Genomic DNA, 436665 nt, shown 5'->3' on the forward strand with positions numbered 1-436665 from the left:
GGCGTGGACGTCCTGGTCAACAACGCCGGTGTGATGGCGCCGCCCCGCACGCTGAACCGGCACGGGCAGGAGGTGCAGTTCGCCGGCAACCATCTGGGCCACTTCGCCCTCACCGGCCTCCTGCTGGACCTGCTGCGCGCGGGCCGCGACCCGCGAGTGGTGACCGTCACCTCGGACCTGCACCACGGCGCCCGGATCCACTTCGACGACCTGACCGGCGCCCGGTGGTACGCGCCGATGCGGTTCTACCGGCAGTCCAAGTTCGCCAACGTCGTGTTCGCCCTGGAGCTTGACCGTCGGCTGCGCGCGGCCGACAGCCCGGTGCGCAGCCTGCTGGCACATCCCGGCTTCTCGGCCACGAACCTGCAGACCAGTGGCCCGACCGGCCTCCTGCGGACCTTCGTCACGCTCGGCCGCGGGCTGCTCGCCCAGGATGCCGCTGCGGGCGCACTGCCCCAGCTGTACGCGGCGACCGCGCCCGCCGTCGAGGGTGGACAGTTCTTCGGTCCCGACGGCTTCCGAGAACTGCGCGGATACCCCACAACGGTCCGTCCGGACCCCGCGGCCGAGGACCCGGAGACCGCGCGGCGACTGTGGCAGCTGTCGGAGGACCTGACCGGCGTGTCCTATGCGACCGCCCTCTCGGCCTGACGCGACCCGGCACAGGATCGCACCCCTCACAACCAGGAAGAGTGGACAAACGATGACGGAAGCGCCGGAGGTGCCGCTGCAGATGCGGCGTAACGGCTTCGACCCGGTCGAGGAACTGGCCCAGGCACGCGACGCCGAGGGCGTGGTGCGGATGATGACGCCGTTCGGCGTGCCCGCGTATCTCGTGCTTCGCTACGAGGATGTGCGCGAGGTCCTGTCGGACCCGACCCGGTTCAGCAGCGCCTTCCGCACGGGCAGTACACCTGGTGGCGGGACCCAGGCGAGCGCGGAGGAACGGGAAGCGATACGGACCGGGAACCTGATCGGGCTCGACCCGCCGGAGCACACGCGGCTGCGCCGGCTGCTGACCCCGGAGTTCACCGTGCGCCGGATGCGCCGGCTTGAGCCACGGATCACCGAGATCGTGGATGCGGCGCTGGACGACATGGAACGGGCGGGCAAGCCGGCCGACTTGGTGGCGAACTTCGCGCTGCCGGTGCCGTCCTTGGTGATCAGTGAGCTGCTGGGGGTGCCCTACGCCGACCGTGTCGAGTTCCAGGACCGCTCCGCCCGTCTGCTGGACATCTCGTTGCCGGAGGAGGAGCGGATCGCGGCCCAGTGGGAGGACCGCGCGTACATGGCGGGCCTGGTCGCCCGTGCCCAGGCCGACCCCGGCGAGGACATGCTGGGGATGCTGGTCCGTGAGCACGGCGACGACCTGACCACCGATGAGCTGATCGGGATCGCGGGCCTGTTGCTGCTGGCCGGACACGAGACGACCTCCAACATGCTGGGTCTGGGCGCCCTGGCCCTGCTGCGGCACCCCGGCCAACTCGCCCTGCTCCGCGACGATCCCGCCCGGGTCGGGCCGGCCGTGGAAGAGATGCTGCGCTGGCTGTCCATCGTGCACTCGCTGCCGCCGCGCACGGCCACCACGGAGGTGGAACTGGCCGGGCACACGATTCCCGCGGGATCGCTCGTGCTTCCGTCGCTTCCCGCCGCCAACCGCGACAGCGCTCTCGTCGGGAAACCCGACACCCTCGACATCACGCGAGGAGCCCCCGGTCATGTCGCGTTCGGCCACGGAGTGCACCACTGCCTCGGGGCTCCGCTGGCCCGCATGGAGATGCGCATCGCGTTCCCGGCGCTGCTGCGGCGCTTTCCCGAGCTCGCCCTGGCCGAGCCGGACGACCAGGTCGAATTCCGCGTCTTCAGCCTCGTGTTCGGAGTGAAGTCGTTGCACGTGACCTGGTGACACCAGAAAGAGAGATCCTGGATGAGCCGGACCTGACGGGAGGTCATCCCGCCGGACGCGGGGATCACCGTACAGCCGAGGCGTTCGGCGCCGTAGTGCGCGTCGAGTCCGCCGGTGAACAGCCCGTAGCCGTACGCCACATGCACCGTGTCGCCCGGACGGCCGCCCGCGGCGCGGATCGAACGGGCCACCATGTCCGACCAGAGGGACAGATCGCCGTCCGTCTACCCGACCGCCGTGGGACGGCCCGTCGTGCCGCAAGGACTCCCGGTAGTAGGGCACCCGCGTGCAGGCGTGCCGCAGGGTGGCCCGCAGCCGCTCCAGCTGCACCGCCCGCAGGCCGGCCGTGTCGAGCCGCTCGCCCTCGTCCAGCAGGTCCCTCGTGTCCGTCATGGGAGCCCTCTCTCGCCCGGCCGCCTCAAACTGGGCGAGGGGGGATTTCCGTCGGGTACGACGGGTTCACCGTCCCGGAGGGCTCAGGGGCTCTCCGCCACCGCGACCTCCCGGGCCCAGCGGTAGTCCGCCTTCCCGCTCGGGGAGCGCCGGATGGTGTCGGCGATCACCAGCTGGCGGGGGATCTTGTAGCCCGCGAGACGGGTCCGGCAGTGGGTCTGGATCTCCTCCAGGGAGGGGTGCGGCGCCCCGGCGCGCACCTGCACCACCGCCGCCACATGGTTGCCCCAGGTCACGTCCGGCACCCCGGCCACCAGGGCGTCGTACACGTCCGGATGGGCCTTCAGCGCCTGCTCGACCTCCTCGGGGTACACCTTCTCGCCGCCGGTGTTGATGCACTGCGAGCCGCGGCCCAGGACGACGACCACGCCGTTGTCGTCGACGGTGGCCATGTCGCCCAGCAGCACCCAGCGTTCGCCGTCCTTCTCGAAGAACGTCTCGGCGGTTTTCACCGGGTCGTTGTAGTAGCCGAGCGGGACGTGGCCGCGCTGCGCCACCCGGCCCACCTCGCCGGGGGCGATCGGTCCGTGCGTCACCGGATCGACCACCTGGGTGCGGGAGTTGACCCGGATGCGGAAGCCGCGCTCGGGGCCGGAGTCCTCGGTCGCGGTGCCGTTGAAGCCGGACTCGGAGGACCCGAAGTTGTTCAGGAGCATCGCGTTCGGCAGGAGCGCCCGGAACTGGGCGCGGACCGTGTCCGACATGATCGCGCCGGAGGAGGACACGCTGAACACCGAGGAGCAGTCGGTGCCCTTCATCGGCCCCTCCAGTGCGTCGATCAGCGGCCGCAGCATGGCGTCCCCGACCAGGGCGATCGCGTTGACCCGCTCCTTGGCGACGGTCCGCAGCACCTCCTCGGGCACGAACTTGCGGTGCAGGACCACCCGCTGGCCGAAGTTGAAGCCGATGAAGGCGGTGAGGGTGGAGGTGCCGTGCATCAGCGGGGGAGTGGGGAAGAAGGTGATCCCCGAGCCGCCCGCCGCGACCCGCTCGGCGAGCTCCTCCGGCGTCTTCACCGGCTCCCCGGTCGGCGCCCCGCCGCCCACTCCCGAGAAGAACAGGTCCTCCTGACGCCACATCACCCCTTTGGGCATGCCCGTGGTGCCGCCGGTGTAGATGATGAACTGGTCGTCGCCCGAGCGGTCCGGGAAGCCGCGCTCCGGTGATCCGGCCGCCTCGGCGTCCGTGAAGGCGGTGACCCCCTCGCCCGCCGGGCCGACGCGGACCAGGTGCCGCAGCGCCGGGGCCTGCGGCAGCGCGGCCGCCACCCGTTGTGTGAACTCCGCGTCGAAGACCAGCCCGACCAGATCGGCGTCCCGGTAGAGATAGACCAACTCATTTTCGACGTAACGGTAGTTGACGTTCACCGGGACGATCCGCGCCTTCAGGCAGCCCAGCACCGTCTGGAGGTACTCGACCCCGTTGTACAGATGCAGGCCCACGTGTTCCCCGGGGCGGATCCCGCTGTCCAGGAGGTGGTGGCCGATCCGGTTGGCCGCCGCGTCCAGCTCCGCGTACGTCAGCCGGCGCTCGGCACCGGTGCCCGGATGGTCGACGTACACGAGCGCCTCGCGGTCCGCCGCCACGTCGACCACCGACTCGAACAGGTCGGCAAGGTTGTACTCCACCGCTCCTCCTGACCCCCGACGCCCGGCTCCTGCACGGTTCGCCGGTCATCAGAGCAAAGGGCGCCACAAGTGGGAAGGGTCCTCGCCAAGAAATCTGACTGAGTGTCAGAAAACTCTTGAAGTGCCTCCACGCCTCCTGCAACCTGTTCTCGTTCTTTCCGAGGGGAGATGTGCGATGGGCGGAACCGAACACCTCACCGTGCGGCGCGAAGGCGCCACACTCGTGCTCACGCTCAACCGGCCGGAAGCCAGGAACGCGCTCTCGATCGGCATGCTCGTCGGTCTGTACGACGGCTGGCTCGAGGCCGACGAGGACGACTCGGTCCGCTCGGTCGTCCTCACCGGGGCGGGCGGCAGCTTCTGCGCCGGCATGGACCTCAAGGCCCTGGCCGGGCAGGGCATGGCGGGGGAACAGCACCGCGACCGGCTCAAGGCCGACCCCGACCTGCACTGGAAGGCCATGCTGCGCCACCACCGGCCGCGCAAACCGGTGATCGCCGCCGTCGAGGGGTACTGCGTGGCGGGCGGCACCGAGATGCTCCAGGGCACCGACATCCGCGTCGCCGGCGAGTCCGCCACGTTCGGCCTCTTCGAGGTCCGACGCGGTCTGTTCCCCATCGGCGGCTCCACCGTCCGCCTGCCACGGCAGATCCCGCGCACCCACGCCCTGGAGATGCTGCTCACGGGCCGGCCGTACACCGCGCGGGAGGCGGCGGACGTCGGCCTGATCGGCCATGTGGTCCCGGACGGCCAAGCCCTCGACAGGGCCCTGGAGATCGCCGAACGCGTCAACGCCTGCGGGCCGCTCGCCGTGGAGGCCGTGAAGGCGTCCGTGTACGAGTCCGCCGAGCTGACGGAGACCGACGGTCTCGCCGCCGAACTCAAGCGCGGCTGGCCGGTGTTCGACACCGCCGACGCCAAGGAAGGCGCCCGCGCCTTCGCGGAGAAGCGACCGCCCGTCTACAAGCGCGCCTGAGGAGCCCCCGTGCCCGAAGTCCTCCAAGCCCCCCTCGTCGTCGAGTTCCCCTTCACCCGCTCCCTGGGGCCCGTGCAGAGCGCCTTCCTGACCGGGCTGCGCGAACGGGTCGTCCTCGGGGTCGCCACCACCGACGGGCGCACCCTCGTGCCCCCCGTCGAGTACGACCCCGTCACCGCCGACGAACTCCGGGACCTCGTCGAGGTCGCACCCACCGGTACCGTCACCACCTGGGCCTTCAACCACGAGCCGCGCCGCGGACAGCCCCTCGCCACCCCGTTCGCCTGGGTCCTGGTCCGGCTCGACGGCGCCGACACCGCCCTGCTGCACGCCCTCGACGTCCCCGGCCCCGACGCGGTCCGCACCGGCATGCGGGTGCGGATCCGCTGGGCGGAGGAGCGCACCGGCGCCATCACCGACATCGCCTGCTTCGAGCCGTACGACGGGGAACCGGTCCCCCCGGGCGGCGCCGACGGCACGTTCGAGGACCGGGTCACCGGGATCGTCGCCCCCGCCCGCCTCGACTACACCTACTCGCCCGGCCGGGCCCAGTCCGCCTACATCGCCGCCCTCTCCGGCCGGCGGATTGTCGGCGAGCGCTGCCCCTCCTGCCGCAAGGTCTACGTTCCCCCGCGCGGCGCCTGTCCCACCTGCGGCGTCGCCACCGCCGAACAGGTCGAGGTCGGCCCGGCCGGCACCGTCACCACGTTCTGCATCGTCAACATCAAGGCCAAGAACCTCGACATCGAGGTCCCCTACGTCTACGCCCACATCGCCCTCGACGGCGCCGACCTCGCACTGCACGGGCGCATCGGCGGCATCCCGTACGACCAGGTGCGGATGGGACTGCGGGTGGAACCGGTGTGGACGGACGGCGGCCGCTACCCGGACCACTACCGGCCCACCGGCGAACCCGACGCGGACTACGAGACGTACAAGGAGCTGCTGTGACCCGGGACATCGCCGTCGTGGCCTTCGGGCAGAGCGACACCCTGCGCAGCACCGCCGAGCACTCCGAGGTGGAGATGCTCATGCCGGTCCTGCACGACGTGCTGGAGCGCACCGGACTGAAGACCGCCGACATCGGCTTCACCTGCTCCGGCTCCAGCGACTACCTCGCGGGCCGCGCCTTCTCCTTCACCCTCGCCCTCGACGGCGTCGGCGCCTGGCCGCCGATCTCCGAGTCCCACGTGGAGATGGACGGCGCCTGGGCGCTGTACGAGGCGTGGACCAAGCTGCTGACCGGGGACGCCGACACCGCGCTGGTGTACTCCTACGGCAAGTCCTCGCCCGGACCGGTGCGGGACGTCCTCACCCGGCAGCTCGACCCCTACTACCTCGCCCCGCTGTGGCCCGACTCCGTCGCCCTCGCCGCCCTCCAGGCGCAGGCGCTGATCGACGCGGGCGACACCGACGAGCCCGCCCTCGCCGGGATCGCCGCCCGCAGCCGTGCCACCGGCAACCCGCACGCCCAGCTGCGGGGCCCGGTCCCGCACGGCGACTACCTCGTCCGGCCCCTGCGCACCGGCGACTGTCCGCCGATCGGCGACGGCGCCGCCGCCGTGGTCCTCGCCGCCGGCGAACGCGCCCGTGAGCTGTGCGAACGCCCCGCCTGGATCCGCGGCATCGACCATCGCATCGAGGCCCACGCGCTCGGTGTGCGCGACCTGACCGACTCGCCCTCCACCCGGCTGGCCGCCGAGAAGGCCGGCGCCTTCGCACGGCCCGTCGACACCGCCGAACTGCACGCGCCCTTCACCTCGCAGGAGGTCGTCCTGCGCAAGGCGCTCCGGCTCGGCGACGACGTCCGCGTCAACCCGTCCGGGGGAGCCCTCGCCGCCAACCCGATCATGGCCGCCGGCCTCGTCCGCATCGGCGAGGCCGCCGCCGCCGTCCACCGGGGCGAGTCCGACCGGGCCCTCGCCCACGCCACCTCCGGCCCGTGTCTGCAACAGAACCTGGTCGCCGTACTCGAAGGGGATCCGCGATGAGCAAGGAACCCGTGGCCGTCGTCGGCGTCGGCCAGACCAAGCACGTGGCGGCCCGCCGGGACGTCTCCATCGCCGGACTGGTCCGTGAGGCCGCCCGGCGCGCCCTCGACGACGCCGAGCTGACCTGGGCGGACATCGACGCCGTGGTCATCGGCAAGGCGCCCGACTTCTTCGAGGGCGTGATGATGCCCGAGCTGTACCTCGCCGACGCGCTCGGCGCGGTGGGCAAACCCATGCTGCGGGTGCACACCGCGGGCAGCGTCGGCGGCTCCACGGCACTGGTCGCCGCGGGCCTGGTCGCGGCCCGGGTCCACGGCACGGTCCTCACCCTCGCCTTCGAGAAACAGTCCGAGTCCAACGCCATGTGGGGCCTGTCCCTGCCGATCCCCTTCCAGCAGCCCCTGCTGGCCGGGGCCGGCGGCTTCTTCGCCCCGCACGTCCGCGCCTACATGCGGCGCAGCGGCGCGCCCGACACGGTCGGCTCGCTGGTGGCGTACAAGGACCGGCGCAACGCGCTGAAGAACCCGTACGCGCATCTGCACGAGCACGACATCACCCTGGAGAAGGTCCAGGCCTCGCCGATGCTGTGGGACCCGATCCGCTACTCCGAGACCTGCCCCTCCTCCGACGGCGCCTGCGCGATGGTCCTCACCGACCGTGCGGGCGCGGCCCGTTCGCCCCGGCCGCCGGCGTGGATGCTGGGCGGCGCGATGCGCAGCGAACCGACCCTCTTCGCGGGCAAGGACGCCGTCTCCCCGCGGGCGGGCAGGGACTGCGCGGCCGACGTCTACCGACAGGCCGGCATCGGTGACCCGCGCCGGGACATCGACGCCGTCGAGATGTACGTGCCGTTCTCCTGGTACGAGCCGATGTGGCTGGAGAACCTCGGCTTCGCCGCCGAGGGCGAGGGCTGGAAGCTCACCGAGTCCGGGGTCACCGAACTCGACGGCGACCTGCCCGTCAACATGTCGGGCGGGGTCCTGTCCACCAACCCGATCGGCGCCTCCGGCATGATCCGCTTCGCGGAGGCCGCGCTCCAGGTGCGCGGCCAGGCCGGGGAACACCAACTGGAGCGGGCCCGCAAGGTGCTCGGACACGCCTACGGCGGCGGTTCCCAGTTCTTCTCGATGTGGCTCGTGGGAGCGCGGCCACCGGAGTCCTGAAAGGCACCCGCCACGGGCTCTGTCGGCACCCGGGACCGATCGCTAGGCTGGCCCGCGGACGACGAACCGGGAGGAGCACGGACGTGGCCGAGAGCACCATCCAGCAGCCGCCGCTCAAGGGCTGGGACAAGCCTGAGCTGGACCTCAGCAACGCCGAGTGGCAGTCCAGCAGCCGGGGGCGGGGGGATGTCCAGATCGCCTTCGTCGAGGGGTTCATCGCGATGCGCAACAGCGACCGTCCCGAGAGTCCCTCCCTGATCTTCACGCCCGCGGAGTGGGGCGCGTTCGTCTCGGGCGCCCGGGAGGGGGAGTTCGACCTGACCTGATCGGGGGCGTTCGGTCCGTTTTTCCGGACACGCGACCCGATACGTCCCGCCGGGGCCCCGGCTGAGCGAGGCTGGCCCCAGCAGGACGAAGGTCGTCCTCCGGAGGTGAGGACCATGAGCACCCTGCCGGTCGTCGCGGCGGTCGACGGCTCCGACGACAGCCTGCGCGCCCTCGACTGGGCCGCCGACGCCGCCCGCCGCCGGGGGGCGCCCCTGCGCGTGGCGCACGTCCGGCACCACTCCGCCTGGACGCCGCCCGGCGCCCATGTTCCCGCGCCCCCGCCCCCGGAGGGCGACCCCGTCCTCGCCGACGCCCGGGCCCGCCTCGCGGGGGAGGGTGCGTCCGGGGCCGCGGACGTGGAGTACGCCGGCCTCGACGGCGCGCCCGGCGCCCTGCTGCCCGCGCTCGGTGCGGAGGCCGGGCTGCTGGTGCTCGGCTCCCGCGGCCGCGGCGGCTTCGCCAGCCTGCTGCTCGGCTCCAACGGACTGAGCGCGGCCCGGGACGCCGAATGCCCCGTCGTGATCGTGCCCCGGCCGGACCGCACGGTTGACCTCACCCTGCCCGTGGAGCCCGGCCCCCGCGTGGTGGTCGGCCTCAAGACCGACGGGCCCGACGACGCGGCCCTCGCCCTCGCCTTCACCGAGGCGGCCCTGCGCGAGGCACGCGTGCACGTGGTGGCCGCCTACCCGTGGCCGATCCAGAGCTGGCTCGCCCCCGGCGACCTGCCCGTCACGGTCTACGACCAGGACGCCATCGAGCACGAGACCCGCACCCTCGCCGACGGCTTCCTCGCCCCGCACCGCGCCCGGCACCCCGGCGTACGGGTGGACACCGCCCCCACCCCCGGCGACGCGGCCGGACTCCTCGTCGCCGCCTCCCGGGACGCCGAACTGGTCGTGGTCGGCCGCCACCGCCGCCGACTGCTCGCCCCGGCCCGCATGCTCGGCTCCGTCACCCAGGCGGTCCTCCTGCACGCGGCAAGCCCGATCGCCGTGGTGCCACCGGCCCCGACCGAGGAATGACCACGGGCGCGCGGGGCGGTCCGGACCGCCGACGTGCCCCTGTGGCCTGCCGCACCCGTGGCCTGAGCGGCCGGCCTGCGACACCCCGCTCGTCCCGACGCCCCCTCCCGACGGGCGGCACGGCTTGGGGTGGTGGGCGGCTGTGGTGGGTGGCTGGTGGCGGCCGTCCGCCGCGGCGCCCGTGCTGTTCCGCCGGTGGTCTGGCGTGTTCCGCCGGTGGTCTGGCGCGGCGTCGTGGGCTCCGCTCGGGCCGGGCCGGGCGGACTCGGGGCGGCCGGCCCGTCCCGCGGCCGGGGAGTCGCGCTCAGCTCGCGCCGCCCATGGTTGTTCCGTCGCCTGTCGTACGCCCCCCGCTGCGTCCGCTACCTACAACCGGGCGCGGGTGGTCCGGCACGCGAACGCCACAAGAAGATCGCGAACTGATAACCAACGGGACGCTGTCCGGCCCCGAGGCCGCGGGGAACTGCGCGATCAGCCCCAAACCACCCGCCCACGGAACCCGGCCGGCACCGACGGGGCCGTACGATGGCGGCATGTCGTTCCTCCGCCGCCGCAGCGCCACCCCCGCCGGCCCCGATTTCGACGTGCTGGCCATGGACCCGGGCGACTGGCCCGGCAACCTCGGTGCCGGCCTGCTGCCCGCCCCCGACGGCAGCTGCCAGGGCGTCTTCCTGCGTTACGACCTGTTCGGCGGCCGTGGCCCCGCGATGATCATCGGCAACCTCCCCGAGGGCTCCCCGGCCCGCGAGGTCGCCGACGGCGAGGTTCCCTTCGAGGTCGCCCAGCTGCTCCTCGCGCTGGAGAACGACGAGGAGGTGACCGTCGTCGGCACGGAGGACATGCCGGTGATGCAGGGCGACAACCTGCTCATCGTGCGGCGGCTCAAGCTCTCCGAGGGCCGGATCTCCTGCGTCCAGTTCGACCGCAGCGACAACGTCCTGGTGACGATCGCCGCCTGGGACCGACCCATCACCGACGACCTGTACGCCCTGCTGAAGCCGCTCCCGGCGGAGCTGTTCCAGCAGGGCTGAGGCGTCAGGACGCCGGCACGACCGTCACGTCCGCCGCGCGGACGAACGCCACCCGGTGGCCGTACTGGATCTCGTAGTACCGGTCCTTGCCCTCGATCACCCGGTGCGTACTGGGGTCGAAGGAGCCCGCGTAGAGGTACTCGCCCGGCACCTTGTCCCCGGCCACGTACCGCTGGCCCTTCGGCAGGGTGTACGGCAGCGCCGAGACCGGCTGCACCGGGACCCCCGCCGGATAGGCCGAGGCCTCCGGGTAGGCGCGCCCGTACACCGGAACACTGTCCAGGCCCGACCTGGGTGTGATCAGCACCCCCTGGGAGGGCACCGCCGTCGGCTTGGACTGCGGGTTCCTGAACCAGGCCTTGCGGCCCAGGTACCAGACGGCGGTCCAGTCGCCCCAGGTGTCCGCGACCGCGAACTGCTGGCCGGTGGAGACCCGTGAGGACAGGTCGTTCACCCCGGTGGTCGGGGTGCCCAGACCGGGGTCGGTGATCAGCGCCGACTTCTCGTCGTGGTCGGCGTACAGCCGCACCGCGCTGGAGCCGTGCGCCGCGCACGCCTTGCCCTTGCCGCCGCAGTCCAGGTACGCGGGCCGGTTGGTCGCGTAGTCCGGCCGGATCGTCACCACCGGGCTGCCCGCGGGCGCCGTGGGCTCCAGCGGCCGGCCCAGCAGCTCGAAGTAGTGCCGCCAGTCCCAGTACGGGCCCGGGTCGGTGTGCATGCCGCCCACGTTCGCCGCGGTCGGACCGGGCACGGTGTCATGGCCGAGGATGTGCTGGCGGTCCAGCGGAATGCCGTAGCGCGCCGCGAGGAACGCCACCAGCCGCGCCGACGACTTGTACATCGCCTCCGTGTACCAGGAGTCCGGCTGGGCGAGGAAGCCCTCGTGCTCCAGGCCGATCGAGTTCGCGTTGACGTACCAGTTGCCCGCGTGCCAGGCCACGTCCTTCACCCGTACGTGCTGGGCGATATGACCGTCGGTGGAGCGCAGCGAGTAGTGCCAGGACACGTAGGTGGGGTCCTGGACCAGGTTGATGACCCCCTCCCAGCCGCCCTCGGTGTCATGGATGACGATGTACCGGATCGGTGAGGACGCGGGCCGGTCGGCCTCGTCGTGGTTGCCGTAGTCGTCGGTGCCGAACGCCTCGTACGGTGCCGGGATCCGTTCGCACGACACCCCCGGCGGGCACTCCGTGCCCTCGGCCGAGCCCTGGCGCAGACCGGCCCGGTCGAGCTGGGTGATGCGGGGGTCCAGGTTCGGCTGGGCGGTCAGCGCGACGAGGTCACCGCTGTCGGTGACGCGCCGCTCGCCGGTGCGCATCACCTCGTACACGTCGTTGGCGTACGCGGCGGCGGTCTCGCTGTCGTCCGCGCCCGAGAACCGGGCCACCGCGCCGTACCAGTCCGCGGGGTCCTCGCTCAGCGGTTCGCCCAGGTACTCCTGGGCGTCCGCGAGCAGTGCGGCGCCCCCCGCCACATTGGCCGCCGGGTCCTTGCGCAGCTTCGCCGCGCTCAGCCCGGTCAGCTTCGCGGCCCGGGGCAGGGTGCGCAGCCGGGCCGGGATCTCGTCGCCCTCGGGGAGCCGCACCTGTGGATGCCGGGCCCGGCGGGCGCCGTCGCCCCGGGCGTCCTCCGTGGCCTCGCTGTGGTGCGGGGTGCCGGCCAGCGCGGTACGGGCGTCCGTGAGGTGCATCGGGCCGTAGCCGCCGGTCACGCTGGGGGCCCCTGCGTGGGTGTCCCAGCGGGACTGGAGGTAGGAGACGCCCAGCAGCACGCTCTGCGGCACGTGGTACCGGGCGGCCGCCGAGATGAAGGCCTGCTGGAGACCGGACGGCCCGGTCCCGGCGGCCGACGGTGCCGCGCCGAGCAGGGGCAGCAGCAGAGCCGCCGAGGCGAGGGCCCCGGCGGCTCTTCGGGCGTGGACGGATGGTCGGGCCTGGACGGATGGTCGGGGGTGGGTGACGGGTCCTGGCAAAGCGGCCTCCTCGATCTGCCGATAGCCCGTCAATCATGACCGCATAAGGGACATTTGACGCGGTAGCCACGCGCGGTCGGCGACGCACGAAGGGCCGCGGTGCGTCGCCTTCCGGCGCATCGCGGCCCTTCGGTCTCCGTCCCCTCAGCGCGTGCCGACCGCCGCGCGCACGGCCCGGCGGGCCAGCTGGCAGTCGTCGTGCAGCCGCCGCAGCAGCAGCCGCTGTTCCTCGCCGGACGGCACGGCACCCGCGGGGGCCGCCCCCGCGGCCGTCGGGGCCGGGTCCTGCATCGAACGCTGCACGGCCGTCTCGTAGGTGCGGATCTCCCGGGTCAGCACCAGCATCAGGTTCACCAGGAAGGCGTCCCGGGAGGCCGGCCCCGCCGACTGGGCGATCTGGCTGATCTGACGGCGCGCCACCGGCGCGTCACCGAGGACCGACCACAGCGTCGCCAGGTCGTAGCCCGGCAGGTACCAGCCCGCGTGCTCCCAGTCCACCAGCACTGGACCGGCCGGTGAGACGAGGATGTTCGACAGGAGGGCGTCGCCGTGGCAGAACTGGCCCATGCCCTGCCGGCCCGCGGAGGCCGCGATGCCGTGCAGCAGCTTCTGCAGGTCGCCCAGGTCCCGGTCGGTGAGCAGCCCCAGCTCGTGGTAGCGGGAGATCCGGGCCGCGTAGTCCAGGGGCGCGTCGAAGGTGCCGGCCGGCGGCCGCCAGGCGTTCAGCCGGCAGATCGCGCCGAGTGCCGCTCTGATGTCCGCCCGCGGCGGAGCCTCGGCGGGGTGCCGCTGGAGGGCCGCCACCCGCCCCGGCATCCGCTCGATCACCAGGGTGCAGTTGTCCGGGTCCGCCGCGATCAGTCTCGGCACCCGCACCGGGGGGCGCTGCCGGACGAACGTGCGGTACGCCGCTATTTCGTGCCGGATCCGATCGGCCCAGACGGGCGAGTGGTCCAGTAAGCACTTCGCGACGGCCGTACTGCGGCCGGTCGTGCCGACCAGCAGCACCGAGCGTCCGCTGCGGCGCAGCACCTGCACCGGGGCGAACTCCGGACAGATCCGGTGCACCGAGGCGATCGCGGTGCGCAGTTGGGCGCCCTGCGGGCCGGACAGGTCGAGCCTGCCGCTGAGCGGCTGGGTGCCGAGCCCCGCGGGACGACGGACGCCGCCCGCGCCGAGCGCTGGGGCAACCGTCCGGGCGGGGGCGAGATAGGGGCCACCACCGCCCGGGCGGGGGTGCAGCGGCCGGGGCGGGGCGGACACGGAGGACGATGCTGCGTACATGGGCGGAACAGATCCCTTCGTGTGCCTGCGGGTCAAAGCGCTGCCCCGACCGACCACCCGGGTGCACCCTGGGGAATGTCCCTCGGCGACCGGGTCGGGGTGGCGCGTTCCTACCTGACACCCGTCGCCCAGTGGCACACCATCTGGCGGACCCTGGCGAACCCTGGCGAATAGTCGCTCGGCAACTTTCACCGGGCTACTGTCAACTCAGCCGAGAACCTGGGGGCTTACGTGAGCGGACAACCCAACACCCGCCTGGCGGACCTGTTCGGCCTGGCCGGCTGGTCCAAGGGTGAACTCGCGAGGCTGGTCAACCGGCAGGCGGCGGCCATGGGCCACCCCCAGCTGTCGACCGACACCTCCCGGGTGCGGCGGTGGATCGACATGGGAGAGATCCCGCGCGATCCGGTCCCGCGGGTGCTGGCGGCCCTGTTCACCGAGCGTCTCGGCCGTGTCGTGACCATTGAGGACCTCGGTCTGGTCCGGCACGGGCGTACGGGGAAACGGCCGGGCGGCGGGAGCGCAGAACATCCCGACGGCTTGCCGTGGGCGCCCGAACGGACTGCCGCGGTCCTCACCGAATTCACGGGAATGGACCTCATGCTCAACCGACGCGGCTTGGTGGGCGCGGGTGCCGCGCTCGCCGCGGGATCAGCACTCAGCAGCGCCATGTACGAATGGCTGCACACCGACCCCACCCTCTCCGCCGACGCTCCCGTCCTCGACAACCCCCTCCTCCCGCATGCCGACCCCGCTGGGTTCGACCGCTACGAGGCCGCCCCCATCGGGACGGAGGAGATCGAGGAACTGGAGCGCTCGGTCGAGGTGTTCCGAGCCTGGGACGCGGCCCGCGGAGGCGGGCTGCAACGCAAGGCCGTCGTGGGACAGCTCAACGAGGTGGGCGGCATGCTCGCCTACCACCATCCTGCCCATCTCCAGCGGCGCCTGTGGGGCGTCGCCGCCAACCTCGCCGTCCTCGCCGGCTGGATGTCGCACGACGTCGGCCTCGAACCCACCGCCCAGAAGTACTTCGTCATCGCCGCCCATGCCGCACGGGAGGGCGGCGACCGGCCGCGGGCGGGGGAGGCGCTCTCCCGCGCGGCCCGCCAGATGGTCCATCTCGGCCGGCCCGACGAGGCCCTGGACCTGATGAAGCTGGCCCAGTCGGGCTCCGGCAGCCAGGTGCTGCCCCGGACCCGGGCGATGTTCCACACCATCGAGGCCTGGGCGCAGGCGGCGATGGGCAAGGGCCAGGCCATGCGCCGCACCCTGGGCCAGGCGGAGGACCTCTTCGTCTCCGACCGGGCCGACGTCGAACCGCCGTCCTGGATGCAGACCTTCAGGGACGAGGATCTGTACGGCATGCAGGCCCTGGCCTACCGCACCCTGGCCGAGTTCGAGCCGCAGGCGGCCGTCCACGCCCAGTACTACGCGGAGAAGGCCCTGGCGCTCCGGGTCGACGGACGGGAGCGGTCGAAGATCTTCGACCATCTGTCCATGGCCTCGGCCTGCTTCATCGCCGACGACCCGGAACAGGCGGACCGCTACGCACGGCTGGCCCTGGTGTCGATGGGCTCGAACTCCTCCCGCCGTACCTGGGACCGGCTGCGCGAGATGTACCGGCTCACCGCGGAGTACGCCGGCTACCCGAGCATCAGCGAGCTGCGGGAGCAGATCAGGCAGGCGCTGCCCAGGCCGAGGGGAGGTCGGGGCGGCAACACCGCCCAGGCGTGAGGACGTCGTCGGTGAGCATTGATGACCAGTTGATCACCGGGTGACCCGGGCGACGAGCACACAGGCGTCGTCGTCGCGCCCGCTCTCGCCGCACTCCTCTATCACCGTCCGCAGGCAGTCCTGTGCGGTGCGCGCCTCGTGGAAGCGGGGGGCGAGGTCGAGCAGGCGGTGCGTCCGGTCGCCGGGCACCAGTCCGGCGGTGTGCAGCACCAGCAGGTCGCCCGTCGCAAGGGTCGCTTCGGCCTGCCCGTAGACAGCGCCCGTGGTGGCGCCCAGGAGAACACCCTCGGGTGTGTCGAGCCGGCGCCCCGTTCCGTCGCGGAACAGCAGCGGGGCGGGGTGTCCGGCCTGCGCCCAGGTGAGGGTGCGGCTGTCGGGCCGGTAGCGGCAGCACAGGGCGCCGGCCAGCACCGGTTGCGCCGTGGCGTCGAGTAACTGGTTGAGCCAGCCCATCAGTTGAACGGGTTCCGTACCGGCCATGCCCATGCCGCGCAGGGCGCCCAGCAGCATCGCCGTGTCGGTGGCGACGGACGGGCCGTGGCCGGTGAGGTCGCCGACGCTCAGCAGGGTGCGGCCGTCGGGGAGTTCGAGGGCGTCGTACCAGTCCCCGCCGAGGGGCGAGCCGGCCGCGGCGGGCAGTCGGGCGGCGGCGAGGTCCAGGGTGCCGGTGCCCGGTTGCGGCAGCCGCGGGGTACCGGGTGCGGGCGGGGCTACGGCCTCGCGCAGTTCGACCGCCGGCCGGCGCTCGCTCCCTGCGCGCTGCCGGTGGCGTTGCAGCGAGTCCCGGGTTTTGCGCACCTCGCTCTGGCTGCGGCGCAGTTCGCTGACGTCCCGCAGCACGGCCCACATCGAGGCGGTGCCGCCGTCGGCGTCGAGCACGGGCTCACCCATCATGTGCACGGTCCGCACCCCGCCGTCGGGGCGTACGACGCGGAACTCGCCGTCGATGGGCCGGGCGTCCACCAGGCAGTCCGTGACCATCGAGGTGAGCTTCGGCCGGTCCTCCTCCAGGACGAGGGAGGGCAGTTCGTCGAGGGTGAGCGCGGGGGTGGCCGGATCGCGGCCGAGGATGCCGTAGAGCTCGGCGGACCAGAGGGCGTCGTCCGCCAGCAGGTTCCACTCCGCGCTGCCGACCCGGCTGAGCAGTGAGTCCCGGGGGGCGGCGGCGGGTGCCGGCGGCGGACCGTCCCGCAGTTGGGCCAGGTGGGCGTCGAGGTCCTCGAGCTGATGCAGCGCCAGGTCGTACAGCGCGCGCTGCCAGCGGCCCTGCGGGTCCCCGGTGTCGATGTCCCGGGCGTCCCTGCGTACGGCGTCGACGTCGACCTTGAGCCGTCGCGTCTGCGAGATCAGCGCGTCGACCGAGCCGCGTCCCGGCGGCTGGGCGGCGGGATGGTCCGCAGACAGATGGGACGGCATGACGCACTCCGATGCGGGGACGGTACGACGAACGGCGACGGAACGGCGAACGGGACGGAAGGGGCCGTTACGACTGTTGCACAGCCCGCGACGGCGTGTAAGGGATTTGGCAACACACGATTCGGTGGTGTCTCTGGCATATGCCTCCGTCCCCGAGGCGGGCTCGCGGCGGTGCTGGTCATATGCCCGGAGGGGGGCCAAGTCGTAGGTGAGCTACGTGACTTGAGGGACCGGAGGGGGCTACGGGAAGACCGTCGACCGCCTGTTCGGCGGCCGTATGTTCAGGTCATCGACGTCGTGACGCAGATCACATCAAGTAGCACCCGCTTTCACGTAATGCGAGCGGCGCCCACGGGGTCCTACAAGCATGGACATCACCCTCGAACAGCCCGTCCGCGCGCGCCTGATCACCGCCGAGGACCAGGAACTGCCCGTCGCCGCGACGCTCCGCTACACGGCCGCCGACCCGTTCGCCGTGCACCTCGACTTCCCGGCGGAGATCTCCCTCGCCCAGGAGGCCGCGACCTGGACCTTCGGCCGCGCCCTGCTGCAGGAGGGCCTGAGCGGCCCCGCCGGCACCGGTGACGTGCACATCTGGCCGTGCGGACCGTCCCGGACGGTGGTGGAGCTGCACTCGCCGTTCGGCATGGCGCTGCTCCAGTTCGACACCTTCGCCCTGCGCCGCTTCCTGCTGCGCAGCTACGCCGTGGTCCCCTCGGGAGGCGAGGACGTCGGGGCCGCCGTCGACGAGGGGCTGCAGGCCCTGTTCGGCAATGTCTGAGGCGGGGCGGCGTCAGTCGTCGTGCCCGGCGTACAGCGCGGGACGCCCGGCGAGGGCGATCCCGACGCGCCCACCGCTCTCCAGCGCCCGCACGCCGGCCTCCGCGACCGCGGAGGCCGCGTAGCCGTCCCAGGCCGTCGGGCCGGTGACCCGCCCCCGCCGGACGGCGTCGACCCAGCCCTGCACCTCGTGGTCGTAGGCCGCCGCGAAGCGGACCAGGTAGTCCTGCGGCACCTCGGTCGCCGCGTCGCCGCGCGAGGTCACCAGCATCCCGTGGTCGTCGCCGATGCGCGCGCTGCCCGCCTCGCACACGGCCTCGCAGCGCACCTGGTACCCGAAGCCGCAGTTGACGAAGACCTCCACGTCCACCAGGACGCCCCCGTCGGTCTCGAACACCACGAACTGCGGGTCGAGCAGCCCCCGCGGAGCGCCGGAGGAGGGGCGCGGCCGCAGCACGGAGACCGCCGTCAGCTCCTGGCCGAGCAGCCAGCGGGCCGCGTCGATCTCGTGCGACACCGAACTGTCGATCAGCATCGCGCTGGTGAAGTCCGGCGGCGAGGAGACGTTGCGGTGCACGCAGTGCAGCATCAGGGGCCGCCCCAGCCGCCCGCCGTCCAGCAGCGCCTTGAGCCGCCGGTACTCGCCGTCGTGACGGCGCATGAACCCGACCTGGGTGAGCCGCCGGCCGAGCCGCGCCTCCGCCTCGACGACGCGCAGGGCCCCGGCCGAGTCCGGCACCATCGGCTTCTCGCACAGCACGGGAAGCCCCCGGGCGAGCGCCGCGAGCAGGGCCTCCTCGTGCGCGGGGCCGGGCGAGGCGATCAGCACGGCCTCCACCCCGGGGGCGTCCAGCGCGGCCTCGGTCTCCGTGTGCACCAGGACCCCGTCGACCCCGGCGACGGCCTCCTTCGCCCGCGCCCGGTCGGGATCGGCCACGGCGGCGACCCTGGCCCCGCTCACCACCCGGTCGAGGCGCCGTATGTGGTCCGCCCCCATGTGCCCGGCCCCGAGCACCGCCACACCCAGCAGGTCACCCACGCGCGCTCCCTCTCCCCGCCGACGATCACCCCGTAGCGTACGCGCGGCGGGTGGCGGGGCGGCAGGGGCGGCAGGTGCAGCGCCGGCCCGGAGGGGGGCGGAGCACTCGGTACCCCAGGTCGCAGAACCGCAGGTCGCAGGACCGCAGGGCGCTCAGTACCGCAGGACTCCCGCGATCCCGGCCTCGTTCCCCAGCGTGCCGTCCGGGACGAAACGCACGTCGGCGCCCGTCTCCAGACACTGCTCCACGATCTCGTCCACGATGTCCTCGCGGGCGTCGAGGTCGCCGCTCGCGGCGGGGATCAGATGGTCGCCGTCGTCACGCACGGTCACCCGGTAGTTCTCCTCGACGGCGAGCAGCCGGACCCGGCCCTCGCGGGCGTTCTGCCACACCTCGTCGACCCCGGCCGCGAACTCCTTGCGGCCGAGGGCCGAGTCGAGCGCGCGGCTGACCGTGTCCACGCTGCGGCGGGCCTCGGCGGCGACCATCGGCCGCACCGCCTGCCACACCGATTCCGGGGTGCCGTGCGACAGCCCGCCGTGCGGGACGTGCACCGCGGCGCGGGTGACCGTGCCGAGCTCGTCCAGGGCGGAGAGGGCCGCCTGTTCACCGGTGACGTACAGCGGCCGCGCGGCCAGCCGCAGCAGCCGGTTCATCGCGAGGTCGGCCTCGCGCAGGAAGTGACGGGTGTCCTCGTCGCGGAAGGTGCTCGGCGTGTCGCCGATCTGCTCCCGGCGCTCGGCGTCGAAGTTCTCCTGTCGGCGGGCCATCGGGAAACCGCCCAGATGCTCCTCCGTGACCCGCTCCGGCCCGCCGTTCCACAGGGTGACCCGGTCGGCGGAGACCGACAGCACCCAGTACGGCCGCTCGGCGGCCTGCGCGGAGACCAGGTTGCGGGTCAGGAAGGTGTCCGAGAGCACGACCCGCTCCGGCACCGGACGGCCCAACGACCACACCTGGTGCTCCCCGGGCGCCGCGAAGATCACCAGCCCGTCCTCGGTGTACGTCAGGTCGACCTCGGCCAGCGCCCGGTCGAGTTCGTGGGCCACGTCGGCGCGCCGCTCGCGGGTGACCCCCGGGTCGGATTCGAGCTGTTTCTTCGCCTCGGCCACGACATTGCGCAGCCGGACCCGGTCCTGGGCGTTGTCCGGCTCCCGGCGATGTGTGGGGGTCAGCACGGAGACCGCGGGATAGGGGCGCGGGCGGCGGAGTTCGGAGAGGGTCGCGGGGCTGAGTGCGTGCTCCATATGAGCACCATAGGACCGATTCACCCTTGGGGCATTCGGGGTACTGAGCGCCAACCGGTCGATGGGCGGCCGCGTGGGGCGAGGCCGCCCGGGGCGCTCGCGAAAGTCCCGGATTTCCTCGGCGTACGACGGTGACGACGACCCCGGCCGCCGGTTACCGTACGCGTCAGTAACCGGGACGTACCGCAGGAGGCACCCATGCCGCAGCTCGAAGTCGACGGCGCACCGCTGACGTACGACGACGAGGGACCGCGCGACGGCGGCGGGACGCCGCTGGTCTTCGTGCACGGCTGGACGGCGAACCGGCACCGCTGGGACCACCAGGTCGCCCACTTCGCCGCGACGCGCCGGGTGGTCCGCCTCGACCTGCGCGGACACGGCGAGAGCGGCGGCGCCGGGGTGAGGACGGTGGCCGAGCTCGCGAAGGACCTCCTCGCCCTCCTCGACCACCTCGGCATCGAGCGCTGCGTCCTGGTCGGCCACTCGATGGGCGGCATGATCTCCCAGACCGTCGCCCTCTCCCACCCGGGCCGGGTGGAGCGCATGGTCCTGGTGAACTCCATCGCCCGGATGACGTACAGCCGCGGCCGGGGCCTGCTGATGGCGTCCTCCACCCTGCTTCCCTTCAAGCTGTTCGTCGCCACCAACATCCAGCGTGCCTTCGCGCCGGGCTTCCCCCGGGAAGAGATCCGCCGGTACGTCGACTCCTCCGCCGGGACCCCGCGCGAGGTGGTCATGACGCTGTACGGCGCCATGCGGGCCTTCGACGTCCTGGACCGGGTCGGGGAGATCAAGGCCCCCACCCTCATGATCCACGGCTACCACGACATCCAGCTGCCGGTGCTGCAGATGCTCCGGATGGCGAAGGCGTACCCGGAAGCCACCGTCCGCATCCTGGACGCCGGCCATGAACTCCCCGTGGAGAAGCCCGCCGAGCTGACGGCGGCGATCGCCGCGTTCGTGGGCTGAACCGGCGCCCGGGCGTCCCGGACCGCTCCGACGGGTCAGCCGAAGGCGTCCGGGTCCGCCGCCGCCCAGTCGGCCGCCCAGCCGGCGGGCGGTCCGGCGGTGAGGGCGCCCGGCTCCAGCCACTCGTACAGCTCGGCGTAGGAACGGACCGTCCCCGCGTCCGTACGGCGCAGCAGATGCCCGGGGGTGAGCCCGCCCGGATCGCGTACGCCCAGCGCGGCCATGATCCGGACGGCGCCGCGGACCGTCGCCCGCTGGTAGTGCCGCACCCGCCGGGCCTTGTCGCCGACGTGCAGCGCCCACACCCGCCACGGGTCCTGGGTGGCGACGCCGACCGGACAGGCACCGGTGGGACAGCGGCCGGCGCCGACACAGCCGACGGCGGTCATCATCGCGCGGGCCGCGTTGGTGTAGTCGGCGCCCTGGGCGAGCCGCCGGACGATGTCCGCGCCAGTGGTGATCCCGCCGCTCGCGCCGATCCGGATCCGGTCCCTGAGACCGGTGCCCACCAGCGCGTTGTGCACGGTGATCAGCCCCTCGGTGAGCGGCATCCCCGGCCGTTCGACGGGGTCCGGCGGCCCGGCGCCCGTCCCGCCCTCCGCCCCGTCCACCACGACGAAGTCGGGCGTGACGCCTTCCGCGAGCATCGCCTTGCACACCGCGAGGAACTGCCGCCGCGACCGCACGCACAGTTTGAACCCGGTCGGCTTGCCGCCTGCCAGCTCCCGCATCCGGGCCACGAAGAGCACCAGTTCACGCGGCGTCGAGAACATCCTGTGATCCGGCGGCGAGACCACCGTCACGCCCTGGACCACGCGCCGCTCCCGTGCGACCTCCGCGCTCACCTTGGCCGCCGGCAGCACCCCGCCGCCGCCCGGAGCGGCCCCCTGCGACAGCTTCAGCGACACGCACTTCACCTCGGGCAGCGCCGCGCGGTCCGCGAACTCCCGCTCCTCGAAACCCCCGTCGGGCGTACGGCAGCCGAAGTAGCCCGACCCGATCTCCCAGACGAGGTCGCCGCCCCCGCGCAGATGGTGGTCCGAGAGTCCGCCCTCCCCGGTGTCCTGCGCGAAACGGCCCAGCGCCGCGCCCCGGCCGAGGGCGAGGACCGCGCGGGCGGACAGGGCCCCGAAGCTCAGCGCCGACACGTTCAGCAGGGCCATGTCGTACGGCAGCGCGCAGTCGGGCCCGCCCACGCGCACCCTCGGCTCCTCCTCGGGCGGGGGGACCGGGCCCGCCGAGGCCGCGAAGAACTCCCGCCCGTCGTGCGGGACGGGAACGGGGGGCGCGGGTTCCCGCACCGGGTATCCCAGACGGCCCACCAGGGGATGGTTGCGCAGCAGCGCGCGGCGGCGCTGGAGCAGGTCCCGGGCGCCGAGCAGGGCCAGGGCGAGCAGGGGGCCGGCCGCCGACCACCACCGGGCCGACACCGTGAACGACGCGGTCAGCGCCCCTGCCGCGCACAGGACGACGAGCAGCCACGGCGCGAACCGGCGCACTCAGCCGCCGTCCGCGTCGGACAGGCAGGAACTGCCGGTGCGGGGCAGGGAACCGTACAGCAGGAAGTCGTCGACCTTGCGGTGCACGCACTTGGACGAGCCGTACCCGGTGTGGCCCTCACCGCGGTTGTCGAGCACCACGGCCGCGTCGCCCAGCCGCTCCGCCGTCTCCACGGTCCAGCGGTAGGGCGTCGCCGGGTCCCCGCGGGTGCCGACCAGGAGCATCTTCGGCGTGTCGAGGTCCTTCACCTTCTCCCGGATGAAGTCGGTGCCGTGGGGCCGGCCGTAGCAGAGCAGGACCTCGGAGAGGCGGTACCGGCCGAACACCGGTGACGCCTTGTCGTAGTCGGCGCGCAGCCGTCGCAGGTCGGCGGTGATCCGCTCGGCGGTGGGGCGGTCGGGGTCGTCGGCGCAGTTGACCGCCATCAGCGCGGCCGGGAGGTTGTCGAGCGGGACGTCCTCGGCGTCGACGAGCGGGCTGGGGGAGGGCACGGCGCCCGCGGCGCTCGCGCGGGTGGTCGATGTCCGGGTCGGGAGGGTGGCGCCGCGGGGGACGGTGGTCCGGGTCGGGAAGGCGACGCCGCCGGTGGCGAAGGTCAGCACGCCGGAGGTGTCGCCCTCCTCGACGAGCCGGGCCAGCGCGCGTTCCAGCGAGGGCCACAGTTCCTCGCTGTAGAGGCCCTGGCCGAGGGCGGCCACCAGATCCTGTCCGGTGAAGTCGTCACCGGAGTCCGTCGGCACGGGATCCTGGTCCAGGGAGCGGACCGTGCGGAGCACCTCCTCGCGGGCCGTCCGCGCGTCGGTGCCGAAGGGGCAGGCGATGTCCTTCACGCACCAGTCGACGAAGTCGTCCAGCGCCACCTGCTGGCCCCGGGCGCCCGCGAGCCCCTGCTCGGTGAGCGGCTCGGTGAGGGTGTCGACACCGTCGAGGACCATCCGGCCGACCTGGCCGGGGAACCGGGCCGCGTAGACGGCGCCCAGCCGGGTGCCGTAGGAGAAGCCGAGGTAGTTGAGCTTCCGGTCGCCCAGCGCCCGGCGTATGACGTCCATGTCCTGTGCCGCGTCGACCGTGCCCATGTGGGTCAGGACGGGACCGGAATGCCGTACGCAGTCGGCGGCGGTCCGCCGCAGCCGCGTCAGCAGCGCGCGGGGATCGTCCAGCGCGGCGTCGTCCTCCAGCGCGCTCAGTCCCTCGTCCTCCTCCTCGGTGTCCCCGCAGCTGACGGGGGAGGAGCGGCCCACGCCACGCGGGTCGAAGGACACCACGTCGTAGCCGTCGGTCAGCTCCAGGAAGTCCTTGCCGCCGTAGGCGAGTCCGGGGACGCCCGCGCCCCCGGGGCCGCCGAAGTTCAGCAGCACCGAGCCCCGTTTGTCGCCGGTGGCCCGGTAGCGGGCGAGCGCCAGGTCGAGGGAGCCCGCCGCGGGGTGCGCGTAGTCGAGCGGCACGGTCACCTTGCCGCACTGGAGGTCCTCGGGCACGCCGTCGAGGTCGCAGGCCGACCAGGAGATCTTCTGGTCGTAGAACCGGTCGAGGCCGGACGGGTCGTCCCCGGCCGCCGCGGCGGCCGTCGGCAGACCCGTCCCCAGCAGGGTGAGCGCGGCGCCCGTGGCGAGCGCGCGGCGGCGCCGCGTCGACAGCATGGCCAGCATCAATGCCTCCAGGGACGCCCCGCAGCGGACCGGGGACCGGCGTCCCGGATCACGATAGGCGGCCTCCGGAAGGCGCGCCTCCGGACGGACGGCGGCCGTCCCGAGGCCTCACGGGGACCGGTGCCACGGGGCGCGAGGCCGTTCGACCCGCGGCGCCCGATGGGGTGAATGACGGATTGGGCATAACTCGTTCGGTTCGCCCGCGTTTTACCTGGTGCGGGCGAGTGCCCGCGACCTGTATGGCATGTATGGAAGGCAGGGACCCATGAGACGGGCTACCCGAAACGGTGTGCTCGCCGTAGCAGCAGCCTCCGGCGCGATGGCCGCCGTGACGATGCCGGCGTTCGCCGACTCCTCCGCCGCCGGTACGGCGGTCGGCTCGCCCGGCGTGGCCTCCGGCAACGGCGTGCAGCTTCCGGTGCACCTCCCGGTCAACCTCTGCGGCAACACCGTGAACCTGGCGGGCCTGCTGAACCCCGCGTTCGGCAACAGCTGTGCCCACAAGGGTGCCGCGCCGAAGCACGCTCCGGCGTCGGGGGCGGGCGCGACGACCACCACGGCCGGTTCGCCCGGAGCCGTCTCCGGCAACGGGCTCCAGGCGCCGGTCGACCTGCCCGTGAACGCCAGCGGCAACAGCGTGGACGTGGTCGGGGTCCTCAACCCGGTGTTCGGCAACCAGTCGGTGAACGGCCCGGTCGACAAGCCCCGGCACCCGGCGCACCCGGGCCGTCCGAGCACGCCGGTGCCGCCCACGCGCCAGCCCTCGGCCCCCGAGCCCGAGCCCCAGCGTCCCGCCCCGGGCACGAAGACGGTCCCGCACTCCCGGGCGCCGCAGACCCCGGCCTCCCACCGGACCGTGTCCTCGCTCGCCCACACCGGCGCCGACGCGACCGTGCCCGCCCTCGCCGGGAGCGCGGCCCTGGTCCTGGCCGGCGCGGTCCTCTACCGCCGCTTCCGCCCGGGCGCCCAGGGCTGACCGCGTGAGGCCGCGCCCGGCGTCGGGCGACGGCTGAGGGCGGCCCGACGCCGCCGCCCACCGGCTGACCGGTCTGCTTTTGAAGGTTCGCCGCGCCGACCCGCAGGCCCCCGCCGAACGGGGACCTGCGGTGCGCACCGACCGTGACCCGGGGATGCACGACACTCAGCCGCACGCGGGAATCTTTCGTCCCCGCCGGGTCGCGGGCCGCCGCGCTGCCGGACAGCCGGGCCGCCGTGCGTGAGGGATCGGTGGGCCCCGTCGTCCGGCCGGGCCGGCCGGACGGCCCCGCGGTGGACGCCGGAGAGCGAGGTCGGCCGCGCGCCGGTCTCAGGCGCCGTGGAACCGCCGGTGCAGTGCGCGCACCTCGTCGGTCAGTTCCGGAACCGGGCCCTCAACGGTCACCCCGGGGGCCACCTCGTGCACCGGCAGGGGCCTGACCGGCGCTGCCGCCGCCCCCCACTCCTCCAGCCAGGTGACGAGCCGGGCGGACGAGGCGACGTGGACGATCCGGCCGAGGCCGACCCGGGCGGGCGCCGCCGCGCACATCGGGCAGTGCCCGCCCGAGGGGCAGACCGTGGCCGCCGCCCGCTCCTCGGGGGTCGGCCGGGCCGCCGACCAGCGGGCCGGCTCGAACTCCGGGTGCCGGGTGCGGTCGCCGCCCGCCACCCGGTTGTGGTCCTCGGCGAGCACCGTCCCGTCCCCGCCGACCAGCACCGCCCCGAACGGCTCGTCCCCGGCCGCGAGCGCCTCGGCGGCCGGCTCGAGACAGCGGCGCAGATACGGCAGCTCGCTCTCCTCGATCACGGCGTACGTGCCCTCCTCGCGCGCTTGACGATCTTCGGCGCCGCACAGCCCAGGGGTACGGAGGGGCAGGACCGTTAAATTCCGTTGTGGGCCCGGCACCGGGATGCTGGAGTGAGCCGTATGGATCATGCCGCGGTACTCGCCCTGTACGACCGGGACATGCGCGAAGGCGCCCGCCCGGAGAGCTCCGACGCCCGGATCGAACGGACCGGGGGCGTGGTCCGCCACGTCGGCGGCGAGGGCGGCTGGAACGGCGTCCTCTGGTCGGACCTGGACGGCGTGGACGCGGATGCCGCGATCGCCGCCCAGGTCGCCTTCTTCGCGGAGCGCGGGGCGGAGTTCGAGTGGAAGCACCACGGTCACGACCGCCCCGCCGACCTGGGGCGACGGCTTCTCGAGGCCGGCTTCACCGCCGAACCCGAGGAGACGCTGATGATCGGTGAGACGAGCGACCAGCTGGTCGACGTGCCGCAGCCGCAGGGCGTGCGGATCGAGCGGGTGACCGACGCGGCGGGCGTCGAGCTCATGGTCGCCGCCAACGAGAGGGCCTTCGGCCACGACGGCTCCTTCCTGCGGGACCTCGTGCTCGCCCGGCTCGCCGGCGACCCGGACACGATCGTCGCCCTGGTCGCCCTGGCCGGTGACGAACCGGTCAGCTCGGCGCGCCTGGAACTCGTCCCCGGCACCCGGTTCGCGGGCCTGTGGGGCGGGGGAACCGCACCGGAGTGGCGCGGCCGCGGCGTGTACCGCGCCCTGATCGCCCACCGCGCCCGCATCGCCGCCGAGCGCGGCTACCGCTATCTCCAGGTGGACGCCTCCGACCAGAGCCGCCCCATCCTCGAACGCCTGGGATTCTCCGCGCTGACCACCACGACGCCGTACGTCTACACCCCGTAGCCGTGCGCGCGCCGCAGTCCCGGCGTCATGCCGTGAGCGGCGGTCGGCGGGCCGGTACGGGCGGTGAGCCGCACACGTGGGCGTGGCTCACCGCCCGTCCCGGCCCCGGCGCGCTCACCGGCGGGACTTCGCCCGGTCCAGCGCCGTCACCCCGAACGCCGCGAGGCCGATCTGGATCAGCCACTCGATCCAGTCGACGCCCTTGGTGTCGGCCACGCCCAGGACCGAGGCGAGGGCCGACCCGATCAGCGCGGCCACGATGCCGACCCCGATCGTCCACAGCACGCCGATCCGCTGGCGGCCCGGGACGACCAGCCGTCCGAGCACACCGATGATGATGCCGATGAAGATGGCACTGATGATGCCGTCGATCTCCATCTCCGCCCCTCCTTGGTCTTGGTGAGAGCCCGTCGACTGGCTTGTGCCCGCTCCGCGGTGGGGCAGTCGGTTCCGGTCGCGTCGCCGGTGTTTTCGCGCACGTTATTGCCCGCGCTTGATGTTCACGGCGCCGCCATGCCATGTACCTTTCAAGCAGTCCACGCGTGTAGAACCCTTCCTTGCGAGCTCTACGCGCGCAGATCGCCGCCGCACCCGCCTCTCTCCCCACCCCCTCACGGAGGTTCGCCGGATGCCCCGATCATCGAGACACCCCCGCAAGGTCACCACGCTCCTGGCCGGCCTCGGCCTGCTCGTCACCGGAGCCGCGCTCCAGGTCGCCACGACCGCCACCCCCGCCCACGCCGCCACCCCCCACCGCATCCTCTTCGACGACGGCCACGCCGAGGAGGCGGGCAACGCGGACTGGATCATCTCCACCGGCAAGCCCGACCCGCTCTCCCAGGACTCCTCCCCCTCCTCGGAGACGGACTGGACCGGAGCGCTGTCGTCGTGGGGTGTCGCCCTGCAGAGGACCGGCGACTACAGCCTCAAGACCGCCACCGGCGCTCTCACCTACGGCGGCTCCTCCACGACCGACCTGTCCAACTTCGACACGCTGGTCCTGCCCGAGCCCAACACGCTGTTCACCACCGCCGAGAAGACGGCGATCATGAACTTCGTGAAGAACGGCGGCGGTCTGTTCATGATCTCCGACCACACCGGCGCCGACCGCAACAACGACGGCGAGGACGCGGTCGAGATCCTCAACGACCTGATGACGAACAACAGCGTCGACTCCACCGACCCGTTCGGCTTCTCCATCGACTCCCTCAGCGTCAGCTCGGACCATCCCTCGGCCGTCAACGACAGCACCGACCCGGTGCTGCACGGCTCCTTCGGCACCGTGAGCAAGAGCCTGATCGCGAGCGGTACGACGGCCACCCTCAAGCCCGCCGACAACTCCGGCGTCAAGGGCCTGCTCTACCGGACCGGCTACTCCGGCAACACCGGCGCCTTCTTCGTCACGAGCACCTTCGGCAGCGGCCGGGTCGCCTTCTGGGGCGACAGTTCGCCCATCGACGACGGCACCGGCCAGTCCGGCAACACGCTCTACGACGGCTGGAACGACACCGGCGCCACCAACGCCGCCCTCGCCCTGAACGCCACCGCGTGGCTCGCCGGCGGGACCGGCAGCGGCGGCGGTGGCGGCTCCGGCACCTGCACGTCCGCCCAGCTCCTCGGCAACAACGGCTTCGAGTCCGGCGCCACCACCTGGAGCGCGACCAGCGGGGTCGTCACCAACTCCGCCAGCCAGTCGGCCCGTACCGGCTCGTACTACGCCTGGCTCGACGGATACGGCTCCGCCACCACCGACACGCTCTCCCAGTCCGTTGCGACCATCCCGTCCGGCTGCACCACCGCCGCGCTCAGCTTCTACCTCCACGTCGACACGGCGGAGACCACCACCAGCACGGCGTACGACACGCTGAAGGTCCAGGTGCTCAACAGTTCCGGCGCGGTCCTCGGCACGCTCGCGACCTACTCCAACCTCAACGCCGCGAGCGGCTACACCCAGCGCAGCTTCAGCCTGGCGGGCTACGCCGGCCAGACCGTCACGCTCAAGTTCACCGGCACCGAGGGCTCCACGCTCCAGACCTCCTTCGTCATCGACGACACGGCGCTCAACGTGAGCTGAATGAGGCGGCCCCCCCGTGCGCGACCCGGCCCGGCCGATCCGCCTGTGCGGGCCGGCCGGGCCGCCTTTCCGGTTCCGTTGGGGGCGGGGGCTACGCCCGCGGGGCGCTCCGGGCCGCCGTGAAGGCGCACATCATCCCCAGGATCACGGCCAGCGCGCCGATGATGATGTTGTTGACCACGACGCCGGCGTCCGGGCTGGTCCCGACGACCCACGGCGCGATGATCATCCACACGCCGAGTGCGCACATGGCCCAGCTCAGGCCGTACATCCGGGCCGGAGCGGCGGTGAATCCGAGGCCCAGCAGACCGATCGCGATGCCCACGACCAGGTTGTGGGTCATGAGGTCGGGCTGGCTGGTGGTGTAGTGGAGCACCCACGGCGACACCGCGCAGTACAGACCGAGCAGGAACACCGGTCCGTCCACGAGCGCCACGTCGCGGCCGCCGCCGAGCACGGCCTCGTAGCGTGCGCGCATCTCGGACACGTCGGGGTGGGTCGACAGGTCACTTCTGTCTGGCGAGACGTTGGCCATCACTCGTCTCCTTCGGGTGGCAGGCCTGACCGCGTCTGGTGCGGTGTGCGGTAAGCGCCGCGCACAGACATTCTGCGCTTATTCGTCCTTTATGTGTAGAGGTGGGGACGGTCGCGTGTGCCAGGCGTGGAGCGCCCCCGGAGAGCACCGACACTCCCCGGGGGCGGCGGGAGGGGCCGCTCTCCCGCCGGCCGCACCCGAGGAGACGTGGAGGTGCGGCCGAATGGTATTTCCGGGGGAGAGCGGGTTGTGGATGCGGCACGGGCGGGGGAACGGAATCCGACGGCCACGACGGCGGCCACGGCGCGTGCAGCGTTCACGCGTCGAAAAGAGTTCCGGTCCCCCGGTGCGGTCGGGGTCGGCCGGGGTCAGGTCTCGCCCACCGGCTCCAGCCGGACGCGCAGCCGCTGCATACCGCGCCGCGCATGGCTCTTGACCGTGCCGAGCGGCCAGCCGGTGCGCTCGGCGATCTGGGTCTGGGTGAGGTCCTCGTAGAACGTCAGGCGCAGCACCCGCTGCTGCGGCGCCGGGAGCCGGGCGAGTTCGCCGCGCACCAGCAGACGGTCGAGCGCGGCCTCGGGCCGGTCCCGGTCGGGGTCGGCGAGGGCGAGCTGCGAGCCGGCCGCTGCGACGAGGCGGAGCCGGCGGGTCCGCGCGGCCAGGGTGTCGGCGATCCGGCGGCGGGTGATCCCCACGATCCAGCCGCCGAGGGTGCCGCGCTCGGGCCGGTAGCCCGCCCGGCCCCGCCACACGCCCAGGAACACCTGCTGGCTGACGTCCTCGGCCTCCCTCACGTCTCCCAGGGACCGCCAGGCCAGCGCGTGCACGAGGGCGGACCAGCGCCGGTAGGCGGCGGCCAGACAGGCCTCGTCGCCCGCCACCAGACCACGGGCGATCTCCTCGTCGGCGAGCGGCTCCGCGCCGGTCGCGGGCGCGTACCGGAGGGTGGGGGACGGCAGCGGGCTCATGACGACGGCTCCTCACCTCGGGCGACCCGTCCCGGGCCGGTGCGGGACGTCCTGCGGGGCGTGGCCCCGTGAGGGCATCGTCCGAGGGGCGCCGGGTCCCCCTCAACACGCGTCGTTTCTGCGTCGTATCAGCCGTAAAGTCGGCACATGAGCGAGTCCACCGCCTCCGACGACACCGCACTGACCACCGGCGCCCTGGCCCGCCGTCTGGGCGTGGCACCCACCACCCTGCGCTCCTGGGACCGGCGCTACGGCATCGGTCCCGCCGTGCGCGGTGACGGCCGGCATCGCCGCTGGCGCCCGGACGACGTGGCCGTGCTGGAGACGATGTGCCGGCTCACCTCGGCCGGGGTCTCGCCCGCCGAGGCCGCCCGCGCCGCGAAGGAGGGCCCGGGCCCGCTCCCGGTCCGGCCGGCCGCGGAGGTGCGCGAACGCTCCCGGGAGACCCGCGAGCCCCGGAAGACCGGTGAACTCCCGCTGGAGGGTGACGTCCGCCAGGAGTGCAGGGGCCTGGCCCGCGCCGCCGTACGGCTCGACGCGCCGGCCGTCGCCGAGCAGCTGGCGCAGGCCGTCGACCGGCACGGACTGACCGCCGCCTGGCAGGAGGTGATGGTGCCCACCCTGCACGCCGTGGGACGCAAGTGGGCCTCGTCCGGGGACCGGTACGTCGAGGTCGAACACCTGCTGTCCTGGCACGTCTCCACGGCCCTGCGCCGCGCCACCCGGCCCGCCGTGCCCGGCGACACGGGCGGGCCGGGGCCGGTGCTCCTCGCCTGCATGCCGGGGGAGGAGCACACCCTGCCGCTGGAGGCGCTCAACGCCGGACTCAGCCGGCTCGACGTGCCCACCCGGATGTTCGGCGCCGCCGTGCCCGCGGAAGCGCTGTCCGCGGCCGTCCAGCGGCTGGGCCCGGTGGCCGTCGTGCTGTGGGCCCAGGCCCGCTCCACGGCGAGCCTCGCCCTCGCCCGGCACCTCGCGGCGACCCGCTGGGGCGTGCGCGGGGCCCGCCGCACACCGTCCGTGGTGCTCGGCGGCCCCGGCTGGGCGGGCCGTTCCCCCGGCCTGCCCCGCCCGGCCGCGCTGGGCGGGGCCCTGGAGACGCTGGCGGCCGTGTACGACGCCGGGTGAGGCGCCGCTCGGCCGCTCGGCGGAAACCGGCTCGGCCAGTCACCGGCTCGGCCGGTCGCGCGGACGGCCGCTCAACCGCTCGGCCGGTCGCGCGCTCAGCCGAGTAGCGGCTCGGCCGGTCGCGCGCTCAGCCGAGCAGCTTCAGCAGCTCCTCCGCGAGCGGGGCCGAGGAGGCCGGGTTCTGGCCCGTCACCAGGTTGCGGTCCACGACCACGTGCGGCGCCCACGGCTCGCCCACCCGCACGTCCACACCGGCCTCGGCGAGCCGGTCCTCCAGCAGCCACTTCGCCCGGTCGGCGAGTCCGGCCTGCCGTTCCTCGGCGTTGGTGAAGGCCGCGACCCGGTAGCCGGCGAACGCGTTCGAACCGTCCTCCCGCACCGCCGCCAGCAGCGCGGCCGGACCGTGGCAGACGACACCGAGGGGCCTGCCGGAGTCGAGTGCCGCGATCAGCACGCGGCCGGAGACGGGATCGACGGCCAGGTCCTCCATCGGGCCGTGCCCGCCCGGGTAGAACACCACCGCGTAGTCGGCGGGATCCACGTCCTCCAGCCGCAGCGGCCGCTCCAGCTCGCCCATCCCGGCGAGCGCCGCGGCGACCCGGTCGGCCGCCTCCTGCCCGCCGTTGGCCTCGGCGGCCAGGCTGCCCTTGTCCACGGGCGGAACCACACCGCCCGGCGTGGCGACCACCACCTCGTGGCCCGCCGCGCGGAAGACGCCGTACGGGGCGACGGCCTCCTCCGCCCAGAAGCCGGTCGGGTGGGGAGTGCCGTCGGCGAGCGTCCAGCGGTCGCTGCCGGTCATCACGAAGAGGATCTTTGCCATGGGGGGTGCCTCCGGAGTGTTCGCGTGCGTCGTGCCCCTCGAATCTAGTCCTGCGAGGCGGGCGCGCGCCGCCCGTACGGTGAGCGGCTCAGTCGCGGCCGCGCGCCCGCTTGAAGCGGGCCAGGCCGTCCGCGAGGTCCACGATCGGATCGGGGTAGTCGACGCCCGCCCGGTCCAGACCCTTCAGCCGCCACGGCTCGTGCACCGCCGCGCCGTCCAGGTCCGCCAGTTCGGGCACCCAGCGCCGGACGTACGCCCCGTCGGGGTCGTAGCGCTTGGCCTGGGTGACCGGGTTGAGCACCCGGTTGGGCCGGGAGTCGGTGCCGGTCCCGGCCATCCACTGCCAGTTGAGCTGGTTGTTCGCCACGTCCCCGTCCACCAGCAGGTCCAGGAAGTGCCGGGCGCCGATCCGCCAGTCGACGTACAGCGTCTTCGTGAGGAAACTCGACGTCAGCAGCCGCCCCCGGTTGTGCATCCAGCCCTCGTGGAGCAGCTGCCGCATCGCCGCGTCCACCACCGGATAGCCGGTACGGCCCGCGCGCCACGCCTCGACGTCCCGGCCCGCCGTGCGCTCCGTACGCCAGCGGTCGTGCTTGGTGCGGTAGTCCGCGAGCGCCGCCGCCGGCCGCGCGGCCAGCACCTGGCGGTGGAAGTCGCGCCAGGCGACCTGCCGTACGAACGCCTCGGCGCCCGGCCCGCCCGCGGCGCGCGCCCGGTGCACCAGCTCGACGGGGGAGAGGGTGCCGAAGTGCAGATGCGGCGAGAGCCGTGAGGTGGTGTCGCCGGCCAGGTCGTCGTGCCGGTCCTCGTACGCCGGGACGTCCGAGCGCAGCCACGCCGTCAGCCGCGCACGGGCCTGCGTCTCACCGCCCTCGGCCAGGGCCGGCGACAGACCCGACAGGCTCTTGCGGTCCGGCAGCTCCTCCGAGCCGACTGCCTCCGGCACCCGCACCGCCCGCGGCGCGCCGAGCACGTCCCGGGGCCGCTGCCGCGACCAGTGTCCGAAGTACGGCGTGAAGACCGCGAAGTGGTCCGAGGAGCCCGGGGCCAGCACACCGGGGTCCACCACGGTCGTCACCGTGCCGTGCACGTGCAGCCGGACCCCCTCCGCCTCCAGGGCACGCCGCAGCCGCTCCTCCCGGCGCTGGGCGAACGCGCTCCCGTCCCCCGCCAGATGTACCTCGTCGGCCTCCGCCTCGGCGGCCACCCGGCACACCGCCTCCACCAGGTCCCCGGACCGCAGCACCAGCCGGCCGCCCCGCTGCCGCAGCCCCGCGTCCAGATCGCGCAGACAGTCGGCGAGGAACGCCAGCCGGTTCGGCGCGGCGAACCCCGCGCCGTCCACCGCCCGGTCGCGCACGAACAGCGGCACCACCTCGCGCGAGCCGTCGAGGGCCGCGCGCAGCGGAGGGTGGTCGTGCAGCCTGAGATCCGAGGTGAACAGGACGACCGAGACGTTCATGGCGGGCTCCGGGACGAGGGGATGTCGGACTGTCAGGCGCTTCCGCGCGACGGGGCCCGGCGGATGCGCCCACCGTCAGCCGGCCGGCGTGCGTTCGTGCGTCCTCGCCGCCGCGTCCGCGAGGGCCGCCCGCGCGATGTTGCGGGCCATGCCGCCGAACACCACCGAGTGGAAGGGCGACACGCTCCACCAGTAGGCGTGGCCGAGCAGGCCGCGCGGATGGAACAGCGCGCGCTGCCGGAACCGGGTGCGCCCGGAGTCGTCCGTCTCCGCGTACATCTCCAGCCAGGCCAGACCCGGCAGCCGCATCTCGGCCCGCAGCCGCAGCAGCCGCCCCGGCTCGATCTCCTCGACCCGCCAGAAGTCCAGCGAGTCGCCCACCCGCAGCCGGGCGGCATCGCGGCGTCCCCGGCGCAGCCCCACCCCGCCCGCGAGCCGGTCCAGCCACCCCCGCACCGCCCAGGCGAGCGGGAAGGAGTACCAGCCGTTGTCACCGCCGATGCCCTCGATCACGCGCCACAGCGAGGCGCGCGGGGCGTCCACCTCCAGCTCGCGCTGGTCGCAGTAGAGGCTCCCGCCGGCCCAGTCGGGGTCGGTGGGCAACGGGTCGCTGGGCGCCCCCGGCAGCGAGGCCGAGGACCAGCGGGTGCTCACCCGGGCCTCGCGCACCCGCCGCAGGGCGAGCCGGAGCGCCTCGTCGAAGCCCATCGGACTGCCCGGCGGATCCGGCACGTACCGGGCGATGTCGTGCTCACGGCACACCACCTCGTGGCGCAGCGACTCGGTGAGCGGCCGGGCGATCGACGCCGGAACCGGGGTGACCAGTCCGACCCAGTGGCTTGACAGACCGGGGGAGAGCATCGGCACGGGCAGGATCAGCCGGTGCCGCAGCCCCGCGACGGCGGCGTAGCGCTCCATCATCTCGCGGTAGGTCAGGATGTCGGGGCCACCGATGTCGAAGGCCCGGCTGACCTCGGGCGGCATACGCGCGGCGCCGACCAGCGCGCGCAGCACGTCCCGCACGGCGACCGGCTGGATCCGGGTGTGCACCCAGCTCGGGGTGACCATCACCGGCAGCCGCTCGGTCAGATAGCGCAGCATCTCGAAGGAGGCCGACCCCGAGCCGATGACGACGGCCGCCCGCAGCACGGCCGTGGGCACACCGGAGCCGAGCAGGATGCGCCCCACCTCGGCGCGCGAGCGCAGGTGCGGGGACAGCCGCTCCTCCGGGACGCCGTACGGGGTGAGTCCGCCCAGGTAGACGAGCCGTCCCACGCCCGCACCGTGCGCGGCCCGGCCGAAGATCCGCGCGGCCCGCCGGTCCGTCTCCTCGAAGTCCTCTCCGGTGCCCAGGGCGTGCACCAGGTAGTACGCGACGTCGACACCCCGCATCGCCGCAGCGACGGTCTCCGCGTCCGTGACGTCCCCACGCACCACCTCCACCCGGCCCGCCCACGGATGGTCCCGCAGCCGGCCGGGCGAGCGGACGAGACAGCGCACCCGCAGGCCCGCCGACAGCAGCTCCGGGACGAGCCGTCCGCCGATGTACCCCGTGGCTCCGGTCACCAGACACAGGGGCCCGGCGCCGACATCGTCTGCCGTCATGTGTTCTCGGTCCTTCTCGTTCGGCCCCCTGATGACTCCTTCCCGCCCGAACGCCGTCCCGGATGCGCCGCTCCCCCAGGTGCCGCCCGAACGGCCGAACGGCAAGGGCGACTAGGCTGATCGCGTGGCGACAGCGAACGACCAGGACCGGCAGCCTGCGGAGCGGGAGAGGCCGTCCGGCGACCCCGGGGCGGGAACCGATCTGCACGCCTTCGCGGTGGCGCTGCGCCGGATGAACGGTGAGATCAACCGCCTGGTGCACGCGTTCGCCGGCGACCACGGGCTGCACGCCACGGACGTCCAGGCGCTCGCCGCGATCCTCGACTCCGCGGAGCCGATGACGCCGAAGCGGCTGCGCGAACACCTCGGGCTCACCTCGGGGGCCGTCACCGCGTGCGTGGACCGGCTGGAGCGGGCCGGGCACATCCGCCGCGTCCGGGAGAGCGCCGACCGCAGGGTGGTGCACCTGTACTACGCGGCCGACGCCCGGTCCGCGGCCCGCACCTACTTCCGGCCGCTCGCCGTGGCGGCCGACGCCGCCCGCTCCCGGTTCACCGGGGAGGAACTCGCGGTCGTGGTGCGGTTCCTGACGGCGATGAACGAGGAACTCGGCACCGTCGCGCCGCACGGCTGCTGAGCCGGGCTAGGATCTGGCCGAAAGTAACTCAACCATTGAGATTGTTCTTGGTTGAGTTTGTTCATCGTCGAGACCTGGAACCGAGACCTGGAACACCGAGACCAGCCAGCAGAGACCCGTCAGCACAGACCCGTCAGCACAGACCCGTCAGCACAGGCCAGCCAGCACCGAGATTCCTGGAGCCCGGAGCACCATGCCCTCCCCCTCCCGACGCGCCCGCCGGCTCGTCCCGCTACTCCTGATCGCCGTCTGGCTCGCCGTCGGCGGCGTCCTCGGCCCCTACGCGGGACGCCTGGGCGAGGTGGCCACCAACGACCAGGCCGCGTTCCTGCCGCGCAGCGCCGAGTCCACCGAGGTCGTCGCCGCCCAGCGGGCCTTCCGCCAGGACGAGACGCTCCCGGCCGTCGTGGTGTGGACCGGCTCCGGCCTCGCGGACCGACGCGCGACGGCCGACCGGGCCCTCCCCTCCCTCAGCGGCACCCCCGGGGTGCAGGGCCGGATCTCCCCGGCCGTCCTCGCCGAGGACGGCGCGGCCCTCCAGGCCGTGGTCCCGCTCCGCCCCGACCTCGGCGACGGGCTCGCCGCCGCCCTCGACCGCATCCGCGCCGCCGCCGAGCGCGTCCCCGGCTCCACCGTCCACCTGGCGGGCCCCGCCGCCGGCCAGGCCGACCTCGCCGACGCCTTCGCCGGCATCGACGGACTGCTGCTCGGCGTCGCCCTGCTCACCGTCCTGGTGATCCTGCTGCTGGTCCACCGCAGCGTCCTGCTCCCGCTGGTGATCATCCTGGGCGCGGTCTTCGCGCTGGGACTCGCCTGCGCGATCGTGTACGTCCTGGCCGACCACGACGTGGTCCGCGTCGACGGACAGGTCCAGGGCATCCTGTCGATCCTCGTCATCGGCGCCGCCACCGACTACGCCCTGCTGCTCACCGCCCGCTTCCGTGAGGAGCTCGCGCGCGACGGCGACCGTTTCACGGCGGTGCGGGCCGCGCTGCGGCAGTCCTGGGGCGCCGTCGTGGCGAGCGCCGCGACCGTCGCGCTCGGACTGCTCGCCCTGCTGCTCAGCGACCTCACCAACAACCGCGCGCTCGGACCGGTCGGTGCCATCGGCATCGGCTGTGCCGTCCTGTCCTCGCTCACCTTCCTGCCCGCCGTCCTCGTCGTCCTGGGCCGCGCCGCGTACTGGCCCGCCCGGCTCCGCCCGACCGGGCCCGGTGACGAGGCGGACGGCCGCGGGGTGTGGGGCCGGGTGGCGCGACTGGTCGAGCGGCGGCCGCGCCGGGTCTGGGCCGCGACACTCGCCGTACTGCTGGCCGGCGCGGCCTTCGCGCCGGTGCTCCGCTCCCAGGGCGTCCCCCTCGACGAGACCTTCGTGAACGCCGCCCCCTCCGTCGCCGCCCAGAAGGCCCTGGGCGAGCACTTCCCCGGCGGCGCCGGCAATCCCGCCGTGGTCGTCGTGGACGCGGACCGGCTGTCGCGGGTGCTCGGCGCGGCCCGCGCCACCGAGGGCGTCGCCTCGGCGGCGGCCGGGACCGCGAGCGGACGCCCCGGCGGCGCCCCGCTCGTCGTCGGCGGACGCGTCCGGATCGACGTCACCCTCACCTCCGCCGCGGACAGCGACGACGCCCGGCGGACGGTGGCCCGGCTGCGCACCGCCCTGCACGCCGTCCCCGGCGCGGACGCCCTGGTCGGCGGCTACACCGCCCAGCGGTACGACACCCTGCGCACCGCCGAACGCGACCGCACGCTCATCGTCCCCGTGGTCCTCGGCCTCATCCTGCTCATCCTGACGGGGTTGCTGCGGTCCCTGCTGCTGCCCGCCCTGCTGGTCGCCACGGTCGCGCTGAACTTCCTCGCCACGCTGGGCGTCTCGGCGCTCGTCTTCCGGTACGTGTTCGGCTTCACCGGCACCGACCCGTCCGTGCCCCTCTACGGCTTCGTGTTCCTGGTGGCGCTCGGCGTCGACTACAACATCTTCCTCATGTCCCGGGTCCGCGAGGAGTCCCTCGCGCACGGTGTGCGCCGGGGCGTCCTGCGCGGCCTGGTCAGCACGGGCGGGGTCATCACCTCGGCGGGCGTGGTGCTCGCCGCGACCTTCGCCGCGCTCGGTGTGATCCCCCTGGCCTTCCTCGTCCAGATCGCGTTCATCGTGGCCTTCGGCGTTCTGCTCGACACCCTCGTGGTGCGCTCGCTGCTGGTGCCCGCGCTGGTCCTGGACATCGGGCCGCGCGCCTGGTGGCCGAGCCGTCCGACCGGGGACCGGGCGGCCACCGCCGACGCCCCCGCCCGGCCCACGACGGAGGAGGAACCCGTGGCCTCGGGGTGAACATACCCGCGGCGATCCGGGGCAGACGCGGCGTAGTCGTTCCGTCGGACCCCGAACCGGAGGTGCCTGCCCCATGACCGCGACGGTGCTGGAACGCTTTCCCGCGGGAGCGCCCCGCGGCTCCTGGCCTGCCGAGGAGTGCGCGGCGAGGCTGCGCGCCGAGGGCCGCCCGGCGAGCGTGGTCATGGACCTGAAGTCCGACGCGTTCCTCGTGGTCGTCCCGGGGTGCGACGAGGAGTGAGCGCCGGAGCCGGTGCCACCACCGGTTCCGGCGGCCTGCTCCCGCGCTTCCCTGACACACCGTCATGAAAGTCCACGGTCCGCGATACGAGACCGGTCGGGTTCTCCTTGACTGCCCTCACCGGCGACTGCCACGATCAACGGCATGACGATGCGACTGGACCTCACGCGGCGACGCCATGTCGACCTCGCGCGCGTCTCCAGCGCCTCGTGTAGCGCCGCGGCCTGATCCCTCCGTTCTTTCCTCCTTCCCGGAGATCCGCCGCTCTTTTCTTCTCCTGCCTGAATGCGCCGCACCCGCGCCGCGTGGCGACACCTGTCGACCGCGGCGCGCCGGTCGCGCCGTCGTCCACCGGGCGGGCGGGAACAGGACTCCGTCTTCGAGGACCCCGTGCCGTACGACGACGGCTTCCGCACCGGCGTCATCGGCACCTCCGAGCAGAAGCGCCGAACGGATCGTCGCCTGCAAGAACCCACGCCTGAAAGAGGACCCATGGCCACCGTCCTGTCCGTCTCCGGCAGCCCGTCCGCCTCCTCCCGCACCGGCCGCCTGCTGCGCCACCTCGACCAGCGGCTCACCGCCCAGGGACACGAGGTCATCCCGCTCGACGTCCGTACGATCCCCGCCGAGGCGCTGCTCGGCGCGGACTTCCGCCACCCGGCGATCGTCGAGGCCACCGAACTGTTCGCCCGCGCCGACGGAGTGGTCGTCGGCACCCCGGTCTACAAGGCGTCGTACTCCGGGGTCCTCAAGGCCCTCCTCGACCTGCTCCCGCAGTACGCGCTGACCGGGAAGACCGTCCTGCCGCTGGCCACCGGCGGTTCCACCGCCCATGTCCTGGCCCTCGACTATGCGCTGCGGCCCGTCCTGAACTCCATGGGCGCCGCGCACATCGTGCAGGGCTGGTTCACCCTCGACAAGGACATCGCCGCCCACGAGGACGGCACGGTCACCGTCGCCCCGGCCACCGCCGAGGCGCTCGCCCAGGTCGTCGACCAGTTCTCCGCGGCCCTCGGCCGCACCCCGTACCTGGCCGCGGCGAGCTGAAGCGCCGCACCGGCGCCCGCTTCGCCGACCGAGCGGCACCAGGGGTGTGGCGGCACCCGTGGGGGCACGGGTTCGCGCGGCTTGCTGCGTCCCTAGGAGCCGAGGGCGTGGAGGTGGGAGCGGCGGGACTCCGCTGTCTGGCCCTGGACCAGGAGGAACAGGCCCTCGCGCGCGAGGCGTTGGGCCCGCTGCGTCAGGAGCATGGCCCGGCCCCCTCCTGTCACCACGGCCGCCGTGGTGGCCGTCTGCAGCAGCGCGTAGGCCTGGGAACGCAGGGCCAGCCGGTCCTCGAGGTGCTCGTGCGGCTTCGCCTCGTCGGCCAGGGCGTAGGCCTCCGCGCGCACCCGGGCGAGACGACGGCCCAGACGGCCGGCCGTCTCCTCGTCCGCCAAGCCCAGTGCCGCCTCCGTGATGCCGAAGACCGCGGGGTTCGCGTTCACCGTCCTCAGGCGGTCGCTCGCCGCCCAGTCCCGGTACGGCGTGCGCAGCACCACCGCCTCGTCGGGCAGCCACAGGCCGTCCAGATCGAGGGAGACCGTGCGGGCCGCGGTGAGGGCGGCCAGGCGCAGCGGCGCGGAGGCACGCAGGCCTGGCTGGTCGCGGGCCTCGGCGAAGGCGAAGAGGGCCTCGTCGGCGTCGGTGACGCCCGCGAGGAGCAGGACGTCGTTCAGGCCCCAGCCCGTGTACCAGGGGACCTTCCCGTCGAAGCGCCAGCCGCCCCGCTCCCGGCCGGCCCGCACGGGGACGCGGGGGTGCGCCCGCAGATGGGCGTACGCGACCCCGGACAGCAGCTCGCCGGTGGCCAGCCGGCCCAGGAGGCGCTCGCGCACCGGGCCCTCGCTCCCGGCCAGGGTCAGCACCGGGGTGTGGTGCTGCGTCTGCACGAACCAGGTCGAGCAGCAGGCCCCGGCCAGGATCTCCGCCGTCTCCCGCACCACCGCGCCGGGCGCCTCGGCGCCGCCGTACGCCTTCGGCGCGTTGAGCCCCAGCAGACCCGACCGTCTGATCTGCGTGAGGTGTTCCACCGGTACCTCGCCCTGGTCGACCTGTTCGGCGTGCGGGACGAGGAGATCGTCGGCGAGACGGCGGGCGCGGGCGACGAGGGGGTGCGGTGCGGTCATGGACGGGATTCTTTCCCGTGTCGGGGTCCGAGGTGTCGATCCGGGGGAGTGCCGTTCGTGTAGGAGGTGAGAGAACGGCACAGACGCCAAGGAGGACGTCATGCAGCACTACCTGCTCAGCGTGGTCCAGCCGGTCGGCGGGACACCGCCCGAGCCCGAGGAGATGGCCCGCATCATGCGACGGGTGGAGGCCTACAACGACGAGCTGCGCGCGACCGGGGCCTGGGTCTTCGCCGGCGGTCTGCACGGACCCGAGACGGCCACCGTGCTCCGGCCGAAGGACGGTGACGTGCTCGTCACCGACGGGCCCTACGCCGAGGGCAAGGAGTACCTCGGCGGTCTGTGCCTGATCCGCGCCGCCGACCTGGACGAGGCACTGGAGTGGGGCCGCAAGGCCGCCCTGGCCACCACGCTCCCCATCGAGGTGCGGCCGTTCGTGGACCGGCACTGAGGCCGGGCGATGGGTGACCCCGTCGACGTCGAGGCCGTGTTCCGCGCGGAGTACGGCCGGGCCGTCGCGGTCCTGGTCCGCCGCCTCGGTGACATCGACCTCGCCGAGGAGGCGGTCCAGGAGGCCTTCGCCACGGCCCTGCGCAGCTGGCCGGTGACCGGCCGGCCGCCCAGCCCCGCGGGATGGATCATCACCACGGCCCGCAACCGGGCCGTCGACCGGCTGCGCCGCGAGGCCGGCCGGGACGCCCGGCACGCCGAGGCGGCCCGGCTGTACGCCCCCGACCCACCCGCGGAGGAGGGCCCCGTGCGCGACGACCGGCTCCGGCTGATCTTCACCTGCTGTCACCCCGCGCTCGCCCCGCAGGCGCGGGTCGCCCTCACCCTGCGGCTCCTCGGCGGTCTGACCACCGCACAGATCGCCCGCGCGTTCCTGGTCCCCGAACCCACGATGGCCCAGCGCCTGGTCCGAGCAAAGGCGAAGATCCGCGACGCCCGTATCCCGTACCGGGTGCCCCGCGACGCCGACCTCCCGGACCGGCTGAACGGGGTGCTCGCCGTCGTCTACCTGATCTTCAACCAGGGGTACGAGGGTGATCCGGGCCTCTGCGCGGAGGCGCTGCGCCTCGGGCGGCTGCTCGGCGAGCTGATGCCGGACGAGCCCGAGGTCACCGGGCTGCTCGCGCTGATGCTGCTCGTCGAGTCCCGCCGGGACGCCCGTCGGGACACCGACGGCGCCCTCGTCCCGCTTCCCGGACAGGACCGGGACCGCTGGGACCGGGCGCTGATCGCCGAGGGGCAGGACCTCGTGCGCCGCTGTCTGCGCCGCGACCGGCCGGGGCCGTACCAGATCCAGGCCGCTGTCCAGGCCGTCCACAGCGACGCGCCGACCGCCGGGGCCACCGACTGGCGGCAGATCCTGCGGCTCTACGACCAGCTGACGGCCCTCGCCCCGAGCCCGGTGGTGGCCCTGAACCGGGCGGTGGCGGTCGCCGAGGTCGAGGGCCCGGGGCCCGCCCTCGCCCTGGTGGACGCGCTCGGCCTCGACGGCTACCACGTCTTCCACGCCGTCCGGGCCGACCTGCTGCGCCGCGTCGACCGCCACGCCGAGGCGGCCCGGGCCTACGCGTCCGCCCTCGCCCTGGCCGAGAACCCGGCCGAGCGGGCCTACCTGGAGAAGCGTCTGCACAGCCTGCGCCGAACGTAGTGGTTGCCCGGGGAATGTATTTTGGTCCATGAATGGTTGGCATATACACCGAGCTGACCGCTCGACGTCCGAACCCCAGGGCCGCAAGGCCCGCGCAACCCCAGCGAGGCACCGTGACCACCGCCGCCACCCCCGAGCAGTCCACCGGCCCCCTCGCCGCGCCCGAGCGGCCCGCCGAGGCCGTCGCCCGGCTGCGCGCCGCCTTCCGCACCGGCCGTACCAAGCCCGTGGCCTGGCGCACGGACCAGCTGCGCCGGCTGCGCGCGCTGCTCACCGAGAACGGCGCCGACCTCGCCGCCGCCCTCCACGCCGACCTGGGCAAGAGCGCCACCGAGGCCTACCGCACCGAGATCGACTTCACGATCCGCGAGATCGACCACACCCTCGCCCACCTGGACGCCTGGCTCGCCCCCGAGCCCGCCCCGGTCCCGGCCCACCTCGGCGCCGACGCGCGCGCCTGGACGCAGGTCGACCCGCTCGGCGTCGTCCTGGTCATCGCGCCCTGGAACTACCCCGCCCAGCTGCTGCTCGCCCCGCTGGTCGGCGCCCTCGCCGCCGGCAACGCGGTCGTCGTCAAGCCCAGCGAGCTGGCCCCCGCCACCTCCACCGCCCTGGCCCGGCTGCTGCCCGCCCACCTCGACACCGAGGCGGTCGCCGTCGTCGAGGGCGGGGTCCCCGAGACCACGGCCCTGCTCGCCGAGCGCTTCGACCACGTCTTCTACACCGGCAACGGCACCGTCGGCCGGATCGTGCTGCGCGCCGCCGCCGAGCACCTCACCCCCGTCACCCTCGAACTCGGCGGCAAGTCACCGGCGTTCGTCGACCGCGACGCCGATCTCACCGTCGTCGCCGACCGGCTGGCCCGCGGCAAGTTCCTCAACGCCGGCCAGACCTGCGTCGCCCCCGACTACGTCCTGACCGACCCCGAGACCGCCGCCGCCCTCGAACCGCTGCTCGCCCGTGCCGTCGAGACCCTCTACGGCACCGACCCGCAGACCTCGCCCGAGTACGGCCGGATCGTCGACGAACGCCACTTCGACCGGCTCACCGCCCTGCTCGACTCCGGGCGGACCGTGACCGGCGGCCGTCACGACCGCACCGACAAGTACATCGCGCCGACCGTCCTCGCCGACGTCGACCCCGCCTCGCCCGTCATGGCCGAGGAGATCTTCGGCCCGGTCCTGCCGATCGTGACCGTCGCCGGGCTCGACGAGGCGATCGGCTTCATCAACGACCGCGACAAGCCCCTCGCCCTGTACGTCTTCTCCGAGTCGGACGCCACCCGCACCCGGATCGCCGCCGAAACCTCCTCCGGAGGCCTCGGGTTCGGCCTCCCCCTCGCCCATCTCACCGTCCCCGACCTGCCGTTCGGCGGTGTGGGGGAGAGCGGCATGGGCAACTACCACGGCCGCTACTCCATCGAGACCTTCAGCCACCGCAAGGCGGTCCTGGACAAGCCGCTCGGCTGAGCCCCGCCGCACGGACCGGTCCGCGCGCCGGCGGCGAACCCGACAGAAGCGGGCATCGGCGGGACAGCAACGGCACCGCGATAGCCCGGAACGGCGCGGTCCGTAGTCCGAAGCGGCCAATTCCGCGCGACTTTGGCCTCCCGCATGCACGAAACGCCCGTCCCGAACGCCGTGGTGGCAGAAGGTGTAACCGTCGCCTTCCGGGGCCACTGAGCCCCGCACACCCAGCGGAAGGACCGAACGGTCCGTGAACGACCAGTTCGCACAGCTCGCCCGGGACGTGGCGCTGTCCCTGCTCGCCCTCCGGGTCTTCGGACCCGGAACCGTCACGCTCGCGCGCCGGTTCGTCGCCGCCCTCGTGCGGGTGGGCGTCCGGGAGATGGACCACCGGCTCCCGGGAGGCGATCGGTGACCCAGGAGGAGCTGCGCCCCGCCCAGAACCCCCGGGCGCCGGAGAAACTGCCGCTGGACTTCAGCGCCTTCCACCAGATGCACCGGCCGCGCTACGTCCGCGAGGCCGAGCGCTGTCTGCGCTGCCGCGCGGACGCCGAGGAGGCCGTCGACGAGGCGTTCGTCCAACTCGCCCGCGAGTGGCCGCAGATACTGCGCGCCGAGAACCCCGCCGCCTACGCCTGGCGGGTCATGAAGAACCGCGTCGTCGACCACGCCCGGGCCCGGGGCCGGCGCGCCACCCTCATGGACACCGCCGTCTTCGAGACGGTGACCCTCCAGGGTGCCGAGGACGCCTTCGAGGTCATCGAACAGAACCTGCGGCTGTTCCACGCGATCTCGGCCCTCCCCGAGCGCCAGCAGGACGTCATCCGGCTGCGCTACTGCGAGGGCTACGAGACCGCCGAGGTGGCGCACGAACTCGGCATCACCGAGGCGGGGGTCCGCTCCCTCGAGCGGTACGCCCGGCACCGACTGCGGGAGATCTACACATCGTGCGCCGAGGAGGAGGCGGAGCGTTCATGACCTACGACACCGTGAGCGACATCGACACGCTGCTGGCCGGGGCGCGGCTGGTGCCCACGGCCCCCTACCGCCGCTGCGACATCGAGGCCGCCGAGACCCGGATCGCCGCCCGGGTCGCGGTCCCGGCCGCCGACGGCACCGGGGCGCGCGGCCGCCCCCAGCAGGCCGCCGCCCGCCGCCCGCCGAGGGTCCATCCCTCGGCCCGGGACCTGCGGGCCCTGTGCGAGGCGCTGCTGAGCCGCCCCGGCGCCCTCAGCGGCCTCGGCGCCTTCCACGGCAGCGCGCTGCCCGAACCCCGCGGCGCGCGCGTCCTGGGCGCCCTCCTCCATCTCGCGGGCTGCGAGGACAGCGGCCGCTTCTGGTGGCAGTACGGAGCCGGCGCGGGCGACACGATCTCCTCGTACTGCCTCTACCTCCACCACCGCGCGCACGGTGAGGACCAGGAGGCGGACTGGTGGCTCAGCCACACGGAGATCACCCCCGCCACCCTGAGCCGGGAGGCCACCGAGGTGGAGATCGCCACGGCCCTGCACGTGCTCCGAGGGCTGCGCCGCGGCCGCCGGGGACTGACCAAGGCGCTGCGCGCCCTGGTGGAGTACGTCCCGGCCGTGGTCGGCTTCGTCGACGAGGACCTGGAACTGCCCCTCCCGGACGGTGATCTCGCCGACATCGTGGAGGAGGCCGTCGCCCACGCCGGCACCCCGCCCGCCGGGGAGCGCCGGTGCGCCCGCTCCCGCCCGCTCCCCGAACGCCGGGAGCCGGCCGTGCACACCGTCTCCTCGGCCACCCCCCGGACGTCCCGGTACTGGAGCCGGGACGTCCAGGAGGCACTGCGCAAGTGCGAGGAGACCGTGGCCTGTTGACGGTCGATCAGGGGGAGACGTTGGCGTACGGGAGCGCGCCGGCGCTCTCCCCTGACGGCCGCGGGCGCCCGGGCCCCTCGCTGACCTCACCGTCGGCCGCGCCGGGCTCCGGCCCGCAGCGGCCGAGCGCCGGATGCGTCGCCTCCCCCGGCCCCCTCCGGGCGGCGTCCGTCGGTGACTGGCGTCTGTGGGGTTTTACGTATAACCTCTCCCGTCAATCGCCTCTGCCGCGCCTCCCGAAAGGCCCCGATGTCCCGCATCGCCCTGGTCGCCCTCGTCGTCGACGACTACGACGAGGCGATCCGCTTCTACACCGACGCGCTCGGCTTCCGACTCGTCGAGGACGAGCCCCGGCCCGACGGTGCCCGCTGGGTCGTCGTCCGGCCGGGTGAGGGCCAGGACGGCACCGGGCTGCTCCTCGCCCGGGCCAAGGGCGACGCCCAGCGCGACCGGATCGGCGACCAGACCGGCGGTCGCGTCGGCTTCTTCCTGCACACCGACGACTTCGCCCGCGACCACGCCCGGATGCGGGCGGCCGGCGTCACCTTCCTGGAGGAGCCCCGCCACGAGCCGTACGGCTCCGTCGTCGTCTTCCAGGACCTGTACGGCAACCGCTGGGACCTGCTCCAGCCCGCCGGCTGATCCGCCTCCGCCTCCTGTCTCCCGAACCGCCCCGCCCGAGGAAAGACCCGCCATGACTGCTACGCGCGTAGACGCCGATGTGATCCGCCGCCTCCCCAAGGCCGTCCTGCACGACCACCTCGACGGCGGTCTGCGCCCCGCCACGGTCGTCGAGCTCGCGGCCGCGATCGGCCACACCCTGCCCACCACCGACCCCGACGAACTGGCCGCCTGGTACTTCGAGGCCGCCAACTCCGGCGACCTGGTCCGCTACATAGCCACGTTCGAGCACACCCTCGCCGTGATGCAGTCCCGCGAGGGCCTGCTGCGCGTCGCCGAGGAGTACGTCCTCGACCTCGCCGCCGACGGCGTCGTCTACGCCGAGGTGCGCTACGCGCCCGAACTGAACGTCAAGGGCGGCCTCACCCTGAACGAGGTCGTCGAGACCGTGCAGGAGGGCCTCGCGGCCGGCATGGCGAAGGCCGCCGCCGCCGGTACCCCGGTCCGCGTCGGCACCCTGCTCTGCGGCATGCGGATGTTCGACCGCGTCCGCGAGGCCGCGGACCTGGCCGTCGCCTACCGTGACGCCGGCGTCGTCGGCTTCGACATCGCCGGCGCCGAGGACGGCTTCCCGGCCGCCGACCACCTCGACGCCTTCGAGGACCTGCGCCGCGAGAGCGTGCCCTTCACCATCCACGCCGGTGAGGCCCACGGCCTGCCCAGCATCCACCAGGCTCTCCAGGTGTGCGGCGCCCAGCGCCTCGGGCACGGCGTGCGCATCACCGAGGACATCGTCGACGGCAAGCTCGGCCGGCTGGCCGGCTGGGTCCGTGACCGGCGCATCGCGCTGGAGATGTGCCCCACGTCCAATCTCCAGACCGGCGCCGCCACCTCCATCGCCGAGCACCCGATCACCGCGCTGAAGGACCTCGGCTTCCGGGTCACCGTCAACACCGACAACCGTCTGGTGTCCGGCACCACGATGACGCGCGAGATGGCGCTGCTCGTCGAGCAGGCCGGCTGGGGCGTCGAGGACCTGCGCACGGTCACGGTGAACGCCCTGAAGAGCGCGTTCATCCCGTTCGACGAGCGCAACGCCCTCATCGAGGACGTCGTGCTGCCGGGCTACGCCGCCGCGCTCTGAAGCAGCCCGCGCGCGTACGCGGCCTGTCCGACGTGCTGAAGGTCGTCGGACAGGACGCTGACCAGCCGTACGCCCAGCGTGACCGGCGGATCCCAGCGCACGTCCACGACCCGCTCGAGATCCGCCGCCGTCAGCGCGCGCAGCGCCCGGTGGGTCTGCTCGTGCACGGCGTCGTGGTAGCCGGTCAGCAGCGCGGCGTCGGCGACCCGTACCTTCGCCACCTCCGCCGGACCGTGCCCGTACCCGGTGTCGTGGCGCGGCAGGTCCAGCCCGAACCGTTTCTCCCAGTTGTCGGCGTGGCCCCACCACACCTGCTCCAGGTCGAAGGCGTCGGCCAGGTGGTCGTCCTGGACGCGGGTGAGGTGCCAGACGAGCCAGGCGACCGAGTTGGCCGCGGGGGTGGGCCGGGCGTTGAGGGCGTCGGGGTCCAGGCCCTCGACGGCGGCGTGGACTTCTTCCCGGATGCGGTTGAACCCGTCGATGAGGATGTCCTTCGCATGCATGACTCCACCATCGCGCAGCCCGCGCCCGCCCGCCGCTTCTTTGCCCGCTCCGGCAGAGCCCCCCGGCCGGTGGCGGCCGGGGCGGCCGTTCGGATCACCCCGGGCGGCCCTTGAGGTGATTGCCGCACGCCGCGCGAGCCCGGCCCGCGCGGCCGGGGTACGGCACCCAGGACGTCCGGCGGCAGCCGGACCCGACCTCAGGTGAGGAGCCCGGCGATGTACGCAGCGGTACGACGGTACGAAGGGGTGACCGATTCGGCGGAGGCGGGACGGCTCGTGCACGAGGGGTTCGTCCCGCTCATGCGCGAGGTCTCCGGCTTCGTCGCGTATTACTGGCTCGACGCCGGGGACGGGGTGATGGTCTCGACCAGCGTCTTCCAGGACCGGGCGGGCGCCGAGGAGTCGATCGCGCGGGCCGCGGACTTCGTCCGGGAGCACCTCGCGGCCCTCCTGCCCAACCCTCCGCAGGTCATGGCCGGCGAAGTGGTCGCCTTCGCCTGACGGGGTCAGGCCTCCCCGGCCTCCAGCAGCGCCATCAGAGCCCGGGCCGCCGGGCTCGTCGCGTCGGGGGCCGGCAGCAGGGCGACCGTCTCGTAGGCCGCCTCGCCGGTGTCCCTCAGGGGCAGCGCGGTGAGCGCCTCGCGCTTGTGCCGGAAGTGCCGCGGTACGACGGCCACCCCGAGGTTCTCGCCCACCAGGTCCAGCAGACTGTGCACGTCGTTGACCTCGAGCGCGACCGTTCGGCGTACGCCCGCCGCCGCGAAGGCGGCGTCGGTGGCCCGGCGCGGCCCCCAGTCCGGGTGGAAGTCGACGAACACCTCGCCCGCGAGGTCCTCCGGCACCGGGGCGGCCGCTGCCCGGGTGAGCCGGTGGTCCGGGTGGCACAGCACGTACATCGGCTCGGTGGCCAGCGGTACGCAGCGCAGCTGGTCGGAGTCCGCCTGGGTGCGGTAGGCGAAGGCCAGGTCGAGCCGGCCCGCCGCGACCTCCTCGCCCAGGGCGCCCGAGCCGGATTGCCGCAGCCGGATCTCCACGTCCGGGTGGCGCCGCCGGAACGCGGCCAGCAGCCCGGCCACGTGCACCCCCGCGATGCACTGCTCGGTGCCCACGGAGAGCGTCCCGCGGACCACGCCCTGCACCGCGGCGACCGCCTCGTGCGCGGCCCGCACCTGCGCCAGGATCCGCTCCGCCTCCGCCAGCAGCGCCCGCCCCGCCTCGGTCAGCGTCACCCGCCGGGTGGTCCGCACGAACAGCGGCGCCCGCAGCTCCCGCTCCAGCGCCCTGATCGACGCCGACAGACCCGACTGGGACACCAGCAGCCGTTCGGCGGCCCGGGTGAAGTGCTGGTCCTCGGCGACCGCGACGAAGTGCCGGAGATGGCGCAGTTCCATGATTGAGAAGCGTAGCCGCACAATTCCATCGGATTCTTCTGTTGGACCGCTGCACAGTGCTCGGCAACAGTGGACGCGGAAGATCGTGGGCCAACCCCGGATGGAGTCCCGTTGTACACCGCACACCCCGACCGCTACGCGGACATGCCCTACCGGCGCACCGGACGCAGCGGCCTGATGCTCCCCGCGCTGTCGCTCGGACTGTGGCACAACTTCGGCCCGGACCGCCCGGCCGAGACCCAGCGGGCCATCCTGCGCCGCGCGTTCGACCTCGGCATCACCCACTTCGACCTGGCCAACAACTACGGCCCGCCGCCCGGCGCCGCCGAGTCCGCGCTCGGTCACTTCCTGAAGACGGACTTCGCGTCCTACCGGGACGAGCTGGTGATCTCCACCAAGGCCGGCTACCTGATGTGGCCCGGCCCGTACGGCGAGTGGGGCTCGCGCAAGTACCTGCTGTCGTCGCTGGACCAGAGCCTGAAGCGGATGGGCCTCGACTACGTCGACGTGTTCTACTCCCACCGCCCCGACCCGGAGACTCCCCTGGAGGAGACGATGGGCGCCCTGCACTCCGCCGTCCAGCAGGGCAAGGCGCTCTACGTCGGCGTCTCCAACTACTCCGCGGACCAGACCCGCGAGGCCGCCCGTATCCTCGGCGAGCTGGGCACCCCGCTCCTCATCCACCAGCCCCGCTACTCGATGCTCGACCGCCGCCCGGAGACCGAGGGCCTGCTCGACGCCCTCGACGAACTCCAGGTCGGCTCGATCGTCTTCTCCCCGCTGGAGCAGGGCCTGCTCACCTCCCGCTACCTCGACGGCATCCCCGAGGACTCGCGCGCGGCGAGCGACAGCCCGTTCCTGAACTCCGACGCGCTCACCGAGGACCTGGTCGGCAGGCTGCGCGCCCTGGACGACATCGCCAAGTCCCGCGGCCAGTCCCTGGCCCAGCTCGCCCTGGCCTGGGTGCTGCGCGGCGGCCGGGTCACCTCCGCGCTGGTCGGTGCGAGCAGCGCCCGCCAGATCGAGGACAGCGTCGGCGCGCTGGCCCACCTGGACTTCGAGGACGACGAGCTGGCCCGCATCGACGCGGTGATCAACGGCTGAGCCGTTCGGCCACGGCGCTATCCGGCCACCGCAGGCGCATTCGCCGTGTCATCGGACGGTTACCAGGCGAAACGGTCCGCAGGTGGGCGGAGGGGCCGGGTCCGCTGCCCGATTTCGGCCATGAGTGGCGATGAATATGCCAAGAGACTGGCCGGAAAGTCATGGTGACAGTGTTTTAGAAGTGAACATACTCGAACGTCAGGGGCGCTCCGCCCCGCAGGAGCCGCACGGAAAGCGAGGCAGGGCCGGCACACGAGCACTCGGGGGAGTGGAGACATGCACGACGAATTCCTGTGCCATGTCACGGCGTACGGATACTGCGACGGCCGCCGCATCGGCGTACCGCTCGGGACGTACCGCGCGCCGACGCTGGCGCTCGCGCTGTGGTGGTTACGGGACCGCGCGTTATGGATGGCCGAACGCCTCGATCCGCAACCCGACGGCCCGAACGTCCCGCCGGGCGCCCTCGTCCCCGTCGGCGACGGCGTCCCCGACGTGCCGGCCCTGCTGCGCTCCTGGTGTGCGGACATCGACCAGCAGGAGCTGGTGGCCGACGAGTTGGCCGGGGGACGGCTGGTGCGGGTCGCCGTCAGCGACGACACCACCGAGTACGAACTCCTCGCCGAGTCCGTGGACGCGCTGCGGATGCAGCGGACGCTCCCCGCGCTCGTCCTGCCCGTCGGCTGAACTCCAAGCCGAGGGTGCACACCACTGGGCGTCCCCAGGTGCGAATCGATAGAATTCCGGCATGGTGGAGCGCCCCGTCGCCCCGACTGCGCCCGAACTCGTGCTGGAGACCGAGACGGGCTCCACGGTGATGATCCCCGGACGTGCCTACTACCTCGGCCGGGACCCGCTCAGCGACATCGTGATCGACGACGCCCGGGTCTCCTGGCACCACGCCGTGCTGCGGCCCGACGGCGACCACTGGACCCTCACCGACGAGGACAGCACCAACGGCACCTGGATCGAGGGCCGCCGGGTCCGGGTGCGCGACGTGGGCCCGGGCAGCGTCATCCGCTTCGGCAGCCCGGCCGACGGCCCCTGCGCCGTCCTCGCCGGCCGCCCGCCACCGGTCCCGGAACGCCCCTCGGCGGTGTCCATGCCCTCCCAGACGGGCACCTTCCGCCGGCCCACCTCCGTCCGGCCGCTGCCCACCCGGACCGTCCGCATCGGCCGCGCGGCCGACAACGACCTCGTCATCGACGACCTGGTCGTCTCCCGCCGCCACGCCGAACTGCGCGCCCTGCCCGAGGGCGGCTACGAGATCGCCGACCTCGACAGCCACAACGGCACCTACCTCAACGGTTTCCCCGTCACCCGCGCCCCGATCGGCGCCGGGGACATCGTCGGCATCGGCCACTCGGCGTTCTGCCTGGTCGGCGACGAACTCCAGGAGTACGTCGACACCGGCGAGGTCTCCCTCGACGTCCAGGACCTCACCGTCGCCGTCGACCGCGGCCGCAAGACCCTCCTCGACCACGTGTCGTTCCCGGTCGGGGAGAAGTGCCTGCTCGCCGTCGTCGGCCCCAGCGGCGCCGGGAAGTCCACCCTGCTCAACGCCCTCACCGGCCAGCGCCCCGCCGACCACGGCACCGTCGTCTACGACGGCCGCGACCTCTACCACGACTACGCCGAACTCCGCCAGCGCATCGGCCTCGTCCCCCAGGACGACATCCTGCACGCCCAGCTCACCGTCCGCTCCGCCCTCACCTACGCCGCCGAACTGCGCTTCCCGCAGGACACCGCCAAAGCCGAGCGCCGCGAGCGCGTCGCCGAGGTCATCCGCGAACTCGGCCTCGAACAGCGGGCCGGACAACCGGTGCACAGCCTCTCCGGCGGCCAGCGCAAACGCGTCAGCGTCGCGCTGGAACTGCTCACCAAACCCTCGCTGCTCTTCCTCGACGAACCGACCTCCGGCCTCGACCCCGGCATGGACCGCTCGGTGATGCACATGCTGCGCGGCCTCGCCGACGACGGCCGCACCGTCATCGTCGTCACCCACAGCGTCCTGAGCCTCGACGTCTGCGACCGGCTCCTGGTCCTCGCCCCCGGCGGCCGGATCGCCTACTACGGGCCGCCCGGCGAGGCCCTGGACTTCTTCGGTTTCACCCAGTGGCCCGAGGCCTTCGAAGCCTTCGAACGCGACCAGGACCGCGACTGGGCCGGACAGTACCGCGACTCGGCGTTCCACCAACGCTACGTCGTCAACTCCAGCGCCCAGCCCAGGCTGCCCCGCGAGGGCCCCGTCATCCTGCTGCCACCGCCCCGGCCCCGCAGCCGTGCCGCCCAGCTCGGCACCCTGGTCCGCCGCTACACCGCGGCGCTGGGCGCCGACCGCACCTTCCTGGCCATCATGATCGCCCTGCCGTTCGTGATGGGCGCCATGGCCCGCGCCCTCGCCGGCGGTGAACTCACCCGGGACACCGCCATGAACGCCCTGCTGATCCTGTGCGTCGGCGGGGTCCTCACCGGCGCGGCCAACGCCGTGCGCGAGCTCGTCAAGGAACGCGTCATCTACCGGCGGGAACGGGCCGTCGGCCTGTCCAGATCGGCGTACCTGATGTCCAAGGTCGTCGTCCTCGGCACGGTCACCGTGGTCCAGGCGGTCGTCCTCACCCTCGTGGCCCTGCTCGGCGTCGACCTCGACGCGCCCGGCGGCGACGGCGTGTTGCTGCCACCCCTGGTCGAGATCACCGTCGCCGTCGCCCTGTTGGCGTTCACCGCGATGATGCTCGGCCTGCTCGTCTCCGCGCTGGTACGCAAGGAGGAGGTGACCATGCCGCTGCTCGTGCTGCTCGCCATCGTCCAAGTGGTCTTCTGCGGAGCCCTGCTGAAACTCGACGGGGTGCCGGGGCTGGCACAGCTGTCCTGGCTCGTGCCCTCGCGCTGGGCGCTCGGCGCGATGGCCGGCACGATCGGCCTGTCCCGGATCGTGCCCGGCGACATCACCGCGGACCCGCTGTTCGAGCACCGGGCGGCGGTGTGGCTGCTCGACGTCGGCATGCTCGTCGTGCTCTCCGCCGTCTTCGGGTTCGTCGTCTCCCGGCTGCTGCGCCGCCACGAACCCGCCGTGATGCGGAAGTAGGGCGGCCCATGACGACCACCGCCTTCGGGCCCACACACGTCGTCCCCCCGCCGGGCCTGCCCGCCTGGGAGGCCCCCGACCCCGCCCGGCCCACCGTGCCGCTCGACCCGCTGCTGCCCGTCCGGCTCCTGGAGCGGCGCGGCGACTGGGGGCACGTGCTGTGCGCCAACGGCTGGCAGGCCTGGGTCGACGGCCGCCACCTCGTCCCCGTACCGCAGGACCCGCCCGTCGCCGACGCCCCGCCCACCTCCGTCGCCGATCCGCGGCCCCTGCTCGCCCGGGCCGAGGAGGCCCTCGCGCGCTACCGGGCCGCCGTCGAGGAACTGGCCGGCGGCGCCCTGGACGGCGAGTCCTTCCGGCGACGGACCCGGGACCTGCGGATCGGGGTGGTCGTCGACGGCGAGTCCGTGTGGCTGTACGACGCCGTCGAGGGGCGCTGGGCCTACGGCGACGGCACCCGGCTCAGCACCTACGCCACCGACCACCCGCCCGACGCGGCCCCCGCCCCCGGAGGTCCCTGATGGGGACCAGCGCGTTCTCCGGGCGCCCCTCCGACCTCGTCGGCCGGCAGATCGCGGGCTACCGCGTCGAGGACGAGATCGGCCGGGGCGGCATGGCCGTCGTCTACCGTGCCCGCGACCTGCGCCTGGAACGCACCGTCGCCCTCAAGCTGCTCGCCCCGGAACTGGCCCGCAACGACACCTTCCGCAAGCGGTTCACCCATGAGTCCCTGGTCGCCGCCGCGATCGACCATCCGCACATCGTGCCGGTCTTCGAGGCCGGGGAGACCGAGGGCGTGCTGTACATCGCCATGCGCTACGTCGAGGGCAGCGACCTTCGCCACCTCCTCGACCGCCAGGGCCCGCTGCCCCTCGCCACGGCCGTACGCATCGCCGCTCAGGTCGCCTCCGCCCTCGACGCGGCCCACGACCACGGCCTGGTCCACCGGGACGTCAAGCCCGGGAACATCCTGGTCGCCCGGGGCACCGACAGCGACCACCCCGAGCACGTCTACCTCACCGACTTCGGGCTGACGAAGAAGTCGCTGTCACTGACCGGCTTCACGACCGTCGGCCAGTTCGTCGGCACCCTCGACTACGTCGCCCCCGAACAGATCTCCGGCCGCCCGGTCGACGGCCGCTGCGACGTCTACAGCTTCGCCTGCGTGGTCTACGAGACCCTCGCCGGACATCCGCCCTTCGTCCGCGAGGAGGACATGGCCCTGCTCTGGGCCCACCAGGAGGACGACCCGCCCCCGCTCACCGCGTCCCGGCCCGATCTGTCCCCGCAGGCCGACGCCGTGTTCGCGAAGGCCCTGGCCAAGGCGCCCGAGGCCCGGCACGACACCTGCCGGGCCTTCGTCGCGGCCCTGCGGGTGGCGGGGCGGGATGATCGCGCCGCCGGGCACCCGCCGACCGAACGGTCCGGCCTGCCCGCCGTACCCCCCTCACCCCCCGCCTGGGCCCGTCCCGTCCTGCGCGCCGGTCAGCCCTGACCCGGGGGCGGGCCCGTCGCGCCGCGCCGGTGCACCGGTCGCGCCGACAGCGCGCCCAGGAACCCGGTGACCAGCCCCCACAGCACGGCGAGCCCGAGCGCGGGCCACACCTGCGGGTGCAGGAACAGGTCCCCGGAGAGCCCGGCGAGATCGTTGATGCCGAGCACGGTCAGCCCGTAGTGCGCCGACACCCGGCCCACCAGACAGATCGCCAGCACGGTGAGCACCAGCGCGACCGCCATGTGCACGGCGTGCTGCCAGGCACGCGTCCGGGCCGGCGAGCGGGCCGCCATCACGAACGCGGCCCCCAGCAGCAGCACCGCGTCCACCACGACCAGCCACCACACCCGGCCGTCGTACTCGGCCATGCTGCGCAGGTTCAGCGCGGCGGTCTGTCTGCCGCGCAGCACCTCGTCCAGCACCTGGGGCATGGGCAGCCCGAACGGTCCCTCCACCCGGCCGTTCCAGGTGGCTCCCAGCCCCAGGGTGAACGCCATCCACACCAGGTTGGGCAGCCCCAGCAGGACCACCGCCAGGGTCTCCCGCGCGTGCCCGCGCGTCGCCGCCACCACCAGGGCCACCACCAGACCGATGACGACACACGCGAGCAGCAGCGCGACCATGGCGTACGCCGCCGGCCGCACCGACTCCTGGAACCGGAGCAGCCGGGCCGGCAACGGCGCCCCGCGCGCGACCAGCAGCGCCAGCAGCAGCACCCCGGCCAGCCACACCAGCCCGACCAGCAGCGTGAGCGGCACACGGGTGGTGAAGCCCACCTCCGGGTGGACGCCGAACAGATCGCCCAGGTCGTTCAGCGTGTCGCTGCCCAGGTCCAGCGCGAAGGTCTGGCGGGCGGCGAGCGCCAGAGCGAGCAGCCCGAGCAGCCACAGCACGGCGATCCGGGCCGCCCAGCCGGCCAGTTCCCGGCCCCCGGCGACCGCCCGGTGCCGCAACGGCCGCAGGAACCCCGCGGCGGTGACCAGGGCGCCCACCAGGGTCACGGACAGCGGAACCACCGTCAGCCCGGCCCGGGTGCCGGCCAGCCCTCCGGCGTCCCCGGACAGCTCCACGGTGCCTCCGACGGCCGTGACCACGGTCGCCGCGACCACCCGGGGGAACGCGTCCTGCGGCAGATCCGTGGCCCCCGCCGCCCACAGCCCGAGCGCCGCGACCACCATCATCGAGGCGAGTCCCGTCAGCGCCACACCGAGCGCCGTGGGCCATCCGTGGCGGCCGGTCACCCGGCCGGCGCCGGGCCGGCCGACGGCCTGGTCGGTGGGGGTGCGTGGGCTCACGCTGCCACGCTAAGCAGGGCCCGGAGAGCCCGCCCGTCGAGCGGGGCCGTCCGCGTCCGGCTTGCGGGCGGCGCCCCGGCGGAGCACACAATAAGTCCGTTGTGACAGAAAGCGGTGCATGTTTGACTAAAGCCGGGCATCGCAGGACGTACACCACATCGGGAGACCATGTGAGCGTCGAACCTCCGTCCTCCGACCGCCCCACGGGACCGCCCTCCGGTCCCCTCTCGGGCCCCTCGCACCCACCGCCGCCGCCCTCCTCCGGACCGCCCACCGAACCGGTGGACGCGGTGTCCTCCAGCGGCTCCTCCGGCGGCTCCTCCGGTGGTTCGTCCGGTGGTTCCTCCGGCGGATCGGCGGGCGGCGGCGTCCCGGACGGCCCGCCCGGGCCCGACTCCGGACAGCCCTGGTGGCGGTCCGCTCCCCGGCTCGCCCTGCTCGGCACCGCGCTCGTGGCCGCCGTCGCCCTCGCCGTCCTGCTCACGCTGCCCGGCAGCGGCGGCTCCGGCGGTGCGGGCGCCAAGATCTTCACGCTCGCCGCCGCCAACACCGGGCCGGACCCGTTCACCGAGTCCACGGCCACCGACAGCTCCACCACGACGGCCTCCGCCGCCCCCGCACCGGGCACGACCGAGCCCGCCGGCAACGCCCTCAAGGGCGTGGACGGCGGGGCCGCCGGGGTGTACGGCGGCACCCGCGACAGCGCCAGCTGCGACGTGGAGAAACAGATCGGCGCCCTCCGGGCGGCCCCTGCCAGGAACACGGCGTTCGCCTCGGTGGCCGGGGTCGAGCCCGCAGGGGTCCCGGACTACCTGCGCTCGCTCACCCCCGTACAGCTGCGCATGGACACCTGGGTCACCAACCACGGCTACCGCGACGGCGCCGTCACCACCTACCAGTCCGTCCTCCAGGCCGGCACCGCCGTCCTCGTCGACGGACGCGGCGTGCCCCGGGTGCGCTGCGCCTGCGGCAACCCGCTGACCAAGCCCGTCCCGCAGCAGAGCGCCCCGGAGCGCACCGGCGACACCTGGCCCTCGTACCGGCCCTCCGACGTCGTCGTGGTCACCCCCGCCAAGAAGGTGGTCAAGGAGTTCGTCCTGTACGACCCCGACCACGGCCACCACTGGTTCGCGCGGCACCGCGGCGACATCAAGGGCAAGCAGGACCGGACCACGCACCCCCCGAAGCATCCCCTGGTGTTCGTGATCATCAAGCCGCCGCCGAACCCGACCGGCTCCAGCACGAGCCCCGCCACCTCCGCGTCGCCCTGTGGCCCGGACCGCAAGACCTCCTGCCCGCCCACCTCGTCGTCGCCGTCCTCCCCGTCGCCCTCCTCGCAGTCGCCGGGCTCGAAGTCCCCGTCGCAGTCCCCGAGCCCGAAGTCGCCGAGCCCGAAGTCGCCCAGCCCGAAGTCGCCGAGCCCGGAGTCGCCGTCCTCCTCGCCGCCGAGGCACGGCCTGGTGGAGGAGTCGTCGACCCCGCCCTCCTCCTCCGGGCAGAAGCCGCCGGAACCGCAGGCGCCGAGCACCTCGGTGCTGACGTCCTCCGGCTCCTTGGCGAGTTCCCCGACGCTGTGAGGCAGCCCATGCGGCCGGACGGGGACTGCGCGGCGCGGCACGGGGTACGAGCACAGGTGCAGCAGCGTCCGGCCAGTCCGGCTTCCCAGAGAGACACGCATGATCGAGCACCTGGACGGGGCAGTGATACCGACTGGTTTCGACGTACCCGTGGAACCGCTGAGGCGAGCGGCGCACTACACCGGTGAACCCGGATGCATCGCCGAGGCCCGCAGTTTCGCCGCGCACTTCGTCGACCAGCTCCGCAACGAGTGGTGCGCGCGCATCGGTGAGCGCGCGAGCGGCGAGGTCATGCTCGTCGTCAGCGAGCTCATCACCAATGCCGACCGGCACAGCAACGGCCCGTACATCCTGGAACTGGAGGGCACCGACCAGAGCGTCACGGTGTGCGTCTACGACAGCAGCGACGCGCTGCCTCTGCGCTTTCCCAAGGACCCCGAGCGCGTGGGGCGGCACGGGCTGGAGATCGTGCACGCGCTGGCGGCCGAGGTCACCGCCGAGCGCGTACCGGTCGGCAAGCGGGTCCGTGCCCTGCTCACCTTCGGCGCGTGACGGCGAGTGACCCCGGCCGACGGGGTCAGGCGCAGCCCAGCTCGCCCAGCATGCCCTCGCGCAGCCGCGTGATGATCCGCTTGATCAGCCGGGACACATGCATCTGGGAGCAGCCGAGCTGTTCGCCGATCTCGGCCTGGGTGGCCTCCTCCACGAACCGCAGATGCAGGATCCGCCGGTCGCGTTCGCCGAGTTCGGCCATGAGCGGGGCCAGCGACTGGAAGTCCTCGACCAGCCGCAGCCCGTCCTCCTCCACGCCGATGAAGTCCGCGAGGACCGACTCGCCGTTCTCCGGGCCGTCGCCGGTGAGCGCCGCGTCGAGGGAGGAGGAGTTGTAGCCGTTGGCGGCGATCTGCGCCTCGACCACCTCGTTCTCCGGCAGGTTCATCAGGGTGGCCAGCTCCGCCACGGTGGGCTCCCGGTCGAGCCGGCCGGCCAGCTCGTCGCGCGCCTTGGCCAGTTCCACCCGCAGCTCCTGGAGCCGCCGCGGCACGTGCACCGCCCAGGTGGTGTCCCGGAAGAACCGCTTGATCTCCCCGACGATGTACGGAAGGGCGAACGAGGTGAACTCCACCTCGCGGGAGATCTCGAACCGGTCGATGGCCTTGATCAGCCCGATCATCCCGGTCTGGACGATGTCCTCCATGTCGTCCCCGCGACCGCGGAACCGGCCGGCCGCGAACCGCACCAGGGACATGTTCATCTCGATGAGCGTGTTGCGGGCGTACTGGTATTCGTGCGTGCCCTCTTCGAGTTCGGTCAGCCGCTTGAAGAAGTGGCGGGACAGCTCCCGTGCGTCGCGCGGAGCGACGCTCCGCGGGTCCTCGACTCCCGGCAACGATGCTCCACCCGTGCTGGTCCCGGCGGTGTCCTCGACGACCTTGCCCTGCGACCCGATCACGGCGGTGTGCATTACCTCTCCCCACGAAAGTCACGGTTCGACGTGTTCTGTTCTCGTCCGTGAGCGGACGGGCCCTCGCCCGACGCGCTCACGGGGCGGGTACCCCGACTTCGCCGGGACATGCGCACCGAGAGGAACGATTCCCTCCGCCGTGCTCCGTGACCGGTCCGTGACGGGAGTCTCCGGCGCACGATTCCACCGAGGGCGGAACCGGAATCCCTTCCCGGCGCGCCCCCGGCTCCTAGGCTGGAGCGGTGACCGATCAAGCGCCGCGCCGAGCCCGTGTGATCCCCCTGCGCCCGCCCGCCGGACGCCCGGCCTCCGAGCGCCCCGCGCCCCGGGAGCCACTCTGGCGCGACCTCGTCGGGGACGTCCTGCGCCGGGAACGGCAGTCCCAGGAACGCACGTTGCAGGACGTCGCGGACGCGGCGCGGATCTCGATGCCGTACCTGTCCGAGGTGGAGCGCGGCCGCAAGGAGGCCTCCTCCGAGGTCCTCGCGGCCGCCGCCCACGCCCTCGGCCTGAGCCTCGGCGACCTGCTGGCCAGGGCCCAGGGCGAACTGGTCCGGCTCGCCCGGCCGGCCCGTCCCGGCCGTACGGCGAACTCCTCGTACGACGGCCTCTGCCTGGTCGCCTGACGGTGGCTCAGACGCCGACGAGGCGCCGGCCCAGTACCTCGTCGGCCAGTCCGTAGGCCACCGCCTCCCGTGCGGTGAACACCTTGTCGCGGTCCATGTCCGCGCGCAGGACGGCCGGGTCGTGACCGGTGTGCCGGGCGAGCACCTCCTCCACCTGGGCGCGGATGCGGACCATCTCCCTGGCCTGGAGCGCCAGATCCGAGACCGTGCCCTGACGGCCGCCGCTGGCCGGCTGCCCGAGCAGCACCCGGGCGTGCTCCAGCACGAACCTCCGGCCCGGGTCCCCGCCCGCCAGCAGGACGGCCGCCGTCGAGGCCGCCTGCCCGACACAGAACGTGGAGACCGGTGCCCGGACGAACGTCATCGTGTCGTAGATCGCCATCAGCGAGGTGAACGAGCCGCCGGGGGAGTTGAGGTAGAGCGCGATCTCCTGCTCGGGGGCCGCCGACTCCAGATGGAGGAGTTGCGCGATGACGACGTTGGCCACCCCGTCGTCGATCTCGGTGCCGAGGAAGATGATCCGCTCCGACAGCAGCCGGCTGAACACATCCGAGGACCGCTCGCCCCGCGCGGTGCGCTCGACCACGTGCGGAATCGTGTAGCCGCCCATGTCACAGCCCCATCCGTCGGCGAGCCGGGGTGGGCCGGACCTCGGTGAACGACTCCACCACGCGGTCCACGATGCCGTACTCCCTGGCCTGTTCGGCCGTGAACCAGCGGTCGCGGTCGCCGTCCCGGGCGATCGCCTCCGGTGTCTGTCCGGTGTGCTCGGCGGTGAGCCGCTCGATGGTCCGCTTGGTGAACTCGTGGTTCTCCGCCTGGATCTCGATGTCGGCCGTGGTGCCGCCGATCCCGGCCGACGGCTGGTGCATCATCACCCGGGCGTTCGGCAGCGCGTACCGCTTGCCGGGCGCGCCCACGCCCAGCAGGAACTGGCCCATGCTGGCCGCGAAGCCCAGGGCGAGCGTCGAGACGTCGTTGGGGATCAGCCGCATGGTGTCGTAGACGGCCAGCCCGGCGTGCACCGAGCCGCCCGGGCTGTTGATGAACAGGGCGATGTCGGTGTGCGGGTCCTCCGCCGAGAGGATCAGCAACTGGGCGCAGACCCGGTTCGCCGACACCTCGTCGACCTGGGTGCCCAGCAGCACGATCCGCTGGGCGAGGAGCTGGGCGGCGAGATGGTCGTCGAACCGGGTGGACGGGGTGTCGCCGTCCTCGGCCCGTGGGACGAGCGTGGTCGGTGCGGGCATCGGTTCTCCTCGGGGTAGCGGGGATGCCGTCGCCTTCACTGTCGGCCCCGGAGCGCACCCGCGGCCGGGTTCTCTGCCCGCGGCAGATCGGCCCTGGGCGGATCGGCCCTGGGCAGAGGGCCCGCTGGTGCCGTGACCGGAAAGGTTCACCGGCTCGCGACGCCCGGCACGGCAGCTCGCCGCGTCGTCGCATCACCCGAGTACATCCGGTGCGCGGGCGAGGCTCCGCCTTGCGATGCGCCGCACCGGACGCCGCGAGCGACTGTCCCGGCGGACAGGTCGTCCTCCGGGAGGCGACTACGCCGTGCGCACCGCCGTGTCCCCGACGGCGAGCCGGGCCCTCCGCCATCCGGATTGTTTCCGGCCGGACCGATGAGTTCCCGGACGTCCCGCGGTCGACACTGGTGACCGCGTTCCACGCCCAGGAGGGACCTCATGACCACCGACGGATTCACCACGTGCCTCTGGTTCGACGGCCAGGCCGAGGAAGCCGCCCACCACTACGTGTCGATCTTCGACAACGCCGCTGTCGGGCGGGTGACCCGCTACACGGAGGCCGGACCCGGTCCCGCCGGAACCGTGGTCACCGTCGAATTCACCGCCAACGGCCAGAAGTTCATCGCGCTCAACGGCGGCCCCGAGTTCACCTTCAGCGAGGCGATCTCCTTCCAGATCGACTGCGCCGACCAGGACGAGGTCGACCACTACTGGGCCAGGCTCACCGAGGGCGGTGGCGAGCCCGGGCCGTGCGGCTGGCTGAAGGACAAGTACGGAGTGTCCTGGCAGGTCGTCCCGACCGAGCTCATCGCCATGATCACGGACCCCGACCAGGAGAAGGCCGCCCGGGCCACGAAGGCGATGCTCTCCATGGGCAAGCTCGACATCGCGGAACTGCGCAGGGCCTACACCGGCGCGTGACGGCGGCGGCCGTGCGGTGAGGGGCTGTACGGCGGGCTGCCGTACGGCAGCCGGCGTACCGTGAGGCGTGCTACCCGGCCGCGGCCTCCGCGAGGATCTCCCGGATCACATGCCGGGAGTTCTCGGCCAGCGCCGGGTTCGTGTCCCAGTAGTACGGCAGTTGGATCAGGGAGATCGACAGGGCCCAGCCCCGGCCGCGCGCCCACTCGTCGTCGTCCGCGCCCACCGCCTCCCGGAACGTGCCGCGGGCCGAGGCGGGCAGCAGGTTCCAGGCCGGGACGAGGTCGACCGCCGGATCACCCACGCCGACCGTGCCGAAGTCGATCACCGCGCTCAGCCGCCCCCCGGCGACCAGGACGTTCCCGGGGGACAGGTCCCCGTGCGCCCACACCCCCGGCGCGGTCCGTTCCGGCACCCGCAGCGCCTCCTCCCACAGGGCGGTGACCGTGTCGGTGTCGATCCGCCCCCGCAGCCGCGCCAGGGCGTCCCGGGTGTGACCGTCGCGCCCGCCGAGCGGCCCGCCCCGGGGATTCGGCGGCCCGCCCGTGACGTCGACCCCGCGCAGCCCGGCGACGAACGCCCCGAGGTCCGCCGCCAGCCGTCGCGGTTCCTCGACGGCTCCCGCGACCGGGTTACGGCCCTCCAGCCAGCCGTAGACGGACCACGGCCAGGGGAAACCCGCGCCCGCCGCGCCCTCCGCCAGCGGCACCGGCGCGGCGACCCGCAGACTCGGCCCCAGCCGGGCCAGCCAGCGCCGCTCGTGCGCCACGTTCTCCACCGCGCCGGGATGCCGGGGGAGCCGGACCACCTTGTCGGTGCCCAGCCGGAACATCGCGTTCTCCGTCCCCGAGGACGGCAGCCGCCGCACGGGCAGCCCCGCCCACACGGGGAACTGATCGGCGATCAGCCGGCCGACCAGCGCGGCATCGAGATCGACCTCGTCCGGGCGCATCCTCTGGGCACACATGCGGCTCATTGCAGCGGACCGACGCCCGGCCGTCCAACGAAATAGATCGGCACGGGCGTCGGTCCGGCGGCTCGAACCGGCCCGCCGCTCAGACCCGGTCGGCCACGATCATCAGATACTGGAAACTGCCGTTCCTGTAGGCGGTCAGGAACGTGTCCTCGATGCCCGTGACCAGGTGGTCGGCCTGTCGGCGCAGCTCCCAGTACGGGATGGCCGTCGCGGTGAGGTCCTCGACGTGGACCGGCACCAGCCGGTTGTCCGCCATCGCCCGGAAGTACCGCGAGCGGGGGTGGATGTCGCAGATGTAGTGCGCGTTGATGAGCGACACCTCGCGCGAGGCCTGCCCGTACGTGTCGTTGTAGCAGCCGGTGATCACGACATACCGGCCGCCGCGGCGCAGCAGCCGGGCGTGCTCGGCGAACAGCAGGTCCAGCTCGACGTACATGCTCGACTCGTTGTTCCACGAGGCCGCGTACGCACCGGTCTCAAGGCCCGTGTCCAGCATGTTGCGGTGGTGGTAGCGCACCGTGTCGTCGATGCCGCGCTTACGGGCCTGCTCGTTGGCGAACGCCGCCTGTTTGGCGGAGATCGTCACCCCGTCGGCGTGGCAGCCGTAGCGCAGATTGGCCGTGACGCTGCCGCCGCCGCGCCCGCAGCCGGCGTCGAAGACCCGGTCGGACGGGGTGAGCGGACCGAGCCAGGAGGCCAGGAGCTCCGCCTGGGCGTGCTCCAGCCGGTGCAGTTCGGTGGTGATCCGCTCCTTGCGCAGCTCGGGGTCGGGCTCGTCGAGCACCGACCGGTCGGCGTCACCGACGCCGTAGTGGTGGTGGTAGAGATCGTCGATCCGGCCCAGTTCGAGGTTGACCGGGTTCTCCTCCGCGTTCCAGTAGTCCGCGATCCGGTTCTGGTAGACGGACTGGGTCGGCAGCGGCAGGGCCTCGGTGAGCGCCTCGGGGGTCATGGTCAACGGTGACTCCTTGTGATGGTGACGTGATGCTGTACTGCGTCATGTGACGGAAGGCCAGAGGTGCGCTGCTCACCAGTAGTCGGGCAGCGCATAGCGATGGGTGTTGGTGGCGTGCCACTCGTGGTTGCCGGCCACCCAGTCCGACAGACCCCGCAGGTAGCGCTCGACGAGCGGTGAGGTCGCGGCGAGCACCGCCGACTCCGACTCGAACGCCTCCATCACCTCGTTGTGGAGGTCCACCGACTTCAGATAGGCGGCCTTCAGCCCGCGCCGGTCGTTGGCGGCCACGACCTGCGGCAGGTTGAGGTGGGTGGGGTCGGACGCCAGCTCCTTGGTGAAGGAGTACAGGTCGTTCACGATCGTGGTGGCGTTGCAGGCGAGCGCCGTGACCCGCTGGACCTCCGGGCGGGCGTAGAGCTGCTCGGGCAGTTCGTAGCCGTCGACCGCGTCGACGATCGACAGACACGGCCGGAAGTTGTTGAACTGCCGCATCACCAGGTACTCCCAGACCTTGGGCCGGTACCCGGTCTCCATCCAGGCCGCCTCGCCGAGATAGCCCAGGTGCAGCCGCGCCATGTCGTGCACGTACCGGTCGCTCTGGCTGGGGGTGGCGAGGGCCGCGTAGTCCTTCAGCGCCCAGAAGTACGAGCGCAGCGGACCGTCGGCCTGCATGCCCCGCGTCCACTCCTCCTGGTGCGCGGGCGGCCCGTGGAAGGGGTCCAGCGCCGACTGCGCGAGGATCAGCCGGCCGGCCAGCCCGGTGCGGGAGCCGCCCCGGCCCTCGTCCTCCTCGCAGTAGCAGCTGTCCACGACGTTCTCCGCCAGCAGCAGCTTGCCGGCCACCGTGAGCCGGTCCAGATCGGCGGCTCCCGGATGCTGCAGCACCACGGCCCGCCCGAACTGGAACCCCGTGAAGTCGCCGTTCCACGCCGTCGGGAACAGATCCAGGCCGCGCGCCCACTCCTCCAGCCGGCGGTCGACCTCCGCCGCCTTCCGCGGGTCGGCGGGGGCGACCTCGCGGTGGCGCAGCCCCGGGATCGCACCGCCGCGCCGGGCCGTGAGGCTCGCGGCGAGGTTCGGCGGCCCGGGCAGCCCGCCCCCGCTACCGCCCAGCCGCACACTCCCGGCCGTCACTCGGCCGTCCGGCCGATCTGCACGTTCTCCAGGATGCCCGCCGCGTCCGGCACCAGCAGCGCCATCGAGTAGTACGCGGTGACCAGGTACCGGATGATCGAGTTGGCGTCGATCCCCATGAACCGCACGTTCAGCCCCGGCTGGAACTCGTCCGGGATGCCCGTCTGGTACAGGCCCACCGCGCCCTGGTCGGCCTCGCCCGTGCGCAGCGCGATGATGCTGCTGGTGTGCTGCTCGCTGATGGGGATCTTGTTGCACGGGAAGATCGGCACCCCGCGCCACGCCGGGATCTCATGCCCCTCCACGGTCGCCGTGCCCGGCACCAGACCGCGCCGGTTGCACTGGCGGAAGAACGCCGCGATCGCCTTGGGATGAGCGAGGAACAGCTTGGTCTTGCGCCGCATCGACAGCAGCTCGTCCATGTCGTCCGGGGTCGGCGGCCCGGTGAAGGCGCTGACCCGCTGACCGTAGTCGACGTTGTGCAGCAGCCCGAACTCCCGGTTGTTCACCAGCTCCCACTCCTGGCGCTCCCGGATCTCCTCGACCGTGAGCCGCAACTGCTGCTGCGTCTGGTCCATCGGGTTGTTGTAGAGATCGGCGACCCGGGTGTGCACCTTCAGCACGGTCTGCGTCAGCGACAACTCGTACTCGCGCGGCGAGAGTTCGTAGTCGACGTAGCCCGCACCGATCGTCGGCTCGCCGGTGTGGCCGGCCTGGAGCGGCTGCTCCGCCTCGCCCTTGCGGTTCATCGGCCGCCGCTGCCGCTCGGCGTACGCCCGGAGATGCGCCGCGAGCGAGGGGACCCGGGAGAGGAACTCCCGCAGCACGTCCCCCGGCAGCACCAGCAGCACGCCCGAGGTCTCCGCACGCACCGAGGACAGCCACAGCGGGTCGTCCTGTCCGATGGCCTCCTCGCCGAGCTGGTCGCCGCCCGAGACCACCCCGACGATCTCCTCCCCGCCGTACTTGCCTGCCGTGTAGCGGGTGAACCGGCCGTGGACGACGAGATAGGTCTCCGTGACCGGCTGACCCGCCTCGAAGATCACCTGCCCGGGCCGCACCTCACGGGTCCGGAAGCGGGACGCCAGCTCCGCCAGGGTGCCGTTGTCGGAGTAGCCGCGCAGGACGCGCAGCTCGGTCAGCGTGTCCGGCAGGACCCGGACGTCGTCGCCGCCGTTGTGCTCGAACTGCACCCGGCCCCGGCCCACGGACAGTTGCAGACGCCGGTTGACCCGGTAGGTGCCGCCCTTCACGTCCACCCACGGCAGCATGCGCAGCAGCCAGCGCGAGCTGATCGCCTGCATCTGCGGTTCGGACTTGTGGGTGGTGGCGAGCTGGCGGGCCGCCCGGGTGCTGAGGCTGGTGAGCGAGCCGTCGGCCGACGGCTCGCAGGGGGGTTCGTCGAGAGCGGAAGCGGTGGCACTGTCCGGTGTGGACACATTCTCTCCAGAAAGCTGGTGCGCGGAGCTGGGCGGACGGTTCGCGAAGCGCGGTTTCGAAGATCCGCAGGCACCAGCCAAACACCCTCGGTGAGCGAGGGGTACGGCGCGAAAGGGGCGGATACGGGTGGCATGGGTGCGCAGCGGGGCGGATGGGGGAGAAAGCTCCCCAAGTGCCTCAGGAGAAGGCCCGGGCACTCCCACGCGCCGCGATCAGGAGGGTTGGGAAAGATCGTTCACCAGAACGGCTGCGCCGTCGAACTGACCTGCGGCGAGGTCCCGCAGGGCCTGCGGGGCCCGTGACAGGGGATACGCATGGGTCGTCGCCCGGACGCCGAGCCGCGCCGCCAGGGTCAGGAACTCCCGTGCGTCGGTACGGGTGTTGGAGGTGACGCTGCGTAGCTCCTTCTCGTAGAACAGCTCGCGCTCGTAGCGCAGCGGCGGTACGTCACTGAGATGGATCCCGGCGACGGCCAGCACCCCGCCCCGGTCCAGCGCCCGCAGCGCCACCGGGACCAGCTCGCCGACCGGCGCGAAGAGGATCGCCGCGTCCAGCGGCTCCGGAGGCGCCTCGTGGGCGTCCCGCGCCGAGGCCGCCCCCAGCTCCAGCGCCAGCCGACGTGCCGCTGCTCCCCGGGTCAGGACATGCACCCGGGCGCCCTGGGCCAGCGCCACCTGCGCGCACAGGTGGGCGCTCCCCCCGAAGCCGTACAGTCCGAGCCGCCCGCCCGGCGGCAGCGCGGTCCGCCGCAGCGCCCGGTAGCCGATGATGCCCGCGCACAGCAGCGGCGCGAGCGCCACCTCGTCCACCCCCTCCGGCAGCGGATGGGCGAAGGCGGCCGGCACCGTCGTGTACTCGGCGTAGCCGCCGTCGGCGTCCCAGCCGGTGTACGACGACGCCGGGCACAGGTTCTCGGCGCCCCGGGCGCAGTACGCGCACACCCCGCAGGTCCGCCGCAGCCAGGCCACCCCCACCCGGTCGCCCGGCGCGAACCCCCGTACCGCCTCGCCCCTCCCCGCCACCACGCCGACCACCTCGTGCCCGGGCGTCACCCCCGGCCGGCGTACCGGAAGATCACCCTCGGTGACGTGCAGATCGGTCCGGCACACCCCGCAGGCGCGCACCCTCACCAGCAGCTCGTCGGCGCCGGGCACCGGCACCGGCCGGCGCATCAGGCGCAGCGGCTCCCCGGTCACCGGCCCGGGCTCGGCCACCGACCACGCGCGCATCGTCCCGTCCGTCATGACCCGCCCCGTCCTGCAGCCGGACCCACCCTCCCAGTGTGGGACGGACGGGCGCGTTCGGCGCGCGCAGCCACGAGCGGGTGACTAGCGTGAGGATCCGGACACAGTCGTCTCTTTCGGAAGGGCCGCCGACATGGCCGTACAACCAGAGGGAACCCCGTGCTGGGCCGACGCGATGTTCACCGACGTCGAGGGCGCCAAGACCTTCTACGGCGAGGTCCTCGGCTGGACCTTCGGCGAGTCGTCGTCGGAGTACGGCAACTACACCCAGGCCTACGTCGACGGCAAGGCGGTCGCCGCCGTCGTCCCGCCGATGCCCGGCCAGGAGGGCCAGTCGCAGTGGTGTCTGTACTTCGCCTCCCCGGACGCGGCGGCCACGGCGGCCAAGATCCGCGCGCACCACGGCGAGGTGCTGATGGAACCGATGCAGGTCGGTGACTTCGGCACGATGTGCCTGGCGCGCGAGCCCAGCGGCGCGGTGTTCGGTGTCTGGCAGGCCGGGACCCACGAGGGCTTCGAGGCCGAGGCCGTCCCCGGCGCCTACGGCTGGGCCGAGGTCTTCACCCGGGAGCCCGACCGCGCCGACACCTTCTTCTCCTCGGTCTTCCCGTACACCGCCCGGCAGATCGAGGACGACAACGTCGACTTCCGCATGTTCGACGTCGGCGACACCACGGTCCTCGGCCGGATGCGGATGACGGACGACTTCCCGCCCGAGGTGCCGTCCTACGTCAACGTGTACTTCATCGTCGACGACTGCGACGAGGCGGTGGCGAAGGCGACCAAGCTCGGCGGCGTCCTGCGCTTCGGCCCGATGACCAGCCCCTTCGGGCGCTTCGCCGCCCTCAGCGACCCGCAGGGCGCGAACTTCTCGGTGATCGACGTCACCACCACCGAGGGCGAGCTGCCGCAGACCAGGCCGGCCTGACCGGCCCCGCCGCGCGGCCATGGCATGATCGTGCGCATGCGTGAACGTGTGGTGGCCGCGTGCGACGGGGCTTCGAAGGGGAACCCGGGGCCGGCCGGCTGGGCATGGGTGGTCGCCGACGACACGGAGAGCCCGGCCCGCTGGGAGGCGGGCCCGCTCGGCAGGGCCACCAACAACGTCGCCGAACTCACCGCGCTGGAACGCCTGCTGACCTCCACCGACCCGGGTGTGCCGCTGGAGGTCCGGATGGACTCGCAGTACGCCATGAAGGCCGTCACCACCTGGCTCCCCGGCTGGAAGCGCAACGGCTGGAAGACCTCGGCGGGCAAGCCGGTCGCCAACCAGGAACTAGTCGTGCGGATCGACGAACTGCTCGACGGGCGCTCGGTGGAGTTCCGTTACGTGCCCGCCCACCAGGTCGACGGCGACCCGCTCAACGACTTCGCCGACCGCGCCGCCAGCCAGGCGGCGAGCGTCCAGCAGGCGGCCGGCAGCGAGCAGGGCTCCCCGGAGCCGCCGCCGTCCCCGGACACCCCGAAGCAGGCCCGTTCCGGCGGTGCCAAGCCGCCCCGCCGCGGCGGCGGTTCGGCCTCCCGCGGCGGCGCGTCCGCGCGCACGATCAAGGCCAGGTTCCCCGGCCGCTGCGTGTGCGGCCGGGGGTACGCGGCGGGCGAGCAGATCGCCAAGAACGCCCAGGGCTGGGGCCACCCCGAGTGCCGTACGGCCGAGGCCTGATCAGACGTCGAACGTGTAGTGCGGGGTGTGGTCGAGCAGGGCCGCCGGGGTCATGTCGTTCCACGGCTTCATGGTCTCGTTCAGATCCACGACGTTCGGCGTTCCGCCGCCCGGTGCGTACGCCGACCCCGGGTGCCGGCGCTGCCACTCGGCCCACAGCTTGTCGATGTAGGCGTGGTGCAGCCAGAACACCGGGTCGTTCGGGGAGACACCGGTCGCCATCTGCCCGCCGACCCAGACGTGGACCCGGTTGTGCAGATTGACCCCGCGCCATCCCTCCAGATGGTTGCGGAAGCCGTCGGAGGCGCTGTTCCAGGGCGCCATGTCGTACGTCGCCATCGCCAGCACCGAGTCGACCTCGGCCCGCGTCGGCAGCTCGCGCACGCTCGCGCCGAGCGACCGGCGCAGGTAGGTACGGTTGTCCACACGGACGTTGACCGGCCACTTGCCGGCCGACGCGGCGAACGGCCCGTCCATCACCTGCCCGTCCCGGCTGCGCCCCGTGCCGCCGAGGAAGTCCGGCGCCCACAGCGAGGAGCGCGGTGAGCGGTCGGTGGACCAGTCCCAGTACGGCAACGCCACCGACGCGTCCACCGACTGCAGCGCCCGCTCGAACTCCAGCAGGAAGCGGCGGTGCCACGGCAGGAAGGACGGCGAACGGTGGCCCGTGCGCTCGCCGTCGTCGGTGTCGCCGACGATGAACGCGTTGTGCGTGGTGACGAAGTCGTCGTAGCGGCCGCTGCGCTTGAGTTCGAGGACGGCGGCGACGAAACGCCGCTTCTCGTCGGTGGTCAGGGACGCCTGATTCTTGCGGACGGTCATCTGCGGGTGCTCCAAAGGGGCTTGCGGAGAGGTCAGTTGGCGGGCGCGGGGAAGGGCAGCAGCCGGGCGCCCCGCAGTTCGTCGACCGCGGCGCGGGCGGCGGCCCGCGGGGTGGACACCGGGTCGTAGTGGCTGACGACACTGATCCAGGTGCCGTCGGCGTTGCGCATGACGTGCAGTTCGACGCCGTCCACGGACACCGAGTAGCCGCCGCCGTGGTGGTGATGACCGCCTTCGGAGGTCGGCCGGCCCTGTATCCGGCGGCCCTTGTAGACCTCGTCGAAGGCGGCGGGGGAGTCGTGGTCGTGCGCGGGTGCGCTGGCCCTGGCCGCGGGGACGGCGAGCGCCGTGGCACCGGCGAGGGCGGCCGCGGCGGTGAGTGCGCGGCGGCGGCTGAGGTCGGGCATGCGGAATCTCCTGGGGTGCGTTCGGTTGTCGACCCGGCATGCCTATCGAGACCTTCGGGAGCGGGTGAAATCCCGCGCGACCGGTTGGCTGCGATCCGGACAATCGCACCCATGTCGTGCAATGTTGAACCAAGATGATCTTGGCGTCACGGACGTCCGGGCGGGCACGGAACGGGCAATTCCTTTCCGTGGAGCTGCACCTTCCGGTGATCTTTCGCGCGCCCGGATGTCGGCCGTGGCGTGGCTCACGTGGGGAAAGTGGCGGAAACCGGGAGTCGAGGTGCCACAGTGGGCGACTTCCGCACTGCTACCCTGCGTCGTCAACTCATCACATCCGGTCATTCCTAGGGGTATGCGTGAAGGTCGCCTGTGTCGGCGGCGGGCCCGCCGGCCTGTATCTCTCCGTCCTGCTCAAACTGCAGGACCCGTCCCACGACGTCACCGTCCTCGAGCGCAACCCCGAGGGCTCGACGTACGGCTGGGGCGTCACCTACTGGCAGGGGCTCCTCGACAAGCTCCGCGCCCGCGACCCCGAGTCGGCCCGCGCGATCGAGGAGCACTCCGTCGTCTGGAACCAGGGCGTCGCCCACGTCCGGGACCTGTCCACCCGTCAGCCCGGCGACGAGGGCCACGGCATCGGCCGCCACAAACTCCTGGAGATCCTCGCCGCCCGCGCCCGCGCACTCGGCGTACGGCTGGAGTTCGAGTGCGCGGTCACGGCCGACGACCTGCCCGACGCGGACCTCGTGGTGGCCGGTGACGGCGTCCACAGCGCGCTGCGCACCCGGCATGCCGACCACTTCGGCGCCGAACTCGCCCCCGGCCGCAACTCCTACGTCTGGCTCGGCACCAGCAAGGTCTTCGACTCCTTCACCTTCGCCTTCGTGGAGACCGAGCACGGCTGGATCTGGTGCTACGGCTACCCCTTCAGCACCGCGCAGAGCACCTGTGTCATCGAGTGCGCCCCCGAGACCTGTGCCGGGCTCGGCCTGGACCGGGCGAGCGAGACCGACGGCCTGGTCCAGCTGGAGAAGCTCTTCGCGCACATCCTCGACGGCCACCCCCTGATCGGCCGGGCCGGCGCCGACGGCAGCTCCTCGTGGCTGACCTTCCGCACGCTCACCAACCGCACCTGGTACCGCGACAACCTGGTCCTCCTCGGCGACGCCGCCCACACCACCCACTACTCCATCGGCGCCGGCACCACCCTCGCCCTGGAGGACTCCCTCGCCCTCGCCGACGCGCTCGCGGGGAGCGACGGTCTCCCGCGGGCCCTCGCCCGCTACGAACACGGACGCCGCACCGCCCTGCTGCCCCAGCAGAGCGCCGCCCGCCTCAGCGCCCAGTGGTACGAGAACCTCACCCGGTACATCGACCTCCCGCCGGAGCAGATGTTCGCCCTGCTCGGCCAGCGCCACTCGCCCCTGCTGCCGTACGTCCCGCCCCAGCTCTACTACCGCCTCGACCGTGCCGCCGGACACCTCGACTCCCTGCGCCGCCTCAAGCGCTGGCTCGGCCCCAGGATCGCCCGCAGCGCCCACACCAGGGCCCTGGCGGGCCGCAAGTAGCCCACCGGCCCCCGGCAAGGCGCCACCCCCTTGGGTGAATGCGAATTCACTGCTACGGTGAATTCACATTCACCCATTCTTCGCCACCCTGTCGGCCGCTGGAGTGTCCATGGCGTCGCCCGTCCCGATACCCACCCCGACCAGGGACGACGACACCGGCCCGCGGGCTCGGTTCACGATTCCGGTCCTGGCGTACTGCGGGATCCTGATGGCGGTCATGCAGACCGTCGTGGTCCCGCTCCTGCCCGACCTGCCCCGGCTGACCGGCGCCTCACCCGCCGCGGTCTCCTGGATGGTGACCGCCTCGCTGCTCTCCGGCGCCGTCCTGACCCCGGTCCTCGGTCGCGCCGGCGACATGTACGGCAAGCGGCGCGTCCTGCTGCTCTCCTTCACCCTGATGGCCGCGGGCTCGGTGATCTGCGCGCTGACCTCCCAGATCGGCGTCCTCATCGCGGCCCGCGCCCTCCAGGGCGCCGCCTCCTCCGTCGTACCGCTGTCCATCAGCATCCTGCGCGACGAACTCCCCGCGGAGCGCCGGGGCTCCGCGATCGCGCTGATGAGTTCCACCGTCGGCATCGGCGCCGCGCTCGGTCTGCCGGCGGCGGCCATGGTCGTCCAGTACGCCGACTGGCACACCATGTTCTGGGTCACCGCCGCCCTCGGCACCACGGGCGTGGTGCTGATCCGGTGGGCGGTGCCGGAGTCGCCCGTGCGCGAGCCCGGCCGGTTCGACGTGCCGGGCGCGCTGGGGCTGGCCGCCGGGCTGGTCTGTCTGCTCCTCGCGGTGTCCCAGGGCGGCCAGTGGGGCTGGGGCGGTCCCAGGATCGTGGGCCTCTTCCTCGCTTCGGCCGTGGTGCTCGCCCTGTGGTGGTGGCGCCAGCTGCGGGCCGAACGGCCGCTGGTGGACCTTCGGCTGGTGTCCCGGCCCCGGGTGGGGCTCTCCCATGTCGCGGCGCTGCTCACCGGCTTCGCCTTCTACGCCAACTCCCTCGTGACCGCCCAGCTGGTCCAGGCGCCCAGGGCCAGCGGCTACGGGCTCGGGCTCTCCATCGTCCAGACCGGACTGTGCCTGCTGCCCGGCGGCGTGACCATGCTGCTGTTCTCCCCCCTCTCCGCACGGATCTCCGCCGCCAGGGGCCCGCGCGTCACGCTCGCGCTGGGCGCCGCCGTCATCGCCGCCGGATACGCCGTGCGTATCGCCGACAGCCGCGACCTGTGGATGATCATGATGGGGGCGGCGGTCGTGGCCACCGGCACCACGCTCGCCTACTCCGCGCTGCCCGCGCTGATCCTGCGCGCCGTGCCGGCCGGGCAGACCGCCTCGGCGAACGGCGTCAACGTCCTCATGCGCACCATCGGGCAGGCCGTCTCCAGCGCCGCCGTCGCCGCCGTGCTCGTCCACCACACCAGCCTCGTCGGGGGCGCCCCGGTGCCCACCCTGCACGGCTACCTGCTGGCCTTCGCGATGGCGGGCGCGATCGCCCTTGCGGCCTGCGCCGTGGCCCTGACCATCCCGGGAGACACCGAACCCGAACCGGACCCTGAGGCGGGGATCACGTCGGCGTCTGCCGCGGTGCCGCTGCCCGAGACGGCGTCCGTGCCCGCTTCCGCCTGCGAGTCGGTGTCCGCCTCCTCGTCCACGGCTGCCTCCGTGCGGGTGTCGCACCCGTCCGTGACAGCGCCCGCGCCCGCGCCCGCTTCCGCGTCGGCGTCCGCATCCGTGCCGACATCTGCCGCGGTGGTGCTGCCCGAGACGGCGCCCGCGCCCGTGCCCGCGTCTGCCTCCAGGCCGGCGCCCGTGCCCGCTTCCGCCTCCTCGTCCACGGCTGCCTCCGTTCCGGTGTCCGTGCCCCCGTCCGCCACGGCGCCCGCGCCCGCCTCAGCGCCGGAGTCCACGTCCGAACCTGCACGCGAGGCCGATCCCGTGGCCAGGGCCGAGCCCGGCCGCCGGTGGGAGGCCACCGGGCCGGTTCGGGGCCGGGGCTCCGCCACCGGTGACGGGGGAACGGGGGGAGCATGAGTGCCGTGAACACCACACCCGGTACCCCTGCCACCGCGGACGCCACGCCCGCCTCCGTCCCCGCCCGCCGTGACGCCGAGGCGACCAAGGCGGCCATCCTGCGGGCCGCCCGGCACCTCCTCGCCCGCCACGCCCACGCCGACCTCACCCTCAAGGCCGTGGCGGAACGGGCCGGGGTGAGCCCGCCGCTGGTCCTGAAGTACTTCGGCAGCAAGGACGCCCTCTTCGCCCGCGTGATGTCCTTCGAGGAGGACGCCGCCGGCCTCCTCGACGCCCCCGTGGAGGAGCTGGGGCCGCACATGGTGCGGCACGTCGTGGTCGGCCAGCGCGAACGCGGCGCCGACCCCGTCCTGCGCATCGCGTTCGCGCCGCTGCACGGCGACCACGGAGACGTCCTGCGCGCCAACTTCCGCGCCCAGGTCACCGAACGCCTCGCCGCCCGCCTCGGCGGCCCCGATGCCCGGCAGCGCGCCGAACTCGCCCTCGCCACTCTCCTCGGCCTCGGCGTGATGTTCGGCATCGCCCGGGGAGAGGCGCTGCGCGCCATGCCGGTGGAAGAGATCGTCGAGCGCTACGGTCCGACGGTCCAGGCCCAGCTGACCCCGTAGGGTGACACCATGGAAGAGCGCGAATTCGGCAGGTCAGGTCAGCATGCGTCCGTCGTCGGTCTCGGCACCTGGCAACTGGGCGCCGACTGGGGAGACGTCGACGACAAGGAAGCCCTCACGGTGCTGGAGACGGCGGCGGAGTCGGGGGTGACCTTCTTCGACACCGCCGACGTCTACGGGGACGGCCGCAGCGAGCAGACCATCGCCACCTTCCTCAGCAGCCGCCCCGACCTGCATGTGCTGGTCGCCACCAAGATGGGCCGCCGGCTCGAGCAGATCCCCGAGAACTACGTCCTGGACAACTTCCGCGCCTGGAACGACCGCTCCCGCCGCAACCTCGGCGTCGACCGCCTCGACCTGGTCCAGCTGCACTGCCCGCCGACCCCCGTCTACTCCAGCGACGAGGTCTTCGATGCCCTCGACACCCTCGTCGAGGAGGAGCGCATCGCCCACTACGGCGTCAGCGTGGAGACCGCCGCCGAGGCACTCACCGCCATCGCCCGCCCCGGCGTGGCCAGCGTCCAGATCATCCTGAACCCGTTCCGCATGAAGCCCCTGTACGAGGTGCTGCCCGCGGCCCGGGAGGCCGGAGTCGGCATCATCGCGCGCGTCCCGCTCGCCTCCGGTCTGCTCTCCGGCAAGTACACCGAGGACACGGTCTTCCCCGAGAACGACCACCGCACCTACAACCGCCACGGTGAGGCCTTCGACCAGGGCGAGACCTTCTCCGGTGTCGACTACGCCACCGGCGTCGAGGCCGCCGCCCGCTTCGCCGCCCTCGCGCCCGAGGGATACACCCCGGCCCAGCTCGCCCTGCGCTGGATCGTCCAGCAGCCCGGCGTGACCACGGTGATTCCCGGCGCCCGCTCGCCCGAGCAGGCCCGCGCCAACGCGGAGGCCGCCCGGCTGCCCGAGCTGTCCGAGGAGACCCTGACGGCGATCCGGGACCTGTACGACCGACGGATCAAGGCACAGGTCGAGCCCCGCTGGTAGCGGCGCCCGGCGTCCGCATGTCTGTTTGGGAATCGGCGGCCCGGATACCCGGGCCGCATGGACTTGGCAGAGCGGCGGTCCGGCCGTGACGAGACCGAGGACGAGCGGGCCGACCGGATGTGGAGCGACCTCATCCAGGAGGTGCGCGTCGCCCAGACGGGCGTCCAGATCCTGTTCGGGTTCCTGCTCACCGTGGCGTTCACCCCGAAATACACCACGCTGAACGACACCGACCAGGCGATCTACATCACCACCGTCATCCTCGGCGCCTCCGCCACCGGCGCGCTGGTCGGACCAGTCTCCCTGCACCGGCTGGTCGCGGGCCGCCGTATCAAACCGCAGGCCGTGGCCTGGGCCTCCCGGCTGACGTTCGTCGGTCTGCTGCTGCTCTTCGCCACCATGACCTGCGCGCTGCTGCTGATCCTGCGCGTCGCGACCCACGGCGACCACGTCGTCTGGCTGGTCGTCGCCGTGGTCGCCTGGTACCTGATCTGCTGGTTCGGGCTGCCGCTGTGGACCCGCTACCGCCACACGTCGAAATGAGACCCCGTACGGCCGGGACGGCACCGCCAAGCGGCATCGGCACCGGCCACGGCGCTTACGGCTGCTCGGCCGGCGCGGCGGGCCGGCGCGCCCCGCGCAGCGACGCGATGCAGGAGCCGATCGCCTGCTGGAGCTCCTCCAGCTGCTGCACCATGTCGTCCTCGTAGAACTCCTGGGCGTCGTCGAAGGTCAGCTCCTCGAACACCTTCGTCGCCCGCTGCAGGCTGCTGTAGAACTTGGTGCGCCGCTCCTGGACCCGCAGCTCGGGGTCGGCCTCCACGGTCTCCACGACGAGGTTCTTCATCGTGTCGTACGCCTCGGACGCCCACTCTCCGGCGTCCTCGCCCTCGTCCAGCTCGTCGATCAGCGACAGATGCCGCTCGGCCTCCCGGCGCAGTTCCACCGGCGCGTCGATCGTCTGCCCCGCCGGAGTCCTCACCTGGCCGGACTCGGCGATCTGGCGGACGTAGCCGATGCGGTCGGCGGAGCGGCTCTCGCTCGCCACGGCCTTCTTCAGGTCGTCGGTGCGCACGACGTCCCGGGCCAGCGCGGACTGGAGCTCCGGGTCCTCCTTGATCCGGTCCAGGAGCGCGGTGCGGGCCGCGCGGGCCGTGGACGGGTCGGCGAGGATCGCGGCGCGCAGGGCCGTAGGGTTCTCCGCGACCTCCAGCGCCTTGGTGGGCCGGATGCCCTCCGCCTCGGCGGCCTCGCTGATCGCGGCGCCGCGCTCGGAGGTGGCGCTGTTGCGGGAGACGTAGTAGGTGAACCAGACGTCGGCGTCCGGCAGTTCCGCCTCCTGGCCCGGCGCCAGCTCCTCGAAGTGCGGGACGAGCCCGTCGTCCGCGGCACGGTCCCACGCCTTGTAGTAGCGCATCACCCGCTCCGCGGAGCAGCCCGCCAGCTCCGCGAACTCCCTCGCCGACACCTTCGGCGTCTCGTCCGCGCCCTGCCCGCCCGGCCGCACACTGCGCGCCACCATCAGGGCGAACGCCCAGCCTCCGGTGCGCGCGTAGACTCCGAACTCCCGCGCGTCCCGCGCGACGAGGTCGGACAGCGGCGCGGGGCCGTCCTCGGCGGACGTCTCGGGCAGGTCGATCGCCAGGGTCACGGATGGTCTCCTCGGAGGCTGCGGGACGGACGGGCACACATGCAGAACCGCAGCCTATATGCACCCGTTGGCGACGGTTTGCCACCGGGCGGAGGAGTCCGGACGCACCGAACCCTCGGCCGGTCCCCCCGGCCGTCACCCCCGGCAGGTTCGCTCCCCGCCACGGTGACCGCACCCGTTCAGCCGGACGACCCCGGTCGGAACGTCTTGAGGAACGTGGCCAGGGCCTGCCGGTTGGCGGTCTTGTCCCAGTCGGAGGCGGGCGTGGTCCAGCGCAGGGAGAAGCCCCGGTGCCCGCCCAGCAGGAAACCCCGCCCGAACGTGCGCACCTGTGTGCCGTCGACCTCCGACAGCCACTCCATGTCGGCGGCCTCGTACCCCTGGTACGTCGTCGCCTCGATCGCCCCGAGCCGGCGGAAGCCCGCGTCCTCGCGCAGCCCCGGCTCCACGTCGTCCCGCCAGACCGCCACCGGGTCCGCGCCGACCGCCGTGCTGTAGGTCACCGCGAGAGTGCGCGGATCACCGTCCGCGCCGAAGGTGACCCGGTACGCCAGATCGCCCTGCCGCCGGGTCTCCAGGCGCTTCCAGCCCCGCGGCAGCGCCACCGAGAAACCCTCGGGGGCGTGGTAGACGCGGTAGCCGTCCGGCAGGGCGTCGATCGACGCCGACGGGGGGGACGGGGTGCCCGAAGGGGTACCGGACGGTGAGGGCGTGGCGGAGCCGCCCGTGGCGGTCGCGCCGGGCGCCGCCGTGGCTCTGTCGCCCGCCTGGCCGTCCTCCCCGGAAGGCACGGTGGACACCGAGGGCTGCACCTGCGGGCCACCGGCCGAGGTGTCCTCGCTGCCGGGCAGCTGGTGGGTCACGGCGAGCGCGGCGACGGCGACCGTGACGACGGCCAGCGCCGTCCCGGCGGCCATGGCCCGGCCGCTCCACTGCGGTCCGATGTGCCGGGCCGAGGTGTACGCCCGCCGCAGCCGGGGCGCGGGCAGGACGGTGTGCGGGTCCTCGTCCAGCACCCGGGTGAGCGCCTGACGGACCGTCGTACGCGTCAGCCGTTCCCGGGAGTCCTTGCGCAGCAGGCCCTGCACGGTCGCGGAGAGCGGGCCCGCGCGCAGCGGGGTGCGCAGCGGCAGCCGGTCCACGCCCCGCAGCGTGCTCTCGGGCCGGTCCCGGTCCCGGTACGGCGGGCGCCCCTCGAGCAGTGTGTAGAGGATCGCGCCCAGGGCCCACAGGTCCGCCGCCGGGCCGATCCGGTCGTCACGGGCCTGTTCCGGGGAGGCGTACGACGGTGCCGCCAGCCTCGGGACGAGCGTCGCGCCCGCCAGTCCGAAGCCGGTGACCACGAGCGGGCCGCGGGCCCTGATGAACACCTGACCCGGGCTCAGTTCGCCGTGCGTGATGCCCTCGCCGTGCGCGGCCTCCAGGACGTCGAGCAACTGGAGCCCGATCGTGGCCGCCCGGCCCGGGCCGAAGGGGCCCTTCTGGTCCATGAGCTGACCGAGCGGCAGACCGTCGATCCACTCCGTGACCGTCCACAGGGAACCCCCCTCGACGGTCGCGTCGACGACCGTGGCGATCCGGCCGGGGCACACCTGGGCCATCGTCTCCGACATCCGCGTCACCCGGCCGGCGGCCTGGCTCGCCTCCTCCTCACCCAGGTCGGAGGGCAGACCTATCCGGGTGACCAGGCACGGCCGCGCTCCCTGCACGTCCTCGCCGTACCAGCTGACCCGGTTGGTCTCGCGGTGGACGACGTCGAGGAGCCGGTATCTCCCGGCGACCAACTCGTGCGTGGAGACATGCGCCTTGACCATGGTCATCCTTCGCTGAACCCCCGGATTTCTCCCTTTCCCGGAAGTACGGGGGACGTGTGGGGGTGCGTTCAAATGGAGCGCGAGTCCGGTGTGATTCCTGTCTTTCCTTCAAGGGTGTCGGTCGTATGTGCGAGGAAAAGAAATTACCAGGGGCCGTCCGGGCGCGTAACCAGGGGTAAACAAGATCCGGGCGAGTGGATCGCCGCTCTTGGGAAAGCGCTCTCGCTCGGTCGCTTCGCATTTCGACCGGATACCGGCACGGGGGATTTCTCCTTTGCCGTCCGCTGTGACGGCGGACGAGGGTGTCAGGCGCCGAAGAGCTGGGTCCAGTACGTGCCCGACGGGCCGCCGCCGGTGTATCCGACGCCGATGTGGGTGAAGGCGGCCTTGAGGATGTTGGCGCGGTGGCCGGGGCTGTTCATCCAGCCCTCCACCACCTCGGCGGCCGAGCGCTGCCCGCAGGCGATGTTCTCGCCGATCGTCCGCCGGGTGGACCCGGCGGCGGCCGCCCGGTCCCAGGGCTGGGTGCCGTCGGGGGAGGTGTGGGAGTAGAAGGCGCGCGCCACCATGTCCGCGCAGTGCGCCTGCGCGGCCCTGGTGAGGAGCGGGTCGACGGCGAGGGGCCGCAGCCCCGACCGGGTCCGCTCGCGGTTGGTGAGCTCCACGACCTCGGCGGTCGTACGGGCCAGACCGTCCGTGGTGAGCGGGCTCGCCCACAGCGCGGTCCAGTACGTGAGCCCGCCGCGGGCGTCCGTCGCCTGCGCCAGGGCGACATGGGTGAACGCCCGGTCCCGCAGGGTGCGGCTCGCCCGGTCGGTGCGCAGGCAGTAGTCGACGAACTCGGCGGGGGTGCGCGGCCCGGAGACCAGGTGCTCGCCCACGGCGAGGTACGGGTATCCGGCGGCCGTGACCCGTTGGTGCAGCGAGACGCCGTCCCGCCCCTCGCTCCCGAGCCGCCCGGCCGCGGCCATGTCGGCGGCGTGCGCCCGGGCCGCCGTGGCCAGCCGGGCGTCGAGCGCGACGGGCGGCGAACCGGCGGCGGCCCGGGCCGGGTTGACGAGGGCCAGGAAGCCGTCGGGGTCGGTGGGCGGGGCGGGCGCCGTGGGGCCGCCGGGGGACGTCGGGGTGCCGTCGAGGACGTCCACCCCGAAGTCCCGCGCCAGTCCCGCCAGGCCGTCGGCGTAGCCCTGACCGAGCGCCCTGAGCTTCCAGGACGGCCCTCGCCGGTAGACCTCCGCGAGCAGCAGCACCGTCTCCTGGCGCGGGGCGGGCGGGACGAACCGGGCGATGACCCGGCCCTGTGGGTCGGTGACCTGGAGCGTGGCAGCGGGCAGCCGGGCGAGCGGGGTGCCCGGGTCGGCGGCGCTGATCACCACCGTGACCCGGGTGGCACCGGCCCGCAGCCGACCCGGGTCCAGGGTGAGCGTGTCGCCCCGGAGCACCGCGCCGGGTGCCGTCGGCTGGTTGTAGAACACGAAGTCGGCGTCCCCGCCGACCTTGCCGCCGTCGTCCGTCACCAGCGCGCACACGTCGAAGGGGCCGGGTACCCGGACGGCCAGCGCGCCGCCCGGGAGGGGCAGATTGCCGCCGGGCACCAACTCGCTCATCCTGCCGTCCTGGTGTAGTCGTCCTCACCGCGCCGGGGTACTGCCAGCACAACGGCGACCCGCCCTCCCGGGTTCCCGCGCCCCCCGACCCGCGCCTACGGACACCGACCGACACCACACCGGACGGCCTCACGCCCGCCCGAGCCCGTCCCTCCGGGGCACCGGAAAGGGGCCGGGTCTGTACCGGGCCGCGGGTGAACCGCGCAGGGGCTTGACCCGGGCGGACGTGGGCCGGGCAGGGCCTCGACCCGGGCTGACCGGGCCCCGGCCGGGGTGGGCCCGGGATGCCGGTGCCGACGTCGGGTGTCCTGTCAGCGGCCGCTTCCCGTCCCGCCCCCGTTCGTGTCCTCCGCCGTCTCCTGGGCGGTGGTCGTCCGGTGGCGGGTCGTGGTACCGCCGCAGAACGCCGCGTCGAGGGTGCGCAGCATCGCCGTATGGACCGTGGAACTGTTGGACGCGTTGGCGAGGGCCGCGAGGGTGCGGCGGCCGTCGCCCGAGGTGAAGGCGTACGTGTAGTAACCCTGTACGGCGCCCGTGTGCCCGTACACGAAGGTCCCGCACGACAGCCGGCGCCGCCGCAGGCCGAGGCCGTAGGACTGGGTGCCGCCCGCCGGGATCCAGCGGCGCATCTCGTGCAGCGCCCCGGCCGACATGAGCCGGCCGCGCAGCAGCGCCGACAGGAACGTGTCGAGGTCCCCGGCGCTGGAGATCAGGGCGCCCGCGCTCTGCGCCCAGGACACGGTCTGGCGGGTCGCGTCGACCAGGGCCCCGCCCGGTGTGTCCGGGGTGAGGTAGCCGCGCGCGTACCGGCCGGGGATTGCCGTGTCCGGGTGGACGTAGAAGGTGTCGGTCAGCCGGAGCGGCTCGATGATGCGCCTGCGGTAGGCGGCCGCCACCGGTTGTCCGGTCAGCTTCTCGATCAGCAGTCCCGCGACGACGAAGTTGGTGTTGGAGTAGGAGTAGGGTCCCCCGGGCGCGGTCGTGCGCGCGTGGCGCAGCGACAGGTCGATGAGCTTTCGGTACGTGAACACCTTGGTGCGGACCGCCTCGAAGCCGGGGACGGACCGGGCGAACAGGTCGTCGCTGTAGTCGTAGAGGCCGCTGCGGTGGCTCAGGACGTGGCGGACCGTGATCCGGTCGTCCGGCAGCAGCCCCGGCAGATAGCGGTTGACCGGCGCGTCGAGCACCAGCCGCCCCTCGTCGACGAGTTGGAGCAGGACGACCGCGGAGAACGTCTTGGTGACGCTGCCGATGCGGAAGCGGTCCGCGGTGCTCAGTGCCCGGCCCGTCCGCCGGTCGGCGACGCCCGCGGCGACCTGGTGGACCGTGCCGTGGTCGTCGAGCCGCGCCATCGCGCCGGGCGCCCCCTGGCCCACCGCCGTGCGCAGCACACCGCGCAGACCGGCCAGGTCGGGACGCGGCAGCGCGGGGGCGGCGGGCGCCGGCCGGGACACGGCCGTGGCCGGTGCCGGCAGCAGGGACAGCACCGCGGCGGCCGCGCACACCGCCGTCGAGAGGCCGCGCAGCCGTCCGCGGCGGGTCGTCGATGCGAGATCCGTCACATGCACCCGGGGGAACCTCCTGCAGTCGTGTCACATCTCTTCACTCGGCGCACCGTTGGTCGCTCGTCGATCACCGTGCGTCGCGGATTCGGCAAGTATCCCCGCGAAGCCGCCTGGAAGCGTTGATTTCCGCTTTACATGGACATGACTCATCCGTAAGGGTGGAGCTCCGGGGCCCGACCAGCCCCGTGGCGCCCAACGGCGCCATGTCTCACGGCGGTTGGGGACCCCGGCCGTCCGAACGAAGGAACCCTCACCTTTGCGTAGTGCACCCATACGTCTGCTGACGGTCGCCGTCGCCGTCGCCACGGCCGCAACGGGCCTGGCGGGCACGGCGTTCGCGGGCCCGTCCGCGGGGGAGACGCGGGCCGCGACCACCGCCGACACCCAGGGCACCGCCGTCGTCCGGGCGGCCCGTGCCGCCGCCTTCGCCCACGCCTCGGCCACCGGTGTCGGCCAGGGCGACGCACTCCGGCCGCAGGACGTGCTGATCGACCCCGAGGGCGGCCGCCATGTCCGGTTCGTCCGGACCCACCAGGGCCTGCCCGTCCTCGGCGGCGATCTCGTCGTGCACCTCACCGGGAACCTCGCCTACGCCGGCGTGACCCGCGCCGCCGACCACGCCGTCGCGCCCGCCAGCGTGCGGGCCCGGCTGACCGCCGCCCAGGCCGAGGCCAAGGCCGCCGCCGTCGCCCAGGGCGACGCAGGGAGCGCCGAACTCGTCGTGGACGCCCGCGGCGGCGCCTCCGCGCTCGCCTACCAGGTCCAGGTGACCGACAGCGACACCACCGAGGCCGGCGGCTCCCGCACGGTCGTCGTGGACGCCGTCACCGGCACGGTGCGCAGCAACACGCCCGACAGCGACGAGTTCCTCTCGCCGAGCCTGGTCCGCACCCTGCGCGAGCGCGGCGAGACCCTCGACCCCGCCTCCGGCACCGCCCCGCTCTCCGCCGGGCTCACCGCGGCCTCCTCGGCTCCCGCCGCCCGCTACCCCCAGACCGCCAAGGGCACCGGAAGCTCCCTGTTCGTCGGGAAGGTGCCGCTCACCACCACCCGCACCGCGGCCCGCAGCTACCTGCTGAAGGACCCCACCCACTGGGGCACCGAGACCCGCGACGCCAAGAACAAGGAGCAGGAGAACTTCGCCCGCGGCACCAAGTTCACCAGCACCACCAACAAGTGGGGCAACGGCGCCGTCTCCAGCCGCGCCAGCGCCGCCGTGGACGCCCAGTACGGCGTGGTCCAGACGCTGGACTTCTACAAGAAGACCCTCGGCCGCAAGGGCGTCAGGAACAACGGCAAGGGCGCCCGCGCCATGGTCCACTTCGGCAACAAGGTGGCCAACGCGTTCTGGGACCCCGCCTGCGACTGCATGCTGTACGGCGACGGCGACGGCGACATGTTCAAGAAGCCCCTCGTCGTCCTGGACGTCACCGGCCACGAACTCACCCACGGCGTCGTCGACGCGACCGCCCGGCTGGAGCCGACCTTCGTCGACGGCGACGGCAACCAGTACGGCGAGCCGGGCTCGCTGAACGAGTCCCTCGCGGACATCTTCGGCTCCAACGTCGAGTTCAGCGCCAACAACCCCAAGAACCCGCCGAACTACCTCATCGGCGAGAAGCTGGGCCTGGACCAGAAGTTCCTGCGCCGCCTCGACCAGCCGTCCCAGGACGTCCTCGAGGAGGCGATCGACTACTGGTCGCCCGAGACCTACTACACCGAGGTCCACGCCGGCTCCGGCGTCTCCTCGCACGCGTACTACCTGCTCGCCGAGGGCAGCGGGCGGAAGAAGATCGGCGCGGTCACCTACGACTCGCCGACCTACGACGGCGCTCCCGTCAAGGGCATCGGCCGGGCCAAGGCGACCAAGATCTACTACCGCGCCCTGACCCGGTACATGGTCTCCACGACCGACTTCCACGACGCGCGCCTCGCGACCATGAAGGCGGCCCGGGACCTGTACGGCCGGGACAGCGTGGAGTTCAAGACGGTGATCAGGTCCTGGGCCGCGGTGAACGTCACCGCGGCGAACGTGCCGCCCGCCGTGCGCTGACGGAGACGAACCCGCTCCGTGTCCGTCAGTAGTCGGGGCAGAGGTTGGTGTGCACGGCCTCGACGATCCGTGTGCTCTTGAGGCGGCCGAAGCCGTCCGGGTGACCGGGGGAGACGAAGCGCCGCATCGCGGCGCCGATCTGCTCCTCCCGGTCGCCGGGGTGGTCGTGGATCGTGGCGCACTGGTCGCGGCCCCGCTCGACGGCCTCGTCCTCCTTGTCGTGCACGATGTCCGGGTCGATCGCGGTCAGCGCCCGCACATAGGCGCCCTCGCCGTCACGGTCGGGGCGCGGCGGCAGGGCCGCCTTGCCCTTCTTCACCGCCGGGCGCGTCGGGGACGGCGGCGCGGTGCCGCCGCCCGCCTGCCGCGGGGCCGAGGCGGACGCGGAGACGGAGGGGGAGAGCCCTCCGGCCGGTGTCCGCGGCGTCCCCGACCCCGCTGACGGACTTGCGGCACCCACCGAGGAGGTCCGCTCTCCCGTCGCCGGTTGCTTGCGGCCCGCGGCGGTGTCCCCCGCTCCGCAGGCGGTGAGGACGGCGACGGCGAGGGCGCAGGACGCCAGAGCGGCTGCGGTGGTGCGGTGGTTCACGGGTCTCCTGGTGCCTGCGGTACGACGGCTGAGCTCCGTGAGCGTATGGGCAGCTTGTATGCCTGCGAGGGGGGTTCATCTCCCTTGCGGGGGTGGTGAAGAGGTGCCAGGGGGCGCAGGCATCTAGGCGAGCGCCCCTTCCGCCCTTGGCGCCCGGCGCCCCTGCACACACCTACCCCCGGCGCAGGATCTGAGCCCAGTCCGCCGGCACCCGTCCCGCAGGGCCCGGCGAGGGCTGCTCGGCGGGGTGACTGACCGGGGACGCCAACTCCGGCCCAGAATCGTAGAGTTCCTCGCTGGAGTAGTCCCAGAACCACTCCTCGCCCGGCTCGAAGCTGCGCACGATCGGATGCCCGGTCGCCTTGTAGTGGGCGGTGGCGTGCTGCGCGGGGGAGGAGTCGCAGCAGCCGATGTGACCACAGCGCGCACAGCGCCGCAGATGGAACCACCAGCCCCCGACCGCGTCGCAGTCCACACAGCCGCTGCCGCTCGGCGGGACGGACGGGTTCGATGGCGTTCGTGTCGGTCATGCGGGCTCCTCGACCTCGGCGGGCTGGGACTCGGGCGGCGACTCGGGCTGGGACTCGGGCCGGGGCTCGGACAGCGCGTCGGGCGGCGAATCGGGCTCGGGCGCGGTGAGCGGCAGCAGCACCTGGAAGCGGGTGTCGCCCGGCACCGACTCCACCCGCAGCGTGCCGTGGTGCTTGTTGACGATGATCCGCCAGGAGATGTCCAGGCCGAGGCCCGTACCCTCGCCGACCGGTTTGGTGGTGAAGAACGGGTCGAAGATCCTGCTGCGGATGTCCGCCGGGATGCCGGGACCGGTGTCCCGGAACTCCACCAGCAGCCGGTCGCCCTCCCGCGCCGTGCGCACGGTCAACGAGCCTTCCCCGCCTGCGCTGTTGACGGCGAACACCGCGTTGTCCACGAGGTTCGTCCACACCTGGTTCAGCTCCGCCGGATAGGCGGGCACCTGCGGGAGCGTCCGGTCGTACTCCTTGACCACCTCGATGCGCTGCCCGATCTTCCCCGACAGCATCAGCAGCGTGCTGTCGAGGAGTTCATGCACGTCCACCACCCGGAAGGGCGCCCGGTCGAGCTGCGAGTACTGCTTGGCCGCGTCCACCAGGTGCGAGATCCGGGTCGTGGAGTCCTCGATCTCGTACATCAACAGCTCGGTCTCGATGGTGTAGTTGAGCCATCCGACCGCGTTGGGCAGCATCTCCGGGTCCACCGCCGCGGCGACCTGCTCCAGCCAGTCGACGTCCAGCCCCGCCTGCACGAACACCGGCGCGTACTGCCAGCCGTAGTCCATGCCGTGGTCCTCGAGCCACTCGGTGAGCGCGTCCTCCCGGTCCGACGCCTCCAGCGGACTGAGCGACGGCGCCTTGGCGACCCGCTCGGCGGTGCGCTCCTGGACCTCGATCAGACTCGCCAACGCGTCCCGGGAGAAGGGTCCTTCGGCGATCAGCGCGAGCTTGTGCCGCATCCTGGCGACCCGCTCGCGCAGCGTCGCGGTGGCCCGGACGGCCGCCGCGGCAGGGTTGTTGAGCTCATGGGTGAGCCCCGCCGACAACGAGCCGAGCGCCAGCAGCCGTTCCCGCTGCCCGATCGCGGCCTGGGTGTTCTTCGAGCCGAAGAACAGGCCCTCCAGCAGATGCACCGCCATCGGGAACCAGTCCCGCATGATCTCCGCGAACACGTCCCCCGGCAGCACGAAGAACCGGGACGGCTCCGTCACCCGCATCGAGTTGGTGTAGACCTGCCGCACCCGGTCCCCCAGATACGCCTGCATGGCCCCCGAGTACACCCCGCGCTGCGAGGTCCGGGTGACCTCCACGTCGTCCCCGCCGACCCGCCGCGACAGCACGACCGAGCCCTCGACCAGCACGTAGAAGCAGGTCGCCGGATCTCCCTCGGCGTACACCGGACCGGGCTCGAACCTCTCCACCCGCCCCTCCGCACACAGCCGTCCCAGCTGCTCCGGGGTGAGCTTCTCGAACAGGAACAGCGAGCCGATCTCCGCCGGGCTGCACGGCATCGGCCGCCCGCTCACGACTGCTCCAGATACCGGTGGACGAGCATGACTGCCATGGCTCCCTCTCCGACGGCGGACGCGACCCGCTTGGCCGACTCGGCGCGTGCGTCGCCCGCCACGAACACGCCGGGAATGCTGGTCTCCAGGTGGTACGGCGGCCGGTCCAGCTCCCAGCCCGCCGGCGGCCGCCCGTCCGCGGTGAGATCGGGCCCCGCCAGGATGAACCCGCGCTCGTCGCGCAGCACGGTCCCGTCCAGCCAGTCGGTCAGCGGGGCCGCGCCGATGAACACGAACATCCACTGCGCGTCGACGGTCTCGGTCTCGCCGTTCTTCACGTCCCGCAGCGTCAGCCGCTGCAGACGACCGTCCCCGTGCGCGGACTCCACGACCGTGCCTGCCCGCACATGGATGTTCGGCGCCTCCTCGATCTGCTGGATCAGGTAGTACGACATCGAGGCCGCCAGCGACTCCCCGCGCACCAGCAGCGTCACCGACCTGGCGTTCCGCGACAGGTACATCGCCGCCTGCCCGGCGGAGTTGGCGCCGCCCACGATGTACACGTCCTGGTCCTGGCAGGAGGCCGCCTCGGTCAGCGCCGAGCCGTAGAACACCCCGCAGCCGGTCAGGTCGTCGCAGCCCGGCGCCGCGAGCTGCCGGTAGGACACGCCCGTCGCGAGGATCACGCTGTGCGCCGCCACCGCCGAGCCGTCCGAGAACCGTACGACCCGCGCGGAGCCGTTCACCTCCAGCCCCGTCACCTCGCGCGCGGTGAGGATCTCGGCGCCGAACTTGGTCGCCTGCCGGCGCGCCCGGTCGGTGAGCTGGGCCCCGGACACCCCGTCGGGGAACCCGAGGTAGTTCTCGATGCGCGAACTCTGCCCGGCCTGTCCGCCGGTCGCCGACCGCTCCACCAGCACCGTCCGCAGCCCCTCGGAGGCGCCGTACACCGCCGACCCCAGGCCGGCCGGACCGCCGCCGATGACGACCAGGTCGTAGAACTCGGCCGCCGGGGTCGTCGCCAGACCCACGCGCGCCGCCAGCTCCGGGGCGTCCGGCTCGATCAGCGGCGCCCCCTCCGGGGTGATCACCAGCGGCAGCCGCCGCCCGTCCGCCTCCGCCGCGGCCAGCAGCCGCTGCCCCTCGGGCTCGTCGGCGGAGTACCAGCGGTACGGCACCTGGTTGCGGGCCAGGAACTCCCGGACGTCCGAGGAACGCGCCGACCACCGGTGCCCGACCACCTTCGTCGCCGGGACCGGCCGGTAGTCGCTGGCGCGCCAGGCGTCCAGCAGGTCGTCCAGGACCGGGTAGAGCTTCTCCTCCGGCGGGTCCCACGGCTTGAGCAGATAGTGGTCGAGGTCGACGACGTTGATCGCGTCGATCGCCGCGTTCGTGTCCGCGTAGGCGGTCAGCAGCACCCGCCGGGCTCCCGGGTACACGTCCAGGGCCTGTTCGAGGAACTCGATGCCGTTCATCTGCGGCATGCGGTAGTCGGCCAGGATCACCGCCACCAGGTCGCCACGCAGCTTCAGTTCGCGCAGCGCCTCCAGCGCGGACTCGCCGGACTCCGCCCGCACGATCCGGTACGCGGCGCCGTAGCGGCGCCGCAGGTCACGGGCGACGGCACGGGACACCCCCGGGTCGTCGTCCACGGTCAGGATGACGGTCCGCGCCGGTTCGGCGGCCTGTGTCATACGTCTCCCACCCCGAGAGCGGTCAGGACTCGCCGGCGCACGGCGGACCGCGCGCCGGCTCCGCCCATCGTAGGGTCGTTCGCTGCCGTCCGCTCAGGGACGGTGCGCAGCGTGCGCTCCCGGTTCAGCACCGGGCACCCACCGTCAAGGCGACCGCCGCGCCGCCAGGACGCAGAACTCGTTGCCCTCGGGGTCGGTCAGCGTCACCCACGGCTGCTCGCCCTGCCCCAGGTCGGCGTGGCGCGCCCCCAGCGACAGCAGTCTGCTCACCTCGGCCCGCTGGTCGAGGGGACGGAAGTCCAGATGCAGCCGGTTCTTGACCTGCTTGCCCTCCGGCACGGGGACGAACAGCAGCCCCGGCAGCCGGTCCGGCGCGGGCCGGATCTCGTACTCGTCCGGCGCGTTGCTCACCACCGCCCAGCCGAGTGCCTTCGCCCACCAGCGTCCGAGCGCGACCGGATCGTGACAGTCCACGATCACCTGTTCCCATTCCAAGGTCATGAACGGCAGCGTAGTGAAGACTGGCCCGGTACGAAGTGATCACGACACAGGAGGCAGCGCGATGACGGGCCCGATCACGGCAGGGGTCGACGGGACGGACGAGAGCCTCGCGGCGCTCGCCTGGGCGGCGCGGGAGGCCGTACGACGGGACACGGCGCTGCGGGTGGTGCACGCCTGGAAACACGGGCCCCACCCCGCGCCCGAGGCCGCCGACCGGGACGCCCAGCGGGCCTGGGTGGGCGAGGCCGTCGAGCGGGCCGTCGCCACGGTCACCGAACGGCACCCGGGCCTCCCCGTCACCACCGACGTCCTGGAGGGCCACCCGGTCGGGACACTGCTCGGCGCCGCCGCGGACGCGGAACTGCTGGTGCTCGGTTCCCGCGGGCACGGCCCCGTCGTCGGCTTCCTGCTGGGCTCGGTCGGCCAGCAGGTGATCGCCGAGGCGGCCCGCCCCGTCGTCCTCGTCCGGGCCGGCGACAAGCCCTCCGCCGAGGTGGCCGGGCACGAGATCGTCGTCGGCCAGCAGGGCGACCCCGAGGACAGCGCCGCCGCGCTGCGGTTCGCCTTCGCGACCGCCGCGGCCCGCGGCGCGAGCGTCCGCGTGGTGCGCGCCTGGCAGCTGCCGCCGGTCTTCGCGTACAGCCCGGGCTCGCTCAAGCTGCTCGACGAGGCGGGCGGCCTGGAGCCGTTCGAGAAGAAGGCCCTGGACGACGCCGTACGACCGTGGCGGGAGCGCTTCCCGGACGTGCACGTCGTCGAGCACGTCGAGATGGGCAGCGCCGGACAGGTCCTGCTCTCGGTCGCCGGGCGGGCCCAGCTGATGGTCGTCGGCCGGCGCGCCCACCGCACCGCCGTGGGCGCCCGCATAGGCTCCGTCGCGCACGGCGTCCTGCACCACGCCGGCTGCCCGGTCGCCGTCGTCCCCCACGACTGAGTGCACCCGGCTCACTCGGGCACGGTCGGCTCCAGCGTCTCCCGTGCCTTGGGCAGGATGTGCACGAGGTAGTCCTCGACCGCCGTGTCGAGCCCGATGTCGTGCTGCGCCTGCTCGGACAGGTACCAGCGGTGCTCCAGCAGCTCGTGGTAGATCTCCGCCGGGTCCATCGAGCCGCGCAGCTCGGACGGCACGGCGCGCACGGTGGGCCGGAACACGTCCCGCACCCACCGGTGCGCCAGCACCTCGGGCCGGGCGGCGAGGGGGTCGCCCGGGGCGTAGTCGTCCTGGGTCGCCATCCAGCTCTCCAGGTCGTTCAGCAGCCGCCGGGCCTGGTTCTCCTCGGTGTCCAGTCCGGTCAGCCGCAGCAGCTGCCGCTGGTGGTGGCCCGCGTCGACGACCTTCGGCACGAAGGTGACGGTGTCGCCGTTGGGGGAGTGCTCGATCTGCATCTCGGCCACGTCGAAGCCCAGGTCGTTGAGCCGGCGGATACGGCGCTCGATGTAGTGGTACTTGCCCGCCGGGTACACCGAGGTGCGGGTCAACTCCTCCCACAGCGCGCCGTAGCGGGCGCAGATCTCCATGCCGAACTCGATCGGGTCCACCGACGGGTGGAGCGCCCCGGACGCCTCCAGGTCCAGCAGCTCGCCGCTGATGTTGACACGGGCGAGATCGAGGTCGTACTCCCGCTGCCCGGGGCTGAGCTGCGGATGCAGATCACCGGTCTCGGCGTCCACCAGATACGCGGCGTAGGCGCCCGCGTCCCGCCGGAACAGCGTGTTGGACAGCGAGCAGTCGCCCCAGGCGAACCCGGCGAGATGCAGCCGCACGATGAGCACCGCGAGGGCGTCCATCAGCCGGTGCATGGTCGCCGGACGCATGGTCGTCTCGAACATCGACCGGTACGGCATCGAGCCGCCCAGGTGCCGGGTGACCAGTACCGACTCCAGCGGGTCCCCCGCGCGGTCGGTGCGCCCGGTGACCACGGCCAGGGGGTCGACGGCGGGGATGCCGATCCGGTCCAGGTCGCGCAGCAGCTCGTACTCGCGCAGCGCCGGGCGTTCGGCGAGCTCCTTGACGGCGATCACCTCGTCACCGGCGCGCGCGTAGCGCACCACGTGGCGGGAGATGCCGCGCGGCAGCGGGACGAGGACTTCCTCGGGCCATTGCTCCAGGGGCACGTCCCAGGGAAGCTCCAGGAGGAGGGCCGGGTGCTCCGGATTCGTGGCGCTGATCTGCAAAGCCATGGCCTGACCTTAGACGGCGCGTTCGCGGGCGTGCCGGGCGGCCGCCTTCACGGAGCCCCGGTGCACCGGTCCGTGCCCAGGCAGCAGCACATCGGCCTCCAGGCCCTCGATCAGGCCGAGGGAGGTCACCGCTCGGGCGCGCTCGTGGTGGAACATGTCCGGCAGCAGCTGGGGGCCCTCGATCCGCGAGGTCAGATGCCCGCTGACCAGGGCGTCCCCCGAGATCACCACCCCGGCGTCCGGCAGATGGAAGACACAGTGGCCGTCGGTGTGGCCGGGTGTGTGCACCGGCACCGGCCGGCCGGGCAGGTCGAGCGGGCCGTCCGTGACCGGGAACGCCTCCGGCGCGCCGACGGGGTGCTGCTGGGTGCCGCCGACGCGCAGCACGTGCACCAGCCACGGCAGCACACCGGGGCGCCACGCGTTCCCCAGCACCGCGCCGACGCCCACCTGCTGGAGGAACTCCCGGCGGGCGTGCGGCACCTCCGCCGGGTGCGCGAGCACCGGGGTGCCGTAGGTCGTCCGCAGGTACTCGGCCGAACCGAGGTGGTCGTTGTGGGCGTGGGTGAGCAGCACGGCGGTCACCGCTGGCGGAGAACTGCCCACCGCCGCGAGGGACGCGAGGAGCTGCTCGCGGTCGCCCGGGTAGCCGGTGTCGATCAGCGTGACGGCGTCCCCCTCGCCGAGGATCACCCAGTTCGTGTGAGAGCCGTGCACCAGATGGATGCCGTCGGCGACCTGCCGTACGTCCGCGCCCATGATCGTCGTCCCGAGGTGTGAGGAGCCTGTCCGCCGCGCACAGCAAAGCAGACGGGGTGCCCCCGTGGATCACCGCCCTGGTACCGGCCCCTCGGGAGCCTTGACCGCTGCTCGGCGCTCCAGGATGCTGTGTTGCGGCACATGAGATGCGTGCCGCATTGAGCAACATAAGACTCAGGTCCCGTACCAGCCTAGGAGTGGCCATGGCTCACCAGGTCCGTGCTGTCGTCGCGCGCGCGAAGGGTGCCCCCGTCAGCCTGGAGACGATCATCGTCCCCGACCCCGGCCCGGGGGAGGCGCTGGTCAGGATCGAGGCCTGCGGGGTCTGCCACACCGATCTGCACTACCGCGAGGGCGGGATCAACGACGAGTTCCCCTTCCTGCTCGGCCACGAGGCCGCCGGCATCGTGGAGTCGGTCGGTGAGGGCGTCACGGACGTCGCGCCCGGTGACTTCGTCATCCTGAACTGGCGAGCCGTGTGCGGCCAGTGCCGGGCCTGTCGCCGCGGCCGCCCGCAGTACTGCTTCAACACGCACAACGCCAAGCAGAAGATGACCCTGCTCGACGGCACCGAGCTGTCCCCGGCCCTCGGCATCGGCGCCTTCGCCGAGAAGACCCTGGTCGCCGCCGGGCAGTGCACCAAGGTCGACCCCGCCGCCTCGGCGGCCGCCGTCGGCCTGCTGGGCTGCGGGGTGATGGCGGGCATCGGCGCCGCCATCAACACCGGCAACGTGGGACGCGGCGACAGCGTGGCCGTCATCGGCTGCGGCGGCGTCGGGGACGCGGCCGTCGTCGGCTCCCGGCTGGCCGGCGCGGCGAGGATCATCGCCGTGGACATCGACGACCGCAAGCTGGAGACCGCGCGGAAGCTGGGCGCCACCCACACCGTGAACTCGCGCGAGGCCGACGCCGTCGAGGCGATCCGCGAGCTGACCGGCGGCTTCGGTGCGGACGTCGTCATCGAGGCCGTCGGCCGCCCGGAGACCTACCGGCAGGCGTTCTACGGACGCGACCTGGCCGGCACGGTCGTCCTGGTCGGCGTCCCGACGCCGGAGATGAAGCTCGAACTGCCCCTCCTGGACGTCTTCGGCCGCGGCGGATCGCTGAAGTCCTCCTGGTACGGCGACTGCCTGCCCTCCCGCGACTTCCCCATGCTCGTCGACCTCTACCTCCAGGGCCGGCTCGACCTGGACGCCTTCGTCACCGAGACCATCGCCCTCGACGAGGTGGAGAAGGCCTTCGAGCGGATGCACGGCGGCGACGTCCTGCGCTCGGTGGTGGTCCTCTGATGTCCGGCGCCCGCATCGAGCACCTCGTCACCTCCGGGACCTTCTCCCTGGACGGCGGCACCTGGGACGTCGACAACAACGTCTGGATCGTCGGCGACGACACCGAGGTGATCGTCGTCGACGCCGCCCATGACGCCGACGCGATCGCCCGGGCCGTCGGGGACCGGCGGCTCACCGCCATCGTGAGCACCCACGCCCACAACGACCACATCGACGCCGCGCCCGCCCTCGCCGCGCGCACCGGAGCCCCGGTCCTGCTCCACCCCGACGACCTGCCCCTGTGGAAACAGACCCATCCCGACCGCGAGCCCGACGGCGAGCTGGCCGACGGGCAGGTCATCACCGTGGCGGGCGTCGACCTCACCGTGCTGCACACCCCGGGCCACGCCCCGGGCGCGGTCTGCCTGTACGCGCCCGCCCTGTCCGCGCTCTTCAGCGGCGACACGCTGTTCGCGGGGGGACCGGGGGCCACGGGACGGTCGTACAGCCACTTCCCGACCATCGTCGACTCGATCCGCGACCGGCTGCTGACGCTGCCCGGCGACACCGTCGTCCACACCGGACACGGGGACACGACGACCGTCGCCACGGAGGCCCCGCACCTCCAGGAGTGGATCGACCGCGGCTTCTGACCGCTCCCGGCGCAGCCCTCCGCACGGCGCCCGCATTACCTGTTTCCGCAGGTGGTGCGGGCGTTTCGAGCTGCCTCGGGGGCGGTCCGCGAGGTGGCCCGAAGCGGCTCTCCGCAAGCCTTGACAGGGGTTCTGGGCGACCTCAGACTGATGTTGCGCTTTCCGCAATCCGTTTCGCTATACGCACCGAGGTGTCATGATGATTCCCGCGTGCCGTCTCGAGGATCTCCCGCGAGGCGAGGCCTTCCGGCTCGACATCGACCCGCCGGTCTCGGTGTTCCACACCGACGACGGCGAGCTCTACGCCATCGACGACACCTGCACCCACCAGGACGCCTCGCTCGCCGACGGCTGGCTGGAGGGCTGTGAGGTCGAGTGCCCGCTGCACGCCTCCAAGTTCGACCTGCGCACCGGCGCGGTGGACGCCCCGCCGGCCAAGCTGCCGGTGCGCACCCACGAGGTCGTGGTCGAGGACGGCACGGTCTTCGTCAAGGTGTCCGAGGCGGCTCCCAATCTCCCGCCCTGTGTGGCGTCCCGGCTGGCCGGGGGGCCCGCGTGAGGACGGTGGCCGTGGTCGGCGCCTCCCTCGCCGGTCTGTCGGCCGTGCGCGCGCTGCGCAAGCAGGGCTACGACGGCCGTCTCGTCGTCATCGGCGACGAACCGCACCGGCCCTACGACCGGCCGCCGCTGTCGAAGGAGTTCCTCGCGGGGACCCTGGGCGAGGCCGACCTCGCTCTGGAGACCGAGGGTGAGGATCTGGGCGCCGAGTGGCTGCTCGGGGTCCGGGCGACCGGCCTCGACCGCACCGAGCGGGCCGTACGGCTCGCCGACGGGCGCGAGCTGAAGGCCGACGGGATCGTCCTCGCGACCGGTGCCGCCGCCCGCAGCCTGCCCGGTTCCGAGGGGCTCGCCGGGGTGCACACCCTGCGCACCCTGGACGACGCCCGCGCCCTGCGCGACGCGCTCGCCGCAGGGGGCAGCCTGGTGGTGATCGGCGGCGGCTTCATCGGCGCCGAGGTCGCCTCCACCGCCCACACGCTCGGACTCGACGTGACGGTGATCGAGGCGGCGCCCACGCCGCTGGCCGGCCCGCTGGGTGCCGAGATGGGCACCGTCGTCTCCGGCCTGCACACCGACCACGGCGTACGGCTCCTGTGCGGGGTCGGCGTCAAGGGGCTGAGCGGCGAGAGCCGTGTCGACGCCGTACTCCTGGAGGACGGCCGCAGCATCCCCGCCGACATCGTGGTGGTCGGTGTGGGCGCACGCCCCTGCGTCGACTGGCTCGACGGCTCGGGCATCGCGCTCGACAACGGCGTCAAGTGCGGCGCCGACGGGCGCACCAGCCTCGCCTCCGTGGTCGCCGTCGGGGACTGCGCGAACTGGTACGACCCGCGGGCCGGTGCGCACCGCAGGGTCGAGCACTGGACGGGAGCCCGGGAACGCCCGGACGCCGCGATCGCCACCCTGCTGGCGGGCGGGGCGGTGGAACCCGGGGTGCCGAAGCCGCCGTACTTCTGGTCCGACCAGTACGGAGTGAAGATCCAGTTCGCCGGCCACGCGGCCGGCGCCGACACCGTCACCGTCGAGCAAGGCACCGCCGGGGACCGCGACGTCCTGGCCGTGTACCGGCGCGCCGGGACCCCGGTCGCCGTACTCGGGATGAACCAGCCGCGGCTGTTCACCCGCTGGCGCAAGCAGCTCGCTGCCGCCACCGTCTGACCCCACCCCTGTTTCGACGCCGAGCGGAGTCGTTCTTGCCGGCGCGTGAATGATCCGCCCACGACGTTTTCCGAGGAGTGCACCGTGACCTCGACCAGCCTGCCGGACAGTCTGATCGCCACCCTTCCCGGCTCCTCCTACACCGATCCCGGGATCTTCGCCCAGGAGCAGGAGCGCATCTTCGAGACCATGTGGTTCTGCGTGGCGCGCGCCTCCGAGCTGGCCAAGCCCGGTGCGTTCCGCACCGTGGACGTGGGCCGCGAGAGCATCCTGGTCACCCGTGCCCGGGACAACGCGATCCGCGCCTACTTCAATGTGTGCCGCCACCGCGGGGCGAAGCTCTGCACGGAGGAGACCGGCGAGGTCAAGCGGGCCTTCCAGTGCCCGTACCACGCCTGGACCTACGACCTGAACGGCAAGCTCGTCGCCGCCCCCAACCTGACCAAGATGCCCGACGTCGGCCGCACCGAGTACGGCCTGACCGGCGTCGCCGTCCGGGAGTGGCTCGGCTATGTGTGGGTGTGCCTGGCGGAGAACCCGCCGTCCTTCGAGGAGGACGTGATGGGCGCCGCCGTCGAACGCCTCGGCGACCTCGCCTCCATCGAGCGCTACGACGTGGACAACCTGTCCGTGGGCAGGCGCATCACGTACGACGTGAAGGCGAACTGGAAGCTCATCATCGAGAACTTCATGGAGTGCTACCACTGCGCCACGATCCACCCCGAACTGACCGAGGTGCTGCCGGAGTTCGCGGACGGTTACGCGGCCCAGTACTACGTGGGCCACGGCGCGGAGTTCGGCGAGGAGATCCAGGGCTTCACGGTGGACGGCTCCGAGGGGCTGGACCGCATCCCCGGGGTGGCCGAGGACCAGGACCGCCGCTACTACGCGATCACCGTCAAGCCGCAGGTCTTCATCAACCTCGTCCCCGACCACGTGATCTTCCACCGTATGTACCCGGTGGCCGTCGACCGCACGATCGTCGAGTGCGACTGGCTCTATCTGCCGCACGTCGTCGAGAGCGGCAAGGACGTCAGCCGCTCGGTGGAGCTGTTCCACCGGGTCAACGTGCAGGACTTCGACGCCTGCGAGCGCACCCAGCCGGGCATGAGCTCGCGGATGTACGCCAAGGGCGGTGTGCTGGTGCCCAGCGAACACCACATCGGCGCCTTCCACGACTGGGTCAACGAACGCCTCGGCACCCCGCAGGGCTGACCCCGCGGGCCGGGTCAGCCCAGGAAGCCCATGCGGTGGCTGATCTCCTCCGCTCCCTTGAGGAGGATCGGGGAGAGCTCGTGCAGCCGCTCCTCGGTGAAGCGGTAGGAGGGCCCCGAGGCGCTGAGTGCCGCGATGACCACGCCGTCCCGGTCCCTGATCGGGGCGGCCATCGCGTGCAGCCCGATCTCCAGTTCCTCCAGCGTCCAGGCGTAGCCCCGCTCACGGGCCTCCGCCAGGTTCTTCTCCAGCTTCGTCTTCGCGGTGATCGTGTGCGGGCCGACCTTCTCCAGCCCGGACTTCGCCAGCACCGCGGCCCGCTCCTTGGCGGGCAGATGGGCCAGCAGGACCTTGCCGCTCGACGTCGCGTGCAGCGGGGTCAGCTCACCGACCCAGTTGTGCGCGGCGACGGCCGCCGGACCGCGCACCTGGTACAGATTGATCGCGTAGTGCTCCTGCATGACCGCGATGTTGACCGTCTCGCCGATCTCCTCGGCGAGGCGCTCGCAGACGGGACGGCCCTGCTGGGTGATGTCGAGACGTCCCGTGACGGCGCCGGCCAGGCGTACGATGCCGAAGCCGAGCCGGTACTTGCCGCGCTCGCCCGCCTGCTCCACCAGACCGCGCGCCTCCAGGGCGCCGAGCAGGCGGAACGCGGTGGACTTGTGAACATCGATCTCGGCGGCCACCTCGCTGACGCCCGCCTCACCGCGCTGGGCCAGGATTTCCAGCACGCTGATGGCGCGGTCGACCGACTGCACGCCGCCGGACTGCGTACTCGACGTTTCGGTGTCTGTGCTGTAGTTGCTCACAGCGCAACTATACGTGCAGTAAACAACGCCTTTGCAAGTAACCCGATCGAAACCGAGGCCACGTAAGTTGCGTGGCTCGCAACCTAGTGCGTATAGCGCTACTGGTATTAGCATGCGTCGCACTATCTGTGGCGCAAGCGAGACGAGGGCTCCATGGCTTCCCTGCAGTACGACTTCGTCATCGTCGGTGGTGGATCAGCCGGCAGCGCACTGGCGAACAGGCTCTCCGCGGATCCGGCGAACCGGGTCCTGGTGCTGGAGGCCGGCCGGTCCGACTACCCGTGGGACGTGTTCATCCACATGCCGGCCGCGCTGACGTATCCGATCGGCAGCCGCTTCTACGACTGGAAGTACGAGTCCGAGCCCGAGCCCCACATGGGCGGCCGGCGCATCTATCACGCGCGCGGCAAGGTGCTCGGCGGTTCCAGCAGCATCAACGGCATGATCTTCCAGCGCGGCAACCCCATGGACTACGAGCGCTGGGCGGCCGATCCCGGCATGGAGACGTGGGACTACGCCCACTGTCTGCCCTACTTCCGGCGGATGGAGAACTGTCTGGCCGCCGACCCCGACGACGAGTTCCGCGGTCACGACGGGCCGCTGGTCCTCGAACGCGGGCCGGCCGACAACCCGCTCTTCGGCGCCTTCCTCAAGGCCACCGAGGAGGCGGGCTACGCGCCCACCGAGGACGTCAACGGGTACCGGCAGGAAGGCTTCGCCAAGTTCGACCGCAATGTCTCCCGCGGACGCCGGCTCTCCGCCTCCAAGGCCTACCTCAAGCCCGCCCGCAAGCGGCCCAACCTCACCGTCACCACCCGCGCCCTGGTCACCCGTGTCCTGTTCGAGGGCAAGAAGGCCGTCGGCGTCGAGTACCGCAAGGGCCGGGGCGCCCTCCAGCAGGTCCGCGCCAAGGAGGTCATCCTCTGCGGCGGCGCGATCAACTCCCCGCAGCTCCTCCAGCTCTCCGGCGTCGGCAACGCCGAGGAACTGCGCGCCCTCGGCATCGACGTCGTCCACGACCTCCCCGGCGTCGGCGAGAACATGCAGGACCACCTCGAGGTCTACATCCAGTACGCGTGCAAGCAGCCCGTCTCCATGCAGCCGTACCTGGCGAAGTGGCGCGCCCCCTTCATCGGGCTCCAGTGGCTGTTCCGCAAGGGCCCGGCCGCGACCAACCACTTCGAGGCCGGCGGCTTCGCCCGCAGCAACGAGGACGTGGACTACCCCAACCTGATGTTCCACTTCCTGCCCATCGCGGTCCGCTACGACGGCTCGGTGCCGGCCGGCGGCCACGGCTACCAGGTCCACGTCGGACCGATGTACTCCGACGCCATCGGCTCGGTGAAGATCAAGAGCAAGGACCCGCGCGAGCACCCCGCCCTGCGCTTCAACTACCTCTCCACCGAGCAGGACCGCCGCGAGTGGGTCGAGGCGATCCGGGTGGCCCGCAAGCTGCTCAACCAGCCCGCCCTGGCCCCCTACAACGACGGCGAGATCTCACCCGGACCCTCCGTGGAGAGCGACGAGGAGATCCTCGCCTGGGTCGCCAAGGACGGCGAGACCGCCCTGCACCCCTCCTGCACCTGCAAGATGGGCACCGACGAGATGTCCGTCGTCGACCCCACCAGCATGCGGGTGCACGGTGTGGAGGGCCTGCGCGTGGTCGACGCCTCGGTCATGCCGTACGTCACCAACGGCAACATCTACGCCCCGGTGATGATGATCGCGGAGAAGGCCGCCGACCTGATCCTCGGCAAGGAGCCCCTCGCCCCGTCCAAGGCCGCCTACTACCGCCACCGCGACGCCCAGCGGCAGGCGGGGTAGACCTTGGCCGCCGACGGGCTGCGGCCGCTCCTGGAGCGGGTCCGCTACGAGGTGCTGCCCACGAAGTCGACGGAGGAGAAGGTCCTCGCCCATGTGCCGCGCGACGTCGTCGTCACCGTGACGGCGTCGCCGGTCAAGGGCCTGGAACCGACCCTCGCCCTCACCGAGCGCCTCGGGGCGCACGGCTACCGCGTCGTCCCGCACGTGCCCGCACGGCTGCTGCGGGACGACGCGCACCTCAAGGAGGTCACCGGCCGGCTGCACGCGGCCGGTGTCGACGACGTCTTCGTCCCGGCGGGCGACGCCAACCCGCCCGCCGGGGCCTTCGACGGCGCCCTGCCGGTGCTGCGCAGGCTGAGCGAGCTGGACAGCCCGTTCGCACGCGTCGGCATCACCGGCTACCCCGAGAGCCATCCCCTCATCCACGACGACATCACCATCCAGGCGATGTGGGACAAGCGCGAGCACGCCACCTACATCGTGAGCAACCTCTGCTTCGACGCGCGCGTGCTGGGCGACTGGATCGCCCGCATCCGGCGCCGGGACGTCGTCCTGCCCGTGCACGTGGGCGTCGCGGGGCCCGTCCAGTGGGCCAAACTGCTCGCCATGGCGACGAAGATCGGTGTGGGGGAGTCGACGCGCTTCCTGAGCAAGCACGCCTCGTGGTTCCTGCGCTTCGCCACGCCCGGCGGCTACTCGCCCGAGCGACTGCTCGGGCGGGCCCAGGAGGCCCTCACGGCGCCCTCCGCGGGCGTCGCGGGCCTCCATGTGTTCACGTTCAACCAGATCGCCGAGACGGAGAGCTGGCGGCGTGCCCTGCTGGACCGGCTCGCGGACTGACGGGGGCCGTATACGACGGGGAGGGGGCGGGACCGGAATTCCGGTCCCGCCCCCTCCCCGTCAAAGGACTCAGCGGAAGACGACCGTGCGGTTGCCGTCCACCATCACGCGGCTCTCGCTGTGCCACTTCACGGCGTGCGCCAGCACCTGCGCCTCGACGTCGCGGCCGACCGTGACCAGCTCGCCCGGGTCGAGGGAGTGGTCCACGCGGACCACGTCCTGCTCGATGATCTGGCCCTCGTCGAGGTCGGGCGTCACGTAGTGCGCGGTCGCGCCGACCAGCTTCACTCCCCGGTCGTAGGCCTGGTCGTACGGCTTCGCTCCCTTGAAGCTGGGGAGGAAGGAGTGGTGGATGTTGATGGCGCGGCCCTCGAGCCGCTTGCACAGGTCGTCCGAGAGGATCTGCATGTAGCGGGCGAGCACGACGAGATCGACGTCCAGCTCGCGCACCAGCTCCAGCAGCCGGGCCTCCGCCTCGGGCTTGGTGTCCTTCGTCACAGGCACGTGATGGAAGGGGATCCCATAGGTGTCCGCCAGGCCTTCGAATTCCCGGTGATTGGAGACGATCGCCGGGATTTCTATGTTGAGGGAACCCGTGCGCCGGCGGAACAGCAGATCGTTCAGGCAGTGCCCGAACTTGGACACCATGATGAGCGTCCTCGTCGGGGTCGACGCGTCCCGCAGGGTCCAGGAGATCCGGTAGGCGTCCGCCACCGGACCGAATCGGTAACGCAGATTTTTCAGATCGGCACTCGGGTCCGAGACGTCGAAGTGGACCCTCATGAAGAAGCGGCCCTGGAGGCGGTCGTCGAACTGCTGGCTCTCCAGGATGTTCCCGGAGTTCCGGACGAGGAAGCCGCTCACGGCGTGGACCAGCCCCGCGCTGTCGGGACAGGAAAGGGTGAGTACGTACTCACGGCCGGGTTGAGGTCGGGGGGACATGGGCCTCCTCCGTCGGTGCGTAATGCACAACTCTGTGAGCGATACGCAACATAGTTGGCCGGGATGGGGTCCACGGTCAAGGTCTGCGGCCGAGGGAGAAGGGTCGAAAGGCCCCGTGCGAAATCGTCATCCGCCAACCTCTTGACGGATGTCCGTACATTGGCCAGGGTGTTCCACCACAAGCAATTGAATGCACGATGCGCAACGCATTTCAGCTGAAGGGCTTGGCGCGTGGCAGACCTGTATGTGGATGGTGAATGGCGGGAGCCGGTGGCCGGGGGCCGCCGTGACATCCGATGTCCCGCCGACGGAACGCTCTCCGCGACCGTATCGGAAGGGACGCGTCCGGACACCGAGGCGGCGATCGCCGCGGCCCGTAGGGCCTTCGACGAGGGCCCCTGGCCGCAGACCCCCGAGCGGGAGCGCGGTGCCCTGCTGCTGCGCACCGCCGACCTCATCGAGCGCGACGCCAAGCTGTTCGCCCGCGCCGAGTCCCTCGACACCGGCAAGCGGCTGGTGGAGAGCGAGTACGACATCGCCGACGTCGTCTCCTGCTTCCGATACTACGGTGGCCTCGGCGGAACCGACGCGGGCCGGGTGATCGACACCGGCCGCGACGACGCCGTGAGCCGCGTGGTCTACGAACCCGTCGGCGTCTGCGGGCTGATCACCCCCTGGAACTATCCCCTCCTCCAGGCCTCCTGGAAGGTGGCCCCCGCCCTGCTGGCCGGCAACACCTTCGTGCTGAAGCCCAGCGAGCTGACCCCCTCCACCTCCATCCTGCTGCTGAAGGCGCTGGAGGAGGCCGGACTCCCGGCCGGTGTCGGCAACCTCGTCCTCGGCGGCGGCCCCGAGGTGGGCGCCCCGCTCTCCGAGCACCCCGGCGTCGACCTGGTCTCCTTCACCGGCGGCCTGGAGACCGGCAAGCGGATCATGGCCACCTCCGCGGCGACCGTGAAGAAGGTGGCGCTGGAGCTCGGCGGCAAGAACCCCAACGTGATCTTCGCCGACGCCGACTTCGAGACGGCCGTCGACTTCGCCCTCACCGCCGTCTTCCTGCACTCGGGACAGGTCTGCTCGGCCGGCGCCCGCCTGATCGTCCAGGACTCCCTGCACGACCGGCTCGTCGACGAGATCGTGCGCCGGGCCCGGCAGATCCGGCTCGGCGGCCCCTTCGACCCCGACGCGGAGACCGGCGCGCTGATCTCCGCCCAGCACCTGGCCAAGGTCGAGGCGTACGTCGCGGCCGGCATCGCCGAGGGCGCCGTCCTGCGCTGCGGCGGCGAGCGCCCCACCGACCCCGCCCTCGCGGACGGCCACTACTACCCGCCGACCGTCCTCGACGAGTGCCGGCAGGACATGCGCGTGGTCCACGAGGAGTCCTTCGGGCCCGTGCTGACCGTGGAGCGTTTCACCGACGAGGACGACGCCGTACGGATCGCCAACGACACCGAGTACGGCCTCGCCGGTGCCGTCTGGACACAGGACGCCGGCAAGGCCCAGCGGGTCGCCCGGCGACTGCGTCACGGCACGGTGTGGATCAACGACTACCACCCCTATGTGCCGCAAGCGGAATGGGGTGGTTTCGGACACTCGGGCGTGGGCCGCGAGCTGGGACCGACCGGCCTGAACGAGTACCGAGAGCCCAAGCACATCTGGCAGAACATCCAACCCCGGCCGCAGCACTGGTTCCGCGGCTGAACGCCGAAAAGAGGGCGATCGTGACCCCCACGCAGACCGAGGTATCCCAGCGGAGCGGCACACCTCAGGATGCCGACGGCGCTCCCGTCATCTCCGTGCGCAATCTGTGGAAGGTGTTCGGGCCGAAGGCCGAGCGGGTGCCGGGTGACGCGGAGCTGTGCGGCCTGACCCGGCGTGAGCTGATGGACCGCACCGGGTGTACGGCCGCGGTGCGTGAGGTGAATTTCGACGTCCGTCGCGGCGAGGTGTTCGTGGTGATGGGTTTGTCGGGTTCGGGCAAGTCGACGTTGGTGCGGTGTCTGACGCGGCTGATCGAGCCGACGTCGGGTGAGCTGGTGTTCGAGGGGCAGGACATCCGGCAGGCGGACGCGGCGCGGTTGCGGGAGTTGCGGCGGCGGAAGTTCTCGATGGTGTTCCAGCATTTCGGGTTGTTGCCGCATCGGCGGGTGGTGGACAACGTGGCGTTCGGGCTGGAGATCCGGGGGATGGGCCGGGCGGAGCGGACGCGGCGGGCGCTGGAGGTGGTGGAGCTGGTGGGGCTGGCGGGTTATGAGAACTCGTATCCGGACCAGCTGTCGGGCGGTATGCAGCAGCGGGTGGGGCTGGCGCGTGCGCTGGCGGGGGATCCGGACGTGCTGTTCTTCGACGAGCCGTTCTCGGCGCTGGATCCGTTGATCCGGCGGGACATGCAGAACGAGGTGATCCGGCTGCATCACGAGGTCGGCAAGACGATGGTGTTCATCACGCACGACCTGTCGGAGGCGTTGAAGCTGGGGGACCGGATCCTGATCATGCGGGACGGGAAGATGGTCCAGTGCGGTACGGGGGACGAGCTGGTGGGGGCTCCGGCGGACGACTATGTGCGGGAGTTCGTGAAGGACGTGCCGCGCGGTGATGTGCTGACGTTGCGGTGGATCATGCGGGCGCCGGTGGACGGTGACGCGCTGGACGGGCCGGAGCTGGGTCCGGACGTGGTGGTGCGGGAGGCGACGCGGGCGGTGCTCGCGGCGGAGAAGCCGGTGAAGGTCGTCGAGGACGGCAAGCTGCTCGGGATCGTGGGGGACGAGGAGATCCTCGCGGTCGTCGCGGGGCAGGAAGGCGGCAGGTGATGACCGTCGCCATCGAGAAGCCGGACACGACGGAGACGGCCGCACAGACCGCACCCGCCGCACCCACCCGGAAGATCACCCGGCCCATGGTGATCGGCGCGATCTTCGTCGTCTGGCTGCTGCTCTTCGCCGTGCTGCGGGGCAGGCAGACGCTCACCCTGGCGGCGGCCGATCTGACGGGTCTGCACCGCTGGTTCAACGAGGTCAACGACTCCATCGGCGCCAACCGCAACTCCAGTCCGCTCTTCCTGTACTTCTTCAACGAGATCCGGCTGGTCATCGACACCCTGGTGACCTTCGTCCGGGATCTGATCTCCCAGCCGTCCGGTGTGCGGCCGGTGCCGCAGATCGGCTGGCTCGGGGTGGTGGGGATCGCCGGATACGTCTCGTGGGCGGCCGGGAACTGGCGGGTGGCCTTGCTGGCGGTGGCCGGGTTCACGTTCATGGGGCTGCAGGGGCTGTGGCAGCAGAGCATGGACACCCTGGCCCTGACCCTCTCGGCGGTCCTGGTCGCGCTGCTGTTCGCGATCCCGCTGGGGGTGTGGGCAGGACTGTCCGACCGGTTCAACCGGGTCGTGACACCGTTCCTGGACTTCATGCAGACGATGCCGACCATGGTCTACCTCGCGCCCCTGACCCTGTTCTTTCTGATCGGCGGCGCCTCGGCAGTGATCGCCACGGCGATCTACGCGGCCCCTCCGACGATCCGCATCACGGCACACGCCATCCGCTCGGTCCCCGAGACCACCGCGGAGGCGGCCGACTCTCTGGGCGCCACACGCTGGCAGGCCTTGCTGAAGGTCCTCCTGCCGATGTCCAAGCGGACCGTGGTGATGGGCGTCAACCAGTCGATCATGGCGGCGCTGGCGATGGTCACCATCGCGGCTCTGATCGATGCGCCGGGTCTGGGCAAGACGGTGGTCCAGGCGCTGCAGTCGCTGGATGTCGGTACGGCGTTCAACGCGGGCCTCGCGATCGTGGTGATGGCGATCGTGCTGGACCGGGTGACGACCGCGGCCAGCACGCGTGAGGAGAGCGCCCGCAACTCCAAGAACCGCTTCCTGAAGTGGCGCAAGCAGCTTCTGGGCGCGGGGGCCGCCGTCACCGCCGTACTGATCTACCTGTCGCACACGTATCTGTGGGCGGCGGAGTTCCCGGGGGAAGGCAGCACGGGAAGCGCGATCGCGAGCGCGGCCGACACGGCCACGACCTGGGCGCAGGACAACCTGTCGGGTCTGACGAACGCCTTCCGGGACGCGATCACCAACGGTCTGCTCAATCCGTTCCAGACGCTGCTGACCGATTCGCCGTGGTGGGTGGTGGCCGGGGTGCTGGTCGCCCTCGCGGTCGTCCTCGGCGGGTGGCGGTCCGGGGTGACCACGGTGGTGTGCGTGGGCCTGCTGGTCGGCACGGGCATGTGGTCGGACGCCATGACCACGCTGGCCTCGACGATCGTGGCGACGGTGCTCGTGATGGTGCTGGGCATCGTCTTCGGGGTGTGGATGGGGCGCAGCCGGATGGCGGACCGGGTGATGCGGCCGAGTCTGGACGCGGCGCAGGTCATGCCGCCGTTCGTCTATCTGGTGCCGTTCCTGGCACTGTTCGGCGCGAGCCGGTTCACTGCGATCGTCGCCGCGATCGTGTACGCGGCGCCGGTGGCGATGAAGATCATCGCGGATGGGGTGCGGGCGGTGCCGGAGGCGACGGTGGAGGCGGCGACCTCGGCCGGGTGCAACACCTGGCAGATCATCACCAAGGTTCAACTGCCGATGTCACGCAGTGCTCTGACTCTCGCGACGAATCAGGGTCTGATCTACGTGCTGTCGATGGTTGTGGTGGGCGGCCTGGTGGGGGCGGGTGCCCTCGGCTACGACGTCGTGGCCGGTTTCTCGCAGGGCCAGCTGTACGGGAAGGGTCTGGCGGCGGGTCTCGCCATCGTCCTTCTCGGCGTCATGTTCGACCGGATCACTCAGGCAGCGGCGCGACGCGCGAGCGCATAAGGAGCAGGACACCATGGCAAGACACTGGCGTGCCGGCGCGGCCGGCCTGGCCGTCCTCGGCCTCACCCTCACCGCGTGCGGCGGTGCGAAGGTCGGCGCGGACTCCTCTGGTTCGGACAGCTCCGGCGGCTCCGGCAAGTGCGGGACCTTCAACCTCGCCGTCAACCCCTGGGTGGGCTACGAGGCGGACGCGGCGGTCGTCGCGTACGTCGCCCAGCACGAGCTCGGCTGTACGGTCAACAAGAAGGACCTCAAGGAAGAGATCGCCTGGCAGGGCTTCGGCACCGGCGAGGTCGACGCGGTCCTGGAGAACTGGGGCCACGACGACCTGAAGAAGAAGTACATCACCGACCAGAAGACCGCCGTGGAGGCCGGCTCGACCGGCAACAAGGGCATCATCGGCTGGTACGTGCCGCCGTGGCTGGCGAAGGCGCACCCGGACATCACGAACTGGGAGAGCCTGAACAAGTACGCGGCGAACTTCAAGACCTCGGAGTCGGGCGGCAAGGGTCAGCTGCTGGACGGTGACCCGTCGTACGTCACCAATGACGAGGCGCTGGTGAAGAACCTGAAGCTGGACTTCAAGGTGGTGTACGCGGGCAGTGAGACGGCGCTCATCCAGGCCTTCCGCAAGGCGGAGAAGGACAAGGAATGGGTGATCGGCTACTTCTACGAGCCGCAGTGGTTCCTCTCCGAGGTCCCGCTCGTCAAGGTCAACCTGCCCAAGTACACGGAGGGCTGTGACGCCGACGCCGCCAAGGTCGCCTGCGACTACCCGGTGTACGACCTCGACAAGATCGTCAGCGCGAAGTTCGCCAAGTCCGGCAGCCCCGCCTACGACCTGGTGAAGAACTTCAACTGGACGAACGACGACCAGAACGTCGTGGCCAAGTACATCGCGGAGGAGAAGATGACCCCCGACGCGGCCGCGAAGAAGTGGGTCGACGCCAACGCCGACAAGGTGAAGGCCTGGCTCAAGTAGCCCTGTCTCCCCAGTGGTCGATCATGCCCGGCGGGCGGTGCGCGTGACTGCGCACCGCCCGCCGGGCATCGCCGTGTCCGGGAGCCCCTGCGAGCTGTGTTTCCGGCTGTTCACCGACGTCACGGGACCTCTTGACACCCCTCCCCGGGGCGGGCACATTGAGTTGCGCAAACTGAAGCGCGTTGCGTGGACAGCAACTGAACCGGCTGGGCCGGTTCGATTCGGAGGTGCGGCGATGGCGGGACCCCGAGTGGTGATCATCGGTGCGGGTGTCGTGGGTGCGGCGCTGGCGGACGAGATCTCCGCGCGTGGCTGGACCGAGGTGACGGTGGTCGACCAGGGGCCGCTGCCCGCCACCGGGGGCTCGACCTCACACGCCCCGGGTCTGGTCTTCCAGACCAATTCCTCCAAGACGATGACGGAGCTGGCCCGCTACACGGTGGAGAAGTTCTGTTCGCTGGACGTGGACGGCAAGCCGTGTTTCCTCCAGGTCGGCGGCCTGGAGGTGGCCACCACCCCCGAGCGGCTGACGGAGCTGCGGCGCCGGCACGGCTGGGTGACCGCGTGGGGCGTGGAGGCCCGGCTGCTGACGGCGGAGGAGTGCGTCGAGCAGCACGCGCTGCTGGACCCTGCCAGGGTGCTGGGTGGTCTGCTGGTGCCGACGGACGGCCTGGCCAAGGCGGTCCTGGCGGTGGAGGCGCAGATCCGCCGGGCGACGGAACGCGGTGTGACGTTCCTGGCCCGGCACGAGGTCCTCGACGTCCTGCACACCGACGGCGAGGTGACCGCCGTCCTCACGGACCAAGGTGAGATCCCGGCGGACATCGTGGTGTGCTGTGCGGGGATCTGGGGTCCGAAGATCGCCCGGATGGTGGGGATGAACCTGCCGCTGACCCCGCTGGCGCACCAGCTCGCCTGGACCGGGCCGGTTCCGGCGCTGGCCGGGCAGACACAGGAGGCGGTCCGTCCGATCCTGCGCCACCAGGACGCGGACCTGTACTACCGGGACCGTTTCGACGGTCTGGGCATCGGCTACTACGGCCACCGCCCGATGCCGGTCTCCGCCGACGACATCCTCTCCTTCGACGAGGCCGAGCCGATGCCCTCGGTGCTGAAGTTCACCGAGGAGGACTTCGAAACCGCCTGGAGCGAGACCCAGGCCCTGCTGCCGGCGACGCGGGAGGCGAAGGTCGAGGAGGGCATCAACGGCCTGTTCTCCTTCACCACCGACAACTTCCCCCTCCTGGGCGAGTCCCGGGACGTCAAGGGCTTCTGGGTCGCCGAAGCCGTCTGGGTGACGCATTCCGCCGGCGTGGGCAGGGCGATGGCCGAGTGGCTGGTGGACGGCTACTGCTCGTCGTTCGATCTGCACGAGTGCGACGTCAACCGGTTCGAGCCGCACCAGCTGGCCCCGGAGTACGTGCTGGCGCGCAACTGCCAGAACTTCGTCGAGGTCTACGACATCCTCCACCCGCTGCAGCCCTCCGGTGACCCGCGCCCGATCCGCACCAGCCCCTTCCACACCCGGCAGAGGGAGAAGGGCGCGTTCTTCCTGGAGGCGAACGGCTGGGAGCGCCCGCAGTGGTACGAGGCCAACGCCCCGCTGGTGGAGGGCCGTACCATCCCCACCCCGAACGCGTGGGCGGCGCAGTTCTGGTCGCCGATCGTGGGCGCGGAGGCGCAGGTCACCCGCGAGACGGTGGCGATGTACGACATGAGCGCGCTCAAGCGCCTGGAGGTGACGGGCCCGGGTGCGGCCGAGTTCCTGGAGCGGCTGACGACCGGCAAGGTCGCCAAGTCGGTCGGCTCGGTCACCTACACCCTGTTCCTCGACCACGACGGCGGCATCCGCAGCGATGTCACGGTGGCCCGGCTGGGCCGGGACGTGTTCCAGATCGGCGCGAACGGCAATGTCGACCTGGACTGGCTGACCCGTCACCTGCCCGCCGACGGCACCGTCCAGGTCCGTGACATCACCGCCGGGACCTGCTGCATCGGCCTGTGGGGCCCGCTGGCCCGCAAGGTCCTGCAGCCCCTGACCCAGGAGGACTTCTCCGCCGACGGCCTGAAGTACTTCCGCGCCCGCCACGCCTACATCGGCAGTGTCCCGGTGACCGCGATGCGCCTGTCCTATGTCGGTGAGCTGGGCTGGGAGCTGTACACGACCGCCGACCAGGGGCAGAAGCTGTGGGACACGCTGTGGGCGGCGGCCGAGCCGCTGGGCGGGATCGTCGCCGGGCGGGGCGCGTTCAACAGTCTGCGGCTGGAGAAGGGCTACCGCTCCTTCGGCACCGACATGACCTACGAGCACGACCCCTACGAGGCCGGGATCGCCTTCGCGGTCCGGCTCGACAAGGGCGACTTCATCGGCCGTGAGGCGCTGCAGCGGCGCAAGGACCAGGTGCGGCGCAGACTCGCGTGTCTGACGGTCGACGACCCGCACGCGGTCGTCATGGGCAAGGAACCCGTCTACGACGGCGACCGCCCGGTCGGCTACGTCACCAGCGCGGCCTACGGCTACACCATCGGCAAGGGCATCGCCTACGCCTGGCTGCCCGCCGACCTCGCCGTCCCCGGCACCGCACTCCACATCGGCTACTTCGACCAGCGCGTCGACGCAGTCGTCGCCGAGGAACCCCTGTTCGACCCGTCCATGTCCCGCCTGCGCGGCTGAACGAACCCGGAGACGCCCGATGAGCCCTCGTACCCCCGGTGCAGAGCTTCCGGATCACCCCGACTGGCTGTGGCGGACGCCCGAGCCGAAGCGGTCGTACGACGTCGTGATCGTGGGCGGTGGTGGTCACGGCCTGGCCACCGCGCACTATCTGGTGAAGAACCACGGCATCACGAATGTGGCAGTGCTGGAGAAAGGGTGGCTGGCGGGCGGGAACATGGCCCGCAACACCACGATCATCCGCTCGAACTACCTGTGGGACGAGAGCGCGGGTATCTACGAGCACGCCCTGAAACTCTGGGAGGGCCTGGAGGAGGAGCTGGACTATCCGATCCTGTTCTCCCAGCGGGGCGTGCTGAACCTGGCGCACAGTCTTCAGGACGTGCGGGACAGCGTGCGCCGGGTGGAGGCCAACCGCCTCAACGGGGTGGACGCGGAGTGGCTCGACGCCGAACAGGTCAAGGAAGTCTGCCCGATCGTGAACATCTCGCCGGATGTGCGCTATCCGGTCCTGGGCGCCACGTATCAGCCGCGGGCGGGTATCGCCAAGCACGACTACGTGGCGTGGGGTTTCGCGCGGTCGGCGGACGCGGCGGGCGTGGACATCATCCAGAACTGCGAGGTCACCGGCCTGGACGTGGTCGGGGGCCGGGTGGTCGGCGTCCAGACCACCCTGGGGCCGATCGCGGCGGGCAAGGTGGCCCTGTGCTCGGCCGGCCACACCTCGGTCCTGGCCGCGATGGCGGGGATCGAGCTTCCCGTGCAGAGCCACCCGCTCCAGGCGCTGGTCTCCGAGCTGCTGGAGCCGGTGCACCCGACGGTGGTCATGTCCAACGCGGTGCACGTGTACGTCAGCCAGGCGCACAAGGGCGAGCTGGTGATGGGGGCGGGGATCGACGCCTACAACTCCTACACCCAGCGCGGGGCGTTCCACATCATCGAGGAGCAGATGTCCGCGGCCCTGGAGCTGTTCCCGGTCTTCGCGCGGGCCCATGTGCTGCGGACCTGGGGCGGCATCGTGGACGTGAGTCCGGACGCCTCGCCGATCGTGGGCCTGAGTCCGGTGGACGGCCTCTACCTCAACTGCGGCTGGGGGACGGGCGGTTTCAAGGCCACGCCGGGCGTGGGCTGGGTCTACGCCCACACCATCGCCCACGACAGCCCGCACGCCCTGAACGCGCCGTTCTCGCTCGACCGTTTCACCACCGGCGCGCTCGTCGACGAGCACGGCGCCGCCGCCGTGGCGCACTAGGACACCACCGCACTCTTTGGGAGCCGATCCATGCTGCTCATCAACTGCCCGTGGTGCGGGCCCCGTGACGAGGCCGAGTTCCACTACGGCGGCCAGGCTCACGTGCCGTACCCGGAGAACCCGGCGGAGCTGTCCGACCAGGAATGGGCCCGTTACCTGTTCTTCCGCGACAACCCCAAGGGGCCGTTCGCCGAACGCTGGAGCCACTCGGCGGGCTGCCGCCGCTGGTTCAACGCGGTCCGCGACACCTCCACCAACGAGATCCTGGCCGTGTACCGCTCCGGCGAGGAACGCCCGGAGCGGCTGGAGCCCCGCCCGGTCACCACACAGCCGAGCCCGCCCCACCCGACCGGTCCGGTGTCCGAGGACACCTTCTCCGGGCTGATCGGGGACCCGGGGGCGGAGCCTCCGGCAGGCTTCCGGCACCCGACGCTCGGCCGCATCGACCGCGGTACACCCCTCACCTTCACCTTCGACGGCACCGAGTACCAGGGCTACCGGGGCGACACCCTCGCCTCCGCCCTGCTCGCCAACGGCGTGATCCGGGCGGCGACGAGCATCAAGCTCGGCCGGCCGAGGGGCATCTTCTCCGCCGGTGTCGAAGAACCCAACGCCGTCATCCAGATCGAGGCCCCCTTCCCGGAGCCGATGCTGCCGGCGACCGCGGTGGAGCTCTACGACGGTCTGGTGGCGAGCAGCCTGCCCGGTCAGGGCCGACTGGCGACCGAGCCGGACCCGGCCCGCTACGACGCCGTGCACGCCCACTGCGACCTGCTGATCGTGGGCGCCGGTCCGGCGGGCCTGGCCGCCGCGGCCGCGGCCGCCCGCTCCGGCGCCCGGGTGATCCTGGCCGACGACCAGCCGGAGCCGGGCGGCAGCCTCCTCGGCAGCGGCGAGCACCTCGACTGGGTGCGGACGGTCGGCGCACTCCTCGAAGCGGCCCCGGAGGTCCGCGTACTGCAGCGCACCACGGTGTTCGGCCACTACGACGACAACCACCTCCTCGCCGTGGAGCGCCGTACCAACCACCTGGGCGCGGCGGCCCCGGCGAAGACCTCGCGCGAGCGGGTGTGGCGGATCCGGGCACGCAGGGTGGTCCTGGCCACCGGCGCCCACGAACGTTCCCTCGCCTTCGCGGACAACGACCGGCCCGGTGTGATGCTGGCCGCCTCGGCCCGCACCTATCTGCACCGGCACGGTGTCCTGCCCGGCCGCCGTGCGGTCGTCTTCACCACCAACGACAGCGCGTACACCGCGGCCCTGGACCTGCGTGCCGCCGGTGTGGACGTCGCCGCGGTCGTGGACACCCGTACGGACGCGGGGGAGTGGGGCCGACGGGCCGAAGCCGCGGGCATCGAGGTGCTGACCGGGCACGCCGTGATCGGCACCGAGGGCGAGGCCCGGCTGAGCGCCGTGACCGTCGCCCCGTTCGGCGAGACCGAGGGCGGCCGGGAGGTCGCCGCCGATCTGCTGCTCGTCTCGGGCGGCTGGAACCCCGTCGCGCACCTGTTCAGCCAGTCCGGCGGCAGGCTCCGCTACGACGACACCCTCGGCTCCTTCGTCCCCGACACCGGCCGCCAGGCCGTCGAGGTCGCGGGCTCGGCGAGCGGTGTCCTCGACCTGCCCACCGTGCTCGCCCAGGGCGCCGCGGCGGCCGCCCGCGCGCTGGAGGCCGAGGGCCACCCCTGCGACCGGCCCGCCCTCCCGGACGTGCCCGCGGCCCCGTACACCGCGTCGATGCAGGTGTTCACGGTCCCGGGCCGGGACGGCGCCCCGCGTTTCGTGGACCTCCAGCGCGACGTCACGATCGAGGACCTCCACCGGGCCACGGGCGCGGGCCTGCGGTCGGTGGAGCACACCAAGCGCTACACCACGGCCGGTACCGCAAACGACCAGGGCAAGACCTCCGGCGTCCTGGCCAGCGGAGTGGTCGCCGAACTCCTCGGCGTCGACGTCTCCGCACTCGGCACCACCACCTTCCGCCCGCCCTACGTCCCGGTCTCCTTCGCGGCGCTCGCCGGCCGCGACCGCGGTGCGCTCAGCGACCCCGTCCGCACCACCGCGCTGCACGACTGGCACGTCATGCAGGGGGCGCTGTTCGAGAACGTGGGCCAGTGGAAGCGCCCCTGGTACTACCCCCTGAGCGGCGAGGACATGGAGACCGCGGTGCTGCGCGAGTGCGCCGCCGCCCGCGAGGGCGTCGCCTTCATGGACGCCTCCACCCTCGGCAAGATCGACGTCCAGGGCCCGGACGCGGGCGTCTTCCTGGACCTGCTCTACACGAACATGATGAGCACCCTGAAGCCCGGCATGATCCGCTACGGCGTCATGTGCCGCCCGGACGGCATGGTCTTCGACGACGGCACCGTCATCCGCCTCACCGCGGACCGTTTCCTCGTCACCACCACCACCGGCAACGCCGCCACCGTCCTGGACTGGATGGAGGAATGGCTGCAGACCGAGTGGCCCCACCTGCGGGTGCACTGCACCTCCGTCACCGAACAGTGGGCCACCGTCGCGCTCGTCGGCCCGAAGTCCCGCGAAGTCCTCGGCTCGCTGGCCCCGGAACTGGCCGTCGGCAACGACGACTTCCCCTTCATGGCCTGGCGCGACACCACCGTCGCCGGCATCGAGGCCCGCGTCTGCCGGATCAGCTTCTCCGGTGAACTCGCCTACGAGATCAACGTCTCGCCCTGGCACGCCCTCACCCTCTGGGAGGCCGTCCACGAGGCGGGCACCCCGTACGGCATCACCCCCTACGGCACCGAGACCATGCACGTCCTGCGTGCCGAGAAGGGCTACCCCATCATCGGCCAGGACACCGACGGCACCATCACCCCCCAGGACCTCGGCATGGGCTGGGCGGTGTCGAAGAAGAAGCCCGACTTCCTCGGCAAGCGCTCCTTCGCCCGCCCCGACACCCAGCGCGCCGACCGCAAGCACCTGGTCGGCCTCCTCCCCGAGGATCCCGCCGTCTTCCTCCCCGAAGGCACCCACCTGGTCGCCGACGGCGTCCTGCCGCCCCCGCCGGTCCCGATGCTCGGCCACGTCACCTCCAGCTACCGCAGCGCCGCCCTCGGCCGTACCTTCGCCCTCGCCCTGATCAAGGGCGGCCGCGACCGCATCGGCGAACGCCTCTACGCCCCCGTCGGCGACCGGCTCGTCCCGGTCACCGTCACCGGCCCCGTCCTCTTCGACTCCGAGGGAGCCCGCCGCGATGGCTGACCCGACACACACGCCCCGCAGCCCCCTGCTGGGCGCCAAGGACCGGCTGGCCCACGCCACCCGCGCCTCCCACGGCCGGGTCCGCCTCGCCGAACTCCCCTTCCTCACGCAGATCGGTCTGCGGCTGGACCCCAAGGGCCCGGCCGCCGACGCGGTCGGTGTCGCCCTCGGCGTCCCCCTGCCCCTCGAACCCAACACCGTCACCCGCGCCCGCGAACTGACCGTGCTCTGGCTGGGCCCCGACGAATGGCTCGTCGTGGGCGAGCCCGGAGCCGGGCGCGCGCTGGAGGACCGTATCCGGGAAGCCGCCGCGGGCGAACCGGTCTCGGTCACCGACGTCTCCGCCCAGCGGACCACCCTCCTCGTCTCGGGCCCCCACGCCCGTGACCTCCTCGCCCACGGCTGCTCCCTCGACCTGCACCCCCGCGGCTTCGCGCCGGGCCGCTGCGCGCAGACCACCCTCGGCCGCACCCAGGTCGTCCTCGTCGCCCGGGACCGGCCCGATGCCGGATTCTGGGTCCTCGTCCGCTCCTCGTTCGCCGGCTACCTCACCGACTGGCTGCTGGACGCCGCCGCCGAGTACCTGTGAACACCCCTGTCACTCCGCTCGGCTAGAGTCTCGCCTCGACCTCGGCCGGACGTCCCGGCCGGGGCGGCGCGCTGGGGGTACGGCCATGGAGCCCGGAAGAATCGCACTGTCCGGCTACGAGATCCAGGAGGTCCTGGGCCGGGGCGGGTTCGCCACGGTCTACCGGGCCAGGCAACTGGCCGTCGGCCGGGAGGTCGCGCTCAAGGTGGACAGCAGGGTGCTGTCCACCCCGCGCGACCGGCAGCGCTTCCTGCGGGAGGTCACGGCGGCCGGGCAGCTCTCCGGACATCCGCACGTGGTCCCGGTGTACGACGCCGGGGTGCTGGCCGACGACCGCCCCTACATGGTCCTGGAGTTGTGCCCGGGCGGTTCGCTGGGCGAGCGGCTGCACCGGCAGGGCGCCCTCCCGCCGAAGGAGGCGCGGGACATCGGCGTGGGGCTCGCGGACGCCGTGGCCGCCGCGCACGCCGCGGGGGTGCTGCACCGCGACATCAAGCCCGGCAACGTGATGGTCAACCGCTACGGCGGGGTCGCCCTCACCGACTTCGGGCTCGCCGCCATGCCCCGCCCCGGGCGCGAACTGTCCGTGACCCGCGAGGCGCTGACCCCCGCCTACGCCCCGCCCGAGGCCTTCCACATGGCCGAGCCCAGCCCGGCCGGCGACGTCTACTCCCTGGCCGCCACGCTCTACGCCCTGCTGCGCGGTTTCCCGCCGCACCACCCGGACGACGGGACCCAGCTCAGCCTGGCCGAACTCATCGTGCGTCACACCTGGCCGTACGTCCCGCTGCAGGGCATGCCGACGGCCCTCAACGAGGTGCTCCGGCAGGCCCTGGCCCCGGACCCGGCCGAGCGGCTGTCCGACGCGGGCGCCTTCCGCGACGCCCTCGCCGCCGTCGATCTCGACACCGTCGACCTCGGGGGCCCCGGCGGCCTCGGCGGTGCCGGCGGCTTCGGACCGGCCCCGACCATGACCACCGTTCCGTACCACCGCGACGCGCCGCCCCTCCAGGACGCGATCCCCGCCGCCACGACGGCCCCGGGCCGGGCCGGCGGCGGGGGCGGTACGACCGTCGCCACCGCACCGGGCGGCGGCGACGGCGGTGGCGGTCGCCGGACCCGGCTCATCGCCCTGCTGGCGGCCGTCGTCGTCTCCGTGACCGTGTCGGTCACCGTGGTCACCCAGCAGTACTTCGGCTCGGACGACGGCGGCGGCACCTCGGGGACGGACGCGCCCTCCGCCGACGCCACCGCCCAGGACAGGGGCGCCTCCGGGTTCGGTGTGCCCACCACGACGGAGAACTGCCCCGCGACGAGCGTCGACGGCGTGGGCGGCCGGTGTGTCGCGAGCCCGGAGTGCTGGAGCGGCATCGTCGACATCTCCGGCATCATCACGGTCAGCCGTGCGGACTGCGCGGCCGAGCACGTCTGGGAGACCTTCGCGATCGCCCCGCTGCCCGAGGACGGCATGACGAACAACGCCCGGGACCTGATCAAGCACCCGGACGTCAAGGCGCTCTGTTCGCAGAGGGTGATGGCCGCGACCATGCTTCCCGAGGGCCGCGCGGTCGCCAAGGAGTGGCAGACCGACGTCATCCCGCCCACGGCCTCGGAGTGGGACAAGGGACTGCGGGTCTTCCGCTGTGTGGCAGCGGCCCGCACGGAGAACGGACAGAAGACGGGGAGCCAGTTCGCCGTGGCGAACTGACCCCCCCGCATCCTTCTACTGGACGAGCTCCCAGTCCTGCGAACCGTCGGTGGCAGCGGTCTGCAGGGTGAGCTGCCCTCCCGCGGTCGCGCCGGTCAGGTACAGGCTCGTGTTCTTCACCGACTGCAGCCGGTAGAAGCCGTCGCTCGTCCTGACCAGGTTCCAGCTGCCGGTCCTGCTGTTGTCGACCCACTGGCCGATCTTCTGGCCGGCCGTCGCGTTCCCGGTCCCGAGGCGGGGACGACCGTGGACTTCTCGAACGCGGCGACCAGCCGGCCGCTCGGCAGCTGCGCCGACTTGGGGTAGATCGCGCAGTTGCCGCGCCCCTTCAGGCACGGCTCGCTGCCGAGGTGGTAGAGGACCCCGCCCGTCGGGTCGTACGCCTGCGCGCTCGACAGGGGGATCACCAGCAGCGCCGACACCGCGCCGAGACCACCCAGCGCTCTCGCGATTCTTCTTCTTCGCACATCCATTCCTTCGGGGACGGGTCAGGAACGGTTGTCCGCGACCAGCACGCGGACGTCCCACGGGCCGAGGTCCAGCGCGCCGCCCGCGGCGACGCGGGCCCAGCCGCCCAGGGCGTCGCGCAGGTCCACCGGCGCGGTCGCGCGCACGGGCTCCCAGCTCCAGTTGTGCACGATGTGGACCCGCCGCCCGTCCGGTGAGGTGCCGGTGGTCGCCGTCACGGACGCCGGGAGGTCACGCCAGCCGCTGCGCGCCCGCGGCGCCAGCCACTCGGCGAGAGCGCGGGCCAGCTCACGGCCGGGGACCGTGCCCACGCAGGTGACGCGGCCCGCGCCGTGCGGGCGGGTGGTGACCGCGGGCCAGCGGCCGAAGTGCGGATGGACGTACTCCACGAGCGCCCGGGCGTCGGTCACCGTCAGTGCCTCGGCCCAGTGGGTCGCCGTCGCGGACTCCGGCAGCGCCAGCGGACTCCCGGGCGCCGCACGCACCGGCACCGGCCGGGCCAGGTTGCTGAACTCGTCGTAGTGCAGCCCCGCCGCCTCGACCAGCCGGGGCGGCGCCTGCACATGCCGGGCCCGCGCCTCCTCGTCGGCGTACGCGGTGCGCGGTCCCAGCACCAGATGGCCGCCCGCCCGCGCGTACGCCTCCAGCCAGTCGATCGTGCCGTCGTCGGCCAGGTACAGCGCCGGCACGACGAGGACCGGGTGGCGTTCCACGGCCTCCTCGGCCGTCAGCGCGGCCCGTTCACCGCGCGGGTCGTGCAACTGCCGGGCGTGGACCATCCGCACCTGCCGCCCGGCGTCGAAGACGCCCCGGTAGAAGGGGTCCAGGATGCGGTGGTACGAGGCCGGGTCGGGTTCGCCGTCCGGCTTCGCCAGCGCGGGATGCCGCTGCATGAGCCACTTGCTCGGCAGCGAGTACACGATCGTGACGTCGGCGTCCGGCTCCAGACCGGCGACCAGGGAGCCCGCCGTCTCGAACTCCGCGCCCAGCCGGGCGATCTCGTCGTACGTCCGCCCCGGACGGCCGCTGTGCGGAAGGACACCGCCCCAGTAGGTCTCGGCGCCGAAACGCAGGGTCTGCCACTGCCAGTACTCGATCATCCGGGCCCCGCGCGCCACCTGCGCCCAGGCGGCCTGCCGCCACTGGCCGTCGTAGGCCGGGCGGTTGTCCCAGGCCATGCCGATGGAGTTGGCGTTGGTCTCGGTCACCAGGAACGGCGCCTGTCGCGAGGCGTACATCCGGTCCGCGGTCTGGTACATCGACCACACCCCGGTGGTCTTCCAGATCTGCTCGTGATCGTCGGGGGTGGGGTCCGGGAGCAGCAGTCCGTCCTGCATGTCGTAGTACGGGTTGCCCGCCGCGACGTCGAGGGCGTCCGTCATCTCGTCGTCCTCCACCCCCTGGCGGGTGTACGAGATGCAGGTGGTGACGAAGTGCCCGGGAGCGGCGTACTCGCGCACGACGGCGGCCTGCCAGGCGATGAACTCGGTGACCTGCCGGGCCTGGAACTCCCGCCACGCCAGGTCGTACTGGGGCTGGGCGTTGCCGTCCGGCGTCCACAGGTCGGCCCAGGTGGAGAGCCGGTGGGACCAGTAGACCAGGCCCCATTCCCGGTTCAGTGTCTCCACGTCGCCGTATGTGGCGCGCAGATGGTCGACGAACCGCTGGAAGACGCCCCGGTTGTGCAGCAGGTGCAGTCCCGGCTCGTTGTCGACCTGGAAGCCGATGACCGCCGGATGGTCCGCGTACCGGCCGACGATCTTCCGGATGACCCGCTCGGCGTGGAAGCGGAACGCCGGGTGGGTGATGTCCACCTCCTGGCGGGCGCCCCAGCCGAGGCGCCGGCCGGTGGCGTCCTCGCCGGTGATCTCGGGGTACAGCCGGGCCAGCCACGGCGGCACGGCGTAGGTCGGGGTGCCCAGGACGACGGAGATGCCGCGCTCGTGGGCGCCGTCGAGGACGGGCTGGAGCCAGTCGAGGTCGAAGCGGCCGTTCTCCGGCTCCCAGGTCGACCAGACGGACTCGCCGACCCGGATGACGGTGAACCGTGCCTCGGCCATCAGGTCGAGGTCGGTCCTGAGCTGCTCGTCGGAGGGCACCTCGGGGGCGTATGCGGGGTGGTACTCGTGGTAGTAGGCGGCACCGAACAGGACGCGGGCGGGCAGTTCCGCCATGAATCAACCTCCGGGAGACGGGGAGACGGGCTATTGCTTGACGCCGCCCGCGGCCAGACCGCTCTGCCAGTAGCGCTGGAGCATCAGGAAGGCCACGACGAGGGGAACGATCGAGAGCAGGGAGCCGGTCACGACCAGCGCGAGCATGTCGCTGCTGGAGCCGGCGCCGCCGTTCTGCGCCTGTGCGGCCCAGGACGACAGACCGACGGTGACCGGGTAGAGATCCGGGTCGTTGAGCATGATCAGCGGCAGGAAGTAGTTGTTCCAGGTCGCCACCAGCGTGAACAGCAGCACGGTGACCAGACCGGGGCCCAGCAGCCGCAGCCCGATCCGCAGGAAGATCCGCACCTCGCCCGCGCCGTCGATCCGGGCCGCCTCCAGCAGGCTGTCCGGGACGGCGTCCTCGGCGTAGATCCGCATCAGGTACAGCCCGAAGGGGTTCACCAGCGACGGCAGGATCACCGCCCAGGGCGTGTTGACCAGGCCGGCCTTGGCGAACAGCAGATAGGTCGGGATCGCGAGGGCCGTGGTCGGGACCATGACCGCCCCGAGGACCAGGTTGAAGGCGAACCGGTCGCCGCGGAAGCGGAACTTGGCGAACCCGTACCCGCCGGCGGCGGCCAGCAGCGCCGCCCCGACCGCGCTGACGACGGCGTACACGACCGTGTTCAGCAGCCAGTGCAGGAACACGCCGTCGTCCTGGGCGAAGGTGGCCCGGATGTTCGCCAGCAGCTGCGGGGCGTGCGAGAACCACAGGCCGAAGCTGTTGAACAGGTCCTGGGTGCTCTTGGTGGAGGCGATGAGCAGCCAGAACAGGGGGAGGAGGAAGTACGCCAGGGCGGCCAGCATCGCGATGGTGAGGGGGGTACTGCGGCGGGCCCGGCGCACACCCGTCCGGAGGGTGCGCGCCGGCGGCTCGGCGTTCGGCGCGACCGTCGCCGGGGGAGTCGTGGTCGTCATGGGGTCCTCCTGCGGTTCGCGGTGAGCAGGACGCCGTAGGAGGCGACCACGATGACGAGGCCCAGGAGGAAGGAGACCGTCGCCGCGTAGTTGACCTGCTGACCGGTGAACGCGAGGGAGTAGGCGTACAGGTTGGCGGTGTAGGAGCTGCTGATCACGTCGGGGGCGATCTTCATCAGCAGGTTCGGTTCGTTGAAGAGCTGGAAGCTGCCGATCACCGAGAACAGCAGCGTGAGCAGCAGGGCGGGGCGCAGGGCCGGCAGTTTGACCGACCAGGCGATGCGCCAGGCACCTGCCCCGTCCATCGCGGCCGCCTCGTACAGCTCCTGCGGGATCGTCCGCAGGGCGGCGTACAGGATGATCATGTTGTAGCCGACGAACTCCCAGGTCACGATGTTCGCCAGACTGCCGAGCATCCAGCCGCTGCTGAGGAAGTCCGGTGCGGGGAGGCCGAGTTTCCGGCTGAGCTGGGCGAACGGGCCGAAGTCCGGCCCGTACAGGTAACCCCACATGAGCGCGGCCACCACGCTCGGCACCGCGTACGGCACGAAGATGCCCAGCCGGATCACCCGGGCGAGCCGCAGCAGACCGCTGTCGAGCGCGAGCGCGAACACGAGGGCCAGCAGCAGCATCACCGGGACCTGGATCACGAAGAACAGCGCGACCCGGCCGACGCCGTGCAGGAGCTGGGGGTCGCCCAGCGCCTGTACGTAGTTGTCGAGCCCGACGAACACCGTGCCGCCGATCAGCCGTTCCTGGAACAGGCTGAGGTAGGCGGCGTAGCCGAGCGGGGCGAGGAACAGCAGCAGGAACAGCGTCAGGAACGGCGCGACGAACAGGGGGCCGGCCGAGCGGTGACGGCGTGCGGCAGCCATGTCAGCTCCCCTTGACGGTGAAGCCCTGGCCCTTGGCGTACGTGGTCAGCCGTGACTCCCAGGTGCCGAGGGCGGCGACCGTGTCGGACTTGTCGGCGAGCGACTTGCCGACGGTCTCCGTCCAGTCCGTGGCCGCCTGGTCGAGGAACGGCGGCCACTGGAAGGAGGCGTTGACGGTGGAACTGATGTCGGCGAAGACCTGGTTGACCTTCTGGCCGCCGTAGAAGGCGGGCGCGTCGCCGGTGAACTCGGCGTCCGTCAGCAGCGCCTTGGTCGCGGGGAAGAAGAACTGCTCGGTGGCGAACATCCTGGCGCTGGCCGGGTCGCTGTTGAGGAACTGCGCGAAGAGCGCCGCGGCGACGGGGTGCTCGGTGGAGCGGATGACCGCGGTGGTCGAGCCGCCCCAGTTGCCCGAGCTGGGCTTGGCGGCGTCCCACTGGGGCAGCGGGGCGGCCCGCCACCGGCCGGCGGTCGCCTCGGCCGAGCCGGAGAGGAACACCGGGCCCCAGGCCGCGGTCAGCCAGGTGGCGTACCTGCCCTTGTTCAGGGCCGCGTACCAGGAGTCCGTGAAGTCCGGCTCGACCCCGATGACGCCTTCCTTCGCGAGCCCGCCCCAGTACGCGCCGAGCTTCTTCGACACCGCGTCGTCGACGCTGATGGCGATGTCGCTCTTGCCGGAGGTGACGTACGGCTTGCCGCCCGCCTGCCACAGCAGTCCGTGCCAGGCGGCGACCTGGTTGGCCGCGAGGTTGGTGAGGTAGACGTCCGGGTCGGCCCTGTGCAGCGCGCGGGCCGCCTCGGCGAACTCGTCCCACGTCTTCGGGACGTCGATGCCGTGCTTGTCGAAGATGTCCTGCCGGTACAGCATGCCCATCGGGCCCGTGTCCTGCGGGATCGCCCACACCTCGCCGTCGCTGCCGCTGACCTGGCCCCAGGTCCAGTCCACGAAGGTGGACTTGAGGGCGGAGGCGCCGTACGGCCGCAGGTCCAGCAGGCTGTCGGTGATGGTGAAGGTGGGGATGGCCTGGAACTCGATCTGGACCATGTCCGGGGCGCCGCTGCCGGCCTTCAGGGCGGTGCGCAGCTTGGTGTACTGCGGGGTGCCCTGACCGGCGTTGACGACCTTGACCTTGATCGCCGGGTACTTCTTCTCGAAGAGGGCGACCTCCTTGGCGATGTTCGGGACCCACGTCCAGAACGTCAGCTCGGTGGGCGTCTTCATCGCCTTGTCGATGTCGGCCTGGCTGACCGGCTTGGCGGAGGCGGAGGAAGCACCGGAGCCGCTGCCGCCGCAGGCGGTCAGGGCGGCGCCGAGCGACAGGGCTCCGGTGGTGGCGAGGAAGAGACGGCGGCTCATGGGGGCGGAGCCGGAGAGGGGCATGGAGGTGTTTGTGGGCATGGTGGACTCCCGCCGGGGCGAAGAAGGGGGCACGCGGGGCGAGGGCGTGCGGGGGTGAAGGAAGAGCCGGGAAGCGGAGCGGTGCATCGGGGTGGGCGCGACGTGCCCACCGGGCGGGTACGCCGACGGGGCCGGGTACGCCGACGGGGGGAGGATGGGTCGCGGGCCCGCCGCGGTCAGGGGCGGCCCGGGGGGCGCGCGGGCGACGAGCTGAAGGGGGAGGGCACGGGCGGGACGGGTACGGCGGCTCGACCGTCGGTCACGCGCGGTGCTGCGGGCTCACGCGCCGGTGAACAGGTCAGGGACGGCTGGACGGACCTCCTGTCTCGGGCGCGGGCGCCGGGGCGCCTGCGTCGGAAGGGGGGACGGTGCGCCGTACGCCAGCCGGGTTCGTCCGGTCGGCGGGAGGCGCGGTCGAGGCGCGGACGACGAGGTTGACCGGTGGGTCGCTCGGCGGCAGGAGGTCGGCGTCGGGGTTCTCGATGGCGTGCACGAGACGCTTGAGTCCCTCCTGGGCCACGGTGTCGAAGGGCTGGCGCACCGTGGTCAGCGGGGGAGCGATGTAGGCGGCGACCGGGATGTCGTCGAAGCCGACGACGCTCACGTCCTGCGGCACCCGCAGTCCGGCCTCCGTCAGCGCGCGGATCAGTCCGATCGCCATGTCGTCGTTGGCGACGAACACGGCGGTGAGCGAGTCGTCCGCGGCGAGTTCGCGACCCGCCCGGTATCCGGAGGCGGCCGACCAGTCGCCCTGGACGACCGGTGGCACTCGCCTGCCGTGCGCGGTGAGCGTGGCCCGCCATCCCTCCAGCCGGTCCCGGGCGGCGTACCACCGCTGCGGGCCTGCGAGGTGATGGACCGTCGGGTGCCCCAGGTTCAGCAGGTGCTCGGTCGCCGTACGGGCCATCACATCTGCGCCGTCGCCGGCCGTCAGCACCGTGGGCGCGGTCAGGCCCGGGGGCGCGCCGAGGACCAGGACCGGCACGTCGACCCGCAGGGTCATCTCTCCCCCGGGCCCGGTCTCGTCGATCGGCTCGGAGATGACGATGCCGTCCACCCCCTGGTCGAGCAGCGAGTCCACGGCACCGGCCACCCCGGCGGGGTCGCCCTCCACGGTGTTGACGACCCGGAGCGCGTAGCCCGTGTCCCGGACGACCCGCTCGACCCCCATCAGGAGTGAGGCGGGGCCGTACAGGGCGGTGCCGAGGGTGACGACGCCGATGGAGCGGCTGCGGCCGGAGGCCAGCGCACGGGCGGCGTTGTTGCGCCGGTAGCCGAGCTGCTCGGCCGCCTCCAGCACCCGTCGGCGGACGTCGGCCGAGACGTACGGCTCGTCGTTGAAGACCCGCGACACCGTCTTCTGCGAGACCCCGGCGAGCCGGGCGACGTCCACACTGCGCGCCGCCGCGGAACTGGTGCCCCGCCCTGTCGCTCGCGTCATGGTGTCTCCCGGTGTGCCGAACGGTCGTACTCGTGCATCGATGATGTCAGACGTCACGCGGCCAGGCGTGTCTGACTGCGTAGTCATGTCTGCGCTGTCATGTCTACGCAGTCATAAGCGACGCGTCAAGAGGGCGGACGGTAACGGAGTGGGGGGCGCGGTACGCGCCGGGGCCGCTGCGCCGCCCGGGCCGCACCCCCTCAGCGGGACCGGATGAGCAGCAGGGCGATGTCGTCGCTGCGCGGAGCGGAGCGGCGGGCGTGGCGGACGAGGGCGTCGGCGAGGGCGTTCATGGTGCGCGCTCCGCTGCGGGTGAGCCGCTCGGCGAGGGCGTCGACGGCGTCGCCGATGTCGATCCCCGGGGCCTCGACGAGGCCGTCGGTGAACAGGACCAGGACCGAGCCCGGGGGCAGCGGGACGTCCGTCGACGGGTAGTCGGCGGCCGGATCGATGCCGAGGAGGAGACCTGGCGGCACCCGGAGGATCTCGGCGCGGCCGTCGGGGTGGCGCAGCAGCGGCGGCGGGTGTCCGGCCGTGGCCAGGCAGACCCGGTGGGCGGCCAGGTCGATGTGGGCGTACAGGCAGCTGGTGAACAGGCCGGGGTCGAGGTCGGTGAGGAGACGGTTGGTGCGGGCGAGGACCTCGCCGGGGGAGACGCCCGCGGTGGCGTGGACGGCGGTGCGGACCTGCCCCATCAGGGCGGCGGCGTTCACGTTGTGGCCCTGGACGTCACCGATGGCCGCGGCCGCCGTGTCGGCGTCGAGGCGGATGAGGTCGTAGAAGTCGCCGCCGATGTCCAGGCCCCGGGTGGCGGGCAGATAGCGGGCGGCGACGTCCAGCCCGGGGATCTCGGGCAGCGTGTGGGGCAGCAGACCGGCCTGGAGGTTGTGGACCAGCTGGTGCTTGGCGTCGTAGAGCCGGGCGCGGTCGAGGGCCTGGGCGAGCAGCCCGGCGGTGGAGGTGAGCACGGCGCGCTCCTCGGGGGCGAAGACGTGCGGCGCGTCGTAGGCCAGGACCAGGGAGCCGACCGGCCGTCCGGAGGTGATCAGCGGCAGGAAGGCCCACGAGGACATGCCGTCCTGGAGCTCGGCGGGGGGATAGGCCCGTTTGAGCTCGGCGAAGGACGCGAAGAACGCCGGGACACCGGTGGTCAGGGCCCGTACGGCCGGTGTGTCCGAACCGAGCGGGGCGGCGTCGAAGCGCTCCATCAGCTCGGCCGGGTAGCCGCGGTACCCGATGATCCGCAGTCGGCCGTCCTGCGCCGTCAGCAGCGCCAGTGCCCTCGCCCCGAACGCGGGCAGCACCTGGTCGGCGACCTGGTCGACCACGTCCTGGACGCCGACGGCCTCGGTGAGCGTGGCCGCCAGATGCATCAGGTGGTACAGCGTGACGGCCCGCCCCGGCGTGGCCCCGGGGGCCGGAGGGGCGTGCGGGGGTTCCACGACCGGGGCGAGCGTGTGGGCGGAGTGGGCGGGGGTGATGTGCACGCTGACCCCGGAGGCGTCCGGGTCCAGCCGGAAGGACAGCCACCCGTCGGGCGGGCGCAGAGCGGTGAACGACGTGGGTTCCCGGCTGAGCACGGCCGCCCGGTAGCTGTCCTCGGCCAGCGGGTCGTCCAGCCAGGGCAGCGCCTCCCACGGCTTGGTGCCGAGCAGCTCGCCGATGCCGGTCCCGAGCAGTTCGGCACCCCCGCTGGTGACGAAGGCGATCCGGCCGTCCACGTCCAGGGACAGACAGCCGCCCGGGATCCGCTCGGCGAAGTCGACCGCGGCCTGCGCCTGCGCCGCGTCCGCCGTCCGCACCCTCGGCGCGGACAGCATCAGCGGCTCGGCGCCCGGCCGTACCGGGCGCCCCTCCTCGGCGGCCCGCCGCAGCAGCGATCCCAGCCGCCGGCAGATCCCGCCGACCGCGTCGCGCTCCGCGGGACTGAGCTGCGGCGGATGCCGGGCGGGCCACTGGAGCACGAGTCCGCCCCAGGTGTCCGTGCCGGTCGTGATGGGGGCGGCGGCCAGCGTGAAGCGGTACGGCACCACGAGTGCCAGGCGCGGATAGCGGCGCGCCAGCTCCTCGGGTCCGCCCACCCACACCAGGCGTCCGTCGCGGACCGCGTCCGACACCGGGGAGGCGCTGTCCAGCGCCACCCGCGCCCAGGGCCGGGAGATGTCGTACGACGCCCCGCCCAGGACGGCCAGCCGCAGCACGGCCTCGTCCGCCGGAAGCAGGTACACCGCCGTCACGGAGGCACCGCTCTCCCGCGCCGCCTCGGCCACGGCGGCCCGCAGAAGCTCCGGACCGGCCCCGACGTCGACGGCGTCAGCCCCCGGCACGCCGCCGACCTCCCCGACTCCCGTCCGCACCGCGCTCCGGCCGGTCCGCCGAGGCACACGCCGGCCACCGGCCCCAGCACTCACGAGCCGCCGACCGGGCACACGGAACGGCCCCCATGTACGGACCATAAGCCCGCGGCGGGGCGACGGCACGTCCGGTGCCGTCGCCGTTCGCTCGTGGCGGGCGGCTCCGCTCCGGCCGCAGGGCGCCGCTCGTCAGCCCGCCTGCGACGGCGGCTGCTCCATGGCGTCGGCGACCACCCGCTTCAGGATCGCGCTGGTGTGGATCACGGTGCCGGGCCTGAGCAGTCCGTCGCCCCCCTCGTCCTGCTTCACCTGGACGATGCGCTCGCCGAGGAAGACATGGGTCTTCCGGTCGAAGATCCATTCCTCGCGCTGTCCGCTGGTCTCGTCGAGCCGGGCCACGGCCATCGCGGCCGCCCCGCCGCCCCCCGCGTCAGATCTTGCCGCGGGGGGCAGAGTCTCGCTCACGCGACGGGCGGTCGCTCACTGCCCCGGGGCGAGGACGTACGTGTTGAGGGTGCCGACCTGGCTGAGCGGGGTCGGGGAGCCCAGGTCGTAGCGGTCCACGGCGAGATAGGTGGGCTTCTTGCGCGCGGCGGGCGTGCAGAAGTTCTGCGCGCGGTTGAGAAGCTTGCCGTTGTCCGTCGTGGCGGTGCCGCTGATCGTGTAGTCCCGGAAGTGGTTCATCACGAACAGCGGGTGGAAGGCGGCCGAGTCCACGGTCAGCGGCCGGCCGGTGCCCCAGCGGCTGTAGCAGGACCAGTCCGAGGTGCCGAGCCCGCCGCCCATGGACCAGTAGTTCTCGACGGTCCACTCCCGCTGGTACATCACGCCGAAGGTGTCACGGGTGGCCCAGCCGCTCGCGGTGTCGCTCGCCCGGGTCCGGTCGCTGAAGATCAGCAGCCGCTTGCCGCGCGCCGCCAGGTCCGCCATGGTCGGCCAGCCCTTGGCCGCCACACCCTCCTGGTCGGGCCGGTACAGCACGTCGGACAGCCCGCTCACGGAGGCGAGTGAGGCCTTCAGCACGTCGGAGGAGGCGTAGTCCTCCAGGAACACCGTGACGAACTGGCCCGGGTTGGCCTGGAGGAAGTCGACCATCCGCTGGAGGTCGGTGGCGAGCGGGACGGGGCTGCCGACACCGTCGCAGCTGTTGTGGCAGAGCACGGCCTTCCCGGAGACGGTGTAGTCGTCCAGCATGAACCCGCGTACGCCGTCGGCGAGCTGGCGGCTGATGCCGTAGTTCTGGTTGGGGAAGAGATTCACCGGGAACGACGCGAAGTTCCCGTCGGCGCCGTTGGCGAAGGCGTTGTGCGCGGTCAGGAAGGTGACCTGGTCCAGGGTGCGGGTGTCGGCGGACGGCATCGGGACGGTCGCGTACGACACCGGGGTGAGGTACCAGCGGGCGAGATCGCCGGCCTGGCCGAGCGCCACGGCACCGGAGTCGGAGGACGACGCGGTGAGGTACTGCGAGGTGCCGGGGGCGCTCACGGTGTACGTGCTGTCCGCGCCGGCGGCGATCGTCCACACGGTGCCCGTCGTTCCGCACGGGGCGGTCACCGCGGAGGTGCCGCTGCGGCCGAGGCAGGTGCCCGACTCGTCGGCGTTCCGCAACTGGTAGCCGCCGTCGACCGCGACCGGGGTCCACTGCTGGTGGTCCTCGTTGCCCTTGGGGTTGTGCGCGGCGACCGTGCCGCCGCTGTCGGCGGCGTTCAGGCCGGTGGCGTAGTTCTGCAGATAGACCGAGGAGACGGGGACGGCCGCCGTGGCCTGCCCGGGGGACAGGACCGGCAGGGTCAGGGCGAGCGCGGCGGAGCCGCACAGAAGGCGCAGGGGGCGCAGACGCACAGGGTGTCCTTTCATTCCAGCACTCCAGTGTGATGGCAGAGGCATGACATACCGTCGCCGCCCTCCCGCGCCAGGCTTCTCACCTGAACTCACAGTGAGGAATGGACATCTGACGTACGGTCACTGTCCGTCGGTGAGGGGCGACTCGTCGCGAAGGACATGGTGCGTCCGGAAGAGATCGGGCGCCGTCACCCGTCCTTGCGCAACCAGGCCTCCAGCGCTGCGAAGTCGGACGCCGTGAGACCGCTCCCGGGTCGACGCGGTGCAGCAGGGCGCGCCCCGGGTGGTGGCCCATACCCACGCGTGGTCGAGATCGGTGATCTCGTCGTCGACCCAGACGAACGGCCGCCCCGCCGCCAGCCGGACCAGGGTGCGCGTCTTCCAGTGCGGCGCGCCCGCCTCGTCCTCCACGGGGGCCTGCGGCAGCCCCGCCACCGGCAGCGCGGGCAGTCCGAGCAGCGGCGCTGTCACCTCGTTGGCCCTGGCCATCCAGGCGGTGGCCCACATCAGGACGCGGGGGAGCGCCGGCAGCCGGGGACCGTGCCCCAGGTCGATCCTCGCCAGCTGGGGGTTCGTCACGTCCTCCCAGGCGTCCCACCCCTGTGGGGTCGTGGGCAGCTGCGCGCCGCCGTACGGCAGGACGGTTCCGTCGACGTCCAGGAAGAGCAGCGCAAGCTCCGTGTGATCAGACATGGCCGTACGGTGGCGGCTCCTCGCTGTCACCCCTGCCGGGGCGGAACGCACAGCCGTGCGAGGCCCGCGGCCACCAGATACGCGAGGGCGCCGACGGCCATGCTGACGCGCAGCCCGGTGGCGGGGTCCGTCGCCGTGGCGAGGAGACTGCCGCCGAGCGCCACCGCGGTGGCACTGCCGAGCTGACGCGTGGTGTTGAACAACGCGGAGGCGGTTCCCGAGTAGCCCGGGGGAGCGGCGGACATGACGGTGGTCGTCGTCCCGGTGAGGGCGAAGGACGTGCCGAAGCCGGCGGCCATCATGGGGGCGACGAGGAGCGCGTACGCGGGGTCCTCTCCGGCGGCCGCCCAGCCTGCCAGTCCGACGGCGGCGGTCAGCATGCCGGCGACCACCAGCGGACGGTCACCGGTACGGCGGGTGAGTCGTCCGGACAGAATGGAGGCGAACGTGGTCATCGCCACCGCCGGGAACAGCGCCAGCCCGGTGGCCAGAGCGCTGTAGCCGCGCTGCTGCTGGAAGCCGAGGCTGGCGGTGAACACCATCCCGTAGAAGGCGAAGTTGAACAGCAGACCGATCGCGGCGCCGCCGCTGATCGCCCGGGAGCGCAGCAGGTCCAGGGGCAGGACGGGCGTGCGGGCGAGCCGCTCGCGCACCCCGAAGGCCACGGCCGCGAGCGCCGCCAGGCCGATCCCGGCGAGCACCACCGGATCGGACCAGCCGCGCCGTCCGGCCTCGTTGAGCGCGGCGGTCAGCAGGGCCACGGCCGCCACGACGGCGCACTGCGCCGGCCAGTCCATCACCCGGGCGGGGTGCCGGGGCGAGCGCGCCACGTGCCGCAGCGTCAGCGCAAGGCAGGCCGCGCCGACGGGCAGGTTGACGAGGAACACCCACCGCCAGCCCACCGTGGACACGAGCAGCCCGCCGAGCAGCGGCCCGGCCGACGCCGCGATGCCCGCCATCGACCCCCACAGCCCGAACGCCCGGGCGCGCGCGGCGGGCGCCGGGTAGGCCTGCTGGAGCAGGGCCAGCGAACCGGGCACGATCAGCGCCGCGCCGAGCCCCTCGACCAGCCGGGCGACCACCAGGAAGGGGGCGTTCGGGGCGAGGGCGCAGGCGGCCGAGGCGGCGGTGAACACCCCCACGCCCAGACAGAAGACCAGCCGGTTCCCCAGCCGGTCGCCCAGCGCGCCGCCCGTCAGCAGGAATCCGGCGAAGACCAGGGTGTATCCGTCGGTGGTCCACTGGATGCCGGTGAGCGAGGCCGACAGCTCGCGGCCGATCACCGGGACCGCCACGTTGATGACGGTCACGTCCAGGATGACCATGAAGTACCCGGCGCACACGGCCAGCAGCGGTGCCCATGCCCGCCGCCCGGCCGACTCCCCGACCGTCACGGCCTCAGCTCCATCCCGCCCGCGCAGAACCGACAGGTTCGCCACACTACGGGACAGTTCCCCGACGGCACGGCAGCCGAGCCCGTCCGCGGACGCGCGAGTTCGCGGGCGAGGCGGCCAGGGTGATCCCGATCGCTGTCGCCGTCACGACAGTGAGACTGCCGAGCAGCTTCAACTCGGGCTACATCCACCGGGGTTGACGTCCGGGATGGCCGAAGGCCCGCACTGATACGGTCCGATCATGCCGCGCCTCCTGGAAGTCCCCGGGTACCTCCGCTTCTGGACCGCGTCTGCGGTGTCCGCCTTCGGCTCCCAGATCACGGGCCTCGCCCTTCAGGTCCTCACGGCCGTGGCCCTCGGCGCGTCCGCCACGGAGGTGGGCGTCGTCAGCGCCGCCCGCTGGCTGCCGTACCTTCTCTTCGGACTCGTGGCCGGCGTGCTGGTGGACCGCTGCCGGCGCAAGCCGTTGATGGTCGGTACGGATCTCGGACGGGCGGTCGTGCTCGGTGCGATCCCCGTGCTGTACGCGCTCGACCGGCTCAGCATCCCCGCGGTGTGCGCGTGCGTCTTCGCCGTCGGGGTGCTGTCCCTGCTGTTCGAGGCGGCGCACCAGTCGTACGTACCGCGGCTGGTCCCCGAGGACCTGCTCAACTCGGCCTACGCCCGGGTGGAACAGGCCGGCGCGGTGGCGGGCTCGACCGGTCCGCTCGTCGCCGGAGCGCTGATCAAGGCCATGGGGGCGCCGCTCGCCGTACTGGTGGACGCCCTCACCTATCTGCTGTCGGGGCTGTTCCTCGCCTCGGTGAAGGCGCCCGATCCGGTTCCCGAGCGGGGTGCGCGGCGCAGTGTGGGCAGCGAGCTGCGCGAGGGGGTGGCCTGGGTCTACCGGCATCGCACGCTGGCGTCCATCGCCCTGACCTCGCACGCGATGCTCCTGTTCAACAGCATGGTGAGCACGGTCTTCGTGGTCTACGCCCTGCACGGGCTGAGGATCGGCAGCTTCGGCCTGGGGGTCACCTACGCCTGCGCGGGCGTCGGCGCCGTACTGGGCGGCGCGATCTCCGGCCGGATCGTGCGCGGCCTGGAGGTCGGCGCCACCCTGATCGTCTTCCGGGTGGTCGCCGCGGTCGGCTGGCTGCCGCTGGTCCTGGCCCAGCGCGGACCGTGGGCCCTCGCCTCCGTCGCGCTCGCCTACTTCACCGTCTCGCTGGCGATCGGCATCGAGAGCCCGGTGGAGATGAGCTACCGGCAGTCGGTGACGCCGGACCGGCTGCGCGGACGGATGAACGCGACGATCCGCTCGATGAACTGGGGCATGGTCGCGGTCGGCGCACCCCTCGGTGGCATCCTCGCCGACCGGGTGGGCCTTCGCTTCGCCCTGGTGACGGCACTGGCGGGAGCGGTCGCCCAGGCGCTCGCCCTCGCCGTGTCGCCCACCCGACGGGCTCGCGCCGACAACGCCCCGGCAGAACAAGCGAGTTGCTGATTTCCCCGGTGTGCCGCGCCCGTTTATGATCTTGGTCGTGACTGTGCAGAATTCTGACAAGACGCTCTCCCGCAAGCAGAGGCTCCAGGAGAAGCAGCGCCGCCAGCTCTCGGTGGTCGACACGGTGGACAAGGCCGAGGCCAAGGTCCGCAAGGCGGAGTCCGAGCTGGCCGTGGCGGTCGCCGAGGCCGTGCAGGTGTTCGGCGACGAGAAGTCCGCGTCCGAGGGGCTCGACATGGCGCCCGAGGCGATCCGGCGCTTCCTGCGCATGGCCCAGGAGGAGACCGCGAAAACCGAGGAGTCCGCAGAGGAGGCCTGACCCGCGGCGCCTCGGTGGTCCCCCGCACCGACATCGCCGTCAGGCCGGGGCGTCGGCGCCGGGCGCCTGCGGCGCGGGCGGAGACGGGGGCACGCGGGACCGTGAGGCGCGGTACCGGCGGCTGATCGAAGAGCCTCATCCGCGCCTCGCCGAGGTGATCGAGGCCGCCGGAGCGCCCGCGCGCGGTGCGCGCCGCCGACGGTTCGCTGCTCCTGACGTACGAAGGGGCAGACGTCGAGGACGGCGAGGGCCCGGCCGCCGTCGCCCGGCGGATCGTGGGCCCCGACGACCGTACGCCGCCGAGCACGCGGAACGCACGGAGGCGGAGGACGTCCCGGCCGGCTCAGGGCGACGGGCGACGGGCGACGGCTTGAGCTTGTCCCCGGCGCTCGGTGAGTTCCTCGACCCGGATGGACGGTGGCCGGCAGCACCTCGACGATGGCGAAGGCCCATAAGCCGTGGTTCTCCTCGCGTCCGAGAGCGCATCGGTGGACGGTGACGGAGGCGTCGGCCGGCGCCTCGGCGGCCGCGGCGCCGTGGGCGGCGGCCAGCACGGTGGGGCCGTTCGCCGTGCGGGCGTCCCTCAGGGAGGACAAAGGTGGCGACGCCGACTACGAGGGGGCGCCAGTTGAGGGGTGTGGCCCCCGTTGGATCAGCGGAAGACGATGGCGTTGCGGGCCGCCCAGTCCGCGAAGGACCGCGGCGCACGGCCCAGGACCCGCGCGATGTCGGGGCTCACCCGGCACTCGGCGGGCAGCGGCTGCCCGAGGATGGCGAGGGTGCCCTCCACCACCGGCTCGGGCATGAACGCGAGCATCTGCTCTCGGACGTCCTGGCGGGTTCGCTCGACGAAGCGGACCGGCTCGCCGAGCGCGGTGCCGATCGCTGCGGCCCGCTCGCGCGGGGTGGTCGGGGTGGGGCCGGTGAGCTCGTAGATGGCGCCGGCGTGGCCGGGCCGCAGCAGCGCGGCGGCGGCTACCTCGGCGACGTCCGCCGGGTCGACCATCGGCAGGCCGACGTCGCCGAACGGGGCGGCGGCCAGCCGGTCGGCGCGGATCGACTCGGCCCGGGCGAAGGCGTTGGAGTCCAGCCCGCCGCAGCGCAGCACGGTCCACTCCGGGCCGGAGCCGCGGAGCGCGGCCTCGAAGGCCGCGCCGCCGGTTCAGCAAGCGAAGCGACGTCCTAGTGTCCTGAGTCTTTGATTCGATTCAGATATCCGGTGAGGCGTTCGAAGATCTCGTCAGCGGTCTTCGTCCAGACGAAGGGCCTCGGGTTGTCGTTCCAGTCGGCGATCCAGGCCCGGATGTCCTTCTCCAGGGCTTGGACGTTCCTGTGGACGCCACGCCGTATCTGCTTGTCCGTCAGCAGTGCGAACCAGCGCTCCACCTGGTTGAGCCAGGACGAGCTGGTCGGGGTGAAGTGCATGTGGAACCGGGGATGGGCCAGCAGCCACTTCTGGATCGCGGGCGTCTTGTGGGTGGCGTAGTTGTCGCAGATCAGGTGGACGTCGAGATGGTCTGGGACCTCCTTGTCCAGCTTGGCCAGGAACTTCTTGAACTCCACCGCGCGGTGCCGGCGGTGGAGCGAGCTGATGACCTCGCCGGTGGCCGCGTTCAGGGCGGCGAACAGGGTCGTCACGCCGCCGCGCAAGTAGTCGTGGGTGCGGCGCTCGGGCATGCCCGGCATCATCGGCAGCACCGGCGCCGACCGGTCCAGCGCCTGGATCTGTGACTTCTCGTCCACGCACAGGACGATGGCCCGCTCGGGCGGGTCCAGGTACAGGCCGACAACGTCGCGGACCTTCTCGATGAACTGCGGGTCCTTGGACAGCTTGAAGGTGTCCACCAGGTGTGGTTTGAGCCCGAAGGTCCGCCAGATCCGCGAGACGGTGGACTGGCTCAGGCCGCTGGCCGCGGCCATGTCCCGTGTCGACCAGTGCGTGGCGTTCTTCGGAGTGGTCTCCAGGGTCCGCACGACCACCTCCTCGACTTTCTCGTCGCTCACCGTGCGGGGCGGGCCGGGCCGCGGCTCGTCCGACAGACCCTGGAGCCGGTCGGCCGCGAACAGCTTACGCCACTTGGCCACCGTGACCGGGTGGACCCCCAGCTCCATTCCCACCGCGGTGTTCGAGCCGCCATCAGCACACGCGAGTACGATCCGGCACCTCAACGCCAGAGCCTGCGAGGACGTTGCCCGCCGTGACCAGCGCAGCAGCGTCTCTCGCTCCTCATCCGTCAGAACCACCTCGACCGTCGGCCGACCCATACGCGCCATGAGCCCAGCCTACTTCTGTATCGAAATAAAGACTCATGACACTAGCTCGTCACGAAGGTCGTCACGCTTCGAGCGGGAAGCTGGCCCGTGAAGGAGCCGTTGGACATGTTGACCCTGCCCTGCGGCGCGAGGTTCCTGCTTGCGTCCGTCAACCAGGACGACACGCCGGACGAGGTGTTGTTTCGCAGGGTGAACGGCTGACTCACCGGCGACGCCCCCTTGTTGATGGCGACGATGACCACCTGGGAGCCCGCGCCCCGGTACGCCGAGGTGTAGACGCTCGACTGGGGATTCGGCGTCGCGTCGATCCGCACGTGTCCTGGGCGGACGAACTTCGAGAAGTGCGCCATGTTGGCACCGCGCTTGCTGATGCGCCCGTCTTCCCGCATGGGCCCGTAGCCGCGCCGGATGTACCACCACACGTATGCCTGGAACTCGCCTTCCACCATGGCGCGGTGGATGTGTTCTCCCACGTCGAGAGCCTGGGGCCAGAGGTCGGCCGAGTCGCTGCTGTTGGGGTGGTAGACCTCGGTCATCCAGAGCTCTTTGCCCCCGCCTCGTTGCTTGAACAGGGGGTAGGGGAAGTTGCCGTACGGCGTGCCGTAGAGGTGGGCCCCGAGGATGTCCAGGTTGGCAAGGGCCTGGGGGTCGTTGAGGATCGGGTCCGAGAAGCTCTTCACGTACTGGAAGGACTCCGGAGCGATGACCTTGGTGCTGATGGAGCCGGCGTTCTCCCGCAGGAAGCGGATCATCTCGCTCGGCGTCCACCACGTCCAGTCGTGCGCGTAGTCGGGCTCGTTCTGCACCGAGATGGCATACAGGTTCACCCCGTTGTTCCTCATGAACCCGACGAAGTCGTTCAGGTGCTGCGCATAAGCGCCGTACATGTTGTACCGGAGCCGCCTCGCGTCGGTCTGGCTGCCGTGGACGAAGGTCTCGACCATCTGAGCGGGGGGATTCCACGGTGACGCGATGACGGTCGCACCGAGCTCGGTCGCCCGACGGGCCGTTGCCACCTCGCGGGTCCAGTTCGCGCGATCCTCGTGGACGGGGATTCTCAGCACGGAGAACCCCAGCTGCCCCTCGCCGTTGCCGAATGCCGTGTCCCTCTGGGCAGGCGTCAGGTCGCTGACCCAGACGGTGTGGTTCATGCCGCCGAAGCCCCGGATCGTCTGCCGCGCCGCCGAGGGGTCGACGATCACGGCGGCAGCCGCCGCGGACGGCGTCGTCGTGGTCATCAGGACCGGCAGGGCCCCCATCGTCGCCAGAACAGACCTCCGGCTCGGGGAGCCCGGTCCGCTGGTCATGGATTCGTTTCGACGTAACGTCATTGCTCCTCCTTCTCCTTCTCTTCTGCACGTTGGCGTTGATCCGCGCCTCGGCGTGGCCGTGAGGGCCCGCAGCGCGAAGGATGCCGTCGGGAGGGAAGGCGTCGTCGGGCGTCCGCGCTCGAGCTCTGCGGTAACGCGTATGTCCCTTGGGACCAGTTGCGGGGCGACCGCGGTCAGGGTGCGGTCAGTTCGAAGCGACTGACGGTGACGGTGCCGCCGAGTGCCTGGGTGGCGTGGTTGAAGATGGCGTAGCGGTAGCCCATGAAGAACTGCCAGGCGCTGTTGAGGGTGAAAGCGGGGCCGAGGGTGGTGTAGGTGGTGCCGTTGGTGCTGTAGGAGAAGCGGGCCTGGCGGCCGGTGCCGGGGCGGATGTCGGCGGCGGCGCGCAGCCAGACGCGGGTGCCGGTGATGGGCGTGGAGGCGCGTTCGGTGCCGGTGCTGGTGGTGTTCCAGTTGCTGTCCATGGTCAGGCCGTCGACCATGACCAGGCGTGTGGTGCCGTTGTCGCGCTTGAGGCCGATCCAGGCGGAGGAGTCGCGGAGCATGGCGAGGCCGGCTCGGTCGCCGTCGCGCATCTGGGCGTGGTCGAGGGTGATGGTGGCGGTGGAGGTGGGGCCCTGGATGCGGTGGGTGACCGTGTTGCGCGCGGCGTAGAGGTCGTTGGTGACGGTGGCAGTGGTCAGGCGCAGGCCGTTGTTGACGGACCATCGGCCGTTGTCGGGGTTGTGGTTCCACTCCCAGGCGGGTTTGAGGGTGGTCCCCTGGAAGGTGTCGACGCCGGTGAGGGGTTCGACCTGGCGGGGTGGCGGAGGGAGGTCGGGGGTGGTGTAGGAGGTGCCCCAGGTGCCGTTCACGAGGTGCAGTTGGGGCCAGCCGTCGGATGTCCAGGTGACGGGGGCGAGGGCGGGGACGCGTCCGCCGGGGTAGGCGTCGACGAAGGCCATGTAGTACCACTGGCCGTTCTGGGTCTGGACGAGTCCGCCCTGGTGGGGGACACCGCCGCCGGAGATTGGACCCGGCAGGTTGAGGAGGACCTGACGCAGGGTGTAGGGGCCGAAGGGACCCGAGGTGGACTTGAGGACGTACTGCCCGTTGGCCGGGCGGGTGAGGAAGATGTAGTAGTTCCCGTTGATCTTGTAGAAGCGGGAGCCCTCCAGGGTTCCGATGCCGGCGGGGGTGGAGAACACCTGCTGGGCCCGGACCTGGCTGCGGCCGTCCGGGGAGAGTTGGGCGACGCTGATCTGGGTGTTGCCGTAGGCCACGTAGAGGGTGTTGTCGGTGTCGACGAGCAGCCCGGCGTCGTAGTAGACGTTCGGCAGGTCGGCGTGGCGGTTCCAGGGGCCCTCGACCGACGGGGCGGTGTAGATGTAGGTGCGGGCGAAGTCGATCTGGCCCAGCCAGTAGAACGTGCGGTCGCTCGCACGGTAGGCCAGCGACGACGCCCAGATGCCCCTCACATAGCCACGCCCGCCGTTCAGGTCGTACTTGGCCCCGAAGTCCAGACGTGGCACCGAGTGGCCGGCGAACTCCCAGTTGACCAGGTCGTAGGAGCGCAGGATCGGCGCACCTGGCGAGTAGTGCATCGTCGAGGCCGAGTAGTAGTACGTGTCGCCGACGCGGATGATGTCGGTGTCGGCGAAGTCCTGCCAGATCACCGGATTCGTGAACGAGGCGGCCGCGGCTTGAGGCGCCTGGTTCGCCGCACGAGGTAGCGCGGCGTGTGCCGACTGGGCGTTGGCCGGCGGTATCGCGGCTCCCGCCACCAGTCCGGTGGCGGTGGTCAGTATCCCTCGGCGGCTGGGGAAGTGAGGCTGCGCGGATCCGGACATGGGGATCACTCTTCTCCGCGGACGGGTGGGAAGGCCGGGGGCGTCGCGTGGTGCAGGGCTGCTGCCCCGCGCGCTGGGACCGTCCCCATCGGGCGCTCACTTCCGGCGTCCGTACGTTGCAGGCGGGCGTGCGGGCTTGTCGTGCCTCCTGGAACTCGTCTCGTGGAGGGAGGACGAGGGGTGGCGCCCCCAGGCAGATATGGGAGCGCTCCCACTACGGTGCGTGCAGAGAGATCCCTCTTCATTGCGGGCTCCTGAGCGAATGATTTTGGGGAGTTCTACCGATCGTTGTGGTGGTGAGAGGACCGTAGAAGTGTGGCCCTGCGCCGTCAACCCCCGTGTGTGGCAGGAGAGTTCGTTTCGAAAGGATCGGAACCGGCCAGTACACTGCCCCCTATGTCCTCAGACGACGGCCGCCAGGGCGAACCGCTGACCCTCGCGCAGATCGCGAAGCGCGCAGGGGTCTCCGTGGCCACGGTCTCCAAAGTGGTCAACGGGCGGGCCGACGTGGCCCCGGCGACCCGCTCGCTGATCGAGGACATCATTCGTCGCTACGGGTACCGGCGGCAGAAGGCGGCGGGACCCGCCGCCCTGCTCGAACTGGTCTTCCACGAGGTGCGAGGCCCCTACCCGACCGAGATCTTCCGCGGTGTCCAGCGCGTGGCGGTGGAACACCAGCTGGCCGTGGTCGTTTCCGAGCTGCGGGGCAGACACACCCCGGAGCAGGACTGGGTCGCGGGCGTGCTGGCACGCCGCCCGACCGGTGTCGTCTCGGTGTTCTCAGGGCCCAGCGATGAGCAGGCCGAACAACTGCGCAGCCGGGGCATTCCGTTCGCGCTCGTCGACCCGACCGGGTATCCCGACTCCGACGCTCCGTCGGTGAGCGCGAGCAACTGGAGCGGCGGGCTGTCGGCGACCCGGCACCTGCTGGAGCTCGGGCACCGGCGCATCGCCGTCATCATCGGGCCGGAGTACGCCCTGGCCGGCCGGGCCAGGCTGGACGGCTACCGGGCCGCCCTCGACATGGCCGGAATTCCGATCGACACCGCCCTCGTCCGCGTCGGTGACTTCCAGATCGTGGACGGCCTCAAGCACACCCGGGACCTGCTGCGCCTCCCGGATCCGCCGACCGCGGTCTTCGCCGGCAACGACGGCCAGGCGCTCGGCGTCTACCGCGCGGCCGTGGAGGCAGGGCTGCGCGTTCCGGAGGACCTGAGTGTCGTCGGATTCGACGACCTCTTTCCGAGCCAGTGGCTCACCCCGCCACTCACCACCGTGCGTCAACCGCTCGCCGACATGGCCGCCACGGCCGCCGGTATGGTGATCGCCCTCGCCCAGGGCCGACCGCTCGAGCGAAGGCGTGAAGAACTCGCCACCGAACTCGTCGTCCGTGAGAGTACCGCTCGTTTTAGGGGCTGACAGTCGAAATTTTTCGGAAAGGGCCGACTCGGCAGAGGCGAGCAGCCGGTGGCGATGCCCTGCCCGCGGTGGGACCCGGCGACGGCCAGGAGCCGGATCTCGACGAGAGCCCGGCCGGGACCGGCCTGCTGGGCCGCCACGGGGAACACGACGGCAGGCCCAGAGCCTGTGATCGATACGGCCCCGCAGCCCGGGAGGCGGCTACTGCGAGCGGTCCTCCAGGTAACGCGTGTGGGTTTCCTGGCGTCTGGCCTCTGTTTCCCGCAGCGCGCCCGCCAGTTGCTCCGCCTCCTCCTGGAGCAGGGTCAACTGGCGTTCCAGATGGCGCTCCGGGGGATCCTGGCCCGGTGCCAGCCGTGTCCACCACCTCGTTCGTACGAAGGTGTCGACCGCCTCGGGAACGTCGTGGCGCACCACCCTGGACAGGGTGTGGACGCCCTCCGGGTCCTGGGCCAGGATCTCCGCGACCCAGCCGGGTTCGAGGAGGGCTGCCAGCAGGCCGGTGAGTTCGGTGAGGCGGCCCGCGGCGGCCGGGGGCAGGTCGACCTCCGCGAGGTAGGCGCCGAGGCGTTCGAAGTCGCCGCGCACTTCGTCGAGCTGGGCGGACGGGTCCGGGAAGTCGGGCAGCGGGGGGCGCTCCGGCGGGGCGATCAGCGCGCCCGCGCCGTAGAGACCGACGACCACGACCGGCCAGTACGGGCCCGCGACGCCCGTGAAGGTCAGGACCAGGCCGGCCAGTCCCGCCGCGCTGCCGGCGATGTTCTTGCGGGACTCCAGGAATCCGACGAACCTACTGGTAGCCACGGATCTCCTCGAAGGCGCCGTCCAGCGAGCCCTTCTGGGCGTCGAACAGGCGGCCGCCGGTCAGTTCGGCGATGTGCTCCAGCTCCCCCCGGTCGGAGTCACCGAAGAGGATGGGGAAGACGGGGATGTCCTGCCGTTCGGCGCTGAGGCTCTTGTAGAAGCCGTCGAAGTCACCGGCCTTCGCGCCCGCCGTGTTCTCGCCGTCCGTCATCAGCACGATCGACGTGAACGCGTCCCGGTCGGTGCCGAGGTGGTCGTACGCCTTCTCCAGCGACGTGTAGACGGCCGTGTCCCCGTCGGCCGACAGTTCCTCGGTGTCCTTGCGGATCGCGGCGAGCCCGGCGTCGGGGTCGGCGGGGTTGACGACATGCGTCCGCACGCTCTTCACGTCCGATCCGAACGGCATCAGCGTCACCTCCTCGCGGTCCCGGAAGTCGCCCGTCAGGTCGGTGAGGGCGGTCTTCAGGCGGCGCAGTCGGTCGCCCTGCATCGAGCCGGAGGTGTCGAGGACGTACACCGTCCGGGAGGGGCGGCGCAGGTCGTTCTCATAGGCGTCGAGGAGCCCGTCGGCGACGGACCGGGTTCCGGGAAAGGGCAGTTCGCGCCGGCGGGCGGTGTCGAGTCCGGCCGCGGGCGGCACCGAGGCGACGACCGGGCGGCGGTGCGTCTTGGCGGTGATCAGCCGCTGGACGGCCTCTGTGCGCAGCGCGTCGGTCACCCGCCTGACGTTGTCGCGGGTCGTCGCGTCGGTCGCGGCGAGGGAGGAGAGCGGGTAGTCGGCGGTGACGACACCGTCGGTGGGGCGGATCACGGTGAGCCCGGGGATGCCCTTGAGCACGGACTCGTAGTTGAGGAGCGCGTCGACGTCGCCGCGCCGGGCGTACGCGCTCGCCAGCCAGCCGGACGAACCCGAGGTCAGTTGCTGCCCCTTGAAGAACTCCTTCAGCCTCGGGGTCGCCTTCGCGACATCGGCGTCGGTGAGCGCGGACTGGGCTCCGGAGAGCGCCGAGGCGACCGAGACGAGCGTGGAGAAGCCGGAGTTGGAGCGCGCCGGGTCCGTCATGCCGTAGGTGAGTTCGCCGTCCTGGACCGCCTGTTCGATCTGCGACCAGGTGACGTGCTCGGGCTTCCAGCCGAGGGAGCCGACGGTCGCCGTCCGCACGCCGATGGCCACCGGGCTGGACATGATCGGCGTCTCCGAGACGATCTTCTTCGCCGCGTCGGGGCGCAGCCGCAGATAGTCGTCGGAGGACAGCCACAGGGCGTCGTACCTGCCGTCCGTGCCGGGCTTCGCCAGGACGTTCACGGCGTCGAGCGTGCCCATGTAGGTGGGCCGGATCGTGACGCCGGTGTCCTTGCGGACCTGCTCCAGCACGGGGGCCATGTCGCTCAGCTCGCTGGAGGCGAGGACGCGGAGGGTGCCGGGCCGGGGTGCGTCGGGGTCCTTCCCGTCCCCGTCGGCCACCGATGAACAGGCGGTGAGCAGGACGGCGAGGGCGGTCAGCGCGAGAAGGGGCCGAAGGGGATGAAGGGGCCTAAGGGGCCGAAGGGGACCAAGGGGCCTAAGGGGTCTGGGGGGTCGTCTCATGAGAGGCCGCCTTCCAGCGCGCTGCGGGAGCGGCTGCGGTCCAGGTAGGTGCCGGCCTGCTGGAGTTCGGCCGTCAGGTTCTCGACGGTCACCGCCATGGCCTCACTCGCCTGCACCTTGTAGGTGTCGATGGCGTCGAGGGTGCGGTAGATCTGCTGGAAGGCGGAGCGCAGGGTCTCGGCACCGACGGCCGGGTCGGCGGCGATGCGCTGAATCTCCCCGCTCTGCGTCGCCAGCATCTCCGCGTTGCCCCGGATGAGGTCCTCGGTGGTGCCGCGCAGGGCGTTGACCTGCTCGATGACCTTCTTCTGGGTGTCGAGCGCGGAGGCCAGCATGACCGAGATGCGCAGCGCGGAGACGGTGGTCGTGGCGGCCCGGTCGACGCCCTTGATCAGCTCGTCGTTGTTGCGGCGGACGACGTCCATGGCGAGGTAGCCCTGTGCGCACACCGCGAGCTGGGTGAGCAGGTCCTGGTGCTTCTGCCGGACCGGGAAGAGGACGTCGGCGCGCAGGCTGTCGGCCCGCTCGGGGTCGGTGAGCTCGGTGCCGGAGATCTGCTGCTCGACGGCGATGTCCAGTGCGTCGGTCAGGACGATGTACTCCTGGAGCTTGCCCATGGTTTCCCAGAGACGGACCCGCTCGGTCTGCAACGCGGCGTTGTCGCGCCGCAGTTCGTCCTGGCCGCCGCGCAGCGAGCCCACGATCTTGTGCAACGTGCCCTGCGCGGAGGCGTATTTGGCGACGTGGTCGCGGAGCTTGTTGCCGCCGGGGAGCCTGGAGAGGAACTTGCGGCCCTTGCCCGCCGGCAGGTCCCGCGGGTCCAGGTCCTCGACCACGCGGCGGAGCTCGACCAGCGATCCGGCCACCTTCGACTGGGCGTCGCCGCCCTTGTCGGGCAGGCTGCGGACGGTCCGCTCCAGCATGCGGTTGGACTGTGCGGCGGCCGTGCGCATCTCGCCCGCGCCGAGCGCGGTGATCTCGCCGACCTTGCCGACGAACTCGGGCGAGCGGGCGTCGAGGGCGGCCAGTCCGTCGACGTAGGCGGCTGCCTTGGCCGCCATGTCGGTGCGGACGCCGTCGTCCACGGGGACGAGTCCGCCGGCCCGCTCGCGCGGAACGGCGGCGACGGCCTCGGGCGGGGTGAGGGTGAAGTCGTTGTCGGTGCTCATCTGCTGCTGTCCCCCTTATCCGCGCGCCCGTCGCGCCAGTTCGTGCAGCACCGTGGAGGTGGGCACGGGCGCCTGGCGGACGCCGGTCAGTTGCTGCTTGAGGTAGGTGCCGGCCGAGGCGAACTCGGCGGCGACGCCCTGCGGGCGGAACCCGTGCCGGATCTCCAGCTTGCGCAACCCCACTTCGGTGGACAGGAGTTGGGCGAGTCCGGAGCCGTTCTCGGTGAGCGGTACGGCGGTGTGGTCGCTGTTGACGGTGGTGTCCGGGTAGAGGACCACCAGGTCGTCGGGCTGCTGCCCGTCCGCGAGGAGGGAGGCGACCTGCGACTCGTAGACCAGGACGAGCGGGTTGCCGACGCCGCTGACGAAGTCCCGGAAGGCCGCGTCCGTGCTGGACTGCTGGGCGCCCTGGACGCTGACCAGCTTGTGCAGCAGCGGCGCGGTCCTGTCGACCTCGGCGGTGCTCGCGACGACCTTGCCGCCGCCTGCGACGTAGGAGGCGGCGGCGAGATAGAGCGCGCCGGAGTTGGAGGTCTCCGGGTCGGTGCTGGACAGGTAGAGGGTGCCGGTCAGCTCCCCGTACTTCTCGGCGCCCTTGAGCTGCTGCCAGGTCCGGTCGGAGCGGGCCGCGTCCAGATAGGCGGCCATCTTCAGGGTGCCGCGGTGCGCGGCGTCCAGGGTGGCCAGGCCGTTGGCCGCGAGGACCCCGGCGGCGCTCTTGTGCGCCACGACGACCAGGGGCGAGTAGAAGGGGCGGGGGAGGGTCCCCTGCACCTTGTACTTGGCCGCGAGTTCGACGGCTGGCGCCTGGCTGCTGGGGAACGCGAGGTCGTAGCCCTTGAGGTTCAACCCCTCCATGGCCCAGGACCCGGAGGTCTCGACCTTGACGGTGTAGCCCTTGGCGGCGAGGGCCTTCACCACGTCGGGATCCGCGAAGAACTCCGCCTTCTCCGACCCGATCACCATCCGCACGGTCTTCGTTGCCGTGCCCTTGTCCTCATTGCTGCGACCCGCGACGACGGCGACCACCACACCCGCCATCAGCAGTGCCGCGAGGACGATTCCCATGATTCGTCTCACAGGTGGAGCCTGCTCCCGGAACCCCACATTCCTGGGTATCCCTGGTGAACGGACGGCGACACACCAGCCCCGGCCTTGCAACGCCCCTGCCCAACGCCCCTGCCCAACACCCCTGAGGGGCGCGAAGCCGACGCGGTGCACGGCGCCCGGTCCGCGCGTCGCCGCGGGTGCACGCGGACCGGGGCCGGTCGGGTGGTTCAGCCGACCGTGCTCGGTTCCTTCGGGGCCGTCGGGGCGGCTGTGGCCGTCAGGGCGTTGGCGTTGGACCGCAGATCCAGTCCAGCGGGCACGTAACGCCGCAGCGGCGGGCGCCCCCGAGGACGGGTTGGAGGGTCAGAGGGCAGGTGCAGCGACGTAGGTGAAGGATCCGGTGGCGATGCCGCCGAGGGTGGTGACGGTGATGTCGAAGGTGCCCTCCTGTCCGCTGGGCGGGGAGGTGGCGATGAGCGTGGTGTCGGAGACGGCGGCGAAGGTGGCGGGGGCGCCGTTGAAGGTGACCTGGTCGGTGGCGGCCAGCCCGGTGCCGGTGATGCTCACCTCGGTACCGCCGGTGGTGGGGCCCGTACCGGGGCTGACGCCGGTGACGGTGGGCGTGCCGAGGTAGGTGTAGAGCAGGCTCTCGGCGCGTCCGCCGGGGGTGAGCACGGTGATGGTGACACCGCCCGCGACAGGAGTCCCGACACCGGCCGGTGTCCTGACGGCCAGATGCGTGTCGGAGACCTTCTGAATGACGGCCCGGCGGGGCCCGAAGTACACGTCGACGGCTCCGGCCAGGTCGCGGCCGGTGATGGTGATCTCCTGGTCGCTGCCGGCGAGGGGCCCTGCGGCGGGGCTGATGCCGGTGAGGGCGGGAAGGGGCCGGTAGTAGAAGGTTCCGAGGATTCCGGCGCCGCCCGCGGTGGTGACCGTCACCGGGACGGCGCCGCTTCCGGCAGGGGCGGTGACGGTCAGTGAGGTGTCCGTGTTGGCGATGACGGCGGCCGGGGCAGTGCCGAAGCGCACGGAACTCGCGCCGGCCAGGTGGCGGCCGGTGATCGTCACCCGGGTGCCGCCGGCCGTTGATCCCTGGTCGGGGATCACGGTCGTCGCCATGACACTCACGCTGTCCGACGCGTTGTCGGTCACGTAGGCCTGTGTCCCACCGGGGGTGATCGCGATGCAGGTGGGACCGTCTCCGACGTCGATGTTCTCCACGACCGTGTGGGTGGCGGCGGCGATCACGCTCACCGTGTCCGGCTCGACGTTCGCCACGAAGGCGTGAGCACTGTCGGGACTCACCGTCACCAGGCGCGGCTGGGAGCTGACGCCGACGGTCGCGGTCACCGTGTTCGTGGCGGTCTCGATGACGCTCACCGTGGAGTCGCCCACGTTCGTCACGTAGACGTGAGCCCCGTCGGGCGCGGCGCTGACCAGGATGGGGTTGAGACCGACGGAGACAGTGCCGGTCACGGTGTGGGTGACGGTGTCGATCACGCTGACCGTGTTGGAGAAGAGAGACGCGACGTAGACGCGCGCCCCGTCCGGTGTGACGGCCAGACCGATCGGTGCGCCTGCGACCGGGACGGTGGTGGTGACGGCGTTCGTGGCGGTGTCGACCACACTCACCAAGTCCGCGTTCTGCACGGACACATAGGCGTGGGCGCCGTCCGGGGCGACCCCCACCACCGAGGCCCCCGCCCCGACGGCAACGTCCGCGACGACGGAGTTCGAGGAGGTGTCGACAACGGTGAGGAGACCGTCGGTGTTGACGCTCACGTACACCCGACTGCCGTCCGGACTGACCGCCACGAAGGTCGGGCCGGCACCGGTGGGGATGGTGTGGGTGACCGAGTCGGTGGCGGTATCGATCACACTCACCGTGTTCGAGGCCCGGTTGGCCACATAGGCGCGGGTTCCGTCGGGCGTGAGAGCGATGCCCTGCGGCTCGGACCCGACCGGGATCGGCGTTCCCGACCCGAACACGGCAGCACCGAACGCGAGACCACGCGCCGGGGCAGACAACTGAGACAGCGACGTCGAGGTGACCATGACACTCCCTGAGACAGGCGGGAGCATTCCTCCCGCACGGAAATGTCTGCTCCTCGGATGGGCCAACCGTGAGCAGCGCCCGGCCGAAGCGGGCGGCGAGTTGTACACGCGCAGGGGTTGAATACCCTTACGTGAATACTCTTAACGTTCATGGAAAACGTCAGATTTTCTGACGGTTCGCCCTTGCTCCGCTTCGCGCCGCTGCGCCGTACGTACATGGCCCAGCGCAGGCCGTCGTGGGCCCGGACGCCGGCCAGAAGGAAGGGCGAGCGCGCCGGTTTACTCCCCGCAGACTCACTTGCCGATGCCTTGACGATCCGTTCCCGGCACGTTCAACCCGCCGTCCGCGCCTGTGCCGTGTGCCCGCCTACGTTCCTTCACGGTTGCGAAGGAAGGGACTCATGGACACACTTCCCGCCGTCCGGGCTCGCGGTGTCACCAAGTGTTTCGGCGAGGTGGTCGCCCTCGACGGCGTCGATCTGGAGGTGGTGCCGGGGCGGATACACGGTCTGGCAGGGCCGAACGGCGCCGGCAAGACGACGCTGCTCGGTCTCCTGCTGGGCCTCGCCCTCCCCGACAGCGGCCGTCTGGAGATCCTGGGCGCTCCGGTGGAACGGGCGCTCGCCGGTCCCGACGGGGTCGCCGGCTTCGTGGACGGGCCCGGTCTCTATCCCGCGCTCACCGCCCGGCAGAACCTCGCCGCGCTGGATGGGCTCCGCGGCCAGGACGCGCGGACGGCGGGGACCGACGAGGTCCTCGACCAGGTCGGACTCACCGACGTCGCCGACGACAAGGTCCGCGGGTTCTCGCTCGGGATGCGCCAACGCCTCGGGCTGGCCGCCGCGTTGCTGACCAGGCCCCGGCTGCTCGTCCTCGACGAACCCGCCAACGGTCTCGACCCGGTCGGCACCCGGCACGTGCGCGGTGTCCTCACCCGGCTCGCCGCCGAGGGCACGAGCGTGGTGCTGTCCACCCACCGCATGGACGACCTGGACGCCGTGTGCGCCGAGGTCACCATCCTCGCCACCGGACGGGTCGTCTTCTCCGGCCCGCTGCGCGAGCTGGCCGCCCGGAACCGTGAACTCGACCACCGGCTGCGGACGTCCGACCCGGAGACGACCCGGAAGCTGGCCGCCGACGCGGCCGGGATCCGGATCGTCGAGGACCCCGGGGCACGGCACGACCCCGAGGTGGCCGTCGTCCGCGGGTCGGTGCCCGCGCTCGACGAACTCGTCGCGGCCGTCGTGCGGTCGGGCGTCGCGGTGCGCGAACTCGCCCCCGTCGTATCGCCGCTGGAAGCAGCCTTCCTCGCCCTCACCGAGCGGCAGGAGAACGGCGGATGACCGCGCCCACCGGCACCGCGCCCCTCGACGCCGAGTCCACCGGTCCCGGGTCCGCCGACGCCGCACCCGCCGCTGCCGGCCGCCGTGTCCCGCTTGCCCGCTGCTACCGCTTCGAGCTGGTGAAACTGTGCGCGCAATGGCGGATCCGGCTGCTGGTCCTCGTCTGCTGGATCGCGCCGGGGCTCTTCACGGCCGGGGTGAGCGTGCAGAGCACCCTGCCCACGGACACCCTGTTCGGCCGCTGGATGCATGCCACCGGGTGGGCCGGACCGCTGGTGATGCTCGGCTTCGCGGGCACCTGGGCGCTGCCGCTGCTGGCGTCGGTCGTCGCCGGTGACGTGTTCGCCTCCGAGGACCGGCTCGGCACCTGGCGCCATCTGCTGGTCGCGGTCCGCTCGCCCGGACGGATCTTCGCTGCGAAGGCACTGGCGAGCCTCACCGTCATCCTGCTGCTGGTGGCCGGGCTGGCCTGCTCCAGCACGGCCGGGGGGCTGCTGACGGTCGGCTCCCGTCCACTGGTCGGCCTCGACGGCCGGCTGCTGCCCCCGGGGGACGCCGCCGGCCGGGTGCTGCTCGCCTGGGCCTGCGCCCTCGCCCCGACCCTCGCCCTCGCCACGGTCGGACTGCTCGGATCGGTCGCGCTCGGGCGGTCCCCGACGGGGCTGCTGCTGCCCCCGCTCCTCGCGCTCGCCACGTCGGTCGCCCAGATGCTGCCGCTGCCCGTCGCGGTGCGCCTCGCCCTGCCCGGCTACGCCTTCGTCTCGTGGAACGGCCTGTTCACCGGTCCGCCGCAGCTCCGCCCGCTCCTGATCGCGGTCGCCGTCAGCCTGGTGTGGGCGCTGGTCGCGACCGCGCTGGCCCGACTGCTGTTCCTGCGGCGCGACTTCACCAACCCGGCCTACGACGGCTCGGGGCGCCGCGCGCTCACCCTCGGGCTGCTGCCGCTCGCCGCACTGACCGCCCTCACCGTCGCCGTGCTCGCCCTGGTGACCCCGTCCGCCGGCTCCGGCATCGAACAGGACAAGGTCCAGCGATCCCTCGCCACGGCCTTCGCCCACCTCTACCGCCTGCAGACCGCCCAGCTGCACCGCCCCGCCGTCACCGAGGACCAGATGCGGGCCGCGGCGGCGTGCACCAAGAGCGACGGACAGGGTGCCCAGGAGGGCGCGGGCAACGACTGGCGGTGCGTCGTCACCTGGCATCTGCCCGGCGTGCCCGTCGCGGGGACGGCCGTCTACCAGCTCGACATCGGCTCCGACGGGCGGTTCGTGGCGGACGGCGACGGACCGAAGGAAGTGAACGGCTATTTCCTGGTGCGTACTTCGACCGGAGACGCCCCGAACCCCCTGTGGCAGTTCGACGGCAACGTCGAGCTGCTGGACACCACCTCGAAGGGACAGTTCCATGCAGGTAACACGGCAGCGCCGGGTTGACGAGACGCAGCGGGTCACCCTCTTCGGCAGACGCCTCGGCCGCCGGACCACGCTGGTCACGGCAGGCATCGCCGTCGCCCTCGGGGTCACCGGCACCGCGGTCGCCTCGACGTACCGGTTCGGCACCCAGCAGGTCGGTCAGGTCACCTCCCGCGGTCAGGTGGTCTCCGCCGACCAGTACATCAAGCCCTACGGCACCCGCACCGTCATCGAAGACGGCAAGATCATGTCGTCGACGGTCAGCCCGGACGGCACCCGTCTCGCGGCCTCCCTCGCCGACGGCGACGCCTCCCTCGTCATCATGGACCTGACGACCGGCCAGGTGAAGCAGCGCATCGGCACCGGCGCGGCCGACGACCTGCGGATCAGCAGTGGCTCGGTCGGCCAGGAGGGCCCGACCTACTCGCCCGACGGCAGGCAGCTGTGGCTCGGCCAGGCGGGCGGCTACACCAGGTTCACCGTGAAGGCGGACGGCACGCTCGCCGACCCGACCGCCGTCCCGATCGCCGCCCAGGGCGCCCAGCAGGCCCTGGTGGGCGCGGCGGTGTTCTCCCCTGACGGCTCCACCGTGTACGCGGCGGTCAACGGCCAGAACCGCGTCGTCGCCCTCGACGCGGCGACCGGCGCCGTCGAGCGCAGCTGGACCGTGGGCACCGCCCCGCGCGGCATCGCTCTCGTCGGCGGCAGGCTCTACGTCAGCAACGAGGGCGGCCGCGCCGCCGAGGCGGGCGACACCACCATCACCTCCTACGGCACCGACGTACCGGCGAACCCCGACACCGGGGCCAGCACCACCGGCACGGTCAGCGTCATCGACCCGGCGGACCCGTCCGCCGCCGTCGGCACCATCGCCGTGGGACTGCACCCCACCGCGGTGTACGCGGCGAAGGGCGCGGTGTTCGTCACCGACACCGCCGACAACAGTGTGTCGGTCATCGACCCGCGCAAGGGCAAGGTCGTCCAGACCATCGCCACCCAGCCGTGGCCGGAGGCCTCGGTCGGCTACGAACCGAACGCCGTGACCCTCACCGACGACGGCCGGCTGCTGGTGACGCTCGGCCGTGCCAACGCCGTCGCCGTCTACCGCTACACCTCCCCGCAGCAGCCGGCCCGCTATGTCGGCCTGCTGCCCACGGACTACTTCCCGTCCGAGATCACCACCGTCGGCAAGGAGGTGGTCGTCTCGAACACCCGTGGTGTCGACGCCCTCCGCCCCGACAGCGCCGGCCACAACACCCACGACACCACATCCAGCCTGACGCGCTTCACCCTGCCGAACGACAGTGTGATCAGGTCCTCCACCGCCCAGGTGTTCCGGCAGAACGGCTGGACCGCGGGCTCCGTCAGGACGGCAGGCGGCCGCGGCCACGCCAAGCCGGTGCCGGTCCCCGCGCGGCTCGGCGACCCCTCGACGATCAAGCACGTCTTCCTGCTCGTCAAGGAGAACCGGACCTACGACCAGGTGTTCGGCGACCTCCCGCAGGGCAACGGAAACGCGTCACTGACCCAGTTCGGCGACAACGTGACGCCCAACCAGCACGCCCTGGCCCGGCAGTTCGGGCTCTACGACAACTTCTACGACATCGGTACGAACTCCGCCGAGGGTCACAACTGGCTGATGCAGTCGGACAACCCCGAGTACACCGAGTCCTCGGCCGGTGAGTACACGCGCAGTTACGACACCGAGAACGACGTCCTCGGCCACCAGAAGACCGGGTTCATCTGGACGGGTGCCGAGGCGGCCGGCAAGTCCGTCAAGGACTTCGGCGAGTTCCAGTCGCTGGAGACCAAGCCGGCCGACGCCACCTGGCAGAACCTCTACTGCGACAGCAGGAACATGGCCGCGACCGGCGCCGACACCGCGTACCCGATCAGGACGGGCTCGGCGATCCCCTCCCTGAACGACGTGTCGGTGCAGGGCTTCCCGCTGTTCGACCTCGGCGTCCCGGACATCTACAAGGAACAGATCTGGAAGCGGGACTTCGAGAAGAACGGCCCGGCGAACCTGAACATGTTCTGGTTCTCCAACGACCACACCGGCGGCCCCGCCAACGCGGCCGCCGAGGTCGCCGACAACGACCTCGCGGTCGGCCGCATGGTCGACGAGATCTCGCACAGCGCGTACTGGAAGGACTCGGCGATCTTCGTGGTCGAGGACGACTCCCAGGCCGGCCTCGACCACGTCGACGGCCACCGCGCCCCGGTCCAGGTCATCAGCCCGTACGCCCGGCACGGCGCGGTCGACAGCCACTACTACTCGCAGATCACCATGGTCCGCACGATCGAGCAGATCCTCGGCATCCATCCGATGAACCAGCTCGACAGCGCGGCCACCCCGATGTTCGGGGCGTTCACGCCGAAGGCCGACGACACGCCGTTCACGGCGGTTCCCCACCGGACCTCGCTGACCCTCGGCGTGAGCCCCCAGCCCTCCTGCGGCGCGGACACCCCGGCGGCCCAGAACGCCGCGGCGGCACCCGCGCCGACCACCGTGACCGTCCCTGCGGCGCAGCGCAAGCTCGCGGCACGGTGGAAGACCTGGGCGTCGCACCAGAGGCTGACCGGCCCGAAGGCGGTGCCCGACTACGCGAACCCGGCCCAGATGAACCGCTACACCTGGTACCAGACCCACGACTGGACCAAGCCGTACCCCGGCGACACCAAGGTCTACGCGCCGGACGACGTACCGGGCGCCTACCTGCCGTCCCCGGAGTCCGACGGCTGAGCGGCCGGGGCCCCGCCACCGCAGGGTGAGCTGCGCGTGCGAGGATGTCGAAGGGGGGCGCAGGACGGAGAAGCGCGCAGGGAAAGCGGAGTTGGGGCGGGATGATCGGGACGGTGTTCCGGACGGAGGACGTACCTTCCTCCGAAAGGTTCGACCATTGGCGGGAGATGGTCGGACGGATGCGGTCGCCCAGTGACATCACCAGTGCGCACGCGGCCGACTTCTGGGCCGAGAGCCGGGTGATGGAACTGGGCTCCGTGATGGTGTGGCCGACGTCGTTCCTGCCGACGCGTTACCGGCGCAGCCCGAAGCTGGTGCGCCAGTCCGACCCCGAGCTGTACCACCTCACCCTGCTGATCGACGGAGGCCTCGCTCTCGACCATGCGGGGCGGAACGACGCGTTCGGCCCCCGTGACCTGCACCTGACCGACAGCTCACTGCCGTACGACCTCTGCCCCTACGGCACCCGGCCGGCGGACGGCACCGGGTCACGGGTCGTGACGGGCGTGGGCGTCGACCTGCCCAAGGCGCTCCTCCCGCTGCCGCCGCACCGGGTGCGGGAGCTGCTGGGCCGAGGCCTGTCGGCGCGGGAGGGGTTCGGCGCCCTCCTGGCGGACTTCCTCATCAGTCTGGAGCGGCAGGCCGACACCCTCCCGCCGTCGGACGCAGCGCGCCTGGGCGGGGTCGTACTGGATCTGGTGTCGGCCTGGTGCGCACAAGTCCTCGACACCGAGGCCGACTTGGAGCCGGAGTCGCGCCAGCAGGTCCTGGTGCGGCGCATCCAGGCGTTCATCCGGCAGAACCTGCACGATCCGGACCTCACCCCTCCGGTGATCGCCGCCGCGCACCACATCTCCCTCAGCTATCTGCACCGGATCTTCCCGCAGCAGACGCGGGGCGAGACCGTCGCCGCCTGGATCCGCGGCCGCAGACTGGAGGGCGCCGCCCGCGACTTGGCGAACCCCTCGGCGTGCTCCCTGCCGATCCACGCCGTCGCCGCCCGCTGGGGCATCTCCCGCGCCTCCGACTTCACCCGAGCCTTCCGCGCCGAGTACGGGCTCTCTCCCAAGGAGTACCGCCACCGGGCACTGACGGGCGGAAGGCAGTAGCGGTCCCGCGTGCGGCACTGCACTGCGGCGGTGCGGCGACCTCCTCCGGTGCGACGACTCCGTGCGTGCGGATGCCGTGCCGGATCAGGATCTTGACGTGCTCGATGGCCGCGGGACCGCTCGGGAGCAGGGCGGCGAAGACCTCGGCGGGGGTGTCGAGACCGGCGTAGCCCCCCACGACCGGGTGGATCTCCGCCGGACGCTTGCCGGAACCGATCACCGAGACGCGGGTGTGCGAGAGGGATCTTCCCGGCGCTCGGCCGACGGGTCCGACACGACGACCGGTGCCGACCCCGGTCAGGGGAATCCTGAGACGGCCGTACGCCCAGACGACCGACCGCTCGGCCAGCCCGCCCGGGCAGTCGTCGGCGTACCCGACGGTGCGGACCCGGCCGTCGGGAGCGGTCACCCCGGGCACGGTCCTCCTTGTGCTGTCAGGCCGGGAGATCGCTGCCGCAGACGATCCGCCGGGCATGTGCAAGGCGCCCTTTCCCGCGGCCGCCCGCGGGGAGGCTCACTGCGCCAGCGGGTCGGGGCCGGGGCGCCAGGGGCGGCACAGGGCCAGGAAGCAGCAGGTCGCGGCCGGGGCGAGGCCGAGGACCGACGCGGCCATGGGCAGGGCGGCGGACGGTCCGCCGAGGCCGGCCAGGGTGGTACGGGCCGGTGTGCCGGCACCTGGGGGCGAGCCCGGAGTACGCCGTACTCTCCACGCTGCTGGGGCAGTTGCGGGCGGAGTACGACCGGCCGGCGGCGACGGCGTCGGTGGAGATCCTGCAACTCCTTCTGGCCACGGTGCTGTTGCAGGTCGACCGGCTGCCCCACCCGGAGGGCGGCGATCCACGGGCCGGCGGCGAGGTGTACGCCCGCTTCCGTGCCGAGCTGGAACGCTCCTACGCCACCACGCGCCGCGCAGCCGACTACGCCCACCGCCTCGGATACTCCGTCAAGACCCTCACCCGCGCCTGCGCCGCCGCCACCGGACAGCCCGTCAAACGCGTCATCGACGCCCGGGTCGCCCTGGAGGCCCAGCGGCTGCTGGCCCACACCGACGAACCGGTGGCGGCGATCGCCCGCCGCCTCGGCTTCCCCGAACCCACCAACTTCGGCAAGTTCTTCCACCGTCACACCGGCGTCACCCCGGGCGCCTTCCGGCAGACCCACCAGCGCCTGGGGGAAAATGGGCGCGCCATCAGCTCGACGAAGGACCGGAATTGACGAGCCACACCACCCCGCCCGAGGCGGACGATGACCGTTTCTGGCAGGAACGACACATCTGTTTCCTGACCACGCACCGGCCGGACGGCAGTCCCCACCTCGTCCCCGTCGGGGTCACCTTCGATCCGGAGGCCGGGATCGCGCGCGTCATCAGCAGCGCCGGCAGCAGGAAGGTCCGCAACGTCCGGGCGGCCGGACCCGGCGCGACGGCCGCGGTCGGCCAGGTCGACGGACGCCGCTGGTGCACCCTCGAAGGCACCGCGGTGGTCAAGGACGACCCGGAGTCCGTCGCCGAGGCCGAGCGACGCTACGCCGAGCGCTACCGGCAGCCCCGCCCCAACCCCGAGCGCGTGGTCATCGAGATCACCGTGACCCGGGTGATGGGGACCGTGCGGCCCCCCGGCTGGTGAGCGCGGCCCCGTCGGGCGTCAGGCACGGCACGCCCACCGCCGACGGGGCCACGCCCGGCGTTGTGTGACCGTCACCGCAGCTTCTTCGCGGGCCGGCCGAGGGTGAGGGGAGCCGCGGTGAACACCGACGAGTAGGTGCCGACCGCCAGGCCGATGAGCAGGGCGAGGGCGAAGTCGGTGAGGGCGCCGTCCGCCAGGACGGCCAGGGCGGTGAGGATGAGGGCCGCCCCGGTGCCCGTGCTGACGGTGCGGGGGAGGGTCTGCAGGATCGCCTGGTTCGTCAGCCGCGGCAGCGGCATCGCGCGGTTCCGGCCGAGGAGTTCGCGGACGCGGTCGAACAGGACGACGGAGTCGTTGACCGAGTAGCCGATCACGGTCAGCAGCGCGGCCAGGAAGAGGCCGTCGATCGGCTTGCCCAGCCAGGCGAAGACCCCGACGAGGATCACCACGTCGTGGACGAGCGCACCGACCGCCGCGGTGGCGAACCTCCACCGGAAGCGCGCCGCCAGATACAGCAACTGGGCGCCGAGGGCGAGACCGAGCGCGACGAGGGCGTTGCGGCGCAGTTCCTCGCCCAGGCTCGGGCCGATCAACTCGTCGCGGATCTTCTCGGCCCAGCCGCCCAGACCGCTCACCGTGCCGGTCACCGCGGCTTCCTGGGCATCCGTCAGCTTCTCCGCGCGCACGGTGAGGGAGCCGTCGCCGGAGGACTGCACGATCGCGTGCGGGAAGCCCGCCCGGCCGAGGGCCTCGCGTGCCCGGTCGGGGTCGACGGGAGCGGTCGTGGAGTATTCGACGAGCCGGCCCCCGGTGAAATCGATGCCGAAGTCGAGTCCGCGCACCAGAATGCCCGACCCGGCCAGGACGAGCAGCACGCCGGAGGCGGCCAGCCAGCGGCGCGGACGGCGCATCAGGAACGGGTCGCGGCGCAGCAGCCGGTCCCGGACGCGCCCGGTGTGCGTGATGCCGGTCAGACGCGGCCGGCGGAAGGCGGCACGGCGGTCGAGCGCGTACTCGGCGAGCACCCGGGTGACGACCAGCGCGCTGATCATGGAGGCGAGAACACCGATGCCGAGCGTGATGCCGAAGCCGCGAACCGGGCCGGAGGCGAGGACGAACAGCAGCCCGGCGCCGATCAGCGTGGTGATGTTGGAGTCGGCGATCGCGCCCAGCGCGCCCCGGAACCCGGCCGTCAGCGCCGAGCGGGGACTGGTCCGGCTCCCGGCGGCGTGCTCCTCGCGGGCCCGCTCGAAGACGAGGACGTTGGCGTCCACGGCCATACCGATGGCCAGCACGAATCCGGCGAGGCCGGGCAGCGTCAAGGTGGCGCCGACGGCGGCAAGGGCGGCGTACGAGATGAGGCCGTAGCAGGCCAGCGCCACCGTCGCGAGCACGCCCATGAGCCGGTACACGGCGATGATGAACAGCGCGGTCAGCGCGGTGCCGATCACCGCTGCGCGGGCCGCCGCCGCGACGGCCGCGTCGCCGAGGGTGGCGCCGACGGTGCGCTGCTCGACCGTCTCGACCGGTACGGGCAGCGCGCCGCCCGAGACGAGCAGGGCCAGCTCGCGGGCCTCGGCGTCGTCGAAGGAGCCGGTGATCTGCGTGGCGCCGCCCGGGATGCCCGCGCCGCAGGCCACGGACGGGTCGACCTGCGGGGAGGAGACGATCTTGCCGTCGAGGACGATGGCCACGCGGCGCTGCGGGTCGCCGGGCGGGTGGCAGGCGGCGTCCGCCGTGACCTGCGTCCACCGGGCGCGGCCGGAGTCGGTGAAGTCGACGGTGACATGCCATCCGGCGCCGCTCTGCTGGTCGAAGCGGGCGGTGGCGCCTTCCACGTGCTGCCCGGTCAGGGCGGCCGCCTGGAGCCGCAGGGGCTGTCCGGCTGCGTCGGGCAGGACCCGCTCCTCGTTGCCCTGATCGCCCTGATCGCCCTGATCGCCCGGATCGGCCTGATCGGCCTGATCGGCCTGATCGGCCTGATCGGCCTGATCGGCCTGATCGGCCTGATCGGCCTGATCGGCCTGATCGGCCTGATCGGCCGCATCGGCCGGCGGCGTCGGGGTGTCGGCGGTGCCGAGGACCGCGTGGACGGTGAGCTGGGCGGTGCGGCCCAGGACGGCCGCGGCCTTCTCCGGATCCTGCAGACCGGGCAGTTCCACGAGGATGCGGTGGTCGCCGGAGCGCACGAGGGTCGGTTCGGCGACGCCCAGCGCGTCGATCCGGCCCCTCAGCACCTCGACGGTGCGGTCGGTGGCCTCCGGCCCGGCCTCGACGGTGTCGGTGGAGCGGGTCTCCAGCAGGATCTGGGTGCCACCGCGCAGATCGAGCCCGAGGTGGACCGGCGTGGTGAGGGCGATCGCCAGCGATCCGACGATCACGGCGAGGGCGAGCAGCGCACGGGTGCGCGAGGATTTGGTGCGGTTCTTCCGGTTGTTCCGGCGTTTCAACACGAGCCTCCGGCAGGCATGCCGCGGCGGCGGCGCAGGGGGCGGCCGCGACGGGAGAGAGAAAGGGGATGGGCTGTTCTCAGATGCCAGGAGGCCGGGGAGGGGCCCGGCCGCGGTCGTGCGCGGACCCGTCGTGGAAGCCGGGGGCGCCCACGGGCGGCGCATACGCGGCCACGCCGGCGGCCGGGGCGGTGGGGACCCGGCCGGGCGGGGCGGAGCGGTGGTCCGGTGGGTGCGGGCGCTCGCCGAGATGGTCGTACGGGGACCTGACCTGAGCCGCGTACGGCCCGGCGCTCGGGTCGTCCGCGCGCTGACCGGTGTCCGGCTGCCATGCGACGTCCGAGGCCAGGGCCACGGAGGCCGAACGGGGAACGGTGGCCGGCGCGGTGGCAGTGGCGGCCGGGCTCAGCGCCAGGAGGAGGGCCAGGAGGGCCAGGAGGGCGAGGAGCGCGGTGAACGCCGTGGACGCCACGAGCGCGGTGCGCCGGTGGCGGGCGGTGGTCGGGACGGCGCGGGATGCCGGGCGCATGCACCGTCCCTTTCTCGATGTGCCGGAGAGCCGATTGCTGCTGTGCGGGGCGCTGCCGCTCCCGAGGGCGGGGGCGTCAGGCCTCGATGAGACCGGCGCGGATGGCGTAGCGGGTCAGCTCCAGCCGGTCGTGCAGGCCGAGTTTGTGCAGGAGGTTGGCCCGGTGGCGGTGCACGGTCTTGACGCTGATGAACAGGATCTCGGCGATCTCCCGCGAGGAGTGCCCCTCCGCGACGAGCTTGAGGACCTCCTCCTCGCGCGGCGTGAGCAGGTGATCGGCGTTCTCCTCGCCGTTGCGGACCCGGTCCAGGTAGTTGCGGATCAGTGCGGTGACCGCGCCGGGATAGAGGAACGGCTCGTTGCGCATCGCGGACCGGCAGGCGGCGACCAGATCGCGATCGGCCACCGACTTCAGCACATAGCCGCAGGCCCCGGCCTTGAGCGCCTGGAACAGGTACTGCTCGTTGTCGTGCATGGTCAGCATCAGGATCCGCAGGCCGGGCTTGAGCGCCGCCAGTTCGCGGGTGGCCTGAAGACCGGTCAGCCGCGGCATCGCGATGTCGAGGACCGCCAGGTCCACCTCCGCCGTCCGGGCCTGCTCGATGGCCTCGGCCCCGTCCCCTGCCTCCGCGACAACCCGCAGGTCCGGCTCGCGGTCGAGGATCAGGCGGACACCGCGGCGTACGAGGGCGTGGTCGTCGGCCAGCAGGATCCGGATCGGCTTCGATGCCGCCGAGGTTGCCGAGGTCGCCGAAGTCGCGGTGCGTTCGGGAGGGATGTCGTCGGACATGGTCAGAGCTGCTTCCTGAGGACGGGGGTGATCAGACGGATGCGGGTGCCGGTGCGGGTTCCCGTACCGGGGCCGGAGGTGCCAGAGGTGCCCGAGGGACCGGAGACGGCGGCCGGGACGGCATTGACCGCGTTGACGGCGGTGACGGCAGCGGGTGTGGCAGGCGTAGAGGCGATCTCCAGGGTGGCCCCGGCGAGCAGGGCGCGTTCCCGCATGCCGCGGATCCCGGCGCCCTCGCACGCGGCCTCGATACCGCGGCCGTCGTCGGCGATCTCCAGCACCACCGCCCCGTCGGCCCTGCTCAGGCTCACCTCCACCCGGCGCGCGTCCGCGTGACGGGCCGTGTTGGTCAGGCTCTCCTGAGCCACCCGGTACAGCACCAGTTCGCTCTCCTCGCCGAGCGCGGGCAGATCGGCGTCGAAGCGGCGGACGACGTGCAGTCCGGCGTGGGTCGCGAAGTCCTGGGTGAGCGAGGTCAGGGCGCTGACCAGGCCCAGGTCCTCCAGGACACCCGGGCGCAGACGGCGTACCAGACGCCGGACCTCGTCCAGGCTCTCCCGGGTGATCTCCTGGGCCTGCCGCAGGTCCTCGCGCAGCGGACCGGGAGCGTCGTCCGCGGCCCGCTTCAGCACCAGCAGGATCGCCGTCATGCTCTGCCCGACCTCGTCGTGCAGTTCCTGGGCGATACGACGCCGTTCCGCCTCCTGGGCCAGCAGTGCCCGGGCGCTGGAGGTGGCGCGTTCGTGCTCCAGCCGGTCGAGCATGGCGTTGAAGGTCCGGATCAGCTCCGAGACCTCGTGGCCGCCCCCGGCGCCGGGAACGGGCAGTCGCTGCCCGGGCCGCAGCAGGTCGACGGTGGTCATCAGCCGGGTGAGCCGGCCCAGCGGGGCCAGGCCCCAGCGCAGCAGGGTGGCGGTGGCGACCAGCATGACGGCGAGCCCGCCGACCAGGATGACCGCCTCGGTCAGCAGCACCGGCACCGACACGGTGACCGGTGCCCACAGCAGCAGCGCCGTGGCGGCGCCCAGCACCAGGGCGTTGAGCGCGAAGATCCGCCAGAACAGCGACACGGGAGAACTCCTCCTTCAGGGACCCGGCCTCCATCGGCCCTCCGCGCACCCCTCACCCGGGCGCGGGCCCCGGGACACGGACGGGACCGAGCCTGCTCCAGCCTCCCCCGTACCGGTGGCGTCGGTCGATGGTGTCCAACACCCATTTCCGCGGTCGCGGTCCCCATCCGCCGCCCCGCCCGGCCGGCGTATGGGTACCGCCGCACCTGAGGAATGGGGTCCGCGCCCGATGGGCCTGCGCCGCGCCACCCGGCAGAGTCGAACCCGACCGAGCCGTCCGGTACGGCCGGTGCCCCACGTCGTACGGACCGCGGGCCCGGCACACCGGTCGGCCACAGCCGCGCCCACCGCGCCGGCCGCCCGCCCGGGCGGCCCCTGCCGCGCCCACCGCGATGGTCGCGCTCGTCACGTGCGGCGCACCCGTCACGTGCGGCGCACCCGTGGCGCCCGAGAAAGGAACCGTCGTGTCGCTCGACACCTCCCAGGCCGATCCCCGCCCGCTGCCGCCCGCCGCGCTCGACGCCCGTCGGCGCCTCGAACACGCCCGCAGCAGCCGGATGGCCCAGCTGCGGGCCCTCGACGAGGCCGGCCGGATCGCGAAGGACCACGTGATGTCCGCCCAGGCCGAAGCGATCCAGCAGGTACTCAAGGAGATCGACGCGGCGTTCGCCCGTATCGACGACAGCTCCTACGGCACCTGCCAGGGATGTTCCAAGCCCGTCCCCGCCGAGCGCCTGGAGATCCTCCCGTACACCCGGCACTGCGTCGCCTGCCAGCGCCGCGCCGCCGCCTGAACCGCCGGGCCCACACCCCCCGGCTCCGTCCCCACGTCTTCCGTCCCCACGTCTTCCGTCCATGCGTCTCCGTCCTGCACACAAGGGGTGAAGTGAGTGGTGAACCACCAGACCGTCGGCGACCGCGCCGCACACCTGTCGCCCGAGGACCTCGCCGCGTTGCAGGAGAACCTGCACGAACAGCGCCTGTTCCGCCGGGAGCAACTGCGGCAGATAGCGGCAGCGCCCCGCACCCGGACCTCGTCCGGGCACCGCTCGGCCGCGCAGACCGAGGTACAGGTCAAACTCGCCGCGTCCGCGCGCATGGTCCTCCACGACGTCGAGGCGGCGCTGCGGCGCATCGACGAGGGCCGTTACGGCACCTGCCATCTGTGCCGGCGGCCCGTCGACCGGGAACGCCTGATGATCGTGCCGCAGGCCCGCTACTGCGCGCGCTGCCAGCAGGTGCGGGAGGCCGGAGGATGACCGCCGTCCACCGCCCGCGCACCGGCGGCTCTGGCGGCCGACACCGGCCCTGGCCGCTGTGCCGGCGGTGCAGTGGCCTCGCGCTCGACATGGGCAGTGACCGGACCCGCGCCTGGGTCGCCGGCCGCCCCACGATCCTCGACGTTCCCACGGTCACTTTCCCGGGTACCGGGGCGCTGCACCCGATCCAGCGCGGCGCGATCGTCGACGTCCCCGGAGCGGCCCGGATGCTCGACCGGCTCCTCGGCCACCGCCTGCCCCGGCAACCGCGCCCGCTGGTGGTGGTCACCACGCCGGTCCTGGACGGGCCCACCTACCGGGACCGGGCCCGTGCGGCCGTCCAGGTGCTGCGGCCGCGCGCCGTGCTGACCGTGCCCACGGCCCGCGCCGTCGCCCTGGCGGCGGACGCCGACCTCACCCGGCCGCTGCTCGTGGTGGACATCGGCGCGCACCTCACCGAAGTGGTCCTCCTCGTCGACGGCGCGGTCTTCGACGCGCGCCGCACCGCCTGGGGCACCACCGACCTCACCTGCTTCGACGCACCGGCGGACCTCTGCGAGGCCGTCATCGCCATGATCACCTCGATGCTGCGGCAGGACCGCACCGCACGCACGGCCGACGCCCTCGGCCGGGGCCCGCTCCTGGCGGGCGGTGGCGCCCTGCGCCCCGACCTCGTCGCCCGTCTCGGCGCCGGACTGCACGTACCCCTGCGGGCTGTCGCCGCGCCCCACACCGCCGCCCTCCGCGGCGCCGCCAAGATACTGCGGGCCGCGCACGCCCACCCTTCCACCCGGGGCACCGCGCCGCCCGGGCCCGCCCCTCGTCCCCACTGAGCCGCGCAACCCACCCGTCGGCGCCCCCTTGCCCCCCGTCCCCCTACCCGCCCCACGGCCGGTGCCGCTCAACCGGCCGTGGGACACCCCTGTTCCCCACCCCCACTGTTCCCCCGCTCACCAGCCTCGAAGGGAGAAGCACCGTGTCCGGCGAGATTCCGCCCGCGCAGCCGCCTCCGCGTCCGTCCGCGCCCTCCGACTCCTGGTACGGACCGACGACGCATCCCCTGTCGCTGTGGCGGCGCCGGAACAACCCGCTGCGCCGGCGCACCGACCGTCTCCGGGACCGGATCACCGTCGGCCTGCTGCTCCTCGTCCCGCTGCTGGGGCTGGCCGCCACGTTCACCGTCGGCGACGCCGCCTACCGGCACTACCGCACGGCCGCCGAACACCAACGACAGACCCGCCACATCAGCACCGCATCGCTCGTCCACGACAGCCCGCGCCATCCGGAGCCCGGTTCGGCGGAGGCCGAGAAGGCCCGCTACCCGGTCACGGTCCGCGTCACCGACCGGCACGGCCGGATCCGGGAGGCGAGGACGGAAGTGCCGCCGGGGCTGACCGAGGGCAGCACGGTCGAGGTCTGGACCGACAGGCACGGCACGATCACCGGCCCGCCCATGACCACCGACGAGATCCGCAGTCGCACCATGGGCTGGGCCATGACCGCCTTCCTGGCCGTCGCCCTCGCCGGGGCCGCGGCCCACGGCGTCACCACCCGCCTCCTGCTCCGCCGCGACCTCGCCGACTGGGAGACGCGTTGGGCCGAGACGGCACCCCGCTGGACCACCTCGCACTGACCGTGTCCACGGGGTCGGCGCGGTGGGCGTCGGGGTCTCCGACCCGGAACGGTGCCGAGCAGACCCGGGACGCCCTCGCGGGTACCGCTCCCGGGGAAGAGCCCGGCCCGAGTGGGTCGCCCGTCCGAACGGTCGGCGCTCCCGCCGGGGCACGTCCCGCTGTCGGACCGGCCTGGCGCGCCAGCTCGCAGGACCGTCTCCACACCGTCGGCGGCCACTTCTGCGACCACATGGACGAAGTGGGCCGCCTCCTCGGCCGCACCGCACGGGCCGCCCACTACGCCCGGCCGGCACGCACCCTGCGCAGGGCCTTCATCGCCACCCACTGGGACGCCTCCCAGGGCCACTTCACCCGGGGCAGCATCTCCAGCGAGAACACCCTGGCGCTCGTCTTCGACCTGGTCCCCGGTGCGTACCTGCCCCCCGACGACCCCCGCCACCTCTCCGGCACCAGGACACTCGCGGAGAACGAGAAGGCCCTCGCGAAGCTGCTCGCCGACCGCATCACGGCCGCCGACGGCCACCTCCAGAACGACATGTACGGCTCGCGCTACGAGTTCAACACCCTCAGCCGGTACGGCTACACGGACCTCGCGCTCCAGGCCGTCACCCTGACCGGCACCCCCCCGGCTACGTGTACCAGATCGCCAAGGGCGCGACCTCGCTGTGGGAACAGTGGACCGACCGGCTCTCGGTCGACCACCACTACCGCTCCAACGTGGCCACCTGGTTCTACCAGGGCCTCGCCGGCATCATGCCCACCGCAACCGCCTACGCGATCGAGCGGGTGGCGGTGGTGTGGCGGTCCTCGGGCACCGCCTGAAGCAGCGCCACGGCGTTGGCGTAGTCATGGGCGTGGCGCGCGAGCACCGCGGCCTGGGTGAGCAGCCGGGGTCGGCCGTGCCCGTGGCGGCCAGCCGCCAGGTGGCGATCCGTAACGGGTCCCCGCGGCGGGCCCCCCGGGCCTCGGTGCGGGCCGCCTGCTCCCGCGGCAGCGTGCGGCGGCGCAGCACCGGCAGTCCCGCGCGCAGCACCTCGCCGTACAGCGGGTGGGCCAGCGACACCGAGGTGCGCCTGCGCTCCTGCGCGACGCGGATCAGCCCCGCCCGCTCCAGGGCCGCCACCGCGTGCGGCGCGGCGACGGCCTCGGCATCGGCGAGCGGCAGCGGTTCGCACAGCGCCAGCAGCTCCAGGACGGACCGCCCTTCCGGGGCGGAGCCCGCCAGCCGCGCGCCGATCACCTCGGCGAGCCGGGCGGTGCCGAACCCTTCGGCCGGCCGTGGGCCGCGGGCCGTCCCGGCGAGCCGTGGAGTGCCGGGCAGCCGGCCCTCGCGCAGCTGCCAGATCTCCCCGTTCTCGGTGAGTTCCCCGGCGGCCAGCGCCCCGAGGACCAGCTTCGCGCAGGTACAGCACATTGCCGCCGCTGGCCGCCGACAGCTCGTGCACCGTGTGCCGGGCGACGGGTCTGCCCAGCGCGGCCGCCAGCAGCGCGCCGACCCGCCCGGGGTCCAGCACGGCCAGGTCGACCCGCCGGTCAGCGCCGCGACGGCGTCGCCGTACGGCTCAGCGGTGCGGACCGTGCCGATCAGCCGGACCGCGCCCGCGTCCATCAGCTGCCGCAGCAGCACCGCCGAGGCCGGGTCCAGCAGATGCAGGTCGTCGACGAGCAGCACCCGCCGCGGTTGCCCCCGGCCGGTGGCGAGCCGAGCGGCCACCGCGGCGAACCCCGCGACCGGGTCCCGCAGATCCACCCCGGCGGGCAGCAGATGCGCGATCGCCCCCAGCGGCACGGCACCCGCGGCGGCGGTCGCGGTGGCCCGGCCCACCCGGGACCCGTCGGCCGCGGCCCGCTCCAGACACTCCTCGGCCAGCCGCGACTTGCCGACCCCCGCGGCGCCGTACACCAGGAAGCCCCGGCACTTCCCGTCCCGCGACGCCGCGGCGAACTCCTCCAGCTCCCGCTCGCGTCCCACCAACGGCCAACGTCCGACCCGATACCGCACCACGGCTCCCCCCGGAACGACATGACACGCGCGAACACCCCGTGCCGCCAGGGTAGGAAGACACCGTCCGCCCGCCGAACCGGCGCTGCGGGCGGCCTGCCCGGACCGGCCCGGCCGCCCCGGCGGTAGTCTGCGTGGCCATGATGCGTGCCTGGATCCCGTCGGTCCTGATGGTGGTCTGCGGCTCGGCCGGTGCGGCCGGGCTGCTCCGCGGCGGAAGTCCCGTCTCCGCCGCGGTCTTCCTGCTGCTGTGCGCGCTGTTCGCCGGCCTGAACTCGCCGCTGCTCTTCCCTGGGTCGCTCACGGCGGCGGAGGCGCGACGGCGCAGCGCGCTCGACCACCGCCCCGTCGTCTACTGGCGGCCGGGCTGCCCGTACTGCCTGCGCCTGCGTCTTCGACTGGGCCGCAAGGCGCGCCGGTTGCACTGGGTCGACATCTGGCGCGACCCGGCCGGAGCGGCGGAGGTGAGGGCGGCCAACGACGGGAACGAGACCGTGCCGACCGTCGTCGTCGCGGGCCGCCCCCACACCAACCCCGATCCCGCATGGGTACGCGCACAGCTCACCTCGACCCCGCGCTGAGGGGCGACGGCCGCCCCTCGCCGCGGCCGCCCCTCGTGGCGAGCACCGGATGCGGCGGCGCCCGGACGCCCTCGGCTGATCCGCGCCTCGGTAGGTTGCTCGCCATGACCGGACTCGGAACCGTCCCCTGGCCACCTGCCCCGCTGCGGACCGCACGGCTCCTCCTCCGCGCGTCCGAGGCCAGGGACCGCGCGGCCTTCGTCGAGTTGTTCGCCTCGCCGGAGGTGGGCACCTACATCGGTGGCCCCCGGCCCCGCGAGGAGCTCGACCGGGCGATGCCCGAGGTGCCGGGGCGGCGCCCCGGCTGCTTCGTGATCGAGCTCGACGGCGCGATGGCCGGCCTGGTCACGCTCGACCGACGCGACGCGGAGCGTCCGGGGCATGTCCGTCCGCAGGGCGGGGAGGCCGAACTCGGTTACCTGTTCCTGCCGCAGGCATGGGGACGCGGGTACGCCGCCGAGGCGTGCGCGCGTGCCCTCGACTGGTTCGCCGGCGTCCTCCCCGGTGAGCCGGTGGTGCTCTGCACCCAGTCCGCCAACGACCGCGCGCTGCGCCTCGCGGCGCGGCTGGGGTTCACGGAGGTCGAGCGGTTCGAGGAGTACGGCGCCGAGCAGTGGTTCGGCCAGTGGCGGAAGCCGTGACGGGAGCGGGCGGGAGGCATCGCACCGCCGTCGGGGAGGGAGCACTGAGCACCGCCCCGCCCGGCATCCCCTCGGTTCATCGGCGGACGGTGACCCGCAGGGGTGCCCGGAAGGACAGCAGGCCGAGCATCGGCGGCTCGTCGCCGCCCGCCTCTCCGCGCACCGCGGTCCGCCCCGCCTCGGGCAGTCGGCCGGCCGCCGCGCGCAGGGCGATCGCGGCCTCCGTGCGGGCGAGGGACGCCCCCGGGCAGCGATGGCGGCCGGCCCCGAACGCCAGATGGTGACGGATGTTCGGCCGGTGCGGGCACATCCGGGCCGGGTCGGGGAAGACCTCCGGGTCGGATCCGCTGCCCAGCAGCATCAGCAGGAGCTGTGCTCCCGCGGGGAGGCTCACTCCGCCCAGGTCGACCGGTCGCGCGGTGACCCGGCGCCAGGTGGTGACGGGCGGTTCCCGGCGCAGCACCTCCTCCGTCCACGCCTCGGCCAGCCCCCTCTCGTGCGGCAGCCGCCGCCACAGGCCCGGCTCACCGAGCCCGCGCCGCAGCACCGTGGCGATGAGCTGGCCGGTCGTGGACTGGCCCGCGATGAACACGAAGAAGCACGCGGCGACGGCGGTACGGGTGTCCAGCGGGCCCCCGTCGGGCAGGCGGTGGCGGGCCAGCGCCCCGACGAGCGAGTCCGGCGGATGGCCGCCGTCGCGCACCGTGGCCGTCAGCCACCGGTGGAACTCGCCCGCGAGCCCGGCCAGTTCGCGCTGCCGCTCGGGGGTGGGGCGGCCCCAGAACAGTTCCAGCGAGGCGTCGCTCCAGCGGATCAGCGTCGCCGGGTCGATCCCCTCGATACCGAGGAGCTCCATGAGCACCCGGCAGGGCAGCACCTGGGCGAAGGAGCCGAACAGGTCGCAGCCGCCGGTGGCGTCGAGCTCGGACCGCGCGGAGTCCAGCAGTTCGCCGGCGATGCGCTCGATGGCCGGGACGGCCGCTGCGACGCGTTCCGCGTGGAAGAACCGGGTCACCAGGCGTCGTAGCCCCGCATGGCTCGGACCGCCGTTGTTGGCGAGCGCGGGCGGGAGCGCGAAGCCGGCCCGGGCGAGTGCGCGCAGCGCCCCGACCGGCAGCGGGGTGACCGCGTGGAGCGCGTTGTCCGGGTGGAACCCGGCCGGATCGAGCAGCACCCGACGGATGTCGTCGTAACGGCTGACCAGCCACAGCCCGGTGGCCGGATCGTGGTGCACGGGGGAATCGGTGCGCAGGGCGTCCAGCCAGGGGTACGGGTCCCGGACGAAGCCGGCGCCGAACAGATCGAGCGGACCGAGCCGGCCGAACGGGTCGCCGGGCGCCCGGGGTCCTCCGGCGCCCGGCGACCCACGGCGGCACTGCGCGGCGGCCCCGGCGATCGCGCCGCCCGCCGCGCCGCTGTCCGGAGCCGTCGCATGCACGGCCCGGACGCTAACACGCCGCGGCGCGGCGCCCGGCCCGGCTGTGCGCAGGGTCACTCGATCATGTGCCGGGCGTGCGTCACGGGTTCCGCGGCGCCGCGGCGCGGGTGAAGCCGTGACTGCGCTCCACCTTCGCCACGTGCAGGGTGTAGCTCTCGTACCACTCGGCCCGCCCGCGCCGCTGTGCCGCGCGGTGCTCGGCGTCGGTCCGCCACCGGGCGAGGGCGTCGGCGTCGCGGAAGTACCCGACGGTGATGCCGAGCCCGCCGGGCGTCTGCGCGTGCTCCATCGCGAGGAACCCGGGGACGTCCTTCACGAGGTCCTCCATGCGGGCGTTGGTCTCGAGGTAGCCGCTCTGTTCCTGGGTGCGGACCGTCGTGAAGACGGCCATGTAGTAAGGGGGTTCGAAAGCCTCGACGGGCGTGACAGGCGCTTCGGGGTGATCGCTCATGGCGTCACTGTAGGGGGCGCGCCGACCGGTGCCCCGAACGGCAGCAGATCTCGGGCACCAGTTCCCCGGGTGAATCCCCACCTCGGGCACCCCGCACCGGGGTGGTGACCTGGCACGCTTCACCATGGCGCGGCTGCTCGGCGGGGGGCGCCGCGGGGCGGGGTGAAGGGACGGGGCGTGACGACCGGGCACAGCGTGGACGATCTCGCGGAAGACCCGCATCCCGCCGTACGGCCCACCGGTGGCGCCCCGCCGCGCAAGGTGCCCCGGCACGTCGCCTGCGTCATGGACGGCAACGGCCGGTGGGCGACCCAGCGCTCGCTGCCGCGCACGTCGGGCCACCGTGCCGCCGAGACGACCGTCATCGATGTCATCGAGGCGGCCCGGGGCGCGGGCGTCGAATGGCTGAGCCTGTACGCCTTCTCCACGGAGAACTGGGGGCGACCCAGCACCGAGGTCGACTACCTGATGCACCTGGTCCGCCGGGTCGTCCGCAAACACGCGGCGCTGCTCCACGCACGCGGCATCCGCTGCCGCTTCCTCGGCGCGAGCGACCCCCGGATCCCTCCGGCGCTGGCGCGCGACGTCGCCGACCTGATGACGCTGACCGGCGACAACGAAGGCATGACGCTGACGGTCGCGTTCGACCACGGCGGACGCAGGGACATCGTCGAGGCCGCACGGTCACTGATCCGCGCGGGCGTCCCCGCCGAGGCCGTCACCGAGGAGAGCTTCGCCGCGCATCTGCCCTTTCCCGACACGCCCGAAGTGGACCTGGTCATCCGGACCTCCGGTGAGCAGCGCATCTCCAACTTCATGCTCTGGCAGGTCGCCTACGCCGAGTGGACCTTCCCGCCGGTGCTCTGGCCCGACTTCCGTGCCCCGCACTTCCTCGCATGCCTGCGCGCCTACCAGCACCGCGACCGCCGCTTCGGCGGCGTCGTGCCGCAGCAGAACGGAGCCCCTCGACCATGACCGTCAATGAAGACCTGCCGCCCCTGTTCGGCACGGGATCGCAGTTCCAGGAGTTCCTCGACGACCCCCGCTGGGCGCTGGCCGTCATCCGGGCGACCGTCCTGGAGGCCGCGCACCCCCAGGTGGGTGCCGCCCTGATCGAGAACTCCACCTTCGTGGCCCACCCCTGGCGGCGCCTGCGCAACACCCTGCGCAGCCTCCGGCGGATGTTCGGCGACGACGACGAGGCACGGCACCGGGAGGCCGCGCGCCTGAACCGTCTGCACGCCCGGCTGAGCGGCACCGACCCGCAGGGACGGCCGTACGACGCGATGGACCCGGCCGTGCGCGCCTGGGTGGTGGCGACCCTGTTCGAGAGCACCGTCACGATGTGCCGGCTGGGCGGACAGCCCCTGGAACAGGAGGTGATGGAGCGGCTCTACACCGAGTTCCGTGCGTATCTGGCCCTGATGGACGACGACAGGGGCCAACTCCCCGCCAGTCTGCCCGAGTTCTGGGTCTACTTCGACCGGGTTGTGGCGGAGGAACTGGAGAACACGGAGGCGATGCGGATCATCCTGTACAGGCTCTTCGACCATCTGCCCGCGCCACCGGTCCTGGGGGGCCTGCCCACCCTGTGGGCCGTCGGCCGCGCCCTCACCGGACCGGTCGTCGGAGCCATCACCGTCGCGTCGCTCCCGGAACCGTTCCGCAGGCGGGCCGGCCTGCCGGAGATGCCCGGGGCCCAGACCGTCATGCAGGGCGCCTACCTGGCCGTCGGCCTGGCCCGCTTCCTGCCCGACGGCTGGATCCGCGCGGACGCCGTCGCCGACCTGCTGGACCTGACGCCCGACAGCGACGACCCCCGGGCGCGCACCCTCGCCGCCCTGCACCGACGGATGCAACGGGCCGGCGCCCTGATCCGGCTGCTCACCCCGCTGCCCACCGTGCCCGAGCCGACCTCGCCGGACACCACCCACCGCAGTGCCGAGGAGTTCTTCCGCGAGGTCCTGGACCAGACCGGTGACGGCTACCTCGACTGGCCCGACCTCGCCGCCATGGCACGCGAACTGTCCACCCGCCTCGACCTGGACGAGCCCGAGGAGACCCGGCTCTACCAGGCCCACGCCGAGTGGTGGCGCGAGCTCCAGCAGGCACTCGACACGGACGGCGACGGCCGGGTCAGCGCCCAGGAGTACGCCGCCGCCGTGCCCTCGCTGGCCGGCCCGGCGCTCATCAGGGTCGCCGAAGTGCTGTTCGACGTCGCCGACCAGGACGGCGATCAGTGCATCGACGCGGGGGAGTACCGGGCCCTGTTCCGGACCGGCTTCCACCGCGACACCCACCGCAGCGACGGCGCGTACACCCGGAGCGCGTTCGTCAAGGACTTCCTCTCCTTCATGTCCGGCCGACTCCGCTCGACCCCCTACGACCCGGTGATCGCGCAGGCATGAGCGTCAGCGGAGCCGTGCGGCGAGCCGCGCCTGTGAAGGCGCCGTGCCCGTGTTCACGCCCGGCTGTCCGTCAGGGTCGCGTACACGACGACGTTGCCCCGATAGCCCGTCTGCTTGCTGTAGGCGCCGCCGCAGGTGATCACCCGCAGGTCCGCCCGCCCGGAGCTGCCGTACACCATGCGGCTCGGGAAGTGCTGCTTGTCGTAGACCTCGATGGCCTCGACGGTGAAGACGGCGGTGCGCCGGTCCGCCCGGTCGACCTCGATCACGCTGCCCCTGGGCAGGGCGCCGAGTCCGAAGAAGATGCCCGGCTTCCCGGTGCGCACGTCCACGTGCCCCGCGGTGACGGCCGTCCCGACCGATCCCGGAGCCGTGCCCTCGCTGTACCAGCCGACGAGGTGGGGATCGTCGGCGGGCGGCGGCTCGAGCGCACCCGTAGGGCCGAGGTGCAGCCTGGTGAGGGGGGCGTTCACGTTGAGGGCGGGAATCCTGAGCCGGAGGGGTCGCGCGGGTGGCAGCGAGGGGACCTCGGTGATCGAGGGCGAGGCCGGGGGGACGCTGCGGGGGGCGGCGGGGCCGGGCAGCGGTGCGAATCCCTGGCTCACCGAAGGCTGCGGTGGCGGCTCGTAGTGCAGCGCGCCCGTCACCAGTACGGCACCTGCCACGAGGGTCCAGGCGACAAGTCCGGCTGACGGGACGAACGAGGGCGAGGGGGAGCGGCGGGTGTGGGTGTGCCTTGAGGCCATCTGGGTCGGGTCTCTGCCTGGAGTGGGGGAGGGGGATCGGATTCACGACGGCTCCCGGAAAGGGGAGAGAGATCCGGGAGCCGTCGGGGAGTCCGCGCTCAGGTGCGCCGGGCGCCGGAGCGGTGACGCATCCTCACCAGCCCTCCGGCCGCCGCCGCGACGACCAGCGCCGCGCCGAGGGCGAGCTGCGGGGCCGTGTCCTGCGCCGGACCGAAACCGGCCTCGACGGCACCGTCGGGTTCACGTGCGGCGATCTCGTACGAGTCCGTCATCTTGATCCGCGGCGGGCACTTGACGGTGACGGTGTCGGTGCCGGCCGGCGTTCCCTCCGGGAGGGTGAACTCGCCGGTGAGCTCACCCTGGCGCGGGCCCGCGAAGAGGTGGAACGCCCCGACCAGCTCCGACTCGCCCTTGCCGTAGGTCTCCTCGCCACAGGCGGTGGTGCTGACGGTGACGGTGGAGCCGTTGGCGCTCTGCCGGATGACGAGACCGGAGTCACCGGCCGCGGCGGCGACCGGAATCTGTAGAGCCAGGGCACCGGCCGTCAGGCCGATACCGATAACCACGCGTGTGATGCCCAAGAGAACCCTCCAACTGCTCCGGTCTGTCTGTGCGGCGTCTGTGTGGACGCCACTGACGAGGCAACCGACGGTCCGTCAGATCCGCAACCGGACGGATTCGCCCGGGCATCGCCCGTACAGGCGAAAGCGCTGCCGTCGTACGGGCATCTGCCCAGGTCAGCCAAGTGCGCGGGGCGGTGGGGGAGGAATCGCGGGAGAGGGCGGCGAACAGGTTAACGGCCGCGACGACCCTGTCCCGCGCACCGGAGGATCGCGGGCGCCGTTTCACGAGCCGGTCCCGGAGCGGCACTTCCCGCCCCGGGACCGTACGTCACCGGCCAGGACCACGTGGCTGGTGCCGTGACCGGAAAGGTTCACCGGCTCGCGACGCCCGGCACGGCACCTCGCCGCGTTGTCGCATCACCCGAGTACATCCGGTACGCGGGCGACGCTCCGCCTTGCGATGCACCGCACCGGACGCCGCGAGCTTCCCGGCAAACCTTCCCGGTCACGGCACTAGACGCGGTCCTGGAAGACGCAGTTCCACACATGGGTGCCCGCGACGCCGCCGTCGGCGCGCACCGCCTGGAGCGTGTAGAAATGCGTGGCCCCCCGCGCGGCGGTGGTGTCCGTGTAGGTACGGGTCGAGGCCGGCAGGAGCCCCGGGTGCAGCGGCTCGTACGCCTTCGTGGCCGCGTTCCACCGGCTGATCCGGTAGCCCGCGACGCTCTCGCACTCGGTGGCCCTGTCGCACCGCCAGCTGATGGACGGCCCGTCCTCTTCAGGGCCGCCGATCACCGTGCCGTATCCCGTGGTGCCGAGCTCCCAGTCCTGGGTGACCGTCACCTCGGGCCGGACGTCCAGCTCGGTGGCCTCGACGAGCGTGACCTTCGGGTCGCCCGGCAGCAGCGCGTTGCCCCAGTGGTCCCTGGCGACGACCGCGTACACGTACGTCTCACCGTCCGGCAGGTCGCCGCACAGCACGGCGAGCGGATCGCTCGTGCCCTCCCGGCAGGAGGTGGAGCCGAGCCACTTGACCGTGCCGTCGGCCTGGCGGACACCGGTCCACGCCCGGTAGCGCTCGACGTCGTCCTCGGGCGAGGCCGCCCAGCTCACCAGCACGCCGTCCTCGCGGGGGGTGGCCTTCACCCCGGTGACGGGGCCGGGCGCGACACGGTCACCGGTGCGGACGACGAGCGGGGCGGACAGCGCCGACTCGTTGCCGGCCGGGTCCACCGCCGCGACCGCGTACGTCACGTACACGCCCTCGGGCATGTCCAGGTCGTGGCAGATGCCACCCGTGCTGGTCTCGTCGCTCTGCTCGGCGCAACTGACGCGGGTGAGCGCCGCCGGGTCGAGGACCGTGCCGGACGAGCGGTAGACGTGGTACGTCCCGCCGTTGTCGAAGTCCTCGTAGAAGCCGTCGGGCTGCTTCCAGTACACCTCGGTGGCGCCGACGTCGACGACGGAGCCGAGGGAGGTCGGGGACTTCGGCGGCGTACGGTCGACGCCGTCGCCGGTGACGCCGGCGTACGCCGAGGGGTTGCCGAGCGCGTCGAGGGCGCGGACCCGGTAGTAACGGGGCGTGTTCTCGGGCGCGTCGGTGCGGTACGACGTCGTGCTCGTCGTACCCAGCAGCGCGAACGGGCCGCCGGCCGCGGCGGAGGCGTACACCTCGTACGTCGTGGCGTCGGCGACCTGCTGCCACGCCACGGTGGCCCACCAGGCGTCGCCGACGACCGTGAGACCGGTGGGCGCCGCCGGGCCCGTGCGGTCCACGGTCACCGCCGTGGCGTCGAGGCTGCCGGTGGACTCACGGCCCGCCCTGTCGACGGCACGGACCTCGTACAGGAACGTCTGGCCCGTGGCCGGTGTCGCGTCCACGAACGAGCGGGACGTGAGCGGCGACGCACCGCCGACCCTCGCCCACGAGGTGCTGCCCAGCCGTCGGTACACGCGGTATCCGGCGAGGTCCATCTCCTTGTTCGCGGTCCAGCGCAAGGTGGTCTTCGCGGTGCCCGGGTCGTACGTGGCGGTCAGCCCGGTCGGGGCCAGCGGCTTGACCGTGTCGACAGTGGCCTCGGTGCGCGGGGCGTAGGTGAAGGCGGCCCGCGCGACGCCGGTCCAGGCGACGTAGTCCACGCGGAGCGTGTGCCGGCCGGCCGGGACGGTCAGGTCGACGGTCTTGCGGGCGGTCGTGGAGACGTTCCTCCACAGGTCGATCTTCCGTACCCCGTCGACGTACACCCGCATGCCGTCCTGTGTGGCGGCCGAGAACCGGAAGGGACCTCCGGAGCCGAAGTCCCGCGTGAGGGACCAGCGCACGGAGAAGTTGTCCCTGGGCAGCGTGACGCCGGGCGGGTCGCCGTACCCGTAGTCCTCGGCGACGGCGGGGTCGCACGCGGTCAGCTTCGGGGTGCCGCTGAACGTGGAGTTGCCGAAGTACTGCGCCTTCCAGAGGGGAGAGGCACAGGTGACGGCCGCGGCGGCCGGGGTGGCGGTGAGCAGGCCGCCGGTGGCGGCGAGGGCGGCCGTCGCGGCGAGCGCGGTCAGCCGATGACGAGTCATCACAGAGCGTGCGGCCCCTTCCGGAGCATGGGAAACGAACAGGTGACGCGTGTGTGACTCATGAGGTGGTCACAGGGTTGCCCGACTGTTTACGTTCTCTTGGCGCGTTGCGTACCGAGCCGGGGACTTCTCAGCCGGAGCCTTCGCCGGGGGGCCGACGGAGCAGATGCAGGCAGACGACCATGGCGAGGAACGTCTGCCGCTCGGAGGTGTCCAGGTGCGGGGTCGTCTCCACGACGTACTGCTGCAACCCCAGCCACCGGTCGACGGTGCTCACCGTGACCCGCCCGAGCAGCTCCGGCTCCGGGGCCCGCGGCGGATCGGTCTCCGTGAGCCGCCATTCGATCCCGACGGGCGCCGTCCGCGTCAGGATGAGCGGGCGGCTCCGTTCCGTCCGGAAGCTCAGCTGCAGGGTCTTGACCAGCCCGGAGGCACGGGCGCAGCCGACCTCCCGGCCCTCCGCGTCGAAGAACCGGAAGCGCGCCGGGGTCCAGGGGGCGAGCCCGACGTGCCGCTCCATGCGGAGGATGAACGCGCCGGACAGGCGGGCCAGCAGGAAGACGGTGTCGTTGACGTTGATCACCTCGGCGAGCGGTGTCCCCTCCACGGTGGACACGGCCAGGTGCGGGCCCTTGTGTCGGCGCCACCCCGAACGCTTCGGCTGCCGCACCACCACGGCCGGCAGCTCGAACAACTCGGGCTCCGTCATCGGTCTGCCTCCCCGTCGTGGTCCCCCTCGACCGACCACGTCCACTGTGACGGACCGCCCGCCGGTTTCCCATCCCAGCGACCGATCCGCGTCGGAGCCATGTCGTACGACCCGGACTCAGCGGGCGAGTCCGTGGCGGCGGCCTCCCTTGTCCCTTCCGTCCGGCCAGAGCCGCGGGCGGCGCTTGGCGGCCAGGTCCTCCGCCCACCCCGCGGCCACGATCATCAGACCGATCAGCGGCCAGACGAGCAGGAACATCAGGATGTTGTACGACGAGTCGAGCGCGGCCACCGCCGTGTCGCTCTGCAGGAAGGGCAGGTCGTAGGCGAGGTCGATGACCGGGACGGTCGCCATGATCAGGAGGTTGTGCCAGAGGTAGATCGTCACGGCACGGTTGTTGGAGAGGGTCACCAGCGGGTCCCACCGGCGCAGCCGGCCGGGCAGCTCCTGCCAGGACGGCGAGTACTGGAGCAGGATCACCACGAACCCGAAGGACCAGCAGGCCTGGGCCAGTGGGATGTCGTTGAGGTCCCAGCCGTCCGGCCCGAGGTGACCCGAGGCCCACCACAGGCCGAAGGCCATCACCAGGGCCGACACCGACACGGCCAGGTAGCGCGGGATCCGGGCCAGCACCCCGTCGTGGTGGGCGAAGCCGAGCACCCAGCAGGCGCCGTACACCCCGAAGTCGCCGACGGCGTTGCCGGTCTCGCCGGGGATCGTGACGAGACCCGTGCCCACCACCGCGGTCAGGGCGAGCGGGGCCAGCACGGTCGCCCACGGGGCCCGCCGGAACGCCCACAGCAGCACCGGGGACGCGATCACGAACCACAGGTAGGCCCGCAGGTACCACAGAACGCCCGCCGCCTGTACGGCCCAGGTCTCCTCCAGGAGCCCCGACCGGGAGCCCAGCTGCCAGGGGAACGGCGGGGCGCCGATCGGCACCACGTAGTCGAAAAGCTCCACCAGACCCCAGACCCCGCCGTGGTCGGGGTCGTCGAGGGGGTTCCAGCCCGCCGCGAACATCATGGTCAGTATCACCGCGCCGAACAGCCACATCGGCGGCAGCAGCCGACGCAGCCGGCCCCGGATCACCCCGAGCGCCGGACGGCTCAGGGAGCGCGCCATGAGCGAGCCCGCGAGCGCGAACATCACGCCCATCGAGGGGAACAGGATGGTCAGCCAGGCCCAGCCGAACAGGTGGTAGACGACCACGCGTACCAGGGCGACGGAGCGCAGCAGATCGAGATAGCGGTCCCGGCCGGGGGGCCGCCCGCCGCCGGCGGGAGGCGGAGTGCGGTCGTCGGTGCGCAGGTCGGCACCGGCCGTCGGTCCGGGGTTCATACGGCGGGGCTCCGATCGGTGAGGGTGTGGCCGCCCGCGCCGGGCGCCCCGACGACGCCGGTGCGGCGCAGCTTCTGCCAGCGCAGCCTGCCTCCGGTGAGGGCGGTGATCCAGGACTGCAGCAGGACGACGTACATCAGCTGGCGGTAGAGGACCTGCTGGAGCGGCAGCGAGAGCAGGTGCGTCATCCGTTCACGGTCCAGCCGGAACGCGTACGCCGCGCACACGGCCTGCACGGCGAGTACGCCGAGCCAGGCCACCAGGGTCTTCCCCGTCGGGCCGAACACCACCCCGTACAGCAGGAAGACGTCGATGAGGGGGGCGAGGAGCGGGGCGAGGACCATGAAGAGGGAGACGAGCGGCAGCCCGACGCGGCCGAAGCGTCCGGAAGGCCCCTTCTCGACGACGGCGCGGCGGTGCTTCCAGATCGCCTGCATGGTGCCGTACGACCAGCGGTAGCGCTGGGACCACAGCTGCTGCACGGACTCCGGCGCCTCGGTCCACGCCCGTGCCTTCTCGGCGTACACGACCTTCCAGCCGTCCCGGTGCAGGGCCATGGTGATGTCGGTGTCCTCGGCGAGCGTGTCGTCGCTCATGCCGCCCACCCGCTCCAGCGCCGACCTGCGGAACGCTCCTACGGCACCCGGGATGGTCGGCATGCAGCGCAGGACGTCGTACATCCGGCGGTCGAGGTTGAAGCCCATCACGTACTCGATGTGCTGCCAGGCGCCGATGAGGGTGTCCTTGTTGCCGACCTTGGCGTTGCCGGCGACGGCGCCGACGGCCGGGTCGGCGAAGGGCTGGACCAGCTCGCCGACGGTGGCCGGTTCGAAGACGGTGTCGCCGTCCATCATGACGATCAGGTCGTACCGGGCGTTGGCGATACCGCGGTTGAGGGCGGCGGGCTTACCCGCGTTGAGCTGCCGCACGACCCGCACGCCCGGCAGACCCATGGCCTCCACCAGCCGGGCCGTGCCGTCCGTCGAGCCGTCGTCGATCACGATGATCTCGATCGGATGGTTGCTCGTCATCAGGGAGCGCACCGTGTTCTCGATGCACTTGGCCTCGTTGTACGCGGGCACGAGCACCGACACCGGCTCGGTGACGGGCGCGTCCGGCCCCCAGGTGAAGCCCCGGCGGCGGACCCTGCGGGCGTGCGCCGCGGACAGGACGAGCATCAGCAGGAAGCGGCCGATGACCAGGGTGCCGACCACGGCCAGTCCGGCCACCAGCACACCGGTGACCCCCTCCGAGGCCCGGACCAGGAAGATCCACGCCACGCCCTTCCACAGGTCGAGGCCGGTGACGGCGGTGTGGGCGCTGGGCGCGCCGAGTGCCTCCGTCAGGTTGTCGAAGCTGTAGCCCTCGGCCTTGAGCGCCGGCAGGAACCGGTCGAGCGCCTGGACCGTCTGGTGGCGGTCGCCGCCGGAGTCGTGCATCAGGACGATCGCGCCCTTGCCGCCGTGCGGGGTGGCCCGCCGGATGATCTCGTCGACGCCCGGCTTGCGCCAGTCCTCGCTGTCGGTGTCGTTGACGACCGTGATGTAGCCGCGGCTGCCGATGTACCGCGTCACGGGCCACGACTTGTTGTCCATGGCGTCGGCGAACGAGGAGTACGGCGGCCGGAACAGCGAGGTGCGGATGCCGGCCGCGCCGCCCAGGGCGAGCTGGTTCTGGGTGAGTTCCCAGTCGATCCGCTTCGTCGACTGGTAGGAGAGGTCGGGGTGGCTGAAGGTGTGCAGCCCGATCTCGTGGCCCTCGTCCACCATCCGCTTCACCAGGTCGGGATGGCGCGAGGCCATGGTGCCGGTGATGAAGAAGACGGCGTGCGCGTGGTGCTTCTTCAGGACGTCGAGGACCTGCGGCGTCCACTTCGGGTCGGGACCGTCGTCGAACGTGAGGACGAGCCGGTGGTCGGGGACCTTCAGGGAGCCGGTGCCGCCGTTGCGGGTGTCGATCACGGGGCCGCCGTCGATGATCTCCTCCGGCACCTTGTCCGACGCCGCCTCGGGGCGGATGCGGTGGTCGGCCAGGATCTCGCTGTGGACGTAACCCCGCAGCATCAGCATCGCGACGAGGGCGGTGAGCAGCAGGACGGGCAGCAGCAGCCGCATGGGAACGCGGCGTCTGGACACCGGGGTGTCCGGCGCTACGGGTCTGCGGCGGCGGGAGGAGGGGCGCATCGGGCGGTGTGCTCCGGGGAGGAGAGAGCGGAAACGATTCTGCTGAGGAAGGGAAGGCGAGCGGCCGTGGTCAGGGGCGGGGGATCACGGGCCGGAGTCCGAGACGGTTCCGCCGGAGTCCGGGCCGCCGTCGGCCGGGGACGCGGACGGCGAGGGGGCGGTGCCCGGGTCCGTCGAGGCCTCGGCGGCCGGCGACCCGGTGGGGGTCTGGGCGGACTCGGTCGCCCCGGTCGCCGGCTCGGTGTCCGCGGGGGCGGCGGTACGGGTCGTCGAGGGCTCGGCGTCGGCGGAGGTGCCGGTGTCCACCGCGCCGGCCGACAGGCTGGGCACGGACGTTCCGCTCGTCGACCGGGCAGGGGCGGTGCCGCCCGTCGAGGGGTCCACGGCCGCGGTGGCACCCTGTTCGGTCGACGCGGCGGACTCCGTCGGCCCGGCGGGCACCTGGACCTCGGCGGCCGGGGCCTCCTCCTGCTGTCCCGGAACCGGGAGCCACGGGGCGTCGGAACGGCCCGACACGAGGGTGGCGACGATCACGCCCGCGTAGAGCGCACAGGCGGTGCCCACCCCGATGCCGATGCGCCGCAGCCGTCGGCTGCGGCGCCCCGTCTCGTCCACGAACACCGGCCTGTCGGCGGCCGGGCCCTCGGTGGCGGTGTTCCCCCGGAGCCGGTCAGCGGCGTCCACGGCGGCCCCGACCGTGACGACATCGAGCTGGACCGTCACCTCCCCCGGATCGTGACGGTGCTCCCGCTCGGCGTCCCGGAGCGGATCCGCGACCGGGATCGGCCAGGTCACTGACGGAGCGGGACGCTGTCCTGGTTGGGCGTCTTCTCGCCACATTTTCACGGGTGCACATTCCCCATGGGCCGGTCGGGGGAGCGTCATGACGGTGCACGCATATCGGATATGCACACCTATAGGTAACTGAACGAGCCCCCTGCTAGATCACGTTCGAAGGAGAAGGTATCTCATGTGATGAAAATGTGTGCACACGGCTCAGATTCTGGATATTCCATGGAGGCTGAATCTGGCTGAAAAAAGAAGCCGTTCAGTTCCAGGACCGCTCGGCGGACTCCTGCGCGGCCCCGCCCGCGCCCACGCTGATCAGTCCCGTCCCATAGGCGACGATGACGGCCTGGACACGGTCACGCAGACCGAGCTTGGCGAGGATGCGGGCGACGTGCGTCTTGACGGTCGCCTCGGCCAGGTGGAGGCGGGCGGCGAGTTCGGCGTTGCTCAGCCCTCGCGCCGGCAGGCCGAGGACCTCCGGTTCGCGCGGGGTGAGCGAGGCGAGGTCCCGGTGCAGGGCGGCGGTGTCGCTGCCATGCCGGGTGAACCTCTGCACGAGGCGGCGGGTGATGGCGGGCGCGGGGAGGGCGTCGCCGGTACGGACGGTCCTCACCTCGGTCGTCCTGACCGGGCTGGCCGCGGGCACGCTGGGCGTGCCGCTCGGCGTGGCCCTGCACGGCTGGGTCCGTCCCGCGATGGGCGACAGCGTGGGGCTCCGCCTTCCCGGTTCCGTCCTCGACGTCTACCACGGGACGGAACTGTTCACGCTCGCGTGCGGTGGCCCGCTCATCGCCGCCCTGGGGGCACTCCTGCCCGCCGGCTGGGCGGCCGGGGCCCGGACCGTCACGGCCCTGCGCACCCAGTAGGAGGCTCGGGCGGGCCGGACATCGCCCGGTCCATGAGCCCACGGCCGCCCCGGGGACCCCTGGTAAAATGGGCGCACGCTTCGACACCGCCGGGGCCCGTACCGAGGGGTACGGGCCCCGGCGCGTTCCGGAGACCCGACCCAGAAAGGCTCCCCATGGACGCGAAGCAGCCGGACACGAAGGTGTCCCCGGACGTGCCCCCTACCCCGTCCTTCGACACCGTCGGGCTGCCCCCGGTACTGGTGGAGACGATGAGCGGCCTGGGCGTGACCGAGCCCTTCCCGATCCAGGCGGCGACCCTGCCCCACGCGCTGGCGGGCGACGACGTCCTCGGGCGGGCGCGGACCGGCTCCGGCAAGACCCTGGCCTTCGGCCTGGCACTGCTCGTAAGGACGTCAGGGCTGCGCGCGGAGCCGAAGCGGCCGCTCGCCCTGGTACTGGTGCCGACCCGGGAGCTCGCCCAGCAGGTGAGCGACGCGCTGGCGCCGTACGCGCAGGCCCTGAACGTACGCCTCACGACCGCGGTGGGCGGACTGTCCATCAACCGGCAGCAGGCGGCCCTGCGCGCGGGTGCGGACGTCGTCGTCGCCACGCCGGGACGACTGACCGACCTCGTGTCCCGCCGCGACTGCCGACTGGACCGGGTACGGATCACCGTGCTGGACGAGGCGGACCAGATGTGCGACCTGGGGTTCCTGCCCCAGGTCACGGACCTCCTGGACCAGGTCCCCGCCGACGGGCAGCGCCTCCTGTTCTCGGCCACCCTCGACCGCAACGTCGACCAGCTCGTGCGGGGCTACCTGCACGAGCCGGTCACCGTGTCCGTCGACCGGGCGACGGGCTCGGTCGCCACGATGGAGCACCACGTGCTGAACATCCACGGCGCCGACAAGTACGCGACCGCCACCGAGATAGCGGCGCGGGACGGCCGGGTGCTGATGTTCCTGGACACCAAGGCCGGTGTGGACCAGTTCACCCGTCATCTGCGGGCCAGTGGCGTACCCGCCGCCGCGCTGCACAGCGGAAAGTCCCAGCCCCAGCGCACCCACACGCTCGCCCAGTTCAAGGAGGGCCGGATCACCGTGCTGGTGGCCACCAACGTCGCCGCGCGGGGCATCCACATCGACGCGCTCGACCTGGTCGTCAACGTCGACCCGCCCACCGACGCCAAGGACTACCTGCACCGTGGCGGGCGCACCGCGCGCGCCGGGGAGTCCGGGAGGGTGGTCACCCTGGTCACGCCCCAGCAGCGGCGCGACGTGAACCGGATGATGTCCGAGGCCGGGATCCGACCCACGGTCACCCAGGTGCGCTCCGGTGAGGAGCGGCTGACCGCCATCACCGGGGCGAAGCGTCCGCCGGCCGCGGCCGCGGCCGGGTCCGGCGGCGGCAACGCCCCCTTCCGCGGCCTCGGCGCCCGCCCGGGCCGCGCCAAGGAGTCCCGCAGGGCCGCCGAGGCCCGCAAGACCGCGGAGGCCCGGGCGGCGGCACGGGTGCGCAAGGGCCGCTGACGCCCGCCCCGGCGGCGTCGCGCCGCCGCCGCGGAGGGCCGCCCGGACGGACACCGCGGTGGCGCAGCGCCCGGTGCCGACGTGCCCCGGCCCGCCGTCAGAGCCCTGCCACCCTGCCGCTCGCCGACAACTCGTAGACCAGCGTGACCGTGCGCCGGCCGCCCGGTGCGAGCGTCAGCTTCCAGTGGGCGACACCTTCGGAGTCCAGCAGGTCGGGCGCGGGGGAGCAGGCCTCCTCGCGCAGGCGCACCTGCACCGCCGAGACCTCCGACACCGGAATCCGCTCCCGCAGCACGAGCACCCTGCCGTCCCCCTCGCCCGGCGCGGAGAACCGGGACACATGGAGCCGCACGGTCCGGGTCACCACGGTCCGCTGGGTGAGCGCGGCCGTGTCACGCGACTCCTTGCACTCCCGGACGACCCGCAGGTCGTCACGGCTGCCGTAGGAGAGTTCGACCGGCGCGCCGGGCGCCGTGAAGTCCAGCGTGCCGCGGCCGGTGAACCCGCCGCCCCGCAGCAGGTCGACAGGGCCGGCGAGCAGGGCGTGGCCGGCCGCGTTGTCGAACCGCACCACCTGGGTGACCAGCGGCGACAACTCGGGTGCGCACGCGTACTCGCTGCTCGCCGGGGCGGTGAACACGGAGAGCGGTATGCGGTGGGCGCGCCCGTCCGCGGGCACCGAGACCGGCACGGGGGAGCGCAGCACCCGTACCTCGCCACCGTCGTCCACTCCCGGCAGACCGGCCACCGGAGCCGGACCGAGGTCCGCGATCTCCTCCTCCCGCAGCTCCACGTCGATGGTGCGTCGCTCGGCCGCCGGCCGGTCCTCAAGGACCAGCCGGTCCTCGCCGAGCCGCGGCGGATCGGTGGCCGGCGCCGAGCGCGCCGTCGACAGTGTCAGACGTACGCCGGACCAGTCCTCGCCGGTGCGCTGCCAGACGATCGCCTCGGTCTCCAGCGTGACGGTGTCGCCGTCGAGCACGGCGCGGTAGGCGGGCCGCCACAGCGCACAGGGCGTGAGGTGGGTCAGCCGCAGTCCGGCCGGTCCGGCGGCCGTGGCCTCGACGGTGAGCTCGATGTGCCCGGTCAGCTCGGCCGGTTCCTCCTCGGCGAGGTCCAACGCCCTTCGCGCGGCGTCGAGTTCCGCGGTGAGGGCGGCCAGCCGGGCTTCCGCCGCCCGCAACAGCTCGCCGCAGGAGTCGCGTGCCTCGTCCACGCGGTCCAGTTCGCCGCTCCAGCGGGGCCCTTCGTCCTCTCCGGCGCCGGCGCCCTCGCCGATCTCCCGCAGCAGGTCGGCCGCGAGCCCGCCGAGGGTGTCGAGCCGGGTCCGCAGCCGGTCGCGCCGCTGCTCCAGGGCCAGGCGCTCGTCCTCGAGGCGGGCCGTGTGGCGGCGCAGGGCGGAGTCGTCGTCGGTGGGGCAGGGCCCGTGCGGCTGCCGGGCGCGGACGATCCGCACGTCGAGCACGGTCGCCGGGTGGTCGGCGGTGAGCTCCGCCTGGAGGGTGCGGTCGACGGCCAGCGCGCCGACGGGCCCGAGACGCAGCCGCTGAACGCCGGCGGCCAGGTCCAGGACGGCCGTGCGCTCGACGTGGGCGCGGTCCTCCAGGCAGGTGACGGCGGTGACGGGGAGGGGGATCGGCTGCGGTGCCGTGGGCATGGGGTGGGTCAGCTCCTGCGGTTGCCGCCGGCCAGGGACGTGCCGGAGGGGATGCGGATCTCGTAGCCGCCTTCGAGGGCGGTGGTGCCGCCGGCGGGCAGTTCCACCCGCCACAGCCGGGTGCCGGGCGCGTGGTGGTCGGGTCCGGTGCCGTCGTCGGGGGCCGTCCAGTCGGCCCGTTCCTCGACGCGGACGTCCGTGTCCGAGGTCACCGGGACCCGCTCACGGACCTCGACGGTGACCGGCCGGGCGAGCCGGTTGGCGAGCTCGACGTGGACGCGATGGTCGAGCACCGTGGTCTGGTTGCGCATGCCCGCGGTCGACTCACTCAGGTGCGTACGACGGGTGACCCGGACGCCCTCGGCCGGACCGAGCCCCACCCGGCAGAGGCCGCCGGGGGCGAGGGTGGGCAGCCCGGCGGTCACCAGGAAGTCGTCCCCGACGGTGACCTCGACCGGACCGGCCAACAGGGCCTGGTCGGTCGCGTTCGACACGAGGAGCGTCGCGTAGACGGTCTGCTCCACGGACGGCACGCAGAGGTGCTCGACGCGCAGACCGACCGGTATCTCTCCGACGGTGACGGTGTGCCAGGCGCCGTCCGAGGGGATGTCGGCGCGGGCCACCGCGTCGAAGCGGTGGTCGAAGGAACCGGCCGACTCACGGGGCCGCGCCCCGTGGCCCGGCAGCGGCAGCGCGGCCACCGCGTCGGCGCGGCGACGGTACTCGGCGGCCACCGGGTCGAAGGGGACGTCGGGGAACAGAAGTCCCCGGCGGCCGTCCTGCCCGTCCGGCCCGCACAGGACGAGCGCGGTGTAGTCGAGCTCGGCACCGGTGGGCCGCGGCGGACCCGCGGTCACGCCCGGCGGCGGTGCGGCCTTGCCCAGGGGCGCGGCGGGCCGGGCGGGCGCGGGAGGCGTCGCACCGCCGGGCGCCGGGGCGGCCAGGGAACGGGAGACCGGGGCAGCGAAGGCGGAGGCGGGGGACGCCAGGGCGGCGGGGACAGCACCCGGCCTGCCACCGGCGCGCGGCCGGCTCCCCGGAGCCGCCGGCACGACCGGCGAGCCGAAGTCGGCCATGACCTCCGGGTAGGCACCGCCGACCGGGGCGCCGGGAGCGGGGACGGCGCCCGGAGCGGAACCCGGGACGGGCACTCCGTACCCGGGCGGTGGCGGGGGAGCGGGGGCGCCGTAGCCCTGCGGAGGCGGAGGCGGAGACAGCGGGGGCGGTGGCGGTGGCGGTGGCGGTGGCGAGAGGGGACCGGTGGCCGCGACGCTCAGGGGCACGCTGGTCGGCTCGGGGCGGCGCCCCGCCGCGTCGTACCCGGCGAACAGGTCGGCCAGCCCCGCCGGGGGCTCGCGCCAGCCGGAGGGTGCGGGGCCGGGCTGCCGACGCCCGATGCGGAGCGAGCGGAGCCGGGGCAGATCGGTGCGGCGGCGCAGATCGGCGGTGGCCAGCGCGATCCTCACGCCGGCCCAGTCCTCGCCGGTGCGCTGGGCGACCGAGGCGCGCAGCACCATACGGCCGCTGCCCTCGTCCTGGCGGTGGGTGAGCCGGTAGACAGGCACCCATACGGCGCCCGGCACCCTGTACTCCACCTCCACCTCGACTGCCACTTCCGCCTCGCCCTCGGCCGCCGCCGTCACGCCGCCGTCGAGCGTCAGGACCGCGGCGACGGTGGTCTCCACGTGTGCCGCGGGTGCGTCGGTGGAGGCGCGGGCGAGCCGGTCCTCGGCGAGGGACAGCTCGTGCTCGACCTGGCGCAGCGCCTCTTCCCGTTCGACCAACCGGGCGTGCGACGCGGTCAGCCGCGCGTCGACGAAGTCCGCCAGCCGAAGCCAGGCGTCGACCGGTGTACGGCGGTGCGGATCGTCCTTCCCGCGCGCCGGCGGGACCGGGCGCAACGCCCCGATCTCGGCGATCAGCCCGAGCTGACGGTCGCGGCGACCATGGGCCGCCGCACACTCCTCCCGCAGCCGCTCCACCTCACGCCGCAGGCCGTCCGGCGCCTCGGTGCCGAGCGGTTCGGCGCCCACCTCCACCCGGGCCTCGACGACGCGCACCGAGGAACCGCCCAGCACACGAGCCCGCAGCGACCCCGCGTCCAGCGAGCGCGGCAGCCCCGTCACGCGCGCCCGGCCGTCCCGCGGTACGACACCCCGGGCCAGCCGGCGGCACACGGCGCCCTGCGCGTACACCACGACCGAGTCGAGGCGCGACTCCCACCCCTGTGCCGTCTCCGACGTCGTCATCCGCTCCCCCGGGCCGTGACTGTGCTGTGCGCAGCCTACGCCGACCGGCCCGCCGTCCCCCGCCGAGCACCGTCACGGCCCGCTTTTGCGGGCCGGTTCCGGCTCGTGCCGGGGCGTGGGGTCGTGCCGGGGAAGCAGGAGCGGGGTGGTGAGGATGAGCAGGCCCGCGGCCGTGAGGGCGGTGCGCGCGCTGGTGAGGTCCGCGAGCAGGCCGGCGAGCGTGGTGAGGACGGCGATGGACGCCTGCTGTCCGATCGACCAGGCCGTCAGGGTGCGGGCGACGAGGTGCTTCGGGGTGTGTTCGAGCCGGTAGGTGGCGAGCACCGGCGTGTACAGGCTCATGTTGACGATGATCGCCAGCTCGACGGCCATCACGGTGACGAGGCCGACGGTGCCGGGCCGGACGAAGGCCAGCCCGATGAGCCAGACGACGCGCAGGGTGCCGACGGTCCGGAAGACCGCGTGCCGGCCGTGCCGGGCCACGACACGGGGCGCCAGCCGGGAGCCGATGAGCCCGCCGAGGCAGGGGGCGGCGAAGGCCAGGCCGTACTGCCAGGGGGCGAAGCCGAGTTGCCGTAGCAGGAGTACGGCCAGCAGCGGCTCGGTTGCCATGATCAGTCCGGCCACGAGCAGGTTGTTGAGGTAGAGCGCCCGCAGGCCGGGGTGGCCCAGGATGTGCCGCCAGCCGTCGAGCGCCGCGCCCGTCCGGACCCGGCTCCTCCCGGTCGCCGGCGGGGCCTCCTCCCGTTCGCGGACGGCGGTGAGGGCCAGCGCCGAGAGCAGGTAGCTCACCGCGTCGGCCACCACGGTGGTGACCGGTCCGAAGAGGCCGATCGCCGCACCGCCCAGCGGAGGCCCGATCGCGATGGAACTCCAGTTCGTCGACTCGAACCGGGCGTTGGCGACCAGGAGATCGTCCGGCCGGACGAGGGACTTGAGGTAGGCGCCGCCGGCCGCGTTGAAAGCGATCTTCGCTGCGGCGACCACGGCCGAGATCACGAGCAGCTGGACGAAACCGAGCCGGCCCAGGGCGTAGGCGACCGGGATCGTGGCCATGGCCGCGCACCGGGTCAGGTCCATCGTGATCATGACCGGACGCTTGCGCCGGAACTCCACCCACGGCGCCAGCGGCACCGCGATCAGCGCGCCCACCGCCGGCCCCACCGCGGACAGCGCGGACACCTCGGCCGGACTGGCGTGCAGGGCCAGCACGGCGATCAGTGGCAGCGCGCCGAACCCCAGCCCGGACCCGTACGCGCTCACCGCGTACGCCGCCCACAGCCACCCGAACCGCCGGCCCAGGCGTCTCCTGCCCCCCATGCTCAGCGCTCCCACCCGAACAAACCGACGTTGACCGGGAGGAGCTAACCGAGCGGCACAACGGCAGGTCAAACAACCACCGGGACGGCCACCCACAACCATTCGTTGTTCACTAAGGTGGACCGCCGTGGATCTCGAAGCCGTGCGTACCTTCGTCGCCGTCGCGGAAGCGGGCCAGTTCCAGAAGGCTGCGACCGACCTGTCGATCACCCAGCAGGCCGTCTCCAAGCGCATCGCCGCGCTCGAGCGCGGCCTCGGCGTACGGTTGTTCACCCGCGCCGCCCGCGGTACCGAGCTGACCATCGACGGGCAGGCGTTCCTGCCGCATGCGCGCGAGCTGCTGCGGGTCGGCGAGCGTGCGGTCGCGTCCGTACGGCCCGGCCGGCGGCCGTTGCGCGTCGACGTGATCGCCTCGCGCGGCGCGGCGGCGGGCCTGATGCGGGACTTCCACCGTGTGCACCCCGGGATCGAGCTCGACGTGGTGATGCTCTTCGACATGGACGCAGCGGTCGCGGCCATCCGGTCCGGCGCCATCGACGCGTCCTTCCGCGCCGTCGCCGTTCCCGGCCGTCCCCTTCCCGAGGACATCGTCTCCGTCCGGGTGCTCGACGAGCCTCTCCAGCTCCTCACCGGCCCCGCCCACGCGCTGGCGGGCGCGCCGTCGGTGACTCTCGCCCAGCTCGTCGGCCACAGGATCTGGATGCCCGGCATCGTCCCCGGCACCGAGTGGGGTGCCTACTACGACGACCTCGTCGCGGAGTTCGGCCTCACCATCGAGGCGACCGGCCCCAACTTCGGCTCCGACGCGCTCCTCGACACCATCGCCGACACCCCGGCCCTGGCCACCTTCATGGGCGAGCACACCCGCCTCATCTGGCCCGCCGGTCACGGCCTGCGCCGCATCCCGGTGACCGACCCGAACCCCGTCTACCCGCACTCGCTCCTCTGGCACCGCGACAACCCCCACCCTGCGCTGACCACCCTCCGCACCCACCTCGCCACCACGACGAGGGACCGCGCCCCAGGGGCCTGGACACCACACTGGGTGCTGCCCCGCTGACGTCGGCGGGTGAGGTCACTCGGCCCGGTCACCCCGCAGGTTGTGCCAGGCGTGGCGGCAGGCGCCCTTGCAGTACGTCTGGCGGCGGAGAGTCGGCGACGGCGGCGGGGAGGCCCGCGAATCCATAGCGGGGTGGGTCCATGCAGATCATCGGTGTCCCGCGCCGAGACCGGAGAACCAGCTTCACCCCCGCGTCCAACGTGCGCAGTCCTTGGGCCAAGCAGCGCACGCGAGTCCGCCCCCGGGCGCGGTGAGGTGAAAATCGGCTCGCCGCGCGCACGGGCGGGATGGCAGGGTGCGGCTCATGACGGCCCAGTATCAGATCCGTGCCGACTACGACGCTCGCACGATCGTTGTCTACCAGGCGTACGCGCCTGCCATCGCCGACGCGGCACTGCACGCGGGCCGTTTCGTCGCGCCGTTCTCGTTCCACCGGATGACCTGGATCAAGCCGTCGTTCAGGTGGCTGATGCACCGCAGCAACTGGGCCCGTAAGCCGGGCCAGGAACGGGTTCTCGCGGTGCGGATCACTCGGGCGGGCTGGGAGGAGGCCCTGTCCCGGGCCGTGCTGACGACCGCCGACCCGGCGGCGGTGGCCCAGGCAGCCGTACACGTCCAGTGGGACCCGGAGCGCTCGCCGCGCGGGGCGGCGCTGAACCACTACAGCATCCAGGTCGGCATCGGCCGTCACCTGATCCGCGCGTTCACCGACGACTGGATCGTGGGTCTCACCGACCTCACCCCGCAGATTCGCAAGGCCGCGACCCTGCTCCACACCGGGCACGCAGCCAAGGCGCAGCGACTGTTCCCGGCCGAGCGTCCTTACCCCGTGCCGCGGGTGCTGGAAGATGTCGTTCTCCCCCGATAGATGACAGATGGATGACGCACACATCACGCACACATCCGCGGGCGCAAGGAGGCTCGATGCTCGCCCACTCGTCGGCGCTGGCGGCCGGAAGACGGCACTCGGTCGGACGCCGTCACGACGGAACCGTTGTCGCCGTGGGCCATACCGCAGCCGCTGAATGTCGTGTCGCGCCGTGGGAGGACGTCGTCGCGGTGGCAGCCGGCAACGTCCATGTCGCGAGGAACACCGGCAGGTCTCATACGGTGGGACTCCGGTCGGGCGGCACCGTGCTGGCCACGGGGTGGAACGGCGACGGGCAATGCGATGTCGCCGGATGGCGAGACGTCACGGCCGTGGCCGCGGGCTGGCGCCGCACGCTGGGGCTGCTCGCCGACGGCCGCGTGCTGGCGGTCGGCAGAAATGCGGAAGGACAGTGCGCGGTGCAGTCCTGGCGCGAGATGCTCGTCCTCTCGTGCGGTGACTGGCACTCGGTCGGCGTCCGGTCCGACGGCTCGGCGCTGGCCGTGGGGAACAACCGGCGAGGGCAGTGTGCCGTAGAAGCATGGCGTGATCTGGCCGCCGTTTCGGCCGGGTATCTCCATACCGTCGGCCTCAGAGCCGACGGGCGGGCGGTGGCCACCGGAGAGCGGGCGACCGGGGCGTGCGCGGTCGACGCGTGGGAAGACGTCGTGGCACTCGACGCGGGCAGCTACCACACCGTCGGAGTCACAGCCTCCGGGCGGGTCCTCGCCGTGGGAGACAACAGCCACGGACAGTGCCAAGTCGGCCATTGGCGCGATGTCGTCGCCGTGGCCGCCGGTGCGACGCACACCCTTGGCCTGCGCACCGATGGCACGGTCCTGACAGCGGGGAACAATGCCGACGGACAGTGCGACGTCGAAACCTGGTCCGGAATCCCGGGATGACAGAGGCCCTCTAGTGCCGTGACCGGAAAGGTTTGCCGGGAAGCTCGCGGCGTCCGGTGCGGTGCATCGCAAGGCGGAGCGTCGCCCGCGTACTGGATGTACTCGGGTGATGCGACAACGCGGCGAGGTGCCGTGCCGGGCGTCGCGAGCCGGTGAACCTTTCCGGTCACGGCACTAGGCTGGCGCGGTGACTGATGAGCCGGAGCGGGCGCAGCCGTCGGGAGTGTGGGCCACAGCGGTGGGGGTGGCCAGGGTGCGGGCGGTGGAGACCGAGCGGGAGAACCCCCTGTTCCGTGACCCACTGGCCCGGGCCTTCGCCGCTGCCGGCGGTCTGGGGCCCTCCGCGGGGCCGCCGACCGGTGACGAGGCCGCGCGTCGCCGCCGACAGGGCGTGGCGTTCTCCATCGTCATCAGGACGGGATTCCTCGACGACCTGCTGCGGCAGGCCTCCGCGTCCGGCGTCCGGCAGGTCGTGCTGCTCGGCGCCGGCATGGACAGCCGGGCCTTCCGGATGGACTGGCCCGAGGGCACCCGGCTGTTCGAGGTCGACACCGCCGCGCCGCTGGACTTCAAGGCTTCGGTGCTGCGGCAGGAGCGGGCCGTCGCCCGCTGCGAGCGGATCACCGTCGCGGTGGATCTGCGGGAGGACTGGCCGGGCGCGCTGGCCGCCGCGGGGCACGACCCGGCGGTGCCCACCGTGTGGATCGCCGAGGGACTGCTGATCTATCTGCCCGAGGACGCGGTGGATCTGCTGCTGGCCCGGATCGGCGCGCAGTCCGCGCAGGGCAGTGGAATGGGGCTGACATTGGGCTCGCGCGGAGTGATCGAGCGCTTCGGCGCGGACGCCGTACCGGGGTCGGCGGCGTCCCTGTGGGTCTCGGAGATGCCCGACGACCCGGTGGGCTGGCTGGCACGCCGGCCCCGGTCGTACTGCCCGCCTCGCGCCCGGCCGTCGCCGCGCCCGCACCGCAGACGGCGGCCGACGACGTCGACCGGGGCCTGGTCTTCGGGGACCTGCCCCGCGAGCAGGTCCTCGACTGGCGCACCCGCGCCGCCCGCGACCACCAGGTCGTATTCGACCACATCGACCGGTACGGCGAGACGTCGGCGCAGAGGCTGTTCACCAGGGCCTTCGTCGCGGACGTGCAGCGCCTGTCCCGCCTTGGGCACCTGGTCCTCGGCTACAGCGCCTGGGAGCGGTCGTGAGCGGCAGCGAGGTGTCGGGCGTGGACCACTGGCCCGGGTGGCGCTGCGGGCCGCTCCGCAGGTTTGGCGTCGCTGGTGGTGGAGCCGGGGGTCAGCCGGAAGACAGCGACCAGGCCGAGCACCAGCGACGCCGCTGTTGTCGGCCGCCTTGATGCGGACCCGGGCAGCCAGACCGGGCAGGCCGCCCCGTTCGGCGAGCGCGACCAGCGGAAGCAGTCCCGCATCCGCGATCAGATTCGGCTCGTTGAAGATTGCGGAGACATAGAAGGCGGCATGGGAAGATTGCATCTCGGAAGAGCCTTGTCATCGTGCGTGCTGGAAGCCTCAAGAACTCCCATCACCGCAGTTCACAAGGCTTTTCCTCGTTCCCGCAGAAGTTTTCCACAGACGTCAGCCGGTGGATCCGGGCTGAATGCGAACTCACCCCGCCGAGAGGTCAAGCCAACTCGTATCCCCTGCCACTAGGTGGTCCGCATCGCCCAGGCTAGTAGCCGATGGTGGCGCCGGATGCCTGGGTGGTGGTGCGGCCGAAGGCGTCGTAGACCGTGCCGGAGGTGGTCAGCCGGTCAGCGCTGTCGTAGGAGTACGACGTGGCGGTGGCACCGGTGTCGAGTACCACCGTGCGCAGATCCGCGGGCACCTGGGCCTCGTTGCCGGCAAGTCCTGAGCAGGCTTAGGTGGAACTTGCGGTCTCGGTTTCGATGTGGCCGATCAGGTCCTGCTCGCGAGCAGGGTCGACGTTCTGTCGCGTTTCTTGACCGTCTGGAGGAACTCGACCTTCGGAGTGAAGGTCTCATCGCAATCAGGACCCGAATCGGACCACCACAATCGGTCTGAAACGGGCGCTGCGGCATGGATATTCGTGACATCGCGTCACTAGGCCGTGTTGCGGGAGTCGGCTATCCGCCGCGCATGGGAGAGCACGTGGGGGATGCGGTGAGGATTGGTCGGAGGAGGAGAAAGACAGCGACTCCGGCGGATGCGAGCCAGACTGCATACAGCACGACGTGGTGTATGCGACGCCGTGTCACGGCCCATGCGCCGGCACTGGCCAGCGATCCGACGGCAAGCGAGACTGCCAGGCAGACCGGGACCATGAGTGTCGGCTGCAAGTACACCGCCACTGGGGGCGGGATCGTTTCGCACAGGTCGGCACCGGAAGCAAACAGCAGCAACAGCAGGCTGAAGCTCGTGCATACAGAGACCGCCCAGGCGACGGCAGACAGCAACCGGCGGAGAACGCCTTTCCGTCGGCTGGCAAGGGCGGCGACGAGAGCCCCGCACATCAGGAGCACCGATGGGGCAGTCCATACCACCCAGAACCAGCCCAGCGGCGGCCGGCTCCGGTGACTGTCAGCCCAGTAGTTGTCGAAGGCGACGGCGACGGACAGTTCCATGACAAGTCCAGCCAGACCATAAGCCGCCGATCGGGCGTGCGGGGTGTCGGGGAACGACAACGGCCACAGGGCATCTGCGAGACGGTCTTCCCGACCGACGCCTGGCGAACGGTTCCCGATCACGGTGCGCATAATGCCTCCCCAGGCAGTCCGGCATGCATGTGAGGACCAGACGCCACCAGCAGCGTTCCAGTTCCCGCTCTGCTTCCGGCCCCAGTTCGGACAGTGCCGCGCATCTGGTGCTCGGCGACTTCGGCGAAGGAGACGCGCAGGGCCTGGTTCAGGGCCTTCTGCGTCATGCGGAGGTACTTGGGCGAGGGCACGGCGCAGGTAGGTGGTGAAGCGCGCCCAGAGTCGTCCGGCGCGGGCGCTCCAGAGCACGGCGCGGGTGGAGTCATAGGTGGCCGGGTTCGGGGGAGGGACCGACCCCGCCCTTTCAGGGATGAAGTTCGTGGTAGCCGCGAAAGTCGAAGAAGCGCAGACCGTCGATCACTGTTCCAGACACGATTTCCGGCAAGGTCCATGGGTGAGGGGTGTAGTCGTCCATTGCCACGCCTCCATGCTCAAGCAGCAGCGCGATCATCTGGTGTACCTCTGCGGTGCCGTCGATCCGTCCGGAGATGTCGATCTCCACCGCCCACGTGGGGTGATGTCCGATGGCCGCTTCGAGGATCGCCACATCCTCGGGATCCCAGTCCGAGAAGAGGTAACCGGTCTGCTCATCGTCGATGTTGATGTAGAGGTTGCCGTCCAGAGTCCACGGATCGCGCTGCTTGGGCAGATGCCGATCGAGCGAGGCGACAGTCTCAGATCGCTCACCTGCGGGAAACACGAAGACGGTTCGCATGGGTTGGAGCGTAGGCGGTTCAGCTTCGTCGCCACCATGGATTTCAGGGACATTGCTGGGCGGTGCATCCGGACTTCCGGCTGCTCAAGCAGGTCGGGCCGGCAAGACCGCGATTCGCTGCCGGCCGAGCGGGGTCTCTGCTGCTCGAGCGCCCTCAGAGTCGTCAACGGCCCCTTGTTTCGGGTGCAGTTGACAGGGGAGGAAGGAGTGTGGGGTGGGACGTGAAGAGGGGGTCCGGTGCCGGAGGTGCCTCTCGGCACGCCTGAGGAGACGGGTTTCCTGTCATTCAAGGTGGGGGCGGGCGCATGAAGTGGCGTCGTTCGGCGAAGTCTGGTGCGTCCTCTGGCGGTCCGGCTCCGGACCCGGGCCGAGATCCGGATACGGGCGCTGCGACCGGGGACCTTCAGCTACGGGTGGGGCAGCTGTTCTCGCAGGCGCAGGCGCTGATGGTCGATGGGCTGTCGGCAGATGCGGCACCGCTCCACCAGGAGGCCCGGAGGCTGATGTACGTGCTGGTCGGGCGGGACCCCGGCGACCGGGAAGCCAAGCGGATGCTCGGCAGCGTGCTGTACGGACTGGGCTCGACGCTGGTCAGCGCGGGGCAGCCGGACGAGTCTCTCGAGGCGCTCACGGAGTGCGCGGGCGTCTACGCGGAGCTCGGCGAGTCGGGCGAACCCGGCATGCGCGCCCTCGTTGCCGACGTCCACGCCCGCAAGGCGCTGGTCCTGGCCGAGCTGGGGCGCGGAGTCTCCGCTGTCATCGAGGCTGACCAGGCGGTCATGACGTATATGGACCTCGGCGCGGGCACAGGCGACTCAGCCCTGTTCCTGGACCTTGCCCGGGTGCTCAGCATGAACGCGAGCGTCCTGTACGACTACGGCGACCACGACCTCGCCGTCTGTTCGGCGAACTGGGCGGTCCGCTTCTACCTTTCCAAGGCCGAAGCGATCAACGAGGCCCCACTGGCGGAATCCTTCATGCACGGACGGTACCTGCGGGGCTCCGCCGCGATCGCCGCGCGGGTGCACACCCGACAGGGCCGGCCCGAGATCGCCCTCGCCGTCGAAGCGACGGAGGTGCACAGCGCGAGGGTGATGGCCCAGACGAACGCCCCCGCGGATCTCAGGCACCTGGTGACCGCGCTCGTCCACCACGGACTGAATCTCAGCGAAGCGGGTCGCAGCGACGAAGGCGCGGAGCTCATCGGGGAGGGCCGCGAACTCAACCCCCGGACCGCGGACGAGGCAACCCGGGCCTGGCGGTCCCTGACCGCACAGGACACCACGGGCGCCGCGAGGCCGCCTTCGATGTCCTTCGCCGCCGCACTGGCAGCCGCGGCACGCAAACTCGGGGACGACCGGGTGCCGTCGGTACTGCGAGACCTCGCCTTCGACCCGGCGGACGGGGCGACAACCGTGGTCCCCTCGCTGCGCTGCGAGGAGCAGACCGCACCCGCCATGGCGACGTTGCTGGCCGGGCTCGCCGTCGATCTCCTGGACGATCCGGACCCGTACAGTGCCCGGGAGGCCGGTCTCCTCGGGCGCGAGGCGCACTACCTCTTCGCTGCGGCGTCCAGGGCCCAGGTGTTGTCCATGCGCTTCCAGTTCCATGACTTCGGGGCCACTTGGGCCCGGATGCTGCTGGCCCTCATCCCCGCTTTCGAAACCGGGCCCGGAGGCGCGGTGATCGCCACGGACCTGACCGGCTGGCTCGCCGGCATCACCCTCCGACTCCAGCCGATCGCCCTGGTGGACCAGGTGACCGGCCGACTCGTCGAGGAGTGCAACGCTCTCGTGGAACGCCTGCTGCCTTGACGTCCAGGTCGTGAGCGCGCGGGGAGTCGAGCGGAGCACCAGGGATCCGGTCCAGGAGGCGAGAAACCGTGAAGCGCTGATCGACAGCGGGGTGATCGCCGCTGTCAGGTCCCACGCGTGGGCGGTCGGCTCGTCACTCAGGCACGCAGGGACGGGGACACGTCGCGAACGAAACGGTAGAGAGCTTCAGTCCCGGCGGACGACAGCCGTCTACCGGTTTCCAGCCAGGCACCGTAGCATCGCGATGACATTCCGGGATCGTCAACTCACCTCGTTGACAGGCCTGTTGGGGAACAGCAGCGCGCAGTGGGAGTGACGATGGGGACTCTGAACCTGTGGGACGAGATCCCGGCGACCGTGCCGGACGCGGCGGCGCAGCGGCAGCTCGGCGCCGCCCGATATGCGTTCCGCACACAGACCGGTTCGGGGCTCGTTCATGCTCCTCCTGGTCACGGCGTTCTGCGTGATGATGGTCTTCGTCATCAGTGGTGAGAGTGAGTGGACGAACGCGATCCTCTTCATCATCCTCGGCGGCTGCACCTTCCTGTCGGCGACAGCGGACCGTCGGCAGGCCGTACGGCACCTCAGCCCCCACCCGGCCGTCCGCGCGGCCTGACCCACACGGCCCCCCGGCAGAGGGCACCGAAGGACTGCGGAACGGTCCGGCCCGCGTGACGCCCAACTGCTGCAGCAACGCCGCATGCGGCCGGCCGGCAGCTCCCGGGGCGTCAGACGGGCTGCTGCGGTGTCTGATCGTCAGCTGCGGGCACGGCCGTGTCGGGGGTGGTGTAGTAGACGGAGGTGCCCTGCTTGGTGCGCTGGGCCTGGTTCTTGGCCACGAGACCTTCCAACGTCGTGCGCACCACGGTGGTCTTCACCGCCCGCTCGGGATGCATCTGTCCCAGTGCGGTGGCGATCTCGGCAGCCGAACGGGGATCCTCCAGGCCGACCAGGTGCTGCCGCACCAGGTCCACCAGCTTGGGCGCAGCAGGCTGCTGGGCCGGTGCAAGAGCAGAGGCGGTCTTCTTGCTGGCGCGGGTCTTCGCCGGCGCAGCCTTCCCGGCCTTCGTCTGCTTGGCCCCACCTGACGCTGCCGCGGCCTTCTTGCGGGGCGGGTTTTGCACGACCCGGCAGGCATCCTTGCCGGCCTCCTCGCGGCCTGCTGACTGACCGGCGGCTTGTCGGTGGGGCCCTTGGGCCGCTTGTTGGGCCGGTAGCTGGGGCCGTTCCTGATGACCTGGTGGCTGGCGTTGATCAGCCGGTCCAGCAGGGACTCGGCGACGACTGGGTTGGGGAAGAGGGGATACCAGTCGCTGGATGCCCGGTTGCTGGTGATGATCAGGGACCGGCCCTGCCGCTCGGAGACGAGTCGCCGCGCTCGCGTAACCATCGCCGCAGGTGGGCGTAGTCGTAGCCCTTGTCGCCGTGGAGCTTGCCCGGCTTGCGCCGCCGGGGCCCACAGCGGGAGCGGAGCGGCGGTATGCCCTTCACCAGCGGGATCAGCGCCTGGCTGTCGTGCAGGTTCGCCGCCGAGATTCCGACAGAGATGGGCAGACCGCTCCGCTCGGTGATCAAGTGAATCTTCGAGCCGTACGTGCCCCGGTCGACAGGATTCGGACCTGTCAGATCCCCCTTTTCAAGGCCCGCATGTTCACCGAGTCGATCGCGCAGCGGGACCAGTCCAGCTCACCCCGAGACCCGAGATTGTCGAGGACCAGGCGGTAGAGCTTGGCCCACACCCTGGCCTTCGTCCACTCGCATGTCGAGTCAGGTCTGGCTACCCGCCCGCGAAACGTGCTGCCAGGTCCATGGCCTCCTGGGTGAGTTTGATGTGCATGCCGGCGTCGTCCTGGGTGGCGACCTGGGTAAAGCTGCCCTCGTGCCACCAGAACACCGTGGGGCTCAGCGCGCCCGGTGACTGCTCGAAGCCCATGGCGGCGAACCGGGCCATGGTGTGCAGCGAGGAGGCCACGTTCCTGTCGCGGACGACGTGGAAGGCGAGTTGGTGCCGGTGCGGCAGCGCGACCAGGATTCCGTCCGGCGCCGGTGCGTCCTTGATGTAGCGGAATACGACCTCGTCCAGGACCAGGGCGAGGCTCGCGATGAAGTACGAGCCGCCCATCAGCACGTCGAAGTGGGAGCCGTCCTTGTCCCTGACCACCTTGTGCTTGTCAATGCGGACGGCTCGTAGGTTCTGGAACGCACGGTCCCGAAGCGCCGTGACGTCACCCAGGTTGGAGAGGGAGTCCGCGGTCAGCATGTCGACGGTTTCCGGGAGGTCGAGCGCCAGCACTTCCAACAGCCCCGGGACCGATTGGGGACCGTACCCGAAAGCCTTCAGGAGCGCGGGATCGCTGGGAATGAAGCGGGGGTAGAGCTGGGCCAGGAGCTGTTCGTGCGGCAAGGCCTTGAGAGCCTGAGGTCCATCCATCGATCGGATGACCCGGTCGACATGTTCGTCTACGAGCGCCCGCCAGCACCGGGGGCCGCGGCTGTCGTTGTGGCACACGGCCGCAAGATTGGAGAGGCCGAAGCGCCAACCCGAGTCCGTGGTCACACGCCCCGGCTCGACCGTTACCTCGATGCCGCGCTCCGCGAATGCCTCGCGGACGAAGGTACGCAACCGGGCAGCCTCCGCCTCGGACAGGAACGCGAACTCCCCGTCGCGCGGCAGGTCCACCCCATCACGACGCTCTCCGCGCCGAAATATCCCCACCAGGTCCCCAATCGCTCGAAGATGCGGATCATAGCCGCGACCGGCCCAGGCGCCTTCTTCAGGTGTTCACGCACCAACGACAACGGCAACCCGGCGATCCACAAGACGGTCTTGAAGGCATTCAAGGAGATCAGCGGGGACACCGTGGTCTGGAACAACGGGTGGAAGGGGTGGAGCTTGCGCAGCCCCCACGACCCGGCCGGCAGGCGGCGGGCCGACTGACCCGGTCGAGGCCTGAGCCTTCTGCAGTCCTGTTCTACGCGGACGGCGAAGGCCCCGAATCAGCGCTCGCCCGCTCGACTACGGCCTGTCCCGGCGCGCCCTGATCGCCGTCTCCGCCCGTACGGGCGACGTCGTCGCACGGCTGATCACCCGCCGACCTCGATGCCGCTCTCAAGCCCACGGCCATCCACCTGGGATTGCCCACCTTCGGCCGGATCGCCGGGCGCTCAACCGCCCCATGAACTGCCCTGGGCTGGTTTCCCCAACTACGTGACCAGTACGGCAAGTTGAAGAGGTCACGGCATGATGCCCGGTGTGGACTCGATGAATGACACGCCGGACCGGCCCCGAAACCGCTGGGGAGTGTTCACCCAACCAGATTTCTTCCTGCTCTGGACAGGCGAGACAGTGAGTGGGCTGGGCAACAGCATCACCGTGGTCGCGTTGCCGCTGATCGCGGTTGCGGTGTTGGACGCCAGCTCCACCGCCGTCGGCCTACTCGCCGCGGTGGTGTGGCTGCCCTGGCTGCTGGTGGGGCTGCCGGTAGGCGCATGGGTGGACCGGACACGCAAACGGCCACTGATGATCGCGTGTGATCTGGTGGCAGGCGCGGCGCTCGCGAGTATTCCACTGGCGGCGTGGCTCGACGCGCTCACCTTTCAGCACCTGGTCGTCGTCGCGCTGATCTGTGGCACCGCGGCGGTGTGCACTTCGCGCTGACCGCTCTGCTGTACCCCGTGCTGCGCGCCGGGTCGGCGCCCCGGATCGTCACCATCAGCTCCACCCACCACCGGCGGGGGCGGATCGACTTCGACGACCTGCAATCCGCGCGCTCCTACTCCCCGTCCGCCGCCTGCTCCCAGTCCAAGTTCGCCAACGTCCTGTTCGGCCTGGAGCTGGACCGGCGGCTGCGCGCGGCCGGCAGCCCCACGATCAGCGTGCTCGCTCACCCCGGCTACACCGCCACCAACCTGCAGACCTCCGGCCCGACCGGCCTGCTCAACCTGGTCGGCCGGATCGGCAACCGCCTGAGGGCCCAGCACGTCACCATGGGAGCCCTCAACCAGCTCTACGCCGCAACCGCCCCCGCCGTCCAGGGCGGCGAGTTCTACGGCCCCGACGGCCGGGGCGAGAACCGTGGCCACCCCAAGCTCGTCAAGCCTGTCCCGTCTGCGACCGACACCGATGCCGCCCGCCGCTTGTGGGAGGTCTCAGAGAAACTGACCGGCTTCTCCTTCGCCCCCTGAGAAGTGACCGGCGCACGCAGTCAGGTCCCTCCGGATCTCATCGTCGTCGGAAGCGGCGTCAGGGTCGCGCAGGCCGCAGATACGGCCTCAGTACTGGTGGGCTCGCGTATTCGACGGTCGCCGGTTCCCCGACTGGACCCCGAGTGAGGTGGCTCTCCTTCGGAGTGATCGCCGGTTTCGGTGTCGGACGGTGGCTTCGTCGGCGACGGGCTTGAGGACGTCCATGCCGGTGAGGGTCACCATGGTGTCCGGGTCGAGAGCCTGGACGAGCGTGTGGTCGCCGTCCAGGCGGACGATGACGTTGCAGGGCAGGAGCAGGGGAGCGGTCGGCCTCCAGGGCCTGGTGGGCGAGCGGCTTGCAGGCGTCAAGGATTAGGTAGTCCTCCATGTCGTGGCCGAGCTTGGCCTTGAGCGTGGCCTGGACGTCGATCTCGGTGAGGATGCCGAGCCCCTGGTCGGCCAGGGCCTGGCGGACGGCGGCGGTGGCGGCCAGGCGGACGGCGCGGTCGTAGGACACGGGGCGCTGCTCCTTCGGTGAGGCGGAAAAACCCGGAACACAATGCCGCACCCGCGGATATAGGGGGCGTCCAGGATCACAGGAATACCCCCCGGGGTATCTCTGTTAAGGTAGGTGCCGAATACCCCCCGGGGTACACCGTTCCTGTGGAGGAGCCGCAGCCGTGTTCTTCGTCGACATCCTTGAGTTCGAGGGTCTGGGCAACCGCAGCTACCTGGCCGGCGGGCCCGCTTCCGCGGTGGTCATCGATCCGCCGCGCGACATCGACCAGGTGATCGCCGCCGCCGCCCGGCGCGGGGTGCGCATCGCGTACGTGGCGGAGACTCACGTGCACAACGACTACGTCACCGGCGGCCTGGAGCTGGCCCGGGTCACCGGCGCCTCCTATCTGGTGCCGGCCGCGGCGCACGTGTCCTTCGCCCGCACCTCGGTCGCCGACGGTGACACCGTAGACGTGGACGCAGGTCTGGTCCTGCGGGCGATCGCCACGCCCGGACACACCCCGCACCACACCTCCTACGTCCTGGAGCAGGACGGTCGCGGTGTGGCGGCGTTCACCGGCGGATCGCTGCTGATCGGCACGGTGGGCCGCCCCGACCTGGTGGAGCCTCGGCTGACAGAGCAGCTGGCCCGGGCCCAGCACGCCTCCGCCCACCGCCTGGCCGCCGAGCTGGACGACGAGGTGCCGGTGCTGCCCACCCACGGGTTCGGCAGCTTCTGCTCCTCCGCCCAGGCCGAGGGGGACGCGACCACAATCGGCAAGGAACGCACCAGCAACGACGCGCTCACCCTGGACGTGGACACCTTCGTTCAGCGGATGCTCGCCGGACTGGAGGACGTGCCCGCCTACTACGCGCACATGGGCCCGGCCAACGCCGCCGGCCCCGCCCCCGTCGACCTCACCCCGCCGCGGTATGCGGATGCAGGCGAAATCTCCTCCCGGCTGGCCGCGGGCGAGTGGGTGGTGGACCTGCGCAGCCGCATGGCCTTCGCCGAGGGGCACATGGCCGGCTCGTTCAACTTCGAGGGCGAGGGCAAGCTCGCCACCTACCTGGCCTGGCTGATCCCGTGGGGCAAGCCCGTCACCCTGCTCGCCGAGACCCCGGAGCAGATCGCCGCCGCGCAACGGGAGCTGGCACGGGTGGGCATCGACCGCCCGGCCGCCGCCGCCACCGGCGACCCGGCCGGCTGGATCCGCGAGGGCGAGCAGCTCGCCTCCTTCCCCCGCGCCCGCTTCGCCGACCTCGCCGATGTCCGTGAGCGCGGCGACGACGTGGTCGTGCTGGACGTGCGCCGTGACTCGGAGCGTGCGGGCGGCTACATCGACGGCTCGGTCCACATCCCGGTCCACGAGCTGCACGGCCGTATCGGCGAAGTACCGCCCGGGACGGTGTGGGTGCACTGCGCCGGCGGGATGCGCGCGGCGATCGCCGCCTCCCTCCTCGATGCCGTCGGCCGCAAGGTGGTCGCGGTCGACGACGCCTTCGACGCCGCGACGGATGCCGGGTTGCCCCTGGCCTCCGCCTGAGTTCGGCCGTTCCCCAGCAAGGAAGGAAGCGTGGGATGACCCTCTTTCGCCGAAACGGGCCCCGTGTCACGGTCGACGAGGCACACAGCCGTACCAGCGGTGACCGGCCTGACGCCGTCCTGCTGGACGTCCGCGAGAAGCCCGAATGGAACTCGGGCCACGCCCCGGGCGCCGTCCATGTACCGCTGACGAAACTGGTCGCCGGCGGCACTTTGCCCGCCGAGGCGCAGGACCGTCCGCTGGTGGTGATCTGCCGCAGTGGACACCGCTCCCAGCAGGCCGCGAAGCTCCTCACCGAACGCGGAGCGCACGCGGTGGACGTCGAGGGCGGCATGAACGCGTGGGCCGCCGCCGGACACCCCGTCGTCGACGAACGCGGGAACAGCGGCCGGACAGCGTGACCGTACTTGTTCTCGCCCTCATCGCCGGGGCCGTCATCGGTCTCGCCCTCGGAGCCCTCGGCGGTGGCGGCAGCGTCCTTGCCGTACCGGCACTGATCTACCTGCTCGACTTCACTCCGGCCGCCGCCACCACCGCCAGCCTGATCATCGTCACCGCCACCTCCGCCACCGCCCTGTACGCTCACGCCCGCGACGGGAACGTGGCATGGAAGACAGGGGCGTTGTTCGCCGCGGCGGGCATCGTCCCCGCCTTTCTCGCCGGAGCTGTCGCCGGGCGCCTGCCCGAAACGGTGCTGACGGCGGCGTTCGCGGTCATCGCCGCGCTGGCGGCCCTGCGTATGCTGCGTCCGTCCGAGTCCGAACCGCCCGACCGGATCCGTCCCGGCAAGGCGGCCGGCGCCGGTGCCGGACTCGGCGCCGTGACGGGCTTTCTGGGGGTCGGCGGGGGATTCCTCGCCGTGCCCGCCCTGGTGGGCGTCCTGGGACTGGCCATGCGCCGGGCGGTGGGCACCAGCCTGCTCGTCATCACGGTGAACTCACTCGCCGCGCTCGCCGCTCGCACCGGCACCAGCGGCGGGCTCCACTGGGAGGTCATCGGCCCCTTCACCGGAGCCGCGATCCTCGGCGCCTGGGACGGCAAACGCCTCGCGACCAAGATCTCCGGCACCACCCTGCAGAGAGTTTTCGCCGTCGTACTGCTGGCGGTGGCGGCCTTCATGCTCGTTGACGTGATCGTCTGAACACGAGGGCCGCGACCGGCTCAGACCAGGACCAGGAGAGCTTCTCCAGCCCCACCGGGCATCTCAGGACCGCCCTCAGTCCGGCTCCCGCCAGATCAAGCTCAGCGCACTCCGACAGACAAGGATGACATCTGCCATGACCACACCCACGGCCCTCGCCACCGACGAGGCGCGCACCCGCCTGCACGAACTGACCATCATCGACGTGCGCACCCCGGGCGAATACGCCGGCGGCCATCTCCCCGGCGCGCTCAACATCCCCCTCGACCAGATCCAGCGCGCGCTGCCCGACATCCGTCACGCCACCGACCGCGGCGACGTCCTGGTCGTCTGCGCCTCCGGCGCCCGCTCCGAGAACGCCTGCAAGATCCTCGCAGAGAACGGCGTCACCGCCATCACCCTGTCGGGAGGAACCGGCGCCTGGGCGGCCGACGGCCACGAGCTCCACCGCCCCCAGGGCGCCTCCCGGGCCACCTGGGGGATGGAGCGGCAGGTAAGGCTCACCGCAGGAGCGATCGTGCTGCTCGGCCTGCTGCTCGGGCTCGTCGTCCACCCCGCCTTCCAGCTCATCTCCGCCGGTATCGCGGGCGGTCTGGTCTTCTCCGCCCTGACCAACACCTGCGGCATGGCCGCCATGCTCGCCAAGCTCCCCCACAACCGCCCCCGCGCCGCCGACCTCGACCACACGCTGGCCGCACTGCGCAACCGCTGAACCACACCACAAAGGGGAGGGACCCGGCTCCGGATCCCTCCCCTTTCGTAGCCCAACCGTCCCAACCGGGCGGGTGATCCGGCGTCGCGGCACCGCAGCTCAGGCCAGAGAAAGGAACAGCTTCTCCAGCCGAGTACGCATCTGCTCCCGGTCGCCGGAAGCAGCCATGTCCGCATCGGTCAGGCAGTGCTGCAGCCCGGTGGCGCGGGGGCTCCCTGATCTCCGAAACCGTCGGCGACGGCGAACAGGCGGGACCCGGCGTATGCCGTGTCCTGGTTGCTCTCACGGACGAGACCGGTATCGGACAGAGCGGGGTGCCGACTCGATACGCGCCCCAGTCGCCCTGGGCCCCCTGTCGCGTCCGCCCGCACCACCGACGCGCCGGTGGCTCACCCCGTCGTCTCGCCCTGGGCGATCTCGATGTCCTCGTGGACGCGGAACGCGCCGGTCGCCGCCGTGGCGCAGGACAGCACGGCGCACGTGGCGAGGAGCGCGGCGATGAACGGCACGGCGCGCGCGTGCCGGGCGGGCGTCAGGAGTGCTGCCACGCGCCGGGGGACCGGACCCGTCGTCGCTGCGGGGGTGACCGTCGGGCGTACGGCGTCCTGCCCGGTCGTCGCCAGCGCGGCCCGGGCGATGGCGCGCGCGGTCAGGTGTCTGTCGCCGACGGCGGTGGCCGCGGCTTCGTCGGCCGCCCGCTCGGCGGCCAGCCGGATGGCCTCCCGGACCGGACGCAGGGCCGGGTGGCAGTGGGCGGCGAGTTCGGCCGTGGCCAGGAAGTAGTGGTGGCCGCCGCTGTTGTGGGCGCGCTCATGGGCGAAGAGTGCCTCGCGCTCGGGCGCGTCGAGGCTGCGCAGCATGGCGGTGGTGACCACGATGCGGTGCGGGCGGCCGGGAAGGGCGTAGGCGTCCGGGCGGGGGGAGTCGACGACGCACAGGTCGCCCGCGGCCGGGCGGCGGCCTGCCTGGGCGCGGGCGGTGCGCAGCCCCGCCGTCTGCCGTACGAGGGACAGCCCGAGCGTGAGGGCGGCCAGGACGAGGAGGCCGGCCGCGAGCGCGGCGATCGGCAGGACCAGCCGCTCGGAAGGGGTGCGCAGAGGGTGGACCAGCTCACCCAGCGCGGCGAAGGCCGGGATCTTCAGCAGGCCGGTCAGCGCCAGCGTACCCAGCGCGGCGACGCTGCCGCCCGCGAGGAGGAGTGCCGAGACGGTGAGGGTCCACAGGGCGGCGACCGGAGGGCAGCGGTCGAGGACCCGGCGGGCCAGCGCGGGGGCCGCCCACGGCACGAGCAGCGGGATCAGGAGCAGCGCGATCATCACGGCCCCTCCTCCAGCAGCTGGCGCAGCACCTGCTCGTCGTCCGGACTGAGCCGGTCGACGAAGCGGGCCAGCACGGTCGCCCGGTCGCTGTCGCGGTCGAGTTCGCCGTGCATGCGCAGGGCGGTCAGACCGTGCGGGTCCTCTATGGGGCGGTAGGCGAAGCCGCGGCCCTGCCGCTCACGCTCCAGTGTCCCCTTCTCGTGCAGCCGGGACAGGATCGTGGTCACGGTCGTACGGGCGAGGTCGGAGGCGAGGTGGGCCTGTACCTGGGCCGGGGTGAGCGGTGTGCCCGCGGCCCACAGGGCGGCCAGCACGGCGGCCTCCAGCTCACCCGCCGGCCGGCGTTCGTCCTTCGCCTCGGGCATGGGAACCCTCCTCGCTCCTCGATCGTCTACAGTGTCGTAGACCGTCTACATAATTGTAGTCGGTCGGGTTGTCGTGCCGGGGTCAAGCGGGCCGTGGGCGCCGCCCGGCCGGCCTCGGCGAAGGGACCCGTCCGATGACTGCCACCGTAGCCCTGTCGTCACAGCAGGCGGTGAACCCCCTCGACGCCCGCTCCCTGCTGAGCGCGTTCGGTGTGCTGGGCGTCGGCGCGGTGCTGTTCGCGGAGACGGGACTGCTGATCGGTTTCTTCCTGCCCGGCGACTCCCTGCTCTTCACCGCCGGTCTGCTGTGCACCGCCACGGGGAAGCACGGGGCCGGCCTGTCCCTGGGGCCGCTGCTGGTGGCGGCGGCGCTCGGCGCGCTCACCGGCGCCCAGTGCGGCTACCTGCTCGGACGCCGGGCGGGCGGCGCCCTGCTGGCACGCGACGGATCCGCCCGGCTGCGGGCGGGGGCCGAGCGCGCCGAACACCTCCTCGCACGCTACGGACACGCCAGAGCGATCGTCCTCGCGAGATTCGTCCCGGTGGTACGGACGGTGCTCAATCCGCTGGCCGGGGCGCTGGGCGTACCGGCACGGGTGTTCACCCTCTGGCAGATCGTCGGCGGTCTCCTCTGGAGCGTCGGCCTCACCCTCGCGGGGTACGCCCTGGGCTCGTCGATCCCCGACGTGGACCGGTATCTGCTGCCACTGGTCGCGCTGATCGTGCTCGTGTCGCTGCTTCCGTTCGCCGCCGAGCTGTACCGGGGACGCAGGCAGGACGGGGCGAAGGAGGTCCGGTGACGATCTTCGTACGACAGGAGGCGCGGCCCCTGTCCCGGTGCCTCACCGGCACTCGGCCCAGCCCGGCGGCGGTCTCATGAAGCGCGGGGACGTCGCCGAGCTGGCGGGCAGCGCCGGGGTCGGCGCGTGGACGGCGTTCGCGGTGCTCGCCATGAACGCCACGGGCGGCGCCGGGGACCCGATCCGGCCCGACCGCTCCCTGCTGACCTGGTCCCTCGGTCATCGCCCCGACGTGCTGCTCGCCGTGGCGCGCGGGGTGACCGCCACCGGCACCGGAGTCGTTCCGTACGCGCTCGTGGTGCTCGCCGGAGCGGTGGCCGGGCGGACCCTGCGGCAGCGGCTGCTCGCCGGCGCCCTCGGCCTCGCCTGCCTCCTCGCCGGCCAGGCCCTGCGTTACGGCGTGATGGAGGCCGCCCACCGGGCCCGGCCGCCGCGGGCGGACTGGGCCGCGCCCGCCAGCGGCTGGTCGTTCCCCTCGGGACACACCACCACGGCGGCCCTCGCCGCGGGCCTGCTCGTCGTGGCGCTCACCGTGCGTGCCCCGCGCGGCGGCACGGCCCTGTCCGCCGCCGTCGGCTGCTGGGGAGTGTCGGTCGGACTGACCCGCGCGTACCTCGGGGTGCACTGGTTCAGCGATGTGGTCGGCGGCTGGCTGTTCGCCGTCGGCTGGCTCGGGCTGTGCCTGTGCGCCGCCGCCCACTGGTCGCCCACCGCCTCCCTCGCCCGACCGGCCCGCCCGCGACACCCGGAGGAACACGCGTCCCGAGATCCCGGTCGGGGAGGACGATCACGCCCTGCGTGACGTCCTGCGTGACGTCCTGCGGCGTGCCCCGGACGACTGCGCCGTGTCCCCGTCCTCGCACTCGCCGACGCCGGCATCGGCATCCGCGCCCCTGTCGTCTTCCCGACCGCCCGCCACCACATCACCGACCGGCTGTCCGGCTTCTCCGCAGGCGGCGAGGACCACTGCCACCTGCCCAAACCCGTCGTCCGCGGCCGTTCCACCCCGTCGCCGCGGGCCGACGCACGACCGCCGCTGAAGTGACGTATCCGCAGTGACCTCTCGGCAGTGACACATCCACCGCAACCGAACCGGGGTCCAGACCCGAACGGATTACGCCCGGACATGTCCCGACGGTGGAGGCCCTCGGTGAAGGAAGCAGTACACATCGGAAGAAACCCCTCGACGGAACCCGACCTGCAGGGCCTGCTGGGCCAGGTGGCGCTGGGGGACGAAGAGGCGTTCGCCGGCGTCTACGACGCCGTGGCGGGTTCGGTGCTGGGAGTCGTCCGCGCCGTGCTGCGCGATCACGCCCAGTCCGAGGAGGTCGCCCAGGAGGTCCTGGTCGAGGTGTGGCGGACAGCGCCCCGCTACCGCCCCGACCGCGGTACGGCGATCAACTGGATCCTCACCCTCGCCCACCGCCGCGCGGTCGACCGGGTGCGGTCGGCGGACGCCGCGGCGGCCCGCGACCACCGGGCCGCGCTGCTGGACCGGGTGCCCGAGTACGACGAGGTGGCCGAGCACGTCGAGGCGCGGCTGGAGCGCGAACAGGTACGGCGCTGCCTGCGCACCCTGACCGAGGTCCAGCGCCAGGCCCTCACGCTGGCGTACTACCGCGGATTGACCTACCGCGAGGTGGCGGAGGCGCTGCAACTGCCGTTGGGGACCGTCAAGACCCGCCTGCGCGACGGGCTCATCCGGCTGCGCGACTGCCTGGGAGTGACCGCGTGAGCTCCCTCGACCTGCACCGGCTGACGGGCGCCTACGCCCTGCACGCGCTGTCCGACGACGAGAACGTCACCTTCGAACGCCACCTCTCCCGGTGCGAACCGTGCGAGGAGGAGGCCGCCGAACTGCGCGCGACAGCGGCGCGTCTCGGCCTCGCCGCCGCCGTCACGCCCTCGCCGGCCCTGCGCGACCACGTCCTGCGCCGGATCACCACCGTCCGCCAGGAGGTGCCCGGGACGGTGGACGGGGTCCTCCCCGTCCACGCCGGCCGCCGGGCCCGGCTGCTGTCCCGCTGGGTGCTCGCCGCCTGCCTCGCCGCCACCGCCGCGCTCGGCGGGACCGCGGTGTGGGAGCACCAGCGGGCCGAGGACGCCGGCGAGCGGGTCCGGCGCGCGGCCGGCACGGCGGACGAGGTCGCCGCCGTACTCGCCGCACCGGACGCCCGGACCCGGGCCGCGCGACTCGGCGACGGCGCCACCGGTGCCGTCGTCGTCTCCCGCGAACTGGACCGGGCCGTGTTCGTCGTGTCGGGGATGACCCGGCCGCCCGGCGGCCGGGTCTACCAGCTCTGGTTCGACGACTCCGGACGCATGCGGCCGGCAGGGCTGATGGACCCCGGCCGCAGCGACCAGGTCGTCCTGCTGCGCGGCGCCGTGGACGGTGCCTCGGGGATGGGCATCACGGTCGAACCCGAGGGCGGCTCGCGTGCCCCGACCACCGGCCCGGTCGCCCTGATGACGCTGCCCGCCTGAGCGGCGCCGCCCCTGCGGGGGCGCCGCTCAGAGCTCCGGGAAGGCACCCGTGCCGTAGCACTCCTCGGGCAGGGGGTCCGGCACCCCGTCGGGGTCGAGCAGATGGGCCACGACGGCCGCGGTGGTGAGGTGCCAGAAGCGGTGGCGGCGCAGCAACGCGTGGTCGCCGCCGGCCACGAGGGCCATCCCGGCGCGTGCCGCCGTGCGCTGCGCGCGGCGCACGCAGTCGGCCGTAGCGGCGGGGGAGGTGACGCGGTCCCGCGCCCCGTGCAGCGCGACGATCCGCCGGCCCGCGACCTGCTCGACCGGCTCGCCCGCGGGCCACCACGGCGCGAGGGCGAGCACAGCGCGGACCTGCGGGTGATCCGCGGCGTGCAGGGCGGCCCGGGCGCCCATGGAGTGGCCGAGCAGGACCGTCGGGACGGGGCCCGCGAGACGGGCGAGATCCTCCAGCGCCCGCCGCGCATCCCGCACGGGATCCGCCCGGGTGCCGTTCCAGCCGCGCACGCGGTAGCGGACCTGCCCCACCAGGACGTCCCGGTGGGGCAGCGCGGCCGTCACCGCCCGCACGATCGGTTCCATGCGCAGGGCGGCGAGCTGCCCACGCCGACTGGGCCGCTCGCTGTCCGCCTGCCCGCCGTGCAGCACCAGCACGGCTGCCCGCGGCCCCGGCGGGGACCTGCGCAGGACCAGCGCGGAGGCCGACGGGCCGTCCGGCCCCTGCCCGTCCGGCTCCTGCCCGTCCGGCTCCTGCCCGTCCGGCTCCTGCCCGTCCGGCTCCTGCCCGTCCGGCTCCTGCCCGCCCGGCCCCTGCCCGCCCGGCCCCTGCCCGTCCGGCCTCTGCCACTCCGGCCCCTGCTCCCTTCGCCCCCGCCCGTCCGGCCCCGTGCCGCCCGGCCCCTCCGTCATGGTGCGCCCCGTGTCTCGGACGGTTCCCGCCGCGGCGGGCGCGGGAAGAAGCCGCTGGTACGGGCCGCGTAGGCGGCGAATCCCGGCCGGTCGGCCATGTGCCGCTCCAGGAGCCGCTTCCCGCTGCCCCGGATCAGCAGCAGACTCATCACCACGGGCGACACGACGGACACGGCGGCCGCCGCCGGGGAGTCGCAAGTGAGCAGGAACAGTCCCCACCACACGCAGAAGTCCCCGAAGTAGTTGGGATGCCGGGTCCATGACCACAGGCCCCGGTCCATGATCCGGCCCCGGTTGGCGGGATCGGCCTTGAACCGGGCCAGCTGGGCGTCCCCGACCGCCTCGAAGCCGAGGCCCACCGCCCACAGCGCGCTACCGGCCCAGACGACGGCAGACGGCGGGTCCGGCACGTACTGCGCCGCCTGCACGGGCAGCGACACCAGCCACACCAGCGCCCCCTGGAGCAGGTACACCATCCGCAGCGCGTACGCGTTCCGGTTGCCGGGGGCCTTGGCCAGCATCGCCTCGTAGCGCGGGTCCTCGCCGTGGCCCCGGCCGCGGCGGGCGATGTGCACGGCGAGCCGCAGCCCCCACACCGCGGTCAGGACGGTGACCAGGACCCGCCGAGCGAGGTCCCCGTGGCCGGCGGAGGCCGCGAACGTGACGGCCGCGACCGCGGTGAAGCCGATCCCCCAGGCGACGTCCACGATCCGGTGCAGTCCCGCGCGCACCGCCACGGCGAAGGTGACCAGCATGACGGCCAGGGCCGCGGCGGCGGCCCAGGCGAGGTTGAGCGCGAACGCGCCCCACGGGAAACCGCTCACAGCCTGTCCAGCCCCTCGTACCAGTGACGGGTGATCGCCGGCATGCCGCTGCCGCCGCCCGCAACGGGCCGTACGCCCAGGATCTGGTCGACGCCCATGCGCCCCTCCTCGAAGGCCAGCGCCCCGCCCACCAGGTAGAGCCGCCACACCCGCGCGGTCTCCTCGCCCACCAGAGCGGTGAACGACCCCCAGCGCTCCTCCAGGGTGCGGTGCCAGGCGGTGACGGTGCGGACGTAGTGCTCACGCAGGGACTCGGAGTGCCGTACCTCCAGGCCGGCCGCCTCCAGCAGGCCCACCGTCTCGCCGAGCGGCCGCATGTGCATGTCGGGCGCGATGTACGCCTCGATGAAGGCCCCGCCGCCCGGGGTACCGCGCCCACGCGACATCTGCTGCACCAGCACCCTGCCGCCGGAGCGCAGCAGCCGGTGCAGGGCGGCCGCGAAGGCCGGGTACTCCGCGTCGCCGACGTGCTCGCCCATCTCGATCGAGGTGACGGCGTCGAAACCGCCGCCCCGGATGTCCCGGTAGTCCTGGCAGACCACCTGCACCCGGTCGGCCAGGCCGCGTTCGGCCACCCGTTCCCGGACGTACGCCGCCTGCTCCCGGGCCAGCGTGACGGCGGTCACCAGGGCCCCGTGCCGTTCGGCGGCGTGCAGGGTGAGGGCACCCCAGCCGCAGCCGATGTCCAGCAACCGGGCGCCCGGCTCCAGGGCGACCTTGCGGCAGATCAGCTCCAGCTTGGCCCGCTGCGCGTCCGCGGACGTGAATCCGGGGCCCTCGCCCGCCCAGTAGCCGCAGGAGTAGGCCATGGTCTCGTCGAGGAGCAGGCCGTAGAACGCGTTGGACAGGTCGTAGTGGTGGCTGATGGCGGCCCGGTCCCGGGCCCGGCTGTGCAGCCCGCCGCGCAGCCGGGCCTGGGAGACGGGTACGGGCGGCGGAGGGCCCACCACGCCGAGCCGTACGGCGGTGGCGAGCGCTCTGGCCCGGTCGGCGGGCGTGAGCCGGGGCGGGGGCAGCCCGCGCTCCCGGGCGGCTGCCCAGACGGCGCGGAGCCCCTCGCCGAGATCGCCCTCGACGTCGAGTTCACCGGTGACGTACGCCTGTGCCAGGCCGAGTTCGCCGGGCTGCCACAGCAGACGGCGCAGCGCGCGCCGGGACCGCAGCACGACCACGGGCGCCCCGGCGGGGCCGGTCTCGCTGCCGTCCCAGGCCCGCAGCCGTACGGGCGGCGGGCCGCCGAGCGCCTCCTCGGCGAGCGCGGCCAGGCGGTGGGCGGCGCCCGTCCGGGTGACGGGCTGGAGGCTGGTCATCGGGCGGTGCCCTCCTTGGTGAACAGGTACTGCTGGACGTCGAGGTAACCGGCCCGGAAACCGGCTTCGGAATAGGCGAGGTAGAAGGTCCACAGACGGCGGAAGGTCTCGTCGAAGCCGAGCCGTTCGACGTCCTCGGCGCGTGCGGTGAAGCCCTCCCGCCACAGACGCAGGGTCTCGGCGTAGTGGGCGCCGAAGGCGTCCCGGCGCGCCGGCCGCAGCCGGGTGTGGTCGCGGACGGTCTCCTCGATCGCCCGCGTGGAGGGAATGAGGCCGCCGGGGAAGACGTACTTGTGGATCCAGGTGAAGGTGTCGCGGGCGGCGAGCATCCGCTCGTGCGGCATGGTGATCGCCTGGAGCGCCGCCCGGCCGCCGGGGGCCAGTCGCGCGTCGAGGGTGCGGAAGTACTCCGGCCAGAACTCCGCGCCGACCGCCTCGATCATCTCCACGCTCACGACGGCGTCGTACTCCCCGCCCGCCTCGCGGTAGTCGCACAGTTCGATCGAGACCCGGTCCGCGAGGCCCGCCGCGCGCACCCGTTCCCGGGCCAGTGCCTGCTGCTCGCGCGAGAGGGTGAGCGAGGTGACCTGTGCGCCGCGGGCGGCGGCCCGCAGGGCGAGCTCCCCCCAGCCGGTGCCGATCTCCAGCATCCGGGTGCCCTCGCCCACCCCGGCCAGGTCCAGCAGCCGGTCGATCTTGCGGTGCTGGGCCCCTGTCAGCAGGTCGCGGCTCGCGGGGAAGCCCCGGAAGACGGCCGAGGAATAGGTGAGGCTGTCGTCGAGGAAGAGGGCGAACAGGTCGTTGGACAGGTCGTAATGGCGGCTGATGTTGGCGCGTGAGCCGTCCGGCGTGTTGCGCTCGTCGTGCGGGTGCCGCGGCGCCCACAGCCCGCGCAGCCGCTGCAACGGGGCCGGGACGAGATCGGCGACGTGTCCCGCGAGCACCGTCAGCACGGCGACCAGGTCCGGGGCGTCCCACTCCCCGGCCATGTAGGACTCGCCGAAGCCGATCAGTCCGCCGGTGCCGACACGCGCGTGGAAGGCACGCGGGTCGTGGACCTCCAGCAGCGGCCCGCCCGCGCCGAGGGTGGCGGAACCCGCGAACCGGGCCCGCAGCGGCAGCCCGCGCAGGGCCCGGCCCACCAGGGCCTCGGTCACGGCGGTGCGGCCGCGCGAGGCGGGCGGCACGACCGCGACGTCCGGCCAGCGAACCGGATCGACGGCCGCGGCTCGGTTCTGGGAGCCGGTCAGGGGCTCTGCTGTCCTCATGTCACGTTCTCCGGAGTGGGGTGGTCGTCGGTGCGGGGCTGGACGGGCAGCCCCCGCAGGTACAGGCGTATGCCGTGGGCCCGGATCGCGGCCGACACGACGAGGGTGGACCAGGGGTGGCGCAGCGCCAGCCGCAGCAGGGCCGCGCCGCCCGCCTCCCGCCGGGTACCCCGCACCGTCGCGGTCAGGGCCCGGCCGCCCGCGCGGTCCAGGTGCACGGCGAGGTCGAGGCGCTGTCCCGGCACGGGCAGCCGCATGCGGTAGCGGCCGTCGACCGGGAAGAAGGGCGAGACGTAGAACTCCTTGCCGGTGGACGCGGTCCCGCCGGCGTCCGGGCGCAGCAGGTAGCAGTGGCGTCCGCCGTAGGTGTTGTGCACCTCGGCGACCACGCAGCGCAGGTCGCCGTCCGGGCCGTGGCACCAGAACAGGGTCAGCGGGTTGAAGACGTACCCGAGCACCCGGGCGTGCGTGAGCATCTCCACGCGCCCGCCGTCCAGCCGTACGCCGTGCGCGGCCAGGAAGGCGTCCAGGCCGGCCCGGATCGAGGGCTGGTCGCCGGTGAAGTGGTCACGCGGGTCGAACCGGGCGAGGGGCCGCAGCGCGCGTGGCAGCCGCGGCGGGCGGTCGGGGTCGATGAGCCACAGGTAGGTGCGGTGCCGCAGGGCGTACCGGCGGGGAGCGGTCCGCACATGCGTGATCGTGCACGGGTAGAGGGCGGGTACGGCGTTCACCAGCGCACTCCCAGCGCGGCCGCGGCCGCGACGCCGGAGCGGCAGCCGTCCTCGTGGAACCCCCAGCCGTGGTACGCCCCGGCGAACGCGCAGACGGCGCTGTTGAGTTCGGGCAGCCGCTGCTGGGCGGCCACCGACTCGGGCGTGTAGACCGGGTGTTCGTAGACCATGCGGGCCAGCACCCGGCCCGGGGCGACCCGGTCGTCCGCGCCCAGGGTGACCACGAAGTTCTCCGCGGAGTCCAGGCGTTGCAGCCGGTTCATGTCGTAACTGACCCGCACCCGGTCGGCGCCGGCCGCGCAGGACGGCATCAGGTAGTTCCACGAGGAACGGGCCGCTCGGGAGCGGGGGAGCAGCCGGGTGTCGGTGTGCAGGAGGGTGCTGTTGCGCGCGTAGCGGAACGCGCCGAGCACCTGCCGTTCCCGCTCGGTGGGATCGGCCAGCAGCCGCAGCGCCTGGTCCGGGTGGACGGCGATCACCACCGCGTCGTACGACTCGGTGGAACCGTCCTCGGCCGTCACGTCGGCGCCGTCGGCACGGCGCCGCACCGCCAGCACCGGGGTCGAGGTGCGGACCTCGCCGATGTGCTTGGCGACCCGGTCGACGTACGCGCCGGAACCGCCGGTGACCGTCCGCCACACGGGTGAGCCGCCCACCGAGAGCATGCCGTGGTGCTCCAGGAAGCGGAACAGGTAGGCGGCCGGGTAGTGCTGGGCGGTGGCGGCGTCGCAGGACCAGACGGCGGACACCACCGGTGTCATGAAGTGGGAGCGGAAGTAGGCCGAAAAGCCCTCGCGGTCCAGGAACGCCCCGAGCGTGAGGTTCGGCTGGCCGCCCTGGGCGAGCAGCCGCCGGGCCGCCCGGTGAAAGGCCGGCACCTCGGCCAGCAGGCGCAGATAGGGCACGCGCAGCAGGTTGCGGGGCAGCGCGAAGAGCCCCACGGGGCCGCGGGCTCCGGCGTACTCCAGGCCGCATCCCTCGCACCGCACCGACATGCTCATCTCCGACTCCTGCGTCGCCACGCCGAGTTCGTCGAACAGCCGCAGCAGGGTGGGATAGGTGCGGCGGTTGTGCACGATGAACCCGGAGTCCACGCGGTGCACCCGCCCGTCGTGGGCCGACGTCAGCTCGTGCGTGTGCGCGTGCCCGCCGAGCCGCTCGTCGGCCTCGTACAGGGTGACGTGACTGTCGCGGGCCAGAACGTACGCGGCGGTCAGTCCCGCCACCCCGGATCCCACCACCGCCGTCCGCCGTCCGTACCGCACCGTCCGCTCCGGAACGTCCCGTGACGTCCGCTCCATCGCCTCTCCTCCCGCTCTCCGCGATCAGGGTCTCCGCGTAATCCGGAGCAGCGCGGGCGACGGATTGGCCGCATCTTCGTCCGGTGTCGGACGGGGGCGGGCGTGACCGCATGGAGATTCCCCTCATGGACGGTCCACCGTGAAACCACTTGGAGGGCTCCCCTTCGCCCGCGGCGAGCCGAGCAGCGGGTGCGCCGAGACCGTCTCCGGGTGAAGGAAGTGGTGCCGATGACCGTCGCCTGGGACCGGATCGGGGGCCTGGCCGAGGCCCACGAGCGTTTCCTGACCGGTGCCCGGGTCGACTCGGACGTACGCGGCTCGGTCCTCGACTCCTGGAAACGAGGTCCGCCGGGCTGGAGCCGCACCGGCTGCTGGTTCCCTACCGCTCCGACCTGGAGCTGGACGACCGGTTCCGGCGCGCGGCCGACCCGGTGCCGAAGGACCTGGCCGCGTCGCTCGCCGACGTGAGCATGACGGTCGTGCTCTGCGACGGACACGCCCGCATGATCCAGCGCTACGGCGGCGACCGCACGCTGCGCCGACGCCTGGACGGGATACGGTTCGCCCCCGGCTTCGACGCCCCCGAGCAGGTCGTGGGCACCAATGGCGTCGGCACCGCGCCGGCCGAGCGCTCCCCCTTCTACGACGTGGGGCGCGAGCACTTCGCCGACTGCCTGCCTGCAGCCCTTCACCTGCGCGGGCGCGCCGATCCGCAATCCGCTGAGCGGCCACGTCGAGGCGGTCCTCGACCTCACCTGCCTGCGCGCCGAGGGCGACCGCGCCATGGTGCGGCTGGTCCGCGAGGCCGTCCACGGCATAGAGGAGCGGCTGCTGGAACAGGCCACCCAGCGCGAGCGGGCGCTGCTCGCCGCCTACCGGCGGACCGGCCGGGCCACCCACGGCACGCGAGCCCGGCCGCTCCGGCCCGAACCCGCCCTCCCCGGACACCGCACCCCGCACGACGACGGCGCCCTCGGGCGGATCGACCTGGCCGTGCTGCGGGGAGAAGGCCGAGGAACTCATCGCCTCACCGCACCGGGCCTTCGACGAGGTGAGCCTGTCCGACGGCCGGATCGCCACCCTGCTGCGCCGCCCGGTCATCGGCGCCGCGGGCGAGACGGGCGTGGTCATCGAGGCCCGTGTCCTCGGCGGCCCGCGCCTGCGGCACGTCGGCCCCACCCTGCCGGGAGTTCCGGCCGGCACCGCGGCGACGCCCGCGGCCGCGTCCCCCGCCCGGGCCGCCCCGGCACCGGGTCCCACGGCGACGCCGGCCGCCGACACGCACACGGTCGAGCCGTCGCCCCCGCCGGGCGCACCGGCATGGCCCGTGCCCCCCACGGCCCCGCCCGTGTCCGGGACAGGCCGTCGACGCCGCGGCGTCCGCGCTCCTGCGCGCCCTGGCGGCGCCGCCGGTGATCGCCGCCTGGTACGCCACCGACCGGCTGCGCCGGTGGGCGGGCCCGGGCGGCACCGTCGCCGCGATCGACGGCCGACTGAGGGCCGCGGTCGAGGACAAGGCCGCCTCCGACGCCCTGTGCGGGCCGCTGGCGTGCCGGAGCGGACGCGGATCCCGTGCGTGCGCGTCGACGGCGGGCTGCCCGGCCCAGCCGAGCCCACTTCTGATCGCCTGATGGGCCCCACCTTGCTGATGGCCCCAACATGCTCGTTGTCAGGCTGCGGCGACAGCGTCCCTGAGCTGACCTGCGCACAGAGATGATCCGCGCGGTCACTCCGGTTTGGCCGTGATCACCGCTGTCTCTTCCGGCGCCGCGACGCTCGCCGAGCCGTCGGCCGTGACGAAGGGCTCTCGACCGGGCTGCGGTGAGCCGATGCCCCCGAGGGCGAGCGTGGCGGCCACGGCCAGGACGGCAACGGCGGCTCCCGAGAGCAGGAAGGCGTTTTCGACTCCGGCGAGGGTGATGGCGGTCGAGGCCACAAAGGGGGAGATCGCCAGGGCTCCTGCCACCCCGGCTTCCCACAGGCCCAGCGCCTTCGCCAGATGACGGCTCGGTATGCGCTGCTGCACCAGTGCGATCAAGGGAATGTCCGTGAGGGCCGAGGCCAGCCCCGTGGCGGTCAGGAGAACCGCCGCCACAGCATGGGAGGTGACCGTTCCCAGCGGAGCCCGGAAGATCCCGAGCAGGGCCCACGCCAGCACAGCGGCCAGTGCGAGCCTGCGAATGCGCAGACCTGCCAGGAGCAGGGCGCCCACCACTTCGGCGACCCCGGCGATGCCGAGCAGCAGGCCGTACTGGCCGCCCTGTCCCACAACCGCGACAAGCCCGACGGTCAGGAAACCGTTGGTCAGGGTGAGGGCGAGCACGAAGGTCACGATGACCACGAGCACTTCGGGAGCCGCCCGCACTGCCCTGAGCCCGGCGCTGAGATCGGACCACAGCCCCGTCTGGCCGATGGTCGGTGCGGGACGGGTGACGCGGATGGCGGCCACGGCGCCCGCCGAGCCCAGGAAGGTCAGTCCGTTCACCACCAGCGCCGACTGCAGCGAGCCGAAGGCCAGAAGCGGCGCGAGCACGAGCGGGCCGACGAAGAAGGCCGCTCGGAAGGCGACTTGCAGCAGTCCGTTGGCCTGCTGGAGGCGGTCGTCCGGCACGATCTGCGTGACGATGGCGTTCCGGGCCGGGGCGAACGGGGCGCCGATCAGCGCCAGCAGCGCCGTGGTTGCCACGAGCAGGGGCAGGGTCAGCAGGTTGAGGAAGAGCAGAACCGAAGCCACGGCCACCACGGCGACCCGGGCCAGGTCGGTGGCGATCATCAGCTTCCGGCGGTCGCGGCGGTCGGCGTACGAGGCGACGACGAAGGTGGCCACGAACGCGGGCGCGAACGCGGAGACGCTCACGACGGCGACGGCCGTGGGGTCCTTCGTCAGTGCCCAGGCCAGCCAGGCCGTCGCGGCGGTGTACAGGCCGTCGCCGAAGCGTGAGATGCCCTGGCCGGCGAAGAGAAGCAGGAAGTTGCGGTCTTTCAGCAGTGACATGCGGCCACTGTCGGTTCTCGTCGGCGGCCTGATCCACTTATTAGGCAGATGGCTAATCAGTCCTCGGTGTCGCCGTGCAGGAAGCTTTCCAAGCTGGGGGTCAGGCCCGCCACCTGGCCGGGCACAAGCCGGTACAGGACGTAATAGCCCTCGCGGCGGCGCTCCAACAGGCCCGCGTCCGTCAAGACGCGCAGGTGCTTGGACAGGGCGGCCTCGCTGACGCCGACGAGCGGTGCCAACTCCTGCGTGCTGCGCGGGCGTTCGGCGAGCAGCCGCAGGGCGCGCAGCCGGGAGTCGTCAGCGAGCGCGCGGAGTGTGCTGACGAGCCTGGTCGGCGGAATCCTCGGGCGGGCTTCCCGGACGATCGAGGAGACGGGGAAGACGAGCCCGAGGGGCCACGGACCGTCGCAGTTGACGCGTACGTGCGGCCACACATAGGCGCTGGGGGCGAGTACGAGTGTGTCGTCCGGGCCGATGGCGACCTCGTGGTCGTGCGGCCGCTCCAGCCAGAAGCGTTCGGCCTGCGGATCGCTGCGCACCTCCGGCCACAGGCCGCGGAGCATCCCGTACAGGCCGCGCTGTTCGATCTGGTGTCCGGCCTCGCTGACACCGGCGGCCAGTTCGGGTTCGAGCCGTGCCCATTCCTCCTGGAACGCCTCCCGCCAGTAGCGCTCCAGCATGCTCAGGAACCGTTCGAGCAGCGCGCGGGGGTCGTCGAGAAGCATCGCAACCATCGCTTCGTCGCTTTCCCGTGCGACTCGCTCCCGCAGCAAACCGCGTACCTCAGGCTCGTTCAGCACCCTCGGATCCCTGCCTTCGCCGCCACCCGGCCACGGCGTGAGCAGGGGGACGGCGAACTCCAGGCGGACCAGCTCCGGATCCGCCCCGCGCAAGCCGGCCAGTTCATCTTCGAAGCCCGCCAGCCCGCCGGTCGGCTGCGGAAAGAGGAACTCGGGGAAGTATGAGCGCACCGCGTAGGAGAACGCCTCGATCTCCCGCTTCAGCGCCGGGGACAGCTTGCGCATGGCACGCACCCAGCCGTGCTGGACAGGGTGGTGCTTGGGCTCCACCAGCACATGGAGACTCAGTACGGCTTCCATCGTCGGCGAGTAGGCGAACCCCACCCGCTCCGCACCGCGGGCAGGAACCCGGAACACGATCGTCATGACCCCTCATCCTTGCCGCACCGCATCCGCGACGGGAGCCGCGCCACGCCTTCGGCCTATCCCGATGGCGCGGGCGGCGGGCACTGGGACAACATCCTCGGCTACACGTTCCTGGGCGACTGGTCTGCCCGCGACCTCCAGGGCCGCGAGATGAGGGTCAGATCAACGACCTCGTGCACGGTTGGGCGTGGCACGTCGAAGTGTGGACGATGTCGCTCATGTGCTCGCGTCGCCCGAGGTGACGCGCCAGAGCCCGCCAGTTTTTCAGGTGTGCGATGCCGTGCTCGACGCGGATGCGTCGTGAGGAGTGGGCCTTGCGTTGCTGCTCGTGTTCCTCGTACCAGGTGGGAGCGTTCTTCTTGAACTTGCGATGGGGCGGTGTCACCACCCGGTGCTGTTCGTGCCACAACGGCCCTACCTCAGCGACGAGTTCAGCGATCACTGCCGGTGACAACCCGGTGACCCGGCCCCTGGTCTCAATGATCGTGGCCACCGGCGCTGGAATCCTCACTTACACCACCGGCGTCTCCTCGGCCGAGGCCGTCCTGTCCGCAGGAGGCGCCTTGGCCTTCGCCATTGTGGCAAGGAACTCGAACAGAAGCCTCGTCGAGTCCACGGGGCAGGGTCCGGCGAGCACCTTGTGCCCTTCCCCTCGGCGCGGGTGGTGATCACGCGCAGGTGATTCGCGCGGGGTGTGCAGGCACGGCAGGCTCGTGCTCCGTGTCACGCGGCCGAGTCGGCCGGAGCTCGAATCCGTCTGTGGCTGTAAGAGATCCGGCCCGACCGTACATCTCCCGGTTGACGGCCGTTGACGGCCGTTGATGGACGGAACATGGAGGTGCTGTGAGACGACGACGAACAACCGCCGGGGACTACGGTGACCCTGCCGGACACCGGGCCCTGGAGGCCCTTTATACAGCTCATGCCGATCGGGTCCTGGCGTATCTGCTGCACCGTACGGACCGGGAGACAGCACAGGACATCCTGTCGGAGACCTTCGTGCTGGCCTGGCGCAAGTCCGGGGCCGTGCCCGACGATGCCCTGCCATGGCTGCTCGGCTCGGCCCGGCGGCTGCTGGCCAACCGCGTGCGGTCCGACCAGCGGCACCGGGCACTGACCGAGCGCCTGGCGATGATGGCCGACCGGACGGGGGCCGCGGAGATCGGGGACGCGATCGGGACGCGTGCCGAGGTGGCCGCCGCGCTGTCGGCGCTTTCCGAACAGGACCGGGAGGTACTCGTGCTGAGTGCCTGGTACGGCCTGACGGCCAAGCAGGCGGCCATCGTCGCGGGCTGCACGGCCACGGCCTTCGCCGTGCGCCTGCACCGGGCGCGCAAAAGGTTCAGGGCAGCGCTGCCCCGCGCAGGACACGCACAGCCCGTCCATGACGCTGTTGCCCAGCCACACCTCACCCAAAGGGAGTCAGCATGAAGCAGACCGTCACCAAGCACCGCCAGGCACCCGACCTCGCCGCCGTCCGCGCCCTGCGCCCCACCGGCGACGGCGCCGCAGGCTGGGCAGCGTCCGAAGACGGCCAGAGGGTCCTGCGGGAGATCCTGCGCCGCACCGGGCAGCCGCCGGCCGTGGCCGGTTCTGGGCGACGTCGGCACCTGTTCATGGTGGGTACGGTCACAGCCGTCCTCCTCGGGGGCGCCACCACGGCTGCCGTAGCCACATTCGGGCCATGGGGCGAGGGCGGGCGCAATGTCATGTGCGCTCGCACGCTGTCGCCCGAGGCGGACCTGAGTCAGCTGCCACTCAAAGCCATGAAGGATTTCGATCCGCAGGACGCAGCGCGTTCCTGCGCGGTGGCCTGGAACCGGATGTGGAACCAGCCCGCACAGGGCACAGTGCCGCAGACTCCCAAGCCGACCCGGTTCGCCGCCTGCTACTTCCCCAACGCGCAGCCCGGCAGCGGCGAGTCCTCGACCACCGACGGCCAGGGGAAACTGGGCGGGCCCGTGATCTACCCGGCGGACGGCTACCCCACCAAGAGGGCGGCCTGCGCAGCCATCGGTTCCCGGCCCGTGGCAGGCGGTTGAGGCCGGCCGGGGACGGCTGAAGCAGATCGCCTCGAAACAGCCCAGGAGTCTTCAGAGGTCGTTTTCTCCCGCTGTTTCATCCCGGGACGCCGGGTTGGGGGCGTTGCGAGGTGGACCATGGCTTCGGAGCGATGTGGTTCGGCCTCGTAATCGCGGGCCGGTCGGCGGTGGTTCATCAGCCAGCCCAGGGTGCGTTCGACGGTCCAGCGGCGAGGCAGGACGGTGAAGCCCCTGGTAGCGGGGTCGCGGCGGACGATGGGCATGTCGATTCCGAGGGCCGCTGCGTGCTCCGAGGAGGTGCTGGCGGTAGCCGCCGTCGACCCAGGTCTTGCGGACCGTGGGATGCTCGGCGGCCACCTTCTCGATGAGGGCCTGGCCGGCGACGGAGTCCTGGACGCTCGCGGCCGTGACCAGCACCGCGTCCCCGCCGGTGGAACGGCACGCCCAGGGCGTCGTACTCGTCCTTGCTCCAGCTGACCGTCGGCTGGACGAGGAGCCGGCCTTCGCTGAGGAGGTCGAGGGTGCCGAGCTCCCTCGCCAGCAGCAGGGGGTGGCGCAGCGGTGCGAGGACGGCGGCGGCGGCCAGTCGCAGGCGTTCGGTGACGGAGGCGATCGAGGCCAGCAGGAGCAGGGAGTTGGGCCAGGGAGTGAAGGGGTCCTGGTTGCCCGGCAGAGCGTAGTCGCGGGGGTTGCCCATGATGCCGTCGGCCGCGGCGTCAGGCCCGAGCACGATGTGTTCGCTCACCATGACGGAGTCGAACCCGGCGTCCTCCGCTTCCCGCGCCCACCGTACGGCGGCGGGCAGGTCGGCCCGTCCGCCGGTCAGGGTCCAGTTCTCGCTGAGGACGAGCAGCATGCGGGGCGGGGTGGTCGTCATCGGCGTCCTCGCTCTTTTCCGTGTGTCCTGGGGCTGCGGCGGGCATATCGTTTGGACCCAAACTTATTGCGTGGCCCGGTCCGCTGCAATCCCCCGCGGGGCGAACCTTCAGGGGGCGGCCCTGGCGTGACGTCGGTGCGACGTCTATGGGGGGCGTCTGTGTATGTGGGGGGGCGATGGGCAAAGCGGGCGCGGCGCACGTCCTGCGGACGAGCGAAGCACCGATATCCGCTTGCGTACCGTCAGCACATGCGCCAACGTCACCTGACACCTCACGAAGAAGGCAGAGAAGCAGAGAAGATGCCCCCGCAGACCCGCCCCGTCGATCAGGAACTCATCGAGGCCGCAGCGCACGTCGCCCGCACCCGGTGCCACGGTGACAACCACACCATGGCCGCCGCGGCACGCGCCCGGGACGGCCGGATCATCACCGCGGTGAACGCCTATCACTTCACCGGAGGTCCCTGCGCCGAGCTGGTGCTCATCGGCACGGCCGCCGCTCAGGGCGCCTATGAGCTGGACACGATCGTCGCCGTGGGCGACCGCGACCGTGGGGTCGTACCCCCGTGCGGCCGCTGCCGCCAGGTCCTCCTCGACTACTTCCCCGCCCTCGACGTCATCGTCGGCGAAGGCGACGGCATCCGCACCGTGCGGATCACCGACCTGCTGCCCGAGACCTATGTGTGGGCCGATCACCAACTCGAAGCCGGGTGAACCCGCGGCCCCGCCGCCCGGACCGCGGCACCCCCACGTGGTCCGGCTGGGTGTATTGACCCGCAGCGTTGTTCACGCGGTTGATTGGCGGCTGGCGGCCGAGTGCGGTGTGGCAGCGGTGGTGGTTGTAGGTGTGCAGGAAGTCTGCCAGGGCCGTCGTTCGTTCGCTGTTGCTGGTGTAAGGGCGGACGTAGGCCCACTTGTGGGCGGTGGCGCGGGAGATGCCCACTTCCGCCGCGACGTGCGCGACCGGCCGGCCGTCGCCGACACGTTCGACCAGCAGCCGCCTGCCGTGAACGGTCAGCCGGACATTACGGTGGCTGGTGTGATCACGGCGTCGGAGCCGTCCTGTATAGGTCCGTTCACAGAGCTCAGCTCGCGCCGGTTCCGCAAGCTGGTGACCGTACTGCGGCGCAAGGGAGCTGGCACCGTCCGTCGGGGGCGGCCATGGAGTCTGTCCCTGGAGGACCGTTTGCTGTTGGCGCGGCTTACTGGCGCACGGACTTGACGATGCGCCAACTCGCCCCGTTGTTCGGCGTATCCAAGTCGGCCGCAGACCGCATCATCAACCATCTCGGTCCCCTGCTCGCTCTCCAACCTCGACAGCGTTTCGCGAAGGACGCCGTGCTCATCGTGGACGGCACCCTGGTCCCACCCGCGACCACACGGTCGCCGAGCAGTCGAAGAACTACCGGTACTCCACCGACCACCAGCTTGTCATCGACGCCGACAGCCGCCTGATCGTCGTCATCGGCCGCCCTCTGCCAGGCAATCGCAATGACTGCAAGGCGATCGCAATGACTGCACGGCGTGGGCAGAATCCGGCGCGAAGGCCGCCGTCGGACAGACCACAACGATCGCCGACGGCGGCTACCCCGGCACCGGACTCCTCATGCCCCACCGGCGCCGCAAGGGCGAGGAACTGCCCGACTGGAAGCAGGCGCACAACAAGTCCCACAAGCAAGTCCGCGCCCGCGTCGAGCACGTCTTCGCCCGCATGAAGACCTGGAAGATCCTGCGTGACTGCCGTCTCAAAGGCGACGGCGTCCACCGCCATCCTCGGCATCGCCCGGCTGCACAACCTTGCTCCTGCGGGATAACTCCGACCCGGAAGATCCTCAGTCGAGACAGAACTCGTTGCCCTCAATGTCCTGCATCACAATGCAGGACTCGTTCTCGCCATCGGCACGCATCGTTCGCACATGTACCGCGCCCAGCGCGACCAGCCGTGCGCATTCGGCTTCAAGTGTGGCCAGGCGCTCCTCACCCACGAGTCCGATACCGGCTCGCACGTCAAGATGCAGCCGGTTCTTGACGACCTTCCCTTCGGGAACGCGCTGGAAGAGCAGGCGCGGGCCCCTACCCGAGGGATCACTGCACGCGAAGTAGATCGCCTGATCCTCAGGCGGCAGTGAGCGATGGTAGTCCTCCCAAGTGGCGAACCCTGTCGGGATCGGAGGTACGACGTACCCCAGCACCTCGCACCAGAAGGCGGCGAGACGCGCAGGTTCCGCGCAGTCGAAGGTCACTTGGAACTGCTTGATCGTTGACATCGGCGCACGATAACAGGGGCCCGTGCTCATCTCCCCGCGCGGGTGGGCCGCACGTTGTCCGGAGGACGGCCCCTGCCATCCGCTGCTGTGTCGTGCGGTCGCAGGGGTGAACCGAGGTCGGTGTCTCCCAAAAAATGGGACCCAGGATCCAATCCCGGCCAACCACTCTCGTGCCACAGATCAGTTTCGGGCCGACCCTTAGGCGTCGAGGTAGCGGTAGTCCCCGTACGGGCGGCCGATCTCCAGGTCGCCGCCGCGGACCTTCCACTCGCTCATGCCGTCGACGTCATGGCTGACCAGGAACAGCCCCCGGGGCCGCTCGTCGTACGCGTCATCCGGGCGGGTGGCGGGGATCCGGGCGATCTGACGCAGCCTCTCCTCGAACCAGTCGAGGGACACCGCGCGGATGTGGCCCCCGTAGAAGGCCCACCTGACGGCGTTGTACTGCCGAGGAGGGAACGCCCAGCCCCCGCTGTAGGTGCGCTCGGGATCGTCTGCTGTCACGATCTCCTTGATCCGGGCCAGCTGTCCGTCATCACACTCCAGCCAGCCCCTGACCGAGACCATGACACCCACGGTGGTTGCTCCTCGTTCGTACGGTGCGCTGCACTCGCGCCGGGGCCAAAGGCCAGGCCAGGCTAGTAGATCATTACGTGGTTCCGCCGACGCGGCAAACCTGAGGTCTGTCAGACGGACTGGCCGGTCCCGGGAAGTCATATTGCGCGAGGACGGGACCAGCCGTCAGCCCGGCCACGAAACGATCGCCGGACGGGAGTTCGGCGAAGGGCAGGCATCCTCGGCGGTCTTGACCATCAAACAGGACCTCACCGGGGAGGTTGGGTGAAGTTGACGACGCTGGCCATCGAGGCGGCCAGCGATGGGTCGATGCCGGAAGGAGTTCCGTTCCGGTGGCTGGCCCATCACGTGCGCGAAGGCGTGGTCGCGCTGTTGCCGAAGGGGCTCGACGTTGACGGCTGCGCAAAGATCCAGATCACGTGTGTTCCCGGCAGGACGCAGTCCAGGCAGTACTGGCAAGCCCTGGGGCCCGTCCGCCGCGGGCGCGTGACACCTGCCTGCTTGCCGTGGTCGAAGACGCGCTGGTCGACCTGGCAGGACGCCATCACCGGGGCGATGCGGTCGAGACAGCGATCCGCGAGGCGTGTGAGACGCTGCGGCGCCAGGACTTCAGCCTCGCACTGCCCATCACTCTGCTGTCGAAGACCTCGCCAAACAAGGCGGCCAGGGCACGTGTCGTGCGCTGTCTGAACCGCGATGTCGGGGAAGCGGGGCGCATCGAGGTCACGAGCAATTCCGAGGCAGCGCCTGACGCTCGGTGGATGACCGAGCCACCGACCTACCTGGACAGGCGAGACTCCTTCGCGAGTTCCGCGTGGTCGGATGGACGCTTCATCGTCCGGGACCGGTTCGGAAAGATCACTCCATCGACTTGCACGGGTCGCCTCGACCTCTTCTTGGACGGTGACTGGGACCTCACCATGGGCAGCACTCCCAACCTCGCGCCAGCAGCCCCCAAGTGGAGCCGAAACCCGGCGTCCTAGGACCATGTGCCGAGCCCGATGTCGGACCGCGGGCCGGTACCGGCGGCGGTCCCGGTCGCTAGTCTGGGTGATCAGTCCGGTCACCCGCGACCACGGACTCGTCCGAGGAGTTCGATGTCCACCAGCGGTGACACGCACGTCCGCAGCCTGCGCACCGGCAAGCCACTCGCCCCTCCGGCGTCGCGGCCCGTGCCGGTGTATCCGGTGCGCATCGATGACGGTTGCGTGTACGTCGATGTCGTACCGCGGAGTGAGGGATGACCGGGCCTTCGGACGTTCCCCCGCGGGAGCGTGCCGACGCCGTCCGCAACCGTGCCCGACTGTTGGAGGCGGCCGCCTGGCTGGTGGCCGAGCGGGGCGCCGAGCATGTGACGATGCACGAGGTCGCCCAGGTGGCCGGGGTCGGCAAGGGCACGTTGTTCCGCCGGTTCGGCGACCGCAACGGCCTTCTGCTGGCCCTGCTGGACGAGGTCGAGGCCGAGTTCCACGAGGCGTACACCTCCGGCCCGCCGCCGCTGGGGCCGGGGGCTCCGGCGAGCGACCGGCTGACCGCGTTCGGCCATGCCCTGATCGCTCGGGTCGCCGACACCACGGACCTCGGACCGGCACTGGGCCGCCAGGTGCCCACCGATCGCCGCCGGACCTCCCCCTACGGCCGGGCCTTCCGCCACCACGTCACCGCACTCCTGCGGGAGGCGGGCGTCGTGGGCGACCACACCATGCTCGCCCATGCCCTGCTCGCCTTCGTCGACCTGGAGACCCTCGACCACCTGCGCTCCGACGCCCAGGTCACCACCGTGCGCCTCCAGACCGCGTGGGCGGATCTGGTACGGCGGGTCACCAGCGCCGAGGCACGGTGAACCTCCGTGCCCACCGGAGTCCGTCCTGACGTGACGGACAGTCCGAGGGCGCTGGACCGCTAATGCTCGGACATGCCGTAACCCCGCTCCCGGGCGAGTGCGGCAGCGGTCTCGTGGGACTCCGTGAGCACGTCGAGGAACCCGGTCCGGCCCCACACGGCCAGTCCCATGACGGTGACGCTCACGGCGGTGATGTGCACGGCCGCGGCGAGGTCCCGGCACGAGGCCGCGCGCATCGCCGACTCGTCTCCACGAGCCCATGCCCGCGTCGCCTCCGCCACGGCGAACTCGTAGTGCGGTGGGGCCGAGACGGCGATCTCGTCGGCCCGCCGCACCAGGTCGTCCAGCCGCCAAGACCTCCCGGTCAGCTGCATGATGCTCAGGGTGGAACGCAGCAGGCCTTTCAGGATCGCGTACACCTCCGACGCGCCGTCCGCGCCTGGACCGTCGAGCGCCTCGTGGACCGCGACCGCGTCCTGGTCCACATAGCCCCGGACGATGTCGAAAGCCCGGTCGTGAGGTGTCTTGCCCGCTGCGTCGTTCATGTGGATCACGCTAGGGACGGCCGGACCGGAGCGGATCGGTCTCGCGCCGTAACGCACCTCGGAACAAAGGACGAGGACCGACGCCGGGTCACGTCCCGTCCGCCGCTACGGCTCCGTCCCCCTGCACCTACGGGGAGGTGAGGCCCGCCACCAGGCGGAGCTGGAAGTTCTTGTGGCGCAGACAGTAGGTTCGGGTGGTTCACGGGCTGGAACGTCATGGCGTCCGAATACGGGGACTCCAAGGGGCAGAAGGCCGCATCCTGTGCGAACAGCCGCGAACTGCCGTTGTGTTCGGCGCGCAGGACGGAATCGCGCAGGTGGACGTACATGCCGTCGGACGTAGTGACGGTGTAACAGGAGCTGTTGGCAAGGCCTTTGATCACGGTGAAGGTGGAGTCCTGGCGGGACTACGAGCCGACCACCTGGTCGAGGGTGATCAGACCACCGCTCACGTGCCAGTAACTGTCGGGGTAGTTGACCGCCTGCAACGACCAGGAGTCGCCCTGAGGCCTGCCGTCGGACGGCCTCTCGGCCGAGGCCGACGGCTCCGGGCCGGTGTCGAGGGGGCGTCGTCCTTCGGCGGCGTGGCGAACGAGATCAGCCCGGACCCGGTCTCGTCGTCGGACAGGGACCGGCCCTGGCGAGATCGCGGCGACACCGGTGGCCAGGGCGAGGACGACGGCCAGCCAGAGCCGTCGGGTTCCCAGGGGTGGGGAGGGGTCCCCGGCCCAGCCGTTCTCCCATGGTTGCCCCTGGGGCGGCCGGGACCTGGTTTCCATCAACAGCACTTCTGGCAATGGTGTTTCTGACAACGACGTTGCCGACCGGGCAACGGTAGGGAAGCCAAGGCTTGCGTCCCGGCGGCCCGACCTAGGCTCATTCCCTGACTTCTCAGATATGGCGAAGAGCTTCTTACGGCGTTGCGCTCATGACAGACACTCCCGCGGCCGGTCCCCGTTGTGAGGCCGTCGCGTAATTCCGTGTCAGGCCAACGCAGGACGTGCACACTCACCCCATGGCGGACATGAGGGCGTTGCAGGATGCGGTCACCAACTGGGCGGCGGGTGGCCCCGACGGGCCGGCGCGCGATCTGGCGGAAAGCCTCGGGGCGCGCACCGCGGTGCTTCTGGAAGGGCTGAGCGATCTCGCGGCCGTCGAAGCGCTGGCCGACCGGCGTGGCCGGGACCTGGCCGCCGAGGGGGTGTGCGCCGTGTCCATGGGCGGGGCGATGAGCGTCGGCCGCTACGCCGGGCTCCTCGGGCCGACCGGCCTCGGTCTGCGTCTGACGGGACTGTGCGACGACCGCGAGAGAGGCTTCTACGAGCGCGGCCTGACGCGGGCGCAGGCGCCGCTCCAGGACATCTACGTATGCACCGACGATCTGGAGGACGAACTCATCCGCGCGCTCGGCACGGCGGAAGTCGAAGAGATCTTCCGTGCCGAGGGCGACTTCCGTGCCTGGCAGTCCTTCCAGCGGCAGCCCGCACAGCACGGCCGGCCCCGGCATCGGCAGATGCGGCGCTTCCTCGGCACCAAGCGGGGCCGCAAAATCCGTTACGGCCGCCTCCTCGTCGAGGCTCTCGCCCCGGACCGGACACCGCCCCCGCTGGACGGCCTCTTCGCGAGCCTGTGAATACGGGACGGGGGACGGGGACGCGGCGGGCGTGTCGGGCATGCGCGCGCCGACGGACCGTGGGCGGGCGTCGACCCGCTGCACCGGGCTGCGCGTCGCCCTGCGAGGGCGGACTCGACGACGGCCGAGTCCAGCCCGCATCACCGCACCGTGGACGAACGGGTGCCGAGGAAGCCCGTGGCGTTGCGTCCGCCGTTCGCGTGCACCAGGGCGGCGAGCGCGTCGCCCACCGCCTCGCGCTCGGCGGCCGGCGCAACGGCGAACTTGAGGGCGAGCGCGCAGCAGGTCTGGGGTGGTGGGGTGGCGCGCGCCGGGTCCTCGGGCGGGGCGGACAGGTCGAGCCAGTCGCCGAGCTGCGCGTTGCCGCTCCACGTCCCGCCCGCGTCCAGTCGGCCCGCGGTGAACTCGACCCACGCGCCCATCGCCGGGTAGTGGCGGCGCAGCAAGCCTCGCCGGTCGTAGGCGTCGTACAGGGCGGTAGGGACGACGGTCTTGGCGTCGCCCCAGCCCGCACCGGTGCCCGCGAACGGCAGCTCATTCGGCGGTAGTTCATCGAGGTGCTCGACGGCGAGGTCGGTGAGCCAGCTGTAGCAGGATGGAGCTGATGTCGAACGTGGCGCACGCGGTCGTGACGAAGGCCGTCAAGTCGCCGGTCCAGCCGCGCCCTTCGTCGCGCTGCGGGCAGTCCGTGGGTACGGCCAGGAAGTTGCCGCGCTGGGAGCGCACCGCGTTGGCGTACAGCGTGTGCACCCGGTCGTCGGAGCAGTGCAACCGGCCGATCCGGCGCAGATCGCCGGCCACGACCACCACCTCGGCCTGCTCCACGGTGACGCCGGGGGAGGCGTCGATCTCGGGGCAGGCGGCCGTCGGCGTCGAGGACTCGGCGTGCCGGAGGGTGAGCGTGCCGCCTGCCGGGCCGTTGGCGGCTTGGGCGTGTGGGCGTGTGGGACCGCACGTCCGACGAGACCGGGTCCAGCGCGCTGCTGGGCGAGGCGCGCGGAACCGCCGACGTCTCGCCGTGTGCAGCACCCGCCCGCGCCGAGGACGTCGCCTACGCGAGCTGCATCCGGCGGGCGATTGGTGGCGCCGAGCTGCCCGTCCGGCCGGGCGGCTTCCACGGCTTCGACGGCCTGGCGCCCCGGGCCGCCCTGTCCGCGGGCGCCCGCGCGGCCCGGCTCCGCTGGCTGCGCAGGCTGCTGGACTGGACGAGTGAAGCGGTCCGGGCGGCCCGGACGCGGCGCCGACGGACGACTCGACGCGATCAGGCCTGGGACGCAGGCTGCTCCGTCGGCTCGCCGTTCGTGGGCGCGGCCGGCTCCGGAGTCGTGTAGAACACGGAGGTGCCCTGCTTGGAGCGTTGGGCCTGGTTCCTGGCCACGAGCCCTTCCAGCGTCGAACGCACCACGGTGGTCTTCACCGTGCGCTCGGGATGCAGTTGTCCCAGCTCGGCGGTGATCTCGGCAGCCGAGCGGGGCTCCGCCTGACCGGCGAGGTGGTCCCTGACGAGATCCACCAGCTTGGGCGCAGCCGACGGGGCGGCCGGAGCCTCGGCGGCGGTCTTCTTGACGGTGGCCTTCTTCGCGGGCGCCGCCTTCTTGGCCTTGGTCGGCCTGGTCTCCTTTGTCTCCTTGGCTCCCTTGGTCCGCTCGGTCGCGCCGGATGCCGGCGCCGCCTTCTTACGGGGAGCGGGCACCGCCGGGACGGGATCGACGGCCGGCGCGTCGGGTCCCGCCGGGACACCCAGGGCCTGCTGGAGGTTCACCAGGACGGTGTGGTCGTGCCGTACGGCGGCCAGCTTCTCCTGGAGCGCTTCGATCTCGCCGCTGAGCCGCTCCTGCTCCTTGAGATTGCGTTCCAGGTCGCCTGCCACCTGCGCGCTGTACTGAGAGGTCAACTCGGTCTTGGGGAGGGTGTTTTCGGACATGACGCTCATGGCCTTCCTGCCGAAGGTTCATGCTGTTCCGCCTGCTGCCGCACGGGAAGCGGCAGTTACAGGCGCGCATGTGTGTCGTAGCGATAGTACGGAAGACACCTGTGGTGTTGTCCGGATACGGCCAGGATGAAGGCACACTCAGGGCACATCACGAGGCGGACGGCAGCGAGCCGAGAACGGCCGCGAGGCCGAGCGGGTCGCGGCGGGCGATGTTGTGGCCGACAGGGATGTCGTGAACCCGCCAGTTCGGGTCGTCGCGCAACCGTTCGGTGAGCGCCACGAAGGGGCTGCCCGGCCACGCGCCACCGCTGATGAACGTGCGGCCCAGCGCCGGGCTGAGGTCGCCTGCCAGCCTGATCGACTGGACGAAGCTCGCCAATGGATGCGGTCGCGCGCGCGGGTCGAGCCCCTCCGGTACCGCGACCCACCGACCGTCCGCGCGGGCGCCGGCCATGAACAACTCGCGGAAGGTGTCACTCGTCAACGACCAACACGAGTCCCCGTCGGCGGGGACGTACGCGTCGATGAAGACGAGCTGGTCGAGGCGGTCCCCGAGCCGGTCGGCGACCCCCGCGATCACCAACCCGCCGTAGCTGTGCCCGCACAGCGCGACCGGCGCTCCGTCACCACGTTCGATGATCTCGGCCACCTGGGCGACATGGGTGTCGAGGTTCGGCGGACGGTCCACATCGACCGGGCCGTTCGCCTCCAGCCCCGACAGAGTCACCGCCTCGATGTGGTGACCGTCCCGGCGCAGCTCAGCTGCCACCGAGTCGAAGACCCATCCACCCTGCCAACCGCCCGGCACCATGACGAACTTCACCGCGTCATGGTAGGTCAGCCGCAGCCGCCTCAGGTCAGCTGGCCCGCACTCCCAGCGTGAAGTGTGGCTCGATCCCGGTCAGTTCGAGAACTCGACCAAGTGGAACTGATGGCGCGCCTCGGCGCTGCCTAAGGCGTCCGCCGTGCAGGACGCGTTCGGCCCCGATGCCGGTGACGAGGTGTATCTCGCTGCCACGGCGTGGCCCGCGGTGGTGACGGTGGCAGCGCGGTTGGCCCAGGTGCTCGTGTCGAATGATCAAGCAGCACTGAGCAAGCTCCATGACGCCGGCCTCCGCCGGCCGCTGAGGGGCGACTCGGTCCCGATATGCGAGTGAACGTACGGCGGAGTGTGCTTAGGGTGACGGCCGTGGACCCAGCTGACTTCTACACCGGTATCGTCGCAGAGATCTACGGGCCCCTGAAGGCCTTCTCACAGGACCCCGACCCCTACGCGGCCTTCGTCGAGGACGCCGGCGTCCCGGCGTTGGAGCTGGGGTGCGGGGACGGTGATCCGCTGCTCGAACTGCGGCGGCGCAGCCTGGCGGTCGAGGGCGTCGACTCCTCCGCCGACATGCTGGAGCGCCTCCGGCGCCGGGCGGACGAGCTCGGCATCCCCGTCACCGTGTTCCACCAGCGCATGGAGGCCCTTGACCTGCCTCGGCGGTACCGGGCGATCTTCCTGGCCGGACCGACCTTCACCCTGCTCCCCGACGACGCCACCGCCCTGGCCGCCCTGCGCCGCATCCGCGCCCACCTCACCGACGACGGCACCGCCCTGGTGCCCCTGTTCACGCCTGTACCGACCCCGGCCGCACAGGTGGGACGCGTGCGTACGGCCACCGCGCCCGACGGCGCCGAACTCCGGGTGTCAGCCGTCGCCGAGCAACGCGACGAACAGGCCCGGACGCAGACGACGCTCCTGCGCTACGAACGCCACCACGGCTCCGAAAGCAGCGTGGTGGAGCGTCCGTGGGTCCTGCACTGGTATCCCCGCGACGTTTTCGAGGAACTCGCCACGGCCGCCGGACTGACCGTGAGCGCGGTCACCGACCACGACGGCGACCCCGCGCCCGCAGGCGCCACCGACCTGCACTTCCGGCTCCGAGTCGCCGCCTGATCGGCCTCCCCTGCAGGACGTCGGGACTGGTGGTTCACCCAGACCTCCGTCGCGGGGGCGGATGCCGGACGCTCCGGGGCCTAGCGTCGTCGTCCTCGGTTCGTCCCCGCCCTGCACGACGGCTGCACGAGGAGTTCGACTCATGATGCGAATTGACGGCGCGCGCGTTTTCGACGGCGAGCGCGTCATGGACGGCGTGTCGGTGTTCGTCGAGGACGGACTCGTGACGGCGGTGCTGCCCACACCCGACGCCGGCGCTGCTGACGCCGAAGGGCTCACGGAGGTGGTCGACGGCAGTGGCCACACCCTCCTCCCCGGGCTCATCGACGCGCACACCCACGTCATGGGCACGCTGGACAACCTGCGCCTGGCTCTCACGTTCGGCGTCACCACCGAGCTGGACATGTTCAGTTTCCCGGCCGAGCTCACCTCCTGGCTGTGTGCCACCGCCACCGCCCACGACGACGTCGCCGATCTGCGCAGCAGCGGAACCGTGGTCTGTCCGACCGGCGGCCACCCCGTCGCGTCCATGCCGTACATCCCGTCGCTGGCCGGCCCGCAGGAGGCCGAGGAGTACGTCCTGACACGGCAGAAGGAAGGCGCGCACTACATCAAGCTGATGTTCGACGACGGCGGTCACCACGGTGTCGACCTGCCCACGCTCGACGCGGCGACGGCCACCGCGGTCACCGAAGCCGCCCGGGCGGGGAACCTGTCGACCGTCGCCCACGTGGCCGACGCGGCGACGGTGCGCGACGCCCTGGACGCGGGTGTCGACGCGTTCACCCACGTCCCGTTGGACGCGCCGCTGCCGCAGGAGCTGGTCGACCGGGCCGCGGCGGAGGGCCGGGTGGTCATCCCCACGCTGGCGATGATGGAGGTGTCCAGCGGCGCCGACGAGGGACGCGCCCTCGCCGACGACGACCGCATCGCCGCCTGGCTGCCGGCCGACGCGGGCGCGGCGATCCGCGACGGCCTCGAAGGCCTGGCCGTGACCCTCCCGCCCCCCGGCCTCGATTTCGCCCACGCCCTCACCACCACCCGCCGACTGCACCGGGCCGGGGTGCGGCTGCTGGCGGGCACCGACGCCAACAACGCCCCGGGGCGGGCCTGCCCCGTGGTCCACGGGGCGGCGCTGCACCGCGAGCTCGAACTGCTGGTGGCGGCGGGCCTCACCCCGACCGAGGCGCTCACCGCCGCCACGGCGGCTCCCGCCGTCCACTTCGGGCTGCACGACCGCGGCCGGATCGCCCCCGGCCTGCGAGCCGACCTGATCCTCGTCGAGGGCGACCCCACGCAGGACATCACCGCCACCCGCGCCATCCGGCGGATCTGGCGGCGCGGCGTGCCCTTCCACCGCCAGGCGCGTCCGACGCACGGGGCGCGGACGCCGCAGACGGACGGCACCCCCCGTACCACCGGACAGGAGCAGGACACGCGCACCGCCGACGGCGGCGGGCTGCTGACGGCCGTGGGCTCCACGGCACTGGCGGTGGCCTCGGCGCGCGCCCTGGAGACCATCCGCCCCGACCGGCTGTTCGACGACCAGATAGCGCTGCAGACCGTCGCGGCGGCGGGCGCCCAGCTGGCGGCGTGGTCGAGTTCCCGGGGCGAACTCCTGAGGCTGGCCATGGGCGACTACTTCGCCCTGCGCACCCGCTACTTCGACGACTTTCTGCGGGATGCGGTCGACTCCGGCTGCCGGCAGGTCGTCGTCCTCGCGGCCGGTCTGGACGCCAGGGCGTTCCGCCTGAGCTGGCCCGCCCCCGTCCGGCTGTTCGAGATCGACCGGTCCGACGTCCTCTCCTTCAAGGACCGGATCATCACCGGCCGCGTTCCGACCCCCGGCTGCGTACGGACCGCGGTCGTCGCCGACCTGCGTGAGGACTGGCCGGGCGCACTGCGCGCCCAGGGCTTCGACCCCCTCCTCCCGACGGCGTGGCTGGTGGAGGGCCTCATGGTCTACCTGACCGAGCAGGAGGGCGAGGACCTGCTCACCCGCATCGGCACCCTCAGCGCCCCGTCCAGCCGGTTCGCCGTCGAGTACGGCAGCCTGGCGATGTTCCAGACCGAACAGGCCCGTGCCGCACTGGCCGACGCCACCGATGACGACGTCATGCACACGCTCGCCTCACTGTGGCGCAACGAAAGCACCGAGGACCCGGTCCTCCGGCTGGCCCGGCACGGCTGGAGCACCGTCAGCCACGAGGCGGCCGACCTCGCCCGCACCTACGGCCGACCGGTACCGCCCGCCTTCGACCCCGCCCTTCCCGGCACCGGCCGCATCAGCCTGATCAGCGGCTCCCGGACCCCGTGAGACCACGCTCCGCGCGGGGCGGGCGATCCGTACCGTCAGGCGCCGGGGCGCAGGCCGAGCCGGCCGGGAGTGGGATCGCCCTTGACCCCGCCGAAGTACAGGGCGAAGGTCTGCTTCCAGCGTTCCACTTCCGCGCGGTCAAGAGTCCGCACGTTCACGTGTGTCACCGCGGGGCCAATCCGAACCGGGCGGCGGCGGCTCAGCGGGGCGCAGATGGTCCGCATCACCCAGGAGATGCGCCACTTCGAGTCGGTGTTCCTGGCGCCGGAGCGCACCGGTGTGCGCAGCTGGCGAGCGCGCGTCTTCGACCTCGCCGAGGAGCTCGACTTCGCCGGCCATCCCCTCATCGGGGCGGCATGCGTCCTGCACGCCCTGCACGGCGCCGAGGACACCGAGACCTGGTGCCTGAAGCTGACGGCCCGGACGGTCGACGTGACCACCCGACGCCGCGCGGCGGGCCGCTACACCGCCGTACTCGACCAGAGCCCCGCCACCTTCCCCACTCTCAGTCATCACTGATCAACTGTCACTGATCAGGTGTCACTGATCGGCTGTCATCGGACTGCTGTTGCGGGTCGACGTCGCGGGCGACGACCCAGCGGTGGGGCGAGATCGGCCGGATGCGGGAGAAGCCGTGGTTCTCGAAGACGGCCATCGGCCCGGTGTGCAGGAAGGAGCCCGACACCGAGCGGTCATCGGTCTCCTCGGGATAGCCCTCCACGGTGCCGCCGCCGTGGTGGGCGATGCCGGCCAGCGCGGCGCCGAGCGCGGCGTGGGCGACCCCGCGCCCGCGCCACCCCTTTCCGGTGAAGAAGCAGGTGATGCGCCAGTCCGGCGGTGTCACCAGTTCCTTCTCGTACTTCCGCCTGCTCTTGATCTCCGGCAGTTCGGCAGGCGTGCCGAACTGGCACCAGCCCACGCAGTCGTCGTCGGCGAAGACGAGCGCGGCGTGCGCGTGACCGTCACGCACGCGTTGTTCCTTCTCGGCACGGTTCTGCTGGGAGGTGCGCCCCTGGCCGAGCCTGACGTGGAAGCCCATGCACCAGCAGCCGCCCCACACGCCGTTGTGCGCCTCGACCAGTCGAGCGAACGCGGGCCATGTCCCCGTGTCCAGCAGCGCGGTGCGCAAGCTGGTGGACTCGTCGCCTGGCGTCGTGTTGCCCACGGTTCCCTCCGTGTACCGGTGTGCCACGCGTGCGCTTCGGACGTGAGCACGGTAGCGGATGCGCGTCCGAGCCCGGCACGGAAAGGAGCAGCAGACTGATCCATACCGGTTCATGGTCGGCGCCATACCACTTCTTGACCCGTTTCGGGCGGTGCTGGAGATTTCCCTAGCAAGCGGCCCCGCACGATGGGACCGCTTGCCGGTGTGGCATGCGTACGCCCGCCTGGAGATCGAATGAAGAACACAGCTGTCGGCCACAGATATCGCCGTGCCATCACTCCCGCCGAGTGGACCTACCTGGGGCTGCCCCTGCCGCAGGACATCCAGTACGTGATCGAGGGCGTGGGTGACCTCTCGCCGGCTGACGTCACCAGGGCCGTCGGTCTCGCCTCGGAGGCGTCGCCCGGCACCCGGCTGGTCCGGCGGGGCAAGCTGTGGGTGGACAGCGGGGTCAGCCCGGCCGTGCGGGTCATGGACCGTCCCCTGGACCGCCGGCGCCTGGACTGCCAGGCCCTCCACACCCGCGGCAGCCGTCCCGGCACACCCTTGGAGGTGCTGCTGTACCCCGGCGCCCCGGCCTCCGTCGTCCTCCGGGGCCGACACGAGGTGACCGACGCCCGGGGCCTGGCCCTGTGGGCCGCAGACGTCTTCCGCGTCCTGCGCGGACAGGAGCCCGTGGGCGCGTCGTCGACCCTCAACAGCACGGAGTTCCTCGAGGCGCTGTACCCGCAGGGACTGCCCCCGATCCCGAGCGGCGCGGGCGCCCTCGCGTGGCCGTCCCCGCTGGGCCGCCTGCCCGGGGGCGGCCGGAAGGTGATGTGGCGCAACCGGTCCGTCGACGGCACCCACCCGGCCGCCACCGCCAAGGTCGCCGCCGCGCTCGCGGCCGCGTACGGGCCCGAGGGGAGAGGCAGCTTCTTCGTCCCGGTGGACCTGCGCCGTCACGACCCGGACCTCCGGTCCACGGCGTGGCTCTCGCAGGCGCTGGTCATCGACGTCGAAGGTGGCGAGGACTGGGAGCAGGTCCACCGGAAGCTGCTCGCGGCGCTGGCCGAGGGCCAGGAGGTCGCTCTGCGCACCGAGCCGAACATGATGCGCGTACCGAGGGCGGCCATCCGGCTGCTCTCGAAGGCGGTCGCCCGTGCGGCCGCCCGCTCGGACCGCTACTCGGGGCTGGCCTTCGTCACCCACCTGGGCACCTTCGACCTGGCCGACTTCTCCACCGACGGCTTCCGGGCCACCGCGATGTACACCCTGGGCGGCACCGGACCCGGCGCTCCTCCGGCCGTCGACCTCATGGACTCCGGCGACCGCACCGAGGTCACGGTGTCCTGGCTGGACGGGCCCGGCGTGGCGGAACGCGCGGAGGCGCTGCTCGACACGGTGGAGGAGGCGCTGTCGCCGTCCCGTAACCGCCGCTGGGACGGCAATTCGACCGCACGCGCGGTGCGGGGGGAGAGCCTGATGGAGCTGATCCGCGCGCAGGTGCGGCGGGTGCCGGACCAGGTGGCGCTCACCGGCCCCGAGGGCGACGTCACCTACCGCGAGATCAGCCGCCGTGCCGACGCCGTCGCCCACGAACTGCGCAGCCTCGGCGTGGGCCGGGGCTCCGTCGTGGGGCTGCTCGCCGACCGGACGGTGGCGGCCATCGCCGGTATCTGGGGGGTGCTCCGGGCCGGGGCCGCCTTCCTCCCCCTGGACCCGCTGCACCCGGATCACCGGCTCGCCGACGTCCTGGCCGATGCGGGCGTGCGCCACTGCCTGGTGCAGCAGGGCTATGAGGGACGGGACCTCTTCCCGGCCGGCTGCGCACCGCTGCCGCTCGACGACCTGTCACGAGCCAAGCCCGGCCAGGCCGAGTTCGCCGATGTCCGGCCGCGTCCGGACGATCTGGCCTACGTGATCTACACCTCCGGCTCGACCGGCCGGCCCAAGGGCGTGCTGATCGAGCACGGGAACCTGCTGAACTACCTGCACTGGGCGCTGGACATGTTCCGGATCGGCCCGCGGACCCGGCTCTCCCTGATGACCTCGCTGTCCTTCGACGTCTCCATGACCTCGGTCTTCGGGCCGGGCATGGTGGGCGGGGCGATCGTGCTGGTGCCCGGCCACATCAACCACATGACCCTGCGCCGGCTGCTGGAACGATCCGGCGCCACCATGCTCAACCTCACTCCCTCCCACCTCGATCTGATCGGCCAACTGGACCTCCGGCCCACCGGCTACACCGGTGTGATCATCACCGGCGAGCAGCTGAGGGTGGAGGTCGCCGCCCGGGCGCAGCGGATGTTCGGGGAGACGTGCCGGATCATCAACCAGTACGGCCCCACCGAGGTCACCGTCGGCTGCACCGCGCACGTCTTCGACGAGGCGAGCGACGGCGGCGCGCACGCGGTGCCCATCGGACTCCCCGGCTACAACTCCGCGGTGTACCTGCTGGACGAGCGGCACCGCTTCGTCGCGCCCGGGGAGACGGGGGAGATGTACCTGGGGGGTGTGCAGCTGGCGCGCGGCTACCTGGGCCGCCCCGACCTGGACGCCGAGCGGTTCGTCCGGCTGGCCGACGGCACCCGGGTGTACCGGACCGGGGACCTCGCCACCGTCCTGCCCTCGGGGAAGCTCGCGTACGTCGGCCGCAACGACGACCAGGTCAAGGTGCGCGGCAACCGGGTCGAGCCCGCCGAGGTGGCGCAGGCGCTGGAGCGCCATCCCTCGGTGCAGCGCGCCGTGGTGGTGGCCAGGACCCGGCCCGGTGGTACGGGCAAGACGCTCTGCGCGTACGTCGTTCCCAGGGCGCCGGTCACCCCCGAGGAGTTGGAGGAGCACACGGCGGGGCTGCTGCCGCCCTACATGGTCCCGGCGGCGTTCGTCACCGTCGCGGAACTGGCCTACACCGTCAGCGGCAAGGTGGACGCCCGTGCGCTGCCCGATCCGTTCGCCGCCGACGGCGGCCCGACGGCGGGCACGGAAGCCGCGGTCTCCGACCCGGTCACCCGGGCGGTGGCCGAGGTCTGGTCCCGGGTCCTCGCCATCCCCCCGGAGCGACTGGACGAGCAGGCCGACTTCCACCGGCTGGGCGGGGACTCCCTGGCGCTGCTCTCCATGCTCGCCGGAGTCAGCCGTGATCTGCTCGCCCAGGGCGGAGAGGAGGCCTTCATGGCGAACCTCCTCACGATCATCGACAGGCCGACCCTGTCCCACGTGGCCCAGCTCGCCCGCACGGCAGGCGCGGGCGCCTGAGGGTTCGCCCGCAGCGGCGAGGACGCCGCTCGGCCCCTACGAGGTGACCGTCGCGGACGGATCCCGTTCCGGCGGGGGCGGGTGGCCGGCCGCCATGGGCAGGCTGAGCACCATGGTGAGGCCGCCGCCGGGGGTGTCCTCGGCGCGCAGGGTGCCGCCGATGGCCTCGGCGAAGCCGCGGGCGACCGCGAGGCCGAGGCCGACTCCGGTGCCGCGCGGGGAGTCGCCGTAGCGCTGGAAGGGCTCGAAGATGCGCTCCTTGGCCTCGTCGGGGACGCCCGGGCCGCGGTCCACGACCCGCACCTCGACCCGGTCGGCGAGCACGCTCGCGAAGACCAGGACCGGCTCGCCCGGTGGGCTGTACGTGACGGCGTTCTCGACGACGTTGGCCACGGACCGCTCCAGCAGTCCCCGGTCGACGGCGACCATGGGCAGGGTCTCCGGGACGTCCAGGTCGACGCTGTCCTCGGGGACTCCGCCGAGCGCCATCGGGATCACCTCGTCGAGGTCGGTCTCGCGGATGATCGGCGTGACGGTCCCCGTCTGGAGGCGGGACATGTCCAGGAGGTTGCCGACGAGCAGGTCGAGGCGGTCGGCGCCCTCCTCGATGGCGGCCAGCAGCTCCGCCCGGTCCTCGTCGGACCATGCGACGTCGTCCGAGCGCAGGGAGGTGACGGCCGCCTTGATTCCGGCCAGCGGGGTGCGCAGGTCGTGGCTGACGGCGGCGAGCAGGGCGGTGCGGATGCGGTTGCCCTCGGCGAGTTCCTTGGCCTGCGCCGCCTCCCGCTGAAGGCGCAGGCGGTCCAGGACCACGACGGCCTGCGCGGCGAAGGCGGCGAGCACCCGTCGGTCCTCGGCCGGCAGGACACGGCCCGAAAGGGCCAGTGCCGTGTGGTCGCCCACCGACACGTCGACGTCCGCGTCGTCGGGGGTGGCGCAGGGGCGCGGCCCGACGCTGCCGGCGCAGGTCCAGGGCGCCACGTCGCTCTCGCGCTCCAGAAGGGCAGCCGACTCCATGCCGAAGGTCTCGCGGACCCGCTCCAGCAGCGCCTCCAGGCTGGTCTCGCCGCGCAGGACGTTCCCGGCGAGGAAGGAGAGGATCTCCGACTCGGCGCGCAGCCGGGCCGCCTGGTGGGTGCGCCGGGCCGCGAGGTCGACGACCGACGCCACCGACAGCGCGACCCCGACGAAGATCGCGATCGCCACGATGTTCTTCGGGTCGGCGATGGTGAAGGTGTGCACGGGCGGGGTGAAGTACCAGTTCAGAAGCAGGGAACCGGCCGCCGCCGAGGCCAGGGCCGGGAACAGCCCGCCGAGCAGGGCCGCCGCCACGGTCAGGGTCAGATACAGGAGCATGTCGTTGGCGAGGCCCACGTCCGGGGAGACACTGCTCAGCAGCCACGTCAGCAGCACCGGGCCGCCGAGCCCGACGAGCCAGCCCTGGACGAGCCGGGAGCGGCCGAGCCGTGCCCCGCGGGCGGCCGGGAGTCCGCGGCCCTTGCCCGCCTCGTCGTGCGTGATGAGGTGGACGTCGAGGTCGGGGCCGGACTCGCGGGCCACGGTGGCACCGACGCCGGGCCCGTAGACGTACTGCCAGGTCCTGCGGCGGGAGACGCCCAGCACGATCTGGGTGGCGTTCACCCCGCGTGAGAAGTCCAGGAGCGCGGACGGTATGTCGTCGCCGACGACGTGGTGGAAGCTGCCGCCGAGGTCCTCCACGAGGGTGCGCTGGACGGCCAGTTCCTTCGGGGAGGCACCCGTGAGGCCGTCGCTGCGGGAGATGTACACGGCGAGGACCTCGCCGCCGGCCCCCTTCTCCGCCAGCCGCGCGGCGCGGCGGATGAGCGTACGGCCCTCGGGGCCGCCGGTGAGCCCGACGACGATCCGCTCGCGCGAACCCCAGATGGCGGAGACGCTGTGCGCGCTGCGGTACTCGGTCAGCCGGGCGTCCACTCGGTCGGCGACCCACAGCAGCGCCAGCTCCCGCAGCGCGGTGAGGTTGCCGGGCCGGAAGTAGTTGGACAGGGCCGCGTCGACCTTGTCCGGTCCGTAGATGTTGCCGTGCGCCATCCGGCGGCGCAGCGCCTCGGGGGACATGTCGACCAGGTCGATCTGGTCGGCCCGCCGTACGACCTCGTCCGGCACCGTCTCCCGTTGGCGTACGCCGGTGATCGACTCGACGACGTCGCCGAGGGACTCCAGGTGCTGGATGTTCACCGTGGTGATGACGTCGATGCCGGCGGCCAGCAGTTCCTCCACGTCCTGCCAGCGCTTGGCGTTGCGCGAGCCGGGGACGTTGGTGTGTGCGAGTTCGTCCACCAGGGCGACCTGCGGGTGGCGGGCGAGGACCGCGTCCACGTCCATCTCGGTGAAGATGCCGCCCCGGTAGGCCAGTTCCCTGCGCGGGAGGTGGTCCAGGCCGTGCAGCATCACCTCGGTGCGCGGCCGGTGGTGGTGCTCGACGAAGGCGACCACGCAGTCGGTGCCCCGCTCCACCCGGCGGTGCGCCTCGGAGAGCATGGCGTAGGTCTTGCCGACGCCGGGTGCCGCGCCGAGGTAGATCCGGAGCTTGCCGCGTGCCATGTACGCCCTTCGTTCATGCTGCGAAGTTCACGCTTCGAAGCGATAGCCCATACCGGGCTCGGTGATGAGGCGGCGGGGGTGGGAGGGGTCCGCCTCCAGCTTCCGCCGCAGCTGGGCCATGTAGACGCGCAGGTAGTTGGTCTTGGTGCTCTGGGAGACGCCCCAGACGTCCTGGAGCAGCTGCTTCTGGGTGATCAGCCGGCCGGGGTTGGTGACCAGGATCTCCAGCAGGTGCCACTCGGTCGGGGTGAGGCGGACGTCACGGCCCTGGCGTACGGCCTTCTTGGCCAGCAGGTCGATGGTGAAGTCGGCCGTCTCCACCAGGGTCGCCCCGGACGCGGGCGGGGTCTCCTCGGTGCGCCGGACCGCGGCCCGCAGCCGGGCCAGCAGCTCGTCCATGCTGAACGGCTTGGTGACGTAGTCGTCGGCGCCCGCGTCGAGCGCGGCGACCTTCTCGTCGGACGCCTGCCGGGCGGACAGCACCAGGATCGGGACCCGGGTCCAGCCGCGCAGCCCCCTGATGACCTCGACGCCGTCCATGTCGGGCAGCCCGAGGTCGAGCATCACGACGTCGGGCTGGCGGGCGGCCGCGAGCCGGAGCGCGGTGGCGCCGTCGGGGGCCGCGTCCACCCCGTACCGGCGTGCCTGGAGATTGATGATGAGGGCCCGTACGAGCTGCGGGTCGTCCTCCACCACCAGCACCCTTGTCATGGGCGTGCGCCTTTCGTGTCGTACGTCGGGCCGTACCGGCTGCGTGACGGGGGGGAGTCGGCGGTCCGGACCGCTGCCGGGCGCCGACTCCCCTGTCGGTCGGATCACGCCCTCAGCTCTTCGCCACGAGGTTCTTGAGCGCGATGTTGAGTTCGAGGACGTTGACGCGGGGCTCGCCGACGAAGCCGAGGATGCGGCCCTCGGTGTGCTCGTCGAGCAGCTTCTCCACCTGGGCGACGGGGAGGCCGTTCCTCTCGGCGACCCGGTGGACCTGGAGCCGCGCGTACTGCGGGGAGATGTCCGGGTCCAGTCCGGAGCCGGAGGAGGTGACGGCGTCGGCGGGGACCTCGGACGGCGAGACCCTGTAGTCGGCGGTCGAGTTGTCCTTGATCACGGCGGCCTTGGCGGCGGTCACCCAGTCGATCAGGTCCTTGTTGTCGGCGGCCCGGTTGGTGGCGCCGGACAGGATCAGCTTGTACCGGGTGTTGACGCTGTTGGTGCCGAGGCCGTTCCGCGGGCGGCCCTGGAACCACTTCAGGTCCGGCTCGGGTGTCTCCTGGCCCTGCTTCAGCGGCAAGTTGTACGCCTGCCCGATGAGCGAGGAGCCGACGACCCTGCCGTCCGCCTTGATCTCGGACCCGTTCGCCCGGTCGCTGAACAGCCCTTGGGCGATGCCGGTGACGACCAGCGGGTAGATGACGCCGGTCACCAGGGTCAGCACGAGGAGGGCGCGCAGGCCCGCCCCGAGCAACCGGACGGTGTTGGTTACCGAGTTGTTCATGGCCGCTTACCCGATTCCGGGGATGAGGGAGAGGAGCAGGTCGATGAGCTTGATGCCGATGAACGGCGCGATCAGGCCGCCGATGCCGTAGATCGTGAGGTTGCGCCGCAGCATCCTGTCGGCGCTCACCGGCCGGTACTGCACGCCCTTCAGGGACAGCGGCACCAGGGCGATGATGATCAGCGCGTTGAAGACGACGGCGGAGAGGATCGCGGAGTCGGGCGAGGCCAGGCCCATGATGTTGAGCTTGTCGAGGCCCGGGTAGACGGCCGCGAACAGCGCGGGGATGATCGCGAAGTACTTGGCGACGTCGTTGGCGATCGAGAAGGTCGTCAGGGCGCCCCGGGTGATGAGGAGTTGCTTGCCGATCTCGACGATCTCGATGAGCTTGGTCGGGTTGGAGTCGAGGTCGACCATGTTGCCGGCCTCCTTGGCGGCCGACGTGCCCGTGTTCATCGCCACGCCGACGTCCGCCTGGGCCAGCGCGGGCGCGTCGTTGGTGCCGTCACCGGTCATCGCGACGAGCTTGCCGCCCGCCTGCTCCCGCTTGATGAGGGCCATCTTGTCCTCGGGGGTGGCCTCGGCGAGGAAGTCGTCGACGCCGGCCTCCTCGGCGATCGCCCTGGCCGTCAGCGGGTTGTCACCGGTGATCATGATCGTCTTGATGCCCATGCGGCGCAGTTCGTCGAACCGCTCCCGCATGCCCTCCTTGACGACGTCCTTGAGGTGGATGACGCCCAGGACGCGGGCGCCGCCGGCGTCCTCGATCGCGACGAGCAGCGGGGTGCCCCCCGCCTCGGCGATACGGTCCGTCAACTCCGCTGCGTCCCGGGCGACTTCACCGCCCTGTTCCTTCACCCACGCGACGACCGATCCCGCGGCGCCCTTGCGGATCCTCCGCCCGTCGACGTCCACGCCGGACATCCGGGTCTGGGCGGTGAAGGCGATCCACTCGGCTCCGGCGAGTTCTCCCTGGTGACGTTCGCGCAGGCCGTACTTCTCCTTCGCGAGGACGACGATGGAGCGTCCCTCGGGGGTCTCGTCGGCCAGCGACGACAGCTGGGCGGCGTCGGCCACCTCGGCCTCCGTCGTCCCGCTCACCGGGACGAACTCGGACGCCTGCCGGTTGCCGAGCGTGATGGTGCCGGTCTTGTCCAGGAGCAGTGTGGACACATCGCCCGCCGCCTCGACCGCCCGCCCCGACATCGCCAGTACGTTGCGCTGGACGAGCCGGTCCATGCCCGCGATGCCGATCGCCGACAGCAGCGCGCCGATCGTCGTCGGGATCAGACAGACCAGCAGGGCCACCAGCACGACCATCGTCAGGTGGGTGCCTGCGTAGTCGGCGAACGGCGGCAGGGTGGCGCAGGCGAGCAGGAACACGATCGTCAGCGAGGCGAGCAGGATGTTCAGAGCGATCTCGTTGGGCGTCTTCTGCCGGGCCGCGCCCTCGACCAGGTTGATCATCCGGTCGATGAAGGTCTCGCCCGGCTTCGTCGTGATCTTGATGACGATCCGGTCGGAGAGCACCTTCGTCCCGCCGGTGACGGCCGACCGGTCACCGCCGGACTCCCGGATCACCGGCGCCGACTCACCCGTGATCGCCGACTCGTCGACCGAGGCGACGCCTTCGACGACGTCACCGTCGCCGGGGATGACGTCCCCGGCCTCGCAGACGACGAGGTCACCGATCTTCAGGTCGGTGCCCGGAACCCGCTCCTCGGCGTCCCCGGCCAGGCGCCGGGCGACCGTGTCGGTCTTGGCCTTGCGCAGGGTGTCGGCCTGGGCCTTGCCGCGGCCCTCCGCCACCGCCTCCGCCAGATTGGCGAAGACGACCGTCAGCCAGAGCCAGGCGCTGATGGTCCAGCCGAACCAGTCACCGGGGTCCTTGAAGGAGAACACCGTCGTCAGGACGGAGCCGATCCACACCACGAACATCACGGGCGACTTCACCATCACCCGCGGGTCGAGCTTGCGGAAGGCGTCCGGCAGGGACCGCAGAAGCTGCTGGGGATCGAAGAGGCCCGCGCCCACACGGTCTTCGGCGGGCTTGTGCCCGGACGGTACGTCGCTGTGCGGCGCCCGGGTCGGGATGGCTGTGGACATCGAGGTCCCTTGCTCGGTCGTGTCGGTGGTCATGTCGCCAGCCCCTCGGCAAGCGGGCCCAGCGCGAGCGCCGGGAAGTACGTCAGACCCGTGATGATCAGGATGGCGCCCACCAGCAGGCCGGTGAACAGCGGTTTCTCGGTGCGCAGGGTGCCCGCGGTCACCGGGACCGGGCGCTGCCCGGCGAGCGAGCCGGCCAGCGCCAGCACGAAGATCATGGGCACGAAGCGGCCCAGGACCATCGCCAGCCCGATCGTGGTGTTGAACCACTGCGTGTCCGCGTTCAGACCGGCGAAGGCCGAACCGTTGTTGTTGGCGCCGGACGTGTAGGCGTACAGGATCTCGGAGAAGCCGTGCGCGCCGGAGTTCGTCATCGAGTGCGGCGGGGTGGGCAGGGCCATCGCCGCGGCGGTGAAGACGAGCACCAGGGCCGGGGTGACGAGGATGTAGCAGGCGGCGAGCTTGATCTCGCGGGTGCCGATCTTCTTGCCCAGGTACTCGGGGGTGCGGCCGACCATCAGTCCGGCGATGAACACCGCGATGACCGCCATGATCAGCATGCCGTAGAGGCCGGAGCCGGTGCCGCCGGGGGCGATCTCGCCCAGCATCATGCCCAGCAGGGCGATGCCGCCGCCCAGGCCGGTGAAGGAGGAGTGGAAGGAGTCCACGGCGCCGGTCGAGGTCAGCGTGGTCGACACCGCGAAGATCGACGACGAACCGACGCCGAAGCGGACCTCCTTGCCCTCCATCGCCCCACCGGCGAGCTGGAGCGCCGGGCCGTGATGGGCGAACTCGGTCCACATCATCAGGGCGACGAAGCCGACCCAGATCGTCGCCATCGTCGCGAGGATCGCGTACCCCTGTTTGACCGAGCCGACCATGACACCGAAGGTGCGAGTCAGCGCGAACGGGATCACCAGCAGCAGGAAGATCTCGAAGAGGTTGGTGAACGGGGTGGGGTTCTCGAAGGGGTGCGCGGAGTTGGCGTTGAAGTAGCCGCCGCCGTTGGTCCCCAGCTCCTTGATGGCCTCCTGGGAGGCCACCGCCCCGCCGTTCCACTGCTGCTGCCCACCCATGAACTGCCCGACCTCGTGGATGCCGGAGAAGTTCTGGATCGCGCCACACGCCACCAGCACGATCGCCGCGACGACGGCACCCGGCAGCAGGATGCGGGTGACACCACGCACCATGTCGGTCCAGAAGTTGCCCAGTTCACCGGTGCGCGAGCGGGCGAACCCGCGTACCAGCGCGACCGCCACCGCGATACCGACGGCCGCCGAGACGAAGTTCTGCACGGCCAGCCCGGCCGTCTGCACGACGTGCCCCATGGCCTGCTCGCCGTAGTACGACTGCCAGTTGGTGTTCGTCACGAACGACGCGGCGGTGTTGAACGCCTGGTCGGGGTCGATGGCCTTGAAGCCCAGCGATCCGGGCAGGACGCCCTGGAGCCGCTGCAGCAGATAGAGGAAGACGACGCTGACAGCCGAGAAGGCCAGCACCCCGCGCAGATACGCCGGCCAGCGCATCTCGGTGTCCGGGTCGGCGCCGATGCCCTGGTAGATCCACTTCTCGACCCGCCAGTGCCGGTCGGAGGAGTAGACCCTGGCCATGTAGGTGCCGAGCGGGACGTAGGCGAGCGCCAGGGCCGCTATGAGGGCCAGCAGCTGAAGCACGCCGGCGAGGACGGGACCCATCTCAGAACCTCTCCGGGAAGAGCAGGGCGAGGACGAGATAGCCCAGCAGGGCGACGGCCACGACCAGGCCGACGATGTTCTCGGCGGTCACAGCTTCGTCACCCCCTTGGCGACGAGGGCCACCAGCGCGAACACCGCGAGCGTGGTGAGGACGAAGGCCAGATCGGCCATCGCGAACTCCCTGAGTGAGGTGCGAAAGAAGTACGGACGGTTAGAGGAAAGCGCCTGTACGGCCGGATACGAACGGCCTTGACGGCTCTCATACGGCGACGACCGCGCCCTTGACGGGACTCTTACGGCACCTGGCCGGCGCCGGGGGACACGCTGCCCGTGACGGTGCGGGACATCGTGCGGGACGTCATGCGTGCCGTCGTGCGGGGCGTCACCGCAGCAGCCGGAAGCGGAGCCGGCAGATGACCGCGTCGGTCTCACGCCGTACCGCGTGGGCGACGACCGCTCCCCGCTGGTTCTGCAGCAGCCGCTGCCACAGCCGCTCCGGCTCGGTCTCGGGGATCAGGACGGTGACCCGGGTGGCCGGCTCCGACGCCACGACCGCACGCACGTACGCGGCGATGGGGGTCGGCCCAGGGTCCGGCGCTCGGAGGCCAGCAGGACCAGGGGCACACCGGGGTCCCAGGCGGCCCAGGCGCCCTCCAGGGCGTGTATCTGGGCACGGTCCTCGGGTCCGGGTAGCAGACGGTGACCGCAGTGATCAGCATCAGCACCGCCAGGCACAGCCCCAGCCGGTCGTCGTGCAGCGCGGGAAAGGCCGAGGTCAGCGCGGCCACACCGGCCGTGACGGCCACGCAGACGTTCAGGACGTAGTCAAGGACCGGTGAGGTGGCGGCCACCAGACTCGTCCGCGCCCCCAGGTGCGTCCTGGCGACGGCGTACGACCCGCCGCCGTCCGGGAAGGCCGCGATCACCTGCCGGTACGAGGCGACCAACACCGCCAGTGATCCTGCGATTGCCAGCGTCACCGGGAGGGTGAACCCGAGGCCGTGGGCACCGGCGGTGGCCAGGACCAGGACGATCGCCTCGGGCCGTACGCCACCGACGCCATCGCGTCCAGGGACAGGGCGGCCAGCCCGGTGACGGTGGTGAGCCGGTGCCGTTCGCCGGCGTCCGGCGGTTCCTCACCGGCGGGTGCGGCGCGGCGGTGCCCTCAGGGTGTGTCTCAGGGTGTGGCCGTTCCCGGCCGCGACCGGCCGTCCCTTGCGCGTTCGTCGCGCCCGAGGGCCCCACTTTGACGGGGCCTTGACGGGCAGCGCGTCAGATCCCCGGTGCACCACCAACGTCACCCACCGCCTCGTCGCCCGCGGCGTCGTCGAGCGGGAGGACGACCCGGCCGACGCCCGGAGCACCTGGCTCAAGCTGACGCCGGACGGCGTCGCGCTCGCCGAGCGCGCGCTCCTCGCCACCTCGGCCGAGCACGAGGCGCTCTTCGAGGGAGTGCCGGCGGAGGTTGTCGAGGCGGCGACCGTCGCGCTGCGGAATCTCGCCACCGCGCCCCGGGCGGCCCGGGCCCAGGGCCGGGCCTGACCGCGGGAGACGCGCGCAGGACGCCCGCACTGACGTGCCTGGTTGAATGCCGGCGACGGACGGTCCTGGTCTTGTCGAGGTGTCCGTACCCGTCGACCGCGGTACGCCGAACAAGTCGGCGATCTGCTGGACCGTCTTCTCCCGCTCGTCGTGGAGCCGCCGGGCGAGCGCGGCCTGATCCTCGGTGAGCTTCGGCCGGCGCCCGCCGACCCGGCCGCGGGCCCGTGCCGAGGCGCCGGCCCGCAACAGGACCTCTGCGTCGCTCAGTGGGTGTGCTCACCGATCTTGTGGTGTCCGAGTTCGGTGAGGGCGCGGTCGAGGGTGTCGGTGAAGAAGTCGACTGCTGCGGGGTCGATGCACAGCGGGGGCTTGATCTTGAGGATGTTGAGGTGGTCTCCGGTGGGCTGGACGATGACGCCGAGGTCGAGCATGCGATCGCAGAGTTCGGTGGTTTCCTCGGTGGCGGGTTCCAGGGTGGTGTGGTCGCGGACGAGTTCGAGGCCGAGGTAGAGGCCGGAGCCGTGGACGGCGCCGATGATGGGGTGGCGTTCGGCGAGGTCCTGGAGTCCGGCTTTGAGGCGGGCGCCCGTGCGGACGGCGTTGCCCTGAAGGTCTTCGTCCCGGAGGGTGTCGAGGACGGTGAGGCCGACGATGCTGGAGACAGGGCTGCCGCCGGTGGAGGAGAAGAAGTAGCCCTGGTCGCGGTAGCGGTCGGCGATGGCCCGCGTGGTGATGACGGCTCCGAGGGGGTGGCCGTTGCCCATGGCCTTGGCGGCGCAGACGATGTCGGGCACGGCCTGCTGCTGCTCGAAGCCCCAGAACCAGGTGCCCAGGCGGCCGTAGCCGACCTGGATCTCGTCGGCGATGGCGAGTCCGCCGTGCCGGCGCACCGCCGCGTACACCTGGGCGAGGTAGCCGTCGGGGAGGGCGACGCCGCCGGCGTTGCCGTAGTAGGACTCGCTGAGGAAGGCTCCGGCCGGGCGGCCGGAGGCGGCGAGGTTGTCGATGATCCGGACGGCCTCGGGGGCGTACTGGGCCGCCTGCTTGCCTCGGTGCAGGCCGCGGTAGGAGTTGGGCGAGTCGACGGTGTGGACCCAGCTCGGGCGGCTGGTGAGGGCGTTGGGGTTGTCCTGGAGGGAGGTGGAGACGGCGTCGGAGGCGTAGGTCCAGCCGTGGTAGGCCTCTCGCAGGGCGACGACGTCGTGCTGTCCGGTAGCGCCGATGGCGAGCCGGATCGCCAGGTCGACGGCCTCGGAGCCGGAGTTGACGAGGAACACGGTGTCGAGGGGGTCGGGCAGCAGGGAGGCGAGGCGTTCGGTGAACTCAACGACGGCCGAGTAGTGGAAGCGGGAGTTGGTGTTGAGTCTGCGCAACTGCCGCGAGACCGCTTGTTCGACGCGGGGGTGGGCGTGGCCGAGGGAAGTGACGTTGTTGACCATGTCGAGGTAGGAGCGGCCCTCGGCGGAGACCATGTGGTGGCGCCAGCCGCGTTCGATGCGGGGCGGATGGTCGTAGTAGTGCTCCTGGACGGTGGCGAAGGTGGCAGCCCGCCGCTCGAGCAGATGCGGCTGCGAGGTGGTCTCGGCGGTCGGCAGGCCGAGCAGCGGGGCGGCGTCGGTCGTGAGGGCGAGCCAGCCGGCGGCGTACTCGGGTCGCACGAGGGGCGGGACGGTGGGCGCGTCGGGCTGCTGGAGCGAGATGTGGACGCGGGCGCCCGCCGGCAGGGAGGCCAGGGGCTCGCCCGCGCGGACGGGGGTGGCGGCGGGCAGGTCGGGCCGGACGGTGTCGGGGAAGGACAGGTGCAGTATGTGGGCGCCGCACGTGACGGCGATGTGGCCGGGCGCCGTCGCGAGCACCTCGCCGGCGTTAGGCGCCTGCAGGACCGTGGGCCCGGCCGGCCACAGGTCGATGCCGGTGGCGATGGTGGCGGGTGAGACGGCGGACAGGGCCGGGGCCGCGGTGAGCCGTGTCCGGCCGTGGCGGGTGGCGGCCGCGGCGACGGCGTTCTGGGCGAGGAGGGCCGCCGCGAGGCGGTCGTCGGCTGATTCCTCCAGCCAGGTGCCGTGGTCCATGGCGTCGGCCTCGACGGAGAGGTCGAGTACGGCGATCCCGGCGGGGTCCAGGCCGGCCACCAGGGGCCGCTCGGCCGGTGTGGGGGCGGCGGTCCGGGCGGCCCGGGTCAGGCCGAGGCTCTCGGTGATCAGGTGGGTCATGACCGCGGTCGGTATGGCGGTGGCCTGCTCGAAGACGCGCCACTCGCGGTCGAGGGCGGCGTTGACGTAGGCGTTGTCGCCGTCGATGGCGGCCTGGTGCCGGCCGCTGACGACCAGGGTGGCGGCGCGGAGTACGACCAGCGGCCACAGCGCGGCCGCCTCGTCGGCGGAGAGCGGGCGGACCTCGTGGAACGCGTGGACGGCGGGCAGCACGTGGTGCGGTTCCATGCCGTCGTGGTGGAGCATCGACGACAGAGGGATGGCCAGCTCGCACACCGCCCAGGTGTCGGTCAGATCACCGAAGTCGATGATCCCGTCGGGCAGCGGGAGGGGGCTGTCGGGTGAGCGGACCAGGTTGTCGTCGGTCAGGTCCAGGTGTACGGCCTGGCGCGGGAGCCGGTCGGCGACCTCCAGCAGAGCGGCCCAGGCGTCTGCGGCTGCGGCCTGGACGGGGCGGCGCTCCGCCTCCGGGAGGTGGTCCAGCAGGCGGGCGACCACGCGGTCGGCGTGCCGGGGGTCCCACTGCAGGACCCGCTCCAGCCCCGGGTGCTCGAAGGTGCGCAGGGCGGTGCTGACCTGGCCGGCGATGCGGCCCATGGCAGCGACGGTCCGGGGCGGGAGGTGCCGCGGACCCGAGAGCGTCCCACCGGGCAGGTGCCGCAGCAAGCGGGCCGTGACCGGAGCGGCGTCGGTGTGCAGGAGCACGGTGCGACGGTTGCCGTCGGCGTCGCGCAGGACCGTTGCCAGACGCAGGCCGGGGTGGGTGTCGGCGAGCAGGTCTACGGCGGTGTCCTGGGCGTCGATCTCGGTCGAGGAGAACGCCGGGTTCGCGATCTTCAGGACGGCCGCGGCGGTGCCGTCGTCGTGGGCCAGCAGGAAGTTGGCGTCCTGCTGACTGCCCAACGACTCGGCGCGGACCGTGAGCCCGAAGTGCTCGGCGGCGATCCGGCCCGCTTCCTCGGCTGTCACCCGCGGGGCGGGCAGTGCTTGGTGGGTGAAGAAATCGACGGTGAGGGACTGGTCGTACGTCATGCCGGATTCCTCGGCTGTTCGTGAGGGGAGGGGAGGGTGAAGGCCAGCAGGTGATCACGGTGCGGCTGGCGGTAGCGGGTGGCCCGGGTGCCCCTGCGGCGTGAAGGGCCCGTAGGGCGGTCGGATGGTTTGCCGTTACCAGCGGTGGGCGCGTGTCAGAAGCCGAAGGGGTGCCTGACCGAGGCCGTTGTCTCGTCCGTGAGGTCAGGCAGGCGTCCTCAGTCGACGTCCCACAGGAAGCAGTGGGTGTGGATCCCGAAGTACGGGAAGCTCTCCACCGCGGCGACGCCCTCGACGGTGCGTACGACGTCGTTGACGAAGTCCAGCAGGTCATGCGGACGACGGCACACGACCTCGGCGAACAGATCGAAAGCGCCGGAGGTAAGCACGGCGTAGACCACCTCGTCATGGCGTGAGAGCTCGTCGGCCACCGCACGGGGATCGCTGTCCACGCGCAGGCCGAGCAAGGCCATGGTCTGCCCGCCCATGGCCATCGGGTCGGTGACCCCGACGACCTGGACCACCTTGTGGTCGATCAGTCGCTGCAGCCGCTGGCGGGCAGCCGAGGGCGACAGCCCGACCTTCGGCCCGAGATCGGCGTACGGAATGCGTCCGTCCGCCTGCAGCTCCCGCAGGATGGCCCGGTCGATGTCGTCCACGGCGTTCACCTCCCCTGTGTGTAAACAGCTAATCATGCGATCGAACCACGCACAATGGGGCAGTATCGCGAACGGATCTGTTGTTTGCGCGATCGAATCACGCGTCGATCTGGATTTGGCTGGTCCGGCCAGGCGCTGGCCGTATCCGGTGGGGGCCGGGTGGCGGCCCCTGCGGGGCCGGGAACGGTCGTGGACACCGCGAGGTCGAGACGGGCGTCCGTCCATGTCGAGGCGGAAGGTGCCGTCGAGGTCGTTCGTTCGACCAGAGCAAGGCGGTCAGCCTCCGCCGGGTCCTCGTCAGCCAGCCGGTCTGACCAGACCGGCTCGGCCGGACCTGCGGTGGTGGCGACGATCGTCGCGAAGCCTGGCCAGGAGGAGCTCGTCGAGAAGACCTTCAAGGCCGCTATACCCGCCGTGCACGCCGAACCCGGCTGCCTGCTGTACGCGCTGCACCGCAAGGCGGGCACCACCGGTGAGTTCGTGACGATCGGGAAGTGGGCCTCGCAGCAGGCGCTCGGTGCGCACATGAAAGGCGCCGCGATGCGCGAGATCGGCACCGCCCTCGCGCAGGCCCTGGCCGGCCCCCCGGACGCGCTCTTCCTGGAGGCGCTCCCCGCCGGCAGCCCGGACTCCGGCGCCATCTGACCGCAAACGGGCATCGGGCCGACGGCCCTGCCGCTCGACCCACCCCCCACGCAACCGAGGAGCACTCCCCATGAAGAGCCTGATGTTCGTCGCCCCCGGACAACTGCGCTTCGACGAGGTCGACGCCCCCGTCATCGTCGAGGGCACCGACGCGCTGGTGCGCCCGCTCGCGGCGACGACGTGCGATCTCGACCACCATGTCATCGACGACAAGACGCCGTTCTTTCGGATTCGGCCCGTTCCCGCTCGGCCACGAGTGCGTGGGCACGGTCGCCGAGGTCGGCCCCGACTGCACGGACGTCGCGGTCGGCGACGTCGTCGGCGTCGCCTGGCACATCGCGTGCGGCACCTGCGCGCAGTGCGAGCTCGGCCACACCGCCCGCTGTCTCCGGCACGGCGACGCCCAGTACGGCCTTCCGGTGAACGGGGCCTGGGGCGGCTGCTTCGACGAACTCATCCGCGTCCCCTACGCCGACTTCAACCTGGTCGAGCTGCCGGCCGGCGTCGACCCCGTGCACCTCGCCACCCTCGTCGGCGCAGGCGGAGTGCCGTACCTCGCACTCGGACGAGCACCCCACGGCACAGCCCTTTCGGGTGTCGACGCCGCGGCGGCGGGGGTCGCGTTCCTGCTCGTGCTGGTCCGGCAGACCGGGCATCCGCGTGCCCTGCCGACCTCCGCCGACCTGGCCGCCTACCGCATCATCCAGGAAGGGCTGACCCTCCGGTCCGGTTTCCGCATGATCCTGCAGTCGGAGCCGGACCTGGAGGTCGTCGGGGAGGGGGGGGCGGTCGACCCCCGGGTCGGTGCGGCCGTCCCCTTCTACGGCGTCATCCGGGGCGAACTCCCCGACTTCTCGGGCCTGAAGGCCGAGATCCAGGGGCACTACGCGCAGACGGACGTCACCGTGTCGGCCCGAGTCCCTGGGGACGGGCTGCGGGCGATCATCCCGGCCCAGTCCGGCATCACCCCCGAGATCCACGTGCATCCCGCACAGCACGCCTTCTTCAAGGACAGCCACCCCGGGGTCTACCACGCGGAGTCGGCGACGAAGGCGTGGGAGCGCACGCTGGAGTTCCTGCGCGAGCGCCTGGGCTGACGTCCGCGGGACGGCCGAGGCCGGCCACCGGCGCCGGTTCTGCGCCGGGCCGTCGGATCACCTGGTGCCGACGGTCCGCAACACCGCGAGGACGAGGGTGCGGGCCACGGTGACGATCTCACTGATCCGTACCTGCTCGCGGGGGCCGTGTGCCAGCCGTACGTCACCGGGACCGAAGTGCAATGTCGGTATGCCCGCGGCCGAGTACAGACGGAGGTCACTGCCGTACGGGGCACCACGCTCCGGCATCCGCGGTCCGCCCACGGCGTCGGCGAACGCGTCGTGCACGACGTCACGCAGCACGCTGTCGGCCGGGAGGCGGCCGCTGGCGAACTGGCCGCCGGGCCAGGTGACGGTCGCCGGGTGTCCGCTCAGCCACGGATCCCGCTCGCAGGCCCGGGCCACACACTCCTCCAGGTCCGCGCGCGCCTGCTCCGGGTCCTCACCGAGGCGGACCCCGAGCCTGCCCTCCGCCACCAGCAGGTCGGGAACGCTGCTCGCCCAGTCACCGGCGCGCACGGTGCCCACGGACAGGGGGTAGGGGACGGGGTACTCGGCCATGAGCGGGTCGGGGCCGACATTGCGGCGTGCCTCGAGACGGGCCAGGGCCTCGTGAAGGGGCAGATAGGCGTCCACGGCACTGACCCCGGCGTACCGGGTGCTGCCGTGGGTGGCCTTGCCGGGCACCTCGATGCGGAAGGTCAGCGCGCCCGCGTTCGCGGTCACCAAGGTGCCTCCGGTGGGCTCGGTGATGATGCAGGCGTCGCCGGTGTAGCCGCGGTGGAGGGTGCCGAACGCACCCAGGCCGCCGTCCTCCTCGCTCACCACGAAGTGGGCCGCCACCCGCCCGCGCAACCGGGCACCGCAGGCCCGTATCGCCGCCAGGGCGGCGAGATTGGCGACCACTCCCGCTTTCATGTCACAGGCGCCACGGCCGTGCACGACGTCACCGGCCGTCCTCGGGGTGAACGGGTCGCCGTGCCACTGGGCCGGGTCGCCGGGCGGCACGACGTCGACGTGCCCCTGAAGGATCACGGTGGGGCCGTCATCCCCGGCCGGAGTGTGTCCGACCAGGCCCCAGGCCTCGCTGCGCGGAGCCTCTGTCCCCGGAAACCCTGAGGCGGCGCGCAGTTCGGGCAGGTCCATCGACCACAGATCGGTGTCGAGTCCGAGCCGCCGCAGACGGTCCGCGAGGAGGTGCTGGAGCTCGGATTCGGCGGCGCTGCCGGTCACGCTGGGTACGGAGAGCAGGTCGAGCAGCATCCGGCCGATGGCCGATTCATCGACCGCGGCGAGGGCGGTGGCTTCCAGTGAACTCAGCGTCGCGGGCATGCGGGACCACTTTCACGAAGATCGGCGGGCGGTGGACCGATGCTAGAAGTCGGTGAGTCCGCAAACAATCGCCATCAGTTGTGATGTTGTGGCAATTTCTTGCGTATTCCAGAACTCATAGGCGATCCTTTGCGTGCTTTTCCGGGCCGAGGCAGGGGTGGGGCGCACATGGACGCCATCGACGAACGCATCCTCCACTGCGTGCTGCGCAACGCACGCAGCACGTACGCCGAGATCGGTGAGGCGGCCGGGCTGTCCCCGTCGGCGGCCAAGCGCCGCCTCGACCGGCTCGTCGCGACGGGAGCCGTCCGGGGGTTCACCGCGCTCATCGACCCGCAGGCTCTGGGGTGGCGCACAGAGGCGTTCGTCGAGGTGTACTGCAAGGGCGACGCGACACCGGACCATCTCAGGCGCGAGCTGGAACTGATACCCGAGGTCGTCGAGGCGTGCACCGTGTCCGGCGCCGCGGACGCCATGGTGCACATGCTGGCCAGGGACATCCCGCACCTGGAGCGTGCCGTGCAGCGGGTCCGCGAGGCCCGGTACGTGGACCGCACCGAGAGCGTCATCGTGCTCTCCCGGCTGCTCAACCGCCCCAGAGTGTGACGACGGCGAACAGTGGTCAGCGGGGCGGGAAGGAAGCCAGCGAGAGATCCCACTGATCAGCGGCGTGAAGCAGCGCCGCGGGGTCCATCGTGACCTCCACGACGTACTGGTAGATGTCAGCCCCGCCGTCACCCTGTTGCCACGGGGGTGCCGCCTCCGAGGACAGGTGCACGCGGATCACCGCGCTCCCGCCCTCGCTGCGATCGGCGAGGCTGAACGCCACGACCGGCTCGATGAACCACGTGTCCGGCCACAGCCCGCCGTCGGCATCGGGTTCGGTGACGGTCACCGTCCCCGCGGCCACCGCGCGCAGCCACGCGGACACCTGGCGGGCCTCACCGGTGAGCAGACACGGATCGACGAAGAACCAGCTTCCCCCGGGAGTCGTCACCGTGCCATCGATGACCAGCCAGTTGTCGTCGTACGCGTCGCCCCCGACCGTGGCGAACTGATAGCGCACCGGTCGGAGGTCGACACCGCTGGTGAGGTCGTTCAGGAGCACTGGGCCAGGATGTCATGCGCCGGCCAGCACGATGCTCCGCGGATCTCGCACGCGTGCCGACCGGGATCGCGGCGGCCGGCCACCGCACGGTAGACGTCCCGGCGGCGGCTGGCGCCGGTATGGGGTCCGGATCACCGCACCCGGGGGCCGGTCACCCGGTGGCGGCCAGTCGGCGCAGGAGCTCCTCCTGCGAGACGTCTTCCACGTGGGTCAGAAACACCCACATGTGACCGGAAGGGTCCTTGAGGATGACGGTGCGGTCACCATGGAACATGTCCTTCGGCGGCTGGATGATCTCGGCGCCGGCTGCCTCCGCGCGCTCCGCGAGGCCGTCGACGTCCGGCACGAAGACGTGCAGCGTGACGGACGTACCTCCACCGAGTGAGGCCGGCGCGGCGAAGAAGGCGGCCTCCGCCTCCTCCACGCTGGCGTCGCCCAACATCAGGGTCGACCGTCCGATGGTGATCTCGGCGTGCAGAATCCCGCCGCCCGGGGCGTGGATCCTGAAGTCCTCACGGGCGTCGAAAGCCCGCTGGTAGAAAGCGATGGCCGCGTCGGCGTCGTCGACCATGACGTGCGGGATCACGGCGTAGTGGTAGCGGCTGGGGATGTCGACGTGGGTGGCGTGCCCGGTCATTTTGAACCTCCCTGGTGAGGCGCGCCGCTGATCGGTTCCAACGGCTCTGGAAGGAACCTAGAAGCTCAAGTTTGCTTGAGGTCAAGGTGCGTCGAGGGGAGGGGATCGATCCGGCTCACGGTGAACAGGCTTGCTGATCGTTTCGCAATGGCTGCTGCGCTGGTCGCCGCCTCACGTCAAGCGGGGGCCTTCTCGTGGTAGTTCTGCGACCCGCTGGGCGGCCTCGTCCGGTGGTGGCTCGGCAGGCCAGGGGAGTCCTCGGCGCCGTCCTGGACTGGTTTCTCATCACGATCCAGGGGAATGGAGCGCCAGTCTCGCCCGTGACGCCAGAACACGATCACCCCGTGAGGCCACGCAGGAAGGCTGGTGGTCCACCAGAAGGCTGTCCCGCGAGCTTCTTCGTGGCGCTCGTCGGGGCCGTGACCTCTTGCGATGCAAGCTGCGGTGAAAGCGGCATCGGCGGTACGTCGATCCCGCCAGAACAAAGCCACTGGCCGATCCTGTCGATGGCTTCAGCGAGTCTGCGATCTTGTGTCTGGCGATCTTGATCGGCAGGCTGTGCGGGTGCGTGCTGATCCTGTGCCGGATGCCCTGGGGGAGCGCGTCGTGCCGCTGCTGCCGCCCGTTTCCCGAGCGTCGTTCTCGGTACCCCGGACGTCCGCGCGTTCCGGACCGGATAGCGCTCGCAGGCGTGCTGTACGTGCTGCGGACCGGCGTTGCCCGGCGCGATGTGCCAGCAGAGACCGTGGGCGGCTCCGGAGTCACGGCATGGCGCAGGCTGCGGGATCGGACCGAGGCCAGGGTGTGGCCCCGACTCCATGCCGCCCTGCTGACCGAGCTTCGGCGAGCGAGCCCGCGCGGGCGCCTGCCGGGAGCACGGTGCCGGGCTCCGCCGTCCGCGGCGTGCCCGCAGCGCACGGCCGACGCCTGCTGCTGGTCCGTCTGCCCGAGCGCGAAGGAGGAGTCCGGGATTGCGGTACTGGAGGCCGTGGAGGCGGGCCTTCCGGTTGCGGGCCCCCGCCGCGGGGGCGTCGCGCACTGTCTCCGCGACCAGGTCAACGGCATCCTGCTGGACACCTCCGGCCAGGAGGGGCTGATGCGGGGCCCCGGCGTATCGCGGCGGTCCGCGACGACGACCGACGCCGGTGTACGCGGCCGCGGGCCGGAAGCTGGTCGCCGAGCGCTTCTCCGGGGCACGCATGGCGGACGAACTCGCCGCCGCGTACGACGACGCCCTGCGCACGCGCTGACAGCGCTGCCGAGCGGCCGCGCAAGGCCGACGAAGGCAAGGCCACCCCGTCACCACAGCCGCGTGCCGGGCCCGCCCTTGAACGGCCCGCGCACCTCCGAGGTGATCCAGCCGCCGTAGAAGTCGCCCTCCTGTGCTGTGACCTCCTCTCCGCCGACCGTGCAACGGTCCACGCGGCTCGGGTAGAAGGCGAAGAAATCGGTGAGGGCCGTGTAGCCGGGCTCGGGACGCGGGTAGCTCCACGCGGCGCGAGCGCGTACGTCGTCTCCCACGACGACGTCCCAGTAGCGGGCCGACCCCTTCCACTCGCACCAGGTCCGGCCGGAGACCGCCGGGAGCAGCAGCTCCGGGCGGACGTCCGCGGGAGGGACGTAGAACACCGGGGGATGACTGGTCTCCAGCACCCGGACGGCCCGCCGGGTCTCCGCCACCACCTGGCCGGCGCACTCGACCCGCACGAGGCTGTCGTCCTCCCGTACGGCGGGCGGCCGCGGGTAGTCCCAGACGGACTCCGGCGGCCGGGCGGGACGCGGCAGGGGGCCTTCCGGCAGCGGGTCCAGGTACACCCCGTCCGCGTAGCACCAGGCCCACTCCTGGCCGCCGGCCAGGGAGCGGGCCACGGGGTGGCCGCCGGACTCGGCGTGCGCCGTCGCGTGAGCACCGGGAGAGCTGTCGCTGCAGCCCACGTGCCCGCAGGTCAGGCAGAGCAGCAGATCCGCCGGCGCACGTCCGCGCGCCGTGCACGCCCGGCAGGTCTCGGTCAGCGGCGCCGGGTCGGCCGTCCAGGTGTGGGAGCAAGGATTCCCCGCCGGCCGTCCGCCGTCGTACCGGGGTGTCCAGCGCGTCATCGGTGACCACCCGCCGGTGAAGTGCTGTGCACGATCTCTCTCCTCCGTCGTCCTCGCTGTCCTCGTCCCTTGCTTCGCCCGCACCCCGCGCGCGGGATGCAGGTCGTGAGCAGGAGTGCGGCGCGTCGAGCACGGGGGACTTGTCATGGAGTGCGCTCCAAGTCATAGCGTCGGGGACGTAACGGCGCACAAGAACCAGGAAAGGCTGGGACAGGACATGCAGAAGCGTGGTCTGCGGGATTTGCAGGTGTCGGCCATCGGCCTGGGGTGCATGGGCATGTCGGCCTTCTACGGGTCCGCCGACGAGGCGGAGGCCGTGGCGACCATCCGGCACGCCCTCGACCTCGGCGTGGACTTCCTCGACACGGCGCAGATGTACGGGCCGCTCACCAACGAGTCCCTCGTCGGCGAGGCGATCCGCGGACACCGTGACGAGTACGTGATCGCAACGAAGTTCAACTACCGGATGGACGACGCCGTGCCGGGCGACATCAGCACGGTCGGTCCGCAGGACGGCTCGGCGGAGCACGTCCGCAGCTCCGTCCACGGTTCCCTCAAGCGGCTGGGGACCGACCACATCGACCTGTACTACCAGCACCGGGTCGACCCGAACGTGCCCATCGAGGAGACGGTCGGCGCGCTGGCCGAACTGGTCGCCGAGGGCAAGGTGCGCCACATCGGGCTGAGCGAGGCGAGCGCGCGGACCATCCGGCGGGCTCACGCCGTGCACCCGGTCACCGCCGTGCAGAGCGAGTACTCGCTGTGGTCGCGGGACGTGGAGGCCGAGGTGCTGCCCGCCTGCCGGGAGCTGGGCATCGGCTTCGTACCGTACTCGCCGCTCGGCCGCGGCTTCCTCGCCGGGCGGTTCAGCTCGCCGGACGAGCTGGACGCGAACGACTGGCGGCGCCAGAACCCGCGCTTCCAGGACTCCAACCTGGACGCCAACCAGCGGCTGGCGGCGAAGGTGAAGGAGATCGCCGCCGAGAAGGACGTGACACCGGCCCAGCTGGCCATCGCGTGGGTGCTGGCGCAGGGCGAGAACCTGGTGCCGATCCCCGGCACCCGGCGCCGCACCTACCTGGAGCAGAACGCCGCCGCGGCCGACGTCACGCTGACCGCGGACGACCTGGCCCGCATCGACGCGGAGCTGCCCGAGGCGGCCGGTGAGCGCTACGACGAGGCGGGCATGCGGTCCGTCAACCGGTAGCGGCGGGCACCCCGCGTCAACCGGTGATGGATACGGGGCCCCGGCCCCGCGTCCACCGTCCTGACCACACTCCGGCGCGCCCGGTCGGGGAGAGGGCGGGCGCGCACCGGGGCGGGCCCGCGAAAGGCTCATACCGCCATGGCCTCCTGCAGCCAGCGGGAGACCCGGTAGGGCAGCCACCACGCCAGTTCGCCGACGCGCAGGACGAGGTGCTCGGCGGTGAACTCCTCCAGGACGTCGGCCGGTACGTCCGCATGGTGCGCGCCCCGGTCGAGGAGGGCGATGGACTGCCGGTACTGCGGCTCGTCGGCGGTGAAGCGGCGCAGGTCCCCCCAGCGACGGTCCCGGATCTGGATGAACCCCGGCCCCTGGCGCCAGACGAGCTTGCACAGGTAGTGCCGGGTCCGCCAGGCGTGCAGGGCCTCGGCGGCGTCCTCGAGACCGGTGATCGTGCGGGGCGGGTGCAGGTGGGACAGCACCTTCCACTGGTGCGCGGACTCGCGCGGTGACAGGCGAAGGTCCCAGTCGACCGAGACGGCTCGCGCGGTCAGGTCGCGGACCAGACAGAGCCGGTCGACGGCCCCGCGCTGGTCCGCGGGGGCACCGGCGGACAGGTCGACGGCCGTGTCGAGCTCGGCGTGGCGCACGCCCAGGGCCCAGAGACGGCCGACGTCCTGGGTCCGCGGTGTCACCGGGAGGGAGCCCAGCGACATGCCCGGCAGGTCACGGGCCCGCGGATCGAGGTCGCGCCAGGCACGTATCCAGAGGTCCGGTGCGGTGATGGTCATGAGCGGTCCTTCGTCCAGGGAGGCGAGCCGGGCGGCCGGAGGGTGCGGGGTCGGCGCTCAGGACAGGGCGGGCGCGGGCTCGGCGCCGGCCTCGGTCGCCGCCGTGCTCTCGCTGCGGGTGTGGGCGTGGCGCATGTAGTCCAGGCGCAACAGGTCCTGGTTGACGGCGGCCGGGGCCAGATGCACGTACTGACCCGCGTCGGTGAAGACGACGCCCCGTGCGACCCACTCGCTCAGCAGGGCTTCGAGATCCTGTGGGGTGCATCGCGCGCCCGCGTCGGTGTCGGCGGCAGCCCGAAGTTTGCGGAGCAGCGCGGAGACGGTGTGCGGCTGGTCCAGGAGCCGGAAGAGCGCGGTCTCCCACGGATCGGTGAGCTGCATGGTCCGCCAGGCGAACGACGGCCTCCTGCTGACCAGCACGATCCGGTCGCCCAGGTCGGTGTGGGTCAGGCGGGCGTCGGCGTGGTGCTTCTTCCAGGCGGCGATCGCGTCGTTCAGGAGGGTGACCGTCGGCTCGGTGATACCGCGCTCGGGGGCCTGGAAGACGTAGGCCAGGTCGTGCAGTTCCGCCTCGGGCAGGTCGTAGGTGAACAGGTAGTGCTCCTCGGGCCGCAGCCCGGTGAATCCCAGCTCGGGGCGCTTGAAGTAGGGGCTGAACCGCTCGATGGCGATGCGTGCGGACAGGTCGACCGGTGGGTTCAGGTGTTCCAGGGCGGGGAGTTGCCGGACGACCGGTTCGTAGTCCTCCGCGGTCTCGCCGGGGAAACCGTGCAGGTAGTTCCACGACACCGACAGCCCGGTCTCCGCCGCGTCACGGAGCATGCGGACGTTCTGGCAGCCGCTCACTCCCTTGTCCATGAGGTCGAGGACGCGGCTGTTGAGGCTTTCGATGCCGGGCTGGACGTAGATGAGCCCCGCGTCCGCCAGAACCTGCAGCTGCGGGCGCCTCATGTTGGCCTTGATCTCGATGTGCATGCGCAGGTCGTAGCCGCTGTCGATGATGCGGGGCAGGACGGTGGACAGGTAGCGCATGTCCAGGATGTTGTCGACCACGTACATGTCGAGCACCCGGTGGCGCTCGGCCAGGTCCATGATCTCCTGGAAGAAGGTGTCGGGGCTCTTGCTGCGGAACTCCATGAACGAACCGTTCAGGCCGCAGAAGGTGCAGTGGTGCTTCTCCCCCCACCAGCAGCCGCGCGCGCCCTCGACGACCAGTTTGGGCTCCACCCAGTTACGGGCCACGGACGCGGCGAGACGCTCGAAGTAGCCGCTGTAGTCGGGGGCCAGGATCGCCGTCGGCGGCAACGGCCCGGTCGGCATCGGGTTGACCGTGTGGCCCGACTCCTCCGTACGGTGGCACAGTCCCGGGATCGAGGCCGTCACGGCGGGAGCGCCGTCCCGCAGCGCGCTGAGCAGCCGGGGGAAGGCGACCTCGCCCTCGCCGCGGACCACGTAGTCCACGAAGGAGAAGTTCCGGTGGACGGCGGCGCCCTGCTCGGCGTCGCAGTTGGCGCCGCCCATGACGGTCACGATGTGGGGGGCGAGACGTTTGATCTGCCGGGCCGCCGCCAGCGCCGCCGTGTTCTGCTGGAAGGTGGAGGTGAATCCGACCACGTCGGGCTCCCAAGCCACGACCCGGCGGGCCACCTCGGCGACGAACTCGGGGACGAGGCGGTGCAGTTCGCGCGTCATACGCATCCGGGAGCGGCGCAGCTTCGACGTCATCGCCTCGACGAACTCCGACTCCCGCCACTCCGGGTCGTCGTAGAGCGCCGAGGAGAACACCCAGTCACCACAGCCGAGGAAGTAGGAGGACAGGGCGTAGTAGTCGTAGTCCTCGGCCGTGAACTCCAGACGGTTCGTCATCCAGTCGGTGAACTCGAGATTGGCGTGCAGCACCTCGCACGTGGCGCCCTCGACGTGTTCGTCGACGCTTCGTTTCAGGATGCCGAGCGCCAGTGAGGGCAGATCGATCGGTGACCAGGGCATGTTGACGAGAAGAACACGCACGGTGGGCTCCTTGCGCACGGGCGGCTGGCGGGACGGGAGGCGCGGGGGAGAGCCCGGCCGGCCCCTGTCGGGTCGGACCGGCCGGGCCGTGACTCACTCCTCGTCGTCGCTCTCGGCGGCGTTGCGGAACGGGATGGTGATGGTGATGCCGATGCCCGGCTTGCGGTTCTCCTCGTCGCCGGCCAGCGGATCGTTGTGGATGATGTCCTTCTGCACGGTCTTCCTCCTTCTCGGGTCGGTGTGCGTGTACGTGTCCTTCGAGCGGGTGGTGCTGTGCACGACCCGGCCCCGCTGTGTCCTCAGCGGGGCCGGGGTCCTCCCGGACGGGCCGGGGGACGCGAGGGGGTGGGGGGTGCCGGCGCGGGCAGGTGGGTACGGAGGAAGGCCAGGGAACGGCGCAGGACCGCCACGTGCGCCGCACCGTCGTATCCGTCGTGTCCGGTGTCGAGCCACATCTGCTCGTGGGCCACGCCCGCGGCGGCCAGGGCGCGCAGGTAGGTACGGATCTGCTCGGGCGGGCACTTGACGTCCTTGTCGGCGCCGACCACGAGCAGGGGCGCCGTCACCTTCGCCGCGAAGGTGAGCGGCGAACTGCGGGCGTATCGTTCCGGCACCTCGTCCGGTGTCCCGCCGAACCAGCGGACGTCCAGGGCACGCAGGGCCGGCGTGGTCGTCCGGTGGGCGGTCACCCAGTCGGCCACCGGCTTGACCGCGACGCCGGCCTGCCACAGCTCCGGGCGGGTACCGAGGGCGAGCAGGACCAGATAGGCCCCCCAGGACACCCCCCACAGCGCCGTGGCCCTGTCGTCGACGAGTCCGCGACGGACCAGATCGGCCCGGACGGCGGCCAGGTCGTCCACTTGCGGATGGCCGACACCGGCCTCGACGGCGCGCCGCCAGCGGGGACCGTAGCCGGTGGAGCCGCGGTAGTTCACCCGCGCGACGGCGTAGCCGGAGGCCACCAGCGAGTGCACCGTGGCGTCGTAGGCGTCGCGGTCGTGGTCGGCGGGCCCGCCGTGCACCAGGAACACGGCCGGCGCAGGAACGGCACCGGTGCCCGCGGCCGCGCCCTCGGGCAGGCCGGCGGAACGCGGCAGACTGAGCAAGGTGTGGATCGAACCCTCCGGCGTCGGGGTCCACAACTCCGTGTGCCGCCCGGGCACCCGCGGCGAAGGGCCGTGCGCCGGCAGGGCGACGCCGTCGGTCGCCCGCAGGACGGGCGGGTGAGCGGTGTCGGTCCACAGGTAGTGCAGCCCCCCGCCCGGACGCGGGGCTGCGTCGAGAAGGCTGCCGGCCGGAGTGGTGACGACACGGCGGGTACGGGCGCGCAGCGACACCTGGTGCAGCAGTGACCGGCCGTGGCGCTCCTGGCGCACCAGCACCTCGTCGGTGTCGGGGTACCAGCGCGCGGTGATCTCCGTGTCGAAAGCGCACCACGCGTGGGTGACCAGACCGCGGCGTGGTGTCCAGGTCGCCAGCTGGTAGCGGTCCGCGCGTTCGTGCACCAGCAGCAGTTCGGACCGGCCGGGCCGCGGCGAGAAGCCACGGCACCACCATCTGCCGCCGGGGCGAGGCCCGGCGGCCCTCCACGGAGAGGCATCCGGCGCCGGCCCGTCCGGCGGGGGCCCGTCCGGCGGGGGCAGAACGGCGACGACCCGGCCCGTGGGGGTGACGACGGTGACGGTCGCGTCCCCGTCGGACACCGTGGTGAGAGCCACCAGATCGCCTTCCGGTGTGATCCCGCCCAGCCTGCCCTCCCCGAGGACGCGGAGGACCTGGTGCGGGACACGCCCTCGGCGTCCCATCAGCAGGCGCGTCACCCCGTCGGGGGTCGCGAGTGCCGCGGCGACCGTCCCGTCGGCCGTCACCGCCAGACCGCGCGCCAGCCCGGCCGGCGCGCCCGGCAGCCCGGGCAGCCGGCAGCCTCCGCCGAACGGCTGGAACCACCAGTGCCCCCGGCCGTCGGCGTCCTCGTCGAACCACCACACGTACGCGTCGGCGTCGACGGCGCAGTGCACCGTGCCCCCGGGCCGGTCGGTGACCTGCCGGGCGGTGCGGGTGGCCGCGTCCCAGGTGAACACCTCGCAGCGGCCGTCGGCGTCGGCCGTCAGCACCATGCGTCGCGCGTCGCGCGAGCACACCTCCGGCAGTGCGCCGAGGAAGACGCTGAAGGAGTCACTCATGGCCTTCCGCCGTCCCCGCGCCGGTCACGCCGCGCCCGCCCACCACTGCGGGGGCCCTCAGCTGCGTGTACAAAGCCAGCGCGCCGAGCACCGTGGTGCACAGCAGGGCGGGTGTACGGGGGCTCCAGGCGGTGACCAGCGCCGCGGCGAGCGCCGGCGCTCCGGCCGTGGCCAGCGCGGACACGGAGGCGAGCACGCTCGCGGTCCGCGACTGCAGGGCGACCGGCGTGGCGGCGACGGCGACACCGGCCAGGACCACGGTGATCAGCGGCAGCAGCAGGGACAGCCCGGCGAGCGCCACCGCCCAGCCGACCGCGCCGTCCGCCCACAGCAGCGAGCCGCACGGCACGGGCAGCAGCCAGGCGGCCAGGGTCAGCAGCCGGGCCGCACCGAGCCGTCGTACCGAGGGCGCCGCGACCAGCGCACCCAGCAGCCCGGCGGCGCCGGACCCGGCGAGGACCAGACCGGCGGCCGCGCTCCGCGCGTCGGCGCCGAGCTGGAAGAGCGCGGTGTAGAACAGCAGCGTGAGGGCCGCCCCCGCCGTCGACGTCCAGACCAGGACGAGCCGCAGGATCGGCGATCCGGCCACCGTCACCAGGCCTGCCCGCGCCGCCCGGAGCCGCTCGGCCCATTTCTCCCGGTGACGCCGACGGCCCTCGGGGCCGGCCGGCGCGCCCGGACCGGAGGCAGGTGTGTCGAGAGGGGTCCGGATGGCCCGCACCCCCAGCGCGGCCGCGCCGTAGGAGAGGGCGTCGGCCAGGAACGGCAGAGGCCGGGCGAGCTGGAAGAGGAAACCGCCGAGGGCCGGGCCCAGGACGAGGGTGAGCTGGTCGCCCACCTGCAGCCCGGCGGCCGCCCGGGGCAGTTCGTCGGTGGCGGCCAGATGGACGAGGGCTCCGCGTGACGCGGCCTCGTAGGCCACGGCGCACAGCCGCTCCGACAGGGCCAGCGTCACCACGACCCATAACGCGGGGCGGCCCAGACAGGCCAGGGCCAGTGCTGCCGTTCCCAGGGCCGCGCAGGCCGCCGAGCCCGTCATCAGGCGCCGCCGCCGTCCCCGGTCCGCCGGTATCGCCACGAGAGGCCCGAGGACGACCCCGGTCAGCGCGGCGGCACTGGCCAGCGACCCCGCGGTGCCGGGGCTGTGACCGAGCTCCAGGAGCAGCAGGGGGAGGACCAGCCCCGAGGCCTGGCTGCCCCAGTCCGTCGATCGCGTTGACCCACCACAGGATCCTGAGGTCCCGGTCTCCCCGCGCGGGCGGAGGCGTCGCCCGGACCGCTCGCCGGAGGCGGTGTCGCCCTTCGGCGGGAAGGGTCTCCTCGGGTGCCGGTGCCGGTGCGGGTGCGGGTGCGGGTGCGGGACGGCCGGAAGGCCGGCGGATCGGTGACGCGTCGACGTTCCCCACCCCCGTAGGCCCGGGAGCGCGCGCCGAAGCGCCGGCCCCGATGTGTGGAAACTGTGCGTGAAGCGTGAAAGTGAGCGGGAGCCTAGCCATGGGGTGACGTCGGCGACAAGTGCCGCACGGTGCCGAATCATCACCTGATACGACGACAAATGGCCGAGGAACGACTGGTCACGGACGTACGCCCCGCCGGTGCGGAATGAGTACGGCGGCCAGGACGGCATCGCGTCGGCGGGACTGACCCGGCTTCACATCCGCATATCGACGCCGTCACAGGTACCGGTCCCCCTCGCACGGTGCGTGATCCGGTGTCCGCGACCGCGGGGCGAGCAACGGTTGCGCGGCTGAACGCCGGAGATCGCGGACGGCGGAGACGGAGCGCGAGGCACACAACAGACGCGACCCGGGACCCCGTTCTTGACCCTCCGACGCCTTCAGGGCGCGGGGGCAGTATTGGCCGACAATCCCCTCTGCCGCCGTCTCCTCCTCCCCGAGGGGCGACGCCGGGGTGACGGATCACCTCGATCCAGGTGCAACCGGTGCGCCGTTTCATGCCGAAAGGCGCTGCGAGTGGCCGACATCCGGTGCCGCTCTGCCGGACGCGGCCACGCGTTCGCGGACTGGGAAAGGAACCGCCATGACTGTGAAGGGAGCCGCCATGAGGCTGAGGGACGCACTCCCCGTCGACCACAAGCCGGCCGCGGTCCACCGGTACGGTGCCGCTGTCTGCGGACTGGCCCTGCTGGTCTTCGGCGTGCTCGGATTCGCCGATGAACTGAGCCCGTTCGACACGGACGGGAAGACCATCGCGGGTATGTCGACCAACGGCGTGCTGAGCCTCGTCTCCGTCGTCGTCGGTCTGGCCCTCGTCGGCGGTGCCGTCATCGGAGGCAACGTCGCGTCCACGCTCGACATGGTTGTCGGGGTGCTGTTCCTGCTGAGCGGTTTCGTGCACATCTTCACCCTCGACCGGCCGGCCAACTTCCTCGACTTCGGTATGACCAACGTGGTGTTCAGCTTCGTGACGGGGCTGATCATCCTGACCTTCGGCATGTACGGGCGGGTTTCGAGCAGGCTGCCGTACGACAATCCGTACTGGCGCCGCCGGCACGCCCGTGACGTGGCCCGTGCATCCCTCGCCGCCCGCCGCAGGGCCGCCGCCGGACCCCTTCGCCTGACGACGGGCGGCTCGGCCCCTGAGCGTGCGCTCGCGGGGGAGCGCGATCTGGGCAGGGCATACCAGTAAGAAGACGCAGACGGGGAGAGGGGGAACCGTCCAGTGCGCGCGAAGGCTCAGACGTCGTCAGGCCCCCGAGCCGCGAGGGCCTGGAGCATGTCCAGGGCTTCGCCCAGGCCGCGGGGGCGCAGCAGCCCGTGCCGCCGGCTGCGCCCCCAGCCCGGACCGCTGATGAGCACGTGGCTCTGCGTCCGCGCACCGCGGATGCCCCAGCGCGTCGCGGCGATGTGCTGGGCCAGCGGCATGCTCACGGTGGAGGGCGACTGCGACCAGAGGACCACCGCGCTCGGTCCGACGCGCCGCACGGCGGCGATGAGTGCCTCCGCAGGGACGGCGCTGCCGAGCATGAGCGTCGGCTCGCCGCGCCCCGCCAGCGCGGCGTTCAACGCCTCCAGCGGCAGTGTGTGCTGCTCGCCCGGCAGACACGCCAGCAGCACCGGCGAGGACCGCGTACCCCGCAGCGAGGACGCGGCCTCCGCGTAGACATGGCGCAGCGTCGCCGAGACGTGCCACGAAAGAAGGTGCTCCACCTCGACGTACCGTTCGTCCGCCGACTGCCACTTGCGCCCGACCGCCTGCAGGGCCGGAGCCATGATCTCCTCCCATGCGACGACGAGACCGTGGGCGCGGATCGCCGACAGGAGTCGCTCCTGGACCGCGAGCGCGTCCATGCGGACGGCCGCGCGGGCGAGGCCCCTGCATTCCTGGCGTACGTCGCCGAGCGGCAGTCCGCTGCCGGACCGTGAGGCGTAGGGCGAGGCGGGAACGGCCGCCGGGTGGGCGGTGACGTCCCGGGCCGGTGCGCGGCGGCGCGCGGGCCCGGCCCCGTCGCCGGCCTGCTCCTTCGCCGCCTTCTGCGCCTGGGCTGCCTTCTGCGCCTGGGCTGCCTTCGCCGCCCTCGCGGCCTCCGCCGGCGGAAGACCTTCCGCCGTCAGACGGCACATCTCGAGGACCATGTCGACATCGCCGGGCGCCCACCTGCGGTGACGTCCCGTCGTCCGGGTGGCGGGCCCCAGCCCGTACCTGCGGTCCCAGGACCTCAGCGTCGTCGGGGAGACCCCGAGACGCCTGGCCAGCGAGCCGGTGGTCACCCCCGTCTGCGGGGGGACGTCCTCGCGGGACGCGGCACCGCCGGGTGCGTCGGTCATGATCGTCGGTCACCCCCTCCGGCCGCCTGCCGCTCGTTCCGTCGCGGCGACGAAAGTCCTTGACGCGCTTCTTCCGTCGAAGGCCGTCCCGCGGATGCACGGGACGGAGGGAGGACCGTGCAGCGCCCCGCCAGGCATTTCGATGCAAAGACGATGCGAGTTGTCCGGCGTGCATCGATTCCGCACGGTGGAGGAGTCGGAGTCGCTCCGGGCGACGAAGGGCTCAGCGGAGGAGAAGCCATGACGACCGCACTGCACAGCTGCTCGGCTCCCGGTGACCACCCCGCGCCCGGCGCGCCGCGCCGGGCACCGCTGGCCGACGCGGGCATCGACGGCGGAGACCTGGTGGACGGGTTCCTCGCAGGGGACGAGGAATGTCTGGAGATCGTCCACCGCCGCTGGAGCCCCCTCGTGCACACCCTCGCCAAGCGATCGCTGGGGGATGCACGCGAGGCGGAGGACGTCACCCAGGTGGTGTTCCTCGCCGCATGGCGCGGCCGGTCCGGATTCGCTCCCGACCGCGGCACCCTGCCCGGATGGCTCGTCGGTATCGCCCGCCGGAAGATCGCCGACGCGCTGTCGGCCCGAACCCGGCGGACCGAACTGGTGGCCGCCGCCGGGGCCGCGCTGCTGACGGCTGACGACGCGGCCGTACACCCGGAGGCGGCCGTCGAGCGCGCGCTGCTCGCGGACGAGCTGGCGCGGCTTCCGGTGTCGCAGCGCAGGGTGCTCAGCCTCGCCTTCTACGACGACCTGACCCAGACGCAGATCGCCGAACTCACCGGCTGGCCCTTGGGCACCGTGAAGAGCCACGCGCGCCGCGGTCTGCACAGGCTGGCCCGTCGGCTGGGGAAGGACAACGAGATCGTGGACTGTGCGTGACGACGGTGCGCAATCGATGCGCATCGCCCGAGGCGGGCCACCCCCGCGGCGCGGGCGCCGGTTCGACGAGGGCGCGCCGTCGCGTCGGATCGACCTCGACCTCCGTCAGCGTCGTCACCGCCGGAAGGCGCAGCAAGTAGCGGTCAAGCGATCAAGCGTTCAAGCGCGATAGGTGAACCGTCCGAGGTGGCGCAGAGCGGTCTCGCGCAGACGGTTCTCCTCGTTCGCAGACATCCGCGACATCTCCGTTCTCGGACCAGCCCGCCCCGACGTAGTTCTCGCCCAACGCGGATTCCGCCCACCCGCGGCCGTGATTTCGTCGTAGTGACATGATTTAATGTCAACATGACGATATCTGGAGGGTGGTCGTCGGCCCGGCCGGGCCGTGCCGCTTCCACTGCCGTAAGGGAGAACCCCGGTGACCACCACGCTCCGTCTCATCCCGCAGGACCCTCAGTGGCTGCACGACTTCTACACGACCGAGGAACGCCTGCTGGCGCCGTACCACGCGGCCTGGGCGGCACGGCAGAACGGCATCGCCGACGACATCGCGCCCGCCTACCCGCTAGGCCTGGAGAGACTGACCGGCCTGGACGCCATGGGCTCGCTGGACGCATGGAGCAACGTGCACCACGCGTTCCCCGGCATCCTGCGCAGCCGTCGGTCGCTGCGAGACCCCGGGCGCGATCCCGCGCACGGCAGCAGACTCCGTGCCCCCGACGGCAGACGCCTCGTCCCGCTCCACCCCGTCACCGTGGACGAGGAGGACCTGCGCGGCCTCCGGCGGGTACGACGGGCCCTGCGAGCCGGTGCGAAAGCCAACCCGTCGTTCCTGGTCACGCATCACCCCGACGGATGCGCGGACGTCGAGGTGGTGGCGAGCCCGAGGGACTACACCGGCACGGTCGACCGCACGGTGGCGGTCCTGAACCTGACCCCCGACGAGGACGTCGAATTGTTGGCCGTCACGCTCGCGCCGTCCCGCTTCGCCTCAGGCACCCGACGCGTCGACCTCACCACCGAGGAGTACGAGGCTTACGAGCGCTTCGTGGGCCGGCTGGCGACGGCCGCCACGGCCGGCGACTTCAGGGAGTCCGCGATGTTCCGGCTCCGTTACTGAGGGCTGAGGGCTGAGGCGTGTGTGCCGCACCCCTCGACAGGTGGGGCACCTGCGCGCGCCGTCTGTGACGCACCGGTTCTCTTCGCCTGCGCGGACCCGCACGGATGCGGCTGCCGTTCGGGCGCTTCCTTCCGCGACTTCTTCCGCAACTTTTTCTGCGACTTTTTCTGCGACTTTTTCCGGGCATCCGCGTCACAGCGGCGGCCGCTGCGGGTCCAAACGAGTACAGGCACCTCACCAACGAGCCACGGCAGGAAGGACTTCACCATGACCACGCAGACAGCGGTAGTCACCATGGATGTACGACATGGGCGGCGGGCTGTCCCGCACCATCGGCGCCGTCCGTGACTGGGTCCCCGGCGGTCGGCCCCACGTGGGCCGCGGGGTGAAGGTCGAGGTGGGCGAACGGCAGACGGCCATCGACGGGGCCGGTCGTCGAGGTGAACATCACCGTCGACGACGTCCGTCTGCCCGACGAGGAGGAGCCCTCCACGACCGCCGAGGCCCGTGTGGAGTAGCGGTACCGGTGTGGGTGGACGGCAGCTGATCCAGGTAGGAGGTGGACGGGCGTGAGTGCACCGTTCGTAGGGATGATCGCGGGGATGGCCGGCTGGGCGGCGGGCCGCTGGGCCGAGAGCGGTGGCGGCGTCCGGGACGTACGGGACGCGTTCGAGCGGGGCCGACGATGACCACGGCCGCGCAGCGGGCCACCACCACGGTCACGGACCGGGCCGTGCGCAGGACCGCCGAGCGGGCCGGTCTGCGCCTCGGCGCCGTACCGCAGCGCACGCCCCATGTCCGCTGACCCGTGCCCCGGCGACGCACGCCCCGCCGTCGCCCGCGCCGTCCGCTTCCGGCCGCCGGCCACCTGGTGGCCGGCGCTGCGCCGCACACCGGTCTCGCTGTGGAACGACGACATGGCGGACTACGCGGCGGCCCTGACGTACTACGCCATCCTCTCGGTGCTGCCCGCACTGCTGGTGACCGTCCTGTCGTTCGGCCTGATCAGCCCGGGCACGGCACAGGAGTTCGTCACCCATGTCACCGCGTACGCGCCCGCCGAGTCGGCGGGCGACCTGCACGCCGCCCTGTCCCGGATGCTCGGCGCGGACAGCGGGGCGTGGCCGCTGCTGGTGGCCGGTACCGTGAGCGCGCTGTGGTCCGCCTCCAGCTATCTCGCCGTCTTCCGCCGCGCCCTGCACCGGATGCACCGGGTCGAGGACCGGCGCTCACCGTGGCGCCGGGCCCACCGCATCGTGCTCACCGCTCTCGCCCTGCTGGTCCTGCTGCTGACCGGCTCCCTGGCCCTGCTGCTCACCGGGCCGCTGGCCGAGGACCTGGGCCGGGTATTCGGCCTGGGGGCCACGGTGGCCTGGGGGTGGAGCGTGCTGCGCTGGCCGCTGCTGCTGTGCCTGGTGGCGCTGCTGGTCGTCGTCCTCTTCCACACCGGCCCGGCCGCCGCCCGTCGGCGTGGCCACAGTCTGCCCGGCGGCGTCCTCGCCGCCGTCCTGTGGCTGACCGTCTCCACCGGTTTCGCCGTGTACGCCTCCACCCTGAGCGCGTACAGCAGGCTCTACGGCTCCCTCGCCGGCGTCGTCGTCTTCCTGATCTGGCTGTGGCTGTCCAACCTGGCCCTGCTCGGCGGCGCGCAGTTCACCGCCGAACTGGGCAAGGACGCGACCGCTCACAGCACCGGGACCGGTCTCTCCGCGTAGCCGGTCCGCCTGGGGGGGATCAGTCGGTGACGACCTGCGTGTTCTGGCACGCGGTCAGCAGCCAGCGGCCGTCGTGCTGCTTGGACATCACGTACAGCGGAGCACCTTCGCTCGCGTCGCCCGGCGGCAGATAGCGCTGACGTACCTTGACCGCCGCGACGTCCGGGCGGATGAAGAGCACGTGGACCACCTCGTAGCTGACCTCGCCGTCCCAGCTTGCCGCGGGGAGCACCTTCCGGGTGAACTGCGAGATCGCTTCGAGCCCGATGAGAACCTTGCCGTGGGCCGTCGTCCAGACCGCGTCCGGGTGGAACAGGGCGAGGAACTCGTCGGGGTCCTTGTGCTGCTGGGAGTGCTCGACGGTGGCAACGACCTGCTTGACGGCCTCGATGTCTGCGGCGTACGCCGTGGAATCCGTGTTCATGCCGACGATGGTGCAACCTCAACCATGCTTGAGATCAAGGGACCCGCACCTGTCTTAGGCTTCGGTGCCATGATCAGTGATCTCGGAATCACCCGGGTACAGGCCTTTCCCGTCGCACCCGTCGCACCCGTCGGCCTGAGCCGCCGGGCCCAGGGGTTCGTCGAGGTGAACGGCATCCGTGTGCCCCGGCAGGACATCCGGAGTCATCGTGACACGTGGATCGAACACGGTGTCCCCGCCGCGGAGATCGACCGGGTCGTGGCCTTCCAGGACCGCTGGGGCGGACTCGCCCTGCCGCCCGCCCCGTTCTACGAGGGCGGCCCGCGCATCCTGCGCGTCGGCTGCCCCGAGAGGCCGGTCGCCGGGGGCTGGTCGTTTCCGGCAGGCGGCTGCCGGGTGTCCATGGCCTACGGATTCATGATCGGTCCCGACGGCGCGTTCGGGATCGACGCCTCCCGCTGGACACCCCTGCATGCCAGCACAGACGGATGGGTGGAGTCCTTGGCGCTCGCCGCCCACGCCGGCCGCTGGGCCAGGACCGTCACGAGGATCAAGGGGAAGGCCGTCGACTCACTGGACCTCAGAGGGTACGAGCCGGTGCCCGAAGTGCAGGGGGTGACGGACACCTGGTGGCGAGGCAAGGACTCGCTCATCGCCCTCTACCGAGGCGAGGCGATAGGCCTCGACGCTCCTCGGTGCCTGGAAGCCCACGTCTACGAAGGCCTCGACGAGTGGGGAATCCACGGCGGTTGACCACCTGTCGGTTTAGTGGGTACCGCCGTCCGGGCGGGCGAGTACGGTCCCCGGTGCGACCCCGCACGCGGCCAGCAGCTCCGCCGCCCGGTTCTCCTCCTCAGCACCACCAGCACGGAGGTGTACGCCGAGAGCCCTCGGGGTCAGCGGTCCTGGGAGAGTCGCAGGAGTTCGGCGAAGGTTCCGCCGGCGTGGACGAGGTCGTCGTACCGGCCCTGCTCGGTGATCCGGCCGTGCTCCATCACGACGATGTGGTCGGCGATCTTGGTGTTCTCCAGGCGGTGGGTGACCACGATCGTGATGCGTTCGGCGGCGATGGCCTTGATCTCTTCGAAGATCCGGTGCTCACCGCGCGGGTCCATCTGGGAAGTCGGCTCGTCAAGAATCAGCAGCCCCGGGCGCCGGTACAGGGCCCTGGAGCACGCGATGCGCTGCCACTGACCGCCGGAGAGCTCCGAACCGCCGAAGACCTCGCGGGACAGCAGCGTGTCCAGCCCCGCGGGGAGGTCGTCGACGGCTTCGCGCAGGCCGACCGCGTCGATCGCCTCCCAGACCGATGCGTCGTCATGTGTGCGGGGCTGACCGAGGGTCACGTTCTCACGGACCGGCATCGGCCACTGGGCGAAGATCTGCGGCACCAGCCCCGTCCGCGCCCACACGTCGGCCGGATCCATCCCGGCCAGGTCGGCGCCGTTCCAGGTGACCTTGCCCTTGTCCGCCAGGTAGATGCCGGTGAGCAGGCGGGTGAGCGTGGACTTCCCGGAGCCGTTCGCCCCGACGATCGCGAGGATCTGACCGTGCTCCAAGGTGAGGGAGACACCGTCGACGGCGGGCTTGTCCTTCCCGGGGTACTGGTAGACGACCTCCTCGAGCCGGATCTGCTCGATCCGGTCGCCGGGCCTGCCGGGACCGCGCCTGGGCGTGCGGGCCGCGGTGTCGTCGAGGAAGGCCTGCATGTCGCTCAGGTAGAGGCTGGTGTGGAAGACCGCGGCGCCGTTGATGACGAGCTGGGAGAGCGCGGCGAGCGTGGTCTGCACGGCGATGACCGCCGTGGCCGCGACGGCCAGGTCGATCCGGCCCGACATCGCGAGCCACGCCAGAGCTCCCCAGGTCGCCACGAGGAACATGCCGCCGACCGACGCGCAGAGCAACGCGATCCGCAGGGTCCGCGGCGCGGCGGCCAGAGTGCGCCGATCGCACCGGTCGGACAGGGCCCGGTACCAGTAGACGAGGTAGTCGGTCATCGAGTTGGCGCGGACCTCGTCGCCGTACTTCGACGTGGTCGCCCACCAGCGCATCATCCCCCGAACGTTGCGGTCGGCGACGTTGGCGTAGTGGATCTCGTAGTCGACCCGGGCGGTCAGGACCGCCCCCACACCGGCCGGCAGCACCGCGAGCAGGAGCAGCGGCAGCATCAGCGGGTTCAGCACCGACAGCACTCCGCCGGCGGTGACCATCCGGATCAGCGCGGACAGGAACCGCTGGGCGTCGGTGACCATCACCTGGGTGCGGATCACCCCCATCTCGGCCGCCTCGTGCCGGTCGGAGAAGCCCTCCTCCGCGTACGCGGACGCCTCCACCCGGCACACCGCCTCGACCAGGGCGCTGTCCGTCTCCGTCGTCAACCGCGGGGTGATCCGCCGTTCCGCGTACGTCGCCACCGCCGCCGCGCCCCGACCCAGCGCCGCGGCCAGCGCGACCACCACCAGCGCCGGCAGGGCACCGTGCAGCCGGTCGCCGGCGGACCCGTCGCCCAGGACGGGCCTCATCGCGCGAGCGGTGGCGGTCAGCAGTACGGCGGCCGAGATGCCCGTGACGGCCTGGCAGCAGAGCAGCAGCTGCACGGCCCGCCGGTCGGTCCGCCACGTCAGCCGGGCGATTCGGCCCAGGACGGCAGGGATCTGTCCGCACATCCGCCGGAAGGACGCCTCGGCGAGCGGATTGACGGAGTACTGCCCGCTGTAGCTGATCTCCGCCGGCGGTGGCGGAGGAGGCGCAGGGGTCTGCTGTGCGTTCGTAGCGGAAGAGGTCAACGTGGTTCCCCCTTGCAGTCGTTCAGCGTGTTCCCGAGGCTCAACGACTCGGCCGGGATATCGAACGCATGTGTTTCGGTCGGTCCGGGAATCCCTGAATAGAGCGGGTGACGGCGGATGGCGGATGCACGGACCCAGCCCTCGCAACAGGTCTGCGTTCCAGGGCGGTTGGCCGAATCGCCGACGACGGCGCTCGCGACGCCGGCGGACGGGATCTGTACGACAGCACCGCTTCACCGGTCACCCGCTCACCGGTCACCCGCTCACCGGTCACCCGCTCGCCGGTCACCCGCTCGCCGGAGGGAGTGGACGGGGATGTTGCCGGATGCGGGCGGCCGACCGGGCCGTGCACAGCCGAGGTTGCGCTCGTCGGCCGCCGCGCACCTCGTGCGGCGTGGCATGAAGGCCCGCATCGGGAGGGCTGTTGGAACGCTTGGTTTTCCTTAGGCTTTGAGACATGAGTCTGCGTCTGGGCACTGTGATCCTGCCGTACCGTCGCTGGTCGGACGGGGGGCGCGAGGCATGGCAACGGGCGGAGCAGCTCGGCTTCGACGCCGCGTACACCTACGACCACCTGTCCTGGCGGAGCTTTCGGGACATGCCGTGGTTCGGTTCCGTGCCGACGCTGGCGGCTGCCGCGAGTGTGACAGAGAGGATGCGCTTGGGGCCTCTGGTGATGTCGCCCAATTACCGGCATCCGGTGCCGTACGCCAAGGAGCTGATCTCCCTCGACGACCTCTCCGGCGGCCGCTTCGTCCTCGGTATCGGCGCGGGCGCTCCGGGCTTCGACGCCACCGTGCTCGGCCAGCACCCGTGGACGCCTCGCGAACGGGCCGACCGGTTCGCCGAGTTCGTCCAGCTCCTGGACCGGCTGCTGACCCAGGACTCGGTGTCGTACGAGGGCGCCTTCTACTCGGCGCACGAGGCGCGCAACATCCCGGGCTGTGTGCAGCGCCCCCGGCTGCCCTTCACGGTGGCCGCGACCGGGCCGCGGGGACTGCGACTCGCGGCGCGGTACGGACAGGCGTGGGTGACCGCCGGCGTCCCCGAGCTGTACGAGAACGGCACGCGCGAACAGTCGGTTCAGGCCGTTCGCAGGCAGGTGGAGAGGCTGACCGGCGCTTGCGCCGAGATCGGCCGGGACGTGGCCGGGCTCGACAAGGTCCTGCTCACCGGGTACACCGCGGACCGTGCGCGTCCGCTGGAGTCCCTTGATGCGTTCGTCGACTTCGCGGGGCGGTACCAGGAGCTCGGATTCACCGAGATCGTGATGCACTGGCCGATCCCGGACTCGGAGTTCGCGGCCGACCAGAAGGTCTTCGAACAGATCGCCACCGAGGCGCCGGCACAGCTGGGGTGACATGCCTGTGTGTGGGGCGGCGATGCCGGGACGCGCTGTCAGCCGGCGATCAGCACGGTCGCCTCGCCCTTGGTCGTGGTCAGGGCGCGTGCCGGGCGTCGTGCCGCGGGCCGCACCGTCTGACGCGGTGTCGGATCCGGAATCCCGGTATGGCGGCGCCGGGGTGCCCGACAGACTGCAAGGAGCCAAATTCCTTGCGTCTGAAGGGAGTTGGCGAGCGGATTGCAGCCCTCTTGAAAAGTCGTGAGGGGCCGGTACCTTGATACGGCAGTCATCGGTGACGGAGGTCGCATGGGGGACAGCGGGGGAAAGGGCACAGCTGTGTCGGCGCATCTCGACCTCGTGGAGTCGGAAGCCGTGCACATCCTCCGGGAGGTGGCGGGCGAGTTCGAGAAACCGGTGATCCTCTTCTCCGGCGGCAAGGACTCCACGGTGATGCTGCATCTGGCGTTGCTGGCGTTCGCGCCCGCTCCGCTGCCCTTCACCCTGCTGCACGTGGACACCGGACACAACTTCGGCGAGGTCCTCGACTTCCGTGACCGGATCGTGGCGAAGCACCGTCTGCCCCTGTGCGTGGTATCGGTACAGGAGTACATCGATGCAGGACAGCTGCGCGAGCGCCCCGACGGCACCCGCAACCCGCTGCAGACGGTGCCGTTGACGGACGCCATCCGGCGGCGTCGGTTCGACGCCGTGCTCGGCGGGGCCCGGCGGGACGAGGAGAAGGCCCGGGCGAAGGAACGGGTGTTCTCCCTGCGAAACGAGTTCTCCCAGTGGGATCCGCGCCGGCAGCGCCCGGAACTGTGGGAGCTCTACAACGGTAGGCATGCCCCCGGTGAGCACGTCCGGGTCTTCCCGCTGTCCAACTGGACCGAGCTGGACGTGTGGCAGTACATCGCTCGGGAGGGCATCGACCTTCCGGACATCTACTTCGCACACGAGCGTGAGGTCTTCCTCCGCGACGGCATGTGGCTCGCGCCCGGACCGTGGGGCGGCCCGCGCGAAGGCGAGGCGGTGGAGAAACGATGGGTCCGGTACCGGACCGTGGGAGACATGTCCTGCACCGGCGCCGTCGACTCGGATGCCGCCGACGTCGACGCGGTGATCGCCGAGGTCGCCGCCTCCCGGCTGACCGAACGCGGCGCGACGCGCGCCGACGACAGGCTGACGGAGGCCGCGATGGAAGACCGCAAGCGCGAAGGGTACTTCTAGCCGTGCCCGGCCGCACCGAGCGGCTCGGCGGGACGACGCTGCTGCGTTTCGCGACCGCCGGCTCCGTCGACGACGGCAAGTCGACGTTGATGGGCCGACTGCTGCACGATGCGAAGGTGGTGCCCCAGGACCAGTGGGAGGCCGTCGCGCGGAGCTCCGCCGACCGCGGGCAGACATCCCCGGACCTCGCGTCACTCACCGACGGCCTGCGTGCCGAGCGCGAGCAGGGCATCACCATCGACGTGGCGTACCGCTACTTCACGACCGCGCGACGCCGTTTCATCATGGCCGACACACCCGGACATGTGCAGTACACCCGGAACATGGTCACGGGCGCGTCCACGGCCGACCTGGTCCTGCTGGTGGCCGATGCCCGAAACGGGGTGGTGGAACAGACCCGCCGGCACGCGGCCGTCGCCGCCCTGCTGCGGGTGCCGCAGCTGGTCCTCGCCGTGAACAAGATGGACCTCGTGGACCATGCGGAAGCCGTGTTCACCCGGATCGCGAAGGAGTTCGGCGCGTACGCGGCCGAGTTGGGCATCCCGGAGGTCACCGCCGTCCCGACCGCGGCGTTGTTCGGCGACAACGTGGCGACGCCGTCCGCGGCCATGGGGTGGTACGACGGCCCCACCGTGCTGGAGCATCTGGAGACGACCCCTGTCGGTGACGATCCGACCGCGCGCCCGGCCCGCTTCCCCGTCCAGTACGTCATCCGCCCCCGGAGCGCGGAACACGCCGACTACCGCGGCTACGCCGGCCGGCTCGCCTGCGGAGTCCTGCGCGTCGGCGAGCCCGTCACCGTGCTGCCCTCGGGCCGTCCCTCGGTGATCGCCGGTATCGATTCGCTGCGGGGACCGGTGGACACCGCGCGGGCGTCCCAGTCCGTCACCCTCCGCCTCGCCGACGACATCGACGTCTCCCGCGGCGACCTGATCGCGCCGACCGCGGCTGTCCCGCACCTCACGCGGGACGTGACCGCGACGGTGTGCCACGTTGCCGACCGGCCCCTCATGATCGGCGCGCGTGTGCTCCTCAGGCACACGACCCGCACCGTCACCGCCGTCGTCCGGGACATCCCTTCGCGACTCGCCCTCGACGGCCTCAGCGAGCACCCCCGACCCGGACGACTCGTCGCGAACGACATCGGCCGGGTCGTCGTACGCACCGCGGAACCGCTGGCACTCGACGCATACGCCGACTCCCGCAGCACCGGCTCCTTCCTGCTCGTCGACCCGGCGGACGGTGCCACCCTGACCGCGGGCATGGCAGGCGAGGCCTTCACCCGGCGCCGCGCGCCCGACGCGCCGACGGCGGAGCGACGACGTCCGACGGGCTCCGCCCGGACAGGGGAGGAACAGTGCTGATCGCCGATGTGCTCCCGCCCAGAGGCGCTGTCATCGAGAGGCGAGGGGGCGCCGACGCCGAAGGCGCGCTGTTCCCCCGGCAGGCATCCTCGATTGCGCTGCGGCCGCCGGAGCCCGACGGCCTCCTGGACGAAGGACACCCGGACCGTTTGCTGCCCAGCGCCGAAGAAAGTGTGTGCGGGACCTGGTATCCGCTCACCGGGGACGAACTCGGCTGCCACGAGGCCGTGAACATGGTGAGCCGGGGGCCCGGCGGTGCCGAGGGGGGTCGCGTCGTCGCCCGTCGCTCCCGCAGAGCACCCGGTGTTCCGGAGACGGCGGCCGGGCGATGGGCCGCAGACGGGTCCGTGACCGTCACCGCGGCCGTGCCCGCCCGCGGGTGACGGAGGCTTTCCCCATGATTTCCGGGGAATTCGGCCGAACACTGGCCCGATTCCAAGTCGCGAAGGTAGGTTGGACCGGGTGAGGCCTTCCGGGAATGTGTGGGCGATAAGCGATCTGCATGTGTCACACAAGGAGAATTCCGAGTTGGTCCTCCGGCTCCGGCCGGAGCGCGAGGACGACTGGTTGATCATTGCAGGGGACGTCGGCGAGACGGTGGAGCACCTGGAATGGACCCTGGACGAGTTGGGCCGGTATTTCTCCACGCTGGTATGGGTGCCGGGAAATCACGAGCTGTGGACCACGCGCGACGACCCTGACCGATCGCGCGGGGACCTCCGGTACCGGCGGCTCGTCGAGGTATGCCGTCGCCGGAACGTGCTCACTCCGGAAGATCCCTTTCCGGTATGGGAGGGAAATCGGGAACCCGTGGTCGTCGCACCGCTGTTCCTGCTGTACGACTACACCTTCCTGCCCCGGGGCGCACACACCCCGGAGCAGGGGCTGGCCGCCGCCCGGGCCGCCGGTGTGGTGTGCACCGACGAGTACCTGCTGCACCCGGAACCGTATGCCGACAGGTCCGACTGGTGCGCGGCGCGCCTGGCCGAGACCAGGCCGAGGCTCGCCGAGCTCGGTGGGGCCCGCACGGTCCTGGTCAACCACTGGCCGCTGGTGCGGCAGTCCACCCGGGTCCTGCGCCATCCCGAGTTCGCCCAGTGGTGCGGCACCGAGGCGACCGCCGACTGGCACCGCGCATTCCGGGCCGAGGCGGTGGTGTACGGGCATCTGCACCTGCCGCGAACCACCGTGTACGACGGCGTGAGATTCGAGGAGGTGTCGGTTGGTTATCCGCACGAGTGGCGGCGGCAGACTTTTCGCCCCCAGGGATGGATGAGAAAGATCCTTACGCCGGGGTGAGGGCGAATAGAGACCGGAGATCGCGACGCCGGGAGTTCGGCCGGCCGTGGTCCTGACGTGTTGTGCGTGCGCACACTGGGCCTCGGTGGGTACTCGTGGCTGAAAAATGAAGGGCAAGTCGTCACCGGGGAGGGTGCGATGGCGGGCGAAACAGTGACGGAATCCGCGCGCGACAATATCAGCACGAACGGCTCGCCCATCTATACGTTGTTCGACGTGGAGACCACGGACGTACTCACCAGAAATCACATTCTCCGCCTCGCCGCGGGCGTGCTGGGAGCGGTCCGCATCCGCGGCTTCTCCTCGCTCCAGGACTGCCGGGATGTCATGTCCGCGCTGCAGACCTGCCCGCTCGGGGCGTACGACGAGGCGCTGATCTCTCCGCGGATCGCCAAGCTGGGCCCGGCCGCTTACGACTTCTACAGCGCGCACGGTCTCGACGAGCGCTACTGGAAGCACGGGGAGGAGTCCGCGGCGACCCGCTCCAGGTTGCTGCGTGACGGGGACCCGATGGATCTGGCGGTCCGGCGGCTGCAGGAGGCCTGGGGGGACGAGTTGGTCCCCGCCACCTCCGGCGGACGCCCGATGTTCGCCGGGATGATCCGGGAGATCACCCACGGGGCGAAGATCCATTTCGATGAGGTCCTCCGCGAGTTCCCCGGTGCCCTGGACGAGCCTCCGGCCAGCTTCCTCACCTTCAACTGGTACCTCTCGATGCCGGCGTCCGGCGGGGAGACGGTCGTGCACCGGCACCGCTGGGATCCGACCGACGAGCGCTACCGCGACGGCTACGGGTACGAGGAGGAGTCGGTGGCGCATCTGCCCTCGGCCCTCGTCGCCCCGGAGACCGGGGACGCCCTTCTGTTCGACTCGCGCAACTTCCACTCGGTACGCCCGGTCGACGGTGAGGGGCGCAGGGTCAGTCTCTCCTTCTTCCTGGGTGTCACGGGCCGCGGCCCGCTCGCCATCTGGTCGTGACCTGCCGCCCGGCGCGGCGGCGGGTCCGGCGCTCTTTCCTTGTCCGGTGGGGCGGCGCCCCGCAGGACCATCATGTCCAGGGGGACGCATGAGACTGACCGATGAACAGGTCCGCCGATACCGGGAACGGGGCTTTCTGCTCGTTGAGTCGGTGTTCGACGCGGCGGAGGTCGACGCCGTGCGTGAGGCGTTTCTCCGCGACACCCGAGTACCGGGGGAGCAACGCATCCTGGAGGAGAAGGGCGACACCGTACGCGCGGTGTACAGCTCGCACCGGCGGCAGCCGGAGTTCGCCGCCCTGATCCGCAACGGCCGACTGCTCGAGCCGGTACGCCGTCTGCTGGGGCAGGATGTGTACCTGTTCCAGCTGAAGGTGAATGCCAAGCCGCCGTTCACGGGCGAACAGTGGGCCTGGCATCAGGACTACCTCGCCTGGCGACTGGCCGACAACCTGCCCGAGCCGCGGCTGGTGAACGTCGGGGTGTTCCTGGACGACGTCACCGAGTTCAACGGGCCTGTCATTTTCGTACCCGGCTCGCACCGGGGCGGTCTCCTGGGGGACGGGAGACGTCACTCCACGAAGTCCGTGCAGCATCTCGACCCGGACGACATCAGCCTCACCCACGCGCAGTTGGCTGACCTGGTCAGCAGATACGGCATGGAAAGTCCCAAGGGCCCGGCCGGGTCGGTGGTCTTCTTCGACCCCGAGATCGTCCACGGCTCCGCACCGAACATGTCGCCGTTCCCGCGCAAGTTGCTGATCGCGACCTACAACCTGGTGGGCAACGAACCCCGGCCGACGGGCAAGCCCCGTCCCGACTACCTGATCTGCCGCGACAACCGGCCGCTGCAGGTCAGCGACGCACCTCTTGTGACAGCAGACGGAGGGACGAACACGTGACGCAGAGGCGGGCGCAGAGCGGGGCGACGGCGCGGGCCGTGGTGCTGGAGCGCTTCGGTGAACCCCTGGAGCTGCGGGAGTTCGACGTGCCCCCCGCTCCTTCCGGAGGCCTGGTCGTGGCGAGCCGCTGGGGCGGCATCTGCGGAACGGATCTCCACCTCCAACAGGGCCATCTCCCCATCCCCACCCCCTTGGTACTCGGACACGAGGGCCTGGGGACGGTGACGGAGCTGGGCGCGGGCACCGAACGGGACGCCCAGGGTGCTCCGTTGGCCGTCGGCGACCTGGTGATGTGGGCATCCTCCATCGCCTGCGGGCAATGCCTCCCGTGCCGCGCCCATCGCGAGCCGACCCTCTGCGAGAACCGCCGGACCTACGGCGTCAACCGGCCCACCACGGAACACCCCGCGCTGGCCGGAGCCTGGGCCGACCGGATCGTCCTGCAGCCCCGCACCACCGTGATCCGCCTGCCCGCCGAAGTCGACCCGATCGCCGCGATGTCCTTCGCCTGCGCCGGCCCGACCATGGTGCACGCCCTGTACGAGCGCAGACCGGTGAGGCTGGGCGAAACCGTCGTGGTGCAGGGCAGCGGGCCGGTCGGCCTTGCCGCCGCCGCGCTGGCCCAACTGGCCGGCGCCGGCCGGGTGATCCTGGCAGGCGGCCCGGACCGGCGGCTCGCGATCGCGGCCAAGTCCGGCATCGCCGATCACCGCGTCAATGTGGTCGACTCCGCGGACCCCTCGGCCGCGCTGGCCCAGGTGCTCGAACTGACCGGCGGACAGGGCGCCGATCTGGTGGTGGAGTGCACCGGAGTGCCGAAGGCCGTCGACCAGGGACTGCGCCTGTGCCGACGCGGCGGGTCGTATCTGGTGGTCGGCCAGTACACGGACAGCGGCGACACCCTCGTCAACCCGCACCAGATCGTGCACCGGCAGCTCGACGTGGTCGGTTCCTGGGCCTTCAGCGGGGCGCATCTCGTCGAGTACGTCCGGCTCCTGCCCGCGCTGGTGCGGCGCTTCGATCTGGCCGGCATGGTCACCACGTTCGAGCTGGCCGAGCACGAGGCGGCGCTCGATGCGGTGGCGCGTGGTGCCGTCCTCAAAGCGGTCCTCGTCAGCTAGGGTGTCGCCCGTGAATCACTGTGAACTTCCCTTGAAATCAAGGAAGTTGATTCATCTTTCAGTCATCCGATCGTGCCGCGCGATCGGCTTGGCGGGACGGGGCCAGCGGGGCGCGGAGCCTCGCCGTGGCGTCGGCGGCGTGCCGTGCGATGCATCCGGCACCGGGGGGCGGCCCCTCGGTGAAGTGCGTAGGAAGGTCAGCGAGGAGTGCGTATGAAGGTCAGCTGGAATCAGGTGCTGGCGTGGCGGCTGCGGCGGCAGTATCTGGAACCGCTCGCCGACCCCGATCCGGTCGAGGTGGTCGGACGGCTGTGTGGAGTGCAGGCCCAGGTGACCTCCTCGGCAGAGCTGGCGATCGCCCTGCGCCGCGAGAGCGCGGACACGGGCGGGCTGGTGCCGGCCCTGGCCGAAGGCGCTCTGATGAAGACCTGGGCGATGCGCGGCACCCTCCACTGGATCACGCCGGAGAAGGGTGCCGATTTCCTTTCCCTGCTCGCCTCCGCACGCACCTGGGAGAAACCGGCCTGGACCCGTGAGTTCGGGGCCACACCGCAGCAGGTCGCCGCCTTGGTGGAGAAGGTCTCCGAGATCCTCGCGGGGGTGGAGCTGACCCGCGAGGAACTCGCCGCCGAGCTCGTCCGGGACAAACGGTTCGCCGGAATGGAAGCACAGCTGAAGTCGGGCTGGGGGGCGCTGCTGAAGCCGCTGGCCTGGCAGGGGGCCCTCTGCCACGGCTCCGGCCAGGGCGGCAGGATCACCTTCACCAGCCCCAGCACCCTCGTCCCCGGCTGGAAGGGCCTGCCCGACCCGGCCGAGGCCGGGCCCAGGGCGCTGGCCGCCTACCTCGGCGCGTACGGGCCGGCCGGGCCCGAACTGTTCGACGCCTGGCTCTCCCGCGGCAGCCTCCGCAAGACAGTGCTGCGCGCCTTCATGGCGGATCTGGGTGACCGGCTCACCGACGTGGAGGTCGAGGGCCGGCCCGCGTACGTGCTCACCGAACACGCGGACGAACTGGCGGCCACCGAGCCCACCCGCTCGGTGCACCTCCTCGGCGGGTTCGATCAGTACATCCTGGGTCCCGGCACCAAGGCCGAGGAGATTCTGCCGCAGGAACACCGGTCGAAGGTCAGCAAGACCGCCGGCTGGATCTCGCCGCTGGTGGTCGTGGGCGGACGGATCACCGGGGTCTGGGACGTGACGGACCATCAGCTGAACCTGACACTGTTCCCCGGCAGTTCCGCCCCCGCGCGAAAGGACCTCGAGGCCGAGGCCGGCCGGATCGCCCGGGCGAGCGGTCTCGGGCGTCTGACGGTACAGGTGTCCTAGGGGGTGTTGCGAAAGTCCCGCACAGCACCCACGGCGCCCGGCACGCTCCCCCGGAGGGGGCACACCCACTCGCCGCACCGGCCGAAACCCCAAGTACGTCCAGTACGAGGGCCTTCGTCCGGCACTCCCCCAGCCTTCGGCCGGGGGGACCCCCAGAGTACGCACCGGACACCGCGGGCACCGCACAGGACTTTCGCAACACCCCCTAGCGGCCGTCCGGGCCGCATGTCACAGACCGGCGTGATGGGTGCACCGACGTGGGAACCGAGCCTCCCGTATCTCCGAGTTCACATGCGACAGTTCTAGAGAGGTGGGGAAGACCCCATGGACGGCAAGACCAGATCAGTGCTGTTCCGCAATCGCGATTTCGCCCTGCTGTGGAGCGGCGAAACCGTGAGCCTGCTGGGCAGCGAAATCAGCATCATCGCCCTTCCCTCGCTCGCGGTCCTCGTGTTCGGCGAGGGCGCGCTGGGTGTTGGCCTGCTGGTCGCCCTCCAGTGGATACCCTTCGTCCTCCTCGCCCCGCTCATGGGTGTGTACACCGATCGGCTCCGGCGCCGGCCTTTGATGCACCTCGCCAACATCGGGCGGTTCCTCACCCTCGGTTCGCTTCCCCTGCTGGCCGTCCTGGACCATCTGACGCTGGCCCACCTCTACGTCGCGGCCGTGGTCAAGGGCGTCTTCGACGTCGTCTACCAACTCGCCTACCAGGCGTATCTGCCGCAGTTGCTGGAGCGCCAGGACCTCGCGGACGCCAACGCCAAGACCCAGCTGAGCCGCTCTCTGGCGATCGTGTTCGGCCGTTCCGCCGGCGGTGCGCTGGTCGGTGCGATCGGCGCGGCCAAGGCCGTGGCGGCGGATGCCCTGTCGTACCTGCTCTCGAGCGTCGCCCTGCTGGCGATCCGTGCCGACGAGCCCGCGCCCGCACCTGCCCGGCGCGGTCTCGCCGCCACCCTCGCCGACCTGCGCGCAGGGGTGCGACTCACCTTCGACAACCGACTGCTGCGGAACCTGACCCTGATGGCGGCCTTCGGCAACACCGCCGTCTCGATGGCGCTTGCCATGGTGATCGTCTTCGCCTATGACGACCTCGGGTTCAGCGCGAGCCAGGTCGGCCTCGCGCTCGGTGCGGGAGGCGTCGCCGTGGTGGCAGGGGCCGTCCTGTCCCGGCGGCTCACCACCGCCTTCGGGATGGGGCGATCCCTGATCTTCACCCACCTCGCGCTGGGGCTGGCGTTCCTGTTGCTCCCGGTCGCCGACGAGGGGGGCAAGGCCTTAGCCTTCACGGTGCTGGTCGTCTCCCAGTGCGTGTCCTCGTTCACCGTACCGATCGCCAACGTCGGCATCATGACCCTGATCCAGAAGTCGACCCCGCCGCAGGCCATGGGCAGGGTCGGAGGGGTGGCGCTGCCGTTCGTGTGGGGCGCCAACGCGCTCGGTCCGCTCCTCGGCAGCGCGATCGCCGCGACGGCGGGGACCTCCGTCACCTTCTACACGGCCACCGCACTGGCCTGGGCCGCCACCGTATGGATCGTTCGCGGCTCCGTGCACCGACTCACCGACGAGGTGCCCGAGGAGCTTCGCGTCGCCGTCTGAGGCACCACCCCCGACGACCTTCGGAAGGAACGGCTGCCATGCGGGACTCGCACACCCACGACGACATCGAGGACAAGCGCGGACGACTCGCGGCGTTGCTCGCCGCCTCCGGACGGAAGGAGGGCAGCCGAACCGGCCCGGTCTCCTTCGCGCAGCGCCGGTTGTGGATCCTCGACCGCCTGGTGCCCGGGAGTTGTGCCTACAACGTCCCCATCGTGCTGCGGACCCGCACGGCGCCGGACCCCGAGGCGTTCGGCCGCGCGCTGGCGGAGGTGGTCCGGCGGCACGAGGTGCTGCGGACCGTCTTCGTCGGCAGCGACGGAGTGCCGGTGCAACGAGTCCGCCCGCCCTTCCGGCCGCAGGTCGCGGTACGGGACGTCGGCGCCGAGCCGGCTCCGGCCGCGGCCGCCGATGCGCTGGTGCGCGACTTCGTACGGCAGCCCTTCGACCTGGCCGCCGGACCACTCCTGCGCGTCATGCTGGTCCGGGTCGGCGAGCAGGAACACCTGATCGCGCTGGCGGTGCACCACATCGTGTGCGACGGGTGGTCGATCGTGACCCTGTTCCGCGAGCTCGACGCCCTCTACCGGCAGGAGTGCACCGGCGAGCCGGCCGGGCTGCGGCCGGTGGAGCGCCAGTACCTGGACTTCGCGCTGTGGCAGCGGGCCAGATTGTCGGGCGAGCGGCTGGCGGAGCTGAACACCTATTGGCGCGAACGCCTGGAGGGCGCGCCCGGCCTGCTGCAGATGCCGCTGGACGCCGCCCGCCCGGTGCACCACCGGGCCAACGGCGGAGTACGGGAGTTCCGGTTCGCGCCCGGACTGCGCGAACAGATCCTGGATTTCGCCGCCCAGGAGAAGACCACCCCGTTCGTAGTGGTGCTGGCCTGTTTCTCCGCGCTGCTCCAGCGTTTCACCGGCCAGGACGACGTCGTGGTGGGCGTCCCCGCCGCGGGACAGACGCACGGCGCCCTGCAGGACATGATCGGGTTCTTCGTCAACACGCTCGTGATGCGGCTCGATCTGGCGGGGGAGCCCCCTCTGCGGGAGGCGGCCGCCCGAGCCCGCGAGACCGCCCTGGGCGCGGTCGCCCACCAGGACATGCCGTTCGAGAAACTCGTGGTGGAACTCCAGCCCGACCGCAACCCCACGGTCACCCCGGTCTTCCAGGTGCTGTTCAACTTCCAGACGGCGTCCGACGACCGGGTGAGGCTGCCCGGACTCGACGCCGATCTGCTGCCTTTCGACACCGGCATCGTGCGCTTCGATCTCGAGTTCAACGTCTTCGTCGGCGAGCGGGAGATGGGCGGAACCTGGCTGTACAACCGGGACCTGTTCCCGGCCGCGGCCGTCGACCGGCTCGCCGTCCTGCTCGAGCGGCTGCTGAGCGCCGCAGTCGCCGCCCCCGACACCCCGCTCGCGGCTCTCGACCTGTTCACCCTCGAGGACCTGGCGGAACTCGCTCGTATCGGCGGCGGCGCCGAGCCGCTCACCGCCGCACCGGCCCAGGACCCGCGTCCCCGGCCCGCCCCGCGGATCGGCGGCGGCGACCGCACCGACCCCGCCCCGCTGCCGCCGCTGCCGGACCCGGCCGCGGACCCCGCCCTGCGCCACGCGGTGGACCGCCGTCGACGCGCCTTCGACCTGCCCCCCGGAGCGCCGGTGCTCATGGCCGCGGCGCCCGATGCGATAGCCGCGGACGAGGCGCTGTGGGTCCTGGAAGCAGGCGGCGAACTGCTCGTCCCCGACCCGGGACGCCCGCTGGGCGAGGCCGTACTGCACGCCCTCGCCACCGAAGGCATCGACACCCTGCGGTTGGCCCCCGCCCTGCTCAACGAGATCCTGCACGCCATCGAGCACGGCGGCCTCTCCTCGAAGCCGCGCAGAATCCTGGTCGCCGACGAACCGCTCGGCCTGACACTGGAACGCCGCTGCCTGCGCCTGCTGCCCGACACCGAACTGTGGACCGTCCACCGTGCCCCGGGAATCGGCGACATCGCCGTCCGGCGCTGCGCCGGCGACGCCCCCGCAGGGCACGACCTGGCCGGAGTCGTCGATCCCGCACTCGCCGTGCGGATCAGGGACGCGGCGGGACGTCTCCTCCCGGTCGGCGCGCCCGGACGGATCTGCGTCTGCCGCCGCGCCGACCTCACCGACGAGACCCCCAGCGGCAGCCTGGGGCGGTTCCGTGCCGACGGTCTGCTGGAGGTGCTGGGCCCCGAGGACGCGCAGATCCACGTCCGCCAGGTCCGTGTCCCCCGCGGAGAGATCGAGGAGACCCTCACGGCGCACCGGGCGATCGGCGATGCCCGGCTGGTCGTCGCCACGACGCCCGACGGCACTCCCCGGCTGACGGCCCATCTCACACCCGCCGACGGCGAGGCGGGGGCCGGCACCGGCGAATGGTCGGACCTCGGCCACCTCCGTGACTCCGTACGCGCGCACGCCCAGCGCCTGCTGCCGGGCGTCCTCGTCCCGCACGCCTATGTGTTCCACGCGACGCTGCCCCTGACGGCCGCGGGCACCGCGGACCGGGACGCGCTCGGCGCGACCGCCCCGGTGGAGGAGCTCCGGCCGGCATACGTGGCACCGCGGGACGACACCGAACGCCTGCTGGTCGAGATCTGGCGCTCCGTGCTCGACGTCGAACGCATAGGCGTACACGACAACTTCTTTCTGCTCGGCGGCCACTCGCTGCTCGCCATCCAGCTGATGACCCGGCTCCGCCGAGCCACCCGGGTCGACCTTCCGGTGAGCGTGCTGTTCCGCTACCGGACCGTCGCCGACCTCGCCGCCCGCGTGACGAGCGTCGCGGGCGGCGACAGCACGGACGGCACCCTGGTCCGTATGCAGTCCGGTTCGGCGCCCCTCCCGGTGGTCGCGGTCCATCCGGCGGGCGGCGGAGTCTTCTGCTACGGCCCCCTCGCCACCGCGCTGACCAACCGCACGGTGTACGCCTTCGAGGGCCGGCACCCCGGTGAGTCACTGACCGCCCTCGCCCAGCGCTATCTGGAGCGAATCCCCCCTGAGCTGACCGAGAGCTCCTTCGCCCTGCTCGGCTGGTCCTTCGGCGGGGTCGTGGCCTTCGAGATGGCCCGGCTGCTCGCCGAGCGCGGTGATCCCGTCCCACCACTGGTCATGATCGACTCCTTCCTGTTCGAAGGGGACATCAACGACCCCAGGGCCGAGACCCTCATCCTGGAGGGCTACCTGGAGGGCGTCCGAGCCGACTTCGACCTCGACCTGCCGATCGAGACCCCGGACCGGCTCGCCCCACGCCGGGTCTTCGCCGACCTGCTGGAGCGGCTCGGGGCAGACGCGCCCGACGTACTCGACCTCGAAGAGATGTCACGGCAGTACGCCGTCTACCGATCGCACATCCTCAACCTGGCCGCCTACCGGCCGAACGGGCGGCTCCCCGGCCCGGTGCACCTGATCAAGGCCGAGCGCTCTCCCGAACGCGCCGATACCTGGGCGCGGTTCGCGCCGCTGCTGACCGTCGACCGGGTCGACGGCGACCACTACGACATCATGCGCAACCCCGGTCTGACGGCGGTGGCCTCCCGGGTCGAACGGATTCTCAACGACGCTACGGTCGAGAAGGGTGAGCAGCGGTGACACGACAGATCCACGCGGCCACGGTGGTCGGCGCGCTCCGCGCGGTGGCCACCGAACACGGTCAGGTTCCGGCGATCCTGGACGGGGCCGACCGCCTCGACCACGCGACGTTCTGGCAGCAGGCCGGACAGGTCGCACGGCGGCTGCGCTCCCTCGGGGTGCGCAACGGCGACGTGGTGGCCCTGGCCGCCGATCGTACGGCCGGGCTCCTGGTCGGCCTGGTCGGCGTCCTCCGCTCCGGGGCCACGGTGCTCCCGCTGGACGTCACCTACCCCCGGCCCCGGCTGATGATGATGCTTCAGGACAGCGGCGCGCGGATCGTCGTCGGCCACGGGCACACCGTCGGCCCGTTCACCGCCGAGGGCAGGGAAGCCGTCATCCTGGCCGAGGCGGTGGCCGCGGAACCGGTGCCCGCCGAGGACGAACTGCCCGATCCGCACCCCGGAGACGGCTGCTACCTGCTCTACACCTCCGGCTCGACCGGGGGGCCCAAAGCGGTGCTGATGCCGCACGCTGGTCTGGCCAACCTGGTCCGCTGGCAGGCCCGGACCTCCGGGGTCGGCCCCGGTTCCCGGACGCTCCAGTACGGCGCGATCTCCTTCGACGTCTCCCTCCAGGAGATCTTCTCCACGCTCGCCACCGGTGGCACCCTGGTCTGCATCGACGAGGAGGCCCGCCGCAATCCGATCCGCACGTGGGAGCTGATGATCGCCACCGGCGTGGAGCGCATCTTCCTGCCCTATGTCGGACTGCAGGCGCTGGTGATGGTCGCCGACGACATCCCCGTCGAGCGCTCGGCGCTGCGCGAGATCATCCCCGGCGGGGAGCAGCTCCAGTGCACCAAGGCCCTGCGGGAACTGCTGCTGCGCATGCCCGAGTGCCGCGTCAGCAATCACTACGGTCCGGTCGAGACCCACGCGGTCACCTGCCATCCGCTGGAGGCCGACCCCGAGCGCTGGCTGTCGCTGCCCCCGATCGGGACACCGATTCCGGGCAACCGGGTCCACGTGCTGGACGAGGCGGGACGGGAGATGGCCGTCGGGGAGATCGGTGAGCTGTACGTCGCGGGGGACCAGGTCTCCTACGGCTACTGGCGGCGCCCCGACCTGACCGCGGAGCGCTTCCTGCCCTCGCCGGACGGTGACGGCGGGCGCATGTACCGTACCGGCGACCTCGCCCGGCGGCGGGCCGACGGCTCGCTGGACTTCCTCGGCCGGGCCGACGACCAGGTGAAGATACGCGGTTTCCGGGTGGAGCTCGCCGAGGTCGAGGCGGCGGTCAGTGACCATCCCGAGGTCGCCGCCTGTGGGGCCACCGTGGCGGGGGACGAGGGCATCGACCGCTTTCTCGTGGCCTTCGTGCTGCCCCGGCCCGGGTTCGTCGCGGACACGGTGCGTGAGGATCTGCGCGGCCGGCTGCCCGGCCATCTGGTGCCCGAGGTGTTCCACGTGGTCGACGCGCTCCCGCAACTGCCCAGCGGGAAGCTGGACCGGCGCGGCCTCCGGCTGCTGGCGGAGCGGGAGACCGCGGCCGACCCGCGCTGATCAGCGGGGCACCGGGAGCCGGTGCTTCAGCAGCCGCTCGTAGTGCGGCAGGTGGAAGGCGAGGTACTCGGCCAGGAGCGGGGTGTTCTCCACCGTGGCCGAGTAGTTCGACCCGGTGCGCCGGAACCCGCTGGTGTCGGCCGTGGACCGGTGCCAGCGTTCGGTGCGCTTCCAGCCGTCCAGCATCCCCGGCTGCCAGCTCAGCGCCTCCGCCGTGTACGGGATGCCGACCCGCAGGCAGAACTGCCGTACCGTTTCCGGTGCGTCGCGCAGCAGGTCGTCCGAGTCGACCACCGCCGGTCGGCCCCCCACCGCCACCACCGTGTCGAAGATCTCCGCCAGCCGGGCGAACCCGACGTCGTCCAGGCCCAGTTCGGGATTGAGGGCGTAGTGCGAGGCGATCGCCTCACGAGGGTGGCGCAGGATGAACGTGTGGGTCGTCGAGGTGAGGAAGTCCTTGTCGGCGAGCAGTCCCGGGTAGTGGAAGTCGGTGGTGTCCTTGAAGAACACCGGGCGTTCGGCGGAGAGCTCGAGCAGTGTCGCGATCAGTTCGGCCTCCGTGCGCACGGTACGGCCGGCGACGTCGGCCGACCCGAAGTCCGCCACGTGGGAGAACGGCTCGTGCACCACCACGAAGTCACCGCGTTCGGCCATCATCCGCATGAAGGCCGTGGAGCGGCACCGGGGCGCGCTCCACAGCGCCATCAGCCGGGGGCCGCGCTGTTCGTCCGTCACGGGGTGAACCTTTCGTCGGAGGGCGTGATCCGGCCGTACAGCGCGGACAGCCGGAGGGTGGGGTCGGCGGTCGCCGCGGTCAACAGCGCGGTCAGCCGCTCCAGATGGCGGCGGCCGGTCTCGGCCTTCCACAGGCCGGTGTCGAGCTCCAGCATCACCTGGAAGTCGTCCGCCCGGACGATCCCGTGGAAGGAGAGGTCGTAGCGGGCGGTGCCGTGCGAGAGCATCTCGTAGGAAACCTGGCAGTCGGGCAGCTCCGCCGGCATCCAGCCGTCCAACTGCAGCTCGCAGGTCACCTGGTAGAGCGGGTGCCGGTCGGTGGGACGTGGGGCGTGTACCGCCTCCAGGATCTCCGGGAACGGCAGCCGCTGATGGTCGTAGGCACGCAGCAGGTTCGCTCCCACGCGCTCCAGCAGGTCGGCGAAACGGGGGTCACCCGAGCAGTCCGCACGGACCGGCACCACGTTGAGGAAGCAGCCCACCAGATGTTCCGCGCCCCGCCGGAGCCGGTTCTCCGTCGGCACGCCGACCAGCAGGTCCGGTTGTCCGCCGCTGAGACGATGCAGGAACGCCAGGACCGCCGTGAGGAAGACGGCGTACGGGGTGGTACGCCGTTCGGCGGCCAGGGCGATCATCGCGTCGGCGAGCGCGCGCGGCGCCGGGTGGGCGAGGAACTCGCCGGTGTGCCCGCGCCGTTCGGGCCGGGGGTGATCCGTGGGCAGTTCCAGCACGGGCGCGCCGGTCAGGGCGCTCCGCCAGTACCGGCGCAGCCGGTCCCCCTCGCGTCCGGCGAGCAGTTCCCGCTCCGACGCGGCGAGATCGGCGAAGTCCAGCTCCAGCTCGGGCAGGGCGGCTGCGTCCCGGCCGGTGCGCCGCCGGTAGTGGACGGTCAGCTCACGCATGAAGACCGTCATCGACACCTCGTCGGTGACCAGGTGGTGGAACAGCAGGTGCAGCACATGCTCCCGCTCGCCCAGCCGGACCAGCCGAGAGCGCAGCAGCGGACCGACGGACAGGTCGAAGCCGCCGTACGCGGTCTCCTCCTCCAAGGCCCGGTTGCGCGCGGCGCGCTCCCCGGCGGGCAACGCCGACAGGTCGACCACCGGGACGTCCGCGCCCCGGAAGGGAAGGATCCGCTGCACGGGTTCCCCGTCGATCTCCACGTACGTCCCGCGCAACCCGTCCTGGCGGGCCACCACGTCACCGACAGCGGCGCGCAGAGCGGCGGTGTCCAACGGACCGTCGATGCGCAGCAGGAGCGGGATCGTGTGCGTCAGCCGGCCCGGGTTCAGCTGCTCCGCCAGCCACAGCTGCCGCTGGGCGGCCAGCAACGGGACAGTCCGCTCGACGTCGTTGCGGCGTACGGTGCGGGGTAGTGGGGCGCCGGGGTCCGCACCCTCGGTGTCCAGGGTGGCACGGTCCTCCGCGTCGAGCAGGCGCAGCATGTCCACCAGGCCGGGATGGCGGTGGCGCAGTTCCTCGGCCAGCAGGGCGGGAGTGGAGTTCTCGAACAGCAGGCGCAGATCGAGTTCGACGCCGAGGCTGGTGCGGAGGTTCTCCACCAGCCGGGCACCCAGCATCGAGTGGCCGCCCAGGGCGAAGAAGTCGTCGTCCGGTCCGACGTCGGGCAGTTCCATCGTCTCCGCCCAGAGCTCGACCACGAGCGTCACCAGAGGATCCGTGGGGCGGTCACGTGCGTACGGGGTCAGGGGTTCGCTCACCGGCTGCGCGGCGTCGGGCAGCCAGAGTTCGCCCGCCGGGCCCCACCGGACGGTCAGCTCGGTTTCCCGCGTGCAGCCGTCGACGTCGAGCAGGAGGGGCGCGGGTGCGCAGGCGGCGAGCGGGCCCGAGGGAGGCAGGGGGCGGGCGCCGGCACACCGCACGGTCGGCCAGGTGCCGGGCAGCTCGGTCAAGTCCACGGCGAGCAGGGCCGGTGAGTCGGCGGGGCGGACGAGCCGCAGGATCCGCGTCGCACCGGCTGCCCGCAGCCGGGACGGTTCCCGCGGGTCGAGCGGGCCGTCCACCAGCACGGTCCGGGCCCCGGCCACGGCGTCCAGTCGGCCTGCCGGTCCCAGGTGGACGGCCGCGACGGCCGCCCGGCCGCCGGGATCGCCGACCGTGGCCCCCGCCTGCCGGGCCGCCGTCGCCACGGCCGCGGCCTCCGCGAAGTCCGCATCCACCCGCACGGTGTCCGCGGGGCCCAGTCCGAGCAACTCGGCGAGGTCGGCGGCCGGGGCGACGGCCGAGGGCGGGGGGCTCAGCTCCACCTTCGACGCGGGCAGGTCGGGGTGCGCCAGCCAGCCGGTGAGCAGCCGCTCGTAGTCGGCGGCCAGGGCGGCGACGCCCGCTGAGGTGTAGAGGGCGGTGTCGTACTCCACCCACAGACCGGCGTGGTCCTCGGTCACCTCCAGTTCGACGATGGTGTCGAAGCGGCCCCGGGACCGTTCCACCTCCGTCGCAACGGCCGGTAGCCCCGCGAACTCGCCTGCCCCGACGGCATCCACGAGCGGAATGAACAGGTGCTGGATCAGCGGTGTGCGGCCTGCGTCACGATCGGGGTGGGCCAGGTCGAGGATGCGGCTGAACGGCAGGCGGCCATGTTCGATCGCCTGGGCCACCGTGCGGGCGCAGCGCTCGGTCAACCGCTCGAACGTCGGGTCTCCCGTCGCATCCAGGCGCAGGGGAAGGGTGTTGGCGAACTGACCCACCAGCCCGGTGGTCTCCGCTGAGGTCCGGTTCGCGAAGAGCACCCCCAGTACCAGGTCCTCGGCCCCGGTGGAGCGGGCGATCAGGGCGGCGAAGGCGGCCAGGCCCACGGCGTACACCGTGGTGTGCCGCTCGGTCGCGTGGGCGCGCAAGGCGGCGGCCAGCCCCGGTGCGAAGCGGAAGCCGGTGCGCCGGCCCGCCGTTCCCTTCACCTTGGGGCGGGGCCGGTCCGTCCGCAGGTCCAGCGCGGTCGGAGCGCCGTCCAGCACGGACCGCCAGTAGGGCGCGTCGGTCCGTTCGGCAGCAGGTATCAGATGCTCCAGCTCCCACGCCGCGTAGTCCCCGTACTGCAGATCCGGCTCCGGTACGACCGACCCCCCCGGAGCTGCCGCGCAGTCCCGGCTCAGCTCGTCCCACATGATCCGCACGGAGGCGGCATCGGCGACGAGGTGGTGCACCGCGAGCGCGAGCACCTGCTCGTCGGCGGAGAGGCGGACGAGCAGGAGCTGGAGCAGGGAACCCGCCGACGGGTCCATCTCCCGTGCCGCGAAGGCGGACAGTGCCGACCTCAGGGACTTCTCACGCTCGGCTGCGGGCCGCTCGGCCAGATCCAGCAGTTCCAGCGGCGGGTTCTCGGGTGCAGGGCGCACCCGCAGCACGGCCTCACCGCCGGCCGCCGTGGCGACGTTCGCGCGCAGGATCTCGTGGCGGCCAAGCAGTGCGAGGACGGCCTGCCGCAGGACCACCGGGTCGAGAGCGCCGCTCAGGCGCACGGCGACGCATTCACCCTGCGCCGTGCCGCCGGCGCCGGCTCTCAGGAAGTGTTCCTGGATCGGCGCCAGCGGAACGCTGTACCCCGCCTCCTGCATGGGACCCCCTTGCCTTGACGATGACGCTGATGATCTGTCAATTCACTTTCACTGCGGGATAGTTGTGCTGATGACAGGCTGATCGTCGCTCGCTACGATCGGCGTTCGATCCCGCTCCTGCGACATCCGGCCGAACGGTGGTGGCGTGATGGCGATTCCCCGATGGTTCCTGCGCACGCCCTCGCCCGACGCGCAGTACCGGCTGCTGTGCTTCCCGTACTCGGGCTGCGGTGCCTCCATGTACGTCGGCTGGCCGCAGTGGATCGGGCCGGCGGAAGTGGTCCCGTTGCAGCTCCCCGGCCGGGAGAACCGCATGCGCGAACCGCACTACGGCACGTACGAACAGCTCGCGGAGGACGTGGTGGACGGGATCGCCGCGTACCTGGACCGGCCCTACGCGGTGTTCGGCCACTGCGGCGGGGCGCTGCCGGCCTTCGAGACCGTGTTGCGCATACAGGCAGCGGGCCTGCGACCGCCGGAACGGTGTTTCGTCTCCTCCCAGGTGGCCCCGCAGGACGGCCCCTACGGGCGGTTCCTCGGCATGACCGAGGAGGAACTGCGGGACGAGCTGCGCCGGCTGTTCGCCGCGCTCGGTTCGAAGAACCCGTCGGCCGACATGCTCGACCTCTTCCTGGACGTGATGAGCGCCGACCTGGAGGCCAACCGCAAGTACCACAAGCCGGTGACGGCCGGCGTCTCCTGCCCGCTCACCGTGATCGGCTGGGACGCCGACGTGGAGGTGCCGCACCGGCTGATGGGTGGCTGGGGCCGCTGGGCGGACGCCTCGACCGTGGTTCTCCCCGGCACGCACTACACCTTCCTGAGCGCCCCGGACGCACTGCTGGAGCGGCTGCGGACGGACCTGGCCGGAGGCTGAGCCGGCCGGCCGGACGGCGAGCGGTCGGCACGCGGGTGCGCCCTGGACGGTCACTCGCCCAGGCCGGGCGCAGGGCGTGGAGAGGCCGCCAGATGGGCGCCCGCCTCCCGCCACAGGCGACGGGGAGCGCCCAGCCGGACCGCCTCCGACGAGGCGTGCCGGTAGGCGGTGGCGGCCGTCGAATGAGCCAGCATGCCCCGCACCCCGTGCAGTTGGATGGCCAGCCGGGAGCAGTCGAGAGCGTGCTCGGCGGCCGCGGCGAGCACCTGTGCGGCGGCCGCCCGGCAGTTCTCGCCCCGATCGTGCCGCCAGGCGGCCTCGTGGACGAGCAGCCGCCAGCCGTCGCCCTGGCCGACCAGCCGGGCCAGCCGGTGCGCCACCGACTGGCGGTCCACCAGCGGCGCACCGAACTGGAGCCGACGGTTGACGTGCCCCCGGGCCGCGGTGAGCGCCGCCTCCGCGAGCCCGATCAGTACCGCGGCCTGGCGTACACGGGCCGCGTCCAGCGCTGTGTGCAGCACCGGATCCGCCACGGCTAGCGAGGTGGCGGGCGCGCCGGAGAAGCGCAGCATCCGGCCGGGCAGCCCGAACAGGGGGTGGTCCACCGACTCCGCACCCGGGCCGGCGGGCACCACCGTGCACCATTGCGTCGACCCGTCGGACCGAACGGCCCGGACCACCGCCAGCGCGGCCTGCTCGGGGGGCAGGGGGCCGCTGTCCCCGAACAGCCGGTCCCGCTCGTCCAGCCGTACGGTGGGGGCCTCGTGCACGCCTACGGTGACCAAGGGGGTCTCACCCTTGGCAGCCCGGGCGGCCAGCTCCAGGGTGGTCCGGTCCGCCGGCAGCAGGTCGAGAGCGAGGCGCGACTCCCGCAGGGCGGGCAGCGGGCACAGATTCCGGCCCAGTTCCAGATCGACCACCACCTCCGCGCCCAGCCCCAGGCCGTAGCCGCCGAGCCGGTCCGGCAGCCCGAGTTCCGGGACCCCGATCGCGGCCAGCTCGGAGCGGGTCTCGCCGGTTCGGCTGAGCGCCGACCGCACCGCCTCCGCGAGCCGCACCTCCACCGGGTCCATCGACAGGTCCACCCGCTATCCTCCCGTCTCCACGTCGTCGAGCAGCCGCGCTCCGGTGACGATGTCCAGCAGCACCTCGGAGGCACCGCCCGAGATCGACATGCCGGGTGCCTCCCGGAAGGCCGCCTCCAGCACCCGGCCCGGTCCGTCGGACGTCCCCGGGCCGAAGGCCGACAGCCCCAGAGCCTCCAGCGACCACCAGGACACGGCCTGCGCGGTCTCACTCGCGTGCCACTTGGACATCGAGGCCGCGGCGATGTCCGGCCGGTCCTCCTGAAGCTGCTGCAGCGCTCGGCAGGTGAGCAGCCGGGTGGCGTCCAACCGGGCGCGGTGGCGCGCCAGTTCCGCCCAGTCCGCAGGATCGGGCGCTGGATCCCCCCGCATGCGCCGGGCGGTCAGGTCGAGCCAGTGCCGAGCCCGCACGTAGTAGTCCAGGCCGCTGCGCTCGGCCGCGAACATCCGGGTGATCAGCGACCAGCCGTCCCCCGGTGTGCCGAGGACCGCCTCAGGGCCGACCCGTACATCACTCAGCCGTACGTCGTGGAACTGCTCGTCGGCCAGGCTGGGCAGGGGCCGGATGGTCACACCCGGTGCGCCGAGCGGAACAAGGAACAGGGAGATGCCCTCGTACCGGCTCTGCTCCGGGGCGGTGCGCACCGCGCACAGCGCGAGATCCGCGTACGAAGTCTTCAAGTTGTAGGTCTTGCGGCCCTTGAGGGTCCAGCCACCCCCCGGCAGACCCTCGGCGCGGGTGGTGATGCCGGCCAGGTCCGAGCCGTGCTCCGGTTCGGTGAACAGGATGCAGACGGACAGCTCCCCGGAGGCGAGCCGCGGCAACAGCGCCTCGCGCTGCTCCGGCGAACCCGCCTGCAGGATCAGCGAGCCGACGATCTGGACCGAGATGTAGTAGAGGCTCTGCGGCACACCGTGCGCGACCAGCTCCTCCAGCAGCACGACCGTCTCGGTGAAGTCCCCGTCCCGTCCGCCGTATGCGCGGGGCCAGGACGGAACGAGCACACCGGACCGGCCGAGATGCCGGTACAGGGGCCGGACGTCACCGTCCATGCCGTCGCGGCGGGCCTGGACCTCGTCCAGCAGGGCCCGTGTGTCGGGGGAGGTCAGCAGAGCACGCAGCTCTTGCCTGAAGCCGAGGGTTCTCCGGGTGACGCCTAAATCCATGGACGCGTCCTTGTCGAGACTCGATGGCCGCACTACTGTGGCACACGTTGTCCGTCCTTGAATAGTGCCGCATCGGCCCGTCGATGGACGAGTGACGGGGGATTTCGTTCGCCGTCGATCCTTCGGTCGACTTCGGTGAACAAGGCTTTTCTTGCGCTGATGTCCGACGCGTCCTTGCGTGCCGTGTCCGCTGTGACGACAGTCATGGCGTCTGGTGAACTGGGGGATGAATTGGGTGGGCAAGGCGAGTTGCTCCGAAGACTGCGGAGCCTTTCCACGGAGCGCCGGGCCGAATTGCTGGCCCGACTCGACGGGGCTGAACCGGGAGTGCGTACGGCTCCGCTCACCTTCCGGCAGGAGCAGCTCTGGCTGTTCGACAAGGTGTCGCCCAGCAGCACCGCCTACGGACTCGGCTGCGCTCTGCGTCTGACCGGACCGACGGAGGTGCCCGCGCTGCGGGCGGCGCTGGACGACCTGATCGGCCGGCACAGCGTCCTGCGCTCGGTCTTCCCGCGCGAACACGACACCGGAGTGCAGGTGGTGCAGGCCGCGCGGCCGGTACGACTGGAGGCCGAGCCCTGCGACCGCGAGGACGTGCGGGTGCGTGCTCAGGAGATCGTGGCGGCCGAACTCGCGGACGGCTTCGACATCGACGCCGCGCCGCCGCTCCGGTGGCGGCTGCTGCGGCTGTCCCCCGACGAGCACGTCCTGCTGCTGATCTCCCACCACCTGATCCTGGACCATCGTTCCGCCGGGGTGCTGGTGGCCGATCTCGCCGAGGCCTATCGCGCCCGGCTGGCCGACCGGAATCCGGAGTTCCCCGCCACCGCCCACCCGTTCGGTGCTTACGCGACCTGGCAACGGAACTGGACCGAGAGCCCCGAGGCGCACGCCGGAATGGAATTCTGGCAACGTACGCTGGCCGCCTGGGAGAATACCGAGATCCCTCCCGACCATCCTCGGCAACGGGTTCTCGACCTCACCGCAGAAGTCATTGAATCCCCGATTCCGGATGAGCTGCTGAAGCAGGTGCGGAATTTCGCGGAGAACTCCGGGAATCCCGCGGAGGATGTCCTTCTCGCAGTGTTCTTGGCGCTCGTGGCCAGACACATATCGAGCGTCGACCTCACCATTGGCCTACCTCATCGGGTACTCGGTCCGTTTCCCTCCGACCTCCTGGTCGGGGACTGCGGGAACCTGCTGCCCCTACGGGTGGACCTCGACGGCGATCCTGCGTTCGCCGAGATCGTGCGGCGCGTGCACGCCCAGCGCGAGGAGGCCGAACGGCACGGCGCCACACCGTTCCGCACCGTCCTGGACGGCCTCGGCCTCGAACCCGACCCGTCCCGGCTGCCGCTGGTCCAGCTCGGCTTCGACGCGTGGACCGAGTCCGCGCCCAGCGCCGTCGTCGGAGCGTTGACGATCGACGCCGAACGGATCGACACCGGCGCCAACAGTTTTGAACTCTCCCTGGAAACAACGCGGTTGGACGGTCCGGCGCCTGTCCTGCGGGTCCGCTACGCCACCGCGCTGTACCGCGAGTCCACCGCGCGCCGGCTGGCCGAGCGCTTCCTGCTCCTCCTCGCACAAGGCTGTGCCCACCCCGGCACCCCGCTGCACGCACTGGAGATCACCCGGGAGAAGGAGCGCTCCACGATCCTGACGCAGTGGAACGCTCCGATCGGCAGTCGCCCGCCCGAGGTGCTGCACCAGGTGTTCGAGGACGTCGCGCGAGCCCAGCCCGAACGAGTCGCGCTGGCGGGCCGCGGCGGCGAGATCGCATACGGTGAGCTCGAGGCCCGCGCCAACCGACTGGCTCACCGGCTGATGGCACGGGGCGTGGCACCGGGGGACCGGGTGCCGGTGCTCGTGCGGCGCGGTCCCGCCGCCGTCACCGCGGTCCTTGCCGTACTGAAGGCGGGTGCGGCCTACGTCCCCGTCGATCTCGGACAGCCCGCCGACCGGGTCCGCACCGTCATCGCCGACTGCGGCGCCCGCCACGTCCTCGCCTCCCCCGCGGTCGCACAGCTCGAGGAGGGCACCGCGGCCGAGATCGTCACGGTGCACGGGGAGAAGGACGAGGACGCCGAGTTCCCCGACTCCCCGCCCAGGCCGCGGGTCGCCCCGCAGTCCCTGGCCTACGTGATCTACACCTCCGGCTCCACCGGGCGTCCCAAGGGGGTCCTGGTCGAGCACCGCAACGCGACCGGCTTCGTCCGCAACGTGCAGGAGATGTTCGACCTGGTCCCGTCGGACCGGGTCCTGCACTTCGCCTCCCTGGGCTTCGACGTATCGGTCTTCGAGATCTTCGGAGCCCTGCTGTCCGGAGCCCGGCTGTACGTCGTGGACGACGAGGAACGCTCCTCCCTGGACACCCTCGACACGATTCTCGCCGACGAGCGGATCACCGTGGTCGACCTGCCGCCGGCGATCATGGAGCTGCTCGACCCCGACCGGTACCCGACCCTGCGCGTGGCGTTCGTCGGAGGCGAGGCGTTCTCCGGTGAACTCACCACCCGCTGGGCTCGCGGCCGCCGCTTCACCAACGGCTACGGCCCGACCGAGACGACCGTCACCGTGGTGGCCAAGGACTGCGCGGGCCACTGGGCCGGCTCGCCGCCGATGGGCCGCGCGATGACCAACCACCGGGCCTACGTGGTCGACGGCGATCTCGGTCTCCTCCCACCCGGGGCGGTCGGAGAACTGGCCGTCGCCGGCCTCGGCGTCGCTCGCGGCTACCTCGGCCGGCCCGGTCTGACGGCCGAACGCTTCCGCCCCGATCCGTACGGTCCACCCGGTTCGCGCATGTACTTGAGCGGCGACCTCGCCGGCTGGAACGACGACGGCGATCTGGTCTTCCGCGGACGGGTGGACCGGCAGGTGAAGGTCCGCGGCGTACGAGTGGAACTCGGCGAGGTGGAGGCGGCCCTGCAGTCCCTGCCCGGGGTCGCCCGGGCGGTCGCCGACGTGGCGGTGGACCCCCACCGGGGCACCCTGCTCGTCGCGTACGTGGTGGCGGAACAGGAGGGCGAGCTCAAGCTCGACGCGGTGCGGTCCGCGCTCGGCGACAAACTGCCGCCGACCATGGTGCCCAGCGTTCTCGTGCCCGTGCCCGCCGTTCCGCTCACCGCGAGCGGCAAGGTGGACCGACGCGCCCTGCCCGCCGTCGAGTTCACCCGGCTGACGGACCTCGACGACACCGGCCCGGAGGACGGCACTGCCACGGAACGCACCATTGCCGCCGAGGTGTTCGGCCCGCTGCTGGGGACCCGGATCGGGCGCCACGTCAACTTCTTCGCGCTCGGCGGCACCAGCCTCCAGGCCATCCGGATCGCGCCGCGGGTGAAGGCGGTGTTCGGAGTCGACGTCTCCATCGCCGAGTTCTTCGCCGCGCCCACGGTCGCCGGTCTTGCCCGGATCGTCGACGACGCGCTGGCCCGCCGCGACCGGCGGCGCGACCGCCTGGCCGCGGCCCTCGACCTGGTGGAGGGACTGGGGGACGACGAGATCGAGGCCCTTTCGCACGAGCGGTTCGGGAACCAGTGAGGGGCGAAGCCGTGTTCACCGCCGAGTCTCCCTGGGTCCGGCGGGCCGCCCGGACCGCCCCTGCCCTGCGGTTGATCTGTCTGCCGCACGCCGGAGCGGGCGCCTCCGCCTTTCGGACCTGGCCGGAGCTGCTTCCCCCCTCCGTCGAGGTGATGGCCGTTCAGCTGCCCGGTCGTGAGGACCGTTCCAAGGAGGACCCGCCGACCCGGTTACGGGCACTCGTACGGTCCTGCGCCATCGCGCTCCGCCCCTTCTGCACCGGTGACTTCGCCCTGTACGGCCACTGCGCGGGGGCACTGCTCGGCTGGGAAGTCGCCCGGGAACTGGGCGAGCGGCACGGGCTGTGGCCGCGCCGACTGCTGGCCGCCGCGCAGCCCGCCCCGCACCTGCCGCCCCCCGAGCACCCGCTGCATGCCCTGACCGACGCGGACCTCGCCGCGGAGGTCGGGCGGCGCGGCGGACTGCCCGCAGCCGTCCAGCGCAACTCCGCACTGCTGGAGATGCTCCTGCCGCTGATCCGGGCCGACTTCACCCTGTGGGAGACGTACCGGCACGTGCCGCGGCCGCCGCTGCCCATCCCGGTGACCACCCTGCGCGGAACCGAGGACAGCACCCTCCCGATCGCCGCCCTGCACGCCTGGGCCGAGCACACCACCCTCGGCCACACCCACCACGAGGTGGACGGCGGTCACTACTTCGTCAACCAACCCACCGAACGGACCACTCGGGTCCTCGCCCGCGCGCTGCTGGCCGAGTGACACCGCTGAGGGGGAGAACATGGCGCACCACCCGGGCGCTGCCGGAACCGATACCGACGATCCTGCGGTACTGAAACAGCGAGCGGAGGCCGTCCCCGGCGTCCAGGAGGCCGCCGTCGTGCTCGACCGGCGGGTCCGCTCCGCCCCGCCCGCCCCGACCGGACCGGAGACCACACCGCTCGCCGGCACACCGATACCCGACGGCCGGCCCGCCATCAGCGCCGGCCCGCCGACCGGCGTCCCGCCGGACGCCCCCCGTACCCTCACCGAGGCCCTCCTGCGCGCCGCGGACCTCGCTCCCGGGCGCGGCACCACCTACCTGCTGCCCGACGGCGGCACCGACCGGCAGACCTACCCACGCCTGCTGCACGAGGCACGGTGCGCCCTGACCGGTCTGCGCGCCGCAGGACTGCGCCCAGGTGACCCCGTGCTGCTGCAGTGCGCCGACAGCCGGACCTTCCTGACCGGCTTCTGGGCCTGCGTCCTCGGCGGGATGGTCCCCACCCCGGTCGGCCCGGTCCTCGACCACACCACCGACAACGCGGGCACCCGCAGGCTGCAGACCGTCTGGGAGTTGCTCGACCGCCCGCTGATCCTGACCGACGACGCGTTGCGCGACCCGACCGCAGCCCTGGTCGCCCGGTGGAGCGGCCGCACCCCGGCGAAGGTCGACTCTCTCGCCGGCCTCACCGCCGCCGACCCCGCCGAGCCGCATCCCGTCGGCCCCGACGACCCGGTCGTCCACCTGCTCACCTCGGGCAGCACCGGCACCCCGAAGTGCGTGCGCCACGCACACCGCTCGATCGCCGCACGCACCCACGCGGTGGCCGCCGCCAACGGCTTCACCGAACACGAGGTCACGCTCAACTTCATGCCGCTGGACCACGTGGGCGGCATCGTGATGTCCAACGTCAGGGACGTCTTCCTCCGGTGCGAGCACGTCAACGCCCGCACCGAGGCGTTCATCCGGCGTCCGCTGGCGCTGCTGGACTGGCTGTCCGAGTACCGGGTGACCAACACCTGGGCCCCCAACTTCGCCTACGCCCTGGTCGCCAAGCACGCCACGGGAATCCGGACGGGCACCTGGGACCTCAGCGCGGCCCGGCACCTGTGCAACGCGGGCGAGGCCGTGGTGGCCCGCACCGCCCGGCGCTTCCTCGAACTGCTCGTCCCGCACGGCCTGCCGCCCACCGCCATGGTCGCCTGCTGGGGCATGTCCGAGACGTCCTCCGGAGTCACCTACTCGGCCCTCGACGCCCGTGACCCGTCCGTCGGCACGATCGCGCTCGACCCGCACTCGCTGGACGGCCGGCTCGCCACACTGCCCGCCGAAGCCGCCGGAGCCGTGCTGCTCACCGAGGTCGGCCCGCCGATCCCCGGCGTCACCCTGCGGATCGTCGACCCACAGGGAGACGTGCTGCCCGAGGGCCGGATCGGCCGCCTCCAGATCACCGGGGACACTCTGCTGCGTGAGTACCACCGCAACCCGGAGGCGAACTCCGCCGCGTTCACCGACGACGGCTGGTTCGACACGGGCGACCTGGCCTTCCTCCGGAACGGCCGGCTCACCCTGACCGGCCGTGAGAAGGACATGGTGATCGTCAACGGCGCCAACTACCCTGTCGCCGACGCCGAGGCCGTCGTCGAACAGACCCCCGGTGTCCGACCCGCCTGCGCCGCCGTGTGCGGGGTCCGCGACGAGGACCGCGGCACCGACACGATCCTCGTCTTCTTCGTACCCGACGACGAGGCCGCGGGCGATCTGGACGGCACCGTCGCTGCTGTGCGCAGCGCCCTGGCCAAGGAGCTGGCCCTGAATCCCGAGGCCGTGATCCCGCTCACCGCCGAGGAGTTCCCGCGTACCGCCAGCGGCAAGATCCAGCGCGGCCGACTCGTCGAGGACCACCGCGCCGGCCGGTTCGCCGACCGCCGCTACGACCACCGCGCCGAGGAACCCGGCACCGCGGCGAGCCCGGTGCTCGAACGCGTCTGGATCGCGGTGCCGGACCCCGCGCCCCTCCGCGGGGACCGGCCGGTGCTGCTGTTCGCCCCGCCGGGCAGCACGCTGCCCGAGGCCCTCGCCGCACGGCTCGGCGGCGAACCCCACGTCCTCACTCGGCCCGCCGTCCCCGCCGCCGACCCTCTCGACCCGGCCGCCCTGGTCCGGGAGCTGGAACGCCTCGCGCCCGACCTCGGCCCACACCCCCTGGTGATCTACGCCTGGGAGACGGGCTCCGCCCCCGACAGGCCCGCCGACGAGCCCGCCGCCCGATTCCTCACCGTCCTCTCGGCGCTCGCCCGCACCTCGACCGGAGCCGAGCTCACGGTGCTGACCCAGGGCGCGCTCGGCAGCCACCCGGAGGATCCGGTCGAGCCCCGGCGCGCCGCACTCGCCGGACTGGTCCGCACGGCCGTCGCCGAGGACCTGTTCACAGCCGTCCGGCTGGTGGACGCCCCCGCCGGCGCCGGGCCCACCGAGCTCGCGCGGCTCGCCCTTGTCCCGTATCCGGAGGAACTGGCCGCAGTGCGCCGCGGCGTCGCTCACGCCCCCCGGCTGCGGCAGCTGGAGGTCGCCTCCGAGCTCGCCGTTCCCAAGGAGGTGCTGCCGCCCGGCGGCACCTGCCTCCTGATCGGCGGTCTGGGCGGGCTGGGCGCCGTCTTCGCGGAGTACGTGCTCGCCGCGCTGGGTGTCCGGCTCCTCATCACCGGCCGCACCCCCGAGGAGAAACTCCCGCCCGAACAGGCCGATCTCCTCGCCGGCCTGCGCGCCCTCGGTGACGTCCGCTACCTGGCCGCGGACGTCGCGAACACCGCCGCCCTCGCGGCCGGCATCGACGAGGCCGAGCGGGAGTGGGGCACGCCGTTGCACCTCGCGGTGCACGCCGCCGGCGCCTCCCCGGCTCCCCAGTGGACCGACCTCGCCGCGCACGAACTGCGTCGGGAGACCGTCGACTGGTTGCGGCACATGCTGCACGCCAAACTTGCGGGCTGCGCCGCACTGGAGACCGTCCTGCACGACCGTCCGCAGACCGGCGTGGTGCTGTTCTCCTCGGTCAACGGCCACCTCGGCGGCGCCGCGTACGGCGCCTACGCGGCGGCCAACGCGGCGCTCGACGGCTTCGGCCACCGCTGGCACTCCCAGGGGCGGTACGTGCGCTGCCTGGCCTGGAGCATGTGGTCCGGCACCGGCATGAACAACGGCAGTCCGCTGGTCGCCGCCGCCGAGCGGCGCGGGCTGCGCTCCCTCGAACCCGCCGAAGGCCTGCGCCTGTTGCTCGGAGCGTTGCGGACTTCCCGGCCGTATCTGCTGCTCGGCGCCGATCCGCGCAACCCCCATCTCGCCCCGGAGCTCGCCCCGGACCAGTTCTCGGGAGGCAGCGTCGTCGTCGCCCTGGTCGTCGAGGAGGGCGCCGACGCCGCCGAGGTGCGGCGCGCGGTGGCGGGCGCGCTCGCCGCGCACGGCGCCCTCGCCCAGCTCGTCGTGGTGCCGCGGATCCCCAGCACCCCGGCGGGCGAACCCGACGCGGTCAGGCTGCTCGCCGAGCGTGCCGTGGACCGCCGGCCCAGCAGCTACGCACCGCCGGCCGGCCCGGCCGAGACCGCGATCGCCCACGTCTTCGGCGAGCACTTCCCGCACGAACGGGTCGGCCGGGACGACTCGGTGTTCTCCCTCGGCGGCGACTCCATCGTGATCCTCCAGGTGGCCGACGCACTCGGCCGACGCCTCGGCAGGGAGGTTCCGGTGCCGATGCTGTACCGGTACTCCACCGTCCGGGAGCTCGCAGCAGCTCTCGCGCCGGCCTGAGGTGCGCAGCACCGGTGCCCGGGCAGGACGTGTCCTGCCCGGGCCCCGGCACACCGCGCTCACCCGGCCGTGCGCAGTACCGTCTTCACGACCTGCCGGTGATGGCCGGTCAGGAAGAAGTGCCCACCGGGCAGCACTGTCAGCTCGAACGGGCCGGCTGTCTGCTCCGCCCAGCGGGCCATGTCCTCGGGCTGCACCTCAGGGTCCCCGTCGCCGCACCAGGCCAGGACCGGACAGTCCAGCCGCGGGCCCGGAACGTAGCGGTACCGCTCGATCAGGGCGAAGTCGGCGCGGATCATCGGCAGCAGCACATCGAGCAGTTCCTCGTGGGCGAGCACCGCTTCCGGAGCTGTGCCGTACTCCCGCAGCATGCGCACGAAGGCGTTCCGCGGCAGCGCCGACACCGGAGCGAGGGGGCGTCTGATCGGCGGCGCGGGCCGCCCGCTGACGAAGAGCATGTCGGCCGGCCGCCCCAGGTCCCGGAGCCGCCGGGCCACCTCGAAGGCGGTGATCGCCCCCATGCTGTGCCCGAAGAGCAACGGCCGGGTCGGGGCCGAGGCGATCAGCGGCGCCAGCGTGTCGGCCATCTCCGCGATGCTCGTCGGGCCGGGCTCCGCCATCCGGGCCCCGCGACCCGGTGGCTGAACCGGGACGATCTCCAGCGCCGCCGTGAACTCCGGCGCCCAGGGTGCGTAGTACGCGGCCGTACCACCCGCGAACGGGAAGCAGTACAGCGTGGCCGACGCCGCCGCGCGACGGAACCGGTTGTCGAACCAGGATCCCCACCGGCCTTCGGGGCGGCCGGTCACGCGGCCCCGGCCCCGGACCCGCGCGCCCCGGCGCGGGGCGTCAGCCTGACCGGCAGGTGCTTGTACCCGGCGACGAAGTTCGAGGCCAGGTGCACGGGCTCGCCGGCCGGCTCCACCCGTTCCACCAGGTTCAGGAGTTCGTCGAGGAAGACCTCCAGGCCAAGGGTGGCCAGCCCCGCGCCGATGCAGTAGTGCGGTCCCACACCGAAGGCGAGGTGCCGGTTGCCGGTCCTGGTCCCGTCGAACTCGTACGGACGCTCGAACACTCGGTCGTCCCGGTTGGCCGAGCCCAGCCACACGCTGACCGGCTCGCCCGCCCGCAGGGTGCGGCCGTGCAACCGCACGTCCTGTACCGCGTAGCGCATGAAGTGGCTCGCCGGGGAGGACCAGCGCAACGTCTCCTGCACCAGGGGCCGGCGCAGCTCCGGGTCCTTGCGGGCAGCCTCGAACTGCTCCGGGTGCTCAGCCATCGCCATCACGAGGGTGGAGGTGACGTGAGGGGTGGTGACGTTCGCGCCGAGCAGCAGCGCGTAGCAGTTGAGGATCAACTGATGTTCCGTCAGCTGTCGGCCGTCCACGTTCATCGACCGCAGGATGCCGATCAGGTCGTCGGCCTCCCGGCCGGTCGCCAGGCGATCACGGACCTCGGTCCGGAAAACGTCGAAGAGTTCGTGGTGGGCCAGCCGGATGGTCTGCTTGGGGTCACCCAGGGAGTAGTCCGGATCGTCGTAGGCGACCGTCATCGTGGTCAGTTCGGCCATGCGCCGCCAGTGCTCCCGGGGCAGCCCCATCAGCGTGCCGGTGAAGGCCATGGGGAACATCAGCGCGGCCTGCGCGAGGTCGAACACCTCGCCGTCCAGGGCGGGGCGCAGCAACTCGTGCACGATCCCGCGCAGCGCCCCCTCCTGGGAGGCCACCGCGCGCGGGGTGAGCGCCCTGCTGACCGGCTCGCGCAGCTGCCGGTGGCGCGGCGGATCGGTGTCCGGCATCATCTCGTCGGAAGCGAAGTCGGGCATGCCGAGGTCGATGATGCACAGCATGGTGCCGCGCCGCGAGGAGAAGGCCTGGTGGTCCCGTAACACCCGCGCGACGTCCGCGTACCGGGTGAGCACCCAGAAGGGTTCGCGCCCGTCGCCCGGGTCGCAGTAGTAGGCCGGCTCGGTCTCCCGCAGCTGGGCCCACAAAGCGTGCGGGTCCCCGGTGGCGTAGTAGGCGGAGTCGAGCAGATCCACGTCCTCGAAGCCGGCCGGTGCGAACGGCGGGCGGGACAGGCGCATCTCAGGCTCCTTCGGCGGGGGCGGGGACACGGGCGTTGATCTCCTCGGCCAGCTCGGAGACGACCGTCGCCTGGTAGAGCGCTCTGGGCGGCAGGCGGACCCCGAGATCGTCGTCGATGGCGTCGAGCAGTTCCATCGCGGACAGCGAGGTGCCGCCGAGCTGGAAGAAGTCGTCGCCCTCGGCGACGTGTTCGATGTTCAGCACGCGCGCGAACAGTTCGGCGACCCGCAGGCTGGTGCGGTCCGGCATCGGGATCTCACCTCTCAGGAGGTCTGGATGTGCAGGACACGGAGCGCAGCCTCCCGGATGGCTGCGGCACTCAACCCGGCCTCGGCCAGGGCGTCTTCGTGGGTGCGGACCACGGTGCCCACCGGACCGCGCACCGCGACCCGCACCTGCGGGACGGGTCGGTGACAGCCGAGCGTCTCGGCGACGGCATCGCCGAGGCCGCCCGAGGGGCGGTGCTCCTCGACCGTCACGACACCCCGGGTGGACCGGGCCGCCTCCCGCACCGTCTCGGCGTCCAGCGGGCACAGGGTGTGGATCTGCAGCACCCGGCAGGACACACCCTCGTCCGCGAGCTGCCCGGCGGCCCGGAGGGCCAGCAGGACCGGCAGGGGGCCCAGTGCGAGCACGGTGACATCCGTGCCCGCGCGCAGCGGCACGGCCCTGCCCAGCCGGAACTCCGGGGGCCGCGGCACCACCGGCGGCGTGGGGGACCGCCCCAGCCGCACATAGGCCGGGCCGGGCAGCCGGTGCAGGGCGCGCAGCGCCGGGCCGATCTCGGCGGCGTCTGCCGGCACCACGACCGTCAGGTCCTGCAAGGCCCGGGCGACGGCGAGATCTTCCAGGGCGTAGTGGGTGGGACCGAAGTGGGTCGCGGAGAGTCCGGCGTGGGTGGCGATCACCCGGACCGGCAGGCGGTTGCCGACGATGTCGAGCTTCAGTTGCTCGCCCGCCCGCAGACTCGCGAACGCCGCCATGGTGTGCACGTACGGACGCAGCCCCCGTGCCGCCAGGCCGGCGGCCACCCCGAACAGGTTCGCCTCGGCGATGCCGACATCCACGTAACGGTCCGGGAAGCGGCGCCCGAAGGACTCGCCCAGCCCGCCGGTGTCGGAGTCCAGGCAGATCACCCGTTCGTCCTCCGCGGCCAGCGCGAGCAGCGCGTCCCGGTAGACCTCCCGGGGCGAGAGGGCCGGGGACCTGGTCGTGGTCGTCATCGGCCCTCCCGGGCGTCGAGGGCGGCGAGGGCACGTCTGAGGAGCTCCGGACGGAGTTTCACGTAATGGCTGGAGATCCGGCCCCGCAAGAAGGGCACCCCCTGGCCCTTGACGGTGCGAGCCAGCACCGCCACCGGGCGGTCGGCAGGCTCGCGCAACGCCGCCTCGAGAGCCGCGTGGTCGTGTCCGTCGACCGGGCGCACCCGCCAGCCGAACGCGGCGAAACGCGCCTCCAGCGGTTCCGGGCTGCCGGCGTCCTCGGTCGGCCGGGCGAGCTGGAGGCCGTTGCGGTCCACGACGGCGACCAGCGAGGCCAGCCGCCGGGCCCCCGCGAACATCGCCGCCTCCCATACCGTGCCCTCCTGCAGTTCGCCGTCCCCGAGCAGCACATACGTCCGGCCGCCGGCGCCGGTGAGCTGCCCGGCGAGAGCCACTCCGGCCGCCAGACTCAGCCCGTGGCCGAGCGAGCCGGTGGGGAACTCCACCCCGGGCAGCCCGCGCGGCGGGTGCCCGAACAGACGGCTGCCCGGCTCGGCGTACCGGGCCAGTTCGGCCCGGTCGAGCCGGCCGGTGGCGGCCAGCGCGGCGTAGAGCGCGGGCGCGGCGTGGCCCTTGCTCAGCACGAAGGAGTCCCGCTCGCCGAGCAGCCCGCCGTACAGCACGGCGAGCACGTCCACGCAGGACAGGCTGCCCCCCAGGTGCGCGCCCTGGGGCCCGGCCGCCATCGCCACCACATCCCGGCGCAGCCGGTGGGCCAGGGCGGCGGCCTTCTCCTGGGGCGCGCTCACCGCGGGCCTTCCCTGAGTTCGTCCCGCCAGTCGCCGTGCGGGCGGGCCCGTGCCATGGTGCGTATCGTGTCCAGGTGGTCCCACACCTTCTCGAACGCGTCGGCGTACGCGGCCAGCACGGGCACGGCCGCAGGGTTGAGGTGGCGGCGCTGCAGACACAGCGTGCCGTCGAGCGCCGCGCCGGTCACCGGGAAGCGCTCGGCGATCGCGTCGAGGGACGACCCCGCGGGCCGGAAGGCGGGATGGGCGGGCAGCGGTGCGGTCTGGTAGCGGGAGACCGGTACTCCCTCCGCCCGCAGCGCACGGTGCAGGGCCCGTCGCAGGGAGACCGGGGCCACGTCCGGCAGACCGAGCTCCTCCGGAACCAGACGCAGCCGCACGATGTGCCAGGCATGGGTCCGGTCGGCGGGAACCACCGGACCCCGCAGCCCCGGCAGCGCCGCCAGCCGGTTCAGCAGAGCGCCCACCGACTCCTCACGGGCCTTGGACCACTGCGGCAGGCGGCTCAGCTGGGACCGGGTGAATGCGGCCTGCACCGGCCCGATCCGGGCGTTCCACCCGGGGCCGTGTGCGACGTAGGTACGGATGCGCACCGGCGGGCGCTCTCCGAAATTGCGCAGCGCCAGCGCCGCGCGGTGCAGGCTGTCCGAATCGGTGGTGACGAGCCCGCCCTCGCCACAGGTCGGGAGGTTCTTGCTGGGGTGAAGGCTGAAGCAGCCGGCGACACCGAGCGATCCGACCGGGGAACCCTGGTGGCGTGCGCCGTGGGCCTGGGCGGCATCCTCGACCACCGCGAGGCCCCGGTCGCCCGCGAGGTCTCCCAGCGCGTCCATGGCGGCGGGCAGACCGTGCAGGTGTACCGGCAGCAGGGCGGCCGTGCGCCCGGTCAGCACCGCCGGGACCGCAGCCGGGTCGAGGGTGTAGGTGTCGGGCTCGATGTCGGCGAAGACCGGTTCGGCACCGCAACGGCGTACGGCATGGGCGGTGGCGTTCATGGTGAGCGCCGGCACCACCACCTCGTCGCCCGGCCCGATGCCCGCGGCCGCCAGGGCGACCTCCAGTGCCGCGGTGCCCGAGGCCACCGCCACGCAGTGGGCGGTGCCGGTGAACTCGGCCCACTCCCGCTCCAGCGCGGTCGTCTCACCGTCCCCGCCGGACGCGGCCGTCAGCCGGTCGCCGCGCAACACCCGCAGCACGGCCTGCTCGTCCTCGGCGGTCACCACCGGCCAGTCGGTCAGGGCGGCGGTGACCGGGTCGGGCGCGGGCACGGCCGGCGCGCCGCCGAGCATGGCGAGTCGGCTCATGGACTCTCCCGCAGCACGGTCTCCAGGCGGTCCAGACACAGCTCCCAGGTCGCCACCAGCCGACGCCCCAGGCTGAGCACGTGTTCCTCGCCGGGACCGTCGCCGACGGCGGTGTGCGCGGCGGCCACCCGCACCCCGGTCCAGCTGTGCGCCACGAGGTCGACCCAGCGGCCCAGCTCGGCCAGGTCCGGCCGGTCGAGCGACCGCGCCGCGCCGGCCAGGAAGCTCGCGTGCAGGGCGGCCTCCGCCTGGGCCGGCCAGCCGAGTACGTACAGCTCCTGAAGCGCACCCACCCCCTCCTTCCGGGCGCGTTCGGGCACGGTGTCCAGCAGGGCGGAGAGCGCGGGCGGACCGTGGTGCCCGTCGGCGCCCTGGGCGGCCAGGTTGTCGTGCAGGACGGTACGCAGCCACGCCGGTGTCAGCTGCGGCTGCGGACCGGTCGGGCGCACTTCGAGCCACCGGAAGGCGGGGGAGGCACCCGCGAAGAAGGGGTCGCTCGGGTCGTCGACGCTGAGCGAGCCGCGCGCCGCCTCCAGGACGGGGCGGGGCAGTTCGCCCGTGAAGGCGGGCGGCATGGGGTCGCTGATCAGATAGCCGTCGGTGACGGCGCGGTACCCGGTGACGACCAGCAGGTGCGCGGCGTGGACGTCGTGGTAGGCGGGCCGGAACGGCAAGTGGTAGTTGTTCACCGCGACGACCGGCAGCACTCCGCGCTCCAGCGCGTCGAGCAGTTGCCGATGGGCGTCCGCGGCGTCCGCCGGGTGATGCCAGCGGAACTCCACCGGATGGTGGAGGCAGAGATGGGTCTCCAGCCGGTCGCCCGCCGGGTGGTAGAACTCGACCGACTCCACCGGGCCGGCCGGCGCGGTGAACCGCCATCCGGCGGCCAGCGCCCGCACCGGTTCCCAACCCGCACGTTCCAGTACGAGTCCGATGTCCGTCTGGAGACAGCTGCACAGGTCGTCGTACCAGGGCAGCGAGGATATCGCCGGGTTCACCGTACGGTCTCGACGGTCAGGGCGAAGACGTGCAGGGCCGGGTTGACCGGCAGGCGTAAGGCCCGCAGCGGCTCCCGGCGCGTCACCGGGACACGTACCGCCCACAGCTGCGCGGAGACGTCCGGCTGACGGTGGTGCGGATAGTGCATGGCTGGTGACCGGGCGGCCAACGTCTCTCCGAAGCGTGCGCGGCCGGGCCAGAAGTCGGAGACCCTGATCCACTCCGGGTCCACCGCGCCGGAGGCGTAGTGGAGATGGACGATCTCCTCGCAGCGGCGCTCGGAGGCGGCCAGCAGGTGCAGCCAGTCCGCCTGCGTCGCCGGCAACGGCAGAAGCTGCCCGTCGCAGCGGATGTTGTCGGGTCCGTGATCGCGGCCGACCGGACCGGAGAATGGTATTCCGCCGACCGTCCAAAGACCGCCGGGCACGGTTTCGGTGGGCAAACTGTTCCCCCAGACGTTCATTCGCCCGTTGTGCAGATTCCTTCGACTGGTGAGAGCGACATTATCGAGATACGGAACCAGATCGACCACGGTCATGAGGTGGATACGACTGGCAGATACCGAAGGGAGTTGGCTCACTGACAGACTCTCGGATTCGAGTGGAGCGCCAATGGGTTCCGCCTGCACTCTGGGCGAGGCTAGACGGCCGATCGACGGTGCGCAAGGCTGCCGCAGGGCCCCTCAATGACCTTGACGGCACCTGAGCCACCTGTTCTACTGACGGCTGTCACTGCGCACCGTGATCCTCAAGTGGTCTTTACCGACCGGATGTTGAGGCCTTAGGGGCCGGGGGGAGTCCAGATGAGTGGGACGTTCAATGTGTGCCCGGAGTGTCGGTCCACCGTCGCTCTTGATGACGGTGTGATGGTTGCGGAAATTGTTGATTGCGTGGACTGTTCCGTGGCCCTGGAAGTCGTTTCGACTGATCCGCTGATCTTCGCGCTGGCCCCGGAGATTGAAGAGGACTGGGGAGAGTAGACCCGGTGCGGCTGTCCGATCCTTTGGTCATTGTCGCCACCAGAATTAGGGTCGAGGAACGCATGCTGATCGAGGCGCTGAAACGCCGCCGGCTGCCGTGTCTGCACATCGACGATCGCCAACTCGTCTACCGGGTGGGGGCGGCGCCGCCACCGTGGCGGGTCGTGTTCAACCGTGCCCTGGCGGCCACCCGCCGCGTGGAGGTCAGCCGCTACTGCGAGGCCGTCGGTGTGCCCGTGCTCAACACGGTGGCCACGCTGGACCGGTGCGACAACAAGATCGCCGGCACCCTGACCCTCCACCGGGCCGGGCTGCCGGTGCCGGCCACCTCCGTCGCCCTGGACCCCGCGCACGGCGCCGAAGCCGTCGAACGGGTCGGATATCCGGCTGTGGTCAAGCCCGTCGTCGGCTCCTGGGGGCGCGGCGTCGCCCGGCTCAACGATCCGGACGCGGCCGAGGCGGTCTTCGGGCTGCGCGAGCAACTCACTTCACCTGTACAGAAGTTGGGGTATGCGCAGCAGTATGTGCAAGGCCGCGATCTGCGGGTGCTGGTGGTCGGGGACCGGGCCGTCGCGGCGATCGAGCGGTCCGGCGACCACTGGGTGCGCAACACCGCCCGGGGTGCCCTGCCCTCGGCCCGCGCGCTCGACCCCGACCTCGCCGGTCTGGCGGAGCGGGCGGCCCGCGCGGTCGGCGGCGGCATCCTCGGCGTCGACCTGCTGGAGAGCGACTCCGGCCGACGGGTGGTGCTCGAGGTCAACGGCGGTGTGGAGTTCCACGGCCTGGCCGAGGCACACCCCACACTGCGACTCGCCGATCTGATGATCGATCACGCCTTGGAGCTGACCGCATGAGGGTGTCCGTTCTCGGGGCTGCCGGCTACGTCGGCGGAGAGCTGGTGCGCCTGATCCTCGGCCACCCCCGCCTCGAACTCGTCCAGGCCACATCCCGTCGGCACGCCGGCAGCCGGATCGGCGCGGTCCACCCCAACCTGCGGCACGTGCCCGCCCCCCGGTTCACCGACCCGGAGCGACTGGAGCCGGTGGACGTGCTGTTCACCGCCCTGCCTGCCGGCGAGGCCCGCAAACTGCTCCCCCGACTGGCGGGCACCGCGGGTGTGCTGGTCGATCTCGGACGGGACTTTCGCGACCCCGGGGACGTGGAGTCCGAGGGATTCGTCCCCGGGCTGCCCGAACTGCATCGAGCGGAACTGGCCGGGGCGGAGCGGATCAGTGTGCCCGGGTGCATGGCCACCGCCGCCGTGCTCGGGCTGCGCCCGCTCGCCGAGGCCGGTCTGGTGGACGGCGACGTGCTCGTCGACGCACGCACCGGCTCCAGCGGCTCGGGAACCACGCCCAGTGAGGGAACCCACCACGCCGAGCGGCAGCACGCTCTGCGGATCTACCGGGCCACCGGCCATCGCCACGAGGCGGAGATCAACCGCCTCACCGGGCTGCGGGCCAGGATGACGGTCACCGCCGTTCCGCTGGTGCGCGGTGCGCAGGTGATCGCCCATGTCCGTCCCGCCGGTCCTGTCACCCACGGCGAACTGTGGGAGCTGTACCGCCGGCGCTACGGCAGGGAACCCTTTCTCCGACTGGTCGCCCGACGGGCCGGACTGCACCGGCTGCCCGACCCGCAGTTCCTCACCGGCTCCAACTTCACCGACATCGGTTTCGACCTCGACACGGACGGCGGCCGGGTCGTGGTGGTCTCGGCACTGGACAACCTGGTCAAGGGCGCCGCGGGCGGTGCCGTACAGAGCCTGAACGTGGCCATGGGCTTTCCCGAGTCCGCGGGGGTCGACTTCCCCGGCCTGCATCCGGTGTAGGGGGAGGAACGGATATGGACGAGTTACTCGTCGTGAAGCTCGGCGGAGGCATGGACCCCGGCCCCGCCCTGGACGATCTCGCGGCCCTGGCCGCGCGCGGCCAGGGCCTGGTGGTGGTGCACGGCGGCGGTGCCGAGGCCGACCGGCTGTCCGGCCAGCTGGGACTGCCGGTCCGCACGGTCACCTCGCCCGACGGCACCCGGGGCCGGCGCACCGACGACGCGGCCCTCGACGTACTGGCGATGGCCCTGTTGGGACGGGTCAAACCCGCGCTCATCCATGGTCTGCGCACGCGCGGGATCCCCGCCGCGGGACTCTGCGGTGCCGACGGGGCGTTGCTGACCGCCGAACGCAAGGCAGTCATCCGCACCGTGGAGAACGGCCGGACCCGGCTGCTGCGCGACGACCGCTCGGGCCGGGTCACCGAGGTCCGGCCCGACATCCTGCGCGCCCTGCTGGCGCAAGGGCTGGTCCCCGTGGTGTCCCCGCCCGCCGCCGATTCCGCGGGACGCCTCCTCAACGTCGACTCCGACCAGGTCGCCGCCGCGCTCGCCGAAACGCTGCCCGCCACCGCCCTCGTCCTGCTCACCGACGCGCCCGGGGTGCTGGCCGACCCCGCCGACCCCGGCAGCCTCATCGCACGGCTGCCCTGCGGACCCGAGGTGCCCGCCGGGGTCACCGGCCGTATGCGCCACAAGGTCCGGGCCGCCGCCCGCGCTCGCCGGGCGGGCGTCAGCCGGGTCGTCATCGCCCAGGGCCACGCCTCCCGGCCGGTGCGGACCGCCCTCGCCGGCGGCGGCACGGCGTTCGCCGGCCCCGGAGAGGAGCTCGGATGACGCCCAGCGATCCCGCCGAGGAGGAAACCGTACAGCTGCTGCGCGCCATGCTCTCCATCCCCTCGGTCTCCGGCAGCGAGGCCCGACTCGCCGCGTTCCTGGCCGAGCGGATGACCGCGCTCGGCATGACCGCCTGGGTCGACGCCGTCGGCAACGCGCACGGTGTCGCCGGACCGGCGGGCGCGCCCACCGTGCTGCTCCTCGGCCACCTCGACACCGTCCCCGGCACCGTTCCGGCCCTGCGGATCGGCAGCCTGCTGTACGGGCGGGGCGCGGTGGACGCCAAGGGACCGCTCGCGGCGATGATCGTCGCCGCCGCCAGGGCCGGCGCGGTCCGCGCGCACGTGGTCGGCGCGGTCGGCGAAGAGGTCCCCGGTTCCCGCGGCGCCCGGCATCTGCTCGACACCCTGCCCGCCCCGGACGCCGTCATCATCGGCGAACCGAGCGGCTGGGACGGAGTCTGCCTCGGCTACAAGGGCCGGGTCGGCGTGGAATACCGGGTCGACAAGCCGCTCCTGCACACCAGCAGTCCCGAACCGACCGCCGTGGAGGACGCCGTTGCCTTCTGCGACCTGGTCCGGGAGCATCTGCGGCGGCAGTCGAACGGCACCGATCCGGTCTCCTTCGGCACCGCCGCCGCCACCCTGGTCGATGTGCGCGGCGACCTCGGCCATGCCGAGGCCCTGCTGACCTGCCGGGTGCCGCCCGGCTTCGACTTCGACCTGTTCGAACGGCACTTGGGCCTTCACTCCGCCGGCGTCACCGTCTTCGACGAGCGGGTCCCCGCGGTCCGCAGACCCCCCGGCGACCCCGTTGCCCGGGCCTTGCGCGCCGCCGTGCGTGCCCAGGGCGGCACCCCCGTGCTGAAGCTGAAGGCGGGCACTTCCGACATGAACGTGGTGGACGAGTGGAACGTCCCGATGGCCGCGTACGGCCCGGGTGACGCCCATCTCGACCACACCAGCGACGAACACATCGCGGTGGCGGACCTCACTCGCGCCGTCGCCGTCCTGGACACGGCACTCGCCCGGCTGGGTGGACTGCTGCGCGCGACGGCGACGGTCGGCACGGGGACCTCCGGGCGTGGAGCGGGCTGAGGGGGACACGGATGCGCATTGAGGGACGGATCGCCGCGATCACCGGCGCGGCGCGGGGGCTCGGCCGCTCGCACGCGCTGCTGTTCGCCCGGGAGGGCGCGGACCTGCTGCTGATGGACCGCTGCCAGGAGGAGGGGCCCTACCCGCTGGCGGGCCGCCGGGAACTGGAGGAGACCGCTTCCGCATGCCGCCGCCTGGGCGCACGGGTGGTGACCGCCGTCGCCGACGTCCGCGAGCAGGCCGCCGTGGACGCGGCAGTCGCCGCCGGACTCGACGAGTTCGGCCGGATCGACATCCTGCTCAACAATGCCGGCCTGCTCGCTCCCGGCGGCGTGCGTGCGCACGAACTCAGCGAGGAGGACTGGACGCTGGTGGTGGACGTCAACCTCCACGGCACCTGGCGGTGCTGCCGGGCGGTGCTCCCGGCCATGGTCGCCCAGCGCTCCGGATCCATCGTCAACACCGCCTCGGTGGGCGGGCTGGTCGCCTACGAGATGTACTCCAGCTACGTCGCCTCGAAGCACGGGGTGATCGGCCTGACCAAGGCGCTCGCCCTCGAGTACGGGCGGCTCGGCATCCGGGTGAACGCGGTCTGCCCGAGCACGGTCGCCGCCGGGGACCGTGCGGAGACCTCCAGCACCGCCGCGGTGGCCGCGGGCATGGGCGCCTCGCTGGAGGACTACGAGCGCAGTTCCACCTCGTACCACCCGATCGGCCGGCTGGTGTCGGCCGAGGAGGTCTCGGCGGCCTGCCTCTGGCTGGCCGGCCCGGAGTCGGCCGGCACCACCGGCAGCACCCTGACGGTGGACGGGGGCTTCACCGCGCGGTGAAGCAGGATGCGGCATCCGGGCCCTTCGGCGCCGGGGTGCCGTGCGGCAGCGCGAGACGCGTGCGCTCGGAGCGGTTCGGCACAGCGGGCACAGAACCGAAAGGAGTGGGGGATGACCGGCGAACCGGACGACGTGCGCCTCGACGAGGCGCTGGAGAGGCGGCTCGCCGCTCTGGCACCCGAACGGCGAGAACTCGTCCTGCGTCTCCTGGCGCAGGACGGGACGGACGACGCGCCCGGTGTGCGCAGACGGCCGGCTGCCGTCGTCGAGGTCCCCGTCTCCTTCGAGCAGGAGCGGCTGTGGTTCATGAACGAGCTGCTCACCCGGCGCGAGATCTTCCATGTGCCGACCGCGCTGCGTCTGCGCGGCTCGCTGGACGTCGGGGCGCTGCGCGGCGCGCTGGCCCGGGTCACCGCGCGCCACGAGGCTCTGCGGACGGTGTTCCGCGCCGGAGCGGACGGCCCGTACCAGGTCGTCCTCGAGGCGATGGACACGCCCTTGGCCGTCGAGGACTGCAGCGCGGAGGCCGACCCCGAACACGCCGCCCGGGAACGCGCCTCTGCCGCCCTCGCCGAGCCCTTCGACCTGGCCACCGGGCCGCTGCTGCGCTGCCGCCTGTACCGCCTCGCCGACGACGACCATCTGCTGCTGCTGGTCCAGCATCACATCGTGTCCGACTACTGGTCGCTGGGCATCCTGCTGGCCGACCTGGGCGAGGCGTACAGCGTCGAGCGTGGTGCGCCCGACCGGACGCAGCCGCTGGATCTGCACTATCCCGACTTCGCGTACTGGCAGCGGCAGACGCTCGACAGTACGCGACTGAAGCGTCAACTGGACTACTGGCAAGACCAGTTGGACGATCCACCGGACATCCTCCAACTGCCCGCGGACCGTCCTCGGCCGGCGGTCCGGGGCAGCCGGGGCCGTTTCCACCGGGTGGAATTCCCGCCCGAGCCGGTGGCCGGCCTGCGCGCACTCGCGCAGGAGAACGACACCACGCTCAACGTGGCCTTCCTGGCCTGCTACATTGCCGCATTGGCCCGCTTCACCCGCCAGGGCGACCTCGTGGTGGGGGTGCCCGTGGCCGGCCGCCTCGGCGCGGAAGCACAACGGATGGTCGGGTACTTCCTCAACTGGCTGCCGATCCGTGTCCGGCTGGACGGACGCCCCTCGCTGCGCGAGCTGATCCGCCGTACCCGGGACACCTTCACCGGCGCCCTGGCCCACCAGGACCTGCCCTTCGACATGCTGGTGCGTGAACTCCAGCCGGATCGGGTCCCCGGTGTCACCCCCGTCTTCCAGACCTCCTTCAGCCTCCGTGACGCCGCCCCGACCCCACCGCGACTGCCCGGCCTCGACGTCGGGTTCGCCGATCTGGACGGCGGCGCCACCCACTTCGACCTCATGGCCGAGCTGTGGTGCGAGGACGACCGGGTGATCGGCTACCTGCCGTACGACGACGAGCTGTTCGACCCGGGTACGGTCGCCGACCTCGCCCGCTGGACCGTCCGGCTCCTCACCTCCGCCGTCGCGGAACCCGATCGCCCGCTTGCCACCATCGCGCTGCTCGGCCCCGAGGAACAGGCCGCCGTGATCCGCGGCCCGGAGCCGGAGGCCCAGCAGGTCACCGGCACCCTGCACGAACGGTTCCGGGCACAGGCCGAGCAGCGCCCGCATGCCCTCGCCGTCAGCGACGAGCGGGGCTCCCTCACCTACCGGGAACTCGACGCACGCGCCAACCGGCTCGCGCATGTGCTGGGGGAGCGGGGTGTCGGTCCCGGCACTGTCGTCGGTCTGTTGATGGACCGAAGCTGTGACCTGGTCGCTGCGGTGCTCGGCGTGCTTGCCTCGGGCGCCGCCTATCTGCCGATCGATCCCGACAATCCTGCCGAGCGCACGGCGCGTCAACTCGCCGACTGTGCCGTACCTGTCGTCGTCCACAGCCGAGGACTGGCCGACCGCCTGCCCGAATCGGCCCCGGCCGCCCTCGCCGTCGACTGGGAGAACGCACCACTCGCCGACGCCCCCGTGACGCCACCGCCCGCGCGGACCGGTCCCGGCCATCCCGCCTACGTGATCCACACCTCGGGATCGACCGGCGCGCCCAAGGGCGTCGTGGTGACCCACGGCAACGTGCTGCGCCTGTTCGCCGCGACGGAGAAGGCGTTCGACCCCGGCCCGGACGACGTGTGGACGCTGTTCCACTCGTACGCCTTCGACTTCTCGGTCTGGGAACTGTGGGGCGCCCTGCTGTACGGCGGGCGGGTGGTCGTCGTTCCTCACTGGACCAGCCGCGCCCCTGACGCCTTCCTGGAGCTGCTCGGCCGCGAGGGCGTGAGCGTGCTCAGCCAGACCCCGTCCGCGTTCTACCAGCTGGCCGCGGTGGCGGTCGCTGCCCGGCATGTCCCGCCCGCGCTGCGTACGGTCGTCTTCGGCGGTGAGGCACTCGACCCCGCGGCACTCGCCGACTGGTTCACCGCCTTCGGTGACCGGCGGCCCCGACTGGTGAACATGTACGGCATCACCGAGACCACCGTGCACGTCACCCTCCGCCCGATCACCACCGCGGACACCGCCGGGACCGCCTCCCCGATCGGTCGACCGCTGCCTCATCTGTCCCTGTACCTGCTCGACGACGAACTGCGGCCGGTGCCCGACGGACTGCCCGGGGAGATCTTCGTCGGCGGCGGGGGAGTGGCACTGTGCTACCAGGGTGCGCCCGCACAGACCGCCGCCCGGATGCTGCCCGACCCCCACAGCCCGGTTCCCGGCGCCCGGATGTACCGCTCCGGAGACCTCGCGATGCGCCGGCGCGACGGCGAACTCGTCCACCTCGGCCGCGCCGACCAGCAGTACAAGATCCGGGGCCACCGGATCGAACTCGGCGAGATCCGCTCCGCGCTGCTCCGCCTGGACGAGGTGGCCGGCGGCGCGGTCTTCGTCACCGATGACCGGTTGCGGGGGAAGACCCTGCTCGCCTGCGTGGTCCCCGTCGACGGTGTCGACCTGACTCCCACTCGGGTGCGCCGCGCTCTGCTGCGCAGCCTGCCGGAGTGGATGGTCCCGGCCGTCGTGCTGGTGGTCGCTGAGCTGCCCCTGACCCGGAACGGAAAGCTCGACGAACGGGCGCTCGTGGCGCTGCGCCGGGAGGAGGAGCGCGTACACGAGCCGATCACCCCGCCCGAGGGGCCGACCGCCGAGGCACTGGCCGCGATCTGGGCCGACGTGCTGGGCACCGGCAGCCGCGGCATCGGTGCCGAAGACAACTTCTTCCAGCTCGGCGGACACTCCCTGATGGTGGTCCAGCTCGTCTCGCGCATCCACACCGAGCTCGGCGTGGAGATCCCGATGGAGACGCTGTTCCTGCGGCCGGGGCTGCAGGAGATGGCCGACGCCCTCGACGAGGCGGGCCGCGCACCGGCCGACGGACTCGCCGTCCGGGGCGAGGACTGGATCGACGGACTGTCCGAGGCAGAGATCGACGCCATGCTCGCCGTACTGGACGACGGCTCTTCCTGACCCGGGACCCCTCCCGCGCCCCCGCCATTCCTGCCGACCGAGGGAGCACGCGCTATGGAATCACGGACCGTACCGGCGATGGTCGAGGAGCACGCCCGGACCCGGCCGCATGCTGCCGCGATCACGCGGGGTGACGAGCGGCTCGACTACCGCGAACTCAACCGCCGGGCCAATGTGCTGGCCGCCCGGCTGGCTGCCCACGGCGTTCACCGCGGCTGCGTGGTCGGTATCCACCTCGGCCGGTCCGTCGAATGGGTGGTCGGCATGCTCGCGGTGCTCAAGCTCGGCGCGGTCTGCATGTCCCTCGATCCCAAGGCCCCCGCCGAACGCACCGCCCGGGCCATCGACACCGCCGCTCCGACCGTGGTGCTGACCGGCGCCCGTGAGGGCGGTGACCCGCCCGGGAAGGCGCCGGTCCTGTGGGTCGACGACGTCGCCGCCGACCCGGGCGAACCCGGTGACCCGGGTGTTCGGATCCGTCTGGACGATCTCGCCTTCGCGATGCACACCTCCGGCTCGTCCGGTCGTCCCAAGATAGTGCTGGCCCAGCACCGCTGGCTCACCCACGGAGTCTCCACCGGCGTCGCCGTCAACCGCACCACCTCGGCGGACCGGGGCTCCTGGCTCGCCCCCGCCGGCGCGGGCATCGCCGTCCACGAGGTGTGCATGCTGCTGTGGGCCGGCGCCGCCATCCACATCGCCGAACCCGAGACGGTCGCCTCCCCGCCGGCCCTGCGCGCCTGGCTGCTGGAGAACCGGATCACCCAGACCTTCGTCATCACCCCGGTCGGCGAGACCCTCCAGTGCCTGGACTGGCCCGCCGACACCGCGCTGCGCCTGATGTCCCTCGGCGGCGACAAGCTCAACGGCTGGGCCCCCGCCGGTCTGCCGTTCGAGGTGGCGGTCTCCTACGGCTCGCTGGAGGCGTTCCAGATCGCCAACTCCCTGTATCCCTGGGAGGACCGCCGTACCCCCGCCACCGCCACCGCCGCCGACCGGGCCGCGCCTCCACCGGTCGGGCGGCCCGTGCCCGGCGTCACCGTGCACCTGCTGGAGGAGGACCTCACCCCGGTCGCCCCCGGCGCCATCGGCGAGGTGTGGGTGGACTCGCCCGCGCTGTCTCTGGGGTACCTCGGCAACCCGGCTCTGACAGCCGACAAGTTCCGTCCCCACCCGTACGGAGCCCCCGGCACGCGCCTCTACCGCACCGGTGACGCCGGCCGGCTGCGGCCCGACGGCGTTCTGGAACACCGGGGCCGCATCGACGACGTGGTGAAGATCCGCGGCCACCGGGTGGAGGTCGGCGAGGTCGAGTGGGCGCTCGGCCGGCACCCTCACGTCACGCAGGTGTGCGTGGTCGGGGTGCCGGAGGACGGGCAGCACCACCTGGTCGCCTGCCTGGTGACCGACGAACCGGTGGGGCTGCGCGAGCTGCGCGCGCACGCCGCCCGCCACCTCCAGGACTTCATGGTCCCGGTGGCGTACGTCCTGATGGACCGGCTGCCGGTGAACACCTCCGACAAGATCGACCGCCGGGCCCTGCCCCCCGCCGACTGGCGAACCTGGCGCCCCTCGCGCCCGTACCGCGAGCCGCGCGGCGAACCGGCCCTGGGGCTGGCGGTCCTCGTCGCCGACCTGCTCGCCGTGGAGCGGGTCGGCGCGGACGACAACTTCTTCGAGCTCGGCGGTGATTCGCTGCTCGCCGCCCAGCTCCGGACCCGGATCGAGGAACGCTTCGGCGTCCGCCTCCGCATGGAGGAACTGATGGCGGCCGAGACCCTCACCGACCTCGCCGAGCGCGTCCGCACCGGCGACCGGGGCGGTCGGACCGATCGGCTGCCGCCGATCGTGCGGCGCGCCCGTGCCTGACGTCCGTCAGTCCCCGGATCACCCAACACCCTTGGAAGGTGGCGCACATGGCCGACGACGAACAGCACTACCGCGTGGTCGTCAACGCCGAGGAGCAGTACTCGATCTGGCCCACGGACCGCGAGATCCCGCGGGGCTGGTCGCAGACCGGATTCGACGGTCCCAAGGAACTCTGCCTCGAGCACATCGCCGAGGTCTGGACGGACATGCGTCCGCGCAGCCTGCGCGAGCGGCTCGGGCCGAACGGCGCATCGGCGTGAACGACACGGACGGGAACGCGACCAACCAACGCGGAGGGCCAGTGCACGAGCACGACGAGCAGCAGCCGGGCGCGATTCGCGGATGGCGACACCCCGATGGCGCGGACGAGGCCATCGCGATCATCGGTATGAGCTGCCGGTTCGCCCCCGACCTCACCACTCCGCAACTGCTGTGGGAGTCACTCCTGGCAGGGCGCAGCTCGATCGCGGAGATGCCCGGCAAACGCTGGGACCCGTACACGGCGCAGAGCCCCGACGCGACCGCCGTCCTGCGGCGGACCACCCGCAAGGGCATGTACCTCGACGACATCGAGGGATTCGACGCGGACTTCTTCCGCATCACCCCCCGTGAGGCGGAGTTCCTCGACCCCCAGCAGCGCATCCTCCTGGAACTCGCCTGGGAGGCGCTCGAGGACGCGGGCGTGCCGCCGCTCGCCCTGCGCGGCACCGGCACCGGGGTGTACATGGCTGCCAACTCCAACGACTACGGCAGGCGGCTTCTGGAGGACCTCTGCAGAACCGGCGCGTGGGCCGTCAACGGCACCACCTTCTACGGCATGGCCAACCGGATCTCCTACTTCCTTGACGTCAAGGGACCCAGCATGGCCGTCGACACGGCCTGCGCCGGGTCGCTGACCGCCCTGCACGTCGCGTGCCAGGCTCTGCGCCTTCAGGAGACGCCGGTCGCGATCGTCGGCGGCGTGAACGTCATCGCCAGCCCCGCGCTCAACGTCGCCCTGGACGCGGCGGGCGCGACCTCGCCCGACGGCCGCAGCAAGGCCTTCGACCGCGCCGCCGACGGCTACGGACGCGGCGAGGGCGCCGGAGTCGTGGTCCTCAAGCGCCTGTCCGACGCCCGCAGGGACGGAGACACGGTCCGCGCCCTGATCATCGGCAGCGGCGTGTACCAGGACGGCCGTTCCGACGGCATGATGGCGCCCAGCGGCGAAGCCCAGGAGCGCATGCTGCGCGAGATCTACGAGCGGGCGCGGATATCGCCCCGCTCGATCAGCTACGTCGAAGCGCACGGCACCGGCACGCAGGCCGGCGACCGCGCGGAGATCCACGCACTGGCCGCCGTCTTCGGCACCGACCGGACCGATGCCGACGAAGGCCCCTGCCTCGTGGGCACGCTCAAGCCCAACATCGGCCACGTGGAGGCCGCGTCCGGAATCGCCGGCGTGATCAAGACCGTCCTGGCCATGCACCATCGTGAGCTGCCGCCCAGCGTGCATCAGGAACCCGACGCGCAGCTGGGCTTCGAGGACAACGGGCTGCGCCTGGTCGCCGAGACCACCCCCTGGCCGGCCCACGGCGAGCCCCGGCGCGCGGGTGTCTCCAGCTACGGCGTCGGCGGCACCATCAGCCACCTGATCCTCCAGGAGCCGCCCGCCGGCGAACCCGCTGCGGACACGGTCACAGACGCCGGGCACCGGGTGTTCCCCCTCTCCGCGATGTCCGACGCCGGCGTGCGCGCCCTGGCCGAGGCCACCGCCGCCTGGCTGCGCGCCCATCCCGCAGCCGGCCTCGGCTCGGTCGCCCACACCCTGACCCACCGCCGCTCCCCTCTCGACGTCAGGGCCGCCGTCGTCGCCGCGACGGGCGAGCAGCTCGCCGCCGGACTGGACGTACTGGCGGCCGGCGGACGCGCCCCCGAGGTGGTCACCGGACGCACCCTCCCGGCCGCCGCCACCGGCGCCGTATGGGTGTTCTCCGGACACGGGGCCCAGTGGACCGGCATGGGCCGCGACCTGTTGCGCGACGAGCCCGTGTTCGCCCGGACGATCGACGGCCTCGCCGAGGTCTTCGAGGAGGAACTGGGCTGGACTCCACGCTCGGTCATCGAGGACGGGGGCCCCTGGACCGTCACCGTGGTCCAGGCGATGACCTTTGCGATCCAGGTCGCCCTGGCCGAGACCTGGTCGTCCCACGGCCTCGCCCCGAGCGCCGTGATCGGCCACTCGGTGGGCGAGATCGCCGCCTGTGTCGCTGCCGGAGCCCTCGACCTCACCGACGCCGCGCGCTTCGCCTGCCGCCGCGCCCGAGCCCTCCAGCGCATCGCCGGACGCGGCGGCATGGCGCTGGTGGGCGAGTCGCTCGACGACGTCGAACTGCACCTGGAGGGCTGGGACGGCCTGGTTGCCGCGATCTCCGCCAGCCCCCGCTCCACCGTCGTCTCCGGTGACGCCGAGGCGATAGGACACCTCGTCACGGAGTGGACCTCGGTCGGCATCGAGGTGCGCCGCGTCGACACCGATGTGGCGTTCCACAGCCCGCACGTGGACGAGGTCCTGGAGGAGGTGACCCAGGCCGCCCGGCAACTGACCGCCCGCACCCCGCACACCACGCTGTACAGCACCGCCCTCGCCGACCCGCGCGGCACCGAACCCCGCGCGGGCGACTACTGGCGCACCAACCTGCGCCGGCCCGTACGCTTCGCCCGGGCCGTGACGGCCGCCGTCGAGGACGGCCACCGCGTCTTCCTCGAGGTCTCCTCGCACCCGGTGGTCGCCCAGTCCGTCCGGGAGACCGCGGAACACCTCGGCATCGACGATCTGCACATCGCCGTGTCGATGCGGCGGGACACCCCCGCCGGCCCCACCCTGCTGCGTGCCCTGGCCGAACTGCACTGCCAGGGGGTCCCGGTGCAATGGCCCTACCAGGAGGGCGAGTTGCTCCCGCTGCCCACCACACGCTGGCAGCACCGACCGTACTGGATCTTCCCCGAGAGCGCCGCCGAGAGCCACGGCCGCGGCCACGACCCGGACACCCACACCCTGCTCGGCGGCCGGATGACCGTCGCCGGCTCCCCCGCCCAGCAGGTCTGGCAGACCCACCTCGACATGGACTGCCGTCCCTACGCGCAGAGCCACAAGGTCGTCGGCGTCGAGACCGTGCCGGCCTCTGTCGTACTGCACACCTTCGTCACCGCCGCCACCGACGGCGACCGACGGCCGGGCCTGCGCGACATCGTCTTCCGCACCCCACTCGCCGCACAGCCGCCGCGCGTGGTCCAGGTCGTGCTGGACCAGAACCAGGCCCGGCTCGCCAGCTGCCTGCGCCGCGAAGCGGGTGAGGACGCGCACCAGGAGCTGGAGTGGCTCACCCACACCACCGCGACCGTCGACCGGGGCGCGGACGTCGGCAGCCGCCCGATGGAGGACATCCAGGCCATCCGGGACCGCTGCCCCGACGAGTGGACGTGGACGAAGGTCGACGGCATGTTCCGCGCCATGGGTGTCGACGGGTACACCTTCCCGTGGGTGGTCACCGAGCTGCGGCGCAACGACGTCGAACAGCTCGCCACCGTCGTCATCGACCATGAGCCCAAACTGCACCCCAGCAGCTGGACCGCCGTCATCGACGGAGCCCTCACCGTCAGCGGCGTGCTGGTGACGAAGGAGGACGCCACCTCGCTGCGCACCTCCTCGCACATCGAGGCCATCGCCTACCGGGGTGATCCGCCCCCGCGGATCACCGTGCACACCACGCGGTCGGCCACCGACCCCGACACCACCATCGACGTCCTGATCGCGGACGAGAGCGGTCAGGTGGTCTGCGAGGTGACGGGCCTGCGCTACACCGTCGTCCAGGACCGTCCGGGCGGCATCATGGCCCCCCGCGAGCTGGTGCACGAGATCGCCTGGCGGCCCGTGGAGGTCAAGGAGGGTGCCCGGCCCACCCGGCTGCTGCTGCTCGGCGACGAGACCGTCACCGAGTCCCTCGCCCGCGACCTCGGGGACTCCGGGGTGCGCTGCCGTCGCCTCGGCTCAGTCACCGAGATCGCTGAACTCTCCCTCGACGAGCCCGGCGTACTGTTGGTCGCGCCGCCCCGCCAACTCCCCGACGAGACACCGGAAGCAGCCGCCGAGCGCTGCGCCTGGAGCCTGATCGAGGCGGTCCAGGCACTCGGCCGCCGCCTCGCCGAACGGCCCGACCCCGACACCGCCTCACCGCTGCGACTGTGGTGCCTCACCCAGGGCGTCCGCTCACCCGACCAGCAGGCCTCGCTCGCCCACGCTCCGCTGTGGGGTGTCTCCCGGATCACCGCCGGAGAGCGCCCCGACCTCTGGGGCGGGGTGATCGACGTGGGCGCCGAACTGCTGGGCTTCGACGGCGACACCCCCGACCGGGTGCTGCGGGTGCTGTCGGCCCTGCCCGGTGCCGAGGACGTCGTCTCGCTCACCAAGGACGGCGTCTCGGTGGCACGGCTCACCCAGATCGACCGGCCCGCGGGCTCCGGCGGCGTGCGATGCCGCCCCGACGGCACCTACCTGATCACCGGTGGTGTCGGCGCCCTCGGCCTGGAGGTCGCCCGCTCGCTGGTCGAGCAGGGGGCCCGCCGACTGGTCCTGGTCAGCCGCAGTGGACTGCCGCCGCGCTCCGCATGGGCCCTGGTCGAAGACCCGGCGGTGCGCCGCCGGATCGACGCGGTGCTCGCCCTGGAAGCGCTAGGGGCAACCGTGCGGGTGCTCGCCCTGGACATCTCCGACGCCGAGCAGGCCGCCGCCGCCCTCGATCCCGCCGCCCTCGACCTGCCGCCGATCCGCGGCGTCGTGCACGCGGCCGGCGTGGTCGCCGACGCCCTCGTCGACCACGTCGACCGGGCCGGACTGAGGCATGCCATGGCCCCCAAGATGCTCGGCGCGATGGTCCTGCACCGGATGTTCCCGCCCGCGACGCTCGACTTCATGGTGTTCTTCTCCTCCTGCGGCCAGCTCGCCCGGCTCACCGGCCAGGCCAGCTACGCCGCGGCCAACTCCTTCCTGGACGGACTGGCCGCGCACCGCGGGGCCCACGGCGCCACCGAGACCGTCAGCCTCGCCTGGACCTCCTGGCGGGGCGCGGGCATGGCCGAGACCACCGCCGACACCACCACCATCGAGGCGGAGTCACGGGGCCTGGGCAGCATCTCGATCAACGAAGCCTTCCGCGCCTGGTCGTTCGCGGACCGCTTCGACAGCCGGTACTACGCCATCCTGCGCGTGCTGCCGGAACGCCGGCTGCCGGTCTTCAGCGAGCTGACCGGTGTCACCGAGGACGACGCGGCGGTCGTCGGCGGGGGCACCGACTGGTCGGCGCTGACCGGCGAGGAACTGGCCGAGCGGGCCGTCGCGGAGGTGAACGAACAGGTCGCCGCCGAACTCAACCTGCCGGCCGCCGACATCGACCCCAACCGTCCGCTCGTGGACCTCGGAGTGGACTCCGTCCTCACCGTCGGCCTGCGCGTCCGGCTCAACCGCCGGTTCGGGATCGATCTGCCGCCGACCATCCTGTGGAGCAACCCGACGGTCGCCTCCCTCGCCGACTTCCTGGTCGGGGAGCTGACCCGGCGGGCTGCCGAGGACGCCGCCGCGAACGAGGACGGCGAGGAGGACTGATGACCACGGCGCGACAGGATGTCATCGATCTCCTGGTGCGGGAGTTCGACTGGCACGACCCCGCGTACACACCCGACCTGGCCGAGGAAGTCAACCGCCTGATCAGAGAGCGCTCAGCCGTCGGCTGGACGCCTGCGCACGGCGGGCTGTGGATCCTGTCGCGCCATGACGACGTCCGGGCGGCCCTCAAGAACCACACCGTATTCAGCTCCGGCTCCGGCGTGTTCCACCCGAGGGCCGCCGGGATGCCCCTGTTCTCACCGATCGAGTTCGACCCGCCCGAGCACGGCGAGCTGCGCCGGCTGATGGCGCCGCCCCTGCACAACGAGGAGGTACGCCGTCTGGAGGACGGTGTCAGTGCTCTCGCGGCCGAACTGATCGGTCCGATCGCCGGACGCGGCGGCGGTGACTTCGTCGCGGAGCTGGCCCACCCGATGGCCATCGGTGTGCTCGCCCTGGCCATCGGCCTGTCCGCGAACGCCCAGGACAAGGTCCGCGAACTGACCAGCAATCTGTGGCAGCACCTGTCCAAGGACAGCGACGCGGACGGGTTCTGGCCGCAGTTTCGCGCACTGCTGGCCGAGGAGGTCCGTGCCGCCCGCGCGGACCCCGGCGACCACTACCTGTCCCGGCTGGCGCGCACCACCGTCGACGGCAGGCCGCTGGAGGAGGAGCGCCTGCACTCGATCATCGTGTCGCTGTGCGTCGCCGGACACCAGACCACCCTCAACACCATCAGCCGGATGCTCTGGAACCTCGCCCGTAACCCGGAGATCCAGCACCGGCTGCGGGCCCAGCCCGAACTGATCCCCGTGGTCGGCGACGAGACGATGCGCCGCTGGTGTCCGACCGACCGTTTCACCCGGGTCACCACACAGGACGTGGAGATCGACGGCACGACGATCCCGCGCGGCGCCCGGGTCGTCCTGCTGCTGGACGCGGCCAACCGGGACCCTGCCAAGTTCCCCGACCCCGACACCTTCTCCCTCGACCGGGGCACCTCCCACCAGCACCTCAGCTTCGGTTACGGCATCCACCACTGTCTGGGCGCCCCGCTGGCCCGGCTGGAGCTGCGGGCCGTGCTCCAGCACCTCGCGCGGCATCCCGTCTATCACCTGGTCGGCGAGTCCGAACGGCACTTCGAGAACGGTCGGCACGTCGTCTTCGACCAGGTGCGGGTGAGTTTCGAGAACCCGACCGGAGACGAGGCGAACGGTGACTGAGCCGATGAAGCCCCCGGCCGGCGCGCCGCCCGCCCCGGCCGACCTGCTGCGGATCACCGGCGGGATGTGGGCCGCGCAGACCTTGGCCGGTGCGGTCGAGATCGGTCTGTTCACCCATCTCGCCGCCATCGGGGGCGCGACGGCCGCGCAACTGGCCGCCGGCCTCGGTCTGGGTCCGCGCCCGGCCGAGGTCCTGCTGACCGCCTGCGCGGCACTCGGCCTCCTGCACACGGACGGCCCGCCGTTGCCGGAGAACTCCCCACCGGCGACGGGACCCCGGTACCGCAACAGCCCGACCGCCGACGCCTACCTGGTCCGCGAGCGCCCGCACTACCTGGGTGACTACATCCTCATGGTCCGCGACCACACCACCCCGGGCTGGCTGCGGATCACCGAGGCCCTGCGCTCCGACGCCCCCAGCCGCTGGGCCCCCGAGCAGCAGGACCGCATCTTCGACGAGGAGAACCGGTCCACTGCCTTCTGGGACGGTCTGTTCCCGCTGTCCAGCCTCACCGCACGCGCCCTGGGGGAGGCCGTCGACCTCGGCCGGACACGCCGGCTGCTGGACGTCGGGGGCGGAGGCGGAGCCTTCGCCATCGAGCTCTGCCGCCGCTTCCCGCAGCTGACAACCACCGTCTACGACCTGCCGTTCGTCTGTGCGCACACCGACAAGCGGGTGGCGGCGGTGGGACTGTCCGAACGCATCCGCACACATCCCGGGGACTTCTTCGCCGAACCCGAACTGCCCGGAGGCCACGACGCGGTCCTGCTGTCGATGATCCTGCACGACTGGGACGAGCCACGGAACAGACGGCTTCTCGCCGCGTGCCGTCGCGCGCTCTCACCGGGCGGACTGATCGTCATCAGCGAACTGCTGGTCGACGACGACAAGACCGGTCCCCTGGACGCCGCCCTGATGAGCATGAACATGTTGGTAGGGACCTGGGGGCGCAACTACACCGCCGCCGAGTACGGCACCTGGCTGCGCGAGGCGGGCTTTCGTGAGGTGCGGACCGTACCGTTCGACGGTCCTGGGGCGAACGGGGCTGTCACGGCCCGAAAGGGGTAGCGGCGTTCGGGCCGCGTCTGCCCGGCGATGCACGACGGGTCGCTCGCGCCGGGGCCGGCTCCCACGGGGGCCGGCCCCGATCCCCGCACCCACACCACACCACACCCCTTCCGGGGCAACTTCTGCTCCGTGCCGCCCGGGGTGCCCGGCGCCCGAGTCCGCCTCGCGCAGAGGCTCGGTGAGGACCACCTCCACATCGTCACCGCCGTCCGGCCCGTGATCGCCGGGCACCGGCGGGCTGTTGACGGCGCGGGCCTGACCGTCCGGGACTCGCGCTTGCGGACGGTGCCGGCTGCCTTCTCCGACCGGGCTCCGCGCACGACCGAAGTCCGCCGCCCGGATCAACTCTCCCCGGTCCGGCCGCAAAGAAGTGAGACGAGGGTGCCGCAGCGGTCGCGACCGGCACCGGACTCCGTCGGAGGGGTGAAAGCGCCGCCCCAGGCAGTGATCCTCCCGGCGTGTCCCACACACAGGCTGACGAAGTCTTGCACTGGCATGCGCGCCGTCCCGTGCCGTCGCGCCCGCCCACCGTCCGCGACCGGGAATCAGGCCGCGACGAGCTCCTGCTCGCGCTCCGGCGTGCTGACCTGGCGCTTCTTGTTCGGCAGCGAGAGGCGGAAGACCTTGCGCCACGCGGAGAACACCTGCTTGGGCAGCGGCCCGGTGACGTACTCCAGCTCGTACTTTTCGAACAGCGCGCGCACCTTCACGGCGACCTCGGCGTACCGGTTGCTCGGCAGGTCCGGGAACAGGTGGTGCTCGATCTGGTGCGACAGATTGCCGGTCATGAAGTGCATGGCCCTGCTGCCGCTGATGTTCGCCGAGCCCATCATCTGGCGCAGGTACCACTGGCCGCGCGTCTCGCCCTTGATCGAACGGCGCTCGAAGACCTGCACGCCCTCGGGGAAGTGCCCGCACATGATCACCGAGTGCGACCAGATGTTGCGGACCAGGTTCGCGGTGAACGTGGCGGCGAGCGTGGTGAGGAACGACGGGCCCGACAGCAGCGGGTGGATGACGTAGTCCTTGAGCACCTGCTTGCGGATCTTGCGGCCCACGGCCCTGGCCCGCGCGCGGAACTCCGGGTCCTTGCGGCGGCGCTTGCGCAGGTTCTTGCCGAGTTCCAGGTCGTACGCTGCGATGCCGTACTCGAAGAAGCAGGCGTTGATGAAGTTCCACAGCGGCTGGCCGAGGTGGAACGGGTGCCACCTCTGGTCCTCGTCGACGCGCATGATGCCGTAGCCGAGGTCGTTGTCCTTGCCGATCACGTTGGTGTACGTGTGGTGCAGCTCGTTGTGCGAGTGCTTCCACTGCTCGGACGGCGAGACGTGATCCCACTCCCAGGTGGTGGAGTGGATCTTCGGGTCGCGCATCCAGTCCCACTGCCCGTGCAGGACGTTGTGGCCGATCTCCATGTTGTCCATGATCTTCGCCACGGACAGACCGGCGGTGCCCAGCAGCCACGCGGGCGGGAAGAACGAGAACAGCAGCACGCCCCTGCTGACCAGCTCGAGCTTGCGCTGCGCCGAGATGACCTTACGGATGTAGGCGGCGTCCTTCTCGCCGCGGCCGGCGATCACCTCGTCGCGGATCGCGTCCAGCTCGCGGCCGAGCTCCTCGATCTGCTCCGCGGTCAGGTGGGCGGTGGGGTCGATGGCGGTCAAGGTGCTCCTACCGTTCGATGTCGCATGGGCCCGCCGCGGCGGACACACAGGTCTGGATGAGGACGCCCGGCTCGGCCTCGGTGATCTCGCCGGTGCGCAGGTCGCGGACGGCGCCCGCCTTGAGCGGCGAGACGCAGCCGAAGCAGATCCCCATGCGGCACCCGGAGGGCATGAGCACGCCGGCCTCCTCGCCGACGTCCAGCAACGGCGTCGCGCCGTCCGCCTCGACGGTCTTGCCGGTGGCGCTGAACGTGACCTCGCCGCCGCCGTCGCCTGCGACGACGATGCTGGGGCGGAAGCGTTCGGTGTGCAGGCGCTCTGGTACGCCGTGCTCACTCCAGTGCTTCTCGGCGGCGTCGAGCAGGCCCGCGGGCCCGCAGGCCCAGGCCTCGCGCTCGGCCCAGTCGGGCACGTGTTCGTCGAGACGGGCGATGTCGAGCATGCCGTCCGTGTCGGTGTGCACCTCGGTGAGCCGCAGCTTCCTGTCCGCGGCCATGCCGTGCAGTTCGCTGCGGAAGATCACGTCTTGCGGCCGCGGCGCGCAGTGGACCACGACGACGTCGTCCAACTCCGTGTCGCGCAGCATGCCCATCACGGGGGTGATGCCGCTGCCGGCCGTCAGGTAGAGCACCTTGGCCGGCCTCGCCTGCGGCAGTACGAAGTCACCGGCCGACTGGTCGAGCTGGATCAGCGTGCCCGGTCTCGCCCTGCGGACCAGGTGGTTGCTGACCTTGCCGCCCGGGATCGCCTTCACGGTGATCGTGACTCGGCCGTCGGCGCGGTTGCTCGGCGAGGTGATCGAGTAGGCACGCCACAGGCGCACCCCGTCGACGTCGACCCCGATCCGCATGTACTGACCGGCCGTGTGGCCGCGCCAGCCCCGTCCCGGCCTGATCACGACGGTCGCGGCGTCATCCGTCTCGGGGTGCACGGCCTCGATGCGTCCCCGCAGGTCGGCGCCCGCACGCAGCGGGCTGACCAGGTCGAGGTAGTCCGACGGCAGCAGCGGCGTCGTGACCATCTCCAGCAGTTTCCACGCCCTGCTGCGGAGGGCTGCACTCGTCATGACTCCAGCTTGCTGCGCCTCACGGCGTAAAGTCCTGACCGCAGGACGTAAATCTGGTCGGTAGAATTGTTCGCAGGGAACAAAGACGTGAGCCATGCAATCAGGAGGGCCAGCGAACTGGCCCTGGATGAGACGACGGTCACCGCACTCCGGTCCGCGCTGAGGACCACCGCCGACGAGGTCGTCCAGGCGATCATCGACGAGGTCCCTCCCTACGCAGGCGCCCTTTCCGGGAGCATGGGCGGCACCATCCGCCGAGCCGTCCGCACCGCCCTGGGGCACTACCTGGACCTCGCGAGCGGGAACGCCACAGGCGGCGACGCCGGTGACGCGGCCTACGAGCTGGGCCGAGGCGAGGTGCGCGACGGCCGTTCGATGGATGCCCTGCTCAGCGCCTATCGGGTCGGCGCCCGCGTGGCCTGGCGATGCCTGGCAGCGGGTGCCGTACCTGCGGGTCTGCCCGCCGCCGAGGTCGCCAAGTTCGCCGAGCTGACTTTCGCCTACATCGACGAGCTCTCCGCCGCGAGCGCCGCGGGCCACGCCGACGAGCTGGCCGCCCAGGGCAGGGCCCACGAGCGTCATCTCGAACACCTCGCCCGCGACCTCCTCGCCGGCGCGAGCCCGGACGTTCTGCTGGCTTCCGCTCAGCGGGCCGGGTGGCCGCCTCCGGTTTCACTGACCGCGGTCCTGCTGCCCGCCGCCCAGGCCCGGCCCGCCTACCGTGTGCTCGACCCGAGCACCCTCGTCGTGGACGATCTGCCGGACGCCGTCGGTGTGCTGCTCGTCCCGGATGCCGACCGGTCGCATCTCCTGCGGCAGCTGGCGGACCGCGCCGCCGTGGTCGGCCCGGCCCGGCCGTGGATCCGTGCGTCCGCCTCCTACGCACGGGCCCTGCGCGCGCGCTCCCTCTCCTCCGATATCCGCGACACCGAGGACCACCTGCCCGAGCTGGTACTGAGCGCCGACGTGGACGCGTTCGCCGACTTGCGTGCCCGAGCCCTCGCACCGTTGCGGACCGTGCCCGCTGCGACCGCTCGGCGGCTGGAGGAGACGCTGCGGGAGTGGCTGCTGCACCAGGGCAGGCGGGACGAGGTGGCGGCGGCGCTGTTCGTCCATCCCCAGACCGTCCGGTACCGGATGTCGCAGCTGCGGGAGCTGTTTCCGGATCTCGCCTCGCCGCACCGGGTCCTTGAACTGACGCTGGCGGTCGGCCTGCGGGCCGGCTGACGCGTACGCCGACTGTCCACCCGACCCGTCGCCCGTGCTGATCACCGCCGTAGCGACCGACCAGAACGGCCGGCCGGCACCGTCACGCCGGGGCCAGAACGACATCGGTCCCGCATCCCGGCCGATCCCGCCTTCGGCGCCGTTCGTGGAACTGGAGATGATGGTGGCGTTGAAGGTGAGGCGGTCGTCGACAACCGCGCAGGGGCGGGGGCGGTCCGGTCATGGCGTTGCTCTCTCGCGTGCGCGGGGCACCGCCGCCGACGCGGCGGTGACGGAGCAAAGCGCGAGCCGGCCTGCGATCCGGCTCAGCGCCTCAGGGTCGGGCGTTCGCTTGCCGTCCTGTGTCAGGAGGACATGTGCAACGTGGCGAAGTCTGGTGGGTCGAGTTCGACGAGCGGCGGCTGGTCGTACTGCTCTCGGAAGACGACGCGTCCGGGATCCGGGCGATGCAGGTCGTCGCTCCGGCAGGCGTCGACATCGGCGGTCTCGGTGTCGAAGTGCGAGTTGGCGCCATGGAAGGACTGCCCTCTGAAGGCGTGCTGCGGTTCGCGTTCCCGCGTCCAGGATTTACTCCTTGCACGTGGCTGACCACCGTGTCGCGGGATGACCTGATCGAGCGGGCGGGCGTCCTGTCCTCCGCGAAGCTCAGCGAGATTGAGGACGCCCTCCGTCTCGGCGGCCTCGGGTAGGCGGAGAGGGAACCGACCCCCCGATGGCGTGGCGGATCTCGTCCAGACGATCGACTAGTGCCGTGACCGGGAAGGTTTGCCGGGAAGCTCGCGGCGTCCGGTGCGGTGCATCGCAAGGCGGAGCGTCGCCCGCGTACTGGATGTACTCGGGTGATGCGACAACGCGGCGAGGTGCCGTGCCGGGCGTCGCGAGCCGGTGAACCTTTCCGGTCACGGCACTAGCTCGGACGGAACCGGTCCGTAGCCGCCAACACCGCCTTCTTCGTGGCATCCCCCGACAGCCCGTGCCCCTCCTCGCGGATCAGCACGAGCTCCGCGTCCGGCCAGGCCTGCGCCAGCCGCCAAGCGATGTCCGGCGGACTGCTGATGTCCATTCGCCCTTGGACCATCACGCCGGGAATGCCGGCGAGTCTCCCGGCATCGCGCAACAGCGCCTCGTCCTCCAGGAAGCCGGCGTGCCGCCAGTAGTGCGTGACCAGACGGGCGAAGCGCAGCCGGAAGTGCGGGTCCTCGTAGCGGGGATCGGGCGTGTACCCCCGGTGGGCGGACACGTGCACGTCCTCCCAGCGGCACCACTCCCGCGCCGCACGCTCCCGTACGGCCGGATCAGGGGCGTCGAGCATCCGGGCGTACGCCTCCACCAGGCTGCCGTCGCGCTCCGGCTGCGGTACGGCGTCGCGGAACCGCGCCCATTCCTCGGGAAAGACCCGACCCATGTCCCGGGTGATCCACTCCACCTCGCGGCGGGTGGTGCTGGTGATGCTGAAGAGCACCAGCTCGGACACGCGTCCGGGATGCCGTTCGGCGTAGGCCAGCGCGAGGGTCACGCCCCAGGAGCCGCCGATGACCAGCCATTTGTCGATGCCGAGACGCTGCCGCAGCAGTTCGATGTCGGTGATCAGATGCGGGGTGGTGTTGGCGGCGAGCGAGGTCTGCGGATCGGCGGCGTCGGGCGTGCTCCGCCCGCACCCGCGCTGGTCGAAGAGCACGATGCGGTACGCCGCAGGGTCGAACAGCCGCCGCCAGAACGGCCCTGCGCCGGACCCCGGGCCGCCGTGCAGAACGAGGGCGGGCTTGCCGACGGGATTCCCGCATACCTCCCAATAGACGCGGTTGCCGTCGCCGACGTCGAGTACGCCGTGCTCGTGAGGGTCGATGGGGGGATAGAGCTCGGCCATGGGAGACGTACCCTCCTGACATCTGACAGTGCTGTTAGATTAACATCATGAGGAATCACCCAGACCCGGAAGCCGTCGGCACCCTGCTCCGCCACGTCCTCGAACTGCTCGACGGCGACGTGGCCGAGGTCTACAAGGAGCAGGGCCTCGCCGAGTACCGGCCCCGCTTCTCCCCGGCCGTACGGGCACTTGTGACCGAAGGTCCGCTATCGGTCCGCGACCTGGCCACGGCGGTGGGTGTCACGCACTCAGCCGCAAGCCAGACGGCAGCCCAGATGGCCCGCGCGGGTCTGGTGACCCATACCCCCGACCCGCGAGACGCCCGCCGCCGACTGATCGAGCTCACACCGAAGGCCCATGCCCTGCTGCCGCAGATCGAGGCCGAGTGGGACGCGACTGCGGCGGCGATGGCGGAGCTGGACACGGAACTCTCTATGCCGCTGGCCGACCTGCTGACGGAGGTGGCAGAGGCGGTACGTCGCCGCCCGTTCCGACAGCGGATCGTGGCGGCCTATCAGCGGTAGGAGCCCACCACAGGGTCCCTCTCCCCAGTCATGCGTCCGGCCCGCTCCAGCGCAAGATCGATGCCACGGCTGCTCACCGGGCAGCCGTGGCATCGATCTCCGAACCGCGGCCTGCCGGCCCCTGCGCACCGGTAACTCGACGCGCGGCTGATCGGCATCTGGGACAACGCGCGCTCCCACTGGATGCCGCAGATCAAGAGGTTCGCCGCCGACAGACTGGCCTGATCGTCCGCCCGCCCTGATCCCCCACCCCGACGTCACGCAGTTCCCGGGAGCCGCGGAGGAACTCCGGCAGTGTGATGCCGCTCATACCGTGTCACGGGAGCGACGCGAGCGGTGTCTTGTGGGCATGACCGACACAAAGCAGTCCACAGTCCTGATCACCGGCGCCAACAAGGGTCTGGGCCACGAGGCCGCCCGTCGCCTCGGAGAGCTGGGATGGAAGGTGTTCCTCGGCTCCCGGGATGAGGTTCGCGGCCGCGCGGCCGCCGAGAAGCTGGCCGCCGACGGCATCGATGTCGTCCTGGTCCCGCTGGACGTCACCTCGGAGGAGTCCGTGGCGGCCGCCGAGGAACTCGTGCGCGCGCACACCGACCGGCTGGATGTCCTGATCAACAACGCCGGGGCTCCGGGCCACGCGATCCACCCCGGCCAGGCGACGGTCGCGGAGGTCCACGCCGTTTACGACACCAACGTCTATGGCCCGATCCGCGTCACCCATGCCTTCCTGCCGCTGCTGCAGGCCGCCGACCACCCCCGGGTGGTGATGGTGTCCAGCGCCGTCGGGGCGTTCTCGGTGGTGACCGATCCACAGCAGCCGGTGTCGAAGATGCACGAACTCGCCTACAGCTCCTCCAAGGCGGCGCTGAACATGCTGACCGTCCGCTACGCGCAGGCGTTCCCCGCCATCAAGTTCAACGCCGCCACCCCCGGAGAAGTCGTGAACCGCACCTTCGCGGCCACCGACATGAACAACAACATGGGGCAGCTGACCGTGACCGAGGGCACCGACTCGATCGTTCGCTTGGCGCTGCTGGACCCCGACGGCCCGAGCGGGACCTTCACAGATCGGCTCGGCCCCATAGAGTGGTGATCGTCCGGCCGCCAGCGGGGACGATCACGAAATCAGCGTCAGGCCCGGAACGATCGCGGTTCAGGCGACCGACGCCTTCGTCGCCCAGCGCAGCCTGCTGTTCACCGTCGCCTACGAGATCCTCGGCTCGGCCACCGACGGCCCGACGTACGTCTCGCGGCGGCGCGGCCAGCAGCGCCGCCGCGAGACGTACGTCGGGCCGTGGCTGCCCGAGCCGTTGGTAGCCGCGCCGGACGTGGCCAAGGACGTGGCGCTCATGCTCGTCCTGGAGACCCGGTCGCCAACCGAGCGCTGCGTTCGTGCTGCGCGAGGCCTTCGACGTCGGGTACGACGAGATCGCGGCGGCCGTGGACAAGTCTCCGGCCGCAGTGCGGCTGATCGTGCACCGCGCGCGCCAGCACGTCGATGCTCGGCGGCCGCGGACGGTGGTTTCCAAGTAGACAGTGCAGGCCGCGCTGGAGGCGTAGCAGCGTGCGATCGAGACCGCCGATCTGCTGGACGTGCTCGCACTGGGGTGGTGGCTTCGATCCGGGGGTCGGAGAGTGCTGCGTGGGGGGACTTCGGTGCCGGCGATGGTTACGAGGGTGGTGGTGTGGGAGAGGTGGGTGCCGACGACGGTGACGGGGGTGCCGCCGCTGGTGGGGCCCTGGTCGGGGAAGACGCCTTGGAGGCCGATCAGGACGGCGACGGTGCTGTTGTTGCTGTCGGCGACGTGGATGTCCAGGTCGTGGGGGTCGATCGTGAGGCCGTAGGCCGTGGGGGACGTTCAGTCCGCTGTAGGCGGCGATGACTTCGTTGGTGACGGTGCTGATGGCGTGTACGGTGCCGTCGCCGCTGCTGGTGACGTAGGCGAGTGCGCCGTCGTGGGGGAGTGCGACGGCGAAGGGCTGGGCGAAGCCGGGGATCGTCTCGATGACGTCTCCGGTGCCGGTGCCGGTGCCGGTGTCGAGGACGGTGACGGTGTTGGCGTCGTAGTCGGGTACGTACAGGCGTTCGCCGTGGGGGAGAGGGCTGTGGTGCAGGGCCGGCGGAAGCCGGTGTAGTGGGCGGTGAGGGTGCCGGTTCGGGTGTCGATGACGCCGATGGCGCCGGTTTGTGTCTCGCTGACGTAGACCCGGGTGCCGCTGGCGGTCGGTCCGGCGGGTGGGGTGACGGCGCCGGCCGCGGGGACGGCCGGGGTGGGGTAGGTGAAGTTGGCGCCGAGGCCGTTCCGCCGTCGGCGGTGACCGTGATCGGTCCGCTGGCGGGGACGGTGGTGCTGGTTCGGGTGATGGGTGCTGGGGTGTGCTGGGTGGTGTGGCTGGTGTTGGGGAAGTTCTCTGCGATGGTGGGGTGTGTCGGCTGGGTGTCGTCGCTGGTTGGTGGGGAGGGGGGTGGATGGTTGTGACGGCCGGTACCGTCGGTGTCGTGTGGTCGACGCGGCGGTTTGTGGCCGTGCCCGGTGGCACGGCGACGCCGTTCTGGGCGTTGGTGGCGGCCTGGGGGGTGTCTTCAGCGTGGGGGTGGTGCTGTTCAGCACGGTGAAGGGTACCGAGTCGTCGCCGCGCAGCACTGTGGGGACGGACGTGCCGGGTCCGGTGCCCGGGGCGGTGGTGCTTGTCCCACCGGTGGTCGGCTCCGGTGGGGGACGTCAGCTGTGATGCCGGGCACGCCGGCTCCTTCCACGTCGGCTGGTAAGGATGGGCGCCCCGCCAGTGCTCGATACCTGAGATGGCAGTAGCTGATCACCCGGGCAGGGTGATGACAATGAGTGTTCCCCGTTATCACTTGATCGGGTGAGGGGGGCCGGAATTCCGGAACGGATGCCCGGGGCCCGCGCGGCAGAACCCGGGGCGGGGCCGCACTCCGGTCCGGTCCCGGTCTGCTCCGGGCCGTGCCTCCCGGCTGTCCGGGCCCGTGCGGGCTGCTGCCGGTCCGGCGCCGCCGCCCTGTGCCGCTGGTCCTGCCCGGTTGCGGGGGAGGCGCTCTGCCCGTAGCGGCCCGTCATGCGTCACCCGCGGCCCGGGCGCGGCCTGTCCGTGGCCGGGCCGTGCCGGTCGGCCCGTCGGCCCCGGGGGCCCGTCGGCCCCGGGGGCCCGTCGGTCCCGGCCGGTTTCTGCCCCGGGACGGCTGCCGGGGGCCCGGTGCGCGTCAGGCCTTTGTCGCGGACGGGGTGCAGGCAGGGGGTCTGGCGGTGCGCCCGCGGCCGTGCCTGACCGGTACGGAAAGCGCCCCGCCCGTACGCCCCGCCAATGGAGTGACGATCCCTCCTGTCCCTTGCGGCATATGTCAGATGCTGCGTCACTGGAAATATCCAACCGGTGGGCAGCCCATCCTCCCGGGGGACGCGACTTCGGTACGGCTTTCGACCGCCAGAAGGGGTAGGGGGTTGCAGGGCCCTGCCGGAGCTGCGATGGGCACTCCCGGGAGGTATTGGATCGCCAGTCGGTGTCACTCGTGTGGCACCGACTGGTTGGTTGCCGCGTCAGGCGGTGTTGCGCCACGCACCGGCCCCGGGCCGTATGGGCCCTGTCGAGGACAGGCGCGGACATGCCCTGCGCCGAGAGGGGTCTGCCCGGGCATGCACGCTCGTCCTTCCCCGACGGCAGGGGGGGGCGCCGCGCCGTTCCGGACGCCCCCTTTCCCTCACCGTTCACGGCACCTGCCGGCCTTCTTGCGCCCGGTCCGACCGGTCTCTCCGGCACGCGAAGCCGCCGGCCGTAACCGTCCTCGGCGGCAACTCTGTTCAGCGGAACGCTGTGTCGCCCCGGGGCGGGCTGCTCCCGTGCTGGCATCCTGTCGTGGAGCCCGGGCGGACTGGACGAAGCCCTGGCTCCCCGGTCGGCGAAAGGGAAGAAAAGTGGATTTCATGACCGCAGATGCCGGACCGGGACGGCGGCACTGCGCCGGCACGGCCGCGGCGGCCGACGACGGCCCGGGCGTCCTGGGGGAATCGAGCACGGTGGACCTTCTGCGGCACATCTTCCGTTTCAGAGCACCGTCCGGCGTGGCACCGGCGGCCGGCGGCGCGGCTCCGGCCGCCGGGAACAACGGCTGACCGGCTCCTGCCGGGTGACACAGGCCCGGGGGCGGTGACGCGGCCCGCCCGGTGAGCGTCCAGGCCGGCACGGCTCGCAGAACCGGAGCCGGAACCTGGCGAAGCACGCCTAGGAGTCTGATGAAGATCTTGCTCCGGCCGCCTGACTCGCCCCGGATTGCCAGTAAATGTCAATCACTATGAACCGGTGCAAGTCGGGCGCGATTTCACGATCTTCAGGATGCTTCTAGTGTCATGAGTCTTTATTTCGATACAGAAGTAGGCTGGGCTCATGGCGCGTATGGGTCGGCCGACGGTCGAGGTGGTTCTGACGGATGAGGAGCGAGAGACGCTGCTGCGCTGGTCACGGCGGGCAACGTCCTCGCAGGCTCTGGCGTTGAGGTGCCGGATCGTACTCGCGTGTGCTGATGGCGGCTCGAACACCGCGGTGGGAATGGAGCTTGGGGTCCACCCGGTCACGGTGGCCAAGTGGCGTAAGCGGTTCGCGGCCGACCGGCTCCAGGGTCTGTCGGACGAGCCGCGGCCCGGCCCGCCCCGCACGGTGAGCGACGAGAAAGTCGAGGAGGTGGTCGTGCGGACCCTGGAGACCACTCCGAAGAACGCCACGCACTGGTCGACACGGGACATGGCCGCGGCCAGCGGCCTGAGCCAGTCCACCGTCTCGCGGATCTGGCGGACCTTCGGCCTCAAACCACACCTGGTGGACACCTTCAAGCTGTCCAAGGACCCGCAGTTCATCGAGAAGGTCCGCGACGTTGTCGGCCTGTACCTGGACCCGCCCGAGCGGGCCATCGTCCTGTGCGTGGACGAGAAGTCACAGATCCAGGCGCTGGACCGGTCGGCGCCGGTGCTGCCGATGATGCCGGGCATGCCCGAGCGCCGCACCCACGACTACTTGCGCGGCGGCGTGACGACCCTGTTCGCCGCCCTGAACGCGGCCACCGGCGAGGTCATCAGCTCGCTCCACCGCCGGCACCGCGCGGTGGAGTTCAAGAAGTTCCTGGCCAAGCTGGACAAGGAGGTCCCAGACCATCTCGACGTCCACCTGATCTGCGACAACTACGCCACCCACAAGACGCCCGCGATCCAGAAGTGGCTGCTGGCCCATCCCCGGTTCCACATGCACTTCACCCCGACCAGCTCGTCCTGGCTCAACCAGGTGGAGCGCTGGTTCGCACTGCTGACGGACAAGCAGATACGGCGTGGCGTCCACAGGAACGTCCAAGCCCTGGAGAAGGACATCCGGGCCTGGATCGCCGACTGGAACGACAACCCGAGGCCCTTCGTCTGGACGAAGACCGCTGACGAGATCTTCGAACGCCTCACCGGATATCTGAATCGAATCAAAGACTCAGGACACTAGGGGGTGTTGCGAGAGTCCCGCACGGCACCCACGGCGCCTGGCACGCCCTCTCGGCGCACCGGCCGAAATCCCGAGTACGTCCAGTACGAGGGCTTTCGTCCGGCACTCCGAGAGCACGCGCCGGACACCGCGGGCACCGCACAGGATTTTCGCAACACCCCCTAGTAGGGCTTGGTCAGGTTTATTCGCCGGTGGCGTGTCCGTTTGATCGGGTGTGTTGTTGACCGGGTGTGCTGGGTGGGGAGTTGGCTGCGGTCCGGTGTGATCTGGAGGACTTCGCGGCGGAGATGTTCGAGCTGTTCGCGCGGCCGGGTCAGCGCCGGTGGGGCGAGGTGTATCTGCGGGGGCTGCTGCTGGACGCGGCGCGAGTGGGTGGAGCCGATGGCCGCACGGCTGGGTGAGGACGGCAACGGGCAGGTTCTGGCCCATTTCATCACCTCCAGCCCGTGGGGCGCGGCGTATGTGCGGGCCGGTCTGGCGTGGCGGATGCAGCAGGTGATCGAGCCGACCTCGCTGAGCGTGGATGATACCGGCTTCCTCAAGGACGGTGATGCCTCTGCCTGTGTGGCCGGGCAGTGCACCGGCACCGCGGGCAGGGTCACCAGCTGCCAGGCCGGGGTCTCGCTGCATCTGGCATCGGACCGGGCGTCGGCGGCCGTGGACTGGCGGCTGTTCCTGCCCGAGAGCTGGGATCCCGCCTCGCCGAAGGCCGATCCGCTCAAGGTGGCCCGCCGGGACACGTGCGGTATCCCGGCCGAGGTCGGCCATGTCGAGAAGTGGCAGCTGGCCCGGGACATGATCGACGAGACGCAGTCGTGGGGCATCGACATCCCGCTCGTCGTCGCTGACGGCGGCTACGGCGATGCCGCCGCCTTCCGCCTCGGTCTGGAAGAGCGTGGGCTCTCCTGCGTGGTCGGGATCTCCGCCACGACCACCGCCCGGCCGGAACCAGCACAGCTGCACACCCCGCCCTGCGGCGGTCGCGGTCCCCGGCCTCAGCCTGTCTACCCCGACCCGGCCCGGGCAGTGAAGAAGCTGGTCATCGAGGCCGGCAAGCGGGCCGCCCGGCCGCTGCCCGGGCGGGAGCCTTCCCGCCCGGGCAGCGGCCGCAGCGGCCTCAAGCGCATGTACTCACGCTTCGTGGCCTTGCGGATCAGGCCCGCCGGACGCGAGATCCGCAAGGCCTGCGACGGCCCGGAGCTGCCGGTGCGCTGGCTGCTGGCCGAATGGCCCGCCACTGAGGCCGAACCCGTGCAGTTCTGGCGGTCCAGCCTGCCCGCCGACATCCCGCCGGCCGCCCTTGTGCGCACCGCGAAGCTGCGCTGGCGTATCGAGCACGACTACCGCGAGATGAAGCAGGTCCTGGGCCTGGCCCGCTTCGAGGGCCGCACCTGGAGAGGCTGGCACCACCACGTCATCCGGGTCTTCCGTCGCGCACGCCTTCTGCACCCTCCAGCGCATCACCCGGTCCCCAAAAAGAGACGGCGCCGGCCTGAGCCTCTACCGGGTCGCCCGTGAACTGCAGTTACTCCTCGCGGTCTGGACCGGCGCCTGCCCCACCTGTCACCGCGACATGCCAGAACCGATACCCACCTGACCAAGCACTGCTAGATGCCGGGCGGTTCCACCCGGTGGAAGACGAGCGCGGGCGCGGTGCCTGCGGCGGTGGTGACCTCGATGGCGGCCGCGCCGGGCGGGCCCGCCGGTACCGCAGCAGTCAGCTGGCTGTCGGAGAGCACCACGAAGGCGACTGCCGCGCCGCCGATGGTCACGGACGTAGTGGTCGTCAGGCCGGTGCCCGTCAGGGTCACCACGGTTCCTGCGGACACGCCTGCGGTGGGGGGCGACACGGCGGTGAGCACAGGGGCGGACACGTAGGCGTAGGCGAGCGGGTTGCTGGACCCGCCCGGCGTGGTCACCGTCACCGATACCGTCCCCAGTCCCGGCGGTGCTGTTGCCACGATCTCCGTGGACGACAGGACGGTGAAGACGGAACCGGACGTGGCGAACTGCACCGCTGTGGCGTTCGAGAGGTTCTGCCCGCTCAGGGTGACGCTTGCGCCGCCGGCGGCCGGCCCGGCACCGGGGGAGATCTCCGACAGCACAGGGGCCGGGGCGTAGAAGTAGTAGGCCCCCGGGGAAGCCGCGCTGGTGCCGGCCGGTGTCGTCACGGTCACCGGCACCGCGCCGGGAGACCCGGGGGGCGAGACGGCCGTGATCTGCGTCGGCGAAGTCACGGTGAACGAGGCGGCGTTGGCAGCGCCGAAGCGCACCGCCGTGGCACCGGAAAGGTTCGCACCCGTCAGCGTGACGGCGGTACCGCCGCTGGTGGGGCCGGAGACGGGCGAGACGCCGGTCACCGAGGGCAGGACGACCGTGTAGGTGAAGCTGACCGTCGTATTGCTGCTCCCGCTGGGGGACACCACGGTCACCGGGACGGCCCCCGCGCCTCCCGGTGGGGTGACCGCGGTGATCCGCGTGGAGGAGTTGACGGTGTAGGAGGAAGCGTTGGCCGAGCCGAAGCGTACGGCAGTGGCGCCCGTCAGGCTGGTACCGGTGATGGTGACGGTTGTTCCTCCGGAGGTGGGTCCCTGCGTGGGGCTGACCGACGTGACCACGGGAGGCATCAAGGGCTCCTAGGGAGACTGAGAAGACGGCGGGGACGAAGGTTCAAAGGCAGGCGGCTGTGCCGAGGGCTGTCCGGCTGACCGGGATGCCCCGTTCGCGGTGCGTCATGTCTGCGGCGGGAGAAGCCGGAGCGGAGCGGAGCCCGGCACGCCACTCGCCGTGGTGGTGGCGGGGTCGTCTGCACCTCGGGGCCGGTCGGTGCGGCCGCGCCGTGCAGTCCGCACCGACACGAGGCGGGCCGGCGCCGGCCCGCCCGGGTGGGTCCCGCACGTTCTCCAGCAGTAGTGACCCACAGGGGCCGTGCCCGGAACAAGGGGCAGCGGCGCCCACTCACCCGCACGGAGTAACGTCCGCCGCCCTCCGTGCCCGGCTGCCGGGGCCGCGCTGTGTCCGCCGCCGCGGCCGGGCCGGCCCTGCGCGGGGGCACCGGGGCGGGGCCCGGCCCCGTCCCTCGGGGCCGTCCCGGGCGCGCGGGGCGTGCACCCGTCGCGACGCGGCGGCACCAGCGCCCACGCCGTGGCCGTCGCGACGCGGCGGCCACGCAGCGGAGCTGTCCGTGGCTGGGGAAGCGAACGCGGCACGGCGTCAGACCTGGTGGCCGGGCCCACGGGTGACGCACCGCCACGGCGGAGCCCGGGGGGCGTGTGCGAGGGGACCGCCCGGATCGGGCCGCGCGCCCGTCGCTTCCGGCTCCTCATGCGCGCGCTCCGCCATACGGGCGATGTTCGGTTCTGTCCCTTGCTCTTTCTTTCACCCGTATGGATCACTGGAGACACCGGCGGTTCGCCCATTCAGCCGGACAGCGCGACACGGCTCCGCCGGTTCCTCACGGCGAGCTCGCGCAGGAGCTGCGCCGCCCGAGCAGCGAGAACGCCAGCCGTAGCGACCGCGGCAGTTCTGCGCCGTCTGCCTCATGGCCGGCCTGCACACGCGGCTTCGGTGTCCGTCACCGCAACCGCGTACGGCGCGGGGCCCCTTGCGGTGCTCTCCCACACACGGCCGTGGAGCACGGCCGCGGCGCCCCCTCATCCGAACCCCAGAAGGAGACAACCATGTCTGTCGCCACCCTGTTCCCCCTCCCCCCGATCCTGACGCAGCCGACCCTGATCGCCGCCGTCCCGGGATTCGGACCGACCAGCGGAGGCAACGTCGTCCTCCTCATCGGCACCAACCTGGGCGGGGCGACCTCCGTCACCTTCGACGGCGTGCCCGCGACCATCGTCGCGCAGGACCCCCTGGGGATCCTGCTCACCGTCATCGCCCCTGCGCACGCCGCGGGCAACGTGCCCGTCGTCGTCACCACCCCGGCCGGGGCGAGCACGCCGGCCCACTACACCTACGTGCCCCCCGTGACGCCGGCGCCCATCGCGCTGGCGATCACCCCGGTGACCGGGCCGGTCGAGGGCGGCACACCCTTCACGATCATCGGCGCCAACCTCGCCGGCGCCTCGGTCACCTTCGGCGGAGTCCCCGCCACCGGCGTGAACGTGATCGGCGGAGTCATCCTCACCGGCGTGACTCCTGCTCATGCCGCGGGCCTCGTCTCCGTCCAGGTGACGACTGCGGGGGGCACCACGACCGTACCCGGCGGCTTCACCTACGTCGGGCCGGCCGTGCCCACGGTCACGGCCATCACGCCGGCTTCCGGCCCCGCCGCGGGCGGCACGCCGTTCGCCATCACGGGCTCCCATCTGACAGGTGCCGCCGTCACCATCGGAGGAGTCGCGGCGACCAACGTCATCGTCGACCCCACCGGGACGGTACTCGCCGGCATCACACCGGCCGGGACGGCCGGCAACGCCGCGGTGGTGGTGACCACCCCGGCAGGCTCGGCCAGCGTCACGGGCGGCTTCACCTACGTGTGATCGACGAAAGCCGCACGCCACGATGATGCCCGCACTTCGTGTGCGGGCATCATCGTGGCGTGTGCCGTCCCGGCCCGTCTCGCGGGTTTCGGTGTCCTTTGCGGAAAGCGGAGCGCGAACGGACGGCATGGGATCGACGGCCGCCCGGAACGGCTGACGGCCGCCCGGAACGGCATGGCGCGGAAAACCGGGCAGAATTCGCCGGTCCCCGCGTCGAACGGCCAAAAGCCGGAGCGGTGAAGAAGAATGCGGCACACCCGGTCGCCTCCGCCGGGCCGGCGGACAATCCCCGCGGCGCGGGCCGCACGCACGCGAGGACGGCCGTCTGCACGGCGGACGCCGCAGGCTGCCGCCGGGCGGCCGTGTCGCCGCGCCTCCGGCGTGAGCAGGGCCGATCCTTCCCCGGGCATACCTTTCGCCCCTCCCGGCCGACCGCAAGAACCTGAACTCCCGCAAGGGCGGTTAACTCGTTCAGGTGAATGGAGTCAACTGCGTCTTGTCACCCGATTGGGCGCGTGAGTCAATTAAGAATGTGAACCGGCGGGCCGCCCATCCCCGTGCCGGGGGAAGAATGAGGCGGGCATGTATATGCCGGATTCCCTCCCCATGCCTGCAGTGCACTCCTGAATGGGGGGCAAGGGGCTCTTCTTTTCCCGGTCTATGCAATGCGCATCACGCCGGACAGGCGCGAGAGGCTTGTGAGGCTCGTCGCGGTCATCGGCTGTTCCGCCGGTTCCTCGCACGTCCCACCCAACCAGCGAGGAGTGTTCCATGCCGATCTCTCCGAATCAGGGTTCCACGGGAGGCGGGACCCTGGTGACCATCACCGGCACGAACCTGGCCAACACCAGCGCCGTGATGTTCGGCAGCAAGCCCGCCACGAACGTCACCAACGTTTCGCCGACCCAGGTCACCGCGGTCTCCCCGTCGGGAACCGGGACCGTCGGCATCACCGTCAAGACCCCGGGCGGCACGAGCAATCCGGTGCCGTTCTTCTACGTCGGCGCCCCGTTCAAGTCGTCCCTGAGCGCGTCCTCGGGTCCGCTGGCCGGCGGCAACACCGTCACCGTCACGGGGACCGGCCTGTCGACCGCGACCAGTGTCTCCTTCGGCGCAGCAACCGCCACCCCCACGGTGGTCTCCGACAGCTCACTCGCCGTCACGGTTCCCGCGGGCGCGGCGGCAGGGCCGGTGTCGGTGAGCGTCACCACCGCCGGGGGGAGCAACAACGGGCTGACCTACGTCTACGTCGACGTCCCCACGATCGGAACCCTCAGCCCGACCTCGGGCCCGACCTCGGGCGGGACCGCGGTGACGGTCACCGGAACCAACCTGGACAGCACCGAATCGGTCACCTTCGACGGCGTCCCCGCACCGTTCGCCGTGATCAACTCCACCACGCTGTCGGTGGTCACCCCGCCCGGCACCGCGGGAGCGGTCGACGTGGTCGTGACCAACGCCGCCGGATCGGACACCGCAGCCGGTGCCTACACCTACGTGGCAGGCCCGGGCATCTGATCCCTCCCCCTGCGACAGGTTCGCGTCCTGCCCCGGTGCACAGGACCTGTCACGCGCCCGCCTGTGACGCGCCCGCCTGTGACGGCCCCACGGCCCCGCAGGCGGGCAGCGGTCGTCCCGGGGGCCGTTGCGGGCGGCGGACGGGGCCGCGGGGCGGGGACGGACAAGCAGCGGTCCCCGGGCCGGCGCGGTCACGTCACGGCGGTGGTGGTGCCGGCCGGCGAACCGTGCGTGCCGTGCGCGGGGATGCCCTGCCCGGCGGCCGCAAGAGGGCGCTTCCCCGGCAGCAGTGCGTGCAGCGGCGCGGTCCCGGCACGGGCACAACGGCGCCAGGAGCGGGCGCGGTTCATCCGCCGGCCCGGTCCGCGGCCAAACCGTCCGGGGACCTGGTCGGCCCGCCCCCGCGTCGGCCCGCCCCCCGGGTCCTCAGCCGATGATGATGTTGTTGTGGATGTCCCCGACCACGAAGCCGAGCAGCCCTCCGCAGGTGAGCAGGCACAGCCCGGGGGGCACGGTGGGGGTGACGGGCGCCGCCGAGACCGACACGGGTGCCGTGCCGCTGGAGGCGTCGCAGGATTCGTTGCCGTTGTAGGCAGCGGTGATCGTGTGCGTGCCGAGTGCCGTGAACGAGGCGGTGAACCGTGCCTGGCCGTTCGCCGCGACGGCCACCGTGCCCAGCAGGTCGGCGCCGTCGAAGAACGTCATCCCCAGACCGCCGCCCGGATCGGAGGCACAGGTGACCGTCGCGGTCAGCTCGACCGCAGCTCCGATCGAAGCCACCGCGGGAGCTGCAGTGACGCTCGTGGCCGACGGGGCGGCCGCCGCCGGGGAGGCAACGGCCATCACGGCCGCCACGGCCGCTGCTGTGACCCCTGCCCACCTGTCACGGGGACGTCTACGCATCACGAGTCAACTCCCTTTGTCCTGGTCCGTGCTGGATGTTTTCTGGATGACCTCACGCTAGGCGACCATGCGTGTTTATATCAGTACATATCATTAATCTTGGTCCAAGATGCGCCAACTGGGTCAAGAGCGGCGGTCCCGGGCCGCGGTGCCTGCAGGAACCGGCGGCGTCCGCGGCCACGGGCCGGCCGCGGACGCCGCGCACTGCTCCCTTCGAGGCAGCGGCAGGGACGCAGACGGAGGGAAAGCGAAGCTCCGACCCGCGTTCTTCCGTTCGGCGCCCGCCCTGCGGCCGGCTCCTGCGGTTGCGTGACCGGCGAAGTAAATGCTTGCTGGAGAGCAGCCACAGTGAACGCCTGAGTGTCCGACAAAGGAGTCATGATGCAGTCCCTGTCCGATGCGGTCCTCGCCGGTGCCGATGCTGCGGTCCTGGAGTCCCTTCCCCTGCCGGACTATTTCCCCGCGGCCGTGGTCCGAAAGGAAGACACCGACATCTTCCGGTCCGTGGAAGACAAGGACGTGCGCAAGTCCCTTCTCGTCGATCAGGTACCCATGCCGGAGCTGGCGCCCGACGAGGCACTGGTCGCTGTCATGGCGAGCTCCATCAACTACAACACGGTATGGACCGCTATGTTCGAGCCGGTTCCCACCTTCCAGTTCCTGCGGCAGCTGGGCAGGAACGGCGGTTGGGAGGCACGTCACGACCTCCCCTACCACGTCGTCGGTTCCGACGCTTCAGGAGTCGTCGTCCGCACGGGATCGTCCGTACGCAAGTGGAAAGTGGGCGACCACGTCGTGATTTCACCCGCCTACGTCGACGAACAGGACCATGACACCCATCGGGACGGGATGCTCGGTGAGGGACAGAAGGCCTGGGGCTTCGAGACCAACTTCGGCGGGCTGGCCCACTACGCCGTCGTACGGGCCAGCCAGCTGATGCCGAAACCCGCCGCTCTGAGCTGGGAGGAGGCGGCGGTCAACCCGCTGTGTGCGAGCACCGCCTACCGCATGCTGGTCAGCGAACGCGGCGCGCGGATGAAGCAGGGAGACGTCGTCCTCGTCTGGGGCGCGACGGGCGGCCTGGGCGCCTACGCCGTTCAGCTCGTCCTCAACGGCGGGGGCATCCCCGTGGGCGTCGTCAATTCCGCCGAGAAGGCGAGCGTACTGAGAACACTGGGCTGCGAAGCGGTCATCAACCGCACCGACATCGACGGGGGAGACCCCACACTTCTGCAGCGGCCGGAAGGCTGGAAGACAATGGGAAAGGCCATCCGCGCGGCTGTCGGAGAGGACCCGCACATCGTCTTCGAGCACGTCGGCCAGAAGACATTCGCCGCATCCGTCTTCCTCGCCCGGCGCGGAGGCACCATCATCACCTGCGGATCGAGCACAGGCTACGAACACCTCTACGACAACAGGTACCTCTGGATGCGCCTGAAGCGGATCATCGGCAGCCACGGCGCCAACCTCCACGAGCAGTGGGAGGTCAACCGGCTCCTCGCCCTGGGCCACCTGGTGCCCACCCTGTCCAGGACCTACCCGCTGAACGACGTCGCGGCCGCCGCGCGAAGCGTGCAGACCAACCAGCACATCGGCAAGGTGGGAGTGCTGTGCCTCGCGCCCCGGCCCGGGCTGGGTGTCACCGATCCGGGCGCACGGTCCCGGATCGACGACAAGCGGCTGCACGCCTTCCGCGGCTGACTACTCCCCCCGGCCGGCCGCCCCTGCGAGTCTCCTCACGAGATGCCGCGCGATGGCGGCCACATGCGGCGGATCGATGAGGGAGAGATGGTCGCCCTCCACCGGGACGATCTCCAGTGACGGGCACAGCGGCGCCCAGCCGAGATCCGCCTCCGACCTCAGATACCGCGGGTCCAGAGCAGTGGTCAGGGGCTGCGCCTGCTGGGCCCGGTACAGCACCACATGCGCGTCGGTGGGCCGCGGCGTGTAGCGCTCGCCGACTCTCGCGTCGATGTACGACGTCCGCTGGTGCTCCATGATTCCCGGGCTCATGTCGAGACCCACCTCGGCCACCAGGCGCATGACGACATCGATCTGCCGCTCGTCGGGGGTCGCCGCAAGCTCGTCGTAGGGCAGCTGCAGTTTCCTCCCGTAGGTCTTCTCGATGTACTCGGCAAATCGTCCGAACCGTTCGAGGAGCATCTCCTCGGAGTCGAGGTCGGGAAGCGCGGCCGGCAGGATCGTGTCGATGAGGCCGAGAAAGCCGACCTGCTCGCCCGCCTCGGCCAGTTGCCGGGCCGACTCGTAGGCGAGACAGCCACCGAACGACCAGCCGAGCAGCCGGTAGGGCCCGGCGGGCTGCAGCTCCCTGATGAGGCGGACGTAGTGCGCCGCCTTCTCCTCCATCGTGTCCACACCGTCGAGCCGCTCCATGCCGTACACGGCCTGGTCGGAGGGCAGGAGCTGAGTCAGCGGCCGGTAGACCGACGTCGGGCCGCCGGCCGGGTGGAAGGTGAACAGCGGGCGCCCGCCGGAGCCCGCGCAGGGGGGCCGCAGGACGGTGACGGGGGACCTGCCGGCCGGGTTGACCGCCGGCCGGATCAGCTCCGCCATGCCGGCCGGCGTCCGCGCCGCGAACAACGACTCCGCCGTGAGATCCAGGGGGGCTCCCGCCAGACGGCCGCGGATCGCCTCGAGGAGACTCCCGGCCCAGCGCCGGTCCCCGCCCGCCGAGGCGAAGTCGGTGAACACGTCTGCCGGGCGGGTGCCCAGTACTTCGGCCCAGGCCCCGGCCACCAGGCGCTCGGCGGCGTCCCGGGGCTGGATCGAGGACGGCAGCACGGGCAGCGAAGGCGCGCTCGCCTCTTGCACCGTCTCCTTCGCCGGTGCGCCGGGCGGTTGCCCCCCGTCCCGCTCGAGCCCGAGGCGTTCGAGGACGGCCTCGCCGATCTCCTCGAGCGACGCGCCCCGCAGCATGAGATCCGGCGGCAGATCGATGGCGAAGTCCTGCCGGGCGGCGTTGCGGACACGCACCGCCATCAGCGAATCGAGGCCGAGTTCGGGAAGCGGCACCGACCGGTCGATGTCCGCCGCACCCAAGCCCATGAGCGTGGCGGTCCGCTCGACCAGCCGTTGGTAGACCTTCCCGGCGGCACCGTCACCGAGCGCCCCGATGCCGTCGGGACCCACCCAGTCGTCCGCCGGGGCGCCGCCGTCCTGGAAGCAGTCCGCGAAGAACGGGATGTCGGACACCCCCGGAAACGCCCCCAGCACCCGTTCGGTGTCGAAGTGAGCCACACCCGTGTGCGTCCGATGGTGGACGACGAGGGTCTGCAGGGCGTCCAGCCCCTCGCTCATGGTCAGGGACCGCAGCGCCATGGCCCGGCCGGCGCGAACGCCACCGGTCTCGCTCCAGGGCCCCCACCCGATGGACACGGCCGGTTTCCCTTCGGCCCTGCGGCGCTGCGCCATGGCGTCCAGCCACGCGTTGGCGGCGGCGTAGGCCGACTGGCCGGGGGAGCCGAGCAGCGCGGCCGCCGAACTGTAGAACACCAGCCAGTCGATGTCGTGGCCGTCCAGCGCCTCCTCCAGGCGCAGTGCGCCGGTCACCTTCGGACGGAGCACGGTGTCGATGTCGTCGGCCTCGACGTCGGTGAGCATCCGGTCGTGGAGAAGGCCCGCGCAGTGGGCGACGCCGCGCAGCTCGTGGCCCTCGCCGAGCGCTGCCTCCACCAGACGCGGAGCCACCCCCGGGTCGGCGATGTCTCCCCGCACGACGGCGACCGAGGTCCCGTGGGCGAGCAGCTCACCGATGACCTCCTGGGCCTGCGGCGCGGGCGGCCGCCTGCCGTTGAGGACAAGCCGGCCCGCTCCTTGTCCGGCCAGGCGGCGAGCCGTCGCCAGCCCGAGCCCCGTGAGGCCACCCGTGACGATGTAGGCACCCTTCCGGCGGACGAAGGGGATCTCGTACTGCTGCGCCGTCAGCTCGGCGGGAGCGAGGCGGGCGACGAGCCTGCTCCCCGTCCTCCAGACGACCTCGTCCTCGGGGCTGTTGCCCAACAGCTCCTGAAGGAGTTCCTCGCCCGATCCGAGCGAGCCGTCGAGGTCCACCAGGCTTGCCCGCAAGGTGGGGTGCTCCAGAGCCAGCGCGCGTACCAGGCCGCGCAGACAGGCCAGGTTCGGCTCCCCCGTCTCTCCCGGGTTCACGGCCCGGGCCCGCTCGGTGACGATCCACAGCCGTGGCTGGCGCCCTCCGGGCACGCCGGACACGAGCCGTCGCGCGATCCTGACGGCCGTGTGCAGCGCACGGGCGTCGCCGGCACCGGCCGGCGGGCCGGTCAGCAGCAGCACCGCGGCCCGCCTGCCGTCCTGACCCGTACGCTCCAGCCAGTCCTCGAGACATCGTGCCGTGTCGGCGGAGGAGCTCGCACAGACCGCGGTCCGCACCCCCTTCCCGCGCAGCGCCGCGCCCAGAGCGGCCACCCCGCCGTCGCCGTCGCCGGCCGCGGGCCCGTCTGCCAGAAGAAGGACGCTGCCGAGCTCTTCGGGAAGCGGAACGGCAGACTTCTGCCACTGGATGTCGTAGCTGAGCGCTTCGAGCGGCCTGCGGATCTCGCCCGGGCCGGGGGAACGCAGTTCCACGCCCCGGGCGGTGATGCAGGTCCGCGTTCCGCGTGCCACGACGTCCCAGACCGGGTCCGCGTCCGGGCCGCTCCCGGCCCGCCCGGGCCCCGGTGCCGCCGGGAAAGCCTCGATGGTGACCGGCTCGGCAGCCGTGAGGTGCCGGATACGCAGACGGCGCACGGCGACAGGGACGGTGTGGGGGGACGCAGCGCCGAGCGGCGCCCCCGGTGCCGTGTCCGCCCCGCCCTGGGCCGGCGCGTACAGAAGCGCCGTGAGGAGGGCCTCGTACCCCGGCACAACCCCCTCGCCGGCCACGGCTGCGGCCTCGGTCTCGGCAGGGGCCCATCGGCCGACGACGACCGGCGGCGCATCCGCGCCCAAGACGTCCCCCCGCGCCGCCGGGGGGCGGGTGTCGACCTGCGCCGACGCGTGGCAGCGCCAGCTGCCGTCCGCGGCACGGGCGTTGACCGTGACGGCCGCACGCTCCCCGGCGGGTTCCCACACGACGGTGACGGGCGTGCTCGTGCCCAGGGGAAGCCACGCCTCGACGACGAGGTCGTCCAGGCACAGGTCCGTCACGGCGTCGTGCCCCTGGACCTCCACGGCAGCCGCCGTCACAAGGGCGGCGGCCGCGGCCAGGTTGAGCACCGGCTGTCCGTGGAGGGGACGTTCGAAGGCGTGCATGCCGCACGCACCGAGGTCGGTCTGCCACAGGACGGCGTCCGTCCGCGGATCGTCGGTGCGCACCCCGAGCAGGCTCCGGCCCGACACCCCGCGGGGACCCGCGGCACCCCCACGGCCGAACCAGTAGCGACCATGGCGCCAGGCCGGACTGGGGAGCGCGACGCGAGCACCCGCGGGCCACAGACGGCTCTCGTCCGCACCCGCCCCCGCGAAGTGCAGCCGGGTGAGCGCGGTGCGCAGGTCGACCGGTTCGTCCCCCCGCCTGTCCAGGGTGGGCACGACCACCGCGTGCGAGGCGCCCCGGGCCGCCTCGACGGTTTCCCGCACGGCGACAACAGCGATGGGATGGGGGGAGACCTCCACGAAGAGATCGAGGCCGTCCGCCACGGCGGCGTCGACGGCCTGCTGCAGACGTACCGGACGGCGGACGTTGGCGCACCAGTAGTCGGCGTCGGCGTGGACGGTGGCTCGCGGATCGTCGAGGACCGTGGTGTACCACGGCACCTCGGCCCGGCCCGGACGAAGCGCGCCCAGAGCCTCACGCAGCGCCGGTACGACGGCGTCCACTGCCGGGGAGTGTCCCGCTCCGCCCACGTCCAAAAGCCGGGCCAGCCGGCCCTCGGCGGCCAGTTCGTCGACCAGACGGCGCACCCCCTGGGCCGGGCCCGTCACCGTGCATCTGCGGGGAGAGGAGTGCACGGCGATCTCGACACCGGGGAACCGCACCAGGACCGACGCCCGTTCCTCGACGTCCAGTTCGACCGCCGCCATCGCGCCGGCGCCCCCGGTGTCGACGGCGGCCAGCTGCGCCGACCGCCGCAGAACGACGAGCAGACCGTCGGCCGCGCTGAGCGCACCGGCAGCGACCGCCGCGCTCACCTCCCCGACGGAGTGCCCGATCACGGCGGCCGGGTGCACGCCGTACGCCTCCAGGGTCCGGGCCAGCGCGAGGTGCATACCGAACAGCAGGGGCTGGACGTGGTCCACACCGGCGCCCGACGAACCGTCGAGCAGGCTCCGCAGGGAGTGACCGGTCGCCTCCGCGTAGACCGGGTCGAGGTCCCGCACCGCGGCGTCGAACAGTGCGTCCTCCTGCAGCAGGCGCCACCCCATCCCCCGCCACTGGGAGCCGTGACCCGAGAAGACGAAGACGGGCCGGCGGCTTTCCGACGCCCGCACCGCGGGCCGGTCGGTGCACGGTGCGACGATTCCCGGGCCGTCCTCCCCGCGGGCGACAGCCGCCAGCAGGCGGGCCGCCTCCTCATGGGTGCGTGCGGTGACGGCGGCACACGTGTGACCCCTGCGGTGGAGGGCGAGCGTGTGCGCGAGGTCCCTCAGGGGCGGCGCGTGGTCCGAAGCCGCCAGCCGGGCCAGCCCGGCGGCCGCGTCCGCGATGCGGTGTCCGGACCGCGACGACACGACCAGCACATGGGGGCTCCGGGACCCCGCCGTGACGTCTTCCGCCTCCGCGGACACCGCGCAGGGGGCGGCGGGTGCCGCCTCGAGCACGGCGTGGGCGTTGGTGCCCCCGAAACCGAAGGCCGACACCCCGGCCCGGGGAGGGTGCCCCTCCCGCTCGGGCCAGGCCGTGGGGGCCGAGACCACGCGCAGCCGGAGGCCGGTGAAGTCGATGTGCGGGTTGGGCGTGCGGAAGTGCAGATTCTGCGGGATCCGGCGGTGGTGCAGCGCGAGCACGGTCTTCATCAGGCCGACGATCCCCGCCGCCCCCTCGAGATGGCCCAGGTTGCTCTTCACCGAGCCGATGAGCAGCGGTTGACCGGCGGGCCTGCCCCGGCCCATGACGGCGCCGAGCGCGCCGGCCTCCATGGGATCGCCCAGGAGCGTGCCGGTCCCGTGCGTCTCGACGTAGTCGATGCTGCCGGCGTCGACGCGAGCACGGCCCAGGGCCCTGCGCAGGAGGTCCTCCTGCGCCGCCGGATTGGGTGCCATCAGGCCGGCCGAGCGGCCGTCGCTGTTGACCGCCGTGCCTTTGATGACGGCCAGGATCCGGTCACCGTCGCGCTGTGCGTCGGCGAGCCGCCTCAGGACGACGACCGCGCACCCTTCGCCCCGTGTGATGCCGTCCGCCGCCGCGTCGAACGGTTTGCACCGCCTGTCCGCCGCCAGCGCCCCGGCCTGCTCGAACGACGCCGTGACGGCCGGCAGCAGCAGCACGTTCGTCCCTGCCGCCAGAGCGGTGTCGCACTCGCCCCGGCTCAGACTCACGCACGCCTGGTGCACCGCTACCAGCGAGGACGAGCAGGCCGTGTCGACGGTCACACTCGGGCCGTGCAGGTCGAGCAGATAGGACAGCCGGTTGGCGGCGATGCTTCCCGCCGCACCGGTGCTGGTCCACGGAGTGAGGCGCAAGGGATCCGCCGTGGTGAGGTGGCCGTACTCGAGGGCACTGAGACCCACGAACACCCCGGTGTCGCTTCCCTCGACGCAATGAGCCGGCCGGCCGGCATGGTCCAGGGCTTCGCAGGCCACCTCCAGGAGCAGGCGCTGCTGCGGATCCATCACTTCCGCCTCACGCGGGGTGATGCCGAAGTAGTCCGCGTCGAAGGCCTCGACGTCGTCGAGAAAGGAACCCTCTCCCACGACCTCTTCGACGGACGTACCGAACAGAGCACCGGACCCGAACGCCCGCCGGCGCGTGGCGGGCACCGCACCGACGAAGTCCCTCCCCGCCACGAGCTGCTTCCAGAACGCCTCCGGGCCGCTCACCCCTCCCGGCAGCCGGCAGCCGAGGCCGATCACAGCGACGGGGTGCGCCTCCCGGGAGGGCCCGCCGGGAGAGCCGCCGTCATCGGCAACGGCAGCCGCAAGAGCGAGGGGATCACGTCCCTGCGACTGCCGTTCGTCTTCGCGCCGCTCTTCCCACGACACGTCCTCGACCGCGCCCAGCCGCCGCACGAGCTGCTCGATCGTCCGGGTCTCCCACAACAGTGTGGCGGGCAGCGACACATCCAGTACGTGTTCCAGCCGGCCCGCCACAGAGACGGCAGCACGCGACGTCAGCCCGTAGTCCACGAGAGGACGGAGATCGTCGATCTCCTCCTCCGGCACCCCGCAGGCATCAGTGATGAGCTGGCGCAGAACTGCCCGCAGTTCACCGGGCGGGACCGGCCGCCGCCCGGATGCCCCGGTTGCTTCCCTGTCCGCTTCCATCTGTCTCTCCTTGCCCGCGCTCTCGCGATGCCCCGGGGCGTACGCCTACGCCTCGCTGGTGGTGGTCCAAGCGTTCGTCAGGTACTGCTCCCGGCATGCACTACGGGCCACCTTGCCGCTGGTCGTGTGAGGGATGCTGCCGGGCGCCACGAGAACGAAGTCGTGCACCGCCGCGCCGTGCCGAGCGGCGACCGCGCTGCGCACCGCACGCGTCACCTCCGCCGGCGCGATCCGCCCGGGGTCCACGTCCCGTCCGTGTTCCGCCACGACGACCAGCCGCTCGCCCTCGGGAGCGGACACGGCGAACGCGGCGACGTAGTGGGGGCGGATGACCGGATGCGCCTGGTGGACCGTCTCCTCGATGTCGTGCGGATAGTGGTTGGTCCCATCGATGATCACCAGGTCCTTCAGCCGTCCCGTGACGTAGAGCTGCTTGTCGTGCCACACCCCCAGGTCCCCGGTGCGCAGCCACGCCGTGCCGGCGTCCTCGCCCTCGACGACCGCGCCGAACGCGGCCGCGCTCTCCTGCTCACGGCCCCAGTAGCCGCGGCCGACATTGGGGCCGCGGAGCCAGATCTCACCGATCAGCCCGTCCTGGCGGCGCCGGCACGTCGCCGGATCGACGATCGCCGCCTCCTGACCGGTCGTGCGGCCGCATGCCACCACTTCGACGGCCGTCCCCTCCTCCGCGGTGTCGACGGCACGGGCGATCCCGCGCCCCAGAGCCTCCCTGTCGAAGGACGCGACGGTGGGTTCTTCCCCGACGGGCGAAGCACAGACGAACACGGTCGCCTCCGCCAGCCCGTACGAGGGACGCATGGTCGTACGCCTCATGCCCGCGGACGCGAACGCCGTCTGGAAACGCTCGAGCGTGCGAGCCGAGACGGGTTCGCTGCCGTTGACCATCGCCGCGACCGATCCCAGCGAGAGACCGGCGCGGTCCTTCTCGTCCATGCGCTGCAGACAGTAGTCGTAGGCGAAATTGGGCGCCGCGGTCAGCGCACCGGGGTACCGCGACAGCAACTGCAGCCAGCGTGCCGGCTGCTGGATGAACGCCAGCGGGTCCATGAGGACGGAGGGCAGATGACCGAGGACCGGCAGGGCGACGGCCAGCACGAGCCCCATGTCGTGGTAGAGCGGCAGCCATCCCACCGTGCAGTTGCGGCCTCGGCCCAGGTCGTACGCCTCGAGCGCCTGACGGGCGTTGGAGCACACATTGGCATGGGTGATCTCCACACCCGACGGAATACGGGTGGAGCCCGATGTGTATTGCAGGTATGCCACGCCGTGCGGATCGAGACCGTCGAACACGGAACCGGAACCCGCAGCGGAGTTCCGCAGATCCGTCTCCGTAACGATACGGCAGGCGGGGGCGATTCCCTGCTGCGCGCAGTACTCCAGGAGAGAAGAGCGCTGCTCTTCGACCGTCAGAAGAAGTGCGGGAGCCGCGTCCTTCAGAACCGCCGCGAGCTTCTCCTCATGTCCTGGCAGAGAAGGCAGGAACAGAGGCACGGCGATGGCACCCGAACACGCCGCCGCGAGGAAGCCGACCACGTATTCCAGGCTTTGCGGAGCAACGACCGCGACTCTCTCACCACTGGCACAGAATCTCCGAATTCCTGCCCCAGCGGTACGGACCCGTTCTTCGAGTTGCTTCCAGGTCAGCGAGGTGACCTCACCGGAGCCGGCCCCGTAGTCCACAAAGGTGACGGCTGTTTCGTCCGGGGTGAGAGCCGCGACATGGGCGAGATTGTGGCCGAGGGTTTCAGTCACCAGTGACGGCACGTGTTCACCAAACCTTCATTCAGCAGGCAAGAGTGGCGCGCTCTGCCCTGCCTTCGCGGGGTCCGGCTCCCAGCAGGGTCGTTGACGGGCCGCGCTTCGCCGGGGCATCGATGGCACAGCGAAACACGGAGATGTCGCATATTCCAGTGACACGCCGGTGCCGCACACGAAGGCCAGGCTGCGCAGTGGGACAGGCCTACAGTCCACACACATGATTTCTCCCCAAGCCGGGGTATCGCACCTCGGGAGGAAACCATGAGCCGGCTGCGCGTCCTCAGCGTCGTGTCGACTGCTGTTCTCTCCACATTTCTGACGGCCCTCGACGGCTCAATCGTGAACGTGGCCCTGCCGCAGATGCGTCACGAACTCGCACTGTCAGAAACAGACGTGAAATGGGTCGCCACCGCATATCCGCTGACGCTGGCCAGCCTTCTGCTGATGGCCGGGCAACTCACGGACACGAAGGGCCGGCGCTGGGCACTGCTCACCGGTGTGGCGGCCTTCACCCTGTCCTCGGTCTGCTGCGCCCTGTCGGCCACCGGAACGATGCTCGTCTGCTTCCGCGCCCTGCAGGGCGCCGGCGCCGCGTTCATCCTGCCGTCCTCGCTGGCCGTCATGACGCTCGACGTGCCGCCCCGGGTGCGCACCCTCGCGTTCGGCGCGACATCGGCCACGATGGCGTCCGCACTCGCCTTCGGACCCGTGATCTCCGGCGTGGTGACGCAGCAGCTCGGATGGGAGTGGCTCTTCACCCTGAACATTCCCCTCGGGCTGGCCGGCTTCGCCATCGGCGCCGCGGCGATTCCCGGAGCACCGCGGCGCACCGGGCGCGCCCGCCCCCGGCCGGCCGCCGCAGTCCCGCACCACATGATCGCACTGGCCTGCCTGTCCCTGGCCGCCCTCGCCTATTTCCTGATCCAGGGACCGAGCTACGGATTCACCAAGCCGTCGGTCATGCTCTCCGGGACCGTTGCCGCAACAGGCCTGCTGACGCTCCGCTGCATCAGACGGCCCGGGCGCAGCCCCGCCCTGGTCCTGCTGCTGCACCGGCGCGCTTTCGCGGGCGGAGTCGTCACCCAGCTCCTGTGGGGCCTGGGCGTGAGCGGGGTGTACTTCTACACCTCGCAGTTCCTGCAGAACAGCCTCGGGCTCAGCCCGACGAAAGCCGGCCTGACCTTCACCCCGGTGGTCTGCGCGCTGTTCGTCACCGCACCCTTCGTCGGCGCGCTCGCCCGGCGGTGGGGAGACGCCCGGGTCGCTTCCTCGGGTCTGCTGCTGGTTGCCGCAGGACTGCTGCTCGTCGCGGCGGGCAGCCGCAGAGGCACTCTGCTCGCCCTCCTTCCGGGGCTGACGACCGTGGGGACGGGCTCCGCACTGGCCCTGCCCCTGACCACCAGGGCGCTAGGGGCGTCTCCCGGCCACCTGTCGGGCTTCGCCGCGGGCCTCTTCAGCGCGGCACGGGAGCTGTCCGGTGTGTTCGGCATCGTGCTGGTGGGCGCGGTCGTCACCTTCGTCGAGAAGTCCTTCGCGGCCGGGGGAGCCGTGAACGGCCAGGCATTCGCGACGGGCTACCAGGCCGGCCTGTGCGTCGCCGCCGTGCTGGTGGGGGCCGGTGCACCAGTAGCGCTGTGGGCGCTGCGCAGCTCTCCCCGGGCGACGAGGAAGACACTCGTCGACTCCTGAAGCCCCCGCGCGAGCCGAGTGCCGCGACCGGACAGGTCCACCGGCCCGCGACGCCCGGCACGGCACCTCGCCGCGTAGTCTGCATCCCCCGAGAACATCCGGCACGCGGGCGACGCTTGGCCGTGCGATGCACCGCACCGGACGCCGCGAGCTTCCCGGCAAACCTTTCCGGTCACCGCACTAGGGAGCGTATTGCGTTGTGATCATTAGGTGGTCCGGGTGAGCTCTCTGAGCCAGATCATCGAGCCGCGGAGGTGAAGGCCGGCGAGGTAGCTGGCGGGTGTCTTGTCGTACCGCGTAGCGATGCCTCGCCAGGCCTTGAGCTTGTTGATCAGCCGCTCGACGGTGTTCCGCTCCTTGTAGAGATCAGCGTCGTGGCTGACTCGGCCGCCTCTGGAGCCCTTCTTCTGCCGGTTGGCGGCCTGGTCCCTCTTCTCCGGGACGACCGCCTTGATACGGCGTTTACGCAGGTGGGCGCGGTTGCCGCGGGACGAGTACGCCTTGTCCCCGGCGACTGCGCCCGGCCGGGTGCGGGGGCGGCCGGCAGGCCCACGCACCCGCACCTTCCCCAGCACGGGGATGAACTGCGGGCTGTCGGCGGCCTGGCCCGCGGTCAGGATGAAGGCCAGCGGGCGGCACTTCCGGTCGCCGGCGACATGGATCTTGCTGGTCTGCCCACCCCGGGAGCGTCCGAGGAGGGCGGCCTTCAGCCGGAGTTTGTGCCGACGCCGGATGCGCTGTCGCTCTTCCCGCTCGGGGTTGCTTTCGTTCCCCTGCCCGGTTTGTTCGTCGCAGTCACCCCCTTTGACCTGGCCTTCTCCGCTTCGGTGGCAGCCTTCTCCAAAGCGATGAGGACCTCCTCCTCCAGGTGCATGCCGGCCGCGTCGTGGTGGGCCCGGGCGGTGGTGGAGTCGATGCTGACCAGGGACAGGTCCACCTCACCGCGCTTCGCGGCTTCCGCGATCAGGCCCTCCAGCAGGGCCTCGAAGACTCCGGCATCACGCCACTGCCGGAAACGGTTGTGGACGGTCGACCAGGCGCCGAACTCTGTCGGCATCTCCCGCCACTGGCCGCCCGCCTTGAACCGCCAGATCACGCCCTCGAACTGCTGCCGCAGCCGCTCGGGGTACGGGCCGTACTCGCCAATCGGCAGGTACGGCTCGATGAACTCCCACTCCGCATCCGTCAGTTGCACGCGAGTCATCCAAGAAGGTCTACCAGTCCAGGCCCCGCCCCACGGACAGAACGAAGATTGATCACGACCCAATACGCTCCCTAGCGGCGGCACAGAGTCCGCTCCAGGACGCGGCAGGCACGGCCGGCGCCGTCCTCTGCCCGCAGCGCGTCGCCGAGCCGCTGCGCGCCATCCGCGTACACGGTGCTCCCCGTAAGTGCCGTCAGCCGCTGAGCAAGCTCCGAAGCGGTCAGGTCCCGGGCAGGCAGGGGGCGCGGGCCCGCCCCCAGCCGGTGGATGCGTGCGCCCCAGTACGGTTGGTCGCCGAAGAACGGGCAGGCCATGGAAGGCACACCGGCCCGAAGCGCCGTGAAGGCGGTACCCGCGCCCCCGTGATGGACGACCGCGGCCATCCTGGGAAACAGCCACTCGTGCGGAGTGTCGGAGACGACCAGCATGTCGTCCTCACTCGTCGCCGGATCGCCGGCGAGTACGCCGCGCAGCCCGGCCCGCCTGAGAGCCGCGCGGACGCTGCGGTCCGTGCGGTGCGGGTCGGGGGTTCGCATACTGCCGAATCCCACGTACACCGGTGGCGAGCCGGCACCGAGGAACGCGCGCAGCCGGTGCGGGGGAGTCCACCCGGGCCGCTCGAAGCTCCAGAAACCCGTGACGTGGACGTTCGGACCCCAGTCGGCCGGGCGCTCGACCACCGTCGGGCTGAAGGCACAGAGCACGGTGGCGCGGCGGCTGGCGCGGAGAGGGGACAGCAGGGGCATGGGCGGCAATCCCCTCTCCTCGGCACGCCAGCGATTGAGGTAACGGCGGGACAAGAGCCAGGTGCCGATGTCGACCACGTCGTAGCTGGCCCGGTTTCCGAGACTGCCCAGCGTTCTGGCGGGAACGAAAGGATGCGGGAAGGCCCCGGTGGGCTGGCTCGGCTGAAAATGCATCACCGCATGCGGCACACCGAGACTCTGGCTCAGATGAACACCGAACAGACCCAGCGTCGGGGCCAGGACGAGGTCGGCCCCCCGAGCACAGGCCTGGGCCTGCTCCAGGATCGTTTCGACACACGGCCGAAGCACCCGGTTCATCCTGCGGATGAAAGAAACCGGGCCTTTCCGGCCGGAAAGAAGTTCCTGTCCCGCAACGGATTCGATGACGGCCGCCGGGTCGACCGGCAGCGGATGGAACCGGACCCCGGCCTCCGCGGCCAGATCCTCGTAACGCATGCTGGCGAGCACGCGCACGGCAATCCCCTGACGGAGCAGCGCCTGCCCGAGCGCCAGACAGGGCTGAACGTCTCCCCGGGATCCGCCGGCGAAAATCATCACCGTTGGCTGCCCCATATCGATGACCTCTCCCCAAAGGGCGGTTCCAGCGGCCGTCTACTGGTCGAGAACCCGCGTCACCGTGGGCCAGACCGCGTGCAGTTCTCGCTGCCAGTACGGCCAGGAGTGGGTACCGGGCCGATAGATGTGCGTGGTGGTCGTCACGCCCGCCGACCGCAGCGCGGAGGCGAATCGCCTGGTCTGCTCGGGGAGCACCGTCTCGGCCACGGAACCGACGAGCAGGACGTCCAGCGGCCGCCCCGCGTCCAACGGGCCCACTGTTCCGTCACCCGTGGAGAGGTGAACGCGCGTCCCGCGGAACGCCCTGGTCATCGCGGCAGGGTTGTGGTCCTGCCAGACGCCGAAGTCGCGCACCGGATCGCCCCAGACGTCCTTGATGTCGATGCCGTCCCTCTGCGAACCCAGTTGCAGGGTGAGGCGCACCGACGGTTCGTTGAGGTCCACGTACGAGCTCATCGCAGCCACGTACCGGAACATCCCCCGATGCCGCCCCGCGTAGTTGAGGGCCCCGAACCCTCCCATGGAAAGCCCCATGATCGCACGGGCGGAACTGGCGCGATATTCCTTCTCCATGAGCCGAACGAGTTCTTTCGTGTGGAACGTCTCCCAGTTGTGCGTCCCTGCATGCCAGTCGCTGTAGTAACCGAATTTCCCGCCGTCGGGCATGACGACCAGCACATCAGACTTCCTGGCGAGTTCTTCGACGTCTGTCTCGCGAGTCCAGGACGTGTAATTGTCGTCCCCGCCGTGCAGCATGTAAAGGACAGGGAATTTCGCTTCCTTTTCCGAGTTCCAATTCTTGGGCAGGATGACTCTGACCGGGATGGAGGAATGCATCGCAGGCGAGTGAACCATGATGTCCTGCGTGCGTTCATCGATCTGCTTGACCGACGCAATGCTCGCATCGCCGTCCGCGGCCCGTGGCGCATTGCCCGGGCCGTGCGCGTGGGCAGGAACCACCGCAGCGACCAAAGAGGCGACGACGGCCAGCACGGAGGCGAAACAACGCACGACGCCGGATGCAGGGGACGACCAGGATGTGACGGTGAATGACATCGAGTCGAGGGCTCCTTGCCGGGGAGGGTCGCCAGGGCGACGCTCTGCTGCTTCCTTGACAGAGCCCCCGCACATGGACGCACCCACCATGCCGAAACGGGCAATCGACTACCATCTGACACACCGCACGGGCACGGAAATCAACCTCCCACCACGCTGTGAGCACCTCCAGCACGGCACGGGTATCGCCACGGGCACCCAGCATGCCCTCGGCCACCTCCACGGGCGTCGGCCCGCACTCCTGCGGGGTGCACGATGATTCCGACCACGGCACTGCCTACCGGGCGCGGCTGTCGGCCCGCGTCGATGAGCCGGTCCTGTCCGACGACCCGATCCCGCGCCAGGACCCGGATCTGCCCGACTCCTGGTGGCAAGCGCCCGCAGGGACACTGCAGAAGCGCTCGGCTACCAGCACCGACCGCGTCACCGTGCGCGAGCACTACCCGAACCGCGCCATCCCCGAGTTCGTGGGCCTCCCGGCCCCGGCCGTGCCCTGCCGGACCACAGCCCACGCCGACCCGCACCGGGCGAACCCCACCGCATCACCCCTGCGGCTGCTCGACCGGGAAGGACGGGACCAAGCCCCCAGGGCTTCGACTGCGCCGCCCTCTACGCGTCCGCACTCCTCCAGCCGAACGCCACCGCCCGTGTCCGTACCGCCTTGCCCGTCCTGGGCAGCCCAGGCCGGCCTCGCCGCCGAAGCGACCGTGTGCGCCCAACTGCTCCAGACCGTCAGCCGCGGCGACAACTCGTCCTCGAGGACCGGCTCCGGAACCGGTCTGAGGACCCCCGCTGCCGACAGCCCCGAGCTCAGCCCGCCCACCCGATGTCACGGACCCCGATCGCACCGGCGTGCGGCATGAACGGGATCCAGCACCCCGCGGATCCCTCCGCGCGACCTCCACCAGTGCCATCACCTCCCGCCGTGCCCGGTCGTCCGGCAGCGGTGCCATGACCTCCACCGCGAGGTCCTCCACCACCACGCCGTACCGCATCCCGCACACCCCCGTGTGGCCGGTGCGGGCAGCAGAGTACGAAGGAACCGCCGGTCACGCTTGCGCCTGTGGATAACGTGAACCCGGGCCGCAGGGCAGCGAGGGGTACATGTACACCTACCGGTAGGGCGCGTGAGCGGGTGCGGTGGCCGTCCGTGGCGGACCGGCCGCGGGAGATCGTGAACGGGTACGCGCCGATGAAGCTCACGCTGCGCCAGGTCGCGTACCGCCTGGCCTCCGAGGGAACACTGCCGCACACGGCGCCGATGCACCGCCGTCTGTCCTTGCAGCCGGCCAAGGTCCGCGGGAGGGCCGGTTCCCCGACCTGATCGACACCGTCCCGGGAGATCCCCGTCCCGCCGGCCTGGACGGGCGCGGACGCGTTCCTCGCGGAGACGCCCGACGGGTTCCGCCTCGACCGCACCCAGGGCCAGGAGCACACCCTGTACGTGCCGGCGGAGAAGGACACCCTGCGCCGGCAGCTGACCGGCCGGCCCGCCGACACAGGTAACCCGGCCCTGGCGGTCCGCGCCTTCGGCTCGCAGGCGTACGCCGACGTCGTCCACGACCGCGGCACCGCCGGCCCGCGCACCGCCGCGCTCCTGGTGGTCGTTGACCCCGGCTGCTCGGGCGAGGTTCGCAGCGGACAGGCCGGCATGGGACTCCGCCGGTCGGCGGGGCGGAACCCGCCGGTGGGCGGGGCCGTTACCGAAGCCTGCCGGATAGCTCCCCGCCCGGCGGCGACGCGAGAGTCTCCAGATGCCACAGACACCAACGACACCGCAGGACACGTCAGTTCCGCAGGAGAACCCGCCTCCGCAGCCCCGGACCTCCCCCGGGCCCCCCGAGCCCCCCGAGTCCGCCGCGCCGGCCTCGCCCGGTCCCTCGACGGGACGCCTCGTCGGGGTGGACCTGGCCCGCGCGCTGGCGGTGTTCGGCATGTACATCGTGCACATCGGCCCCCCGCTGTCCGCCACGACGGGCGCCGCCAGCTGGATCCGGTACATGGCGGACGGTCACTCCTCGGTCCTGTTCGCCACCCTCGCCGGGTTCTCGCTGACGCTGATCGCCGGCCGCCGCGAGCCGAAGACCGGCCTGGCCGGCAGGCAGGCGAAGGTCCGCATCGCGATCCGCGCCGTGGTCCTGCTGGCGCTGGGCACCGTGATGGCGATGGAGTACGGGGGAGTGATCATCCTCGGCTTCTACGGCGTCTACTTCCTCCTCGCCCTGCCCCTGGTGCGCTTGAGTGCCAGGACCCTCGCCCTCGTCGCGGCCGCGTTCGCCCTGGCCGCACCGCAGCTGGCGTACCTCCTGACCTCGCTGCTGACCCCGTCGGTCCAGGAGAGCATCAACGCCTACGACCCGCTCCGCCACCTCAGCGAGGTCGGTGTCCTCGATCTGCTGCTCACCGGCTTCTACCCGGCACTCACGTGGATGTCGTTCGTGATCGCGGGCATGGCGCTGGGCCGCCTCGACCTGTCCTCCAGCACCGTTCACAAGCGCCTCGCCGCTCTCGGCGCCTCCCTCACCGCGGCCGCGTACGGCATGTCCCTGCTGCTCGCCGGATCGGGCGCGTTGAGGAGCACGGCGGAAGACGGGTCGTCGTCCGGCAGCTCCGGGGCGATGCCCTCCGCCGGCGGTTCGATGCCGCCCGACGGGGGGCCGTTCCCCGAGATGTCCGCGTCGTACCTGCTGAAGGCCGGGCCGCACAGCGGGACGACGTTCGACATCATCGGCAGCGTGGGCGTCGCGGTCCTCGTGATCGTGGGCGCGACGGTGGCGATGGACCGCCTGCCGCGACTGCGCCGCCTGGCCAAGCCGGTCATCGCCGTGGGCAGCATGTCCCTGACCGCCTACGTCGGCCACTTCCTCGCGCAGTCCGTACTGTCCGTGCCCGCCGGGACCGGCACCCAGCAGTCATGGGTGCCACTGATCATGTTCGTCCTCGGGGCGACCGTGTTCGCCGCGATCTGGTCCCGCTTCTTCCGCCGAGGCCCCCTGGAACACCTCCTCAACGCCGCCACCAAGCCGGCCGAGCACATCCGATGAGACCCGGCCGGGGCGGGACGCTCCCTCGCAACGAGCCGCCTCCCCGGCCGAAGGCCGATCGAGCCGGACTCGGTCCGCACGGCGGCACGGTGACAGACATGAGGAAGCGGCGGTGAGCGGCCGACTCCGATATGCCGAAGCAGGGCGGCAGAGCCCGCCGGGCACAGCCACTGACCAGCACGTAGATGATCGCCGCGAACAGCGTCTCATCAGGCGTGTCCTGCGGCCCGCCGCCCTGTGGCCGCACCCTCGACGGCGGGATCAGCGGCTTCGCGATCTCCCACAGGCCGTCCGGAACAATCCAGCTCCACGTACCCCGCCCCCTGCCCTGACCAGCGACCGCCTCGCCACGTAGGACACGGTCTTAGCTTGGAATTTATCCTCGTCGGGCTTGGTGTTCCTTGATCGATTCGGCGCGTTTGACTGTCTTTCCGACGTCGTGACGTGTGGCCCGGTGCTTGTTCCTCGAGCCGGGAGGCCGTCCCGGGCCTGGCTTGGACGGTTACGGCGCCGCCGCTGGGCGAGCGGTAGTCGGGCGGATGTTGCGAAACCCCCGCCCCACCCGGGCAGGGGTGAGGCGGCGGGGCTCGGCGGGCCGTTCCCAGGGGCGGCGGAGGTCCTCGGCCAGCGGCCGGGCAAGGCGGAGTTGGGTGTGGGCGGCGATGATGAGCCAGGTCCACAGGTCGGCGCTGTCGGCGTGGCGGATCTTCGGGGCGGTCCAGCCGAGCGTCTGCTTCAGGAGCCTGAAGGTGTGCTCCAGGTCGAATCTGCGGGAGGAACGACTGCCACCAGCGGTCCACATCCGCGCCGGTGGCAGCGGGGGCCGAGCACCACAGCCAGACCGGTTTCGGGTCCCGGTCGCCTGGCAGGCGCTCGACTTTCAGCCGCACCAACGTCCCGTGCAGGATGGGGAGTTCCTCCTCAGCGTCGTCCAGCCAGGGGGGCGCGGTGGGTGAGCCTTGGGTGCATCCGGTCCCATGCGATCGCCTCCGCGGTGCCGTAGCGGGTGGTGTCCGTGAGCGTGGTGACCTCGGGCTGATGCCAGCTCTCGGGCTTGGCGAAGGTGAGGACGCCACCGTGCCGACGCGGCCGTCCGCCCTTCGGCCCGGAGCGGGCGGGGCCGGGGTCGCGGAGCATGACGCGGTCCGAGCGCAGGCGTCCGACCAGGACAACCGGCAGGTCCGCCAGGGCGTGGGAGAGGTAGGCGACGTCGTAGCCGGAATCCATCATGATCAGGATCTTCGGGTCGCCCGGCTGCCAGTGTTCGGCCTGTGTCAACCGCTCGACGACATCATGCAGTTGGGCGGCGGTCACGGCGGTTGAGTCGTCGGCCGGCCCGAGGCGCACGGCGTCCAGCAGTGCGACCCAGGAGGTCCGGCCGGTCTCCAGGGCGGCGACGAAGGAGTACGGCCGGCCGGGAACGAGCTGGTCCGTCTTGCGGTCGCCGCGTCCGTAGATCTGGCAGAAGAGCCGGTCGTCGCTGGTGGGGGCGTCGGGGCGGAGCCAGTTGCTCCTGCTCGCCGGGGCCACCAGCATCAGACCACCACGACTCGCAATCTGCGAGATACATAAATAATTAAGGTGAAAACGACCTCTTACGTAGTACCCGTTTCTGATCCTCGGTGAACGTGCGGCCGGCTCAAAAATCAAACGAGGCAGTCGTATGTGTTTCCGAAGAGGGCGTATGAATGTGGGCCTTGCCCTTGATACTGGGGGCATGGGATTCGCCGTCTTCATGACCCTGCCTGGACTGGTCATCGTGCTGACCGTTCTGGCCTTCGCTGACCAGCTGCTTCTGCGAGCCGGGCGAGCCGGGCTGCTGCCCTGGCGGAACAGCGCCAGACAGGGGCAGATCTCAGCAACCGGCTTCGAGCAGCTTCATGCGAGCTTCTCGCCGGGCAAACAGAGCGAACTGAAGGAGCGCCAGTCGGCGCTCATTCTGAGGGACGACGAGGAGGACGGAGCGCCGCCGAACCGGACCATGGTGGATCTGGAGGGCGGAACAGCGGTCATTCGGATGTCTCCTCCAGTTGGTCGGTAGGGCGAGCGCCAGCCGCCGTCGAACGTGCTCAGCCTGCGGTGGCACCCTGTGTTCGGACAGTCCGTAGAAGTGACACCGGCTATTTTGGCCGTGCCTCCGCCAGGAACCGTCACGTCGAAGGAGATGGCTGCCGATGCGCCGACGCACTCGCCGTCTGCGAAGGTCGCGATCGGGTGGAAAGACTCGTCCTTGACGTCGGCTTCTGCCCCCTCCTCTAACTGCTCGGCGGTCGCCGGAGTGTGCTGCGGGGCCACGGCTCCGGACCACCGTGCCAGGCGGCATCAGACCGGGGCCATTCAACAACCTCGGACCACCGTTTTCTGACATCCTCCGGGGCCATGACCGCCCTCGAACCGGCCCCCGATCCGGACCTCCTCGTCGCCGAACCCCTCGTCCGCACCGAGATCAAGATCGGGTACGCCCGGGTCTCGACCGGCGGGCGCGGCAGTTCTCAGGCGCCTGGAGCGTCGAGGAAGGCCAGTGCCTTGGCCACGAAGTCATCGTGGTACTGGAAGATCCCTCCGTGCCCTGCGTCGGGGTAGAGCGGGACGAGTTGGCTGTGGGGCAGGCGTGCGGCCAGGTCGGTGGTGTTGTGGCTCGGCACCATCCGGTCGCGTTCACCGTTCGCGAGGAGGACCGGCTGGCGGATTGCCGAGAGGTCGGACGGGGTCTGGAGGCCCCATCGGTGGACGGCCTTGAGTTGGGCGAGGAACGAGGGCGGGGCGATGGGTTTGTCGCGGTTGTCGGTACGTTCCGTCAGTCGTTGCAGGAAGGCGCGGCCGGCGCGTCGGCCGTGGGCGGTGTCGGTGAAGAAGAGGTACTGCTTCGGGTCCTGGCGGGTCAGGGCTCCTTTGAGTGCGGCGCGGAGCGTGATCGCCGTGACTTTGTCGATGCCCTGGCCGCCGGCGGGGCCGGTGCCCGCGAGGATGAGCTTGCGGACCAGGTGCGGCTGCTCGGCCGCGATGACCTGTGCGACGAAGCCGCCCAGCGAGAAACCGAACAGGTCGACCAGGTCGAGCCCGAGGGCGTTGATGAACATGGCTGCGTCGTGGGCCATGTCCTCGACCGTGCGGGGTGTGGTGCCGCCTGAGCCGCCGACTCCGCGGTTGTCGAAGGCGATGACGCGGCGGCGGGCGGCGATTCCGTCGACGACGCGCGGGTCCCAGTTGTCCAGGACCGCTGCCAGGTGGTTCAGGAGGATCAGTGGTACGCCGTCCTCGGGGCCGAGCTCCCGGTAGACGAAGTCGACATCGCGGACGGACACCGAGCGTGTCGGCGCGTCCTTGTACGAAGACGACGACGGCGGACGGGACAGGGGTGTTCCTGGTGCATTCATGACGGGGGCTTTCTGTGTGCTGTCGAAGGCTGTGGTTCGCTCGTTGGCCCGGGAGGGGCGTCGGCCTCTGGGGCGGGGCCCGGTGGCGGAAAGGATGTGCCCCTTCCGTCGGGCCCCGCGGGCAGTGGACGCGACGGCGGTCTCCTGGCCGTTGTCTGCTGGGTGGATCAGGGTGGCGAGGCGGGCCCGCGACCGCGGGGTCCACGGGCCGGTCACCGTGGACGAGCGGGTGAGGGCCGCCGCCCCGGTGGGCTCAGCTGAGGGCGTGCGTCTGGGACAGCCCCTGCTTGACCTGCCGGGTGACGTCGTCAGCGAGGATCTCGGGCAGGCCCGCTTCGATGCCGTCCAGGGCCTGGGCGGCGACGTCGGCCGGGTCCGCCTTGTCCGCCGTGGGCATACCGGCGGTCATGTCGGTGTCCATCAGGCCGACGTGCAGCGCGGAGACGGTGATACCGCGGGGTGCCAGCTCCTCGCGGACGGCATTGCTCATCGCCCAGGCTGCGGCCTTGGACGCCGCGTAGGAGCCGGCCTGGGCCGGGTGCCACCAGGAGATCACGGAGAGGATGTTCAGGACGGCTCCGCCGCCGTTGGCCTCGATGACCGGGGCGAACTCGCGGGTGACGGCGAGCGGCCCGTGGAAGTTGGTGCCCATCTCCGCGCGGACGGCCGCCAGGTCGCCGGCGATCAGCGGGGTGCCGAGGGAGATACCGGCATTGTTGATCAGCAGCGTCGCATCGGACGCAACACGGGCGGCCTCCCGGATCGTGGCCTCGTCCGTGACGTCGAGCCGCAGCGGCGTGACACCGTCCAGGTCCACGGTCTCCGGCCGGCGGGCAGCGGCGTACACCTTCGCCCCGCGCTGCACGAGCTGCTCGGCCAGGCGGCGTCCCAGCCCACGGTTGGCGCCGGTCACCACAGCGGTCGCACCCTTGAGTTCCATGATCCATCACTTCCGGTAGGTCAGGGGCCGCACCGGCGACCCCGCGAATAGATTACATATGTAATCTAAAATCGAGCCTACTATAGATGACGAGTGGCATCTATTTGGGAGGTGGGCGATGGGCCGGGTATCGCAGGCGCAGGCGGAAGAGAACCGGCGCCGCGTCGTCGAGACCGCGTCGCGACTCTTCAAGGAGCAGGGGGGCCAGATCAGCGTCGCGGACGTGATGAAGGCGGCCGGACTGACTCACGGCGGCTTCTACAAGCAGTTCGCCTCCAAGGAAGCGCTCTTCGACGAGGCCACCACGCACGCTTTCGCAGCCTCGGTCGGAGGCGCTGCGACCGAGGCTGCCTCTCCTGAGGCCGAGATCGACGCGTATCTGTCCACCGGGCACCGCGACGACGTGGCCGGCGGTTGTCCTGTGGCAGCCCTCGCAGCCGACATCGCGCGCGGCCAGGGCGGTCCCGCGGCGCAGCGCAAGTACAGCGAAGGCGTCAGCGAGATGGCACAGCGTCTCGCCACGGACCAGGACGACGGCCTCAGCCGGCTGTGCACCATGGTCGGCGCACTCGTCCTCGCGCGCGCCACCAGGGGCGAACCCGTCTCCGAGGAGATCCTCGCCACCGCCCGCAAGGTACTGGGCCGAGGCGACTGACGCCGGCGAAACGCTCAGCTCCCCGGAGTCGGGTGAGCCCCTGCGGAGGCCGGGCGGACTCGTCTCGACGGCGCTGGCCAGGCTCCCTGGGGAACAAGAGCAGCTCTGGGGGAACGTCCTGAGTGCGGGTGGGGAAATCCGGAGATCCTCATCGGCACCGACCACGACCACCCCGGCCCGAAGCCGGGACGCAACCGCGCCGAACTGGTCTGCGGGCCGCTGGACGGACTGCTGCTCGACATCACCGGCTGGAGGCCGCAGGAGATCGACGACGGTGTCTCCCTCCTCACGGAGCTCGGGCAGTTCGGGTCCGGCGGGCGGGCGCTGTACCACCCGCGCCCCGGCGACCCGGCCCGGTGGGACTGGAGTGGCGACAGCCCCTGACGGCCCGCCACCCGGTCGGTGAAGACAGCGCATCCACGTTATGCAGACCTGCCGTCCGCGAACGGCCCGGCGTTGCGCCGGACCGGACGGTGGCCGGACCTCTGATCAGCGTCTCCGACGGCACCTCCCGGGCCCGGTGACACCACCCCCCAGGTCATGCCTTCGACAGGGGGCAACAGTCATGCCGGGCCCAGAGGCCAGCGGCCCCGTTGCGGAGCCGCGGAAAACATAACGGGGCAGGTGGCCGAGGGCTGTGGCGAGGGCGAGGGTCTCGGGGCAGGTGATCAGGTTGCGGCAGGTCAGTGTGGGGGAGGCGGGGCCTGGGGGGATGTGGGGGTTGGCGGTGGTGAGCCGGTGGAGGCGTGTGCGCCAGCGTTCGTGGAGATGTTGGTGGTGGTCGTACCGGCGTGAGATTGATCATGGTCGCCTGGCGCAGTGATCGGGTACCGCGAGGGCCGACCTGCTCGCCCTGGCCCCCGTCGACCGGCTCACGGTGGTCGGCACACCGTCGGCCGACGGCCAGGGACCCGACCCGGCCACCCCGGTGCTCACCCGGGACCAGGTACGACCCGAGTGGCGTGACGGACTGCTGACCCTCGCCCTGATCCCGGCCGCCGGCGGCACCCTGGCCCCCTTCGAAGTCCCCCGGCCCACACCCTGCTGCGCCGACCACACCTGACGGAGGCTCCGACCGGCGTGCGGTCAGAGCCTGCTGCCAGTGGATGTGAGGGAGTGTCACGCCGGGAAAGGCCGCTTCCCCCTCACCCGCGGAAGGCGGGCTTGTCAGCCTGCGCGCCGCGCTGCGGCTTCCTGTTCCTTGCCGGTCCCGCCGCTCTCGCCGGCTTCTGCGGCCTCGCCCGCACCCGCCTTGGTCTCCCGCCGGGTCCAGCCGCCGTTCACGACGTAGGTGGCCCCGCCGACGGCGAGGGCGACCGGCCATTCGAGCGCACCGGCGATGGTCAGTGCCCCCAGGCCGCCGTAGAAGACCAGATCCCTGCCCCGGAACTCGGGCAGTCGGGAGGCCATTCCCGCCGCCCTGGCCTTGAGATCGCCAGGAGCCATGCCGCGCTCAGAGGTCTGGGCCGCGCCGGAGTTCATCTGAGCTGCACTGGAAGTCATACACATCACTCAGATCATATGAATTGCGACGAACGCTTCCCTTCAAGTGTGCCGCGCATCGGCCACGGGCGGTAGCGCGAGCCCGGCGAAGCGAGCGGGCGGCACCACGGTGACGCACCCCCGCAGGCGGGCCGGGTTCGCCTCCCTGCCGCCCCGCAGCCGGGTTCCCGATCGGCGCATCCGGCCCGGGCCGCGCGGGACTGTAAGAACAAAACCACACATACTGGACTCAGCCGTGTGTCCTCCCGGGCGCTGGCCGCGACCCCCGTCGACGATGGTGGAGGCCATGTGATCCAGCCGGCGCGCCCCCCGTCCCCATTCGCCCGTTTCATTCCATCCGGCACCGGACTGTCCGGAGCGGTCCGCTCCGCCTCGCAGTGGCTGACCAAAGCGCCGGCGGCGCTGCCGGTCGTAGGGCAGTTGCTGCGGCCGGGTGCGCCCCAGCTCTGGCAGACACCCGGCGGCGTACAGATCGAGGTCCTGCGCCTGGGACGGCCCGGGACGGCCGGCGCGGCCCGTGAGGTGGAGAGGACGCTGCAGGAGGTGCCGGGCGTCTACCGCGCCGAGGTGAACGGCGCGCTGGGCTGCGTGTACGTCGGTTGCGGGCCCGAGGCCGACCTGGAGCGCGTCGTCGCCCTGGTCTGCGCGGCGGACGCCGTCGCACCGCAGCCGGGAACCGGCGACGGGGGCGGGCCGGGTGCCGACGCGCAGCGAGTACGGCGCCCGGTCGGTTTCCCCGGCGCGGCGGGGCAGGGGATCGAGGCGGCCCTGCACCTCGGTGCGGGGCTGGCGGCGGTCGGGGTGGCGTCGGTCGGCAACGTGCTGCGGCTGCGCGGCCTCCCTCCGGTGGTGATCTCGGCGGCGCAGCTCGTCGAGGCCACGCCGCGGCTGCGCGAGGGGCTCGCCGGCCGGCTCGGCGACAAGGGCGCGGAGCGGGTCTGGGCCGCCACGAACCTGCTGCTGACGACGCTGACGTTCCGGCCCCTCGGCGCCGCGGCGACCACGGTGCTGACCGCCCTCCGGTACGCGGAGGTGCAGGCCCGCCGCAGGGCTTGGGGGGATTGGGCTCGCACGCTCGCCGCGCACGATGGGGTGTACCGCCACGATGCGGTGTCGGCGCAGGAGCGGCCGGCCGCGTTGCCGCCCGCGCCGAGCGAGCGGTACGCCAACGTGGCGGTACCGGTGGCCCTCGCCGCGTACGGCCTCACCGCGGTCGGCACGCTCAGTCATGACCGGGGGCTGGCGCTGCTGACCGCCGGGACCCCGAGAGGTCCGCGCTTCGGACGGGAGTCGTTCGCCTGCTCGGTGGCGCAGACCGTCTCGGACCGTGGGGCGCTGGTGCTGCGCCCGGAAGCGCTGCGCCGCCTCGACCGGATCGACACGGTCGTCCTCGACGCCCGGGTGCTGGCCACCGGCGGATGGACGGTCGAGAGCCTGGTGCGCCTGGAGCCGCCCGGCGGACGGCCCGGCCGGGCGGAGTCCGGACCGGACGGCGCACGCCGCCCTGATGCCGCCGGGGACGGCCCGGGTGAGGACGAGATCCACGCCTGGATCCTCGAACTGATCGAGCCCGGCGGCCCGCCGGACCGGCGGCCTCGGCAGGGCACCGGCCACGCGCGGCCGCTGCGGCGGGCGGGCTGGGAGCTGCGGCCGTACACCGGTGCCGACGACGTTCCCGACGACGTTCCCGGCGGCGGGACGGTGTCCGAGGAGACCGCCGCGCGGGCGGCGCGCTGGGCCGAGGAGGGGGCACAGGTCGTGCTCGTCCTGCGGGACGGCACGCCGGTGGCCGTGGCCGGCCTGGTCCCTCAACTGCACGCTCTCGCCCACCACTTGGTGCGCACGGCGGGCGAGTGCGGCCAGGTGCGGCTGGTTGGCGGCCCGGTGGGGCTGCACCGTCGGTTCGGCCTGCCCGAGGCGGTTCCCACCGGCCACCGCCGGACCGCCGCGCTGGTCCGCTCCCTCCAGGCGCGGGGGCACGGTGTGGCCGTGGTGTCGGCGCGAACCCGGCGTGCCCTGGTGCACGCGGATCTGGGGATCGGAGTGGTCACGGGTGCGCGCCGGGTCCCCTGGGAGGCCGATGTCGCCGCCCAGCCGGATGTCGTCCATCTGCTGCTGGCCGCCCTGCCCGAGGCCCGGCGGGTGAATGTGCTGTCCACCCGCATGGAGAGCGCCGGCGCGCTCGCGGGCTCGGCCCTCGCCCTGCTCGTTCCCCGCTCCGCAGCCTGGGCGCGGGCCCGCATGGTGACCGACGCGGTGACCGTCGCCGGGCTCACCACGGGCTTCTGGGCGGGCTGGCGGCTGCGGCGCCGCCCGGCTCCGGCAGCCGTCGAGCGCACTCCGTGGCACGCCATGACGGTACGTCAGGTCATGGCGCGGCTGGGTACCTCCTCGCGAGGCCTGGACGAGGCCGAGGCCGCCCGGCGCCGGCATGTCGAGGGCCGGGACCGGCACGCCGGTGCCCTCACGCTGATCGGCAGGTTCGCGGAGGAGATGGCGAATCCGCTCACGCCCGTCCTGGCGGTCGGCGGCGGCATCTCGGCGGCTCTCGGCTCCGCCCTGGACGCCGTGCTCATCGGCGGGGTACTGGGGGTCGACGCGTTGGTCGGCGGTGTGCAGCGGCAGAAGGCCGACCGGGCGGCCGAGCGGCTCGTCGAAGCGACCTCGGTGCGCGTGCGGGTGCGCCGCGGGAGCCGGGCCGAGGCAGTCGAAGCGGCCGCGGAGCATCTGGTGCGCGGCGATGTGATCGAGCTGCGGGCCGGTGACGCGATCCCGGCCGACTGCCGGGTGGTGCAGGCGCAGGGCGTGGAGGCCGACGAGTCCAGCCTCACCGGCGAGTCGCTGCCGGTCGCCAAGACCGCCGCGCCGTCCGCGGCGCGCGCTGTCGCGGACCGGACCTCCATGCTCTACCAGGGAACGACGGTCGCGGCCGGTCAGGTGCTCGCCGTGGTGGTCGCCACCGGGACCGCCACCGAGGCCGGCAGCGCGGCCGAGGCGGGCCCCTTGGACGGGCTGCCGGAGAGCGGTGTGGAACGGCGGCTGAAGTCGCTGGGCCACTGGTTCCTGCCGCTCTCCGTCGGGTCCGGCCTCGCCCTCCTCGCCTTCGACCTGCTGCGCAGGCGGCCGCTGGGCGCCGCCCTGGGCTCCGCGGTCAGCCTGTGCGTCGCGGCCGTGCCCGAGGGGCTGCCGTTCGTCGCCACCGTCGCCGAGCTGGCCGCGGCCCGCCGGCTGTCCACCCGCGACACCCTCGTGCGCAGCGCCTCCACCATCGAGGCACTGGGCCGCACCGACGTGCTGTGCTTCGACAAGACCGGCACCCTCACCGAGGGCAGGATCAGCCTCCAGCAGGTCTCCGACGGGCTGGACCGCCGTCCCCCGGACCGGCTCTCCCCGGCGCTGCGGCGGATCCTCGCCACGGCGGCCCTGGCGGGTCCGACCGGGCCGGCCAGGGCGCTCGCCCACCCCACCGACCGCGCCATCGCCACCGGGGCCGAGCTGCTAGGAGAGTCCCCCTCCCGGGCCGCCGGGCTCGGCACGGACAGCTGGGAACGGGTGGTGGAGCTGCCGTTCGAGCCCGGGCGCGGCTATCACGTGGTGCTGGGGCGATCGGACTCCCAGGCGCGGATCGCCGTCAAGGGCGCGCCCGAGGTCGTGCTGGCCCGCTGCGACCGGATCCGCCGGGAGGGCACCGAGGCGCCCTTCGGAGACCGGCAGCGGGCGGAGATCGAGGCGGAGATCGACCGCCTGGCCCGGCGGGGCCTGCGGGTCCTCGCGGTCGCCGAGCGCGTCCTGCCTTCCGGCGCACCGCGGGACGAGGCCGCACCCGCGGATGTCAGCGACGAGAACCTCGCCGGACTGTGTCTGCTGGGCCTGCTGGGACTCGCGGACCCGGTACGGGCCACCGCGGCCGACAGTGTGCACAGGCTCGCCGCCGCCGGGGTGCGGATCGTCATGGCCACCGGGGACCACCCCAGTACCGCCGCCGCCATCGCCAGGGAGCTGCTGCCCGAGGAGGAACCGCGGCTGATGACCGGTGGGGAACTGGACTGCCTCGACGATGCCGCGCTCGTGCGGGCCCTGCCGCACATCACCGTGTTCGCCCGGGTGACCCCGGCGCACAAGGTCCGCATCGTCACCGCCCTGCGCTCGGCGGGACGGGTCGTGGCCGTCACCGGCGACGGTGCCAACGACGCGGCCGCCATCCGGATCGCCGACGTAGGTATCGCCCTCGGGTCCCGGGCCACTCCGGCGGCCCGTTCCGCCGCCGACGTCGTGGTGACCGACGACCGTATCGAGACCATCGTCGACGCCATCGTCGAGGGCCGTGCCATGTGGGCCTCGGTCCGCAAGGCGCTGGGCATCCTGCTCGGCGGCAACCTCGGAGAGATCATTTTCACGCTGGCGACCAGTCTGCTCACCGGGCGCAGCGCGCTGAACGCACGCCAGCTCCTCCTGGTCAACCTGCTCACCGACATGCTGCCCGCCCTGGCCATCGCCGCCCGGCCCCCGGCCGACCACACGACGAAACTGCTCGCGGAGGGGCCCGAGGCCTCGCTCGGCGCGGCCCTCACCCGCCACATCCGGCTGCGGGCCGCCGTCACCACGGGTGCGGCCGTCGCCGCCTGGGTGATCGCCCGGGCGACCGGCACCCGGGGGCGCGCCGACACGGTCGCCCTGGTCGCCCTGGTGACATCCCAGCTGCTCCAGACGCTGCAGGACGCGGGCCGCGACCCGGTGGTCGCCGCCGCCGCCCTGGGGTCCTTGGCGGTGCTGGCCGTGGTGGTGACCGTGCCGGGGCTCAGCCACTTCTTCGGCAGCCGGCCCCTGGGTCCCGCGGGCTGGACGATCGCGCTGACGTCGGCGGTCGGCTCCGTGGTGCTGCCCGCCTTGGTGCAGCGTGCGGCGGGTTCCGCTGCCCGCCCGGCGCGGGGACGGGCGCGTCCCGCGCCACCAGAGGAAAGTGCAAGTTCACCTGCCATGCATCTTCAAGTCGCCTCTCGGTAGCCGTGACACCGGACAAAGGAGCGGTTCCCGGCACGACACACACGAAAGGCGGCTGAATCATGCCGCAGATCCTGGCCACGATTCTGACCAAGGCGGCGGTCGCCCTGCTCGAGGCCGCCCTGATCCGCCTGTCCCTGCACCTCTGGAAGACGTTCGCCGGCGGCGGGCGCCCGGTGACCGCCCACGCCTGATCCGTCACCGGACGTCAATTTTTCCCTTTTTCCAAGAATTAGGTGTTTTATCACCGTCCGCGGTTGGAGGCTGGAGGGGGACCCCTCCACGCACGCTCCCCAGCACCGGGAGAACGGACATGACAGCCCCACACACCCAGCCAGAGCCCCAGCGAGAACCACCGACACCCGAGGGCACGACGGCCCGGACCGAGACGGCCGAGGCGCAGGCACCGCCGGCGCCGGAGGCGTCGGCGGAACGCCGCCAAGAGGTGGCACAGAACCGGGACGAGCCGACGGGCGGCAAGGTGGTGCACCTGCACACCGCGCATCCGACGGTTCCCATCCCCTATGTGACCCCCGGCGACATGTTCACCAACGCCCGCGCGGCCGCGTCCCTGCTGCCCTCGCCCCGCAAGCTCGCCTACTACGGAATCCTCGGCGGCATGGCCGTGGTCGGCGCCCTGGAGTGGCCGGTCGCCGTCGCCGTCGGCGCCGCCACCGAAGTGATCACCCGCGAGCAGGGCGCCCGTAAACGAGCCGGGCAGACGCAGGAGCGGCGTCGTCAGGCCGGACCCGAGCCTTCCGCCCGGACGGAAGCCGCCCAGCGGGAGACCGCGACGGTATGAGTGACGAGCCGACGCGAACCCCGTGAGTTCGACGCGGCTTCCGGGAGCGACGCCGACCTGCGTCAAGCCTCTTCCAGGGCATCGCCGAACTCACGGAGTACCCGGCTGTGGTGGTTGTGGGCAAGCTGGTGCCCGACTGCCAGGACCAGCGCCACCGGCCATTCGACGATCTCCAGGGCGGCCAGAGCACCCAGGCCCGCCAGGAAAGCGAGCTGGTCCAGCGGGAGCAGTTCGACACGGAGGCCGAACACGTCCAGGGCGACGGTGTTGTGCGTCACCGCACGCTCGGCCGCCACCCGGGCGTTCTGCGGGTCGCCCGCGGCGGGGGCGGCGGGGGCAGCGGGCTGAACGCGGCCGATGTCCTGGGGAGTGACGTTCGCTGCGGTCATTTTGTCGTCATCCCTTCCCGATCCCCTCCCACGGTTTCCCCTCCATCCACCATAGGTAGGGCGCGGGGACAGCGGCGTGCCGAGCGGCAGCAGCCGGTCCGCATCGCGTCCATGACCAGCGAGCCGATGGACGTTCCACTCCCCGTGTCCTGCGACACGGAGCCCGTGCCGGACCCCGAAGGCGGTGGTGCCCGACCAGGCAGCGGTGGCCCTCATGGTTCCAGCGGCGGCGGCCGTGGCTCCCCTCGCATCGGACCGTGCCAGACGACGTGCCGGGGCCAGCTGCGTGTTAACGCTCGGAGGGGGGCTTGTTGGTGTATCGCGGGCTTGCTGGCCTGGTGTGTTGTGGGTTGGTTGAGGGAGGCCGGGTGCACGGTTCCAGCGGGCGGGTCGGGGTGTGAGCTGGGGCTGTGCCGTGTGTGCTGCGGCTGTCAGCTGCATGCCGACCGGGTCAGGCGGCGCCGAGTTGGGGGGCGTGCCGCTGCTGCATGGTTCCGAAGATCGCCGACGACTTCACCCCACCCTCCGACGGGCCGCCGCACGACACGGGGCAGGGAACCGTCCGCCGGATCGACGACAAAGAGGCCTGGTTGGCCTACGTAGCCGTCACCCGTACCCCGCGCCGCCTCGACATCGGCGGCCTGTCCTGGATCAACGAGCATCCGGAAGGAGCATCGGCCGGTCCTCAGCCACCGCGGTGACGCCCAGGGTAGTTCCGGGCGTTCGGAGCCTCCGACGGGAAGATGCTGGAGTGCGTACGGTGCGCCGCCACTGCCGTGGGTGGCCGCCACCGCCCGGGCTCCGGCTGCGCCGGGCCCTGCGCCGCCGTGTCGTGGACCTCGTGTGCCCGCGGTGCCTGTCCGATCGTGCGGTGGAAGAGGCGCGCCAGGCGAATCGGGAAGCCCGGCGCGCGGCCCGACGGCTTCCGCGTTGATCAGGGCGGCATGGATCGCTCGTGCCCGAGAACCTCAGCTCCCTCAGAACGCTGAAAGCTTTTCTGCATTAATGATAGTGAAAAGCTGATTAAGATGCGTAAGTTGCATGGATTCGGGTAAGATGATGGCATGGGATTGCGCTTGGAGGAGTCGCTGCGGCTGACGGTGGCCGCGTTGATGCAGGTAACGGGTGAATCGCAGCGGTCGGTCGCGGGGGTGCTGGGACTGACGCAGACACAGGTGTCGCGCCGGCAGTCGGGCGCCATCTCCTGGAGCCTGCGCGACGTCGACGTCCTGGCCGAGCACTACGGCATCGGCGCGCTGGATCTCCTGGCGGGTCCGACCAGAGCGTGCGAGGCGCTGCCCGCCGACAGGCGCCGTACCGTGCGGGCCGAAGCGAGGGGGACGGACCGGTGAGCGACTTCGACGCGATCGACTCGCTGCTCGACGCCGTCGGCCCCCAGGCCGAACTCCCGCCCTGCCACGTGCGCCGCGAGCTGCGAGAGCGGGCTCGGCTCTCCAAGGCACAGGTGGCACGCGCGCTCGGCGTGAGCCCCTCAACCCTTAGCGGATGGGAAAGCGGCCGGGACCCGGCCGGCGAGATCCGCACCAAATACGCCTACCTGCTGGACGGGCTGAACGCCAAGCTCGCCACCGAGACCGAGACCGAGACCGAGGCGGCGCCGGCTGCGGAGCAGCCCGTCACGTCAGGCACGGCCGCGACGGTCACCCCTTTGTCTTCGTCCGGCCTCGGCCAGGACGAGGACGGGGACGACGTGGAGCTGCTCGTCGCCCCCGAGCCCTGTGTGCTGTGCGGCCATCCCGCCGGACAACGCGTGGCGGGGTTCGCTCAGCACCTGACCCCGGCCGACTGCCGGCCCACCGCCACCGGGGCCCCAGCTGCCCCGCCGGCCGGACAGCCCACCGCGCACACCTCGAAAGCGCCGCTGCGCACGACACGTCCGGCGCGTGCGACGGAGCGTTCCAAGGGCCCGGCCCGCCACGCGTTCCAGGAGACGTCCGGCCCGGTCGACCTGATCCGTGAGGCCGTGCAGGGTGCGCTTGCCGAGCACCGGGGCGACGTCGACGCAGCCACGGCGGCGCTGGTGAAGCGGGCCATCCCGGACGCGATGCGACTGCTGGACGAGACCCGCAAGGGCGCCCGCTACGACGTGATCGCGCACCCCTGGATCCCCGACATCCTCAAGAAGCAGACCGCGCGCGGCGCGGATCAGATCTGGGAAGCCCGCCCCAAGTGGACGCGTCACGAACTCCCGCCCGGCCGGCATCAGGTGACCGCGCTCGACATCAACGGCGCCTACCTCTCCGCCCTCAAGACGCACCTCCCCCTGGGCCAGCTCGAGCACTCCACCGGCCTCGCCCACGACCGCCGCCGCTCCGGAGTCCACCTGATCACCCCGCCCGAGTGGGAGCACGAGGCGGTGCTGCCCAACCCGATCGGCCAGCGGGACGAGCCCGGCCCCCTGTGGGTCACCGAGCCGACGCTCCGCCTCCTGCTGCGCCTGTCCGGCCCCAGGCACCAGCTGTGCGAGCCTCCTCAGATCCACGAGTCGTACACCTCCGGGGCCACGGAGAACCTGCTGGAGAAGTTCCGCATCGCCCTGAAGGACGCCCGCGACACGGCGATCGAGCAGGGCGACACGGTGACGCTGGAGTACGTGAAGGCGATGTACGCGAAGTTCGTCTCCACGATGGGGGAGTCGAACTACAACCGGGAGCTCTACCGTCCGGACTGGATGCACCTCATCCGCAGTCAGGCCTTCGCCAATCTGTGGCTCAAGGCGCTCAAGGCCCATGACGAGGGCCTGGCCGTCGTCCGGGCGATGGGCACCGACGAACTCCACGTCATCGGTGACTGGCGCCGTGTCTTCGCCGAAGGCCGAGCTGTTACCGAGGTCAAGGTCAAGGACACGTACACCGCCGGAACCGACGCCGCTGAGCACGAAGGCGAGGGGGAGTAGTGCCCGAGAAGAACATCGACTTCGGGAGGTTCGGCGCCCGGGGCATCAAGGGCAGCGACGCCGTCGCGCGCAAACTCGACGAACTCGCGGGCGGCATCGCCACTCCCGTGACCGCCAAGCGCGGCTGGATGGCGCGCCTGCACTACCTGACGAAGTCGGCCCCGACCCTGAAGGCCGCGCAGGACGCCGGACTCACCGTGACCCGCCGGACGCTGAAGGCATGGCTGGAGGGCAGACGCCGCCCCTCCAAGACCAGCCTGGAACGCATCGACCAGGCGTACCGGACGGTGCGCCGGCACAACGTCGCCCGCCATCTCCTCAGACGCCTCAACCGCGACGGACGTGGCACCCGGGTGGAGATCCACCCGCTCAACCAGTCCCAGGTGCCGCAGCAGCTGCAGCGCGTGGTGGAGTACCGGACGATGAACGTGCGCCGCTGGGACCGCATCGTCGGCTCCTGGGCGGCCGGCGACCATCAGGGCCTCGACGCCGCGTGGCAGGACACGATCGTCGACCTCGGCTCGCAGTGGGGCCAGTACGAGTACGTCACCAACGTCGGCTTCGCCGCATAGAGCCCGCGCCGAAACGTGGTCTTCGGCGCCTGCTGGGATGGCGTAGGGTAGGGGACACCGACGCGGGGTGGAGCAGCTCGGTAGCTCGCTGGGCTCATAACCCAGAGGTCGCAGGTTCAAATCCTGTCCCCGCTACTGCCGAAAGCCCGGATCTACACGATCCGGGCTCTTTCGCGTTCCCTGGACGATCCTCGCCGCGCCATCTGTTTCCTCCCGCCCGGCGCCGCCGTGTCGGCACAGGTCACCATGGATACGCGCGCGTGTCGGGGCCGTGATCCCCTCAGCGGCGGCTCACCCAGCAACCAGCTCCGCATGCAACTGGAGTCCTACGTACTGGCAGCCCGCCTCGAAGACGTCGTCGACGCCGCCAACACCCGCCTGTCACGCATGTCCCACCACCGCTTCACCCTCGTCCACTCCGACGACAGAGCCGCCCGAGGGGCCAAATCAGGCCTGGGACCTCAAGGTCCTCGACGCCTGGAGCGGACGCAAACGCCACACCGACACCCTCTCCGGCGGCGAATCCTTCTACGTCTCCCTGGCCCTCGCCCTGGGCCTGGCCGACATCGTCACCGCCGAAGCCGGCGGCCAGGCACTGGACACCCTCTTCATCGACGAAGGCTTCGGCACCCTCGACGAAGACACCCTCCACCAAGTCCTCGACGTCCTGGACTCCCTACGCGCCCACGACCGCACCGTCGGACTCATCAGCCACGTCCCCGAACTCCGCCGCCGCATCACCCAACGCCTGCACATCTCCAAGAACATCGACGGCTCCACCCTCACACATCTGACCGAAGCGGCCGAATGACCCCAGGCGGACGCCGGACCCGCCCCCGCCGACGAAACGCAAGCCCCAGGCCGCGCACACTCACCGATCTTCAACCCGCCGTCGGCCCAAGGCGTAGCCACAACCGCCGGGGCTGCCCGTACCCCTCTCGGCCCCGCCGAGAAGGCAGCCCCACAGCGCCCCTGCGTCGAAAGCCGCCCATCCCTGAAGGCACCCGGCCTGCCTCCCAAGAAGGAGCGCATCGAACACGTACTGCTTCATGCCATTTCTGCACGTGATCGAAGTGACGGAAACAGAGCACTGCGGTGCATGAGCACCTGCATCGGCCACCACAGCCGTACCAGAACACGCCAGTCCAGTCCGCATGCCAGGAGTTTCCGCAGACCCGAGAACCACTGTCCCGCATGTTCGAACCCCGCCCCGTGACCGCATCACGGCGCGTTTTCGAGGCACCGCCAAGGCTTCCACTGATCGAACCGGCCGATTTGTCAGTGCCCGCTGCTACACCAATTCCCGTAGCTCAGACCGCAGTCGGCGGCCTGACGACACGGAGGAGGAAGCAGTGGCGAAGCCGCCCGAGGGCTCCTACAAGGTGCGAAGTCATTACCGACGCAAACCCCGCCCCAGCGCGAAGAAACTGAGCGGCTGGTCGATCGCAGGGCTGATCGCGGTGGTGTGGCTATGGTGAGCTGACCCCCGTTTCGTGGAGTCCCTGAAGCCAGGCTTATGATCCTGGCCCGAAGGAGAACCACGAGCAGTGCCAGCACCACGTAAATACCCCGACGAGCTCCGCGAGCGTGCCGTCCGCGAGGTCCGCACCACCGGCCGTCCGATCGCGCATGTCGCGAAGGACCTGGGCATCCACAAGGAGGCCCTGCGCGGCTGGGTCCGCCAAGCCGAGGCGGACACCGGGGAACGCGACGACCGGCTGACCACCGCAGAGCGGGACGAGCTGAAACAACTCCGCCGGGAGAACGCGGAGTTGAGGCGGGCGAACGAGATTCTGAAGGCCGCGAGCGCGTTTTTTGCGGCGGAACTCGACCGTCCCCGGACGAGGCCGACCAGGTGATCGAGCACCTCAGGGACAAGGGCCTCGGGGTCGGGTTCGCCGGCCGGGTGCTGGGGCTGTCCGAGTCGGCGTACTACGCGCGCAAGAAGCGGCCGAAGTCGGCCCGCCGACTGCGGGACGAGCAGCTCATGCCGCTGATCGAACAGGTCCATACCGAGTCCGGCGGCACCTATGGCGTCCGCCGGATCACCCGCGCGCTGCGGCGCAGGGGCGTCCACGTGGCCCGCTGCACCGTCGAGCGGCTGATGGCCGAACTGGGCCTCGAAGGCGTCATCCGCGGCCAGCGGCGCCGCACCACCGTGCCGGAGCCGGCGGCACCCAGGCCGCCGGACCTGGTCGACCGTGACTTCACCGCGAGCCGACCCGACCAGCTCTGGGTGGCCGACATGACCTATGTCCGCACCTGGACGGGCTGGGTGTATGTGGCGTTCGTCCTGGACGTCTTCTCCCGGACGATCGTCGGCTGGCAGGTCGCGAACCACATGCGAACCGAACTGCCGTTGGACGCACTGGAGATGGCGTTGTGGAGACGGAAGATCAAGAAGGACTCCGGCCTCATTCATCACAGCGACCGCGGGGCGCAATACGTATCAATTCGCTATACCGGGAGGCTGTCCGACGTCGGGGCTTCGGCCTCGGTCGGCTCGGTCGCGGACAGCTATGACAACGCGATGGCCGAGGCCCTGAACGGCACCTTCAAGGCCGAGCTGATCGAGATGCAGGGCCCCTGGAGGGACGTCGACCAGCTCGAGCGGGCGATCTTCCAGTGGGTCGCCTGGTACAACGAGGAACGGCTCCACTCCGCCCTCGACTACGTACCGCCCGCCGAGTACGAACGCGACTGGTGGCGACAGCAGGAGGCCACCCCGCAGTCCGCCTGAAACAAGATCGCCGGACTCCACGAAACTCGGGGCAGCTCAATGGAGCCAGCTCATCGGCTTCGGAGAGGCCTCCCCGACACCACCGCAAACCCCTACACCATCAGTGTCAGCGAGCGTGGGCCACTGATGCCCCGCCGCTCGCCCCGGCTACGCCCACCCCGCGGCGGCAGGGAACAGGCCGCCGCCGCGGCCGTCGCCTGCGCCGCACTCTGGCTGCTGGCCAAGATCGCCACAGCCACATGGCAGGCAGCCGTCCGCATCTGGCCATGGCTCGCCCTCCTCGCGGCTCTCGCCCTCGGCTACGCAGCCTGGCGGTTCATCCGTGAACTGCAGGCCCGGAAGGTGCGGGCCGAGACGCTGGCCCGGCTCCGGATCACGCTCGCGCAACTCGACGCCATGGACGACCAGGCCTTCGAATTCGCCCTGCGTGACCTGCTCCTCCGGGACGGCTGGAACGCACGGCAGGTCGGCCGACAAGGAGACCAGGCCGCAGACGTCATCGGCGAGGACCGCCAACGCGGCAGGATCGTCCTGCAGGCCAAGCACACGACCGTCGCCGGCAAGGTCGGCTCCTCAGTGATGTACCAGGTCAAAGGCACCGCAGGCCCCGCACACGGAGCCGATATCGCAGTCGTGGTCACCAACGGCTCCTTCACCCGGGACGCCAGAGCATGGGGCGAACGCCACCAGGTGCACTGGATCGACCGGGACCGCCTGCGCCGGTGGGCCGAACACGGCACGCCCCTGCAAGAACTTCTGCGCCTGCCCACGGCACGCAAGACAGCCTTCCGCCGGGCTGCCTGAAACCAAGCGGAGAAAGCCCGAGCCCCGAGCATTCGCCCCCTGTCCGCATCCGACAACTGATCATGGGGCGCGCATGGGCTCGCAGCGCGCACCCGCCAGAGCAGAGACCCCGCGCCGCACCCCTGCTGTGCGCGAGAATGAACGCGAGTCAGCCCCTCCTGCACGCCGAGGAAACGCGCGATGACCGCCAGTCCCACCCCAACCGAACACCCCGGGCGTCTGGTCCTGCGCACAGACCAGCAGGAGGGCCTCGCCCACACGGTTCGCCACCTGCGCCGCCCGCACACCCGCGGGCACGCCGTCTCGGCCTGCGGCACCGGCAAGACCCTCTTCGCACTGCGCGTAGCCGAGGAACTCGGCGTGCAGCACCTGGCGGTGGCGGTGCCCAGCCTGGACCTGGTCGCACAGTGGGCGGCGGCCGCCCGCGCAGACGGCCGCCGTGAGCCGATGATCACCGTCTCCTCGCTACGCGCCGCCTCCCACCCGCTGCTCGCCGAGGCCGAGGTCGACTCGGCCAACGCGGGGGAGTACCTGGCCTACTGGCTCGGCCGCCACCCCAAAGCGACGGTCTTCTTCACCTACGACTCGCTGTCCAAGATCGAAGAGGCCCAGCACTCCGCGATCTTCCCCGCCCCCCTCTTCGGCCTGCTGGTCGTGGACGAGGCCCACGCCACGGCCGGCACCTGGGAGAAGAACTGGACCGCGCTCCACGACAATGAGCGCATCCCTGCCGAGCGCCGCCTCTACCTCACCGCCACCCCCTATGTGTGGGACGCCCCCCGCCTGACCGAGCCGCCCACCACCAGAGCGCAACCCAAACGCACCACCGCCACCGCACCCGCCTGGGACGACCCGGCCCTGCTGGCCACCATGGACCAGCCACAGATCTTCGGCCCCCGCCTGCACACCTACTCCCACGCCGACGCCATCGACGACGGCGTTCTGGCCGACTACCAACTAATCGTTCCCACCGTCACCGACACCGAACTACGCACTGCCCTCACCGATCCTGAAGCCGGGCCCACCGCACGCCGCACCACCGCCCTGCATCTGGCCATTCTCAAGGCCATGCGCGAGCAGGACCTGCGGCACGTGTTCGTCTACTTCCAGCAGATCGCCGACGCCGCCGACTTCGCTCGCCAGTTCGCCCACACCCTGCGCACCCTCCCCGACGAACTGCGCCCCGACTGGGCGGACGACGTCGTCGTGCAGTCCATCGACGGCACCCACAGCCCCAGCCGGCGCGCCGACATCATCGCCCGCTTCACCGACGCCGACCGGGGAGTGCTGGCCAACGCCAAGGTCCTTGGTGAAGGGGTCGACCTGCCGGCCGTCGACGCCGTCGTCTTCGCCGACCGCACCGCCAGCGTCCGCCGCATCGTCCAGGCCCTCGGCCGCGCCCTGCGCAAACCACCCACCGCCACGACGAAGACAGCCGGCCTCGTGGTCCCCGCCTACATCCCGCCCGGTGCCGACCCCACCGACCTCCTCGGCACCCCCTACGAAGCCCTCTGGCTGGTCACCGCCGCCCTGCGCCACCATGACCAGACCATCGCCGCCCGCGCCCCCCGGGCCAAGAACCGGCATCCCGCCCGCGACTCCCACACCTACATCACCCGCCGCTTCCGCTTCGACCACACCCTCGACCCTTCGGCGATCGCCCGCGCCCTCGACCTGCTGGTGTGGCCCTCCAGCGGCGCCGTCCTGTCCGCCCCCCGCCGCGCCGGTCTCGCCGCCGCCATCCGCTACCACGCCGAACACGGCCACCTGCGCGTGCCCGCCGACTACGAGGACGCCTACGGCTATCGGCTGGGCTCCTTCATCACCGGCCAGCGCACCGCCTGCCGCGCGGGCGCCCTCGATGCGGCGTGGATCGCCGAGCTGGAGGCGCTCGGCATGGTCTGGGACGAGCACGAGGCCCTCTGGCAGGGTCACATGGCCACCGTCGAGGCCTTCCACGCCGAGCACGGCCACCTCGCCGTCCCCGCCCACCAGCCCGGTGGCCAGTTCCTCGCCGACCAGCGCACCGCCGCCCGCAACGGCCGTCTCGCCCCCGCCCGCGGCACCGAACTCACCGCCCTCGACCCGGACTGGAAACTCCCGCACGGCCCCGACTGGCACCGCAAGTACCACGTCATCCGCCGCCACATTGAAGCTGGCACCCACCCTGTCACCCTGACCCGCGACACGGTCATCGCAACGGTGAAGGCCGGCAGCTGGCTGCACCGCCAATTCACGATCTGGACCCGACTCGCCCCCGGGCAGCGCGACCTGCTCACCCGGATCGGCCTCACCCCCGACCAGGCTCCCCCCAGCACCGGCGCCCCGAGGCGGCGCACCTTCGCCCAGACCGTGCGGATCCTCGGCCTGTTCGTCGAGCGCTGGGGACGCACCCCCGGCGCCCGCGAGTGGATGGAGGTCGACGGTGAACGCGTCATGATCGGCCCCTGGCTCGCCAAGGCCCGCACCAGGCTGAACGCCGGGCAACTCCCGCCCGGCCAGACGCAGATGCTGACCGCGACCCTCGCCGAGTACGGCATCGAGGCAATCTCCGCTCCTGGCACCACCGCCCCCGAGAACGGGTGAGGACCGGCCGCCGAGCTCAACTCGGCCGCCGATCCTCGTACTTCGTGCCACCACGGGTGATCGGCCGGGGAGAAGTGCCATGGCATGGGTCTTGATGCAGAGCGCGGCGGAAACCAAGGGAACGCTGCGCAGGCGGGGCCCATGATGGGCGTTCTGGCCATCTACCAGCGGTCGATGTCGTCGAAAAGACTGCGCTGTTCTGGGAGCCGTGGAAGTCCATGTCAGCGACGGCGGCCCCCAGGCCGCCGCGGACAACCGGGCAACTGCCCGGCCCGCCGACGAACACGGCCGTGGCGGCATGATCGTCGCTGCCCTCACAAGCCAGGCCGGATCCGGACACGAAAGCGAAGATCTCATCGACCACTGGGCGAGCTTCGACGCGGCCTGACGACGCGCGCCCGCCGGCGATCGAGCGCCCGCAGGTGGCCCAGCCTCGGCAGCGGGCAGGCGTCCCCTCGGTCCCCAGCGCAGCTGCGCCGCTGTTCCTCCCCGGGGCGGGCAGGGACCAGCGCATGACCTGAGTTCGTGTGCCCGGCAGCCTGGAGCCCGGCTTGCGCCGCTGCCCCGGAGGCAACTCGTGAGTGTGAGCCGACGTCGCACCGGCCGGCGAACCGTCCGGCAGCTGTCTTCCTGCGCTTCGTCATAGGCGCAGGGCGGGGTGGGTGCGGCATTCGGCATCCAGCGTGCGCTGATCCTGCGGGACGGCGTCCTCCTCCTGGTGGGTGGTTCGCATGTCTGCCGAAGCCGGGCGCGGCCCTGACCCTCTGACCCCGGCCGCGTGCCGGCCGGGGTCAGAGGGTCAGGACATCCAGGTACACGACGCGGCCCGTGCCTCCCAGGTGGCGTTCGGTCTCGGTGATGCACACCCTTCGCGGCGCGTTGCCATAAGGGCCACCGGTGGCCGCCACGGTGCCTGTCCATGTCATCTGCGCGCTGCTTCCGGTCGCGGTCAGCGCGACAGCCGAGCCTGTGATCTCCTCCCACCGCAGGTGTGGGTCGGGAACGGCCGGGTTCGCCTGCTCGACCACAGCCCGCATCGAGGGACGGGTCGTGGCCAGCCACGAGTTCCCCGTGTACGCCGGCCCCGTTACCGAGATCGTCGCCGTGCCGGAGCCGCGCACAAGGGTGGCCTTACGCTCCGGGCTCAGCTGGGCCATCGGGGAAGGGACAACCTTGGACACCGAGTAGCCGTCGAGCGAGTTCGGCTGGTACCGCACCAGTGCCAGTCGCACGAACGGAAGCCACGCCGCGGGCGGCGCCCCGTTCGGCGCGACCAGCTCGACGTCGGCGTACCAGAGGTCGCGGGCCGCATCGAAGGAGACGTCATGGCCGGCGATGGTGACCGTTGTGCCTGGTGAGGTACGGGCGCAGGGCCTGGGGCGGTTCGGTGCTGCTGCTCACCAGCACCACACCGAGCTTTTCCCCGGCGCCCGAAGACCACCAGGGACGCTCCAGATAGATTCGGATGGCGTTACCGCGCCGCCTGCTCTGGTCGGTCGAGATCGATCGGTGTGCTGCTGGGGTGCGCGGCGTTCCACGCGGTGGCCCAGCGCTTGATCCAGTCCCACACCCCCATCATGTTGAGATCGCCGTCGGCGAACCTGGAGGACAGCAGCAGGCGGTACTCGTGACCTGGTGCCACTGCCACCTTCAGCACCCCGCCGGCCCAGGACCAGCCGTCGGAGGTGCCGCTGATCAGCCGAAGGCGCAGCGAGGACGCCTCCGGCCAGCTTCCCAGGGCCGGCGCCGCCAGCTCCGTGGTGCTTCCAGGCAGCCCCCTGATGAGCAGCTGCCTGGCCAGAGGGTCCGGCAGGTAGGTGACGGGCAGCGAGTCGGTGTCGAAGAACCAGGTGTCCGCGTTCGCCCCGGTGCCCTGATGGGCCCCCGGCAGGTCTTCCAGCCGGGCCGCGTCCCGGGTGGCAAGCAGCTGGTAGAGGTCGGTTCTCATGGGATGACCGCTCGCGTCGGCGTCGAGCATGCCGTGCTGCTCGGCGATCGCCTGCGAGGTACGCGGGGGGAGGACATGCCTGTGGGACTCGGCTGTGGAGCCGCCCGCGTTCTCGCTGCGGATCACCATCCTGTTCACCGATTCACCGACTGTCTGCGGCTTGCGCAGCAGCACATGGGGCGGCGGCACCGGATCGAAGCGACGGTAGGTGACTTCAGGCGTTCGCAACCCTGTTTCGTTCGGGAAAAGGTCCTGCTGTGTGAACGACACGCTGTCGCCCGCGAGGTCCACCGCACGGGCACGGAAGGTGTACGCATGGCCAAAGCGGAGCCGGGGCAGGCTGCCCGGCGGCACAGTGAACCGCGTGGTGAAGGGGAAGTCCTCGTCCTTGACCGGCTCGGGGTCGGCGAGCGTCCCATCGGGCTGAAGGGCCCGGCCGATGCGGTCGACGGCCAGGCTCCAGCCGGCCCGGCGCATCAGCGACTCGCCCAGATACAGATCGGTGTCGTCAGTATCCCCGGACGTGCTGGGCGCCAGGGTGACCTGCCCTTCTTCGGCCGTGCTCACCGACTGTCCGTCACGCTCGAAAACGTAGACGCCCTCGCGCGCCATCAGAGACCGCCATGAGGGGTCTGCGAGGTCGCGGACGTCCCAGCGATGGCCTCGCACGAGGTCGTCCGCATACAGGTCCAAGGTGGCGGACCGTGGGTTGCCGTTCTGGTCGTAAGCTGCGGAGTTGGCCTCGGCGGCCCGGTCGAACGCCTTGATGAGCTCGGTCGCTCGGCCGCTGCGCGCGACCGACAGACCCGCCGACCGCAGTGCGGGCAGAGAGAACCGGTCCGCACTTGCCGCACTGCGCTTCTTCAGCCTGCTGCCGTCCACCACGCGTGAACGGGTGACGTTGTCGGCGAACTGACGAGACAGCAGCGCTCCGCCGTCCGGGTCGACGGGCACGACCGTGAACCGGTCTCCCAGGCCTACACGCAGCATCCCCCGGTCGACGTCACTGGCGTCGGCATCGCGCGGCGCGGCCTCGAAACGGTTGCCACCGATCAGGCAGCGGGTGCGGGGCAGCACGTCCGCGCGGCCGGTTGCCGGTGGCGGACTGGCCGACCAGGTGATCTGCAGGGAGGCCCAGGTCTGTGTCGCGGGCCCGGTCAGCAGCGCGGTAACGGCCGGGTCGTCGACCTCGAACTCCAGGACGAGCCCCAGGACCCGCTGAAGTCCGCGGTACTCGCGGGTCGCGGCGATCACCTGGTGTACGTCCAGGTGCTCCCGCGCCTGTGCGGGCAGGGGACCGGATCCGGGCTTGCGCCCTCGCTGGTCGCGCAGGATCGCGGCCCGGCCCTGGTGGGGTCGAAGCGCTTGGCGGGGCTGGTCTCGGGGTCTCGGTGTGCCGTGCCAACGATTGTAGGCCGACGCCTGTTGACTTTCCGGAGGGGGTCTGCGCATTATGTCAACGCACGTTGGCCTACGAATGTTGGCCAACGTGCGTTGATCTGTTCTCCGGACCAGAACGGAAGACTCCGCCATGAACACCACCGAGCTGCCGGCCGTCGTGCCCGCCGGCACCCTGGAGGCCCTGGGCGAACTCGGAGTCTCGGATGAGCTGATCGCGCACGGCTCCGAGGTCATCCGATTCGCCGTCGGGGACGGCTCCCGGCTGCTGCTGGCTGTGCCGGTCGGCCAGCTGTCCAACCTCGAGTTCACCGGCAACTCCTACGCAGAGTTCCACCACCCCGGGTACATCTCGCGGCGGGGTGGTGCGCGAGCACCCTGTCCGGCGCGAGTCTCCTGCCACCAGCCGGGGCCGGGCGACAGGAGAGACGCAATGGCCACGAACACCGTCACAGACGATCCTCCAGAGATAGCCGTGACCCGCAGGGACGCGCTGAAGCTGGCCGGCCTCGGCATCGGCTCGGTAGCCGCCTTCGGCGTGGGCGTCGGCGGAGTCCGGGCCGTCACCAACGGCGCCTTCAGCGCCGGATCCGGTGATCCGTACGACCTCTGGCACGACTGGAGTTCGATTTCCGGCGTCGAGCGGGTGGTCGCGGCCGGCGTCCTGGCGTGCAATCCGCACAACACCCAGCCCTGGCGCATGAGAGTCAACGGCAACGTCATCGACGTCCACTCCGACCCCAGCCGGCGGATGCCCCTCAACGACGCGAGCGGCCGTGAACACTTCGCCGGACTCGGCTGCGCCGTCGAGAACATGGTGATCGCCGCCGGATCGGCCGCCTTGACCGCGCAGGTGACCCTCTTCCCGGACGGCGTCGCCTCGGACCTGGTCGCCCGGATCGCCCTGAGCGGCGGCGGCAGAGGGCGGGACCGCGACCTGGCCGCCGCGATCCCGCACCGGCACACCAACCGCGGCCCGTACACGTCCACGCCCGTGGACCTGAGCGGTTTCACCGAGCAGAGTTCCCGCGTCGACGGAGCGAGCGTGCTGTGGATCAGCGACGAGACGGTGCGTCAGCAGTTGGGCCGGCTCTACGTGGAGGCCACCGAGGCGATCACCGCGGACTCCGCCCAGTCGAGAGAAGCCTTCACCTGGTTCCGCAGCGCGCGCAGCACCATCGACAAGCACCGCGACGGGCTCACCCTCGACGGCCAGGGACTCGGCGGGCTGACCCTGTTCGCGGCGAAACTCCTGCCGGCGCAGTCCCGCAAGGACGGCGACGCCTACTGGGTCAAGGCCACCCGTGAGGTGCACACCGTGACCGCCGCCGCGTACGGCGTCATCACCGTCGACGACGTCACCGACCGAACCGCGCAGGTCAACGGCGGACGGCTGCTGGCCCGGATGCACCTGACCGCGACCGCTCTCGGCCTCGGACTGCACCACATGAACCAGATCACCGAACGCATCGACCGCGACGCCGCGGCCGGCAACCCCGATGTCTTCTCCGCACGCTGGGCCGCCCTGCTCGGCCGCCCCGCCTCGAGCGGCCTGCTGTCCTTCCGGATCGGTCACCCCGGGCGCACGCCGGGCCTCAGCCCGCGCCGCAGCCTCGACGACGTCGTGACCTGCTGACCTCTGCCCGGGCGGCGGGTCCGAAGCGCCGCCCGTCCACCAGTTTCTTCGTCCAAAGGAGATCCCCCATGCCCGCCTCACCCGTCACGGGCCCGGCCGCAGGACCGGTGCGCGCACTGCGCCCCGGTGCCGTTCTGGCCGTGACCTGCCTGGCCCTGGCGACCGTCGTATCGGCGATGGCATCGCTGAGCGTGGCATTGCCCGACGTCGCCCGCGAGACGCACGCCAACCAGACCCAGCTGTCGTGGATCATCGACTCCTACAGCCTGATCTTCGCCTCGCTGCTGCTGTTCGCCGCGACCCTCGGCGACCGCTTCGGCCGTCGCAAGGCCCTGCTCGGCGGCATCGGACTGTTCGCCGTGATATCGCTCGCCGCGACCTTCACGGACGAACCGGGCGTCCTGATCACCTTGCGCGCCCTGCTCGGCGTGGCCGCCGCGTTCGTCATGCCCGCCACGCTGTCCACGATCACCAGCACGTTCCCCCGCGACCAGCAGGCGCGCGCCATCAGCATCTGGGCGGCGGTCGCCGGCGCCAGCGCCGCGCTGGGACTGTTCGCCTCGGGCGCGCTGCTGGAGGTGTGGTCGTGGCGATCGGTGTTCTGGCTGAACACGGTGATGGCCGGAGTGGCGTTCATCGGCACCCACCTCTTCGTCCCGGAGTCCGCGCAGCCGGGCAAACACCGGGTGGACGTGGTCGGAGCGGCTCTCACCGTGGCCGGACTCGGGGTGCTGGTCTACTCGGTCATCGAGGCACCCGAGCACGGCTGGGGCAGCACACGCACCCTGGCCGGCATAGCCATCGGGCTCGCCGTCCTGGTCGCCTTCGTCGCCTGGGAGCTGAAGCACCCTCACCCCCTGCTCGACCCGCGGCTGTTCCGCAACAAGCTGTTCGCGGCCGGATCGATCTCGACCACACTGCAGTTCTTCGCGTTCTTCGGGTTCATCTTCGTCACCATGCAGTACCTCCAGCTGGTGCGCGGCGACAGCGCTCTGATGGCCGCGGTGAGCGTGCTGCCGATGTCCGCGGCGATGATCCCCAGCGCCCGCCTCAGCCCGCTCCTGGTCGCCCGGCGGGGCATCCGCGCCCCCTGGGCCGTCGGCCTCATCCTGGTCACCACCGGCCTGGCCGTGCTGGCCCAACTCGACGCCGGCAGCTCGTACTGGCTGATCGTGGGCGGGCTCGTGCCGCTCGGCGCGGGCATGGGCCTGGCCACCACGCCGGCCACCGCCGCCATCACCGACGCCCTGCCGCCCCGCCTGCAGAACGTGGGATCCGCCGTGAACGACCTGTCCCGCGAACTCGGCGGAGCCCTGGGCATCGCCGTCCTCGGCAGCCTCATGAGCGCCCAGTACCGCGACTCCCTCGACACCGACGGGCTCCCCGCCCCGATCGCCCACGCGGCACGCTCCTCCCTCGCAGCCGCCAACCACATAGGCCACGCCACCGGCAACCCGGCACTGATCGACGAGGCCCGCGACGCCTTCGCCTCCGGCATGCACCTCGCCCTCCTCAGCGGCGCAGCCACCACCGTCCTGGCCGTCGTCGTCGTCACCCTCCTGCTGCGCCGGACCGGCAAGCCCGGCACGGACCAGGCAGAGACGCAGACCGACGGCACGGACCGGGAAGCGGCGCAGGCGACGGCGTAACCACCAGCCGACTGTCGGGCACATCTACCACGACGTGCGGCGCGAGCGACCACGATTCGTCCCTCGCGCCGTACCCGGTAAGGAAACTGACATGACTTTGCTGCGCGCTCAGACGGCGCACCAACCCGGCCCTCCCCGATTGCCGGAGCCCCCTGGAAGCCCTCACCCGCGCCTTCGCTCTCCTCGGCACACGCGGCACCGGTCTCATCGTCGCGGCCCTGGCCAAGGGCCCGGCCGACCTCCACCTGATGCGCGAGCGCGTCCCCGGCTTCAGTGACGGCCTGCTCACCCGGCGCCTTCGGGAGATGACCGCCCTCGGCCTGGTGGCCCGAACCACCTACCCGGGCACACCTACAAGTACCTGCTACACGCTCGCCTCCCACGGCAAGGCGCTCCTCATTCCCCTGGCCGCCCTGACGGTGTGGGCGCAGGACCATCTCCCCGCGAACGCCTCCGAGGAAGCCCGTTGTGCCCGACGCGACCAGGCCAGGGCGGACTGGTGAAACGGCGTGAGGGCATGGAGACGGCGAGGCTGCTGCTCCGGAGGTTCGTGCCACAAGACGCTGCGGCCCTGTCTGTGTATCGATCCGAGCCGGAGGTGAGCCGGTATCAGCCCTGGGATTCGCCGCTGCTGCGGGAGGATGCCCAGCAGTGGGCGGCCACGTTCTCGGCCGGGGGTCCCCGCCACCGACCGCGTCTCGGCCGACTGGGACAGGCGCAATCTCCACCCGGCCGAACTGGTGCAGCGCGGGGGCTTACGGCGTGAGGGCCACCTCGTCGAGAGCACCTGGAGCAAAGCAGTGGATCGACGGCGTCCTCTTCGGACCCCTGCCACCGGTTCGTCCGTCATTCCACAACCGCTGTTCACGAGACCCGGAGATTTCTGAGCGACATCGCATCACGTCGCCAGGCCGAATTTCAGGAAAGCAGTGTCCGGCCGATGCGATCCCTTTGGTGTGCAGTGTCACGTCAACAGAACTCGCTGAATCCTTTGAAGGGAGAGAAAAATGAGCGCACACGAAAACGTGGACCTGGGGCATACGGTGGCCGGCTGGACTGGGACAGCCGTCGCACTGGCCGGCTTCTGTGTCGCAGGTCTCGGAATGATCGCTGTTTCCGTGGCGTTGGTGATCTCCGGTATCGCCGTGATCGCCCTGGCGGCGGTCATCACCTGGCTTCTCCACCTGGCGGGCTGGGGGAAGCCCAGCGGTCCCCGCCCAGCCGACCAGTGGGACTGGCGGGTGAAGGATCTCGGCGCCAGGCAGGGGCACCCGGACTGCCTTGGATGCCGCATGGCTGGGAGGCGGGTCGATGCGGCGGCGAAGCTCGCAGAGCCGATGTCCACAGCCGCCACCTCGCTGCCGCACCAGAGCCTGCACAGCTCGAGTACTCAGGAGCAGGACCTTCGAGCCCGTCTCTGAGGGCGCGTCAGTCAGGGCCCGGCAGGTCTGTTCGAGTGCCGTTGGGATGGAGGTTCCGGTGACCTTGTCTCCACCGGTTGAACTGCGCACGGCCCGTCTCGTGCTTCGCCCTTGGAAGCCGTCTGATGTGGAGCCGTTCGCTCGTATGAACGCTGACGCTGAGGTCGTGGAGTATCTTCCAGGCCTCTTGGAGCGAAAGGTCAGCGATGCTTTAGCTGACCGGATATCTGCGGGAATCGAGAGGTGGTTACGCCACCGAAGGAGCAAGAGCGGCCGTCCGCTTCGGTTTCGACGTGCTGGACCTACCGGAGATCGTCTCCTTCACCGTTGCGGGCAACCGACGCTCCCGGGCGGTCATGCAACGCTTGGGCATGACACACGACCCACGCGAGGATTTCGACCATCCACGGCTTTGAGCTGACCCCCGTTTCGTGGAGTCCCTGAAGCCAGGCTTATGATCCTGGCCCGAAGGAGAACCACGAGCAGTGCCAGCACCACGTAAATACCCCGACGAGCTCCGCGAGCGTGCCGTCCGCGAGGTCCGCACCACCGGCCGTCCGATCGCGCATGTCGCGAAGGACCTGGGCATCCACAAGGAGGCCCTGCGCGGCTGGGTCCGCCAAGCCGAGGCGGACACCGGGGAACGCGACGACCGGCTGACCACCGCAGAGCGGGACGAGCTGAAACAACTCCGCCGGGAGAACGCGGAGTTGAGGCGGGCGAACGAGATTCTGAAGGCCGCGAGCGCGTTTTTTGCGGCGGAACTCGACCGTCCCCGGACGAGGCCGACCAGGTGATCGAGCACCTCAGGGACAAGGGCCTCGGGGTCGGGTTCGCCGGCCGGGTGCTGGGGCTGTCCGAGTCGGCGTACTACGCGCGCAAGAAGCGGCCGAAGTCGGCCCGCCGACTGCGGGACGAGCAGCTCATGCCGCTGATCGAACAGGTCCATACCGAGTCCGGCGGCACCTATGGCGTCCGCCGGATCACCCGCGCGCTGCGGCGCAGGGGCGTCCACGTGGCCCGCTGCACCGTCGAGCGGCTGATGGCCGAACTGGGCCTCGAAGGCGTCATCCGCGGCCAGCGGCGCCGCACCACCGTGCCGGAGCCGGCGGCACCCAGGCCGCCGGACCTGGTCGACCGTGACTTCACCGCGAGCCGACCCGACCAGCTCTGGGTGGCCGACATGACCTATGTCCGCACCTGGACGGGCTGGGTGTATGTGGCGTTCGTCCTGGACGTCTTCTCCCGGACGATCGTCGGCTGGCAGGTCGCGAACCACATGCGAACCGAACTGCCGTTGGACGCACTGGAGATGGCGTTGTGGAGACGGAAGATCAAGAAGGACTCCGGCCTCATTCATCACAGCGACCGCGGGGCGCAATACGTATCAATTCGCTATACCGGGAGGCTGTCCGACGTCGGGGCTTCGGCCTCGGTCGGCTCGGTCGCGGACAGCTATGACAACGCGATGGCCGAGGCCCTGAACGGCACCTTCAAGGCCGAGCTGATCGAGATGCAGGGCCCCTGGAGGGACGTCGACCAGCTCGAGCGGGCGATCTTCCAGTGGGTCGCCTGGTACAACGAGGAACGGCTCCACTCCGCCCTCGACTACGTACCGCCCGCCGAGTACGAACGCGACTGGTGGCGACAGCAGGAGGCCACCCCGCAGTCCGCCTGAAACAAGATCGCCGGACTCCACGAAACTCGGGGCAGCTCACTTCCACCCGGGCACGTCTTGCGTCGGCATGTGCTCTACCGGCCTGCTCGCGAAGCCCCGACCATCTCAGTGGACGTTAAGTCCCTTTCTGGTAGCGGCCTCGTCCGGGTTGGGTGAGGAAGCCTTGTCGGGTGAGGCGTCCGAGGCGGCTGCGGGTGATGTTGACGGATGCCTCGTCGGTGGGCATGCCGAGGAGTTCGTGCAGCTCACGGGCTCGGAACTCTTGACCGGTCAAGTGCTGTATCTGGTCGCGCGGTTCGCCGGCCCGGGCCGCGGTCTCGCGGTGCTGGGCCTGGAGGTCGGCCAGGAGCTCGATGACGTTCACGCGGCCAGCCCGAGGGTGTCGCGCCAGGACAGAGCGGGTGTGGTGAGGCGGCGGGTCATGTTCGCGATGGAGGCCCAGTAGACGCGCGAGGTGGAGGTGTCGGGCCGGTGATCGTACTCGCGGGCCTGCCGGCGGTGTTGTCGTGGGCGGATGCGGCCAGCACGACGACGCCGGTGATCAGCCCCAGCACGTCGACGGCCGGTCCCCGCTTGCGGCCCGAGACCTTCTTGTTGGCGTCCAGCCCCGTCGGGGTCTTGGGGACACCCGCGGCCGCGCGCACGGACTGGGTGTCGATGATCACGAGGGACGGGTCCTCCAATCGCCGGGCTCTCTCCCTCACCTGGCAGCGCAGGAGTTCCTGGATCCGCTGGTCAAGGCCGTCCTGGCGCCACAGCGTGAAGTAGTGGAACACCGCCGACCAGGCGGGAAGGTCATGGGGCAGGTAGCGCCACTGACAGCCCGTCCGGTTCTGATAGAAGATCGCGTTCACGACCTCCCGCAGATCGCAGGCCCCGGGATCACCGGTCGCTGACCGCGCCACCCTCGCCTGCTTCCAGGCCGTGATCATCGGCTCAATCAACGCCCACTGCACGTCCGATAAGTCGCTGGGGTACGGCTTTCGCCCCATGCCTGCATCTCGGCATGGACATGCCCACTACGTGGCCCGCGCAGCCATCAGTACCACGATCGAGCGACCACGAACCGGGAAGACCGGACTTAACGTCCACTCAGTGCGGCGCGGACAGGAAGCTGGAGATCGCCAGCATGGCCAACCATCCCGACGGGACGTACGGCGCGTGGCTGGCAGGACTCGGGCTCTCGGAGGCGATTGATTCGAGGAAGCCGAGGTGTTCGCGGCGCGGCTGCCGGAGCGGGGGCAGACAACACCGCCGTGCCTGCCCGGCCGCGGACCGGGTGAAGGCCAGGGAGGCACTGCGCGCCACCCTGGGGATGGAGGAGACGCCGGCACCCTTCGTCCAGAGCATCCCCAGAAGCCGTTGATCATGTGGCTTTCGGCGTGGATGGTCGTTGCTCTGGTAGTGAGTAGTCGCGTCCTTGGATCGTGGAACTGCGGTCGCCGATCGAGCCGTTGCTGCCCTGGCCGGCACCGAAGTCGGTGGAAGGCAGACTGCGGGTGCCGGACCGGCACGCTGCGCGGGATCCTTTTCATGCTGCATATCGGCATCCACCTGGTGATCGGCTTCTGTCGTGTCCGGGCCGTCCGGTGCGGACCCAAAGCGTGCCCAGCCCGATCGGCCGCGCACGGGGCCGCAAGCAGCCCGTCGTCACCGGCACCCCGACATCCCGCTGTCGCTGTCGCCGACCGACGGAAATCGCAACGACGTCAAGCAGTCGCTCCCGCTGCTGGACATACTCCGGGGGAAACCGGCGATGCACCGACCTGGCCTTGCAGGTCCGTTGGTTCTCCTATCGCGCGCCGCCCACATCCTTTGCACTCGCTGGTGGCCTTTTGCGTGAGGGGGCGCCGTCGCCGAGGTACCTGAGGGTGACCTCGGCTGCGGCGAGGTCCTGCACCCCGAGGCCGATGAGTTTGCAGACAGTGATCTCGGCGTTGTCCGATCGGCCGGGTGCGGTCCGTGCCAGGACCTCTCCGAGCTCTGCATGCTCCGCGGTGTCCATTCCTGCTCGCGCCAGGTCCCCGTGGATGCCGGCCAGTTCACGGCTGTCGACGACGATCCGATCGGCTTTCAGCAGGCAGCCGCGAGACAGTTCGGCCTTGGAAGGATCGTCGGCACCGACTGCGGTGATGTGCATGCCTGGCGTGAGCCACGCGCTTTCGACCAGCGGTTTGGTGCTGGCGGTTGCGGTGACCAGGACGTCGGCCCCTTGACAGGCCCCTCGGACATCGGTCGCGGCCCTCACGTGCAGTTCAGGGTGGCGGGCCATGACAGCGGCTGTCAGGCGCAGCACATGGTCGGGGTTGCGCCCCCACACGCGTACCTCCCGCAGGGGGAGTTCATGGGCGGCCGCCAGGATCTGCAAATAAGCCTGGACACCGGTGCCCAGGACGGCGAGCACGGCAGAATCCGGTCGGGCCAGGGTACGTGCGGCAAGGGCGCCGGCAGCAGCGGTACGGATGTCGGAGATGTGGTGCTCGTCCTCCAGCAGCATCCGCAGATCACCGGTCTGGGCGTCGAAGACGGCGATGATCCCGGATGCCGGTGTACCGCCGCGCCGGGATCGCTCGAGGAACCATGTCGCCACCTTCACGGTGAACACGGGGCGCCCGGGCAGCCAGGCCGACTTCACGTGAACGTCGCCGTCCCGCCCGGCGGGTGCGAAGACCACCACCGGAGAGTCGCCCATGCCCCGGCTGTAGTCGGCAAGCGCCAGGGCCACCGGTTCCAGGACGTCTTCGTATCCGACTGCGGCCCGGATGGCGGCAGGGCCGGCGTGGGGCAGTGCGGAGGGGCTCATGCGGGCAGCTCCCTCAGATGCCCTTCAGCGACGAACGCCACTTCGCCGCCCACCGTGACGGAGCGGATGTCCTGTCCTTCGCCGTGTGCGCTGATCGTCATCTGGCTGGCGCGGCCGGTGAAGCGCCCCTGGTGCAGGGTGACGCTCTCCCCGTCGCCGATCCGGCTGTGTCGGCGCAGGTAGGCGGCGGCGCAACCGGCGCCGGAACCGGTGGCCACGTCCTCCAGGACGCCGTCGTTGTTCCAGTGACGTCCTTCCATCGTGGTGGCGTCGAGCAGGTAGGCGAACTGTGCGCCCTGCGCGGCGAGGGGAGCTTCGAGGTCCTGGGCGATCCGGGCGCGTTCCAGCGCGTCGCCCCGCACAGGAACCATGAGGTACCGAAGTCCTGTGGAGAGCACTTCCGCAGGAAGGTCCGGATCCAGGTCGTCGGTGTCCAAGGAGAACCAGGCGGCCAGCTCGGCGATGTCGGGGCGGCCGAGGAATGCGGCGGGGCCCTGGTCGAGAACGGCGCTGTAGCGGCCCGCTGCTCGGCGTCGGGTGGTGACGTCGACCGCTCGGGCCTTGAGCTTCAGGGGCCAGGTCTCGGTCTCATCGCCACCGTGCAGCGCGTGCAGGACGCATGCCGCGCCGATGAGGGGGTGGCCGGCGAAGTCGAGTTCCCCGGCAAGGTCGAAGACGCGCGCATGCCGGCTCCGGTCACCGGTGGGGTCCCGGGCCAGGAAGACCGACTCGAAGTGGCGCATCTCCTGGGTGATGCGCGCCATCTGCTCCGCGCTGAGCTGTGCGGAGTCGGGGAACACCGCCAGGCTGTTGCCGCTGTACGGCCGGCTGCTGAAGACGTCAACGTGTAGGTAGCGCATGTTTCGGACAGTACGGTCCGTCGCCAGGTTCAAGGAACCGGCAACTTTCATAGGGCGGATATAACCTGTGCTTATGGGGCCGGATCTTGAGACATCGCTCCTGCGGGCCTTTGTCAGCTGCGTCCGTTCGGGGAGCATCAGCAGGGCTGCGAACGTGCTGGGGCACAGCCAGCCGGCGCTCAGCGGACAGCTGAGGAAACTCGAACGCGCCGTCGGTCAACCGCTGCTGCACCGGTCTGCGACAGGTGTGTCGCTGACCAGAGCCGGGGAGGCTCTGCTGCCGTACGCGGAACGCATCCTTACCCTGTCGGCACAGGCTATGACGGCCACCGGGGAGACCGTGGCCGGGCACTGCGGCGTAGGTCTGATCGAGGACCTCGCCGCCGCTCCGTTCGCACAGGCCTTGGCCGACTTCGGCCGGATGCATCCGCAGGCGACGCTGGAACTGGTCAGCGCGCCCGGCCCGGCAATGAGGAGGGCCTTCACGACCAGCCGCATTCACCTGGCGCTGTGTGACCCGGCGTATCTGCCCGAACCTCCGCGCTGGACCGTGCGGCTGCCCCTCGTCTGGGCCGCCGGGCCTGAGGTGGACCTCAGCCTGGACCCGCTGCCGCTCGTGCTGTTCTCCCAGCCGTGCCGCTGGCGCATGCCGGTACTCGACGCTCTGAAAGACAGCGGACGCGACTGGCGTATCGCCTTTGAGAGCACCGGCCTGGCCGGCGTGCAGAGCGCGGTTCGCGCCGGGCTGGGCGCTGCGGCCCTTTTTCCCGCCCAGGTCGACTCCGGCATGGCGGTGCGCGGTTTGCCCGAACTGCCCGACGTGGAACTCGGAATGGTCCGACGTCCGGGCACCGAGGGCGATGTCCTTGTCGACGCGGTCGAAGAACTCCTGAAGAGCTTGATCTGACGCAACGCACGAGGGCCAGGCACGCGAGGAAGCGGTGCCTGGACGGCTCGCCCTCGGGCGCCGTCACGACTGCGGCCTGCCTCCACCCCGAGGACGAGCTGCCTCCGGGCAGGCAGACGTCGCCTTGGTCAGCGGTGACACCGTGGCCGCCGCGAGTACGTGCAGTTCGGCGAGCGGCTGCCCGGCCGGGCGGTGGGCCCCGCGCCGGCGTACTCACCGGCCTGCACAGCGGTGCGCTGGGGCGATCGGGAGCCGGCCCACCACCGATGGGACGTCTGCGAGGCGGGGGACGCCCGCTGTACCGCCGTCTCCGGCCGGCACCGCTTGGCGCAGCGCTGTGCTCTGTGTGCCTGCGGGTTTCGGCGTGCCGGAGGCCGAGGACGCGCAGTCCGTCGTGGTGATGCAGCAGGCGCTGGACGAGGAGACCGCAGCGGTTCCGCCGGGCATCCGGCCGTACGGGCGGTGCCGGGGGCTATGCCGGCCCGGGCCGCTTCGCGATCTGCGGTCGTCGCCCGCGCCAGCGCAAGGCGTGGCCGCCGTCGCTGATGCGGCAGGGCGCTCCGGCACGCCGACGGTCACCCCTCGTCGAAGCCGGCCGCGGGCAGGTGCGACCCGGGTCATGCGCGAGGTCCGTCCGCTCGCCGACGCCGTCGAGCGCGACGGGCGGGAGCGAGCACGCCGGGGCGGCTCCGCTGTGCATCGCCTGGGCCAGGCGCAGCCACCGCAACGCGGCACGGAGGGGTCCGCCGTCCTGCTGCGCCGCGCCGGCCCTCCCGCTGGGCTGCGTCCATGGCCCGCTGTGCTCCTCCTCGGCAGGACTCCTGGCCCGGTCACTGAGCGCTGCGGCATTTCGAAAGCCAGTGGGTGATGGCCGTGCTGTCTGCAGCGACAGCACGGCCATCCTTTCCAGCGGCGGTCTCGTCCCCACGGGCCGCCGCCTTCCGGGGCGCGCCGCGAGCAGGTGATGCCCGGGCGTGTGCGGCGACGCCGACCGCCCCGCACAGAGCCCCGAATCCTTTCGGATCGTCCCTGGTTCAGACGGGGATCAGTCCGCGGTCCTCGTCCGAACCGCCCGGGCTCTGGGACAGTTCCTTGTCGAGCTGCTCGCCCTCCACATCGACGTTGGGCAGACTCCGCTCCAGCCGGCGCGGCAGCCACCAGGCCCGCCGGCCCAGCAGAGCCAGCACGGCCGGAACGATCGTCATGCGGACCACGAAGGCGTCGAAGAACACCGCGATCGCGAGTCCGAAGCCGATCATCTTGATCATCTGCTCGCTGGAACCGATGAAGCCCGCGAAGACCGCGATCATGATGACCGCCGCCGCGATCACCACGCGGGCGCTGTGACGGAAGCCGGTGACGATGGCGTTCTGGGGCTGCTGGCCGTGGACGAAGGCTTCTCGCATCCGCGTGACCAGGAAGACTTCGTAGTCCATGGCGAGGCCGAAGACCACGCCGATCATGAAGATCGGCATCATCGACATGACCGGGCCGGTCTGCTCGACGCCGAACAGCGAGCCGAGCCAGCCCCACTGGAAGACGGCCACGACGGCGCCGAGCGCGGCGACGACCGAGAGCAGGAAGCCGAGCGCTGCCTTGAGCGGCACGAGCAGTGAGCGGAACACCACCATCAGCAGGAGGAAGGCGAGGCCGACGACCAGCGCGAGATAGGGCAGCAGTGCGTCGCTCATCTTCTGCGAGAAGTCGGTGTTCAGCGCGGTCGCGCCGGTGACGTAGACGTGGTCGCTGGTCTTGTCCCGGATCTCGTGGACCAGGTCCTCGGTGGCCAGTGAGGACGGCCGGTCCTTCGGGATGACCGTGATCATGGCTGTGTCGCCGGCCTTGTTGAGGGTGGGTTCGGTGACGGCGGCCGTGCCGTGGAGACTCCGGATGAGCGTGATCGCCCGGTCGGCCTCGGTTTCGTCGCCGTCGACGACGACCGTCAGCGGTCCGTTGAAGCCGGGGCCGAAGCCGTCGGAGAGCAGGTCGTAGGCCTTGCGCTGGGTGGTGTTGACGGGCTGCGAGCCGTCGTCGGGCAGGCCGACCTCCAGCGAGGCGGCCGGTAGGGCGACTGCGCCGAGGCCGACGACGCCGATGAGCAGGACGGCGACCGGGTGGCGGAGCACCAGACGCGCCCAGCGGGCGCCCATGTTCGGCTTGTGCGCGACGGCCCTGCCCCGGCGGGCCTTGCGGCCGAGGACTCGGTCACCGGCGAAGCCCAGCAGGGCCGGAATCAGGGTGAGAGCGATGAGCACCGCGATGACGACGGTGCCGGCCGCGGCGACACCCATCTTGGTGAGCAGGGGGATGTTGACGACGGCCAGGCCCACCAGGGCGATGACCACGGTCAGGCCGGCGAAGACCACGGCCGAGCCCGCAGTGCCGGCGGCCCGTCCGGCGGCCTCCTCCTTCTCGCGTCCCTCGGTGAGTTCTGAGCGGTAGCGGGAGACGATGAACAGCGCGTAGTCGATGCCGACCGCGAGGCCGATCATCATGGCGAGCGTCGAGGTGGTCGTGCCCAGGTCGAGGGCGGCGGCCAGTCCCGTGATCGTGGAGATGCCGATACCCACGCCGACGAGCGCGGTGAGCAGCGGCAGACCCGCGGCGATCAGCGACCCGAAGGTGACGACCAGGACCACCCCGGCGATCACCACGCCGATGATCTCCCCGGCACCCGTCTCCGGCGTGGCCTGCAGCGCGTCGCCGCCGATCTCGACGGTGAGCCCGTCGTGCCGGGCCTGTGCGCCGGCCTTCTTCAGGGCGTGGAGGGTGCCGTCGGTGAGTTCCACGGAACCGACCCGGTAGGTGACGGACACGTACGCCGTCGAGCTGTCCTTCGACACAGCCTGCGTCGTGTACGGGTCGGTGACGGAGGCGACCTGCCGGGAGCCGGACTTCAGCGCGGCGACCACGCCGGTGACCTCGGCCCTGGAACCGGCGTCCGTCATCTTCGCGCCGTCGGGCGCCTTGAAGACGATGCGGGCGGTGGCACCGTCGGCACTGCCACCGGGGAAACGCTCCTCCAGCAGGTCGAAGGCCCTTTGGGCCTCCGTGCCGGGAACGGAGAAGGACGACGAGGTGGCCGCCGGCGCGGACGCCGCGGCGAAACCGGCGAGCGCCAGGAGGGCCACCCAGATGAGGGCTACCAGCCTGCGGCGACGGAAGGCCAGCCGCCCGAGTCTGTAGAGAATCGAGGCCACGAGGGCTCCCTGTTCATTGAGGGGGACGAGAGGAACAGGGTCGGCCTGCCTCTTTGACCACTCAGGTCAGAGAACTGCGCCGCACCTCAGGTGCGGGTCCTCTCAGGTACTCATCGTCCTTGCGGCTCCAAGCCCCTCACATGAGTAAACGATGCCCATGTCCCCGCGGAGTGCGGCAGGTCCGCCGGCGGACGTGACGGCGGCCCCTGCGGCCCCTGCGGCCGAGGCGGTTGGTGCGGCGAGAGCGGGGCGGTGAACGGGCCTCACGGCCGGCCGAAGAAAGAAGCCCCGGGTGCAGCCGGAGCGCCGGAGCAGTGGGTTCCCCGGCCTCCGCATTTTGTCAACAGGTGTAGGCCAACCGGTGTTGACTTTCCGGCCGGGGGTGGGCATTCTGTCAACAAGTGGTGGCCAACGCTTGTTGGCAATCTGCTCCGCACCCGGCCCGGAGACCGGGGTGCCCCCGGCCGGAAGGACAACCGCCATGAAGTCGCTGCTCCCCTCGAAGCCCGGTGCGGCGTACGAGGCGCAGTGCACCGGCCGGGCAGAAGCCGCCTTGGGCGAGGTGCGCCCGACCGCAGCCGCTCCCGGCCCGCTCACCTCCTTCTCCCGGTTCGTCCTGTGCGGCGGCGGTGTCGGACTCGCTTCCGGGCCGGCCGTGGCACTGCTGGCCACGCTGATGCCCTGGGCGTCGGCGAACGCACTGGTCACCGCAGGTTCCACCATCCTGTGCACAGAACTCCACGCGCGCTTCACCTTCAAGGCCGGGCGGCATGCCGGATGGCGCCGGCACTGGCAGTCCGCCGGGTCGGCCTTGGCCGCCTACACAGTGACGTGCGCGGCGATGTTCGTCCTGCACCTCATACAGCCGTCGGCCGGGACGCTGAGCGAGCAGGCCGTCTATCTCGGTGCTTCAGGGCTCGCCGGAATCGGGCGGTTCCTCGTTCTGCGCCTGATCGTCTTCGCCGGCAGTTCGACCACCGTGCAGGAGAGCAGCCCGGCGGAGGTCCAGGAAGCGAGCGAGGCCGCGTCCTGGTCCATCGCGACTGCGCCGCGGCCGAAGACCCCGCAGCCGGTGAGCGAGCGGGTCATCTTGCGTGGGGCGAGGGCGGCGGCCACGATGCCGACCGGAAGAACCAGCCTCAGGGGGACGGGCGTTCGTCCGGGCGAGTCGCTGTGCGAGGGGTTCACCCGGGTGTCTTGATCGCTTCCGTGGCGGTGACCGACGTACCGGGTCCGGCCCCGGGTCTTCCGTCCTTCGCGCGCGGTGTCCCCGGCGTGAGCGGCAGTCCTGGATCCGGAAGGTGCGACACGCTTTCGCGCAGAGGCCGGGGGCCAACGATGCAGGGGCCAGCCGGTGATGCCCGCTCCGCGGACCTTGTGTCCGGGCGCGGAAGGCACTCGCGCAAGGAGATGACAAAGGCCTTGGCGTGTCGTGGACCGCAAGCCTGTGCCGCAGCCGACCGCACCGGCGAGGCCGGCTGCGGTCGCAACCGGCCGACCGCCCTCCGGCACCGGTCCGCCACCCGCGGCGACAGCGAGGTCGTGCCGCACGTCAACCGGTGACAGCCGCACGGCCGAGGCCATCACGCATGCCGGTGGACGTCTCAGGCCCTTGTCTCCTGGAAGGCCAGTACGTCCTGGCCGGTGTCCCAGAGCAGGATCAGCAGGGCGCGCACCGATGCCTGGTCGATGTTCTCGACGATCAGCACGGTGCCGTCCTCGCCAGGCGTGGACACGTGGTCGAACCTGGTCCGGATCACGTCCAGCAGGGTGCGGGCGATCGGTGCGCGCAGGGTCAGCTCGTAGCGGGTGGGGGCCATGCCGTACAGGAAACCCGTCGCCCGTGGGCGCGCGCACCACCCGCGCGGCAAAGACACCCGGGGTGGGATCAGATCAGGCCGGGTTCGCGTGCCGTTGTCACGGCGTCGCGCCGGGAGGCGACGCTGAGTTCGCGGTGGAGAGGTAGCTCCAGAATCTGGCCCGGGCCGGCGGGACCCGCCTGTAGCGGGCCCGTGCTGATCGCGTCGCCGGCGTTGTGCAGCGCGGTGAGGGGCTCCTTCGCCGGGCGGGAACTGCAGCTGCGCCGCGCAGTTGGTCAGGTCGCGACGGGTTCGTCGTCGCTCTCGTCGAGCGAGAACCACGCGATGCGGGCAGATGTAGGACCGCCTCGTGGATCCGAGAGTCGGTGAGCAGGTGGCAGTCGTCGAGGACCAGCACATAGGCCTGTCCGTGTCACGTCACTCCCGGCCCTGCGAATCGGCACCGCAACTCGGCGCCGATTCTGCCAGCGGGCACCCCGGGTAGATCTTGGGGCGGGGTGGTGCGCGAGCACCCCGTGTGACGCGAGTCTCCTGCCACGAACCGGGGCCGCGCGACAGGGACGCAATGGCTGAAACACCGTCCCGGACGACCCCTTCAGAGAGACAGCCGTGACCCGCGGGGCCGCCCTGGAGCCGGCTGCCTGGGCATCGGCTCGACAGCTCGACAGCCCCCCTCATGGCCGCCGTGAGCGTGAAACGGATGGTCGGTGAAGGCCGGGAAATGCCGCAGTGCCACGCGTTCTACAGCAAAGAAGGCAAAGCAATGCCGTGGAGTGAGATGGAGTGGTTGCGCGCCGCCGCCTGCGTGGGCGAGGACCCTGAGCTGTTCTTCCCCGTGAGCGCGATCGGGCCGGCGCTGCGGGAGGCCGCTGCCGCCAAACGCGTCTGCGCCCGCTGCCCGGTGAGCTCCGAGTGCCTGTCCTACGCCCTCGGCACCGCACAGACCTCGGGTGTGTGGGGCGGAACCGGCGAGGAGGAACGCACGGAGCTGCTCCGAACCGCCGGGTATGACGCTACGAGGGGGAGTCACGGCCGGACCGGACCGGGACGCGCCGGGCCCCTTCCAGCCTCCGGGGCGGGCTGGGCAGCAGACGGATGAAGCCCCAGGCGGATCGAGTGCCGTCGGGGTCCCGCGGCTTGTGAGGCGGCCGCCGGACTCCGTCTCGGTGTGCTCTGCCGGCCGTTGCGCGAGCGGTCCGCCCGCAGCCCGTGCACCTCGGCGCCCACCAGCCATCCCTCGGTCCCAGTGCCGCTGCGGGGCCCCGGTCCTTCGCGTCAACGAGCGTGGGCCAACACGTGTTGACTCTCGCTGGGAATTCGAGCATCCTGTCAACGAGCGTCGGCCAACGCTTGTTGACCTACTTCCCGGATCAGAAACGGAAGGCTCCGCCATGAACGCCACCCCACTTCCCGCCCGCACCGAAGTCGCCGTCGTCGGCGCCGGACCGGCCGGTCTCGCCCTCGCCGTCACACTCGCTTCGGCAGGCATCGACTTCGTTGTCCTGGACAAGCTGGCGGAGGGTGCCAACACGTCGCGCGCCGCCGTGGTGCATGCCCGCACGCTGGAGGTCCTGGACGAGCTGGGAGCCTCCGCGGAGCTGATCGCGCGGGGCGTCAAGGTCACCCGGTTCGCCGTCCGCGACGGCGCGCGCCGACTGCTGACCGTGCCGTTCGACAAGCTGCCCACGCCCCACCCGTACACGCTCATGGTTCCGCAGTACGAGACCGAGAGCGTGCTGCTGGACCGGTTGCGGGCGCTCGGCGGGGACGTGCACCGCCCCTACGAGGTCGCGTCCGTCGTCCAGGACGAGGAGGGCGTGACGCTCACCATGACCACAGGTGAGACGCTGCGCGCCGCGTACGCCGTCGGCGCCGACGGCATGCACAGCACCGTGCGTGAGGGGGCGGGCATCGGTTTCACCGGCAACGCCTATGCCGAGTCCTTCGTGCTCGCCGACGTGGTGATGGACTGGGTCCCGGGACCGGACGAAGTCTCGCTGACCTTCGGCACCTTGGGGCTCGCCGTAGTCGCCCCGCTTCCCGGCGGCCACTACCGGGTCGTCGCCACCGTGGACGACGCGCCCGCCGCACCGGACCTCGCCTTCGTCCAGAAGCTGCTCGACGAGCGCGCCCCCGGCCAGGCCAAGGTCACCGGTATGGCATGGTCGTCACGGTTCCGGGTGCACCACCGGGTCGCCGACCACTACCGCGCTGGCCGTCTGCTGCTGGCCGGCGACGCCGCCCATGTGCACAGCCCCGCCGGCGGGCAGGGGATGAACACCGGCATCCAAGACGGCTACGCCCTGGGCCAGGCGTTCGTCACCGGCCGGCTCGACGGCTATGAGGCGCAACGCCGCCCCGTGGCCCAGCGTGTGGTCGCCTTCACCCACCGCATGACCCGCGTGGCCACCACGCGCAGCTCCGTGGCCCGCGGTGTCCGCAACCTCGCGCTGCCTCTGCTGGGGCACACCCCGATGCCCAGGAAGCTCGCCACCGAGCTTGCCGAGCTCAACTACCGCTAGTGCCGTGACCGGAAAGGTTTGCCGGCTCGCGACGCCCGGCACGGCACCTCGCCGCGTTGTCGCATCACCCGAGTGCATCCGGTACGCGGGCGACGCTCCGCCTTGCGATGCGCCGCACCGGACGCCGCGAGCTTCCCGGCAGACCTTCCCGGTCACGGCACTGGACATCGCCCTCCTCGCCGCCGTGCACGGTGAACGGGCTGCGCCCCCGAAGACCGGGCATCCTGGGATGAGACAGGATCACGCCCCCTTCCATCCCATCCGCAACATCTCACGACTCGCCGGCATCGACGGTCTCTACGGCCCCGCCTGTACCTCATCCACCCACGCGAGGAATCATCCGATAAACGGGCGACTTAGGTGAAGACGACATCTCGGCTCGAAACGGGTATGGGTCATGCCGTCCGGAAACCTGTGGCCCCGGTGCCCGCGCACCACCCGCTCGGGAAGAACACTCCGGGTGGCCTCAGATCAGGCCAAGATCGCGCGCAGCTGCGACGGCGTCGTGGCGGGACGCGACGCCGAGTTTGCGGTAGAGGCTCTTGTTGTACGCCTTGACCGTGTTGATGGACAGGAACAGCGCTGCGCCGATCTCCCGCTGGGTCGCCGGTCCCTGCAGTGCCCGCAGGATCGACAGCTCGCGGTCGGTCAGTTCCTCCGCGAGGGCACCGGAGCGTACGGCGGTGCGGGTGCCGGCTCGGCCCAGCCGCGTTTCGGCCTGCTCGAGGCGCCGAGCCGCGTAGGCGCTCACCGGCTCCTCGTCCGCGACCTCGCGGGCCCGCGCCAGTGCGGCGCGGGCGGCCGGCCGGTCCCCGAGGGCGAGTTCGGCGTCGGCGAGATACAGCAGGCCGAGGAACAGTACGGTCGGCCGGGGGTGCAGTTCGGCGAGGGGGACGGCGCGGCGCAGCAGTACGGCGGCCGTCTCCATGTCGGCTTTCTGGTAGCTGCGTCTGGCCTGGGCGATGCGCAGCGGGGCCAGCCCCGGCGTGCTCGTCTCCCGTCCGTCCCGTTCGACGGCGTCGGCGAGCGGACGGGCCTCGCGCAGGACCCGGTCGCAGTCCTCGCCGCGGCCGGCTTCGGCGAGGCTGATCGTCAGTGTGCCGGCGCCCTGAAGCATGAGCGACGGCGGCCACGCCTTGCGGTGGGTCGGTGACGACCACAGGTCGAGCAGGAGGGTCGCGGCCTCGTCGAAGCGGCCGTCGCGCGCCAGCATGGCCCCCAGTGCCGCCCGAGTAGTCGGATGCCCGGCGGTGCCTGCCTCGGTTTCTTCGTCCAGCGCCTGCTGCACCATGGCGACGGATAGAGCGGCCTGGGCATCCGGCATGCCGAAGCCCGCCCGCACGCAGAGCACGGCGCTGCGGAAGCTGTGCCAGCCGGGTACGGCAGTGTTGTGGGCGTCACCTGCCTCGCAGGCGTCCAGCCAGTGGTTCACACGCTCCTGATCGCCGCAGAGCGCTGCCGTGTAGGCCAGTGAGAACGCCAGCGCCGGGTTCACCGCCCGGCGGGGCAGCTGCTCGCCGAACTGCAGGTAGGTCGCGGCGGCCCCGCGGGGGAAGAACCAGGTCTCCGCGTTGCGCAGCATCAGCTCGGCGGCGTCGTTGTCGCGGTCGGCGCGCAGCAGGTGGCGTACCGCGTCGTCGATCCGGTCCTGGTCGGTGAACCAGGCCGCGGCGTGGCCGAGGACCTCTCGCGGGTCCGTGGTGGCCTCGTGTGCCAGGACCTCACGCAGCAGGTGATGGCACCGGTACCACTGCTGTTCGTCGTCCAGGGCGGCCACGAACAGGTCCGCCCTGACGAGATCGGCCAGTACCTGGGCCGATCCGGTCACCTGTAGTGCGGCGTCGCACAGCGGGCCGGAGAGCCGTTCGAGCGGCGCGGCCCGCACGAGGAGGTCGCGGTGGCGCGGTGCGAGGCCCGGCAGCACCTCGGCCGCGAAGTAGTCCAGCAGGTGCCGGTCGTCGGCGTGGGCTTTCGCCGGGTTCGCGCGCAGTGCGAGGGCGGCCAGCTGCAGGCCTGCCGCCCACCCCTCGGTCCGTTCCCACATGGCTGCTGCCGCCGTCTTGTCGAGGTCGTGCCCCGACACCGCCGACACCAGGGCTGCCGCCTCGTCGGGCGAGAACCGTAGCTGTGCCGCGCGCAGTTCGGTCAGGTCGCCGCGGGCCCGTAGCCGCGCGATCGGCAGCGGCGGGTCGGTTCGCGTGGCGATCACGATCCGCAGCGAGGCGGGCAGGTAGGAGACGAGATACTCGACCGCCTCGTGGATCCGCGGGTCGGTGAGCAGGTGGTAGTCGTCGAGGACCAGCACATGCGCCACTTCGGATGCGGCGAGCTCGTTCAGCAGCCTCGGCAGCGCGAGGTCGACCGGGGAGACGTCGGCCGCGTCCAATGCCTGGAGCGGGCCCGTGCTGATCGCGTCGCCGGCGTTGTGCAGCGCGGTGAGCACGTAGCTCCAGAACCGGACGGGTTCGTCGTCGCTCTCGTCGAGCGAGACCCACGCGATGCGGCGCTTCTCCTCGGGGTCCGCCGCCCAGCCGCTGAGCAGGCTCGTCTTGCCCCAGCCGGCGGGTGCCACCACCGCGGTCAGCCGGGTCTCGGCCAGACGCAACTGACGCTGCAGGCGTTCACGCGGGACCGCGCCGACCCGGGCCGGCGGGATCACCTGCTTCACGGCCAGCAGGGGCCGCGTAGGTATGTCCGACGTCACGACGCTCCCGACCTGCGGCCTGGCACCGCAACCCGACGCCGATTCTGCCAGCTCGGACACCCCGGGTACATCTCGCGGCGGGGTGGTGCGCGAACACCCTGCCCCACGCCAAGCTCCTGCCACAGCCCGGGGCCGCGCGACAGGAGAGACGCAATGGCCACGAACACCGTCACAGACGACCCTCCACAGACAGCCGTGACCCGCAGGGACGCGCTGAAGCTGGCCGGCCTCGGCTCGGCAGAAAGTCCTCGGCGTGGGCGTCGGCGGACTCCGCGCCGCCACCAACGGTGCCTTCAGCGCCGGATCCGGTGATCCGTACGACCTCTGGCACGGCTGGACCTCGATGGCCGGCACCGAACGGGTCGTCGCCGCCGGCGTCCTGGCGTGCGACCCGCACAACACGCCACAAGCAACCCGGCACTGATCGGCGAGGCCCGCGACGCCTTCGCCTCCGGCATGCACCTCGCCCTCCTCAGCGGCGCAGCCACCACCGTCCTGGCCGTCGTCGTCACCCTCCTGCTGCGCCGGACCGGCAAGCCCGGCACGGACCAGGCACAGACGCCGAACAGCGGCACCCACAGCGACACGGCGAAGTCGGCTGCGTAGCCACCGCCGACCGCCCGACAGCCATCACGACGTACGGCGCGAGGGCCGCACCCCGCTGCCCTCAGCGACGTACCAGGAAGGAACCGGCCATGACGCTGCCGTATCCTCAGCCGCCGCACCAGCCCCACCCTGTGCAACTCCCCGAACCCCTGGTGGCCCTCACCCGGGCCTTCTCCCTGCTCGGCAGACGCGGCACCGGGCTGATCATCACCGCCCTCGCCCGGGGCCCGGCCGATGCCGCCCAGGTGTGCGAGCGCCTCCCCGCTCTCAGCGAAGGCGTGCTCACCCGGCGCCTGCGGGAGATGACCACCCTCGGCCTCGTGACCCGAACCGCCGCGCCGGACACGCCCTCACGTTCCCGCTACGCGCTCTCCGCCCACGGTAAGGCCCTCCTCATCCCGCTGGCCGCCCTGACCGTGTGGGCGGAGGACCACCTCTGCGCCGGCGTCCCTGAGGCCGAGGCCGGCCGCAGAAGACCGCTGAGGCACCCGGCTCAGGTTCCTGGCCTCAGCCGGCGTCATACCCACGCTGCTGATCGAGGGCACGTCCGTGAAGGACGGGAAGGCGAGCAGACGGCGGGGCCGGCGCCGCGAGGGCTTCGTGACAGCAGGCGCGCCCGAGCCTCGCTGCGAGCGGCACGCCTGGGAAACCGGTAGAGCGCCCCGGCGAACTTCGCCCCTCACACCCGATCCTGCCTCACTCGAAGGAGCCAGATGCCCACGCTCGATCGTCACGACGACGTTTTCGTTCTCGACCTCGGAGACGGCGAGAACCGCTTCCACCCCGACTGGCTCGCCTCCGTCGCCACCGCACTGGACGAGGTCGGGAAAGAGACAGGCCCGCGCGCTCTGGTGACCACCGCGACGGGAAAGTTCTACTCCAACGGCCTGGACCTGGACTGGCTGCTGGCCCACCTGGACGAGCACCCCGGCTACGTCGTCTGCGTCCAGGAGCTCTTCGCGCGCATGCTGTCCCTGCCGGTGATCACCGTCGCGGCTCTGCAGGGACATGCCTTCGCGGCCGGAGCGATGTTCTCCCTCGCGCACGACTTCCGCATCATGCGCGCAGACCGCGGATACTGGTGCCTGCCCGAGGCGGACATCGACATCCCCTTCAGCCCCGGCATGTCCGCACTCATCCAGGCACGGCTGGGCCCGCACACCGCGCACCGGGCCATGCTCACCGCGCACCGCTACGGCGGAGCCGACGCGGTGGCCGCCGGCATCGTCGACCAGGCGGTCGCCGAGAACGAAGTGCGTACGGCGGCCATCGCACTGGCCCGGTCGCAGGCGAGCAGGGCGGGGGTCACCCTCGGCACCATCAAAGCCCGCATGTACGCCCCGGCCCTGACCGCGTTGCGCGACACCACCCTTCCCCTCGGATGAAGTGCCGTACACGCCGTCACGGCGGCCGGGGCGGGGCGCTCGGCGAAGGAACGCCGGCCGGGGCACACCGGCAGCGCGTCCCCGGCTGCCGCAGTGCGGTCAGCCGCGAGGGGGACCGCGACGTGCAGAAGCCGCAATGCGCCGTCCCGCCCTCACGGCCTGGGCAGAACACGACGCTGCCTGTGCCGGCACGAGGCGGGCACAGGCAGCGCGGGGGAGGAGGGCGGCAGCCGGTCATCCCTCCGTGGCGGCACCGTCGAAACCGTCGGCGCTGTCACGGGTGCCGGGGGAGCGCCGCAGGAGGAAAGCGACCGATGCCGCACCCAGGAGGGCTGCTCCTGCTCCGGTGACGAGAGCGAGGTGCAGACCGGAGGCGAAGGCATCGCGGGCCTGATTGACCAGGGCGGCGTCGCCTGTCCTGGCGCCGACGATGTTGGCTGCGGCGAGGGATGAGCGAACTGCCTCAGCCACGTGGGCCGGGAGCCCCTCGGTGTCGAGAGTGTTGCGGTAGCCGGCGTTCAGCGCACTGCCGAGGACGGCGATTCCCAGGGCGCCGCCCAGTTCACGGGACAGGTCGTTCACCGCCGAGCCCACGTTTTGCAGGCGGGAGGGCAAGGCGTCGGTGATGGCCGCGGTGGCGGGCGTCATGGCCAGGCCCATACCGGCGCCCAGGAGAATGAGCCCCGTCACGATGAGCCGGTAGGAGCTCGTCTTGTCGAGCTCGGCGAGCACGCTCAGACCGACGGCGACGGCTGTCAGCCCTGCGATCCAGGGACGGCGAGCGCCGACGCGTGCTGCCAGTTTCGGGGACAGCCGGGCGCTCGGAATCATGGCGGCGGGCATGGGCAGCACACTCAGGGCGGCGATCAGCGCGCTGTCGCCTCGCACGAGCTGCAGGTACTGCATGACGACGAAGATGAACCCGAAGAACGCGAAGAACTGCAAGGTGATCGACAAAGTCCCGGCGGCGAACGGCCTGTTGCGGAAGAGCCGGGGATCCAGCAGAGGGCGGGGGTGGCGCAGCTCCCAGACGACGAAACCGGCGAGCACGAGGAATCCCGCCGTGATGCCGATCAGGGTGCGGGCGCTCGCCCAGCCCTGCTCGGGCGCCTGGATGACCGAGTAGACCAGAATTCCCAGACCGACGACCGTGAGCGTGGCGCCGACGGTGTCGATGCGCTGCTTGTTCGCTTCGGCCGACTCCGGCACGAAGACGTAACTGCCGACGAACGCCACGACCGCGAGAACGACGTTCACCCAGAAGACAGATCGCCAGGACCATGCTTCGAGCACGGCGCCGGAAGCCAGCAGGCCCAGTATGGCGCTCGCTCCCGCGACGGCCGCCCAGATGCTGACCGCACTTGCCCTCTGTTCACGGGGAAAGGTGCTGGTGATGGTCGAGAGTGTGGCGGGCATGACAAAGGCAGCCGCCACCCCCAGCAGAGCTCGCAGGGCGATGAGAACCCCGGGTTCCGAGGAGAACGCGGCCGCGACCGATCCGGCCGCGAACAGAGCGAGGCCGCTCAGCAAGGCCCGGCGCCGGCCGAACCGGTCGCCCAGAGTCGCCGCCAGCAGCAGAAGGGCGGCAAAGACCAGACTGTAGGCGTCGATGATCCACGACAGCTGCGTCTGACTCGCGTGGGTCTCACGGGCGATGTCGGGCAGGGCCACATTCAGCGATGCCATCGCCGAGACGACGGTTGCCAGAGCCAGGCATGTGACGGCCAGCACTGCGCCGTGACGCACCGCTTGGTGACCTTGTTCTGTGAGGCCTCGGTTCATGAGAGGCGTCCTTTCCCGCTGGACAGGTGCGCTGGTGCGATGGACGCCTCCATGGCGGATGCAGCCGCCATGGAGGCGCGGCGCAGCAGCAGCGCAGAGTTCATGACGCGCGAGCGCGCAGTGTGAGGGGGACCGGCGCCGACCGCTGCCGCCCCGGCACCGCAACGGGCTGCACCACGGAAGACGCCTCATGCCAACGTTTGTTGGCCAACCTCCGTTGACATTAACGCATCCAGAGGGATGGAAAGTCAACGAGCGATGGCCTACATTTGTTGGCATGACACCAGACAGCACAGAAGCTCCCCCCGGCCCCCGGCGCTCCGACCGCACCCGGACAGCGATCCTCGACGCCGCCCGCCAGCGCTTTGCCGCTCAGGGCTTCGAACGCACGACAATCCGGGCCGTCGCGGCCGACGCGGGCATCGACCCCTCCATGGTCATGCGCTACTACGGCAGCAAGGCCCAGCTCTTCGACGCCGCCCTCGACATCGACCTGCGCCTTCCCGACCTGTCCGCCACCCCGGCAGAGGAACGGGCCGAAGCCCTCGTGCGGCACTTCCTGCACCGCTGGGAGCACGAGGGCGCCGACGACGCGCTCCTGCTGCTTCTGCGCTCCGCCGTCACCAACGACCAGGCGGCACGCCGCATGCGGGAGATCTTCGCCGCCCAGGTCTCCCCGGCCCTGGGCCCCGCCAGCAAAGACAACGTCGGGCTGGTCTCCGCCCAGCTGCTCGGCCTCGCCCTCACCCGCTATCTGCTGCGCATCCCAGCCGTAGTGCGCATGACACCTGAAGAGATCGTCGCCGCCTACACGCCCGCCGTCCGGAGCATCCTCGAACCGCAGGCATCCGCCCATTGAACAGACAGATCAGACGACGGAACCGGTCAAAGCCCCAGGCGGTGCCGCCGGCCACCTCGTGTCCACCACCGCGGGGCTGAAGCCGCGAGCGGTCAGGTCGCCTGCCTGTGCGGCGGCCTTCACGGCGGGACCGTGCTTCCTGCGCAGTCCAGTCCAGTCCAGTGCTGTCGGCCGGCCCAGTGCATGACCGGCCGCCCGTCCGTCGTGACACGCTTGCCCTCGCCCGTACTCCGGCGGTGATCTGGGCGCCACCGGGTGCCGTCCGCGACGCGGTGCACCTTGCGTATCCGGGTGGTGGGTCCGGCATCGCCTGCACGGTGGGGCCAGATCAGCGGCGGGCTTCCTGATACGTCGCTGCCGGACGCGATCGGCACAGCGCGGCCGCGGCCGCCTACCACGCTGCAGAATCACGCGATCTGCGTTTCAGACCGACTGGGCGCCTCGTATGTCTGAGATCAGGGCCAGCGCCTCCTGCGAGACGTATGGCCAGCCCTCGGCCTCCCGGATGGGCAGGCATTACTCATCTCCGGTTCCCCGGCTCACGGTTGACTGACCCTGCTTGCCCGAGCAACCGGAGCAGTGCCAGAGGCAGGCAAGTTCGCGGTGAGGGAGGGCCACCCGCCCGGAACACCTCTCAGTGCGGGGCCCGGACTCCGGCCGCTCCCGATGTCAGCGGGCCGCTGGGACGGCAGGGCGGCCGGTACCCGTTGCACGGCGCCGCGCGATGGCTGATCCCGCCCGCAGCACTGCACGACATCCGGCTGTGCCGCTCGGCCACCCGCCCGGCAGGCAGTAACCACCTCCGCTGCGGCAGAACAGCATCACAGAAAGAAGAAGATCAGCACGATGAACAAGCTCATAGGCCCCCTGTGCGCAGTGTCGGCAGCCGTTGTTCTGGCGGTCATGCCCACTGCGGCACAGGCAGACGGGATCGAAGACGGCGCCCCCCTGGCGGCCGCCGAGAACGAGATCATCGACCAACTCGCGGCACTGGGCTGGCCGGGCCAGGACCCGGAGAACTTCTACCCCGGTGCCGGCGCCCACGCGGACTCCGCCACAGCCACGGTCGTCTGGGGCACGCCCGGCGATCCCAGCTCCTATCAGGTCGAGGCCAAGTGCGCGCAGTTCCTCACCGCCTCGCTGAAACATGCCTACTCCTGGGCCACCGACGCGTGGTTCACCTCCGGTATCGGCTTCCGCAGCCCGACCTCGGAGCAGTACTACGACGCCTTCACCGACACCTCCGCCGGCGGCGCGCTCGACGACATGAGCGATCACGTCAACCGCCCCTCCGCACAGCGGGTCAGCGACCTGCACGCGGGTTCCGTCATCGCGGTGAAGTACCTGGACGGCTCGGACGGGGGAGCTACCGGGCACATGATGGTCGTGCAGTCCGTGGCACCGTTCGAGCGCGACGGCAACAGCGCCACCCAGGAGTACGCGGTCAGGGTCTCCGACAGCACCTCCGCCCCGCACGGCGTCGCCTTCTCCTCCAAGACGTCGACGCACTGGGCGTTCCGGGACACCCGGGTCGAGGGCTCTCCGGGACTTACCACGAAGGAATGGAGCGGTGCCGGCCGGGGAACGATCTTCATCCAGGCCGACGCCCTCACCGGCAAGCCGACCGGTCACTGGTGGGGCCGCAACGAGGCCGCGTTCCACACCGTCGCCGACCGGCCCATGGTCTTCGTCGACATCACCCGCTGAGCCTGCAGGGCGGCGGCAGCGGCGCTCACCGCCGCGGCCGCCGCCCCCGGCCGCCCGCTGGGCGCCGGCAAGGCGTGACCTGGGCTGTGTGAGCACCTGCGTGCCGCACGAGGCTCTGAGGCCCGTGACATTCAATGGCGATGAATAAACCTCGTGGACGTCCGCGTGGAGGCTCCGACGCCAAGGAGAGGATTCTGGCGGCGGCGAAGACGGCGTTCCTGCGGCACGGCTACAACGCGACGACGATGCGAGCCGTTGCCTCGGCAGCCGGCGTGGACCCGGCCCTGATCAGCTATCACTTCGGCTCCAAGCAAGGGTTGTTCGCTGGGGCGATGGCGCTCGGGATCAGCCCGGGCCAGGTGATGGCCCGCGTCCTCGAGGGTGATCCCGGGCAGATGCCCGAACAGATCATCCGGGCTGTCCTGGCCGTATGGGATGATCCGGAACTCGCTGGTCCGCTGACGCTGCTGGTCACCCAGGCCCAGCGGGACCCGGCGCTCATGCGCGCGTTCCGCGAGTACGTCGAGCGGGAACTGACCGCCCGACTGGCGCAACACATCGGCGGAATTGACGCCGCGGAACGAGCGGGGGCCGTGCTGACGACGACTCTCGGACTGACCTTCAGCCGTTACGTTCTCAGGCTGAACCCGATGGCCGCCATGGACTCCGAGCGGATCATCGGCCTCCTGGCTCCAGGACTTGGTGCACTTCTCCCTCCGGCCCGATCCGCCGATGAATGAGAGAGCCGGGGCGGGAGCCGGCGCAATCCAGGACGCCGCCGCCCGCCCGTAGGCCGCGAGAAGCACGGCGTGACGCCCGGCCCGGACGGTCCGTTGCGCCAACGGCTCCTCTCGCTCGGCCCGGCCGTGGCGCCGATGGCCGCACTGATGCCGTGGGCGATGGCGAACGCGCTGGTCACCGCAGCTTCCACCCTCCTGTGTGCAGAACTGCGCGCACGTTTCACCTTCCAGGCCGGTAGGCCTGCCCGATGGCGCGGCCACCGGCGGTCCGCCGGATCTGACGCGGCCGCCTACGTGATGACCTGTGCGGCGACGCTCCTCCCGCACCTGCCGTCGGCCGGCATGCCCAGCGAGCAGGCCGTCCGCCTCGGCGCTGGACAGCTCTGCCTCAGCGCCTCGGCCGAGTTCTCGTCCTCTTCGCCCTCGCGCATCCCTGCCGTCGCGCGCCCCTGAGGTGCGGTGACGGGAAAAAAATGAGTACCGATTACTCATTTCGGGATCTCGCGGGTGATCCATATTCATGCGCATGGGCTCTCCGCTCAGGGCGCCGTGCCGCGGTGAGCCGCTCGACGGGGCGGCCGCCGCGCCTTCCCGCCCACCGCTGTGCGGAAAGGCGCGATCCTTCAGGCGGGCGCGGCCTGTGGGTTGCGCGTGTTGTTCCGTTTCACGGGCACGCGACGCCCCGTCAGGGCTCCGGGGCGAGGCCCAGCATGCCACTCAGTTCACTCAGGCACTGTTCGTAGAGCGGTTGCATGTCGGTCAGGACGAAGTCCATCTGGTGAACCGCTTCGGGGGGCAGGCGCCGGTCGATCAGACGGGAGTACGCGTGCAGTTGTTCGGGCAGGCCCTGGGGCAGCGCGTCCAGTTCCGGCACCGGGAACGGACGGGTGTTCCACACCTCGACGATCATGTCGATGAAGACGTTCTCGAAGCGCAGGCCGGCCTGGTGCCGGGCGGAGTCGGGCTGGTGCTGCGTGCCGCTGACGGGGCTGGCGAAGATCCACTCGAACTCGGCGGGATGGGATACGGCCCAGGCGCGCATCGCGCGGCACGCGCCCAGGAACCGGTCCGCGGGCGGGGCGCCCGTGCGCTTAGATCACCAGCGGCCGCGGCCACCACTGACCGCGTACGTATGACGGCCCACCGGTGGCCGGCCCGAGGCCGGCGCCCCCACCAGCCGCAGGCCCGCCCGCCAGGCCGCCGGCCGTCGCACGACATGCCACGAAACGGGGGCAGCCGGCCGACGGCAGGCCTGGTCAGCAGGCCTGCCGACCACCCGGTGTCCTCGGCCCGTCGTGCCCCGCCGGCCGGATACTGCCGAGCGGCTTGCCCTCCCGTACGTCCGGGAAGGAAACCGGCAGGTCGACGTCACCGGACCCCCGCAGGCCGATGCACACGCACGGCATCGCCTCGATGCGTTCGCGCTGGCGAGGGCTGCGACGAGGCGGCCCGGGGCCTATTCCCGCGCAAGCCGGAACTCGGCCATGAGCAGCCCGGGTGCCCGCTCGACGGTGCCGACACGGGTGAAGCCGAGACGCTCATAGAGAGCGATGGCCGGACGATTGTCCGCGCCCGTGCTGACCAGCGCCTGCCCGGTGGGCTCCAGCTCGGTCAACAGGTGATCGAGCAGTCTCAGAGCCAAACCACGGCGAAACCATGCCGGGTCGACGCACACCCGGTCGATATCGATGCCGTTTCCTCCGGCCAGGCGCTGCCAGGCAACGAAGGCGGCAAGGTCACCGTCACGCGTCGTCATCCCGAGCCAACGCAACGGCTGGGCCCGCATCTCTTCCAGGCTCTCCACGAGAGCGGGTATTCCGTCGAAACCGATCAGCGCGGCCTCGACTGCATACGACCGGCGGCCGGTCAGGTGCACCGCCGTCGCCGTCGCCATGTCCGTCACGTCCAGCTCGCTGACGAACACAGCCGGAGCGCATTCACTGCCCCCGTGCCGCTCGAGATGAGACTCGACTCTGCTGTATGAACGCATGACATGCCTTGCCGTAGAGGTCTGAAGGTCAGCGACAAGCGTGTGTCGCGGCCGCCGTGCAGCACCTGAGCAAGAGGCACTCATGTGCCCACGACTCGCCGCTGCGCAGCCGACCATCCGGTGTCCGACTGCAGCCCCGCACCCCCGGGTTGGTGACGACCGTGGCGATGCCGGACCGAAACGCGGTGCCGCCGTTGGCTTTTGCGGACAGGCCCTCTGAATGTCAGAGGGAGGACTCGATCAGCTGCCGGCCGTCGGCGTGCGTGGTGCGACAGCCCGCAGCGAGTACATGATCGGCAGATAAGTGTCGCTGAAGGGGAACCGGTAGAGGCCGTCGGCGCCTCGAGGCAGGATGTGGCGGCCGTCGGATTCCGTCTCGGTGTGCTCTGCCAGCCGCTCCACAACCAGGCCCGCCGAAGCGGCGGCCGTCACGATCTCACCGACCGAGTAGGGGAACTGCACCGTCTGCTGCGGCGCTGTCACAACGCTCGGATCTGCATACGTGCCGGTGAGAGCGGCGTACTGAGCCTCGCCGCCGCCGTAGGGCCAGTCGGCTACGAAGGGTTCGAAGCTGAGGACGGTCTGGAAGACCGGATGAATGTCCACCAGGACCAGCCGGCCTCCTGGCCTGAGCGCCCGCGCGGCCCCCCGCATCCACGCGCCGACATCCGCGATCCAGGACAACACGCCATACGTGGCGACGACGACGTCGAACCCGGCCGCAAGGCTGTCGGGCAGGCGCTGGGCGTCCGCCATGACGAAGTCCGCGACCAGTCCCGCCTTTTCGGCGAGGGCCCGGGCACGGGCGATCGCTACGGGGGAGAAGTCGACTCCGGTGACCCTCGCGCCCAGGCGGGCCCAGTTCAAGGTGTCCATGCCGAAGTGGCAGTGCAGGTGGAGCAGATCCTTGCCCGCTACGTCACCGGCCAGTTCACGCTCGATGCTGCGCAGCGTCTGCTGACCGCCGAGAAACGCCTCCACGTCGTAGGACTGATCGGTTGCTGTCATGCCGTGGGTTTCGGCCCAGGAATCCCAAAGCGCCCGGTTGGCGGCAAGCCCCTCAGCGTGCCCGTCCCTGCGCGCGTCGGCTTCCTCAACGCCGAAGTCGTCCTGTACAGCCATCGCGAACCTCCTGTTCCGGGCCGCACTCGCATGCGGCCCCCACGTCGGGATTCTCCAGGACGCAGGAGCACCCCCACATGAGTAGGAGGTACTCGGCTGGAGCCAGAAGCTGCTTGCCCGGACGTGCCAAGCCCGCCGGTGCGGAGAGTCGGCCCCCACACGCGCCGCGCCCTCGAAGACCGTCCCTGTGACCGGCCTCGTTCCGGGTTTGAGTACCGCTTGCTCAGTCGCCCCAAAGCTGCGCGGCGTCTCCTGGAAGAGTCACACAGCAGCTCTCCGAGGCCGTGATCACCATGACTTGCACCGCACCTCCCACCGCCGCCGGCACGACAGACGACTCCTTCGCCCCCACCGCGACCCGACCTTCCGCGCCGGCTCGGACCGCCGACGCGTGGAGGCTGTCGCTGCAGTGCGGCCCGCCGGCGCCCGCGACCGCGCGCCGCGAGGCCCGCAGGGTGATGCACGCCTGGGGAGCCGACGAGGAAACCGTGGACGACGCCCTGCTGGTCGTCTCGGAGCTGGTGACCAACGCGGTGCAGTACGCCGAGCCGCCCGTCGCCGTGTCCCTGTGCTTCTTCGACGACCGGGCGATCCTGGTCGCGGTCACCGACGGCGGCCCCCGCCCCGAGGACCAGCACGACGACGACCGCCCCGCCGACGAACACGGGCGCGGCACCTTCATCGTGGACGCCGTCGCCGTAGGCGCCGGCGACGTCACCGGGCGGGACGGACGGATCAACCACTGGGCAGTCATAGGGCCCTCAGCGCTGTGACGGTGTACGGCCAGAACGATGTCCGGCCCCGCCGGGACAACGGCGATCGTGGCATTGAGCGCTCTTTCGCCCCCGGAATGCATCTCGCCCCGGTGAGCGGAACCGGCGCCGCACTTTTGGCCGTCGTCATGTCTTTGCTCCGCCGTGCGGCCAAAGTCCGTACGGACGCAGGCGAGCACAGCGCAACCGGCGAGGACCGTGTCGTGATCAGTATGCCGACGCGGTAGCCGGCCGCCCGTCCACCCGGTAGAGCACACCACCCCGGAGATCCGCGCCGAGCACCCAGGAGGACAGCGATGCACGAGCCGCTGAAAGCAGTAGCCCTCACCGCAGCCGTAGCCGGCGTGCTGCTCGCCGCTCCCATCGGCTCGATCGTCGTGGCCAGGGCGGCAGCCCCGGTCCTGGTGGACGACAGCGCCGTAGTCACAGACGCAGAGCACGAGATCAACGAGCGCCCCGGCGGCACCGGCTGCCCGGATGACAACGCGGACGAATCCCCTCTCCGCGCGGTCGGCCACCCGGAGGGCACCACGGGAACGGTCACGTGGGGCACGGTCAGGGAAGACATGATCGTCATCCGCCCGGGCACTGAGACCGCTCCGCCCGACGGCTGCTGGTGGGGTTCCGACGAGGCTCCTCCGCCTACGGCCGGCGAACGATCCATGACGTTCGTCGACGTCACCCGGACCGAGTGATCCGTCCCCCAGCGCATGACGGCCGTGCAGAGGCTTCAGGCCGGCGCCGAGCGCCGGGGGCGTCCCCCCGTCGGCTCGCCAGATGACCGTTACGACCTGACAAGGATGACCGACCCATGACTCTCGTCACGCTCAACGACCTGCACACGGCCCGTCAACGCCTGGAGCCAGTGATCTCCCGTACGTCGCTGCTCAGGGCTCCATGGGCCTCCTGCGACCATCGGTCTCTCTTGCTGAAACCAGAAAACCTGCAGATCACCGGCTCGTTCAAGATACGTGGCGCATACAATCGACTGTCGCGGATGTCCGAGTCGCAGAAGACCCGCGGCGTCATTGCACGCTCGAGCGGGAACCACGGCAAAGCACTTGCCTACGCGGCCCGGCAGGAAGGCGTGAAAGCAACGATCGTCATGCCCTCCACGGCCGCCAAGGTGAAAATCGGCGGGGTCCGGGAGTACGGGGCCGATGTGCGCTTTGCTTCCCCCGAGCAGTGCCCAGCCCTCACTGAGCAGCTGGCCGCGGAACACGGCTATGCGATCGTGCCGCCCTTCGACGACCTGGACATCATCGCGGGCCAGGGGACGGTCGGCCTCGAGATATCCGACGAAGCCGTGGCTGCGGTACTAGACATCGGCACGGTGCTGGTGCCCGTCAGCGGAGGCGGACTGATCTCAGGAGTCGCCGCTGCACTGAAGCTCACACACCCCGGCATACGGGTGGTGGGCGTCGAGCCGGAGCTGGCGGCGGACGCCGGAGAAAGCCTGCGCGCCGGCCGGCGCGTGACCTGGCCCATTGAGCGTGTCAGCCGGACCATCGCCGACGGACTGCGCATGACAACCGTGGGGGAGCACACCTTCGAGCACATGCACGTTTTCGTCGACGACATCATCACCGTCACCGAAGAGGAGATCTGCTCGAGCGTGGCCCTTCTGGCACGGCGCGCGGGCATGATCGTCGAACCGTCCGGGGCCGTCACCACGGCGGCGTACCTCTACCACGAGCGCGACCTCCCCACTGCCGGGGGACACGTGGCGGTGATCAGTGGAGGCAACGTCGATCCCGACCTGTTCGAACAGCTGCGCAAAGAAGCCCCGTTGCCCTTCCAGACGTGCCGCAGGCGAAACAAGGCCGAGGACGAAGCAGAGCACTGAGACCACCTTCCACGCAGTGAGGCGGACGAGCCGTGGGCACCACACCCCTGCCGCGCGCGGCCCAGGATGAGCACCCATTACTCAAGCGCCCTTGCACTCCGGTGCACAGGATGAGCGCACGAGGTACACGTGCGTTCCTCATCCGATCAATGCGAAAGCCCCCAGATATCACCTAGGAGCAGGAGAAATAAGCAGAATGAGAAGGATCATAATCGCAGCGTGGGCGGCCTGCGCCGTCGTGGCTATGCCCTCGCTGGCGCATGCCGCCCCCGGGGACGGCCCGTCGGACGGACACCGCATGCCCACCGCGGCCAGCCGGAACATGGACCCGGGCGGCGGGGGCGGGTGACCGTGCCGCCGATGGCCAGAGGTTTGGAAGCACCGGGGCGAGCACGGCGCGGACGAAGATATGACCGGCCGACGTCGTTGATTTCTCGTGTGGTTGGTTACGCGCAGAACAACGCCGACCGCATAAGACGTCCACATCGTCGTGGCAACCGTCTTTGACGTGCCGGCGACTGGCCCGCCGGCTCTTGGTTTACGGCCGATGGGCGTGCTGGGCTGAGACGAGGGTGTCACCCCGTTCTTCTCGGCACGCCTTCGCCTGAACCCCGCCCCCACATGTTCGACAGACTTCGTCATGCCGCCCCCGACAACACTTGTCCCGCAACCCGCCCCGTTCCCGCCTGCTGCGGTCTCAACTGGTTGTTCCGATTCGGCGCGACGGAGTCTTGGACCGTCAGCCATTCTGCGGGTCTGGAGAAGTCGACGCCCGCACAAGCCCAGCTAGGCATGGCCCAACGACAAGCGTAGGACCTCGCTCAGGTTACAGACATAATATTCCGTGTGATGCTACAGAAAAGCCGCTGGCAGCAGCACATCAGGCGAAGCTCCGCTGCCCGTGCAAAGACGATGCCGAGGCTCACGACGCCGGATCTCCCGCCTCTCGATCAGCATGCCGCTCATGCAGTCCGGTAGCATTGTCCGACCGGTCGCCCCTTGAGGGAGCAGTCGAATGCAGGGCTGGGCAGACAGATGGCCGCTCATCGGGCGACAGTCATTCATGGATTCCTTCGCCCGGGACCTGTCCGACGGACACACCCGGGGCTGGATGATCTGCGGGCCGGCTGGGGTGGGGAAGACCCGCCTGGCTGATGAGTTTCTGGAACTGGCAACCGCCCAGAGCGGACGACGCACCGCGAGGGCCGCAGCCGGCAAGGCTGCCGGGCAGGTACCCCTCAGCGCGATCGCCCACCTGCTGCCCCCGGACATCGACCTGGCAGACCCGGTCAGCGGCTTCCGAGCCGTCGCCCGGACCATGGCCGCAGAGCCAGGCAAGCCCACCGTGGTCTTCGTCGACGACATGCACCATCTGGACAGCTCATCAGCCGTCCTGCTCGGACAGCTCCTGGACTCCCAAGTCATCGTCCTGGTCGGCACCGCCCGCACTGGTGAACCAGTCAGTGACGCTGTCGAGGCCCTGCTACGACGCGGGGACCGCATCCGCCGCATCGACCTGTCCCACATGGACCGCACCCAGGTCGAGACACTCGTCCAACGCGTCCTCGGCGGCCTCGTCGGCCGCCGCACCCTGCACGCGCTGTACACCGCAAGCGGTGGAAACGTCCTCTTCCTGAAAGAACTCGTCCTGGGAGCCGTCGAATCAGACACCCTCAGCCTCAACGGCGAAGTCTGGGAAATCCCCGATCACTGGCTCGCCGTCACCCCCCACCTCAACGACCTGATCACCGCCAAGATCGCAGCCACCCCGCCCGCAGCGCTCCCGCTCCTGCAAGCCCTCGCCCTCTGCGGCCCCCTGTCCGTGACCGACGCCGCCTCTCTCATCGACCACGCCCACCTGGCCGAAGTCGAGAGCTCGGGCATCATCCAGGTCACCACACACGGCCGAAGAATCACCATCGCGCTGTCCCACCCCCTGTACAGCGAAGTCATAGCCGCCGGCATCTCACCCCTCCAGCGCTACGACCTGGGTCTCCGACTGGCCGAGCGTCTCGAAACCCACGGACTCCGACGCCGCGACGACGCCCTGCACGTCGCTTCCTGGCGACTGGCAGCCATCGGCACCGCCGACCCCGCCCTCCTGGCCCAGGCCGCAGCCATCGCGATGAACGCCAACGACAACGAACAGGTCATCCAACTGCTCACCGCGATCAAACCGGACCAGCACACGCTGCAGACCCGGATCCTACTGGGCCGAGTGCTGACATACACCGGCCGCCTGGAACGCGCCGAAGAGGTCCTCGCCGAAGCCGACGCCCACGCCCGCGACGATCAGGAGAAGATCACCGCAGTAACCGCCCGGAGCATGAATCTGTTCTGGTCCAGCCCCCAACTCGACCGAGCACTCTCCGTGTGCGCTGACGCCCGCACAGCGCTGCGCAGCCGGACGGCGAAGCAACAGCTGCATTTCATGGAAGGGGCCATGCAGGCCGTCTCCGGTCTACCCGAGGACGGGCTCCAACTGCTCGACAGCCTCCCCGGAGCCCCGCATCAGGAGAGCCCTGACATCTGGCTGCTGGCGGCGACGACGAAAGCCGTGGGCCTGGCCGCTGTCGGCCGCGTGGCCCAGGCCCGGGCCCTGGCCGAGCACGGGCACAGCATGCACCAGGCGATCGGTGGAGGAACGCTCCTTCCCCATCCCGCCATCCAACTGGCGCCGCTCGCGCTGGCCCTCTCGGAGTCCGGTCTGATCAGCGAGGCCCGCGAAACCTGCCTGAGCGCTTTCGACACCCTTCAGGATTCACCCTCCCCCCTCGCGCGCCAATGGCTCGCCTACTTCATCGCACGAACGGAATGGCTGGCCGGCCACCCCTCCAGCGCCCGCCGCTGGTACGCGGAAGCCGCCGCCATCGCACGTACGCACCAGCACACCAGGACCACCAGGCTCTACGTATCGGGTCTGATCGCCTGCGCGGCACTGACCGGCGACACGGACACAGCCGAGTCCCTGCTCCCGGAACTCGAACAGCACGCACCGAGCGGTTTCATGGCCGGCGAGGAGACTCTCGGCACTGCCTGGCTCCACGCGGCCCAAGGCAAGCTCAGCCGCGCCCGCGACGTCCTGCACACTGCGGCCGACGACGCTCGCCGCACCGGCCACACCCTGTCCGAGGTCCTTCTGCTCACCGACATCGCACGCCTCGGTGACGCCTCGAGCGTCCAGCGCCGCCTCACCGAACTCGCGACCCAGTGCGACGGAGCCCTCACCCACACCCGCGCACAGCTGGCAACCGCCCTCGCCGACAACGACCCCGGCCGCCTCATGGAGTGCTCACACGCCTTCCAGCAAATGGGCTCGCCCATCCTCGCCGCAGAAGCCGCAGCCGCAGCCGCCGGCGCCTGGACACGCCAGGGAGACCCCCGCAAAGCCACCGCCGACGCCGCTCGCGCCACAGCCCTCGCGGCCCAATGCGAAGATGCCCGGACCCCGCTCCTGTCAACACTCGGCGCCTCATCCGTCCGCCTGACCAAACGCGAACAAGAGATCGCCCTGATGGCCGCCGCCGGGAGCTCCAGCAAAACGATTTCCCAACACCTCACGCTTTCTGTCCGTACCGTCGACAACCATCTCCAGCACATCTACCTCAAGCTCGGCGTACGCACCCGGGCCGACCTCGCGAAAGCCCTCGAATACCAAGCGGCCCGTCACCCGACATCACCTGGAATGTGACCGAGCCTTTCGTCGCCGAATCAGTCAGACCAGGCCTGGGCGGCACCTCGGCCCACAGCGCTGCGTCGATCCGCGATGCTGTACAACGCTTGCTGCTGCGGTCATACAGGCGGGACAGCGCGACCTTCCGTACGGGACAAGGCGAGCCCTCGCCGGGCGGCTGACAGGGTGGGATGTTCGCTGGTGACGTGCGGAGTGAGGAGGGCGATGGCCCGGGCGTAGTGCAGGACAGCTTGGTCGAAGGCGTCGCACTGGCGATAGGCGGTGGCGAGGTTGACCAGTGTAGTGGCGAGCTCGGGATGGGAGTCGCCGAGGAGGCGTGCTTTGAGGGCGAGAGCGCGGGTGTAGCCGTCGATGGCGGCAGTGCGGTTGCCTCGACGATGCTGGAGGGCGGCGAGGTTGTGTGTGGTGACGGCGATCTCGTAGTGCTCGGCGCCGTGGACGCGGTGGAAGACGCTGAGGGCGGCGCGCAATTGAGTTTCCGCATCGCCCGAGCGGCCGCAGCCCTCCAGGAGAGCGGCCCAGGCGGCCCGGTCGGCCGCGACGAGCAGGTGGCCGGGACCGTGCAGGCGGGTGCGGATGCCCACCGAACGTGCGGCCCAGGGCTCGCCCTCATGGTGGGTGCCGCGGGCGTGGGCCAGGCCACCCAGGTTGTGGCACAGGGTGGCGACGGTGTCGTGGTCACTTCCGTAGGTGTTTTCGCAGATGTTCAGAGCCCGCAGATAGAGGGCCCGGGACCGGTCGAAGTGGCCGGTGTACTTGCCCAGAACGCCCCATTCGTTGCACACCGCGGCCACCTCCGGGCAGTCGGCGCCGTAGGTGTGTTCTGCGGCGCAGAGGGTCAGGGCCAGCAGAATTCCGGCGCGTCGGTAGTCGCCGTGTTTGCGCCAGTGGCGGGCCAGCTCGAACCTGGGCGTCCAAATGCCCGGTGGAGTCGTGACGGCGGCCAGCGATGGCGGCCCGCAGGGCGGCTTCGGCCGGCTCGGTTTCCCTGGATGGAGTCACGACGCTGATTCCTTCGGCACGGGGTGCGGCGGCACGGCGACCGGAATGCGCATGAGCGGTGCCGGCAAGAAGCGGCCTCTGTGGTACCAGAGGTGACCTGCGGTCAGCGCCAGGGCGGCGGCGCAGAGGGGGAAGAGAGCGCGCAGAGCGCCGACGGCGAGCAAGGCGCTGGTGGTGGCGGCACCGATGGCGAAGCCCCCGGTCCAGGCGAGCATGTGGGCGCCGTTGTAGCGTCCGAGCAACGCAGCCGGAGCGATGTCATTGACAAGTGTGGGCGGCACCGGGCTGAACAGAGTCCCGCCCACGGCGAGGACCGCCGCCGCGGCGGCGAGGACTACCGGCGAGGGGTGGGAAACGGAGATGACGGTCCAGGCGAGGGCCATGCACATGAGTGCGGCTGCCAGAACACCGGCCCGGCTCCGTCCAGGCAGCCGACGCTGGACGGGAATCTGCAGGATTGCGCTGGTGACCATGAATGCGGCAAACATCCAGCCCAAATCGGCTTGCACACCGGCGGCGGTGGCAAGGGTGGGAAGCCCGATCTGCAGCTGGGCGAATCCGGTGGCGACGGTGAAGGCCACCAGAAGGCATATCCGACGCAGAACCGGGTCCGCCGTCAGTGTGGCGTACCTGCCGCGCTGACCCGCGGTCCTGGCGGTGGCCGACTCCTTCTCCCTCGAGTCCGCAGGCCGGGGTGAAGAAGTGATCCGTACCGCGACGAGCAGGGCGAATCCGGCGAAAGAGAGGGCATCCAGGACGTACAGCAGTCTCAGCCCGCTGCCGGTGCCCAGCACGACGAGCGTGAGCGAGGCGGCTGCGGCGCCCAGAGCACCCCCGAGGTTGACGGCCGTGTTGCGCCAGGCGAATGCCGCCTGGCGCAGAGGCCCTGGTGCCGCCTGGGCCAGCATCGCGTCCAGGGCTGGGGCCAGTACGGTGTAACCGGCCGTGTGGGCGAGCACCGCCGCGGCGCCCGGCAGCGGACTGGTGGCGGCTGCCATCCACACCGAACACACCGCAGTCACCACCAATGCGGTGACAACGACCGCCTTCGCCCCGATCCGGTCGCACAGAGCGCCCCCGAGGGTGGCACCGGCCAGCGCCATGACGGCCCGTACGACGAGCAGCAGACTGACGACTCCGATCGGGGTGTGGCATGCGTCGTGCAGATAGACCAGCAGAAACGGGATGGTGGTACCTGACCCGATGCTGGACAGCAGCTCCCCGCCCACTACGACCCGCGCCGCCGAGGGAAGACGGAGTGTTCTTTCGGCGCGGGACGCAGGCCCGACTCGGCGGCGGGCACGATCACGGATCGCTTCGGATATCGGCACTGCAGGGGCTCCTCACGGCCCCCCGCCGTCGGTGGCTGCCGCTGTCTTGCGGGACTGGGCCGGTGTCGGGGTGGGCCTTGTCATACAGGCAGGAAGGAGCGCTCGCGAGGAAGTCCTCGACAGTGGCGAAGGCGCGGTCAGGACTGCGCCCCCTCAGGTCGTCGCGGTCCTCCCGCCGGGCGACGTCCGCCAGGAAGTTTCTCGCTCCACAACTTGGCCGACTGCAGGATTGGGTCACTGCAGACGGAGCATCCGGTGGAATCGCCAGGCAGCACCAGCCGCTCAGGAACCATCAGATGCGCTCAGTGGCTGTCCACTTGGCTGGGAACGGATCGTGCTGGAGCAGTACCCGACGGTGGACCGCGCCCGCACTGCGGCTGTCAAGGAGGCAGCGTTCGGCGGCGGTGCACCGTCGATCCAAGCGGGCCCGGTGTCCGCCCGGAGGCGAGCAGGCTGAAGACGCGCAGCGCTTCCGGCCCCTTCATGAGGAACCGCACGTTGTGCCCCAGCGTCACCACTTCGCGACACCTGCCATAGCGCCCGTCGATCCGCGGTTGCAGCTAGAAAACGCGAGGGACGCCTCGGCCTGATCCCGAGCTGTGAACGTCGGCCGACGACGCCCCACACGCACGCAGTCGCAATCAGCAGACGATCACGACATGGTGGACCCCGTCGTCAGGTTGCCTGAGGCGAAGCCCAACTCGATGCTCTCGTCCACATCGGCGTCAACGTCGACGGGCAAGGTGATCTCGTTGTGGTTGTAGCTGCCCGTCTTGCTGGCCCAGATGATTCCGGCCTCGGCAACGTCCTTCATGGCATCTCCTGTTTCGTGTTCGCAGTTCCCGCGTGTACGCGGCGAAGTGGATGCATGCAATGTATGAGGGTGCCCAACGTCCTCGACTGAGTAATCAGTACTTCATTGCCCTACGGGGCCCACTCTGGACGGCGACCCGGCTCGGCCGCTGCTTGGCAGGGCTGCGCGTTGCGGCGCGCCCGGCCGAAGATCGGCGCTCGTTCAGTTGTGGGAGCGGCGCCGGCCTGCCGTTGGCCAGGCCTGTCGCGTCGGAAGCAGGTCGGCGTTCTTGTTCGCCAGCAGCGGCCAGACGGGCCGGGGGAGTTCCCTGAGATGTAAAGGACGTCACCAATGCGGCCACACCTCGAGCGGGGGAGACTCCGAACTCAAATCTTCCATAGTTTTGAATCCAAGGAAGCACCCCAACCGCACGCCTCAACCGCCCATCTGACAAGGCCTCAACAAGAAGGCCGACGGCCTCCGCTCTACCAGCCAGTGCCGGCCACGGAGTGGGCAGGTCCCTCAATTCACCTTGGGTGTAGTCAAGCTGCAGAGGAATCCAAAGTTGGGCACGATCGCGGAGCGATCGGGGCACACCTCTGATCCGCGGAGCGGATCGCGACCGGCCCCGGAGGGGCCGGGCCGCTGTCCGCGGAGCGGAGACGGGGGTACCGACGCGTAGCGTCGGCGCGTCGATCCT

At 71.7% G+C, this 436665-nt stretch carries 360 protein-coding genes, 1 tRNA gene and 34 pseudogenes (1 of these 395 only partly in view); 210 read left to right on the top strand and 185 right to left on the bottom strand.

The genetic code is table 11. The features are described 5' to 3' along the window. Positions 1–651, top strand: the 3' portion of a protein-coding gene (locus tag U5640_RS42150; protein WP_340384489.1) for an oxidoreductase. It extends 282 nt beyond the left edge of the window; 651 of the gene's 933 nt are visible here — the last part of the coding sequence; its start codon lies off the left edge, out of view; the stop codon is at positions 649–651. A gap of 52 nt (positions 652–703) precedes the next feature. After that, positions 704–1906 carry a cytochrome P450 gene (locus tag U5640_RS42155; RefSeq protein WP_340384490.1) on the top strand — a complete coding sequence of 401 codons (1203 nt, stop codon included), beginning with the start codon at positions 704–706 and terminating at the stop codon, positions 1904–1906. Positions 1907–1917: 11 nt separating this feature from the next. Here the strand turns inward: U5640_RS42155 and U5640_RS42160 are convergent. Together U5640_RS42160 and U5640_RS42165 are read right to left on the bottom strand one after the other, a co-directional pair. Beyond that, a pseudogene (locus U5640_RS42160) lies at positions 1918–2299 on the bottom strand (phenylacetate--CoA ligase); the annotation flags it as partial. Positions 2300–2382: 83 nt separating this feature from the next. Next, the gene (locus U5640_RS42165) at positions 2383–3987 is read right to left on the bottom strand and encodes an acyl-CoA synthetase (RefSeq protein ID WP_340384491.1); all 1605 of its coding nucleotides are present in this window, start codon (positions 3985–3987) and stop codon (positions 2383–2385) included. A 175-nt stretch (positions 3988–4162) separates the two neighbouring features. Here U5640_RS42165 and U5640_RS42170 point away from each other — a divergent pair, with 175 nt between their 5' ends. The 7 genes from U5640_RS42170 to U5640_RS42200 all read left to right on the top strand — a co-directional run bounded on the left by U5640_RS42170 (position 4163) and on the right by U5640_RS42200 (position 10497). Continuing rightward, complete coding sequence (locus U5640_RS42170) at positions 4163–4963, top strand: crotonase/enoyl-CoA hydratase family protein (protein ID WP_340384492.1); 801 nt, start codon at positions 4163–4165, stop codon at positions 4961–4963. A gap of 9 nt (positions 4964–4972) precedes the next feature. Continuing rightward, positions 4973–5914, top strand: coding sequence for an OB-fold domain-containing protein (locus U5640_RS42175; protein WP_340384493.1), 942 nt, complete (start codon positions 4973–4975; stop codon positions 5912–5914). Then, complete coding sequence (locus tag U5640_RS42180; protein WP_340384494.1) at positions 5911–6954, top strand: thiolase domain-containing protein; 1044 nt, start codon at positions 5911–5913, stop codon at positions 6952–6954. Before U5640_RS42175 ends, U5640_RS42180 begins: the two co-directional genes overlap by 4 nt. After that, positions 6951–8117: a thiolase domain-containing protein gene (locus U5640_RS42185; RefSeq protein ID WP_067257955.1), complete on the top strand. Its 1167-nt coding sequence runs from the start codon at positions 6951–6953 to the stop codon at positions 8115–8117. Before U5640_RS42180 ends, U5640_RS42185 begins: the two co-directional genes overlap by 4 nt. 83 nt (positions 8118–8200) lie before the next feature. After that, on the top strand, positions 8201–8443 hold the full coding sequence (locus U5640_RS42190) for a DUF397 domain-containing protein (protein WP_067257958.1): 243 nt from the start codon (positions 8201–8203) through the stop codon (positions 8441–8443). A 114-nt stretch (positions 8444–8557) separates the two neighbouring features. After that, positions 8558–9466: a universal stress protein gene (locus U5640_RS42195; protein WP_340384495.1), complete on the top strand. Its 909-nt coding sequence runs from the start codon at positions 8558–8560 to the stop codon at positions 9464–9466. Between the two features lie 533 nt (positions 9467–9999). Further along, complete coding sequence (locus tag U5640_RS42200; RefSeq protein WP_067257963.1) at positions 10000–10497, top strand: hypothetical protein; 498 nt, start codon at positions 10000–10002, stop codon at positions 10495–10497. 4 nt (positions 10498–10501) lie between these two features. Here the strand turns inward: U5640_RS42200 and U5640_RS42205 are convergent, their stop codons facing one another. Together U5640_RS42205 and U5640_RS42210 are read right to left on the bottom strand one after the other, a co-directional pair. Next, positions 10502–12469 carry a peptidoglycan recognition family protein gene (locus U5640_RS42205; protein WP_340384496.1) on the bottom strand — a complete coding sequence of 656 codons (1968 nt, stop codon included), beginning with the start codon at positions 12467–12469 and terminating at the stop codon, positions 10502–10504. 144 nt (positions 12470–12613) lie between these two features. Continuing rightward, positions 12614–13753, bottom strand: a complete 1140-nt coding sequence (locus tag U5640_RS42210) for an aminoglycoside phosphotransferase family protein (protein ID WP_340384497.1) — start codon at positions 13751–13753, stop codon at positions 12614–12616. Between the two features lie 231 nt (positions 13754–13984). On the opposite strand from U5640_RS42210, the gene U5640_RS42215 reads away from it, so the two are divergent. Beyond that, positions 13985–15487, top strand: a complete 1503-nt coding sequence (locus U5640_RS42215) for a hypothetical protein (protein WP_340384498.1) — start codon at positions 13985–13987, stop codon at positions 15485–15487. 33 nt (positions 15488–15520) lie between these two features. Here the strand turns inward: U5640_RS42215 and U5640_RS42220 are convergent, their stop codons facing one another. Beyond that, positions 15521–16903 (bottom strand): SpoIIE family protein phosphatase, encoded by a 1383-nt coding sequence (locus U5640_RS42220; protein WP_340384499.1) that lies wholly within the window; start codon positions 16901–16903, stop codon positions 15521–15523. Positions 16904–17270: 367 nt separating this feature from the next. Here U5640_RS42220 and U5640_RS42225 point away from each other — a divergent pair, with 367 nt between their 5' ends. Beyond that, positions 17271–17684, top strand: coding sequence for an SsgA family sporulation/cell division regulator (locus U5640_RS42225; protein WP_340384500.1), 414 nt, complete (start codon positions 17271–17273; stop codon positions 17682–17684). A 12-nt stretch (positions 17685–17696) separates the two neighbouring features. Here U5640_RS42225 and U5640_RS42230 read toward each other — a convergent pair whose 3' ends face one another. Continuing rightward, positions 17697–18722, bottom strand: coding sequence for a Gfo/Idh/MocA family oxidoreductase (locus U5640_RS42230; protein ID WP_340384501.1), 1026 nt, complete (start codon positions 18720–18722; stop codon positions 17697–17699). Between the two features lie 153 nt (positions 18723–18875). Further along, positions 18876–19970 carry a chemotaxis protein gene (locus U5640_RS42235; RefSeq protein ID WP_340384502.1) on the bottom strand — a complete coding sequence of 365 codons (1095 nt, stop codon included), beginning with the start codon at positions 19968–19970 and terminating at the stop codon, positions 18876–18878. Positions 19971–20168: 198 nt separating this feature from the next. Between U5640_RS42235 and U5640_RS42240 the strand changes: the two genes are divergently transcribed. Continuing rightward, complete coding sequence (locus U5640_RS42240; protein ID WP_340384503.1) at positions 20169–20939, top strand: alpha/beta hydrolase; 771 nt, start codon at positions 20169–20171, stop codon at positions 20937–20939. A gap of 35 nt (positions 20940–20974) precedes the next feature. Here the strand turns inward: U5640_RS42240 and U5640_RS42245 are convergent, their stop codons facing one another. Continuing rightward, complete coding sequence (locus tag U5640_RS42245; protein ID WP_340384504.1) at positions 20975–22438, bottom strand: FMN-binding glutamate synthase family protein; 1464 nt, start codon at positions 22436–22438, stop codon at positions 20975–20977. After that, positions 22439–24088, bottom strand: coding sequence for an alpha/beta hydrolase (locus U5640_RS42250; RefSeq protein WP_340384505.1), 1650 nt, complete (start codon positions 24086–24088; stop codon positions 22439–22441). It lies immediately after the preceding gene. Positions 24089–24353: 265 nt separating this feature from the next. Between U5640_RS42250 and U5640_RS42255 the strand changes: the two genes are divergently transcribed. After that, positions 24354–25064: a chaplin family protein gene (locus U5640_RS42255; RefSeq protein ID WP_340384506.1), complete on the top strand. Its 711-nt coding sequence runs from the start codon at positions 24354–24356 to the stop codon at positions 25062–25064. 330 nt (positions 25065–25394) lie between these two features. Here the strand turns inward: U5640_RS42255 and U5640_RS42260 are convergent, their stop codons facing one another. Beyond that, complete coding sequence (locus U5640_RS42260; RefSeq protein ID WP_340384507.1) at positions 25395–25871, bottom strand: nucleoside deaminase; 477 nt, start codon at positions 25869–25871, stop codon at positions 25395–25397. Between the two features lie 120 nt (positions 25872–25991). On the opposite strand from U5640_RS42260, the gene U5640_RS42265 reads away from it, so the two are divergent. After that, positions 25992–26768 carry a GNAT family N-acetyltransferase gene (locus U5640_RS42265; RefSeq protein ID WP_340384508.1) on the top strand — a complete coding sequence of 259 codons (777 nt, stop codon included), beginning with the start codon at positions 25992–25994 and terminating at the stop codon, positions 26766–26768. 114 nt (positions 26769–26882) lie between these two features. Here U5640_RS42265 and U5640_RS42270 read toward each other — a convergent pair whose 3' ends face one another. Beyond that, positions 26883–27146 (bottom strand): GlsB/YeaQ/YmgE family stress response membrane protein, encoded by a 264-nt coding sequence (locus U5640_RS42270; RefSeq protein WP_340384509.1) that lies wholly within the window; start codon positions 27144–27146, stop codon positions 26883–26885. A 250-nt stretch (positions 27147–27396) separates the two neighbouring features. On the opposite strand from U5640_RS42270, the gene U5640_RS42275 reads away from it, so the two are divergent. Beyond that, a complete protein-coding gene (locus U5640_RS42275; protein ID WP_340384510.1) occupies positions 27397–28842 on the top strand; it encodes a hydrolase in 1446 nt (481 codons plus the stop codon). A 91-nt stretch (positions 28843–28933) separates the two neighbouring features. Here the strand turns inward: U5640_RS42275 and U5640_RS42280 are convergent, their stop codons facing one another. Next, entirely contained in the window at positions 28934–29377 is a 444-nt protein-coding gene (locus U5640_RS42280) for an SPW repeat protein (protein WP_340384511.1), read from the bottom strand. Between the two features lie 368 nt (positions 29378–29745). Beyond that, a complete protein-coding gene (locus tag U5640_RS42285) occupies positions 29746–30345 on the bottom strand; it encodes a sigma-70 family RNA polymerase sigma factor (protein ID WP_340384512.1) in 600 nt (199 codons plus the stop codon). A gap of 147 nt (positions 30346–30492) precedes the next feature. Between U5640_RS42285 and U5640_RS42290 the strand changes: the two genes are divergently transcribed. Further along, entirely contained in the window at positions 30493–31473 is a 981-nt protein-coding gene (locus U5640_RS42290) for a MerR family transcriptional regulator (protein ID WP_340384513.1), read from the top strand. A 127-nt stretch (positions 31474–31600) separates the two neighbouring features. On the opposite strand, the gene U5640_RS42295 is transcribed toward U5640_RS42290, so the two are convergent. The 3 genes from U5640_RS42295 to U5640_RS42305 all read right to left on the bottom strand — a co-directional run bounded on the left by U5640_RS42295 (position 31601) and on the right by U5640_RS42305 (position 35363). Continuing rightward, positions 31601–32296 (bottom strand): type 1 glutamine amidotransferase domain-containing protein, encoded by a 696-nt coding sequence (locus U5640_RS42295; protein ID WP_340384514.1) that lies wholly within the window; start codon positions 32294–32296, stop codon positions 31601–31603. Positions 32297–32384: 88 nt separating this feature from the next. After that, positions 32385–33758, bottom strand: a complete 1374-nt coding sequence (locus U5640_RS42300; protein WP_340384515.1) for a deoxyribodipyrimidine photo-lyase — start codon at positions 33756–33758, stop codon at positions 32385–32387. 75 nt (positions 33759–33833) lie between these two features. Then, positions 33834–35363 carry an SDR family oxidoreductase gene (locus U5640_RS42305; RefSeq protein ID WP_340384516.1) on the bottom strand — a complete coding sequence of 510 codons (1530 nt, stop codon included), beginning with the start codon at positions 35361–35363 and terminating at the stop codon, positions 33834–33836. A gap of 124 nt (positions 35364–35487) precedes the next feature. On the opposite strand from U5640_RS42305, the gene U5640_RS42310 reads away from it, so the two are divergent. The 4 genes from U5640_RS42310 to ssuE all read left to right on the top strand — a co-directional run bounded on the left by U5640_RS42310 (position 35488) and on the right by ssuE (position 39614). Next, complete coding sequence (locus U5640_RS42310; protein WP_340384517.1) at positions 35488–36000, top strand: MarR family winged helix-turn-helix transcriptional regulator; 513 nt, start codon at positions 35488–35490, stop codon at positions 35998–36000. A 193-nt stretch (positions 36001–36193) separates the two neighbouring features. Next, positions 36194–38326, top strand: a complete 2133-nt coding sequence (locus tag U5640_RS42315; protein WP_340384518.1) for an MMPL family transporter — start codon at positions 36194–36196, stop codon at positions 38324–38326. Between the two features lie 73 nt (positions 38327–38399). After that, positions 38400–38567 carry a hypothetical protein gene (locus tag U5640_RS42320; protein WP_340384519.1) on the top strand — a complete coding sequence of 56 codons (168 nt, stop codon included), beginning with the start codon at positions 38400–38402 and terminating at the stop codon, positions 38565–38567. Positions 38568–39059: 492 nt separating this feature from the next. Next, complete coding sequence (gene ssuE / locus U5640_RS42325; RefSeq protein WP_340385661.1) at positions 39060–39614, top strand: NADPH-dependent FMN reductase; 555 nt, start codon at positions 39060–39062, stop codon at positions 39612–39614. 92 nt (positions 39615–39706) lie between these two features. Here the strand turns inward: ssuE and U5640_RS42330 are convergent, their stop codons facing one another. Next, positions 39707–40735, bottom strand: coding sequence for an acyl-CoA dehydrogenase family protein (locus U5640_RS42330; protein WP_340384520.1), 1029 nt, complete (start codon positions 40733–40735; stop codon positions 39707–39709). A gap of 100 nt (positions 40736–40835) precedes the next feature. Between U5640_RS42330 and U5640_RS42335 the strand changes: the two genes are divergently transcribed. The 8 genes from U5640_RS42335 (at position 40836) to U5640_RS42370 (ending at position 47464) form a co-directional block, all read left to right on the top strand. Then, positions 40836–41186: a YciI family protein gene (locus U5640_RS42335; RefSeq protein ID WP_340384521.1), complete on the top strand. Its 351-nt coding sequence runs from the start codon at positions 40836–40838 to the stop codon at positions 41184–41186. Positions 41187–41195: 9 nt separating this feature from the next. Further along, positions 41196–42392, top strand: coding sequence for a sigma-70 family RNA polymerase sigma factor (locus tag U5640_RS42340; RefSeq protein ID WP_340384522.1), 1197 nt, complete (start codon positions 41196–41198; stop codon positions 42390–42392). A gap of 113 nt (positions 42393–42505) precedes the next feature. Further along, positions 42506–43861, top strand: a complete 1356-nt coding sequence (locus U5640_RS42345; RefSeq protein ID WP_340384523.1) for an aldehyde dehydrogenase family protein — start codon at positions 42506–42508, stop codon at positions 43859–43861. Between the two features lie 247 nt (positions 43862–44108). Further along, positions 44109–44273, top strand: coding sequence for a hypothetical protein (locus U5640_RS42350; RefSeq protein WP_340384524.1), 165 nt, complete (start codon positions 44109–44111; stop codon positions 44271–44273). Continuing rightward, positions 44270–44836: a sigma-70 family RNA polymerase sigma factor gene (locus U5640_RS42355; protein WP_340384525.1), complete on the top strand. Its 567-nt coding sequence runs from the start codon at positions 44270–44272 to the stop codon at positions 44834–44836. Before U5640_RS42350 ends, U5640_RS42355 begins: the two co-directional genes overlap by 4 nt. Next, positions 44833–45699, top strand: a complete 867-nt coding sequence (locus tag U5640_RS42360; RefSeq protein WP_340384526.1) for a hypothetical protein — start codon at positions 44833–44835, stop codon at positions 45697–45699. Before U5640_RS42355 ends, U5640_RS42360 begins: the two co-directional genes overlap by 4 nt. Before the next feature lie 249 nt (positions 45700–45948). After that, positions 45949–46341 (top strand): VOC family protein, encoded by a 393-nt coding sequence (locus U5640_RS42365; protein WP_340384527.1) that lies wholly within the window; start codon positions 45949–45951, stop codon positions 46339–46341. 52 nt (positions 46342–46393) lie between these two features. After that, positions 46394–47464, top strand: coding sequence for an adenosine deaminase (locus tag U5640_RS42370; RefSeq protein ID WP_340384528.1), 1071 nt, complete (start codon positions 46394–46396; stop codon positions 47462–47464). On the opposite strand, the gene U5640_RS42375 is transcribed toward U5640_RS42370, so the two are convergent. After that, positions 47446–47967 (bottom strand): DUF664 domain-containing protein, encoded by a 522-nt coding sequence (locus U5640_RS42375; protein ID WP_340384529.1) that lies wholly within the window; start codon positions 47965–47967, stop codon positions 47446–47448. The two genes, U5640_RS42370 and U5640_RS42375, sit on opposite strands and share 19 nt — an antisense overlap. Positions 47968–48183: 216 nt before the next feature. On the opposite strand from U5640_RS42375, the gene U5640_RS42380 reads away from it, so the two are divergent. Then, positions 48184–48468, top strand: a complete 285-nt coding sequence (locus U5640_RS42380; RefSeq protein WP_340384530.1) for a hypothetical protein — start codon at positions 48184–48186, stop codon at positions 48466–48468. Positions 48469–48473: 5 nt separating this feature from the next. Here U5640_RS42380 and U5640_RS42385 read toward each other — a convergent pair whose 3' ends face one another. Then, a complete protein-coding gene (locus U5640_RS42385; protein ID WP_340384531.1) occupies positions 48474–49358 on the bottom strand; it encodes a LysR substrate-binding domain-containing protein in 885 nt (294 codons plus the stop codon). A gap of 111 nt (positions 49359–49469) precedes the next feature. Here U5640_RS42385 and mgrA point away from each other — a divergent pair, with 111 nt between their 5' ends. The 5 genes from mgrA to U5640_RS42410 all read left to right on the top strand — a co-directional run bounded on the left by mgrA (position 49470) and on the right by U5640_RS42410 (position 55045). After that, a complete protein-coding gene (gene mgrA, locus U5640_RS42390; RefSeq protein WP_340384532.1) occupies positions 49470–50462 on the top strand; it encodes an L-glyceraldehyde 3-phosphate reductase in 993 nt (330 codons plus the stop codon). Positions 50463–50738: 276 nt separating this feature from the next. Further along, a complete protein-coding gene (locus U5640_RS42395) occupies positions 50739–51149 on the top strand; it encodes a hypothetical protein (RefSeq protein ID WP_340384533.1) in 411 nt (136 codons plus the stop codon). Between the two features lie 61 nt (positions 51150–51210). After that, entirely contained in the window at positions 51211–53550 is a 2340-nt protein-coding gene (locus U5640_RS42400; protein WP_340384534.1) for an FHA domain-containing protein, read from the top strand. Positions 53551–53558: 8 nt separating this feature from the next. Next, positions 53559–54071 (top strand): hypothetical protein, encoded by a 513-nt coding sequence (locus U5640_RS42405; protein WP_340384535.1) that lies wholly within the window; start codon positions 53559–53561, stop codon positions 54069–54071. After that, entirely contained in the window at positions 54071–55045 is a 975-nt protein-coding gene (locus U5640_RS42410; RefSeq protein WP_340384536.1) for a serine/threonine-protein kinase, read from the top strand. The genes U5640_RS42405 and U5640_RS42410 overlap by 1 nt, the downstream gene beginning before the upstream one ends. Here U5640_RS42410 and U5640_RS42415 read toward each other — a convergent pair. Further along, positions 55036–56286 (bottom strand): streptophobe family protein, encoded by a 1251-nt coding sequence (locus tag U5640_RS42415; protein WP_340385663.1) that lies wholly within the window; start codon positions 56284–56286, stop codon positions 55036–55038. The genes U5640_RS42410 and U5640_RS42415 overlap by 10 nt on opposite strands. A 224-nt stretch (positions 56287–56510) precedes the next feature. Here U5640_RS42415 and U5640_RS42420 point away from each other — a divergent pair, with 224 nt between their 5' ends. Both U5640_RS42420 and U5640_RS42425 read left to right on the top strand, forming a co-directional pair. Continuing rightward, entirely contained in the window at positions 56511–57917 is a 1407-nt protein-coding gene (locus tag U5640_RS42420) for a DUF6777 domain-containing protein (RefSeq protein ID WP_340384537.1), read from the top strand. Positions 57918–58016: 99 nt separating this feature from the next. Beyond that, positions 58017–58469 carry an ATP-binding protein gene (locus U5640_RS42425; protein ID WP_340384538.1) on the top strand — a complete coding sequence of 151 codons (453 nt, stop codon included), beginning with the start codon at positions 58017–58019 and terminating at the stop codon, positions 58467–58469. 25 nt (positions 58470–58494) lie between these two features. On the opposite strand, the gene U5640_RS42430 is transcribed toward U5640_RS42425, so the two are convergent. Continuing rightward, entirely contained in the window at positions 58495–59382 is an 888-nt protein-coding gene (locus tag U5640_RS42430) for an RNA polymerase sigma factor SigF (protein WP_340384539.1), read from the bottom strand. A gap of 242 nt (positions 59383–59624) precedes the next feature. On the opposite strand from U5640_RS42430, the gene U5640_RS42435 reads away from it, so the two are divergent. Then, complete coding sequence (locus U5640_RS42435; protein WP_340384540.1) at positions 59625–60008, top strand: helix-turn-helix transcriptional regulator; 384 nt, start codon at positions 59625–59627, stop codon at positions 60006–60008. A gap of 7 nt (positions 60009–60015) precedes the next feature. On the opposite strand, the gene U5640_RS42440 is transcribed toward U5640_RS42435, so the two are convergent. Both U5640_RS42440 and U5640_RS42445 read right to left on the bottom strand, forming a co-directional pair. Further along, a complete protein-coding gene (locus U5640_RS42440) occupies positions 60016–60618 on the bottom strand; it encodes an ATP-dependent Clp protease proteolytic subunit (RefSeq protein WP_340384541.1) in 603 nt (200 codons plus the stop codon). A 1-nt stretch (position 60619) separates the two neighbouring features. Continuing rightward, positions 60620–61258 (bottom strand): ATP-dependent Clp protease proteolytic subunit, encoded by a 639-nt coding sequence (locus tag U5640_RS42445; RefSeq protein ID WP_340384542.1) that lies wholly within the window; start codon positions 61256–61258, stop codon positions 60620–60622. 435 nt (positions 61259–61693) lie between these two features. Here U5640_RS42445 and U5640_RS42450 point away from each other — a divergent pair, with 435 nt between their 5' ends. Beyond that, positions 61694–62176 carry a VOC family protein gene (locus U5640_RS42450; protein ID WP_340384543.1) on the top strand — a complete coding sequence of 161 codons (483 nt, stop codon included), beginning with the start codon at positions 61694–61696 and terminating at the stop codon, positions 62174–62176. Between the two features lie 70 nt (positions 62177–62246). On the opposite strand, the gene U5640_RS42455 is transcribed toward U5640_RS42450, so the two are convergent. The 5 genes from U5640_RS42455 to U5640_RS42475 form a co-directional block, all read right to left on the bottom strand. Then, positions 62247–63143 carry an aminoglycoside phosphotransferase family protein gene (locus U5640_RS42455; RefSeq protein ID WP_340384544.1) on the bottom strand — a complete coding sequence of 299 codons (897 nt, stop codon included), beginning with the start codon at positions 63141–63143 and terminating at the stop codon, positions 62247–62249. A gap of 88 nt (positions 63144–63231) precedes the next feature. Beyond that, positions 63232–64104 carry a geranyl diphosphate 2-C-methyltransferase gene (locus U5640_RS42460; protein ID WP_340385665.1) on the bottom strand — a complete coding sequence of 291 codons (873 nt, stop codon included), beginning with the start codon at positions 64102–64104 and terminating at the stop codon, positions 63232–63234. A 75-nt stretch (positions 64105–64179) separates the two neighbouring features. Next, positions 64180–65244 carry a family 2 encapsulin nanocompartment cargo protein terpene cyclase gene (locus tag U5640_RS42465; protein ID WP_340384545.1) on the bottom strand — a complete coding sequence of 355 codons (1065 nt, stop codon included), beginning with the start codon at positions 65242–65244 and terminating at the stop codon, positions 64180–64182. After that, a complete protein-coding gene (locus tag U5640_RS42470; RefSeq protein ID WP_340384546.1) occupies positions 65241–66683 on the bottom strand; it encodes a family 2B encapsulin nanocompartment shell protein in 1443 nt (480 codons plus the stop codon). Before U5640_RS42470 ends, U5640_RS42465 begins: the two co-directional genes overlap by 4 nt. Positions 66684–66896: 213 nt before the next feature. Continuing rightward, positions 66897–67913 (bottom strand): zinc-binding alcohol dehydrogenase family protein, encoded by a 1017-nt coding sequence (locus tag U5640_RS42475; protein ID WP_340385667.1) that lies wholly within the window; start codon positions 67911–67913, stop codon positions 66897–66899. A gap of 148 nt (positions 67914–68061) precedes the next feature. On the opposite strand from U5640_RS42475, the gene U5640_RS42480 reads away from it, so the two are divergent. After that, the gene (locus U5640_RS42480) at positions 68062–68856 is read left to right on the top strand and encodes a VOC family protein (protein ID WP_340384547.1); all 795 of its coding nucleotides are present in this window, start codon (positions 68062–68064) and stop codon (positions 68854–68856) included. A gap of 24 nt (positions 68857–68880) precedes the next feature. Further along, positions 68881–69591 carry a ribonuclease H gene (locus tag U5640_RS42485; protein WP_340384548.1) on the top strand — a complete coding sequence of 237 codons (711 nt, stop codon included), beginning with the start codon at positions 68881–68883 and terminating at the stop codon, positions 69589–69591. On the opposite strand, the gene U5640_RS42490 is transcribed toward U5640_RS42485, so the two are convergent. Beyond that, complete coding sequence (locus tag U5640_RS42490; protein WP_340384549.1) at positions 69592–70413, bottom strand: tyrosinase family protein; 822 nt, start codon at positions 70411–70413, stop codon at positions 69592–69594. 32 nt (positions 70414–70445) lie between these two features. After that, complete coding sequence (locus U5640_RS42495) at positions 70446–70820, bottom strand: tyrosinase cofactor (RefSeq protein WP_340384550.1); 375 nt, start codon at positions 70818–70820, stop codon at positions 70446–70448. Positions 70821–71176: 356 nt separating this feature from the next. On the opposite strand from U5640_RS42495, the gene U5640_RS42500 reads away from it, so the two are divergent. The 5 genes and pseudogenes from U5640_RS42500 to U5640_RS42520 all read left to right on the top strand — a co-directional run bounded on the left by U5640_RS42500 (position 71177) and on the right by U5640_RS42520 (position 76552). Further along, complete coding sequence (locus U5640_RS42500; RefSeq protein ID WP_340384551.1) at positions 71177–72388, top strand: FAD-dependent monooxygenase; 1212 nt, start codon at positions 71177–71179, stop codon at positions 72386–72388. 109 nt (positions 72389–72497) lie between these two features. Then, a pseudogene (locus U5640_RS42505) lies at positions 72498–73910 on the top strand (MFS transporter); the annotation flags it as partial. 494 nt (positions 73911–74404) lie between these two features. Next, a complete protein-coding gene (locus tag U5640_RS42510) occupies positions 74405–75016 on the top strand; it encodes a TetR family transcriptional regulator (protein ID WP_340384552.1) in 612 nt (203 codons plus the stop codon). Between the two features lie 9 nt (positions 75017–75025). Further along, the gene (locus U5640_RS42515; RefSeq protein WP_340384553.1) at positions 75026–76009 is read left to right on the top strand and encodes an aldo/keto reductase; all 984 of its coding nucleotides are present in this window, start codon (positions 75026–75028) and stop codon (positions 76007–76009) included. A gap of 57 nt (positions 76010–76066) precedes the next feature. Next, positions 76067–76552, top strand: a complete 486-nt coding sequence (locus U5640_RS42520; RefSeq protein WP_340384554.1) for a DUF6328 family protein — start codon at positions 76067–76069, stop codon at positions 76550–76552. A 55-nt stretch (positions 76553–76607) separates the two neighbouring features. On the opposite strand, the gene U5640_RS42525 is transcribed toward U5640_RS42520, so the two are convergent. From U5640_RS42525 to U5640_RS42540, 4 genes are all read right to left on the bottom strand, one after another. After that, on the bottom strand, positions 76608–77660 hold the full coding sequence (locus U5640_RS42525; RefSeq protein ID WP_340384555.1) for a hypothetical protein: 1053 nt from the start codon (positions 77658–77660) through the stop codon (positions 76608–76610). A 179-nt stretch (positions 77661–77839) separates the two neighbouring features. Continuing rightward, positions 77840–79480, bottom strand: a complete 1641-nt coding sequence (locus tag U5640_RS42530; protein WP_340384556.1) for a serine/threonine-protein kinase — start codon at positions 79478–79480, stop codon at positions 77840–77842. A gap of 299 nt (positions 79481–79779) precedes the next feature. Then, complete coding sequence (locus tag U5640_RS42535; RefSeq protein WP_340384557.1) at positions 79780–81081, bottom strand: CAP domain-containing protein; 1302 nt, start codon at positions 81079–81081, stop codon at positions 79780–79782. A 311-nt stretch (positions 81082–81392) separates the two neighbouring features. Further along, the gene (locus U5640_RS42540) at positions 81393–82535 is read right to left on the bottom strand and encodes a serine hydrolase domain-containing protein (RefSeq protein ID WP_340385669.1); all 1143 of its coding nucleotides are present in this window, start codon (positions 82533–82535) and stop codon (positions 81393–81395) included. A gap of 367 nt (positions 82536–82902) precedes the next feature. On the opposite strand from U5640_RS42540, the gene U5640_RS42545 reads away from it, so the two are divergent. Continuing rightward, positions 82903–84699, top strand: coding sequence for a M4 family metallopeptidase (locus U5640_RS42545; protein ID WP_340384558.1), 1797 nt, complete (start codon positions 82903–82905; stop codon positions 84697–84699). 25 nt (positions 84700–84724) lie between these two features. On the opposite strand, the gene U5640_RS42550 is transcribed toward U5640_RS42545, so the two are convergent. The 5 genes from U5640_RS42550 to U5640_RS42570 all read right to left on the bottom strand — a co-directional run bounded on the left by U5640_RS42550 (position 84725) and on the right by U5640_RS42570 (position 89518). Then, a complete protein-coding gene (locus tag U5640_RS42550; protein ID WP_340384559.1) occupies positions 84725–85288 on the bottom strand; it encodes a hypothetical protein in 564 nt (187 codons plus the stop codon). Positions 85289–85460: 172 nt separating this feature from the next. Beyond that, a complete protein-coding gene (locus U5640_RS42555) occupies positions 85461–85763 on the bottom strand; it encodes a UBP-type zinc finger domain-containing protein (protein ID WP_340384560.1) in 303 nt (100 codons plus the stop codon). A gap of 51 nt (positions 85764–85814) precedes the next feature. Continuing rightward, positions 85815–87344, bottom strand: a complete 1530-nt coding sequence (locus U5640_RS42560; protein WP_340384561.1) for an ATP-binding protein — start codon at positions 87342–87344, stop codon at positions 85815–85817. Next, on the bottom strand, positions 87341–89017 hold the full coding sequence (locus U5640_RS42565; RefSeq protein WP_340384562.1) for an FAD-dependent oxidoreductase: 1677 nt from the start codon (positions 89015–89017) through the stop codon (positions 87341–87343). Before U5640_RS42565 ends, U5640_RS42560 begins: the two co-directional genes overlap by 4 nt. A 144-nt stretch (positions 89018–89161) precedes the next feature. Then, the gene (locus U5640_RS42570; protein WP_340384563.1) at positions 89162–89518 is read right to left on the bottom strand and encodes a VOC family protein; all 357 of its coding nucleotides are present in this window, start codon (positions 89516–89518) and stop codon (positions 89162–89164) included. 61 nt (positions 89519–89579) lie between these two features. On the opposite strand from U5640_RS42570, the gene U5640_RS42575 reads away from it, so the two are divergent. Next, positions 89580–90452, top strand: coding sequence for a universal stress protein (locus tag U5640_RS42575; protein ID WP_340384564.1), 873 nt, complete (start codon positions 89580–89582; stop codon positions 90450–90452). 11 nt (positions 90453–90463) lie between these two features. Here the strand turns inward: U5640_RS42575 and U5640_RS42580 are convergent, their stop codons facing one another. Together U5640_RS42580 and U5640_RS42585 are read right to left on the bottom strand one after the other, a co-directional pair. Further along, on the bottom strand, positions 90464–91699 hold the full coding sequence (locus tag U5640_RS42580) for a DUF4032 domain-containing protein (RefSeq protein ID WP_340384565.1): 1236 nt from the start codon (positions 91697–91699) through the stop codon (positions 90464–90466). Positions 91700–91708: 9 nt separating this feature from the next. After that, positions 91709–92458 (bottom strand): MBL fold metallo-hydrolase, encoded by a 750-nt coding sequence (locus tag U5640_RS42585; protein WP_340384566.1) that lies wholly within the window; start codon positions 92456–92458, stop codon positions 91709–91711. Between the two features lie 203 nt (positions 92459–92661). Between U5640_RS42585 and U5640_RS42590 the strand changes: the two genes are divergently transcribed. The 5 genes from U5640_RS42590 to U5640_RS42610 all read left to right on the top strand — a co-directional run bounded on the left by U5640_RS42590 (position 92662) and on the right by U5640_RS42610 (position 97313). Next, a complete protein-coding gene (locus tag U5640_RS42590) occupies positions 92662–93747 on the top strand; it encodes an S-(hydroxymethyl)mycothiol dehydrogenase (protein ID WP_340384567.1) in 1086 nt (361 codons plus the stop codon). Continuing rightward, positions 93747–94379, top strand: a complete 633-nt coding sequence (locus tag U5640_RS42595) for an MBL fold metallo-hydrolase (RefSeq protein ID WP_340384568.1) — start codon at positions 93747–93749, stop codon at positions 94377–94379. Before U5640_RS42590 ends, U5640_RS42595 begins: the two co-directional genes overlap by 1 nt. A gap of 196 nt (positions 94380–94575) precedes the next feature. Beyond that, on the top strand, positions 94576–94938 hold the full coding sequence (locus U5640_RS42600; protein WP_067258156.1) for a bifunctional 3-phenylpropionate/cinnamic acid dioxygenase ferredoxin subunit: 363 nt from the start codon (positions 94576–94578) through the stop codon (positions 94936–94938). Continuing rightward, positions 94935–96098, top strand: a complete 1164-nt coding sequence (locus U5640_RS42605; RefSeq protein WP_340384569.1) for an FAD-dependent oxidoreductase — start codon at positions 94935–94937, stop codon at positions 96096–96098. The genes U5640_RS42600 and U5640_RS42605 overlap by 4 nt, the downstream gene beginning before the upstream one ends. 84 nt (positions 96099–96182) lie before the next feature. Further along, complete coding sequence (locus U5640_RS42610) at positions 96183–97313, top strand: aromatic ring-hydroxylating dioxygenase subunit alpha (RefSeq protein ID WP_340384570.1); 1131 nt, start codon at positions 96183–96185, stop codon at positions 97311–97313. Between the two features lie 14 nt (positions 97314–97327). On the opposite strand, the gene U5640_RS42615 is transcribed toward U5640_RS42610, so the two are convergent. After that, on the bottom strand, positions 97328–98074 hold the full coding sequence (locus U5640_RS42615) for an IclR family transcriptional regulator (protein WP_055634574.1): 747 nt from the start codon (positions 98072–98074) through the stop codon (positions 97328–97330). A gap of 204 nt (positions 98075–98278) precedes the next feature. Between U5640_RS42615 and betA the strand changes: the two genes are divergently transcribed. Together betA and U5640_RS42625 are read left to right on the top strand one after the other, a co-directional pair. Further along, positions 98279–99949: a choline dehydrogenase gene (gene betA / locus U5640_RS42620; protein ID WP_340384571.1), complete on the top strand. Its 1671-nt coding sequence runs from the start codon at positions 98279–98281 to the stop codon at positions 99947–99949. Positions 99950–99952: 3 nt separating this feature from the next. Then, positions 99953–100789 carry a 5,10-methylenetetrahydrofolate reductase gene (locus U5640_RS42625; protein ID WP_340384572.1) on the top strand — a complete coding sequence of 279 codons (837 nt, stop codon included), beginning with the start codon at positions 99953–99955 and terminating at the stop codon, positions 100787–100789. Positions 100790–100858: 69 nt separating this feature from the next. Here the strand turns inward: U5640_RS42625 and purU are convergent, their stop codons facing one another. Then, positions 100859–101731 carry a formyltetrahydrofolate deformylase gene (gene purU / locus U5640_RS42630; protein ID WP_340384573.1) on the bottom strand — a complete coding sequence of 291 codons (873 nt, stop codon included), beginning with the start codon at positions 101729–101731 and terminating at the stop codon, positions 100859–100861. A gap of 231 nt (positions 101732–101962) precedes the next feature. Between purU and U5640_RS42635 the strand changes: the two genes are divergently transcribed. The 9 genes from U5640_RS42635 to U5640_RS42675 all read left to right on the top strand — a co-directional run bounded on the left by U5640_RS42635 (position 101963) and on the right by U5640_RS42675 (position 116971). Beyond that, positions 101963–103432, top strand: a complete 1470-nt coding sequence (locus tag U5640_RS42635; RefSeq protein WP_340384574.1) for an aldehyde dehydrogenase family protein — start codon at positions 101963–101965, stop codon at positions 103430–103432. 20 nt (positions 103433–103452) lie between these two features. Beyond that, on the top strand, positions 103453–104541 hold the full coding sequence (locus U5640_RS42640; RefSeq protein WP_340384575.1) for a glycine betaine/L-proline ABC transporter ATP-binding protein: 1089 nt from the start codon (positions 103453–103455) through the stop codon (positions 104539–104541). Then, positions 104541–106541 (top strand): ABC transporter permease subunit, encoded by a 2001-nt coding sequence (locus U5640_RS42645; RefSeq protein WP_340384576.1) that lies wholly within the window; start codon positions 104541–104543, stop codon positions 106539–106541. Before U5640_RS42640 ends, U5640_RS42645 begins: the two co-directional genes overlap by 1 nt. Positions 106542–106554: 13 nt before the next feature. Beyond that, a complete protein-coding gene (locus U5640_RS42650; RefSeq protein ID WP_340384577.1) occupies positions 106555–107523 on the top strand; it encodes an ABC transporter substrate-binding protein in 969 nt (322 codons plus the stop codon). A gap of 235 nt (positions 107524–107758) precedes the next feature. Next, positions 107759–110197: an FAD-dependent oxidoreductase gene (locus tag U5640_RS42655; RefSeq protein ID WP_340374457.1), complete on the top strand. Its 2439-nt coding sequence runs from the start codon at positions 107759–107761 to the stop codon at positions 110195–110197. 19 nt (positions 110198–110216) lie between these two features. Beyond that, positions 110217–111449, top strand: coding sequence for a sarcosine oxidase subunit beta family protein (locus U5640_RS42660; RefSeq protein WP_067254196.1), 1233 nt, complete (start codon positions 110217–110219; stop codon positions 111447–111449). Between the two features lie 30 nt (positions 111450–111479). Beyond that, positions 111480–114674: a sarcosine oxidase subunit delta family protein gene (locus U5640_RS42665; protein WP_340384578.1), complete on the top strand. Its 3195-nt coding sequence runs from the start codon at positions 111480–111482 to the stop codon at positions 114672–114674. Then, complete coding sequence (locus U5640_RS42670; RefSeq protein WP_340384579.1) at positions 114667–115263, top strand: sarcosine oxidase subunit gamma family protein; 597 nt, start codon at positions 114667–114669, stop codon at positions 115261–115263. The genes U5640_RS42665 and U5640_RS42670 overlap by 8 nt, the downstream gene beginning before the upstream one ends. Positions 115264–115348: 85 nt before the next feature. Then, entirely contained in the window at positions 115349–116971 is a 1623-nt protein-coding gene (locus U5640_RS42675; RefSeq protein WP_340384580.1) for a serine/threonine-protein kinase, read from the top strand. A gap of 15 nt (positions 116972–116986) precedes the next feature. On the opposite strand, the gene U5640_RS42680 is transcribed toward U5640_RS42675, so the two are convergent. The 11 genes and pseudogenes from U5640_RS42680 to U5640_RS42730 form a co-directional block, all read right to left on the bottom strand. Continuing rightward, positions 116987–117307: a hypothetical protein gene (locus U5640_RS42680; RefSeq protein ID WP_340384581.1), complete on the bottom strand. Its 321-nt coding sequence runs from the start codon at positions 117305–117307 to the stop codon at positions 116987–116989. Positions 117308–117459: 152 nt separating this feature from the next. Beyond that, the gene (locus U5640_RS42685) at positions 117460–119613 is read right to left on the bottom strand and encodes a beta-galactosidase (protein WP_340384582.1); all 2154 of its coding nucleotides are present in this window, start codon (positions 119611–119613) and stop codon (positions 117460–117462) included. 30 nt (positions 119614–119643) lie between these two features. After that, positions 119644–120573, bottom strand: a complete 930-nt coding sequence (locus U5640_RS42690) for a carbohydrate ABC transporter permease (protein ID WP_340384583.1) — start codon at positions 120571–120573, stop codon at positions 119644–119646. Further along, a complete protein-coding gene (locus tag U5640_RS42695) occupies positions 120570–121448 on the bottom strand; it encodes a sugar ABC transporter permease (RefSeq protein ID WP_055633989.1) in 879 nt (292 codons plus the stop codon). The genes U5640_RS42690 and U5640_RS42695 overlap by 4 nt, the downstream gene beginning before the upstream one ends. A 1-nt stretch (position 121449) precedes the next feature. Next, complete coding sequence (locus U5640_RS42700) at positions 121450–122847, bottom strand: extracellular solute-binding protein (protein WP_340384584.1); 1398 nt, start codon at positions 122845–122847, stop codon at positions 121450–121452. 298 nt (positions 122848–123145) lie between these two features. Beyond that, entirely contained in the window at positions 123146–124288 is a 1143-nt protein-coding gene (locus U5640_RS42705; protein ID WP_340384585.1) for a LacI family DNA-binding transcriptional regulator, read from the bottom strand. A 200-nt stretch (positions 124289–124488) separates the two neighbouring features. Beyond that, positions 124489–126615 carry a SpoIIE family protein phosphatase gene (locus U5640_RS42710; RefSeq protein WP_340384586.1) on the bottom strand — a complete coding sequence of 709 codons (2127 nt, stop codon included), beginning with the start codon at positions 126613–126615 and terminating at the stop codon, positions 124489–124491. Positions 126616–126831: 216 nt separating this feature from the next. After that, the gene (locus U5640_RS42715; protein WP_340384587.1) at positions 126832–127107 is read right to left on the bottom strand and encodes a hypothetical protein; all 276 of its coding nucleotides are present in this window, start codon (positions 127105–127107) and stop codon (positions 126832–126834) included. A gap of 15 nt (positions 127108–127122) precedes the next feature. Continuing rightward, entirely contained in the window at positions 127123–128484 is a 1362-nt protein-coding gene (locus U5640_RS42720) for an RICIN domain-containing protein (protein WP_340384588.1), read from the bottom strand. A gap of 188 nt (positions 128485–128672) precedes the next feature. Further along, a pseudogene (locus tag U5640_RS42725) lies at positions 128673–129177 on the bottom strand (hypothetical protein). Between the two features lie 26 nt (positions 129178–129203). Further along, positions 129204–130571 carry an MFS transporter gene (locus tag U5640_RS42730; RefSeq protein ID WP_340384589.1) on the bottom strand — a complete coding sequence of 456 codons (1368 nt, stop codon included), beginning with the start codon at positions 130569–130571 and terminating at the stop codon, positions 129204–129206. A 241-nt stretch (positions 130572–130812) separates the two neighbouring features. On the opposite strand from U5640_RS42730, the gene U5640_RS42735 reads away from it, so the two are divergent. Beyond that, complete coding sequence (locus tag U5640_RS42735) at positions 130813–132057, top strand: MFS transporter (protein ID WP_340384590.1); 1245 nt, start codon at positions 130813–130815, stop codon at positions 132055–132057. Between the two features lie 37 nt (positions 132058–132094). After that, complete coding sequence (locus U5640_RS42740) at positions 132095–132376, top strand: hypothetical protein (protein WP_340384591.1); 282 nt, start codon at positions 132095–132097, stop codon at positions 132374–132376. 652 nt (positions 132377–133028) lie between these two features. Here the strand turns inward: U5640_RS42740 and U5640_RS42745 are convergent. From U5640_RS42745 to U5640_RS42760, 4 genes and pseudogenes are all read right to left on the bottom strand, one after another. Further along, positions 133029–133523, bottom strand: a pseudogene (locus U5640_RS42745) (NmrA family transcriptional regulator); the annotation flags it as partial. A gap of 35 nt (positions 133524–133558) precedes the next feature. Beyond that, positions 133559–134650 carry an IS630 family transposase gene (locus tag U5640_RS42750; RefSeq protein WP_340384592.1) on the bottom strand — a complete coding sequence of 364 codons (1092 nt, stop codon included), beginning with the start codon at positions 134648–134650 and terminating at the stop codon, positions 133559–133561. Between the two features lie 41 nt (positions 134651–134691). After that, on the bottom strand, positions 134692–135981 hold the full coding sequence (locus U5640_RS42755; protein WP_340384593.1) for a glycoside hydrolase family 30 beta sandwich domain-containing protein: 1290 nt from the start codon (positions 135979–135981) through the stop codon (positions 134692–134694). Positions 135982–136154: 173 nt separating this feature from the next. Continuing rightward, complete coding sequence (locus U5640_RS42760; protein WP_340384594.1) at positions 136155–137810, bottom strand: glycoside hydrolase 43 family protein; 1656 nt, start codon at positions 137808–137810, stop codon at positions 136155–136157. A 396-nt stretch (positions 137811–138206) separates the two neighbouring features. Here U5640_RS42760 and U5640_RS42765 point away from each other — a divergent pair, with 396 nt between their 5' ends. After that, positions 138207–139229 (top strand): LacI family DNA-binding transcriptional regulator, encoded by a 1023-nt coding sequence (locus U5640_RS42765; protein ID WP_340384595.1) that lies wholly within the window; start codon positions 138207–138209, stop codon positions 139227–139229. A gap of 201 nt (positions 139230–139430) precedes the next feature. Here U5640_RS42765 and U5640_RS42770 read toward each other — a convergent pair whose 3' ends face one another. The 5 genes from U5640_RS42770 to U5640_RS42790 all read right to left on the bottom strand — a co-directional run bounded on the left by U5640_RS42770 (position 139431) and on the right by U5640_RS42790 (position 145832). Then, entirely contained in the window at positions 139431–140033 is a 603-nt protein-coding gene (locus U5640_RS42770; RefSeq protein WP_340384596.1) for a hypothetical protein, read from the bottom strand. Next, entirely contained in the window at positions 140020–141498 is a 1479-nt protein-coding gene (locus U5640_RS42775; RefSeq protein ID WP_340384597.1) for a substrate-binding domain-containing protein, read from the bottom strand. The genes U5640_RS42770 and U5640_RS42775 overlap by 14 nt, the downstream gene beginning before the upstream one ends. 119 nt (positions 141499–141617) lie before the next feature. Beyond that, a complete protein-coding gene (locus U5640_RS42780) occupies positions 141618–142790 on the bottom strand; it encodes a toxic anion resistance protein (protein WP_340384598.1) in 1173 nt (390 codons plus the stop codon). 15 nt (positions 142791–142805) lie between these two features. Then, positions 142806–143858 (bottom strand): hypothetical protein, encoded by a 1053-nt coding sequence (locus tag U5640_RS42785; protein ID WP_340384599.1) that lies wholly within the window; start codon positions 143856–143858, stop codon positions 142806–142808. 345 nt (positions 143859–144203) lie between these two features. Beyond that, on the bottom strand, positions 144204–145832 hold the full coding sequence (locus U5640_RS42790) for an IPT/TIG domain-containing protein (protein WP_340384600.1): 1629 nt from the start codon (positions 145830–145832) through the stop codon (positions 144204–144206). A 467-nt stretch (positions 145833–146299) separates the two neighbouring features. Here U5640_RS42790 and U5640_RS42795 point away from each other — a divergent pair, with 467 nt between their 5' ends. The 4 genes from U5640_RS42795 to U5640_RS42810 all read left to right on the top strand — a co-directional run bounded on the left by U5640_RS42795 (position 146300) and on the right by U5640_RS42810 (position 152508). Beyond that, a complete protein-coding gene (locus tag U5640_RS42795; protein WP_340384601.1) occupies positions 146300–147241 on the top strand; it encodes an ABC transporter ATP-binding protein in 942 nt (313 codons plus the stop codon). Continuing rightward, positions 147238–148674 (top strand): ABC transporter permease, encoded by a 1437-nt coding sequence (locus U5640_RS42800; protein WP_340384602.1) that lies wholly within the window; start codon positions 147238–147240, stop codon positions 148672–148674. The genes U5640_RS42795 and U5640_RS42800 overlap by 4 nt, the downstream gene beginning before the upstream one ends. Then, complete coding sequence (locus U5640_RS42805; protein WP_340384603.1) at positions 148646–151399, top strand: bifunctional YncE family protein/alkaline phosphatase family protein; 2754 nt, start codon at positions 148646–148648, stop codon at positions 151397–151399. The genes U5640_RS42800 and U5640_RS42805 overlap by 29 nt, the downstream gene beginning before the upstream one ends. Positions 151400–151500: 101 nt before the next feature. Next, on the top strand, positions 151501–152508 hold the full coding sequence (locus U5640_RS42810; protein ID WP_340384604.1) for a helix-turn-helix domain-containing protein: 1008 nt from the start codon (positions 151501–151503) through the stop codon (positions 152506–152508). Here U5640_RS42810 and U5640_RS42815 read toward each other — a convergent pair. Then, positions 152429–152917: a hypothetical protein gene (locus U5640_RS42815; RefSeq protein WP_340384605.1), complete on the bottom strand. Its 489-nt coding sequence runs from the start codon at positions 152915–152917 to the stop codon at positions 152429–152431. The two genes, U5640_RS42810 and U5640_RS42815, sit on opposite strands and share 80 nt — an antisense overlap. Before the next feature lie 242 nt (positions 152918–153159). On the opposite strand from U5640_RS42815, the pseudogene U5640_RS42820 reads away from it, so the two are divergent. Both U5640_RS42820 and U5640_RS42825 read left to right on the top strand, forming a co-directional pair. Continuing rightward, positions 153160–153723: pseudogene (locus U5640_RS42820) on the top strand (AraC family transcriptional regulator); the annotation flags it as partial. Further along, positions 153720–154133, top strand: coding sequence for a PPOX class F420-dependent oxidoreductase (locus tag U5640_RS42825; RefSeq protein WP_340384606.1), 414 nt, complete (start codon positions 153720–153722; stop codon positions 154131–154133). The pseudogene U5640_RS42820 and the gene U5640_RS42825, both read left to right, overlap by 4 nt. Before the next feature lie 71 nt (positions 154134–154204). On the opposite strand, the gene secD is transcribed toward U5640_RS42825, so the two are convergent. The 4 genes from secD to U5640_RS42845 all read right to left on the bottom strand — a co-directional run bounded on the left by secD (position 154205) and on the right by U5640_RS42845 (position 158972). Further along, complete coding sequence (secD, locus tag U5640_RS42830) at positions 154205–156583, bottom strand: protein translocase subunit SecD (protein ID WP_340384607.1); 2379 nt, start codon at positions 156581–156583, stop codon at positions 154205–154207. A gap of 79 nt (positions 156584–156662) precedes the next feature. Continuing rightward, entirely contained in the window at positions 156663–157112 is a 450-nt protein-coding gene (locus U5640_RS42835) for a hypothetical protein (RefSeq protein ID WP_340384608.1), read from the bottom strand. A 76-nt stretch (positions 157113–157188) separates the two neighbouring features. Continuing rightward, the gene (locus U5640_RS42840; protein ID WP_340384609.1) at positions 157189–157902 is read right to left on the bottom strand and encodes a response regulator transcription factor; all 714 of its coding nucleotides are present in this window, start codon (positions 157900–157902) and stop codon (positions 157189–157191) included. Between the two features lie 2 nt (positions 157903–157904). After that, entirely contained in the window at positions 157905–158972 is a 1068-nt protein-coding gene (locus U5640_RS42845; protein WP_340384610.1) for a HAMP domain-containing sensor histidine kinase, read from the bottom strand. A 464-nt stretch (positions 158973–159436) separates the two neighbouring features. On the opposite strand from U5640_RS42845, the gene U5640_RS42850 reads away from it, so the two are divergent. The 6 genes and pseudogenes from U5640_RS42850 to U5640_RS42875 all read left to right on the top strand — a co-directional run bounded on the left by U5640_RS42850 (position 159437) and on the right by U5640_RS42875 (position 162687). Continuing rightward, the gene (locus U5640_RS42850) at positions 159437–159766 is read left to right on the top strand and encodes a TraR/DksA C4-type zinc finger protein (protein WP_340384611.1); all 330 of its coding nucleotides are present in this window, start codon (positions 159437–159439) and stop codon (positions 159764–159766) included. Positions 159767–159862: 96 nt separating this feature from the next. Continuing rightward, positions 159863–160231, top strand: a complete 369-nt coding sequence (locus U5640_RS42855; RefSeq protein WP_340384612.1) for a TraR/DksA C4-type zinc finger protein — start codon at positions 159863–159865, stop codon at positions 160229–160231. Then, the gene (locus U5640_RS42860; RefSeq protein ID WP_340384613.1) at positions 160228–161064 is read left to right on the top strand and encodes a rod shape-determining protein; all 837 of its coding nucleotides are present in this window, start codon (positions 160228–160230) and stop codon (positions 161062–161064) included. Before U5640_RS42855 ends, U5640_RS42860 begins: the two co-directional genes overlap by 4 nt. A 143-nt stretch (positions 161065–161207) precedes the next feature. Then, complete coding sequence (locus U5640_RS42865; protein WP_340384614.1) at positions 161208–161864, top strand: hypothetical protein; 657 nt, start codon at positions 161208–161210, stop codon at positions 161862–161864. A 230-nt stretch (positions 161865–162094) separates the two neighbouring features. Then, positions 162095–162421 (top strand): annotated as a pseudogene (locus U5640_RS42870) (hypothetical protein); the annotation flags it as partial. 77 nt (positions 162422–162498) lie between these two features. Continuing rightward, positions 162499–162687, top strand: coding sequence for a hypothetical protein (locus U5640_RS42875; protein ID WP_340384615.1), 189 nt, complete (start codon positions 162499–162501; stop codon positions 162685–162687). Here U5640_RS42875 and U5640_RS42880 read toward each other — a convergent pair. After that, positions 162617–163837 carry an ATP-binding protein gene (locus U5640_RS42880; protein ID WP_340384616.1) on the bottom strand — a complete coding sequence of 407 codons (1221 nt, stop codon included), beginning with the start codon at positions 163835–163837 and terminating at the stop codon, positions 162617–162619. The two genes, U5640_RS42875 and U5640_RS42880, sit on opposite strands and share 71 nt — an antisense overlap. A gap of 170 nt (positions 163838–164007) precedes the next feature. Here U5640_RS42880 and U5640_RS42885 point away from each other — a divergent pair, with 170 nt between their 5' ends. Beyond that, positions 164008–164448 carry a glutaredoxin domain-containing protein gene (locus U5640_RS42885; RefSeq protein WP_340384617.1) on the top strand — a complete coding sequence of 147 codons (441 nt, stop codon included), beginning with the start codon at positions 164008–164010 and terminating at the stop codon, positions 164446–164448. 104 nt (positions 164449–164552) lie between these two features. Beyond that, on the top strand, positions 164553–165089 hold the full coding sequence (locus tag U5640_RS42890) for a GNAT family N-acetyltransferase (protein ID WP_340384618.1): 537 nt from the start codon (positions 164553–164555) through the stop codon (positions 165087–165089). A gap of 76 nt (positions 165090–165165) precedes the next feature. On the opposite strand, the gene U5640_RS42895 is transcribed toward U5640_RS42890, so the two are convergent. Both U5640_RS42895 and U5640_RS42900 read right to left on the bottom strand, forming a co-directional pair. Then, positions 165166–166527, bottom strand: coding sequence for a cytochrome P450 (locus U5640_RS42895; RefSeq protein ID WP_340384619.1), 1362 nt, complete (start codon positions 166525–166527; stop codon positions 165166–165168). Positions 166528–166606: 79 nt separating this feature from the next. Further along, on the bottom strand, positions 166607–166978 hold the full coding sequence (locus tag U5640_RS42900; RefSeq protein WP_340384620.1) for an antibiotic biosynthesis monooxygenase: 372 nt from the start codon (positions 166976–166978) through the stop codon (positions 166607–166609). 261 nt (positions 166979–167239) lie between these two features. On the opposite strand from U5640_RS42900, the gene uppS reads away from it, so the two are divergent. Further along, positions 167240–167953: a polyprenyl diphosphate synthase gene (gene uppS / locus U5640_RS42905; protein ID WP_340385673.1), complete on the top strand. Its 714-nt coding sequence runs from the start codon at positions 167240–167242 to the stop codon at positions 167951–167953. Continuing rightward, positions 167950–169386, top strand: coding sequence for an oxygenase MpaB family protein (locus U5640_RS42910; protein WP_340384621.1), 1437 nt, complete (start codon positions 167950–167952; stop codon positions 169384–169386). The genes uppS and U5640_RS42910 overlap by 4 nt, the downstream gene beginning before the upstream one ends. A 53-nt stretch (positions 169387–169439) precedes the next feature. Here U5640_RS42910 and U5640_RS42915 read toward each other — a convergent pair whose 3' ends face one another. From U5640_RS42915 to U5640_RS42950, 8 genes and pseudogenes are all read right to left on the bottom strand, one after another. Further along, positions 169440–170132 carry a class F sortase gene (locus U5640_RS42915; RefSeq protein ID WP_340384622.1) on the bottom strand — a complete coding sequence of 231 codons (693 nt, stop codon included), beginning with the start codon at positions 170130–170132 and terminating at the stop codon, positions 169440–169442. Positions 170133–170230: 98 nt separating this feature from the next. After that, positions 170231–170698: a sortase gene (locus tag U5640_RS42920; RefSeq protein WP_340384623.1), complete on the bottom strand. Its 468-nt coding sequence runs from the start codon at positions 170696–170698 to the stop codon at positions 170231–170233. 510 nt (positions 170699–171208) lie between these two features. Further along, positions 171209–173260 (bottom strand): PA14 domain-containing protein, encoded by a 2052-nt coding sequence (locus tag U5640_RS42925; RefSeq protein ID WP_340384624.1) that lies wholly within the window; start codon positions 173258–173260, stop codon positions 171209–171211. 130 nt (positions 173261–173390) lie between these two features. Then, positions 173391–173969, bottom strand: a complete 579-nt coding sequence (locus tag U5640_RS42930) for a hypothetical protein (RefSeq protein ID WP_340384625.1) — start codon at positions 173967–173969, stop codon at positions 173391–173393. A 117-nt stretch (positions 173970–174086) separates the two neighbouring features. Continuing rightward, the gene (locus U5640_RS42935; protein ID WP_340384626.1) at positions 174087–175310 is read right to left on the bottom strand and encodes an acyltransferase; all 1224 of its coding nucleotides are present in this window, start codon (positions 175308–175310) and stop codon (positions 174087–174089) included. Then, a complete protein-coding gene (locus U5640_RS42940; RefSeq protein WP_340384627.1) occupies positions 175307–177493 on the bottom strand; it encodes a glycosyltransferase in 2187 nt (728 codons plus the stop codon). The genes U5640_RS42935 and U5640_RS42940 overlap by 4 nt, the downstream gene beginning before the upstream one ends. An 84-nt stretch (positions 177494–177577) precedes the next feature. Continuing rightward, positions 177578–178288, bottom strand: coding sequence for a hypothetical protein (locus tag U5640_RS42945; RefSeq protein WP_340384628.1), 711 nt, complete (start codon positions 178286–178288; stop codon positions 177578–177580). A 253-nt stretch (positions 178289–178541) separates the two neighbouring features. Further along, positions 178542–178895 (bottom strand): annotated as a pseudogene (locus tag U5640_RS42950) (response regulator transcription factor); the annotation flags it as partial. Between U5640_RS42950 and U5640_RS42955 the strand changes: the two are divergent. Together U5640_RS42955 and U5640_RS42960 are read left to right on the top strand one after the other, a co-directional pair. Then, positions 178852–179148, top strand: a complete 297-nt coding sequence (locus U5640_RS42955) for a hypothetical protein (protein WP_340384629.1) — start codon at positions 178852–178854, stop codon at positions 179146–179148. The pseudogene U5640_RS42950 and the gene U5640_RS42955 sit on opposite strands and share 44 nt — an antisense overlap. Before the next feature lie 155 nt (positions 179149–179303). Beyond that, positions 179304–180659: a DEAD/DEAH box helicase gene (locus U5640_RS42960; RefSeq protein ID WP_340384630.1), complete on the top strand. Its 1356-nt coding sequence runs from the start codon at positions 179304–179306 to the stop codon at positions 180657–180659. Between the two features lie 97 nt (positions 180660–180756). Here the strand turns inward: U5640_RS42960 and U5640_RS42965 are convergent, their stop codons facing one another. From U5640_RS42965 to U5640_RS42975, 3 genes are all read right to left on the bottom strand, one after another. Further along, positions 180757–182316: a DUF4139 domain-containing protein gene (locus U5640_RS42965; RefSeq protein WP_340384631.1), complete on the bottom strand. Its 1560-nt coding sequence runs from the start codon at positions 182314–182316 to the stop codon at positions 180757–180759. A gap of 8 nt (positions 182317–182324) precedes the next feature. Further along, positions 182325–184565 (bottom strand): DUF4139 domain-containing protein, encoded by a 2241-nt coding sequence (locus U5640_RS42970; protein WP_340384632.1) that lies wholly within the window; start codon positions 184563–184565, stop codon positions 182325–182327. Positions 184566–184637: 72 nt separating this feature from the next. Beyond that, complete coding sequence (locus U5640_RS42975; RefSeq protein ID WP_340384633.1) at positions 184638–185885, bottom strand: MFS transporter; 1248 nt, start codon at positions 185883–185885, stop codon at positions 184638–184640. A gap of 127 nt (positions 185886–186012) precedes the next feature. Between U5640_RS42975 and U5640_RS42980 the strand changes: the two genes are divergently transcribed. The 4 genes and pseudogenes from U5640_RS42980 to U5640_RS42995 form a co-directional block, all read left to right on the top strand. After that, a complete protein-coding gene (locus tag U5640_RS42980; RefSeq protein WP_340384634.1) occupies positions 186013–186945 on the top strand; it encodes a LysR family transcriptional regulator in 933 nt (310 codons plus the stop codon). Between the two features lie 304 nt (positions 186946–187249). Further along, a complete protein-coding gene (locus tag U5640_RS42985; protein ID WP_340384635.1) occupies positions 187250–187813 on the top strand; it encodes a DUF4291 domain-containing protein in 564 nt (187 codons plus the stop codon). 56 nt (positions 187814–187869) lie between these two features. Then, complete coding sequence (locus U5640_RS42990; protein WP_340384636.1) at positions 187870–188718, top strand: chromosome condensation regulator; 849 nt, start codon at positions 187870–187872, stop codon at positions 188716–188718. A 223-nt stretch (positions 188719–188941) separates the two neighbouring features. Next, positions 188942–189631: pseudogene (locus tag U5640_RS42995) on the top strand (SAM-dependent methyltransferase); the annotation flags it as partial. Between the two features lie 777 nt (positions 189632–190408). Here U5640_RS42995 and U5640_RS43000 read toward each other — a convergent pair. The 3 genes and pseudogenes from U5640_RS43000 to U5640_RS43010 form a co-directional block, all read right to left on the bottom strand. Further along, a complete protein-coding gene (locus U5640_RS43000) occupies positions 190409–190564 on the bottom strand; it encodes a hypothetical protein (protein WP_340384637.1) in 156 nt (51 codons plus the stop codon). 978 nt (positions 190565–191542) lie between these two features. Then, positions 191543–191738: pseudogene (locus U5640_RS43005) on the bottom strand (replication initiator); the annotation flags it as partial. Positions 191739–191757: 19 nt separating this feature from the next. Next, on the bottom strand, positions 191758–192168 hold the full coding sequence (locus tag U5640_RS43010) for a hypothetical protein (RefSeq protein WP_340384638.1): 411 nt from the start codon (positions 192166–192168) through the stop codon (positions 191758–191760). Between the two features lie 413 nt (positions 192169–192581). Here U5640_RS43010 and U5640_RS43015 point away from each other — a divergent pair, with 413 nt between their 5' ends. Then, on the top strand, positions 192582–193982 hold the full coding sequence (locus U5640_RS43015; protein WP_340384639.1) for a hypothetical protein: 1401 nt from the start codon (positions 192582–192584) through the stop codon (positions 193980–193982). 436 nt (positions 193983–194418) lie between these two features. Then, positions 194419–194598 (top strand): hypothetical protein, encoded by a 180-nt coding sequence (locus U5640_RS43020; RefSeq protein ID WP_340384640.1) that lies wholly within the window; start codon positions 194419–194421, stop codon positions 194596–194598. A 112-nt stretch (positions 194599–194710) separates the two neighbouring features. On the opposite strand, the gene U5640_RS43025 is transcribed toward U5640_RS43020, so the two are convergent. The 4 genes and pseudogenes from U5640_RS43025 to U5640_RS43040 form a co-directional block, all read right to left on the bottom strand. After that, on the bottom strand, positions 194711–195106 hold the full coding sequence (locus U5640_RS43025) for a hypothetical protein (protein ID WP_340385725.1): 396 nt from the start codon (positions 195104–195106) through the stop codon (positions 194711–194713). A gap of 134 nt (positions 195107–195240) precedes the next feature. Beyond that, positions 195241–195372: pseudogene (locus U5640_RS43030) on the bottom strand (hypothetical protein); the annotation flags it as partial. Next, a pseudogene (locus tag U5640_RS43035) lies at positions 195366–195739 on the bottom strand (transposase); the annotation flags it as partial. The pseudogenes U5640_RS43035 and U5640_RS43030, both read right to left, overlap by 7 nt. 20 nt (positions 195740–195759) lie before the next feature. Beyond that, positions 195760–196413 carry a hypothetical protein gene (locus U5640_RS43040; protein ID WP_340385727.1) on the bottom strand — a complete coding sequence of 218 codons (654 nt, stop codon included), beginning with the start codon at positions 196411–196413 and terminating at the stop codon, positions 195760–195762. 21 nt (positions 196414–196434) lie between these two features. Between U5640_RS43040 and U5640_RS43045 the strand changes: the two genes are divergently transcribed. The 3 genes from U5640_RS43045 to U5640_RS43055 all read left to right on the top strand — a co-directional run bounded on the left by U5640_RS43045 (position 196435) and on the right by U5640_RS43055 (position 198167). Continuing rightward, a complete protein-coding gene (locus tag U5640_RS43045) occupies positions 196435–196920 on the top strand; it encodes a hypothetical protein (RefSeq protein ID WP_340384641.1) in 486 nt (161 codons plus the stop codon). Between the two features lie 324 nt (positions 196921–197244). Next, positions 197245–197640, top strand: coding sequence for an MFS transporter (locus U5640_RS43050; RefSeq protein ID WP_340385675.1), 396 nt, complete (start codon positions 197245–197247; stop codon positions 197638–197640). Continuing rightward, positions 197625–198167 (top strand): hypothetical protein, encoded by a 543-nt coding sequence (locus tag U5640_RS43055; protein ID WP_340384642.1) that lies wholly within the window; start codon positions 197625–197627, stop codon positions 198165–198167. The genes U5640_RS43050 and U5640_RS43055 overlap by 16 nt, the downstream gene beginning before the upstream one ends. Before the next feature lie 87 nt (positions 198168–198254). Here U5640_RS43055 and U5640_RS43060 read toward each other — a convergent pair. Continuing rightward, a pseudogene (locus tag U5640_RS43060) lies at positions 198255–198684 on the bottom strand (DUF302 domain-containing protein). A 163-nt stretch (positions 198685–198847) separates the two neighbouring features. Between U5640_RS43060 and U5640_RS43065 the strand changes: the two are divergent. The 4 genes from U5640_RS43065 to U5640_RS43080 all read left to right on the top strand — a co-directional run bounded on the left by U5640_RS43065 (position 198848) and on the right by U5640_RS43080 (position 202065). Then, a complete protein-coding gene (locus U5640_RS43065; protein ID WP_340384643.1) occupies positions 198848–200212 on the top strand; it encodes an MBL fold metallo-hydrolase in 1365 nt (454 codons plus the stop codon). 35 nt (positions 200213–200247) lie between these two features. Beyond that, positions 200248–200613, top strand: a complete 366-nt coding sequence (locus U5640_RS43070) for a rhodanese-like domain-containing protein (protein ID WP_340384644.1) — start codon at positions 200248–200250, stop codon at positions 200611–200613. Next, positions 200610–201353 (top strand): sulfite exporter TauE/SafE family protein, encoded by a 744-nt coding sequence (locus tag U5640_RS43075; protein ID WP_340384645.1) that lies wholly within the window; start codon positions 200610–200612, stop codon positions 201351–201353. Before U5640_RS43070 ends, U5640_RS43075 begins: the two co-directional genes overlap by 4 nt. 136 nt (positions 201354–201489) lie before the next feature. Next, positions 201490–202065 (top strand): rhodanese-like domain-containing protein, encoded by a 576-nt coding sequence (locus U5640_RS43080; RefSeq protein ID WP_340384646.1) that lies wholly within the window; start codon positions 201490–201492, stop codon positions 202063–202065. A 99-nt stretch (positions 202066–202164) separates the two neighbouring features. Here the strand turns inward: U5640_RS43080 and U5640_RS43085 are convergent. The 3 genes and pseudogenes from U5640_RS43085 to U5640_RS43095 all read right to left on the bottom strand — a co-directional run. Continuing rightward, positions 202165–202269, bottom strand: a pseudogene (locus U5640_RS43085) (transcriptional regulator); the annotation flags it as partial. Between the two features lie 185 nt (positions 202270–202454). Next, a complete protein-coding gene (locus U5640_RS43090) occupies positions 202455–203381 on the bottom strand; it encodes a M48 family metalloprotease (protein ID WP_340384647.1) in 927 nt (308 codons plus the stop codon). Next, a complete protein-coding gene (locus U5640_RS43095) occupies positions 203381–203749 on the bottom strand; it encodes a BlaI/MecI/CopY family transcriptional regulator (protein ID WP_340384648.1) in 369 nt (122 codons plus the stop codon). Before U5640_RS43095 ends, U5640_RS43090 begins: the two co-directional genes overlap by 1 nt. A gap of 134 nt (positions 203750–203883) precedes the next feature. Between U5640_RS43095 and U5640_RS43100 the strand changes: the two genes are divergently transcribed. The 5 genes and pseudogenes from U5640_RS43100 (at position 203884) to U5640_RS43120 (ending at position 207033) form a co-directional block, all read left to right on the top strand. Continuing rightward, complete coding sequence (locus tag U5640_RS43100; RefSeq protein ID WP_340384649.1) at positions 203884–204549, top strand: DedA family protein; 666 nt, start codon at positions 203884–203886, stop codon at positions 204547–204549. Positions 204550–204625: 76 nt separating this feature from the next. Continuing rightward, positions 204626–205351, top strand: a complete 726-nt coding sequence (locus U5640_RS43105; protein WP_340384650.1) for a phosphatase PAP2 family protein — start codon at positions 204626–204628, stop codon at positions 205349–205351. Then, positions 205317–205534, top strand: a pseudogene (locus U5640_RS43110) (DNA-binding response regulator); the annotation flags it as partial. The gene U5640_RS43105 and the pseudogene U5640_RS43110, both read left to right, overlap by 35 nt. Before the next feature lie 165 nt (positions 205535–205699). Next, positions 205700–206284, top strand: a complete 585-nt coding sequence (locus U5640_RS43115; protein WP_340384651.1) for a sigma-70 family RNA polymerase sigma factor — start codon at positions 205700–205702, stop codon at positions 206282–206284. Continuing rightward, positions 206281–207033: an anti-sigma factor gene (locus U5640_RS43120; RefSeq protein ID WP_340384652.1), complete on the top strand. Its 753-nt coding sequence runs from the start codon at positions 206281–206283 to the stop codon at positions 207031–207033. The genes U5640_RS43115 and U5640_RS43120 overlap by 4 nt, the downstream gene beginning before the upstream one ends. A gap of 27 nt (positions 207034–207060) precedes the next feature. Here the strand turns inward: U5640_RS43120 and U5640_RS43125 are convergent, their stop codons facing one another. The 6 genes from U5640_RS43125 to U5640_RS43150 all read right to left on the bottom strand — a co-directional run bounded on the left by U5640_RS43125 (position 207061) and on the right by U5640_RS43150 (position 213376). Beyond that, positions 207061–207726: an alpha/beta family hydrolase gene (locus tag U5640_RS43125; RefSeq protein WP_340385677.1), complete on the bottom strand. Its 666-nt coding sequence runs from the start codon at positions 207724–207726 to the stop codon at positions 207061–207063. 212 nt (positions 207727–207938) lie between these two features. After that, positions 207939–208766 carry a DUF1295 domain-containing protein gene (locus U5640_RS43130; protein WP_340384653.1) on the bottom strand — a complete coding sequence of 276 codons (828 nt, stop codon included), beginning with the start codon at positions 208764–208766 and terminating at the stop codon, positions 207939–207941. After that, on the bottom strand, positions 208763–210076 hold the full coding sequence (locus U5640_RS43135) for a cyclopropane-fatty-acyl-phospholipid synthase family protein (RefSeq protein WP_340384654.1): 1314 nt from the start codon (positions 210074–210076) through the stop codon (positions 208763–208765). Before U5640_RS43135 ends, U5640_RS43130 begins: the two co-directional genes overlap by 4 nt. Beyond that, complete coding sequence (locus U5640_RS43140) at positions 210073–211344, bottom strand: class I SAM-dependent methyltransferase (RefSeq protein ID WP_340384655.1); 1272 nt, start codon at positions 211342–211344, stop codon at positions 210073–210075. The genes U5640_RS43135 and U5640_RS43140 overlap by 4 nt, the downstream gene beginning before the upstream one ends. After that, positions 211341–212075 carry a DUF1365 domain-containing protein gene (locus U5640_RS43145; RefSeq protein WP_340384656.1) on the bottom strand — a complete coding sequence of 245 codons (735 nt, stop codon included), beginning with the start codon at positions 212073–212075 and terminating at the stop codon, positions 211341–211343. The genes U5640_RS43140 and U5640_RS43145 overlap by 4 nt, the downstream gene beginning before the upstream one ends. Further along, positions 212072–213376: an FAD-dependent oxidoreductase gene (locus U5640_RS43150; RefSeq protein WP_340384657.1), complete on the bottom strand. Its 1305-nt coding sequence runs from the start codon at positions 213374–213376 to the stop codon at positions 212072–212074. Before U5640_RS43150 ends, U5640_RS43145 begins: the two co-directional genes overlap by 4 nt. A gap of 228 nt (positions 213377–213604) precedes the next feature. Here U5640_RS43150 and U5640_RS43155 point away from each other — a divergent pair, with 228 nt between their 5' ends. After that, entirely contained in the window at positions 213605–213844 is a 240-nt protein-coding gene (locus U5640_RS43155) for a hypothetical protein (protein ID WP_340384658.1), read from the top strand. A gap of 559 nt (positions 213845–214403) precedes the next feature. Here U5640_RS43155 and U5640_RS43160 read toward each other — a convergent pair. Then, complete coding sequence (locus tag U5640_RS43160) at positions 214404–214544, bottom strand: hypothetical protein (RefSeq protein WP_340384659.1); 141 nt, start codon at positions 214542–214544, stop codon at positions 214404–214406. A 244-nt stretch (positions 214545–214788) separates the two neighbouring features. Between U5640_RS43160 and U5640_RS43165 the strand changes: the two genes are divergently transcribed. Further along, positions 214789–215007 carry a hypothetical protein gene (locus U5640_RS43165; RefSeq protein ID WP_340384660.1) on the top strand — a complete coding sequence of 73 codons (219 nt, stop codon included), beginning with the start codon at positions 214789–214791 and terminating at the stop codon, positions 215005–215007. Positions 215008–215102: 95 nt separating this feature from the next. Here U5640_RS43165 and U5640_RS43170 read toward each other — a convergent pair whose 3' ends face one another. The 3 genes from U5640_RS43170 to U5640_RS43180 all read right to left on the bottom strand — a co-directional run bounded on the left by U5640_RS43170 (position 215103) and on the right by U5640_RS43180 (position 218030). After that, complete coding sequence (locus U5640_RS43170) at positions 215103–216371, bottom strand: MFS transporter (protein ID WP_340384661.1); 1269 nt, start codon at positions 216369–216371, stop codon at positions 215103–215105. A 56-nt stretch (positions 216372–216427) separates the two neighbouring features. After that, entirely contained in the window at positions 216428–217537 is a 1110-nt protein-coding gene (locus tag U5640_RS43175; protein ID WP_340384662.1) for a DUF5937 family protein, read from the bottom strand. Positions 217538–217694: 157 nt separating this feature from the next. Further along, a complete protein-coding gene (locus U5640_RS43180; RefSeq protein ID WP_340384663.1) occupies positions 217695–218030 on the bottom strand; it encodes a transposase in 336 nt (111 codons plus the stop codon). 350 nt (positions 218031–218380) lie between these two features. Between U5640_RS43180 and U5640_RS43185 the strand changes: the two genes are divergently transcribed. Both U5640_RS43185 and U5640_RS43190 read left to right on the top strand, forming a co-directional pair. Then, entirely contained in the window at positions 218381–218968 is a 588-nt protein-coding gene (locus U5640_RS43185; RefSeq protein WP_340384664.1) for a sigma-70 family RNA polymerase sigma factor, read from the top strand. Beyond that, complete coding sequence (locus U5640_RS43190; protein WP_340384665.1) at positions 218965–219579, top strand: hypothetical protein; 615 nt, start codon at positions 218965–218967, stop codon at positions 219577–219579. Before U5640_RS43185 ends, U5640_RS43190 begins: the two co-directional genes overlap by 4 nt. Positions 219580–219683: 104 nt before the next feature. Here the strand turns inward: U5640_RS43190 and U5640_RS43195 are convergent. Beyond that, positions 219684–219809 (bottom strand): annotated as a pseudogene (locus U5640_RS43195) (IS5/IS1182 family transposase); the annotation flags it as partial. Next, complete coding sequence (locus U5640_RS43200) at positions 219755–220456, bottom strand: LLM class flavin-dependent oxidoreductase (RefSeq protein ID WP_340384666.1); 702 nt, start codon at positions 220454–220456, stop codon at positions 219755–219757. The gene U5640_RS43200 and the pseudogene U5640_RS43195, both read right to left, overlap by 55 nt. Positions 220457–220756: 300 nt before the next feature. Here U5640_RS43200 and U5640_RS43205 point away from each other — a divergent pair, with 300 nt between their 5' ends. Further along, entirely contained in the window at positions 220757–221170 is a 414-nt protein-coding gene (locus U5640_RS43205) for a cytidine deaminase (RefSeq protein ID WP_340384668.1), read from the top strand. Between the two features lie 49 nt (positions 221171–221219). Here U5640_RS43205 and U5640_RS43210 read toward each other — a convergent pair. After that, a pseudogene (locus U5640_RS43210) lies at positions 221220–221378 on the bottom strand (integrase core domain-containing protein); the annotation flags it as partial. After that, positions 221367–221474 (bottom strand): annotated as a pseudogene (locus tag U5640_RS43215) (leucine zipper domain-containing protein); the annotation flags it as partial. The pseudogenes U5640_RS43215 and U5640_RS43210, both read right to left, overlap by 12 nt. A gap of 12 nt (positions 221475–221486) precedes the next feature. Here U5640_RS43215 and U5640_RS43220 point away from each other — a divergent pair. Continuing rightward, positions 221487–222270, top strand: a pseudogene (locus U5640_RS43220) (transposase). Positions 222271–222288: 18 nt separating this feature from the next. Here U5640_RS43220 and U5640_RS43225 read toward each other — a convergent pair. Both U5640_RS43225 and U5640_RS43230 read right to left on the bottom strand, forming a co-directional pair. Then, positions 222289–222723, bottom strand: coding sequence for a VOC family protein (locus U5640_RS43225; RefSeq protein WP_340384670.1), 435 nt, complete (start codon positions 222721–222723; stop codon positions 222289–222291). Positions 222724–222921: 198 nt separating this feature from the next. Further along, positions 222922–223290: a hypothetical protein gene (locus U5640_RS43230; protein ID WP_340384672.1), complete on the bottom strand. Its 369-nt coding sequence runs from the start codon at positions 223288–223290 to the stop codon at positions 222922–222924. 515 nt (positions 223291–223805) lie between these two features. Between U5640_RS43230 and U5640_RS43235 the strand changes: the two genes are divergently transcribed. Then, on the top strand, positions 223806–224282 hold the full coding sequence (locus U5640_RS43235) for a hypothetical protein (RefSeq protein ID WP_340384674.1): 477 nt from the start codon (positions 223806–223808) through the stop codon (positions 224280–224282). Positions 224283–224539: 257 nt separating this feature from the next. Then, positions 224540–225142, top strand: coding sequence for a TetR/AcrR family transcriptional regulator (locus U5640_RS43240; RefSeq protein ID WP_340384676.1), 603 nt, complete (start codon positions 224540–224542; stop codon positions 225140–225142). Between the two features lie 59 nt (positions 225143–225201). Here the strand turns inward: U5640_RS43240 and U5640_RS43245 are convergent, their stop codons facing one another. Together U5640_RS43245 and U5640_RS43250 are read right to left on the bottom strand one after the other, a co-directional pair. Next, on the bottom strand, positions 225202–225687 hold the full coding sequence (locus U5640_RS43245; protein ID WP_340384678.1) for a hypothetical protein: 486 nt from the start codon (positions 225685–225687) through the stop codon (positions 225202–225204). A gap of 407 nt (positions 225688–226094) precedes the next feature. After that, positions 226095–226466 (bottom strand): hypothetical protein, encoded by a 372-nt coding sequence (locus U5640_RS43250; RefSeq protein WP_340384680.1) that lies wholly within the window; start codon positions 226464–226466, stop codon positions 226095–226097. Positions 226467–226702: 236 nt separating this feature from the next. On the opposite strand from U5640_RS43250, the gene U5640_RS43255 reads away from it, so the two are divergent. Then, positions 226703–227320, top strand: a complete 618-nt coding sequence (locus U5640_RS43255) for a TOPRIM nucleotidyl transferase/hydrolase domain-containing protein (RefSeq protein ID WP_340384682.1) — start codon at positions 226703–226705, stop codon at positions 227318–227320. Positions 227321–227460: 140 nt separating this feature from the next. On the opposite strand, the gene U5640_RS43260 is transcribed toward U5640_RS43255, so the two are convergent. Together U5640_RS43260 and U5640_RS43265 are read right to left on the bottom strand one after the other, a co-directional pair. Beyond that, on the bottom strand, positions 227461–227853 hold the full coding sequence (locus U5640_RS43260; protein WP_340385679.1) for a hypothetical protein: 393 nt from the start codon (positions 227851–227853) through the stop codon (positions 227461–227463). A 16-nt stretch (positions 227854–227869) separates the two neighbouring features. Beyond that, on the bottom strand, positions 227870–228145 hold the full coding sequence (locus U5640_RS43265; protein WP_340384684.1) for a hypothetical protein: 276 nt from the start codon (positions 228143–228145) through the stop codon (positions 227870–227872). Positions 228146–228243: 98 nt separating this feature from the next. Between U5640_RS43265 and U5640_RS43270 the strand changes: the two are divergent. Then, positions 228244–228519, top strand: a pseudogene (locus tag U5640_RS43270) (alpha/beta hydrolase); the annotation flags it as partial. Positions 228520–228581: 62 nt separating this feature from the next. Here U5640_RS43270 and U5640_RS43275 read toward each other — a convergent pair. Both U5640_RS43275 and U5640_RS43280 read right to left on the bottom strand, forming a co-directional pair. Beyond that, a complete protein-coding gene (locus tag U5640_RS43275) occupies positions 228582–229244 on the bottom strand; it encodes a hypothetical protein (RefSeq protein WP_340384686.1) in 663 nt (220 codons plus the stop codon). A gap of 157 nt (positions 229245–229401) precedes the next feature. After that, positions 229402–230076: an alpha/beta hydrolase gene (locus U5640_RS43280; protein ID WP_340384687.1), complete on the bottom strand. Its 675-nt coding sequence runs from the start codon at positions 230074–230076 to the stop codon at positions 229402–229404. 366 nt (positions 230077–230442) lie between these two features. Here U5640_RS43280 and U5640_RS43285 point away from each other — a divergent pair, with 366 nt between their 5' ends. The 3 genes from U5640_RS43285 (at position 230443) to U5640_RS43295 (ending at position 234028) form a co-directional block, all read left to right on the top strand. Then, positions 230443–231192 (top strand): class I SAM-dependent methyltransferase, encoded by a 750-nt coding sequence (locus U5640_RS43285; protein ID WP_340384689.1) that lies wholly within the window; start codon positions 230443–230445, stop codon positions 231190–231192. A gap of 142 nt (positions 231193–231334) precedes the next feature. Beyond that, on the top strand, positions 231335–233509 hold the full coding sequence (locus U5640_RS43290; RefSeq protein ID WP_340384691.1) for an SAM-dependent methyltransferase: 2175 nt from the start codon (positions 231335–231337) through the stop codon (positions 233507–233509). 177 nt (positions 233510–233686) lie between these two features. Further along, complete coding sequence (locus tag U5640_RS43295) at positions 233687–234028, top strand: PhzF family phenazine biosynthesis protein (RefSeq protein ID WP_340385681.1); 342 nt, start codon at positions 233687–233689, stop codon at positions 234026–234028. Positions 234029–234035: 7 nt separating this feature from the next. On the opposite strand, the gene U5640_RS43300 is transcribed toward U5640_RS43295, so the two are convergent. Next, positions 234036–234674, bottom strand: coding sequence for a GNAT family N-acetyltransferase (locus U5640_RS43300; protein WP_340384693.1), 639 nt, complete (start codon positions 234672–234674; stop codon positions 234036–234038). Between the two features lie 234 nt (positions 234675–234908). Between U5640_RS43300 and U5640_RS43305 the strand changes: the two genes are divergently transcribed. After that, positions 234909–237914 carry a non-ribosomal peptide synthetase gene (locus U5640_RS43305; RefSeq protein ID WP_340384695.1) on the top strand — a complete coding sequence of 1002 codons (3006 nt, stop codon included), beginning with the start codon at positions 234909–234911 and terminating at the stop codon, positions 237912–237914. A 36-nt stretch (positions 237915–237950) separates the two neighbouring features. On the opposite strand, the gene U5640_RS43310 is transcribed toward U5640_RS43305, so the two are convergent. The 8 genes and pseudogenes from U5640_RS43310 to U5640_RS43345 all read right to left on the bottom strand — a co-directional run. Further along, positions 237951–240497 (bottom strand): sensor histidine kinase KdpD, encoded by a 2547-nt coding sequence (locus tag U5640_RS43310; RefSeq protein WP_340384697.1) that lies wholly within the window; start codon positions 240495–240497, stop codon positions 237951–237953. A 27-nt stretch (positions 240498–240524) separates the two neighbouring features. Beyond that, positions 240525–241208, bottom strand: coding sequence for a response regulator transcription factor (locus tag U5640_RS43315; protein WP_340384699.1), 684 nt, complete (start codon positions 241206–241208; stop codon positions 240525–240527). Between the two features lie 112 nt (positions 241209–241320). After that, positions 241321–241989 carry a potassium-transporting ATPase subunit C gene (locus U5640_RS43320; protein ID WP_340384701.1) on the bottom strand — a complete coding sequence of 223 codons (669 nt, stop codon included), beginning with the start codon at positions 241987–241989 and terminating at the stop codon, positions 241321–241323. A 6-nt stretch (positions 241990–241995) separates the two neighbouring features. Then, a complete protein-coding gene (gene kdpB / locus U5640_RS43325) occupies positions 241996–244095 on the bottom strand; it encodes a potassium-transporting ATPase subunit KdpB (RefSeq protein WP_340385683.1) in 2100 nt (699 codons plus the stop codon). A gap of 29 nt (positions 244096–244124) precedes the next feature. Continuing rightward, a complete protein-coding gene (kdpA, locus tag U5640_RS43330; RefSeq protein WP_340384703.1) occupies positions 244125–245789 on the bottom strand; it encodes a potassium-transporting ATPase subunit KdpA in 1665 nt (554 codons plus the stop codon). Position 245790: 1 nt separating this feature from the next. Then, on the bottom strand, positions 245791–245880 hold the full coding sequence (kdpF, locus tag U5640_RS43335; protein WP_037727062.1) for a K(+)-transporting ATPase subunit F: 90 nt from the start codon (positions 245878–245880) through the stop codon (positions 245791–245793). Between the two features lie 291 nt (positions 245881–246171). Continuing rightward, positions 246172–246339, bottom strand: a complete 168-nt coding sequence (locus U5640_RS43340; RefSeq protein WP_340384711.1) for a hypothetical protein — start codon at positions 246337–246339, stop codon at positions 246172–246174. Positions 246340–246490: 151 nt separating this feature from the next. Then, positions 246491–246912 (bottom strand): annotated as a pseudogene (locus tag U5640_RS43345) (amino acid permease); the annotation flags it as partial. A gap of 134 nt (positions 246913–247046) precedes the next feature. Here U5640_RS43345 and U5640_RS43350 point away from each other — a divergent pair. Beyond that, complete coding sequence (locus U5640_RS43350; RefSeq protein WP_340385729.1) at positions 247047–247331, top strand: hypothetical protein; 285 nt, start codon at positions 247047–247049, stop codon at positions 247329–247331. A gap of 142 nt (positions 247332–247473) precedes the next feature. On the opposite strand, the pseudogene U5640_RS43355 reads toward U5640_RS43350, so the two are convergent. The 3 genes and pseudogenes from U5640_RS43355 to U5640_RS43365 form a co-directional block, all read right to left on the bottom strand. After that, positions 247474–247577: pseudogene (locus U5640_RS43355) on the bottom strand (hypothetical protein); the annotation flags it as partial. A 17-nt stretch (positions 247578–247594) separates the two neighbouring features. Beyond that, entirely contained in the window at positions 247595–250576 is a 2982-nt protein-coding gene (locus U5640_RS43360) for an aminotransferase (RefSeq protein WP_340384713.1), read from the bottom strand. 218 nt (positions 250577–250794) lie between these two features. Continuing rightward, positions 250795–251235, bottom strand: a complete 441-nt coding sequence (locus tag U5640_RS43365; RefSeq protein WP_340384715.1) for an Lrp/AsnC family transcriptional regulator — start codon at positions 251233–251235, stop codon at positions 250795–250797. Between the two features lie 342 nt (positions 251236–251577). On the opposite strand from U5640_RS43365, the gene U5640_RS43370 reads away from it, so the two are divergent. After that, positions 251578–251880 (top strand): putative quinol monooxygenase, encoded by a 303-nt coding sequence (locus U5640_RS43370; RefSeq protein WP_340384717.1) that lies wholly within the window; start codon positions 251578–251580, stop codon positions 251878–251880. Positions 251881–252077: 197 nt separating this feature from the next. Further along, positions 252078–252977, top strand: coding sequence for an alcohol dehydrogenase catalytic domain-containing protein (locus U5640_RS43375; RefSeq protein ID WP_340384719.1), 900 nt, complete (start codon positions 252078–252080; stop codon positions 252975–252977). 57 nt (positions 252978–253034) lie between these two features. On the opposite strand, the gene U5640_RS43380 is transcribed toward U5640_RS43375, so the two are convergent. Then, a complete protein-coding gene (locus tag U5640_RS43380) occupies positions 253035–254309 on the bottom strand; it encodes an ArgE/DapE family deacylase (RefSeq protein WP_340384721.1) in 1275 nt (424 codons plus the stop codon). A 168-nt stretch (positions 254310–254477) separates the two neighbouring features. Here U5640_RS43380 and U5640_RS43385 point away from each other — a divergent pair, with 168 nt between their 5' ends. Then, the gene (locus U5640_RS43385; RefSeq protein WP_340384723.1) at positions 254478–254915 is read left to right on the top strand and encodes an Lrp/AsnC family transcriptional regulator; all 438 of its coding nucleotides are present in this window, start codon (positions 254478–254480) and stop codon (positions 254913–254915) included. 16 nt (positions 254916–254931) lie between these two features. Here U5640_RS43385 and U5640_RS43390 read toward each other — a convergent pair whose 3' ends face one another. After that, entirely contained in the window at positions 254932–255417 is a 486-nt protein-coding gene (locus U5640_RS43390; RefSeq protein ID WP_340384725.1) for a hypothetical protein, read from the bottom strand. A gap of 151 nt (positions 255418–255568) precedes the next feature. Then, positions 255569–256054, bottom strand: coding sequence for a VOC family protein (locus tag U5640_RS43395; RefSeq protein WP_340384727.1), 486 nt, complete (start codon positions 256052–256054; stop codon positions 255569–255571). A 531-nt stretch (positions 256055–256585) separates the two neighbouring features. On the opposite strand from U5640_RS43395, the pseudogene U5640_RS43400 reads away from it, so the two are divergent. After that, a pseudogene (locus tag U5640_RS43400) lies at positions 256586–256901 on the top strand (transposase); the annotation flags it as partial. Positions 256902–257353: 452 nt separating this feature from the next. On the opposite strand, the gene U5640_RS43405 reads toward U5640_RS43400, so the two are convergent. Further along, the gene (locus tag U5640_RS43405; protein WP_340384728.1) at positions 257354–258151 is read right to left on the bottom strand and encodes a DUF427 domain-containing protein; all 798 of its coding nucleotides are present in this window, start codon (positions 258149–258151) and stop codon (positions 257354–257356) included. Between the two features lie 217 nt (positions 258152–258368). Here U5640_RS43405 and U5640_RS43410 point away from each other — a divergent pair, with 217 nt between their 5' ends. Then, positions 258369–259358, top strand: a complete 990-nt coding sequence (locus U5640_RS43410) for an aldo/keto reductase (protein ID WP_340384730.1) — start codon at positions 258369–258371, stop codon at positions 259356–259358. A gap of 128 nt (positions 259359–259486) precedes the next feature. On the opposite strand, the gene U5640_RS43415 is transcribed toward U5640_RS43410, so the two are convergent. The 5 genes from U5640_RS43415 to U5640_RS43435 all read right to left on the bottom strand — a co-directional run bounded on the left by U5640_RS43415 (position 259487) and on the right by U5640_RS43435 (position 265966). Then, positions 259487–260146: a DUF5825 family protein gene (locus tag U5640_RS43415; RefSeq protein WP_340384732.1), complete on the bottom strand. Its 660-nt coding sequence runs from the start codon at positions 260144–260146 to the stop codon at positions 259487–259489. Between the two features lie 57 nt (positions 260147–260203). Continuing rightward, positions 260204–262156: a RiPP maturation radical SAM C-methyltransferase gene (locus U5640_RS43420; RefSeq protein ID WP_340384734.1), complete on the bottom strand. Its 1953-nt coding sequence runs from the start codon at positions 262154–262156 to the stop codon at positions 260204–260206. Positions 262157–262249: 93 nt separating this feature from the next. Further along, positions 262250–262372: a hypothetical protein gene (locus U5640_RS43425; protein WP_266720057.1), complete on the bottom strand. Its 123-nt coding sequence runs from the start codon at positions 262370–262372 to the stop codon at positions 262250–262252. Between the two features lie 83 nt (positions 262373–262455). Next, on the bottom strand, positions 262456–264339 hold the full coding sequence (locus tag U5640_RS43430; protein ID WP_340384739.1) for an alpha/beta fold hydrolase: 1884 nt from the start codon (positions 264337–264339) through the stop codon (positions 262456–262458). Further along, positions 264332–265966 carry an MFS transporter gene (locus U5640_RS43435; protein WP_340384741.1) on the bottom strand — a complete coding sequence of 545 codons (1635 nt, stop codon included), beginning with the start codon at positions 265964–265966 and terminating at the stop codon, positions 264332–264334. The genes U5640_RS43430 and U5640_RS43435 overlap by 8 nt, the downstream gene beginning before the upstream one ends. 434 nt (positions 265967–266400) lie before the next feature. On the opposite strand from U5640_RS43435, the gene U5640_RS43440 reads away from it, so the two are divergent. Further along, the gene (locus U5640_RS43440) at positions 266401–266988 is read left to right on the top strand and encodes a DUF4383 domain-containing protein (RefSeq protein ID WP_340385685.1); all 588 of its coding nucleotides are present in this window, start codon (positions 266401–266403) and stop codon (positions 266986–266988) included. A 47-nt stretch (positions 266989–267035) separates the two neighbouring features. Here U5640_RS43440 and U5640_RS43445 read toward each other — a convergent pair whose 3' ends face one another. Further along, the gene (locus U5640_RS43445; RefSeq protein WP_340384743.1) at positions 267036–268127 is read right to left on the bottom strand and encodes a MerR family transcriptional regulator; all 1092 of its coding nucleotides are present in this window, start codon (positions 268125–268127) and stop codon (positions 267036–267038) included. 240 nt (positions 268128–268367) lie between these two features. On the opposite strand from U5640_RS43445, the gene U5640_RS43450 reads away from it, so the two are divergent. The 4 genes and pseudogenes from U5640_RS43450 (at position 268368) to U5640_RS43465 (ending at position 271844) form a co-directional block, all read left to right on the top strand. Further along, on the top strand, positions 268368–269009 hold the full coding sequence (locus tag U5640_RS43450) for a sigma-70 family RNA polymerase sigma factor (protein WP_340384745.1): 642 nt from the start codon (positions 268368–268370) through the stop codon (positions 269007–269009). 418 nt (positions 269010–269427) lie between these two features. Then, positions 269428–270129 carry a hypothetical protein gene (locus U5640_RS43455; RefSeq protein WP_340384747.1) on the top strand — a complete coding sequence of 234 codons (702 nt, stop codon included), beginning with the start codon at positions 269428–269430 and terminating at the stop codon, positions 270127–270129. A gap of 292 nt (positions 270130–270421) precedes the next feature. Continuing rightward, a pseudogene (locus tag U5640_RS43460) lies at positions 270422–270647 on the top strand (Asp23/Gls24 family envelope stress response protein); the annotation flags it as partial. A gap of 276 nt (positions 270648–270923) precedes the next feature. Beyond that, positions 270924–271844 carry a YihY/virulence factor BrkB family protein gene (locus U5640_RS43465; RefSeq protein ID WP_340384749.1) on the top strand — a complete coding sequence of 307 codons (921 nt, stop codon included), beginning with the start codon at positions 270924–270926 and terminating at the stop codon, positions 271842–271844. Between the two features lie 19 nt (positions 271845–271863). Here the strand turns inward: U5640_RS43465 and U5640_RS43470 are convergent, their stop codons facing one another. Then, on the bottom strand, positions 271864–272268 hold the full coding sequence (locus U5640_RS43470; protein WP_340384751.1) for an SgcJ/EcaC family oxidoreductase: 405 nt from the start codon (positions 272266–272268) through the stop codon (positions 271864–271866). Between the two features lie 69 nt (positions 272269–272337). Between U5640_RS43470 and U5640_RS43475 the strand changes: the two genes are divergently transcribed. Continuing rightward, positions 272338–273021, top strand: a complete 684-nt coding sequence (locus U5640_RS43475) for a hypothetical protein (RefSeq protein ID WP_340384753.1) — start codon at positions 272338–272340, stop codon at positions 273019–273021. Between the two features lie 143 nt (positions 273022–273164). Here the strand turns inward: U5640_RS43475 and U5640_RS43480 are convergent, their stop codons facing one another. After that, positions 273165–275054 (bottom strand): ATP-binding cassette domain-containing protein, encoded by a 1890-nt coding sequence (locus U5640_RS43480; RefSeq protein WP_340384755.1) that lies wholly within the window; start codon positions 275052–275054, stop codon positions 273165–273167. Between the two features lie 457 nt (positions 275055–275511). On the opposite strand from U5640_RS43480, the gene U5640_RS43485 reads away from it, so the two are divergent. The 11 genes from U5640_RS43485 to U5640_RS43535 all read left to right on the top strand — a co-directional run bounded on the left by U5640_RS43485 (position 275512) and on the right by U5640_RS43535 (position 291372). Continuing rightward, positions 275512–276414 (top strand): LLM class flavin-dependent oxidoreductase, encoded by a 903-nt coding sequence (locus U5640_RS43485; RefSeq protein ID WP_340384757.1) that lies wholly within the window; start codon positions 275512–275514, stop codon positions 276412–276414. A 291-nt stretch (positions 276415–276705) separates the two neighbouring features. After that, the gene (cysD, locus tag U5640_RS43490; RefSeq protein ID WP_340384759.1) at positions 276706–277626 is read left to right on the top strand and encodes a sulfate adenylyltransferase subunit CysD; all 921 of its coding nucleotides are present in this window, start codon (positions 276706–276708) and stop codon (positions 277624–277626) included. 2 nt (positions 277627–277628) lie between these two features. Continuing rightward, positions 277629–278990, top strand: a complete 1362-nt coding sequence (locus U5640_RS43495) for a GTP-binding protein (RefSeq protein WP_340384761.1) — start codon at positions 277629–277631, stop codon at positions 278988–278990. Positions 278991–279452: 462 nt separating this feature from the next. Further along, on the top strand, positions 279453–280289 hold the full coding sequence (locus tag U5640_RS43500) for a metallophosphoesterase (RefSeq protein ID WP_340385687.1): 837 nt from the start codon (positions 279453–279455) through the stop codon (positions 280287–280289). 216 nt (positions 280290–280505) lie between these two features. Then, positions 280506–281267 (top strand): putative 2OG-Fe(II) oxygenase, encoded by a 762-nt coding sequence (locus tag U5640_RS43505; protein WP_340384763.1) that lies wholly within the window; start codon positions 280506–280508, stop codon positions 281265–281267. 88 nt (positions 281268–281355) lie between these two features. Further along, complete coding sequence (locus tag U5640_RS43510; protein ID WP_340384765.1) at positions 281356–282168, top strand: phytanoyl-CoA dioxygenase family protein; 813 nt, start codon at positions 281356–281358, stop codon at positions 282166–282168. Continuing rightward, positions 282165–283289, top strand: a complete 1125-nt coding sequence (locus U5640_RS43515) for a zinc-binding dehydrogenase (RefSeq protein WP_340384767.1) — start codon at positions 282165–282167, stop codon at positions 283287–283289. The genes U5640_RS43510 and U5640_RS43515 overlap by 4 nt, the downstream gene beginning before the upstream one ends. A 213-nt stretch (positions 283290–283502) precedes the next feature. Beyond that, entirely contained in the window at positions 283503–284615 is a 1113-nt protein-coding gene (locus tag U5640_RS43520) for a winged helix DNA-binding domain-containing protein (protein ID WP_340384769.1), read from the top strand. A gap of 324 nt (positions 284616–284939) precedes the next feature. Further along, positions 284940–286211 carry an MFS transporter gene (locus U5640_RS43525; protein ID WP_340384771.1) on the top strand — a complete coding sequence of 424 codons (1272 nt, stop codon included), beginning with the start codon at positions 284940–284942 and terminating at the stop codon, positions 286209–286211. Positions 286212–286249: 38 nt separating this feature from the next. Then, positions 286250–289828, top strand: a complete 3579-nt coding sequence (locus tag U5640_RS43530; protein ID WP_340384772.1) for a condensation domain-containing protein — start codon at positions 286250–286252, stop codon at positions 289826–289828. Then, entirely contained in the window at positions 289825–291372 is a 1548-nt protein-coding gene (locus U5640_RS43535; RefSeq protein ID WP_340384773.1) for an amino acid adenylation domain-containing protein, read from the top strand. Before U5640_RS43530 ends, U5640_RS43535 begins: the two co-directional genes overlap by 4 nt. Here the strand turns inward: U5640_RS43535 and U5640_RS43540 are convergent, their stop codons facing one another. Then, complete coding sequence (locus U5640_RS43540; protein ID WP_340384774.1) at positions 291373–292107, bottom strand: sulfotransferase family protein; 735 nt, start codon at positions 292105–292107, stop codon at positions 291373–291375. Then, positions 292104–295682 (bottom strand): condensation domain-containing protein, encoded by a 3579-nt coding sequence (locus tag U5640_RS43545; RefSeq protein ID WP_340384775.1) that lies wholly within the window; start codon positions 295680–295682, stop codon positions 292104–292106. The genes U5640_RS43540 and U5640_RS43545 overlap by 4 nt, the downstream gene beginning before the upstream one ends. 148 nt (positions 295683–295830) lie before the next feature. On the opposite strand from U5640_RS43545, the gene U5640_RS43550 reads away from it, so the two are divergent. Further along, positions 295831–296559, top strand: a complete 729-nt coding sequence (locus U5640_RS43550; protein ID WP_340384776.1) for a thioesterase domain-containing protein — start codon at positions 295831–295833, stop codon at positions 296557–296559. Between the two features lie 50 nt (positions 296560–296609). Here the strand turns inward: U5640_RS43550 and U5640_RS43555 are convergent, their stop codons facing one another. Together U5640_RS43555 and U5640_RS43560 are read right to left on the bottom strand one after the other, a co-directional pair. After that, positions 296610–297644: an acyl-CoA dehydrogenase family protein gene (locus U5640_RS43555; protein WP_340384777.1), complete on the bottom strand. Its 1035-nt coding sequence runs from the start codon at positions 297642–297644 to the stop codon at positions 296610–296612. A 3-nt stretch (positions 297645–297647) separates the two neighbouring features. Continuing rightward, a complete protein-coding gene (locus tag U5640_RS43560; RefSeq protein ID WP_340384778.1) occupies positions 297648–298811 on the bottom strand; it encodes an acyl-CoA dehydrogenase family protein in 1164 nt (387 codons plus the stop codon). A gap of 327 nt (positions 298812–299138) precedes the next feature. On the opposite strand from U5640_RS43560, the gene U5640_RS43565 reads away from it, so the two are divergent. From U5640_RS43565 to U5640_RS43575, 3 genes are read left to right on the top strand one after another with little or no spacing between them, the layout of a single operon-like run. Beyond that, positions 299139–302357, top strand: a complete 3219-nt coding sequence (locus U5640_RS43565; RefSeq protein ID WP_340384779.1) for an amino acid adenylation domain-containing protein — start codon at positions 299139–299141, stop codon at positions 302355–302357. Between the two features lie 11 nt (positions 302358–302368). Beyond that, positions 302369–303115: a thioesterase domain-containing protein gene (locus U5640_RS43570; RefSeq protein WP_340384780.1), complete on the top strand. Its 747-nt coding sequence runs from the start codon at positions 302369–302371 to the stop codon at positions 303113–303115. Positions 303116–303134: 19 nt separating this feature from the next. Further along, positions 303135–306920 carry an SDR family NAD(P)-dependent oxidoreductase gene (locus U5640_RS43575; protein WP_340384782.1) on the top strand — a complete coding sequence of 1262 codons (3786 nt, stop codon included), beginning with the start codon at positions 303135–303137 and terminating at the stop codon, positions 306918–306920. Between the two features lie 59 nt (positions 306921–306979). Here U5640_RS43575 and U5640_RS43580 read toward each other — a convergent pair whose 3' ends face one another. From U5640_RS43580 to U5640_RS43615, 8 genes are read right to left on the bottom strand one after another with little or no spacing between them, the layout of a single operon-like run. Continuing rightward, positions 306980–307729 (bottom strand): alpha/beta fold hydrolase, encoded by a 750-nt coding sequence (locus tag U5640_RS43580; RefSeq protein ID WP_340384784.1) that lies wholly within the window; start codon positions 307727–307729, stop codon positions 306980–306982. Beyond that, positions 307726–309006: a cytochrome P450 gene (locus U5640_RS43585; protein WP_340384786.1), complete on the bottom strand. Its 1281-nt coding sequence runs from the start codon at positions 309004–309006 to the stop codon at positions 307726–307728. Before U5640_RS43585 ends, U5640_RS43580 begins: the two co-directional genes overlap by 4 nt. 1 nt (position 309007) lies before the next feature. Next, a complete protein-coding gene (locus U5640_RS43590) occupies positions 309008–309256 on the bottom strand; it encodes an acyl carrier protein (RefSeq protein WP_340384788.1) in 249 nt (82 codons plus the stop codon). Between the two features lie 14 nt (positions 309257–309270). After that, a complete protein-coding gene (locus U5640_RS43595) occupies positions 309271–310230 on the bottom strand; it encodes a transketolase C-terminal domain-containing protein (RefSeq protein ID WP_340384790.1) in 960 nt (319 codons plus the stop codon). Beyond that, positions 310227–311018, bottom strand: a complete 792-nt coding sequence (locus U5640_RS43600; protein ID WP_340384792.1) for a transketolase — start codon at positions 311016–311018, stop codon at positions 310227–310229. The genes U5640_RS43595 and U5640_RS43600 overlap by 4 nt, the downstream gene beginning before the upstream one ends. Then, the gene (locus U5640_RS43605; RefSeq protein ID WP_340384794.1) at positions 311015–312322 is read right to left on the bottom strand and encodes a DegT/DnrJ/EryC1/StrS family aminotransferase; all 1308 of its coding nucleotides are present in this window, start codon (positions 312320–312322) and stop codon (positions 311015–311017) included. Before U5640_RS43605 ends, U5640_RS43600 begins: the two co-directional genes overlap by 4 nt. Next, the gene (locus tag U5640_RS43610) at positions 312319–313320 is read right to left on the bottom strand and encodes a BtrH N-terminal domain-containing protein (protein WP_340384796.1); all 1002 of its coding nucleotides are present in this window, start codon (positions 313318–313320) and stop codon (positions 312319–312321) included. The genes U5640_RS43605 and U5640_RS43610 overlap by 4 nt, the downstream gene beginning before the upstream one ends. Next, on the bottom strand, positions 313317–313646 hold the full coding sequence (locus tag U5640_RS43615) for a hypothetical protein (protein ID WP_340384797.1): 330 nt from the start codon (positions 313644–313646) through the stop codon (positions 313317–313319). Before U5640_RS43615 ends, U5640_RS43610 begins: the two co-directional genes overlap by 4 nt. Before the next feature lie 477 nt (positions 313647–314123). Here U5640_RS43615 and U5640_RS43620 point away from each other — a divergent pair, with 477 nt between their 5' ends. From U5640_RS43620 to U5640_RS43675, 12 genes are all read left to right on the top strand, one after another. Then, positions 314124–314300: a lysine biosynthesis protein LysW gene (locus U5640_RS43620; RefSeq protein ID WP_340384798.1), complete on the top strand. Its 177-nt coding sequence runs from the start codon at positions 314124–314126 to the stop codon at positions 314298–314300. A gap of 5 nt (positions 314301–314305) precedes the next feature. Next, positions 314306–315154 (top strand): RimK family alpha-L-glutamate ligase, encoded by an 849-nt coding sequence (locus U5640_RS43625; protein ID WP_340384799.1) that lies wholly within the window; start codon positions 314306–314308, stop codon positions 315152–315154. After that, a complete protein-coding gene (gene argC, locus U5640_RS43630; protein WP_340384800.1) occupies positions 315151–316131 on the top strand; it encodes an N-acetyl-gamma-glutamyl-phosphate reductase in 981 nt (326 codons plus the stop codon). Before U5640_RS43625 ends, argC begins: the two co-directional genes overlap by 4 nt. A gap of 14 nt (positions 316132–316145) precedes the next feature. Then, positions 316146–316967: a [LysW]-aminoadipate kinase gene (locus U5640_RS43635; RefSeq protein WP_340384801.1), complete on the top strand. Its 822-nt coding sequence runs from the start codon at positions 316146–316148 to the stop codon at positions 316965–316967. Then, complete coding sequence (locus U5640_RS43640) at positions 316964–318064, top strand: M20/M25/M40 family metallo-hydrolase (RefSeq protein ID WP_340384802.1); 1101 nt, start codon at positions 316964–316966, stop codon at positions 318062–318064. Before U5640_RS43635 ends, U5640_RS43640 begins: the two co-directional genes overlap by 4 nt. Before the next feature lie 11 nt (positions 318065–318075). Next, the gene (locus tag U5640_RS43645) at positions 318076–318894 is read left to right on the top strand and encodes an SDR family oxidoreductase (RefSeq protein WP_340384804.1); all 819 of its coding nucleotides are present in this window, start codon (positions 318076–318078) and stop codon (positions 318892–318894) included. A 111-nt stretch (positions 318895–319005) separates the two neighbouring features. Beyond that, positions 319006–322413 (top strand): amino acid adenylation domain-containing protein, encoded by a 3408-nt coding sequence (locus tag U5640_RS43650; protein WP_340384806.1) that lies wholly within the window; start codon positions 319006–319008, stop codon positions 322411–322413. Positions 322414–322467: 54 nt separating this feature from the next. After that, entirely contained in the window at positions 322468–324282 is a 1815-nt protein-coding gene (locus U5640_RS43655; RefSeq protein ID WP_340384808.1) for a non-ribosomal peptide synthetase, read from the top strand. Between the two features lie 47 nt (positions 324283–324329). Next, positions 324330–324542: an MbtH family protein gene (locus U5640_RS43660; RefSeq protein ID WP_340384810.1), complete on the top strand. Its 213-nt coding sequence runs from the start codon at positions 324330–324332 to the stop codon at positions 324540–324542. 41 nt (positions 324543–324583) lie between these two features. Next, complete coding sequence (locus tag U5640_RS43665; protein ID WP_340384812.1) at positions 324584–329923, top strand: SDR family NAD(P)-dependent oxidoreductase; 5340 nt, start codon at positions 324584–324586, stop codon at positions 329921–329923. Further along, positions 329923–331146, top strand: coding sequence for a cytochrome P450 (locus U5640_RS43670; RefSeq protein ID WP_340384814.1), 1224 nt, complete (start codon positions 329923–329925; stop codon positions 331144–331146). The genes U5640_RS43665 and U5640_RS43670 overlap by 1 nt, the downstream gene beginning before the upstream one ends. Continuing rightward, positions 331139–332215 carry a methyltransferase gene (locus tag U5640_RS43675; RefSeq protein WP_340384817.1) on the top strand — a complete coding sequence of 359 codons (1077 nt, stop codon included), beginning with the start codon at positions 331139–331141 and terminating at the stop codon, positions 332213–332215. The genes U5640_RS43670 and U5640_RS43675 overlap by 8 nt, the downstream gene beginning before the upstream one ends. Before the next feature lie 545 nt (positions 332216–332760). On the opposite strand, the gene U5640_RS43680 is transcribed toward U5640_RS43675, so the two are convergent. Together U5640_RS43680 and U5640_RS43685 are read right to left on the bottom strand one after the other, a co-directional pair. Beyond that, a complete protein-coding gene (locus tag U5640_RS43680) occupies positions 332761–333879 on the bottom strand; it encodes an acyl-CoA desaturase (protein WP_340384819.1) in 1119 nt (372 codons plus the stop codon). 7 nt (positions 333880–333886) lie between these two features. Further along, complete coding sequence (locus U5640_RS43685; RefSeq protein ID WP_340384821.1) at positions 333887–334945, bottom strand: ferredoxin reductase; 1059 nt, start codon at positions 334943–334945, stop codon at positions 333887–333889. 87 nt (positions 334946–335032) lie between these two features. Here U5640_RS43685 and U5640_RS43690 point away from each other — a divergent pair, with 87 nt between their 5' ends. Both U5640_RS43690 and U5640_RS43695 read left to right on the top strand, forming a co-directional pair. After that, positions 335033–336172, top strand: a complete 1140-nt coding sequence (locus U5640_RS43690) for a helix-turn-helix domain-containing protein (RefSeq protein WP_340384823.1) — start codon at positions 335033–335035, stop codon at positions 336170–336172. Positions 336173–336528: 356 nt separating this feature from the next. Beyond that, on the top strand, positions 336529–336861 hold the full coding sequence (locus tag U5640_RS43695) for a type II toxin-antitoxin system PemK/MazF family toxin (protein ID WP_340384825.1): 333 nt from the start codon (positions 336529–336531) through the stop codon (positions 336859–336861). A gap of 218 nt (positions 336862–337079) precedes the next feature. On the opposite strand, the gene pip is transcribed toward U5640_RS43695, so the two are convergent. Next, positions 337080–338039 (bottom strand): prolyl aminopeptidase, encoded by a 960-nt coding sequence (gene pip, locus U5640_RS43700; protein ID WP_340384827.1) that lies wholly within the window; start codon positions 338037–338039, stop codon positions 337080–337082. Positions 338040–338086: 47 nt separating this feature from the next. On the opposite strand from pip, the gene U5640_RS43705 reads away from it, so the two are divergent. The 7 genes and pseudogenes from U5640_RS43705 to U5640_RS43735 form a co-directional block, all read left to right on the top strand. Next, positions 338087–338563, top strand: a complete 477-nt coding sequence (locus U5640_RS43705; protein WP_340384829.1) for a MarR family transcriptional regulator — start codon at positions 338087–338089, stop codon at positions 338561–338563. 349 nt (positions 338564–338912) lie between these two features. Then, complete coding sequence (locus U5640_RS43710; RefSeq protein ID WP_340384831.1) at positions 338913–339656, top strand: SDR family NAD(P)-dependent oxidoreductase; 744 nt, start codon at positions 338913–338915, stop codon at positions 339654–339656. 52 nt (positions 339657–339708) lie between these two features. Beyond that, positions 339709–340120: pseudogene (locus U5640_RS43715) on the top strand (sigma factor-like helix-turn-helix DNA-binding protein); the annotation flags it as partial. A gap of 291 nt (positions 340121–340411) precedes the next feature. Continuing rightward, complete coding sequence (locus tag U5640_RS43720) at positions 340412–340699, top strand: hypothetical protein (protein WP_340384833.1); 288 nt, start codon at positions 340412–340414, stop codon at positions 340697–340699. 1805 nt (positions 340700–342504) lie between these two features. Beyond that, positions 342505–342693, top strand: a complete 189-nt coding sequence (locus U5640_RS43725) for a hypothetical protein (RefSeq protein ID WP_340373791.1) — start codon at positions 342505–342507, stop codon at positions 342691–342693. A gap of 271 nt (positions 342694–342964) precedes the next feature. Further along, positions 342965–344056, top strand: a complete 1092-nt coding sequence (locus U5640_RS43730; protein WP_340373790.1) for an IS630 family transposase — start codon at positions 342965–342967, stop codon at positions 344054–344056. Positions 344057–344286: 230 nt separating this feature from the next. Further along, positions 344287–345533: pseudogene (locus U5640_RS43735) on the top strand (IS701 family transposase); the annotation flags it as partial. Between the two features lie 130 nt (positions 345534–345663). Here U5640_RS43735 and U5640_RS43740 read toward each other — a convergent pair. Continuing rightward, on the bottom strand, positions 345664–346683 hold the full coding sequence (locus U5640_RS43740) for an IPT/TIG domain-containing protein (protein ID WP_340373789.1): 1020 nt from the start codon (positions 346681–346683) through the stop codon (positions 345664–345666). A gap of 1053 nt (positions 346684–347736) precedes the next feature. On the opposite strand from U5640_RS43740, the gene U5640_RS43745 reads away from it, so the two are divergent. Further along, a complete protein-coding gene (locus U5640_RS43745) occupies positions 347737–348549 on the top strand; it encodes an IPT/TIG domain-containing protein (RefSeq protein ID WP_340373788.1) in 813 nt (270 codons plus the stop codon). A gap of 771 nt (positions 348550–349320) precedes the next feature. Beyond that, complete coding sequence (locus tag U5640_RS43750; RefSeq protein ID WP_340373787.1) at positions 349321–350067, top strand: IPT/TIG domain-containing protein; 747 nt, start codon at positions 349321–349323, stop codon at positions 350065–350067. Positions 350068–350258: 191 nt separating this feature from the next. Here the strand turns inward: U5640_RS43750 and U5640_RS43755 are convergent, their stop codons facing one another. Together U5640_RS43755 and U5640_RS43760 are read right to left on the bottom strand one after the other, a co-directional pair. Then, positions 350259–350417, bottom strand: coding sequence for a hypothetical protein (locus U5640_RS43755; RefSeq protein ID WP_340373786.1), 159 nt, complete (start codon positions 350415–350417; stop codon positions 350259–350261). 76 nt (positions 350418–350493) lie between these two features. Then, positions 350494–350847, bottom strand: coding sequence for an Ig-like domain-containing protein (locus tag U5640_RS43760; RefSeq protein WP_340373785.1), 354 nt, complete (start codon positions 350845–350847; stop codon positions 350494–350496). Positions 350848–351351: 504 nt separating this feature from the next. Between U5640_RS43760 and ccrA the strand changes: the two genes are divergently transcribed. Then, complete coding sequence (ccrA, locus tag U5640_RS43765) at positions 351352–352671, top strand: crotonyl-CoA carboxylase/reductase (RefSeq protein ID WP_340384848.1); 1320 nt, start codon at positions 351352–351354, stop codon at positions 352669–352671. Here ccrA and U5640_RS43770 read toward each other — a convergent pair whose 3' ends face one another. Further along, the gene (locus U5640_RS43770) at positions 352672–359409 is read right to left on the bottom strand and encodes an SDR family NAD(P)-dependent oxidoreductase (protein ID WP_340373784.1); all 6738 of its coding nucleotides are present in this window, start codon (positions 359407–359409) and stop codon (positions 352672–352674) included. It abuts the gene before it with no gap. A gap of 45 nt (positions 359410–359454) precedes the next feature. After that, positions 359455–361194, bottom strand: a complete 1740-nt coding sequence (locus tag U5640_RS43775) for a fatty acyl-AMP ligase (RefSeq protein WP_340384835.1) — start codon at positions 361192–361194, stop codon at positions 359455–359457. A 255-nt stretch (positions 361195–361449) separates the two neighbouring features. Here U5640_RS43775 and U5640_RS43780 point away from each other — a divergent pair, with 255 nt between their 5' ends. Then, entirely contained in the window at positions 361450–362877 is a 1428-nt protein-coding gene (locus U5640_RS43780; RefSeq protein WP_340373783.1) for an MFS transporter, read from the top strand. A gap of 206 nt (positions 362878–363083) precedes the next feature. Here the strand turns inward: U5640_RS43780 and U5640_RS43785 are convergent. The 3 genes and pseudogenes from U5640_RS43785 to U5640_RS43795 form a co-directional block, all read right to left on the bottom strand. Further along, a pseudogene (locus U5640_RS43785) lies at positions 363084–364081 on the bottom strand (IS5 family transposase). 71 nt (positions 364082–364152) lie between these two features. After that, positions 364153–365400 carry a glycosyltransferase gene (locus U5640_RS43790; protein ID WP_340373782.1) on the bottom strand — a complete coding sequence of 416 codons (1248 nt, stop codon included), beginning with the start codon at positions 365398–365400 and terminating at the stop codon, positions 364153–364155. Positions 365401–365439: 39 nt separating this feature from the next. Continuing rightward, positions 365440–366459, bottom strand: coding sequence for an alpha/beta hydrolase family protein (locus U5640_RS43795; RefSeq protein WP_340373781.1), 1020 nt, complete (start codon positions 366457–366459; stop codon positions 365440–365442). Between the two features lie 1150 nt (positions 366460–367609). Between U5640_RS43795 and U5640_RS43800 the strand changes: the two genes are divergently transcribed. Then, complete coding sequence (locus U5640_RS43800) at positions 367610–367783, top strand: hypothetical protein (protein ID WP_340373780.1); 174 nt, start codon at positions 367610–367612, stop codon at positions 367781–367783. A 430-nt stretch (positions 367784–368213) separates the two neighbouring features. After that, positions 368214–369503: a DUF418 domain-containing protein gene (locus U5640_RS43805; RefSeq protein ID WP_340373779.1), complete on the top strand. Its 1290-nt coding sequence runs from the start codon at positions 368214–368216 to the stop codon at positions 369501–369503. A 97-nt stretch (positions 369504–369600) separates the two neighbouring features. On the opposite strand, the pseudogene U5640_RS43810 reads toward U5640_RS43805, so the two are convergent. Both U5640_RS43810 and U5640_RS43815 read right to left on the bottom strand, forming a co-directional pair. Beyond that, positions 369601–369804 (bottom strand): annotated as a pseudogene (locus tag U5640_RS43810) (transposase); the annotation flags it as partial. Between the two features lie 75 nt (positions 369805–369879). Then, positions 369880–371015 (bottom strand): annotated as a pseudogene (locus tag U5640_RS43815) (transposase); the annotation flags it as partial. A 205-nt stretch (positions 371016–371220) separates the two neighbouring features. Between U5640_RS43815 and U5640_RS43820 the strand changes: the two are divergent. Further along, the gene (locus U5640_RS43820) at positions 371221–371544 is read left to right on the top strand and encodes a DUF6191 domain-containing protein (RefSeq protein ID WP_340373778.1); all 324 of its coding nucleotides are present in this window, start codon (positions 371221–371223) and stop codon (positions 371542–371544) included. 451 nt (positions 371545–371995) lie between these two features. Here U5640_RS43820 and U5640_RS43825 read toward each other — a convergent pair whose 3' ends face one another. Continuing rightward, positions 371996–372880: an alpha/beta hydrolase gene (locus tag U5640_RS43825; protein ID WP_340373777.1), complete on the bottom strand. Its 885-nt coding sequence runs from the start codon at positions 372878–372880 to the stop codon at positions 371996–371998. A 253-nt stretch (positions 372881–373133) separates the two neighbouring features. After that, a complete protein-coding gene (locus tag U5640_RS43830) occupies positions 373134–373820 on the bottom strand; it encodes an SDR family oxidoreductase (protein ID WP_340373776.1) in 687 nt (228 codons plus the stop codon). A 118-nt stretch (positions 373821–373938) separates the two neighbouring features. Here U5640_RS43830 and U5640_RS43835 point away from each other — a divergent pair, with 118 nt between their 5' ends. From U5640_RS43835 to U5640_RS43845, 3 genes and pseudogenes are all read left to right on the top strand, one after another. After that, positions 373939–374475, top strand: coding sequence for a TetR family transcriptional regulator (locus U5640_RS43835; RefSeq protein WP_340373775.1), 537 nt, complete (start codon positions 373939–373941; stop codon positions 374473–374475). A 144-nt stretch (positions 374476–374619) separates the two neighbouring features. Then, entirely contained in the window at positions 374620–374859 is a 240-nt protein-coding gene (locus tag U5640_RS43840; protein WP_340384844.1) for a hypothetical protein, read from the top strand. Between the two features lie 439 nt (positions 374860–375298). After that, positions 375299–375538, top strand: a pseudogene (locus U5640_RS43845) (hypothetical protein); the annotation flags it as partial. Between the two features lie 104 nt (positions 375539–375642). Here U5640_RS43845 and U5640_RS43850 read toward each other — a convergent pair. Beyond that, entirely contained in the window at positions 375643–375978 is a 336-nt protein-coding gene (locus tag U5640_RS43850; RefSeq protein ID WP_340373774.1) for a hypothetical protein, read from the bottom strand. 237 nt (positions 375979–376215) lie between these two features. Here U5640_RS43850 and U5640_RS43855 point away from each other — a divergent pair, with 237 nt between their 5' ends. The 3 genes from U5640_RS43855 (at position 376216) to U5640_RS43865 (ending at position 381781) form a co-directional block, all read left to right on the top strand. After that, complete coding sequence (locus tag U5640_RS43855) at positions 376216–380982, top strand: cation-transporting P-type ATPase (RefSeq protein WP_340373773.1); 4767 nt, start codon at positions 376216–376218, stop codon at positions 380980–380982. 59 nt (positions 380983–381041) lie between these two features. Further along, entirely contained in the window at positions 381042–381173 is a 132-nt protein-coding gene (locus U5640_RS43860; RefSeq protein WP_340373772.1) for a hypothetical protein, read from the top strand. A gap of 119 nt (positions 381174–381292) precedes the next feature. Next, positions 381293–381781 carry a hypothetical protein gene (locus U5640_RS43865; protein ID WP_340373771.1) on the top strand — a complete coding sequence of 163 codons (489 nt, stop codon included), beginning with the start codon at positions 381293–381295 and terminating at the stop codon, positions 381779–381781. Positions 381782–381843: 62 nt separating this feature from the next. Here U5640_RS43865 and U5640_RS43870 read toward each other — a convergent pair whose 3' ends face one another. Next, positions 381844–382170: a hypothetical protein gene (locus U5640_RS43870; protein WP_340373770.1), complete on the bottom strand. Its 327-nt coding sequence runs from the start codon at positions 382168–382170 to the stop codon at positions 381844–381846. Positions 382171–382658: 488 nt separating this feature from the next. Here U5640_RS43870 and U5640_RS43875 point away from each other — a divergent pair, with 488 nt between their 5' ends. The 11 genes and pseudogenes from U5640_RS43875 to U5640_RS43925 all read left to right on the top strand — a co-directional run bounded on the left by U5640_RS43875 (position 382659) and on the right by U5640_RS43925 (position 392177). Further along, complete coding sequence (locus U5640_RS43875) at positions 382659–382871, top strand: hypothetical protein (protein WP_340373769.1); 213 nt, start codon at positions 382659–382661, stop codon at positions 382869–382871. Between the two features lie 363 nt (positions 382872–383234). Continuing rightward, the gene (locus U5640_RS43880; RefSeq protein ID WP_340373768.1) at positions 383235–383522 is read left to right on the top strand and encodes a helix-turn-helix domain-containing protein; all 288 of its coding nucleotides are present in this window, start codon (positions 383235–383237) and stop codon (positions 383520–383522) included. After that, on the top strand, positions 383519–385087 hold the full coding sequence (locus U5640_RS43885; RefSeq protein ID WP_340373767.1) for a helix-turn-helix transcriptional regulator: 1569 nt from the start codon (positions 383519–383521) through the stop codon (positions 385085–385087). Before U5640_RS43880 ends, U5640_RS43885 begins: the two co-directional genes overlap by 4 nt. Further along, positions 385087–385659 (top strand): transcriptional regulator, encoded by a 573-nt coding sequence (locus U5640_RS43890; RefSeq protein WP_340373766.1) that lies wholly within the window; start codon positions 385087–385089, stop codon positions 385657–385659. The genes U5640_RS43885 and U5640_RS43890 overlap by 1 nt, the downstream gene beginning before the upstream one ends. 61 nt (positions 385660–385720) lie before the next feature. Further along, positions 385721–385794, top strand: a tRNA-Met gene (locus U5640_RS43895). A gap of 147 nt (positions 385795–385941) precedes the next feature. Then, positions 385942–386470 (top strand): annotated as a pseudogene (locus U5640_RS43900) (SbcC/MukB-like Walker B domain-containing protein); the annotation flags it as partial. A 541-nt stretch (positions 386471–387011) separates the two neighbouring features. Continuing rightward, positions 387012–387137, top strand: a complete 126-nt coding sequence (locus tag U5640_RS43905) for a hypothetical protein (protein WP_340373765.1) — start codon at positions 387012–387014, stop codon at positions 387135–387137. A gap of 69 nt (positions 387138–387206) precedes the next feature. Next, positions 387207–388399: pseudogene (locus tag U5640_RS43910) on the top strand (IS3 family transposase). A gap of 126 nt (positions 388400–388525) precedes the next feature. Further along, entirely contained in the window at positions 388526–389203 is a 678-nt protein-coding gene (locus tag U5640_RS43915) for a restriction endonuclease (protein WP_340373764.1), read from the top strand. A 180-nt stretch (positions 389204–389383) separates the two neighbouring features. Next, the gene (locus U5640_RS43920) at positions 389384–391789 is read left to right on the top strand and encodes a Helicase associated domain protein (RefSeq protein WP_340373763.1); all 2406 of its coding nucleotides are present in this window, start codon (positions 389384–389386) and stop codon (positions 391787–391789) included. Between the two features lie 208 nt (positions 391790–391997). After that, positions 391998–392177: a hypothetical protein gene (locus U5640_RS43925; RefSeq protein WP_340373762.1), complete on the top strand. Its 180-nt coding sequence runs from the start codon at positions 391998–392000 to the stop codon at positions 392175–392177. A gap of 403 nt (positions 392178–392580) precedes the next feature. Here U5640_RS43925 and U5640_RS43930 read toward each other — a convergent pair whose 3' ends face one another. After that, positions 392581–393021, bottom strand: a complete 441-nt coding sequence (locus tag U5640_RS43930) for a hypothetical protein (RefSeq protein WP_340373761.1) — start codon at positions 393019–393021, stop codon at positions 392581–392583. Positions 393022–393260: 239 nt separating this feature from the next. Beyond that, positions 393261–394814, bottom strand: coding sequence for a hypothetical protein (locus U5640_RS43935; RefSeq protein WP_340373760.1), 1554 nt, complete (start codon positions 394812–394814; stop codon positions 393261–393263). 454 nt (positions 394815–395268) lie between these two features. Between U5640_RS43935 and U5640_RS43940 the strand changes: the two genes are divergently transcribed. From U5640_RS43940 to U5640_RS43965, 6 genes and pseudogenes are all read left to right on the top strand, one after another. Further along, positions 395269–396771: a hypothetical protein gene (locus U5640_RS43940; protein ID WP_340373759.1), complete on the top strand. Its 1503-nt coding sequence runs from the start codon at positions 395269–395271 to the stop codon at positions 396769–396771. Between the two features lie 68 nt (positions 396772–396839). Then, on the top strand, positions 396840–398420 hold the full coding sequence (locus U5640_RS43945; protein WP_340373758.1) for an MFS transporter: 1581 nt from the start codon (positions 396840–396842) through the stop codon (positions 398418–398420). Between the two features lie 218 nt (positions 398421–398638). Further along, a complete protein-coding gene (locus U5640_RS43950) occupies positions 398639–398923 on the top strand; it encodes a winged helix-turn-helix transcriptional regulator (RefSeq protein ID WP_340385689.1) in 285 nt (94 codons plus the stop codon). 504 nt (positions 398924–399427) lie between these two features. Further along, the gene (locus U5640_RS43955; RefSeq protein WP_340373757.1) at positions 399428–399841 is read left to right on the top strand and encodes an HGxxPAAW family protein; all 414 of its coding nucleotides are present in this window, start codon (positions 399428–399430) and stop codon (positions 399839–399841) included. Between the two features lie 293 nt (positions 399842–400134). Further along, the gene (locus U5640_RS43960) at positions 400135–400257 is read left to right on the top strand and encodes a hypothetical protein (RefSeq protein WP_340373756.1); all 123 of its coding nucleotides are present in this window, start codon (positions 400135–400137) and stop codon (positions 400255–400257) included. 69 nt (positions 400258–400326) lie between these two features. Beyond that, positions 400327–401519 (top strand): annotated as a pseudogene (locus U5640_RS43965) (IS3 family transposase). A gap of 115 nt (positions 401520–401634) precedes the next feature. On the opposite strand, the gene U5640_RS43970 reads toward U5640_RS43965, so the two are convergent. From U5640_RS43970 to U5640_RS43990, 5 genes and pseudogenes are all read right to left on the bottom strand, one after another. Then, positions 401635–401883 (bottom strand): hypothetical protein, encoded by a 249-nt coding sequence (locus U5640_RS43970; RefSeq protein WP_340373755.1) that lies wholly within the window; start codon positions 401881–401883, stop codon positions 401635–401637. After that, positions 401880–402511 (bottom strand): annotated as a pseudogene (locus tag U5640_RS43975) (transposase). Before U5640_RS43975 ends, U5640_RS43970 begins: the two are co-directional and overlap by 4 nt. A gap of 100 nt (positions 402512–402611) precedes the next feature. Beyond that, complete coding sequence (locus U5640_RS43980; protein WP_340373754.1) at positions 402612–402869, bottom strand: hypothetical protein; 258 nt, start codon at positions 402867–402869, stop codon at positions 402612–402614. 442 nt (positions 402870–403311) lie between these two features. After that, entirely contained in the window at positions 403312–404322 is a 1011-nt protein-coding gene (locus U5640_RS43985; RefSeq protein WP_340373753.1) for an ornithine cyclodeaminase family protein, read from the bottom strand. Beyond that, a complete protein-coding gene (locus tag U5640_RS43990; RefSeq protein ID WP_340373752.1) occupies positions 404319–405182 on the bottom strand; it encodes a PhzF family phenazine biosynthesis protein in 864 nt (287 codons plus the stop codon). The genes U5640_RS43985 and U5640_RS43990 overlap by 4 nt, the downstream gene beginning before the upstream one ends. Positions 405183–405255: 73 nt before the next feature. On the opposite strand from U5640_RS43990, the gene U5640_RS43995 reads away from it, so the two are divergent. Beyond that, positions 405256–406089 carry a LysR family transcriptional regulator gene (locus tag U5640_RS43995; RefSeq protein WP_340373751.1) on the top strand — a complete coding sequence of 278 codons (834 nt, stop codon included), beginning with the start codon at positions 405256–405258 and terminating at the stop codon, positions 406087–406089. A 1034-nt stretch (positions 406090–407123) separates the two neighbouring features. Here U5640_RS43995 and U5640_RS44000 read toward each other — a convergent pair. Continuing rightward, on the bottom strand, positions 407124–409289 hold the full coding sequence (locus U5640_RS44000) for an MMPL family transporter (protein WP_340373750.1): 2166 nt from the start codon (positions 409287–409289) through the stop codon (positions 407124–407126). Between the two features lie 553 nt (positions 409290–409842). Here U5640_RS44000 and U5640_RS44005 point away from each other — a divergent pair. After that, a pseudogene (locus tag U5640_RS44005) lies at positions 409843–410253 on the top strand (GtrA family protein); the annotation flags it as partial. 640 nt (positions 410254–410893) lie between these two features. Here the strand turns inward: U5640_RS44005 and U5640_RS44010 are convergent. Next, positions 410894–411109 (bottom strand): hypothetical protein, encoded by a 216-nt coding sequence (locus U5640_RS44010; protein ID WP_340373749.1) that lies wholly within the window; start codon positions 411107–411109, stop codon positions 410894–410896. Positions 411110–411887: 778 nt separating this feature from the next. On the opposite strand from U5640_RS44010, the gene U5640_RS44015 reads away from it, so the two are divergent. Next, positions 411888–412208 carry a WhiB family transcriptional regulator gene (locus tag U5640_RS44015; protein WP_340384840.1) on the top strand — a complete coding sequence of 107 codons (321 nt, stop codon included), beginning with the start codon at positions 411888–411890 and terminating at the stop codon, positions 412206–412208. 292 nt (positions 412209–412500) lie between these two features. Then, positions 412501–413631: an FAD-dependent monooxygenase gene (locus U5640_RS44020; protein ID WP_340373748.1), complete on the top strand. Its 1131-nt coding sequence runs from the start codon at positions 412501–412503 to the stop codon at positions 413629–413631. 466 nt (positions 413632–414097) lie between these two features. Here the strand turns inward: U5640_RS44020 and U5640_RS44025 are convergent, their stop codons facing one another. Then, positions 414098–416335 (bottom strand): LuxR C-terminal-related transcriptional regulator, encoded by a 2238-nt coding sequence (locus U5640_RS44025; RefSeq protein ID WP_340373747.1) that lies wholly within the window; start codon positions 416333–416335, stop codon positions 414098–414100. Positions 416336–416588: 253 nt separating this feature from the next. On the opposite strand from U5640_RS44025, the gene U5640_RS44030 reads away from it, so the two are divergent. From U5640_RS44030 to U5640_RS44045, 4 genes are all read left to right on the top strand, one after another. After that, positions 416589–416759 (top strand): hypothetical protein, encoded by a 171-nt coding sequence (locus tag U5640_RS44030; protein WP_340373746.1) that lies wholly within the window; start codon positions 416589–416591, stop codon positions 416757–416759. Then, positions 416720–416941, top strand: a complete 222-nt coding sequence (locus tag U5640_RS44035; protein WP_340373745.1) for a hypothetical protein — start codon at positions 416720–416722, stop codon at positions 416939–416941. Before U5640_RS44030 ends, U5640_RS44035 begins: the two co-directional genes overlap by 40 nt. 89 nt (positions 416942–417030) lie before the next feature. Next, positions 417031–417597: a helix-turn-helix domain-containing protein gene (locus tag U5640_RS44040; protein ID WP_340373744.1), complete on the top strand. Its 567-nt coding sequence runs from the start codon at positions 417031–417033 to the stop codon at positions 417595–417597. A gap of 57 nt (positions 417598–417654) precedes the next feature. Continuing rightward, a complete protein-coding gene (locus U5640_RS44045) occupies positions 417655–418326 on the top strand; it encodes an enoyl-CoA hydratase-related protein (RefSeq protein ID WP_340373743.1) in 672 nt (223 codons plus the stop codon). Between the two features lie 234 nt (positions 418327–418560). Here U5640_RS44045 and U5640_RS44050 read toward each other — a convergent pair whose 3' ends face one another. After that, positions 418561–420108 carry an MFS transporter gene (locus U5640_RS44050; RefSeq protein ID WP_340373742.1) on the bottom strand — a complete coding sequence of 516 codons (1548 nt, stop codon included), beginning with the start codon at positions 420106–420108 and terminating at the stop codon, positions 418561–418563. A 277-nt stretch (positions 420109–420385) separates the two neighbouring features. Here U5640_RS44050 and U5640_RS44055 point away from each other — a divergent pair, with 277 nt between their 5' ends. The 4 genes from U5640_RS44055 to U5640_RS44070 all read left to right on the top strand — a co-directional run bounded on the left by U5640_RS44055 (position 420386) and on the right by U5640_RS44070 (position 423867). Then, positions 420386–420967: a TetR family transcriptional regulator gene (locus U5640_RS44055; RefSeq protein ID WP_340373741.1), complete on the top strand. Its 582-nt coding sequence runs from the start codon at positions 420386–420388 to the stop codon at positions 420965–420967. Positions 420968–421870: 903 nt separating this feature from the next. Continuing rightward, the gene (locus U5640_RS44060; protein WP_340373740.1) at positions 421871–422674 is read left to right on the top strand and encodes a hypothetical protein; all 804 of its coding nucleotides are present in this window, start codon (positions 421871–421873) and stop codon (positions 422672–422674) included. Positions 422675–422808: 134 nt separating this feature from the next. Continuing rightward, positions 422809–423414, top strand: coding sequence for a TetR family transcriptional regulator (locus tag U5640_RS44065; protein WP_340373739.1), 606 nt, complete (start codon positions 422809–422811; stop codon positions 423412–423414). Between the two features lie 69 nt (positions 423415–423483). Further along, entirely contained in the window at positions 423484–423867 is a 384-nt protein-coding gene (locus tag U5640_RS44070; RefSeq protein ID WP_340373738.1) for a hypothetical protein, read from the top strand. Positions 423868–424099: 232 nt separating this feature from the next. On the opposite strand, the gene U5640_RS44075 is transcribed toward U5640_RS44070, so the two are convergent. From U5640_RS44075 to U5640_RS44085, 3 genes are all read right to left on the bottom strand, one after another. Then, positions 424100–424474: a TetR-like C-terminal domain-containing protein gene (locus U5640_RS44075; RefSeq protein WP_340384838.1), complete on the bottom strand. Its 375-nt coding sequence runs from the start codon at positions 424472–424474 to the stop codon at positions 424100–424102. Between the two features lie 396 nt (positions 424475–424870). Continuing rightward, entirely contained in the window at positions 424871–425338 is a 468-nt protein-coding gene (locus U5640_RS44080) for a GNAT family N-acetyltransferase (RefSeq protein WP_340373737.1), read from the bottom strand. A 306-nt stretch (positions 425339–425644) separates the two neighbouring features. Continuing rightward, positions 425645–426526, bottom strand: coding sequence for a class I SAM-dependent methyltransferase (locus U5640_RS44085; RefSeq protein ID WP_340373736.1), 882 nt, complete (start codon positions 426524–426526; stop codon positions 425645–425647). Between the two features lie 293 nt (positions 426527–426819). On the opposite strand from U5640_RS44085, the gene U5640_RS44090 reads away from it, so the two are divergent. The 4 genes from U5640_RS44090 to U5640_RS44105 all read left to right on the top strand — a co-directional run bounded on the left by U5640_RS44090 (position 426820) and on the right by U5640_RS44105 (position 432836). After that, positions 426820–427299, top strand: coding sequence for an ATP-binding protein (locus U5640_RS44090; RefSeq protein ID WP_340373735.1), 480 nt, complete (start codon positions 426820–426822; stop codon positions 427297–427299). 296 nt (positions 427300–427595) lie between these two features. After that, on the top strand, positions 427596–427994 hold the full coding sequence (locus U5640_RS44095; RefSeq protein WP_340373734.1) for a hypothetical protein: 399 nt from the start codon (positions 427596–427598) through the stop codon (positions 427992–427994). A gap of 116 nt (positions 427995–428110) precedes the next feature. Beyond that, positions 428111–429145 (top strand): threonine/serine dehydratase, encoded by a 1035-nt coding sequence (locus tag U5640_RS44100; RefSeq protein WP_340373733.1) that lies wholly within the window; start codon positions 428111–428113, stop codon positions 429143–429145. Positions 429146–430208: 1063 nt separating this feature from the next. Then, on the top strand, positions 430209–432836 hold the full coding sequence (locus U5640_RS44105) for a LuxR C-terminal-related transcriptional regulator (RefSeq protein ID WP_340373732.1): 2628 nt from the start codon (positions 430209–430211) through the stop codon (positions 432834–432836). 101 nt (positions 432837–432937) lie between these two features. Here the strand turns inward: U5640_RS44105 and U5640_RS44110 are convergent, their stop codons facing one another. From U5640_RS44110 to U5640_RS44120, 3 genes are all read right to left on the bottom strand, one after another. Next, complete coding sequence (locus U5640_RS44110; RefSeq protein ID WP_340373731.1) at positions 432938–433624, bottom strand: tetratricopeptide repeat protein; 687 nt, start codon at positions 433622–433624, stop codon at positions 432938–432940. Between the two features lie 213 nt (positions 433625–433837). Next, positions 433838–435172: an MFS transporter gene (locus U5640_RS44115; RefSeq protein WP_340373730.1), complete on the bottom strand. Its 1335-nt coding sequence runs from the start codon at positions 435170–435172 to the stop codon at positions 433838–433840. 652 nt (positions 435173–435824) lie between these two features. Beyond that, entirely contained in the window at positions 435825–435986 is a 162-nt protein-coding gene (locus U5640_RS44120) for a hypothetical protein (RefSeq protein WP_340373729.1), read from the bottom strand. Positions 435987–436665: the final 679 nt, after the last annotated feature.

It is taken from the genome of Streptomyces sp. SS7, from assembly GCF_037993025.1.
Classification (GTDB): Bacteria; Actinomycetota; Actinomycetes; order Streptomycetales; family Streptomycetaceae; genus Streptomyces.

Excerpts from the sequence above, each read along its gene's own strand:
- U5640_RS42155 (WP_340384490.1), top strand. The coding sequence starts at position 704 with ATGACGGAAGCGCCGGAGGTGCCGCTGCAGATGCGGCGTAACGGCTTC.
- U5640_RS42170 (WP_340384492.1), top strand. The coding sequence starts at position 4,163 with ATGGGCGGAACCGAACACCTCACCGTGCGGCGCGAAGGCGCCACACTC.
- U5640_RS42185 (WP_067257955.1), top strand. The coding sequence starts at position 6,951 with ATGAGCAAGGAACCCGTGGCCGTCGTCGGCGTCGGCCAGACCAAGCAC.
- U5640_RS42195 (WP_340384495.1), top strand. The coding sequence starts at position 8,558 with ATGAGCACCCTGCCGGTCGTCGCGGCGGTCGACGGCTCCGACGACAGC.
- U5640_RS42200 (WP_067257963.1), top strand. The coding sequence starts at position 10,000 with ATGTCGTTCCTCCGCCGCCGCAGCGCCACCCCCGCCGGCCCCGATTTC.
- U5640_RS42210 (WP_340384497.1), bottom strand. The coding sequence starts at position 13,753 with ATGTACGCAGCATCGTCCTCCGTGTCCGCCCCGCCCCGGCCGCTGCAC.
- U5640_RS42220 (WP_340384499.1), bottom strand. The coding sequence starts at position 16,903 with ATGCCGTCCCATCTGTCTGCGGACCATCCCGCCGCCCAGCCGCCGGGA.
- U5640_RS42225 (WP_340384500.1), top strand. The coding sequence starts at position 17,271 with ATGGACATCACCCTCGAACAGCCCGTCCGCGCGCGCCTGATCACCGCC.
- U5640_RS42235 (WP_340384502.1), bottom strand. The coding sequence starts at position 19,970 with ATGGAGCACGCACTCAGCCCCGCGACCCTCTCCGAACTCCGCCGCCCG.
- U5640_RS42240 (WP_340384503.1), top strand. The coding sequence starts at position 20,169 with ATGCCGCAGCTCGAAGTCGACGGCGCACCGCTGACGTACGACGACGAG.
- U5640_RS42250 (WP_340384505.1), bottom strand. The coding sequence starts at position 24,088 with ATGCTGGCCATGCTGTCGACGCGGCGCCGCCGCGCGCTCGCCACGGGC.
- U5640_RS42255 (WP_340384506.1), top strand. The coding sequence starts at position 24,354 with ATGAGACGGGCTACCCGAAACGGTGTGCTCGCCGTAGCAGCAGCCTCC.
- U5640_RS42265 (WP_340384508.1), top strand. The coding sequence starts at position 25,992 with ATGGATCATGCCGCGGTACTCGCCCTGTACGACCGGGACATGCGCGAA.
- U5640_RS42270 (WP_340384509.1), bottom strand. The coding sequence starts at position 27,146 with ATGGAGATCGACGGCATCATCAGTGCCATCTTCATCGGCATCATCATC.
- U5640_RS42275 (WP_340384510.1), top strand. The coding sequence starts at position 27,397 with ATGCCCCGATCATCGAGACACCCCCGCAAGGTCACCACGCTCCTGGCC.
- U5640_RS42280 (WP_340384511.1), bottom strand. The coding sequence starts at position 29,377 with ATGGCCAACGTCTCGCCAGACAGAAGTGACCTGTCGACCCACCCCGAC.
- U5640_RS42285 (WP_340384512.1), bottom strand. The coding sequence starts at position 30,345 with ATGAGCCCGCTGCCGTCCCCCACCCTCCGGTACGCGCCCGCGACCGGC.
- U5640_RS42290 (WP_340384513.1), top strand. The coding sequence starts at position 30,493 with ATGAGCGAGTCCACCGCCTCCGACGACACCGCACTGACCACCGGCGCC.
- U5640_RS42295 (WP_340384514.1), bottom strand. The coding sequence starts at position 32,296 with ATGGCAAAGATCCTCTTCGTGATGACCGGCAGCGACCGCTGGACGCTC.
- U5640_RS42300 (WP_340384515.1), bottom strand. The coding sequence starts at position 33,758 with ATGAACGTCTCGGTCGTCCTGTTCACCTCGGATCTCAGGCTGCACGAC.
- U5640_RS42305 (WP_340384516.1), bottom strand. The coding sequence starts at position 35,363 with ATGACGGCAGACGATGTCGGCGCCGGGCCCCTGTGTCTGGTGACCGGA.
- U5640_RS42315 (WP_340384518.1), top strand. The coding sequence starts at position 36,194 with ATGCCCTCCCCCTCCCGACGCGCCCGCCGGCTCGTCCCGCTACTCCTG.
- U5640_RS42320 (WP_340384519.1), top strand. The coding sequence starts at position 38,400 with ATGACCGCGACGGTGCTGGAACGCTTTCCCGCGGGAGCGCCCCGCGGC.
- ssuE (WP_340385661.1), top strand. The coding sequence starts at position 39,060 with ATGGCCACCGTCCTGTCCGTCTCCGGCAGCCCGTCCGCCTCCTCCCGC.
- U5640_RS42330 (WP_340384520.1), bottom strand. The coding sequence starts at position 40,735 with ATGACCGCACCGCACCCCCTCGTCGCCCGCGCCCGCCGTCTCGCCGAC.
- U5640_RS42335 (WP_340384521.1), top strand. The coding sequence starts at position 40,836 with ATGCAGCACTACCTGCTCAGCGTGGTCCAGCCGGTCGGCGGGACACCG.
- U5640_RS42340 (WP_340384522.1), top strand. The coding sequence starts at position 41,196 with ATGGGTGACCCCGTCGACGTCGAGGCCGTGTTCCGCGCGGAGTACGGC.
- U5640_RS42360 (WP_340384526.1), top strand. The coding sequence starts at position 44,833 with ATGACCTACGACACCGTGAGCGACATCGACACGCTGCTGGCCGGGGCG.
- U5640_RS42365 (WP_340384527.1), top strand. The coding sequence starts at position 45,949 with ATGTCCCGCATCGCCCTGGTCGCCCTCGTCGTCGACGACTACGACGAG.
- U5640_RS42370 (WP_340384528.1), top strand. The coding sequence starts at position 46,394 with ATGACTGCTACGCGCGTAGACGCCGATGTGATCCGCCGCCTCCCCAAG.
- U5640_RS42375 (WP_340384529.1), bottom strand. The coding sequence starts at position 47,967 with ATGCATGCGAAGGACATCCTCATCGACGGGTTCAACCGCATCCGGGAA.
- U5640_RS42380 (WP_340384530.1), top strand. The coding sequence starts at position 48,184 with ATGTACGCAGCGGTACGACGGTACGAAGGGGTGACCGATTCGGCGGAG.
- U5640_RS42385 (WP_340384531.1), bottom strand. The coding sequence starts at position 49,358 with ATGGAACTGCGCCATCTCCGGCACTTCGTCGCGGTCGCCGAGGACCAG.
- U5640_RS42395 (WP_340384533.1), top strand. The coding sequence starts at position 50,739 with ATGCACGACGAATTCCTGTGCCATGTCACGGCGTACGGATACTGCGAC.
- U5640_RS42400 (WP_340384534.1), top strand. The coding sequence starts at position 51,211 with ATGGTGGAGCGCCCCGTCGCCCCGACTGCGCCCGAACTCGTGCTGGAG.
- U5640_RS42405 (WP_340384535.1), top strand. The coding sequence starts at position 53,559 with ATGACGACCACCGCCTTCGGGCCCACACACGTCGTCCCCCCGCCGGGC.
- U5640_RS42410 (WP_340384536.1), top strand. The coding sequence starts at position 54,071 with ATGGGGACCAGCGCGTTCTCCGGGCGCCCCTCCGACCTCGTCGGCCGG.
- U5640_RS42425 (WP_340384538.1), top strand. The coding sequence starts at position 58,017 with ATGATCGAGCACCTGGACGGGGCAGTGATACCGACTGGTTTCGACGTA.
- U5640_RS42430 (WP_340384539.1), bottom strand. The coding sequence starts at position 59,382 with ATGCACACCGCCGTGATCGGGTCGCAGGGCAAGGTCGTCGAGGACACC.
- U5640_RS42440 (WP_340384541.1), bottom strand. The coding sequence starts at position 60,618 with ATGGGCGGCTACACGATTCCGCACGTGGTCGAGCGCACCGCGCGGGGC.
- U5640_RS42445 (WP_340384542.1), bottom strand. The coding sequence starts at position 61,258 with ATGCCCGCACCGACCACGCTCGTCCCACGGGCCGAGGACGGCGACACC.
- U5640_RS42450 (WP_340384543.1), top strand. The coding sequence starts at position 61,694 with ATGACCACCGACGGATTCACCACGTGCCTCTGGTTCGACGGCCAGGCC.
- U5640_RS42455 (WP_340384544.1), bottom strand. The coding sequence starts at position 63,143 with ATGTGTGCCCAGAGGATGCGCCCGGACGAGGTCGATCTCGATGCCGCG.
- U5640_RS42460 (WP_340385665.1), bottom strand. The coding sequence starts at position 64,104 with ATGACCCCCGAGGCGCTCACCGAGGCCCTGCCGCTGCCGACCCAGTCC.
- U5640_RS42475 (WP_340385667.1), bottom strand. The coding sequence starts at position 67,913 with ATGCGCGCGTGGTCGGTGGCCGAGCCCGGGCCGGTGACCGGGGAGCCG.
- U5640_RS42480 (WP_340384547.1), top strand. The coding sequence starts at position 68,062 with ATGGCCGTACAACCAGAGGGAACCCCGTGCTGGGCCGACGCGATGTTC.
- U5640_RS42485 (WP_340384548.1), top strand. The coding sequence starts at position 68,881 with ATGATCGTGCGCATGCGTGAACGTGTGGTGGCCGCGTGCGACGGGGCT.
- U5640_RS42490 (WP_340384549.1), bottom strand. The coding sequence starts at position 70,413 with ATGACCGTCCGCAAGAATCAGGCGTCCCTGACCACCGACGAGAAGCGG.
- U5640_RS42495 (WP_340384550.1), bottom strand. The coding sequence starts at position 70,820 with ATGCCCGACCTCAGCCGCCGCCGCGCACTCACCGCCGCGGCCGCCCTC.
- U5640_RS42510 (WP_340384552.1), top strand. The coding sequence starts at position 74,405 with ATGAGTGCCGTGAACACCACACCCGGTACCCCTGCCACCGCGGACGCC.
- U5640_RS42515 (WP_340384553.1), top strand. The coding sequence starts at position 75,026 with ATGGAAGAGCGCGAATTCGGCAGGTCAGGTCAGCATGCGTCCGTCGTC.
- U5640_RS42520 (WP_340384554.1), top strand. The coding sequence starts at position 76,067 with ATGGACTTGGCAGAGCGGCGGTCCGGCCGTGACGAGACCGAGGACGAG.
- U5640_RS42530 (WP_340384556.1), bottom strand. The coding sequence starts at position 79,480 with ATGACCATGGTCAAGGCGCATGTCTCCACGCACGAGTTGGTCGCCGGG.
- U5640_RS42535 (WP_340384557.1), bottom strand. The coding sequence starts at position 81,081 with ATGAGCGAGTTGGTGCCCGGCGGCAATCTGCCCCTCCCGGGCGGCGCG.
- U5640_RS42565 (WP_340384562.1), bottom strand. The coding sequence starts at position 89,017 with ATGACACAGGCCGCCGAACCGGCGCGGACCGTCATCCTGACCGTGGAC.
- U5640_RS42570 (WP_340384563.1), bottom strand. The coding sequence starts at position 89,518 with ATGACCTTGGAATGGGAACAGGTGATCGTGGACTGTCACGATCCGGTC.
- U5640_RS42575 (WP_340384564.1), top strand. The coding sequence starts at position 89,580 with ATGACGGGCCCGATCACGGCAGGGGTCGACGGGACGGACGAGAGCCTC.
- U5640_RS42580 (WP_340384565.1), bottom strand. The coding sequence starts at position 91,699 with ATGGCTTTGCAGATCAGCGCCACGAATCCGGAGCACCCGGCCCTCCTC.
- U5640_RS42585 (WP_340384566.1), bottom strand. The coding sequence starts at position 92,458 with ATGGGCGCGGACGTACGGCAGGTCGCCGACGGCATCCATCTGGTGCAC.
- U5640_RS42590 (WP_340384567.1), top strand. The coding sequence starts at position 92,662 with ATGGCTCACCAGGTCCGTGCTGTCGTCGCGCGCGCGAAGGGTGCCCCC.
- U5640_RS42595 (WP_340384568.1), top strand. The coding sequence starts at position 93,747 with ATGTCCGGCGCCCGCATCGAGCACCTCGTCACCTCCGGGACCTTCTCC.
- U5640_RS42600 (WP_067258156.1), top strand. The coding sequence starts at position 94,576 with ATGATGATTCCCGCGTGCCGTCTCGAGGATCTCCCGCGAGGCGAGGCC.
- betA (WP_340384571.1), top strand. The coding sequence starts at position 98,279 with ATGGCTTCCCTGCAGTACGACTTCGTCATCGTCGGTGGTGGATCAGCC.
- purU (WP_340384573.1), bottom strand. The coding sequence starts at position 101,731 with ATGTCCCCCCGACCTCAACCCGGCCGTGAGTACGTACTCACCCTTTCC.
- U5640_RS42645 (WP_340384576.1), top strand. The coding sequence starts at position 104,541 with ATGACCGTCGCCATCGAGAAGCCGGACACGACGGAGACGGCCGCACAG.
- U5640_RS42650 (WP_340384577.1), top strand. The coding sequence starts at position 106,555 with ATGGCAAGACACTGGCGTGCCGGCGCGGCCGGCCTGGCCGTCCTCGGC.
- U5640_RS42655 (WP_340374457.1), top strand. The coding sequence starts at position 107,759 with ATGGCGGGACCCCGAGTGGTGATCATCGGTGCGGGTGTCGTGGGTGCG.
- U5640_RS42660 (WP_067254196.1), top strand. The coding sequence starts at position 110,217 with ATGAGCCCTCGTACCCCCGGTGCAGAGCTTCCGGATCACCCCGACTGG.
- U5640_RS42665 (WP_340384578.1), top strand. The coding sequence starts at position 111,480 with ATGCTGCTCATCAACTGCCCGTGGTGCGGGCCCCGTGACGAGGCCGAG.
- U5640_RS42670 (WP_340384579.1), top strand. The coding sequence starts at position 114,667 with ATGGCTGACCCGACACACACGCCCCGCAGCCCCCTGCTGGGCGCCAAG.
- U5640_RS42675 (WP_340384580.1), top strand. The coding sequence starts at position 115,349 with ATGGAGCCCGGAAGAATCGCACTGTCCGGCTACGAGATCCAGGAGGTC.
- U5640_RS42685 (WP_340384582.1), bottom strand. The coding sequence starts at position 119,613 with ATGGCGGAACTGCCCGCCCGCGTCCTGTTCGGTGCCGCCTACTACCAC.
- U5640_RS42690 (WP_340384583.1), bottom strand. The coding sequence starts at position 120,573 with ATGACGACCACGACTCCCCCGGCGACGGTCGCGCCGAACGCCGAGCCG.
- U5640_RS42695 (WP_055633989.1), bottom strand. The coding sequence starts at position 121,448 with ATGGCTGCCGCACGCCGTCACCGCTCGGCCGGCCCCCTGTTCGTCGCG.
- U5640_RS42700 (WP_340384584.1), bottom strand. The coding sequence starts at position 122,847 with ATGCCCACAAACACCTCCATGCCCCTCTCCGGCTCCGCCCCCATGAGC.
- U5640_RS42705 (WP_340384585.1), bottom strand. The coding sequence starts at position 124,288 with ATGACGCGAGCGACAGGGCGGGGCACCAGTTCCGCGGCGGCGCGCAGT.
- U5640_RS42735 (WP_340384590.1), top strand. The coding sequence starts at position 130,813 with ATGCCGCGCCTCCTGGAAGTCCCCGGGTACCTCCGCTTCTGGACCGCG.
- U5640_RS42750 (WP_340384592.1), bottom strand. The coding sequence starts at position 134,650 with ATGGCGCGTATGGGTCGGCCGACGGTCGAGGTGGTTCTGACGGATGAG.
- U5640_RS42755 (WP_340384593.1), bottom strand. The coding sequence starts at position 135,981 with ATGACGTTACGTCGAAACGAATCCATGACCAGCGGACCGGGCTCCCCG.
- U5640_RS42760 (WP_340384594.1), bottom strand. The coding sequence starts at position 137,810 with ATGTCCGGATCCGCGCAGCCTCACTTCCCCAGCCGCCGAGGGATACTG.
- U5640_RS42765 (WP_340384595.1), top strand. The coding sequence starts at position 138,207 with ATGTCCTCAGACGACGGCCGCCAGGGCGAACCGCTGACCCTCGCGCAG.
- U5640_RS42780 (WP_340384598.1), bottom strand. The coding sequence starts at position 142,790 with ATGAGCACCGACAACGACTTCACCCTCACCCCGCCCGAGGCCGTCGCC.
- U5640_RS42785 (WP_340384599.1), bottom strand. The coding sequence starts at position 143,858 with ATGGGAATCGTCCTCGCGGCACTGCTGATGGCGGGTGTGGTGGTCGCC.
- U5640_RS42795 (WP_340384601.1), top strand. The coding sequence starts at position 146,300 with ATGGACACACTTCCCGCCGTCCGGGCTCGCGGTGTCACCAAGTGTTTC.
- U5640_RS42800 (WP_340384602.1), top strand. The coding sequence starts at position 147,238 with ATGACCGCGCCCACCGGCACCGCGCCCCTCGACGCCGAGTCCACCGGT.
- U5640_RS42805 (WP_340384603.1), top strand. The coding sequence starts at position 148,646 with ATGCAGGTAACACGGCAGCGCCGGGTTGACGAGACGCAGCGGGTCACC.
- U5640_RS42810 (WP_340384604.1), top strand. The coding sequence starts at position 151,501 with ATGATCGGGACGGTGTTCCGGACGGAGGACGTACCTTCCTCCGAAAGG.
- U5640_RS42835 (WP_340384608.1), bottom strand. The coding sequence starts at position 157,112 with ATGCGCCCGGCATCCCGCGCCGTCCCGACCACCGCCCGCCACCGGCGC.
- U5640_RS42840 (WP_340384609.1), bottom strand. The coding sequence starts at position 157,902 with ATGTCCGACGACATCCCTCCCGAACGCACCGCGACTTCGGCGACCTCG.
- U5640_RS42860 (WP_340384613.1), top strand. The coding sequence starts at position 160,228 with ATGACCGCCGTCCACCGCCCGCGCACCGGCGGCTCTGGCGGCCGACAC.
- U5640_RS42885 (WP_340384617.1), top strand. The coding sequence starts at position 164,008 with ATGATGCGTGCCTGGATCCCGTCGGTCCTGATGGTGGTCTGCGGCTCG.
- U5640_RS42890 (WP_340384618.1), top strand. The coding sequence starts at position 164,553 with ATGACCGGACTCGGAACCGTCCCCTGGCCACCTGCCCCGCTGCGGACC.
- U5640_RS42900 (WP_340384620.1), bottom strand. The coding sequence starts at position 166,978 with ATGAGCGATCACCCCGAAGCGCCTGTCACGCCCGTCGAGGCTTTCGAA.
- U5640_RS42910 (WP_340384621.1), top strand. The coding sequence starts at position 167,950 with ATGACCGTCAATGAAGACCTGCCGCCCCTGTTCGGCACGGGATCGCAG.
- U5640_RS42915 (WP_340384622.1), bottom strand. The coding sequence starts at position 170,132 with ATGGCCTCAAGGCACACCCACACCCGCCGCTCCCCCTCGCCCTCGTTC.
- U5640_RS42925 (WP_340384624.1), bottom strand. The coding sequence starts at position 173,260 with ATGACTCGTCATCGGCTGACCGCGCTCGCCGCGACGGCCGCCCTCGCC.
- U5640_RS42930 (WP_340384625.1), bottom strand. The coding sequence starts at position 173,969 with ATGACGGAGCCCGAGTTGTTCGAGCTGCCGGCCGTGGTGGTGCGGCAG.
- U5640_RS42935 (WP_340384626.1), bottom strand. The coding sequence starts at position 175,310 with ATGAACCCCGGACCGACGGCCGGTGCCGACCTGCGCACCGACGACCGC.
- U5640_RS42940 (WP_340384627.1), bottom strand. The coding sequence starts at position 177,493 with ATGCGCCCCTCCTCCCGCCGCCGCAGACCCGTAGCGCCGGACACCCCG.
- U5640_RS42955 (WP_340384629.1), top strand. The coding sequence starts at position 178,852 with ATGGCGGGCGCGGGGAGGGCGTCGCCGGTACGGACGGTCCTCACCTCG.
- U5640_RS42960 (WP_340384630.1), top strand. The coding sequence starts at position 179,304 with ATGGACGCGAAGCAGCCGGACACGAAGGTGTCCCCGGACGTGCCCCCT.
- U5640_RS42965 (WP_340384631.1), bottom strand. The coding sequence starts at position 182,316 with ATGCCCACGGCACCGCAGCCGATCCCCCTCCCCGTCACCGCCGTCACC.
- U5640_RS42970 (WP_340384632.1), bottom strand. The coding sequence starts at position 184,565 with ATGACGACGTCGGAGACGGCACAGGGGTGGGAGTCGCGCCTCGACTCG.
- U5640_RS42975 (WP_340384633.1), bottom strand. The coding sequence starts at position 185,885 with ATGGGGGGCAGGAGACGCCTGGGCCGGCGGTTCGGGTGGCTGTGGGCG.
- U5640_RS42985 (WP_340384635.1), top strand. The coding sequence starts at position 187,250 with ATGACGGCCCAGTATCAGATCCGTGCCGACTACGACGCTCGCACGATC.
- U5640_RS42990 (WP_340384636.1), top strand. The coding sequence starts at position 187,870 with ATGCTCGCCCACTCGTCGGCGCTGGCGGCCGGAAGACGGCACTCGGTC.
- U5640_RS43010 (WP_340384638.1), bottom strand. The coding sequence starts at position 192,168 with ATGCGAACCGTCTTCGTGTTTCCCGCAGGTGAGCGATCTGAGACTGTC.
- U5640_RS43020 (WP_340384640.1), top strand. The coding sequence starts at position 194,419 with ATGCTCCTCCTGGTCACGGCGTTCTGCGTGATGATGGTCTTCGTCATC.
- U5640_RS43040 (WP_340385727.1), bottom strand. The coding sequence starts at position 196,413 with ATGGATGGACCTCAGGCTCTCAAGGCCTTGCCGCACGAACAGCTCCTG.
- U5640_RS43045 (WP_340384641.1), top strand. The coding sequence starts at position 196,435 with ATGTTCGTCTACGAGCGCCCGCCAGCACCGGGGGCCGCGGCTGTCGTT.
- U5640_RS43050 (WP_340385675.1), top strand. The coding sequence starts at position 197,245 with ATGAATGACACGCCGGACCGGCCCCGAAACCGCTGGGGAGTGTTCACC.
- U5640_RS43070 (WP_340384644.1), top strand. The coding sequence starts at position 200,248 with ATGACCCTCTTTCGCCGAAACGGGCCCCGTGTCACGGTCGACGAGGCA.
- U5640_RS43080 (WP_340384646.1), top strand. The coding sequence starts at position 201,490 with ATGACCACACCCACGGCCCTCGCCACCGACGAGGCGCGCACCCGCCTG.
- U5640_RS43090 (WP_340384647.1), bottom strand. The coding sequence starts at position 203,381 with ATGATCGCGCTGCTCCTGATCCCGCTGCTCGTGCCGTGGGCGGCCCCC.
- U5640_RS43095 (WP_340384648.1), bottom strand. The coding sequence starts at position 203,749 with ATGCCCGAGGCGAAGGACGAACGCCGGCCGGCGGGTGAGCTGGAGGCC.
- U5640_RS43100 (WP_340384649.1), top strand. The coding sequence starts at position 203,884 with ATGACTGCCACCGTAGCCCTGTCGTCACAGCAGGCGGTGAACCCCCTC.
- U5640_RS43105 (WP_340384650.1), top strand. The coding sequence starts at position 204,626 with ATGAAGCGCGGGGACGTCGCCGAGCTGGCGGGCAGCGCCGGGGTCGGC.
- U5640_RS43135 (WP_340384654.1), bottom strand. The coding sequence starts at position 210,076 with ATGACCAGCCTCCAGCCCGTCACCCGGACGGGCGCCGCCCACCGCCTG.
- U5640_RS43140 (WP_340384655.1), bottom strand. The coding sequence starts at position 211,344 with ATGAGGACAGCAGAGCCCCTGACCGGCTCCCAGAACCGAGCCGCGGCC.
- U5640_RS43150 (WP_340384657.1), bottom strand. The coding sequence starts at position 213,376 with ATGGAGCGGACGTCACGGGACGTTCCGGAGCGGACGGTGCGGTACGGA.
- U5640_RS43155 (WP_340384658.1), top strand. The coding sequence starts at position 213,605 with ATGACCGTCGCCTGGGACCGGATCGGGGGCCTGGCCGAGGCCCACGAG.
- U5640_RS43170 (WP_340384661.1), bottom strand. The coding sequence starts at position 216,371 with ATGTCACTGCTGAAAGACCGCAACTTCCTGCTTCTCTTCGCCGGCCAG.
- U5640_RS43175 (WP_340384662.1), bottom strand. The coding sequence starts at position 217,537 with ATGACGATCGTGTTCCGGGTTCCTGCCCGCGGTGCGGAGCGGGTGGGG.
- U5640_RS43190 (WP_340384665.1), top strand. The coding sequence starts at position 218,965 with ATGAAGCAGACCGTCACCAAGCACCGCCAGGCACCCGACCTCGCCGCC.
- U5640_RS43200 (WP_340384666.1), bottom strand. The coding sequence starts at position 220,456 with ATGACGACCACCCCGCCCCGCATGCTGCTCGTCCTCAGCGAGAACTGG.
- U5640_RS43205 (WP_340384668.1), top strand. The coding sequence starts at position 220,757 with ATGCCCCCGCAGACCCGCCCCGTCGATCAGGAACTCATCGAGGCCGCA.
- U5640_RS43225 (WP_340384670.1), bottom strand. The coding sequence starts at position 222,723 with ATGTCAACGATCAAGCAGTTCCAAGTGACCTTCGACTGCGCGGAACCT.
- U5640_RS43230 (WP_340384672.1), bottom strand. The coding sequence starts at position 223,290 with ATGGTCTCGGTCAGGGGCTGGCTGGAGTGTGATGACGGACAGCTGGCC.
- U5640_RS43240 (WP_340384676.1), top strand. The coding sequence starts at position 224,540 with ATGACCGGGCCTTCGGACGTTCCCCCGCGGGAGCGTGCCGACGCCGTC.
- U5640_RS43245 (WP_340384678.1), bottom strand. The coding sequence starts at position 225,687 with ATGAACGACGCAGCGGGCAAGACACCTCACGACCGGGCTTTCGACATC.
- U5640_RS43250 (WP_340384680.1), bottom strand. The coding sequence starts at position 226,466 with ATGGAAACCAGGTCCCGGCCGCCCCAGGGGCAACCATGGGAGAACGGC.
- U5640_RS43255 (WP_340384682.1), top strand. The coding sequence starts at position 226,703 with ATGGCGGACATGAGGGCGTTGCAGGATGCGGTCACCAACTGGGCGGCG.
- U5640_RS43275 (WP_340384686.1), bottom strand. The coding sequence starts at position 229,244 with ATGTCCGAAAACACCCTCCCCAAGACCGAGTTGACCTCTCAGTACAGC.
- U5640_RS43290 (WP_340384691.1), top strand. The coding sequence starts at position 231,335 with ATGATGCGAATTGACGGCGCGCGCGTTTTCGACGGCGAGCGCGTCATG.
- U5640_RS43305 (WP_340384695.1), top strand. The coding sequence starts at position 234,909 with ATGAAGAACACAGCTGTCGGCCACAGATATCGCCGTGCCATCACTCCC.
- U5640_RS43310 (WP_340384697.1), bottom strand. The coding sequence starts at position 240,497 with ATGGCACGCGGCAAGCTCCGGATCTACCTCGGCGCGGCACCCGGCGTC.
- U5640_RS43315 (WP_340384699.1), bottom strand. The coding sequence starts at position 241,208 with ATGACAAGGGTGCTGGTGGTGGAGGACGACCCGCAGCTCGTACGGGCC.
- U5640_RS43320 (WP_340384701.1), bottom strand. The coding sequence starts at position 241,989 with ATGAACAACTCGGTAACCAACACCGTCCGGTTGCTCGGGGCGGGCCTG.
- kdpB (WP_340385683.1), bottom strand. The coding sequence starts at position 244,095 with ATGTCCACAGCCATCCCGACCCGGGCGCCGCACAGCGACGTACCGTCC.
- kdpA (WP_340384703.1), bottom strand. The coding sequence starts at position 245,789 with ATGGGTCCCGTCCTCGCCGGCGTGCTTCAGCTGCTGGCCCTCATAGCG.
- U5640_RS43360 (WP_340384713.1), bottom strand. The coding sequence starts at position 250,576 with ATGACGTACGACCAGTCCCTCACCGTCGATTTCTTCACCCACCAAGCA.
- U5640_RS43375 (WP_340384719.1), top strand. The coding sequence starts at position 252,078 with ATGTCATCGACGACAAGACGCCGTTCTTTCGGATTCGGCCCGTTCCCG.
- U5640_RS43380 (WP_340384721.1), bottom strand. The coding sequence starts at position 254,309 with ATGCCCGCGACGCTGAGTTCACTGGAAGCCACCGCCCTCGCCGCGGTC.
- U5640_RS43385 (WP_340384723.1), top strand. The coding sequence starts at position 254,478 with ATGGACGCCATCGACGAACGCATCCTCCACTGCGTGCTGCGCAACGCA.
- U5640_RS43395 (WP_340384727.1), bottom strand. The coding sequence starts at position 256,054 with ATGACCGGGCACGCCACCCACGTCGACATCCCCAGCCGCTACCACTAC.
- U5640_RS43405 (WP_340384728.1), bottom strand. The coding sequence starts at position 258,151 with ATGACGCGCTGGACACCCCGGTACGACGGCGGACGGCCGGCGGGGAAT.
- U5640_RS43410 (WP_340384730.1), top strand. The coding sequence starts at position 258,369 with ATGCAGAAGCGTGGTCTGCGGGATTTGCAGGTGTCGGCCATCGGCCTG.
- U5640_RS43415 (WP_340384732.1), bottom strand. The coding sequence starts at position 260,146 with ATGACCATCACCGCACCGGACCTCTGGATACGTGCCTGGCGCGACCTC.
- U5640_RS43430 (WP_340384739.1), bottom strand. The coding sequence starts at position 264,339 with ATGAGTGACTCCTTCAGCGTCTTCCTCGGCGCACTGCCGGAGGTGTGC.
- U5640_RS43435 (WP_340384741.1), bottom strand. The coding sequence starts at position 265,966 with ATGCCGTCCTGGCCGCCGTACTCATTCCGCACCGGCGGGGCGTACGTC.
- U5640_RS43440 (WP_340385685.1), top strand. The coding sequence starts at position 266,401 with ATGAGGCTGAGGGACGCACTCCCCGTCGACCACAAGCCGGCCGCGGTC.
- U5640_RS43445 (WP_340384743.1), bottom strand. The coding sequence starts at position 268,127 with ATGACCGACGCACCCGGCGGTGCCGCGTCCCGCGAGGACGTCCCCCCG.
- U5640_RS43450 (WP_340384745.1), top strand. The coding sequence starts at position 268,368 with ATGACGACCGCACTGCACAGCTGCTCGGCTCCCGGTGACCACCCCGCG.
- U5640_RS43465 (WP_340384749.1), top strand. The coding sequence starts at position 270,924 with ATGTCCGCTGACCCGTGCCCCGGCGACGCACGCCCCGCCGTCGCCCGC.
- U5640_RS43470 (WP_340384751.1), bottom strand. The coding sequence starts at position 272,268 with ATGAACACGGATTCCACGGCGTACGCCGCAGACATCGAGGCCGTCAAG.
- U5640_RS43475 (WP_340384753.1), top strand. The coding sequence starts at position 272,338 with ATGATCAGTGATCTCGGAATCACCCGGGTACAGGCCTTTCCCGTCGCA.
- U5640_RS43485 (WP_340384757.1), top strand. The coding sequence starts at position 275,512 with ATGAGTCTGCGTCTGGGCACTGTGATCCTGCCGTACCGTCGCTGGTCG.
- cysD (WP_340384759.1), top strand. The coding sequence starts at position 276,706 with ATGGGGGACAGCGGGGGAAAGGGCACAGCTGTGTCGGCGCATCTCGAC.
- U5640_RS43510 (WP_340384765.1), top strand. The coding sequence starts at position 281,356 with ATGAGACTGACCGATGAACAGGTCCGCCGATACCGGGAACGGGGCTTT.
- U5640_RS43520 (WP_340384769.1), top strand. The coding sequence starts at position 283,503 with ATGAAGGTCAGCTGGAATCAGGTGCTGGCGTGGCGGCTGCGGCGGCAG.
- U5640_RS43525 (WP_340384771.1), top strand. The coding sequence starts at position 284,940 with ATGGACGGCAAGACCAGATCAGTGCTGTTCCGCAATCGCGATTTCGCC.
- U5640_RS43530 (WP_340384772.1), top strand. The coding sequence starts at position 286,250 with ATGCGGGACTCGCACACCCACGACGACATCGAGGACAAGCGCGGACGA.
- U5640_RS43545 (WP_340384775.1), bottom strand. The coding sequence starts at position 295,682 with ATGCAGGAGGCGGGGTACAGCGTTCCGCTGGCGCCGATCCAGGAACAC.
- U5640_RS43550 (WP_340384776.1), top strand. The coding sequence starts at position 295,831 with ATGGCGATTCCCCGATGGTTCCTGCGCACGCCCTCGCCCGACGCGCAG.
- U5640_RS43560 (WP_340384778.1), bottom strand. The coding sequence starts at position 298,811 with ATGGATTTAGGCGTCACCCGGAGAACCCTCGGCTTCAGGCAAGAGCTG.
- U5640_RS43575 (WP_340384782.1), top strand. The coding sequence starts at position 303,135 with ATGGCGCACCACCCGGGCGCTGCCGGAACCGATACCGACGATCCTGCG.
- U5640_RS43585 (WP_340384786.1), bottom strand. The coding sequence starts at position 309,006 with ATGCGCCTGTCCCGCCCGCCGTTCGCACCGGCCGGCTTCGAGGACGTG.
- U5640_RS43590 (WP_340384788.1), bottom strand. The coding sequence starts at position 309,256 with ATGCCGGACCGCACCAGCCTGCGGGTCGCCGAACTGTTCGCGCGCGTG.
- U5640_RS43595 (WP_340384790.1), bottom strand. The coding sequence starts at position 310,230 with ATGACGACCACGACCAGGTCCCCGGCCCTCTCGCCCCGGGAGGTCTAC.
- U5640_RS43605 (WP_340384794.1), bottom strand. The coding sequence starts at position 312,322 with ATGAGCCGACTCGCCATGCTCGGCGGCGCGCCGGCCGTGCCCGCGCCC.
- U5640_RS43620 (WP_340384798.1), top strand. The coding sequence starts at position 314,124 with ATGAGTGGGACGTTCAATGTGTGCCCGGAGTGTCGGTCCACCGTCGCT.
- argC (WP_340384800.1), top strand. The coding sequence starts at position 315,151 with ATGAGGGTGTCCGTTCTCGGGGCTGCCGGCTACGTCGGCGGAGAGCTG.
- U5640_RS43635 (WP_340384801.1), top strand. The coding sequence starts at position 316,146 with ATGGACGAGTTACTCGTCGTGAAGCTCGGCGGAGGCATGGACCCCGGC.
- U5640_RS43640 (WP_340384802.1), top strand. The coding sequence starts at position 316,964 with ATGACGCCCAGCGATCCCGCCGAGGAGGAAACCGTACAGCTGCTGCGC.
- U5640_RS43645 (WP_340384804.1), top strand. The coding sequence starts at position 318,076 with ATGCGCATTGAGGGACGGATCGCCGCGATCACCGGCGCGGCGCGGGGG.
- U5640_RS43650 (WP_340384806.1), top strand. The coding sequence starts at position 319,006 with ATGACCGGCGAACCGGACGACGTGCGCCTCGACGAGGCGCTGGAGAGG.
- U5640_RS43655 (WP_340384808.1), top strand. The coding sequence starts at position 322,468 with ATGGAATCACGGACCGTACCGGCGATGGTCGAGGAGCACGCCCGGACC.
- U5640_RS43660 (WP_340384810.1), top strand. The coding sequence starts at position 324,330 with ATGGCCGACGACGAACAGCACTACCGCGTGGTCGTCAACGCCGAGGAG.
- U5640_RS43670 (WP_340384814.1), top strand. The coding sequence starts at position 329,923 with ATGACCACGGCGCGACAGGATGTCATCGATCTCCTGGTGCGGGAGTTC.
- U5640_RS43685 (WP_340384821.1), bottom strand. The coding sequence starts at position 334,945 with ATGACGAGTGCAGCCCTCCGCAGCAGGGCGTGGAAACTGCTGGAGATG.
- pip (WP_340384827.1), bottom strand. The coding sequence starts at position 338,039 with ATGGCCGAGCTCTATCCCCCCATCGACCCTCACGAGCACGGCGTACTC.
- U5640_RS43705 (WP_340384829.1), top strand. The coding sequence starts at position 338,087 with ATGAGGAATCACCCAGACCCGGAAGCCGTCGGCACCCTGCTCCGCCAC.
- U5640_RS43710 (WP_340384831.1), top strand. The coding sequence starts at position 338,913 with ATGACCGACACAAAGCAGTCCACAGTCCTGATCACCGGCGCCAACAAG.
- U5640_RS43725 (WP_340373791.1), top strand. The coding sequence starts at position 342,505 with ATGACCGCAGATGCCGGACCGGGACGGCGGCACTGCGCCGGCACGGCC.
- U5640_RS43730 (WP_340373790.1), top strand. The coding sequence starts at position 342,965 with ATGGCGCGTATGGGTCGGCCGACGGTCGAGGTGGTTCTGACGGATGAG.
- U5640_RS43740 (WP_340373789.1), bottom strand. The coding sequence starts at position 346,683 with ATGCCTCCCGTGGTCACGTCGGTCAGCCCCACGCAGGGACCCACCTCC.
- U5640_RS43745 (WP_340373788.1), top strand. The coding sequence starts at position 347,737 with ATGTCTGTCGCCACCCTGTTCCCCCTCCCCCCGATCCTGACGCAGCCG.
- U5640_RS43750 (WP_340373787.1), top strand. The coding sequence starts at position 349,321 with ATGCCGATCTCTCCGAATCAGGGTTCCACGGGAGGCGGGACCCTGGTG.
- U5640_RS43755 (WP_340373786.1), bottom strand. The coding sequence starts at position 350,417 with ATGAACCGCGCCCGCTCCTGGCGCCGTTGTGCCCGTGCCGGGACCGCG.
- ccrA (WP_340384848.1), top strand. The coding sequence starts at position 351,352 with ATGCAGTCCCTGTCCGATGCGGTCCTCGCCGGTGCCGATGCTGCGGTC.
- U5640_RS43770 (WP_340373784.1), bottom strand. The coding sequence starts at position 359,409 with ATGGAAGCGGACAGGGAAGCAACCGGGGCATCCGGGCGGCGGCCGGTC.
- U5640_RS43780 (WP_340373783.1), top strand. The coding sequence starts at position 361,450 with ATGAGCCGGCTGCGCGTCCTCAGCGTCGTGTCGACTGCTGTTCTCTCC.
- U5640_RS43790 (WP_340373782.1), bottom strand. The coding sequence starts at position 365,400 with ATGGGGCAGCCAACGGTGATGATTTTCGCCGGCGGATCCCGGGGAGAC.
- U5640_RS43795 (WP_340373781.1), bottom strand. The coding sequence starts at position 366,459 with ATGTCATTCACCGTCACATCCTGGTCGTCCCCTGCATCCGGCGTCGTG.
- U5640_RS43805 (WP_340373779.1), top strand. The coding sequence starts at position 368,214 with ATGCCACAGACACCAACGACACCGCAGGACACGTCAGTTCCGCAGGAG.
- U5640_RS43820 (WP_340373778.1), top strand. The coding sequence starts at position 371,221 with ATGGGATTCGCCGTCTTCATGACCCTGCCTGGACTGGTCATCGTGCTG.
- U5640_RS43825 (WP_340373777.1), bottom strand. The coding sequence starts at position 372,880 with ATGAATGCACCAGGAACACCCCTGTCCCGTCCGCCGTCGTCGTCTTCG.
- U5640_RS43830 (WP_340373776.1), bottom strand. The coding sequence starts at position 373,820 with ATGGAACTCAAGGGTGCGACCGCTGTGGTGACCGGCGCCAACCGTGGG.
- U5640_RS43835 (WP_340373775.1), top strand. The coding sequence starts at position 373,939 with ATGGGCCGGGTATCGCAGGCGCAGGCGGAAGAGAACCGGCGCCGCGTC.
- U5640_RS43850 (WP_340373774.1), bottom strand. The coding sequence starts at position 375,978 with ATGACTTCCAGTGCAGCTCAGATGAACTCCGGCGCGGCCCAGACCTCT.
- U5640_RS43860 (WP_340373772.1), top strand. The coding sequence starts at position 381,042 with ATGCCGCAGATCCTGGCCACGATTCTGACCAAGGCGGCGGTCGCCCTG.
- U5640_RS43865 (WP_340373771.1), top strand. The coding sequence starts at position 381,293 with ATGACAGCCCCACACACCCAGCCAGAGCCCCAGCGAGAACCACCGACA.
- U5640_RS43870 (WP_340373770.1), bottom strand. The coding sequence starts at position 382,170 with ATGACCGCAGCGAACGTCACTCCCCAGGACATCGGCCGCGTTCAGCCC.
- U5640_RS43875 (WP_340373769.1), top strand. The coding sequence starts at position 382,659 with ATGGTTCCGAAGATCGCCGACGACTTCACCCCACCCTCCGACGGGCCG.
- U5640_RS43880 (WP_340373768.1), top strand. The coding sequence starts at position 383,235 with ATGGGATTGCGCTTGGAGGAGTCGCTGCGGCTGACGGTGGCCGCGTTG.
- U5640_RS43915 (WP_340373764.1), top strand. The coding sequence starts at position 388,526 with ATGCCCCGCCGCTCGCCCCGGCTACGCCCACCCCGCGGCGGCAGGGAA.
- U5640_RS43920 (WP_340373763.1), top strand. The coding sequence starts at position 389,384 with ATGACCGCCAGTCCCACCCCAACCGAACACCCCGGGCGTCTGGTCCTG.
- U5640_RS43940 (WP_340373759.1), top strand. The coding sequence starts at position 395,269 with ATGAACACCACCGAGCTGCCGGCCGTCGTGCCCGCCGGCACCCTGGAG.
- U5640_RS43945 (WP_340373758.1), top strand. The coding sequence starts at position 396,840 with ATGCCCGCCTCACCCGTCACGGGCCCGGCCGCAGGACCGGTGCGCGCA.
- U5640_RS43955 (WP_340373757.1), top strand. The coding sequence starts at position 399,428 with ATGAGCGCACACGAAAACGTGGACCTGGGGCATACGGTGGCCGGCTGG.
- U5640_RS43980 (WP_340373754.1), bottom strand. The coding sequence starts at position 402,869 with ATGCTCTGGACGAAGGGTGCCGGCGTCTCCTCCATCCCCAGGGTGGCG.
- U5640_RS43985 (WP_340373753.1), bottom strand. The coding sequence starts at position 404,322 with ATGAGCCCCTCCGCACTGCCCCACGCCGGCCCTGCCGCCATCCGGGCC.
- U5640_RS43990 (WP_340373752.1), bottom strand. The coding sequence starts at position 405,182 with ATGCGCTACCTACACGTTGACGTCTTCAGCAGCCGGCCGTACAGCGGC.
- U5640_RS43995 (WP_340373751.1), top strand. The coding sequence starts at position 405,256 with ATGGGGCCGGATCTTGAGACATCGCTCCTGCGGGCCTTTGTCAGCTGC.
- U5640_RS44010 (WP_340373749.1), bottom strand. The coding sequence starts at position 411,109 with ATGGCCCCCACCCGCTACGAGCTGACCCTGCGCGCACCGATCGCCCGC.
- U5640_RS44015 (WP_340384840.1), top strand. The coding sequence starts at position 411,888 with ATGGAGTGGTTGCGCGCCGCCGCCTGCGTGGGCGAGGACCCTGAGCTG.
- U5640_RS44020 (WP_340373748.1), top strand. The coding sequence starts at position 412,501 with ATGAACGCCACCCCACTTCCCGCCCGCACCGAAGTCGCCGTCGTCGGC.
- U5640_RS44040 (WP_340373744.1), top strand. The coding sequence starts at position 417,031 with ATGACGCTGCCGTATCCTCAGCCGCCGCACCAGCCCCACCCTGTGCAA.
- U5640_RS44045 (WP_340373743.1), top strand. The coding sequence starts at position 417,655 with ATGCCCACGCTCGATCGTCACGACGACGTTTTCGTTCTCGACCTCGGA.
- U5640_RS44050 (WP_340373742.1), bottom strand. The coding sequence starts at position 420,108 with ATGAACCGAGGCCTCACAGAACAAGGTCACCAAGCGGTGCGTCACGGC.
- U5640_RS44055 (WP_340373741.1), top strand. The coding sequence starts at position 420,386 with ATGACACCAGACAGCACAGAAGCTCCCCCCGGCCCCCGGCGCTCCGAC.
- U5640_RS44060 (WP_340373740.1), top strand. The coding sequence starts at position 421,871 with ATGCCCACTGCGGCACAGGCAGACGGGATCGAAGACGGCGCCCCCCTG.
- U5640_RS44065 (WP_340373739.1), top strand. The coding sequence starts at position 422,809 with ATGGCGATGAATAAACCTCGTGGACGTCCGCGTGGAGGCTCCGACGCC.
- U5640_RS44085 (WP_340373736.1), bottom strand. The coding sequence starts at position 426,526 with ATGGCTGTACAGGACGACTTCGGCGTTGAGGAAGCCGACGCGCGCAGG.
- U5640_RS44090 (WP_340373735.1), top strand. The coding sequence starts at position 426,820 with ATGACTTGCACCGCACCTCCCACCGCCGCCGGCACGACAGACGACTCC.
- U5640_RS44095 (WP_340373734.1), top strand. The coding sequence starts at position 427,596 with ATGCACGAGCCGCTGAAAGCAGTAGCCCTCACCGCAGCCGTAGCCGGC.
- U5640_RS44100 (WP_340373733.1), top strand. The coding sequence starts at position 428,111 with ATGACTCTCGTCACGCTCAACGACCTGCACACGGCCCGTCAACGCCTG.
- U5640_RS44105 (WP_340373732.1), top strand. The coding sequence starts at position 430,209 with ATGGATTCCTTCGCCCGGGACCTGTCCGACGGACACACCCGGGGCTGG.
- U5640_RS44120 (WP_340373729.1), bottom strand. The coding sequence starts at position 435,986 with ATGAAGGACGTTGCCGAGGCCGGAATCATCTGGGCCAGCAAGACGGGC.